Source organism: Acidovorax sp. FW305-C-20-28 (assembly GCF_058783375.1).
Genome location: NZ_JBYSYM010000001.1, coordinates 328,255 through 701,691, shown reverse-complemented (window position 1 = coordinate 701,691; position 373,437 = coordinate 328,255). Strand labels below are relative to the sequence as shown.

Below are 373,437 nucleotides of genomic sequence, written 5' to 3'. Positions count from 1 at the left end.
GCCACGGGGGCCAGGGCCCGGTTGCCGTTGGAGCCCCAGGCAACGACTTTGCCGTCCTGGCGCAGGGCAAGCACGGCCGCGTCGGAGGCGCTCACGGCCACTGCGCCTTGCGCGCCAGCCACGAGGCGGGGCACGGGGTTGCCGCCGGGGCTGGTCTGGCCGGTGCCCAGCTGGGCCGTGCTGTTGGTGCCCCAGGCGTAGACCTGGCCGGTGGCGTCGGTGGCGAAGGCCGCGCCGGTGTCGGTGCCGGCGTTGATGCTCACGATGTTGGCCAGGCCGTTGATCTGCACGGGCACGCTGGTGCCGTTGCCCCCGGTGCGCCCGCCGGAGTTGTCACCCCAGGCCCAGACGCTGCCGTCGGCCTTCAGGGCCAGCGAGAAGGAGCCGCGCGCCACCACCTGCACCACGTTCTGCAGCGTGGGGATCTGTGTGGGGGTGGTGCGCGTGGCGGTGTTGCCCAGGCCCAGCTGGCCGCTGCCGCCGTAGCCCCAGGACCAGACGGTGCCATCGGCGCGCAGCACCAGCGCGTGGTCGTAGCCCATGGAGATGGCCGGCTGCACCGCATGCGCGGAGGTCATCGCAAAGGCACTGCACAGGGCGGCTGCGCCCAGCGCTGCGGCCGTGCGGAAAGACTTGTTCTTCATCATCAATTGCTTCATCGGTGTTCTCAGTGGTTGGGTCCATCAGGACAAAAATCAAAGACAGGCAGATCGTTCAGAACCCATGGAGGGCTCCATGAACCAGCGGTGTGCGCCGTGCCCGCATCTTCGTGATGCATGGCTGCGAACCGCTTGGCCGCGAGTCTGACGGCGGCGGGCTTTGCAAACAATGGTGTGCAGCGCAGGCCGGCGGGCCGGACGTGAACTTGTGCACGAAGCCGGCACGCAAAAGTGCACGGCCGTGCCGCTGCCAGACCTGACCGGCCTTTCGCGGATACTTGGGGCATGTCAGCCGAACACGACCAACTCACGACATTGCAAGCCGCTCTGGCACGTTTCAGCGAGGGCGCAGACAGTGCCGCGTCCCTGAGCACGCTGGCGCGCGGACAGGCGGCACTGCTCGCGGCCCTGCCGCCGCGCTACAACGAAGTGCTGCTGAACCTGCTGGACCGGCTCGAATCGAGCGCGCTGTTCTCCGAGGAAAGCTGCTCGTTCAGCCAGAAGGACCTGGTGGCCAACCTGCAGATGTGGGTAGACAAGGCGCGCGGCACGCTGGACGCGCGCTAACTCCAGGTCTCTTCTCGCTCACGGGAAATGTCTTGTGCGGGATATGGCCTGCGGCGTTGAAAGCTGGCGCGACCGAGGCCAGTGCCCCCGCGCAAGGGCCGCCCCGCCGCGCTGGGGGCGTCCCCCTCCCGACTCGCATAGCGAGTCGAGAGAGGGGTGAAGGCGCGAAGCGACTCAGGGGGTGTTTTATCTCGCCGAACTTGTCAGCCTGCACAGCTGCAGCGCCAGGCGCTGCAGGGCCTGCCAGCCATCGGTGGGCCAGTCGGGAACCTTCAGACCCTTGACGATGCCGTCCACCGTGTGGGCCGACTGCAGCAGGCGCGCCAGTGCAGCGTCGCTGGCCTTGGGCAGGATGCGCTCGAACAGGCGCTCCTTGGGGCCCCAGATGCGGTTCTCGCGCAGCGCCATGGGCAGGGGGCGCCCGGCGTTCATCGCATCCTTCACGCGCTTCAGGGCGCGGATGTCCTCGGCCAGCGCCCAGTGCACCAGCACCTCGGCCTCGCCCTCGGCCTGCAGGCCGTCGAGCATGCGCTGCACGCGCCCGGTATGGCCGGCCAGCACCGATTCGGACAGCTTGAACACGTCGTAGCGCGCCACATTGAGCACGGCCGCCTCCACCTGCGCCTGGGTCAGCTCGCCGGGCGGGTGCAGCAGCGCAAGCTTCTGGATCTCCTGGTGCGCGGCCAGCAGATTGCCCTCCACGCGGTCGGCAAAGAACTGCAGCGTGCGCTGGCCCTCCTCGCCCGCCACCACGCGCTGGCCCTGGGTGGCCAGGCGCTGGGCGATCCATTGCGGCAGCATGCCGCGCTCGATGGGGTCGATCTGGATGGAAGTGCCGTTGCCCTCCAGCGCGGCGAACCAGGCGCCCGTGCGCGTGGCCTTGTCCAGGCGCGGCAGCATCACCAGGGTCAGGGTGCTGTCGTTGCCCCGGGCCGACTCGGCGATCTGCTGCAGCGCCACGCTGCCATCCTTGCCGGGCTTGCCCGAGGGGATGCGGATCTCCACGATCTGCTTGTCGGCAAACAGGCTCAGCGATCCGCCAGCCGCCAGCACGGCGCTCCAGTCAAAGTGGGCGCCCGCTACCGTGTAGGAACTGCGCTCGGTATAGCCCTGGTTGCGCGCCGTGGCGCGGATGGCGTCCGCAGCCTCCTGCTGCAGCAGCGCCTCGTCGCCATGCAGGACATACAGCGGCGACAGGCCCTTTTGGAGGTGGGAGGAGAGTTGGGCCAGGGCGACTTGCATGGTGCAAAGTCTAAACGCGCCGCACGCCCCCACCCGGGCTCCCGGCAGCCCCTGGAAGGCTCACACCCTGCCAAATGCCAATCAACTTGTACAAATTGACCAATCTTCAGCAAGAATTGCACAAGCCTTTGTCTTTCCATTGGACGCACACCGACCCACAATAGCGCCCAGCATGGCCGCCGCGCTACCCGCGCTGCGGCAGCCGCTCCCCACCCCACAAAGGCTTTCTTCGCATGACCATCCTCCCTGCACCGCACCCTGCCGCCAGCCTGATCGGCGCCCCCACCGACATCGGCGCCGGCGCACGCGGCGCCTCCATGGGCCCCGAGGCCCTGCGCGTAGCGGGGCTGCAGCCGGCGCTGGAGCGCCATGGCCTGCAGGTGGTGGACCGCGGCAACCTGAACGGCCCGGCCAACCCCTGGCAGCCGCCCGTGGACGGCTACCGCCACCTGCCCGAGGTAGTGCAATGGAACCGGCTGGTGTTCGATGCGGTCTATGCGGAGCTGCAGCAGGGTCGCTTGCCCATCCTGCTGGGCGGCGACCACTGCCTGGGCCTGGGCAGCATCAGCGCGGTGGCACGCCACTGCGCCGAGGCCGGCAAGAAGCTGCGCGTGCTGTGGCTCGATGCCCATGCCGACTTCAACACCAGCGCCCTGACCCCCAGCGGCAATGTGCACGGCATGCCCGTGGCTTGCCTATGCGGGCTGGGCCCACCGGAACTCACGGAACTGGCCGGCATGCCCGGCGGCGGCCCGGCCCTGCGACCCCAGCAGGTGCGCCAGATCGGCATCCGCAGCGTGGACGCGGGCGAGAAGCGCCTGGTGCACGAGCAGGGTCTGGAGGTGTTCGACATGCGTGCCATCGACGAGATCGGCATGCGCCAGGCCATGCAGCAGGCCCTGGCCGGCATGGACGACAACACCCACCTGCACGTGAGCTTCGACGTGGACTTCCTCGACCCGGGCATCGCCCCCGGCGTGGGCACCACGGTGCCCGGCGGCCCGACCTACCGCGAAGCCCAGCTGTGCATGGAGATGATCGCCGACAGCGGCCGCCTGGCCTCGCTGGACATCATGGAGCTCAACCCCGCCCTGGACGTGCGCAACCAGACGGCCGAGGTGGCCGTGGACCTGGTGGAATCGCTCTTCGGAAAAAGCACCCTGATGCGGATACCGCCGCTGAACTGAGGGGCTTCGGCCTCTCGGCGGCACCGCATGCGCAGCCAGCGCGCGATACCGGCGCTGCCCAGGCCAGTGCCCCCGCGCAAGGGCCGCCCCGCCGCGCTGGGGGCGTCCCCCTGGGGGGATGGCGCGAAGCGCCTCAGGGGGGCTACCTTTTCACAACCGCCAGGCGGCGCAGCAGCTGCTGCACGATGTCCGTCTGCATGTTGCGGTAGAGCAGCGCCTCTTCGGCCTCCTTGGCCAGGGCGATGGTTTCGTTGTAGCTGATGTCACGCTGCTGCAGCAGCTCGGTCTCGGGAATCAGCTCGCTGCCGTTGGCGCCACGCACCCGGAACTTCACGCGCAGGCGCAGTTGCAGCTCGCGCACCTGGCCCGAGGCGTTCTGCCCCACGACCACGCGCTCGCGCTGCTCGGACAGCAGCTCCAGCCCGACCTGGGCCTTGGGCAGGTCGGCCAGATCGCGCAGCACCGTGAGCTTGGTGCCCGAGCCTTCCAGCGTGCGCTGCAGCTCGCGCGCCAGCGTGGAGCTGGGGGCCGCGGCGATGAGCAGCACATCGAACGAGAACTCGGGCACGCCGCGCAGGCGGAACCCGCAGGCCGTGAGCAGCAGCGCGGCAGGGGCCGCCAGGAGCAGGGTGCGCTTGGTCGGCATGCTTACACCACCACGTTCACCAGGCGCCCGGGCACCACGATCACGCGCTTGGGCGCGGCACCGGCCGCCTGGGCGACGAAGGCTTCGCTGGCCAGTGCAATGCGCTCGATCTCGGCCTTGTCGGCCTGGGCCGGCACGAGGATGGAGCCGCGCAGCTTGCCATTGACCTGCAGCATGAGTTCGATCTCGTCCTGCACCAGGGCACCGGCATCCACCTGAGGCCAGGGGGCATCGAGCAGTTCGCCCAGGGCACCGGCGTAGCCCAGGCTGGTCCACTGCGCATGGGCGATGTGGGGCGTGGCGGGGTACAGGCAGCGCAGCAGGATGCCGAAGCCCTCGATCAGCGCCACCTGGGCGCCGGCCGAATCCGTGGCCTTGAAGTCCTCGAGCGCATTGATCATCTTCATCGCGCCGGAAACCACGGTGTTGTACTGCATGCGCTGGTAGTCGTAGTCCACCTGCTTGAGCACGGTGTGGATCTCCAGGCGCAGGGCCTTGGCCTCCTTGCCGAACTGCACGTCGGCCAGGCTGGTGGCGCCGGCCACGCTGGCCAGCGCCGCATCGCGGTCGATGGCGGCGAGCTTCAGGCCGAAGTTCCACACGCGGCGCAGGAAGCGGTAGCTGCCTTCCACGGCCGCATCGTTCCACTCCAGCGTGGCTTCGGGCGGGGCCGTGAACATGGTGTACAGGCGGGCCGTGTCGGCGCCGTACTTGGCGATCAGGTCCTGCGGGTCGACGCCATTGCGCTCGGTCTTGCCCATCTTGCCGACACCGCCGTACTCCAGCAGCAGGCCCTGCGCAAACGCACCTTCGGCTTCATTGAGCTTGCCGCCGGTGATGCGGCCCTGCGCATCCAGCACCGGGGTCACGCCCTCGGGTGGGAAGTAGCTCTTGCCACCCTTCTCGTCGCGCGTGAAGTAGATGTGGTTGAGCACCATGCCCTGCGTGAGCAGGTGGGCAAACGGCTCGTCCACGGTCACCAGGCCCAGGTCGCGCATGACCTTGGTCCAGAAGCGCGCGTACAGCAGGTGCAGGATGGCGTGCTCGATACCACCGATGTACTGGTCCATGCCGGCGCCGCCGGTCGCAGTCTTCTGGTCGCGCATCCAGTAGGCCGTGCCATCGGCCACCATGGCGTCGTTGTTCTTCGGGTCGCAATAGCGCATGAAGTACCACGAGCTGTCCACGAAGGTGTCCATGGTGTCGGTCTCGCGGCGTGCGGCCTTGCCGCAGACCGGGCAGGTCACGCCGGCATGGAAGCCTTCGTGCTTGTGCAGCGGGTTGCCCGAGCCGTCGGGCACGCAGTCGGTGGGCAGCACCACCGGCAGGTCCTTCTCGGGCACGGGCACGGCGCCGTGCTCTTCGCAGTGGATGATGGGGATGGGCGTGCCCCAGTAGCGCTGGCGCGAAACGCCCCAGTCACGCAGGCGCCAGGTGGTCTTGGTCTCGCCCAGGCCCTTGGCCTGCAGCGCGTGGGCCACGGCGGCCACGGCCTCCTTGTAGCCCATGCCGCTGAAGCTGTCGGAGTTGATGGTCACGCCGCGCTGCTTGTCGCCGTACCAGTCGTTCCACTGGTGGTAGTTGAAGTGCTCGCCGTCCACCAGCACGACCTGCTTGATCTCCAGGTCGTACTTGAGGGCGAAGGCGAAATCGCGCTCGTCGTGTGCGGGCACACCCATCACCGCGCCGTCGCCGTAGCCCATGAGCACGTAGTTGCCCACCCACACCGGGATCTGCTCTTCGGTGATCGGGTGCGTGACGAACAGGCCGGTGGCAATGCCCTTCTTCTCCTGCGTGGCCAGCTCGGCCTCGGTCGTGCCACCGCTCTTGCATTCCTCGATGAAGGCAGCGACGGCCGGGTTGCTGCGTGCGGCATGGGCCGCGAGCGGGTGCTCGGGCGCCACGGCGCAGAAGGTCACGCCCATGATGGTGTCGGCACGCGTGGTGAAGACGTACATGCGGCCATCGCCGATCACCTTGCCGTCATCGCCCTGGATGTCGTGCAGGAAGGCGAAGCGCACGCCTTCGCTCTTGCCGATCCAGTTCTCCTGCATGAGCTTGACGCGCTCGGGCCAGCCGGGCAGCTTGTCGCCGGTGACGAAGTCCAGCAGCTCTTCGGCGTAGTCGGTGATCTTCAGGTAGTAGCCGGGGATCTCGCGCTTTTCCACCGTGGCGCCGGTGCGCCAGCCCTTGCCGTCGATGACCTGCTCGTTGGCCAGCACGGTCTGGTCCACCGGGTCCCAGTTCACGACCTGGGTCTTGCGGTAGGCGATGCCCTTGTCCAGCATCTTCAGGAACAGCCACTGGTTCCAGTGGTAGTACTCGGGGTCGCAGGTGGCGACTTCGCGCGACCAGTCGATGGCCAGGCCCATGGCCTGCATCTGCTTCTTCATGTACGCAATGTTCTCGTACGTCCACTTGGCCGGCGGCACGCCATTCTTGAGCGCAGCGTTCTCGGCCGGCAGGCCGAAGGCGTCCCAGCCCATGGGCATGAGCACGTTGTGGCCGTTCATGCGCAGGTAGCGCGTGAGCATGTCGTTGATGGTGTAGTTGCGCACGTGGCCCATGTGCAGCTTGCCGCTGGGGTAGGGCAGCATCGAGCAGGCGTAGAACTTCTTCTTGTTCGCGTCTTCGACCACGCGGTAGGCGTCGCGGGCGGTCCAGTGGTCTTGCGCGGCGCGCTCAACCTCTTGGGGAGAGTATTTGTCTTGCATGGAGGCTCGGGTCAGGATGGGTGCAGCCACAGGACTGCGCTGCGCGGATTTTAGGCTGTCGGGCGCGCCGCCAGGAGCGCGCCCCCGACAGGCCGGGTTTCAGGGGGTCTTGGCGGCCACGGCGGGGCCTTGCGGCTCGGCCACGAAGCCGATGCGCTGCAGGCCGGCCGCATGGGCTGCGCCCATGACCTCGACAATGCGGCCATAGGGCACGGCGGCGTCGGCACGCAATTGCACCTCGGTATCGGGCGCCGTGGCACCGATGCGCTGCAGGCGCTCGGCCAGCGCGGCCTGCGCCAGGGGCTGGTCGTCGAGGAAGGCCTGGCCGGTGCGGTCCACCACCAGGGTGAGGGCCTTGGCAGGTGCGCCCGCCGCCGTGCCATCCGCACGCGGCAGGTCCAGCCGGATGGCGCTGGCCATGAGCGGCGCGGTGAGGATGAAGATCACCACCAGCACCAGCATCACGTCGACCAGCGGCGTCATGTTGATGTCGCTCATGGGCTGGGGCCCCTGGGTGCGCTCGAGGCGGCCGAAGCTCATGGGGCCTTGCTTGCGGCGTGATCCTGGGCCGCCGTGTCGATGCGCAGCTCGCGCAGGTCGCGCGCAAAGCCCTCCAGGTCGGCCTCGATGCGCCCGATGAGCCGGCCGCAGACGTTGTAGGCCAGCACGGCCGGAATGGCCACGGCCAGCCCGGCGGCGGTCATGACCAGGGCCTCGCCCACAGGGCCGGCCACACGATCGATGGTGATCTGCCCGGCGCCCGCCATGGCCGAGAGCGCATGGTAGATGCCCCAGACGGTGCCCAGCAGGCCCACGAAGGGCGCCGTGGAGCCCACGGTGGCCAGCAGCACCTGGCCGAACTGCAGGCGACCCAGCACGCCGTGCAGGGCGTCGCGCAGCACGCGCGTGAGGCGCTGCGACAGGCTGCCCATGGACGCCAGGGCCGAGGGAGAGGCCGCATCGGCCACGGTGTTGACCGCTTGCACCATGGGCAACACCAGGGCCAGCCGGTCAAAGCCCTGCAGGCGCAGGGCGGCCTCGGGCAGCGAAGGGGCCTGCCAGACGGCGGCCACGCAGCGAGCCACGTCGGCGCTGGCGCGGCGCAGCAGGCGCAGTTTCCAGACGATCACCACCCAGCTTGCGACCGACATGGCCAGCAGCAGCAGGGCCGAGGCCTGCGTGACCGCATCACCCTGCCGCCACCAGTGGAGTGCATCCATGCGCGCGAACCGCCCTGGGGACTTACTTGAGGTTCAGCACGTCGAACATGTCGTGCAGGCCGGTCTTGTGCGCTGCCAGGTAGCGCACGGCGCGCAGGCTGCCCTGGGCGTAGGTGGTGCGGCTGCTGGACTTGTGCGTGATCTCGATGCGCTCGCCGATGCCCGCGAACAGCACGGTGTGGTCGCCCACGATGTCGCCACCGCGGATGGCGGCAAAGCCGATGCTGGAGGGATCGCGTTCGCCCGTGATGCCCTCGCGGGCGTACACGGCGCATTCCTTGAGATCACGGCCCATCGCCTCGGCAATGACCTCGCCCATCTTCAGTGCGGTGCCCGAGGGCGCATCCACCTTGTGGCGGTGGTGGGCCTCGATGATCTCGATGTCGTAGCCCGTGGCCATGGCCTTGGCGGCCATTTCCAGCAGCTTGAGGGTGACGTTCACGCCCACGCTCATGTTGGGCGCCATGACCACGGCCGTGCGCTGGGCCAGCGCCGCGATCTCGGCCTTCTGCTCGTCGGAGAAGCCGGTCGTACCGATGACCATCTTCACCCCCAGTTCCGCGCACACGGCCAGGTGGGCCAGCGTGCCTTCAGGGCGGGTGAAGTCGATCAGGACGTCGGCATTCTGCAGCCCGGCCTTGATGTCCGAGGTGATGGCCACGCCGCTGGCATGGCCGAGGAAGGCGGTGGCATCCGAGCCGATGCCGGGGCTGGCGGCCACGTCCAGTGCGCCGGCGAGCACGCAGTCATCGGTGGCGCGCAGGGCCTCGATGAGCATGCGGCCCATGCGGCCCGATGCGCCGGCAACGGCCACGCGCACGGGGGTGGAGGCTGTCGAAGAATTCCCTGCCATGTGTTTCCTGGATTCGCAAAAATGGTCGGCAGACCAAAGACAATGAAAAAAAGGCCCTCTGGAAACGCGCCTGCACTTCCAGAAAGCGGCCCTGTCAGCGCCCAGGCGCTTCGAGAGGCGGGTAGCGGGTGGGGGCCATTTCCTGCGGGGCTGCGTCGGCAGCCTTTTCGGCAGGGGTTTCGGCCTTGCGCGCGGGGTAGCGCGCGAGTTGGTCCTGCGTCGCCTCCAGCACGGGCACCTTGCCCTTGCCCGCACGGCCACCGTCGAGCGAGGCGACGAATTCGGCCTCGGAGGGCATCTCGTCGCCTTCCGATCGGGCCAGCACATCGCCTTCGAAGAACACCGTGAGCTTGCGGGTCACGAGCTCGGCCGAGGGTTTCTTCAGCGTGAAGACATATTCCCAGCGGTTGGAGTGGAACAGGCTGGTCACCAGGGGGGTGCCCAGGATTTCACGCACCTGCTGGCGGCTCATGCCCGGTTTCAGGGCCTCGACCTGCTCACGCGAGACAAAGTTGCCCTGCACGATGTCGATCTTGTACGGCGTGACCACGGTGGCCAAGCGGCGGCTGGCGCCGTCCAGGCTGCCGCACCCCGCCAGGGTACCGATGGCAGCACCCAGCAACAGGATCGAGCCCAGGCGGGCGTGGATACGGGCATTGACTGGCATGGGAGAAAGACCTGAGGATATGATTCAAACCATTGTAGCGGCAGCCTCTCGCCCCCTGCCTTTCCCGGGACACCGGCAACCAGGACCCATCCATGACCAATATCGACGAACTCAAAAGCACCGGCCTCAAGGCGACCCTGCCGCGCCTGAAGATCATGGAGATCTTCCAGAAGGGCACGCAGCGCCACATGACGGCCGAAGACGTGTTCCGCGTGCTGCTGGAAGAGCGCTCGGACATCGGCCTGGCCACGGTGTACCGCGTGCTCACGCAGTTCGAGCAGGCCGGCATCCTGATCCGCAGCAACTTCGAGAGCGGCAAGGCCGTGTACGAGCTCAACGAGGGCTCGCACCATGACCACTTCGTCTGCACCTCGTGCGGCAAGGTCGAGGAGTTCTACGACCCCGAGATCGAGAAGCGCCAGCAGATGGTGGCCAAGTCCAAGGGCTGGCTGGTGCAGGACCACACCATGGCGCTGTACGGCCAATGCGCCGATTGCGCCAAGAAATGACCCCCTGAGGCGCTTCGCGCCTTCCCCCTGAAAGGGGGACGCTCCCAGCGCGGCGGGGCGGCCCTTGCGCGGGAGCACTGGCCTCGGCCGCGCCAGTTTTGGCGGCTTGAGCTCTAGCCGCCGGTGTCGCGCTCCATGGCGCGGCGGTGGCGTTCGACGAATTCCTGGTAGGTGTCGATGCCGCGCAGCTGCAGGATGGTGTTGCGCACGGCGGCTTCGACCAGCACGGCGATGTTGCGGCCGGCGACCACCTGGATCACCACCTTGAGCACGGGCACGCCCAGCACGTCCTGCGTGAGCGGCTCGTAGGGCAGGCGTTCGTAATCGCGCTCCAGCGTTTCCTTGCGCACCAGGTGGACGATGAGCTTCAGGCGCATCTTGCGGCGCACGGCCGTCTCGCCGAAGATGGCGCGGATATCGAGCAGACCGATGCCGCGCACTTCCAGCAGGTTCTGCAGCAGCTCGGGGCACTTGCCCTCGATGGTGGTCTGGTTGATGCGGAACAGGTCCACCGCGTCGTCGGCCACCAGGCCGTTGCCGCGCGAGATCAGCTCCAGGCCGAGCTCGCTCTTGCCCAGGCCCGATTCGCCGGTGATCATGACCCCCAGGCCCAGGATGTCCATGAACACGCCGTGCATGGTGGTGCGGTCGGCAAAATGCTTGGAAAGGTAGGCCCGCAGCACATCGATCACGAAGGCCGAGGACTCGTGCGTGGAGAACATCGGGATCTGCGCGCGCTCGCACATCGAGACCAGCGCATCGGGCGCGGTCTGGTTGTCGGCCAGCACCAGTACCGGCGGCTCCAGGGTCACGATGCGCGCGATGCGGCGCTTGCAGTCGTCGGGCGAGGCATTGCTCAGGTAGGCAATCTCGCGCTCACCGAGGATCTGCACCCGGTAGGGGTGGATGTAGTTGAGGTAGCCGACCAGGTCGGCACCCGAGCGGGCCGAGCGCACCGCCACCTCGTCGAAACGGCGTTCGGAGGCACCGAGGCCTGCGACCCACTCCCATTTCAGCGCGCTGCGGAACTCCTCGAACAGGACATCGGCGCTGACGACATTGGGTTTCACGGCCGGGCTGTGGGGGAAATGCGCGGTGCCGCGGGGCTCAGGCGGCCTGAGTGGACTGCCAGCCGGCGATCATGCCGTGCAGTTCGGCGGCGTCGGTACTGGCCTTGAGCTTTTCGCGCAGCACGGAGTCGCTCAGCAGTTCGGCGATTTCCGACAGGATTTCCAGGTGCTTCTGGGTCGCCGCCTCGGGCACCAGCAGGAAGATCAGCAGGGCCACCGGCATTTCGTCGGGGGCGTCGAAGCCGATGGGGTGGGCCAGCTGGAACACGGCGGCCATGGGGGCCTTCAGGCCCTTGATGCGGCCATGCGGGATGGCCACGCCATGGCCCAGGCCCGTGGAGCCCAGGCGCTCGCGCGCGAACAGGCTGTCGGTGATCAGCGCACGCGAGAGCCCGTGCTGGCTCTCGAACAGCAGACCCGCCTCTTCAAAAGCACGCTTCTTGCTGGTGGAGTCCACGCTCACAAGCACTTGGGCGGGAGGCAGGATGGAGGCGAGTCGGTTCATGGTCAGAGGTAACAATTATGCACATATTGGCAAAAACCCTGAGCAATTTACAAGGGGCCACAAAAAAACCGCCTCCAGGGGCGGTTGCTGTGGCCCTCCATGCAACGCTCAGGCGTGCATTTCGCGCTTGGCAGCTTCGTGGTGGTGGTCCTGCAGGCGGTCCTTGTGGCGCACCACCTGGCGGTCCATCTTGTCAACCAGCTCATCCACCGCAGCATACAGGTCCGAGTGGGAACTTTCGGCAAACAGGTCGTTGCCTTTCACATGGATGTTGCATTCCGCTCGCTGGCGCTTTTCCTTTTCCTTTTGCTTCTCTACTGTCAGCAGCACCTTGACGTCTACTACTTGGTCGAAATGGCGATTGATCCGGTCCAGCTTGGTTGTCACATAACTGCGCAGCGCTGGGGTAACTTCGAGGTGGTGACCGCTGATCGTCAAGTTCATAAATAAGTCTCCTGTGGCTCTCGGTGGAACAAATGGCCGCCCTTGATCAGAGTTGCGGCCTGGCGAACTTGGATGCATCCATCGACGGGTTCACTATGCGCCCGCCTTCCCCGAAATGCAATCCCATACCGCCCCCGCCCACTGGGTTATGCCGGCCAAGGTGCCAGCAGCCCGAAAAGGGCGCACAATGGCAAAGTCGGCCGGGAGACGGTCGGCCAGGGTGGCCCCATCCCCTCAGGCCGCCCGTCCCGGCGCTGCGCCATGCAGCACCAGCCGCCCCACCACCACGATGGACAGCACGCTGGCAACGATGCCGACCACGGCAGCCATCCAGTAGCCTTGCACCAGCCCCTGGGCATCCCGGCTGATCAGCACGCCCCCGACCAGCGAAGCCACCCCCATGGCCGCCGACTGCACCGAGGCATTGAGCGTCATGAACGTGCCGCGCAGCTGCGGATTGGCGGCCGAGGTGATGATGGCCATGCCGGGAATCATGCGCCCGCTCATGAAGGCAAACATCAGCGTGGACACCGTGAGCACGGCCCACAGCGGCACGCCGTGCACCGTGGTGATGGCGAGCAGGCACGGCCCCACCGCCAGGGCCAGCCAGCGGAAGGTTTGCACCTTGCCGCGCGCATCCGTGAGGCGCCCGAACAGGCGCGCGGTGAACAGGGTCACGACCCCGCCGCACAGGTAGATCAGCGGCACCTGGTCGGTGCGCACGCCGGCATTGGCCTGCATGTAGATCGTGATGTAGGGGATCACCGTGAAGCCGGTGGACATCAAGAGGCCCGAGAACACGAAGGCCCAGCGGTGGTTGGCGTCCCGGAACACCTCGGCAATGCCCCCCAGCGCGGTGCGCTGCTGGCCAGCCGCCAGGTGGGCATCCAGGGTGGGCAGGGTGCGCGCGGCAAACACCAGCAGCAGCGCGCACATCGCGGCAATCGCGAAGAAGGGCGTGTGCCAGCCGCCATGCTCGGCCAGCACCAGCCCGAGCGGAACGCCGGCCACCGTGGACACCGAGAACGAGGTCATCACGATGCCCATGGCGCGCCCGCGCCGCTCGAAGGGCACCACATCGGCCACCACGGTCTGGCACAGGGCCGAGAGCACGCCGCCGAACATGCCGGCCAGCACGCGCGCCACCATCAGCGTGGCGTAGGTGGGCGCCAGGCCACAGGCCAGGGTGGCCAGACCGAACAGCGCGTACAGCGCCAGCAGCAGGCGCTTGCGGCCGAAGCGGTCGATGTAGGTCGAGGCCAGCAGGCCGGATGCACCGGCCGAAAGCGTGTAGGCCGACACCAGCAGGCCGAACTGCGCGTCGCTGATGGCAAAGATGCGCGTGAGCTGCGGGCCCAGCGGCATCATGATCATGAAATCCAGGATGTGCGTGAACTGCACACCCGCCAGGGTCAGCAGCAGCCACAGTTCGCGGCGGGGAGTCAGGGAAGTGGACGTTGGCACGGGGCGTTGCCGGCGAGGGCATGGTGAAAGCAAGCCCGGCAGTGTGCCGCCCCTGGGAACGGGCCACAAGCCCCCGTCCCGCCGGCCCTGCCGCCCCGGCGCGTAAAATCGCCACGCTGTACAGCGAACGTGGCCGCGCGGGTGCGCGCCCTCCCCTTTTCCCAGGCCTGACCGCAGCGGACATCGACTGCCCACACCGACACCATGACCCAGCCAAGCTCCAATGCCCTGCACACCTCCGCCCTGACCTCGCTGCCCCTGCTGGCGCGCGGCAAGGTGCGCGACAACTACGCCGTGGGCGACGACCGCATCCTGATGGTGGCCAGCGACCGCCTCTCGGCCTTCGACGTGATCATGGGCGAGCCCATCCCCGGCAAGGGCGAGTTGCTCACGCAGATGGCACTGTTCTGGTTCGACAAGCTCGGCCATATCTGCCCCAACCACCTCACGGGCGAGGCCCCGGAAAGCGTGGTCACCCCAGCCGAGGCCGAACAGATCCGCGGCCGCTCGATGCTGGTGCAGCGCCTGCAGCCGATCCCCGTGGAAGCCGTGGTGCGTGGCTACCTGGCCGGCAGCGGCTGGAAGGAATACCAGGAATCGCGTTCGGTCTGCGGCGTGCCCCTGCCCGAAGGCCTGACCAACGCGGCCAAGCTGCCCACCCCCATCTACACCCCGGCCGCCAAGGCCGCCGCGGGCGAGCACGACGAGAACATCACCTTCGAACGCACGGTGGAGATGATCGGCCTGCCCCTGGCCACGAAGATCCGCGACCTGAGCATCGCGATCTACCAGGCCGCGGCCGAGATCGCCCTCACCAAGGGCATGATCATCGCCGACACGAAATTCGAGTTCGGCCTGGCGCCCGATGGCACCCTGGTGCTGATGGACGAGGTGCTCACGCCCGACAGCTCGCGCTACTGGCCCGTGGAGGGCTACGAGGCCGCACTGGCCGCCGGCCAGAACCCGCCCAGCTACGACAAGCAGTTCGTGCGCGACTGGCTGGAACAGGCCCAGGTCAACGGCAAGCCTTGGGACAAGACCCCGCCCTCGCCGCGCCTGCCGCGCGAGGTGATCGAGAAGACCGCAGCCAAATACCGCGAGGCACTGGAGCGCCTGGTGGGCTGATTTCCCGGCCCCGGCAACGAAAAAAAGGCTCCCGAGGGAGCCTTTTTGCATGGGCGCTTGAGTCAGCTGAGCACGACGCTCGACAAGCGGCGGCGGTAGGTGGCCACTACCGGATCGTCGGGAGGAATCTGCCCATCGGCCACCTTGGGCTTGGGCGGCTCGATGATTTCCAGGATCGCCACATAGGTCTTGCGCGCCACCTCGTCGCCCCAGGCCTTGTCGCGCATGAGGATCTCCAAAAGCTCGTCCATGGCGTCGGTCCAGCGCTGCTCGGTGATGAGCCAGCGCGCCTGGGCCAGGCGGGCGTCGAAATCGCGCTTGTTGGCGGCGATCCTGGCCTCGAACGCGGCGGTATCGCCCGCGCCCTCGGTGGTGGCCACCGTGTCGATGGCGTCCATCCAGACCTTGAGCGCGGCAATCTTGCGCGCGTTCGGCGCCTTGGCGATCACCGGGGCGAAGGCCACCTTGGCATCGTCGTCGCGGCCCAGTTGCAGCAGCAGCTTGACGTAGTCGAAGCGCGCATCGTCGTTGGCCGGGTCGGTGGCCACGGCGTGCTGCAGCTTTTCCAGCGCGGTGTCGGTGTCGCCATCGGCCAGCGCATCCAGGGCTTCCTCTTCCTGCTCCTCGGCTTCCAGGGCCTCGGCCGTGGGCACATGCTTGTCGAGGAACTCGCGCACCTTGCCCTCGGGCAGGGCGCCCATGAAGCCGTCCACGGGCTGGCCGTTCATGAGCAGCACGCAGGTCGGGATGCTGCGGATGCCGAACATGCCGGCCAGTTGCTGCTCCTGGTCCGAATCGATCTTGGCCAGACGAAAGCGCCCCTCGTATTCGGTTTCGAGCTTCTCCAGCACCGGGCCGAGCGACTTGCAGGGGCCACACCAGGGCGCCCAGAAATCCACCAGAACCGGGACTTCCATCGAGGCGGCAATCACCTCGGCTTCAAAATTTTCTACGGTGACATCAATCATGGTCGGGGGCCCAGGGCCGGTGAAGCAAGTTGGCGCTATTTTGGCGCATTGAAACAACCCCGTGGCAGGGGGGCCATCGCAAATCGTAAAATCGGGGGTTCCACCTACAGCGCCCAGGCGGACCGCAATCCTCCCAGGCGCCCTCACACACACCATGAAACCCATCCAGATCGGCGTGGTCATGGGCTCCAGCAGCGACTGGGAGACCATGCAGCATGCAGTGCAGATTCTTGAGCAATTCGGCATTTCCCACGAGGCGCGCGTGGTGTCGGCGCACCGCATGCCCGACGACATGTTCGCCTATGCCGAGGCCGCCGCGGGCCGGGGCCTGAAGGCCATCATCGCCGGTGCTGGCGGCGCGGCCCACCTGCCCGGCATGATCGCCGCCAAGACCACCGTGCCGGTGCTGGGCGTGCCCGTGGCCAGCCGCCACCTGCAGGGCGTGGACTCGCTGCACAGCATCGTGCAGATGCCCAAGGGCATCCCGGTGGCGACCTTCGCCATCGGCACGGCCGGCGCCGCCAACGCAGCCCTGTTCGCGGTGGCCCTGCTGGCCGGCGAGAGCCCCGAGTTGCGCCAGCGCCTGGAAGCCTTCCGCGCCGAGCAGACGGAAGTGGCACGCAACATGGCCCTGCCACCGGCTGCGGCATGACCACGCTGTCCACCCCCCTCCTCCCCGGCGCGACGCTGGGTGTTCTCGGCGGCGGCCAGCTCGGCCGCATGTTCGTGCACGCGGCCCAGGCCATGGGCTATTTCACCGCCGTGCTCGATGCCGACCCCACCAGCCCTGCAGGGCTGGTGAGCCACCACCACATCCAGACTGGCTACGAAGACGCGGCCGGCCTGGCCGAACTGGCGCGCCTGGCCGATGCCGTGACCACGGAGTTCGAGAACGTGCCCGCCACCGCCCTGGCAGCGCTGGGCGCGCTGCGCCCGGTGTCACCGGCAGCGGGTGCCGTGGCCGTGGCGCAGGACCGGGCCCAGGAAAAGGCCCACTTCGTGCGCTGCGGCGTGGCCTGCGCACCCTACGCCGTGATCGAAACGGCCGAGCAGCTTGCCGCAGTGTCCGCCGACCTGCTGCCCGGCATCCTCAAGACTGCCCGCATGGGCTACGACGGCAAGGGCCAGGTGCGCGTGAAGACCGCGGCCGAGCTGGCCGCGGCCTGGGAGTCCGTGGGCCGCGTGGCCTGCGTCCTCGAAAAGATGCTGCCGCTGGCACTGGAGTGCTCGGTCATCGTCGCGCGCGGTGCCGATGGTGCCTGTGTGCACCTGCCCGTGCAGCGCAACCTGCACCGCGACGGCATCCTGGCAGTGACCGAGGTGCATGCCGACAACCTGCCCGGCGACCTGGCACGCCAGGCCATTGCCGGCGCCATCTCCATTGCCGTGGGCCTGTCGTACGTGGGCGTGCTGTGCGTGGAGTTCTTCGTGCTGCAGGACGGCAGCCTGGTGGTCAACGAGATCGCCCCGCGCCCGCACAACAGCGGCCACTACAGCCAGAACGCCTGCGATGTCTCGCAGTTCGAGCTGCAGGTGCGCACCATGGCCGGCCTGCCGCTGACGCAGCCGCGCCAGCACAGCCCGGCGGTCATGCTCAACCTGCTGGGCGACCTGTGGTTCGCCACAGACGGTAGCCAGCAGACGCCCCCCTGGGCCGAGGTCCTGGCCCTGCCGGGCACCCACCTGCACCTGTATGGCAAGCGCGAAGCCAAACGTGGGCGCAAGATGGGGCACCTGAACATCACCGCCGACAGTGCCGATGCCGCGCGTGCCACCGCCCTCAAGGCCGCGGCGCTGCTGGGCATCGCCCCGTTCTGACCGGCTCGGACCGCATTCCATGATCCTCGACGGCACCCAGCCCGAATCCCTTGCCGCGGCCGCCCGCGCGGTGCGCAGCGGCGCCCTGCTGGGCCTGCCCACCGAGACGGTCTATGGCCTGGCCGCCGATGCCAGCAGCGATGTGGCCGTGGCCCAGATCTTCGCGGCCAAGGGCCGGCCCAACGACCACCCGCTGATCGTGCACGTGGCCGATGCCTCGGGCATCGCCCATTTCGCGAGCGAGGTCCCGGCGTTCGCCAAGGCCCTGGTCGACGCATTCTGGCCCGGCCCCCTGACCATCATCCTGCCGCGCCTGGCGGGTGTGGCCACGGCAGCGACCGGGGGGCAGGCCAGCGTGGGCCTGCGCTGCCCCGCGCACCCGGTGGCGCATGCGCTGCTCGCGGCCTGTGCGGCCCCTGGTGAGGGCAGCGAACTCGGCGGTCCGCCCGTCTGGGGGGTTGCCGCCCCCAGTGCCAACCGATTCGGCCGGGTGAGCCCGACCACCGCACAGCATGTGGCCAGCGAGTTTGGCGACGAGCTGCTGGTGCTGGACGGGGGGCCCTGCGGCGTGGGGATCGAGTCGACCATCGTCGACTGCACGCGCGGGCGGCCGGTGCTGCTGCGCCCCGGCGCCATCACGCGCGCGCAGATCGCGCGGGCCTGCGGCATGCAGCCCCTGTCGCCAGAGGAACTGCCCGAGCACACGCCACGTGCCTCGGGCACGCTGGAGGCCCATTACGCCCCCAACGCCAAGGTGCGCCTCATGGATGCCAAGGCCTTGCAGACCGGCCTGGACCTGCTCGGGGCCGACGCCGCCAACATGGCGATCTATGCCCGCGCAGCGCTGCGCACCCGCTCTTCCAAGCTGGTCATGCGCCGCATGCCCGATGATGCGGCCGCAACGGCGCAGCAGCTGTTTGCGGTGCTGCGCAGCTTCGACGACGAAGGCGTGAAGCTCATCTGGATCGAGACCCCGCCCGCCACCCCCGAATGGGAGGGGGTTCGCGACCGCCTGCAACGGGCCGCCGCATCCTGATGCGGGGAACCGCCGGTATGCGCCGGAACTCTCTCTACCGCCGCGCCGTGACAAGCCTTTACATGCCTTGACACAGCGTCGTTAAACTAACACCCCATTTTCTGGAGAAATACATGGCAGCAAATTGGATGCGCCGCACCGTCCTGGTGGCAGCATGCGCGTCGGCCGCACTGCTTGCGGCTTGCGGGTCGAGCACGACCGAGTCGGCTTTCACCCCCGAACGCCTGGTGGCCTTTGGCGACGCCTACAACGACGTCGGCCAAAAGGGAACCCGCTACTCGGTCAACGATGGCAGCGTGAACAACTGGACGCTGCAGGTCGCATCGCGCTACGGCCGGACCCTGGCCGCATCGTCGGCTGCCGGTGGCCGCAGCTACGCCGTGGGCAATGCGCGCGTGGCCGCCAAGCCCGATGCGGCCGGTGTCGCAGCCACCCCGACCGTGACCGAGCAGATCGATGCCTTCCTGGCCGCTGGCGGCGTGGCCGCCAATGACCTGATCGTCATCAACGGCGGCCCGAGCGACGTGATCGCCGGCATGGCCGCCGTGACCTCGGGCAGCCTGAGCACCACCGACATGGTGGCCGCTTCGCGCAAGGCCGGTCAGGACCTGGCGACCCAGGTGCGCCGCCTGGTCACAGCAGGTGCCAAGAATGTGGTCGTCACCGGCACTTACGACCTGGGCAAGACGCCCTGGGCCAAGACCATCAACCGTGAATCCCTGCTCAGCGACGCCAGCAGCCGCTTCAACGAAGGCCTGCTGGTGAGCATCGTCGACCTGGGTGCCAACGTGCTCTACGTGGACTCGGCCTACTACGTGAACCTGTATGTCGGCACGCCCTCCAACTACGGCTTCAACAACGCCACCACGCCGGTGTGCACCTCGCTGGACACGGCCAATGGCATCGGCATCGGCGCCGGCCAGGTCAACTCGGCCCTGTGCACGCCCTCGACCCTGCTGACCGGCGCCAACCAGGACGCCTACGTGTTCGCCGACAGCGTCTACCTGACGCCCAACGCCCACCGCCAGTTCGGCAACTACGCCTACGATCGCCTGCGCGCGCGCTGGTAAGCACGTTCCCGGACAATCGCCCAAAAGAAAGCCGACCCGGTCCGGGTCGGCTTTCTTGTTTCCGCGCAGGGTATCAGCTAGTCATTGCGCTGCGCGCCACCCACGCCGCGTGAAACTGGCGCGGCCAAGACCAGTGCCCCCGTGCAAGGGCCGCCCCGCCGCACCGGGGGCGTCCCCCTCCCGAATCGCGTAGCGAGGAGAGAGAGGGGGAAGGCGCGAAGCGACTCAGGGGGTGTTTCACTTCAGAAACGGTAACCCACGCCGATGGCGATCACGTCGGGGTTCAGCCGCGTGGTGATTGACTGGCCCGAAGACAGGTGCGTCGTGGTCTTGAGGAAGCTCTTGTAGTAGGCGGCGTCCAGCGACCAGCGCTCGTTGATGCTCCAGACAAAGCCGATCTGGGGGGTAAGCCCCCACTTGTTGTCCACCGACGCCGTCGTGGGGCGCGACGGGGTGCCGCCGGTCAGGCCGCTCAGAGTGGCCGTGCTGCGGGTCTTGAAGAAGCGGCTGTAGGTCAAGCCCAGGCCCACGTAGGGGCGAAACTTGGCCTCGGGCTCGGCGAAGCGGTACTGCGCGAACACGGTGACCGGCAGGACCTTGGTCTCGCCGAGCTTGCCCACGCCTGCGATCGCACCATCGCCCTCGATGTCGTGCTTGAAAGGCAGCGCCAGGGGGACATCGATGGCCCAGTGGTTCGTGAGCATGTAGTTCACGCCACCGGAAAGTGACGTGGCATTGCCCACGTCCACCGTGGTGCCCGGGAAGCTCGGGGCGCTGAGGTTGCCGCTCTTGACCTGCGGGGCGATGTGGGTGAAGCCTGCGCGCACGCTGAAGGTGCCGGCCACCTGGGCCGAGGCGCTGGCGCCAAGCAGCAGGGCGGCGGCCGCCAGGCCCAGCCGGGAGAAATGGTGCATGAGTAACTCCTTGGAAAGTACGGAGACCACGGCGGCGGTTTACAGCCAGCCCGCCCGCGACAGCGAGCGCGATACCAGTTGGCCGATCAGCTGGTGGCCATAGGGCGTGGGATGGAAGCTGTCGGAAAAGCCGTAGCTCTTCCACCAGTCCGCGCCCCCGGTGGCCCCGGCAGGGGGCACCATGGCGGAGAGCGCGGCCGCGGTGCAGCTCGGGAAGCTGTAGGTCGGCAGGCCATCGCTGCCCAGGCCGGTCGCTGGGCAGGCCGGCGTGGTGGTGTTGGTCAGCTGGTACTGGGCTGGGTTGGTCGACTGGTCCTTGAACGAAGTGTAGAAGTCCACCACCACGACCTTGGCGTCACCGGCCAGGCTGGTGGCCAGTTGTGCATTGAAGGCCTGGACCCAGCCGTCGAACAGGGCCTCGGCCTGCTTGGCGGCGTCGGCACCGCGCTGGGCCGCGATGGAGCCCAGCACCATCTGGAAGCGGGGCGTGCGGGTGATGCCCGGGGCATTGAGCACGGCCACGCGCGGCGCCCCCTTGGCCACGGTGTTGGCCTGGATGGTCGCGGCGAACTGCTGGGCCAGCGCCTGCATGTAGGCACCACCGATCTGCGCCATGCCCGTGGCACCGCTGGCCAGGGCCGTGTTGACGGTGGCGGCGGGCAACACGCTGGTGAGCATGGCCGCATAGGCCTGGCCATTGTCTGTGGAGGCGCGCAGGTAGGCCCCCACCAGATCGGCCGCGTCGTTGCCCCCACCGTCCACCAGCACCAGGTCCGACGGGCTGTAGCCGGCATTTCCCAGATCCTTGAGCTGCTGGGTGATGGAAACCGGCGACGTGGGCGCGGTGAAGTTGTTGATGCGCCCCCCGCTCACGGCGTAGTTCGAGCAGCTGTTGTTGGCCACGAACGCCGTGCCGTTGAACAGGTAGTGCGCGCACAGGGTCTGGCCATAGCTGGTGGCCACACGCTCGGGCCAGATCGGGGTCGAACCGGGCCCCGTGGCCGCAGAGCCTTGCACGGTGGCCTTGAAGCCGAAGGTGCCGCTGTCGGCCAAGCTGTCGCCGGCCACCTTCACCGCAGTCACCGGGGCGGCAGGCGTGGTGTCCGAGCCGCCGCCACCGCATGCCGCCAGCAGGCAGGCCGCTGCCAATGCCGAAAGGGCAGCCTTGCATTGTCTTGTGTTCAAGGGGTTCTCCAGGTAAAGGATGTTTAAAAAGCACGACCGTGCTTTTTTCCAGCAACCATCGTACCCCTGCCTGTGCCCCATGCCCGCCCGGGAAACTACCGAGCAGCGCAGCATGAAAAAAGCCGACCCACGGGTCGGCTTCGGAGAGGCGATGTGAATCGCTTATTTCACGATGACGTCGAAGACGGCACGCGCATGGGCGTGGCAGAACGGCGGCTCGTAGGTGCCGTGGTAGGCGCCGTAGTAGGTAGCGAAGGCGGCAGACGCCGGGTCGGTGGGCGCAACGCCGCCGGGGCCGAAGGTGGCCTGGATGGGGCCGTCCACATCCACCGAGATCACATTAGTCACGCCCCGAGCGTCGAAGTCGGCCTTCATCACGTTCTGGTGCACGGCGGGTGGCACCGTGGGGTCGCCCGAACCGCCACACAGCAGCACACGCGACTTGGGTGTCCAGCCCAGCAGATCGTTCTTCTGGGCGGCCAGGAACAGTGGGTCGTTCGGGTTGGTCTGGCTGCTGGCGATGAAGGCCGACTGGAACAGCGCATCGCGCGCCTGGTTGGGCGTGCCGCCCGGCAGCGTGCCCGAGGTCACCAGCGTGGTGTAGGTCATCGTCGGGTTGGGCAGCAGGGTCTCGATGTAGTTCGAGTACGGGGCCTTGAAGGCCTGCTTCACATCGCTGTAGATGGTGCCGTAGACCTTCTGCCAGGACGTCACGAGGTAAGGAACGAAGAACTGCACGCCAGCGATCGCGTCGGGGATGCGCAGCGAACCCGACAGGTTGTAGGGCCCGGCCAGGTGGGCACCGGCGGCCACGTCGAACTCGTTGCCATAGTCGCGCTCGGCGGAGCGGTGGGCCGCCATGGACGCATGGCCGCCCTGCGAATAGCCCGTGAAAAGGATGCGGCCGGAGAGGTTGCCGCCCACCGAAGCGGCGGCCTTGCGCGCAGCACGCACCGAGTCGATCACCGAAGTCGCTTCCGAATCGGCGTGCAGGTAGGGGTGGTAGCTGTAACCCGACTTGGCAAAACCGAGGTAGTCGGTGGCGACCACGGCATAGCCCTGCGAGGCGTACATCGCGGCCAGCAGGAAGGTCTCGCTGTCCTGCGGGTTGGCCAGGGTGCGCGGCTTCTGCACATCGGTGCCCTTGGCGTAGGCCAGCAAGGCCGTCTTCTCGGTGCTGCAGGTGCCCGCGGGCACCAGCATCACGCCCGAGGCGTTGGTGAGTTCGCCCGCCTTGGCGCCTGCCGTGTAGTAATTGAGCGCCACGACCTTCACGTCGCACCGCGCCTTGCCGGCCAGGGTCCGCAAACCGCTGGACGTGGTGCCCGCGTCGATCTGCGCGGTAGTCAGCGTGGTCAGGACGGTGGGGAGCTCCACCAGGTCCCCGCGTCCGGCGTCGTCGGAGCCGCCGCAGGCAGACAGCAGGACCGCAACGGATGCGATACAGCTCAGGCGAAAGTACTTCATGGGTGCGATCCTCTCTCTATGGTGCTTCAACCGATCGATGGTAACGCCGCATCGTGCGCGCACCCGCCCTGCCGTTGCCATTAGGGTTTACGAGGGCCCGCGGACGCCTGCGCGACACGCTCCCGCACCCTACTGATCGCGCGCGGCCCAGTCGGTCAGCGCATCGAGCACCGGGCGGGCGGCTCCCGCATTGGCATGGTTGACCATGGCCACCAGCACATAGCGCCGGCCGCTGGCGCCATGCACGTAGCCAGCCACCGCCATCACGTCGCGCAGGCTGCCGGTCTTGAGGTGGGCCGCGCCCCGCGCTTGGCTGCGGCGCAGCGTGCCGTCCACCCCGGCAATGGGCAGGGAAGACACCAGCTCGGGCATCACCGGCGAAGCCCAGGCCGATTGCAGCATGCGCGCCAGGCCTTGGGCCGTGATGCGTGCATCGCGCGAGAGGCCTGCCCCGTTGTCGGCCACGGGTTGGTCGGCATCGCCAAAGCGCAGCTGCCACCAGCGGCGCAGGGCCTCGCGTGCCCCCTCGAAGGTGGCCGCCGCCCCCTTGTTGCCCAGCGCCAGCGTCAGAAACACCTGCTGTGCCATGACGTTGTTGCTGTACTTGTTGACATCGCGCACCACCTCGGCGAGCGCGGGCGAGGCGGCCACGAAGGCCGGCTTGAGGCCGGCAGGCACCTTGCCATCGCGCACACTGCCCGTGAGCTTGCCACCGAGCTCGCGCCACATGCCCTCCACGGCACGCGCGGCAAAGCCGCGCGGATCCGCGGGCGCGATGGGCCACACGCGCTCACCGCAGCTGGACGGGTACACCCCCTGGAACGCGATGCGCGCGGGATCGGACAGCTCGGCCTTCAGCGCAGCGCGCCAGTCACCGCACTCCGCACCCGGCGCGGCCAGTGCCACGGAAGCCTGGCGCTGCACACCGGCCATCGGCGGGTCGTACTGGATGCGCGCCAGGCCGGCGGCGGCGTCGGGCACAAAGGTCATCACCTGGGACTTGTAGTTCACCAGCAGGGCATCGGGCGAGGCGTTGTAGGGCCGCAGGGGTTCGTTGTCGAAGCTGCCGGGGTCCTGCTCGGGCACGTCGAAGGCCGTGCGGTCGAGCACGATGTCACCCACGATGACCTGGATGCCCTGGGCCTGCAGCCGGCGCAGCAGCAGCCACAGCCGCTCCATCACCAGCTTGGGATCGCCCTGGCCCTGGATGTAGACATTGCCGCGCAGGCTGCCGTCCTGCACGGAACCCTGCACGTAGACCGGGGTGTTCCAGGTGTAGGCCGGACCGAGCTGGTCGAGCGCGGCGTAGGTCGTGACCAGCTTCATCACCGAGGCCGGGTTCATGGGCACCTGGGCACGGTGCGCCAGGCGCGGCGCCTGGCGTGCGCCGCCCTGGGCATCGATCACCAGCACCGAGAGCGCCTCGCGCGGCAGGCGGGTGCGGGACAGCGCGGCCTCCACCTCGGGCGGCAAAGGCGAAGGGGTGGGCGCCTGGGCATGGGCCGCAGGAACCACCATGCTCCACAGCAGCGTGGCCAAGGGCATCCAGGAGGGCAGGGACAGGCGGGGCAAGAGACGAACGGACAGCATGGGCAGGGAGTCTATCGCCCGCCACCGGCGCGGTCGGCCCGGCCCGCGGATAATCCCCGGATGCGCTTTTCTCCCCGTGCCACGGGCCTGCTGGCGGCCCTGGTGACCGTCACCATCTGGACCAGTTTCATCGTGATCGCCCGCGCCTCGGCACAGCGCAGCCTTGCGCCGCTGGACATCTCGCTGCTGCGCATCGTCGGTGCCAGCCTGGTGCTGCTGCCCTGGGGCTGGTGGCTGGTGCGCCGCCGGCGGGTGCAGATGGGAGCCAGCGCCCCGGCTTCCAGCCTGGGCGGCGTCTCGCCGCTGCCGCTGTCCACCACCGCCTTGCTGGGTGTCTTTGGCGGGGTGCTGTACGCCGTGCTGGCCTATGCCGGCTTCTTCCACGCCCCGGCGACCCACGCCGCCGTGCTCATGCCCGGCAGCCTGCCGCTGTGGACGGCCCTGCTGGCCGTGGTGGTGCTGCACGACCGCATCACGCCCCTGCGCGCTCTGGGCCTGGCACTCATCGTGGCTGGCGACCTGCTGGTGGGCGGGCGCAGCCTGCTGGCAGGCTTTGCCGGCGGGGATGTGTGGAAAGGCGACCTGCTGTTCATGCTGGCGGCCGCATGCTGGGCCAGCTACAGCGTGCAGGCCCGGCGCCTCGCCGTGGATGCGGTGCAGGCCACCATCGCCATCACCGCCTTCGCGCTGTGGGTGTACGTGCCCGTCTGGGGCGTGCTGGTGGCACTGGGCACGGTCACCAGCCACCTGCGCCAGGCCCCCTGGAGCGAGATCCTGTTCCAGTTGGTGTTCCAGGGCGGGGGCTCGGTGGTGGTGTCCGGGATCGCCTTCACGCGCATGATCCAGCACTATGGCCCCGTGCGCAGCACCATGATCACCGCCCTGGTGCCGGGGCTTTCGGCCATCGGCGCTGTGCTGTTCCTGGGCGAACCCCTGCACTGGAACCTGGGTGCGGGCCTGGCGCTCGTGACCACGGGTATCCTGCTGGGCGTGCTGCGCCAAAGCCCCGCGCCTGCGCCTTTGCCTGCCGCGCCCGGAAACTCCGCGGCCTGATGCTGCCCTTGCCTGCCCCTGCCATGAACCTGCTTGCCTTCGATACCAGTACCGACACCCTGTCCATTGCCGTGCAGCACGGGGACCGGGTGTGCGAGCACACGGGCCCGGGCGGTGCGCAGGCCTCGGCCACACTGCTCCCGGCCATCCACCGCCTGCTGGCCGAGGCCGGTTTGTCGTTCGCCACGCTGGACGCGATTGTCTTTGGCCGCGGCCCGGGCTCTTTCACGGGCCTGCGCACGGCCTGTGCCGTGGCCCAGGGTCTGGCCTTCGGCGCGCGCAACGGCACGGGGGTGCCGGTGCTGCCGGTGGACACGCTGCTGGCCGTGGCCGAGGAGGCACGCCTGCAGCATGGCTGCACGCAGGTGGTGGCCGTGCTCGATGCGCGCATGGACGAGGTCTACAGCGCGCGCTGCGCATGGCTCCCCGCGGAGGGCCGCTGGCAGGCCGATGCCGACTTCGGCCTGGGCGCCCCCGAAGCGGTGGAGGTGCCCGACGGCTGGAGCGTGGCCGGCAACGCGCAAGCGCCTTACAGCGAGCGCCTGGCCCCCCAGGCCGTGCACGTGCGCGCGCTGCCCACGGCCACTGCATTGCTGCGCCTGGCACCGGCCCTGCTGGCCGCCGGGAACGCCGTGCCCGCCAGCGATGCGCTGCCGCGCTATATCCGCGATAAAGTGGCGAAAACCACCACCGAACGGGAGGCCTTGCGCGCCGCCCAGGCGGCCACGCCCACCCCACCCTGAACCGACCGCCTCCCGCCATGAGCGCCGTACCCACCCCTTCCGCCGACGCCCCCGAGGTGCGCCTGGAAACCCTCACGCTGGCACAGCTCGACGCGGTGCTGGAGGTGGAGCAGCGCGCCTACACCCACCCGTGGACGCGCGGCAACTTCATCGATGCCATGGCCTCGCGCTACGAATGCCGGCTGCTGATGGGCGGAGACCGCGTGCTGGGTTACTTCGTGGCCATGATGGGGGTGGACGAGGTGCACCTGCTGAACCTCACGGTCACTCCGGAGTTCCAGCGCCAGGGCTGGGCCCGCGTACTGCTGGACGCGCTGGCCCTGTGGTCGCGCGGCAAGGGCGCCCAGTGGCTATGGCTGGAGGTGCGCGTGAGCAACCTGCGCGCCCAGCACATCTACGAGACCCATGGCTTTCGCCGCGTGGGCGAGCGCAAGCGCTACTACCCCGCCCACCATGGCCAGCGCGAGGACGCGATGGTCATGAGCCTGCCCCTGTGAGAATTTGCCCGTTCCTATGAGCCTTTCCCTCGATGCGCGCCAGCGCGCCATGCTGCAGGAGATGGGGGTGACCGTCTGGGCCCCCGCAGAGGCGGCCGCTGCGGTACCCGCCGCAGCCCCGCCCGCCCGCAGCGCCACCGCACCTGAGGACGCTGCCAAGGCCATGCCGCCCCCGGTGGCCACCGCACCCGTGCCCACCGCCCAGACCCCCAGGACCGGCCCCCCCGCGCCCGCCGTGCAGCGCGCTCCAGCACCGGCGCCAGCCACCCCACCGGCCGCCATGGCAGCCGGATCGGCCGCCGCGGGCTTGTTGTCCCTGCATGCGCCCCGGGCGCTGTACCCCACGGCCGACCCGGCGCGCACGCCCGCCGGCCTGGGGAGCGGCTGGCTGATCGTGGCCGAAGTCCCGGAGCCTGCCGAGCCGCTGGCGGGCGATGCCGGCAAGCTGCTGGACAACATGCTGCGCGCCATGCAACTGCACCGCCACCCGCGGGTGTTCCTCGCGGCGCTGGAGCGCACGGCCCCCGGCGGCAGCGGCGGCGATGCCGACGTGGCAGGACAACTGGCCCAGGCCGTCGCCACGCTGCAACCGGCCATGGTGCTCGTGCTGGGCCATGTGGCCGCCCGGGCCGCCCTGGCCAGCACCGAACCACTGGGCCGCCTGCGCGCCGGCCCCCACTCCCTGGCGGGTTGCCCGGCCGTGGTCACCTACGACCCGGCGTTCCTGCTGCGTTCGCAGGACAGCAAGGCCGCCGCCTGGGCCGACCTGTGCCGGGCACTGGCCACCGTGCGGGCGGCAACCGCGTGAACTTCCCAGCGCCAGCGCAGTCACAGACAGGCCGCGTGCCCGGTGCGATAATCCGGCGCTTGCATTTTTAACGGAGAAAGCTCCTTGGAAACCTACCCGAGTTGGTAGCTTTCAGCTCCCCGGCCTGCCGTGGGGTTGAAAGCAACCCCTGACCCCCACCGCAGACGCCAATCACAAGGGAGTGAGCCCATGCTCAACATCTTTACGCTCGCCAATGGCCGGCTGTTCCAGGAAGAAATCGAATCCCTGGAAGAGCTCGCCAAGTTCCAGCCGATCTGGGTGGACCTGGAAGCCCCCACGCTCGAAGAAAAGCGCTGGATCAAGCAGCACTATGGCCTGTCCATCCCCGAGGATGCGATGGACGAGGACATCGAGGAATCCGCCCGCTTCTACGAAGAAGACAACGGTGAGCTGCACATCCGCAGCGACTTCCTGATCGACGATGACGAGAACCCGCGCTCGGTGCGTGTGGCCTTCATCCTGAACCAGCACAACGCCAACCTCAAGAGCCGTGGCGTGCTGTTCTCCATCCACGACGAGGATGTGCCCGTCTTTCGCCTGCTGCGCATGCGTGCACGGCGTGCACCCGGCCTCATCGAGGACGCCAAGGAGGTGCTGCTCAAGCTGTTCGACGCGGACGCCGAGTACTCGGCCGACACGCTGGAGAACATCTACGACGAGCTTGAAGCCGTGAGCAAGCAGGTGCTGGCCGGCGACGTGACCGACGCGCGTGCCGGCGAGGTGCTGGCCGCCATCGCACGCCAGGAAGACTTGAATGGCCGCATCCGCCGCAACGTCATGGACACGCGCCGCGCGGTGAGCTTCATGATGCGCAGCAAGATGCTCAACTCCGAGCAGTTCGAGGAGGCGCGCCAGATTCTGCGCGACATCGAGTCGCTGGACAACCACACGGCCTTCCTGTTCGACAAGATCAACTTCTTGATGGACGCGACGGTCGGTTTCATCAACATCAACCAGAACAAGATCATCAAGATCTTCTCGGTGGCCAGCGTGGCCCTGCTGCCACCCACGCTGATCGCCAGCGTGTACGGCATGAACTTCGAGTTCATGCCCGAACTCAAGTGGACCTACGGTTATGCCTACGGCATCGCGCTGATGGTGGCGAGCGCGCTCGGACCGATGTGGTACTTCCGCAAGCGGGGCTGGTTGAAATAGGCTCCCCCCTGTGGCGCTGCGCGCCTTCCCCCCTGAGGGGGGACGCCACCCCTGGACCGGCAAAGCCGGATCCACGGTGGCGCTGGTAAGTGCACCTCAGGCGCTTCGCGCCTTCGTGCGATAGGGCGGGGTTTTTCGAAACGCCTGCGCCATGTAGCTGCTCATGGGACCGTGAGCCCTTGTGCTACAGGGTCACAGCGCTCGCATCAGGGCCAGCACCATGTGCTCGGCGTAGCGGCTGGCGACGGTCTGGATGAAGACGGGGAAGTCGACGTGGGCAGTGTCGTCGGCACGGTCGGAGATGGTGCGGATGGCGGCGAAGGGGACGCCGTAGTCCAGGCAGACCTGGGCCACCGCAGCGCCTTCCATCTCGACGGCGAGCACGGTGTGGCCGGCTGCGCCGAGGGCCTCGCGCAGTCGCAGGGCCTCCTGAGCACCCGAGACAAAACGGTCGCCGCTGGCCACCAGGCCCTGGTGCACGCAGTGGGCACCGTCCTGCAGTTCGGGCAGCCGGTCGGCGCCGGACAGGCAGTTGCGGGCTGCGTCCTGCAGCAGGGCGGACAGGCGCGCGTCGCAGTCGAAGCGCGTGCGCGCATAGCCGGGCACCTCCCAGCGCGGGAACAAGGGGGAAGCGTCCATGTCGTGCTGCAGGAAGCTTTCTGCCACGACGACGTCGCCCACGCCAACGCCCTCGCCCAGGCCTCCCGCCACGCCGGTGAACACGATGCGTGCCACACCGAAGTGCTCGGCGAGTGCCGTGGCCGTGGTGGCCGCCGCCACCTTGCCAATGCCTGAAAGCGCCAGCAGCACAGGGCGACCGCACAGCTCACCCTTCCAGAAGGAGCGGCCCGCATGGGTGAGGCGCTGGGCGCGCTCGAGCCGGGCAATGAGGCTGGCCTGCTCTTCGGGCAAGGCACTGAGGATGGCAGTGGTCATGGCAATGGAACGGACAGATGGTTTGCGGGTCTTCTCCCCCGCAATGGCCTGGCAGCGGCCCCGAGGGCGCCGCGCAGAAAGGGCTGGCAGTGGAGCGATTATCCCGGCGTGCAGATGGCGAAGGAACTGTGGCCTGCGGCCGCCATGGCCAGCACCGCGCCCGGCAGGGGAAGGGGCACCGCCTGGCGCAGCAGGTCTTCACCCCCTTCACCGTTGCCCAGTGCACCGCATTCGACCCGGCCGAAGCCGTGGGCACCACCCTGCGCATCCACGGCAAACCCATGGTGCTCACCCAGGAAGAAGTGCGAGAACCGGTCGAGTTCGGGCAATCGGTGCATGGCGCCATCGCCCTCCTGGGCATGGCGCGCCAGCAGGTCCGCCAACCCGATTCCGGCGCCATGCAGGGTGCCCGCCACCGTGCGGTAGAGGGCCAGATGGCCCCCCACCCAGGCCTGCTGCACGGCCGCCCCCAGATCCTGCACGGGCACGGGCTCCAGCACCCGCAGCGTGCGCCGCGTGGGGGGCAGAAAACCGATGCCGTCCTGGGCATTTCCCCAGCCCCAGGCACGGCCGTCCTCCTGCACGGCCAGGGCACAGAAGCTGCCGGCAGCCAGGCTGCGCACGGCGGCCAGGCCCGGGATCTGCGCCGGGACGGGATCGTTGCGCCGCTTGCCGTGGCCCAGCTCGCCCTCATGGCCATTGCCCCAGCTCCAGGCCTGGCCAGTGGTGTCGATGGCATAGGCCGCGAGGCCCTCGGGGTGGATGTGCACGCTGCGCAGGGCCGGCAGGCCTGGCACGCGCACAGGGGTCCATTGCACCGGGGTCTCGATCTGGTGCTTCGGCCAGGGGTGGCCGGTGCCTATGCCGGAGCCCCAGGCCCAGAGCTGCCCCTGGTCATCGAGCGCGTAGCCGTTGTCGCTGCCCAGGGCAATCTGCACGGTGGGTGGCAGGCCGGAGATGCGTGCGGGCGGGCAGGCGCCCTGGAGCACGAACGCCGCCGGATCCGAAGGGTCCGGGGGTTGCATGCGGTGGCCGCGCCGGCGCAGCGCGGTGGGTGGCCAGATGGGTTCGGCACCGGGCGGCTGCGGGCCACGCCCCAGCATGCCCTGGTGGTTCCAGCCCCAGCTCCAGACCAGGCCTTTGCCATCGAGTGCCAGCGCGGCACCCGCGCCATTGCAGCACACGGCCTGCACGGGCGGCAGGCCGGCCACGGGTGCCGGGGTCCAACGGTCCTCGCCCGGCCCGGCACCGGCCTGGCCCAGGTGGTTGGCGCCCCAGGCATGGAGCGTGCCCAGGGGCATGCGGCCGCTTTGCCTTGGGGATTACTTCTTGTCGCGCAGTTCGCGGCGCAGGATCTTGCCCACCGGGGTCTTGGGCAGTTCGGTGCGGAACTCGATCACGCGCGGCTGCTTGTAGCCCGTGAGGTTGGCCTTGCAGAACTCCTTGACCTGGGCTTCGGTGAGGGCCGGGTCCTTCTTCACGATGACCAGCTTGACGGCCTCGCCGGTCTTCTCGTCGGGCACGCCGACCACCGCGCATTCGAGCACGCCAGGGCAGTTGGCAACCACTTCCTCGACTTCGTTGGGGTAGACGTTGAAGCCGCTGACCAGCACCATGTCCTTCTTGCGGTCCACGATCTTGAAGAAGCCGCGCTCGTCCATGATGCCGATGTCGCCGGACTTGAAGTAGCCGTCCTCGGTCATGACCTTGGCGGTCTCATCGGGGCGCTGCCAGTAGCCGGCCATGACCTGCGGGCCCTTGATGGCGATCTCACCGGGCTGGCCCAGGGTGGTGACCTCGTGGCCTTCGTCGTCCAGCAGCTTCATCGTCGTGCCGGGAATCGGCACACCGATGGTGCCGGTGTATTCCTTGGCCGTCACGGGGTTGCAGCTGGCCGACGGGCTGGTTTCCGACAGGCCATAGCCTTCGCAGATGGGGCAGCCGGTCTTCTCCAGCCAGAGCTTGGCCACGGCGCCCTGCACGGCCATGCCGCCACCCACCGAGACCTTGAGGTTCTTCCAGTTGACGGTGTTGAAGTCGGGGTGGTTGGCCAGACCGTTGAACAGCGTGTTCACGGCCGGGAAGCTGTGGAAGGTGTGCTTGGACAGTTCCTCCAGCACGGCCTTCAGGTCGCGCGGGTTCGGGATCAGGATGGTCTTGCCGCCCGTGCGCATGGACAGCATCATGTTCACCGTGAACGCGAAGATGTGGTACAGCGGCAGCGCACAGACGCTGGTGGGCTGCTCACCGGCAGGCACCTTGGCCATCACGGGCGCGTTCCAGGCCTCGGACTGCAGCACGTTGGCGAGCACGTTGCGGTGCAGCAGCACCGCGCCCTTGCTCACGCCGGTGGTGCCGCCGGTGTACTGCAAGAGGGCGATGTCGTCGGGGCGGATGTCGGGCTTCTTGAAGCTGCCGCGCGTGCCGCGGGCGATCGCGTCGTTGAAGCGCACGGCACCGGGCAGGTCGTAGGCGGGCACCAACTTCTTGACGTTGCGCACCACGTAGTTCACCAGCGTGCCCTTGAGCAGGCCCAACTGGTCGCCCATGGCGGCCAGCACCACGTGCTTGACGGGCGTGTTGGCGATGCACTGCTGCAGCGTGGTGGCGAAGTTCTCGATGATGACGATGGCCTTGGCGCCCGAGTCCTTGAGCTGGTGCTCGAGTTCGCGCGGGGTGTACAGCGGGTTCACGTTGACCACGACGAAGCCGGCGCGCAGGATGCCGGCCACGGCCACGGGGTACTGCGGCACGTTGGGCATCATGATGGCCACGCGGTCGCCCTTGACCAGGCCCAGGCCCTGCAGGTAGGCCGCGAACGCGGCGCTCAGCGAATCGGTCTGGCCGTAGCTCACGTCCTTGCCCATGAAGCTGTAGGCCACGCGGCTGGCGTACTTGCTGAACGCCTCGTCCATCAGCGCCACCAGCGAGGGGTACTGCGAGGTATCGATATCTGCGGGAACACCTTGCGGATAGGCGGCCAGCCAGGGACGGTCGGTCATAGTACGTGTCTCTCCAAACTTCTGATTGCGATGGAACCCCGGCATTGTCCCTGCCGGTGGTGGCTCCGTGGGTGCTTAGTTTCCCCTAGGCGACAGGGCTTTTTGCCGTAGCGCCCGAAGGGTCTTTCGCCGTGGGAAATGGCCTGCCCGGCTGGCCTACTCGATGGCCTTGCCGATGTCCTCGACGACCTTCTTGGCATCGCCGAAAACCATCATGGTCTTGTCCATGTAGAACAGCTCGTTGTCCAGGCCGGCGTAGCCCGCCGCCATGGAGCGCTTGTTCACGATCACGGTCTTGGCCTTGTAGGCCTCCAGGATGGGCATGCCATAGATCGGGCTGCCCTTGGTGTGCGCGGCGGGGTTCACCACGTCGTTGGCACCGAGGATGATGGCCACGTCGGCCTGGCCGAACTCGCCGTTGATGTCTTCCATCTCGAACACCTGGTCGTACGGCACCTCGGCCTCGGCCAGCAGCACGTTCATGTGGCCGGGCATGCGGCCCGCCACGGGGTGGATGGCGTATTTCACCGTCACGCCCTTCTCGGTGAGCTTGGCCGCCAGCTCCTTGACGGCGTGCTGGGCACGCGCCACCGCCAGGCCGTAGCCGGGAACGATGACCACGGTCTCGGCATTGCCCAGCACGAAGGCCGCATCGTCCGAGCTGCCGCTCTTGACCGGGCGCTGCTCCTTGGCGCCCGAAGCGGCGCTGGTGGCATCGCCGCCGAAGCCGCCCAGGATCACGTTGAAGAACGAGCGGTTCATGGCCTTGCACATGATGTAGCTCAGGATCGCGCCCGAGCTGCCCACCAGCGAGCCGGCGATGATCAGCATCGAGTTGTTCAGCGAAAAGCCGATGCCCGCGGCCGCCCAGCCCGAGTAGCTGTTGAGCATGGAGACCACCACCGGCATGTCGGCGCCACCGATGGGGATGATGATGAGCACGCCGAGGATGAAGCCCAGGGCGATCACCAGCACGATGTCGATCCAGCTTTGCGAGTGCCAGAAGCCGAAGCAGAAGAACAGCACGGCCAGGCCCAGCACCAGGTTGAGCTTGTGCTGGCCCGCGAACTGCACGGGTGCACCCTGGAACAGGCGGAACTTGTACTTGCCCGAGAGCTTGCCGAAGGCGATCACCGAGCCGCTGAAGGTCACTGCACCGATGAAGGCGCCCAGGGCGAGTTCGATGCGGTTGCCGCCGGGGATGGGCGCATCCTTGGGCACGATGGCAAAGGCCCAGGGCTCGGCCACCACGGCCACGGCGATGCACACGGCCGCCAGGCCGATCATGCTGTGCATGAAGGCCACGAGCTCGGGCATCTTGGTCATCTCGACCCGGTTGGCCATGATGGCGCCGGCCGCGCCGCCCACCACCAGGGCGCCCAGCACATAGACCATGCCCTGCGCCTTGCCGCCCGACAGCTCGACGATGAGCGCCGCCGTGGTGAGCACGGCAATCGCCATGCCTGTCATGCCGAAGATGTTGCCGCGGATCGATGTCGTGGGGTGCGAGAGCCCCTTGAGCGCCTGGATGAAGCAGACGCTGGCCACCAGGTACAGCAGCGTGACGAGGTTCATGCTCATGCCTGGCCTCCTTCGGCCTTGGGCGCGGCAGCCTTCTTGTCCTTCTTCTTGAACATCTCGAGCATGCGGCGCGTCACGAGGAAACCGCCGAACACATTGACCGCGGCCAGCGCCACGGCCACTGCGCCCATGCTCTTGCCCAGGGTGGTCTCGGTCAACGCGGCGGCCAGCATGGCCCCTACGATGACGATGGCGGAAATCGCGTTGGTCACCGCCATCAGCGGTGTGTGCAGTGCGGGGGTCACCGTCCAGACCACGTGGTAGCCCACATAGATGGCCAGCACGAAGATGATGAGGTTGATGAGGGTGGGAGAGACGGCATCCATGGAAATGTGTCCTTCTTCAATCAATGGGCGTTAGCTTGCGGCCGACCAGGGGCCTTTGGCAGCGTTCTTCTTGGCGAAATAGGCATCCACAGCGTCGATCAGCTGTTGCTGGGCCGCGTTGATGGGCGGCTCGATCAGAGCTGCCGATCGCATCACGGTCTTGAGCGTTTGCACGTGGTAATCGGTGAACTTGTCGGCACTGCGCGCGAGCACCTCGGGCAGCTCGCTGAGCGCCAGGGCGCGGTTGCGCAGCATGTGGGCGCTGGCCACCCAGAGGCTGCCGGCATCGCCTTCGGTCAACGCCAGGTGTTCCTGCAGCAGCGCCTGCACCCCGGTCTTCTGCTGCACGGTGATGGCCCCCGTGGTCTGCACCGTGGCCAGGGCCAGCACGGCGACCACGTCCACCGGGTGGTCGAGCGCGTACAGCGGTGGCGTCGTGACCTTCTTCTTCCAGGCGCGCCGGTGGAAGAAGGTCAGCGGGTTGAGCCAGCCCACATCGATGCCAAAGCGCCGCAGGGCCTCCATGGCCATGGTGAAGGTGATGACCAGGCCCAGGATTTGCAAAATGATCCCCATGTTCCGTGCCTCCCTTGGCGGTGTTGTTGTGCGTTTATTGCGGCAGTGCGGCGGGGAACGGCGGCACTGCCAGGAATCCATCCATCATGCCGACACTCACGCGCGCGGCCCGGGCCATCTGCTGGCTCCAGTCCTCGGCCGCAGTACCGGCGCGCAGGTAGTCGGGCGTATTGCCTGCGGGCAGCTTCAAAAGGCGCAGGTCCACCAGGGCATCCACCTCGATGTAGGCACCGCCCTCGGTCGCGTAGCGGTAATTCAGGTGCGAATGCGGCTGCGCAAGCGCCACACCGTGCTCCTGCACCCAGCGCACCAGGCCGGGGTGGGCCTTGTCCAGGAAGCGGTCGCTGGTATGGGCCCAGCGCTTGAAGCGCAGGCAGTCCACGCGCAGGGGGCTGCCTGCGGCGGCGTCCCGGACCCACAGGCCCTGCTCCTCCTGGCACGAAGCCGTCCACAGCGTGCGCTCGCGCGGATCGCTGCGCTGGTGGGACTGCACCAGCATCACCGCCAGCACTTCGTTGCGCGCGCCGCGCAGCACCGTGGCACGCGTCTGCAGGGGCACACTGGCCGGCGGCGGCAGCGCCGACAGGGTTTCGCTGAAACTGCCCAGGTCTTCCCAGGCGGGGGACGGCAGCACCACACGCGTGCGCCCGGCGCTGAACTCGGCCGGGCCGGCAGGCATGGGGGCACAGGCGGACAGAACCGCCAGGGTCGCCGCAGCGGCCAGCAGGCGGGGCAGCAGCGCCCTCATGCGCGCTTCACCGTGCCTTCGTGGGCCATCAGGCAGGCCGCCACGATGTCGTCCTGCAGGTCCATGTGCAGGGCGCCCTCCTTGTTGACGATGAGCTTGAGGAAGTCGAGCACGTTGCGCGCATAGAGCGAGGAGGCATCGGCCGCCACCAGGGCCGGCAGGTTGGTCTCGCCCACCAGGGTCACGCCGTGCTTGACCACGGTCTGGCCGGGCTCCGTGAGCGGGCAGTTGCCACCCTGCGGGGCGGCGAGGTCGACGATGACCGAGCCGGCCTTCATGGACCGGACCATCTCCTCGGTTACCAGCACAGGCGCCGGGCGGCCGGGAATCAGCGCCGTGGTGATGACCACGTCGGCCTGGGCCACGCGCTTGGCGACCTCGGCCTTTTGGCGGTCGAGCCAGCTTTGCGGCATGGGGCGCGCATAGCCGCCCACGCCTTCGGCGGCGTCCTTTTCTTCCTGGGTTTCGTAGGGCACGTCGATGAACTTGGCGCCCAGCGATTCGACCTGTTCCTTGACGCTGGGACGCACGTCCGAGGCCTCGATCACGGCGCCCAGGCGCTTGGCCGTGGCGATTGCCTGCAGGCCCGCCACGCCCACGCCCAGGATCACCACGCGCGCGGCCTTCACGGTGCCGGCGGCCGTCATGAGCATGGGGAAGAAGCGCTGGTAGCGGTCGGCCGCGATCATCACGGCCTTGTAGCCGGCGATGTTGGCCTGGGAGGACAGCACGTCCATGCTCTGGGCGCGCGTGGTGCGCGGTGCGGCTTCGAGTGCGTAGGCGGTGACACCGGCCGCGGCCAGGCGCTGCAGGCCTGCCGCGTCGAAGGGGTTGAGCATGCCGACCAGCGTGGCACCCGAGCGCAGGCGCGGGGTCTCGGCCTCGGAGGGGCAGCGCACCTTGAGCAGCAGGTCGGCGCCCCAGGCGCCGGCGGCATCGGTGATCTCGGCGCCTGCGGCCTCGTAGGCCGCATCGGTGACGCTGGCCGCCACCCCGGCGCCGGCTTCGATGCGCAGGGTATGGCCCTGGGCCTTGAGCTTCTTGACCGTCTCGGGGGTCACGGCAACCCGCGTCTCTCCTGCCATGGACTCTGCAGGCACACCAATCAGCATGTCGTCTCCTTGCTCAAGGTCGGTTGTAAGGTCAGTGAAATTACTTACTTGCTGACCGCGAGCTTACATGAAGAAACTTTGATGGCTGTCGCTTTCGCCTGATGTAGAGGCAGCTCCCCATCGCAAAGGAGACACTTCGGGCGCAAAAAAAGCCCGCAAGCACAAGGCTGGCGGGCTTTTGGCGCGGGGGTCGGTTGCTCAGTGAACGACTTGTGCGAGCGTGCCTGCGGCGTACTGCTGGGCCACGTCCTTGAGGCTCAGGCCCTTGATCTTGCTGCCCTGGCCTTCGCAGCCGAATTCCAGGTAGCGGGCCTTGCAGACCTGCTTGGCGGCTTCGCGGGCGGGCTTGAGCCATTCGCGCGCGTCGAACTTGTCGGGGTTCTCGGCCAGGAACTTGCGCACTGCGCCGGTCATGGCCAGGCGGATGTCGGTGTCGATGTTGATCTTGCGCACGCCGTACTTGATGGCTTCCTGGATCTCCTCGACGGGCACGCCGTAGGTTTCCTTCATCTTGCCGCCGTACTGGTTGATGATGGCCAGCAGTTCGGCCGGCACCGAGGAGGAGCCGTGCATCACCAGGTGGGTGTTGGGAATGCGCTGGTGGATTTCCTTGACGCGGCTGATGGCCAGGATGTCGCCCGTGGGCTTGCGGCTGAACTTGTAGGCGCCATGGCTGGTGCCGATGGCGATCGCCAGGGCGTCGAGCTGGGTGGCCTTGACGAACACGGCGGCCTCTTCGGGGTCGGTCAGCATCTGGCTGTGGTCCAGCTTGCCTTCGGCGCCGATGCCGTCTTCCTCACCGGCCTCACCGGTTTCCAGGTTGCCCAGGCAGCCGAGCTCACCCTCCACGGTGACGCCGACCTTGTGCGCCATCTCCACGACCTTGCGCGTCACGTCCACGTTGTAGTCGAAGGACGAAGGGGTCTTGCCGTCTTCCATCAGCGAGCCGTCCATCATCACCGAGCCGAAGCCCAGGTCGATGGCGCCCGAGCAGACCTTGGGCGAGGTGCCATGGTCCTGGTGCATCACGAGTGGAATGTGCGGGAAGGCCTCGACGGCGGCCTGGATCAGGTGCTTGATGAAGGGCTCGCCCGCGTACTTGCGCGCGCCGGCGCTGGCCTGCAGGATCACCGGTGCGCCCACCTCGTCGGCAGCCGCCATCACGGCCTGGACCTGCTCCAGGTTGTTGACGTTGAAGGCAGGGATGCCGTAGCTGTTGGCTGCGGCGTGGTCGAGCAGTTCGCGCATCGAGACGAGAGGCATGGTCGTGAGGTCCGTACAGGGGTTGATGGGGTGCCGGGCGCCCGCAGGCAGGCGCAGCGCGGTCGGTAACCGCTTGGTAACCCGTGATTTTACCCGGCCGCCGCCAAGGGGGCTGCAGGAAATTCCAGCCGGTAGCAGGTGGTAAATGGCGCGGGTGCCGCGGCCGCCCCGAAACGGCCGCCATGGGCCTCGGCCACCCGGCGCACGATTTCGTGCCCCAGGTGCAGGCTGTCCACCGCCGCTGGCGGGGCGTTGCCACCTGCTTCGCGACCGCCGTCGTCGCACACCTGCAGCCAGGCCGCACCGCCGTCGGTCCATCCCATCTGCACGGCGATGTGCGTGCCCCGGGGAGTGTGCTTGAGGGCGTTTTCCAGCAGGTTGCGCAGCGCCAGGTCCAGCAGCACGGCATGGCCCGCCATGGCCATCTGCTCGGGCCCGGCCAGTGCGATCTCGTCGCCACGCTGCCAGGCGGCCTGCGCATAGTCGGCACAGACCGCACGGCCGATGGCCGCCAGGTCCAGCGGCGCCTTGGCCTCGTGCAGCTCGGCCCGGCTGGCGCGCGCCAGGGCCAGCAACTGGTTGAGCACATGGCCGGCGCGCAGCGCATCCTGCCCAATGCGCGCCACCGCCTGGGCCTGGGCCTCGGCGTCCAGCCCCTTGTCGAGCGCACTGGCCTGCAGGGCGATCGAAGACAGGGGCGTGCGCAGCTCGTGCGCAACCTCGTTGGCCAGGCGGCGCTCGCGTGCCATGGCGGCCTGCTGGCGCTCCAGCAGGGTGTTGATCGATGCCACCACCGATTCGAACTCGCTCCAGGCACGGCGCGCGGTCAGCCGCTCGGCACTGGCCGGGTCGAGCGCCGCCACATCGCGCGACAGTTCGTACAAGGGACGCAGACCCCTCCACAGCGCCAGACCCAGCGCCAGGGCCACGACGGGCAGCAGCCACAGGCCGGGCTCGACCATCTGCTCGGCAATGTCCTCGGCCAGATCGTCACGCTCATTGAGCTCCAGCAGCACGACCACCTTGCGGTCGCGGTCGGCCGACCATTGGGAAAAGCTGCGCCACACCACGGCCTTGGGGCCCAGGGTCAGGTTGGAAAAACCCTCGGCGGCACTGAAGGCCGGCAGGGGCGCGCTGCCCGTGTGCGCCAGCAGGCGGCCCTGGGCGTCCCACTGCACCACGCTCAGCGACTGCTGGTAGTCGTGCGCCTTGAGCCAGGGCATCGCCGCGCGCTGGGTGGTGTTCTCCACCGCCACCGACTCCGAGGCGCGCAGGTTGAGCAGCAGCGCTGCCACGCTGGCCAGGTGGCCATCGGTGAGTTCGTCGGCCTCATGGATGCCGGTCTGGTAGCCCAGGTAGACAAAGCTGGCCCAGACCAGGACCAGGGCCCCGAGCGACCACAGCAGCAGCTGGCGCGTGAGTGAGGCGCTGCCGGCCACCCGCAGCAGGCGCCGGCCCCAGGACTTCATCATCAGGGCTTCTCCTGCGGCATGAAGTAGCCCACGCCGCGCATGGTCTGGATGCAGGCACTGCCCAGCTTGCGCCGCAGGTGGTGGATGTAGACCTCGATGGCATTGCTCTCGATGGCCACGTCCCAGCTGTACAGGCGCTCTTCGATCTGCTGGCGCGAGAGCACGCGGCCACGCGCGTCCATCAGCACCCACAGCACCGAGAACTCGCGCGGCGACATGTCCACCGCCTGGCCGCCCCGGTGCACGGTGCGGGCACCGGGATCGAGCTCGATGTCGGCATGGCGCAGCGTGGGCGTGGCCCGCCCGGTGGCACGGCGCAGCATGGCACGCAGCCGGGCCTCCAGCTCATCGACGTTGAAGGGCTTGACCAGGTAGTCGTCGGCCCCCTGGTCCAGCCCGGCGATGCGCTCGGTGACATGGTCGCGCGCCGTGAGGATGAGCACCGGCGTGGCCGGGTCGGGCAGCGCCGCCACGGCCTGCGCCCCGGCCGTCGCAGCCGGGCTGGCACGCAGGCGGCGCAGCACCTCGCTGCCATCGCCATCGCGCAGCCCCAGGTCCAGCAACACGGCATCGAAGCGCTCGGCACGCAGGGCCGCCCAGGCGCCCGCCACGCCATCGCACACATCGACGGCGTAGCCGCGCTGCTGCAGGTTGGTCCGCAGGCCGCTGGCAATGCCGGCGTCGTCTTCCACCACAAGGATTCGCATGGGGGGCATTGTGGCAGTCCTGCACGCGGCGCGCCGCCTGCGGTCGGCAGGGGTTTAAGACGGCGTTAAGAGCGGCTTTCTATCGTCGCCGCATGCGCCTGCCGTCCTCTCCCCCTGCGTCCCCCCACCGCCTCCCACCCGAACAACGCCGCATCGCGGCATGGACCCTGGCCACACTGGCCCTGCTGGTACTGTGGGACTTTCTGGGACAGGACAGGCTGCTGGCCCGGGCATTCGGCAGCGCCTCGGGATTCCCGCTGCGCGACCAGTGGTTCTTCGTGCATGTGGCGCACGAGGGCGCGCGGCGCGTGGGCTGGCTGCTGGTGCTGTTGCTGGCGCTGGGCGTGTGGTGGCCCATGGGCCCGCTGCGCCGCCTGGACATGGGCGAGCGCCTGCAGTGGGTGGTGAGTGCGCTGCTCGCGCTCGCCGTGGTGGGCATTGCCAAGAACCTGAGCAGCACCAGTTGCCCCTGGGACATGGCCGAGTTCGGCGGCGTGGCGCGCTACGCCTCGCACTGGGCCTGGGGCCTGGCCGACGGGGGCAGCGGCCGATGCTTCCCTGCCGGCCACGCCTCGGCGGGCTTCGCCTTCCTCGGCGGCTGGTTCGCGCTGCGGCGCGTGCAGCCACGGGCTGCCTGGCTCTGCCTGGCCGCATCGCTGCTGGCCGGACTGCTGCTGGGCCTGGCCCAGCAGGCGCGGGGCGCGCACTTCATGAGCCACACCCTGTGGTCGGGCTGGCTGTGCTGGACGACGGCCTGGATCTGCGACCTGGCCGCACGCCGGCTGCGCCGACGCATGGCACCGCAAACCGGACACGTTGCCATGGCGCCCTGAAGGCGTGGGCGATCAGCCGGCCCGGCAGATCTTGAGCATGTTGGTGCCGCCCGGTGCGCCCATGGGTTCGCCGCAGGTGATGGCATAGACATCGCCCGTCTGCACGATGTTGCGGGTCTTGAGGTGGCCTTCGGCCTGCTCCAGCGCCGTGTCGCGGTCGGCACTCGTGTCCATGAGCAGCGGGCGCACATTGCGGTACATGGCCATCTTGCGCTGCGTGGCCACCTTGGGCGTGAGCGCATAGATCGGGATGTGGATGCGGTGGCGGCTCATCCACAGCGCCGTGGCACCGCTGTCGGTCATGGCCACGATGGCCTTGGCGCCCAGGTGGTGGGCCGTGAACAGCGCGCCCATGGCGATGGACTGGTCGATGCGGCCAAAGGTCTGGCCCGTGAAATCGGCATCCAGCGGGTGGTCCTCGGCAGCCTCGGCGGCGGCGCAGATGGTGGCCATCTCCATCACCGTCTCCAGCGGGTACTTGCCGGCCGCCGTCTCGGCGCTGAGCATCACCGCATCCGTACCGTCGAGCACGGCATTGGCCACGTCGCTGACCTCGGCGCGCGTGGGCACGGGGTTGGTGATCATGCTTTCCATCATCTGCGTGGCGGTGATGACGACCTTGTCCAGGTCACGCGCCATGCGGATCATCTTCTTTTGCAAGGCCGGCACGGCCGCATTGCCCACTTCCACGGCCAGGTCGCCGCGCGCCACCATAATGCCGTCGCTCACGCGCAGGATGGCTTCGAGGTGCGGAATGGCTTCGGCGCGCTCGATCTTGGCGATCAGGCCCGGCTTGTGGCGGAACTCGGAGGCCGCCACATTGCACAGCTGGCGCGCCATCTCCATGTCGGTGGCATTCTTGGGGAAGCTCACCGCCACGTAGTCGGCCTGGAAGCTCATCGCCGTGCGGATGTCCTCCATGTCCTTGGCCGTGAGCGCCGGCGCCGTGAGGCCGCCGCCCTGCTTGTTGATGCCCTTGTTGTTGGACAGCTCGCCGCCCAGCTTGACCGTGGTGTGCACCTCCTCGCCCTGCACGGCGTCCACGGTGAGCACGATCAGGCCGTCGTTGAGCAAGAGCACGTCGCCGGCCTTCACGTCGCGCGGCAATTCCTTGTAGTCGAGCCCCACGCCGTCGATATCGCCCAGCTCGGTGCGCGAGGCATCGAGCACGAACTTCTCGCCCGGCACCAGCTGCACCTTGCCTTCGGCGAACTTGCCGACACGGATCTTGGGGCCCTGCAGGTCGGCCATGATGGCCACTTCGCGCCCGGCGCGCTGGGCTGCAGCGCGCACCGTGGTGGCGCGGTCGATATGGTCCTGGGCCTTGCCATGGCTGAAGTTCAGGCGCACCACGTTGACGCCTGCACGGATCATGGCCTCCAGCAGTTGCGGGTCGCTCGATGCGGGACCCAGGGTGGCAACGATCTTGGTGGCGCGGCGAATTTGCATGGGCTTGTCTCTGCGGGTTATGTAATCGAATTTCAATTTTCACACGAAACCAGTTACATGCGGATTACCACCCGCGCGGCGGGCCCATCCGCCCCGGGCGACTATTTCCAAAACTGGAACAGACAGTTCGCGACTGGGTGGTTTTTCCCTGAACACCTGAGGCGTACAGTTCATCCCATCGATGAGCCGAACCCGCAAGGCGACTCACCGAACCCGGTTTGAAGTTGTTTTCGCTCCGGTTTTTTTGAGACGCTTTTTCTACCCAAAGCACTTTCATCATGAACACGACCGCCCGCTTCCTCTCCATCGCCGCTGTGGCTGCTTTCGCTTCTTTCGGCGCTTACGCTGACGAAGCCGATGCTTCGCAATTCGCCACCAAGTTCGAAACCAACCGCACCCGCGCCGAAGTGGCCGCCGAAGCCGCCACCGTCGCCCAGACGCGCAGCCTGGAGCCCGCTGGTTCCCGCGTGGTGACTTACAAGTCGACGGCTGACCGCGCTGCCGTGCGTGCCCAGGCTGCAGACGCTGTGCGCACTGGCCAGATCTCCTACGGCGAAGTCGGCGCCCTGTAATTCGCACGACGAGGTTGCGGACCGCACCGCAACCCCACGCCAAAGGCCGGGCCACCGCAAGGTGGTACCGGCCTTTTTCAATGGGTGGGAACGCTCGCCCTACGCGCCTTGCTCCACCACGTCGAAGTGGAACACCTTGCTCATGATCTGCCAGCGCCCCTCGGTCCGCACCAGCGTCAGGAAGTCGGTGAAGAAGCGCGGCGCAATCGCGCACTCCACCCGCGCAAAGGCCGTGACCGGGCCCGCGAACTCGATGGACAGGATGCGGTCGCGCCGGGCCTGCCCACGGCTCGCGGGCGAAGGGCGCTGCTCCACGACGGGAAAGTATTCCGCCATGGTCCGGTACAGCAATGGCCCCTCGGTGGCGCAGCAGTAGATGGCCAGCGGATGAAAGACCTGCGCCAGGCGGCCCGTGTCGCCGTGGTGCAGGCCGTCGAAGTAGGTGTGCAGAGCGGCGGTGACGCCGGCGAAGTCCGCGTCGGCGCTCATGGCTTGCGCTTTCGGAACTCGGCCACGGGCAGGCCGCCCACGCCCCAGTTGTCGAGGTCGATCTCGTCGATCACCACATGCGTGGTCGCAGGATTCTTGTGCAGCACCCGCACCAGCAACTCGGTGACGCCCGCGATGAGCGCGGCCTTCTGTTCGCGCGTCACCCCCTCACGGGTGACCTGGATGTTCACGCAGGGCATGGCGGCTCCCTTCAGCCGATGCGGCCCACGACCTGTGCAATGCGCTCGCCGAAGGCCCGGGCCGTGGCCAGGTCTCCAGCCACCATGTCTGCGGGCGAGGCATCGGAGGGCGTCGCCGTCATCAGCCCGGCAAAGGAGGCCAGGTAGTTCAGGTCGTCACGCACGGCGGCCTTGGTATTGCTCGGCGGCATGGCCGTGCCGGCCCAGAGCATGCCGTGCTGCTGCGACAGCGAGAACAGGGTGTACAGCGTGGTGAGCTTGTCCCCGTTGATCCCGGCACTGTTGGTGAAACCGGCGGCCAGCTTGTCCTTCCAGCCCTGGCGGGCCCAGACGGCGGAGCTGGCATCCACAAAGCGCTTGAACTGCCAGCTGACGTTGGCCATGTAGGTCGGCGAGCCGAACACGATGGCGCGCGCGGCATCGAGCTGCGCCCACCCTTGGGGACTGAGTTCGCCCTGGTCGTCGATGGCAAGCAGCGTACCGCCGCTGCCTGCCGCGACCGCCTGCGCGACCTCGCGGGTGTGGCCGTAGCCGCTGTGAAAAACGATGGAGATGGGAGAGGTCATGGGTTTCCTGGTCGGCACAAAAAGAGGAAACCGCAGGTTATTGAATACGCATGCATTGATAAACTCACAGCCATTCACTTCATCCATTACATGAGGTAATGCATGGCCCGCGAGTTTGGCGATGTGATGCTGGGAAGCATCGAACTGTTCTGCCTGGCGGCCGAGGCCCAGAGCTTCACGGCCGCGGCCCAGCAGGCGGGGCTGACCCCGGCGGCCGTGAGCCGCTCCATTGCGCGCCTGGAAGAGCGCCTGCAGGTGCGGCTTTTCGTGCGCAGCACGCGCAAGATCCGCCTGACCGATGGAGGGCTGGCCTACTTCGACCAATGCCGGCAGGCGCTCAACCGCCTCAGCGAAGCCGAGCGGGAGCTGACCGGTACGCAGGCCGAGCCTGCCGGCAAGCTGCGCATCAGCGTGCCCACCACGCTGGGGCACTGCCGGGTGCTGCCGGCGCTGGTGGGTTTCCGGGCGCGCTATCCCAAGGTGCAGGTCGAGGTGCAGCTGAGCAACCGCAATGTGGACTTCACGGCCGACGGCTTCGACCTGGCCGTGCGCGCACGGGTGCAGCCCGATTCAGGCCTCGTCGCGAGGAAGCTACTGGATGCCGAGCTGGTGGTCGTTGCCACGCCGGCCTACCTGCAATCGGCGGGCGTGCCGCGCCGCCTGGAGGACCTGGCGGCCCACGAATGCCTGCAGTTCGTGCTGCCCAGCACCGGGCAGGCCGTGCCCTGGGTCTTTTGCCACGAAGGGCGGGACATCGATGTCGCCACCGCCGGCAGCCTGACCTGCTCCGACGATCTGCTGGGCATGGTCACCCTGGCACGCCATGGCGCAGGGCTGCTGCAGACCTACCGCTTCATCGTGGAAGACGATCTGCGGCAGGGCCGGCTGGCGGAAGTGCTGCAGGAGCTGGGCGGCCGCTCCCGGCCATTTTCCATCGTCTACCCCGCCACCCGCCACATGCCGCTGCGCGTGCGGGTCTTCATCGACCACCTCATCGCCTGCATGTAGCGCCGGCGCCGTCAGGCACGCATCAGTGCCTCGATCTCGTCGGCGTCCACCGGCACGCCGCGCGTGATCAGTTCGCAGCCCGTGGCGGTGACGATGGCATCGTCCTCGATGCGGATGCCGATACCGTGGAACTGCTCGGGCACGCCCTCGGCGGCACGCACGTAGATGCCTGGCTCGATGGTCAGCACCATGCCGGGCTGCAGCACGCGGCTCGGGCGGTTGAGGATGGTCTCGCCCGACAGCGGGTCCTTGCGCTCGGTCACCTTGTCGGCCTCGCCGGGCTCCACGTAGCTGCCGCAGTCGTGCACGTCCATGCCCAGCCAGTGGCTGGTGCGGTGCATGTAGAACGGGAAATAGGCGCGCTTGTCGATCACGTCCTGCGCCGTGCCGACCTTGTTGCCATCGAGCAGGCCCAGGTCCAGCATGCCCTGGGCGAGCACGGCCACCGTGGCGTCGTGCGGATCGTTGAAGCGGGCCCCGGCGCGGGTCGCGTCCACCGCCGCGACCTGGCTGGCCAGCACCAGGTCGTACAGCGCGCGCTGCGGCCCGGTGAAGCGGCCGTTGGCCGGAAAGGTGCGCGTGATGTCGCTGGCATAGCCGTCGAGCTCGCAACCCGCATCGATCAGCACCAGCTCGCCATCACGCACCGGGGCGGCATCGGCGCGGTAGTGCAGCACGCAGGCATTGGCGCCTGCGGCCACGATGGAACCGTAGGCCGGGTACTGCGAGCCGCCCTCGCGGAAGGCATACAGCAGTTCGGCGTCAAGGTGGTACTCGCGCACGTCCTCGCCGGCACGCAGCATGCGGGCCGAGCGCTGCATGGCGCGGATGTGGGCGCGCGCGCTGATGTCGCTGGCGCGGCGCATGGTGTCCTGCTCGTGCGCGTCCTTGATGAGGCGCATCTCGTCGAGCGGGCCGCACAGGTCCTGCTGCACCGCAGGGCACTGGGCGCCGTAGCGCACGCGGGCGCGCACGGCATTGAGCCAGCCCTCCACGCGCGCGGCCAGGCCGTTGTGCGTGGCATGGGGGTACCAGACGCTCTGGCGGTTCTCCAAAAGGCGCGGCAACTGCGCGTCAAGCACGGCGCTCGAGAAGGCCGCATCCATGGCCAGCGCACCGGGCGCGGCCTCCGGGCCCAGGCGGTAGCCGTCCCAGATCTCGCGCTCCAGGTCCTTGGGGCGGCAGAACAGCGTGCTGTGGCCTTCGGCCGTGAGCACCAGGCAGGCACCGGCTTCGGTGAAACCGGTCAGGTAGTAGAAATAGCTGTCGTGGCGGTACAGGAAGTCGGTATCGCGGTTGCGCGGGTACTCCGGTGCCGTGGGGACGATGGCGATGCCCCCGGCACCCAACTGGGCAGCAAGGCGCGCGCGGCGCTGGGCATAGATGGATGGCGAGGACGGTGAGTTCATGCGCTATTTTTAACGCGAATCCGCCACCCTTCGGTGCCGTGGGCCATCGCGCTTGCAAACAATTCCAAAACCCGCCACCCGAATGGGTTGTTGACAAACGTATTCACGTGAATACCATCGCATTCAACACCACTTCGGATGGATGCCATGGTCACCACCTCCAGCACGATGGAGCCCCTCTCCGCCCGCATTCCGAGCGACCTCTACCTGTGGCTGGCACAGCTGCAGGTGGAGGGAGCCACCACCAACAGCGACAAGCTGCGCGTGCTGCTGGGCCAGCTCAAGCGCCACCACGACGGCGCCCTCGACTATGTGGCCGCCCACGCCTGGGCGCGCGACACCACGGCGCGACTGCGCGAGTCGCTGGTGCGCACCGAAGGCCAGACGGGCCGCCACTCGGATGTGCTCAACGCCATGCTGGACCATGTCACGACCTGCCTGGCCATCGTGGTCAGCAACGCGCCCGCGTCGGAGCAGGAAGCCGCGCGGCTCGAAGACCTGCTGGTGCGGCGGGGCTTTGCCCTCAGTGAGATGCTGCTGCGCCAGGCGACCACCACGCAGGCCAGCGCGTACGATCCGGCCGTCGTGCAGCGCCACGCCGCAGCGACCCTGGAGTTGGCCCAGACCATTCAATCCCCTCTTTCGAAAGGAGCCTGAGATGGCAGATTCGCTCAAGACCCGCGTAGGCCGCATCATTGCCGGCAGCGTGCATGCGCTGGTGGACCACCTGGAGAACCACGCCCCGCTGGCGGTGATGGAGCAGTCGCTGCGCGAGGCCGACACCGTGATCGGCGAGGTGCGCCATGAGCTGGGCCGCACCAGCGCCAACCGCCATCTGGCCCAGCAGCAGCATGCCCACCTCAACGGCCAGCACGCCACCCTGGCCGAGCAGATCGACCAGGCCCTGGCGGCCGGCCGCGACGACCTGGCGCGTGCCGCCGTGGCGCGCCAGCTCGACATCGAGGCCCAGATCCCGGTGCTGGAGACCACGCTGGCCGACCTGGCACGGCAGGAGAGCGAGCTCACGGGCTATGTGGCGGCGCTGCTGGCCAAGCAGCGCGAGATGGCCGATGCACTGGAGGCCTTTCGCCAAAGCCGCTCCACGGCGGCCCAGGCCCCTGCCGCGCCGCCCGGCGGCGCCAATGCGGTGCAGCAGCGCATCGATGCCGTGACCGGCGCTTTCGACCGCCTCTATGCACGCCAGACCGGCCTTGCGGGCACCGACCGCAGCCACACGCTGGACCAGGCCGCCAAGCTCAAGGAGCTCGATGAGCTGGTGCGCGACCACAAGATCGCCGAGCGCATGGCGCGCCTGAAGACGGGGCAGGCGTGATCACCGCGCTCTTCACCGCACCGGAAACCTGGCCCTTTGGCGTGGCCTTTGCGCTCATCGTCGGCATCGCGCTGATCGAGGGCCTGGGCATGCTGGTGTCGCTGAGCCCGAGCAACTGGCTCGACGAGCTGCTGCCCGACATCGATGGCGACACCGGCCTGGACCGGGTGCTGGGCTGGCTCTACATCGGCAAGGTGCCTTCGCTGGTGCTGCTGGTGCTGTTCCTCACGGGCTATGCCATCTTCGGCTACAGCCTGCAGAAGGTGGCGAACGGCCTGCTGGGCGGCTACCTCCCGGTCTGGATCGCGGGCCTGGCGGCCGTGGCACCGGGCATGGCCACGGTGCGCAGCCTGGGCGCACTGATCGCCCACATCATTCCGCGCGACGAGACCTCGGCCGTGAGCGAGATGTCGCTGATAGGTCGGCCCGGCGTGGTCTCCGCTGGCGCGGCACGCCGTGGCCTGGCGGCGCAGGCGCGGGTGCGCGATACCCATGGCCGCACCCACTACCTGATGGTCGAGCCCGACCTCGACGACGAGGTCTTCGACGAAGGCGCGCAGATCCTCATCGTGCGCAAGATCGGTGCCTTCTACCGCTGCATTGCCAACCCGCATCCGGGCTTGATGTAGCCGCCCGTTCCCATCAACATACCGACACCAACCGAGGGAGAAACCGAGAAATGAGCAACCTGATCGAAATGGGCGCCATCGCTGGCATTGCGCTGCTGGCCCTGCTGACCATCGGCATCGTCTTTGCGCGCCTGTACAAGCGCTCCACCAAGGAGACCGCCTTCGTGCGCACCGGCCTCGGGGGCCAGAAGGTCATCATGGACGGCGGCGCCATCCTGCTGCCGGTGTTCCATGAACGCGTGCTGGTGAACATGAACACCTTGAAGCTCGAGGTGGTGCGCCGCGCCAAGGAAAGCCTGATCACCAAGGACCGCATGCGCGTGGACGTGACGGCCGCCTTCTTCGTGCGCGTCAAGCAGACCGAAGAGGCGGTGAGCATCGCCGCCCAGACGCTGGGCGCGCGCACCATGAGCCCCGAGGAACTCAAGGCCCTGGTGGAAGACAAGTTCGTCGACTCGCTGCGCGCCACGGCCGCCACCATGACCATCCAGGAGCTGCAGGACAAGCGCCGCGACTTCGTGCAGGCCGTGCAGAACGCGGTGGCCGAGGACCTGGAGAAGAACGGCCTGGAGCTCGAATCGGTCTCGCTGACCAGCCTGGACCAGACCGAAAAGCAGTTCTTCAACCCCAACAACGCCTTCGACGCCGAGGGCCTGACGCGCCTGACCGAGCAGACCGAGGCCCGGCGCAAGCAGCGCAACGACGTGGAGCAGGACACCGAGGTGCAGGTGCGCACCAAGGACCTGGAGGCCACGCGCCAGAAGCTCACCATCGAGAAGGACCAGGAATTCGCCTCGCTGTCGCAAAAGCGCGAGATCGAGACCACGCGCGCCGAGCAGGCCGCGCTGATCGCCACGCAGCAGGCCGAGCGCAACCGCGAGGCCGAGGCCGCCAAGATCGAGGCCGAGCGCCAGGTGAGCCAAAAGCGCATCGAGGCCGAGCGCGAAATCAAGGCCGCCGAGATCGAGAAGAACCTGGTGATCCAGACGCGCGAGATCGAGCTGGAGCGCCACACCGAGACCAAGCGCGCCGAGCAGCGCAAGCAGGTGGAGATCGCGCGCCAGGACACGCAGATCGCGATTGCCACCAAGTCGCGCGAGCAGTCCGATGCCGACGCCACCGCCAACCTGGCGCGCGCCGAAGCCGTGAAGGCCGAGGAAGCCGTGAACACCGCGCGCCAGGTGGCCGTGGCCGAACGCGACAAGAACATCCAGCTGATCGAGGCCTCCAAGGACGCCGAGCAGAACGCCATCTCGATCCGGGTCTCGGCATCGGCCGAGAAGGAAGCCGCGATGGACCGCGCCGAAGCCATCACCATCGAGGCCCGCGCGCGCCAGGCCGCGGCCCTGGCCGAGGCCGAAGGCAAGCGCGCACTGAACGAGGCGCTCAACACCTTGTCGGCCGCGCAGGTGGACCTGCAGGTGCGCAGCCTGCTGCTGCAGCAGTTGCCCCAGATCATCGCCCAGGCCGTGCGCCCCATGGAGAAGATCGACTCGATCCGCATCGTGCAGGTGGGCGGCCTGCCCGGCGGCGCAGGAAGCCAGGGCACGGCACAGGGCGGCAACGGCGCCAGCGGCACCTTTCCCGAGCAGGTCATGAACTCGGCCCTGCAGTACCAGATCGCCAAACCCATCGTGGACGCGGTGATGAAGGACGCGGGCCTGTCCAATGAAGGCATCACCGGCATGGCGCAGAGCCTGGCCGGCATGCTGGGCAGCCAGCCCCAGGGCGGGCAGGCGCCCGCCGGCCACGCCGCCGAATGACGCTCCGGCCGCAGGCCGCATAGCCCGGTCTGGGCGGGCTCGGCGCCAGGCCACGTGGCGTGTGCGCCACGCAGGCTCCCGCCGGCCCGGCCGCCCTGGCCACGGGCGTGGCAGACTTGGGCACCATGCTCAACCTGCTCGCATCCCTGCTGAATTCCATTTTCACGCTGGTGCTCCCCGTGCTGGGGCTGGCACTGACCGGGGCCTTGCTGGTGTATGCCGCCTATGTCCGCTTCGTGGACATCCCGCAGAAATGGATGCTCACCCGGCGCGGCCTGCAGGTGCTGTGCGCCGTGGCCTTGCTGTGCCATGGACTGATCCTGCTGAACTGGTTCCTGTCCGTGCGCGCCGCGCAGGCGCGGCAGGACGGCGCCGTGGTGCGCGCCAGCAGGGAGCGCTTCGTGCTGCCCGCGGATTTCCAGTACGGCGAGCTGCTGGTCCCCGCAGGCAGCCTGGTCAACCGCAACGACCCCTTCGACAAGGGCGAGCCGGGCAAGCCGGTCGCGCTGCACGGGCTGGAGTCGGTGCGCTTTGCCCAACCCGTGCAGATCGCAGGCGCCTGGGTCAGCGCGCTGCAGACCACGCCGCTGCGCCTGGAGCTGGCGCAGGACCAGACCCTGGGCCCCGTCTACCGCTTCGACAGCACCACCCAGGGCTGGGTGGAGCACAAGCTGGTGCCGGCACTGGCCTGCCGCAAGGGACAGATGGCGCTGTACCAGGTACCGCCCATTCCCTACGACGTGCAGGCCGAGGTGGGCAAGCCCGCACCCGATGGGCCCGAAGCCCGTTTTCGCCCCAGCGAATGGCTGCTGCGCGCCTGCGAGAACGGCCCTGCCATTGCCGTGCAACCGGCCCACGCGGCCGCGGCAGCAGCGAGCCAATAGCAGCCACGGCACCGCAGCGCGACATGGCCAGTGCGCTAAAGCTGCGATGGGACCCGGAGGATGGCTTCTTCTGCGCTGTCTACCACCGACACGGGATGAAACTGACGCGGCCAAGGCCAGTGCCCCCGTGCAAGGGCCGCCATGTCGCGCAGGCGGCGCTTTGCTTGCGTGCCCCGGGGGCGTCCCCCTCCTGACTCGCGCAGCGCCTCAGGGGGTTCTGATCACTATCGGTTGAGTTCAGCCAGGCGCTCGGGAGTCCCCACATCGGTCCAGCGGCCCGTGTAGAGCGAAGCGCCCACGCGGCCCGCGTCCATGGCCCGGCGCAGCAGGGGCGCCAGCGGCGCCTTCAGGCCACCCGGGTTGCCCACCGGGATCTCGCACCAGGGCTTGAAGAACAGCTCGGCGTGCAGCAGCGCGATGGTGCTGTAGGTGTAGCGGGGGGCCGGATCGTCGGCCGCCAGGTTCAGCGCCAGCCCCTCGGGGGACAAGCCGAAGTCGCCGCGCGGGTTGTGCTCGGGGTTGGGCACCAGCCACAGGTGGGCCAGTTGCCGGCTGGCCTTGAAGGCCTGCACGGACTGGGCCTCGAACACGAAATCGGGCACGTACACATCCCCGGCCGCGAGCCAGAAGACATCGGACTCCACCAGCGGCAGCGCGCGGGCAATGCCCCCGGCCGTCTCCAGCGCGCCGCCGAAGTCGCGGCCTTCGCGGGAATAGGCGATTTCGACCCGGTGGTTGCCGCGGCGCGAGTGGTGCGTGCCAAAGCCGGTGCCGCAGTGGGCCTCGATCTGCTCGCCCAGCCAGGCGGTATTGATCACCACCTCGCCCACACCGGCCTCGGCCAACGCCTGCAGGTGCCATACCAGCAGGGGCTGGCCCTGTACCTGCAGGAGGGGCTTGGGCATGGTGTCGGTCAGCGGCCGCATGCGCTCCCCCCGGCCGGCGGCGAGCAGCAGGGCCGGCACCTGGGCGGCGGCGCTCATGCGGCCACCTCCACCACGGCGCCACGTTGCAGCGCGTGGCGCTGCACCTGGGCCGGCTCGAACAAGGCCAGCAGCGCCTCCATGAGCGCGCGCGCCTTGCCCGAATGGTCGGCACCGAAGTTGCAGACATAGACATCCAGCGTCACGGCACGCTGCTCGGGCCAGGTGTGCACGCACAGGTGCGACTCCGCGAGCAGCACCGTGGCCGTGACCCCGCCAGGCCCCTGCTCGGTGGCCGGAAAGCCATGGAACAGCTGGCCCACGGGCTGCAGGCCCGCGGTGCGCACGGCGTCCGTGCAGGCGCGGCCCAGGGCCGCGGGATCGAGCAGCCATTCGGGGGCGCAGCGGCAGCCGTGGAGGTCGGCGGTGAGGTGCAGTCCTTGCATCAGCCGCACTGTAGTGCATCGCCCAGTCACCAGAACACAAAGCCGTGTTTGCACGGGCGGAAACCGTTCCCAGGCGCTCACCGGTAAAATAGCGGGTTTCCCCTGAACCTCCCCCACCCGGAGCCGCTCTTTCCATGGCCAACACCCTGCACAACCAACCAATGGCAAACGCGATCCGCGCGCTGGCCATGGACGCCGTTCAACAAGCCAACTCCGGCCACCCCGGCGCCCCGATGGGCATGGCCGACATGGCCGTGGCCCTGTGGGGTCGCCACCTCAAGCACAACCCGACCAACCCCCAGTGGTTCGACCGCGACCGTTTCGTGCTGAGCAATGGCCATGGCTCCATGCTGCTGTACGCGCTGCTGCACCTCACGGGCTATGACCTGCCGATCGGCGAGCTCAAGAACTTCCGCCAGCTGCACAGCAAGACCGCCGGCCACCCCGAGGTGGGCATCACCCCCGGCGTGGAAACCACCACCGGCCCGCTGGGCCAGGGCATCACCAACGCCGTGGGCTTCGCGCTGGCCGAGAAGCTGCTGGCCTCCGAGTTCAACCGCGAAGGCCATGCCGTCGTGGACCACAACACCTACGTCTTCCTGGGCGACGGCTGCCTGATGGAAGGCATCAGCCACGAAGCCGTGTCGCTGGCCGGCGCCTGGAAGCTCAACAAGCTGATCGCCCTGTACGACGACAACGGCATCAGCATCGACGGCCAGGTGGCCCCCTGGTTCGCCGACAACACGCCCCTGCGCTTCGTGGCCAGCGGCTGGAACGTCATCGGCCCCATCGACGGCCACGACGCCGAGAAGGTGGCAGCCGCCATCGCCGACGCCAAGAAGCAGACCGAGCGCCCCACCCTGATCGTCTGCAAGACGCACATCGGCAAGGGCAGCCCGAACCGTGCCAACACCGCCAAGGCCCACGGCGAGCCTCTGGGCGCCGAGGAAATCGCGCTGACCCGCGAAGCCCTGGGCTGGAGCCACGAGCCCTTCAGCATCCCCGAAGACGTGTACGGCGCCTGGAACGCCAAGGACACGGGCCAGGCCGCCGAAGCCTCCTGGAACGAGCGCTTTGCCGCCTACAGCGCCGCCTTCCCCGAGCTGGCCGCTGAACTGACGCGCCGCATGCAGGGCCAATTGCCCGCCAACTTCGCCCAGGTCGCCGTGGACACCGTGGTGGCCGCCCACACCAAGGGTGAGACCGTGGCCAGCCGCAAGGCCAGCCAGCTGGCGCTGGAAGCCTTCACCGCCGCCCTGCCCGAGCTGCTGGGCGGCAGCGCCGACCTGACCGGCTCCAACCTCACCAACACCAAGAGCACGCCCAACCTGCGCTTCGACATGCAGGGCAACGTGGTCCAGACCGAAGTGGCCGAGGGCCAGAAGATCGGTGGCCGCCACATCAACTACGGCGTGCGCGAATTCGGCATGGCCGCCATCATGAACGGCATTGCCCTGCACGGCGGCTTCATCCCCTACGGCGGCACCTTCCTGACCTTCAGCGACTACAGCCGCAACGCCATCCGCATGGCCGCGCTGATGAAGCAGCGCGTGATCCACGTGTTCACGCACGACTCCATCGGCCTGGGCGAAGACGGCCCCACGCACCAGTCGATCGAGCATGTCGCCAGCCTGCGCCTCATCCCCAACCTGGATGTGTGGCGCCCCGCCGATACGGCCGAAACGGCCGTGGCCTGGAGCGTGGCCCTGAGCAACCGGGACAAGCCCACCGTGCTCGCCCTGTCGCGCCAGAACCTGCCTTACGCGCCCAAGCGCGACCTGGGTGACATCTCCCGCGGCGCCTATGTGCTGAGCGAGCCTGCCGACGTGGGTCTGAACAAGAAGGCTGCAGCCGTGATCATCGCCACCGGCTCCGAAGTGCAGCTGGCCCTCAAGGCCCAGCGCCTGCTGGCCGACCGCAAGATCGCCGTGCGCGTGGTCTCCATGCCCAGCACCACCACCTTCGACCGCGAAGACGCCAAGTACAAGAAGTCCGTGCTGCCCGCCGGCATCCCCCGCGTGGCGGTGGAGATGGGTGTGACCGACGGCTGGTGGAAGTACGGCTGCGCCGCCGTCGTGGGCATCGACACCTATGGTGAGTCGGCGCCGGCGCCGGTGCTGTTCAAGCACTTCGGCTTCACGGAAGAAAACGTCGCAACCACGGTGCAGGCCGTGCTGCAAGGCGGCCGCTGACCAGGGCAGGCGCCACGGGAAAGTAACATTGTGCAAACAAGCAGGGGTTTCGCGTGACTTACCGCACGTTGCCATGCTTTTGCGTGCTTGACGCCGCCCTGGGCGGCCGTCACGCTTGGCGGCTCCATTGAATCCCCTGAGGAGCCGCCCATGACATCGAACCTGTTCCCCCGCCCATCCCTGGCCGCCGTGGCCTTGCTGTTGTCGCTGGCCAGCCTGTCGGCCCAGGCACAGTTGCTGGTCACCGAGCCTGCGGAGGACTTCAACTTCGGCAAAGTCGCTCTCCATGCCACGACCGCCACCCAGAAGTTCCGGGTGGCCAACCGCAGCAGCATGCCGGTGTATGTGGCCACGGTCATCTCCAGTGGAGCGGCGGTGATGACCTGCGCAGGCCTCGGCTGCCCCGTGGTCGCACAGGAAGATTTCAAGATACTGGCGAGTTCGGACAGCTGTCCAGGCACCTACCTGCATGTCGGCCAGTCCTGCACGGTCGTGGTGAGTTTCTCTCCCTCCGCCCCCGGCGCACGTGTCTCCCAGCTGATTTTCCGCGGCAGCGACGGGGCAGCGCTCGCTACACGCATGGTGAACGGCACAGGCACCTCACAGCCGCTGGACTGCGTGCTCGACTGGGCCGAAAAAAGCTTCCCGCAGCTGCTGACCACGCCCACGGGCACGGCCACCGTGTCGCCCTTCCACGCGCGCTGCTATGCCAATGGCACGCTCTGCCTGGGCGCCGACACTGCCGTCCCCACCTTCGACCAACCCAGCGTGTACCTGTACCAGGCCCAGTCCACGCCCCCGATGCAACGCCTGGGCTATCTTTCGGCATTCGCGCAGACCGCGCAGTGCCAACCCTGATTCCTTGACAACTTTGGAGAACCTTGGAAATGACGATCAAGATTGGCATCAACGGCTTCGGCCGCATCGGCCGCAACGTGCTGCGCTCCGCCATCCAGAATTTCAGCGACATCGAAGTCGTTGCGATCAATGACCTGCTGGAGCCCGAGTACCTGGCGTACATGCTGCAGTACGATTCGGTGCACGGCCGCTTCAAGGGCGAGGTGTCGGTGGACGGCAACACCCTGATCGTCAATGGCAAGAAGATCCGCCTGACGCAAGAGCGCGACCCCGCCAACCTCAAGTGGAACGAGGTCGGTGCCGACGTGGTGATCGAGTCCACGGGCCTGTTCCTGGACAAGGTCACGGCCCAGAAGCACCTGGATGCTGGCGCCAAGAAGGTCATCCTGTCGGCCCCTTCCAAGGACGACACCCCCATGTTCGTGTACGGCGTGAACCACACGACCTACAAGGGCGAAGCCATCATCTCCAACGCCTCGTGCACCACGAACTGCCTGGCCCCCGTGGCCAAGGTGCTGCACGACAAGTGGGGCATCAAGCGCGGCCTGATGACCACGGTGCACGCGGCCACCGCCACGCAAAAGACGGTGGACGGCCCCTCCAACAAGGACTGGCGCGGCGGCCGCGGCATCCTGGAAAACATCATCCCTTCGAGCACCGGCGCTGCCAAGGCCGTGGGCGTGGTGATCCCTTCGCTCAACAAGAAGCTCACCGGCATGTCCTTCCGCGTGCCCACCAGCGACGTGTCCGTGGTCGACCTGACGGTGGAGCTGGACAAGGCCGCTACGTATGAAGAGATCAAGGCCGAGATGAAGGCCCAGTCCGAAGGCGCGCTCAAGGGCGTGCTGGGCTACACGGAAGACAAGGTGGTGGCCACCGACTTCCGTGGCGACACCCGCACCTCGATCTTCGACGCCGACGCCGGCATCGCCCTCGACGGCACCTTCGTGAAGGTCGTGAGCTGGTACGACAACGAATGGGGCTACTCGAACAAGTGCCTGGAAATGGTGCGCGTGGTGGCCAAGTAAGCCCGACACGCTCCAGCCCGAACAAGGCCGGCACCCCGCGAAGGGTGCCGGCCTTTTTTCATGGGCATGCGGGGAAAAGACGGCCTCCCTGCGCACCGGCGCCTCCCATGGCGGGGGGCGGGCGTGATCCATGGCACGCGTGCGCGTGGCAAACGACTTGACGCCGCCATAGCGCAAAGGCACGCTTGGCACTTTCCCCGACATTTCCCAAGGAATTGCCATGACCCTCCCCTTGTTCTTCCGCAAGTCGCTGGCCGCATGGGCCCTGTTGTCACTGGCCGCTGCCTCGGTGCATGCCCAGGATGTGCTGATCTCCGACCCGCCACAGGACCACACCTTCGGCAAGGCCGCGCTCAACTCCACGTTTGCAACCCAGTATTTCTCGGTCTTCAACCGCTCCAGCGCCGCAGTGCAACTGGGCACGGCCGGCGTGGATGGTGCCTTGGCCACATGCGCCGCGCTCGGGTGCCCGACCATTGCACCAGCCGAGTTCACCATCCCGGGCGGCTCGGACGGCTGCAGCAACGCCACGCTGCAGCCAGGCCAGGGCTGCTCTACCCTGGTGATCTTTTCTCCCAAGCAGCCGGGCTCTCGCCTGGCACGCCTGGTCTTTCCTGTCCGCGGAGGAACCACGGTGACGCGTACCGTGATGGGCACGGGCCTGGCCCAACCCACCGACTGCGTGCTGGACTGGGCCGAAAACTCCTTCCGCTCCATCCTGACGAGTCCTACGGCGACCATCACCGCCTCGCCGTTCTATCTGCGCTGCTACGCCAACGGCGCGCTCTGCCTGGGGGCCGATGCGGCCGCGCAGACCGCCGACCAGCCCAGCGTGTACCTCTACCAGCCCAATGCAACGCCTGCGGTGCAGCGCCTGGGTTACCTCTCGACTTTTGCGCAGTCGGCCCAGTGCCCGTGATCCCGCGAACCAGGCACGCCCTTTGACAACCGCGCCAGGCCGGCGGCCCGCAAGGGCGGCCGGCCTTCTTTCTTCTTCAGGACGGCGGCGACCTCAGGCGCTGCCGTGCAACAGCCACTCGAAAAGCCCATCCGCCCCCATCTGCCCCCCCTTGAGCATGATTTCCAGGCCATCGAGTGCCGGATGCTCGCTGTGCAACCGGCACAGCGCCACGCCAGGCGCGAGCGAGGCCCGGTAGGACAGGCCCCAGGCGTCGAGTGCCTGCACCGCCAGGCTGGAGGTGTCCCCCCCCGCAATGCCGATGCGCTTGAGCGGCACCTGCGCCAGCACCTGGGCCAACAGCCGGCCGCCGGCCTGCGCCACCGCGTGTGCCGTGGCACCGCCGGTCGCACTGCCCGCCGTCACGGCAAGCACGCTGCGACCTGCGCGCAACAAGGAGGCCAGGCGCCCGGCCACGGTCTGCGCTGCGGCCTCGCCGCCTGCGACCAAAGCGGCCACATCGATGGGCACCTGCACGTACGAGGTCGCCGCGCGCACCTGCTGTGCGGTGACCGGTGAGAGACTGCCGGCCAGCACGAAGACCGGTCCCTGCGCAGCGGGCAGGCCTTGCGCCGCCGATGGGTCCGCAGGGGCCCACTGGGTCGCCAGCGCCTGCACCACACTGCTCGGCCCCACGGCCAACAGGCGCGCCTGCTGGGCCCGGCGCCACACGAGCCGCCCCACCGCCTGCAGGTCTTCCGGCCGGCTGGCGTCCATCAGCACGCCAGCCGGCTGCCCCGCCAGCAGGGCGTCGAGTGCCGCCTCCTGCCCGGCGAGCGGCTGGGCATAGGTGGGATAGTCCATGCCCGCCACCGGCGGCAACCCCTGCTGGGCCAGGTGCAGGCGCAGGTCGCTTTCCTGCATGGGAGTGACAGGGTGTCGGCTCATGGTCGGGTGCCGGTCGATGCGGTGCACGGCCGGCGCACCGCCGGCGCGCGCGAACAGATGGCCGAAGACGCAGTAGCGGCCCAGGCTGGGCTGCCCGCCGACGATGGGCACGAAACGGTTTTCCACATGCGGGCGCAGCACCTGCACGGCCACGCCGATGCTGCCCACGTGCGGCGCGCTGTCGAAGGTGGAGCAGACCTTGTAGTGCAGCACGGGCACGCGCATCTGCGCGAAGAAGCGGCCCACGGGCTCCAGCTCCGCGCGCATGGCCTCGGGCGCCATGGCGCGCGCTGCGCCGGCGATACCAATGGCGTCGAGCGGCCCTGCGCGCTCCAGCTGCGCAGCGGTGGGCACGCCCATGAACAGCAGGGCGCGCAGGCCGACCCGGGCCGCCGTGGCCAGGGTGTCGGTGGCCCCGGTGAAATCGTCGCCATACCAGCCCAGGCGGGCAGTGGATGCAGCCATCATGGTGTACTCAGGCCTTGGAACCGAAGAAGCCGAGCGCGCGCTGCAGCTCGGGCGCATGCCGGGCGAAGTGGTCGAGCGGCGTGCCCGCTGCCACCGCCTCCCAGGCCTGCTGGATGCTGGCCACGCCGGCCGCAGGACCATCGGGGTGGGCGAGGATGCCACCACCCGACATGAACAACAGGTCGGTGCTGCGCAGGCGCTCCCAGGTCAGCGGCACGGTGCCGGCCCACTGGCCGTTGGAGACGGCGGGCAGCACGGCGTCGTCGAGCCCCGGCACGAGCGGTGCCAGCGTATCGTGGGCCGACTCGACCACCTCGTCGTCGGTCTGCGAGAACTTGCCTTGCAGGCCGTGCACGTGCATGTGGTCCACGCCGGCCAGGCGCCACAGGGCCTGCCAGGCCTGGAACGAAAAACCCAGCAGCGGGTGCCGCGACAGCGCGCCGTAGCCGTTGCGGTGGCCGTGCAGGGCCAGCGGCGTGTGGCGGCGCAGGGTCTGCACGGCCGAGTAGCCGCACCAGTTGAGGCTGGCCATCACGCAGCTGCCGCCCTCGGCCTGCACCAGGTCGGCGTGGCGGCGCATGGCGTCGGTCTCGTCCGTGATGTTGAAGGCCACCATGACATGCTTGCCCGTGCGGTCCTGGTGTGCGCGCACGGCGCGCATCACGGCCTGCACGCGCTCGCGCAGCGGGGCATGCGCGGGGTCGGCACAGACCTCGTCGTCCTTGATGAAGTCCACGCCCGCCGCGCACAGCCGCGCGGCCAGGGCACCCGTCTCCTCGGCCGACAGGCCCACATTGGGCTTGACGATGGTGCCGATGAGCGGCCGACCCTGCACGCCCGTGAGCGCGCGCGTGCCCGCGATGCCCTGGCGCGGCATGTCGAAGCGCTGGCGGTAGGCTGCCAGCAGGTGCAGCGATTCCAGGCGCAGCCCCGTGACCTCGCCCAGATCGAACAGGTTGCCCGACACCGTGGCCGCGAGCGTGGGCAGGTTGGCGCCCACGTTGGCCACCGGAAAGCGCACCCTGAGCCGTGCCCGGCGGAAGGGGCCGGCCAGCGGCTTGCCGGCCGCCGCGCGGCGCTCCAGCCAGCCGTTGGGCAGGCTGGGCGACGGCATGGATTCGAGCTCCTCGATGGATTCCACGGTGGCGCGGGCACGCTCGCGCAGCGCGTCGGTCTCACCCTCCACGCGCGTGAAGGTGCCGCAGGACTGCTCACCCGCCAGCACCTCGGCCACATGGGCCGGGTCCAGCGGCGTCTCGATCAGGTAGCGGGCTTCGAAATTCTCGGCGTCCATGGCTCAGAGGGTGTTGAGGTCGGGGAAGGGGCGCACCGGGTCCTTGCCGTCCCAGTCCTTGGCGGCCTCGCGGATCAGCGTGAACAGCCGGCCCTTGGGCCCTGCCACCTCGGACAGCTCGATCAGCGCGCCCGGGTGCAGGCCGGGGTGCTTGCCGTCCTCGAAGTAGACGAAGCGGCCGTTCACGCCCACCTCGCCGCTCATGCAGACCTTGAAGCCCGCGGCCTCGGCGCGCGCCAGGTCGGCGTCGAAGTCCTCGGTCCAATACGCCACATGCTGGCCGCCCACATGGCCGGCCTGCTGGAAGTCGCGGTACATGGAGGGCACATCGTTGCGCGTCTGCAAGAGCTCGATCTGCACGCCGCCCGCATTGGCCAGGGCCACCGAGTTGTGGGGCTCGTGGCGCTCGCCACGGTAGGTGTAGTTCTGGATCGGCACGCGCGGGTTGTAGTACCAGGGGCCCACGCCCAGCACGTTGGCCCAGTAGTCCATGGCGGCCTCGATGTCGGGCACGAGGTAGGCCACCTGGCGGATTTCACCAAAGAATCGGCTCATGGTTTGCTGCTTTCAGAAAGGGATGGAGGGAGCCCGGCGCTGCACGCAGCTGGACTGTGAAAAGGATGCAATTGGTTGACCACCTGTCGCGCTGAACGCCACCCGCAACCTGCACGACTGGCGCTGCGCAGGCCAGTGCCGCCGTGCAAGGGCCGCCCCGCCGCAGGGGCGGCGTCCCCCTGCAGGGGGAAGGCGCGAAGCGACTCAGGGGGGGTGCTTCATTTCAGAAACCCGGTGGAGAACCAGGGGATCGCGGCCACGATGACCAGGCCCACGAACAGCGCCATGACATAGCCGCCGATGTGGCGCAGGCCTTCGTTGGGGTGCACCTTGCTGATTGCGCAGGCGCCGTAGTAGCCCACGCCGAAGGGCGGTGCGAACAGGCCGATGCCCATGGCGAAGATCACGACCATGGCGTAGTGCACCTCATGGATACCCACGGCCTTGGCGATGGGGAACAGCAGCGGCCCGAAGAGCACGATGGCCGGGATGCCTTCGAGCACGCTGCCCAGCACCACGAAGGCGATGATGGACACGGCCATGAAGCCCCAGGCACCGCCGGGCAGCTGCTTCATCACCTGGGCCAGGTCGTGTGAGAAGCCCGACTGCGTGAGTCCCCAGGCCATGGCCGTGGCGCAGCCCACGATGAAGATGATGGCACCCGTGAGCGAGGCGGTCTCGATGAGCATGGGCCGCAGCCGGCGCCAGTCGAACTGGCGGTGGATGAACAGGCCCACCAGCACGGCGTAGGCGATGCCGATGGTGGAGACCTCGGTCGCGGTGGCCACGCCTTCGACCACGGCCGCGCGGATCACGAAGGGCAGGGCAATGGCCGGCAGCGCCGTGAGCAGAAAGCGCAGGATCTGCGCGCGGCCGAAGCGCTGCACCTGCGACAGGTCTTCGCGCCGGTAGCGCCACCAGACCACGGCGCACAGGCAGGCGCCCACCACCACGGCCGGCAGCATGCCGCCCGTGAACAGCGCTGCGATGGACACGCCCGTGACCGAGCCGATGGTGATCAACACGATGGAGGGCGGGATGGTCTCGGTCTGCGCGCCGGTGGCCGAGAGCAGGGCCACCAGGTCACCGGGCTTGGCGCCGCGCTTTTGCATCTCGGGGAAGAGCACGGGCGCAATGGCCGCCATGTCGGCGATCTTGGAGCCCGATATGCCCGAGACCAGGTACATGGCGCCGATCAGCACATACGACAGGCCGCCGCGCACATGGCCCAGCAGGCTGGCCAGGAACTGGATCATGGCGCGCGCCATGCCGGTCATCTCGATCAGCGCACCGAGGAAGATGAACAGCGGCACGGCCAGCAGCATGAGGTGCGACATGCCTTCATCGAGCCGGCCCACCAGCACCAGCATGGGCGCCCGCGTGGTGAGCGCCAGGTAGCCGAAGGTGGCCAGCGCGAACGAGAAAGCAATCGGCACGCCCGCGAACACACAGACCGCCACCACCACCACGAAGAAGATCACCAGGTTGAGCTTGCCCAGCGGTGCGAACACCGGCTGCGCGAGCCAGAAGGCAAGCACCAGCGCACCCACCGTGGCAGTGGCGGCCGGCATCACGGCCAGGCCGCCCTCGCGCAGCATGCGCAGGGCGCACACCAGCAGCATCAGCGCCATGCCGGTGGGCAGGGCCGAGGCGCGCCAGGCGTTGCTGATCTCCAGCGCGGGCGTGACGATCACGGCCTCTTCGGCCGCGTACTCGTAGGCATGGTGCAGGATGAGCAGCAGGAAGGCGAAGGAGGCGGCCATGGCCAGCGCCTCCAGGTAGGCGCGCGCGGCGGGTGGCACCTTGCCCACGAAGGCCGTCATGCGCATGTGCTCGCCGCGGCGCAGGGCCACCACGGCACCCAGCATGGACAGCCACAGGAACAGGATTGAGGCCAGTTCGTCCGACCAGACCAGCGGCGCATGGAAGACGTAGCGCGACACCACGCCGCAGAACAGCAGCACGATCTCCACCAGCACCAGCAGCGCAGCCACCGACTCTACCACCAGGCCGATGCCGCGGTCCAGAGGGTCGAGCGCGGCCCGCCAGCCCGTGGGCGCGGACCCGGGCAGGGCAGTGGCCAGCATCAGGACACCTTGCCGACGGAGGCTTCGAGCAGCGCCCAGGCCTCGTCGCCGAACTTGCCCTTCCATTCGGAGTAGTAGCCCGCCTTGCGCAGCTGGTCGCGGAAGCTCTGGGGGCTGGCATCGTTGAAGGCCATGCCCTTGGCGGTGAGGTCGCTGCGCAGCGTCTCGTTGAGCTTGGCCAGGTCGGCGCGTTGCTGCACACCAGCCTCGTCGAAGGCCCGGCCCAGGATGAGCTTGAGGTCGTCCGGCAGGCCGCGCCAGGCACGGCCGTTGACGACCATGTGGTAGCCATCCCAGCTGTGGTTGGTGACCGAGCAGAACTTCTGCACCTCGTAGAGCTTGGCGGTCTGTACGATGGCCAGCGGGTTCTCCTGTGCATCGACCACCTTGGTCTGCAGGGCCGAGTAGACCTCGCTGAACTGCAGGCTGGCCGGCGAGGCCGACAGGGCCTTGAACATGGAGATGCCCATGGGACTCACGGGCACGCGGATCTTCATGCCGCCCAGGTCAGCCGCGCTGCTCACTGCCTTGGTGCTGGTGGTCACCTGGCGGAAACCGTTGTCCCACATGCGCGGGAAGGTGTGCAGGCCGACCTTGGCAAAGGCCGCGCGGATGCTGTCGCCGAGCTTGCCGTCCACCGTCTTCCAGACCTGGTCGTAGTCGGCGAAGGCAAAGCCCACAGCCGTGATGGCGCTGATGGGCGCGAGCGTGGCGATCACCATGGTGCCGGCGTTGAAGATCTCCAGGCCGCCGCTGCGCACCTGCGAGAGCATGTCGGTGTCGCCGCCGAGCTGGTTGTTGGGGAACACCTTGAGCTCCAGCCGGCCCTTGCTCTCGGCCAGGATGCGGGCGGCCGCCTCATTGGCGCGCACGTTGAGCGGGTGCGACACGGGCAGGTTGTTGCCGAACTTGAAGCTGTATTCGGGCGCGGCGGCGCTGGCCAGCCCGGGCCAGGCACCGGCGACGGATGCGGCAGGCAGTGCGCACAGGCCGCGCAGCAGGCTGCGGCGCGAGGGAAGGTTCGAGGAATGGGCCATGGTCTTTGTCTCCTGTCTGTAATCGTTGGAATCGGCGCCCCGCAGGCGGGCCTTGTTCAGGGGCAGACCTTATCCGCGGTCCACGCCTGGAGCAAATCGGCAATCTGATGGGTTTTGATGGATCTGCAGGCCACGCTCAGTTGCAGCGCGCATGCATGCCGCCATCGACCAGCAGCTCCACGCCGTTGATGTAGCGGGCCTCGTCGGAGGCCAGGAACACCGCAGCGTTGGCCACATCCCAGCCATCACCCATGCGCCCCGTGGGCGAGAGCTTGTGGCGGGCGGCCACCATCTCCTCGTGGCTGGCGTAGAAGCCCGAGATCTGGCGGTAGATGTGCGGCGTGTCCATCACGCCCGGCAGTATGCAGTTGGCGCGGATGCCCTGCCCCGCGTACTGCAGCGCCACGCTCTGGGTGAAGGAGTTCACCGCTCCCTTGGAGGCCGCATAGGCGCAGTAGGCATAGCCGGTCCAGCGCACGCCGCCGAGCGCGCCGATGTTGACGATGGCACCCGACTGCTGGGCCTGCATCAACGGCAGCACGGCCTTGCAGGTGAGGAACATGCTCTTGACGTTGACCGCCATGACCCGGTCCCAGGTGTCCTCGGTGGTCTCCACCGGCCCGCCCTGCGAGGTGATGCCGACATTGTTGTGCAGGATGTCGATGCGGCCGTAGGCATCGGTGGCGGCCTGCACGGCGGCCTGCACCTGGGCCCATTGGGTGACATCGGCCGTGACGGCGATGGCCTCGTTGCCCTCGCCCCGGATGGTCTCGCATGTCACCCCGGCCGCGGCGCCATCGCGGTCCACGGCGACGACCCGGGCCCCAGCCCGCGCATACGCCGCGGCCGCAGCCTTGCCATTGCCCCAGCCGTCCCCGTCCGACCCGGCACCGAACACCAGGGCCACGCGGCCCGCGAGCCGCTTGTCGTTGTTGCTTGTCTCCATCATTCGTCCTTGTCTGGGCCGCGCCCTCTGGCATGCGGCAGGCTCTTACGATAGCCTCGGACCCGTGATGGACCAATCGCCAAACATGATGGTTTTTGATGGATTCGGAGGGCCCGCATGAACCGCGCCCTGCCCGGCGTAGCCGAAGTCGCCGCGCTGGCGGGCGTCTCCACGGCCACGGTGGACCGGGTGCTCAACCGGCGCGGCGGCGTGCGCCAGGCCACGGCGCAGCGCGTGGTGCAGGCCGCGGGCGAACTGGGCTACCTGCCTGCCGATGGCCTGGCCGCGACCCTGGCGCCCGCCCCGCTGCGCGTGATGTTCCTGCTGCCACGCAACACCAGCCGCTTCCTGACCATGCTGGGCGACATGGTCAGCTACTCGCAGGAGCACTGGGCGCCCTTCCATGTGAAGTGCCGTGCCGAGACGGTGGACAGCTTCAACCCCGAAGCGCTTGCGCAGGCGCTGCTGCACCACGGCAAGCGCTATGACGGCCTGGTGATGATGGCGCTGGAGCACCCCCAGGTGCGCGAGGCCGTGGCCACGCTGGCCGAACGCGGCGTGCCCGTGGTCACCGTGATCTCGGACCTGGGCAACTCGCAGCGCGTGGGCTATGTTGGCCTGGACAACCGGGCCGCAGGCCGCACGGCGGGCTACCTGATCGGCCGCTTCATCGGCGCGCGCGAGGCCAAGGTGGCGCTGGTAGCCGGCAGCCTGCGCTACGCGGCGCACCAGGAGCGCGAGGCCGGCTTCCTGCACGTGCTCGAAGAGCTGTTCCCGCAGCTCACCGTGGTCGGCCTGCGCGAGGGGCTCGATGATTCAGAAAAGAACTATCGCCAGACGCGCACCCTGCTGGAGCGCCACCCCGACCTGGCCGGCATCTACAACATCGGTGGCGCTTCGGACGGCATCGCCCGCGCGCTGCAGGAAGGCGGCATGCAGCACAAGGTGGTGTTCATTGGCCACGGCCTCACGCCCGACACGCGCGCCCAGCTGATCGACGGCAGCATGGACGCCGTGATCACGCAGAACCCCCTGAGCACCATCACCAGCTGCGTGCGCATCTTCGCCAACCTGCGCGACGGGCGGCCCGCGCTCTCGGGCGTGGAGACCACGCGCAGCCAGGTCGTGTTCCGCGAAAACCTGCCGTAGCGATGTGGCGAACGGGCCGGGATCGCGCCCAGTGCGATCCATCGCGCACACGTAAAACGATGTAAGACCGTGCCCACAGGCGAACTGTGGCGGGGACTACGCGGCCCGCGGGCGGGGCCGCGAACAATGCATCTCAACCCGCACCGTTCCGGGACCGAGCCCCGGCAGGCCTGCCTGCCCCCGCCATGCCCCTCTCAGGCCTCCCGGTCCCTTTCCTCCCAAGGAGCCCCCAGCCATGCATCCATCCTCCGCACTTCGCATCGCCATTTCCGCGCTGGCCCTGGCCGCATTGACCGCCTGTGCCTCCAAGCCGCCAGCCCCCACCGAGCAGATGGCCGTGAGCCGCACCACGCTCACCCGGGTGTCTGCAGCCCCCAACGTGACGGCCACTGCGCCCATCGAGTTGCAGCGCGCCCGCGACAAGCTCATGGCGGCCGAGAAGGCCATGGGCGCCGAGGACTACACGGCTGCGCGCCGCCTCGCGGCCGAGGCCGAGGTCGATGCCCGCGTGGCCGAAACCCGGGCCGACGCCGAACGCAACGCCGGCAACCTGGCCCAGGTGCAGGACGGCATCCGCGCGCTGCAGGAAGAGATCAACCGCCGCGCCTTGGCGCCGGCCCGCTGATCGGCGCCTTGCTTGCCTGCCGCCGACGCGCCCCGCCCTCCACCGAATACCGAAGGAACAACGACCATGCACCCCATTCTTCGCCGCACCTCCGCCCTCGCCACCAGCCTGCTGGCCGCCGGTTTGCTGGCCGCCTGCGCGACCACCGGCCCCTCTGCCGCCCTGGAGCAGGCCCGCGCCAACGTGAGCCGCGTGGGCGCCGACCCCATCGTGGGCCAGTACGCCCCGCTGGAGCTCAAGGAGGCCCACGATGCACTGCTGCGCGCCGACCGCCACTGGGCCGACAAGCACGACGAGGCCGAAACCAACCACATGGCCTACCTGGCGTCCCAACGCGCCCAGATCGCGGCCAATGCAGCCCGCGCCCGCATGCTGGATGCCAACCTGCAGAGCGCGAGTGCCGAGGCCGACCGCATCCGCCTCGAAGCGCGCACCCGCGAGGCCGACGAGGCCCGCCTGCGCGCCGACGCCCAGGCCCGCAACGCGCAGATCGCCCAGGCCCAGGCCCTGAGCGCCGAGCAGCGCGCGGCCCAGCAGCAGGCACAGGCCAATGCGGCGCTGGCCCAGGCCAGCGCCGCACAGGACCGGGTGCGCATGCTCGAAGCGCAGTTGCGCGAGATGGAAGCCCTGCAGACCGAGCGCGGCCTGATCGTGACCCTGGGCGACGTGCTGTTCGCCTTCAACAAGGCCGAGCTGTCGCCCCAGGCCGCACCGCGCCTGGACAAGCTGGCCAGCTTCCTGCAGCAGTTTCCCGAGCGCAGGCTGCTGATCGAGGGCTACACCGACAGCGTGGGCTCGGATACCTACAACCTGGACCTGTCGTCACGCCGCGCCGCCGCCGTGCGGGATGCGCTGGTGGCCCGCGGCGTGGACGCCGGCCGCATCACGGCACGCGGCTATGGCAAGGTCTACCCGGTGGCCGACAACGCCTCGCCCGAAGGGCGCGCCATGAACCGGCGCGTGGAGATCGTGATCGCCGACGACAAGGGCAACCTCAAGGGGCGCTGAAGCCTGTGGCAGGGCGGCCCAGCGCCCGGCCCCCCAAGAAAGACCGCGCCGCCCCGCCGCGCGGTCTTTTTTTGCGCGCCCGCCATGCGCCGGGCCCTGGGTCGAAAAAGGTGTTCCAGTCTAAGTAAGCGGCCACCCACTTGTAACATCCGCGCGCTTCCTGGGGCGCCTTGGAATGGTGCAGGGTCCACGGCTGGTAACAGGAATATCCCACAAGGGTAAGCCCCATGCGGGGCGGCACAGGTTTTGCTGTTCAATTTCTGCCACGGGCGGGTCATATGCATTTGTTACATATGGAGCCGATGCAGACCACGCCCACCAGCGTCTTGAAGGAAACAGCCACCATGCATCCCATGCTTCGCAGCACCACCGTTCTCGCCATCAGCGCGATGGCCGCAGGGTTTCTGTCCGCCTGCGCCACCGCACCCTCCATGGCCCTGGAGCGCGCCCGCGCCGCCGTCGGCACGGCCAGCGCCGACCCCACCGTCATGCGGCATGCGGCGGTGGAACTCAAGAAGGCCACCGATGCCCTGGCCACGGCCAACGGCATCTGGAGCAAGACCCACGACGAGGCCGAAACCAACCACATCGCCTACATGGCCGCCCTGCAGGCGGAGGCCGCCACCAGCGCCGCACGCACGCGCATGCTGGCCGCCAACATCCGCACCGCCAGTTCCGGCACCGACCAGATCAGCCTGCACACCGAGACCCCCTCGCGCCGCTGATGCGGCACGCCCTGCCATGGTGCAGGGCATCCCGCTGCTTCAAACAAACGTTTCGGTATCCACCTCGCTCGCGCTTTGCGCGCTGTAGCGGGGACCGACAACGTTGTGCTGGTTGATGGCTTCGTCGAGAGCGACCAGGGTGGCCGCGTCCAGCCGCACGCCGGCCGCCCCCAGGTCGTCGTGCAGGTGTTCCACACTGGTCGTCCCCGGGATGGGGATGATGTGCTCGCCCTGGTGCAGCAGCCAGGCGAGCGCCAGTTGCGCAGGAGTGCAACCCACCTGGCGCGCAATCGCAAAGTACCCCTCCAGCAGCGCCAGGTTGGCGGCATAGGCCTCGGGCGCAAAGCGCGGCATGGCGCGGCGGATGTCCTTGGCGTCCAGGGTGGAGACATCGGTCAGCCCGCCGCACAGGTAGCCGCGCGCCACCGGGCTGAAGGCCACGAAGGCCACGCCCAGCTCGCGGCAGGCATCGAGTACCGCGATCTCGGGATTGCGCGTCCACAGCGAATATTCCGTCTGCACCGCGGCGATGGGGTGCACCGCATGCGCGCGGCGCAGCGTGGCGGCCGACACCTCGGACAGGCCGATGCTGCGGATCTTGCCCGCACGCACCAGGTCGGCGAGCGCGCCCACGCTGTCCTCGATCGGCACCTGCTTGTCCCAGCGGTGCAGGTAGTACAGGTCGATCACGTCGGTCTGCAGGCGGCGCAGGCTGTCCTCGCAGGTCTGGCGCAAGGTGGTGGGGCGCCCGTCGATCACGCGCACCAGCTTGCCGTCGCCGGCCAGGTCCACGCCCTGCATGCCGCACTTGCTGGCCAGGGTGAAGCGGTTGCGGTGCTGCTTCATCACACGGCCCACCAGGGTTTCGTTGGCGCCGAAGCCGTAGAGGGTGGCGGTGTCGAACAGGGTCACGCCCGCGTCCAGCGCGGCCAGCAGCACACGCTCACCCTGCTCGGCAGAGACGGGTGCACCGTAGGCGTGCGAGAGGTTCATGCAGCCCAGGCCGATGGCCGAGACGGTGAAAGGTCCAAGGGTTCTTTGTTGCATGCCGGGAGCTTACGGCATGCACGGCAACCCCCCGAGGGGGTCGGGCTTGTGGCGGAAGCTACGGCGTGTCCACGCTGCGCCCCACCGCAGCAGGCCGCCTGGCCCACAGGTCCACACGCTCTCCCGCCGCACAGGCGGCGAGCAGTTGGGCGAACCGCGCTGCTTTCGTCTCGGGCCGCTTGGCGGATGCCAGCCAGTGCAGCATGGTCTTGCGGTAGCCCGGTGGCGTGGCCTCGAAGAACTGCCACGCCTTCTTGTGCCGTTTGAATTCGCGCAGTTGCGGCGCCGGCAACTCCGCCACCGTAGACTGCTCATGCGAATAGATGGCGGATTTGTCGGCCCTGCGGTGCGCAAACGCATCCAGCCCGGCCTGGGTCATGCGCCCCGCCGCCTGCAGCGGCCCCATCTTGGCGATGTTCACCGCGCTCCAGATGGACGACGGCTTGCGCGGCGTGAAGCGGATGCAGTAGCTGTACTCGTCCAGCCGCCGGCGCACCCCGTCGATCCAGCCAAAGCACAGCGCCTCGTCCACCGATTCGGACCAGGTCATGCAGGGCCGGCCCGAGCCGACCTTGTGAAAGCCCACGAGCAGCTCCGAGGAGCTTGCAGCATGGGCCTGCAGCCACCGGCGGAAGGCTGCCTGCGTGGCGAAGAAGGTGGGGGTGGGCATGGCAAGGGCATTGTCCTCGACATCCACCGCCGCGCACAGCGCTCGCAGACTGCACGGGGCCCAGGCCAGGTGGGCTGCCACCACGTCCCTGCCCATCTCGGCCCAGGCGGCGCCCTGCACGGGCAGGCATTGCCGCAGGCAAGGCAGGAGGCAGCCCGTGGCCCGCGCCATGTGCATGGCATGGGCCGATGGGGCAGCCAGGCTCGCTGGTGGTGGTCGCGGCTCAGCCTGCGTTGAGCTGCTGCTCCAGGTCGTGCAGCACCTGGTAGCAGGCCAGCACCTGGGCCACGCTGGAATTGGGCTCGCGGCCCTCGCGGATGGCGGCGAAGAACTCGCGGTCCTGCAGCTCGATGCCGTTCATCGACACGTCCACCTGGCTCACGTCGATCTTTTCTTCCTTGCCGTTGACCAGGTCGTCGTAGCGCGCGATGTAGGTACCCGTGTCGCCGATGTAGCGGAAGAAGGTACCCAGCGGGCCATCGTTGTTGAACGACAGCGACAGCGTGCAGATGGCGCCATTGGCGGCCTTGAGCTGGATGCTCATGTCCATGGCGATGCCCAGCGTGGGGTGGATGGGGCCCTGCACGGCGTTGGCCTTCACGATGGGGCTGCCCGCCTGGTAGGCGAACAGGTCCACGGTGTGGGCGGCGTGGTGCCACAGCAGGTGGTCGGTCCAGCTGCGCGGCTGGCCCAGCGCATTCATGTTGGTGCGGCGAAAGAAGTAGGTCTGCACGTCCATCTGCTGGATGTTGAACTCGCCCGCCTGGATCTTCTTGTGCACGTACTGGTGGCTGGGGTTGAAGCGGCGCGTGTGGCCGCACATGGCGACCAGGCCGGTTTCCTTTTGCAGCGCCACGACCTCCTGCGCACCCTTCAAGCTATCGGCCAGCGGGATCTCGACCTGCACATGCTTGCCTGCCTTCATGCAGGCGATGCTCTGCTCGGCATGCATCTGCGTGGGCGTGCACAGGATCACGGCGTCCACCTCGGGCAGGGCCAGGCTGTCGGCCAGGTCGGTGGTGACGTGGCCGATGCCGTACTTGGCGGCGACTTCCTTGGTCTTGTCCAGGTCGCGGCTGATCAGCGACACGACCTCGACGCCGTCGATGTTTTGGATGCCGTCCAGGTGCTTGATGCCGAAGGCGCCGGCACCCGCCAGGGCGACCTTGATGGTCTTGTTGTTCGCAGTCATGTCAGGAGTTCTCCAGGATCAGGTGGCCCACGGCCGTGTTGGATGCGGGCACGTGGTAGAAGCGGTGCGCGACCTTGGGCGGCTTGCCGCCGGCCACGTCGGCCATGGCACCGCGCGCGATGAGCCACATCACGAGCTCGATGCCCTCGCTGCCCGCCTCGCGCACGTAGTCGATGTGCGGGATGCTGGCGGCGGCCTCGGGGTCGCTGATGAGCTTGTCGAGGAAGTCGTTGTCGAAGTCCTTGTTGATCAGTCCCGCGCGCGGGCCCTGCAGCTGGTGGCTCATGCCGCCCGTGCCCCAGATGTGCACGTTGAGGTCTTCGTCATAGCTCTCCACGGCCTTGCGGATCGCCTGGCCCAGGTTGTAGCAGCGCCGGCCGCTGGGCACAGGGTACTGCACCACGTTGACCGCGAACGGAATCACCGGGCAGGGCCAGGCGCCGGCTACCGGGTCGGGCTGGCCGCACATCAGCGACAGCGGTACCGTGAGGCCGTGGTCCACGTCCATGCGGTTGACGATGGTGAGGTCGAAGTCCTGCTGGATCACCGACTGCGCGATGTGCGAAGCGAGATCGGGGTGGCCGATGACCTTGGGCACAGGGCGCGGTCCCCAGCCCTCGTCGGCCGGCAGGTACTCGGCCGCCGTGCCGATGGCAAACGTCGGGATCATCTCCAGGCTGAAGGCCGTGGCATGGTCGTTGTAGACCAGGAAGACGACGTCGGGCTTGTTGTCCTTCATCCACTGCTTGGAGAAGTCGTAGCCCGCGAACAGCGGCTTCCAGTAGTCCTCCTGGGTCTTGCCCAGGTCGAGCGCCGCGCCGATGGCCGGCACGTGCGAGGTGAAGACGGAGGCGGTGATGCGCGCCATGCTCAGGTTCCTTTCTTTCCCGCAGCGCCCTGCGGCTGGCGGTGCGCCTGGGCATCGCCGTCTTCGCCAATGACGCGGTTGCCTTCGGCCGACCGGCCGCCTGCGATCATCATGGCGCGGTATTCGTCCTCGGTCATACCGGTCATGCTGCCGGCCATCTGCTGGAAGCTCCGGCCATCGGTCGCACCGATCTTGGCCAGGAAGTAGATGTTGCCGCCCAAGCGGATGCACCAGTTGAGGTCGCGCGCGAGCACGGCCTGTTTCTGCTCTTCGGTCATCGCCCAACCGTCAAGGTAGGCGCGCTCGTCCGCCTTGAAGCGGGCGCGGTTCTCGGCCTTCATGAGGCTCATGCAGAACTGGTTGAGCCAGTAGCCCTTGCGGCTTTGCTCCGCGTCGAAGATGGTCGTGCCGGGCACGTCCAGGTAGGGTTTGTCGAGGGACATGGCGTCAGCCTTTTGCTTCTTCCGGCCAATACAGCCGCATGGGATTGTCCACCAGCAATTGGCGCTGCAGCTCGGGCGTCGTCGCAATGTGCGGGATGAAGTCCACCAGCAAGCCATCGTCGGGCATGTGGTCCTTGAGGTTGGGGTGCGGCCAGTCGGTGCCCCAGAGCACGCGCTCGGGAAACTCCTCGACCACGCGGCGCGCAAAGGGCACCACATCGCGGTAGGCGGCCTGCTCGCCGTCCAGCGCCTTGGGGCCGGCCACGCTCAGCCGCTCGGGGCAGCTGACCTTGCTCCACACGTTGGGGTGCTCGCGCATGAACTTGAGGAACAACTCGAACTCGGGGCCATCGACGGGCTTGGTCACGTCGGGGCGGCCCATGTGGTCCACCACCACGGTGGTGGGCAGGGCGGTGAAGAAGTCCCACAGCTCGGGCAGGTCCACCGCTTCGAAGTAGATCACCACATGCCAGCCGAGCTTGTGGATGCGCGCGGCGATCTCCATCAGCTCGTCCTTGGGCGTGAAGTCCACCAGGCGCTTCACGAAGTTGAAACGCACGCCGCGCACGCCAGCGTCGTGCATGGCCTGCAGTTCCTCATCGGTGACCGAGCGGCGCACCGTGGCCACGCCGCGCGCCTTGCCACCCGAATGGACCAGCGCATCGACCATGGCGCGGTTGTCCGCACCGTGGCAGGTGGCCTGCACCACCACGTTGCGCGCAAAGCCCAGGTGGTCGCGCAGCGCATAGAGCTGCGCCTTGCTCGCATCGCAGGGCGTGTACTTGCGCTCGGGTGCGTAGGGGAACTCGGCGCCCGGGCCGAACACGTGGCAGTGCGCGTCCACGGCGCCCTCAGGCACCTGGAAGCGGGGCTTGCTCGGGCCGGCGTACCAGTCGAGCCAGCCGGGGGTCTTGGTGAATTCACTCATGTGCGTGCTCCTTGCCTGCAGCCTCAGTCCAGCGAGACGTTGGCCTTCTTGATCACCTCGCCGAAGCGCTGGCTCTCGTCCTTGACGAACTGCGCAAACTGGGGACGCGTGGTGGGGAACTGCTCGTAGCCGAAGGTCTTGAACTTCTCGGCCACATCGGCACCGGTCAGGGCTTGCTCGATGTCGCGCTTGATCTTGTCGGTGACGGCAGCGGGCAGGCCAGGCGGCACGGCAATGGCGTTCCAGCCCGTGACGGCGAAGTCCTTGGGGCCACCGGCTTCGGCCACGGTGGGCACATCGGGGAATTCGGCCGAGCGCTGGGGGCTGGCGAAGGCCAAGAGGCGCAGCTTGCCGGCGCGGTACAGCGGGCCCGCCGTGGCAGCGCTGCCCAGCGCGAAGTCGATGTCGCCCGTGGCGACCGAGGTGTACAGCTGCGTGGTCTCCTTGAAGATCACATGCTCCATCTGCGTGCCGGTGGCCGACTCGAACAGTTCGGAGCCCAGGTGCACCGGGTTGCCCACCGACCAGGAGCCGTAGTTCAGCTTGCCCGGGCGGGCCTTGGCGTCGGCCACGATGTCGCCCACGGTCTTGTACTTGCTGCCCGTGCCCACGGTGAAGAAGAAATGGGTCTTGAACAGTGGCAGCAGGGTATCGAAGTCCTTGGCAACGTCGTAGGGCAGCTTCTTGAAGAGGCTGGGGTAGGCGGCCAGGTGCACGTTGTCCAGCACGATCAGGTCATGCCCGTCCTTGGCGCCGCGCTTGAAGGCATCGATGGCGATGAAGCCATTGCCGCCGGGACGGTTCTCCACCACCACGGGCTGGTTCCAGATGCGGCCGAGCTTCTCGGCCACGATGCGGGCCACGCCGTCCGGGCCACCACCGACCGGGAAGGGCGTGATGATGCGCACGGCCTTGGTCGGGAACTGCTGGGCGGCAGCGTGCTGGGGCGCCAGGCCGGCCGCTGCGGCCACACCCAGGGCCAGGGCAGCGCGGCGGGAGAAGGAGGAAGAAAGAAGGCTCATGGTGTGTCTCAAGAAAATGGTTGGAACGCGCCGCACGCGGCGGCAGATCACCGCCTGCCGTGCAGCAGACGGTGCGTGTGTGGGACGCGGTGGATCAGTCGATGTACTTGAGCCCGGCCTTTTCGAGCCCGGGGCGCATGTTGTACATGTCCAGGCCGAGCACGCCCGAGGCGAGCTTGGCGCGCTTTTCGCCCTCGAAGCTCTCGCGCTTGCGTGCGGCTTCGAGCGTTTCGGCGGCACGCGCGGCGGGCACGCAGACCACGCCGTCGTCATCGGCCACGATCACGTCGCCCGGCGTGACCCACATGCCGGCGCACACCACGGGGATGTTCACCGAGCCCAGCGTGGCCTTGATCGTGCCCTTGCTGGAGATGGCGCGGCTCCACACCGGGAAGTTCATTTCCTGCAGCGTCTTCACGTCGCGCACGCCGGCATCGATGATGAGGGCGCGCGCACCGCGCGACTGGAACGAGGTGGCCAGCAGGTCACCGAAGTAGCCATCCGTGCATTCGGAGGTGACGGCCGCCACCACCACGTCGCCGGGCTGGATCTGCTCGGCCGCCACATGCATCATCCAGTTGTCGCCGGGCTGCAGCAGCACCGTGACCGCCGAGCCTGAGACCTGCTGGCCGGAATAGATGGGGCGCATGTAGGGCTTGAGCAGGCCCACGCGGCCCATGGCCTCGTGCACCGTGGCCGAGCCCAGGGCGGCCAGGCCGTCGGCGGCCGTGCGGTCGGCGCGGGTGATGTTGCGGTAGACAACGCCTAGTTCGTACATGTCAGAGCCCCTTTGCCTTCAGGCGTGAATCGAGTCGGGAGAACACGCGGCGCACATTGCCTTCGTAGATCTGGTGCTTGTCCTCGCCACTCAGGATCTTCGACGCCTCGATGTAGCGCTTGGTGTCGTCGTAGTAGTTGCCGGTGGTCGGGTCGATGCCGCGCACGGCGCCGATCATTTCCGAGGCGAACAGCACGTTCTTCACCGGGATCACGGTGTTGAGCAGGTCGATGCCCGGCTGGTGGTACACGCAGGTATCGAAGAAGATGTTGTTCAGCAGGTGGTCTTCGAGCAGGGGCTTCTTCATCTCCTGCGCCAGGCCGCGGAAGCGGCCCCAGTGGTAGGGCACGGCACCGCCGCCGTGCGGGATCAAAAACTTGAGCGTCGGGAAGTCCTTGAACAAATCGCCCTGGATGCACTGCATGAAGGCCGTGGTGTCGGCGTTCAGGTAGTGCGCGCCCGTGGTGTGGAAGCACGCATTGCAGCTGGTGCTCACGTGGATCATGGCGGGCAGGTCGTACTCCACCATCTTCTCGTAGATGGGGTACCAGTGGCGGTCGGTCAGCGGCGGGCTGGTCCAGTGGCCGCCCGAGGGATCGGGGTTGAGGTTGATGCCCACGGCACCGTATTCATGGACGCACTTTTCCAGCTCGGGGATGCAGGTCGCGGGGTCCACGCCCGGGCTTTGCGGCAGCATGGCCACGGGCACGAAATTGTCGGGGAACAGCGTGGAGACGCGGTAGCACAGCTCGTTGCAGATGGCGGCCCAGGTGCTGGAGACGTTGAAGTCGCCGATGTGGTGGGCCATGAAGCTGGCGCGCGGCGAGAACAGCGTGATGTCGCTGCCGCGCTCCTTCATCAGGCGCAGCTGGTTGCTCTCGATGGACTCGCGCAGCTCGTCGTCGCTGATCGAGAGGTCGGCCACCTTGGGCATGGCGGCCGGGTCCTGGATGCCGGCGATCTGCTGGTTGCGCCAGTTCTCCAGCGCCTTGGGGGCCGTGGTGTAGTGGCCATGGCAGTCGATGATGAGGCTCATTGCGTTGTGCTCCTTGGATCTTGGAATGGGGTATCAGGCAGGGTCCATGCCCTGGCGGCGCTTGGCATCCGCCGCTGCGGGCGAGGCCAGGAAGTCGAGCAGCGCCTGGGCCGCTGCGGGCTGCCCGCTGGTGGCGGCAACGCCCGACGAGAAGATGGTGGTGATCTGGATCGCCGGCGGCAGCGGGCCCACGATGGCGATGCCCTCCACGTGCAGCAGCTCGCTCAGTTGCTGGAATCCCAGCTCCACGTCGCCACGCGCGACCAGCGAGCCCACGGGCACGCCGGGCGGCGCCTGCACCATGCGGCCAGCCACCTCGCTGGCAATGCCCCAGCGCTCGAAGAGTTTGGCCAGCGCCACGCCGCTCGGGCCGGTGGAGTAGCTGATGCTGCGCGCGGCGAGCACGGCGCTGCGCACCGCGTCTTCCGAGCCGATGTCGGGCAGCGGCGCACCCGCGCGCACCGCCACGGCCACGCCAGAGCGCACCCAGTCGGTCCTACTGCCAGCCACGACAGCACCCGCGGCGATCAGCTTGTCGATGGCGTCGGAGGCCAGCACCACCACGTCGAAGGCCTCGCCGGCCTGCACGCGCTTGGCGGCGTCCACACCACCCACGGCCTCGATGGCCGCGCGCTGCCCGGTCTGCTGCTCGTAGGTTGCCAGCAACTCGGCCAGCACCTGGCGCGTGGCCATGGAGGAGATTCCGCGCAGGGCAGAAACAGGCGTCGTCATGCTGGCTCGATCAGGGCTGAATACATGCCCCCGATTGTGGTCAGGACAGGCCCCCGCATGAAGCCGGCAGGGGCACTACCAGATATATCATTCTTGTATTGTCGAATTGGAGCTATTGCAAATTACGGAGAGCAGGCCATGGACCTCAAGCAGATCGAATACTTCGTGCGCGTGGCCGAGCTGGGCAGCTTCACGCGCGCCTCGGTGGTGCTGGACATCGCCCAGCCGGCGCTGAGCCGCCAGGTGCGCCTGCTGGAGGTGGAGTTGCGCCAGAACCTCTTGGTGCGCAATGGCCGCGGCGCCATACCGACCGAGGCCGGCAAGCTGCTGCTGGAGCATGGCCGCGGGATCCTGCACCAGGTGGAGCGTGCGCGCGAGGAACTGGGGCGCGTGCGCGGGGCACTGGCCGGGCGCGTGGCCATCGGCCTGCCACCCACCATGGCCAAGGTACTCACCGTGCCGCTGACCCGCGCGTTCCGCGTGCAGATGCCCGACGCGGCCCTGGCCATCAGCGAAGGCCTGTCGGTCGCCATGCGCGAATCGCTGACCACGGGACTGCTCGATATCGCGCTGCTCTACAACACGCCGGCCTCCCCGGGCATCGAGATCACGCCGCTGCTGGAAGAAGACCTGTTCCTCGTGCAGCGCCAGACGCCGGGCGCAGACCCCGCGGAAGGGCTGGAGCCGGTCGCGCTGGAAGCCCTCACGCGCTATGCGCTGGTGATTCCCACGCGGCCCAATTCCATCCGCATGCTGGTGGAGTCGGAGCTGGCCGCCTTGGGCCTGCGCCCGCAGATCAGCCTGGAGATCGACGGTGTGGCCGCTATCCTGGATCTGGTGGCCGATGGCGCGGGCTGCGCCGTGCTGCCCATGAACGCGGTCACCACCTCGGGCCGGCCGGAGGCTTTCAGTACCCGGCCCATCGGTCAGGCGGGCGAGCCCCGGCTGCGCAGCAAGCTGTCGATGGCCGTGAGTTCGCAGCGCCCGGCCACGCTCACGCAGCAGGCCATGGCGGAGCTGATCCGCAGCACCCTCAACTCGATCTACAAGGCGCCCTGATCCTTCGCCAGGTGCTCCAGCACCCGGTCGGCATAGTCCTGCCACGGCGCATCCTTGGGCAGGCCGGCAAACACGCCCTCGCGCGCCATGGCGGCCACCGCGGCCTGCCGGTGCGCGGTGGCGCTGGCCATCAGCGGGGCCACACCGGCCTCGCGCACGGTGCGCGCGGCCTCGTGCATCTCTTCGGAGCGGCGCTGGCCGTGCTGCACCACGCGGCTGAAGAAGTAGCTGCCCTGTTTTTCCCAATCGATGGAGGGAAAGGTCTCGGCCAAGGTGGGCAGTACATGCGCCTCCACGCCGTACTGGCGCGCGGTGGTGTAGCTTTCGATCACCAGGGCTTCGAGGCCCTTGATCATCACGCTGCGGCACATCTTGATCGCGCTGGCCACGCCCAGCTGTTCGCTGACCGGCGTGGCGTCCATGCCCCAGGCCTGCAGCACGGCGGCCAGGGCCTGCGCCTGGGCACCGCCCAGCAGCATGGGCACGCGGATGCCGTAGGGCGGCACCGAGGTCATGACGCCCGCCTCGACATAGTGCGCGCCGCGCGCGTCGATCAGCGCCGCCGCCTGCTGCTTGGTGCCCGGCGAGGCGGAATTGAGGTCCAGGAACAGCGTGCCGGGGCGGATGTGGGCAGCCACCTCTTCGGCCACCTCCAACGTGTGCGAGGCGGTGACGGCGGAGATCACGAGGTCGCTGGCCGCGCACAGTGCCGCCGCCGAGGGATGGGCCGTGACGCCGTGCTGCGCGGCATGCGCCCGCTCGGCCTCGCGCGTGGCGGGCTGGGCGAACTTGGTGTCCCAGGCGCCTACAGAGGCCACACCGGGTTGGGACTGCAAGCCCAGGGCAAAGGTCTTGCCCACTTCGCCATAGCCGATCAGGCCGATGTGCTGGATGGTCATGGCGGGTTTCCAGTGAGGGTCTTACCGGGCCACACCCAGCAGCCGGTCCAGCAGCTCGGGCTGCGCGCTCAGGCTGGCGGCCGTGCCGGTGTGCACCACCGTGCCGCGGTCCAGCACGGCGGCCTGGTCCGAGATCGCGAGGATGGCCTGCGGGTGCTGCTCCACGATGATGGCCGACAGCCCTTCTTCCTGGGTGATGCGGCGGATGGCGCGCAGCAGCTCTTCCACGATGATGGGGGCCAGGCCTTCGAGCGGCTCGTCGAGCAGCAGCAGGCGCGGGTTGAGCACCAGCGCGCGGCCCACGGCCAGCATCTGCTGCTCGCCGCCCGACAGCTGCGTGCCCAGATTGGTCTTGCGCTCGGCCAGGCGCGGGAACATCGCGTACACCTTGTCAGGCGTCCAGGGCGCGGCCGTGGCACCCTTGCGGCCGGGCCGCGCCACCGCGGTCAGGTTCTCGTGCACGGTGAGCGACTTGAAGATGTTGCGCTCCTGCGGCACCCAGCCGATGCCCGCGGCCGCGCGCTCGTGCGCAGGCAGGCAGTGCAGCGCCACGCCGCCCAGCGCCACCGTGCCCGCATGCTGGCGCGTGGCACCGGCCAGGGTGTTGATCAGCGTGGTCTTGCCCGTGCCATTGCGGCCCAGCAGGGCCAGGGTCTCGCCCTCGGCCAGTGACAGGGACACGCCCTGCAGCACCACGGCCTCGCCGTAGCCTGCACTCAATCCTTCGATACGCAACAGCTCAGACATGCGCGTCCTCCCCATGGCCCAGGTACACCGCCTTGACCCGCGGGTCGTTGGCGATGGTGTCGGGGTCGCCCTCGGTGAGCACGGTGCCGTTGACCAGCACCGTCATGCGATTGGCAAAGCTGAAAACCAGGTCCATATCGTGTTCGATCAGCAGCACGGAAACATCGGCAGGCAGGGCCGCCACGGTCTGCAGCAGCTCTTCGCGCTCGCCCGCGGGCACGCCGGCCACGGGCTCGTCCAGCAGCAGCACGCGCGGCTCGCAGGCCAGGGCGATGGCGATCTCGAGCAGCCGGCGCTTGCCATAGGCCAGCACGCGCGTGGGCTCGGCCATCACGGCCGTGAGGTGGAATTGTTCGAGCAGTTGCTCGCAACGTTCGTTCACCGCGCTGCGCGCGCCGAGCTTTTGCCACCACTTGCCGCCCAGGCCCTGCTTTTGCGAGACCGTGAGCGCCAGCGTCTCCATGGGCGTGAGCGAATCGAACAACTGGTTGATCTGGAAGGTGCGCACCATGCCGCGCTGCACGCGCTGGTGCGGCGCCAGGCGCGTGATGTCCCGGCCTTCGAGCACGATGGAACCCTCGGTCGGCTCCAGCACGCCGGTCAGCAGGTTGATCAGCGTGGTCTTGCCCGCGCCGTTGGGGCCGATCAGCGCGTGGCGCGCGCCCTGGCGCAGGTTCAGCGTGACGCTGTTGGTGGCGGTGATGCCGCCAAAGCGCTTGACCAGGCCCTGCGCGGCCAGCACCACAGGCGCTTCGTTGTGGACTGCAGTGGTGTTCATGCCTTGCGCCCTCCGAACCAGGTCCAGGGGCGGATCAGGCGCTCGCGGCCCACCAGCACCAGCACCACCAGGAACAGGCCGATCCAGAAGGTCCAGTACTGGGGCGTCACGGCCGAGATCAGGTCCTGCAGGAGCTTGAAGCCGATGGCGCCGACCACGCCGCCGTAGAGCCAGCCCACGCCACCGATCACCAGGATCAGCATCACGTCGGCCGAGCGGTGGAACTCGAACAGGTCCAGCGAGGCAAAGCCCGTGGTCTGCGTGAGCAGCGCACCCGCGGCCCCTGCCAGCGCCGCAGCCAGTGTGTAGACCTGGGCCAGCTTGGCCGTCACCGGGATGCCGATGGCCATGGCACGCAGCCGGTTGTCGCGGATGGCCTTGAGCGTGGCGCCGAAGGGCGACTGCACGACGCGCCGCGCCAGCAGGAACATCACGAGCAGCACGCTCATCGAGTACCAGGCCGCCGTGCGGCCGTACAGGTCGAACTCGAACTTGCCGAGCACCGGACCCATGACCACGCCCTGCAGGCCGTCGGCGCCGCCGGTGAGCCAGTCGAGCTTGTTGGCCAGCTCCAACATGATGAGGCCCACGCCCAGCGTGACCATGAGGCGCGTGAGGTCGGTGCCGCGCATGATGGTGAACGAGGCCGCCGCGCCCAGTACCGTTGCAGCACCCACGCCCACGGCCAGGCCCAGCAGCGGGTCGGGCATCACATGCTTGGCGAACAGGGCGGCCGCATAGCCGCCCATGCCGAAGAAGGCCGCGTGGCCGAGCGAGACGATGCCGGTGTAGCCCAGGATCAGGTCCAGCGAGATCGCGAACAGCGCCACGATGGCGATCTCGTTGATGATGAGCGCATGGCTGGGCAGGGCCAGCGGCGCAGCGAAGGCCAGCAGCCACAACACGGGCTCCCAGGGCCGCATGCGGCGGGCCTGGAGCAGCGCATTGGGTCGGGAAGCGTCCATCACTTGCCCCCCTTGCGCACGAACAGGCCCTGGGGCCGCCAGATCAGAATCAGGATCATGAGGCTGTAGACGATGAAGGCCCCGAGCTTGGGGATGTAGTACTTGCCCGCCACGTCGGCAATGCCCAGCAGCAGCGCGGCCAGCAGCGGGCCGGTGATGGACGAGGTGCCGCCCACGGCCACCACGATCAGGAAATAGATCATGAACTTGAGCGGGAAGCTCGGGTCCAGCCCCAGCACCTCGGCCCCGAGTGCGCCACCCAGGCCCGCCAGGCCCGAGCCGAAGGCGAAGGTGGAGAGGAACACGATGTTCACGTTGATGCCCATGCCCGCGGCCACGCGCTGGTCGTCCACCGAGGCGCGCAACCGGCTGCCGAAGCGCGTGCGCGTGAGCACGTACTGCAGCCCGATGGTGAGCGCTGCGCACACCGCGATGATGAACAACCGGTAGTGCCCCATGCCCAGCATGAAGGCACCGCTGCCGATCTCGGTGCGGCCCTTGAGCCAGGCCGGCAACTGGATGATCTGGCCTGTGGAGCCCACGAAGTAGTCCACCGTGGCTACGGCCATGAACACCAGGCCGATGGAGAACAGCACCTGGTCCAGGTGGGCCTTGTGGTAGAGCGGGCGGTACAGCGTGCGCTCCAGCACCGCGCCCAGCAAGGCCGTGCCGATGAAGGCCAGCGGCAGGCAGACCAGGAAGGGAACATCCAGGCGCTGCATCAGCAGCACCGTGATGTAGCCCCCCGCCATGGCAAAGGCCCCGTGCGCGAGGTTGATGAAGTTCATCAGCCCCATGGTCACAGCCAGCCCCACCGCCAGGATGAACAGCAGCATGCCGTAGGCAACGCCGTCGAAAAGAATGGTCAGCATGCAATCACTTCAATAGAAAGCAGCAAATGCGCGGCGGGTGGCATCCATCCCGTCCGCTGAAGAAGTCCACTTGCCGTCGACACTGGCGCGCCCGAAGCCAGCGCCACCGTGGAACTGGCTTTGCCAGGCCACCGGTGGCGTCCCCCTGGGGGGAAGGCGCGAAGCGACTCAGGGGGGTACTTATTTCGTCTTGCCGGGATCCTTGACGTCCTTGATGACGTCGAATTCCACGTTGTAGAGCTGGCCGTTGACGCGCTCGACCTTGCGCAAGTAGACGTTCTGCACGATGTCGCGGGTCTGTGCGTCGACGAACACGGGGCCACGCGGGCTCTCGAAGACCTGGCCCTTCATGGCGGCCAACAGCGCATCACCACCGCCCGCGCCCTTGGTGGTCTTGAGCGCTTCGTAGATCACGCGCATGCCGTCGTAGCCGCCCACGGCCATGAAGTTGGGACGCAGGCCCTTGTTGGCCTTCTCGAAGGCCTCGACGAACTTCTTGTTCAGCGGCGAGGGGTGTGCGGCCGAGTAGTGGTGCGAGGTGACCACGCCCAGGGCGCCATCGCCCATGTCGTTGAGCTGGTCGTCATCGGTCACGTCGCCGGTGGCGATGAGCTTGATGCCGGCCTTGTCCATGCCGCGCTCCAGGAACTGCTTCATCACCGCAGCGCCTGCGCCCGAGGGCACGAACACGAACAGCGCATCGGGCTTGGCGTCGCGCACCTTCTGCAGGAAGGGGGCGAAGTCGGGGTTGCGCAGCGGCACGCGCAGTGCCTCGGTCACCTGGCCGCCGTTGAAGGCCAGGCGCTGGTTGAAGAACTTCTCGGCGTCGATGCCCGGGCCGTAGTCGCTGACCAGGGTCACGACCTTCTTGATGCCGTTCTTGGGCGCCCAGTCGGCCAGGGCCACCGACACCTGGGGCAGCGTGAAGCTGGTGCGCACCACATAGGGCGAGGCCTCGGTGATGCTGGACGTTGCCGCGGCCATCACCACCAGCGGGGTTTTGGACTGCGTGGCCAGGGGCGCCGTGGCCATGGCCGAGGGCGTGATGCCCATGCCCGCGAGCACGTTGACCTTGTCGTTGACCACCAGCTCCTGGGCCAGGCGGCGCGTCACGTCGGGCAGGCTGGTGTCGTCCTTGATGATGAGCTGCACCTTCTTGCCGGCCACGGTGTCGCCGTTCTGCGCCATGTACAGGCGTGCGGCGGCCTCGATCTGGCGGCCCGTGGTGGCTTGCTGGCCGGTCATGGGCAGGATCAGGCCGATCTTGAACACGTTGTCCTGCGCCATCGCCGGCAGGGTGGTGGCCAGGGCCATGAGGGCGGCGGCAGCGGCCGAGGCACGCAGAAGGTGGCGTTTGTGCATGGTGCTTGTCTCCTTGGGGTGTCGTTGTATACAGCGGTGGATTGGGCGGAGTCTCTATGGAGGTGCCAGCTTACACAAGCGGGATTTCCAACTTTTAGATATCGCCGTTTGTGATAACTTGCAACAGCTATCCATCAGACGTGATCCCGGATCAATTGAACCCCGGGTAAACCCTGAAACTGTGCGGCCTGCACGGCCGCGAGCAGGTTGCGCCGCGTGATGCGCGAGTGCTCGCGCATGAGGGCCTCGGCCCGGGCGCCCTCGCGCCGGGTGATCGCATCGAGCACCTGGCGGTGCTGGTCCTGGGCGATCACCAGCATGTCGCGCGCCTCGGGCGAATGGGTCTGCACCACGACGAAGGCCGAGGGCGACGCAAAAGGGAGGCCCTTGACGCGGTCGAGTTCGCGCACGATGACCTCGCTGCCCACCATGCGACCGAGCAGCTGGTGAAAGCGCGCATTGAGCGCCACATAGGCCGAGAAGCCCTCGTCGTCGAGCGCGCGCGGCACCAGCACGGCGTCGATCTCGTCCAGGCACTGGGCCGCCTCGGCCAGCACCGCAGCCTCCGCTCCGCGCTCGGCCGCCAGGCGCGCGGCCAGTCCCTCCATGGTGCCACGCAGCTCGATGGCGTCGGCCACATCGGTCTCGGAGAAGGTGCGCACGGCATAGCCGCCGCCGGGCAGGCGGTGCAGCAGGCCCTCTTGTTCGAGCCGCATCAGCGCCGCGCGGATCGGCGTGCGCGATACGCCCAGCATCTCCACCAGGGTGAGCTCGGCAATGCGCGCGCCGCCGGCGAGTTCACCGGCCAGGATCATCTCGCGCAGCCGCAGCTGGGCCTTCACCGATTGCGAGGCGCCCGCATCGGCGGCTTCACCAAGGGCGGCCAGCGCCTGGGGGTCTGGGTGGTTCATGCAGCAAATATCGGAAGGATCGGCGCGACTGTATACAGAAATTCGATCCACATCCATCGGCAATCGCTCCAGCCCCTTACAAAACAACGATCTAGGTGGTATGCCCAGCTGCGATAACTGCTTTTCGCGTTTTCGATGTATACAGAAAATCGGGTTTTCCGCAGAATAAGGCCCATGAACACGGCGATTTGCGGGCCGGCTGTATACCAAGCCTGCAGGCGCCAACAGATCTACCCCACGGAGAGAGACAAGCACCATGTTCCCGAAGAACGCCTGGTACGTCGCCTGCATGCCCGACGAGATTGCCGACAAGCCCCTGGGCCGCACCATCTGCGGCGAGAAGATCGTCTTCTACCGCCCGGCGCCGGACCAGGTCGCCGCGCTCGACGACTTCTGCCCGCATCGCGGCGCACCGCTGTCGCTGGGCAAGGTCTGCGATGGCGAACTGATGTGCGGCTACCACGGCCTGCGCGTGGGCTGCGACGGCAAGGCCGTCTCCATGCCGGGCCAGCGGGTGCAGGGCTTCCCGCGCACGCGCAGCTTTCCGGTGGTGGAGCGCTACGGCTTCGTCTGGGTCTGGCCCGGCGATGCGGCGCAGGCCGACCCCGCGAAGATCCACCACCTGCCCTGGGCCGAGAGCCCCGACTGGGCCTATGGCGGCGGGCTGTACCACATCGCCTGCGACTACCGGCTGATGATCGACAACCTGATGGACCTCACGCACGAGACCTATGTGCACTCCACCAGCATCGGCCAGAAGGAGATCGACGAAGTGCCCTGCAAGACGCGCGTGGAGGGTGACGAGGTCATCACCAGCCGCCACATGGAAGGCATCCAGGCGCCGCCGTTCTGGCAGATGGCGCTGCGCATGAACGGCCTGCCCGATGACCAGCCGGTGGACCGCTGGCAGATCTGCCACTTCACGCCCCCGAGCCATGTGCTGATCGAGGTCGGCGTGGCACTGGCCGGCCATGGCGGCTACGAGGCGCCGGCCGACAAGAAGGCGTCGAGCATCGTGGTCGACTTCATCACGCCCGAGACCGAGACCTCCATCCACTACTTCTGGGGCATGGCACGCAACTTCAAGCCCGGTGACCCGGCCCTCACCGCACAGATCCGCGAGGGCCAGGGCAAGATCTTCGCCGAGGACCAGGAGATGCTGGAGCTGCAGCAGCTCAACCTCACGCGCCACCCCGAGCGCAAGCTGCTCATGCTCAACATCGACGCGGGTGGCGTGCAGTCGCGCAAGCTGATCGAGCGCACCCTGGCGGCGGAGCAGGCAGCATGAGCGGCGCGCAGGACACCCTGCAGGTGCGCGTGGTGCGCAAGCAGCTGGAGGCCGAAGGCATTGCCAGCTTCGAGCTGGCACGCACCGATGGCGCACCGCTGCCCGCCTTCAGCGCCGGCTCGCACATCGACGTGCATGTGCCCGGGGGCATCACACGCCAGTATTCGCTGTGCAACAGCGCGAGCGAGCAGCACCGCTACCGCATCGCCGTGCTGCGCGACGCCGCCTCGCGCGGCGGCTCCGTGGGCATGCACGATGCCGTGCACGAGGGCGACCTGCTCACCATCAGCACCCCGCGCAACCACTTCGCGCTGCACCCGGCGCAGCGCACGCTGCTGCTGGCCGGCGGCATCGGCGTCACGCCGCTGCTGTGCATGGCCGAACGCCTCGCCAACACGGGCGCCGACTTCACGCTGCACTACTGCACACGCTCCGTCGCCCGCACGGCATTTGCCCGGGAGATCGCGGCATCGGCCATGGCGCCGCATGCGCAGATCCACACCGACGATGGCGATGCCGCGCAGAAGCTCGACCTCATGGCCGTGCTCGCCGACATCGCCCCGGACGCGCGCCTGTACGTCTGCGGCCCGGCCGGCTTCATCGACCATGTGGTGAACACCGCGAAGAACCTGGGCTGGCCGGCCGACCGCGTGCACCTCGAGTATTTCGGCGCGCCCGCCCAGGACACCTCGGGCGATGGCCCGTTCGAGGTGCGCATCGCCAGCACAGGCAGCACCTACACCATACCGGCAGGCATCTCCATCGTGGATGCGCTGCGCCCCCATGGGGTGGACATCATGACCTCGTGCGAGCAAGGCGTGTGCGGCACCTGCCTCACGCGCGTGCTCGAAGGCGAGGTCGACCACCGCGACATGTACCTGACCGATGAGGAAAAGGCCGTGAGCGAACAGTGCCTGCCCTGCTGCTCGCGCGCCAAGAGCGCACTGCTGGTATTGGACCTCTGATCGGCGCTGGCGTCAGTCGGCTGCCGCCGCCGTGCGGATGGTGTCACGGCCGCTGCGACCACCGCGGGCGCGTGCCAGATCGGTGTCGAGGGCACGCGCCAGCTTGTCGGTGGCCGACATGAAGGCCACGGGCATCTTGTCGGCATGGTCGGCCACGGTGATGGGCTGGCGGCCGTTCACGCGCGCCTCGATGCGGCAGCGCTTGTCGTTGCTGCCGGACTTGCCGGCATCCACGTCGGACAGGAACACCTCCAGCCGCGAAACATTGTCCTGAAAGCGCGAGAGCCTGCTCTGCGCCTGGCCGGAAACCCATTGCGCAAGGGCCTCACTGCCTTGGACATGGTCATCGGTGTGGACTTGGATTTGCATGCGGTGCTCCTTTCTCGGGGTTTCCAAAGACGGCGGCGGTGCCACGACGGAAGCCAGTGGAAGCGCCGCGCCATGAGTCTTCATGGTGGCACCAAATCACGGGTCTGCCAAATGGCATTCCAATGACCTGCGGGACACAGGTCTTAGCAAGTCCTTACAACTTGTCCAGCGCCACTGCGGTCTGCCAGGGAACGCCCACCGGCAAGGCCGCCGCCTCGGCCACCCGGGCCTGCAGTCGCAGCGCGGCAGGATCTCCCGGGCTGCGCTGCAGCAATTGGCCAAGGTGGGCTGCGGCGGCCGCTGCATCACCCGCGTGGAAGGCGTCCAGGGCAGCGGCAGACAGCGCCGAGACCTCGGCATCCGCACAGAGCGTGAACACGCGCACGGGCTCGGTACGGCCCTTGACGATGACTTCATCGAGCACACGCAGCGGCAGCATGTCCGGCAGCTGCCGTGCCGTGGTTTCCGACAGCAGGATGCCCGTGCCGAAGGCCTTGTTGGCCCCCTCCAGGCGCGCAGCAAGGTTCACCGCATCGCCGATCACGGTGTACGAAAAGCGCTGCTGCGAGCCCACGTTGCCCACCACCACCCGCCCTGTGTGCAGGCCGATGCGCATCTGCAGCGGCGGCAGGCCGCGCGCACGCAGCGCGGCCACCAGCGGCTCCATGGCCTGCTGCATGTCCAGGGCCGCGTGCACCGCATGCTCGGCATGCAGTGCATCGTCGAGCGGTGCGCCCCAGAAAGCCATCACGGCATCGCCGATGAACTTGTCCACCGTGCCGCCGCTGGCATGGATGATGGGCGTCATGGCATCGAAATAGCCCGTGAGCAGTTCCACCGTCTGCTCCGCGGTCAATTGCTCCGACAGGGTGGTGAAGTTGGCCAGGTCGGTGAACATGATGGTCACTTCGCGCACCTCGCCGCCCAGGCGCATCAGCCCGGGCTCGGCCACCAGCCGCGCCACCACCTCGGGCGGCACGTACTGCGCGAACATGGCACGGGTCTGCAGGGCGCGCTGGCGCACCGTGGCGTAGATCACCAGTGCGGTGGCACCCGTCACGCCAATGGCCGAGGCCATGGGCACCAGCGGCGGCCACCACAGCCGGGCGTAGGCAAACAGCAGCCAGGCGGCCAGCGCCATGGCCCCGACCAGGGCCGCCATCAGCACGACCGCCCAGCCCGTGTGCAGACGCCGGCCGGCCAGGATCACCAAGGGCACCATGAGAAGCACCAGCACCGGCGTCCAGTGGCCAGGCGCGCTGCGCAGACCATCGCCCGCCAACAGGTTGTCGACCTGCGTGGCCTGCAACTCCACGCCAGGAAAGAGGCGCTCGCCCCCGGCCGAACCGAAGGGCGAGTTGAAGAGATCGGCCCGCGCGTTCTCCAGTTCGGAGGCGCTCAACGCGGAGCGCCCGACCAGCACGATCTTGTCTTTGAAGAACCCCGGCGGCAGCAACCCCGGCTCCAGCGCCTGGTAGTACGAGCGCGTGTCGAAGGTACCGCGCGGGCCCCGGTAGGCCAGCCATTCGGCAGGCCGCAGGTCCCGCGTGGCGCCAGCGACCCTTCGCGCCAGCTGCATGGCCAGGCTGTCCGCCTCGCCGAAGGCGCGGCGCACCACGAAATCGTCGTCGGGCAGAACCAGGGCACTGCCGGCCTGCCCTCCTGCCGCCAGCAGGCGGGGCAAGGGAGGCACATCGGTCCACAGGGTGGCGTTCGCGCTGTCGACCTTCTCCCGCGCCGAGGCCAGCGCCACCGGGGCCGCCGCGGCCACCGCGCGCTCCAGCGCAGCGTCCTCCTCCTCATCGCCCGGGTCGGCGAACACCACGTCCATGCCGATGGCGGCGGCACCATCGGCATGGACGCGCTCGATCAGGCGCGCATGCAGGCTGCGCGGAAAAGGCCAGTGCTGCTGCAGCTCCTGGAAGGTGGGCTCGTCGATGGCGAGGATCACCACCGGGAAGGCCGCACGCTGCGGCGCGGCCCATGACGTGAGCACATCGAAGGTCTTGAACTCCAGCGCATGCCAGGGCCGCGTGAACGTGGCAGCCCAGACCAGCAGCAGCACCAGCGCGCTGGCCCCCAACGCCAGCGCCGTTTCGCGCCAGACGCCCCTAGAAGCGATAGCGCGCATCGATCACGTACCGGACGGTCTGGCGCGGCGTCCGGTCTCCGAACAGGTTGAGCACCCCCGCGCCCAGCACCCAGTGCTTGCCCTGCGTCTCCCAGTAGCCCACGAGGTCCAGGCTCCAGCCCGGCGGGCGGCGCGTGAGGTTCTGCTTGTCCTCGAAACGCTCGGACCGGTACACGGCCCGGGCGCTAAGGTACACGCGCTGCGCGCTGGCCCAGGTGGCCCCGACCACGGCCGTATGGCGCGGGATGTAGGGAATGCGCAGGCCACGCACCATGCGGTTGCTGGTGCTGTCCAGGTACTGGCTGCTGCTGTGCTGGTAGAGGTACTTGGCATAGCCCGACCACTGGCGGCTGAACATGCGGTTGACGCCGGCCCCCAGGGCCTGCAGCGTGCCCTCGTCGAAGCCCGGTGTGCCTTCGAGTACATCGGTGGTCGAGAGGTTGATGAGCTGCGCATTGCGCATCTCCTCCAGGAAGGGCATGCTCGGTGTGCGCAGGTCGACCCCGATCACGCCGGGGTTGCGCACGCGCAGGTGGTCGGCACGCAGGTTCAGGAACGTGTGCTCGTCGACCTCCATGCCCAGTTGGGCCACCGTGCGGCGATGCCGCCCGCCAGCCTCCACCATGCGGTCCTCGACCGGGATGCCGGCCGTCTCCACACTGGTGAGGGTGGACGCGCTCAGCGGGCGCAGCCAGTCCTGGTAGGCCATGCGCAACGTGGTCCCGGCCACCGGCGTGAACACCACGCCCACGCGCGGGGTGACCGCCCTCTCCGTGTCGTTGCGCCGGGCCTGGGTCGATTCGCTGACGTCGCGGATCAGCAGGCCCACTGCATTGCCGCCGCGCACCCGGTGGCGGATCTGCTGCAGCCCCAGGGCGCCGTCGAGCAGCAGTTGCGCAGTGAACTGCTGGCTGCCCGCCAGGGTCAGGCCGGTGTAGCGCCGGTCGATCTCGTTGACACCGGCAAAGACCAGGATGTCCGGCACGGCGCCGCTGTCCTGGCGGACCAGGGGGCCGTAGCCGCTCACCTCGCTGGACTGCTTTTCGGCCACATGCTCCAGGGCCACACTCCAGCGCTGCCCGGGTTGCGGATCCACACTGTGGCGCAGTTGCAGATCGGTGAAGGCCTTCTCGGGAGAGGCCTTCAGCCCGCCCAGGGCCGCCAGCGGCTCGAAGAGGAACACGGTGGGGAAACTGTCGGCGCGGTTGCGCTCCCGGCTGCGCCCGATCTTGGCCCAGGTCTGCTCCACAGGGCTCCAGCGGTACGACAGGCCGGCCACCCCCAGACGCGCGCGGTTGTCCGCCGTGGTCTGGCGCACCTCGGAGCCATCGCCCCACAGGTCGAGCCGGTTGCGGCCCTTAAGCGACACGTCGTACTGGTTGGCATAGGCGAACAGGTTCAGGCGTTCATGGGGCTGAAGGCCCAGGCCGAAGGTCAGCACCTCGGCACCGATGTCCCCCGTCCCCGAGGGATCGTGGAAGGCCGGCACGTTGAACACCCCGACGTCGATCGGCGAGCGCTTGGCCCGTGCGCCCTGCGCCTTGAGGAACCAGGACACCGGCAGGCGGCTGTTGTCCATGCCATTGAGCGTGAGCGAGGGCGCGTGCATGCGGTAGAAGTCGCGGTCCAGCAACAGGCCCAGCGCGCCATGGCTGCCCGGGCGCTGCAGCAGCGAGGAATGCAGCTGGCTGGCGCCAAAGGCCATGGGGTCGGTCAGAAAACCCTGGAACAGCGCCGAGTTCTTGTTGAACTCGCCCCGGTAGCGATCGGCCAGAAACAGGTGGCTGCCACCCCAGTAGGGTGAGAAGCTCTTTTGTGCCAGCTCCAGCGCCCAGTCCTCCATGCCGAAGAAGGCCAGCGAGGCCCCGAGGTTGGCACTGCCCTTCTGGTCGTTGGCCACCTGGTTGAGCGATTTGAGGTAGGGCATGCGCTGCACGGCCGCACGGGCGGATTCGACGGCATCGCCGGGCTGGAACAAGTCGGTCTGGATCTGCGCCAGCAGCAGGTAGGGCAAAGGGTCCTTGTCGTCGAGGGCACTGGCCTGGCGCAGCGTGGCCAGCGCATCGGCGGTGCGCCCGAGCTGGTAGTAGGCCACCGCGGTCCAGACCTTGGCGCGCGCATAGCGCGGCTCCATCACGCCGGCGCGCAAAAAGTCGCCGAGTGCGGCCTGCGGCTGGCCCTGCTTGAGGTGCATCAGCCCCTGGCCGGTCAGCGCCACATAGTCGGCCGGGTTGTCGCGCAACGCGATCTCGAAGGCCTGGCCCGCTTCGGTGAACTGGTTGACGAAGGTCTCGAGCGTGCCGCGTTCGCCTTGCGCCCCGGGGACCTGGCCATCGAGCGACAGCGCACGGCCCAGGGCGGCGCGCGCGGGCCCGGTCTCCTCGCGCTCCACCTGCGCGCTGCCGAGGCCTTGCCAGGCCCGGGCGTCCTGTGGCGCCAGGCGCGTGGCCTCGGTGTAGGCGGCAATGGCGCCAGGGCCATCACCCTGGCGCCGGGCCAGCTCGGCGCGCACCACGGCCAGGCCGGGGTCGCCGGCTGGCGCAGGCCCCAGGGTGGCGGCGGCCTCCGGAACCCGGTCGGTGAGCAGTTGTACGCGTGCCAGCTGGGCCAGCAACGCGGGATGTCCCGGCCAATGCCGGGACAGGGCGGCCTGCAGGGTGCGCACGGCAGCAGGGCCGTCACCATCGAGCAATTGCAGGTCCGACAGCATCAATTGCGCGGCCAGCACGGGAGGCCGTGCATCGGCCTGGCGTGCCAACACGGCCCGAGCGGACTGCAGGTCGCCCGCCTGCAGGGCCACGGCGGACTCCATCGTCGCCACCCAGCCCGCAGGCGCCTGGCCGCGGGCCGCGGCCAGCGCGGCCGCAGCGGCCGTCCCATCGCGTGCGGCCAGCGCCCATTGCACGGGCTGCAGCACGGCCGGCATACCGCCATCCGTATTGCCCTGGGCTTCCAGGTGCGGCAGCGGATCGGCGCGCAGCGCATTCACCCATTGGATGCGGTCGCGCGGCTGGCTCAGCACCATCTTCACCGGTGCCTGGCCGATATCGGCGTAGGCCGCTTCGTTGGCCGCCACCACGACCTGCCCCTGCGCATTGCCGAACTCCACCGTGCCCGAGAGCACGGTGATCAGCGTGCGGCCATCGCCCGCCACCTCGATGTCCCAGTCGGTGCCGCGGATCGCCGCCGTCGCCGCTGGTGTCTCCAGGGTCAGGCGGCTGCCATCGGGCCGGCGCGTCTGCGTCCAGGCGCGGCCGGCGCTGAGCACCAGCGTGGTCATGGGCTGCGTGGGCGTGGCCACGGCCTTGACCTGCAGCACTGTGTTCTGATGCAGGCGCAGCTGGGTGTCATCGGCGAACAGCAGGGCCATGCGCGCCGCTTCGCGTGTGCGCACGAAGTCGCCCGCAGCCAGCGCCTGGGCCTGGCGCGCGGGCTTCCAGTCCGCTGCGGCCGCCGTGCGCTGGTCACCCGGTCCCTGCAGCCCCACGATCTCGGCCGCAGCGCCTGGCGGCACGGCGGCCTGGCTGCCGTGCCAGGGCCAGGCCAATGCCACGAGCGTGGCCAGGGCGGAAAGGTGCAACGTGGGATGGCGCATGGCGATGGGCTCTGCTCTCGTCGGGGATGGACAACGGCGTTCGGCACGCGGGCACGAACCCGCCCGCGTCGCTCACACCTGGTTACGGAAATTATCGTGAGCAGGGCCGGCCGCAGCGCAGGCGGTGCACGCCCGCAGACCGCCATTTCATGAAGAAAGCCACATTTCATAGCACCGCGTGGCGCCAACAGGGCGTGCACGGCCCTTTCCTACAGACGGCTCTTGGAGCGGGTGCTACAACGTTATTACCTATTGCCTTGCATCTACAGCCCGTGCTGTAGATCCCGTGGAGCCCCAACCCATGTCCGCCGCACCCCGCCTCAAGATCGGCCTGTCCGCCTGCTTCCAGCATGCCGACCCCAACCGCCCGCTGTTCACCGGCAAGACCCTGCAGTATGTGGAGCAATCCATCGCCCACTGGCTCATGTCCGCCGGGGCCATGGTGGTGATGGTGCCCTGCCCCACGGGCGAGACGGCACGTGGCGACGTGACGCTGGCGCACTACGCCGAATGGCTCGATGGCGTGGTCATGCATGGCGGCGCCGATGTCTGGCCGGGCAACTACGGCGAGGAGCCGCTGCGCGAAGAGTGGATCGGCGACCGGGTGCGCGATCTGTACGACCTGGCCGTGGTGAAGGCGTTTGCCGAGGTGCGCAAGCCCATCTTTGGCGTCTGCCGGGGCCTGCAGTTGATCAACGTAGCCTTCGGCGGTGCGCTCTACCAGGACATCGAGTTCCAGCACCCCGGCGCGCAGCAGCACCGCAATGCCACCACCTACGACCAGCATTTCCACGACATCCAGATCGTTCCCGGCTCACGCCTGGCGCAGCTGTACCCCGATGCCCCGCGCGCTCGGGTCAACAGCATCCACCACCAGGGCATCAAGCGGGTGGCCCCGGACTTCGAGGTCGAGGCCCTGAGCGAGCCGGACGGCGTTCCCGAAGCCATCCGCCTCAAGCCCGCGCCAGGGCGCGGCTACATCGCCGCCACGCAATGGCACCCCGAGTTCCACAAAGTGGGCTCCGACACGCTGGACGACACCGCCATCCTCGAAGATTTTCTCGCGGCCTGCACCAAAGCCAAGGCGCAGGCGCCCTCCGAGCACCCGGCTTCACCCCTGCGTGACCGCGCCACCCGGCTGCTGCGGCGGGCCCTGCGCAAGGACCGGCAAAAGGCCGGTGCGTAGGGCCCAAGGCGCCGCGCATGCAGGTGCGGCAGCGCCACACAGCCCCAAAAGCGCCGACTTTCTCACGGAACCAGGCCCCCGAAGCGCCAGGATCTTCTGCCCAGGCCCAAGATCCTGGATACTTGGGGTCTGCAGAGCCCTACCCTAGCGAGAAGCGAGCCCGCACCATGAGTATCCTGGACCGCCTTCTGGGCGGCGTGCGCAAGCCGACAGCCCATCCAGAAGCACCCCACGCCGCTGCGGCCGTGCCCGTGGAGCGGCGCAGGCGCAAGCGCGTCAACGCGCGCAAAGGCACCAAGGTGCTGATCATCGACGACTCGCCGACCGTCGTTGCCGTGCTGCGCAAGACCCTTTCCTCGGCAGGCTATGAAACCCGTGAGGCACTCGATGCCGAGCAGGGCCTGGCGCTGATCGCCGAGGCCCCGCCCGATCTGGTCTTTCTCGACATCATCCTGCCGGGCATGAACGGCTTCAACGCGCTGCGCACCATCCGCAGAATGCCCGCCTCACAGCACATCCCGGTGATCATGATCAGCGGCAACGAGCACGCCACCGAGCAGTTCTATGCCAACCGTATCGGTGCCGACGATTTCATGAAAAAGCCGTTCTCGCGCCACGAGATCTTCGCCCGCATCGAGGCCCTGCTCGACGGGCAATTCGTGCCCCGGCGCCGGGGCGCTGCTGCCGGCGTGCCGCTGCCCCCGCCCTGATCTCCAGCGCCCCGCGTTCCCTTGGGTTCGGCGCCTCCCGGAAATCCCTGGCGTGTGCCAGTTGGCAAAAAAAAACTGGACGCCCGCCTGACAACAGTGCAAGGTCGCTTGTAGCTTTGGCAGGCAGGGCGCTCTCGAATCGGCGTCCCTCTGCCTATCTTCCGGCTTTGAGAGGAGGACACCATGCGAGCACCTGAGCGAAAACGAGAGGCGCTGGAGGGCCTGCGCCGCCCCCTTACCGGTGGGCCAGCGCCCCATCGGAAGCAGTACGCAGCAGCACTGGTCCTAGCGGCCGGCCTGCTGGCATGGCCCACGCAAGCCGGCACGCTGACCGGCACGCTGCAGTCGCAGATCCAGCTCACGGCGGGCTGTGTGATCGCCGGCAGCTCGGGCAACGCCTCGGGCGTGAACTTCGGTCTGCTGGACTTCGGCACCAAGCCCAGCACCTTCACGGGCATCGTCACGGCAACGGCATCCGGGGGCGAGAGCGTCTCCGGCCCCACGCAGATCGTCTGCTCACCCGACGTGCTGGGCATCAGCATCCAGGTGGGCGCAGGCTCCTTTCCCGGCCAGGGGGGCTCCATCGGCGTCGGCAGCCGCGCCATGCGCAACGGCAGCACCGCGGCCTATATTCCGTACGAGGTGTACCGCGACGCGGGCCACACGCTGGCCTACCCGACCGGATCGGCCGTCACCGGCATCACGGTGCCCGCCAATGGCGTGGCCTTTGCGCTGCCGATCTATGGCCAGATCAACAAGTCTGACCCCTCGGCCCTGCCGGCGGGCATGTACACGGATACGCTGCAGATCACACTGACCTACTGATCTCCGGGCGCCGGACCACCGGCCGCACACACCAGGAGACAGAGGCAGCAGGGAAGGGGTGGAAGAGGAGCGCGCAAGCGCTCACACCAGGCCGTGGCGGCGGCCGAGGGAGCATCATCGATGGTTCAAGAAATGCATGCGCGTGCAGGCAGGGGCTTGCACGCCAAACGCAGGAGCAGTCCGCAACGGGCCGTCGCACTGCCGCTGCTGTGCGCGTCGCTGGCCCTGTCCGTGGCAGCCATGGCCGCCACGGTGCCCACCAGCCCCTCCTTTGCGGTGAATGCCTCCATCGTCACGGGCTGCATCGTGTCCGGCAACTCGTCGCAGGTCACGGGCGTACCCTTCGGCTCGGTGAACTTCGGCACGCACTCCGCCGTCAGCACCGGTGCGGTGAGCGCCATGGCCAGCAATGACATGGGCATGCAGGCCAAGCTGGTGTGCACGGCCGGCACAGCCGCCCAGGTCAGTGTGAATGGCGGCCTGAACCTGCAGGGCGCGCAGCGCCGCCTGTCCAATGGGGCAGGCCAGTTCATTCCCTACACGTTGTCGCTGGTGGCCGGCACGGTGACCGCCCTCGCACCCAATGTGCCGGTCGGCATCACCATGGGGACGACGGCGACGGCCCTGCCGATCCGGGGCAACCTGGTTCTGCCCGGCTCCTCGGCCATGGCCGGGACCTATGTGGACACGGTGCAGGTGACCGTGACATGGTGAGCGCGCACGCTCCTGCCCCCCACACCGCAGCAGCCTCCTGGCTGCGCACCACGCGCCGCATGGCCTGGGCGCTCGCGGCCTGCGCCGGCTGGGCGCAGGCTGCGACCCCGCTGATGATCTGGCCGGTCGATCCCGTGATCACCGAAGAACAGCCGGCCGTCGCCGTCTGGTTGGAGAACCGCGGCACGGCCTCTGCCTCGCTGCAGGTGCGTGTGCTGGACTGGACCCAGACCGACGGCGAGGACGTGTTCTCCACGCAAAAGGATGTGGTCGCCAGCCCACCCATCAGTGTGGTGCCTGCGGGCAAGCGGCAGATGGTGCGCCTGATCGCCACCCGGCGCCCGCCCCCCGGGCTGGAGGAGGCCTACCGGGTGGTGATCGATGAACTGCCGGCCCCGGAAGACCTGGCGCAAAAAACCCCAGGATCCGAAGCCGGCATGGGCATCCGCCTGAATGTGCGCTATGCGATTCCGCTGTTCGTCTACGGCGAAGGGGCCCAGCCGTTTCGCCCGACCAAGCCCTTGTTCGGCAACGGCAAGGGCAAGCCCTTGCCGCCCGCCCTCACCTGGCATGCCATGAAGCAGGGCCCGCGCCACCTGCTCGTGGTGCGCAACCAGGGCGCAGGCCATGCCCGCCTGACCTCCGTGCAATGGAACGCCGGCAGCCGAGGCGCCGTCCCCATCAACGAGGGGCTCATGGGCTATGTGCTGCCGGGCAGCCAGATGCAATGGGAGCTGGAGGCCACGCCGCCGGCCAACCCCGAGCTCAAGGCCACGATCAACGGGGTTGAAACCCTGGTTCCCCGTGCACCGCGATGACCGCCCTGGCCTCTGGACCCGCGCTGGCCGAGCCCTGGTGCTCGCCGCCTTCCTCCCTGCCCAGCTGTCCGCGGGCACCTATCCAGCGCTGCCTTCGGCGCCCGAGGCGGCCGCGGAACCCACGGTGCTCTACCTCGATGTCGAGGTCAACGGCCAGGCCTTCGGCACCCTGGTGGAGGTGCGGCAGAACGGCCCCCATTTCGAGATCGACGCGCAGACCCTGCGCCAGATGCATGTGCAGAACGGCCAGAGCGCCGGCACACGGGTCGCGGTGGACACGCTGCCCGGCGTCACGGCCGACTACGACGCCCTGGGCCAGCGGCTGCGCCTTTCCGTGCCCGCGCAGTGGCTGCCCATGCAGCGCCTGGCCGATGAGACGCCCGAGGAGACGCCCACCGCCGCCGCGGGCAGCGGTGTGCTGCTCAACTACGACCTCTATACCAGCCACTCGCGCCTGCAGTCGCTCACCTCGCTGTGGTCCGAGCAGCGCTATTTCCGGCCGGACGGCGTGATCTCCAATACCGGCATCGTGCGCCTGCAGTCCACGGGCGGCAACCGCGGCTACATACGCCACGACACGCGCTGGACGCGCACGGACACCGCCAACGCCACGGAGACCACCTACGGCGACCTCGTGACCAACTCGCTGCCCTGGACCACCTCGGTGCGCATGGCCGGCGTGCAATGGGCACGCAACTTCGGCGTGCGCCCCGACCTCATCACCTACCCGTTGCCTGAGTTCGCGGGCCAGGCGGCCCTGCCATCGGCCGTGGACCTGTTCGTCAATGGCTTCCGCGCCGCCAGCCACCGCGTGGCGGCAGGGCCGTTCACGCTGGGCGAATTGCCCGTGGTCAGCGGTGCCGGCACGGCCTCGGTGGTGACCACGGACGCCCTCGGGCGGCAGGTGCAGACCACCATTCCGTTCTATGTGAACCGGGAGCTGCTGCGCCCCGGCTGGACCGACTACTCCGTCTCGCTGGGTGCATTGCGCCGTGCCTACGGATTGCGCAGCTTTGCCTATGGCCGACCGATCGCCACGGGGGTGTACCGCCAGGGCCTGTCGGAGCGCATCACCATCGAAGCCCAGGGACAGCTTGGCAAGGGCCTGGGCGTGGTGGGCATCGGCGGCATGGCCGGCCTGGGCATGCTGGGCATCGCCAATGCCTCGCTGACGCGCGGCCACACGGCGCGCTCCGGCAGCGGCTGGCAATACTCCGCCGGCTGGCAGTACAACACGCCACGCGCCGGCTTCTCGTTCCAGCAGACCGGCCGGGGCGCTGGCTTTGGCGACGCCAGCACCTACGCCGACGACGGTTACCAGCTGTCCCGGCGATCGCGCCAGCTGAGCGCCAGCTGGAACCTGGGAACGGGCTCGGTCACCGGGGGTTGGCTGGACCTGCTCAACGCCCGCAACGAGCGCACCCGGCTGGCCTTTGCCAGCTACAACCTGCCGGTGGCCCGCAACACCTTTCTCTCGGTCACGGCCGGGCGCACCCTGGAGACGCGCGAGAACCAGCTGCGGCTGCAGCTCACCTACTTCCTGGGCGACCGCTCCACGGCACAACTGGCTGCGTCGAAGAACCGCGACGCCCCCCAGACCTATGCCAGCTACCAGCGCACCATGCCGACCGAAGGCGGCTACGGCTGGAACGTCGCCCAGACGCTGTCGGGCGGTCCCCAGCGCTACAGCCAAGCCTCGCTGCAGTACCGCAACAGCACGCTGAGCGTGGAAGGCGGCATCAGCGCCAGCCCGGGGCAGACCCTGCAGTGGGGCACGCTGTCGGGCTCGCTGGGCAGCATCGACGGCCACCTGTTCGCCGCCAACCGCGTGTACGACGGCTTTGCGCTCGTCTCCACCCAGGGCATGCCCGGCGTGCCCATCCTGTACGAGAACCAGCTGGCCGGCTACACCAATGCCCAGGGCTACCTGCTGGTGCCCAGCGTGCCCGCCTACTACCCCGGCCGCTATGCGGTGGACCCGCTCACGCTGCCGGCCGACGTGGACATTCCGGCGCTGGAGCGGCGCATCTCCGTCTCGCGCAACGCCGGCATGCTGGTCGAGCTGCCCGTGCTCAAGCTGCGCACCGCCACCATCACGCTGGTCGATGCCCAGGGAACGCCCATGAAGGCCGGCAGCACGGTGCTCCACACGCCCGGGAACATGCAGACCGTGGTGGGCTGGGACGGCGTGGTCTACCTCACCGTGCTGCGGCAGCAGAACCTGCTGCAGGTGCGCACGCCCGAAGGTGACGCCTGCCAGGCCGAATTTTCCGAAGCGGCCTACGCATCGGTCCGCGACCTGATCGTCCGGTGCCTGCCCGTCCCGGCACGTGCCTCCACAGGAGCCGCAGCGAAATGACAAGAGCCTTCTTCCCCCTTGTTGGGCTGCTGCGCCGCTGGCGCCCGCTGTGGGCCGCGCTGCTGCTGGCAGCCTGCGCGCTGCCTGCTGCCGCAGTCTGCACCAACACCGAGACCGGTGGCGCGCTGGGCAGCTACCCGTCGCAGCGAGTGCAGAGCGGCACGCCCATCACGACCACGGCCGATTTCAAGCTCGGCTGCGGCACCGCGGTCGTCTCCCTGCTGGGCACGCCCACCCTCAAGGCCAAGATCACCACGGCCACCACGGGCCTCACGCTCAAGAACACCACCAACACGGCCCTCACCATCCCCTACACGCTCTCGCAGCTGGGAGGTGGCAGCTACACGCAGGGCCTGCTGTTGATCGACCTCAACGGCACCAACGCCGTCGCGCTGCTGAGCAACAACAACGCCACCATCAGCATGCGCATCACGACCCAGGTGGGCGCCAACATGCCGGCAGGCACCTACACCGACAGCATCACCGTGAACTGGAACTACGCCAACATCTGCGAGGGCGCCGCGGTGGGCAGCACCTGCGTGGGCAACAACCGCTCGGGCGACGTGGACCGCACGCTCATCGTCCAGCTCGTCGTGATCAACGACTGCACCATCACCGCTCCCGACATCAACTTCGGCTCGGCCCCGCTGCCCAGCGCCTTTCCCACGGTGTCGCAGAGCATTTCGCTCAATTGCACCAAGGGCATGACCTACACCGTCGGGCTCGACCCCGGGGGCTTCATCAACGGCACGCGCCGGCAGATGGCCAGCGGCGCCAACCGGCTGCAGTACAACATCTTCAAGGGCGATGCCAGCGTGTGGGGCAGCGTGGGCACGGCGCGCGTCTCCGGGCTGCCGGCGGCCGATGGCCTGACCCTGCAGACGATTCCCTACACGGCCACGGTCTACCCCGACCAGCCCAACCCGCCCGCGGGCGCCTACAGCGACACCGTCAAGGTGGACGTGCAGTTCTGACACCGGCCCACGCACACCAATAACCCTGCACTGGCCAAAACCCCCAAATAACTGTAAATTTATACAGTGATTTTGCAATCCAAACTCGCCATCCTGGCCGACGCCGCCAAGTACGATGCCTCCTGTGCGTCGAGCGGCGCTGCGCCGCGCGATTCCGTGGGCGGGCGCGGCATGGGCTCGACCGAAGGCATGGGCATCTGCCACAGCTATGCACCCGACGGGCGCTGCATCTCGCTGCTCAAGATCCTCTTGACCAACTTCTGCCAGTACGACTGCCTGTACTGCGTGAATCGCGTGAGCAGCAACGTACCGCGCGCCCGCTTCACGGTGCAGGAGGTGGTGCAGCTCACGCTCGACTTCTACCGTCGCAACTGCATCGAAGGGCTGTTCCTCTCCAGCGGCATCATCCAGAGCCCTGACTACACCATGGAGCAGGTGGTGGAAGTGGCGCGCGTGCTGCGCGAGGAGCACGATTTCCGCGGCTACATCCACCTGAAGACCATTCCCGACGCCTCGCCCGAGCTGATGGAACGCGCCGGCCGCCATGCCGACCGGCTGAGCATCAATGTGGAGCTGCCGACGCAGGAGGGGCTGGCCGCCCTGGCGCCGCAGAAGGACGGCGCGGCGATCACGCGCTCCATGGCGCGCATGGCGGTGCACATCGAGGATGCGCGGCAGGCGCGCAGGGAGCAGGCGAATGCCAGCGCTGTGTCCATGCCAGGCACGGCCCTTGCCCGGCGGGCAGCCGCGCCGCATTTCGCGCCCGGGGGCCAGAGCACGCAGATGATCGTGGGTGCCGACGCCACCGACGACCGCACCATCCTCGCCACCAGCGCGGGGCTCTACGGCGTGCACCGGTTGCGGCGCGTGTACTACTCGGCCTTCAGCCCCATTCCCGACGCCGCGCGGGCGCTGCCGCTGGTGGCGCCGCCCACGGTGCGCGAGCACCGGCTCTACCAGGCCGACTGGCTCATGCGCTTCTACGGCTTCACGCACGGCGAGATCGTGCCCGCGGGGCAGGGCGGCATGCTGGCGCTGGACATGGACCCCAAGCTGGCCTGGGCGATTGCCCACCGCGAGCGCTTCCCCGTGAACCTGAACACCGCGCCGCGCGAGCTGCTGCTGCGCGTGCCCGGCTTCGGCGTGCAGACGGTGGACCGCCTGCTGGCCGCGCGCCGCGTGCGCCGCCTGCGCCATGCCGACCTGGCGCGCCTGCATGTGCCGATCAAGAAAGTGCTGCCCTTTGTGGAGGCAGCCGATTACCGCCCCGGCCGCACGCTGGACGCCGCCGACCTCGCAGCCCGCCTGGCACCACCGCCCACGCAACGCAGCCTGTTTGACTGACCCCCTTCCCATGGCAAGCCACACCGTCACCCTCGCCCACCCCACCGACTGGACCGGTTTTCGCCAGGCCGCACGCACCCTGGTGCAGGCCGGTGCCGCGCCACAGGAGGTGGAATGGCTCACCCCACAGGCTGCCGCCAATGACCTGTTTGCAGGCCCCGTGGACGGCCTGCACGCCACAACCGCCGTGCCATCGCCTGCGGACCCGAGCGCGGTGCTTCGGGTGCCCGAGGCCTTTGTGCAGCTGTGCGAACGCCTGGTGCTGCACCGCAACCCGGCACGCTTTGCGCTCATGTACCGGCTGCTGTGGCGGCTGGCGCGCGAGCGCGGGCTGCGCCACGATCCGCTCGATACCGACCGCCTGCAGGCCCACCACATGGTGCGCGCCGTGGCGCGCGACATGCACAAGATGCACGCCTTTGTGCGCTTCCGCCCGGTGACCGACACTGCCGGCCAGACCGTGCAGGTGGCCTGGTTCGAACCCGACCACTTCATCGCCGAAGCCAATGCCGGTTTCTTCGTGCGCCGCTTCACGCAGATGCACTGGGCCATCCTCACGCCCGATGCCAGCGTGCGCTGGGACGGCTCGGCGCTGCAGGTCGGCCCCGGCGCGCAGCGCAGCGATGCACCGCCACCCGATGCGGGCGAAGCCCTGTGGCTCACCTACTACCGCCACATCTTCAACCCCGCGCGCCTGAAGACCACCATGATGCGCAAGGAGATGCCCCAGCGCTACTGGCGCAACCTGCCCGAGGCCACGCTCATCAGCGAGCTGACCCACGGCGCGCACGAGCGCAGCGGGCGCATGGTGGCGGCGCCGGCCACCACGCCACGCAAGCCAATTGCGCCGCTCATCCCGTCGCACGCGCACGCATCGCACTGAACTGCGGCGCGGGCTCGGCCACCGTCCAGCGCCAGGGCAGTGCGTTGGCACGCCACAGGCCACCCTGCACGTGCAGGCGCAGCACGCGCTGCGCGCCGGGCCAGCGCGCACGCGAGGCCTCGTCCCACAGCAGTTCGGCGCGGGCCGCCACATGCAGCAGGCCGCCCTCCTCGTAGTCCACCCACAGCAGCCCGGCCTGCGGGTGCAGCGCGAGGTTGCCCAGGGTGTTGAAGAACAGGTTGCCCGGGTAGTCGGGCAGGCTGAGCACCACGCCCTCGGCCGTGGGCTCGGCATGCACGAAACCGGGCTCGCCGCCGCGGTGGGACACATCTACCCCCTCGTTGCGGCGGGAGCCCGGGTGGGCCGCCGACGCGCTGGCGATGAACATCGTGTCGCTGCGCGCGATCAGCGCCAGTGCGGCGGCATCGAGCCCCGCGCCCAGGGCCTGGGCCGGGGCGGGCGGCGTCACCTCGGCACGCAGGCCGGGCGCGCGTGCCTGGATGTACTTGGGGCAGTTACCAAAGCTCTGCACCACATCCATCACCAGGCCCTCGCGTGCGCCGAAGGCGGCCACCCGCCCGTTCATGCGGTTGCGCCGGCGCGTGTGCGGCTCCAGGCCCAGCACGCCCACCAGTGCCCCTGGCGTGAGCTGCGCCAGCACCGGGTCGGCTGCATCGGGTACCACCGCCATCTGCATGCTGCGCGCATCGGGCGTCTGCACGAAGCCGGGTGCGCCAGCCACCATGGTGGCCCAGGGCTGGCCCTGGCCATCGAGCGCGCCGAGCAGCAGGGTGGGCAGTTTCTCGAACAGTTCACGGTGCTGGTCGGGCATGTGGTCGCGCAGCACCACGGGGCCGACCGCGGCCATGCGCTCGCGCACGCCCACGCGCTCCTGCAGCGCCTGTTCGCCCACGTGGAAGGCGGCAGCGGCCCCGGCGCTCATGCTGGCACCACGGCGTCAGGGGCGGGCAGGCGGTCGGCCAGCGGCACATAGCCCGGCAGCGCTTCGGTGCGCGCCACCCAGGCCGCGATGCGTGGGTAGCCGTCCAACGAGAGCCCGCCGATGGGCGCCTGCGAGGTGTAGCTCACCATCGCGATGTCGGCCAGCGTGGGCCGGGCACCGCCCAGCAGCCAGTCGCGGCCTTCGAGCGCCTGCTCCATGAAGTCGAACAGCCTGCGGCCGATGGCCAGCGCGGCCTCGCTGGGCTCGCGCCCGGTGATCGCGGCAAAGCGTGCGCTCGACGCCCCGGGCGCCAGCATGCCGGCCGCCAGGCTGAACCAGCGCTGCAGGCCGGCCTGGCCCACCGGGTCCTGCGGCATCCAGTGGCTGCCGGGCGCATAGCGCTGCACCAGGTAGACCAGGATGCCGTTGCTGTCGGACAGCACCAGATCGCCATCGACCAGCACCGGGATCTGGCCCAGCGGGTTGCGCGCCAGGTGCGCGGCCTGGCGGTGCTCGCCGGCGATCACATCCACATGGACCAGCTCGTGCGGCAGGCCGAGCATGGACAACAGGAGTTCGACGCGGTGGCTGTGGCCCGAGATGGGCATGCGGTAGAGCGTCAGGGGAGCAGAGGGTGCCATGGCAAAGGTCCTTGGGAAGTGGAGGAACAGGAATGCCTCCACGATATCCATTGCCAAATCCGCCGTGAATAGCCATAGTGCGGCAATCAAAATTGCGGATATCGCAACAATGGACCATCTGGACACCTTGCGCTGCTTCATTGCCGTGGCCGACGCGGGCGGTTTCGCGGCGGCGGCGCGGCGCCTGGGGGTATCGGCCACCGCCATCACGCGCGCCATTGCGGCGCTGGAGGCGCGCCTGTCCGTGCTGCTGTTCCAGCGCAGCACGCGCACAGTGCGCCTGACCGAGGCGGGCGAGCGCTTTCTGGCCGACTGCCGCCCGCTCCTGTCCGACCTGCACGAGGCCGAGCAGGCCGCCCGCGGCGCCCAGGCCGAGCCCCAGGGCCTGCTGGCCATCACGGCGCCGCACATGTTCGGCATGCGCCACGTGGCGCCCGTGGTGCAGGCCTTTTTGCACGCCCAGCCGCGCGTGCAGGTGCGCACCCTGTTCGTGAACCGGCTGGTGCATTTGCTTGAAGAAGGCATGGACGTGGCGGTGCGCATCGCCCACCTGCCGGATTCTCGCCTCACGGCCGTGCAGGTGGGTGCACTGCGCCGCCTGGTGGTGGCCGCGCCCGGGTACCTGGCGCAGCAGGGCGAGCCGCAGCACCCCGGCGACCTGGCCGCACACCGCGCCATCGGCTTCAGCTTCGACAACAACAGCGTCTCGCCCTGGAAGTTCAGGGACGGCGTGGTCGGCCAGCCGCAGTTCAGCTGGATCAGCAACAGCAACGAGGTGGACATCGCCGCGGCCGAATCGGGCCTGGGCCTCACGCGCTGCCTGGCCTACCAGGCGGCGCCGGGTCTGCGCGCGGGCCGGCTGCGCATTGTGCTGGCCGCGCACGAACCACCACCGGTGCCCGTGCACATCGTCTACCCGGCAGGGCGGCGCGCGCCGGCCAAGGTGCGGGCCTTCGTGGAATTTGCGCGCGAGCGGCTGTCAGCAGAGCCCGTGCTGCAGGGGCGCGGACTCACCCGCAGGGGCTAAGAATGTCTGCCGGTAGCGCGTGGGTGCCGGCAGGCGGTGCAACCGGAAGTGGCGCCGCAGTGACTCGGGCGAGCCCAGGCCCGCGAGGTCCGCGACCTCGTCGATGGGCATGGCCGGATGTGTCTCCAGCAGGTCCTTGGCAATGCCGATGCGCTCGCGCACCAGCCAGTCCTGCGGCGACAGGCCCGTGCTCTCCTTGAAGCGGCGCTGCAGCGTGCGCCGGCTCATCTGCGCGAATTCCGCCATGGCATCCACCGAATGGTCCTGGCGCGCGTTCTCGCGCAGCCAGTCGAGCAGGCGCGCAATGGGGCTGACCTCGCTGCTAGCCATGGGCCGGGGCACGAACTGCGCCTGCCCGCCATCGCGGTGCGGCGGCATCACCAGCCGCTGGGCCACCACATTGGCCACGCGCGCGCCATGGTCGCGGCGCACCAGGTGCAGCAGCATGTCCAGCCCCGCGGCAGAGCCGGCCGAGGTGATGGCCTGGCCTTCGTCGATGTAGAGCGCCGAGACGTCCACGGTGATGTCGGGGAACTCGCTGGCCAGGCGCTCGGCATAGCGCCAGTGCGTGGTGGCGCGCCGGCCCGCCAGCAGGCCCGCATGCGCCAGCACAAACACACCCGAGCAGATGGAGCAGACGCGCGCACCGCGCCGCCAGGCGCGCTGCAGGGCGCGCAGCAGCGCCTCGGGTGGGCGCTCGGCCGCATCGCGCCAGCCGGGCACCACGATGGTGTCGGCGCGCGCCAGCATGGCCAGGCCATGCCGCGCCTGCACCTGCAGGCCGCCCATGGCGCGCAGCGGCCCGGGCTCCACCGCGCACACGGCATGGCGGTACCAGTCCACCTGCAGCTCGGGCCGCTCCAGCGCGAACAGCTCGACCGCGCAGCCGAATTCAAAGGTGCACAGCCGGTCGTAGGCCAGGATCGCGACAAGGTGGGGCATGGCGCAATGTTACCGAAGATTGTCCCTTCGGCCACTGGCCCGAAAGCGCTCCGATGGCGACACTGGAGCCATCTCACCAGCCATCCATTCAGGAGCACTTGACCATGACCTCTGCGCACAGCGCCGTTGCCGCCATCCCCGCCGCCCCCAGTGACCAGGCCCTCGCCCACTTCGAGTCGGCCTTCGCCTTCGAGACCGATTGCTGGGATGTGCACGATGCCATGGACCGCAGCGTGCAGGATTTTGTGCTGCTCGACGTGCGCAGCCACGCGCTGTACGAGGCCGGCCATGTGCCCGGCGCGGTGAGCCTGCCGCACGGCAAGATCATCGAATCGAAGATGGCGGCCTATGCCCCCGGCACGCTGTTCGTCGTCTACTGCGCGGGCCCGCACTGCAACGGCGCGCACCGCGGCGCCGTGCGGCTGGCACGGCTGGGCCGGCCAGTCAAGCTGATGATCGGCGGCGTGACCGGCTGGGTGGACGAGGGCTTCCCCCTGGAGAAGGGCGCCCAGGGTGCGTGAAAGCGCCTGTATCCGCGAGGCCCGCCCCCAGGACGCAGCGCAGTTGCTCGCCATGATGCGCGCGCTGGCGGTGTTCAAGGGCTATGCCGATGAGTTCCAGGTGACGGAGCGGGATCTGCTGGAGCGCGGGCTGGCCTGCAGCGGGGCAGACCGCGAGTTCGGCTGCCTGGTCGCGCAGGCGGATGCAAGCGCACCGCTCGCCGGCTATGCGGTGTGGGTGCAAACGCGCTTCACCTTCGACCTGAAGCCCACGCTGGTGCTCAAGGAGTTGTGGGTGCAGCCCGCCCACCGGCGCAGGGGCCTGGGCGAGCACTTGTTCGATGCGGTGCGCGCACAGGCCACCGCCATCGGTGCTGCGCGCCTGCAATGGCTGGTGCTGCCGGGCAATGCCGCGGCCCAACGCATGTATGCGCGCTGCGGCGGGCGCCGCGACACGCGCTGGGAACATTGGGAACTGCCGCCCGAGGCGCTGCGGCAGCCCGGCTGAGACTATCAGTGGTGGTGGCCGTGGTCGCCGTGCACGTGGCGGTGGGCGATCTCCTCGGCGCTGGCGGCGCGCACGCTGGCCACCTTGCACGAGAAACGCAGGGCCTGGCCGGCCAGGGGGTGGTTACCGTCCAGGTGCACTTCCGGCCCCTTGATCTTGACCACGTTGAACACGGCGGGCTGGCCATCGTTGCCCACACCCTGCAGTTGGCCGCCGACCTTCACGCCCGGGGGGAATTCGGCCTTGGGGATGGTGCGCACCAGGCCCTCGTCGCGCGCCCCGAAGGCATCTTCCACGGCCAGGTCCAGCGTGGTGCTGAAGCCGGCGGCCTGGCCTTCGAGGGCGGCCTCGACCTTGGGGAAAATGTTCTCGTAGCCGCCATGCAGGTAGGACAGGTTGCCCGCATCCAGGGGCTTGCCCTCGGGCGTGGTGACCTTGTAGCTGATGGTGACGGCGGTGTCTTTGGCGATGTTCATGGATCTGCGCTTTCGTTGACGAAGGAATGCGGGCGGTACGGTGGCCGCCTGCACTTTCCGGATGGCGCATTGTCCACGACCCGGCGCACCCCTGCCGGAGCAGGGGCTGCGGGCGCTCAATCAGGCGGCCGCGGGCACCTCGTCCTCAGCCTGACCGGGGTAGCGCGCAAAGCGCCGCGCCTCGGTGCCGTGCACAGGGTCGCTGTCGGGCCAGGGCCAGCCGCCGAACTGGGTGCGGCGGTAGTCCTGCATGGCCTGCATGATTTCCTGCTGCGTGTTCATCACGAAGGGACCGTACTGGGCCACCGGCTCGCCGATGGGCCGGCCCTGCAGCACCAGCAACTCCATCACGGTGGGGCCGGTATTGGTCAGCAGCCATTCCTGGCGTGCATCGATCTCCAGCGCGGCGTGCTCGCGCACCTCCTGCGGGCCCACGCGCAGGCCATCGCCCACGAAGAAGTAAAGCATGCGGCGCGTGCCCTCGCCCTGGGCTGCGGGCAGGGTCCACTGGGCGCCCGGCTCCAGGCGCAGCGTCCAGATCGCCACGTCCGCGCCGGGCTGCGAGGCCCAGGACTCGGGCGGCGGTGCCAGCGGCGCAGGCGCGGCGGGCAGGGCCCCCGCCACGACGGTCACGGTGGTGGCTCGGCCGGCCTCGTCGTTGTGCACCAGGCGCGGAATCTTTTCGTTCCACAGCATGGTGAAGTGCGGCTCCACCATCTTGTGGCGCGCGGGCAGGTTCAGCCAGATCTGGAACAGTTCCAGCGGGTTGGGCTCGGAGGCGTTGAGCAGCGGGAACATCTCGGAATGCACGATGCCCTTGCCGGCCGTGACCCACTGCACATCGCCGCCGCCGAAGCGCGCAGCCGCGCCCAACGAATCGGAATGGTCGATCAGCCCCTTGCGCACCAGGGTCACGGTCTCGAAGCCGCGGTGCGGGTGACCGGGAAAGCCGGGCACGGTGTCGCCGTGGTACATGCTCCAGCCGTCCTTGCGGCTGAAGTCGCTGCCGATCTGGCGGTCGTCCACGGGCACGGCCGGGCCGAAAGACGCATTGCCCGCGGGGTAGGCATCGTCGTGGTGGGCACAGAACAGGAACGGGTCGAGCGTGGGCCACAGCGGGCCGAGCGGCTGGCTCTGCAGGACGGGCGTGGGATGGGTGTTCGACATGGGGCGATGACTCCTTGTGTGGTGCGCCGCTCGGATTGTGAACGGCTTGCACCTGCAAGTGAGGCCACCGCGCGCAAACAGAAGTCCCATGCATGGAACGGTGCGGTGCCCGCCACAGGACAATGCTTGCCTTCAGGCGTGCACCGGCTGTGCGCCGTCGTCGGAGACCGGCACCGGCCGCAGCGCCAAACCACCCAGCACCGCGGCCACGCCCGCCGCCACGGCCGATACCCAGAACGCCAGCTGGTAGCCGCCATGCAGGGCCACGGCGGTGTCGGCGCCTGCCGCGCGCAGGCTGCCGGTGCGTGCATCGGCCAGGCTGGCGAGGATGGCCAGGCCCAGCGCGCCGCCCATCATGAAGGCGGTGTTGACCACGCCCGAGGCGAGCCCCGAGTCCTCGGGCTGCACATCGCCCATGGCGGCCAGCAGCAGCGGGTTGAGCGCAATGCCCGCCCCCACGCCGAGCAGCAGCATGCCCGGCAGCACATGCGGCGTAAAGCGGCCCTCCACCGGCGCCAGCGCGAACAGCACCAGCCCTGCGGCGGCCATCACCAGCCCCCAGCCCAGGGTGCTGCGGATGCCGAAACGCATCACCACCCAGGCCGACAGCCCGAGCGAGCAGCCCGCCATGATGAGGTTGGACGGAAGGAAGGCCAGGCCTACCTGCATAGCGTCGTAGCCCAGCACCAGCTGCATGTACAGCGCCGACAGGAAGAACCACGCGAACATGGACGCGGCCCAGAGCACGCCGACCACGTTGGAGATGGCCAGGTTGCGCAGGCGCAGCAGGGCCAGCGGCACCAGCGGCGCCGCCACGCGCGACTCGATCACACCGAACGCGGCGAGCAACAGGGCCGAGCCCCCCAGCAGCCCCAGCGACTGCACCGAAGTCCAGCCCGCCTCGTTGCCGTTGACGATGGCATACACCGCCAGCATCAGCGCCGCCGTCACAGTAACGGCACCGGCCACATCCAGCCGCTGGCCGCCGGACTGCCCCTTGCCACCGGGCAACAGCACCAGGCAGGCAGCGTAGATCGCCACGCCCACCGGGATGTTGACCAGGAAGATCCAGTGCCAGCTCAGCTGGCTGGTGAGCACGCCGCCCAGCAGCACGCCGATGCTGCCACCGCCCGCACAGACGAAACCGTAGACACCCATGGCCTTGGCCCGCTCCCCGGGTTCGGTGAACAAATTCATGATCAGCGACAAGGCCACGGCCGAGACCACCGCGCCGCCCACACCCTGCACCGCGCGCGCCGCCACCAGCAGGCCCTGCGTGTTCGCCAGCCCGCAGGCCAGCGAGGCCACAGTGAACAGCGTGATGCCGGCCAGAAACAGCCGCCGATGGCCATACAGGTCCCCCAGGCGCCCGCCCAGCAGCAGGCAGCCGCCAAAGGTGAGCATGTAGGCGTTGACCACCCAGACCAGCGAGGTTTCGCTGAAACCCAGGTCTGCCCGGATGCTGGGCAGGGCGACGTTGACGATGGTGGTGTCCAGCACGATCATGAGCTCGCCCAGGCACAGCAGGATGAGCGCAGGCCAGCGTGCGCGGCCTTCGATGCGAAGCGTCATGGTCTGTAGTGCGCCTTCAGGAGGTCTTGCGTCGGTACACGGCCTTCATGAACTCCTTCCAGCTGCCATCGGGCTGCTGCGTGGACGAGGTCAGCGTGCGTTCGTTCGGTCCGACGATGGTGATGGTGTCGCGGTACTTCGCGGTGCTGCCGTCGCCGGCGAAGCTCGGGCCTTCGGTCTCGAGCGGCAGCACCTTTTCGCTGGCGTCGAGCGTGCCGCGGTAGACCCACATGTGGGTCATCATCGAGCCGATCCAGGTGCCGATGAAGGCCTTTTTCTCGGGGTCGTAGCCCAGCGTGATGAGCATGCGCGCCTCGCCGCCGCCGGGCATGGTGCCCGTGCCTTCGCCCAGCACCCACAGATCGCCGAGCTGGCGCACATGCTCGGTACCGGTGGTCGTCATGGGCGGCTCGCCGGGACCTGCGTCGCAGGTGGACTCGCAGGTCCAGTCGCCCAGCAGTTGCTGCAGCCAGCGGTGCTGTGCCTGGGGTTCAGGATTCATCATGGTAGGTCTCCTTGGGGGTTACATCGCCAGGCCATCGTGGTGGTGCACGGGGATGGCGTCGAGGTCCACGCCGTCGAGCGTGCGCAGGTTCACCGCAGCCATGCGGTAGCCCGCGGGGTGCGTGCCTTCGCCATGGGTGTGGATGCCGCAGGCCGGGCAGAAGCGGTGCTGGATGACATGCTTGTGGAAGGTGTAACTGGCGAGGTCCGCCTGCGGCGTGGTCAGCCGGAACTGTCCATGCGGCACGAACCACAGCAGCGAGCCGCGCCGGCGGCACATGGTGCAGTTGCAGGCGAGGGCGCTGTCGATGCTGCCCTCGACCTCGAAAGCCACCTTGCCGCAGTGGCAGCTGCCCTGGTAGCGCACTGGTGCGACTGCCGCGGTCATTGGGGCACCACCACCATCCATGACACGCCGAAGCGGTCGGCCACCATGCCGAAGGCGGGCGAGAAGAAGGTCTTGCCCAGCGGCATCTGCACCTGGCCGCCATCGGCCAGCGCGTCGAACAGGCGCTTCGCCTCGGTCTCCGTCTCGGGCGCCAGCGACAGCGAAATGCCCTGGAAGCTCGGCCTGCCCGAGCCCATGCCGTCGGACGCCATGACCTGGGTGTCGCCCACATTGAACGAAGCGTGCATCACCATCTCGGGCTGGGGCCCGGGGCCGGCGCTGCCGTCCACGGAGCAGCCCCCACCCGCGGCGGGCTCGGGGTTGTCCTTGTAGCGCATGAGCATGGTCACCTCGGCGCCCAGGGCGGTGCGGTAGAACGTGAGCGCCTCTTCGCAGCGGCCTTCGAAGAACAGGTAGGGTTCGACTTTCATGGGGAATCTCCTTGGATGGAAGGGGTCGAGAGCGGACGCCCATGCATTGTGGACACCGTTCACAAACAATAACAGAGATAATGGACAGTGTCCACATTGCAATCCCGATGTCCGTAACCACCCGCAACAGCGCTGCTACTGCCAGTCCTGCCGCCCGCAGCACCTACCGCCATGGCGACCTGCGCCGCGCCCTGCTCGACGCCGGCATCGAACTGGCACGCCAGGGCGGGCCCGATGCCGTGGTGCTGCGCGAGGCCACGCGCCGCGCGGGTGTGGCGCCCAATGCCGCCTACCGCCATTTCGCCAACCGGCAAGACCTGCTGGCGGCGGTGCGCGCCGCCGCCGTGGCCGCCGTGGCCCAGTCGATGGAAGTCGAGATGGCCCACGTGCCCACCGAAGGCACGCCCACCGAGCAGGCCCATGCCAAGGTGCGCGCCGTGGGCGCGGGCTACATGCGCTTTGCGCACGCCGAGACGGGGCTGTTCCGCACCGCGTTCGGCGGGCAGTTCAGCGTGGAGCAGGACCCCGACCCCGCCATGGGCGGCCTGACCGGCCTGAACCCCTTCGAGCACCTCTCGGCCGCGCTTGACGACCTGGTGACCGCGGGCGCCCTGCCGCCAGAACGCCGCCCGGGCGCCGAGTACCTGGCCTGGTCCACCGTGCACGGCATGGCGCTGCTCTCCATCGACGGCCCCTTGCGCGGCACGCCCGCCGACATGCTGGCGCTGCTGGGCCAGCGGCTGCTGGACATGGTGGAACGGGGGATCTAGTGTGCTGTCCCGCCAATACGTGGCACAAAAACCGTGTCTTTCACACCATGGCGGCGTTGCAAATCCTCGCGATAGCACGCGCTATCGCTGCGGTTTGCGCCTTGCCATGGCGCGAAATCCATCGGTTTTAGTTTTGCCACCTACTTGCGGGACAGCACACTAGCCCAGCTTGTACAGCCGCGCCGTCGCCTGGACGCGCTCCACCAGTGCACGCCGCAGCGCGGCCGGGCGCAGCACCTCGACCTCGGGCGACTGGCGCATGAGCTGGCCGCAGGCATGGGCCACCGATTCGATGGGAATGGTGAGCGCCACCCGCCCGTCCTTGCGGCGCGAAGGCGGGGCCGCCGCCACCGCCCGCGCCACGGCGCTGCTCAGGGCGCTCAGGCCCTTGAGGCCGGCAGGCGTGGCCAGCACATCGGCCTCGCCCGTGTAGAGGCTGGACTCGAAGCGGCGGATGGATGCGCTCCAGTACGCAGGCAGGTCAAAACGCGCCGGGCGGCGCACGGGCGTGCCCAGCGCGGTGACCGCGCGGATGTTGGCGACCCGGTAGGTGCGCGGGCCGCGGGCCGCCGAGGCGGTGTCCGCCGGCTGCGCCACCAGGTACCAGACACCGGCCTTGAGCACCAGGCCCAGCGGCGCCACCGTGCGCTCCACCGTATCGGCCCAGCTTTCGTAGCGCAGGGCCAACTGCTCGCCGCTCCAGACGGCAGCCGCCACAGCGGCCAGATGGGGTGTGGGTGCGCTCTCGCGGTACCAGTCCACCGGGTCGAGGTGCAGGCGGGCACTCACGCGCTGGGCATCTTCGCGCCAGGGCGCGGGCAGCGCGGTCAGCAGTTTGAGGCGCGCGCCCTCCACATCGCCGCCCAGGCCCAGGTCGCCGGCCGGGCCGGGCAGGCCGCTCAGGAAAACGGCCTGCGCCTCGGACGGGGTGAGGCCGGTGAGCGTGGTCTTCCACCCCGGCAACAGCGCAAAGCCACCGCTGCGGCCGCGCTCGGCATAGATGGGCACGCCCGCCGCCGTGAGCTGGTCCACGTCGCGGTAGAGCGTGCGCACCGAGATCTCCAGCGCCTCGGCAAGCGCCTGCGCACTCATGCGCCCCCGGGTTTCGAGCAGCATCTGGATGGACAACAGGCGGCTGGCACGCATGGCATGGCTTGGAACAACGACAGCTGCAGTATGCCGCGAATACCTGCCATGCCTTGTCATGTATTGCACCGCACACTGCGGCCTTCCCTTTCGTATCCAGCCAAGGAAGACCGCATGCCATCCACCCCATCCCTCCCAGACTGCCGCATCGTCGAGCTGCGCCAGTACACCCTGCACCCCGGCCAGCGCGAGGTGCTGATCGAGCTGTTCGACCGCGAGTTCCTCGAAACCCAGGAGCGCGAAGGCATGCGCGTGATCGGCCAGTTCCGCGACCTCGACCAGCCGGACCTGTTCGTCTGGCTGCGCGGCTTTGCCGAGATGCAAGCGCGCCGACAGGCACTCGAAGCCTTCTACGGCGGCCCGGTGTGGGCCGCACACCGCGATGCGGCCAATGCCACCATGGTCGATTCGGACAACGTGCTGCTGCTGCACCCGGCGTGGCCGGGCGCAGCCGATGGATTGCCCGCGGACCGCGCTCCCGTGGGCGCCAGCGACGCGGCACCAGGCCTGCTCGATGCCACGGTGTTCTACCTGAAGGAGCCCGCAACGCCCGGGCTGCTGGACTACTGCCGCGAGCGCATGGACCCCACGCTGCGCGCGGGCGGTGCGCGCCACACGGCCTGGTATGCCAGCGACCCCAGCCCCAACAGCTTTCCGCGCCTGCCGGTGCGCGAGGGCGAGCACGCACTGCTGGGCCTGGCGCTGTTCGACGATACCGACGCGCTGAACGCGTTTGCGCAAGGCGGCACCTGGCAACGCGATGTGGCGCCCGGCCTGGCGCAATGGCTGGCGCGCGCGCCCGAAGCCCACCGGCTGCAGCCCACGGCGCGCTCGGCCCTGCACGCATGACGCACCCCCATCTCGGAGACACCGCCATGTCGATCACCCCACCCACTGGCGCTGCCAGCGACTTCGACTTTCTGATGGGCCCCTGGCGCATCCGCAACACCCGCCTGGTGCAACGGCTTGCCGGCTGCACCGACTGGGAGACCTTCGACGCCACCGGCACGGCGCGGCCGCTGCCTGGCGGCATCGGCAACTGCGATGACTTCATCCCCGAGGCCTGGAATGCCGGCTACGTGGGCATGGCGCTGCGCCTGTTCAATCCCCAGGCGCAGCGTTGGAGCATCTACTGGCTGGACAATGTGACGGGCGGGCTGGACACAGCGACCGGCCTGCTGCAGCCACCCGTGAGCGGCGGCTTTGCGGGCACGGACCGGGGCGTCTTCTTCGGTCAGGAGCTGTTCGAGGGCCGGCCTGTCCTGGTGCGCTTCGAGTGGGCCAAAAACCTCGCCACCGGCACGCCGCGCTGGGAACAGGCCTTCTCGGACGATGGCGGGCAGACCTGGGAGACGAACTGGGTCATGGAATTCTCGCGTCCGGCACAGGCGGGCTAACGCGCATTCGCCATCACCTCGGCCAGCCAGTCCACGAACACGCGCACGCGCGGCGAAAGCTGGCGGCTGTGCGGATAGAGCACGGTCACCGGCATGGGCGGCGGGCGAAAGTCGGCCAGCACCTCCACCAGGCTGCCATCGACCAGCTGCGGCTCCAGGTGGTAGCGCGGCACCTGGATGATGCCCAGCCCGGCCGTGCAGCAGGCCACATAGGCAAACGCATCCGTCACGGAGACCGCGCCCTTGAGCTGCACGCTGCGCGGCACGCCGTCGACCACGAAGTCCAGGGGCATGGGCTTGCCCGTGCGCGAAGACAGGTAGTTCACCGCGCGGTGGCCACGCAGCTCGTCCACGGTGCGGGGCACGCCATGGCGCGCGAGGTAGGCGCGGCTGGCGCAGGTCACTTGCGCGAGCTGCGCCACGCGCCGGCCCACCATGCTGGAGTCGGCCGGCTCGCCACCGCGCATCACACAGTCCACGCGCTCGCGCACCAGGTCCACCAAGCGGTCGCCCATGCCCAGTTCCAGCTCCACGCCCGGGTAGCGTGCAAAGAACTCGCCGATGCGCGGCAGCACGAAATAGCGCGCCAGCGTGCCCTGCAGGTCCGCACGCAGCTTGCCCTTGGGCTGCTGGCCGGCCGTGGCAAAAGCCGCCTCGGTCTCGTCGAGGTCGGCCAGCAGCTGTTGGCAGCGCGCATAGTAGGCCTCACCGTCCTGGGTCGGGGAGACGTGGCGCGTGGTGCGGTGCAGCAGGCGCGCGCCCAGCCGCTTTTCGAGCTGCTGCACGGCCAGTGTCACGGTGGCGCGGGGCAGTTGCAGGTCTTCCGCCGCCTGGGTGAAGCTGCCCAGCTCCACGATGCGGGTGAACAGGCGCATGGCGTCGAATCGGTCCATGGGGAGCAGGGCTTGATTGTTTTGGTGCGTTGAACAGTCATGGCAATTCACGGGTCTTTATCAAACCCGGCGCCAACAGAACAATACACCCATCACCACTGTTCTGGAGTTCTCCATGGCCACCAACGACACGTCCACCCCGTCCACCCACCGCCCTGTCGCCATCGTCACCGGGTCCTCACGCGGCATCGGCGCCGCGATTGCCCAGCGCCTGGGGCGCGATGGCTTCAATGTGGTGGTCAACTACGCCGGCAATGCCGCCGAGGCCGCAGTGGTGGCGCAGTCCATCACGGCCGCCGGTGGCCAGGCCATCACGGTACAGGCCGATGTGGCAGACCCTGCGGCCGCAGCGCGCCTGTTCGACCAAGCGACCGAGGCCTTCGGCCGCGTGGACGTGCTGGTCAACAACGCGGGCGTGATGCCTGCGCACCTGCCGCACCTGGCCGATACCGACGATGCCACCTTCGACCGGCTCATTGCCATCAACCTCAAGGGCAGCTTCAACACCCTGCGCGAGGCCGCGCGCCGGCTGGAGCCGGGCGGGCGCATCGTGAACTTCTCCACCAGCCTGGTCGGCACTGCCATGCCTGGCTATGCGGTGTATGCCGCCACCAAGAGCGCGGTGGAAACCATGACGCTGATCCTGGCCAAGGAGCTGCGCGGCAGGAACATCACCGTGAACGCCGTCGCCCCCGGCCCCACGGCCACCGCGCTGTTCCTCGATGGCAAGACGCCCGAGCTGGTGGAGCGCCTGGCGCAGATGAACCCGCTGGGCCGCCTGGGCACGCCGGAGGACATCGCAAGCACGGTGGCCTTCCTGGTCGGGCCCGATGGCGCGTGGATCAACGGACAAACGTTGAGAGCCAATGGCGGCATGGTGTGACCCCACCGCCGGCGCGAGCTCACGCCGCAGCCTGGGCGGGGAAATCCGTGGACGCCGCCAGATCACGCCAGGCGGCGGTTTCCTTGCCCACGAAGGCATGCTTGTCGGCAATGGTCTGCAGCGTGTCGGTGCCCAGTGGCAGGCGCAGCGGCGGTGTGGGGCTGGCCACCAACTGCATCACGGCCTGGGCCAGACGCACCGGGTCGCCGGGCTGGTTCAGGTTGATGCGGCGGGCGGCTTCGCGGATCGCGCCGGCGCTGGGGGCGTAATCGTCCAGCACGCGCGGCGACACCGAAAGCGAGGCCGTGTCGAGGAACTCGGTGCGAAAGTAGCCGGGCTCCACCACCGTGGCGTGGATGCCCAGGGGCGCCAGTTCGGCGTGCAGCGCCTCGGTGATGCCTTCCACCGCGAACTTGGTCGAGCAGTAGACGCCAAAGCCGGCCGCCGAGCGCACGCCACCCAGGGATGAAATGTTGATGACGTGGCCGGCGCGGCGCGCGCGCATCGAAGGCAGCACAGCGCGCGTCACATGCAGCAGGCCAAAGACATTGGTCTCGTACAGGCTGCGCACCTCGTCGGCGGTGGCCTCCTCCACCGCGCCCAGCAGGCCGTAGCCGGCGTTGTTGACCAGCACGTCGATGCGGCCGAAACGCTCCAGTGCGGCGCCCACGGCGTGGCGGGCCTGGGCCTCGTCGGTCACGTCCAGCGCCAGGGGCAGCAGCGCATCGCTGGCGCCCAGGCGGCGGGTGATGGACTCGGCGCTGCGCGAGGTGGCCACCACGGCATCGCCCTGGGCCAGCGCGGCCTCGGCAATGCGCGCGCCGATGCCGCGCGAAGCGCCGGTGATCAGCCAGATGCGGGGGAAGGAGAAGGAAGAAGCGTGAGCGGTCATGGCAGAAGTCCTTGGAAGAGTTGAATTTCGGGGTTCTGGCAGACGCGGCGCGTTGCCATGGGGATGAACTTTAGGCAAGCCATTGCCATCGCACTAGCCCATAATCACTCACTTCATTGACAAGCAATACTTGTCAAAAAAAGGAGCCTTGCCATGGCCATCAACGAACTGCGCGCGATTTCCACCTTTGCCAAGGCGGCCGAACTGGGCAGCCTGCGCCAGGCAGCTTCGGCCCAGGGCATCACGCCGCAGGCCGCCAGCCTGGCGCTGGGGCAGCTCGAATCGCACCTGGGCGTGCGCCTGTTCCACCGAACCACGCGCAGCCTGAGCCTGACCGAAGAGGGGCGCCAGTTCCTCGACGCCGCCCAGCCCGGGCTGGCCACGCTGCAACGGGCCGTGCATGGCGCGCGGCGCGGGCGCGAGGAGATTGCGGGGCCGCTGCGCATTACCGCGCCGCGCTCCATGATGCTGGAGGTGATCTGGCCCGTGGTCGACGAGTTCGTGCGCCGCTACCCGCTGGTGGAGCCCGATGTGCAGCTCGAGGACCGCATCGGCAACTGGGTCGAGGACCGGGTGGACGTGGGCTTTCGCTCGGGCTACCCGCCCGAGGGCGGGGTCATCGCGCGGCGCCTGCTGTGGCTGCAGCTGGTGGTGTGCGCCACGCCGGGGTACCTGGCGCGCCACGGCACCCCCACCCGCATCGAAGACCTGGCGCAGCACCGCTGCAGCGGCTTTCGCCACCCGGCCACAGGCAAACCCATGCCCTGGGAGTTCCAGGTGGGCGAGGACATCGTGGCGCACGCCATCCCGCCGGCCTTCTGCACCAACGACATCGAACTGGAGGCGCGCGCCGTGCTGGGCGGCCATGCCATCGGCCAGCTCGTCGGGGTGACGGCCGCGCCCCTGGTGCGCAGCGGGCAGCTGGTGCCGGTGCTGACCGGCTTCATCCCTCGGCACCTGGGGCTGTATGTGTACTACGGCAGCCGCGCGGCCCAGCCGGCGCGCGTGCGCGCCTTCATCGACCTGGCGGTGGAGATGCTGGCGGACCAGCCGGTGTTCAGCCTGGGCGCCCAGGAGCTGGCTGGGGCACAGCGCAAGCCCCGGCGGCGGCCATCCCCGGTCTGAGCCCCGTTTGCCCAGAGTTTTCTCGGCACGGGAAGGGGCAATTGTTCACGGTTTGGCAAACAGTCCGTTTGGGAAAACGGTATTTATCGTTTCCGGCTTCCACAATACATTCGATTCACCCTGCAAGAACCGGACGCCGCCACCATGCCCACCTTTACCGCCACGGTCCAGACGCATATCAAGGCCTCGCCTGCCCAGGCGTTCGGGTTCATCGCGCCCGTCGACCCGACCACACTGTTCACCGGCTACGGTCCCCTGCCGGCCGTGACCGGAACCCGCGACCAGACCGGCCCCTGGGATGCCCCGGGGCAGACGCGCACGGTGGCCATGTCCGACGGCAGCAGTGTGCAGGAAGGACTCAAGCACTACCGCCCGGCCCAGTACTTTGCCTACACGGTGAGCGGTTTCACGGGCGCGCTGCGCTGGCTGGCCACGGGCGCCGACGGTGCCTGGTGGTTCGACCCCGAGGCCAATGGCACGCAGACCACGGTGCGCTGGCGCCATGCCTTCCATGCGCGCTCCAAGTGGGCCGCGCCAGTACTCTGGCTGCTGGCCAGCGTGCTGTGGCGCGGCTACATGCGCAAGGCGCTGCGCCTGGCCAAGGCGCAGATCGAGAGGGCCCCGCGCGCTCCGGTGGGAGCCCTGTCCGCCTGAGCAGGCCCCTTACTTGCCCTTGGCTTCGAAGAAGGGCTTGCCCTGGATGGCCGAGGGGCTGACGGTGAAGATCTTCACCGGCTCCAGTGGCTTGCTTTGCCCCTCCTTCAGGGGGCGCGGCACGTCGGGCTTGAGTGCAGGGTCGATGCAGCCACTGCGCACGGCCTTCAGGATGTCCGGGTTCAGAGGACGGCGCTGGCCCAGCCGGGAGCCGGAGAGGAACAGCACCTCGCCCTTGAGCTCGGCCCGCTGGTCCATGAGGGGCATGGCCTGCAGCTGGTCGAATCCCACCCGCACGGCATTGCCACCCTCCAGCCGGTATTGCACCACTTTCACGACCGGGGGTTTGCGGGACGACTCGTCCTCCACCAGGTCCCCGAGATAGAAATAGCGCACGGCGTCCGCTGCCACGAGGGGCAGCTTGTAGTTCTCGGACCACTGGTTGTTGTCTTCGGTGAACAGCGGGCGCAGGGTGGCCGGCAACTTGTCGTCGGCCGAGAACGCGAACACCGGCGCCCGGGCATTGGAGAGGGTGTAGCCGTGGAAGTCGAACTCCACCATGGCACCCTGTGCGTCCACCTGGCGGGCGAAGGCCGGGAACAAGGGGTACTCCTGGCGCACCTGCTGCAGCCGGATGCCCGAGCCTTCGGCCTTCCATCGACCGGCCGCCACCATGTCCAGTGCACCGCCCGTGAAAGCGAAGCAGTAGGTGTTGTCGTCGAGCAGCGCGAGCTGGGCCACGGTGTCGACGGAGCCCCCGCGGTACTCGCCCACATAGCCAGACTCGGCCGGGGTGACGGCACCGGCGGTGAAGGCGGCCCACAGAGTGGCCAAGGCCGCCGCAGTGGTGCGGGCATTGCGCAGGAATTGGGGGGTGTGGTGCACGGCAGGGTCCCGGGTGGAATGGTGGGCCACTATAAGGCCCCGGGCTCCTCGAACCCGCGGTAGCGCGCCAGGCCCTCGGCCAGGAAGTCCACCGCCGCGCGCACCGAAGGCAACTGCCCGCGCCGGTGCGAGATCAGCAAGGTGGTGGTCATGCTCGCGCCATAGCGGAAATCCGCCAGCAGCCGCACCAGGCGGCCGGCCTCGATGTCGGGCTGGCACAGTCCGCGCGGCAGGCAGCCGATGCCCACGCCCGCCAGGGCCGCACGCAGCAGGGTCCAGGGCTCGTCGGCAAAGAAGCGCGGCACCGGCCGCACGCCCATGGCCTCGCCATCGCGCAGAAAAGTCCATACCTGGGCCGATGGCGCGGGCGACAGCAGCAAGGCATCGTGCCCGGCCAGTTCGCCCGGGTGGACGGGGGTACCGCGGGCCGCCAGGTAGGCCGGCGCAGCCACGGTGTAGAACGGCTCGTAGCCCACACGCCGCTGCACCAGGTCCGAATCGGGCAACGGGGCCGAGTGGTCGCGCACGCCGATGTCGAAGCCCTCCTGCACCAGGTCCACGAAGCGGTCTGTCGCATGCAGCATCACCTGCAGCTTCGGGTAGCGCACAGCCAGGCCGGGCAGCAGCTCGGCCAGCACCAGCTGCGCCGTGGTGACCGAGGCCGTGATGCGCACGATGCCTGCCGGCTCCGCCTGCAGGCCGCGCACCACGTTCTCGGCTGCCTCGGCCTCGATCAGCATGGCCGCGGCATGGCGGTAGAAGGCCTGTCCGGTGTCGGTCACCACGAAGACGCGCGAACTGCGCTGTATCAGGCGCACGCCCAGCGTGGCCTCGAGCTGCGCCACGCGCTTGCTCAGCGTGGACTTGGGCACCTCCAGCGCCCGCGCGGCCGCGGCAAAGCCGCCATGGTCCACCACGCGCACGAACCACTGCAGGTCATTGAGATTGAGCACGGTCATCGTCCACAAAAAGAGACGATGAGTCTACTTTTGCCTGACTACACAGGCAAAGGCCACATCCGTATCTTTGCAAGGTCTTCTTTTGATCTTCTTTTCTCAACCAAGGAACCTGCAATGACACCGACCCTTTTCTATGGCGTGCCCCAGGGCTGTTCGCTGGCCAGCATCATCGCGCTCGAATGGCTGGGCGCGCCCTACGCGCTCTCGCGCATCGAGATGCTCGAACACCCCTGGCCCGCGGCCTTTGCACGCATCAATCCGCAGAACCTGACGCCCGCCTACGTGACGGCCGAAGGCCAGTTGCTCAGCGAAAGCGTGGCCATCCTGCTGCACCTGGCGGCGCAAAAGGGCCACCAACTCGGCTACCCGCAGGGCAGTCCGGAGCATGACCGCCTGAACCAGACCCTGGCCTACCTGGCCACGGACTTCTTCGCGGCGTTTGCGCCACTGGGGGCCGCCTACGAAATGGCCACGGACCCGCCGCGCCAGGAGGCGCTGCGCGACCTGGGCCGCCCCCAGGTCGCCAAGGGCTGCGCCCACCTGGACCGGCTGCTCGCCGGGCGCAAGTGGATCGACGGTGGCAGCAAGAAGACCGTGGCCGATGCCTACCTGGCCGCCGTGGCCCGCTGGGCCGAGTACCACGGTGTGCTGCGGGTCGAGGACTACCCGCACCTGGCGGCCCACCTCGCCAAGCTGCGCGCCGACCCCGCCGTGGTGTTCGCCGATGCCATCGAGCGCCAGCGGCCCGCCACCAGCAGCGGCGGGTTCCAGGGCCATGTGGCGTTGGACGACGTGGTCGAGCAGTTGCCCAGGTAAGGTCAGGCGGCAAAGCCTCCGTCAATGAGCAGGCTGGCGCCTGTGACCATGCCCGACTCGGGCCCGGCCAGGTAGGCCACCATGCCGGCGATCTCGGCCGGGTCGGCGTGGCGGTCCAGCGCCATCAGGCCATGCATGTCCTTGGCCATGGGGCCGTCGGCGGGGTTCATGTCGGTGTTCACCGGACCGGGCTGCACGTTGTTCACGGTGATGCCGCGCGGCCCCAGGTCGCGTGCCAGGCCCTTGGTGAGCCCCACGATGGCGGCCTTGCTCATGCCGTAGACGCTGAAGCCGGCCCAGGGCAGGCGCTCAGAATTGGTGCTGCCGATGGTGATGACACGGCCATAGGCACCGCCCTGGCCCATGTGGCGCACGGCGGCCTGGGTGGCGACGAACACGCCGCGCACGTTGATGGCGAGCGTGCGGTCCAGGTCTTCGAGCGTAACGCTGCCGACCTCGCCCATGATGGCCACGCCTGCGTTGTTGACCAGGATGTCCAGGCGGCCCAGCTCACGGGCCGCACCATCGATGGCCGCGGTGATGGCGCTGGCATCGGCGCTGTCGGCACGCAGTGCCAGGGCGCGGCCGCCTGCGGCCTCGATCTCGGCAGCCAGGGCCCGGGCAGGGGCCTCGTTGCTGGTGTAGGTGAAAGCGACGGCAGCGCCGTCGCGCGCCAGGCGGCGCACGATGGCGGCGCCGATGCCGCGCGAGCCCCCGGTGACGAAGGCGGCCTTGCCGGCCAGGACGCGGGTGGACGAAGAAGAAGCAGGGGCAGAAGAGGTGACAGACATGGTGGATCTCCAGTGAGGTGGACCAGTGAATGCACTGGCAACACCTGCAGTGTCGGTAAACCATTGCATTGCCGGTAGCCATGAATGGGCTGTTCCTGTTTCAACCGCTGGTTGAAAATAGAGGCATGCAACCCTTGAGCCATCTCGAATCCTTCGTCCAGTCTGCCGAGTCCGGCAGCTTCTCGGCCGCCGCGCGGCGCATGGGCCTCACGCCCGCTGCCGTGAGCAAGAACGTGGCGCGGCTGGAGGCCAATCTCTCCGTGCGCCTGTTCCAGCGCAGCACGCGGCGCCTGGTGCTCACCGAAGGCGGCCAGCGCCTGCTGCAGCAGATCAGCGGTCCCCTGTCCACGCTGTCCGATGCCGTGGAGCATGCGGCCGAGGCCGACCGCGCCCCGGCGGGTACGCTCAAGGTCAGCATGGGCCAGGCCTTCGGCCGTGCCTACCTGGTGCCGCTGCTGGGCGAGTTTTTGCAGCGCTACCCGGCCATCCAGCCCGACTGGCGCTTCGAGAACCGGCAGGTCGACCTGATCGGCGAGGGCTTTGACGCGGGCATTGGCGGCGGGCTGAACCTGAACCCCGGCATGGTGGCGCGCACGCTGGGCACCATCCACATCGTGGCGGTGGCGTCTCGTGCGCAACTGCAGGGCCGCAAGGCGCCGCGCCACCCATCGGACCTTGCGCAATGGGACGGCATTGCGCGCCGCTCGATCCAGACGGGCCGCATCCACGTGGTCACGCTGCGCAACAAGGCCGGCGACGCGGCCGCAGCCGAGCTGCGCCCGCGCATCGTCTTTGACGACCCCGAGGCCATGTGCCAGGCCGCGCTGATGGGCCTGGGTGTGGCCCTGCTGCCCATGCCGTTTGCCCAGCCCTGGCTGGCCAGTGGCGACCTGGTGCGCCTGCTGCCGGGCTGGTGGTCCGACGCCGGGCCGACCTCGCTGTACTACCCCGACAAGAAGCTGTTGCCCGCGCGCACGCGGGTGTTCGTGGACTTCATCATCGAGCAGTTCGGCCAGCGTGGCTTTGCGCAGCGGGTGCGGGGGGATTGAGCCTTCGTCAAGGCACCGGCTTGCTCACGAACGCGATGGACAAGCCCCTGGGCGTCACGGTGATGGCGCCTGGCTGCAAGCCCATGCCGTCGAGCAGCCCCAGGTCCTGCGGGCGCAGCCGGTGCAGCACCACCTCGCGCAGCGACTGCTCCGCCAGGCCCGGGCCATAGCCATTGAGCAGCGCCACCACCTCAGACCGCAGGCTGGGAAAGTCCAGCCGCACCAGGCGCAGCTGGTGGGCGCGCAGGCTGCGGTCGCTGGCTTCGTAGCGCAGAGCGAATTCGACCTCCAGCGTGCCGCTGTGGCTGCGGCGCAGCGCCGGGCCGGCAGCGGCGAGCGGGAAAGCCGCGCCCAGCCGGTTGCTTGCGGGCAGCAGGGACAGGCGCGGGGTCTGCACGTCCACATCCACCAGCCCGGCCATGGGGTAGCGCAGCGGAAAGCGCTGCGCTACTGCCTCCTGCAGCTGTTCGAGCGACACGGTGTAGCCCGGCTGGGCCTGCGCGGCGCGCGCGCCCAGCAACGCCAGGCTGCCAAGCACCCATGGGCGCGCTCCAGTGGCAAGAAAAAATCGGCGGCGCATTCAGCAGCTCCTTGGATGGATGGCAGGCAGACCCGGGAATAATGGACGGATGGTGACCACAACGCCAACGCCCGCCCACCGTGCCCAGGTCTTCGGATCGCCCTGGGAAGGTGTGTATGCCACGCACATCGAAAGTTCCCGCCACTATGGCAGGCATTGGCATGCCGTCTATGGCCTGGGGCTTCTCGACCACGGCGCGCAGAGCTCGGCCAGCGGGCGCGGCCCGGTGGATGCCTACGCGGGGAACATGATCACCACCAACCCCGGCGAGGTGCACGACGGCCAGCCCCTGGGCAGCCCTTCGCGCCGCTGGCGCATGGTCTATCTGGAGCCCTCGGTGGTGCAGGCCATGGCCGACGACCTGGCCATCGCTTCGCCCCAGGGGCTGGCCCTGGCCCGCCCGGTGATCCAGCACGACCAGGCGCTGCGCACGGCCCTGGACCAGTTGCTGCAGCGCCTGGCGCACTGGAACGCGGGGCCGCAGGCGTCCACCAGCGTCGCCGCCCTGGCCTGCGAAGAGGCGCTGGCGCACACGGGTGCCCTGTTGCTGGGCCGGCATGCCAATGCGGCACCGCCGCAAACAAGCGCCGCCGAGGCAGCGGCTGCCATGCGCCAGGTGCGCGACCGGCTGGCCGATCTGCTGCGGGCACCGCCCACGCTCGCGCAGCTGGCCACCATGGCCGGCCTGGGCAAGTACCAGCTGCTGCGCCGTTTCACCCAGGCCTATGGGCTGCCGCCCCATGCCTGGCTGCAACAACAGCGCGCCGAACATGCCCGCCACCGCGTGCTGCGCGGTGCCAGCCTGGCCGATGCGGCGGCCGACAGCGGCTTTGCCGACCAGAGCCACATGACGCGCATCTTCACGCGGCAATTCGGCTTCACGCCCGGCGCCTGGCAGAAGGCCACGGCGGGCCCCCGGCGCAGCCCGCAGCCGCAATAACGTTCAAGACCCCGGGCGCCCGCCTCGCCACACTGCCTGCAGTTCTTCAACACGGGCAAAGGGGCAGGTGATGGGCGTTTCGGACGCGTGGAGGGGCCAGCTGCTGTGCAGCCTGGCCATGGTGCTGGTCGGCAGCACGGTGGTGGTCAGCAAGGTGATCGCACAGGACATCGAGCCGTTTGCGGCCACCGTGCTGCGCCATGCGCTGGCGCTGCCTGTGTTCTTTGCGCTGATGCGCTGGCGCGGCCAGCGGCTGCCATACCTGGGCCGGCGCGATGCGCTGCTGCTCACCGTGCAGGCGGCGGCGGGCAGCGTGGGCTACTCGGTGCTGCTGATCCTCGGGGTGCGGCTCGCCAGCGCGTCGGATGCAGGCATCGTCGCGGGCACGCTGCCCGCAGCCGCAGCGCTGTTCTCGGCCCTGCTGCTGGGCGAGCGGCCCGGCCGGCGCCTGGTGGCGGCCATCGCGCTGGCCACGGCCGGGGTCATGGCGGTCGCGGCCAGCCCGGGAGAGGGTGCGGCCGATGGGAGTGGCGGCACGCGCCTGGCGGGCATCGCACTGGTGCTGGCGGCCGTGGCCTGCGAGGCGGTGTTCATCCTGGCCAGCAAGCGGCTGTCTGCGCCCGTTCCGGCGCTGGCCCTGTCCGCACTGATGTCGGGGGGAGGGCTTTTGCTCTCCATTCTGCCGGCGTGGTGGATGGCACAGGCTTCGCCCTCCACGTTCACGCCACCGGCGTTGGCCGCAGTGCTGTACTACGCCTGGATACCGACCGTGGGCGGCTTTTTGCTATGGTACGCGGGCAGTGCTCGCACCAGCGGCGTGCGCGCATCGCTGGCCACCGTCTGGCTGCCGGTGTCGGCCCTGCTGCTGTCGGTGGCGTTCCTCGGTGAATCCATCCGCAGCTGGCAGTGGCTGGGCCTGGGCTGTGTGGTGGCGGCGATGCTGCTGGCCGCCCTGCCCACCCCAGCGGGGCGGCAGGACTGAAGGAGGTACCCGGTCAGCGCCCGACCACCGACCAGCCAGCGTGCAGGTTGGTCTTGTCGTTCTCGTACTCCCAGGCGGTACCGCAGCGATCGCACTGGTAGCGGGTGAAAGTGACCTGGCCGTGGTCGCGGTCCTCCTTGCGGCTGCCGCGCTGTACCAGCTCGGCATGGCCGGGCGCGCGGCGCCAGTTGCGCTGGATGCCCTTGCAGGAATCACACAGCTCCATGGGCTTGAGTTCGGTGTGCCGTTCGTGTTGCTTGGTCATGGGAAGGGCCTTGCCGTTCTGGAGAGGGGAGGGAGAAATGCCGGGGGCGCTATTGTCCCACCACTCCAGCGGCACCTGGCAGCCACTTGGCCATGCGCGCATTGGGAAGCACCACGCCGTGGCATTCCACCTGCTGGCGGGCTTCGACGGCAAAGCCGCTCTTGGTGAAAAAAGGCTCGGCCGTGAGACGTCGGCCCACGGGCGCGGGATGCCGCACAGCGCGGTCGGTGGCAGTTTACCGACGCAGGGCGCGCAGGCGCTCGTGTACTTCGTCGCCCGGGTCCACCGACAACTGGTGCTTGGACTGCAGGTAGTGGTTGGTGAACACGTCGAGGTAGGCTTCCAAAGTCTGCGCCGCATGGCCCTCGCCCGCGAGTTCCATGCACAGGGCCGCCACTTCGGAGGTGCAGAAATGGTCGTCGCGCGTGCTGCGGCGCAGGCGGTAGCGCGAGAGCTGCTCACCAGCCAGGCTGAGCACGGGGAAGCGGTCCAGGTAGGGGCTCTTGCGGAACATCTTGCGCGCCTCGGGCCAGGTGGCGTCGAGCAGCACGAACAGGGGCCGCTTGCCGCCCTGTGCGGGTTCGACGCTCGCCACCACGCGCTCCGGCGCCACGAATTCGCCGGGGAACACCACATAGGGCTGCCACTGCGCATCGGCCAGCAGGGCGAGCAAGGCCGGGTCGACCTCGGTGCGCGCCCAGCCGAAGGCCCAGGTATCGGCCACCACGTCGGCGATCAGCCAGCCGGTGTTGCTGGGCTTGAGCGGCTCGATGTCGGCCATCAGCAGGCACACGCCGGCCTGCGGGGTGAGCAGCGGGCGCAGCGCGCACAGGCAGTGGCTGGGCACCAGCCGGCAGCCCGGGCAGCGCGCGCCACGCGGCCCGCCCCGGGCCAGGAAGGGCTTGGCACTGCGTGCCAGGCGTGCCGCGCGCAGGCGCGACACGGCATGCGGCAGCGCCGGCACGGGCATGGCAGCGGCCGTCACCGACCACCCATGTGTTCGAGGGCAAACAAGGGCAGTTCGGCCTTGGGGCTGAGCCACAGGCCGCCGCCCAGTTCGGTGAAGCCTTCGCCCAGCGTGCGCCGGTACAACTGCGCGGGGTGGCGGAACATGCGCGGATCGGTCAGCGTCTCGTCCACGACGTCCTGCTCCCAGTCCTCGCGCGCGACAGCCTCCACGTACAGCGCGCCGCGGCTGAGCCCGGCGAGGTTGCGCATGGCCTGTTGCACATCGGCCTCGTTGAGGTAGGGCAGCACCCCCTGGCAGATCACCAGGTCGTAGGGCGTGCGGGCCTGGTAGTCGACCACCGAGCCGCGCTCCCAGCCGAAGCGGCCGCACAGGTACTCGCTGAACTCAACGCCATGGAACGAGGCCTTGGGGAAGTGCCGGGCCACGATGTCACGCCACAGCCCGATGCCGCAGCCCAGGTCCAGCACACGCCGCACCGGCACACGCAGGTACTGCAGGTAGCTGCAGACGAAGGCGCCCAGCCGCTCGGTGTGCGCCGGGTCGACCACGCTGGTCTTCTTGTCGAAGTAGAAACGCTCGTAATAGGCCGCGTCGAAGCCATCGGCGCTGGCGCTCTGGCCGGCACGGTGTGCAGAGGTCACTGCCATTCCTTGTTGTAGCGGCCCGGGCGGGGGATCACTTGCCCTGCGGCGTCCAGACCGGATTGAGCAGGCGCTCCAGGCGCGCTCGCGACGCGTCGAGGCGGGCCAGTTCCTTGTCGATGACGGCATGGGTCATCGAGACCTTGTTGCCGCCTATCTCGAACGCCTGGCCCTTGGACACCGGCACCAGCGACTCGCGGAACGCCTTGTCCTTGGCCAACACGGGGTCGGTGGACAGCTTGCGCATGCGCATCATCTCCACCCGGGTCATCAGGGCCTGCTCGTAGCTCTTGTCCACCACCGGCTTGCGCTGCTGGATGCTGGCCTTGTAGCTCACCAGCGTGGCGCGTTCAAGCTCGATGGTGTTCTGCAGTGCAAACGCCACCCGTTCGGTGGAACTGCGGCTGACGGCCGCCTCGGGGTCCTTGAGGCCCGACCAGAACTCACGGTGCACGTCTTCCGTCAGGGTGGCGCCGTCCTTGAACATGGACAGGATCACGGCCTGGCGTTCCGCATCGGTCTGGGCCGCCATGGCCAGGGGCGACAAGGCGCCCAGCGACAGTGCCAGCACCAAGCCGGCACGCAGGCATTGCTTGCGAAGATTCATTCAAAACTCACTCAAAAACAGTCGACGGGAGGAAGGCGTGGACTATGCCACCACCCGCATGCCGCAGCAGGGCCGCCAGGTATCCGGGTGTAAACCGATATCCGGGCGCCTACGCCGCAGCCTGCAGGTACAGCCCTGCCAACTGCCGCTGCGCGGCCGCATCCACCCCGAGCACCTCCACCAGGTAGGTCTGCACGCCGCCGTAGTCCTGGTCCACCATGTGCAATGCGGCGTCCAGGAACTCCTCCTGCACGCGCCAGAGCACGGCCAGCACTTCCTCGGGCGCATGGCTGCCCATGCCGGGGGGGCGGCGGTAGAGGTTGTTGGTGAGCAGGTAGTCCTGCATCACGGTGTCGCGCGGCACGCCCAGCGCGAGCAGGATGAGCGCGGCGGCAAAGCCGGTGCGGTCCTTGCCGGCGGTGCAGTGGAACACCGTGGGCGCATCGCTGGCCAGCAGCAGGCGGAACAGCTCGGCAAAGCGCGGCGCGTTCTCGTGCACGAAGCCGCGGTAGGTCTGCTGCATCAGACCCACCGCATCCTGCGCGGTGAGCGTGCGGCCGGTGGCCTGCAATTCGAGCGCGCGCTGCACCACGGTGGGCTCGATGACCAGCGGGTGGTAGGCCACGCCGGGGATGGCATAGGCATGGGCCGCGCCCTCGGCCTTGCCGCGAAAGTCGATGGCACGGCTGACGCCCAGCTCGGCCAGCAGCGCCTGGTCGGTCGCGGTCAGCCCGGCCAGGTGGTCCGAGCGGAAGATGCGCCGCCACTTCACAACCCGCCCATCCTGGCCGGCATAGCCCCCCAGGTCGCGGAAGTTGGTGGCACCGGCCATGGGCAGGGAACGGGTGGGATCTTGGGACATGGCAGCTGGCGAATGGCGGGGAAAGATGCGGGAACGACGAGCTTAGCCCAGCACGGTGACCCCTGCTGTCGCCCCCGGGTTGGCCCCGCCAGGCCCGGGGCCAACCCGGGGCCCCATCCGCCCGGAGCGCAGGCCAAGGCAGCTTTTCACAGTATGAATGATAATTACTATCATTGCATTTGTAAGAACAGGTTTCTCGCTGGCGGCCCCGGCGGCGAAGCCATCCGCACCGGGGAAATACGACATGACGACGACACCACACAGCCTGGCGCCTGCCGGCCTTGCACCCAACCGCTGCGCAGCCGCTGTCGCGCTGGCCTGCCTGGCCATGCCGCTGGCACTGCATGCGCAGGACGCCAACCAGGCCTCGCCCGCGCTGGAGACCATCCAGATCACGGGCAGCTGGCTGGGCACGGGCCTGCAGAACAGCGTGAAGAACTTTGCCGGCGCGCGCACGCAGGTGGACAAGGAAAAGATCGAGGCCACGGGCGCCGCCAGCATCGGCGAGGTGATGCGCCGCATTCCCGGCGTGCAGGCCAGCGAGAACTCGGGCACCGCCGGCAGCGCGATCTCGCTGAACATCGGTGTGCGCGGCCTCACGGGGCGCTACAGCCCGCGCTCCACCATCCTGCTCGATGGCGTGCCGCTGGCCGTGGCGCCCTACGGCCAGCCCCAGCTCTCGTTCGCGCCGGTGAGCCTGAACAACATCGAGTCCATCGACGTGGTGCGCGGCGGCGGCGCGGTGCGTTATGGCCCGCAGAACGTGGGCGGCATCATCAACTTCACGAGCCGCGCCATCCCGTCCAAGCCCGGCCTCACGGGCGACGTGACCGTGCGCCACAACCACTACAGCGAAGGCGGCCAGGACAACACGCAGTACAGCACCTTCCTCGGCTCGCAGCTGGACAATGGCCTGGGCCTGGCGCTGCTGTATTCGGGCATGACCGGCAGCAGCTGGCGCCAGGGCAGTGACGAGAAGGTCAACGACCTGGCCTTCAAGTTCCGCTACGAACTCACGGGCAGCTCCGAGGTCTACGGCAAGGTCTCCTACTACGACGTGAACTCGCGCACGCCGGGCGGGCTGACGGTGGCGCAGTTCAACGCCAACCCCTTCCAGAACACGCGCCCCAGCGACTACTGGAACGGCGAGCGCAAGGGCCTGGACCTGGGCTACATCAACACGATCTCGGACAACCAGGAGTTCGAGGTGCGCGCCTACTACAACGACAGCACGCGCAAGAGCACGCTCATCAACGCCACCAGCACGCAACTGGCCCACCAGCCGCGCGACTACGAGGTGCTGGGCATCGAACCGCGCTACACCCAGCGCGTGCAGCTGGGCCCCACCACGCACGACGTGACGGCCGGCTACCGCTTCCTGCGCGAGCGCGGCAACGACCGGGCCTACAACCAGACCATCGCCACCGGCGTGAACAGCACCACCACACGCTTCGACAACGCCACCGATGCGCACGCGGTCTACATCGATGACCGCATCGCCTTCGGCGCCTGGCGCGTGACGCCGGGCGTGCGCTTCGAGCACATCGAGACGAACCGCGAAGACCGCGCCACCACGCAGCGCTTCGACACCACCAACAACAAGGCGCTGCCTTCGCTCAACGTGGCCTACCTGGTGAACCCGGCGCTCACGCTGTTCGCCAACTACGGCACCTCGTTCGGCCCGGTGCAGAACATCCAGCTGAACTCGCAGACGGCCACCAACCCGCTCAAGCCCGAGCTGGCCAAGACCGCCGAAGTGGGTGCGCGCTGGCAGACCCCGCAGATCCGCGCCGAACTCACGGCCTTCAAGATCCGCTTCGACAACCAGATCCTGCAGGTGCCGGGCATCACGCCGGCCACCTTCCAGAACATCGGGGCTACCAGCCATGAAGGCATCGAGGCCGCCATCGACTACACGTTCGACAAGGCCAGCGCGCTGGCGGGCCTGAACGTGTATGCCAACTACAGCTACACCAAGGCGATCCAGAAATCGGGCACCACGGCCGGGCTGGACGTGCCCTTCTACTCGCGCAACACCGACACGCTGGGCGCACGCTACCAGCTGGGCGACTGGTCCTTCAACCTGGCCAGCACGCACCAGAGCGCGCAGTACGCTGACACGGCCAACACCGTTGCCGAAACGGCCGACGCCCGCCTGGGCCGCATCCCCGGGTTCCGCCTGTGGAACATCCAGGCCGACTGGAAGCTGCCTGGTTACAAAGGCAGCAGCATCGCCGTGGGCGTGAACAACCTGGCCGACAAGCGCTACTACACGCGCAATGTGGACGGCAACCCGGGCCGCATGGTGGGCACGCCGCGCATGCTGTACGTGCAAGGGCGTTTCGCGTTCTGATGCCGCTGACCCAGGGCGCGCGCTGACATGCAGCGGCTGCGCCAACTCTGGCTGCGCATACACCGCTGGACCGCACTCAGCCTGGGCTGGGTGCTGATCCTGTCGGGCCTGACCGGGGCCGTGCTCGTGGTAGCGCAGCCGCTGGACCGCTGGGCGCACCCGGAGCTGTTCCGTGCCCGGACGCAGTCCAACGCGGGGGCGCCCGATGCGGCCCTGCAGGGGGTGCTGCAGTCGCTGAAGGCCGAGTGGCCCAAGGGCAGCTTCACGATGCGGCCGGCCCGCGAACCCGGTGAAAGCCTGTGGGTGCTGGTCAGCGGCCCCTGGCGCGGCACGGTCTACTTCGATCCGGCCACCGGCCTGGAACAAGGCCGCCGGGGTGAGACCGAGGGCTTCGTCAACGCGCTGTTCAAGCTGCACAGCTCGCTGTGGTGGCAGGACACGGGCAAGGCCATCCTGGCCTGGGTGGCGCTGGGCTACCTGTTGCTGCTCGCCACCGGGCTCATCCTGTGGTGGCCGCGGCGCTGGCCGCCGTCCTGGCGCATCGTGCTGGACAAGGGCCTGCTGCGCGCCTTCTTCGACCTGCACCGGGTGGGCGGTGCGGCCCTGGGGCTGCTGATCGCAGTGTCGGTGGCCAGCGGGGCCTGGATGGCCTGGCGGCCGTTGGGCGGCTTTGTCACCACGCTCAGCGGGGCCGCGCCCACCAAGGCCCCCACGCTGCCCAAGGGCTCCGCATCGGCCCCCGCATTGCCGCTCGACACCCTGGTGGCCCAGGCACAGGCGCAGTTTCCGGGTGCGCCCATCGGCTATGTGCAGGTGCCTGCACAGGCCGACCGGCCGCTGCGCGTGCGCATGCGGCTGGCAGACGACCCGCACCCCAATGGGCTGACCTCGGTGTGGCTGCACCCCGCCACGGGCGAGGTGCTGGCCACGCACCGCTGGAACGAACTGGACCCTGGGGCCCGCGCCACGGCGGTCATCTACCCGCTGCACACCGGTGTGCTTGGCGGCGTGGTGCTGGAGGCCGTGGTGGCGCTGGGCGGCCTGGCTCTCTCCACCATGGGCATCACCGGTGCCTGGCTCTGGTGGAAGCGCCGGCGCCCACGCTGACCCCGCCTACAAGGGGCGGCGCGTGGCGTAGCGCACCACCGTCACGCCGGCACGTGCCTGGCGCACCGAGGGCATCACGAGCACGCAGTCGTCGTACGGTGTGGTGACGGGCACGCCATCGTTGTCGCCGATCACGGTGCCGGCTTTCTCGATCACTTCCAGCCCCGTGTAGGGCGCCACAAAGCGGAAGGCTGTGCTGGTGGCCACCACGGGGCCAGTGACCTCCAGCGCCCACTGGCGCGGGGCATCGGGCAGGCGCCAGCCGGGCAGTTGCTGCGCCAAGGCATCGGCACTGAGCACGCCCGACTGTTCGAGAAAGCGCACGCACTGGTCCTGCGCCACGGCGCGGCTGGCCGGATCGCCATGGAAACCGCACTCGATGAGCAGCGAGCGGGTGTCTCCCGCCTCCGTGTCGCCCAGGCCGAAACGCTCGTAGTCGCGCATGCGCACGCCGTCCTTGTGGCCCGCATCAACCACGACATGCTCGGGCGAGCGCATGGCGCGCGCGAGCTGCAGGTTGCGCGGTTGCACCCCAGTGAGCAGCAGCGGGGCCGAAGGTTCGTGCATGGAATGGATGTCGAGCAGCCAGTCGGCCTGGGCGACGAAAGGCCGCAGGGCCGCGGCGCGCCGACGCTCATTGGTGTCGCCTGCGTCCATGCGATCGTCGAGCCACTGGCGGTTCAGGTCCTCGTCGGTGAAGCGCGAGGCGTCGTGGCTTTGCGGGTCGAAGCGGTCGAAGGCCGTGAGGTTGCAGAAGGCCAGCGTGAGCTTGCCGCGCGCAGGGCGCAACCCGGCTTCGAGCAGGCCCTTGAGCGCCCAGGCGCCACACAGCTCGTTGCCATGCACCAGGGCACTGAGCATCACGTGGCGGCCCGGCACGCCCGAATCGAAATGCCAGACGCCTTCGGTACCGGTGTTGCCGGCGCGCCAGGCGCCGATGTCGGGCGCGGGCAGTTCGAAGACCAGGGGCTGGGGGGTGATCTCTGCAGTCATGCCGCTCATTCCTCGATCTTGGCGAACTCGACGATCTTCTTGTACTTGGCCACTTCGGCCGCCAGGTACTGGTCCATGTTCACCGTGGTCGCCGCCACGGTGGAGCCGCTGGCCTCCATCTTCTTGCGGAAGTCGGGCGATTGCAGCGTGTCGTTGAGCGCCTTCTTGATCTTGTCGAACACCGGCTTGGGCAGGTTGGCCGGGCCCAGCAGCGCGAACCACACACCGATGTCCACGTTCTTGAACTGGGGCGACTCGGCCAGTGCGGGGATGTCGGGCGTGGTGAACGAGCGCTTGGCCTCGGTCGTGCCCAGCGCGACGACCTTGCCGCTCTTGATGTGGGGCAGGCCGCTGGAGAGCACGAACACGCCGAATTCGAGGTTGTTGCCCAAGAGGTCGTTGGTCAACGGTGCCACGCCGCGGTAGGGGATGTGGGTCATGAACAGCTTGCCCTGCTCCTTGACCATTTCACCGGCCAGGTGCAGCGAGGTGCCCACGCCCGAGCTGCCGTAGCTGTACTTGCCAGGGTTCTTGGCGACCTTCTGCGTGAACTCGGCCAGGTTCTTCACGCCCGCGCCCGGCGATGCCACCAGCACCAGGGGCTGCGAGGCCACGAGGCCGATGGCCGTGAAATCCTTGACGTCGTACTTGACCTTCTTGGTCACGAGCTTGTTGATCGCGATCTCGTTGCTCGCGCCCACGAGCAGGGTGTAGCCGTCGGGTGCTGCGCTGGCCACCTTCTGCGCGCCGATGGCACCGCCGGCACCCCCGATGTTCTCGATCACCACCGGCACGCCCAGCTTGGCACCCAGCTCCTGCGCCACGGCGCGGCCCGTGAGGTCGGTGCTACCGCCTGGTGGATAGCCGACGACGATGGTGATGGGCTTGGAGGGGTAGGCATCCTGCGCCAGGGCGGGGGTGCTGGCAAAGCAGGCGGCGAGAGCACCCAACAGGGCGGCGCGGCGCGCGAAACGGGCGGGGGTTTTCACAATGGAACTCCTCATCGGGTGGGGACTGGGCTTGGTATGTAAGCCATTGTGAGAATGCAGGCCGGCCCTGGCGGTGCTGAAATGGCACCAGAATGTGCCGTTTTGGTTGAGCTTGCGGGTGCCTCAGCGCTGCGCGAACGCCTGCCAGAAGGCCTCGGCCAAGGGTGTCAGCCGGCGCTTGGGGCGGTACAGGCGCACGTCAAAGCGCACCTCCATGCGCGCATCGCCCGCATGCGCCAGGCGCTGCGCCTTGCAGTCGGCATGCACCAGCGACCAGGGCAGCCAGGCAGCGCCCACGCCGCGCAAGGCGTATTCGTACAAGGCATCGGGCGAATCGCACTCGACCACGCGCTGCAGCCGCGGCGCATGGGGGTGGTTGGCCAGATGGTCTTCGACCAGCCGGCCCAGCGCGAGCTGGGGCGCATAGGCCAGGTAGGCCGTCGCCGGGCCGTCGGAGCCGAGGCGGTGCTGGGGCTGGCCCTGGGTGGCAGCGCGCGACACGGGTACCAGGCGGTCGCTGGCCACGGTCACATGGCTGAACTGCCGGGCATCGAGCCGCACGGCCAGCGCGGTATGGTGGTAGACCAGCGAGAAATCGGCCTCGCCGCGCTCGAGTTGGGCCACGGTCTCGGCCAGGGAGCCGGTGCGTATGCACAGCTCGCTGGCATGCAGCGCGCGCGGCAGCCGCACCAGCCAGTCGGCCAGCAGGGTGCGCGCCAGGGTGCGGCCGGTAACGATGGTCACGGTGCGCGCGGTGCGCCCGGCCATGCTCTGCAGTTCTTCGTGCGACTGGGCCAGGCTGTGCGCCATCTGGCCGGCCGTCTCCAGAAAGCGCTTGCCCGCGGGCGTGAGCGTCACCGGACCACCGCCCTTTTCCACCAGTGGGGTGCCGGCCCATTCCTCCAGCGCCCGGATGCGCCGCCCGAAGGCCGGGTGGGTAACATGCCGCAACTCGGCCGCGCGCGTAAAGCTGCGCTCCTGCGCGAGCACGATGAAGTCCTCCAGCCACTTCAGTTGCATCGAAGGGTCCTCGCAGCGGTGGGCGTGCGCGCCGGAACGCGCCGGGCGGTCAGGCCTTGGCGGCTTCCAGCACGGCCCGGGTGCGCTCGGCTTCGGTGCGCGCAGCGCTGGCGAAGTCCTCGCCACCCGAGGCATAGAGGATGGAGCGCGAGGAGTTCACGATGATGGGCCCGCCTTCGCGCAGGCCGGCACGCACGGTGGCGACGGCATCACCGCCCTGGGCGCCGACGCCCGGGATCAGGAGGGGCAAGGTGGGAGCGATGCCGCGCACGCGCTCGATCTCCTGCGGGTAGGTGGCGCCCACCACCAGGCCGAGCTGGCCGTTGCGGTTCCAGGGGCCCTGGGCCAGGCGTGCCACATGCTCGTACAGCAGGGGCTCGCCTTCGACGCTCGATAGTCGCTGGATCTGAAGGTCGTCGCCGCCCGGGTTGGAAGTGCGGCACAGCAGGAAGGCGCCCTTGCCGTGGTAGGCCAGGTAAGGTTCGATGGAGTCGAAGCCCATGAAGGGCGAGAGCGTGACCGCGTCGGCGCCGTAGCGCTCGAACGCCTCCTTGGCGTACTGCTCGGCCGTGGAGCCGATGTCGCCGCGCTTGGCGTCCAGGATCACGGGCACATGCGGCGCGTTGGCACGCATGTGCTGCATCAGCCGTTCGAGCTGGTCTTCGGCGCCATGGGCGGCAAAGTAGGCGATCTGCGGCTTGAAGGAGCAGGCCAGGTCGGCCGTGGCATCGACGATGGCGGCACAGAAATCGTAGATCTTGCGCGCATCGCCCTTGAGCGCTGCAGGAAAACGGGTGGGCTCAGGGTCCAGGCCCACGCACAGCATGGAGTTGTTCTGTGCGGACGCGTCGCGCAGCATGTCGAGAAAAGTCATGGGACCTGATTTTAGGCGGCCCGCGGCAGGAAAGCCCTGCGCGGGTCGCTGCGGCCTGCCCCGAAGACCGCTGCAGGCACAAAAAAAGGCCGTCGCAACGGCCTTGATTCACAGCGCGAAAATGTAACCAAAATGGTTAATTTGCAACCGCGCGTTTTTCCAATATCTCGAAGGCCGGCAGGGTTTTGCCTTCCAGCACTTCCAGAAACGCGCCGCCGCCGGTGGAGATATAGCCCACCTGTTTTTCGATGCCGTATTTGGCGATGGCCGCCAGAGTATCTCCGCCGCCAGCGATGCTGAATGCCGGCGATTCGGCGATGGCCGCGGCAATCTCGCGCGTGCCATTTTCAAACGCGGTGAACTCGAACACGCCGACCGGCCCGTTCCAGACGATGGAGCCGGCCGACTTGAGCTTGGCCGCCAGCTGGGCAGCCGTCTTGGGGCCGATGTCCAGGATCATGTCGTCGGCGCCCACGTCGGCCGCGGCCTTGGTGGTGGCGGGGGCATCGGCCGCGAAGGCCGTGGCCGTCACCACGTCGGTGGGGATCGGCACCTCGGCACCACGGGCCTTCATGGCCTCCATCACGGCGCGCGCCTCGCCCACCAGGTCGGGCTCAGCCAGGCTCTTGCCGATGGGCAGGCCGGCGGCCAGCATGAAGGTGTTGGCAATGCCGCCGCCCACGATGAGCTGGTCGACCTTGTCGGCCAGGCTCTTCAAGATGGTGAGCTTGCTCGACACCTTGGAGCCGGCCACGATGGCCACCAGCGGCCGCTGGGGCTGGGCCAGGGCCTTGGTCAACGCGTCGATCTCGGCCGAGAGCAGCGGGCCAGCGCAGGCGATGGGCGCAAACTGGGCGATGCCATAGGTCGTTCCTTCGGCGCGGTGGGCGGTGCCGAAGGCATCGTTCACGAAGATGTCGCACAGCGCGGCCATCTTGCGCGCCAGCTCTTCCTTGTTCTTCTTCTCGCCCACGTTGAGGCGGCAGTTCTCCAGCAGCACGATCTGGCCCGGGGCCACGCTCACGCCATCGACCCAGTTGGAGACCAGGGGCACATCGCGGCCCAGCAGTTCGCCCAGGCGTGCGGCCACGGGGGCCAGGGTGTCCTCGGGCTTGAACTCGCCCTCGGTGGGGCGGCCCAGGTGGCTGGTGACCATCACCGCGGCGCCAGCGTCCAGGGCCATCTGGATGCAGGGGATGGAGGCACGGATGCGCGTGTCTTCGGTGATGGCGCCACTGTCGTCCTGCGGCACGTTCAGGTCGGCACGGATGAAGACGCGCTGGCCTTGGGCCTTGCCCTGGGCACACAGATCGGAAAAGCGGAGGATGTTCATGGAGGCAGGGTTCCTGGATGGGGGCACTGAAGCCCTACATTTTAAAGGGGGCGGCCGTCGCCCCTTACAGACGCCTACCAGCCCCAGCCGATGTGCAGCGGCAGGTAGACGGCCATGCCCACCACGATGGTGCCCAGGATGCCTCGCTTCCAAAAGTAGTAAGCACTCGCCAGGATCGCGGCGGGCAGGCGCGCATCCTTGAAGGTGTCGAGCAGCTCCCCCTGGGTCATGAGGATCTCGGGCGCGATCACGGCGGTGAGCGCGGCCAGCGGCGCGTACTTGAGGCCGCGCTTGAGCCAGTCGGGCAGGGGCAGCTCGCGCTCGGGGATCATGAAGAACGCGCGCGACACCACGGTGATCACGGCAAGCCCCAGGATGGCGATGGCGGTGAATATCCAGTGGCCGCTCATGGGTGGCGCTCCTCACGCAGGGGGACCACCTCGCCGTCCTTCATGTGCTGGCGCTCCTCGGGGGGCATCACGCTGTCGGCGGGCACCAGCAGCATTTCGGGGTGGCGACCCTTGCGCCGGCGGTCCATGGCCTCCATCAGCAGGCCGGCAGCCACCGCCGCCGCGATGGCCACCAGGATGTTGAGCTTGAGCGGCAGCGCAAACGCGGCCACCGCCGCCGTGGCGGCCACGCCCGTGGCCAGCCAGGTGGCCCGGTCGAACAGCAGCGACAGCAGCACGCCCAGCAAGGCCAGCACGCCCGCGAACCCCAGGCCCCAGGACAGAGGCACGGCATTGGCCAGCAGGATGCCGGCGATGGAAGGCACCTGCCAGGCCACCCAGTTGGTGGTGGCCGCGCCCCAGAAATAGGGCACCTGCTCGGGCCGGGGCTTGGGATCGGGGAAGCGGTTCATGAACGAGACATAGATCACATCGCCGCTGAAATAGCCGATGGCCAGGCGTTCGCGCAGCGGCCGGTGGGCAAAATAGCTGCGCCACATGCTGCTGAAGATCACGAAGCGCAGGTTCACGCAGGCGGCCGTGAGCCAGATCACCCACAGCGGGGCGCCCACGGTGAGCAGCGGGATCACCGCCAGTTGCGCGCTGCCGGCATAGACCACCAGCGACATCAGCAGGGCCAGCGGCACGGACATGCCGCTCTTGACCATGGCCACGCCGGTTACCAGGCCCCAGGCACCAATGCCCAGGGAGGTACCGGCCATGTCCTTGGCAGCCAGCCGGAAATGCGGGTCGCGGACGGTGCGGGAGATGCGCTCGGCCAGCGCGCTCATGGCGCACCGCCACCCAGCACGACCCCGGCGCCCAGGTCGTCGAAGCCGCGCAGGAAATCCGCGGCCGCCAGGCGCTTGCCCCCGGCACGCTGCAAAGCGGTCAGGCGCAGCCGCCCCGTACCGCAGGCCACGGTGACGCCCGAACCGTCGGCGGCCAGGACCTGCCCGGGTCGGGTCCCGGTCGGGGCGTCCCCGGCCTCGGGCTCACCCGCCCACAGCTTGATGGTCTCCTCGCCCAGGCGCGTGCTGGCGCCGGGGAAGGGGTCGAAGGCACGGATGCGCTGGCCGATGGTCTGGGCGGGCAGCGACCAGTCGACGGCGCTCTCGGCCTTCTCGATCTTGTGCGCATAGGTCACGCCCTCGGTGGGCTGCACCACGGGAGACAGGCCGCCACAGGCCGCCATTTCCAGGGCCTCCACGACCATGCGGCCGCCCAGGTCCGCCAGCCTGTCGTGCAGGCTGGCCGTGGTGTCGGTGGCTGTGATGGCCGTGCGTTCGGTGAGCAGCATGTCGCCCGTGTCCAGGCCGGCATCCATCTGCATGATGGTGACGCCGGTCTCGGCATCGCCGGCCTCGATGGCACGGTGGATGGGGGCCGCGCCGCGCCAGCGCGGCAGCAGGCTGGCATGGATGTTCAGGCAGCCCAGGCGCGGCAGGTCCAGCACCCACTGGGGCAGGATGAGGCCGTAGGCGGCCACCACCATGGCATCGGCCTGGGTTGCCAGCAGGGCCTCGCGGGCGGCCGCAGCATCCTCGGGGTACTTGCCGTCCAGGCGCAGGCTGCGCGGCTGGGCCACGGCAATGCCATGGTCCAGAGCGCACTGCTTGACGGGCGAGGCCTGCAGCTTCATGCCGCGGCCGGCAGGGCGGTCGGGCTGGGTCAGGACCAGGGGGACGGTGAAGCCGGCCTTCAGCAAGCGCGCGAGGGCCACGCGGGCGAACTCGGGCGTGCCGGCAAAGATGACGTTCATGGGATTTTCTGCAACAGGGATGGTCAGTCGCGCCCCTTGTCGGTATTGGGGATGTCGTCGGTGAAGCCGATGCGGCGGACCACGCCGGCGGGATCGAGGTGCACGTGGGCAAAACGCGGGTCGGAGCCCTGCTTGAAGCGGTAGGTCCAGATGTCCCCGTCCCAGCGCGCCACCCGCTCCACGCGCAGCGGCGGGCCGAAGGTGCGCGCGAGGTCGGCCCGGGTCCACTGGTCCAGCGGGATGCTCTCCAGCCGGGTCTGCGTCAGGACCTGCTCGGAGCGCACTAGGCGGCCGGCCGCATCGAAATCGAGGTTGTAGACCTCGGTGCCGGCGGGCAACTGGGAGTACAGCAGCCGCTCGCCCTGGGGCAGGGGGTGAACGGAGGTGGGCTGGCCTAGCCGCGCCAGCACCTGGGCGCGCGGTGTACCCAACGGCTCACGCAAAGGCACGGCACAGGCCGACAACGCTGCCAGCAGGGCCAGCACAGCGGCACCACGCAACACGCGGGGCGCCACCACGGCCATCAGCGGTTCTCCCGCTGCTGCTTGACCATCTTGGTCTTGATGCGGTTGCGCTTCAGGGGGGACAGGTATTCGACGAAGACCTTGCCCATCAGGTGGTCCATCTCGTGCTGGATGCAGACCGCCAGCAGGCCTTCGGCCTCGATGGTGCGCGACTGGCCCTCGCCATCGAGCGCCTTCACGTGCACGGCGTCATGGCGCTCGACCCCGTCGTAGATGCCGGGCACCGAGAGGCAGCCCTCGTCGTTGACGTGCTTTTCGGCGCTGGCCCAGACGATTTCGGGGTTGATCAGCACCATGGGTTCGTTGCGCCCCTCGGAGACGTCGATCACGATCAGGCGCTCATGCACGTCCACCTGGGTGGCTGCCAGGCCGATGCCGTTGGCGTCGTACATGGTGGCCAGCATGTCGGAGACCAGGGTCTTCAGGCGCGCATCCACGGCCTCGACCGGCCGGGCGATCTTGTGGAGCCGGGGGTCCGGGTAACAGAGAATGGGGAGAATTGCCATGGAATCGGGTAATAGATGTCGCTATTTTCGCCACTTTTGCCCCAAGCTGCAGATACTCAACTCAATAATCGTTGCCGAATCAAGGGCTTGAGCAGAGAATCTAAGAAGGTTTGTAACGTATTCGTCCGGCTGCTTGCATGTGCAACACAGTTCGGACGCCAGTGAGGGGGCGTTTCACAATGCATCAGAAAAGGAACCACATGACGGCATTCACCAGCGCGCGGCGAACCGCCCTGGGCGCCCTGACCGTGGCCGCAGGCGCTTTGCTCGTCGCACCGGCCCAGGCGCAAAATCACCCCATTTCCGGCCAGCAACGCGCCACGGCGCAGGACGTGTCGCAGCGCGGCATCCCCGTGGCCGACCTGGCACCCAACGCACCCGATGTCTACGTGGTCAAGCGCGGCGACACGCTGTGGGGCATTTCCGGCCTGTACCTCAAGAGCGCCTGGCGATGGCCCGAGCTGTGGGGCATGAACATGCAGGCCCTGCCCAACCCGCACCTGATCTACCCCGGCCAGACCCTGTACCTGGACAAGGACGGTGGCTATGCCCGCCTGCGCACCACGGCCCCGGGCGGCGGCTCCGCTTCGTCCGGCACCGTGCGCGTTTCGCCCGCCACGCGCGCCGACAGCCTGTCCAGCACGGCCCTGCCAACGCTCAAGCCGCACCTGATCGAGCCTTTCCTCGTGGAGCCGGTGGTGGTGGATGCCAACGTGCTCCAGCGCGCACCGCGCGTGATCGCCACCCAGGAAGAACGTGTGCTCATGGCCACGGGCGACCGTGCCTATGTGCGCGGCGATGCAGCGGCTCCCCTCACGATGGAGCCGGGCGAACCGCGCCAGTTCCGCGTGTTCCGCGACGCCGTGGCCCTCAAGGACCCGCAGACGGGCGAGGTCCTGGGCTACGAAGCCCAGTACCTGGGCAAGGCCGAGTTGGTGCGCGGCGAAAACTTCGAGAAGTCCTCCGACGGCAAGGGCGGCATCCGCACCGACTACGTGCCCGCCACCGTGGACCTGAGCGGCAGCAAGGAAGAAATCCGGGCCGGCGACCGGCTGCTGCCCGCACCTGCACGCGAGTTCATCAGCTACGTACCCCGTGCGCCCCGTGAGGGCACCGAGGCCCGCGTGGTCTCCATCTACGGCAGCTCCGCCTCCGGCGCATCGGCCGGTTCGGCTGGCCAGAACCAGGTGGTCGCCATCAACCTGGGCTCCCGCAATGGCATCGAAGCCGGCCACGTGATGCGCCTGATGACCAAGGGCGACGTGATCAAGGACAAGACCGATCCCAAGCTCCCCATGATCAAGCTGCCCAGCGAAAGCAACGGCCTGGCCATGGTGTTCCGCACCTTCGACCGCGTGTCCTACGCGCTGATCCTGGAGATCCGCACCGGCGTGCGCGTGGGCGACCGGCTGGTCAGCCCGCAAGAGTAACAAGTCGCCGGCGCAGCCGCCCTGCAGCAGGCACTAGGCCCCGCCTGCAGGGGAATGCGCCTGGCTTGTGAAGCCACCGGGCCACGACGCCATGCCCATGGACCACGACGAGTTGCAGGCCTGGCTCAGGCTGACGCTGTCGCGCGGCGTGGGCAATGCCGCTGCGCGCCTGCTGCTGGCCCGATTCGGCCTGCCGCAGGCCATCTTCGAGCAATCGGAAGCGGCCTTGCTGGAGTGCGTGACCCCGGCGCAGGCCAAGGCCTTGCGCACCCTCCCGCCCACCCTGGCGGACCTGGTGGAAACCACCTGGGAATGGCTGCAGGATGCGCCCGAACCCGGGGCCGCAGCCCGGACGCTGCTCACCCTGGGCGATGCCGGCTACCCGCGCACCCTGCTGAACACCGACGATCCGCCGCTGCTGCTGTACCTGATGGGCCCTGCAGCACGCCTGTCGTCCGAGCACCCGTTGGGCGAGCGGCCTTGCCTGGCCGTGGTGGGCAGCCGCAACCCGACGGCCCAGGGCGCGGAACACGCCCTGCAGTTCGCCAAGTCCCTGCACGCTGCCGGCCTCACCATCGTCTCGGGCCTGGCACTGGGCGTCGACGCTGCGGCCCATGAAGGCGCACTGGAAAGTGCCGGCCTGGACGAAAGCCATCCGGCGACGATTGCGGTGGTGGGCACCGGCCTGGACCGGGTCTACCCGGCCGCCAACCGGGCGCTGGCCCACCGCATCGCCCGGCAGGGGCTGCTGGTGAGCGAGTACCCACTGGGCACGCCACCACTGGCGCCCAATTTCCCCAAACGCAACCGCATCATCTCGGGGCTTTCGCAGGGCACGCTGGTGGTCGAGGCCGCCCTGGCCTCGGGCTCGCTGATCACAGCCCGACTGGCGGCCGAGCAGGGCCGCGAGGTGTTCGCCATCCCGGGGTCCATCCACTCGCCCCAGTCCCGCGGATGCCATGCCCTGATCCGCCAGGGCGCCAAGCTGGTGGAGTCTGCCCAGGACGTGCTGGAGGAGCTGCGACTGCCCGGTGCGGCCGCCGCCCCGGCGAGCGCTGCGGGGGGCGCGCAAGGCCTGGGCCGCGGGCATTCGCGGCAGGACAGCCCCTTGCTGCAGGCCCTGGGATTCGACCCCATGGGCCTGGATGCGCTGCTGGCGCGCACCGGCATGGATGCGGCCAGCCTGCAGGTTCAGCTGCTAGAGCTCGAACTCTCGGGGAATGTGGCGCGCCTGCCCGGTGGCTTGTTCCAGCGCATGGGCACGGCATAGGCCTCTGCCCGGCAGCGGCAATCAGCCCAGCAGGCGCTCCGGATTGGCATCCAGCTTGGCCAGCGCGTCGCGCGTGGCGCGCGTGGTGATGCCTTCTTCGTCCTGGGCCACGAGCAGGCCTGCCTGCAGGTAGGCGGCCAGGCGCCGCAGCTGGATCAGGTAGCTGCTGCCGTCCACCGCGGCGAACAGGTGCAGCTGCTTGCGCTGGCTCTGCCAGGCGTACTGCACCTGGGCCGATGCACCGTTGTGGTCCAGCGTGTACCAGGTACCGGGCTTGAGCTCCTGGGCCCAGACGACCATGCCTTCGTCCACCGGCGCGCCGTTGTCGGCCACGACGTGGATGGACGAGGCGTCGATGCCCAGCATCATCTCGATGTTGTCGGCATTGAGCGGCATGTCGCCCAGCGTCGCATCGTTGATGAAATCCTCGAGGTTAGCCAGGCGCTTGGCCATGGCCTCGATGTGTGCCTGCGGAATCGACGCTGTCTTGGACAGGAAGGCATCGGCCAGCGTGTCGGTGAGCGTCTTGATCAGGGCATCCTGCGGGGCATCGTGGATGCCCATCAGCGCCAGCCCCTGGCGCAGGCGCTGCAGCAGGCCCGGCAGGTTCTGGATGACCTGCGCACGGTCGCTGCGGTTGGGCTTGGCACTGGCGGCCCACACCAGGTCGGCCGCAGTGCGCTTCAAGGTGATGGTGTCGGCATGCTGGGCGCCATCGCGCACGGCGGACAGGGCCAGCACCTCGGCCCAGGTCTTGAACAGGAACTCGCGGATCTCGTCGCGCACCGGCATGTCCTTGAGCATGGTGCGCAGCTCGATGGTGTACTGGATGGCCAGGGTTTCCTTCTGCTCGACCTGCTGGGCCACGCTGACCAGGCGCGAGGTCGCCTGCTTCTCGGTGAGGAACTTGGACAAGAACTTCTCGAACTCGTCGTAGACCAGCTGGAACACGCGGCGGCCGGTCTCCGGGTACTGTTCGATCACCTGCACCACGCGGCGGATCTCGGCCTCCAGGGCGCTGCCGTTGATGCTGGTGGAGTCGAAGCCCATCACGCAGGCGCCCATGCGGTCGATCAGCTGGCGTGCGGGGTGGTCCAGGTTGCTGAAGAACTCGGGCTCGGCCAGCGCCACGCGCAGCACCGGCACCTGCAAGCGCGCAAACCACACGCGCACGGCCGGCGGAATGCGGTCTTCGGCCAGAATGCTCTGGAACATCAGGGCCACCACCTCGATGATGGCTTTTTCACCGGCCGTGGAGGCCTTGTTCTTGAACTCGGTGGAGCGCTCGCGCACCGCACCCGCCACCTGCACCACGGCGGCCGGGCTGTAGTCCTCCATGAGCGTGGCGATGCCGCTGTAATAGGTATCGGCCTGCACGCGCTGGGCCGACAGCGCGTGGGCCAGCGCTGCCGAGGCGGGCGGCGCCTTGATCATGTCGTAGCCCGTCGCCGGCTGGGTGAGCAGGCGCCGCAACTGGCCCATGACACCCTGCGCGCGCTGGCGCGCACGGATCAACGGCGTCATGCCCGTGGCAAAGCCCATGCCGCCCGGGGGCATGGGGTAGCCCGGCCCCTGGGGCATGCGCTGCCCCTGCATGTGGGGGCCCGGTTGCATCTGCTGCGGGTACATGCCCGCGGGCCCGCCACCCTGGCGTCCCGCCGCCACCATCGCTTCGCGCGACTGGGCCAGGGCCTGCGATGCCAGTCCGCCCGGGCCTGAGTCGCCACCGCCCGGTGCACCACCGCCGCCCCCCGCACCGGTGCGCCGCACCCGCGAGCGCAGGTCGGAAGGCACGGCCACGCCCTGCTCCACGTAGAAGGCATTGGTGGCCTGGTACTGCTTTTGCAGCACATTCGCCAGTTCCCGCTGCAAGGGGTCCACGACGGTGAGCAGGTCGGTGCGCGGCAGGCCCACCTCCACCCACTGCTGCACCAGCAGCAGGCAGATGGTTTCGGGGCGCAGGATGTCGCCGCTGTCGATCTCCTGCCCTTCGAGCACCTGGGTGCGCTGGCGCAGCGCATCGAACTGCTGGCCCGCCTGCTCGGCCACGGTCAGCGCCATGCGCGAGGCGACGATCTTGTTTTCCACCACATCGTCGCTGAGCAGCTCGAACGACAGGTTGTTGCCGCCACCTGCCGCGGACAGGCCCGAACGCGCGCTGGTGTGGGGCGCCAATGCCTCCTGCCAGGCGTTGCTGGTGGCCGACACCCACTTGGCATGGTGCTGCTGGTAGAGCATCCAGGTGTCGCGGCGGGACTGCATCTCGCGCGCCGTCCCGGTCTGCGCGATCAGCACCCCGAGAAAGTCAGCGACAGCCTTGTCGACCTCTGCCAGCCCTGCACAGAGCCCCTCAACGAACCGCTGGCGCGCCAGGCGTGCCAGGCGGCGCTGCGGTGAGGGGGCAGGGGAGTTTTGCATGCGCCAATATTAGCGGTTCAGACGGTGGCCCCGGCGTTGGGATCGTTGGGATCGCCGTCCTTTTTGGTGTTGGTCTTGATCAGGTCTTCGCGCTTGACGCCGAGCCACATGGCAATCGCCGCGGCCACGAACACCGAGGAGTAGATACCGAACAGGATACCAATGGTCAGCGCGAGTGCAAAGTAATGAAGGCTTGGACCGCCGAAGAAGAACATCGACAGCACCATCGCCTCGGTGGAGGCGTGGGTGATGATGGTCCGGCTCATGGTGCTGGTGATGGCGTGGTCGATCACCTCGTGCGTCGTCATCTTGCGGTACTTGCGGAAGGCCTCCCGGATCCGGTCGAAGATCACGACCGACTCGTTGACCGAATAACCCAGCACGGCCAGCACAGCCGCCAGCACCGACAGCGAGAACTCCCACTGGAAGAAGGCGAAAAAGCCCAGGATGATCACCACGTCGTGCAGGTTGGCGATGATGGCCGCCACACCGAACTTCCACTCGAAGCGGAAGGCCAGGTAGATCACGATGCCCAGCACCACCATGCCCAGGGCCATCAGGCCGCCGTGCACCAGTTCCTCGCCCACCTGCGGCCCGACGAACTCGGTGCGGCGCAGCGTGACCTCGGGGTCTGCCGCCTTGAGCGCAGTGAGCACACGCTCGCTCTGCTGCGCAGAAGTGACATCCTTCTGCACGGGCAGGCGGATCATCACGTCGCGCGCGGAACCGAAGGTCTGCACCTGCACGTCGGGGTAGCCCAGTGCAGCCACCGTCTCGCGCACCTTGGAGAGCTCGGCCGGCTGCACATAGGCCACTTCCATGACCGTGCCGCCCGTGAACTCCACCGACAGGTGCAGCCCGCGCGTGAGCAGGAAGAACACGGCCAGCGCGAAGGTCAGGAAGGAAATCGCGTTGAAGATCAACGCGTGCTTCATGAAAGGGATGTCTTTTTTGATGCGGAAAAATTCCATGGCCGCTGTCCTTAGTTCGTTTTGGCCACAGAGTTCGCACCGTCGGCATCGGGTTTCCAGACCTGGCCGATCGACACGCTCTTGAGCTTCTTCTGGCGCCCGTACCACAGGTTCACCAGGCCGCGCGAGAAGAACACGGCCGAGAACATGCTGGTCAGGATGCCGATGCAGTGCACCACGGCAAAGCCGCGCACCGGGCCGGAGCCGAAGGCGAGCAGCGCCAGGCCGGCGATCAGCGTGGTCACGTTGGAGTCCAGGATGGTCGCCCAGGCACGCTCGTAGCCCGCATGGATGGCCGCCTGCGGCGACAGGCCGGCGCGCAGTTCCTCGCGGATGCGTTCGTTGATCAGCACGTTGGAGTCGATGGCCACGCCGATGGCCAGGGCCATGGCGGCAATGCCGGGCAGCGTGAGCGTGGCCTGCAGCATCGACAGGATGGCCATCAGCAGCAGCACATTGACGGCCAGCGCCACGCTGGAGAACACGCCGAACAGCATGTAGTAAAAGCACATGAAGGCCGCAATGGCCACCAGGCCCCAGACCACGCTGTGGATGCCGCGCTCGATGTTGTCGGCACCCAGGCTCGGGCCGATGGTGTATTCCTCAATGATCTCCATGGGCGCTGCCAGCGAGCCGGCGCGCAGCAGCAGCGCCGTGTCGTTGGCCTCGGCCGTGGTCATGCGGCCCGAGATCTGCACCCGGCCGCCGCCGATTTCGCTGCGGATCACGGGGGCCGTGACCACCTCGCCCTTGCCCTTTTCGAAGAGCACGATGGCCATGCGCTTGTTGATGTTCTCGCGCGTGACGTCGCGGAAGATGCGCGAACCCTTGGCGTCCAGCGTGAGGTTCACGGTGGGCTCCTGGGTCTGGCCGTCGAAGCCGGGCTGGGCGTCGGTGAGGTTCTCGCCGGTCAGGATCACCTGTTTCTTGACCACGATGGACTGGCCGCTGCGATCAGGGTAGCGCTCGGAGCCGAACGGCACCGGGCCGCGGCCCGATTCGGCCGCGCGGGCCTCGGTGCCTTCGTCGACCATGCGCACTTCCAGCGTGGCCGTGCGGCCCAGGATGTCCTTGGCCTTGGCCGTGTCCTGCACACCCGGCAACTGCACCACGATGCGGTCCAGACCCTGCTGCTGGATCACGGGTTCGGCCACGCCCAGTTCGTTGATGCGGTTGTGCAGCGTGACCATGTTCTGCTTGAGCGCCTGCTCCTGCACGCGGCGCGTGGCCTCCGGCTTGATGGTGGCGCGCAGCTTGAACTCGCTGCCGTCGGGCACGCTGGTGGCCACCAGGTCGGGGAACTGGTCGCTCACCAGGTTGCGGGCGGCCGTGAGCGTGGCTTCGTCGCGCAGGCGCACTTCCACGGCCTGGCCATCGCGGCTGATGCCGCTGTGGCGGATGTTCTTGTCGCGCAGCAGGGTGCGCAGGTCGCCGGCATAGGACTCGGCCTTCTTGGTCAGCGCGGCCTGCATGTCCACCTGCAGCATGAAGTGCACGCCACCGCGCAGGTCCAGGCCCAGGTACATGGGCATGGCATGGATCGAGGTCAGCCACTTGGGCGACAGCGAGAACATGTTGAGCGCCACCACATAGGAGGCATCGGCCTCATTGGGAACCAGGACCTTCTGGATCGCGTCCTTGGCCTTGCCCTGGGTGTCCACCGAGTCGAGCTGGGCCCGCACCGAGTTGCCCTCCAGGCTCACGGAAACGGGCGTGATGCTGGCGGCCTTGAGCGCCTCTTCCACCCGCTGCAGGACCGCAGTGTCCACTTTCACGGAGGATTTGACGGCAGACACCTGCACCGCAGGGGCCTCGCCAAAGAAATTGGGCAGGGTGTACAGGGTCCCCACCAGCAGCACGATCACCAGGATCGCGTACTTCCACACCGGATATCGGTTCATGATCGCGCTCTTGCCTCTTGGAAAGCTTCAGAGGGCGCCGGCCTTGCACCGGGCGCCCTGGACACACGGGGCTCTCTCGGGCCTTACTTGGCCGTGCCCTTGGGCAGGACCTGCACCACGGCGCTGCGCTGCAGCTGCACTTCCACGCCGTTGGCGATCTCGATGTGCAGGAAGCCTTCGGACAGGCGCGTGACCTTGCCCACGATGCCGCCGGCCGTGGCCACCTCATCGCCCTTGGCGATGGCGTCGATCATGGCGCGGTGTTCCTTCTGGCGCTTCATCTGGGGGCGGATCATGACGAAATACAGCACCACGAACATGAGCACCAGGGGCAGCATGCCGGTGAGCGAGGACATCATGTCGCCACCGCCCGCAGCGGCGGCGGGAGCGGTCTGGGCAAAAGCAGAAGAAATAAACACGGACGGAACTCCACAACGGATGGTCAAAACACACTGAAAACCGCCTGCAGACAGCGCCTGCGCGCTCACCGGGCGGAACAGGACATTGTATGCGGGCCCCCGCCACGCCCCCAAGGGGTATGACCCAAGGTGGCAGCGGGTGTTTGTTGTCCTCCACAGAATGCCTGTTTTGGCAAGCCTGCAAAGGATCAATTGCTACACCCTTGATAGCAAAAAAGCCCGCGCAAGCGCGGGCTCTCGATACAAGGTGCGGCCAGGCCGCCGGACTTCAAGCGGCCTGGCGCTCGGTCCGCGCCGCACCGCCCTGGCGCCATTGGGCCATCAGGCCCTCCCACTTGGGGCGGGCCGCCGCCAGGTGGCGTTCCTTCACATGGCCGTAGCCGCGGATCTCTTCGGGAATGCGGGCAATCTCCACGGCCAGCGCCAGGTTGTCGGCGGTGAGGCCCTGCAGCAGCTCGTCGATCGAGGCGCGGTACTCCACGATCAGCGCGCGCTCCATGCGGCGCTCCTCGGTGCGGCCGAAGGGGTCGAAGGCGGTGCCGCGCAGGCCCTTGAGCTTGGCCAGCACGCCGAAGGCGCTGCGCATCCACGGGCCGAAGGGTCGCTTGACCAGTTCACCGCGCTCGTTCTTCTTGGCCGTCATGGGCGGGGCCAGGTGGTGCACCAGCTTGTAGTCGCCCTCGAACATGTTCGCGATCTTGTCCGTGAAGGCCTTGTCGGTGTGCAGGCGTGCCACCTCGTACTCGTCCTTGTAGGCCATGAGCTTGAACAGGTAGCGCGCCACGGCCTCCGACAGGCGCGTCGTGGTGCCCAGTTGGCCTTCGGCAGCGCGCACCTTCTCTACAAAGGCCGTGTACTCGGCGGAGTAAGCAGCGTTCTGGTAGTCCGTGAGGAAGTCCACGCGTTTGGACAGCATTTCCGTGATGGACGGCTTCTTGACGAACTCGATCACCTGTGCCGCCTGGAACAGCGACTGCACGGCCTTCACGTCGTGGGCGCAGCGGCGACCCCATTCGAAGGCCGCCTTGTTGTTGTCCACCTGCACACCGTTGAGCTCCATGGCGCGCATCAGCGAGGCATGGGTCAGCGGCACGCGCCCTTTTTGCCAGGCGTAGCCCAGCATCAGCGGGTTGGTGTAGATGCTGTCGCCCAGCAGTTGGGTGGCGACCTGCTCGGCATCGAAGCTGCCCACGCCACCGGCCCCGACGGCCGCCGCAATGGCGCTGTCGCAGTTGGCGCCAGGGAACTGCCAGTTGGGGTTGGTCACAAAGGCCGCCGTGGGCGTGCCGTGGGTGTTGAGCGCCACGAAGGTGCGGCCCGGCTGCATCACGGCCAGCGTGTACTTGTGCGCCGCAACGATGGAATCGCAGCCGATCACCAGGTCCGCCTTGGCGGTGTCGACCTTGGTGGTGTAGATGGCCTCGGGCCGGTTGGCGATCTGGATGTGGCTCCAGGTGGCGCCGCCCTTCTGGGCCAGGCCACCAGCGTCTTGCGTGATGACACCCTTGCCATCGAGGTGGGCCGCCATGCCCAGCAGCGAGCCGATGGTGATCACGCCCGTGCCGCCCACGCCGCCGACCACGATGCCCCAGGCCGATTCGGCCACGGGCAGCACGGGATCGGGGATGGCCGGCAGGCTGGCCAGGTCGCCCTTCTTTTCCTTCTTGGGCTTCTTGAGCTTGCCGCCCTCCACCGTGACAAAGCTCGGGCAGAAGCCGTTGACGCAGGAGTAGTCCTTGTTGCAGGTGCTCTGGTTGATGCGGCGCTTGCGGCCGAACTCCGTCTCCACGGGCTCCACGCTCAGGCAGTTGGACTTGGTCGAGCAATCGCCACAGCCCTCGCACACCAGGTCGTTGATGACCACGGTCTTGTCGGGCGTGGCCAGGGTGCCGCGCTTCCTGCGGCGGCGTTTTTCGGTGGCGCAGGTCTGGTCGTAGATGATGACCGTGCAGCCCTTGATCTCGCGGAACTGGCGCTGCAGCGCGTCGAGTTCGTCGCGGTGGTGCACCGTCACGCCCTCGGCCAGCGCCACGCCGTCGTACTTCTGCGGCTCGTCGGTGACGATGATGAGCTTGACCACGCCCTCCGACTTCAGGCTGTTCATGATCTGCAGCACCGAGTGGCCTTCGGGCCGCTCGCCCACCTGTTGGCCGCCGGTCATGGCCACGGCGTCGTTGTAGAGCACCTTGTAGGTGATGTTGGTACCCGCCGCGATGCTCTGGCGGATGGCCAGCAACCCGCTGTGGAAGTAGGTGCCGTCGCCCAGGTTGGCAAACACGTGCTGGTCGGTGGTGAACGGTGCCTGGCCCACCCAGGTCACGCCCTCGCCGCCCATCTGCGTGAAGGTGGAGGTGTTGCGGTCGGGCATCCAGTTGGCCATGTAATGGCAGCCGATGCCGGCCACGGCACGCGAGCCCTCGGGCACGCGGGTGCTGGTGTTGTGCGGGCAGCCGCTGCAGAACCAGGGCGCACGCTCACCCGTGTCCACCTTGAGCTCGGCCATGCCGCGCTCGCTGGCTTCGATGACGGCAATGCGCGCGTCCATGCGGGCGATGATGTCGTCCGAGACCCCCAACTTCTTGAGCCGCTTGGCAATCGCCTTGGCAATGATGGCCGGCGTCAGGTCGGCCTTGGCGCGCAGCAGCCAGTTCTGGCTGGGGTTGGGCATGGACCACTCGCCGCCCGTCGCATCGCCCTCGGGCTCGTCGAACTTGCCCAGCACATTGGGGCGCACGTCGGCGCGCCAGTTGTAGAGCTCTTCCTTGAGCTGGTACTCGATGACCTGGCGCTTTTCCTCGACCACGAGGATCTCCTGCAGCCCTTGTGCGAAGTCGCGCGTGATGGTCGCTTCGAGCGGCCACACCACGTTCACCTTGTGCACGCGGATACCGAGCTGGCGGCAGGTGGCGTCATCGAGGCCCAGGTCCACCAGGGCCTGGCGCGTGTCGTTGTAGGCCTTGCCGCTGGCGATGATGCCGAAGCGGTCGTTCGGGCCTTCGACCACGTTGTAGTTGAGCTTGTTGGCGCGGATGTACGCCAGGGCCGCATACCACTTGTAGTCCATGAGGCGCGCTTCCTGCTCCAGCGGCGCATCGGGCCAGCGGATGTGCAGGCCGCCGGGCGGCATCACGAAGTCCTCGGGCATCACGATCTTCACGCGGTCGGGGTCCACCGAGATACTGCTCGACGACTCCACCACCTCCTGGATGGTCTTCATGCCCGACCACACGCCCGAGAAGCGGCTCATGGCGAAGGCGTGCAGGCCCATGTCCAGGATTTCCTGCACGCTGCTCGGGAAGAACACCGGCGTGCCGCAGGCCTTGAAGATGTGGTCGCTCTGGTGCGCGGCCGTGCTGCTCTTGCTGATGTGGTCGTCGCCCGCGATGGCGATCACACCACCGTGCTTGGCCGTACCCGCCATGTTGGCGTGCTTGAACACGTCCGAGCAACGGTCCACGCCCGGGCCCTTGCCATACCAGATGCCGAAGACGCCATCGAACTTCTTGGACTGGGGGTACAGGTCGAGCTGCTGCGTGCCCCAGACGGCCGTGGCGCCGAGCTCCTCGTTCACCCCGGGCTGGAAGACAATGTTGTTGGCCGCCAGGTGCTTCTTGGCCGCCCACAGGGCCTGGTCGTAGGTGCCCAGCGGCGAGCCGCGGTAGCCGCTGATGAAGCCGGCGGTGTTGAGCCCTGCCACGGCATCGCGCTGGCGCTGCAGCATGGGCAGGCGAACCAGGGCCTGCACCCCGCTCATGAAGGCTCTGCCGCTGTCCAGTGAATATTTGTCGTCGAGCGTGACGGTCTCGAGGGCCTTGCGGATGTGCTCGGGCAGCGGGGCATTCATGGCTATGTCTCCAATGGCTTTTGTGGGGTGCGCCTCTTGTGGAAGCGGTGGTTCATGGCCGCGCCTCCCGTTTAGGGCGGCACCTCCAGTGTGGAGACAAGTGTATGCCCGCGTCGCTGATATGTCTTTGCGTTGTGTGCCGAATTTAGGCTATTCTGAGAAAGGATCTTTCTCAAACCAAGCACTTTGTGAACACTCTCGACAAATTCGACCTGGCCATCCTCAACGAGCTGCAAACCGATGCCCGCCTGACCAATGCCGAGCTGGCCCAGCGCGTGGGTCTGTCGGCCGCGCCCTGCTGGCGCCGCGTGCGTGCGCTGGAGGAAGAGGGCTTCATCAAGGGCTACCGCGCCGAGATCGACCGCAACAAGATCGGCCTGGGGGTGCTGGCCTTCGTGCGGCTCGATGCCGACCGCAGCACCGGCAACCTCACGCGCGAGATGGAGGACGCCATCGCCCAGATCCCCGAGGTGATCGCCTGCCACTACATCAGTGGCACCGGCACCTTCGAGCTGCAGGTGGTGGCGCGCGACCTGGAGAGTTTTTCGCAGTTCGCGCGCAATGTGCTGCTGAACCTGCCCAATGTGAAGGACATGCACACCAGCTTCTCGCTGGGCGAGGTCAAGGCCAGCGGGGCGCTGCCGCTCACGCACCTGGCCCGGCCGAAATGAGGACGCTACTGATTTCGCAGCAAAGCGCGCTGGATGGGCATGCGCCAAAGTAACAAGGCGTTCGGGCGTGCACTTACCACAGGGTGTGCTGTATAAGCCTGCGACGCCACTGCACAACCACCGCAGAACCACCCAGCTGCCGCGCGCACCCTTTGCACGACCGGGGCGCCTTGTCGCAATGCTCAGGGGGTTGCGCGTTGTCCGGTGGGGCTAAAAATACGGTGGCTTCTTTCGCACAGGCAGGCCGCCTGTCGAAGGAAGTCCCAAAGAGGGAGCGAGCGGCATGATCATCTGGGGCATTTTTTGGGGCGCGGTGCTGGGTTCGTGGTTTGACGGCCATGGCGACTTCGGACCGTTTGTCGGCGCCATCCTGGGCTTTTTTGCCGGACTGTCGTTGCGCTGGGCAGTGCGCTCCGCCATCCGTACGGAGTTGCAGGCGCAGGCCGCGAAGGCTGTCACCCCGCCCGCTGCGGCGGTGCACGCGGCGCCCACAGCCGAAGACCAGGCACAGGTGGCCTCGCCCTCGCCCTCGCCCTCGCCGCCGCCCCCGCCGGAGCCCCTGGACAAACGCCCGGACGCGGACGATCCGTTCTGGACTGGCGAACTCACGCCGCACGGCCTGCCGACCGCCCCGACCTCGGCCTCCACCTCGGCCCCGGTGCCTCCCCGCGCCGATGTACTTCGCCAGCCCGCCCCACCCAACGCCTTGGAGCAGGCCGTGCTGGCCGCCAGGAACTGGCTCCTGGGCGGCAACACCATCGTGCGGGCAGGCCTGGTGATCTTGTTCATTGGCCTGTCCTTCCTGGCGCGGTATGCCGCTTCGGCCGGGCTGTTGCCGGTCGAATTCCGCCTGGCTGCGGTCGCGGCGGTGGGCATTGCGCTGCTGGTGGTGGGCTTCCGCAAGCGCGCTGACAAGCCCGCTTTTGCGCTGGCCCTGCAGGGCGGTGGCGTGGCGGTCATGTACCTCACCGTCTTCGCCGCCTTCCGGCTCTACGGGCTGCTGCCACCGCTCTATGCCTTCGGTCTGATGATCGCGGTTTGCGCGGCCAGCTGCGCGCTGGCGCTGCTGCAGGACTCGCGCGCACTTGCCGTGGCTGCGTTTGCCGGTGGCTTTGCCGCACCCATCCTGCTGTCCACGGGCCAGGGCAGCCATGTGGGCCTGTTCAGCTACTACACCCTGCTGAACCTGGCCATTCTCTTCATTGCCCACAAGCGCTCCTGGCGCATGCTCAACGTGGTGGGCTTTGTCGCCACTTTCGGCGTCGCCTCGGCATGGGGTGCGCTCAAGTACCAGCCCGAGCACTACGCCAGCACGCAGCCCTTCCTTGCGGGCTTTGTGCTGATCTACCTTTGTGCGGCCATCCTCTATGCCCGCAACACGCCCACCAAGCTGGGCAATGCCGTGGACACCATGCTGGTCTTCGGCACGCCGCTGGTGGGTTTTGGTCTGCAGGCCGGGCTGGTACAGCCTTTCGAGCTGGGCGCCGCCTTCTCCGCCATGGCCTTTGCCGCGCTGTACCTGGTGGCTGCGACCGTGTTGGCGCGCCGCGCGCTGGACAGCTGGCGCCTGCTCGTCGAATGCTTCATTGCCGTTGGCGTGGGCTTTGCCACCCTGGCCGTGCCGCTGGCGCTGGACGCTCAATGGACGTCTGCGGTCTGGGCGCTCGAAGGCGCAGGCGCTTTCTGGGTCGGCATGCGCCAGGCCCGCTGGATGCCGCGCGCCTTCGGGCTTGTGCTGCAGGCCGTGGCCATGCTGGCTTTCCTGGGCAGCACCTCCAGCATCTCGCCGCTGCCGCTGGTCAACCCCGCCTTCCTGGGCGCGTTGCTGATCGCACTGCCCTCGCTGCTCCTGGCCTGGTGGCTGCGCCAGCCGCTGCCGCACAGCGGCTCCGCCTGGGCCCGGGGTTATGCGGGTGTGGAGGCGCGGCTGTCCAACCCGGCCTATCTCTACGGCTTTGTGTTCTGGTGCCTGGCCTGGCTCATGGAGATCACGCGGCATGTGCCCGGCTTGGAAGCGGGCCAGTGGCCCACGCCGGTGTTCTCCGAACAGGTGACCGAACTGCTGGCCATGCTGGCCGTCGTGCTCAGCGCCGCGCTGTCGATGGTGCTGGGCCTTCGCACGCGCTGGGCAGTGGCTACCTGGCCGGCGCGCGGCACCATTGCCGTGCTGGCGCTGGGCTTGGTCGTGCAGGTGGCCGATGGCTACCGCGTGCTCGCCACCCCCGCCTGGGCCGTGTGGCCCGTCGTGCTGGCGCTGCATGTGTGGATGCTGCGGCAGACGGACCGGCTGCAGGTGGCGGCCGATGTGGATGGCAAGCCGGGTGCTCCCAGCCCGCTCGCTGGCTGGTTCCATGCCGCCACGGCATGGCTCGTGACTTTGCTGCTGGCCGACTGCCTGTGGTCCGGCATCGGCAAGGCCGAGCTATGGCGTACCTCTTGGGCCGGTGTGGTCCTGCTGGTCAGCGCCATTGCGGTGTTGATGCTGCTGGCGCTGTGGGCGGGTCGTGGCAACCGGCCGGCGGCGCGTGCAGCGCTGCCTTGGCCGCTCAACCCGCATGCCGAGGCCTACTACTGGCTGGCGGCCCTGCCCATGGCGTTGACGGTGTTCTGGGGCGCGCTGTTGGCGGCAGTGCATTCGTCGGGCCACACCGCGCCGCTGCCCTACATTCCACTGCTCAACCCCACCGACCTGACGCTCGCACTCGCGCTGGGCGGCCTGGTGTTCTGGCGGCGGGCACTGCTTTCGGCGCTGCCGCTCCCGGCCCGCTCGGGCTGGGTCACCGGGCGCCATGCGCTGCAGGCGTTGGCGCTGCTGGCCTTCATCGTGATCAACACCGTGTGGTTGCGTGTGGCCCACCACTTCTTCGGCGTGCGCTGGAATGCGTCGGCGCTGTTCGACAGCTTCGTGGTGCAGACCGGCTACGCCATCCTGTGGACGCTGCTGGCGCTCGGCATGATGGTGCTGGCGCACCGGCGCGCGCAGCGGCCGCTGTGGCTGGTGGGCGCGGGCCTGCTGGGCGGGGTGGTGGTCAAGCTGCTGCTGATCGATCTGTCCAATGCCGGCGGTGCCGAACGCATCATTGCCTTCATCGCCGTAGGTGTGCTCATGCTGGTGGTGGGCTACTTTGCGCCGTTGCCGCCCAAGGCGGCTGCCCGCGCGGAGCCTGCTGCGCCGCCGCTGGCGCCATCGCAACAAGAAACACTGCCATGAAGCCTGCTGCTCTGAACCTGCCCCTGGCGCTGGCCGCTGCCGCCCTGTCCCTGTGTGCCGGTGCGGCCCACGCGGTGAGCGATGCCAACGACCCCGCGGCTTACGCCATCCGCCTTCCCGTGACGCTCGCGGCCGATGCGCCGCTGCAGCGCATCCTGCTGCCCGCCGAGGTGCTGGTGCGCCTGCAAAGCCCGGGCTACGCCGATCTGCGCCTTTTCAACGGCCTGGGCCAGCCCGTGCCCATGGCACTGGCCGGTGTGGCGGCGGCCAGTGCCCCCGAGGGGTCGGTGACCTTGCCCGCGTATCCCATCCTGGGCGCAGCCAGCGCGGGGACGGCAGGGCTGGAAGGCCTGTCGCTGCGCATCGAGGAGCGCCAGGGCCAGCGCGTGGTGCAGATCGACAGGGCCGGCACCGCAAGTCCTGCAGCCACACAAACCGTGTGGGGCGCGTTGCTCGACGCGCGCGATGTGCAGCTGCCCGTGGCCCGCATGGCCCTGGACGCGGATCTGCCCGCAGGCCAACCCGTGACGTTCCGGGTGCAGGCCAGCAAGGACCTCCAGCACTGGCACCCGCTGGCCGAGACCGTGCTGTACCGCGCCAGCGCTGCGATGGCACCCACGGCACCAGGCCGCCTGGGCAGCGAGCAGATCGACCTGCAACGCACCGACCTCAAGGGCCACTACCTGCGCGTGACCTGGGGCGATGCTGCGGTGACCTTGCGCGGCGTCCAGCTGGCTACCTCGGCCCAAACGGGCCCGCGCGAGCGCGTCAGCGCCAGCATGGCGATGCCGCCACTGGGCAACAACCCGCGCGAGCTGGTGTTTGCACTGCCGTTTGCGACGCCAGTCGCCGCGCTCCAGATCAAGCCGCCCGGCAGCAATGTGCTGATTCCTGTGCGTGTGCTGGGGCGCAACCACCGTGAGCAGCCCTGGTCGCCGCTGGCGAGCGCGGTGGTCTACAAGATGACCATGGGAGGCAAGGAGCAGGCCAGCGGCCCCGTCGAGCTGGGCGGAGCCTCGGTGCGCGAGATCAAGGTCGAAGCCGACCCCAAGACCCCCGGCTTTGTCGCCGCGCCCGAGATGGCGCTGCAGTTCGAGCCCGCGCAGCTGGTGTTCCTGGCCAGCGGGCAAGGGCCCTTCACACTGGCGGCCGGGCTGCCCGGCGCCAGCGCGGCGGCCAGTGCCTTCCTGCCCCTGGCCAGCCTGGTGCCGGGCTACCAGCCCGCTCAAGAGAACCAGTTGCCCATGGCGCTGGCCGATGTCGCCCGTGCCGACATCACCGGTGGCAAGCCCCAAGACAGCGCGCAGGTGCCTGCTGCAGCCGCCAGCGGCGGCATCTCCACGCGCAGTGCCGTGCTGTGGGGCGTGCTGCTGGCAGGCGTGGGGGCGCTGGCGCTCATGGCCTGGCTGCTGCTGCGGCAGACCAGGCGGGCGGGCAACCACGCACCGGCTGAGCCGACCGATGCGGTGTGAAGGTGTGCCGGAGGAGGGGACAGGCCTGCAGTCGGCTATTTGGCGCTGATCCGGCACGGCCACTCCAACCGGCGCACAATGGCGGGACATGCCACCATTGCCGTCCCACGAAAGCACGCGCAGCGTCGCACCCGAATCCCTCCCCCCCTCCAGCGCCGCAGGGGCCGGATCTGCCCAGGGAACGCCCCAGGCCGATGCGGCCACGCCCCCCGCCGACCCGAACCCGGCATCGCTCTCGCCGCTGGCCCCGCTGTCGGTGCCGGTGTTCCGCATGCTCTGGCTCACCTGGGTGGCCGCCAACACCTGCATGTGGATGAACGACGTGGCGGCCGCCTGGCTCATGACCACGCTCACCACCTCGCCCATCCTGGTGGCGCTGGTGCAATCGGCCTCCACCCTGCCCGTGTTCCTGCTGGGCCTGCCCAGCGGCGCGCTGGCCGACATCCTGGACCGGCGGCGCTACTTCATGGCCACGCAGTTCTGGGTCGCGGCCGTGGCCCTGGTGCTGTGCGTGGCCATCCTGGCCGGCGGCATGACGGCACCGTTGCTGCTGGCCCTGACCTTTGCCAACGGCATCGGCCTGGCCATGCGCTGGCCGGTGTTCGCCGCCATCGTGCCCGAACTGGTGAGCCGGCCGCAGCTGCCCGCCGCGCTGGCACTCAACGGCGTGGCCATGAACGCCTCGCGCATCATCGGCCCGCTGCTGGCCGGGGCCATCATCGCCAGTGCGGGCAGCGCCTGGGTGTTCGTGCTCAACGCCGTGCTGTCGGTGGGCTCGGGCCTGGTGATCATGCGCTGGAAGCGCACCCACGTGCCCAGCCCGCTAGGCCGCGAGCGCCTGCCCAGCGCCATGCGCGTGGGCCTGCAGTTCGTGCGCCAGTCGCCGCGCCTGCGCGCCGTGCTCTGGCGCATCTCGGTGTTCTTCCTGCATGCCACGGCGCTCATGGCCATGCTGCCCCTGCTGGCCAAGGGCCTGGAGGGCGGCGGCGCCGGCACCTTCACGCTGCTGCTGGCCTCCATGGGCGCGGGCGCGATTGCGGCCGCCATGTTCCTGCCGCGCCTGCGCCAAGCCATGCCGCGCGATGTGCTGGTGCTGCGCGGCACCCTGCTGCAGGCCGCCGCCACCGGCGTCATGGCCATTGCGCCCAACGTCTATGTCGCCGTGCCGGCCATGGTGGTGGGTGGCATGGCCTGGATCACCACGGCCAACACGCTCAGCGTCTCGGCCCAACTGGCGCTGCCCAACTGGGTGCGCGCGCGCGGCATGTCGATCTTCCAGATGGCCATCATGGGCTCCACAGCCCTGGGCGCGGCCGTCTGGGGCCAGGTGGCCACGCTGACCAGCGTGCACCTGAGCCTGGGCATCGCAGCCGTCACCGGCTTCACCGCCATGGCCGTGGTGCAGCGCCTGGTGGCCGACCGCAGCATCGAGGAGGACCTGAGCCCCTCGCAGGCCTTCAAGGCCCCCGTGGCGCCCACCCCCCCCGAGCGCGGCCACGTGGTCGCCACCATCGAATACACCATCGACCCCGCGCGCGCCGCCGACTTCCGCGAGCTCATGCAGGAAAGCCGCCGCAGCCGCCTGCGCCAGGGCGCCCTGTCCTGGCAGTTGCGCCACGACATCGCCGACCCGGCGCGCTACGTGGAGCAGATCGAAGACGAATCCTGGACCGAGCACCTGCGCCGCTTCGACCGCGTCACCGCCTCCGACGTCGCGCTGCGCGAGCGCAAGCTGGCCTTCCACATCGGCGACGCCCCGCCCCTGGTCTCGCGCTTCGTGGTGGAGCGCTGAACACCCCATGTACCTCCTGATCCTCAGCTACAAGCAGCCCCTGTCCGAAGTGGACCGCTTCGTGCCCGAGCACCGGCAATTCCTGGAGCGGCACTACGCCTCTGGCCACTTCCAGCTCTCGGGCCGCCGGGAGCCCCGCACGGGCGGTGTGATCCTGGTGCGCGCCGCCAGCCGCGACGAGGTGCTCGCCATCGTGCAGCAAGACCCCTTCCACCGCGAGCAACTCGCGGACTACGAGCTCATCGAATTCCTGCCGTCGATGGCGGCCGCCGGGCTCGACGGTCTGCGCGAGCTCTGAGCCCCGGGTTCAACGGGGCCAGAGCACCCACAGGCGCAGGCCCTGCTTGAGCCGCCCGGCGATGTCGCCGGCCTCCTGCCCCCAGCCCGTGAAATAGTCGGCCCGCACCGCGCCCAGGATGGCGCTGCCCGTGTCCTGCGCCAGCACCAGCCGGCTCAGTTGCACCTGCGGCCCGCTGGAGGCCAGCCACACCGGCGTGCCATAGGGAATGCTCTGGCGGTCCACAGCGATGGAGCGGCCCGGCGTGAGCGCCACGCCCTGCGCGCCCTTGGGGCCGAAGCCGGCCTCCATGCCATCGAGGGTTTCTTCGCGGAAGAACACATAGCGCGGGTTGGCCCAGAGCAGCTCATTGGTGCGCTGGGGGTTCTGCGCCAGCCAGGCGCGGATGCCAGGCCAGGTGGCATCGCGCGTGGCGCCCTGGTCCAGCAGCCAGCGGCCCACGCTCTGGTAGGGCTGGTCATTGGTGCCGGCATAGGCCACACGCACCAGGCTCACCGAGCCATCGGGCTCGGCCACGCGCAGGCGGCCCGAGCCCTGGATGTGCAGCACCATGGACTCCACCGGGTCGCGCAGCCAGGCGATGGCCCGACCCTGCAGGGCGGCCTGCGCCTCGGGCAGGGTGTCGATCTGCTGGCGCGTGTACCAGGGCTTGCGTGCGCCATGCCCCGCGGGCAGCCGGTACACGGGCACCGTGTAGCCGTTGCCGGGCTGGCGCGCGGCGTCGATCAGGGGCTCGTAGTAGGCGGTGAGCAGGCCCTCAGGGTTGCCCTCGGCCGACTCCACGCGGTAGGGCTGCAGCCGCGCCACCATCCAGGCGCGCTGCTCCTCGGGCGTGGCGATGCTCAGCTGGCGCACCTCGCCACACAGTTGCACGAACTGTGGGGCCGGACGCTCGCAGCTCTTGATCCAGGCATTCCAGGCCTCGTGCAGCGCGTCGTTGGCAAAGCCCGGCAGCTCGGCCCAGCGCACCGGGATCCAGCGGCTCTTGGGCTGGGCCATGGCCGGCGGCAGCGGGCCGTTGTCTCCAGGAATGGACACCGCGCCCGGCGGCAGCGCAGGGGAGAGGACCGCGGGGCGGGAGGGACTTGGGGGCGGTGTGCTGGAGCAGGCGGCCAGCGTTCCTACAATCAGCGCCGTCGTCACAAGGCGCAGGAGTGTCAATTTCATGGGGCTGATTTTGCTTGAAGCGCTGCTCGCGCTGGTGGTGCTGGTGGCCATCGTCTGGTGGACCATGTTTTCCGGGCGGCGTGGCGGCGAGCTCAAGTCCCCGGAGCAGGAGGAGGGCAAAAAGGCCCCTCCACCGCCAGGCAAGGACTGAGCGCCAGGCTCAGTGCCCTTGGCGCAGCAGGTTGGCCAGTTCCACGGCCGACTTGACCTGCATCTTGTCGAACACGCGCGCGCGGTGCACTTCCACCGTGCGCACGCTGATGTCGAGCTGGTCGGCAATGAGCTTGTTGGGCAGGCCTTCGACCACCAGGTCCATGACGTCGCGTTCGCGCTCCGTCAGGTCGGCCAGGCGCACCTGCAGGTCGCTGCGCTCGCGCAGCGCGGCCAGGTGGGCCGCCGATTTCGCGAGCGCCTGCTCGATGCGGTCGACCAGGGCATTGTCCGAGAACGGCTTCTCGCAGAAGTCGAAGGCGCCGCGCTTGACCGCGTCCACCGCCGTGGGCACATCGGCATGGCCGGTGAGGAAGATCACCGGCATGGTCGCCAGATCACCGCGCACGATGAGCAGGTCGAACAAGGCCAGGCCGCTCATGCCCGGCATGCGCACGTCCAGCAGCAGGCAGCAGGGCTGGCGCTGCGCGGGGCGCGACTGCAGCGCAGCATCGAAGGCTTCGGCGCTGTCGAAGGACTCGCTGGGCAGGCGGCGCGAGCGCAGCAGCCAGGCCAGTGCTTCGCGCACGCCCGCATCGTCATCGACGATGTACACGGTGGCATTGGAGACGGGTTCCATCAGGAGGCAGTCGAAGAAGAGGAGGCGGGAGGTTGGTGGACGGGCAGCGTGAAGGTGAATACCGTACCACGGGGTTCGTTGGGCGCAAAGCCGAGGAAGCCGCCATGCTGCTCGATGACGGTGCGGCACAGGCTCAGGCCCAGCCCCATGCCCTCGGCGCGGGTGGTGAAGAAGGGGGTGAACAGGCGCTCGGCCACCTCGGGCTCGATACCGGCGCCCAGGTCGGCCACGGCGAACTCGATCCAGGCCTGGTGCGCGTTCGATGCAGCGCGGCGCGCGCGGATCTCCAGCACCCGCTTGGAGACGCCGGGCACGTCCATGGCCTGCATGGCATTGCGTGCCAGGTTGAGCAGCACCTGCTCGACCATGGTGCGGTCGCACAGCGCGGGCGGCAGGTCGGCCTCCACCGCCGTGTGCACGCGCACGCCGATCTTGCGCGCCTGCAGGCTCACCAGCGGCATGATGGCGTCGAGCAGCTGCTGCGCGCTCACGGCCTCGCGCGCCTGGTCGCGCCGGCGCACGAAGTCGTGCACGCTCTTGATCACCTTGCCGGCCCGTTCGGCCTGGCGCGCAATGGCCTGCATGGCCATGCGCACGTCCTGCAGGTTCTCGGGCGGGGGAGGGTGGGCATCGCCCACACCCACCGGGGCTTCGAGCAGGTTCATGGAGCCCGTGGCATAGCTCGATATGGCGGCCAGCGGCTGGTTCAGTTCATGGCTCAGCAGCGAGGCCATTTCGCCCACGGTGGCCAGGCGCGCCGTGGCCTGCAGGCGTTCCTGCGAGGCGCGCGAAAGCTCCTCGATGCGGCGCTGCTCGCTCATGTCCAGGAAGGCGCTCATCCAGCCCGTGTGCAGCCCCTGGGCGTTGATCAGCGGCGCCTCGATGATGAGCACGGGAAAGCGCGTGCCATCCTTGCGCATGAATTCCGACTCGAAGCCTTCGCGCGGCGGCATGTAGCCCGCAAAGCGGATGGCCTGGCGCTGCTGGTACTCCTCCACCCGCTCGGGCGGCCAGTAGGGGGCCGACGCGCTCAGGCCCAGGAGCTCCTGCGGCGCAAAGCCCACCATGTCGCAGAAGGCCGGGTTCACGTAGGTGATGCGGCCCTCCAGGTCGCGCGCGCGCAGCCCCGTGACCAGCGAATCCTCCATGGCCTTGCGAAACGCCAGCGCATCGCCCAGGTCGCGCTCGGCGCGCAGGCGCCGGCGGTTGTCGCGCACCAGCACCACCATCACCGTGACCAGTGCGATGGACATGGCCGTGACCAGCGCCGTGAGCACGTTCGGGAACAGGCTCGGGGCACTGTGCCAGGTGTCCATGCGCAGCACCAGGGTGGCGCCGGGCAGGTCCAGCAGGTGCGTGGCCGTGAACATGCGCGAGCCGCGCCGCGCCGCGCCCAGCACCGCCAGGCGCGTGCCGTCGGCCTCGGTGAAGGAGGCTTCCTGGCTGCGCGTGAGGCCATGCCCCACCAGGTCTTCGAGCATGGCGTTGAGCGCGTAGGTGGCCACCAGGAAGCCGGTGTTGCGCCCGCCCGAAGTGATGGGCAGGCACAGCTCCATCATCTCCGAGCCCAGGCCATCGCCGTGCGGCTGGAAGTAACTGCTCGAATAGGCCGGCCCGCTCAGGCGGCGCGCATTGGCACAGGCCAGCGAGGCGTCGGAGTGCGCGCTCTCGCGCGTGCCGCGGTCCCAGTACACGGGGCGGTAGGGGGTCTGCACCTGCGAGCGCAGCCGCATGCCGGTGTCACGCCATTCCAGGCGCACCAGCTCGCGGTGGCCGCGCAGCAGCTCGGAGGCATTCACCTCCCAGGCCAGCACACCCGGGTCTTCGGCATGCAGGGCCTGCAGGCTCTGCAGGTTGCGCGTGAGGGCCACGCGCACGTCCGAAACGGCATCGGCCGTGTCGCGCTCCAGCCGGCTCTGCACCTGGCTGGCCTCGTAGCGCCCTGCCAGCCAGACCACGGTGACCAGCATGGCCACCACCAGCGCCACGAGCAGGGTCCACAGCGACCAGCGCCGCCACGCGCCGCGCCAGCGCTGCCACAGGGTCTTGCGCGGCTTGCTGCTCACAGCACGCGGTGGCCCAGGGCCGGCAGCTGGCTGCGCACCTCGCGCAGGCGCGCCTTGGCCAGCGTTCCCAGGGCGACGCCGACACCTTCTTCGTGCACCGCCGCAATGCCACCCCAGGGGTCCACCAGCATGCTGTGGCCCCAGGTGCGGCGCCCGTTTTCGTGCACGCCGCCTTGGGCCGGGGCCAGCACATAGGCCAGGTTTTCGATGGCCCGGGCGCGCAGCAGCACCTCCCAGTGCGCCTGGCCCGTGGTGTGGGTGAAGGCGCTGGGCACCAGCAGCAGATCGGCCCCGGCCTGGGCATGGGCGCGGTAGAGCTCGGGAAAGCGCAGGTCGTAGCACACGCTCAGGCCCACGCGCCAGAGTTCGCCCTCGCGCGAGCGCAGGTCGAACTGCACGACCTCGTCGCCGGGCTCGATCACCCGGCTTTCGTGGAACTGGTCCTGGCCGTTGTCGAAGTGGAACAAATGGATCTTGTCGTAGCGCGCAACGCAGGCCCCCTCGGGGTTGAAGGCCAGCGTGGTGTTGCGCACGCGCACGGCGTCGTTGCCGCGCAGCGGCAGGGTGCCTCCCACGACCCACAGGCCGAGTTCGCGTGCCGCGCGCGCCAGGAAGTCCTGGATCGGGCCTTCGCCATGCGCCTCCTGGAGCGCCAGCTTGTCCGTGTCCTGCCGGCCCATGATGCAGAAGTACTCGGGCAGCACGGCCAGTTCGGCGCCCGCGCGCGCCGCCTGCTCCAGCAAGGCCCGGGCGGCGACCAAGTTGTCGTCCAGGTGGGTTCCGGACACCATCTGCAGGGCAGCGACTTTCATGAGGACTCTCCGGTTCGAGGAGCGGTGGGTGATGGCCCGTTGTCCGCGGCATTGCCCGACACGCGCGCACGCCGGGGCACGCGCACCACGCGCGGATCGGACCAGGAACCATCGATGCGGAACTCCTGCGTCGCCGCCTCGATCAGCGGGCCGCGCAGAAAGACCTGGGCCAGGAAGCTGCCCAGGCCGATCACGGGGTTGATGGCCGTGGCCACCAGCGAGGCCGTCATGGCATTGATCTCGGGCACCACCACCACGCGCAGGTCCTGCGTCTCGCGGTCGATGTCGGCACTGCCCTCCATGAGCACGGCGGCGTTCACGCCCTTCATCTGCAGGTTGTTGGTGGTGGCCACGCCCTGCTCGATGCGCAGGTCGCCGCGCACGAAGTCGAAGGCGAAGCCTTCGCTGAAGACATCGCGGAAATCCAGGCTCAGGCGGCGCGGCAGCGACTGCAGGCTGAGCACGCTGAGCAGCTTGGCCAGGCCGGGGTCGGCCTTGAGGAACTGGCCGGCCTCGATGTTCACATTGACCAGGCCGGTCATGGAGCGGTAGTCCGGGCTGAAAGGCGCCCCCATCCAGGCCACCTGGCCCTCCATGCGGCCCTTGCCGCGCCGTATCACCCCCGGCATGGCGAAACGGGCCAGCAGGTCGCCCGAGTCGCGGATGTCGAGCCGGAAATTGAGCACCGTGCGGCGCTCGCCGCCGCTGCCGCCGGCACGCGGCTGGTTGAGCAGGGCCCAGTTGCCGTTGGCCGTGAGGCTGCCCTCGGGCGAGGTGATGTTGAATTTGGAGAGGCGCCACTCGCGCGGCGTGCTGTCGCTGCCGCGGTTCTGCGCCTCGATCTCCACCCGGCCGAGCTTGCGGCCACGCAGCTCGAAGTCATCGACCACGATGTCCAGCGCGGGCAGCGAGCCCGGCTGCTCTTCAAGCAGCGCCTCGACCTGGTTGGCGTCGCTCTGCGGCATGTTCAGGCGCGACAGGCGCGCATAGAGCCGGCCGTTGCCCGAGTCCCCGCCCCCTCCTTCACGGAATTCCACGAAGCCGCTGAGCTCGGCCGCATCGATGTTGCCCTTCCAGACCGGGCCATCGCGCTGCCCGCCAGCCACCACGTTGTGCAGGGTGCGCCCCTGGGCCGACAGCTCGCGGGCGCGCAATGCCACGGTGGTGGGCAGGTAGTCCTGCGTGGCGCTGGTGGCCAGCGCGCCGCCCGCCGGGCGGGCCGGCGCTGCAGCCGCCGCGGCCGATGCGGCCGCCGGGCGCGGCGGGCTGAGCAGGTCTTCCCAGGCATCGATGTCGAGCCGGGCCAGCTGGATGTTGGCCGCCACGCCCTCGGTCGGCATGGGCGCCGACTCCCCGGGCGCCAGGCCCACGCCGATCGCGCCGCGCAGCACGCGCGGCTGGGCGCCGCTCACGTCGCGGTGGTAGGTGGCCGAACCCAGGGCCCCCAGGTCCAGCGTGATCTGGTCGCGCAGCGGCGGCGCGGTGCCGGCGGCGGTGACCGCGCCGGTCAGCGATTCGCGCGCCAGCGAATTGTCGTAGCGCAGCGGCAGGCTGCTCTCGGCCGTCTTGCCCAGCGGGGCCGGCAGCGCCAGCGCCAGCCCCTGCAGGCTGGTCGTCACCTGCACCTCGGGAACGCCGCGGCGAAAGGCCAGCGCCAGTGTGTAGGGCGCGCTGCCCGTGGCCCGGCCGGCCAGCTGCGACAGCAGCCCCAGCTGGGGCGCCTGCTGCAGCCCTTCGGCCGTGGCCGTGCCCTGCGCGCGCAGCTGGATCGCGGCTTCCGTGGCCGGGGCATTGGCGGCCAGGGCGCGCATGCCCCCTTCCAGGCGCACATCGCCCCCCAGGGCCCGGGCCTGCATGCCGACCAGCGAGAACCCCGTTTCACTGAACTGCACCACGCCGCGCGCGCGCCCGAGCATCGGTGTATCGGGCGTAATGCGCACGTCGTTGCCCGCCAGGGTGACACTGCCCTGCACCCGGGACTTGTCGATCTGGCTGATGGGCAGGCTGAGCTTGAGCTGCAAGTCGGCGTTGCCCGTGCCGCTGGCCTGCGCCAGGGCGTTGCCCGTCATGCGCGACAGCGGCGAGGTGTTGACCACGCCCAGCAGTTCGGGCAACGGCCCGCGCGCATCGGCATTCACGGCCACCACGGTGTGCGACAGGTCGGGGATGGAGGCCTCCACGCGCGCGACGCGCACCCCGGATGTGCCGGCAAAGCTGCCGCTGGCGCCACGCACGTGCATGGAGGAGCGCTCGAAGATCAGCTCGCCCTGCAGCTGTGTGAGGGCCGGCCAGCGCAATGGATCGTTCGGGTGCAACTGGGGCGGCACGAAGGCGTAGGTCACGTCCTTGACCCGCGCGGCGATGCGGAACTCACCTTGGCGCGGGTCGTTGAACGGCATGTCGTGCAGATCGCCCCGGACCTTGAAGTCGACGCCGCTGGCCGTGCCGGCGACCACGGCATCCCGCACGTAGTGGCGGGCCTCTTCACCCACCGACAGGGGCAGGTAGCGGTGCACGCGCGTGCCATCGGCCCGCGTGAGCTTGCCCGAGAGGTCGAGCACGCCGGGAAAGCGCGAGCGGGCCGGGCTCTTGGTGGGATCCGCGGTGTGCCAGGTTGCGCGCGCCTCGCCCTGGGCATCGGCATTGGCGAACTTCACCTCACTGGCCTGCACCGCGATGCGCTCGCCCTCCAGCTGCCAGCGCACCTCGGCGCTCAGGCGGTCCAGCGGCAGCACGGGGTCTTCGAACACGCCGGGCAGCAGCAGGGCACCCGATTCGATGGCGAGCTGGGCCTTGCCGCCGCCCTGGGTCATGTCCAGGTCCACCGTGGCGCCGCGCAGTCCCAGGCGCTGCGCCACGCCGCTGTCCAGCTCCCCGGCCAGCGCCAGGCCCTGGATGCGGCCGCGCACCTGGTATTGCTGCAGCGCATCGAGCGGCCCCTTCCAGGTGGCCTGGATCTCGTTGACCAGGCCCTTGGGGGCGTACTGGCGCACGGCATCGTGCGCCGTGCTGCCCAGGGGCAGGCGGCTGGCAATCTGCGCCAGGGCCGCCAGCTCCAGCCGGTCGGCCCGGAAATCGCCCTGGGCGGGCGCCTTGGCGGTGGCGTCGGTGTAGACCAGCTTGACGTTGCCACCGGGCCAGCGCAGGCCGTCGTCGGTGGTGAATTGCAGGCCTTGCGTGGAGAATTCGAAACCGCCCTTGAGCTGCCGTCCGCCCAGGCGCCCGGCGATGGAGGGCAGCGCCAGGGGTTCCAGCCCCGGTCCCAGGGTGGCATTCACATCGGCCAGGGCCAGGTCGGCCGTACCCCCCACGATCTGGCCGCTCCTCACGTCGGCCCAGGCCCGCAGGGCGCCACGGCCCTGGGCCACGTCCACCCCCAGGTCGGCATGGTGGCGCAGTTGGGACACGTCGACCCGCGCAAAGTCGGCGTAGACCTGGCCGTTCCAGTGCTGCCAGTTGCCATCGCGCGCGCGCAGCAGCGGCGCGCGGAACAGGCCGACCAGCGAGAAACGGTCGCCCCAGTCGGGTGGTGGCGTGGCGTCCACGCGCATGCGGTGGCTCCAGTTGCCGTTGCGCACCAGCAGGTCCACCTCGGTCAGGGCCAGCTGGGGGGCATTGCGCATTTCATCGGTCCAGCGCAGGGTGCCGCCCTTGATCAGCACCTCGCCCTGCGAGAAGAACCAGTCGGCCGCGCCATTGCTACCGCCGCCGCTGTCCTTCATGGCCAGGCCGGCCACGGTGATGCGGCCATCGCTGGCGCGGCGGATGTCCAGGTCGGGCTTCTCTATATAGAGCTGCTCGAAGCCGAAGTTCAGCAGCGAGCGTGGCGACAGGGCCACGACCACGCGCGGCAGGCGCAGGGCCTCGCGGCCAGCGCTGTCCAGGAGTGCCACATTCACCAGCTGCACGGAGGGGATCAGCCCCTCGGAGCGCGCGCTCAGGGCGCCGATGCGCACGGGAACCCCTAGAGCCCGTGCGGCATGGTCTTCCAGCTGCGGGCGGAACTCGCCGATTCGCGGCACAATCCAGCCATGAAGGGCCCCCCAGGCGATGGTCAGCAGCAGCCAGAAGGCGACAAGCAACCCCAGTGACCACCGCGCAAAGCCTGCCACTGTCTTGAGCAGGCGTGAGGGGTGCGGGGTGGGATCGATCATGGTGGGATTGAATGTGGCAGGAATTATGACCCGCGGTGTGCTTGTGGGTTCAATGCGAACCCGTGTTCTTGTGTATGCAGCAGCCCATGGCCCCCTCCTGGCAGCCGGTTGCCATTCCCGCCATTCCCATGCCCATGGCCTGTAACGATCCCTTCCAGGACGGCCAGCCCCTGGCCGGGCATTCCCGTTTCCTGCAGCGCCTGCACCGCCGCTACGGTGGCGATCTGGCCCTGCTGCCGCCGGGCGCCCCCCGGCGCGACGCGATGGATGCGGTCTGCGATGCCCTGCTGGCGCGTGGCAACGACACCGGAACCGCCCTGCGCATCCTGCGCCAGCTGGTCATGGAACGCCTGATCCAGCTCGACTGCGATGGCCAGGCCCCCTTGTCCGACATCACCTGTGCGGTGACCGAGCTGGCCGAACTCGCCCTGGACCGGGCCTGCCGGCATGCGCGCCAGGATCTCGACGCCCGCCACGGCGCGCCCCGGGGCCCCGACGGCCAGCCGGTGCAGCTGTGGATCATCGGCATGGGCAAGCTCGGCGCGCGCGAGCTCAATGTATCGAGCGACATCGACCTGATCTACGTCTACGAGCACGACGGCGAAACCGCCGGCCTGGCGGATGGCCGGGGCAGGATCTCCAACCACGAGTACTTCGCGCGTGCGGTCAAGGCCATCTACAGCCTGGTCGGCGACACCACCGAGCACGGCTTCGTCTTTCGCGTGGACCTGGCGCTCAGGCCCAACGGCAATTCGGGCCCGGCGGCCGTCTCGCTGGCGGCGCTGGAGGAGTACCTGCAGGTGCAGGGCCGCGAATGGGAGCGTTTCGCCTGGCTCAAGAGCCGGGTGGTGGCGCCGCGCGAGTGCATTGCCAGCACCGAGGTGCAGGCGCTGCGCGGCGTGGTGCTGCCCTTCGTGTTCCGGCGCTACCTGGACTACAGCGTGTTCGATGCGCTGCGCCTGCTGCACAGCCAGATCCGCGACCATGCGGCCAAACGCAGCGCAGGCCACCCCGAGCGCGCCAACGACGTCAAGCTCTCGCGCGGCGGCATCCGCGAAATCGAATTCACCGTGCAGCTCCTTCAGGTGGTGCGCGGCGGGCAGTTTCCCGAGCTGCGCCGGCGCCCCACGCTCGACGCCCTGCAGCGCCTGGCCCAGGCCGGCCTGATGCCGCAGGAGACGGCCGACGCCCTGGCACGCGCCTATGTCTTCCTGCGCCGGGTGGAGCACCGCATCCAGTACCTCGATGACCAGCAGACCCATGTGCTGCCCACGCGCGACGACGACCTGGCCTGGATCGCCCGCACCATGGGCTACCCCGATTGCTGCGCCTTCCTGCACGAGCTCGACGCCCACCGCGAACTCGTGGCGCAAGAATTCGACACCCTGCTGGGCGGCAACGGCAAGAAGCAGTGCAGCAAGGGCGGCTGCGGCGGCCCGCGCGCGGCCGCGCCCCCGCCCCCCGAACTCGAAGCCCTGCTGGAACAGCTGCCCCCGGGCTTTCGCGAGCGCGTGGCCGAGTGGCGCAGCCACCCGCGCGTGCAGGGCCTGCGCGACGAGACGCGCGCGCGCCTGTTCCGCCTGGTGCAGCGCACCGCCCAGTGGCTCACCGAAGGCCGCGTGACCGAAGAGGCCGCCGTGCGCATGGCCAACTGGCTCGAACCCCTGCTGCGCCGCGACAGCTACCTGTCGCTGCTGCTGGAGCGCCCCTCGGTGCACGAGCAGATGCTGCACCTGCTGGGCGCAGCCCGCTGGCCGGCGCGCTACCTGCTGCAGCACCCGGGCGTGATCGACGAGCTGGTGGGCGACGCCCTGCTGGCCGAGCGCTTCTCGGTGGCCGATTTCGAGCGCGAGTTGGCGATGCGCCTGGCCTCGATCACCTCCACCGGCGAGGACGACGACGAGACCCTGCTCAACCTGCTGCGCCGCGCCCAGCATGCCGAGACCTTCCGCACGCTGGCGCGCGATGTGGAGCACCGCATCACCGTAGAGCAGGTGGCCGATGACCTCAGCGCCCTGGCCGACAGCGTGCTGCGCGTGACCGCCCAGTGGTGCTGGAGCCGCCTCAAGACCCGCCACCGCGAGGTGCCGCAGTTCGCCGTGATCGGCTACGGCAAGCTCGGCGGCAAGGAGCTGGGCTATGGCAGCGACCTGGACATCGTCTTCGTCTTCGACGACGACGACGAGCGCGCCCCCGAGGTCTACGCCGCCTTCGTGCGCAAGCTGATCAACTGGCTCACGGTGAAGACCGGCGAGGGCGACCTCTACGAGATCGACACTGCATTGCGGCCCAACGGCAGCTCCGGCCTGCTGGTCACGCGCTTCGAAGCCTACGCCAACTACCAGGAGCGGCGCGGCAGCAACACCGCCTGGACCTGGGAGCACCAGGCCATGACGCGCGCGCGCTTCGTGATGGGCAGCCCACAGCTGGAGACCCGCTTCGACGCCGTGCGCACAGCCGTGATCACCTCGCCGCGCGACCCCGTGGCCCTGCGCGAAGAAATCGTGTCCATGCGCGAGAAGGTGGCCCAGGCGCACCCCACGCGCGACAGGCAGTTCGACGTCAAGCACAGCCCGGGTGGCATGGTGGACGCGGAATTCGCCGTGCAGTACCTGGTGCTCTCGCAGGCGGCGGCGCACCCTGAGCTGGTGGCCAACGTGGGCAACATCGCCCTGCTGCAGCGCGCCGAACAGGTCGGCCTGCTGCCTGCCGGCGTGGGCCATGCGGCGGCGGATGCTTACCGCGAACTGCGCCGCGTGCAGCACCGGGCGCGGCTGGACGAGGTGCCCACCCAGGTCATGCCCCCGGCCCTGCAGGCCGAGCGCGACGCCGTGCTGGCTCTGTGGGCGGCGGTGTTCGGCTCCGCGCGCTGAGCCTCCACCCGGCCGGCGGCGGCCTGTTGCCGAATGTCACGCTAATTTAAACACTTGTTTGAATTATGGTGGTCTAATCCACCGCCATGCCTTCTGACCCGCCGATTTCCCCGCCTGCCGCCAAGCGCGCAGCGCGCCCGCCACGGGCTGCGCGCAGCGATGGCGACGACACGCGCGCACGCCTGCTGCAGGCCGCGCTGCGGCTGTTTTCCGAGCATGGCTTTGCGCGCACCTCGGTGCGCGCCATCGCGGTCGCGGCCGGCACCAACGTGGCCGCCATCGGCTACCACTTCGGCGACAAGGCGCAGCTGTACACGGCCACCTTCTACGAGCCCTTTGGCAGCGGCAGCGACCTCATCGAGGTGTTTGCCGCCCCCGGGCTCAGCTTGCAACAGGCACTCCAGAACTACTTCACGGGGCTGCTGGAGCCGCTCAAGCACGACGACCTGGTGCGCCAGGCCACGCGCCTGCATGTGCGTGAGCTGCTCGAACCCACCCACGTCTGGCCCGAGCTGATCGAGCGCGAATGCAAGGCCCCGCACCTGGCGCTGGCACGCCTGCTGTGCGAGCACATGGGCGTGCCCGAGATCGACGACGACATGCACCGCCTGGCGTTCTCGATCGGCGGCCTGGTCATGCTGCTGTGGACCCAGCGCGACGCCATCGCCGCCATTGCCCCCCAACTCGCAGGCCCCGCCACCGCGGACGCCTGGGCCGAACGCCTGACCGGCTATGCCATGTCCATGATCCAGGGCGAAGTGGCACGCCGCCAGGCACTGCGCGAACCGCGCGGGCACAACAACAAGGAGGAAGAGGAATGACATTGCTTGTTCGAACCCTGGGCGTTTGCAGCGTGCTGCTGCTTGGCGCCTGCAGCACGGCGCGGCCCCCCGCGGCGGTCGAGGCCCGGCCGCCCGCCAGCTGGACCGCGCCGCTGCCACACGGCGGCCAGATGGCCGACCTCGCGCAGTGGTGGCGCCAGTGGAACGACCCCGCGCTGGTGCCCCTGATCGAAGCCGCGCAGGGCATCAGCCCGAGCGTGGCCCAGGCGCGCTCGCGCCTGCTGCAGGCCCGTGCCACCCAGACCACGGCGGGCGCGGCCCTCCTGCCCACGCTCGATGCCCAGGCAACCTCCAGCCGCGGCGCCAACGCCCAGGTCGGCAGCCTGGCCACCACCTCCCAAGCCGGCCTGCAGGCCGCCTGGGAGGTGGACCTGTTCGGCGCCAATGCCGCCACGCGCGACGCGGCCAGCGAGCGCCTGGCCGGCGCCCAGGCCCTGTGGCACGAAGCCCGCGTGAGCGTGGCGGCGGAGGTGGCGCAGCAGACCAGCAGCCTGCGCACCTGCCTGCAGCAGCTCGACGTGGCCGAGCGCGACGCGCGCTCGCGCGGCGAGACCTCGCGCCTGTCGGACCTGAGCGAGCGCGCCGGCTTCACGGCACCGGCCACGGCGGCCCTGGCACGCGCCAGCGCTGCCGAGGCGACGGCGCGCGCCTCGCAGCAGCGCATGCAGTGCGATGTGGAGTTCAAGACCCTGGTGGCCCTGACCGGACAGGACGAGGCCGCGCTGCGCCAGCTGATCACGGCCACGCCCATCACCCCGGCACCGGACAGCCTGTTCGCCATCGCTGCCTTGCCGGCGCAGGTGATCTCCCAGCGCCCCGACGTGTACAACGCCGAGCGCGAGGTGGCTGCGGCCAGCGCCGAGGTGGGCAGTGCCCAGGCCCAGCGCTACCCGCGCCTGTCGCTCAGCGGCAATATCGGCAAGGCCTGGGTCCGCACGGGCGGCACCGGCAACGAGGTGGACGCCTGGACCCTGGGCCCGCTGTCGCTGAGCCTGCCGCTGTTCGACGGCGGCCGCCGCGCCGCCCAGGTGGATGCCGCCCGCGCGCGCTACGACGAGTCGGTGGCGCTGTACCGCGCCAGCATCCGCCGCGCCGTGAGCGAGGTCGAGCAGGCCCTGGTGCGGCTGCAGAGCACGGCCGAGCGCAACGCCAGCGCCCGCGCCGCGGCCGAAGGCTACCGCGTGTCCTTCGATGCCACCGACGCGCGCTGGCGCGGCGGCCTGGCCAGCCTGGTGGAACTGGAAGACGCGCGCCGCACCGCACTGGCCGCGCAGAACGCCGTGCTGGCCCTGCAGCACGAGCGCCAGTCCGCCTGGATCGCGCTGTACCGCGCAGCCGGCGGCGGCTGGGACAGCACCACCGTCCCGGGCCTGGCCGAGACCGCCCAGGCCGGCACCCGCTGAGCCCGTCTCCCCATTTCCTGACACCTTCCGGATGAACGGACCCTTTCCATGAACCAGTTCAAACTCTCCGCTTCCGCGCTGGCCGTTGTGGCCGCCTGCGTCCTTCTCGCCACTGGCGCCCTGGTGTTTTCCGGCGCCTCGCGCGCGGCCGACGAGCCCAAGGCCAACCAGCCGCGCCCCGCGCTGACCGTGACCACGGCCCAGCCCCAGCGCACCGCCGTGCCCCTGCGCCTGGCCGCCAACGGCAACGTGGCCGCCTGGCAGGAGGCCATCATCGGTGCCGAAAGCAACGGCCTGCGCCTGACCGACGTGCGCGTGAACGTGGGCGACGTGGTCAAGCGCGGCCAGGTGCTGGCCACCTTCTCGGCCGAAACCACGCAGGCCGAGGTGGCCCAGGGCCGCGCCAGCCTGCTCGAAGCCCAGGCCACGGCCGCCGAGGCCGCCGCCAATGCCGAACGGGCGCGCTCGCTGCAGGCCTCCGGCGCCTTGAGCCAGCAGCAGATCCAGCAGTACACCACGGCCGAGAAGACGGCCCAGGCCCGCGTGGAAGCGGCCCAGGCCCTGCTCAACGCCCAGCAGCTGCGCCTCAAGTACACCCAGGTGGTGGCGCCCGACAGCGGCATCATCTCGGCGCGCAGCGCCACGGTGGGCGCGGTCGTGGGGGCCGGCACCGAGCTGTTCCGCATGGTGCGCAAGGGCCGGCTGGAGTGGCGTGCCGAAGTCACCTCGACCGAACTGGCACGCATCCAGCCCGGCTCCAAGGTCAGCGTGACGGCGGCCAGCGGCACCACCGTGCAGGGCACGGTGCGCATGGTCGGCCCCACGGTGGACCCGCAGACGCGCAACGCCCTGGTCTATGTGGACCTGCCGTCGTCCGCCACGGACACGCCCGCCGACCCCAAGCTCGCGCTCAGCGCCATCCTGCCGGGCATGTTCGCGCGCGGCGAGTTCGCCCTGGGCAGCAGCGAGGCCATGACCGTGCCGCAGGAAGCCCTGGTGGTGCGCGATGGCTTCTCCTACGTGTTCGCGCTGGGCAGCGACCAGCGCGTGCAGCAGCGCAAGATCCAGACCGGCCGGCGCGTGGGCGACCGGGTGGAGGTGCTCTCGGGCCTGGAGCCCGCGACCGCCATTGCCGTGCGCGGCGCCGGCTTCCTCAACGATGGCGATCTGGTGCGCGTCTCCAACAGCGCGCCGGTCGGGGTGCAGGGCACGGCGACCGTGCCCACGGCGGCCAAGGCGGCAGCCCCGGCCTCGGCCACCAAGTAAAGCAGTACAAGGAGCATTCACCATGAATGTGTCTACCTGGTCGATCAAGAACCCCATACCGGCACTGATGCTGTTCGTGCTGCTGACCTTCGGCGGCCTGCTGTCCTTCAACGGCATGAAGGTGCAGAACTTCCCCGACATCGACCTGCCCACGATCTCGGTCACCATCTCGCTGCCCGGCGCCTCGCCCGCGCAGCTGGAGAACGACGTCGCGCGCAAGGTCGAAAGCTCGATCGCCACGCTGCAGGGCTTGAAGCACATCTACACCAAGGTGCAGGACGGCGGCGCCACCATCACGGCCGAGTTCCGCCTGGAAAAGCCCACGCAGGAAGCGCTCGATGACGTGCGCTCGGCCGTGGCGCGCGTGCGCGGCGACCTGCCCGGTGACGTGCGCGACCCCATCGTGACCAAGATGGACCTGGCAGCCCAGCCGGTGCTGGCCTTCACCATCGCCTCGCGCCGCATGGACGACGAGGCCCTGTCCTGGTTCGTCGACAACGATGTGGCCAAGAAACTGCTGGCCGTGCGCGGCGTGGGCGCCGTGAACCGCGTGGGCGGCGTGGACCGCCAGGTGCATGTGGCGCTCGACCCCGTGAAGCTGCAGGCCCTGGGGGCGACGGCGGCCGATGTCTCGCGCCAGCTGCGCCTGGTGCAGACCGAAAGCGCCGGCGGCCGCACCGACCTGGGCGGCAGCGAGCAACCCGTGCGCACCCTGGCCACCGTGCAATCGGCCCAGGAGCTGGCAGGCCTCACGCTGTCCCTGTCCGACGGCCGCCATGTGCGCCTGGACCAGGTGGCAACGGTGTCCGACACCTTCGCAGATCCGCGCTCCATGGCCCTGCTCAACGGCAAGCCCGTGGTGGGCTTCGAGGTGGCCCGCAGCAAGGGCGCGAGCGAGGTGGAAGTGGGCGCCGCCGTGCAGGCGGCCCTCACCGAGATGCGCGCCCAGCACCCGGACCTGGAGATCACCGAAGCCTTCAACTTCGTGACCCCCGTGCAGGAGGAGTACGACGGCTCCATGCACCTGCTGTACGAAGGCGCACTGCTGGCCGTGCTGGTGGTGTGGCTGTTCCTGCGCGACTGGCGCGCGACCTTCGTCTCGGCCGTGGCGCTGCCGCTGTCGGTGATCCCGGCCTTCATCGGCATGTACCTGCTGGGCTTCTCGATCAACGTGATCACGCTGCTGGCGCTGTCACTGGTGGTCGGCATCCTGGTGGACGATGCGATCGTGGAGGTGGAGAACATCGTGCGCCACCTGCGCATGGGCAAGACGCCCTACCAGGCGGCCATGGAAGCGGCGGACGAGATCGGCCTGGCCGTGGTGGCCACCACGTTCACGCTGATCGCGGTGTTCCTGCCTACCGCCTTCATGAGCGGCATCGCAGGCAAGTTCTTCAAGCAGTTCGGCTGGACGGCGGCGCTGGCCGTGTTCGCATCGCTGGTCGTGGCACGCGTGCTCACGCCCATGATGGCGGCCTACATCCTGAAGCCCATCGTGGACGAGCACAAGGACCCGCGCTGGATGGGCTGGTACCTGCGCTGGGCCGCCTGGTGCATCAAGCACCGCTGGATCACCTTCATCGCCACGGGTGCCTTCTTCATCGGCTCGCTGGCGCTGATCCCGCTCCTGCCCACGGGCTTCATCCCGCCGGACGACAACTCCCAGACCCAGGTCTACCTGGAGCTGCCGCCCGGCGCCACGCTGGCGCAGACCCGCGTGGTGGCCGAGGACGCGCGCCAGCGCGTGGCCGCGGTGAACCATGTGAAGAGCGTCTACACCACCATCGGCGGCGGCTCGGCCGGCTCCGACCCCTTCATGGGCAGTGCCAACGCCGAGACACGCAAGGCCACGCTCACCATCCTGCTGGCCGACCGCGGCGACCGGCCGCGCAAGCAGGGCATCGAGAACCAGATCCGCGCTGCGCTGGAGAGCCTGCCCGGCGTGCGCAGCAAGGTCGGCCTGGGCGGCTCGGGCGAGAAGTACGTGCTGGTGCTCACGGGCGATGATCCGCAGGCGCTGCAGACAGCCTCTCTCGCCGTGGAGAAGGACCTGCGCACCATCCCCGGCCTGGGCAGCGTGTCGTCCACCGCCAGCCTGATCCGCTCGGAGATCGCGGTGCGCCCCGACTTTGCGCGCGCCGCCGACCTGGGCGTGACCAGCAGCGCCATCGCCGAGACTCTGCGCATCGCCACCGTGGGCGACTACGACGTGTCCCTGCCCAAGCTCAACCTGGCCTCGCGCCAGGTGCCCATCGTCGTCAAGCTGCAGGACGGCGCGCGCCAGGACCTGTCGCTGCTCGAACGCCTGGCCGTGCCGGGTGCCAAGGGCCCGGTGATGCTGGGCCAGGTGGCGACGTTGGAGTTCAGCGGCGGCCCGGCGGTGGTGGACCGCTACGACCGCTCGCGCAACGTGAACTTCGAGATCGAGCTCTCGGGCCTGCCCCTGGGTGACGTGACGAAGGCCGTGGCGGAACTGCCATCCATCAAGAACCTGCCGCCCGGCGTGCGCCAGATCACCATCGGCGATGCCGAGGTGATGGGCGAGCTGTTCGCCAGTTTCGGCCTGGCCATGCTCACCGGCGTGCTGTGCATCTACATTGTGCTGGTGCTGCTGTTCAAGGACTTCCTGCACCCCGTGACCATCCTGGCCGCCCTGCCACTGTCGCTGGGCGGGGCCTTCGTGGGCCTGCTGATCGCGCAGAAGAGCTTCTCCATGCCTTCGCTGATCGGGCTCATCATGCTCATGGGCATCGCCACCAAGAACTCCATTCTGCTGGTGGAGTACGCCATCCTGGCGCGGCGCGAGCACGGCATGACGCGCTTCGAGGCCCTGATCGACGCCTGCCACAAGCGCGCACGGCCCATCATCATGACCACGCTGGCCATGGGTGCGGGCATGCTGCCGATTGCCGTGGGCTTCGGCGCGGCCGACGCGAGCTTCCGCTCGCCGATGGCGGTGGCCGTGATCGGCGGGCTGATCACCTCGACCTTCCTGAGCCTGCTGGTGATCCCGGCCGTGTTCACCGGGGTGGACGACGTGGGCCAGTGGTTCGGCCGCATGCAGCGGCGCCTGCGCGGCCTGCCGCCGCGCGCGCCGGCGGCCAAGCCGGAGCAGGCACCGGCCATTCCCTGAGGGCGGCGGGGAACCCGCTCATCCGCGTAAAAGGGCGCAAACCACCCGGGTTTGCGCCCTTTAACACGCACGGGGGCGGCAGGATAATGGTGCACCCCTATGAAGCTCGTCACCATCAACGTCGGATCCATCCAGCTCGGCCAACCGCTGCCCTTCGCCTTGCGGGGTGCCGATGGCACATTGCTGGCCCAAAAAGGCTTCGTGGTGAACACCCGGGACGAGCTGGGCAGCATGGTCACCCGGGGCCGCCAGCTGTGCGTGGACGTGGAAGAGTCTGGCGAAAGCTACCGCGCCTATGTGGCCCAGCTGCAGCGCATGCTGCGGCAGGACACCAACCTCGGTGAGCTCGCCTCCGTCAAGATGACCGCGGGCGCCCACGCCGCTTCGCGCGAGCGCGACGCTCCGCCCTACGTGGTGGACTGGCCCGCCCTGCAGGAACGCACCACCCAGCTGCTGCGCCACCCGCACGCCATCGATTTTCCGGACCGCTTCCAGCCCCTGCATGCCGAGCTGGCACGCAACTGCGAGCAATCGCCCGACGCCACGCTGCTGGCCCTGATCTACCTGTCGGCCCAGGAGACGCGCATGTACAGCGGCACCCACGCCATGCTGGTGGCCTGCGTCTGCATGGTCGTGGCCCGGGAGATGCTGCGCTGGCCCGCGAGCCAGGTCCAGGTGGTGGGGCAGGCGGCCCTCACCATGAACATCGCCATGACCGAGTTGCAGGACCAGCTGGCCCAGCAGGCCCAACCCCTGACCTCGACCCAGATCACCGCCGTGGAAAACCATGCGGCCCGCTCCGAAGCCCTGCTGCGCGAACTGGGGGTGCACAGCGAGATGTGGCTGGAGGCCGTGCGCCATCACCATCACCGCACCCCGGGGGCGTTCAGCCAGAAGAGCCCCGCCCTGCAGATGGCCCGGCTGATCCAGCGGGCCGACGTCTTCGGCGCACGGCTGGCGCCACGCGCAGCGCGCTCGCCCATGCCGGTGACGGCCGCCATGCAGGCCAGCTACTACGACGAGGAGCAGAAGGTCGACGAAGCCGGCGCTGCCCTGGTCAAGGCCCTGGGCATCTACCCTCCGGGCGCCTTCGTCAAGCTCGCCAGCCAGGAAGTGGCCGTGGTGCTGCGCCGCGGCAGCACCGGCACGACACCGCGCGTGGCGGTGGTCACCAACCGCCTGGGCATGCCCACGGGTGAGCTGATCCCCCGCGACACCGCCCAGCCCCAGTGGAAGATCGTCGGTGTGGTCGCGCACAAGGACGTGCGCGTCAAGCTCTCGCTCAACCGGCTGCTGCCGCTGGTTTGAGCCCCGCGCCCGCGGGCGCTCCTCTTTTTCTTTGTCGCTCTTCCCGGGTTTCCAGCAGCCCAGGGAGGTGCCGGCGCATCCGAGTGCTTCTTCGCTGCGTACTTCCCCATGCCAGCACCACCGTGGCGCCGCTGCAGGCCATGGCAGGCCAGAAAAACCAATCAGTACAAATAAAAACCTATCTGGACAAAATATGATTCATTGGTTAAATTGCTCCACAACAACACGGGAGGTGCTCTCATGACCCAGTTTTCGCGCCTTGGTACCCTGGCCCCGGTGGTGGCCCTGCTGTGGTTCGGTGCCGCACCGGCGGCCCTTGCCGCGCCGCCTGAATCCTGCCCGGCCACGCTGCAGCACACCTACCCACGGCTGCAGGACGAGAAGCCGCAATCGCTGTGCCAATACAGTGGCAAGGTCGTGCTGGTGGTCAACACGGCCAGCTTCTGCGGTTTCACGGGGCAGTACAAGGGCCTCGAAGAACTCCACGCGCGCTACAAGGACAAGGGCCTGGTGGTGCTGGGCTTTCCCAGCAACGACTTCTCGCAGGAAACCGGCAGCAACCAGCAGATCGCGGATTTCTGCGAAAACACCTTCGGGGTGAAGTTCCCCATGTTCGCCAAGAGCGTGGTCACGGGCCCCGAGGCCTCGCCCCTGTTCCGCCAGTTGGCCCAGATGTCGGGCCCGCCGCGCTGGAACTTCCACAAGTACCTTCTGGGCCGCGACGGCAAGCTCGTGGACAGCTACACCAGCCTCACGGCACCCGACAGCAAAAGCCTGGTCCGGGCCATCGAGCAGCAGCTGGCGGCTGCACCAAATCGGTGAGCGTGAAATGTTTTCTTTACATTTCTTCAAAAAATTGCAGGCGAACCTCTGGAACTTCTGCGGAACGTCCTTACTCTATCGAACGCAAGGACGTGATGAGCGTCCCTCCGTTTTACCGTTGCGAAGCCTTTCGGTCCCACAGGTTCCGACTGCCCTCCTGGAGCGCTTCTCCTCCCTCCCTCTCTTATTCGTTTCGGGACGCTTCGCAACTTTTTTATTCAGCCTGCCGGCCAGAGGGAGCCGGCCATGAAGATCGCCATCATCGGCGCCGGCATCTCGGGCCTGGCAGTGGCCCACCGGCTGCGCGGCCAGGCCGACATCACCCTTTTTGAAGCGGGCCGCTATTTCGGCGGCCATACGCACACGGTCGACGTGACCCTGCCCGGCACCGAGGGCCGGGACGTGGCCTGCGGCGTCGACACCGGCTTCCTGGTGTTCAACGAACGCACCTACCCGAACCTGATCCGCCTGCTGGCCGAGCTCGGTGTGGAGACGGCGAAGTCCGACATGTCGTTCTCGGTGCAGGTGCCCCGGGCCCTGGTTGGCGGGCAGCCGCTGGAGTGGAGCGGCACCAGCCTGTCGACCGTGTTCGCCCAGCGCGGCAACCTCGTGAACCCGCGCTTCCTGGGCATGCTCTACGACCTGCTGCGCTTCAACCGGCTGTGCACCCAGCTGGCGCAGCAGGGGGCCGATGCCGCGCTGATGCAGCCGCTCGGCGACTTTCTGAAAGAGCACGGCTTCGGCGAGGCTTTCCGCGACTGGTACTTCCTGCCCATGCTGGGCTGCATCTGGAGCTGCCCGACCGACCAGATGCTGCAGTTCCCCGTGGCCACCATGGTCCGCTTTTGCCACAACCATGGCCTCATCCAGGTGAGCAACCGGCCCCAGTGGTGGACCGTGGCCGGCGGCGCGCGCCGTTACGTGGACCGGATCGTCGCCGGCATCCAGGACAAGCGCCTGGCCACCCCCGTGCGCCGCATCGAGCGCGACGCCGCCGGCGTGCGCGTGGTGACCGCCGGCAACACCGAGCATTTCGACCAGGTGGTGCTGGCCACCCACTCGGACCAGGCGCTGGCGCTGCTGGCCCAGCCCACGCTGCAGGAGCGCGCGGTGCTCGGCGCCATCCGCTACCAGGCCAACCACGCCGTGTTGCACACCGACACCACGGTGCTGCCCACGCGCCGTGCCGCCTGGGCCGCGTGGAACTACGAGCGTGCCCCCGAGCGCAGCCGCGAATCGGCCCGCGTCTGCCTGCACTACCTGATCAACCAGCTGCAGCCTGTGCCCTTCGCGCAGCCGGTGCTGGTCTCGCTCAACCCGGTGTCAGAGATCGACCCGGCCCAGGTCATCGGTCGCTACGACTACGCCCACCCGGTCTTCGACCTGGCGGCCATCCGTGCGCAGAAGGGCGTGCCGCAGCTGCAGGGCCGCGAACGCACCTGGTTCTGCGGCGCCTGGACGGGCTACGGCTTCCATGAAGACGGGCTGAGTTCGGGCCTGGCCGTGGCCGAGCAACTGCAGGCCCGCCTGCCGGCACCGCTGGCGGAGGCCGCATGACGACAGGCACCCCGCGCACCACAGAGCCGCTGCTGGGCTTTGGCCAAGTGCGCCATACCCGGCTGCGCCCCGCGCGGCATGCCTTCGCCTACCCCACCTTCTTCCTCATGCTGCCCCTGCGCACCCTGGGCCGCGATGCGCAGGCCCCGGGCCTGCTGGCCATGAACCGGCGCGGTGCCATCAGCTTCCACGACGCCGACCACGGCGATGGCCGCGGCCCCGCGCAGGGCGGAGCGCTCGCCTGGATCGACGAATTGCTGCAGGCCGAGGGCATCACCGACGCCACGGGCGAGGCCTGGCTGCACTGCTACCCGCGCGTGCTCGGCTACACCTTCAAGCCCGTGAGCTTCTGGTACTGCCACCGCGCGGACGGCAGCCTGCGCGCCATCGTGGTCGAGGTCAACAACACCTTCGGCGAGCGCCACTGCTACCTGCTGGACGCGCCGCGCTACGGCGCCGAGCAGCATGCGCGCAAGGTCTTCCATGTCTCGCCGTTCTGCGACCTCAGCGGCGGCTACCGCTTTCGCTTCCTGCGCACCGGCCAGGACGGCACGGAACGCACGGTGGTGCGCATCGACCACGACGACGCCCAGGGGCCGCTGCTGCAGACCAGCGTGAGCGGCACGCTCGAACCCATCACCCGCGCCACGCTGCGCCATGCCCTCTGGGGATATCCCGCGATGACGCTGGCGCTGATCGCCCGCATCCACTGGCAGGCGCTGCGCCTGTGGACCAAGCGCGTGCGCTTTCACCGCAAACCCGAGACGCCCGCCTCCTTTGTGACCCGCTGACCCGGAAAGACCTCGCCATGCACCACAGCACCACGCTCCCACGCGCCCTGCCAGCAGGCACGCCGGCCGCCGCACGCACGGCCCTCCAGCTCATGCAGCGCCTGCAGCATGGCAGCCTCACCGTGCAGCTGCCCGATGGCACGCTGCAGCACTTCGGCGACCACCAGGGCGCCGGGCCGGCCGCGGCCATCACCCTGCGCAACTGGAACGTCTGCAAGGCGGCACTCAAGTCCGGCGACATCGGCTTTGCCGAAAGCTACATCGCGGGCGACTGGACCACACCGAACCTGACGGACCTGCTGCGCGTCTTCATCGCCAACCGCCAGCAGGTGGAGAGCGTGATCTACGGCTCCTGGGCCGGCCGCTTGCTCTACCGCATCAAGCACCTGCTCAACCGCAACACGCGTGCCAACAGCCAGAAGAACATCCATGCCCACTACGACCTGGGCAATGCCTTCTACACCCTGTGGCTGGACGACACGATGAACTATTCGTCGGCCTGGTTCGAGGGCGATGCCGGCGGCGACATGCGCACGGCCCAGCACGCCAAGGTGCGCCGTGCCCTGCGCATGGCGGGCGTGCAGCCGGGCGACCGGGTGCTGGAGATCGGCTGCGGCTGGGGCGCCCTGGCCGAGATGGCGACCACCGAATTCGGGGCCTCGCTGACCGGCGTGACGCTGTCGACCGAACAACTGGAATTCGCGCGCCAGCGCATGGACAGGGGTGGTGTGGCGGCCCAGGCAGACCTGCGCCTGCAGGACTACCGTGACATCGCCGACGGCCCCTACGACGCCATCTGCTCCATCGAGATGGTCGAGGCCGTGGGGCGCGAATACTGGCCCACCTACTTCCAGGCCGTGCGGCGCCTGCTCAAGCCCGGCGGGCGGGCCTGCATCCAGAGCATCGTGATCGACGACGGCCTGTTCGAGCGCTACATCAGCTCCACCGACTTCATCCAGCAGTACATCTTTCCGGGTGGCTGCCTGCCCTGCCCGCGCGAGTTCCGCCGCGAGGCCGAGGCCGCAGGGCTGCGCGTGGTGGACGAGTTCGCCTTCGGCCAGGACTATGCCGAGACGCTCAGGCGCTGGCGCGAGCGCTTCCTGGCCCAGCGCACGCAGATCCTCGCGCTCGGCTTCGACGAGCGTTTCCTGCACATCTGGGAGTTCTACCTGGCCTATTGCGAGGCGGCCTTCGCCATGGAGAACATCAACCTCGTGCAGTACACGCTGGTGCGCGACTGAGCCCATGGCCATGAAGCAAGTCGCCGTGCTCTCCCTGGCCCTGGCCAGTGGCGCCATGCTGCTGGGCCCCGGCCTGGCCATGGGCCAGGTGCCCGCCGTGGCACCAGTCCCTGCCATGGCACCGCTGCCCGGCCTGCGCCAGGCGGGCCAGGGCACGCTGCGCTTCCTGGGCTTTCCGGTCTACAGCGCCCAGCTGTGGGTGAGCCCCGGCTTCGAGGCCAGCGACTACAGCGCCCGGCCCCTGGTGCTGCAGCTGGAGTACCAGCGCGACTTCACGGCCGAGGCGATTGCCAAGCGCTCGATCCAGGAGATGCGGCGCGTGGGCCGCTTCACGCCGGCACAGGCCGCCCGCTGGCAACAGGCCCTGCAGGCCGCCCTGCCCGACGTGAAGGCCGGCGACCAGTTGAGCGGCATCTACCAGCCCGGGGCGGGCGCCGTGTTCCAGATGGGCGGGCAGGTGGTCGGTGAGGTCCAGGACCCCGAATTCGCGCGCCTGTTCTTCGGCATCTGGCTGTCGCCCCGCACCTCCGAGCCGGCCTTGCGCCAGGCGCTGATCGCGCCGCCGCCCGCCGCGCAGGCACCATGACCATGGCCGCAGCATTGCCCTGGCGCCAGGGGCTGGCCTATGGCCTGCTCGGGCTGCCGCTGGCTTTCGTGGCCCTGCCGCTGTATGTGCTGCTGCCCCACCACTATGCACGCGAGTTCGGCATGCCGCTGGCCACACTGGGCGGCGTGCTGCTGGCCGCACGCCTGTTCGACGCCCTGTCGGACCCGCTGCTCGGCCGCTGGGCCGACCGGCTGTTCGAACGCTCGCCGCTGGCCGTGCTCTCCACCGGGGCCGTGTCCGCGGTGGTGCTGGCCGTCGGGCTCACCGCCCTGTTCTTCCCCCGGGTGCAGGGCCAGGGGGCGCTCACCGCCTGGGCTCTGGCCTGCCTGCTGGTGAGCTACCTGGCCTACAGCCAGCTCGGCATTGCGCACCAGTCCTGGGGCGCGCGCCTGGGCGGGGACGAGTTGCAGCGCAGCCGCATCGTGGCCTGGCGCGAAGGCGCTGCGCTGGCCGGCGTGGTGCTCGCCTCGGTGCTGCCCGCCTTGCTGGGCCTGCCGGTGATGCTGGGTGTGTTTGCCGCCACCCTGGTGCTGGGCTGGCTGGCCTGGCTGCGCGCCCCCAGGCCAGCCCCATCGCCACCAGAGGCCACGGGCCTTGCCGACCTGTGGCGGCCCTGGGCCCGGCCCGCCTTCCGGCGCCTGCTCGTGGTGTTCGTGCTCAACGGCATCGCCAGCGCCATCCCGGCCACACTGGTGCTGTTCTTCATCCAGGACCGGCTGCAGGCCCCGCCGGGCCGGGAGCCGATGTTCCTGGCCGCCTACTTCCTCACGGCGGCGCTCTCGATCCCGCTGTGGCTGCGGGCCGTGGCGCGCTGGGGGCTGGCCCGCAGCTGGCTGGCGGGCATGCTGCTGGCCGTGGCGGTGTTCGGCTGGACGGCGCTGCTGGGCACGGGCGACAGCGGGCCCTTCCTGGCCGTGTGCGCGCTCTCGGGCATGGCCCTGGGCGCGGACCTGGCCCTGCCCGGCGCCCTGCTGGCCGGTGTGGTGGCGGCCGCAGGCGACAGCGGCCGGCAGGAGGGCGCCTACTTCGGCTGGTGGAACTTTGCCACCAAGCTCAACCTGGCGCTCGCCGCCGGCCTGGCGCTGCCCCTGCTCGACGCCCTGGGCTATACACCCGGCACGCGCAGTACGGAGGGCCTGCACACCCTCACGCTGGCCTATGCCGTGCTGCCCTGCGCCCTGAAGCTGGCGGCAGCAGCGGCGCTGTCTTTCCTGCTCCTGCGGCAGCCCCTTGCCGCAGCCCCTCTTCCATCGCTTGGAGGCCAGCCATGATGCAGCGGCGCCGACTTCTTCTCGCGGCCACGGCCGTGGCCACCCCTGTGCTGCTGCCCGGCTGCGCCGGCCAGAGCGTGGCCGACTATGCGGCCGAAAAGCCGGTGCTCGACCTGGCGCAGTATTTCAACGGCATCGTCGATGCGCACGGCATGTTCCAGGACCGCAGCGGCAAGGTCGTCAAGCGCTTCAGCGTGGTCATGCACTGCCAGTGGACCGGCGACCAGGGCGTGCTGGACGAAGCCTTCACCTACTCGGACGGCAGCACGGAACGGCGCATCTGGCGCCTCGTGCGCGGCGCCGATGGCCGCTACACCGGCACGGCCGGCGACGTGGTCGGCCAGGCCACGGGCCAGGTGCGCGGCAACGCCTTCCACTGGACCTATACGCTGGCCCTGCCCGTGGACGGCACGGTCTACCACGTGGACATGGACGACTGGATGTACCAAATGGACGAGCGCATCATGCTCAACCGCGCCACCATGCGCAAGTTCGGCGTGCGCCTGGGCGAGGTCACGCTGTCGTTCACGAAGCGGGCGGTGCCATGAGCCTCAACCCCGCCCTGCGCGACTGGCACGGCCGCCGGGCCTGGCTGATCGGTGCCTCCAGCGGCATCGGTCGCGCCACGGCATCGGCCTTGCATGCGCGCGGCGCTGCCGTCATCGTCTCGGCCCGCAGCGAGGCGGCACTCAACGCCTTTGCCGTGCAACACCCGGGCAGCCTGGCCCTGCCGGTGGACACGGGTGTGCCCGAGGCAGTGCGCACGGCCGCCGCCCAGGTGCTGGCCACAGGCCCGCTGGACCTGGTGTGCTACTGCGCCGGCACCTACCGCGGCATGCGCGCCACCGAATTCAACCTGGCCGAGATGCTGCACCACGAGCAGGTGAACTACACCGGCGCCTTGCACGTACTCGGCGCGGTGCTGCCGGCCATGCTGGCATCGGCCCGCGCAGGGCGTGCCGGGCACATCGGCCTGGTCAGCAGCGTGGCCGGCTTTCGCGGTCTGCCCAAGAGCCTGGCCTATGGCCCGACCAAGGCGGCGCTGATCAATCTGGCCGAGACCCTGTACCTGGACCTGCACGACCTGGGCATGGGCGTGAGCGTGATCAACCCCGGCTTCGTGGCCACGCCGCTGACCGAGGGCAATGACTTCGACATGCCCGCCCTGATCAGCCCGGAAGCAGCCGCCGCGGCGATCCTGAAGGGCTGGGCGCAGGGCCAGTTCGACATCCATTTCCCCAAGCGCTTCACGCGCGTGATGAAAATGCTGCGCGTGCTGCCCTATGGGTGGTACTTTCCAGCCATCCGCAAATTCACCGGACTTTGAAGCCCTGCATGCCCACCGACGCCACCGCAGCATCCACCGAAGAGGCCGTCACCCGCGTGGTGGCGTTTTTCGAGACCCTGGCCCCGGCCGACGTGGCGGCGCTGGGCCGGCTCTATGCGGCCGATGCGCGCTTCAAGGATCCGTTCAACGAGGTGCAGGGCGTGCCCGCCATAGAGCGCATCTTCGGGCATATGTTCGAGGCGCTCGACCAGCCGCGCTTCGTGGTCACCGGGCGCGTGGTGCAGGGGCCGCAGTGCTTTCTGACCTGGGAGTTCCTGTTCGCCTTCCGCAACTTCGACAAGGGCGTGACCCAGACCGTGCGCGGCGCCTCGCACCTGGTGTTCGACGACCAGGGCCTGGTCACGCTGCACCGCGACTACTGGGACGCCGCCGAGGAGCTGTACGAAAAGCTGCCAGTGCTAGGCGGGCTGATGCGCTGGCTCAAGAAGCGCGCCAACAGCTGAATCAAACCGCGCGCAGCCGCAGGTCCCCCGGCAACGGCACGGCACGCTGCAACACCCCTTCGGCCAGCCACACCGCGCTGTCCCAGGCGCGGCTTGCCACATAGGGCAGGGGCAGCTGCTGGTAGTCGTCGTTGAAGACCTCGAAGCTGTAGTCGCCCCGATAACCCATGGCATCGAGCGTGCGCACCAGCTCCACCAGCGCCTGGCTGTGCACGCCCTCGCCGGGAAACACGCGGAAGTGCCGCGCGGTCTCGATGCGCTCCTGCACCGTGCGCGTTTCCTGCCACATGAAGTCCGACAGCTGCACGAGGTAGATGCGCTCCGGGTCGATGCCGTCGAGGGCCGACAGGGGCGTGCCTGTGGCGAACTGGTGGTAGGAATCGATGGCCAGGCCGAGGTTGGGGCAGTCGGCCCGCTGCACCGCGGCCCAGGCCTGGTGCACTTCATTGATGTGCCGCCCCCATGACAGGCCCTCGAAGGCAATGCGGATGCCATGGGGCAGCGCCAGCATCGCGAGCTTGCGCAGGTCGCACGCAATGGCCTCGGGGTCGTCGGTGGCGTGCAGCGAGGTGGAGCTGCAGGCCAGCAGCACGCGCGTGCCCAGGGCCCGCGCCATGAGGATCATCTGCTGGGCGATACCCACCTTGTAGCTGTGCAGGTGGCCCGACAGCCCCTCGAAATCGCGCAGCACCTGGAAACCCGTGACGCGCAGGCCGCTTTCGCGCACGGCCTGCACAGCGGCATCGATGCCCGCAGGGTGGCCCACGAGATCGCGTGCGGCCAGCATGATCTGGCCGAAGCCGGCGGCCTTCACGGCGGCCAGCTTGGCCTCCAGCGGGCCGGCGAGGCTGATGGTGTCCATGCCGAAATCGGCGACATTGCGTTGCATGGCGTGGGCGTGCATGGTGAGGCAGTCCTTCAGCGGGGGTCGAGCACCAGCTCGAAGCTGGCGCCGCCGGATTCGGCCCGGGTCAGCGCGCCGCGCGTGCCGCTGTGCACGCCCGTGGGCGATTCGACGAAATCCACGCCCTGCGCGCGCAGCGCCGCCACGATGGCCAGCACGTCGCCGGTGCCGAAGGCCACGCGCTGCAGCTGCTCGCCCGGGTCGGCATCGAGCGCGTCAATCAGCGGCTCGATGAGCTGCCAGTACAGCGTGCCGCAGGGGCTGGCGAGGATGCGCCCCTGCGTGAGCACGCCGAAGGTCTGCTCGGGCGGCAGCTCGGCAAAGCCGAACAGTGCGCCATAGAAGGCCGTCCAGTCGGCCAGCCGGTCCAGGCCGATGTACTGCACCAGGCCGAACAGGTGCAGGCCGTGCTGCGCGGGCGGATGCGGGTCCACCGTGGGGATGGGCACGAAGTCCACGTCGTAGATAGAGAACTCGCGGTGCCTGTCGACAAAGTAGATGCGGCTGGTGCCCACGCCATGGATGGCAGGGATGTTGAGCTCCATCACCTGGACCTCGGTGTGCACGGCCCATGCGCCCAGTTCCAGCACACGCCGGTAGGCTGCGGCCGCATTGCCCACGCGGAACGCGATGGCGGACAGCACCGGAGCATCTCCAGGTGCGGGCGCACCTGGCGTGTCGCCCTCGGCCTGGTGGGCATTGACGATGATGTTCATGCCCCCCTGGCGGTACAGCAGCACCTCGCGCGAGCGGTGGCGTGCCACGGGCTTGAAGCCCATGCGCTCCAGCGCCTGGCCCATGGCCTGGGGGCGGGCCGTGGCGTATTCGATGAACTCCACGCCCTGCAGGCCCAGGGGGTTGGGCAGGGTGCCCAGGGATTCGCGGTCGGCCGCCATCGGTGTGCTCATGGCTTGTGCTCCAGAAGAAGAGGGGGTCAGCGGGCGGCCACCAGCCGGCGGAAATGGGAGTCCATGCGGGCCGCATCGGGCGCGGCGCCGGTGAACAGTTCGAAGGCGCCGACCGCCTGGCCCACGGCCATGCCGCCACCGTCCGAGACGCGGCAGCCCAGTGCGCGTGCGGCGCGCACCAGAGCGGTTTCCAGCGGAAAGTAAACGACTTCCGAGACCCACATTGCGGGGCGCAGGAGCCCCGCATCCAGGGGCAGGCCGGGCAGCTTGTCCATGCCCGTGGGCGTTGCGTGGATCAGCCCGGTGGCCTGGGCCATGGCGCTGGCGATGTCCGCAGCCCCGGCGCGCGCACCGTAGAGTGCGTTGACGTCCGCCGCGAGCTGCGCGGCACGCTCGGGCTGGGCATCGACGATGGACAGGCGCTGCGCGCCCAGCCGCAGCACGGCATGGGCAATCGCCGCACCGGCACCGCCGGCGCCCAGCAGCACCACATGCGCCAGGTCGGCCTGCGGCAGGGCGCGCTGGAAGCCCCAGGCCCAGCCGGAGCCGTCGGTGTTGTGCCCCACCAGCCGGCCCTCCTGCACCACCACGGTGTTCACCGCCCCCATGGCCCGCGCCTCTTCGGACAGGGCATCGAGGTGCGGGATCACGGCCTGCTTGCAGGGGTAGGTCACGTTGCAGCCCGCATAGCCCATGATGCGCGCAGCCGCGAGCAAGGTGGGCAGCTGTTCGGGCGACGAGGCGGAACGATCCAGATCGATCAACTGGTAGTGCAGGCGCATGCCGTGGTGGCGCGCCTCCTCTTCGTGCAGGGCGGGCGACAGCGACTGCTGGATGCCGGCGCCGATCAGCCCGATCAGCACCTTGCGGGGGCTCGTGGAAGACATGGCGGACAGGGGTTCGGGGTGCAATGGGCGCATGGGATGGGCAGCGGAGGCCAGGAAGGGCCCCCGCAATGCCGGCTTGCTTACTTGCCGCCGCGCAGCTTGGCCAGCGTGGCGTAGACCTCCTGCACCGTCTCGGCACCGACCTTGTCGCTGTGTTTCTCGACCACGGGCTTGACCTTGGCGCGCAGCTTGTCGAGCTCGGCGGGCGAAAACTCGGTGACCTGCATGCCGGCCTTCTTGAGGTCTTCCAGTGCCACGTCGGCCTGCGTGCGCGAGACATTGCGCTGGAAGGTGGTGGCCTCGGCCATGGCTTCGCTCACGGCCTTCTGGTCGGCGGCGTTCAGGCTGTCCCAGAACTTCTTGCTGACGATCACGGCCTGGGGGTTGTACATGTGGCGTGTGACCGTGAGGTGCTTTTGCACTTCGGCGAACTTGGACGAGAGGATGGTCGAGAACGGGTTCTCCTGGCCGTCCACGGCCTTCTGCTCCATGGCGGTATAGAGCTCTGGGAAGGGCATGGGCACGGCGTTGGCGCCCAGCGCATTGAACATGTCGATGTAGATCGGCGACTGGATCACGCGGATCTTCAGGCCCGCGATGTCCTCGGCCTTGGTGATGGGTTTCTTGCTGTTGGTGAGGTTGCGAAAGCCCAGTTCCCAATAGCCCAGGCCCACCAGGTTCTTGGCAGCGAGCTTGTCGAGCAGCTTCTTGCCGAAGGGGCCGTCGGTCACGGCATCGGCCTCCTGCGGCGTGGCGAACAGGAAGGGGAAGTCGTAGATGCCGAACTCCTTGGCCTGGGCCGAGAGGATGCCGGCGTTGAGTACTGTCATCTCCACCGTGCCGCCCTGCAGCGCCGACACGGTCTGCAGGTCGCCGCCCAGCGTGCCGCCGGGGAAGAGCTTGACCGCGATGCGCCCGTTGGTCTTGGCGGCCACGAGGTCGGCGAACTTCTGCGCGCCCTGGGCCTGCGGGTGCTCCTTCTGGTTCTGGAAGGCGAACTTGATGGTGCGCTCCTGCGCCTGGGCGCCGGGCAGCAGCGATGCGGCCACCAGGGCCGTGGCAAGCAGGGTCTTCAAGAGTTTCATGGATGTCTCCTTGGTTTTAGGACGGGCAGAAATGGGGGACGGCAGGGAGGGGCGGGCGGATCAGCCGCTGAGCCAGCGCAGCGGCACGGTGACGAGCGCGGGGAACATCACCAGCAGGAACATCACCACGAACTGCGCCAGCATGAAGGGCATGACGCCGCGCGTCACCTGGCCCATGGAGATGCGGCCCACGCCGGCCACGACGTTGAGCACGGTGCCCACAGGCGGGGTGATCAGGCCGATGGAGTTGTTGATGATGAAGAGCACGCCAAAGTAGACCGGGTCGATGCCGGCGGCCTTGACCACCGGCATCAGCACGGGGGTCATGATGAGGATGGTGGGCGTCATGTCCATGGCCGTGCCGATCACCATGACCAGCACCATGATGGCCACGAGCAGCAGGGTGGGGTTGCCCATGAAGGGTTCGAGCATGCCGATCACCTTGCTCGGCAGGTCGGCCACCGTGATGAGCCAGGCCGACACCATGGCGGCGGCCACCAGGAACATGATCACGGCACTGGTGCGCGCGGCGGCCTGGAAGATGCCCGCCAGCTCGCGCCAGCTGAGTTCGCGGTAGACCACCATGGAGATGATCAGGGCGTACATGGCGGCCACCACGGCGGCCTCGGTGGGCGTGAACACGCCCATGCGCAGCCCCACCAGGATGATGACCGGCAGACCCAGGGCCCAGCCCGCCTCGCGCAGCGCCGTGCGCAGCTCGGCCCGCGTGGCGCGCGGTGGTGGCGTGACCTTTTCGCTGCGGCCCAGCCACCACCAGGTCAGTGCCATGCCCACGGCCAGCAGGATCCCGGGAAAGATGCCCGCCAGGAACAGCTTGCTGATGGAGACATTGGCGGCCACGCCGAAGATCACGAAGCCGATGGACGGCGGGATGATGGGGCCGATGACACCGGCCGAGGCGATGAGGCCGGCCGAACGTTCCTTGGCATGGCCTGCGGCCACCATCATGGGCAGCAGTAGTGAGGTCAGCGCGGCCGCATCGGCCACGGCCGAGCCCGACACGGCCGACAGAATGACCGCCGCCATGATGACCACGTAGCCCAGGCCCCCGGGAATGTGCCCGACCAGCGCCAGCGCCAGCTTGACGATGCGCTTGGACAGGCCGCCCACGTTCATGATTTCGCCGGCCAGCATGAAGAAGGGCACGGCCAGCAGAGGAAAGCTGTCGGCCCCGTTGATCACGTTCTGCGCGAGGATCTGCGCGTCGAACAGGTCGAGATGCCACATCAGCGCCACGCCGCTGATCAGCAGCGCGTAGGCGATGGGGATGCCGATGGCCATGGCCAGCAACAGGGAGCCGATGAAGATCGCGACGGTCATGGTGTGTGTCTCTGGAGGGGTCGCTCAGGGATGCTTCGCGGGGCCGCCATCGCCCTCAGCGGTGTCGGAAGGAGGCTTGAGGCCAGGGTTGCTGCGCTCGAAGGCGGCCATTTCCTCGCTCTCCTGCACCATGACCAGCTCGTGCTCGGCGAGCGGCACGAGCAGCACGCGCAGCAGGTCGCGCAGCAGGATCAGGATGGCCGAGGCCCCCATGAGCACGCCACTGGCGTAGAAGATGCCGACCGAGGCCCCCGTGACCGGAGCCTCCGTGTCCCAGTTGATCACGGCCTGGGCCCAGCTGCCGGCCAACAGCAGCCAGGAGACATAGAGCATGGCCAGTTGAGCGATCACGAGGCAGACCTTCTTGCCCAGCACGGGCAACCGCGCGACGAAGGCATCCATGCCCAGGTGGCCATGCTCGCGCAGCGCCACGACCGAGCCCATGAAGGTCAGCCAGACGAAGAGCCAGCGCGAAAGCTCCTCGGACACGGTGATGCCCGAGTTGAAGGTGTAGCGCAGCACCACATTGCCAAAGACCAGCACCACCATGATGGCCAGGCAGATGCCCGAGAGCACATCCAGCACGCGGGTGTAGCCCCGCAGCACGCGATCGGCCAATGCAAACATCGTCTGTCTCCGTCTGGTTCGTTATGAATCAAATTTTGTACGAACTGGTTAGTATTTAATCTAGGTGCAAACCCTGCTCCGCCGCCACGAAGGCGCGGCAATACGCACTGCCCCTGGGCAGCAGGCGGGTGACGCGAAGAGGCGGGGGAGCTAGGGGCGGAGGAAGCGCACGATCATCTCGACGATGGAGGCGCGGCGCTCGGCCATGGCGTCGGGCGTGTCGAGAGAGCGCTTGAAGATCGCGCCGAAGGTGTGCCGGTTGGACACGTTGAAGAAGCACAGTGCCGAGATCGACATGTGCAGGTCCACCGGGTCCACGTCGGGCCGGAAGACCCCGCCCGCCACGCCGCGCTGGTAGACGTCGCGCACGGCATGGATGACCGGGATGTTGAGTTCCTGGATGGTGGCCGAGCGGCTGATGTACTCGCCGCGGTGCATGTTCTCGTTCATCACCAGGCGGATGAAGTCGGGATTGGCCAGCTGGTAGTCGACGGTGAAGCCCACCAGCGTGCGCAGCGCCTGCTCAGGGGCCAGGTCCTCCAGGTGCAGGTCGGATTCGATCTGCCGGATTCGGCGGTAGGCCTCCTCCAGCACCCGCACGTACAAGCCTTCCTTGCTACCAAAATAGTAGTAGATCATGCGCTTGCTGGTGCTGGTCAGCGCGGCGATCTCATCGATGCGCGCCCCGGCCAGCCCCTTGTCCGCGAATTCCGCCGTGGCCACCTGCAGGATGTTGGCCATGGTGCGGTCCGGATCGTTCACCCGCACGCGCTCGGCACCGGGCGTCGCGGCCGCCTGGCGCGCAGCCCGCTGCCGCGCGGGACGGCTGTCGTCAGCGGGAGGCGGGGAGCTTTGAACCATTTCGTCCATATGCGCCAAGCATACGGCAAGGGCAACGGGCGCCGGAGGCCCCGGGGGTGCCGTCAGGAGGGCTTGGTGTCCGCGAAGCTGGGGCGCAGGACGAGCTTGTCCATGAGCTTGGCCAGGTTCGGGTACTCGCTGCGCCAGGCGATCTCAGGGAAGCGGAATTCCAGCCAGCCCAGGGCACAGCCCACGGCGATGTCCGACAGGCTCAGGTGAATGCCGCTGCAGTAGGGCTTGTCGCCCAGGCCCTGGCTCATGGACTTGAGGCTGTCGTTGACCTTGCGCATCTGGCGGTCGATCCAGGCCTGGCTGCGCTCGCCGTCCTTGCGGTGGACCCAGGTGGCTTCCAGCCGTGCCAGCACGGCGGCGTCCAGGAGCCCATCGGCCAGAGCCTCCCAGGTCTTGACCTCGGCGCGCTCGCGGCCCTGGCTGGGAATGAGCTTGCCCACGGGCGACAGGGTATCCAGGTACTCGACGATGACGCGCGAATCGAAGACCGCCTCGCCGCCTTCCATCACCAGGCATGGCACCTTGCCCAGCGGGTTGGAGGTGGCAATCGTCGTGTCGTCGGCCCAGACGTTTTCCTGCACGAACTGGTAGTCGAGCTTCTTTTCGGCCATGACGACGCGCACCTTGCGTACATAAGGGCTGGCGGAGGCTCCGATCAATTTCATGGCGAGATTTCTTCCAGTGCGCGGGATGCGGGAACAGATGACAGGGTACGCGACCGATTCTATCGGCTGGCGCCCACAGGACGCGGCGGGCAAGCCCCCGCAAACGGGTGAGCAAGGCCCCGGCGGCGCCCGCAAGGGGGCAGCCGGCGGCCCCACGGCCCCAGTTGGTGCAAATTTGCAACACTTGCATCCAGTCCCCCGGAACCGGGGCATGGCACCCGCGGCGGGCCGTGCCCATCCCCCGGATGGGGGTTATCCCGCGGGCAAAGCCTACAATCCGGGTCCATGAGCCTGTCCACCATCACCGCCCTGTCGCCGCTCGACGGCCGCTATTCCAACAAACTCGCCGCGCTGCGCCCGATCATGAGCGAACACGGCTACATGCACCGGCGCGTGCAGGTGGAAGTCGCGTGGTTCATCGCGCTCTCGGACGCCGGCTTTGCCGAGTTCAAGCCGCTGACCACGGGCGCGCGTGCCTACCTGCTGGGCCTGGTGAAGAACTTCTCCGAGGCCGACTCGGCCGCGATCAAGGAGATCGAGAAGACCACCAACCACGACGTGAAGGCCGTGGAATACTGGATCAAGAGCAAGTTCGAGGCGCGCCCGGAGCTGGAGAAGGCTGCCGAGTTCGTGCACTTCGCCTGCACCAGCGAAGACATCAACAACACCAGCCACGCACTGCAGCTGCGCTCGGGCCGCGACCAGGTCGTGCTGCCGGGCCTGGACCGCGTGGTGCTCAAGCTGCGCGAGATGGCCCACGCCTACGCCGACGTGCCCATGCTGAGCCGCACGCACGGCCAGACCGCGAGCCCCACCACCGTGGGCAAGGAGATGGCCAACGTGGTGGTGCGTCTGCAGGCCGCCTGCGACCGCATTGCGGCCGTGAAGATCCTGGGCAAGATGAACGGCGCCGTGGGCAACTACAACGCCCACATGTCGGCCTGGCCCGACTTCGACTGGGAGGCCTTCAGCAAGAAGGTCATCGAGACGCCCGAGCCCCTGGGCCTGGGCCTGACCTTCCAGCCCTACAGCATCCAGATCGAACCGCACGACTACATGGCCGAGCTGTTCGACGCCGTGGCGCGTGCCAACACCATCCTGGTCGACCTGTCGCGCGATATCTGGGGCTATGTGAGCCTGGGCTACTTCAAGCAGCGCCTGAAGGCTGGCGAGATCGGCTCCAGCACCATGCCGCACAAGGTCAACCCCATCGACTTCGAGAACGCCGAAGGCAACTTGGGCCTGGCCAATGCGCTGCTGCGCCACCTGTCGGAAAAGCTGCCGATCAGCCGCTGGCAGCGCGACCTGACCGACAGCACGGTGCTGCGCAACATGGGCGTGGCCCTGGGCTATGCCGCGCTGGCCTACGCCTCGCTGCTGACCGGCTTGAACAAGCTCGAACTCAATGAGGAAGCCCTGGCCGAGGACCTGGACGCTGCCTGGGAAGTGCTGGCCGAGCCCATCCAGACCGTGATGCGCCGCTACGGCGTGCAGGGCGCCTACGAAAAGCTCAAGGAAGTCACGCGCGGCAAGACCGTGACGGCCGAGGCACTGCATGGCCTGATCCGCTCGCTGGAGATCCCTCAGGAAGAAAAGGACCGGCTGCTGGCGATGACGCCGGGCAGCTACACCGGCAAGGCCGCCGCCCTGGCGCGCCGGGCCTGATCGCAGGAGCCCTGCGGGAGCAGCAGGGCAGCGTGCCTTCCCCCGGGGCGGGCACGCCCACCACCGAAATCACCAGCGCCCTGGCGCATGGTGATTCTTTTTTTCACGGCCTCTGTTGCCTGCACCCAGGCAAAGGCAGCGGTCAATTGTTTTCAGTGAGACCGCATGGCCCTCAAATCCACCATCTTCAAGGCGCATCTGCAGATCGCCGACATCGACCACGGCTACTACGCGGACCACGCGCTGACGCTGGCACGCCACCCGAGCGAGACCGATGAGCGCATGATGGTGCGCCTGGTGGCCATGGCGCTGCATGCGCACGACCTCAACGACGTCTGCAATGGCGACGGCACCCTGGCCTTTGGCGCGGGGCTGTCGGACCCGGATGATCCGGACGCCTCGCTCACCGACTTCACAGGCCGCAAGCGCGTGTGGATCGAGGTCGGCCAGCCCGAGGACAAGCCGCTGACCAAGGCCTGCAGCAAGGCCGACAGCGTGGTGGTCTACTGCTTCAACCACGCCGCCGAGGTCTGGTGGAAGGGCATCGAAACCAAGCTCACGCGCCTCGAAAAGCTGCAGGTCTGGCGCATCCCCACCGAGGCCTCCCAGGCCCTGGCCGCCCTGGCCGAGCGCAGCATGCAGTTGCAGGCCACGGTGCAGGAAAACGCGCTGACCCTGAGCAGCAACCTGGGCAGCGTGACCGTGGAGCCGGTACGCTGGAAGTAACGAGCAGCCGCTGACAGCCTGCCTGCCCGCAGCTCAGTCCAGCGGCATCAAAGCGCCGCAGTGCCAGCACTGCTCGAAACCGCCTTCGACCATTTCTCCACAGCGGCACAACCAGCGGCGCTGCGGCAGATCCTGAAGCTGTTGCAGCAGGGTGCGCGCCCGCGCGGCGTGCTCGTCGTATTCGAGCCAGATCTCGGGCAGGCACTGGTCGGGCGGCAGGTGGCCGGCGGCGGCGCCCAGGTACTGGCGCTGCACCGATGCGCTCATGCCGGCTTCGCACAGGATGTCGGCCCAGAGCGTGGCGATCGCGATGTTGGGAGCCTGGGTCAATCGCAGCATGGGCCCACCATACCGCGTTGGCCGCGCGGCGTACAGGGCCTCAGGAATCTCAGGCCTGCGCCACCGGCTGCGGCCCCTCCGAAGGGCCCTCTGCAGCGCGCTCCGCATAGCGGTTGAAGCGCCAGGCGGAATGCTCGAGCGTGATGCGGCGCCACACGCTGCGCTTTTCGGCGGGGGTGTAGGCCAGCCAGTGCTGCACCTCCTCGAAGCTGCGGCCGCAGCCCTTGCACTGGTCATCGCCCTGGCTGGTGGAGCAGATGGCGATGCAGGGGGTGTCGGGCGTGGTGTCGTACCAAGCCTGCCATGCGGCCAGCGCGTCCAGTGGAAAATCCGCCTCGTCCATCTCATCCTCGTGCCCATAGACCATCAGCGCATACAACTCGGCCAGCGCATGCAGCTGGGGCGCCAGAGTGAAGCCGTCAGGCGACGGCAAGCGGGCGCGCCAGTGGTTGATGGCTGCTTCGATGTCGGTGATATGGATGCGAGAAGAGGGCATGAGGCAAAAGGCCCCCGCCAGGTTCGCCCGGCGGGGGCCCGGAGGATAACCGGCCTTGCCCGGCATGCGGGCAAGGGGGTTAATCGGGCTCAGTTGTTGCCCAGCGCAATGCCTTCGCGGCGCGGGTCGGCACCACCGGCGTAGGTGCCGGCCGCCGGGTTGCGCGAGAGCAGGCCGGCACTGCCGTTGGCACGCACACCGTTGTAGATCACTCCGTGCAGGCCGCTGGTGAAGGTGTCGGTCTGCGCCACGGTGTGGCCGCGGGCGCGCAGGCCATCGCGGATGGCGGCGGTGTCGATCACCGAGCCCTTCTCGATGGAGGTGGTGGCGTTGGTCTGGGCTCCGAAGTTGGGCAGGTTGATGGCCTGCTGCACGTTCAGCCCCCAATCGGTCATGCCCAGGATGCTCTTGGCGGTGTACTGGATGATGGCGCTGCCGCCGGGCGAGCCGATGGCCCCTTCGAAGTCGCCGGTGGCGGCGTTGAAGATGATGGTCGGTGCCATGGAGCTGCGCGGCCGCTTGCCCGGCTGCACGCTGTTGGCAATGGCCTTGCCGGCCGAGTCGGTGGCCGTGAACGAGAAGTCGGTGAGCTGGTTGTTGAGCAGGAAGCCACGCACCATCTGCAGGCTGCCAAAGCCGTTCTCGATGGTGGTGGTCATGGACACGGCGTTGCCCGAAGCATCCACGATGGACAGGTGGGTGGTGGAGGGCAGGTTCAGTGAGCTGTCGGCACCACGCGAGGCGACCAGGCCGGGCGGCGTGCCGGCCACCGGTGTGCCGATGCTGCGCTGCATGTCGATCAGGCGCGCACGGCCCTTGAGGTAGTCGGCGTTGATCAGGCCGGCCTGGGGCACGGAAACGAAGTCGGGGTCGGCCACGTACAGGGCCCGGTCGGCATAGGCCAGGCGATAGGCCTCGGAGACCACGTGCACCGCATCGAGCGTGTTGGGCTTCATCGCCGCGAGGTCGAAGCTCTCCAGCATGCCCAGCGTCTGCAGCACGGCGATACCACCCGAGCTCGGTGCGGGCATGCCGCAGACGCGGTACTTGGTGCGGTAGACGCCGCACACGGGTTCGCGCACCTTGGAGGTGTAGTTGCTGAGGTCGGACAGCGCGAGCTTGCCGGGGTTGGTCGGATGGCGGGTGACCTTGGCCACGATGTCGGCCGCGATGTCGCCCTTGTAGAAGGCATCGGCTCCGCCATTGGCGATGGCGCGCAGGGTGGCCGCGAGTTCAGGGTTCTTGAGCAACGTGCCGGTGGGCTTGGCCGTGCCATCGGCGCGCAGGAAATAGCTGGCGCCGGGCTCGCCCTGGGCCTTGATGCGCGCAGCCGAACCGGCAATCGAGACGCTCATGCGCTCGGAGATGGCAAAGCCGTCTTCGCTGAGCTTGATGGCGGGCTCGAACAGGTCCTTCCACGGCAGCTTGCCGTGGGCCTTGTGGGCCGCCTCGAGCATGCGCAGCACACCCGGCGTGCCCACGGAGAGGCCGCCGTCCACGGCGGTCAGGAAGGCCAGCGGATTGCCGTCGGCACCGATGAACAGGTTGGGCGTGGCGGCCATGGGCGCGGTCTCGCGGCCGTCGTAGGCCAGCACGCGGTTGGCCCCCTTGTCGAAGTGCAGCATGAAGGCACCGCCGCCTATGCCCGAGGATTGCGGCTCCACCAGGTTGAGCACCATCTGCACGGCAATCGCCGCATCGGTGGCGCTGCCGCCCTTGGCCAGGATGGCCGTACCAGCCTGCACGGCCAGCGGGTTGGCCGCGGCGACCATGTCCTTGTTGGCATAGGCAATGCTCTTGGGCGTATAGCCCGAGGGCGGCTCGGGCGGCACATACTGTTCCACCGGTTCTGCAACGGGGGCATCATCGTTGCCCCCGCAGGCTGCCAGTGCGGCAACGGCGACGGCACTGAGGAAGGCGAGCTGCCAGCGGCGCCCGTTCATGGAGATGGTCATGGGGTATCGGTCCAGTGGATGTGAAGGGACATGCAGCCTGCGGGGCGGCCCGGGCGCACGGCGAAACGCATGATAGTCACGGTTCTGTCACACCGTCCAGAAACACACGGCAGGGACCACCTGCCTGTGGGTGACCTGTGCTCGTTATCCCTTGGATGGCCTTTTTCGCACGCCGCGGGGCTTGCGCGGATGGCCGGGCGATGGTCCAATGGCGGCTTCGAAGGGGAGTAGCTCCCGCCAGGCATGTACAGCGCGCCCCGCACGGGCCGTGTCCCGTATCTGGCATCGGTCCTGTCGTCAGTACGAAGCATCGCTTCCGGCAGACCGGGTCAAGCGCGCATGGAAGGCGCTTGTCCGAGCAAGACCTTTGATGGGCCCTGTGCGGGGCTGATCAAGGCTGCCTTCCCGATGTCGATGCCCCGCGCAATGCGGGCAAGCCCTTGATTCCCCGACCCCAGGCCCCCTATCCCTTGGATGGACTTGGCGCTACATTGGCTCCAAGCCCTCCTCTCGCCTGTTTGACGTACTGAGGAATTTATGGACTTTTTGGCTTCGCCCGAATTTTGGGTCGCACTGGGGCAGATCATCATCATCGACATCCTGCTGGGTGGCGACAATGCGGTGGTCATTGCCCTGGCCTGCCGCAAGCTGCCGCCCGCGCAGCGCACCAAGGGCATCATCTGGGGCACAGCGGGCGCCATCATCCTGCGCGTCATCCTGATCGTTTTCGCAATGACGCTGCTGGCCCTGCCGTTCCTCAAGTTCGTGGGCGCAGTGCTGCTGGTGTGGATCGGCGTGAAGCTGCTGGCTCCCGATGAAGACGGCCATGGCGACGTGGCAGGCAGCGACAAGCTGCTGGCGGCCATCAAGACCATCATCGTGGCCGACCTGGTGATGAGCGTGGACAACGTGATCGCCATTGCCGGCGCGGCGCAGAACGCGGGCGAGCACTCGCTGCTGCTCGTGGTCCTGGGCCTTTTGATCTCGATCCCGATCATCGTCTGGGGCAGCCAGCTGGTCATCAAGCTCATGGAGCGCTATCCATTCATCATCACCCTGGGCGGCATGCTGCTGGGCTGGATCGCTGGCGGCATGCTGGTGACCGACCCGGTCTTCGCCAATCCCGACAAATGGCAATGGATGCTCAAGATCGCGCAAACCGATGTGATCCGGTATGGTGCGAGCGTGGCAGGTGCCGTGCTGGTGCTGGCCGTCGGCAAGATGGTGCTGGCGCGCCGCGCTGCTGCGGCCCCTGCACAGCACGGCTGAGCAGGCATTCCCTGGACTCTTCGATGAACCCGGGTGGCTCCCTCACGGTGGCCACCCCTGACAAGAAAGCGCATGCATATGGACAAAGTCATCGTGTACGTGGACGACGCGGCCCATGCGCAGCAGATCCTTGCGCCCCTGTTCGCGCGCGGCTCGGCCGGCAATACGCACTGGGTGCTGGTGGCCTGTGCGCCCCGCATGACCCATCGCATCAGCAAGTGGGTCAGCCACAGCGCGCGCGAGAACTGGCGCGCGAAGTGGGCTGACAAGTTGTTTGCCCAGGTGGTGCCCAGCCTGCGGGCCCATCCCGACCATGTCACCACGGTGCTGGCCAAGGGCCCGCTGCCGGAGCTGACCGACAAGCTGCAGGCCGACCTGGGTGGCACCCGGGCCCAGGTGGTGGACGCGCGCCGGCCCAAGCTCGATGTACCAGCCCCCGATACCGGCACTGCGGTGCCAGTGGGCGGGCGCTGGTCGCTGCCTGGCACGCTGAGCAGCCTGTTTGCCAGCGTGGGCCTGCTGCTGGTGCTGGGCACGGAGTAAACCGCGCGGGGCTTCGTGGGCGCCGGGGCACGCCCTGGCCTTCCTTCCCGCAAGCCGTTTGCCACAGGCCGGTGCTATCCTGTGGCCATGATCCGACTTCTTCTGAAATGGCTGCTCAGCGCCGCCGCGCTGCTGTTCGTGGCCTATGTCTACAGCGGTGTGGTGGTGCAGAGCTTTCCATCGGCGCTGATCGCGGCCTTCGTGATCGGGCTGTTCAACGTGGTGCTGCGCCCCATCCTCGTGGTGCTGACCTTGCCCGTGACCATTGTGACGGTCGGGCTGTTCCTTTTTGTCATCAACGCGCTCATGTTCTGGGCCGCGGCCAGTGTGCTCGACGGCTTCCAGGTCACCGGCTTTGCCGCCGCGCTGATCGGCTCGCTGATCTATTCGCTGCTGGGCGTGGTGATCGAGTCAGCGCTCGGCGGTCTGTTCGCGAAGCAGTGATTCCACGGCCTTGAGCCGGGTGTCGATGATGGACGCCTCGAAGTGGTCCGCCGATGCGCCGCTGCGCCGGGCCAGGTCCTGCCCGGCCTTGAAGCGGTCCACCGCCGCCGCATAGTCGTAGCGCGTGGCATGTGCCTCGGCCTCGGCGCGCACGGCACGCAGCGGCTGGCCGTTGGCCTGCCACACCGTGGCCATCAGTTGCCACACGGTGGCGTCCCTCGGGTGGTTGGCGATCCAGGTCTGCAGCGCGCCGGCCACCTCCCCGGAGCGTCCGGCCTTGAGCAGCGCGCGGGTGCGCAGCAGCAACTCTGGCCGGTGTTCATTGGCCCCGGGCGGCAGCGCGGCGAGTGCGGCGTCGGCATCCCCTGCGGCCAGTTCAATCTCGGCCTTGAGCAACTGCGCCTGGCGCTGGGCCGGCGCGTCGCCGCGCACCTGGGCCTCCAGCAGCACCCAGGTGGCACGGGCTGCCTTGGCATCGCGCAGCTGGCTGCTGCCCAGGGCCGACGCATAGAGGATGGCGGCCTTGCGTGGCGCGCTCTGGCCCGCAAAGCCGCTGCTGCCCGGCTCGGCGATCCACTGGCGCACCGTGTCCACCCCCGGGTTGGAGAGCACCCGCGCGCGTGCAGACGCCATGGCATGTTCCTGCGTGGAGGTCGGGGCCGGCTGCGCCTTGCCCGGGGGCAGGCGCGACTGCATGTCGGCCATGCGCTGGGTGGTCAGCGGGTGGCTGCGCAGGTAGGGCCAGGAGCCGTTGTCGTTGATGCGGTTGGCCTGCTGCAGCTTGTCGAACATGCTGACAAAGCCCTGCGGCGCAAAGCCGGCGGGCTCCATCAGGCCATAGCCGATGCGGTCCGCCTCGCGCTCCATATCGCGCGAGAAGTTGAGCTGGTTCTGCATGGCCAGCGCCTGGCCACCCACCACCATGGCCTGGGCAGCACCCGGGTTCTTGCTGGCGGCCAGGGCTCCGAGGATCATGGCGCCCAGCAGCAGGGGCGTCTGCTTGCTCTGCTGCGCGATCAGCCGTGAAATGTGGCGCTGCGTGACATGGCTTAGCTCGTGCGCGAGCACCGAAGCCAGCTCGTCGCGCGAGCTCACCACACCGATGAGGCCCAGGTGCACGCCCAGGTAGCCCCCCGGCAATGCAAAGGCGTTCACCGTGCGATCGCGCCCGAGCAGGATCTCCCAGGCAAAGCGCTCGTCGAGTTCCGGCGACAGTTCACCGCGCTTGCGCGCCGCGTCCATCAGCGGCAGCCACAGGCCCTGGACATACTCGGACAGCACGGCATCGTCGATGTAGTCCGGGTCGCGGTAGAGCTCGCGGATGATGCGGTCCCCCAGGCGCCGCTCGCCGCTGGTGGTGAGTTCGCTGCCATCGCCCAGCGTGGGCAGTTGCGCATGGGCCATGCGCACCGGAAGAACGACCGCCGCGCTGCAGGCCAAGGCAAGCACCAGGGGTGCCAGCGCCGCACGCACTCGCGCCCGCTCGTTGTTGTCAGGGAAGGCCGCCTTGCTTGGGAATTTCCGCATGGACCGTATGATGCCCTGACACTCCAGTGTTTCCCTGGGGATTCAACTGGTTACCAAGAAATTGCCAGCACAGGCGCCCCAAGCAACGAGCTCCCCATGTCCAACCCCGACCAACCCACCACGCCAACACTTACCCATTTCGACGCCCAGGGCCAGGCCCACATGGTGGACGTGGGCGCCAAACCTGCCACCCACCGCATTGCGGTGGCCACCGGCCGCATCGAGATGCAGCCTGCGACGCTGGCCATCATCGAGGCCGGCACCGCGAAGAAGGGCGATGTGCTGGGCATTGCGCGCATCGCCGGTATCCAGGCTGCGAAGAAGACCAGCGACCTGATCCCGCTGTGCCATCCGCTGGCGCTGACGCGGGTCGCGGTCGAATTCGAGGTGGCCGGTGTGCAATACCCTGGCGCAGTCGGCATTGCATGCACGGCCACGGTGGAGACTTTCGGCCAGACCGGGGTCGAGATGGAAGCACTGGCGGCCGTCCAAATCGCCTTGCTGACGATTTATGACATGTGCAAGGCGGTGGATCGGGGGATGGTGGTGGAGGGGGTTCAAGTGGTGGTCAAGCGAGGCGGCAAATCGTGGGGCCACCAGGCAGAAGGGACCACGCCTGCATAACCCCTCGCTCTCACAGACTACATACAATAGTTTTTCTGCAATGCTGTCGTGATCGAAGCGTGCGCCGCGCGCTTTCACTTGTGCCAGGCGATTTTGACAATTTTCTCAAGCTGTCTATGAAGCGCCACTGGCTATATCGGAGTGATTTTCTTGCGCTGACCTTGTTGGCACTGCTGGTCGCGATTCTTCACCACAGTGCACTGAATGGGTCTTGGCGTTGGGACGACGGGATGCACCTGCTGCATGCGACCCAGTACTCGTGGAGCAGCGTATTTCTTGATCCCGAGGTTTTGCGGTCGGTGTCTGGCAACCAGTTCACACCCTGGAACCTTTTCCTGTACTACGTCAACAATGGGCTTTTTGCGGCCAACGCAAGGCTCTACTACGCCCACCATCTCACGTCACTGTGGGCCTCAGCTGCGGGGCTGTACCTGCTCTTGCGGCAGTGGCTACCAGCGCATCGAGCCTGGATGGCACCAGCGTTGCTGCTCACGGGCGTTCCTACGTTTCAGATGGCCCAGCAGTTGATGGTGGGGCACTACATCGATGGCCTGCTATTCGTCAGCATTGGATTGACGCTGCAAGTTCGCGCCGTGAAGGTGTGGGAAACCTCCCATCGCACTGCTCTGGGCTTAAGCCTCGCGGGCGCTTTGCTATATGGGCTGGCATGCCTTTGCAAGGAAATCTACGTCCCGTGGATACTGATGTGGCTTGTCTTGCCATGGGTGCTGGGGCCACCACTGCGGAGGGTGTTTGTGTATGCCATCCCTGCACTGTTGGTGGCATTGGCTTACACCTTGGCACGCATCCAGCTTTTTGGCGGCACTGGCGGCTACTACGGAGGAGGCACCAGCAGTTGGGAGATATCTCATATTCTGCAAAGTTTGGCCTCTATCCCCAGCGCATTGTTTGGGGAGGGCATGCGCAGTGCAATACCTCTCGCACTCGCCCTTCTGGCGTTACTTGCTGGAGGACGGTACCAACGTTCCTGGGCGCTGGTAAGTGCTTCAGCGTTCGTCGTTACGCTGGTGCCACTGGTGTTTCTGGCAGGCAGCAGTCCTCCGTGGGAGTTGCATGCACGTTATCTCTGGGCACCATGGCTACTCTTCTGTCTGGTCTGGGCCATACCCTGGAACGGGGCGCTTCAACGGATTCAGTGGTTTTCCTGCCTGCTGTTCGCAATTTTTGCGGTTTGGCAAGTCGCCGTTTTGCGCCCGGCAGATCAGCAGCGCGAAGCACTGTTCGATGCCCACTCCCGGATGGTTCTCGAACACCCTTCTAGGGTATCGCATTGGGTTCCCGCAGAATTCAACGGCCCCGGATATGTGGCCTTTGTCGCCTACGCGACCCACGAGGCTCTGCGCCGCAACGGCCATGCCGCCGGCATCCCACCCAAGCTCTTGCGTACCGACCCGGGCCCGTCCAATGCACAAGAGGCTGTACAAGTGTGGGACGCTGAATGCAGCTGCTTTAGGTCATTCCTGTCACTGACACCCGACAAGCGCCATGCCATTCTCGCCAGGCAACAGGCCGAGAAGGGCCTGTTGTTGCCCGGTATTCACCCACTGGCTGATGCCTACCAAGGGCCTGCACCCGAGATCCGTGTGGAGGGCAGACATCTGCGCGTTTCCGGGACATCGCGCTCCGAAGGACCTGGCCATCTCCTAATGCTGGCCGGGTGGGCACCATCCAAACTGGTGGCATCCACCGTAACGACACAAGCTCCTTCTGCCGATGCCCCAGTCGACACCATGAAGTTTGAACTCCTGCTTGAGTCCGAAGATTCTGCAACAGCACACCAGACCCGAGAGCGCCTGTGTGTGTTGATGCAGAGCCAATCCCACCCCTACATTTATGTTGCACTAGGCGCAGCAGCCCCTTCAACCGCATGCCGCAAATTGCTCACACCATGGGCACTCAGGCAATCGCTTCCAAGCGATTGAAATGATCGTGCACTGCCTGCCCATGGCACAGCGCCATCGCCTTGTTCTGCTAGCCTGTGGTCAGGCTACCGGGCGCATTTGCACGATCACACAAAATCTGAGGTCAAGGGTTTTTGCCTAAGATCACATCCATCAACGGCATTCTGCAGGCGCATACTGCGCGGGCAAAGTACCCGGGCTACGATTGGTCAAACCGCGCGCAGCAGCATTGAGCGTCGTTGTGCTTGCACATGCCCAGTCCACAGCACCTGCAGATGTGGCTACCGGAGTGACGTTTTGTATGTTGGCCGAAAGCACTATCGTCAAGCCGTCCAAGGCCGTAGGAATGCCATTTCCCGCATTCGCAGCCACAGTCAGAACGATGGGCCAGGGGGTTGCCGCACCAGTGATCTGAATGTCTTTCAGGTACTTGCTGGTCTTCTGCGCAAGAGGGATGGCGTTGTAAGTGGCAGCCGCCGCATCCAGGCCCGCAATTCCACTGGCACTGAACGCCTCCGTCAAGAGTTCTTTGACCGGCGTTGCGGCAATCATGGCCTCCACAATCTTCGCCCTTACGGTGTATGTCTGGTACGCCGGAATAGCCACTGCCGCTAAGATCCCAATGATCGCAACCACTATCATGAGTTCGATCAAGGTGAAGCCACGTGCCTGGTTTTGACTCTGCATATGCGTACCTAAGATCATGAGTTGGGCGTGAAAAGCAAAAAATGTTCCCAGCCCGCGCTGGCTGCGTGAGTGCATCATGCAGACGTTAGCGACGCTTCCTATTTCTGGGTGAGCATTGTTCTTGCATCCAGGCTTAGTTCATCTCTATCCAAGTACAACTTCGGAGCTTTCAATCAATGGACTCCCCCTTCCGCGGCACTAGGCCCGGCCTGCTAGCTATTTTTGTCATTTCCGGCTTTGCCGGGCTGATTTACCAGTCAATTTGGTCACACTATCTAGGCCTCTTCCTGGGCCACGCGGCTTATGCCCAGGCTTTGGTACTCGCGATATTCATGGGCGGCATGGCCGCGGGGGCTGCCTGGATTGCCCGGGCAGGGCAACGCTGGCGCAATTTGATTCGAGGCTACGCCGTCATTGAGGCCATCATTGGCGTCCTCGGGCTGCTTTTTCATTGGATTTTCACGGGCGTGGCTGGCTTCAGCTATGACACGCTGATTCCAGCCCTGGGCACCCCTTTCGCGGTGGACATTGCGCGCTGGGGCATTGCAGCACTGCTGATCTTGCCGCAGACCATTTTGCTGGGAATGACCTTTCCGCTCATGAGCGGCGGCTTGATCAGGCGCTACCCCAGCAGTGCAGGCAATCTGCTGGGCGGGCTTTATTTCACCAACAGCATCGGCGCAGCAGTCGGTGCGCTGGCTGCGGTTTTCGTGCTTCTGCCCTGGGTTGGTCTTCCCGGCGCAATGACCACTGCGGGTATTTTGAACTTTGCCGTTGCGGCACTCGCATGGTGGCTGGCCCGGGAACCCGAGCCGGAGGCCCCAGCTGTGGATGCGGCCTCAAAAGGCCCAGAGCAATCTTTGAGCAAAAATCCCTTGCTGCGAACGGTGCTGTTTGGCACCGCATTGTCCGGCGCCGCGTCTTTTGCCTACGAAATCATCTGGATTCGCATGCTCAGCATGGCCGTCGGCAGCACCATGCATGCATTCGAATTGATGCTGGCCTCCTTCATCGCAGGCATTGCATTGGGTGGGCTTTGGGTGCGCAAGCACGCGGACGGGACCGAATCGCCGTTGCGCTTGGTGGGCTGGATGCAGATCCTCATGGGCATCGCAGCGCTCGCCTCCCTGGCTGTCTACGCAAACGCCTTTGCCTGGGTGGGTTGGCTCATGCAGGCCCTTGCCAAGACCGATGGGGGCTACGCACTGTTCAATCTAGGCACGGCCACCATCGCGATTGCCATCATGCTCCCCGCCGCATTCTTTGCCGGCACCACCCTCCCGCTTTTCACGGTGACGCTGCTGCGTGCAGGGCAAGGCGAGCGCTCTATTGGTCGCGTGTACGCGTGGAATACCCTTGGCTCCATCATCGGGGTATTTGCCGCCATTCACTTCTTGATTCCCGGTCTGGGACTGAAACTAGCCCTGTGCATCGCTGCCCTGGTGGACATCGGTATCGGCTTGTTCCTGCTGCGCAGCCAAGCACAAGACAGGCGCTCCATGTTGCGCTTTGGCTTGGCCGCCGGACTCGCCGCCATCACGCTCATGTTTGCCGTACGCGTGCCGTTCGACCCCATGACCATGGCATCGGGTGTATTCCGCCACGGCCGCACGAGCCTCCAGGCTGGTGACCGTGTGCTGTATTACAAAGACGGGAAAACCACAAGCGTGGCCTCCGTGCTTTCAAAGAGCGGCAGCGTGCATATCTCGACCAATGGAAAGCCGGATGCGGCCATTCAAATGACAGAGAGCGCTCCTGCCAGCGACGATGAGCCCACCATGGTCATGGCAGGAGCCTTGCCCTTGGCAATGCTGGACGCGCCCAAGCAGGTGGGCGTCATTGGATTCGGCTCGGGACTGACCACCCACACGCTGCTGGGTGATCCCCGCTTGGAACGGGTGGACACCATCGAAATCGAACCAGCCATGATCGAAGGCGCCAAGGCCTTCGGTCCACGCGTGGAACGGGCCTATACCGACCCACGCTCCCACATCGTCATTGACGATGCGAAGTCGTACTTTTCCGGCCAGAAGAACAAGTACGACATCATCGTTTCCGAGCCTTCCAACCCCTGGATCAGTGGTGTGGGCGCGCTCTTTTCCAAAGAGTTCTACCAATTTGTTCCGCGCCATTTGACGGACAACGGCTTGTTCGTGCAATGGGTGCAGCTTTATGAGATCGACGACCGCCTGGTCGCCTCCATCCTTGCGGGCCTCACCACCTCCTCTTTCAGCGACTACGGCGCCTGGCTTGCCAACAGCACCGATCTGCTGATCATTGCCTCCAAGAACGGGCCATTGCCGCCACTGGATGCGCAACGAATTCTTGCCTCACCGCAATTGAAGTCGGAACTGGCACGATTGAAACTGGACAGTACACAGCGCCTGGCGTTCCGCAAGGTAGCCAACGCCGATCTGTTGCGCGGCATGGCCCGGTACTACGCCGGACTGCCGGTCAATTCCGACTTTTATCCGGTGTTGAGCCTCCACGCTCCCAAGGCGCGGTTCATGAACTCAGCAGCCGATGGCACCTTGACCCTGCCTTTTCATTTGCCACAACTATTGGAAACCTTGGGTGTGCGCCCCCCCATGCCGGCAGACGTGCCGCCCTCGCCGCTGGATCACTTCATTGCAGACGTCTACACCTTGCGAGCTCGGGCTCTGGCCGCCGCCATGCGCAACCAAACCATCAAGGAAGAAACCGATGGGCGGCTGAATGACAAGGCCACCTTGCCCGCTCTGCAAATCAAAGCCCTGGTATCGGAATGCGCCGCTCCCTGGAGTGCTCAGCGCTCATCCTCCTTTTCCTTGCGCTTGCGTGAGTTGTCTGAGCTGACCATAGGGCACCTGACCACGAACGAACTGCAGGGTGTCTTCATCCAGCCTGCATGGGCTCAGTGCACCAGCATGCCCACGGAATTCCGCCCCGTCTTCGCGTTGCTCGATGCCCATGCGCGGCGTGACTATGCCGCCATGGAAAAGCTTGGCCGGCAATGGCTGGACAACCCCCCCCAAATTGCGGCCTTGCGCACGGACTTCGACCCACTGGCATTGAACGCCCTGCTGTACAGCTTGGCCCATGAGAACCGCTGGAGCGAGTTGCTTCAAGCGGCCAAAGCCTATGGCCCGAAAGTCAAGCTGGACGCCAACCAGACAACGGGGCTTGGACTGTTGGTGGCCGTGGCTGAAAACCACTCTGCAACTCCCGTGGGCACGGCAGCAGCTGCCGTGCGCTGAGGCCACAGGCGCCCCCGGGCACCCAAGCGATGCAAGGGTGCGACATGGGGTGGTGGTCAGGACCCGAAGCCATCTGCATGGACATGGCCGCGGATGCGCGCGGTCACGGGGTCTACCAGCACCACCCAGTCCATCGCTTGGCGGCTGACCAAGGGCAACCAGCGAAGCGCGTTGGGGCTGCTTGTTTCACCGGGCTGCGCCTCCCGAGCAGCCTGTGCCGCGGCAGTTTGTATGCGGTGTATTTGCCCAGGGTTGAGTTGCTCCAATACCGCCAATGGATGCGAGCGCTCAAGCACAGCGGGCGCACTCAGCGAATAATCCTGCCACCAGCTTGGCCTCTGACCCGGCTCTACTCCCTGCAGCGAAGCATCCACACTGCCAAGTTTTTCCACGCCTGAGCGTGCCGTGCGGGTGCCCAGCACCTGCGGTGGCTGGAAGCCCCACGCGCGCACCCATGCAGGCGCGGTCGCCAAGTCGGTCTCCAGGATATCGGCCAAAGCAACCACCCGAAAACGGTCCACCTCAAAAACCACCGCCAGAGGCCGTGCCTGGCTCAGGCTGTGCAATCCATAAGCCAGGGCACCCAATTGCAGACAGGCAATCAAAGCGAAATCTACCGCAAGCGCTGTGCGCGACTTGGCAGGATGCAGAAGCAACAAGGTCAGCAAAGGACCACACACCACATCTACGCCCAGCACCAATACAAACAGGGCCAACCCCCCTGAGATCTCCCGGTAAGGCGTAGGAAACCACACCCCAAAGACCAACAGCGCGGTCAACCCTGCCAGTGCCAGGGACAACAACAGATGGCGGAAGGCCCAGGGAAGGGTTTCTGCAAGACGGGTCAACACAGGAATATTTCTTGTGGTCATAGCTGGACAACGATCGACAAATCTTCTTCACAAAAAACAACGCCCGCAGATAGCGGGCGTTGTCAAACTTGGTTTTCCAGCGCCTTTTCAGCGCTAGAAAATTAACGGCACTCGGAAGGTGCGTACTTGGCAGGCAGGGTACCGGCCGAAACGTTGGCCAGCTTGCGGGCCACGGCATTCAGGGTCGTCACCGAACCGCAAGACCAGTCCACAGCACCTTGCGAGGTGGCGGCAGGGATTGCACCTTGCACGTTGGGTGCCAGGGTAATCGTTTGACCATTCAGACCCGTGGGGATACCGTTACCGGCATTGGCAGCCACGGCAACCGTGATGGTCCAAGGCGTACCAGCGGTCGTGGTGATGTCATCCACATACTTGGACTGCTTTTCTGCCTTGGCGACCTTGCCGTAGGCGGTAGCAGCATTGTCCAGACCGGTGATACCGTCGGTCTGGAAGGCTTCGCTGAACATGCTCTTGACGGACGAACCAGCAATCACAGCTTCAGAAATCTTCGCGCGGATGGTGTAGTCCTGGTAAGCGGGCAGAGCCACGGCAGCCAGGATACCAATGATCGCCACAACGATCATCAGTTCGATCAGGGTGAAACCCTTTTGCATGAAACGCTTCATAAATCTCTCCTCGGAGTTAGTTTTAATTGCACCCGCAGAAAATTCTCCAGGTTGACTCAACATCAGCAGGTTTTGTGCCACCCCTGCAAGCAGGCATTGCCCCCTGAGCCCATACTCAATAGGGGCAATCGTCCTCGAAGTGTTCAGGTTACCCTTCGAGGGCCTGCTGAAGCATTTTCCAGCGCCTTTCAGCGCTAGAAAATTAACGGCACTCGGAAGGTGCGTACTTGGCAGGCAGGGTACCGGCCGAAACGTTGGCCAGCTTGCGGGCCACGGCATTCAGGGTCGTCACCGAACCGCAAGACCAGTCCACAGCACCTTGCGAGGTGGCGGCAGGGATTGCACCTTGCACGTTGGGTGCCAGGGTAATCGTTTGACCATTCAGACCCGTGGGAATACCGTTGCCGGCATTGGCAGCCACGGCAACCGTGATGGTCCAAGGCGTACCAGCGGTCGTGGTGATGTCACTCACGTACTTGGATGCCTTTTCTGCCTTGGCGACCTTGCCGTAGGCGGTAGCAGCATTGTCCAGACCGGTGATACCGTCGGTCTGGAAGGCTTCGCTGAACATGCTCTTGACGGACGAACCTGCGATCACAGCTTCAGAGATCTTCGCGCGGATGGTGTAGTCCTGGTAAGCGGGCAGAGCCACGGCAGCCAAGATACCAATGATCGCCACAACGATCATCAGTTCGATCAGGGTGAAACCCTTTTGCATGAAACGCTTCATAAATCACTCCTTGGAGGTCAATTGCAATTGAGACCTGCAGAAAATTCTCCAGGCTGGCTCAACATCAGCAGGTTCCGTGCCACCCCATCCACCCTGTGGCATCGCCCGTGAACCCATCCCCCAAATGGGTCAATTGTCCTCGAAGTGTTTCCCGGCGCCCCTTTGGAGTTGCCCGCGACATTTTTGTCGTGCCACGAACGTCACCACCTGCAACACAGTGGTCAGAACTCGAACGCGTCCCCAGCCTTGAGCCAATAAATGTCATGGGGGGCGGCGCCCAGCGGCCCCACGCTCTGGTCGAAGCGGCGGATCTCTTCCATGATGAGCTCGGTCTCTGAGGGCTTGGTGTGGGTGATGTAGATGGGGCAGCGCTTGCCGGGCGTCAGCTGCGCCAGTTCCTGCGCCAGGGTGTGGGGCGAGAGGTGCAGGCTGCGTTGGGCCAGAGAGGTTTCGCGGTTGCTGAAGGCGGTCTCGATGACCAGCATGGCCACGGGCAAGGAATTGACGCGGGCCCAGAAGTCGGGGTTGCGGCCGGTATCGCCGCTGAACACCCACCAGCCGGTACGGCCTGCCACGGCGTAGCCCACGGCGGGCACCGTGTGCACGGCGGGCAGCACCTCCAGGTGCACACCCTCGACCGTCAGGCGTTCGCCGACTGCGATGGTCTGGTACTGCAAAAAGGGCTGGTCAGCGGTGGGGATGCTGCTGAAATCCGGCCAGATGACGTTGTTGAAGACATGCGCCTGTAAAGCAGCGATGGTGCCGGCCAGGGCATGGACCTGTACCGGGCTGCTGCGCAGCGACGATACCGCATCGAGCATCAGCGGCAGCGCAGCGATGTGGTCCAGGTGGGAGTGCGTGAGGAAGACATGGTCGATGCGGCGCATTTCGTCCAGCGTCAGGTCGCCCACCCCCGTCCCGGCATCGATGAGGATGTTGTCGTTGACCAGGAACGAGGTGGTCCGGCAGTCTTTGGCAATGGCCCCGGAGCACCCCAGTACGCGAACCTTCATGTCATGCAGTCCTGTTTGCTGTTGTCTCTTGGGTTGTTGGTGCCGGTTGCAGCCATTGTCCTACTTGGTGTCGAATTGGGTGGCACCATCCCAATCCGGCTGGAAGGGTAACACCCGCAAGGCCTCTATGCGTCCGGCATACAGCGAATACAGGATGTTTCCAGGTTCCGATGTGTGCAAATTCCGCAAAAGCAGGGCACAGGTGTCCCATTCCTGGGCCCGGTAGGCGGCCAGGAACTGCTGCCAAATCGCCAGCTGCTGTTGCCGCTCGGGCGCCAGCGGCTCGGCTTCCGTGCCCACGGGGGTGTAGATGGTGACGGCCTGGGCCTTGCCCTTGACGCGCACCCGGTCCAGTTCCTGCCAGATGAAGCCTGGCGCCAGGGCGCGGGTGGTGTCGCTGACCACCATGGTCACGCCGTAGGTCTTGGACAGACCCTCCAGGCGGGAACCGAGGTTCACCGCGTCGCCGATCACCGTGTAGCTGCGCCGGATGTCCGAGCCCATGTCGCCCACGCACATGGTGCCGGTGTTCAGGCCAATGCCCACCCCGATCTGCGGCAGGCCCTGGCGCCGGTGCTCCTCGTTGAGCAGGGCGACGGCCTGGGCCATTTCCAGCGCGGCCGCCACTGCCAGTTCCGCATGCCCGGGGGTCGCCACGGGCGCGCCCCAGAACGCCATCACGCAGTCGCCCATGTACTTGTCGATGGTGCCCTGGCGGCGGCTGCGGATGATGTGGGTCAGGCGACTGAACACGCCATTGAGCATGGCCTGCAGCTGCAAAGGCTCCATGTGCTCGGACAGCGCCGTGAAGCCGCGCATGTCACAGAACATCACCGTGAGTTCCTGGTTGGCGGCATCCATGCTGTAGCGCTCGGGCTCCTTGAGCATCTCCTCCACCAGCTCGGGGGGCACATAGGTGCCAAACAGCGCGGCCAGTTCCCGCTTGGTCCGGCTCTCCACGAAATAGCCATAGACCATGTTCAGCGTGAAGGCGGACAAGGCCATCACCAGCACCGTCGCCAGGGGCATGACCAGGCCCTGGACCTGGTACAGCCACAGGTTCAGGCCCACCAGACCGGCCAGCACCCCGGCGCTGAGCAGGACCGCCCAGCCCGCGGTCAGCAGGGGCAGAGAAAGCGCCAGCAGGAGCCCTGTGACCACCAACTGCAGCACATCGAAGTCGGGGGCGAAGTTGGGTTGGAGCACATTCGCGCCATCCAGAAATGCCGACAGCAGGTTGGCATGCGCTTCCACCCCGGGGTAGGTGCGGCCCACAGGGGTCACGCGCAGGTCGACCAGCCCCGGCGCCGTGGAACCCACCAGCACCAGCTGGCCCTTGAGGCTGGCTTCGGGCAGCCGGCCCTCCAGCACGTCGCTGGCGGAGATGTAGCGGTAGGAGCCGCCAGACACGTCGCCGGGCCCCCGGTAGGGGATCAGGGTCGCCAGGTTGGGGTCCACCGGCAGCAGGAGGCGGCTCTGGCCCTTGGCCAGGATGACGCCGCTCAGCACATCGTGGTCGAACTCCGAAAAGGCATCGTAGAGGGGCGACAGATCCGAATAGCCCGTGGCCACCCTGAGCATGGCCAGGGCCAGCGACTCGTAGTACTGCCCCTGGTACTCGGCCAGCAAGGGCAGAGAGCGCACCACGCCATCGTTGTCGGTGATGGAGTTGAAGAACCCCGCTGCGGGCGCCGCCTTCGCCAGCACCTCGATGTTGCTGCCATGGCCTTGCCAGGATGTCGCCCTCAAAGGCTTGCCCCGCAGCCGGTCCCGTGGCAGCGCGGGCCCCGGCAGCACACCGCGGGCCTGCCCATCCCGATCGCTCGTGAAGTAGTAGCCCAGCACCACGGGCCTGCCCTGCAGTGCCTGGGCAAACCGGGCGTCATAGTCCAGCTCGGGGGTCAGGCGGGCCAGTTGCTCCGAGAAGCCCGGGCTTGCAGCCAATGGCCCCTGCGCCAGGCGCTGCAGGCTGGCCAGGCCCGAACTGCCGTCGGGCTCGGCGAAAACCACGTCGAACCCGAGCACCGCCACCTGCTGGCGATCGAGCAGCTCGGTGGCAAACCGCGCCATCTTGTCCCGGCCCCAGGGCCACTGGCCGATGCGCTCCAGGCTGCGCTCGTCGATGTCGACGATGGTGATGCGCGTGTCCATCGTGCCCGGCATGGTGGCACGCAGGCGGGTGTCGTAGATGATGCTTTCCAGCCGCTCCAGCACCTGCAGGTGCAGAACCCCGCCCACATGCAACAGGGCGAACAGCAACGGCAGCAGGGTGACGGCAATGCGACGCCAGTGGCGCGCAAACCAGGAACTGAGCCGGGGCCGCATCGGAGGGATCGCTCAGATCGGACGGCGCCCGGCGCTCGGTGCAAGAGAGAACGCCGGGCTTGACTGAACGATGGCGCAGCTCAGGTCTGCTCGAACTGCATCTCGGTGCCTGCCAGCTCCAGCTTGTCGCCGTGCTTGAGCGGCACCGGCGACAGGCCGATGGCCGAGCCGTTGAGCAAGGGCATGTCGGGGCCTTCCACATGCGCCAGCACGAAGCCGTGGTGGCGCTTAGTGATCGAAGCCACGGCCACACCGGGCTTGCCGATGGTGGTCACCACCTTGAGCAGCGAGACTTCGCGCCCGGCGGCGGCACCCGACATGACCTTGATCACGGCGGTCATCGGCGCGGGTGCCGGCGCGGCCGGCAAGCCTGCAGGGCGCGACGCCGTCCCCAGCGGCGGCACCATGCCGGGCTTGAAGATCATGGTCTTCTCGAAGTTCTCGCCCTCGGCTTCGTGCAGGAAGCGGATCTTGTACTTGCCCACTTCCACCGTGTCGCCATTGCGCAGCTCCTGGCGCTTGACGGCCTTGGCATTCACATAGGTGCCGTTGGTGCTGCCCAGGTCTTCGATCTCGACGTCATGCCCGACCATGTGGAAGATCGCGTGCTCGCCGCTCACCGCCAGATTGTCGATCACGATATCGTTGTATGGCCTGCGTCCAAGGGTGGTGCGGTCCTTGGTCAACTGAACTTCCTTGATGACGACGCCGTCGATCGAAACGATCATTCTGGGCATGATCCACTCCTGATTTGAGATTTGTTATGGGCCAGGGCACCGTCAGGCAGCGCCCAGCAAGCGGGACATGAGGCTGCGTTTCTTGCCCCCCGCGCCGGCCTGTACCAGCAGTACGCTAACGTTATCACGACCGCCGTGTGCATTGGCGGTATCAATAAGCAATGTGGTTTTTTCCTCCAGCGGGAGGGCTGCACGCACCATCTCCGCCAGATCGGCATCGGACACCATGTCCGTGAGCCCGTCCGAACACATCAGGAACAGGTCGTGCGGCGCCACCTGGAATTCATTGACTTCCATGAGCACATTCGGCTCCACGCCCAGGGCACGGGTGACCAGGTTGCGGTTGGAGGAGATCGCGGCCTGGTGCGGCGTAAGGATGCCGGCGTCCACCTGCTCCTGCAGCCAGGAGTGGTCGCGCGTGATCTGTTGCAGCACCCCGCCGCGCAGGCGGTAGCAGCGCGAATCGCCAATGTGTCCCAGGATCAGCCGCGAGCCCTGGAAGATGCCTGCCACCAGCGTCGTGCCCATGCCGGCGTACTGCGGATTCGACAGGGACGCACCCAGAATGGCGTGGTTGGCGTTTTCCACGCAGATTTCCAGCGCCCGGCGCACATCGGTCGATTGTGGCGAGCTTCCCGCCTGGGCCAGCCAGCGGGCCATCTCCGTGCGGATGAAGGTCGTGGCCATGCCGCTGGCCACTTCGCCTGCATTGTAGCCCCCCATGCCATCGGCCAGGATGGCCAGCTGGGCATCCCGGTCGATCGCGACGGCGTCTTCGTTGTTGCTGCGCACCCGCCCCCGATCGGTACGCGCAAAAAAATCGTAATTCATGGATAAAGCGGAGCGGGCCTCATCGGGCACTGGATGGCGGCAGGGAAGGACCCTGCTGCGCAGGATATTCCATCACCGTTTCCTGAAAATCCGCCATGTCGCGCCCTGTTGCCTTGCGAGCCGCATCATAGACGACTGTCCGCGGGTTTGTGGCGCTTTCCGCGCCCGCCAGCACTGCCAGGGCGCCCCGGATCTCGGCCGCAAACTGGCGCCCTGTCTGGTAGCGGGCCTCGGGGCGCTTCATCATCGACAGCGCCACCACCGCGGCCACCTCGGCCGGCAGCTCGGGCCGCAGCGTGCGCACATCGGGTGCCGGCACGCTGGCGATCTTGTGCATCAGCTCGGGCATGGAGGCCCCGCGCAGCGGCAGCGAACCGGTGAGCATCTGGAACAGGGTCACGCCCAGGGAATACAGGTCGGTGCGCCCGTCCACCTTCTTGCCCGCCAGTTGCTCGGGCGACATGAAGCTCGGCGTGCCCAGCACCAGGCCCGTGCGGGTCTTGTTCGAGTCGGTCAGGCGCGCAATGCCGAAGTCGGTCACCTTGACCGCATCGGTCGCCGCGTCGAACATGATGTTGGCCGGCTTGATGTCGCGGTGCACCACCTGGTTGGCGTGGGCATAGTCCAGCGCCTCGGCCACGCGGGCGGCCACCGACAGGGCCAGCGGCACGGGCAGCAGGTTGCCCTCCTTGCAGAAGGGCGACAGGTCCGAGCCCTTAAGGTACTCCATGGAGATGTAGGCCAGGTCGTGTTCCTCGCCGGAATCGAAGATGGTCACGATATAGGGGTGCTGCAGCCGCCCGGCGGTTTCCGCCTCGCGGAAGAAGCGCGCACGCGCATCGATCAGCCCGTCGCCCTCGAACTCCTGCCCCAACGCCAGCGTCTTGATGGCCACGGTGCGGCCAATCTTGGGATCGCGCCCCTGGTACACCACGCCCATGGAGCCCTTGCCAATCTCCTTGCTGATCTCGTAGCGGCCCAGCATGGGCAGGCCGATGGTCACATCGCCCGGCAAGCGCGGCTTGGCCGACACGCTGGGCATGGGCACAGGCGCCGAACTCGGCGGCGTGGAGTCCGGCTGGCCCGAGGCGGACTTGGCCCGGGCCCGCGCCTTGCGATAGCGCAGCTTGGCATCCTTGTACTGCCGGTCATGGCGCAGGATGCGCTCATAGACCTGCTTGGCCATGGCGTAATTGCGCTTGCGCTCGAAATCCTGCGCCAGGTGGTACAGGTTGTCCTTGAGCGCCTCGGTCACCGGCAGGCGGCGAAAGCGCTCGAACGCCTGTTCCAGCTTGCCCTGGCCATGCAGTGCCAGGCCCAGCATGCGCTGGGACTCGGCAGCCTCGGCCGACCTGGCGCGGGAACTGCCGCCACCAGGGCGCAGCTTCAGTGCCAGCATGGTGGCCTGGCCCACGGCCACTGCCAGCGCCGCCCCGAGCAGCGAGAACGACAGCAGCGCATGCTCCAGGGCCAACCACTGCGCACCGGCCAAGGCCAGCAGCAAGGCCACGCTCACGGCCAGGCCGGCCAGGGCACTCACCTGCGGCAGCGCCAGCGCCAGATAGAGCAGCGCCGCCACCACGGCCAGCCACGCCACCGGCAGCGCCCAATCCGGCACCGCCACGGCATGGCCGTGGCGGATGGCCGACACCATCTGCGCCAGCACCTCCACCGGGTACAGCGACTGGCCACCCGGCGTTGCCAGGGGCGTCGCCTGCGCGGCCGAGGTGAAACCCACCAGCACCGTCTTGCCCTGGAAGCCGGGCGCGCCCGCTGCCGGCGAGAGCGCCTGTGCAAAGGACATGCGGGCAAACGCCGGCTGCCCGCCTTCCGGGGCGTGAAAGAGGGGTCGCAGCAGCGTCGTGCTGTCGGTGGCAATGCCCAGGCTGCCCAGGCGCAACCAGGGGGCACTGGCCTGCAGGCGCAGGTCGGTGCTACCCAACTGCAGGCCGCGCAGTGCCGCCAGCAAGGCGACCGATGGCACGGCCGCATGGTCATGGGCCAGCAGCAGCGGCATCTGGCGCAGCACGCCGTCCGCGTCGGGGGTCCACTGCAGGTGCCCAATCGCAGACGCCGCGGCACCCAGAACGGCGGGAGGGTGGCGCCCCGCGCCCGCAGGCACGGCGTGCGCACCCGGGTCGGCGAGCACGCTGCGGCGCACATGGGAGGGCAGCGGCGTGGCGGGGCCGGCGGCCGCGTACTGCGACACCAGCACCACATTGCCCGCACGCTGCAGGCTCAAGGCCAGCCGGGCATCACCGGTCGGCGCGGCGACTTCCGCAGCAGGCGCCGCACCAGCACCTGCCGGCTCACCAGGCACGGCAGCAGCGGGCAAGGGGCGCGTCGGCGTTTCCGGCAGCGGCATGGTGTAGACGATGGCCCGGGCGCCGGCGCTTGCCAACTGGTCCACCAGACGGGCATGGACCTCGGGCGGCCAGGGCCAGGGCCCCAGGGTCTTGAGGCTGCGGTCGTCGATGCCCACGACCACCAGATCCGCAGCGGGTTCGGCCGACGCACTGCCGACCGCAGCGTCGTACATCGCCAGATCGAGCCGGTGCACCCAGCCCAGCGTGCTGGCAAGCGCCACCACGATGGCGGCCACCAGTGCGCAGACAAAGCCATCGGTACGCCACCAAACCAGCTGCTGTGCCGATCTTGTTCTGCCCACTTGCTATCGATCCACGGAGGTAATGAGATACCTTTAGAAGCAATTTCCAAGCCCGGCCTGAGCAGCCCCGGAAATCCCCTCTGCTCCCCCTCGGAACCCGCATCAAACGGTCATTTCATGCCGTTCTTGTCGCATTGTCGCAACGCCGGGCGCTGCGCTTGCCATTTTTGTCAGGCCGATGCTGCTGCACGGGCATTGCGGCGCTGCCAGAGCTTGCCGCCACCCACCACCAGAATCGCACCCAGCGCTGCAGCCACGTAGTGCAGCGATGGATGGGCGGCCACCAGGCCTTGCAGCGCCGTGTCGCCGGCGATGGTCTCGCCCGCCACCCAGCCGATGAGGGCGGCGCCCAGCACCACGATCAGGGGGAAACGCTCCATGAGCTTGATCATCAGCGTGCTGCCGAAGATCACCAGCGGGATGCTGATGGCCAGGCCCAGGACCAGCAGCGTGGTGCTGCCCTGCGCCGCAGCGGCCACGGCGATCACGTTGTCCAGGCTCATCACCAGGTCGGCAATCAGGATGGTGCGCACGGCGGCCATCAGGCTGCCATAGGTCTTGGATTCGCCCTCTTCGTCGTCGCCGTCGCTCAGCAGCTGGAAGCCGATCCACAGCAGCAGGCAGCCGCCCACGATCTGCAGGAAGGACAGGGCCAGCAGCTTGGCCGCCACCACGGTGAGCAGCACGCGCAGCACCACGGCGGCGCCGGAGCCCCAGAACACCGCCTTGCGCTGCTGCTCCGGGGGCAGGGAGCGGGCCGCGAGGGCGATCACCACCGCGTTGTCACCCGAGAGGATGATGTTGATCCAGACGATCTTGATCAGACCGATCCAGAAATCGGTCGATTGCAGAAATTCCATTGTCGATGACTCCACTGTTATGAATGCAAGAAGCGCCCGGAACCGGGGTTCCGGCCGCTTCTCTTTTTTGGAGCGGCCAGTGTATCGGGCCCTGCGGCCCGAGGCGTCCGTAATAGTGCTTACGAACGCCTGGACGGTCAGCTTACTTCAGCTGGGCCTTGAGCAGCTTGCCCAGTTCCGAAGGGTTGCGCGTGATGACGAAGCCGGACTCTTCCATGATGGCCAGCTTGGCATCGGCCGTGTCGGCACCGCCGGAAATCAGCGCGCCAGCGTGGCCCATGCGCTTGCCGGGAGGGGCGGTCACGCCAGCGATGAAGCCCACGATGGGCTTCTTCATGTTGGCCTTGCACCACTGGGCGGCTTCGGCTTCGTCGGGTCCGCCGATTTCACCGATCATGATCACGGCGTCGGTGTCCGGATCGTCGTTGAAGGCCTTCATCACATCAATGTGCTTGAGACCATTGATCGGGTCGCCACCGATGCCGACGGCGCTCGACTGGCCCAGGCCCACTTCGGTCAGCATGGCCACGGCTTCGTAGGTCAGCGTGCCGGAGCGGCTGACCACGCCGATGCGGCCCTTGCGGTGGATGTGGCCGGGCATGATGCCGATCTTGATTTCGTCGGGCGTGATCAGGCCGGGGCAGTTGGGGCCCAGCAGCAGGGTCTTCTTGCCGCCAGCGGCTTCCTTGGCCTTCATCTTGTTGCGCACTTCGAGCATGTCGCGCACTGGAATGCCTTCGGTGATGCAGATGGCCAGGTCCAGGTCGGCTTCAACGGCTTCCCAGATGGCAGCCGCAGCGCCTGCGGGCGGCACGTAGATCACCGACACGGTGGCGCCGGTCTGCGTCGCGGCTTCCTTGACGGAGGCGTAGATCGGGATGTTGAAGATCGACTCGCCGGCCTTCTTGGGGTTCACGCCCGCCACGAAGGCGTTCTTGCCATTCGCGTATTCCTGGCACTTCTCGGTGTGGAACTGGCCGGTCTTGCCCGTGATGCCCTGGGTGATGACCTTGGTGTCTTTGTTGATGTAGATCGACATGTGTGTTCTCCGGGCTTACTTGACGGCAGCAACGATCTTGGTCGCGGCTTCGGCCATGGTGTCTGCGGCGATGATGGGCAGGCCGGACTCGGCCAGCATCTTCTTGCCCAGCTCTTCGTTGGTGCCCTTCATGCGCACGACCAGCGGCACATTCAGGTTCACGGCCTTGCAGGCGGTGATCACGCCGGTGGCGATGGTGTCGCACTTCATGATGCCGCCGAAGATGTTGACCAGGATGCCCTCGACCTTGGGGTTCTTGAGCATGATCTTGAAGGCTTCGGTGACCTTCTCGGGGGTGGCACCGCCGCCCACGTCCAGGAAGTTGGCAGGCTCGCCGCCGAACAGCTTGATGGTGTCCATGGTGGCCATGGCCAGGCCGGCGCCGTTCACCAGGCAGCCGATGTTGCCGTCCAGGCTGATGTAGGCCAGGTCGAACTTGGAGGCTTCCACTTCGGCCGGATCCTCTTCGTCCAGGTCACGGAAGGCCACGATCTCGGGGTGGCGGAACAGGGCGTTGGCGTCAAAGTTGAACTTTGCGTCCAGGGCCATCAGGTCGCCCTTGGAGTCGCAGTTCAGCGGGTTGATTTCCACCAGCGACGCGTCGGTTTCCATGTAGCACTTGTAGATCTTCGCGAAGATGTCCACAGCCTGGTCGATGGAAGCGCCGGTCAGGCCGATGGCGGCCGCGACCTTCTTGCTTTGCTCGGCGGTGATGCCGGTCAGCGGGTCGATCATCTCGGTGATGATCTTCTCGGGCGTGGAGTGGGCCACTTCCTCGATGTCCATGCCGCCTTCGCTCGAAGCGATCAGCGCGACCTTCTGCGTGGCGCGGTCGGTCACCAGCGACACGTACAGTTCGTTCTTGATGTCGGCGCCGTCTTCGATGTACAGGCGGCGGACCTTCTGGCCTTCGGGACCGGTCTGGTGCGTCTTGAGCTGCATGCCCAGGATGTCGCCAGCCAGGCGCTTGACGTCGTCGATGGTCTTGGCGACCTTCACGCCACCACCCTTGCCGCGGCCGCCGGCGTGGATCTGGGCCTTGACGACCCACACGGGGCCGCCCAGCTTCTGGGCTGCTTCAACGGCTTCTTGCACCGTGAATGCGGGAATGCCACGCGGAACGGGCACACCAAAATTGCGCAAGATTTCCTTGCCTTGGTATTCGTGAATCTTCATGAGGTCTCTCTCAGGGAAGGGTGGTAGTTACCCGTTTGCCATGAGCAGGTGTCTGGCCGCGGGCTTGGGACATGGCAACCTTCGACTGTATCATGCTGCGACGCACCATCCCTTGTGCCTAACACGTACAGCGTTGAAGTCCATCCATTCTTACCCGGCAGTAGCCACTGCCAGAGCAGCAGGAGTCACCCCATGTCCAAAGTCTTTATCGATGGCGAAGCCGGCACCACGGGCCTGCAGATCCGTGAACGCCTGCAGGCCATGCCCGCGGTCGAACTGGTCAGCATCGCGCCCGAATTGCGCAAGGATCCCGCCGCCAAGCGCGAGCTGATCGCGGGCGTGGACCTGGTCGTGCTGTGCCTGCACGACGACGCCGCGCGCGAGACCGTGGCCATGGTGGACGGCATCGAGCAGGCCGGCGGCCGCAAGATCAAAATCATCGACGCCAGCACGGCGCACCGCACCGCGCCCGGCTGGGTCTTCGGCTTTCCCGAGCTGGCCCCAGGGCAGCCCGACGTGGTGGCCGCCGCCACGCGCGTGGCCAACCCCGGCTGCTATGCCACGGGCGCCATCGCACTGCTGCGCCCTCTGGTCGATGCCGGCCTCATCCCCGCGGACTTCCCGCTCGCGCTGCCCTCGGTCAGCGGCTACTCCGGTGGCGGGCGCACCATGATCGAGGCCTACCAGAAGGGCGAAGCGCCGCTGTTCGAGCTGTATGCGCTGGGCCTGTCGCACAAGCACCTGCCCGAGATCATGCGCTACACGGGCATGACGCGCCGGCCCATCTTCGTGCCCTCGGTGGGCAACTTCGAGCAGGGCATGCTGGTGCAGCTGCCCCTGCACCTGGACCTGCTGCCCGGCGCCCCCAAGGCCAGCGATCTGCACGATGCCCTGGCAGCCCATTACGCCAAGAGCAATACGCCCGAGCAGTGGGTCAGCGTGCTGCCCGCCACGGCCGACGGCAAGCTCGACGCCCTGGCGCTCAACAACACCAACAAGCTCGAGCTGCGCGTGTTCGCCAACGAGACCTACCGCCACGCCGTGCTGGTGGCGCGCCTCGATAACCTGGGCAAGGGCGCCAGCGGCGCTGCAGTGCAGAACCTCAAGCTGATGCTGGGGATCTAACCCTCATCCTCTTGCACGCCGCGCACCACGCGGCGCACCACCTCGCTGGAAAAACCGCGCGCCATCAGAAAGCGCACCTGCTTCGCGCGGCCCTGCGGGTCCCCGGCCGGCTCGCCGAAGCGGCGGCGCCACACCTCGCGGGCGCGGGCCAGTTCCGTGTCCTGCAGCTGCGCCAGGGCCTGCTGCACGGCTTCGCCACCCACGCCCTTGGCCTGCAGTTCCTGGCCGATGCGAGCCGCGCCCATGCGGCCCGCACGCTGGTGCACGACCGAAGCCACCACGCGTTCCTCGTTGATGAAATCCCGGGCCTGGAGCTCGTTCAGCACGGCATCGAGGTCCTCGCCCTCCTGCACATGCGGGCGCAGCTTGCGCAGCAGCTCGGCACGCGAATGCTCGCGCTGGGCCAGCAGCCGCAGCGCGCGGCCTTTCAGGGAAAGGGTGTCAAAGCCCATGGGTCTGGTGGTCAGGCAATGGTCCAATGCAGAGCGGCCATTGCCGCAACACTGCGCAATGGCCGCCAAGGTGTACGCGGTGGCGCCCAATGCGCCGCCGTATCACTCGTCCGAATCGTCTGCCGCGGCAGCCGCTGGCAGCCCGTCGGGCAGCAGCGCAATGCCCAGCCCTTCGCGCACCTTGTTCTCGATCTCGCGGGCGAGGTCGGGGTTCTCGCGCAGGAACTCGCGCGCATTGTCACGGCCCTGGCCGATCTTCTCGCCGTTGTAGGCATACCAGGCGCCCGACTTCTCGACGATCTTGGCCGTCACGCCCATGTCGATGATCTCGCCCTCGCGGCTGATGCCCTCACCGAACAGGATGTCGAACTCGGCCGTCTTGAAGGGCGGGCTCACCTTGTTCTTGACCACCTTGACCTTGGTCTCGTTGCCGATGGCGTCGTCGCCCTTCTTGATGGTGCCGGTGCGGCGGATGTCCAGGCGCACCGAGGCGTAGAACTTGAGCGCATTGCCGCCCGTCGTGGTTTCGGGGCTGCCGAACATCACGCCGATCTTCATGCGGATCTGGTTGATGAAGATGACCGTGCAATTGGTCTTCTTGATCGTGGCCGTGAGCTTGCGCAGTGCCTGGCTCATCAGGCGGGCCTGCAGGCCGGGCAGGGCATCGCCCATCTCGCCTTCGATTTCGGCCTTGGGCGTGAGCGCAGCCACCGAGTCGATGACGATCAGATCCACGGCGCCCGAGCGCACCAGGCTGTCCACGATTTCCAGGGCCTGCTCGCCGGTGTCGGGCTGGCTGATCAGCATGTCGGACAGCTGCACGCCGAGCTTCTGGGCGTACTGCACATCCAGCGCATGCTCGGCGTCCACGAAGGCGCAGGTGCCGCCCAGCTTCTGCATCTCGGCGATCACCTGCAGGGTCAGCGTGGTCTTGCCCGAAGATTCCGGGCCATAGATCTCGACCACGCGGCCGCGTGGCAGGCCGCCCACGCCCAGTGCGATGTCCAGGCCCAGCGAGCCGGTGGAGACCACCTGGATGTCCTCGATGGCCTCGCCTTCGCCCAGGCGCATGATGGTGCCCTTGCCGAACTGCTTCTCGATCTGGGCCAGCGCGGCCGCCAGGGCCTTGGCCTTTTCGGTATTGACGGGAAGAGCGGGGTTGGTGCCTTTGACTGCGACGTCCATGGAAAACTCCTTGAAAAACAACGGGTTGGATGCTTGCCCTTGGTCTGCAATTAACTACAGACTGGATGCTTGAACAGTAGTTTATGCGAGGCATTGCACGGCAGCAATCCACTATTTAGTCAGTTTGCCTGACAATATCGGATGCCTGATTTTCCGCCTCCAATCACCGCGCCAGACAGCGAGGACGGCTGGCGCCAGACCCACCTCGGACGCCTGCTCGGCCACGCCATGCGCCGCTTCGACGCGCGCGTGCTGCAGCTCATGGCGCACGATGTGGAGGTGCCCCTGGCCCTGTCCAACCTGGCCGCGCGCGACCAGGTGAGTGCCGCCCATGTGCACATCACGCGCCACCTGGCGCTGCAGGGCGACCGCCTGACCGACCTGGCCCGGCGCGCCGGCATGACCAAGCAGGCCATGGCCACCCTGGTCGACCAGTGCGAGGCCTGGGGCCTGGTCACGCGCGAGGCCGACCCGCTCGATGCCCGCGCACGGCGCGTGTGCTTCACGCCCACCGGCCTGGCCTGGCTGCAGGCCTTTCGCGACGCCGTGGCGCAGGCCGAAGCGGAGTTCCGCGACGAGGTGGGCAAGGACGTGGCCACCGTGGTGGCGATCGGGCTCGAGGCCTACGCTGGCGGGGACACCCAGGCCCCGCCGTGGCGCTGAGCCCCGTTCAGTGGGCGGTGGCTGGCACCTGGGCCCGCGCTGCCGCCCCCAGCCGGTCGGCATCGACGCCCATGGCGCGCAGCGTGCGCGCGGCCATGCCCTGGGACATGGCGGCCACCGCCACCACCACATGGGCGCCCAGCAGCGGGCCGCCCTGGTCCTTGCGTGTGTGCGCCAACGCCTGCACCAGCTCCTGCCCCGAAGGCTGGGCGCGGTAGACCCCCGGGGCAGGGGGCGCCAGGGCCGGCGCCGACGGCAACCCCACATCGCCCAGCCCCAGGCCCTGCAGGGCATCGCGGTACTGCTGCTCGATGGCGCCGCGCACCGCCGCCGGATCGGCACCGATGCTCTCGAAGGCCCGGCGGGCCGAGCCCTCGGGCAGGTCGATGGCCGCGAGCAGGAAGTGCTCGGCGCCCGGGGCCGACTGGCCACCGGCGCGGGCATGGGCCTCGGCCTGCGTGCACAGGCGGCTCAGGGTGCGCATGCTCTGGAAACGGTGCTGCAACTGGCGGAACATGGCAAGGCTCCTTCTTTCTTCACTCATGGTTTCGGGACATGCGGCGACAGCCGCTTGTGCGCGGCCTGCTTGCTCACCCCCAGGGCCTGCGCGATATCGGCCCAGGACCAGCCCTGCGCCAGCGCAGCCGCCACGGCGTTCGCCTCCAGCCGGTCGGCCACCAGGCGCAGAGCCACCACGGCGGCGAGCGCCGCCTCGGGGTCGTCGGGCGAAGGAAGGGGCGGAGGGACTTGCATGCCGTCAACTGTAGTTGACGATTCCACTGCCGTCAACCCTTGTTGACGACCAGCACCTCAAGGCGCCGGCTGGGAGTGGGCCGCCGGCTCTGCACAGGCCAGCAGCCAGGCGCGGAAGACCTGCAGGGTCTGCAACTGGTTGCGCCCTTCGGGGTAGCAAAACCAGTAACCCATGTCGCTCTGATAACCGCAGCCGGGCAGGGGTTCGCGCACCAGGCCGCTGGCGATCTCGTCCTGCACCAGGCAGCGCGGCACCAGCGCCAGGCCCATGCCGGCCATCACGGCGCGGATCATGGACTGGAACTGGTCGAACTGCGGGCCGGCCAGCGGGTTGAGCCCCTGCACGCCGTGCGTTTCGCTCCAGCGCAGCCAGGCCTCGGGCACCGTGACATGGCGCAGCAGGCTGTGCCGCGCCACGTCGCGCGGGTGCTCGATGCGCCAGTCCGCCACGCGGGCGCGCGGCGCAATCAGCGCCACGTCCTGCCCCGTGAGGTAGTGGGCGTGCGCGCCGGGCCAATGGCCATCGCCGAAGAGGATGGCGCAGTCCAGTTCGGGGCGCTCGAAGTTGTAGCTGTGCACATAGGGCACGAAATGCAGCGTGACCTGGGGGTGCTGCTGCTGGAACTGCGGCAGCCGCGGGATCAGCCACTTGGCCGCAAAGGTCGGCAGGCTCGACAGGTGCAGCGCACCGCCACCGTCGTCGCTGGTGATGAGCTCCAGCGTGGCCGCCTCCAGCTGGGCGAGCACGGCCCGCACGGCCTTCTCGTAGCGCTCGCCGGCCGGGGTCAGCGCCAGGCGCTTGCGGCTGCGCTCGAACAGCGGCACGCCCACCCACCCCTCCAGCTCCTTGACCTGCTTGCTCACCGCGCTCTGCGTCAGGTGCAAGGCCTCGGCCGCGCGCGAGACCCCGCCGAACCGGGTCACGGTGGAAAACGCACGCAGCAGGTGCAGGGGCGGGGACAGGCGGCGCAGAGAGGACATGCTAAGTTCTCAAATCATTCCATATTGGAATGTTATCAGGCACATCCATTGCTTGGAAGATCAGCACCGAATCCCTTAACCTCCAGTCTTCTTCTACGGAAACACCCCATGAAACGCCGTCACCTGCTCACCACCCTGGCTGCCGCATCTTTCGTTCCTGGAATATCCTTTGCGCAGGACGCCAAGCCCCTGCGCATCGTCGTGCCCTTCCCGCCCGGCGGTGCCACCGACATCACCGTGCGTGCGCTGCAGGAATCGCTGGTGCGCATCCTCAAGCAGCCCGTGGTGTTGGACAACCGCGCCGGCGCGGGTGGCTCCATCGGCATGGCCGAGGTGGCACGCGCCCCGGCCGATGGCCTGACGCTGGGCGTGGCCACGCTCTCCACCCATGGCGTGAACCCCGCCGTGTACAGCAAGCTGCCCTACAACCCGATCAAGGACTTCGTGGGCGTGACCGAGATCGTCAAGGCGCCCGGCGTGGTCGTGGTGAACCCCACGGCACTGCCGGTCAAGGACTTCGCCGACCTCGTCAAGCACCTCAAGGCCAACCCCGGCCGCGTGTCCTTCGCAACGCCCGGCAACGGCACCATCGGCCACATGTGGGGCGAGCTGTTCAAGAGCAGCACGGGCACCTCCATGGTGCACATCCCCTACCGTGGTGCGGGCCCGGCCATCAACGACGTGCTGGCCGGCCAGGTAGCGGTGTATTTCGACCAGGTGGCCTCCTCGCTGCCGCACATCAAGGCCGGCAAGCTCAAGGCACTGGCGGTCTCGTGGCCAGGCCGGCTGGACGTGCTGCCCGAGGTCCCCACCTATGCCCAACTGGGTTTCGCCAACAACAACGACCCCTCCTGGTTCGGTCTGGTCGCCCCGGCCGGCACGCCCGCAGCCGCGGTGGACCGCATCCAGCAGGCGGTGGCGCAGGCACTGCAGGAGCCTGCGGTGCGCGAGCGCCTGGCGGGCCAGGGCCTGTACCCCTCGGGCACCACGCCCAAGGAGTTCTCGGCGCAGCTGGTGCGCGAGATCGAGAAGATGAAGCGCGTCGCGACCTACGCCAAGATCGCCCTGGACTGAACACACACCGGGTCGGAAGACCCGGCGGCCATCGCTGGGGGAGACTAGGGATAACCATGGTCTCCACCCGGTCTGGACGGCTAGGCCGGCCGTCCCACTTTGCGCACACTCTGCCTATGCATGCAGCCTTGAAACTCATCCATCGACGATTCCAGCAGGCCCAGCCTGGTGCCACCGGTTCTCCCGGCACCTCGCTGTCGCCTGCGGCCTCCTCCTCCCCTTCGTCCTCGCCCCCCACCTTCACCTACCTGCCCGGCACCACGCCCCTGGTGCTCGACTCGCCGCACAGCGGCACCCGCTACCCCGACGATTTCGGCTCCGCCTGCGACCTGCCCACACTGCGCCGGGCCGAAGACACCCACGTCGAGAAGCTCTACGACTTCGCCCCCGCGCTGGGCGTGGCCTGGGTGGAAGCCCACTTCCCCCGCATCTACCTGGATGCCAACCGCGACACCACCGAGCTCGACGTCACACTGCTCGACGGTGAATGGACCGACCCCATCTCCACCGATCCCCGTGTGCTCTCCAAGGTGCGCCTGGGCAAGGGCCTGGTCTGGAAGTTCACCGACGAAGGTGAACCCATCTACAACCGACTGCTCACAGTGGGCGAGGTGCGTGCCCGCATCGACCGCTGCTGGCGCCCCTACCACGGTGCCGTGGAGCAGGCCATCGCCGCCGCGCACGCGCGCCACGGCTACAGCCTCCACATCAACTGCCATTCCATGCCCGCCGTGGCCGCCAGCCACGCCACCGATTTCCCGGGCCTGGTGCATGCCGACTTCGTGGTCGGCGACCGCGACGGCACGACCGCCAGCCCGGCACTCTCTGCCCTGGTCTGTGAGCACCTGCGCGCATGCGGCTACAGCGTGGAATACAACCACCCCTACAAGGGCGTGGAGCTGGTGCGCCGCTACAGCGACCCGGCAGCACACCGCCACAGCATCCAGCTTGAGATCAACCGCAAGCTGTACATGGACGAAACCACCCTGGAACAGCACCCCGAGGGCATGGCGCGGCTGCGAGCCGACCTGCGGGCGCTGGTGGACAGGCTGCTGGCCACCGATCCGCGCAGCTGATCCACCACAACCGGGCCGCAGGTACTGCAGCGGCCTGCGGCCGCCCAGGGCGGTGGGCGCCTAGAATCCGGGGCAGGCCCAGCGCCAGACTGGGGCCGCCCACCAGGAGACACACCGCATGCGCATCCTCATCGCCGAAGACGACCAGGTGCTGGCCGATGGCCTGCTGCGCACGCTGCGCAGCTCTGGCGCCGTGGTGGACCACGTGGCCAGCGGCAGCGAGGCCGACGCTGCGCTGATGACCAACAACGAATTCGACCTGCTGATCCTGGACCTGGGCCTGCCGCGCATGCATGGGCTGGAAGTGCTCAAGAAGCTGCGCAGCCGCGGCTCGGCACTGCCGGTGCTGATCCTCACCGCGGCCGACAGCGTGGAAGAGCGCGTCAAGGGCCTGGATTTCGGGGCCGACGACTACATGGCCAAGCCCTTCAGCCTGCAGGAGCTCGAAGCCCGGGTGCGCGCCCTCACGCGCCGTGGCATGGGCGGCACCAGCAGTGCCATCAAGCACGGCCCGCTGGTGTACGACCAGGCCGGCCGGGTGGCGACCATCGATGGCAAGATGGTGGAGCTGTCCGCGCGCGAACTCGGCCTGCTGGAGGTGCTGCTGCAGCGCGCCGGTCGCCTGGTGAGCAAGGAGCAGCTGGTCGAGCGCCTGTGCGAGTGGGGCGAGGAGGTGAGCAATAACGCCATCGAGGTCTACATCCACCGCCTGCGCAAGAAGATCGAGCGCGGCCCGATCCGCATCGCCACGGTGCGCGGCCTCGGCTACTGCCTCGAAAAGATCCCGGGCTAGTCCTTGAAAATCTTCCAGCGCGAGCAGCGCTCCCTGTTCGGCGAGATCCTGGACTGGATGCTCACCCCGCTGCTGCTGCTGTGGCCCGTGAGCCTGGCCCTGACCTGGCTGGTGGCCCAGGGCCTGGCCAACAAGCCCTTCGACCGCGCGCTGGAGTACAACGCCCATGCCCTGGCCCAGCTCGTGGGCGTGCAAAAAGGCGTGGTGCAGTTCAACCTGCCCCAGCCGGCCAGCGAGATCCTGCGCGCCGACGACTCCGACGTGGTGTACTACCAGGTCAAGGGCGTGGGCGGCGAGTTCCTCTCGGGCGAGCGCGAACTGCCGGCGCCCCCGTCCGACGAAGTGCCCATGCCCGGCGAGGTGCGGCTGCGCGATGCCGAGCTGCGCGGCATCGACATCCGCGTGGCCTACATCTGGGTGCGCCTGCCGCTCAAGGACAGCCCGCTGACCCTGGTGCAGGTGGCCGAAACGCGCGAGAAGCGCAGCGTGCTGGCCACCGAGATCATCAAGGGCGTGATGCTGCCGCAGTTCGTCATCCTGCCGCTGGCCGTGCTGCTGGTGTGGCTGGCGCTGGCGCGCGGCATCCAGCCGCTGAACCAGCTCGAGCAGCGCATCCGTGCGCGCAACCCCGACGACCTGTCGCCACTGGACGACCGCACCGTGCCGCTGGAGGTGGCGCCGCTGGTCTCCTCGGTGAACGACCTGCTCACGCGCCTGCACGACTCGCTGGCCACGCAAAAGCGCTTCCTGGCCGACGCGGCGCACCAGCTCAAGACCCCGCTGGCGGGCCTGCGCATGCAGGCCGACCTGGCACAGCGCGAGGGCACGAGCACCGAGGAACTCAAGCGCTCGCTGCAGCAGATCGGGCGCTCCAGCATCCGCGCCACGCACACCGTCAACCAGTTGCTGGCCCTGGCCCGCGCCGAAGGCAGCGGTGTGGTCCTGGCGCGCCAGCCCTGCGACCTGGCACGGCTGGCCATCGAGGTGGTGCGCGACTCGGTGCCGCGCGCGCTCGAAAAGCACATCGACCTGGGCTACGACGGTGCCGAGCCGGGTTCACCCGGCGTCTGGGTCGATGGCAACCCGACCCTGCTCAAGGAGCTGGTGCGCAACCTGGTGGACAACGCCCTCAACTACACCCCCTCGGCCCCCGATCGGCCCGGCGTGGTCACCACGCGCGTGCTGGCCGACACCTTCGGCCGCGTGCTGCTGCTGCAGGTGGAGGACTCGGGGCCGGGCGTGCCCGAATCCGAGCGCGAACTGGTCTTCCAGCCCTTCTACCGGGCGTTGGGCAGCGATGCCGACGGCTCGGGCCTGGGCCTGCCCATCGTGCTGGAGATCGCGCGCAAGCACGGGGCCGAGGTGCAGCTCGAAGACGCCCACCCAGGCATGCAGCCCCCCGGGGCACGCTTCAGCGTGCGCTTTGCGGCCAGCGAGCACGCGCCCGACTGAACCCGGGGCCTTGGTCGCAGGCCGCGGCCAGGAAGACCGGTTTGAGGCATCATGAAATCCCGTTCTGCCGGATGCCCCATGCCTGCTTCTCCCGCATCGCCGCCACGCCGTTTTCGCAACACCGATGACCGGGTCGTGATCGGCGACTTCCCCTGGTACGAAATGGCCTGGCGCTCGCTGCGCGGCGATTTCAAGCCGCGCAGCGCGCCCGCAGGGGGCTATGCGCGCTTTGTGCGCGACTGGACCCAGCCCGTGGACCACGCGCTGCTGGCACAGCGGCACGAGGCCCCGGTGGTGACCTGGCTGGGCCATGTCTCCATGCTGCTGCAGGTAGCGGGCCTGAACCTGCTGATCGACCCCACGCTGGCCAGCCATGCCGGGCCGCTGGGCCGTTTCGGAGCGCCGCGGCGCGTACCGCCGCCGCTCACCCCCGAGCAACTGCCGCGCATCGACGCGGTGCTGGTCTCGCACAACCACTACGACCACCTGTGCAGCGCCACCTTGAAGCGCCTGCGCGCAGCGGGGCAGACGCCGCGCTTCATCGTGCCCCTTGGGCTCAGGGACTGGTTCGTTGGGCGCGGCATGGCCGACACGGTGGAGCTCGACTGGTGGGGTGCGGTGGACCTGGCGCCCGGCGTGCGCGTGCACTTCACCCCGGCCCAGCACTGGAGCCGGCGCAGCCTGAACGACACCAATGCCTCGCTCTGGGGCGGCTACCTGATCGAATGGAGCCGGCCCGATGCCGCGGGGCCCTGGCGCTTCCTGTTCCCGGGCGACACGGGCTACAGCGATGACTTCAAGGCCATCCGCCAGCGCCTGGGTGCAGTGGACTTTCTGGCCCTGCCGATCGGCGCCTACCTGCCGCGCGACTTCATGAAACCCATGCACGTGAACCCGGCCGATGCCGTGCAGCTGATGCTGGATGTCGAGGCGCGCCAGGCCATGGGCGTGCACTGGGGCACCTTTGCCCTCACGCAGGAGGCCTTCGACCACCCGCCGCGCGACCTGACCGCCGCACTGGCCGAGCGGGGCTTGCCGGCCGAGCGCGTCTGGCTGATGCGGCACGGCGAGACGCGGACCATCCCGCTGTAGCCGCCATCACCCCACGGCACGCAACGACATCAGCGCCATGAAGAGGTAGCCGTTGTCGGTGGGCGCACGGTACACCCCGCGCGCACCCAGCACCTGCGCGGCCACGCCCGAGAGCTCCCAGCCGTCGGTCACGTCCGCTTCCCAGCGCGGCACGGTCAATGGCAGAAAGCCTTGCACCTCCCCCCATTCGCGCACGGCCGGAATGCGGGTGCTCACCTTGGCATGGTTGCCGAAGTTGGCCCAGGCCCAGAGCCAGGTGCCGCTGGCCTTGGAGACCGAGCCGATGAACTCGATGTCTGCCACCACCTTGGGAGCCCCTTCGTGCGAAAAGGTCAGCGTGCCCTGCGCCTGGTCGTAATCCCAGCGCTCGAAGCGCGAGATACCATGGTCCGACTCCAGCGCCTTCTGCTTGTGCACCAGGGCGTGGTGGGCGTCGACCACGGCATCTTCCCAGGCGTGCTGCTGCGGCTCGGCCATCGCGCCAACGCTGCGGGCCATGGCGTCCTGGTAGCAGTGGTGGCACAGGATCTGGAGGTCCAGGCAGCCTTCGTTGCGCTCGTTCCATTCGCCGCCTTCCTTCAGCAGCTCGTCATTGCAGCTGGCGCACCAGGCGTCCGGGTACGGGTAGTCGGCCTCGGGGGCGTCGCAGAACCAGCGCTGCGCGGGGTTGCGGCCCAGGTGCCCGCAGACGTAGGTGGGCAGGGCTTCGCCATGGGTGCCGCACTGGATGGAGGTGGCTTCGTCGGTCATGGGGTCAGGGTTGCGGGAACTGTGGAAAGGACGGCGCGATCACCACCGTGCAGGACCTGGGCGCGGCACGGCTCAGCCGCAGGTGCGCAGGGGTTTGCCGGCCAGGGGGCCGCGCAGGCTGTCCAGCTGCGGGCGCAGGGCCTCGGTCACGGCCGCCAGGCGCAAGGTGAAGCCCGGGGTTTCGGCGCGCTCCTGGATCACCCGGGCGGTGCGCACCCCCTTCTCGCCCAGGTTCGCGAGTTCGCGCTTGGCCGCCTCTTCGGTCGCGAAACGGCCCAGCGACAGGCCCAGTTCCAGCGTGCCGCCAGGGCGGTCGAAATCGACCTTGCGGGCGCGCAGTTCGGCGCGCTTCTTGTCCAGCACCTCCTGGTCTTCGAAGCGGCCCATGTAAACCATCCAGCGCGCCGGCAGGGGCGTGGATTCCAGCACCCAGCTGCCTTGCGGCAGCCCGGCCGCAGCCGAGCGCACCGCGTCGGCCTGGCGCTCGTCGAGCACGCCCGACTGCAGGCATTCGGTGGCCGTCGCCGCCGCCGCAGCAGCAGCCACCACCACGGGCGGCGGCGCAGCCTCGGACACCGGGGGCTGCGGCGCCGGACTGGCGGGCCGCACGCGCAGGATCTGCAGGGTCTCGGGCCGCAGCTGCTGGCCCATGCGCTGCGGCTCGCCTTCCTGCACCGGCGCCAGGCCCCATTCGCGCAAGTGCCCGTGCGACCAGGCGAAATAGCCGCCATTGGCCAGCAGCAGGATCAGGATGAGAAGGCGCAGCATGCAGCTCCCGGGGTCATGACGGCAGCGCCGGGCTGGGCCGCACGCTGATTTCCGAACTCGTGATCGCCTGCATGCCGCTGGCGGTCTGTACCAGCAGTGCGCCGTCTTCGCCCACACCGTGGGCAGTGCCCGCCTGGCCATCGCTCAGCGTGACGGCCCGGCCCTGCAGGATGTCGCGCTGCGCAAAGCGCGCCTGCATGGGCGAGAAGCCATAGCCCTCGAAGGACTGCAGCATGGCCACCAGCGGCGGCACGACGCGCAGCAGCGCCGCCGGAGCGTCCAGACCAGGCTCCACCTCCTGCAGGCTGGCCGGGGGCATGCTCATGCCCTCGCCGCTGCGCGGCAGCACATTGATGCCGATGCCCACGACCACATAGCGCGTGGCGGGCATGCGCTCCGCCTGGGCGCCCTGGGGCGCCACGAAGCTGGCGGTCTCGACCAGGATGCCGCCGAGCTTGCGGTCACCGCTGACCCACAGGTCATTGGGCCATTTGAGGCCGATGCGCGGGGCAGCGCCCTCGGCCGGCAGCAACGGCTGCAGGCTTTCGGCCACGCTCACGCCCACCGCCAGCGACAGGCCCGACCAGTCGGCCGGCGCCAGCGGCAGGCCCAGGCTCATCATGAGCGAGGCCCCCACATCGCTCTGCCACACGCGCCCCAGGCGCCCGCGGCCGGCGGTCTGCTGCTCGGCCACGAGCAGGGTGGGGTCGCACAGGCCGGCGCGCGCACGGCGCATGAGCTCGGTGTTGGTGGAGTCGATGCTGGGCAGCACCTCCACGGAGAAGCCTGGCAACCGGGGCTCCACGGCCTGCCAGAGGGCTTCGGCGGGCCAGCGCAGGGAAAGCGCCGTCATGGCCTTTCGCCCTGCTTGGCCTGGTCCCCGGCGCCGGCATCGCTCTTTTTGTTACCTTTCTTACGCACCGGGGCCGTTGCGGGCTCGGGTGGCATGGGCGGACGCCAGCCGCGCTTGGGTGCCAGCAGGGTGCCCCGGCAGTTGTCACTGCCGCACCAGCAGGGGTATTCCGCCTTGAGTTTCTTGGTGTAGGGTTCGTCGATGATCAGGCCGTAGTCGTAGTTGAGCTCCTCACCGGCAGCGATGTTGCGCAGCGCGGTGATGAAGATGCGGCCGTCCTGCTCATCGGCGTAGCAGTTGGGGTTGCAGCTGTGGTTGATCCAGCGCGAGGAGTTGCCGCCGAACTTGGCGTCGATCACGCGGTCTTCATCCACATGGAAATAGAAGGTATGGTTGGGCTGCAGGGGATCGTGGGGGTGGCGGTCCTGCGCCTCCTGCCAGCCGATGACTTCGCCCGTGTACTCGACAAGGACTTCGCCCTCTGCAATATCCTGCACGGCAAACACGCCGTTGCCATGCACGCCCGAGCGCCGGGTCTGGATGCGGCGACCCGATGGAACGGAAGGGGCGGCAGACGATGCGGTGCGGGGCATGGCAAAAACTCTGTTAACTTGAATATGCACACATGCGCGTGCGCGTGTACGCGTGAGGCAACGAATTGTAGAAGCGACCGGCCGGATGCCGGACAGCCAGACTGGCGAGAACCCAAAAAATGACCAAGACCCTGGTAATTGCAGAAAAACCCTCGGTGGCGCAGGACATCGTGCGCGCACTGACCCCGGTGGCGGGCAAGTTCGACAAGCACGACGAGCATTTCGAGAACGACCGCTATGTGGTCACCAGCGCCGTGGGCCACCTGGTGGAGATCCAGGCGCCCGAAGAGTTCGACGTGAAGCGCGGCAAGTGGAGCTTTGCCCACCTGCCCGTGATCCCGCCGTACTTCGACCTCAAGCCCGTGGACAAGACCAAGACGCGCCTGAACGCGGTGGTCAAGCAGGCCAAGCGCAAGGACGTGACGGCCCTCATCAACGCCTGTGACGCGGGCCGCGAAGGGGAGCTGATCTTCCGCCTGATCGAGCAGTACGCCGGCGGCGCCAAGCCGCTGGGCAAGCCCGTCAAGCGCCTGTGGCTGCAGTCCATGACGCCCCAGGCGATCCGCGACGGCTTCGACGCGCTGCGCAACGAGCAACAGATGGCCGGCCTGGCCCATGCGGCGCGCAGCCGCAGCGAGGCCGACTGGCTGGTGGGCATCAACGGCACCCGTGCCATGACGGCCTTCAACTCGCGCGACGGCGGGTTCTTTCTGACCACCGTGGGCCGGGTGCAGACGCCCACGCTGTCGCTGGTGGTGGAGCGCGAAGAGAAGATCCGCAAGTTCGTGAGCCGCGACTACTGGGAAATCCACGCCAGCTTCGCCGCCGAGGCGGGTGAGTACCCTGCGAAGTGGTTCGACCCCAAGTGGAAGAAGGGCGAGGACGTGGAGATGCGCGCCGACCGTGTCTGGTCGCAGCGCGAGGCCCAGGCGATCGCCGACGCCGTGCGCGGCCAGAAGGCCAGCGTCACCGAGGAAAGCAAGCCCACCACCCAGGCCTCGCCCCTGCTGTTCGACCTGACCAGCCTGCAGCGCGAGGCCAACGGCAAGTTCGGCTACTCGGCCAAGACCACGCTGGCCCTGGCGCAAAGCCTGTACGAGCGCCACAAGGCCCTGACCTACCCGCGTACCGATTCGCGCGCCCTGCCCGAGGACTACCTGCCCGTGGCGCGCCAGACCTTCGAGATGCTGGCCGAAAGCAGCATGCGCCACCTGGCGCCGCACGCGCGCACGGCGCTGACCAACAACTACGTGCGCCCCTCCAAGCGCATCTTCGACAACAGCAAGGTGAGCGATCACTTTGCCATCATCCCTACTCTGCAGGCGCCGAGCGGTCTGTCCGAAGCCGAGCAAAAGCTGTACGACCTGGTGGTGCGCCGCTTCATGGCGGTGTTCTTCCCGAGCGCCGAGTACACGGTGACCACGCGCATCAGCACGGCCGCTGGCCACAGCTTCAAGACCGAGGGCAAGGTGCTGGTCAAACCCGGTTGGCTGGCCATCTACGGCAAGGAAGCGGCCGACGAGGTGGAGGGCGGCAAGGACGGCGACAAGGGCCAGAACCTGGTGCCCGTGAAGCCCGGCGAGACCGTGCGCACCGAGCAGGCGGACCCCAAGGGCCTCAAGACCAAGCCACCGGCACGCTACTCCGAAGCCACGCTGCTGGGCGCCATGGAAAGCGCGGGCAAGCAGATCGACGACGACGAGCTGCGCGAAGCCATGCAGGAAAAGGGCCTGGGCACACCGGCCACGCGCGCGGCCATCATCGAAGGCTTGCTGACCGAGAAGTACATGCTGCGCGAAGGCCGCGAGATCATCCCCACGGCCAAGGCCTTCCAGCTCATGACGCTGCTGCGCGGGCTGGAGGTGGAGGAGCTGTGCCGCGCCGACCTGACCGGCGAATGGGAGTTCAAGCTCTCGCAGATGGAAAAGGGCCAACTGAGCCGCGAGTCCTTCATGGCCGACATCGCCGCCATGACCGAGCGCATGGTCAAGAAGGCCAAGGAATACGACCGCGACACCATTCCCGGCGACTATGCGACGCTGGAAGCACCGTGCCCCAACTGCGGTGGCGTGGTCAAGGAGAACTACCGCCGCTACGCCTGCGTGGGCAAGCCCGGCGCCGAGCCCTGCGGCTTCAGCTTCGGCAAGTCGCCCGCGGGCCGCACCTTCGAGACCGCCGAGGCCGAGGCCTTGCTGCGCGACAAGAAGATCGGCCCGCTGGAGGGCTTCCGCTCCAAGGCGGGCTGGCCGTTCACCTCCGAGATCGTCATCAAGTACGACGACGAGGCGCACAACTACAAGCTCGAATTCGACTTCGGCGACGACAAGAACGCCGAGGAGTCGGGCGAGATCGTGGAGTTCACCGACGCGTCCCTGGGCCCCTGCCCGATCTGCGGCGCCGGCGTGCACGAGCATGGCGCCAACTACGTCTGCAGCAAGGCCGTGCCCACGGCCGCACAGCCCACGCCGAGCTGCACCTTCAAGAGCGGCAAGATCATCCTGCAGCAGCCGGTGGAGCGCGAGCAGATGCACAAGCTCTTAGAGACCGGCAAGACCGACCTCCTGGACAAGTTCGTCTCCATGCGCACGCGCCGCGCGTTCAAAGCCTTTCTGGCCTGGGACAAGGAGGCGGGCAAGGTGAACTTCGAGTTCGCGCCGAGCAAGTTCCCGCCGCGCAAGACCGCCGGTGGCGGCTTTGCCGGCAAGACGGCGGGTGCCGCCGCCAAGGCACCGGCCAAGGCGGCTGCTGCGAAGAAGGCCCCGGCCAAGAAGGCGGCCGCCACCAAGACCGCGGCCGCCAAGGCGCCGCGCAAGGCCGCCGCCGGTGCAGCTCCCAGCGCAGCGCTGGCCGCAGTGATCGGCAACGAGCCCGTGGCAAGGCCCGAAGCCGTGAAGAAGCTCTGGGAGTACATCAAGGCCAACAACCTGCAGGACCCCAAGGACAAGCGCACCATCGTCGCCGACGACAAGCTGCGCGCCGTGTTCGGCAAAGACTCGGCGGGCATGTTCGAGCTGGCCGGCATCCTCGGGCAGCACCTGGGCTGACGACCCATGCGCCACGCCCGCCAACGCGCCGCCGTGCTCATCGTCGCCCTGGCGCTGGTGGCTGCGGCCCTCGCCTGGTGGAAGGCCGACCAATGGCTGCCCCAGGCCCGGCCCTGGATCGACCAGACCTGGAGCAAGCTCTCCCGCCCCGGTGAGGACTCCCTGCCTCCCGAAAAGAAGAGTGCCGCAGCGGGTGCACGGGGGGCAGCGTCGGCCCCTGCGCCCCAGATGCGCAAATGCATCCAGGGCGGCCGCACGGTCTACACCGACGAAGCCTGCCCACCGGGCAGCCAGGAACAGAAGGTGGAAGGCGGCGCGGTCACCTCGCTGCCCCGCGCGCCCTGAGCACCGGGCCGGCACGCGCTGCCGGCCATGTCGCATTTTTCCTATCGCCAGAGGGCTTGCACACCTAGGCTCGGGGTTCCTTGATCCACCCCAGGCCCGCCACACCGCGGGCCCCTGACCCATGCAAGCCCACTACCTGCGCGCGTTTCTCTACCTCCTGGCCATCGCCGGCATGGCCATCCCCTGGTACTTCAACCTGGTGTACTTCCAGGCCGGGGGCAGCGTCGCCCCCGATGTCTACTGGCGCGATGCCGGCGCCAACGCGCTGACCACCGGCATCACCGTGGACGTGTACCTCGCGGCCATTGCGTTCTCGGCCTGGGTGGCCAGTGACCGCCGCCTGGGAGCCTGGCGCTGGGCCTATGTGCTGGCCTGCTTCGGCATCGGCCTGGCCTTCGCGCTGCCCCTGTACCTGGCTCAGCGCCTGCGCAGGGCCTGCGCCGCCTGAGCCACCTCGGCACCCACCTGCAGGGGCCAGTGCGCGCTGGGAGAACTCTGGGCCGCCTCCTGCACCAGCCCCAGCAGGGGCTGGCCGGCCAGCCTGCGCATGTCGCGCGCCATGTGCGACTGGTCGTAGTAGCCCTGTTCGGCCGCGAGCTGTGCCCCGGGCTCCGCCGGCATGGCCATGGCGTGCTGCAGCGTGGCGCTGAAGCGCGCGATGACCTGGAACTGCTTGGGCGTCATACCCCATTCGGCGACAAAGCGCCGCTCGAACTGGCGCGGCCCCACACCCAAGCGGGGGGCCATGCCCTGTGCACTCGCGCAGGCCTGGTCCAGCAGGCGCCTGGCCTGCACCAGACGCTCTGCGCACTGCGCTTGTGACGCACACTCGCCACGCACGAACTGCCACAGCGCGCCAATGCGGGCCTCGTCATCGGGCGCCGCGCGGATGGCCTGCTCAGCCAGGGCCCAGGACGGGATGGCCATGGTCGCCATCGGCCGCACTGCGTTCACGAGGCCCCGCCCGGCGGCCAGCAACGAAGGCACGGCCTCGGGCCGCAGCATGAGCCCCACGGCGCGCACACGCCCCTGGTGCACATAGGCCGTGGCCTCCGTGCTGGCACTGATCCAGGCCGCGCGAGGCAGCAGCACGCCGCCGCGCAGCACCTCGCCTTCGAGGCGAACAACCAGCATGCTGCCCACCATGGCGGGGAACTGCGAGCCCTGCACCTCGGCCGGGCTGTGCACGGCCACCGCCCCCTCCAGCCAGGGCTGCAGGTCGTGCGGGGGAGGGACAAAGCGCTGCATGCGCCCGATTCTGCACAATTTGGCACAACTTCGGCCGCATCGGCGGGGGGTGACAGGCGTGGGGCCTGGGCCAGAATGGCGGCTCCTTCGCCGCCCCTCCTGCATGAACCGCCCCCTGCTTCGCGCCCTCGCGCTCCTGACCATGTCTGCCATGCTGCCCCTGGCCGCCGGCGCCAGGCCGCCGGCACCGCCGCCCGCGTACCCGCGCCTGTCCGAGAACACTGCGGCATCGCAGCACCTGGAGGTGCGCAAGCTGCTGCATGGCCCGGTGGACGGCCTGTTCGTCCTGCCGCGCTCGCGCCAGCTGGTGGCCGTGGCCGGCGGCTACCTGTGGAAGTTCGGTCCGCAAGGGGAGTTGCTGGACAGCCTGCGCGTACCCAGCGGGATCCACACCTCGGGCATCGTCTTCACGCCGGACTACTACACCGATTGGGTGTACAGCGGCGACCGGCAGCGCAAAGCCTATGCCCCGGCCATGGACGGCAACCGGCTGCCGCAGGCGGAGCTGTTCGCCGAGCTGGACCGCGCCGAACACGTGGAATTCGGCCGCAACGAAACCAGCGCCTGGGCTTACCTGCTGGCAGGCGGCAAGGCGTGGGTGCTGGACATCACCCGCTGGCGCGACAAGGTGGACACCTACTGCCGCCCGCGCACCCATTCCGACGAGAAGCTGAACTGGAACGCCACCTGCCTCGATGGCTACCGCCCCGCCCGCAAGGGCTGGACGGAGATCGAACCCCGTGACTTCTACGGCACCTCGCCCGAAGACGCCCAGCGCGTGCGGGTGGTGGACTTCGAGCGGCGCCGCCTGTACCTGGAGGAGGGTCTCAGCGGGCAGTTGCTCGGCGCCACCGTGGGGGTGGCCCTCAAGGCCCTGGGCGTGCCCGGCAAGCTGCCCAGCCGCTACTGGTTCGGCGACGCTTCCACCGAGCTGCGCGTGGGCAGCGAAGTGCTCCGGTTCAAGGCCTTCATTCCCCGCGAGGATGGCCAGTACCACTTTCCGAACATGGCCTGGTGGGACCTGTCGCCCGCACTGCCGGGCGCGAACGCCTGGTTCACCGTGCACCCGCGCAGCTACCTGCACCACCCGGGCGAGGAGGCCTTGCTGCGCCACTACGAGAAGGACATCGGCCTGTACGTGGTGCGCCCCCGCGGGGCCGTACCGGCGCCTGCCACAGGCCGCGAGGCCGGCACCTGGCGCCCGGTGTTCAGCGGACCCACGACCTACTCGTACGCCGTCAGTGGCAGCGTGGAGTTTGCGGCCGCGCCTGCCGCGCACACCTGGCTGCGCAAGCCCGAGGCGCGCCAGCAGCTCGATGGGCAGGGACCGCGGATCCCGGTCGAGGCACTGTGGCCGGCATTGCGCGAACCACCGGTGGCGCTGAACCTGCAGTGGACTGCCTCGTCCGACGAAGCCGAGATCCAGCTGCGCATCGACCTGCCCGCGGCGCACACCCGATCGGCCTTCGAGCGGCTCGCTGACAGCAAAGCCCCCGTGGAGCTGGTGGTGCAGGTGCCCGACCTGCAAGGCCCGGTGTCGGGCATCTCGGTGCTGCTGCGCAGCGGCAGCCTGCAGCAGGCCCTGCCAGGCGCCCGCATCGCCTACCTGGGCCAGCCGCCGCGCCCCGCGTCCACGCGCGCGGCGACGCTCCAAGCGCTCCGGGAAACGAACGCCGCCGCCCAGCGCTCGCCCGGCGCGCTGCCCGCCTTCCTGCAGGCCGCCCAGGACCTGGCGCAGGACCTGCAGCGCGCACAGGATGTGTCTGCGGACATCACCCACGCGTATGCGCAACTGATCAACCATTTTAACGGCCAGCGGGATTTCGCCTCGTCCTCGCGCCTGGTGCGCCACTACCTGGCCCAGGTCTACCCACACGTGGGCAAGTACCGCCGGGACGACAAGGAGGCCTACAACGTCGGGGTGATCGCCAGCCAGACCCTGGCCTTTGCCCTGCACACCAACGAGCCCGACCTGGCCGAATCCGTGATGGCGACCCTGATCGGGCCGGGTTTCGACCCGGCAGCACAGACCAATGGCACGCTGATGTACAACCTGGCCTGCTACTACGCGCTCACAGGCGACAAGGCGCGCATGCTGCAGGCTGCAGCCCGGGCGCGCAGCCTGGGCAAGCTGCCCTCGCAGTTCCTGCAAGACTCGGATTTCGGCCGCTACCTGCAGGACGCGGAGTTCTTGCAGGTGGTCAATGCCGCTTCTTAGGGCGTATCAGTGCGCCGACACGGCAGGCAGGCGGGCCGCATCCACCTGGGCGTTCACACGCTCGGCCAGGGCCATGTCGCCCGGGGTTTCGGGCGTGAACTTGTCCACGGCGCGCGGCGCCCCCTCGCCATCCAATGCCGCATAGACGGCGGCGCAATGCGTGACCTGGCGCAGCTCCTTTTCCTGGATGCCGCCGCTGCGCACCTCGATCAGCATGTTCATGCTGGTCTCGCCGGTATGGGCCAGGCTGGCCTGCACCTCCACCAGGTCGCCCGGATGGATGGGCCGGTCGAAGCTGGCGTTGCCCATGAAGGCCGTCACACAGTTGTCCCCGGCCCAGGCACTGGCGCAGGCAAAGCCCGCCTCGTCCATCCAGCGCAGCACCGTGCCACCGTAGATGCGGCCGGACGCCGACGGGGCCGTGTGCGACGCCAGGAAGCGCAAGGTAATGGAATGCATGCGGTGGTCTCCTCGGAAGCTGCTGCCGGTATATCCGATTAGGCGCCCAGAGCCCTGTAGGAAGGCGCCGCCACCCACCGAACGGCGGTATTGGGGCGACCTGCGGTGCAGCGCGGCGCATCTGGCATGTCGCTTGCTGAACGGCGGGGGACCCTCCCTGTTCCCGACCCGGCGCTGCGCCGGGGCCGCAACCTCGGGCATGCACCGGCTGCCGCTTACGCCATGGCCTCCCTGAACCGCCTGAACTTGCTCCAGAAGTTCCTGATCCTCGGGCTGATCGCGCTGGCAATGACGGCCCTGCCCACGGCCATGTACGTGCGCGATGCCCTGCACGACATGGCCACCGCGCGCCTGGAGGCACGGGGTGCGCCGCCCTTGCTGGCGCTCAACAAGGTGGTGCAGGGCATGCAGGTGCACCGGGGCCTCTCGGCCAGCATGCTGGGTGGCAACGAAGCCCTGGCCGCACGCCGGCCCGCCGCACGCGAGGCGGTGGACAAGGCCATGGCCGAGGCCGGCACCCGTTTCGCCGAGGCGGGCGTGGCGGCCACCGACGAAGCCACCTGGAAGCAGTTGCGCCAGACCTGGCAGGCCCTGGAGCAGGCCGTCGCCGCGCGCAGCCTGCAGCCGGCCCAGAGCACGGCGCAGCACACCCAGCTCATCGCTGCGGTGATGCGCCTGAGCGAGACCCTGCTCCACCACTACGGCCTGGCGCTCGACCCCGGCCAGGACACGAACGCCCTGATCCAGGCCTCGCTGGTGCATGTGCCCATGCTCGGCGAAAAGCTCGGCGTCATGCGCGCGCAGGGCTCGGCCGCCCTGAGCGCCAAGGCGCTGGCGCCCGAAGGCAAGGGCGGGCTCCTGGCGCTGCAGCAGCGCGTCGTGGAATTGCAGGGCGACACGCTGCGCGGCCTGGAGCGCGCCATGGGCCACACCCCGGCCTTTCGCAAGGCCCTGGACGGCGCAGTCCGCTCGGTGGACACCCAGGTCCAGCAGGCCCTGCAGCGCGCCGGCAGGGACATCCTTGAGGCCAGCGAACTGTCTGCACCGGCCTCGGACTACTTCGATGAATTCACGCGCACCATCGACGCGCTTTATGCCCTCAACGCCCAGGCCATGGACCTGCTCAACGGCGCCCTGCAGGAACGTGTCGCAGGCCTGCAGCGGCAACTGGCCTGGCAGCTTGGCCTGCTGGTGGTGGCGCTCGCGGTGGCGGTGGTGCTGGCGCGCACCTTCATGCGCTCCATCACCGTGCCGCTGGCCCAGGCGGTGCAACTGTCCAACGCCGTGGCCCAGGGCGACCTGCGCGGTACCGTCGGGGCCCAGGGCACGGACGAGGTGGGTCAGCTCATGACCGCCCTGGTGCAGATGCGCCACCAGCTCACCGGGGTGGTGAACCAGGTGCGCGGCGGCTCCGAGGGGGTGGCCACGGCGAGCGCGCAGATCGCGCAGGGCAACAGCGACCTCTCGGCGCGCACCGAAAGCCAGGCCAGCGCCCTGGAGGAAACCGCCGCCTCGATGGAGGAACTGGGCTCCACCGTGCGCCAGAATGCGGACAGCGCGCGCCAGGCCAGTGCATTGGCCGGCGAGGCGCGCACCATTGCAGTGCAAAGCGGCGAAGTCGTCACCCAGGTGGTGCAGACCATGCAGGGCATCAGCGCGGCATCACAGAAGATTGCCGACATCATCGGCGTGATCGACGCCATCGCCTTCCAGACCAACATCCTCGCGCTCAACGCGGCGGTGGAGGCCGCGCGCGCGGGCGAGCAGGGCCGGGGCTTCGCCGTGGTGGCCAGCGAGGTGCGTGCCCTGGCCGGGCGCAGTGCCGAAGCCGCGCGCGAGATCAAGCAGCTCATCCACGCCAGCACCGAACGCGTGGAGCAGGGCAACCTGCTGGTGGAGCGCGCCGGCAGCACCATGCACGAGGTGGTGGCGGCCATCGGCCGGGTGAATGACCTCATGGGCGAGATCAGCGCCGCCAGCCACGAACAGTCGCTGGGCGTGGCCCAGGTGGGCGAGGCCGTGACGCAGATGGACCAGGCCACCCAGCAGAACGCGGCATTGGTCGAGGAGATGGCCGCTGCCGCTGCCAGCCTGCAGGGCCAGGCCGAGGAGCTGGTGCAGGTGGTTTCGGTGTTCCGCGTGGATGGGCTGGGAGCCCCCACGCCATCCACCCTGAGACTGCGTTAGCCAACTGCCTGCGCGTGGTGCGGTAGCACCAACCGCGCGCGCAGGCCGGCACCCGGTGTGCTGTGCAGCTCCAGCCTGCCGCCGTGTGCGAGCGCCACGCGCTCGGCGATCGCCAGTCCCAGCCCTGCGCCCGGCACGCCCGAACGGGCCGCTCCCCCGCCCCGGGCAAAGGGCTGGCGCAGGCGTTCGAGCTCGTCCACCGCCACACCTGCGCCATGGTCCGCCACCTCGATCCAGGCATGGGCGGCACCGGTGCCGGTGCGCAGCACCACGGGCGCGGCGCCATGGCGCCAGGCGTTCTCTACCAAGTTGTCCACAGCGCGGCGCAGGGCCTGGGCATGCACGGGCAGGTCGGGTACGGCGGCCAGCTCCAGCTGCACCGCACGGGCATGGTCGACCTGGGCCTCGGCCACCGCCCGGGCCAGTTCATTGAGCGAGGCAGGGCGTGCGGCCTCACCATCGCCCAGGCGCGCAAAGTCGAGGAACTGCCCGACGATGGTGTCCATCTCCTCGATGCTGCGCGCCATGCTCGCGGCCAGGGGGGCGTCCACATGGGCCTGGGCGATCTCCACCCCCAGGCGCAGCTTGGTCAGCGGCGTGCGCAGGTCGTGCGAGACGCCCGCCAGCATCAGCGCGCGTTCACGGTCCGCGTCGGCCAGGCTGCGCGCCATCTGGTTGAAGCTGCGCGCCACCGTGGCAATCTCCTGCGGCCCGTCCTCGGGCAGGGGCTCGGGCTGCCGGCCGCTGGACAGCTGCTGCGCGGCGACCACCACGCGCGCCAGCGGCCGGTTCAGGTGGCGCTGCAGCCACCAGGCACCCAGCAGGGCGAGCAGCCCGCCCGCCACCGTGGCCATGAGCCAGGCGCCAGTGAATTCGCGCGTGGGAAAGAGGCTGGGCAGGGTGAGCCAGTAATCCGTGCCGCCGTGGGCCACGCGCAGCGCCAGCAGGCCCGCGCCATCGCGGCGCCAGCGCGCCTGGCCGGTGCCGCCGGCCTCGGCCTGGTCCAGCCGGCGCGCGACGGCCTGTACGAAACGCCGTTCCAGCGGAGACAGCAAGGCACGCCGCCGCAGGGAGGGGGGCTCATCGGCGTCGCGTTCCGCCTCGGCCGCCTGGCGGTTGAAGGCCTCTACGAAAGCCGCACGCTGGCCCGGCGGCAGCACGTCGAGCCCCGCGCGCAGGGCCGCCACATTGCGCGCCACGCCATCGGCCACCTGGGCCACACGCGGCTGCAGCACCATCTGCCGCACCAGCACCACCGCGCACAACTGGCTGAGCACCACCAGTGCGGCGATGAGCAGCAGATTGCGCCCGAGCAGGCTGCGCGGCCACGCGCTCATGCCGTGCCTCCGGCAGGGGCCGCGCCATCGGGCATGAAGACATAGCCCACGCCCCACACGGTGCGGATGTGGCGCGGCTGCGCCGGGTCGGCCTCGATCAGCTTGCGCAGGCGCATCACCTGCACGTCGATGCTGCGGTCGGTGGCCTCGTGGTCGGGCCCGTAGGCCAGGGCCATGAGCCGGTCGCGGCCCAGCGGGCGGCGCGGCTGCTGGGCCAGGGCCTGCAACAGCGCGAACTCGCCGCTGGTGAGGGCCAGCTCCTGCCCGTCGCGGGTGAGCCGGCGCTCCTGCAAAAAAAGCTCGAAGGCGCCGAAGCGCACGCTGGCACCAGGGCCGCCCGGCAGCGGGCCGGTGTGCGCACCCAGCATGCGCTGGCGCCGCACCATGGCCTGCACGCGCGCCAGCAGCTCGCGCGGGTTGAAGGGCTTGGGCAGGTAGTCGTCGGCCCCCATCTCCAGGCCGATGATGCGGTCCACCGGGTCGCCGCGCGCCGTGAGCATGAGGATGGGGATGGTCTCGCCCTGGGCGCGCAGGCGCCGGCAAATGGACAGGCCGTCCTCGCCCGGCATCATCACGTCGAGCACCAGCACGTCGAAGCGCTCGCGCGCCAGCAGCGCATCGAGCGGACCGGCACCGTCCACCGTGCGCACGGCGTAGCCCTGGTCGCTCAGGTAGCGCTGCAGCAGGGCGCGCAGGTCGGGCTCGTCATCGGCCACCAGGATACGGGCCAGGGCGTCGGTCATGGGCAAAGGTGCATGCAAACAAGCGGGATGGGGCAATGGTAGGGCGCAATGCCCTGCCGCAGGCCTCTTCGTCATGCTTTGTCATACATCGGGCCACCCATGCCACAAACGGCTCACACCTGGGCGCGAAAGTGGAGCCATCCCCACCCAGGAGCCTACCCATGACCCCTTTTTCCTTCACCCGTGCACTGGCCGTCGCCAGCGGGCTCGCCCTCGGCCTCATGGCCAGCGCCTGCGCCCAGACCGCGCCCTCGGTCCAGCATGCCCCGCAGATGCAACAGGCGCGTGCGCAATTGCACCAGCGCTTCGTGGCCGCCGACAAGGACGGCAACGGCCAGCTCACGCGTGCCGAGGCCCAGGCCGGCATGCCCCGCGTGCACAGCGCCTTCGACCAGATCGACACCACCCGCAAGGGCTATGTGACCGAGGCCGAGATCACGGCCGCCATCGCCGCCCGCCTGGCCAGCCGCCGGGGCATGCAGCCGCAGCAAGCACTTTTCACTACCATCACAGGAGAAAACGCCATGACCATGCACATCCCTTCCCGCCTGCGCGCCTGGGCGCGCCGCGCCGCACTGCCCCTGGGCCTCGCCCTGGCGTCGCTCGCGGCCGTGGCACCGGCCCATGCCCAGCTGACCGACACCGGCATCTTCCTGGACGATGGCGGGGGCACCGTCACCACGCTGCCAGCCGGCGTACAGCGCATCGCCGATGTGCCCTATGGCGCCGACCCGCTGCAGCGCATGGACGTCTACCTGCCCACCGCGCCGCGCAGCAGCGTGGACGGCCCGGCGCCGGTCATCTTCATGGTGCACGGCGGCGGCTGGCGCACGGGCGACAAGGCCATGAGCCGCGTGGTGCAGGAAAAGGCCGCGCGCTGGGTGCCGCGTGGTTTTGTCTTCATCTCGGTCAACTACCGCCTGCACCCGGCCGTGAACGTGCTGCAGGAGGCCATCGACGTGGCCGTGGCGCTCGATACCGCGCAGAAGCAGGCCGCCCAGTGGGGGGCCGACCCCACCAGGTTCATCCTCATGGGCCACTCGGCCGGGGCGCACCTGGTGTCCTTCGTCAATGCGCACGCGCCGCTGCTGCGCCAACTGGGCGTCACGCCCTGGCTGGGCACGGTGTCGCTGGACAGCGCGCTGCTCAACGCCCCGGTGGTGATGTCGCTGCCGCACTACCCGCTGTACGACGAGGTACTGGGCAGCGACCCGGCCTTCTGGCTCGCGATCTCGCCCTACCAGGCCGTGACTGGCACCGAGCCCCCTTACCAGTTCGTGTGCTCCACCAGCCGGCCCGACCGCCCCTGCCTGCAGGCCCAGGGCATGGCCGCCCACGTGCAGGCCCTGGGTGGCCGCGCCGAGGTGCTGCCGCAGGACCTGAGCCACGGCGAGATCAATGCCAACCTGGGGCTGGAGAGCAGCTACACGCGCGCCGTCGAAGCCTTCATGGGATCGCTGGACCCCGTGGTAGCGCAGCGCCTGCGCTGAACCCTACGCGAGGTACCGCGCCAGGTACTTGCCCGTGTGGCTGGCGGGGTTGGCCGCCAGGTCCTCGGGCGTGCCCACCCCGACCACGGTGCCGCCACCGGCACCGCCTTCGGGGCCCATGTCGATGAGCCAGTCGGCCGTCTTGATGACGTCCAGGTTGTGCTCGATGATGACGATGGTGTTGCCCGCATCGCGCAGTTGGTGCAGCACCTTGAGCAGCAGGTCGATGTCGGCGAAGTGCAGCCCGGTCGTGGGCTCGTCCAGGATGTAGAGCGTGCGGCCGGTGTCGCGCTTGGACAGTTCCTGCGCCAGCTTCACGCGCTGCGCCTCGCCGCCCGAGAGCGTGGTCGCCGCCTGGCCCAGGCGGATGTAGGACAGACCCACGTCCAGCAGGGTCTGCAGCTTGCGCGCGAGGGCCGGCACATCCTTGAAGAAGGCGAAGGCGTCCTCCACCGTGAGCTCCAGGATCTGCGCGATGTTGCGCCCCTTCCAGAGCACTTCCAGCGTCTCGCGGTTGTAGCGCTGGCCATGGCAGATGTCGCAGGGCACGTAGACGTCGGGCAAAAAGTGCATCTCCACCTTCACCACACCGTCGCCCTGGCAGGCCTCGCAGCGGCCACCGGCGACGTTGAAGGAGAAGCGCCCCGGGCCGTAGCCGCGCTCCTTGGCGGTGTTGACCTCGGCCATGAGCTCGCGGATGGGCGTGAACAGGCCCGTGTAGGTCGCCGGGTTGCTGCGCGGCGTGCGGCCGATGGGCGACTGGTCGACGTTGATGACCTTGTCGAAGTACTCGATGCCCACGATCTCGTCGTGCGCGGCCGGCTCCTCGTGCGCACGGTAGATCTGGCGCGCCACGGCGGCGTACAGCGTGTCGTTGACCAGCGTGCTCTTGCCCGAGCCGGAAACCCCGGTCACGCAGGTCAGCAGGCCCACGGGGAAGTCCACCGTCACGTTCTTGAGGTTGTTGCCCGTGGCGCCGGCCACGCGCAGTGCCTGCACGGCGCCCTGGCGCGCATGGTGGGCGGCCATGCGCTCGGCGCGGCGCTTGCTGGCCTCGGTCTCGGGAAAGCGCGACTTGCCCTTGGCCGGCGCGGGGGGCGGGGCGGGTGCCTCCACCACCGGCAGCCAGGGCGTGCGGCGCTTGGGCACCGCGATGGACAGCGTGCCCGAGAGGTACTTGCCGGTCAGCGATTCGGGGTGGCTGCGCACCGTGTCGTAGCTGCCCTGGGCCATTACGCGGCCGCCGTGCACGCCGGCGCCCGGACCCATGTCGATCACATGGTCGGCCGCGCGCATCATGTCCTCGTCGTGCTCGACCACGATCACGCTGTTGCCGATGTCGCGCAGGTGCTGCAAGGTGGCGATGAGCCGGTCGTTGTCGCGCTGGTGCAGGCCGATGCTGGGTTCGTCGAGCACGTACATCACGCCCGTGAGGCCCGAGCCGATCTGGCTGGCCAGGCGGATGCGCTGCGCCTCGCCGCCCGAGAGCGTCTCGGCGCTGCGGTCCAGGCTCAGGTAATTCAGGCCCACGTCGTTGAGGAACTGCAGCCGCGTGGTGATCTCGCGCACCACCTTGTCGGCGATCTCGGCCTTGGAACCCGTGAGCTGCAGGCCCTGAAACCAGGCATGGGCATGGTTCAGCGTGGCATGGCTCACCTCGAAGATGGCGCGCGCCTGCTCGCCCTCGCCCACCTTCACGTGGCGCGCCTCGCGGCGCAGCCGCGTGCCATGGCATTCGGGGCAAGGCTGGGTGCTGCGGTAGCGCGCCAGGTCCTCGCGCACCACCACCGAGTCGGTCTCGCGGTAGCGCCGCGCCATATTGGGCAGGATGCCTTCGAAGGCGTGCTTGCGCGTCATCACCTTGCCCTTGGAGGGGCCGCTGTCCATGATGTAGGTGAAGGCGATCTCGTCCTCGCCCGAGCCGTGCAGCACGGCCTCCTGCACCTTGGCGGGCAGCGATTCGAAGGGTGCCTCCACGTCGAAACCGTAGTGCCGCCCGAGGCTTTCGAGCATGGCGAAGTAGTAGCCGTTGCGCCGGTCCCAGCCCTTGATGGCGCCGCTGGCCAGGCTCAGCGTGGGGAAGGCCACCACGCGCAGCGGGTCGAACACCTCGCGCTGGCCGATGCCGTCGCAGGCCGGGCAGGCGCCCATGGGCGAGTTGAACGAGAACAGGCGCGGCTCCAGCTCGGCCAGCGAGTAGCTGCACACCGGGCACGAGAACTTGGAGCTGAACAGGTGCTCCTGGCCTGAATCCATCTCCAGCGCCAGCACGCGGCCGTTGCCCTCGTTGCCGCCCACGCGCAGCACGGCCTCGATGCTCTCGGCCAGGCGCTGCTGCATCTCGGGGCGCACCTTGAGCCGGTCGATCACCACGTCGATGCTGTGCTTCTCGGTCTTCTTGAGCGCAGGCAGGTTTTCGTATTCGTAGATCGTGCCGTCCACGCGGAAGCGGATGTAGCCCAGCGCCTGCATCTGCGCGAAGACCTCGGTGAACTCGCCCTTCTTCTCGCGTGCCACCGGGGCCAGCAGCATGAGGCGCGTGTCCTCGGGCAGGGCCAGCACGGCGTCCACCATCTGGCTCACGGTCTGGGCCGCCAGCGGCAGGCCGTGGTCGGGGCAGAAGGGCGTGCCGGCGCGCGCGTACAAGAGGCGCAGGTAGTCGTGGATCTCGGTCACCGTGCCCACCGTGGAGCGCGGGTTGTGGCTGGTGGCCTTCTGCTCGATGCTGATGGCGGGCGACAGGCCCTCGATCAGGTCGACATCGGGCTTGTCCAGCCGGCCCAGGAACTGGCGCGCATAGGCCGACAGGCTTTCCACATAGCGCCGCTGGCCCTCGGCATACAGCGTGTCGAAGGCCAGGCTGGACTTGCCCGAGCCCGACAATCCCGTGATCACCACGAGCTGGTTGCGCGGGATGTCGAGATCGATGTTCTTGAGGTTGTGCGTGCGCGCTCCGCGGATGCTGATGCGCTGCTCCCGCAGCGCGCGGGCCAGGTAGGTCCCGTCGGAGGATCGGTCGGCGTCGGCGGCGGGGTCGTAATTCACGGGGCAGGCTCAGGGCAGGACAACCCACCATGATAGGCCACCGGAACATCCCGCACCTGCCACGCTGCTGCCAAGGCACAGGCGGTTGCCGGTGTCACCGCACGTCACGGCAGAGGCCGACCTGGCCCCCTGGGTTTGCCGATTCCCATAAAATGACAATCATTCTCATTTGAGCACTTCATTCCCAGGCATGTGTTGTGCCCGGGCGATGGATGGCCGCCCCTTTGCCACACAGCATGGCCAGCGAACGCACCTTCTCCACCGCATCCACCACCGCCGAGACGGCCATTCCGGTGTCCGACCCCGCTGCACCGTCGGGCGGCCGCCGCTGGCGCCTGCCGGCCCTGCCCACATTGCGGCAGGCCTGGTTCCAGGTGCACTGGTTCATCGGCATCACGGCCGGCACGGTGCTGGTGGTCATTGGCCTCACGGGGGCGCTGCTGGCCTTCCACGAAGAAATCCTGGACGTGATGAACCCTGGCGTGCGCCAGGTGGCGCCTTCGGCCGGGCCCATGCTCACGCCGCAGCAGACCGTGGAAGCCGTGCTGCGCGCAGGACGCAGCGAGCGCATCAGCAGTGTGGCCGTGCAGGCCGAGCCGGGCACGTCTGCGCGCGTGACCTTTGTGCCGCGCCCCGGCGAGCGGCGCGGCGACGTGGTCTATGTGCACCCCTATTCCGGCCAGGTGTTGGGCGAGCTGCAAGGCCATGGCTTCTTCGAATGGATCGAATCCCTGCACCGCTGGCTGCTGCTGCCACGCGAGCCCGGCCGTGTGGTGCTGGGCGTGCTGGCGATCTGCCTGCTGGGCCTGTCGCTCTCGGGCCTGTACCTGCGCTGGCCGCGCCACCCGCTGCGCTGGCGCACCTGGCTGACGTTCGACCCGGCGCTCAAGGGCCGCTCCTTCCTCTGGGGCCTGCATTCGGTCATCGGCACCTGGGCGCTGATGCTCTACGTGGCGCTCACGGCCACGGGCATCTACTGGTGCTTCGACGCGGTGCGCGACACGGTGGACGGCTGGGCGGGGCAGAAACGCCCGCCGCGCGTGGCAGCCCCCGCCAAGCCACCGGCGTCCGCCAGCGCCGAACCCAAGGCCCCCGAGCCCGCGCCACCCGATCTGGCGCACACCTGGGCCGTGTTCCAGCAGCAGGCCGGCGACTGGGCTGAGGCCAGCCTGCGCATGCCGGCCAAGGCCGGGCAGCCGGTGCAGGTCACCTGGCTGGATGCCAAGGCACCGCACGAACGCGCGCGCAGCCGCATGTCCATCGAGCCCCAGACCGGCCAGCTCAGCGCCGTGGACCGCTATGCCGACCGCAGCATGGGTGCGCGTGCGCTGAGCACCATTTACCCGGTGCACATGGGCACCTATTTCGGCCTGCCGGGGCGCGTGGCCATGATGCTGGCCAGCCTGGGCCTGCCGCTGTTCGCCATCACGGGCTGGATGCTCTACCTGGACCGGCGGCGCCAGCGCCGCGCCACCGCAGCCGCGCGCGCCGCCCACGGCCAGGGACTGCCCGGCGCGGTGGCCGCCACCGCCGCCGACACCTTGCTGGTGGCCTACGCCAGCCAGGCCGGGCAGGCCGAGCGCATTGCCCTGCAAAGCGCCACGGCCCTGCAGCAGGCCGGGCTGCGCGTAGCCGTGCAATCGCTTGCCCAGCTCACGCCCGAGGCACTGCGCGCGCACCGCCGCGTGCTGCTGGTGGCCAGCAGCTTTGGCGAGGGCGAGCCGCCCGACAGTGCCCGGCGTTTCTCGCGCCTGCTGGAGCAGCAGGGCGCCGGCGACCTGGCCGGCCTGCGCTACGGCCTGCTGGCCCTGGGCGATCGCAACTACGCACGCTTTTGCGGCTATGGCCACGCACTGGACGAAAGCCTGCGGCGCGCGGGCGCCGCACCGCTGTTCCCGCTGATCGAGGTGGACAACGGCGATGCGGCCTCCCTGGCACGCTGGATGCAGACCCTGGCCACGCTGGAAGGCGCCGAGCACCTGGCACTGGACACGCCCCTGGCAGACACCGGCCCCGAACTGCCTTACACCCCCTGGCGCCTGGCCCACCGCGCATGCCTGAACCCGGGCAGCGAGGGCGGGCCACTGTTCGAGCTGGCGCTGACCACCGACACCCCCGCCACCTGGCACCCCGGCGCCCTGGTCGAGGTGCAAGCCCGACACGCCGCCGAGGCGGTGGATGCCTGGCTGGTGACCGCAGGACTGCCAGGCACCGATGCCGTGCACCTCGCCGGCCAGCCCTGTACCCTGGCCGAAGCCCTGGCGCAGAGCGTGTTGGTGGTGCCGCCGCTGCACTTTGCCGATGCCCAGGCCTGCGCCAACGCCCTGGTGCCACTGGCGCCGCGCACTTATTCGGTGGCCTCGCTGCCGCAGGACGGCGCGCTGCAGCTGCTGGTGCGCCAGGAACGGCATGCGGGCGGCCTGGGCCTGGCCTCGGGCTGGTTGACCTCGCATGCGCCGCTCGGCACCCTGGTGCCGATGCGCCTGGTGGCCAACCCGCGCTTCGACGCGGCCGCGGGCGATGTGCCCTGCCTGTTCATCGGCAATGGCTCGGGCCTCGCCGGTCTGCGCGCGCACCTGCGCGCGCGGGTGCAGGCCGGCCACCGGCGCAACTGGCTGCTGTTCGGCGAGCGCCACAGCGCCCACGACACGCTGTGCGCCACCGAGATCGCCGGCTGGCAGGCGAATGGCTTCCTGCCGCGGCTGGACCGCGTGTTCTCGCGCGATGGCGGAAAGCACCGCTATGTGCAGGACCGCCTGCGCGCCGCTGCCGACGAGCTGAGTGCCTGGGTGGCCGATGGCGCCATCCTCTACGTGTGCGGCAGCGCCCAGGGCATGGGTTCGGGCGTGGATGCCGTGCTGGCCGAGGTGCTGGGCGATGATGCGCTGGACGCGCTGATCACGGACGGGCGCTATCGAAGGGACGTGTATTGAGCCGGGCTGGATGGCCGGTTTGCTCTTGATCAAAGTCAATGGCCGGGCCAATGCGCGAGAATCGGGGTTTGCTGGCGCCAGCCGTCCACCGAGCCCGATTCCTTGTACATGCCGTCCCAGGCCCCGAAAGCGGCCGCCACCTCTTCTGTCCCCCATTCCGTGCAGGCCCCGCATGCGATGACGCCGCAAGAGCGGCGCTCCAGCGTCAGCCTGGCGCTGATCTTTGCGCTGCGCATGCTCGGGCTGTTCCTGGTGCTGCCGGTGTTCGCGCTGGAGGCGCGCAAGTACCCGGGCGGTGACGACCCGGCCCTGGTGGGCCTGGCCATGGGCATCTATGGCCTGACCCAGGCCGTGCTGCAGTTGCCCCTGGGCATGGCGTCGGACCGCTTCGGGCGCAAGCGCGTGATCGTGCTGGGCCTGCTGGTCTTTGCGGGCGGCAGCCTGCTGGCCGCGCTGGCCGATTCGCTCACCGGGCTGCTGCTGGGCCGGGCGCTGCAGGGCGCGGGCGCCGTGTCGGCCGCCGTCACGGCCCTGCTGGCCGACCAGACGCGCGATGCGGTGCGCACCAAGGCCATGGCCCTGGTGGGCGGCAGCATCGGCCTGATGTTCGCCGTGGCCCTGGTGGCCGCCCCCGTGCTCACGGCCCACATCGGCCTGTCGGGCCTGTTCGGGCTGACCTGTGCGCTGGCGCTGGCTGGCGTGGCCGTGGTGCTGTGGGCCGTGCCACCCGAGCCAACAGTGCACAAGGACACGCCGCGTGGGCGCCTGGCCGATGTCTGGGCCCACCCCGACCTGCTGCGCCTGAACCTGGGCGTGTTCGTGCTGCACACCGTGCAACTGTCCATGTGGGTGGCCGTGCCGGCCCTGCTGGTACAGGCCGGCCTGCCCAAGGACCACCACTGGCAGGCCTACCTGCCGGCGGTGGTGCTGTCCTTTGCCGCCATGGGCGGGCTGTTCGCGCTGGAGCGCGCCGGCCGCCTGCGTGCGGCCCTGCTGGGCGCCATTGCCCTGGTGCTGTTGGTGCAACTGGGCCTGGGGGCGCTGGCGGCCAGCGGCGCCACGCCCACGCTCTGGGTGCTGGGGCCACTTTTGTTCCTGTTCTTCTGCGGCTTCAACGCGCTCGAGGCCACCCAGCCCAGCCTGGTCTCGCGCATGGCGCCGGCCACGCTGCGCGGTGCTGCGCTGGGCAGCTACAACACCCTGCAGTCGCTGGGGCTGTTCGCGGGTGGGGCGCTGGGCGGCGCGCTGGTCAAATGGGCGGGGGCTCCTGGCCTGTTCGCCACCACGGCGGTGCTCACGGCCCTGTGGCTGGTGCTGACCTGGCCGTTGCGCCCGGTTGGGCGCGGCCAGGAACACTGAGACCGCACCGGCCGGCCGGCTTGCGGCACAATGCCATGTTTGGCGCGCAGACCCTCCACCGGCTGGAGGGTGCACCGGCGCCCCCCAACATCCAGCAGTAGGTAGAGCAGCACATGGCATCCGTGAACAAAGTCATCATCGTCGGCAACCTGGGCCGCGACCCGGAAATGCGCACCTTCCCCAGCGGCGACCAGGTGGCCAACGTCACGGTGGCCACCACCGACAAGTGGAAGGACAAGCAGACCGGCGAAATGAAGGAAGCCACCGAGTGGCACCGCGTGGTCTTCAATGGCCGCCTGGCCGAGATCGCCGGCCAGTACCTGCGCAAGGGCTCGCAGGTCTATGTGGAAGGAAGCCTGCGCACGCGCAAGTGGACCGACCAGAGCGGCGTGGAAAAGTACAGCACCGAAATCCGTGCCGACCAGATGCAGATGCTGGGCAGCCGCCAGGGCATGGGCGGCGGCGGCCAGGGCGGTGGTGGCGGCCAGCAGGGCGGCGGCTACGACGATGGCTATGGCGACCAGGGTGGCTACGATGCACCTCCGCAGCGCCGTGCGGCACCGCCCCAGCAGCAGCGCCCCGCGCCCGCACCGGCTCCGCGCCAGGCCCCCGCACCGGCACCGCGTGCGGCCTCCGGCTTCGACGACATGGACGACGACATCCCGTTCTGACCTCCAGGCCAGACCTTCCGGGCACACAGGCCCGCGCTCCCCAGGGGCGCGGGCCTTTTTCATGGCACCGGCTCATACGGATTTGCATTTGATCGTATAGCTAGGCGGGAGCCGCAGACAGTGCTGTAGCACGGCAAGGCGAACCAACGACGCTAGACGGTCAAAGGCAAATCCGTATCAGGCCGCAGGTTGCTTCATGCGCCGGGCGGTCTCCACCACCACGCTGCGCAGGGATTGCACCGTGGGGTGCTCCTCCAGCTCCTTGGTGGTGAAGAAGCTCACGGGCGGCAGGTTCCAGCCGAGCTTGTAGGGCAGGGCTGCCCAGTGGCCGGCGCGCTCCATCTCGGCGACCACGTCGCGCGCGAAGATGGTGATGGCATTGGGCTCCTGGCGCAGCACCATCTCGATGCTGCGGATCGCCGTGGTTTCCAGGATGGGCAAGGGCGGCTGCACGCCGGCACCGACAAAGACCGCGTTATAGGTGCGGCGCATGGGCGTGTTGGGCGGCGGCAGGATCCAGTCGAGCTGCGCCAGCCGGGCCCAGTCCAGCGGGCCGCGCGAGAGCCGCTGCACGTTCTTCGCACCCACCACCAGGCAGGGCTCCTGTTCGTAGATGGCCTGCTGCACCAGGCCACCCGCATCGCCGTCGTACGAGCGGCCGATGGCGCAGTCGAGCTCGCGCGCCAGCAGGCCGGCCACCAGCTCGTCCGTGGTGCCCTCGCGCGCCATCACCGAGATGCGCGGCGAGCGGTCCAGCAGCTGCGTGAGCGCGGCCGACATGAGCTGCTGCGGCACCTGCTGCGTGAGGCCCAGCCGCAGGCGCCCGCCGCGCCCTGCTTCGAGCGAGGTGAGCACGCGGCTGGTGGCATCGAGCTCGGCCAGCCAGCGGCGGGCGTAGCGCAGCACCGCCTCGCCCGCCGCCGTCGGCACCAGGCCACGGCTGGTGCGCTCGAACAGCTGGCTGCCGAAGATGTCCTCGACCTCGTGCAGCGCCTTGGTGATCGCCGGCTGGCTGAGCTGCATCTCCGCCGCCACGCGGCCCAGCGTGCGGTGCCGGTCGATGGTCTGCAAGAGGGCCAGCTGGCGCAACTTGAGGCGGGACAGCAAGGCGCGCTGCAGCTCGGCGGCGGGGTCGCGGGTGCTCGGCATGGGCATAACTCCACGGTTATCGGACCATCAGAATTTATTTCATTTTGGTGAATCGCGGGTCCTAGAATTTTTTCCATGCACCCGAATGACGACACCCCGATGACCACCGCCATCACCCCCGGCTTCCTGGACGCGCTGGCCCAGGCGCCCAGCACTGCCGATGCGCTGCAGCGCATCGACCGCCGCCGCCTGCAGATCGCGCCGGGCAGCATCTTCAGCATCCAGCAGAACGTGACCACCGAGCGCGATGGCGGCGACCAGGTCCTGCTGCGCCGCTTCTACTCGTCCGAAGGCGCCACCTTCCCCATCAACGGCGCCAAGCGCAAGACGCTGACGCCCTGGACCGAATGCCTGTTCCTGCAGGGCCAGGTCTTCATCGGCGAGGGCGAGGAGGTGCTGGCGCAGCATTTCGACGACTTCGCGCAGATGCGCCCCTACGGCCTTTCCAGCGTGGTCAACGTGCCGCTGATGCAGGGCCGGCTGTGCTACGCCACGTTCAACGTCTTCGGCTCCCGCGACCACTGGCGGCCCGAGGAGGTGCTGGGCCTGCGCCTGCTGGCGCTGGCCGCGGCGCGCTGGGTGCCCGCCGTGCCCGGGCTGGCCTACCGCTTCACGGACGCCCCGGCCGCGATGCCCTCGGCCGCCTGACTGGAAGGAAGAAAGGAAACACCATGCCCGTGACCGCCTTGCACCACTTCACGATCCGCTGTGCGCCCGAGGAGCTGCCGCAGCTGGTGGACTTCTATGTGCGGGTGATGCGGCTGACCGTCGGCGCCCGGCCCGAGATCCCTGCGCCAGGCGCCTGGCTGTATGCCGAGGGCCAGCCCATCGTGCACCTCTACGCCCACCTGTCGACGCCCGATGCGCCCATGCAGCCCGCCACGGGCCATGTGGACCATATTGCGTTCCGCTCGCAGGGCCTGGCCGAGGTGCGCGAACACCTGCGCAGCCAGGGCATTGCATTCGACGAAGCCCCCATACCCGGCTGGTCCATCCACCAGCTGTTCTTCAAGGACCCGCGCGGCCTGAAGATCGAGATGACCTTCTGGATGGACCAGGAAGAGCCGGGGAGCGCCCCATGACGCAATTCGTGGAAGCCGGCGGGCTGCGCACCGCCTTCGACCGCCAGGGCGACGGCCCGCCGCTGCTGCTCATGCACGGCGCCGAAGCCTCGCGCCAGATGTTCGCCGCCCTGGTACCACTGCTGGCCCGGCATTTCACCGTGATTGCCTACGACCAGCGCGACTGCGGCGAAACCGAGGGGCCGGCGCGCCCATCGACGCTCGCCGATCTGGCGGGCGATGCGCAGCAGCTCATCCAGGCCCTGGGCTTCAAGCGCGCCCATGTGTTCGGCTCCTCCTTCGGTGGCCGGGTGGCCCAGGCCCTGGCCTTGCTGCACCCGCGCTCGGTCGACCACCTGGTGCTGGGCAGCACCTGGCCACTGCCTCGCCCCTATGACGAGCTGTGCCCCGACGCAGGCCGCCTGGAGGCACTGCGGCGCGGCCTGCCCGCCACGGCCGAGGAGCTGGCCACCTGGTTCTTCCCTGAGGACTTCCTGGCGCAGCGGCCCGCGCTGCGCCAGGTGTTTGCCGCGGCACGGCCGGCCTCCGAGCGCTCGGCCCGGCGCATGGCCACCGTGCAGACCCTGCTGGCGCAGGGCGTGGCCGACATCGTCGCCCCCACGCTGGTGCTGGCCGGGGAGCTCGACCGCGTGGTGCCGCCCAGCGTGACGCTGGCCATGGCCGGCCGCATCCGCGGCGCAGAGGCGGTGATGCTGCCCGCCATCGGCCATGTCACCGCCGTGCAGGCGCCCGAAGTGTTGGCGCACCACATCGTCCGTTTCCTGCAACCCGAAGGAGCCAAGCCATGACCACCCTCACCGCCGAGCGCCCGCACGGGCGCGCCGACTACATCCGCTTCGAGGGGCTGTCCAAGCACTTCGGCGACGGCGATACGGGCGTGCTCGCGCTCAAGGACATCGACTTCAGCATCGAAGAGGGCAGCTTCGTGACCATCGTCGGCCCGAGCGGCTGCGGCAAGAGCACGCTGCTGCGCATCCTGGCGGGGCTGCTGGACTACAGCACCGGCCGCGTGCTGCTCGACGGCCAGCCGATCCGCGGCTCGCGGCGCGATGTGGGCGTGGTGTTCCAGGGCTCCATCCTGCTGCCCTGGCGCAGCATTCTGGAAAACGTGATGCTGCCGGCCGAGGTGCTGGGCCTGCCCATGAAGCCGGCGCGCGAGCGTGCGATGGAGCTGCTGCACATGGTGCGGCTCGATGGCTTCGAGCACAAGCTGCCGCGCCAGTTGAGCGGCGGCATGCAGCAGCGCGCCTCCATCGCCCGGGCGCTGCTGCACGACCCGAAATTCCTCTTGATGGACGAGCCTTTCGGCGCCCTGGACGCCATGACGCGCGAGCGCATGAACGAAGAGCTGCAGCGCATCTGGATGGAAAGCGGCAAGACCGTGGTGCTGATCACCCATTCGATCCCCGAGGCCGTGTTCCTGGGCGACAAGGTGTTCGTGATGTCGCCCCGTCCCGGCACGCTGGAGCGCGTGCTGCCCATCGACCTGCCGCGCCCGCGCTCCATGGACGTGATGTCGCACCCGGCCTTCGCAGCCGCCTCGGCGTCGATCCGCGAGCGCTTTGCGCACGCCGCCTCGTTCGACTGACCCAGACAGACAGAAAAGAGCCCCCCATGACCACCGCCATGCTGCACACCACCGATCCCATCGCGCCCCCCGAAGGCTCTGCCCCGCCACCGGCGGCCACGCGGCGCAAGCGCCGCACCCACCCGCTCGCCTCGACGCGGGTGCAATCGGTCCTGCTGCTCATCACGCTGCTGGGCTCGTGGGAAGCAGCGGTGCGGCTCCTGCAGGTGCCCAAGCACCTGGTGCCCCCGGTCAGCGACATCGCACTGGCCCTGTGGCGCGGCCTGGCGACCCACCCGCTCGCCAAGGACGGCTTCTGGTACCACGGCGGCGTGACCGTGAGCGAGATCCTGCTGGGCTTTCTGATCGGCAGCGGCGTGGGCCTGGCCATCGGCATCGTGGTGTCGCAGATGCCCCGGGTCGAGGCGCTGCTCGACCCCTACGTGGCCGCGCTGCAGAGCGTGCCCAAGGTGGCCATCGCGCCCATCATCGTGGTCTGGCTGGGCTTTGGCATCAGCTCCAAGGTGGTGATCATCTGCCTGCTCACCTTCTTTCCGGTGCTGGTGACCAGCATCGCCGGCTTCAAGGCGGTGGACCCGGACCGCATCGACCTGCTGCGCTCGCTCTCGGCCACGCCCTGGCAGATCTTCCGCAAGGCCAAGTTCCCGAGCGCCATGCCCTACATCTTCGCGGGGCTGAACATGGCCGCCGCCTTCAGCGTGGTCGGTGCGGTGGTGGGCGAGTTCGTCGGCGCCCAGGCCGGGCTCGGCGTGCTCATCCTGCAGATGGAGGCCCAAGCCGACAGCGGCGGCAGCTTTGCGGTGTGCGTGGTGCTGTCGGTCATCGGCATCGCGCTGACCGGCCTGCTGCGCCGCATCGAGCGCCGGGTGCTGCACTGGATGCCGGCCGACACCTCCCAGCGCACGGTCAATGCCTGAATTTTTTCTGAAGGAGTGAACACCATGGTGACGCGACGTGATTTCGGCCTGGGCCTCGGTGCCCTGGGTTTCGCCGCCGGCCTGCCGGCGCTGGCGCAGAGTGTGCGCATGATGAAGGTGGCCAACACTGCCGCGGTGAACGACCCGCAGCAGTGCTTTTGCACCGCGGGCCAGCACCCCAAGCTCAATTTCTACAAGCCGGGCGGCGTGGACGTGGAATACGTCAACATGTCGAGCATGACGCAGGCGCTGCAGAGCCTGCGTGCCGGGCATGTGGACTTCGGGCCGGCGGTGCCCGGCATCCTGCTGCCGGCGATGGCCAAGGACCCGTCGCTGGACCTGGTGAGCGTGTACAAATGGCTGCCGCGCAACGGCAACGTGATCGTGGTCAAGCCAGGCAGCCCCATCCGCTCGGCGGCCGACCTGGCGGGCAAGCGCATCGGCGTGCGCAGCCAGGGCGACACCGGCATCGTCATCACGCGGGCCATGCTGGCCGAGCTGGGCCTCAAGGACGACCAGTGCGAGTACATCGCCATCGGCGACGGTGCGCCAGCGGGGGCGGCCATCGACAACGACCGCGTGGATGCGATGGTGGCCTTCGACACGGCCGCAGCCCGCATCGAGCTGGTGGGCACGAAACTGCGCTATGTGCCGCTCACGCCCAAGTTCGCGCAGATCGGCTCGGGCTGGCTGTGCGTGCCGCGCAAGCTGCTCAAGGAGCAGCGCCGTGCCCTGGTCGCGCTGTTCCAGGGCGTGGCGAAGTCCACCATTTTCTCGAACGCCAACATCGAGGCGGCCATCGACGCCCACTGGGCCGTGTACCCCGAAAGTCGGCCCAAGGGCCGCAGCGAGGACGAGGCGCGCAAGGAGCTGGCCTTCATCCTCAAGGACCGCAAGAACAGCTGGATGCGCCGCCCCGACGATCCGGACCAGCGCATGGGCGCCTCGTCCCTGGCCGAGTGGAAGGCCAACATCGAGATGGCTGCCGAGAGCAGCAAGAACCCGAAACTCGCCGAGGAGCTGGGTGACCCGAACCGCCTGTTCACCAACGAGCTGATCGACGAGATCAACGCCTTCGACAAGCAGGCCGTGGTGCAGATGGCCCGCAACTTCAAGGCCTGAGCCTTGCCACCGCACAGGAGTTGCCCCATGGACGTTCTCATTTCCGGCGCCAGCATGGCCGGCCTGTCGGCTGCCTGGTGGTTCGCACACCTCGGCCACCGGGTCACCGTGGTCGAGCGCGCCCAGGGGCTGCGGCCCGGTGGCGCCCCCATCGATGTGCGCGGGCGCGCCCTAGCGACTGCGCAGCGCATGGGCATCCTCGCGCAGATCGAGGCCGAGAAGGTGCGCCTGCTGGAGCCATCCCCGGTGCTCGACGGCACGGGCGCACAGGTCGCGACGCTGGACCTGCGCTGGTTCGCCAACGAGACCGACGAGGACATCGAGATCACGCGCGACCGGCTCAACCGCATCCTGCGCGATGCGGTTCCGCCCGGGGTGGAGTTCCGCTTCCAGGCCGCCATCGCCTCGCTTGCCGACCGTGCGCAGGGCGTGGACATCGGCTTCGCGGACGGCCGGCAGGAACGTTACGACCTGGTGGTCGGTGCCGACGGCCTGCACTCCAGTGTGCGCCGCCTCGCCTTCGGGCCCGAGAAGGACTATGTGCGCCACTTCGGCCACTATGTGGCACTGGTCGACCTGCCCGCAGGCCGCGACTGGCAGCGCGCCATGCTCAATGTGCCCGGCCTCACGGTCGCGGTGCGCGATGCAGGCGACGGCCCGCAGGCCATGGTGCTGGCCGCCAGCCCCGAGATCGCCTACGACTACCGCGACCCGGCGGCGCAGCGGCAATTGCTCGACCAGTTTTTGGCCCGCGTCGATGCCTGGCAGGTGCCCGCCATCCGCGCCGCCTTCGCGGATCCGGCGGCCCAGGGCTTCTACTTCGACTCGGTGAGCCAGACCCACATGCCGCACTGGATCAAAGGCCATGTCGCGGTCATCGGCGACGCGGCCCACTGCGCCGCACTGCTGTCGGGCATGGGCACGACCCTGGCCATGGTGTCCGCCGAAACCCTGGCCACGGCGTGGACCGCGCATGGCGGCGACATGCAGGCCACAGAGGCGGCCCATGAAGCGGGCCTGCGCCCCTACGTGGAGCAGTGCCAGGCCTTCGCCAGCCAGGGCGCGCCCATCATGGTGCCGGCCACGCAGCAGGCGCTGGACGAGCGCAACGCGATGTTCCGCGCAACGGCGGCCCGGTTCGCGCCGTGATCCGTGCCGGCACGGGTGGTAAGCTTTCGCGGCCCATGCCAAGCACCGAGTTCGACGACACCCTCCCCGACGAGGCCCTGCGCCGCTGGCGCCTGATCCTGGGCCGCTATGCGGCCCAGCCGCTGTCGCATGCGCAGTTCGATGCCGGCGACTGGAAGCTCGACCAGGCACTCGAATACCTCTACGGCCGCGAGTACGACGGCCGGGGCCTCGCGCGCCCTGCGGGCGGCGGTGCCGGTTCGCTCGACCCGAGCCAGTTGCGCGCCATCGACTGGCTCAACCGCTCGCGCGAACTGTTTCCGCAGGAAGTCTTCGAGCGCATGCAGACCCAGGCCATCGACCGCTACCAGCTCACCGACCTGCTCAAGGACCCGGCCGTGCTGCGCTCCATGGACCCCACGCCCGGCCTGGCCAAGGCCTTGCTGGGCATGCGCGGGCGCCTGTCGGGCAGCATGCGCGACGCCGTGCGCGAGGTGATCCAGAAGACGGTGGACGAGATCACGCGCCGCCTGAAGAACGACTTCGTCAACGCCCTGGTGGGCCGGCGCAACCGCCAGCGCCGCTCGCTGCTCAAGAACGCGCAGAACTTCGATGCGCGCGCCACCATCGCGGCCAACCTCAAGCACTACAGCGCCGAGCGGCGCCAGCTGGTCATCGAGCGCCCGCTGTTCAACGCCCGCGTCAAGCGCAACCTGCCCTGGGATGTGGTGCTCTGCGTGGACCAGAGCGGCTCGATGATGGACTCGGTGATCTACAGCGCCGTGATCGCCGGCATCATGAGTTCGCTGCCCGCGGTGCGCGTGAAGCTCGTGGTGTTCGACACCAGCGTGGTCGACCTCACCCACCTGGCGCACGACCCGGTGGAGGTGCTGCTCACGGTGCAGCTGGGCGGCGGCACCGACATCGGCCGCGCCGTGCACTACTGCGAATCGCTGATAGCCAGCCCGCAGCGCACGGTGTTCACGCTGATCAGCGACTTCGAGGAAGGCGCCGCGCCCGGCCCGCTCCTCGCCGCCGTGGCCCGCATGGCCGAGGCGCGCGTGAAGCTGCTGGGCCTGGCCGCACTCGACGAGGGCGCCAACCCGGTGTACGACCGGCAGATGGCCCAGCGCCTGGCCAACAAGGGCATGCACGTGGCAGCGCTCACACCCACCCATTTCGCCCAGTGGCTCGCCGAGGTCATGGAGTGAAATGAAGCACCCCCTGAGTCGCTTCGCGCCTTCCCCCTCTCTCAGTTTGCTTCGCAACCTGGGAGGGGGACGCCCCCAGCGCAGTCGCTGGATACGCCGCCTTCGCGGCGGGGCGGCCCTTGCGCGGGGGCACTGGCCTCAGCCGTGCCAGTTGCAAAGACTGCGAGCAGCGCACAGCGCATTGGAAAAACGAGATGCCTGCCTGGACTGAGAGCTACCGCGCCTACGACGACGACACCCTGACGGCCCTGGCCAATGCCGGCCTGCTGCGCCGCGCCGCCAAGGACGTGGAAGCCGGCAAGGTGCAATGGGCCGAGCAGGGTGCCGAGGGCGGCGTGGTCGAGGCCGATGGCCAGCGCGTGCAGCTCGACGCCCGGGGCCCGCAGAAGGCGCAGTGCGACTGCCCGGCGCCGGGTATCTGCAAGCACATCCTGGGGGCGGCGCTGTGGCTGCGCGCGCTGGAGCCGGTTGCCGGTACCGTTGCGCCGGCGGCAACGCAAGCAACCGAGGCCCCTGCGGAACCAGGCCCTGCAACCACGGCCGACCCGCTGGCTGAAGTGAAGGCCCTGCAGGCCCCGGCCCTGTTCAAGCAGGCCGGCGTGGCCGCCGTGCGCCGCGCGGTGCAGGCATTGCCCTGCGGCATCGAATGGCGCGTGCAGGGCGGCACGCTGGTGATGGAGCTGCCCGCGCTGAACGCCACCTGCCGCTATGTGGCGGGCGCGGGCTACGAGGGCATGGTGTCCGAGGTGCCGGCGCGCGAGCGCAAGGCCGTGCACCTGATCGCGCTGGCAGCCCTGCGCGAGGCGCTGGGCGAGCCGCTGCCCTGGCCCGAGGGCATGGCACCGGCCGCCACGGCAGAGCAGGCCACGGCCGCGCTCAGCGAGCGCGAACGCGCCTTCCTCGCCCAGGTGGAAGCCATGCTGCACGAGCTGCTCACGGGCGGTCTGTCGCACGTGAGCGAGCAGGCTTCAGCGCGCCTGCTGGCGCTCAACATGTCGGCGCGCGGCGAGGGCCTGCCGCGCCTGGCCGCGCTGCTGCGCAACCTGGGCGGCATGGTCGACGGCCTGGTGCGGCGCGACCACCGCATGCAGGAGCGCGACGCACTGGCGCTGATGTCCAGCATCCAGGCGCTGTGCGATGCCCTGCGCGCGCCGGCCAGCGACGGGGCGGAAGCAACAGAGCGCACCGCGGCCCTGCGCGGCCGGCTGCGCCGCGCCTTCGACGAGACCACGGCGCTGGAGCTGCTGCCCCTGGGCGGCCACTGGTGGCAGACCCTGGGCGGCGCCCGCGGTCTCACGCTGGCCTTCTGGGACCTGGCGGGCCAGCGCCTGCTGCAGGCCGTGCTGGCGCGCCCCGATGGCAGCGACACGGCCTTCAACCGCCACAGCGCCTGGAATATCCACGCCGTCTGGCCCGGTGTGGGCGCCGCGCAGTCGCTGTGCCTGGCGCCGCTGCGGCTGGAGAACCCGCGCCTGGCCGACGATGACCGGCTGGCGCTGGCCGGCACGGCCCGCGCGCAGGCATTGCCTCCCTGGCAGGCAGGCGATGCGCGCCTGCAGGCCATCGGCAGCGGCCGCTGGGCCGATCTCACGGCGCGGCTGAGCGAGGCCTCCGGCCTCTCGGGCGACGGGGCCGAACTGGTGCTGCTGCGCCCCCGGGCCACGCGCGCCCCGGTGCTCGACGAAGCCCACCAGCAGTTGCTCTGGCCCGTGCAGGATGACCAGGGGCAGTGGCTGCACCTGACCGTGCCCGTGGGCGACACCAGCATGCAGCGCGTGGACAACCTGGACCGGCTGGCGGCGCGCGGCGCGTCCGTGCATGCGGTGCTGGTGCGCGTGGAGCGCCTGTCCACCACCACGCTGCTGGTGCCGCTGGCGCTGCTCAGCAGCGACGCCAGCGGCCAGGTCCAGGCCGTCTCCCTGGACTATGCGAACGAGGCCGCGCGGCCCACCTCGCTGGCCCAGCGCATCCTGCGCATGGTGCAGTGGCGCAAGGAGCAGGCCGCCGCCCCCGCGGCCAGCCAGCCCACGCTGGCCCAGCGCCTGCTCGGCCCCGTGCTCGGCGTGCTGGAGACCCAGGCCGCCACGGGCCGCATGCCACTCACCGCGGCGCAGGCCGAACAGCTGCAGGCAGCGCTCGCCGGCATCGCTTCGGTGGGTCTGCACACCGTGGCATCGGCCCTGCAGGCCCACCTGCAGTCGCCCCAGCCATGCGGCGCACTGCGCCTGCAGCAGCTGTGCCAGCGCACGGTGGAGCTCGACGGCCTGCCCGCCATCTCCGCGTGAACACCGCGCCCCGCGCGTTACAAGCCATTACCTTGAAAGCGGGCAAATTGCACGCTGGCGCCACCGTGCGCCACGGCACCGCCATGGCTGGCTGACAGAATACGACGCTCTATTCAGACCACAGGGGATGACGCATGGGACTGCTGGACAAGATCGTGGGCGCGGTGACGGGCCGATCGGGCAACGACGCGAATGGACTGAGCAGCGCACAGCACAACCTGCTGCGCCAGGCCATGGAGCCGCTGGACAAGGCGGCGCCAGGCCTCGCCGACAAGGCCCTGGCCTTTGTGGCCGAGAGCACCCACGAGTCCGTGCTGCTGGAGCTGGCAGCCCCCCATGCCCTGGAGCCGGGCCAGCTGCTCGGCGCGCCTGGCCGGCTGCGGTGGGGCTTCTATCTGTACAACGACAAGCCGCTGGAGGCCGCGGGCAAGAAGAGCCTGGCAGGCCGCTCGGCCTTCTACGCCAGCATCACGCCCGACCAGCCGCCGCTGGCCCTGCTGGTGCGCCTGGGCAAGCTGCTGGCCGCGGCCGATGCCGGCAAGTCGCTGGAGCACCCGGGCGCGCCGGTGCCCGACTGGCTGCAGTACCTGGTCAACGATGCGATCCATGCCAGCTTCAAGGACGGCAACAGCAACAAGCAGGAGCTGGGCAAGGAGCGCGCGGCCTGGACGGTCGATCTCGTGGCCGGTCTGCTCGCCGAGGAGGGGCTGGACGCGACCCTGGCCCTGCAGCTGGTGTTCGAGCGCAAGGGCCTGGACAGCTACTACCACAACCGCCTGGGCGCGCTGGTCAAGTCGCCCGCGCTGGCCACGTACATGCAGGCGCATCCTGAAGCGGTGAAGGCCTTGCTGCAGCAGCTTTCCGCTGCGGGCCGGGTGGTGCTGGCCGCGCGCATCGGGACCGACAAGGAACTGCGCGCGGCTTTTGCGCCACTGCTGGTAGCCCTGGCCGTCGATGGCAGCAAGACGGTGCGCGCCGAGGCCGTGCCCCATATCGAAGGCATTGCCGAGGCCGAGCGCCTGCGCCTGCTGTCGGCCTTGCTCACCGAGGGCGATACCAGCCAGCGCAGCCAGGCGGCCGAACTGCTCGCGCGCCTGCCCGCCGAGGCCACGCGCGGCCTGCTCGATGCGGCGCTGGCCAACGAATCCAGCAAGCCCGTGCAGCAGGCGATCCGCGCTGCGCTCAACCGCATCGATGCCGCGGGCGGCGCCCAGGAACAGGACCTGCCCGAGCCCCCGCCCTGGACCCCGTTCGCCGACAGCCCGCTGGGCGAGGATGCGCTGGCCCTGCTGCTGGCCAACCGCACCGAGGTGATCGAGCGCGCACGCCGCGCCGCCGAGGAAGAGGCCGAGGAGAACAAGACCCAGAAGCACAAGTACAACTGGCGCCAGAAAAGCTACGCCAACCTGGCCAAGCTCACCGAAGACGACATGCGTCAGGCACTGGCCCTGCTCAACGGCCAGCTCGACAAGAAGCAGATGGAGAAGCTGCGCAACAGCGAGGTGGCCCAGGCCGTGACGCATGGCAACCGCCTGTTTGCGCTGCCGTCCTTCGGGCCCTCGCACCTGATCCGCTGGCTGGGCGTGTCGCGCTACAGCCGCAGCTTCTGGTTCGACGATGGCTTCCACAAATGGCTGGGCGGCCAGCCGCAGGGCAGCGTCGACCTGCGCGCCCTGGCCGACCTGCTCAAGCGCTCGGGCACCCCGCTGATCGAGGTGGCGCGCACGGCCCTGTTCGACTACTGGAACACGCCCAGCGCCACCGACCTGCTGCCGCCCGAGCGCGTGTGGCCGTTCTTCGCCGAGCACCCCGAGTTCCTGGACCAGGCCCTGGGGCTGGCGGCGCAGCAGAACAACGGCGACCGGTATGCGAGCACGCTGGAACTGGGACCTGCCTTGCGCACGCTGGCGACCTTCCCGACCATCCCCGCACGCTGGCTGCCGCGCGTGATGGAGCTGGCCCTGGGCGAGGGCAAGACCCACCGCCCCATGGCGCAGAAGGCCTTGTCCACGCTGCCGAACATCGGCCGCCAGGTGGTGGAGTCGCTCACCCACACCAAGAGCGAGGTGCGCATCGAGGCTGCCAACTGGCTGGCCGAATTGCAGTACGCCGAGGCCCTGCCCGCCCTCACCAAGGCGCTGGAGAAGGAAAGCCGCGAGACCGTGCGCGCCGCCTTCCTCACGGCGCTGGAGGGCCTGGGCGAGGACATCTCGCCGCGCCTGGCCCCCGCCATCCTGCTGGCCGAGGCGAAGAAGGGCCTGAAAGCCAAGCCGCCCGCCGGCCTGGCCTGGTTCGCGCTCGATGCGCTGCCCGCCGCGCACTGGGCCGACGGCACGGCCGTGGAGCCCGAGATTTTGCGCTGGTGGGTGGTGCTGGCCTGCAAGCTCAAGGAGCCCGGGGGCAACGCCCTGCTCACGCGCTACATGGGCCTGCTCGATGCCGCGAGCCGCCAGGCCCTGGGCAGCACGGTGCTGCGCCAGTTCATCGCGCACGACACGCGCCACCCGCCGCTGGAGGAGGGCATTGCCTACGCCAAGGCGCACGCACCGCAGCGCTACCAAAGCTACCAGAAGGGCTGGCAGAACGCCAAGCCCGAGTACCGCCAGTACTACGAGGCCGACTACGCCAAGTCCGAGGAGCAGGTGTTCGAGGAATGCAAGCGCGAGAAGATGTCCGAGTACCTGGGCAGCGCCATTGGCGAGAAGGGCGTCCTGGCCCTGGCCGCCTTTGCGCCGGGCCACGAGATCGTGAGCCTGCTGCAGCAGTACATGCGCGACCACTACCAGCGCCGCTCGCAGATCGAGGCCATGCTCGAAGGCGTGGCCCCGGGCAACGACCCGGTGGTGATCCAGCTGATGCTGGGCCTGTCGCGCCGCTACCGCACGGCCTCGGTGCAGACCAAGGCGCGCACCCTGGTGCAGGAGATCGCCGACCGCAATGGCTGGACGCAGGACCAGCTGGCCGACCGCACCATCCCCACCGCAGGCCTGGACGATACCGGCACGCTGGCGCTGCCCTATGGCGAGCGCATCTTCACCATGGTGCTCGATGCCGCCATGAAGCCCGAGCTGCGCAACCCCGAAGGCAAGGCCATCAAGGCCCTGCCCGAGCCACGCCAGAACGACGACCCGGCCCAGATCAAGGAAACCAAGGCCTTGCTCAGCACGAGCAAGAAGGAGCTCAAGCAGGTGATCGACCTGCAGACGGCCCGCCTGTTCGAGGCCATGTGCACGGGCCGCCAGTGGCCCGTGGCCGAGTGGCGCGAGTACCTGCACCGCCACCCCGTGGCGGGCCGGCTGGTTCAGCGCCTGGTGTGGCTGGAGGTGGACGCCGAGGGCACGGCACTGCAGAGCTTTCGCCCCACCGAGGACGGCAGCCTCATCAACACCGCGGACGACGAGGTGGAACTGGCCGATGGCGCCCTGGTGCGCCTGGCCCATGCCTCCCTGGTCGATGCGGCCACCGCCAGCGCCTGGACCAAGCACTTCAAGGACTACAAGACCGCGCCCCTGTTCCCGCAGATGTCGCGCCAGTCGCCCGCGCTGTCCTTCACCGACGACAAGGGCCTGGCCGTGAGCTCCATCCAGGACCGCCAGGGCTGGATCAGCGACAGCTTCACGCTGCGCGGCGCCTTCAACAAGCTGGGCTACCAGCGCGCCCAGGCCGAGGACGGCGGCTTCTTCTACGAGTACACCAAGGACTTCGCGAGCGTGGGCGTGCGCGTGTGCATCGAGTTCTCGGGCAATACCCTGCCCGAGGAGAACGTGGCCGCCGCGCTCAAGACCCTCAGCTTCGAGAACAGCCGCTCGCGCAGTTGGAGCAGCGACAACACCCTGCCCCTGGCCGGCGTACCGCCGGTGCTGCTGGCCGAGGCCTATGCCGACTACCTGGCCGTGGCCCAGGCCTGCACCGGTTTCGACCCCGATTGGGAGAAAAAGATGCCCTGGTAGCCGGCGCACGGGTCCCCTCGGGGGCCATGTGGCGGAAATTCAAGGCGTAACTGTTTGAATCTGGCGACGAAAAGCGGGAGGAATTCACGTTTTTTTGGTGAGGTCTCTCCATTCTCACAATTTGCGACATCTTGCCGGCGCAACTGCCGCGATGATCCAGCCCTCGCACCGCAAAACAGCCCATGAGCTGGCGGCATCTTTATGAGTGTGAATGATTGAGGGAGGTATTCTCATGCCGGGTTTTGTTCGAAAGATTCTGATTTTCATCACGGGCTATGCATGGCTCATCCTGCTGGCGGGCCCTGGCCTGGCCGGCATGGCCATCTGGAGCGGCTGGAAGGCCGATGGCGACCATGCCTACACGGCACGTGACCAGCTGCAGACGGTGGCCGGCAAGGTCACCGGTGCCAGCGAGGTGACCGTCAAGCGCAAGCGCCGCTCCACCCAGCACTACTACGAAATCACCGTGGCCCCCGAAGCCGGCGGCGAGGCCCGCAAGCTGCGCATCGCCTTCAGCACGCCCAAGGACATCGTGGGCGGCATCATCGACGAGAAGATCACGGCGCTCTACGACAGCAGCGACAACGACATCGTCTACGAGGTCGTGACCGGCGGCAAGGCCGTCATCAGCTACGAAGACACGCGCAAGCGCATGCAGGCCGAGGCGGCTTCCACGGCCAAGTCCTTCAGCGGTGCCGGCATCTGGATCCTGGCCGTCATCCTGACCCTGCTGGGTGCCGCTGGCGTCTGGTCCAACCGCAAGCTGCGCCGCGCCGACGAGCTGGCCGCCGCCTGATCCCGATACCAGAGAGAGAGGCAGGGGGTGGCCCACAAGGCCGCCCCCTGTGTGAGAAGTAGCAACCACCACCGAGGAGCATCCTTGTGAATACCAATGTCCTGACCCCTGAAGACCCGTCCGGCTCCCCCATGGAGCGGCGCGAGTTCATCGTCTCTACCTACAAGCACCTGGGCGCGGCCATCCTGGCCTTCGTCGTGCTGTCGGCCGTGCTGATGATGAGCGGCTTTTCCAACACCACGGCCAAGATGCTGATGGCCAGCGGCAACAAGTTCATCTGGCTGGGCGTGATGGGCGCCTTCATGCTCGTGGGCTGGCTGGCCTCGCACCTGGCCGACAACGCCGAGAAGCCCCAGACCCAGCTCATGGGCCTGGGGATCTACGTGCTGGCCGAAGGCCTGATCTTCGCCCCCATGTTCGGCATCGCGCAGATCGTGGCGCCCGGCGCCATCGGCGCGGCGGGCTTCATCACGCTGCTGATGGTGGCGGCGCTGACCTGGACGGCCTTCACCAGCAAGTCGGACTTCTCGTTCCTGGGTGGCATCCTCAAGGTGGGCGGCCTGGTGGCCCTGGGCACCATCGTGGCCGGTGCCATCTTCGGCTTCAAGCTCGGCATCTGGTTCTCGGGCATCATGGTGCTGTTCGCCGGTGCCTGCGTGCTGTACGACACCTCGCGCATCATCCACGACTACCCGACCGACCGCCCCGCCGGTGCTGCGCTGCACCTGTTCGCGTCGATCGCGCTGATGCTCTGGTACGTGCTGCGCATCCTGATCAGCCTGGCTTCCAGCGACGATTGATCGCGTACAGGGTGTGCCCCATCCCAGGGTGGGGCGCTCAAAAAAACACCGGGGCATGCCCCGGTGTTTTTGTTTGCGCGTGCAGACCTTGCCGCGGCCTCAGTCCCCATCGCCGCGCGCCGGGGCCGGGCGCGGCGGGTCGTTGCGTGCAACGATGCCGTCGTTGTTGGTGTCCAAGCCCTTGAAGGTACGGTCCGCGATGGCGGCATCCTCCGCGGGTGTGAAGCGGCCGTCGCGTGCGCGGTTGACGATGGAAAAACGCACGTGGGCCTGCTTGAGGCTGTTCTCGTAGGCCTGGTCGGGCTGCCGGCCTTCATCGAAATACTGGCGCTTGAGCCGGCCTTCGAACTCGGCCACATACTCGGCTTCGGTCAGCACGCCGTCGCCATTGGTGTCGGCCGCCTTGAAGCGCTGCAGGCGCACGGCATCGAACTCGGCACGCGTGACCTGGCCGTCGCGGTTGCTGTCGTAGCTGCCCAGGAAGGCCTCGATGCCGTGGCCGCCTGCAGGCCGGGCCGGCTGGCCCTGGACCGCAGGGGCACTGGCAGGGTTGCTGGCGCAAGCCGACAGCAGCGCGGCGGCGGCCAGTGCCGCGAAGAGGGAAGAGGAATGGATCGCCATGGTGCTTGCTGGCCTTTCAAAGGGGGTTGATGGCTGGACCCCCTTGTGCATGCAAGGAAACATCTGGCTGATGTGCAAATTGTAAACAGGCCGTTGCAGCGCCGATACCGAAGGCATGCCAAGCTGGTCCAAAATAGCTGCGACCGGCTTTTCACCCTGCGCCAGCGGACCGCCCCTACCAACGCCACCATGAGCACCATTCCCCCTTCTGCCAACCAATCCGTGCGCCTGGCCCCCGAGCAGCGCTGGGCCGACGAACTGGCCCGCCTGGCCGCGGCAGACAGCCACGCCCGGCCGCCGGGCTGGAAGCTTTCGCCGCGTGCGGTGCGCCAGTTCATCCTGGGCGATGCGAAGCTGCAGGTCACGCAGAAGTTCTTTGGCGACGACCCGTTGGTGGACCGCGCCATCGTCACGCTCATGGGCCACCAGGGCCTGATGCTGGTGGGCGAGCCGGGCACGGCCAAGTCGCTGCTGTCGGAGCTGCTGGCGGCCGCGATCAGCGGCGACTCGGGCCTCACCGTGCAAGGCACGGCCGGCACCACCGAGGACCACATCAAGTACAGCTGGAACTACGCCCTGCTGCTGGCCGAAGGGCCGAGCCAGCGCGCGCTGGTGCCCTCGCCGCTGTACCAGGCCATGCGCGCGGGCAAGCTCGTGCGCTTCGAGGAAATCACCCGCTGCCCGCCCGAGATCCAGGACGTGCTGATCTCGCTCATGAGCGACAAGCAGCTCATGGTGCCCGAACTCGGTGACGACGCGCGCCTGTTCGCGCAGCGCGGCTTCAACATCATCGCCACAGCCAACCTGCGCGACCGCGGCGTGCACGAGATGTCTTCGGCCTTGAAGCGCCGCTTCAACTTCGAGACCGTGCGCCCCATCCGCGACCACCAGTTCGAAGTGGACCTGGTGATGGCCCAGCTCGCGCGCGAACTCGCGGGCAGCGAGGCCCCGGTGAACGTGCCGCGCGACGTGGTGTCGCTGCTGGTCACCACCTTCCAGGAGCTGCGCGCCGGCCAGACGCAGGAGGGCACGGCCATCAAGGGGCTCGATGCCGTGATGTCCACCGCCGAGGCGGTCAACGTGGCCTATGCCGCGGCACTGCAGGCGCGCCACTTCAACGGCGGCGAGCTGACCCCGCGCGAGATCGCGGGCCAGCTGCAGGGCGTGGTGCTCAAGGACAGTGCCGACGACGCCAAGCGCGTGCGCCACTACTTCGACACCGTGGTGCGCGAGCGCGCACGGCGCGACGTGCAGTGGAAGAGTTTTCACGACGCCGCCCGCGCGCTGTGGCAGTAGCCGTGGGCAGTACTGCACCGTCCCCTGCGGGCCTGCCGCCGGAGATCGCAGCCCTGCTGCCGCAGCTGATGGATGGCGGCGGGGACGGCCTCTACTTCGTGCCCGTGCGCCACCACAGCCCGGCCTGCGCCTGGGCCCTGCGCCACCTGCTGCGCGAGGTGCGCCCGGCCGCCGTGCTGATCGAGGGGCCGGACGACCTGGACAGCCTGCTGCCCTTGCTGAGCGACCCGAAGACCCGCGCCCCCGTGGCCTGGCTGTGCCAGGCCACGCGCGAGGCCAAGGCCGAAGCACCCGAGCCCGGCGAAGAGGACGGTGCCGTGCCGGAGCCCGCAGGCCCGCGCACGGTGACCAGCAGCTCCTTCTACCCGCTGTGCGACTACAGCCCCGAATGGATCGCCGCGCGCGAAGGCGCAGCCCTGGGTGCCCAGGTGGCATTGATCGACCTGCCCTGGCGCCACAAGGCCTGGGAGCGCCGCTACGGCAGCGAGGACGACGGTGGCGAAGCAGCCCCCGACGCCGCCCGCAGCCAGATGGAGGAGCGCCATTTCGCCCACAGCCGCTACCTGAATGCCATGGCGCGCCAACTGGGCTGCGTGGACCACCACGACCTGTGGGACCGGCTGTTCGAGCTGCGCACACCCGAGGCCCTGGCCGACTGGCGCAGCCTGTTCGCCGACGTGTTCAGCTGGTGCGCCATGGCCCGGCAGGACTACGAGCCCGAGGTGCTGGAGGCCGAACTCAGCCTGCCGCGCGAGCGCCACATGGCCACCCACATCCGCCGCTGGCGCAATGCAGTGCAAGGCCCCCTCGTCGTGGTGACCGGGGGCTTCCACACCCCCGAGCTGCTGCGCAGCTGGAAGGGCGCCAAGCCCCTGGCCCCCAAGGCCCCCGCGAAGAAGCCCCCCCAGGCCACGGAGCCCGAGGCCTGGCTGATCCGCTACAGCTTCGAGCAGCTCGACGCGCTCAACGGCTACAGCGCCGGCATGCCCTCACCGGGCTACTACCAGCAGGCCTGGGATGCGCTGGAGGCGGGCGCCGCGCAGGCCACGGCCCCAGGGGTTCACCCCCTCACCGCCGTGGCGCTGGACACCCTGGCCCGCTTTGCCCAGCAGACCCGGGCGCAGGACCAGACCGACGCCGTCTCCACCGCGCTGGTGCAGGCCGCCGCGCTGCAGGCCGTACGCCTGGCCGAACTGCGCGGCAATGCCGGGCCGGGCCGCCAGGACCTGCTGGACGCGATCCGCTCCTGCTTCGTCAAGGGCGCCATGGACGAAGGCACGCGCGGCTTCACGGCCGACCTGCGCGCCTTTCTCGGTGGCACGCGCATCGGCGACGTGCCGCCCTCGGCCGGCTCGCCGCCGCTGATCGAGGACGCGCGCCGCCTGGCCCGCGCGGCCGGCGTGCGCCTGGACGACAGCAGCGCGCGCACGGTGCGGCTGGACCTGTACCGCAAGCCCTCGCACCGCGTGCGCAGCCGCTTCCTGCATGCCATGGCCTACCTCGACGCCGGCCTGGCGCAGTGGGTGGCCGGGCCCGACTTCATGGCCGGCAGCCGCCTGAACATGCTGTTCGAGGAGTGGCGCGCGGCCTGGTCGCCCCTGGTGGAGGCACGGCTGATTGCGCTGGCCAGCGATGGCGCGAGCGTGGAAGCGGTGTGCCTGGCACGGCTGCTGCGCGAAGAGGCTGCCCTGTCCGACCAGGGGCGCGGGCGCAGCGCCAGCGCGGCTGTGGCCCTGCTGCAGCGCGCCTGCCTGGTAGGGCTGCATGCACGGCTGCCGCAGCTCCTGGCCCTGCTGTCGGAGCACCTGGGCGAGGATGCCTCGCTGTCCTCCGTGGTTGAATGCGGTCACCGACTGGTCACGCTGTGGCGCGCGCGCGAGCCGCTCGGGGTGCAGCAGAACCCTCAGCTGCGCGACCTGCTGCTGCGCGTCTGGCCTGCGGCGCTGTACCTGCTGCCCCCACTGGCCCAGACCGCACCGGACGCACAAGAGCCGGCCGTGCGGTTGCTGCTTTCGCTGCGCGAGCTCGGGCGCCTGCTGGCCAGCCTGGACGACCGGGACGCGCCCCGCATCGACGCCAAGCTGCTGGTGGAACACCTGGAGCGCTTTGCCACCGGCGCTGGCTGCGCGCCCGGCGTGGCCGGTGCCGCCACCGCGCTGCTCTACCTCGACGGCCACTGGGACGATGCGGCACTCGATGCCGTGGTGCGCCAGCGCTTTGGCCCCGGCGCCCTGCCGCAGGAGGCCGTGCAGTTCCTGAACGGCATGATGACCGCCGCGCCCGAGCTGCTGCTGCGCCTGCCGGCCCTGTTGCAAGGGCTGGATGCGCTGGTGCGCCAATGGGACGACGAGGCCTTCGTGGCCCACCTGCCGGACCTGCGCCAGGCTTTCACGGGCCTGCGGCCCCAGGAAACGGCCGACCTGGCGACCAAGGTGGCGCGGCTGCATGGCACGGACGAGGCCACCGCAGCCTCGCTGGCGGGCATGCACTACGAGACCACCGAGGAAGACCTGCACGCCGGCCTGCGCCTGCAGGCCCTGCTGGAGGCCAGCCTGCAGCGCGACGGGCTGCAGCACTGGATCCGTTGACCAGTTATCTACTCGGTCGCGCTGGCGATGACCCCACCGCCCAGGCACACGTCGCCGTCGTACAGCACGGCCGACTGGCCGGGCGTCACGGCCCACTGCGCGTCGGGGAACCGCAGCGAAAGGCCTGCGCCATCGGCCGCCACCACGGTGCAGGGCGCATCGGGCTGGCGGTAGCGTGTCTTGGAACCGTAGACACCCGGTGCGGGCGCGTGGCCGGCCGTCCAGCTCACGTCCTGCGCGGTCAGCGCATGGGACAGCAGCCAGGGGTGGTCATGCCCCTGCACCACACGCAAGGTGTTCTTGGCCAGGTCCTTGCGCGCCACGAACCAGGGCTCGTGCTCGCCGCCGCCGCGCTGGGCGCCCTTTTCCTTGATGCCGCCGATGCCCAGGCCCTGGCGCTGGCCCAGGGTGTAGAAGGACAGGCCCACATGCTTGCCCAGGGTGCGGCCCCGGTCGTCCTGGATAGGCCCGGGCGCATGGCTGATGTAGCGGTTCAAAAACTCGCGGAACGGCCGCTCGCCGATGAAGCAGATACCGGTGGAATCCTTCTTCTTGGCATTGGGCAGGCCGATTTCCTCGGCAATGCGGCGCACTTCGGTCTTGTGCAGCTCGCCCACCGGGAACAGGGTCTTGGCCAGCTGCGCCTGGTTCAGGCGGTGCAGGAAGTAGCTCTGGTCCTTTGCGGGATCGAGGCCCTTGAGCAGCTCGAACAGGCCCGAATCGGGGTTCTGGCGCACGCGTGCGTAATGGCCCGTGGCAATCTTCTCGGCGCCCAGGCGCATGGCGTGGTCGAGGAAGGCCTTGAACTTGATCTCGGCATTGCACAGCACGTCGGGGTTGGGCGTGCGGCCGGCCTGGTACTCGCGCAGGAACTCGGCGAACACGCGGTCCTTGTAGTCGGCCGCGAAGTTCACGTGCTCGATCTCGATGCCGATCACGTCGGCCACGGCGGCCGCGTCCACGAAGTCGATGTTGGACGAGCAGTACTCGCTGTCGTCATCGTCTTCCCAGTTCTTCATGAAGATGCCGACCACCTCATGGCCCTGCTGCTTGAGCAGGTGGGCGGTGACGGCCGAGTCCACGCCGCCGGAAAGGCCGACGACGACGCGGTGCTTGGTGGGTGCTGTCATGGCTCCAATTGTATTTTTTATGGAATGCGCACGCTGCGCGGGCGCGCAGTACGCGTAGCCACCAGCAGGTCATAGAGCTGCTGGGCGGCTGGAGAGAGGGAGCGCCCGCGACGCTTGATCAGCCCCATCTGGCGCGTGACCACGGGCTCCACCAGGGGAATGCTGACCAGCGTGGGGTGGTCCTTGCCCGGCATGGCCAGGCGCGGCACGGCGGCCACCCCCAGGCCCGCCTCGACCAGGCCGAGCAGGGTGGTCACGTGCTTGGCCTCGTACAGGCACTGGGGCCGGTCGGGCACATTGGCCAGCGCCAGGTCCATGAGCAGGCGATTGCCCGAGGTCTTGCCCACCGACATGAAGTCGTGCTGGCCCAGCTCTGCCCAGGTGACCTGCTTGCGCCGTGCCAGCACATGGTCGCGCCGGCAGGCGGCGACAAAGCGCTCGGCCAGCACGGGCTTGAATTCGATCTCGGCCTCCTGGCTGCCGATGAAGTTGAGCCCGAAGTCCGCGTCGCCCTGGGCCACGGCCACCAGCACCTCGTTGGCACTGGCGTCGTGCACCTTGACGCGGATTTTCGGAAAACGCTCGTGGTAGCGCTTGACCACCTGCGGCAAAAAGTAATACACGGCCGAGGGCACGCAGGCGATCGTCACCTCGCCCATGCGCCGCGCTGCCACGTCGCCCAGGCCCATGAGCATGCCATCGAGGTCGTCGAGCCACAGCCGCGTCTTGCGCGCGAAGTCGCGGCCCACGGCGGTGAGCGTCACGCGGCGCGTGGTGCGGTCGAGCAGGCGCACGCCCAGGGCCTCTTCGAGCTTGTCGATGCGGCGGCTGAAGGCTGGCTGCGACAGGTGGATGGATTCGGCCGCGGCGCGAAAGCTCTGCAGCTCGGCCACGGCGGCAAAGGCCTGGATGTCGGCCAGATCGAATTTGGTATGCATGGTTGAAAACCCGTTTTGAATGCCCCCGGGGGTGCATGCGTGCATTGCGTGCGGTGCATCAATGCTTCGCAACATTGCAATTCACAGGCGCCATTTCATCACGTACAAGCACCTGCGCTCTATTGCGCGGCATGCATCAATCGTTGCCAACAATGCAATTCACAAACAATCGACGGCGCCGCACCATGCGGTCCCATGAGCTACCACCTACCTTGCGTCCTGATGCGCGGCGGCACCTCCCGGGGTCCGTTCTTCCTGGCCGACTGGCTGCCCACCGATCCCGCAGAGCGTGACCGCACGCTGATCGCGGCCCTGGGCTCGCCGCACGAACTGCAGATCGACGGCCTGGGCGGCGGCAATTCGCTGACCAGCAAGGTGGCCATCGTCTCGCGCTCGGCCCATGCCGGCTGCGATGTGGACTACCTCTTCGCCCAGGTCAGCGTGGACGAGGCGCGCGTGGACACCCGGCCCAACTGCGGCAACATGCTCGCCGGCGTGGGGCCCTTCGCGATCGAGCAGGGCCTGGTGCCCGCCAGCCGCACGGGCGACGTGACGCAAGTGCGCGTCTACAACGTCAACACCCGCTCGCGCATCGACGTGCAGGTGCAGACCCGCGGTGGCCGCGTGCACTACGAGGGCGATGTGCGCATCGACGGTGTGCAGGGCACGGCCGCGCCGGTGCTGATGAATTTTCTCGATGCCTGGGGCGCCGTCACGGGGCAGATCTTCCCCACCGGGCAGCGCATCGACACCATCCACGGCCTGCCGGTGACCTGCATCGACGCCGCCCAGGTGATGGTGCTGGTGCGCGCGGCCGACCTGGGCCTGCGCGGCGACGAGAGCCCTGCCGAGCTCGATGCCGACACGGCCTTGCTGAACCGGCTGGAGGCCCTGCGCTGCGAAGCGGGGCTGCGCATGGGCATGGGCGATGTCTCGGGCAGCGTGCTGCCCAAGCCGGTGATCGTCTCGCCCGGCACAGCACCCGACAGCATCGTCTCGCGCTACTTCACCCCGCGGCGCTGCCACCGCTCGCATGCCGTGACCGGCGCCATCGGCGTGGCCGCCGCCCTGGTGCTGCCCGGCACCGTGGTCAGCGATGTGCGCAGCGAGGCCGGCACCGGCACGCGCCGCGTGGAGGTGCTGCACCCGGCCGGCCGCATCCACGTGGACGTAGAGCTTGCTGCGGTGGACGGCCACCCCACGCTGGTGCAGGCCGCCCTGGTGCGCACGGCCCGGAAGATCCTCGAAGGCACCCTGTTCGTCGCCGAGACCGCTGCAGCGCACCCCTGATTCCCTTCGCATCCCCCATCCACAACGACATGACCGGAGACAAGACCATGACCCATGCTTTCCCATCGCGCCGCCGCACGCTGGCCGCCGCACTGGCGCTCGCCACGCTGGCCGGCGCACCGCTGGCGGCGCACGCCGGCTTTCCCGAGCGCTCCATCACCCTGGTCGTGCCCACGGCCGCCGGGGGCGGCAACGATGGCATGGCGCGCGTGGTGGCGCAGAAGATGTCGCAGCTGCTGGGCCAGTCGGTGATCGTGGAGAACAAGGCCGGCGCCAACGGTGCCATTGCCGCCGAATTCGTGGCACGCGCCGCACCCGACGGCCACACCATCCTGTTCGGCTACATCGGCACGCACGGCATGAGCCCCGCGCTGCAAAAGCTGCGCTACGACCCCATCACCCAGTTCGAGCCCATCGGCATGGTCTGCTACTCGCCCACGCTGATGGTCATCAACCCCAAGGTGCCGGCCAAGACCGTGGCCGAATTCGTGGCGCTCACCAAGGCCCACCCCACGTCCTACAACTATGCCTCGGCCGGCAACGGCACGGCGCCGCATTTCTCGGCCGAGATGTTCAAGCTGGAAAGCGGCGCGCAGATGGCGCACGTTCCCTACCGCGGCTCGGCCCCGGCGATGAACGACACCATGGCCAACCAGACGCAGGTGATGTTTCCCAGCCTGTTTTCCGCCTCGTCGCATGTGAAGAACGGCAAGCTGCGCGCGCTGGCGCTGGCCGGGCCCAAGCGCTCCTCGCTGATGCCCGAGGTGCCCACGCTCGAAGAAGCCGGCATCAAAGGCGTGGAGATCACCCAGTGGTACGCCCTGTTCGCCCCGGGCAAGACGCCCAAGGCCGTGGTGGACCAACTCAACAAGGCGCTCAACACCGCCCTGGCCGACAAGGATGTGGCGCGCCGCATCGAGGAGCAGGGCGCCGTGGTGGACAGCAGCACACCCGAGGCCCTGGCCCAGACCGTGCGCCAGGAACTGGCCAAGTGGCGCGGCGTGGTGCAGAAGGCGCAGCTGACCGCTGATTGAACCGTCCAACAAGAACGAATATCCACCGAGGAGACCGCATGAAGAACACGACCGGCGCCCTGTGCGCCTTGTCCGCCCTGCTGGCCTGCGCGCCCGCTTTCGCCCAGACCACTGCCACCCAACTCACGCTCTACGGCGTGGTCGACCTGGGCCTGCGCCACGCCAGCGGGCTCACGGCCGCCAATGCGCCCGCGCCCGGCTCGCACCACAGCCTGGGCAGCGGCATCCACACCACCAGCCGCTGGGGCGTGCGCGGCAGCGAAGACCTCGGCGGCGGCGCCCGCGCACTGTTCAACCTGGAGAGCGGCCTCAATGCCGATACGGGTGCGCCCGCCAACAGTGCGAAGTACTTCGACCGCGCCTCCTGGGTCGGGCTGCAGAACGCCTGGGGCAGCATCGGATTGGGCCGGCAGACCACGCTGCTGGCCGACGCCATCTCGCCCGTGGACCCCTTGGGCATGCGCTTTGCCAGCTTCAACCCCAACATCGGCGTCACCGCGCTGAGCCAGCACGGCCTGGGCATCGAATACGGCAGCGCGGGCGCCAACACCGGCTCCTACCGGCTGGACAATGCCGTCAAGCTCAGCGGCCGCTGGGGCGGCCTCACCGCGCGGGCCATGCTGGGGGTGGGCGAGGTGGCATCCCAATCCTCCGCGTTGTCCTCGCACGGCCTGGGCCTGGCGTATGCGGACGGCGGCCTCACCGTGTCCGGCGCCTGGCAGACCTTCAAGGACACCAACCTGCGTCCGCTGGACGCCGCCACGTTGGGCGCGGCCTGGCAATGGGGCAGCGTGCGCCTGGCCGCCAACGCCGGGCGCAGCAAGGCGCAGACGGGCGCGGCCACGCACACCGAGCAGCGCGTGCTGTCGGCCGGCGCCACCTGGGCGGCACTGCCGCTGCTGGACCTGACCGCCACCTACTACAAAATCGACCGCACACGCACCGCCGCAGCCGACGATGGCTACGGGCGCATGGTGGCCTTTGCCGAGTACAAGCTCTCGCGCCGCACGCGGGTCTATGCCGAGCTGGACCACACGCGCTGGCGCAACGGCTACCAGGGCGCCGCAAACAAGCGTGTTGCCACCGGCGTGTCCGCCGGCGTCATGCACAGCTTCTGACGCCGCTACACGAACTTGCCCGTGATGCCGCCGTCCACCACCAGCTCGGTGCCGGTCACATAGGCCGATGCGTCGCTGGCCAGGAAGGCACAGGCGTGGGCCACGTCCCAGGCCGTGCCCATGCGGCCCATGGGCACCTGGCGGGCGCGGGCGGCGCGGGCTTCATCGAGGCTGGTGTCCGAGAACATCTTGGCCACCGTGGTCGCGATGCGCGGCGTGTCGATCAGCCCCGGCACCACCGTGTTGGCGCGCACGCCCTGGCCCGCGTACTGCTGCGCCACCATGCGCGTGAAGTGCGTGACCGCGGCCTTGGTCACCCCGTAGGCCAGGTGCGGGTAGCCCAGGTAGCGCATGCCCGCAATCGATGAGATGGTGATGATGGAGCCCCGCCCGCGCTCCACCATGCCCGGCAGCACCTCCTGGCAGGCCAGCAGCAGGCTGTTCACGTTCACACCGTGGATGCGCTCCAGGTCCTCGGCGCTGGTCTCCAGCGGGCCGCCGGTCTTGCCGATGCCCACGTTGTGGTGCAGCACGTCGATGGCGCCGCCAAAGCGCTCGCGCGCCTCGGCGAACAGGCGCTTCACATCGGCCGCCTCGGCCACGTCGCCCACCAGGGTGGCGGCGGTGCCGCCCTCGGCCTCGATCAGCGCGGTGGTCTCCGCGGCCGACGCCGCATCGCGGTCGGCCACGCAGACGCGGGCGCCCAGGCGCGCATAGGTCACGCAGGCAGCGCGGCCGATGCTCCAGCCCGGGCCGGCCGACCCGCCGCCGGCCACGAAGACCACACGGCCCGACAGGTCCATCGGCAGGGCGGATGGAATGCTGTTCTGCGCGCTCATGGTGCCAGCCCCACGGTCATGCCGCCGCACACATAGACCACCTGGCCGGTGGTGAAGCCCGCACGCGCATCGAGCAGCGAAGCCACCAGGTGCGCCACCTCCTCGGGCTGGCCCATGCGGCGCAGCGGAATGGTGTCCAGAATGCGCTGCGTGGCCGGCGCGCCGGGCGGGTTCACGCGCTCGAACAGTTCGGTGGCAATCGGCCCGGGGCCAATGGCATTGGCGGTGATGCCGTCGGCACCCAACTCCAGCGCCAGCGTGCGTGTGAAGCCGTGCAGCGCCGCCTTGCTGGCCGCGTAGGCAATGCGCTCGCCCTTGCCCAGCGCCGCGCGGCTGGAGATGTTGACGATGCGCCCGAAGCGCGCCGCGCGCATGGCCGGCAGCAGCGCCTGCACGCAGACCATGGAGGCGGCCAGGTTCACGTCCATCACAGCCTGCAGGTCGGCGCGGGTGGCCGTGTCGATGCCGGCGGGCCGCACGATGCCTGCGTTGTTCACCAGGCGGGTGATGGGCCGTGCCGCCACGGTGCGCGCCAGCGCGTCGCGCAGGGCGGCCTCGTCGGCCAGGTCCACCTGCACGAAGGTCTCCTTCTGCGCAAGGGCCTCGGGCGCGGCGATGTCGAAATTGACCACGTCCAGGCCATCGGCCATCAGCCGCTGGGCCACGGCGCGGCCGATGCCGCGGCTGGCGCCCGTGACGAGCACCGTGCCCTCATGGTTACCGCTCATGCCTGGCCGTCCCTTCCGCCGACGAAGGGAATCGCGTGCTCGATGGTGTCCCAGATGAAGCGGCCCGAGGGGATCTTCTGCTCTTCTACGATGTGCGCCACCAGGCCGGCCGCACGCGAGATCACGGCAAAGCCGCGCATCACCGCCGTGGGCACGCCGATCTCGCCCAGCAGCGCGGCCACCGCGCCCGTGGCGTTGATGGTGATGGGTCGGCCGGCCACCTCGTCCACGGCCTGCGACAGGGTCTCCAGCGCACGGATCTTGTCGCCCTGCAGTTCGGGCTCGGCGCGGCCCATCTCAAGCAGCTTGTAGGCACGCGGATCCACCGGCTTGTGCAGGTGGTGGCCGAAGCCCGGCACAGGGGATTTGAGGCCCTTGTAGTGGCGCGCAATGGCCAGCGCCTCGGCCTTCGGGTCGGCCGCGGCCGCGATGCGGTCGAGCAGGCCGGCGCAGTTCTCCATGGTGCCCACGAAGGAGCTGCCCACGGCCAGCAGACCGGCCGATACAGCGCCCTGCAGGTTCTCGGGCGCGCTCATGTAGATCAGCCGCGTGGCGATGGCGCTGGGCGTGAGGCCGTGCTCCATGAGCACGATGAGCACGACGTCGGTGATGCGCAGGTCCACGCCGCGCGGCGCGCGGCCCAGGATCTGCATGAGCATCACCTCGGTGAAGGTCCTTTTCCCCATCAGGTCCTCCACCAGGTTCGCATCGCGGTAATGCAGGCTGGTCAGGGTGTGGGTGCACAGGCGGGTGACGGGGGTCTTGGAAGCGGTGGGGGTGGTCATGGGAGTGGTTCCTTCAGGCGGTGGCCGTGGCGGCCAGTGCCGCGTCGCGCACGGCGGACTTGAGCACCTTGCCCACGGGCGAACGGGGCAGGCTCTCGTGGAAATGGATGTGCTTGGGCGTCTGCACCGGGCCCAGGCGTTCGCGCACGAAGGCGATCAGCTCGGCTTCCGTCGCCTGTTCGCCGGGACGCAGCTGCACGGCGGCCTGCACGGTCTCGCCCCACTTGTCGTCGGGCAGGCCGAACACTGCGCACTCGTGCACCGCGGGGTGCTGGCCCAACGCGTTCTCCACGTCCACGGGGTAGACGTTGAAGCCGCCGGTGATCACCATGTCCTTGAGCCGGTCCTTGAGGTAGAGGTAACCGCGTTCGTCGATCAGCCCGCGGTCGCCCGTGTGCAGCCAGCCGTCGACCAGGGTCTCGGCGGTCTTCTCGGGCAGGCGCCAGTAGCCGGTCATCAGCAGGTCGCCGCGCGCCACCACCTCGCCCACCTCGCCCGTGGGCAGCAGGCGGCCGTCGGGCGCCATGATGGCAACGTCGCTGAACCAGGTAGTGCGGCCCACGGCGGCCCAGTTGGCCGGGTCTTCGAAGTCCGCGGGCTGCATCACCGTGAGGATCTGCGGCGCCTCGGTCTGGCCGTAGGTCGTGCCCAGCACCGGGCCGAAGAAGTCGCGCACCTGGCGGATCTTCTCGGGCGGCATGGGCGCGCCGCCGTAGATGAGCCGGCGCAGGCGCGGAAAGTCCGCACGCGATACACCGGGCAATGCCATCAGCATGTAGACCAGCGTGGGCGGCATGAAGCACACCGTGCCGCCGCGCTCGCGAAAGGCCGTGCGCACCGCCTCGGCGCCCGCGCCGGCCAGCACCACATGGCAGCCGCCCTGCGCCAGGATGGGCAGCAGGTAGGTGGAAGTGCCGTGCGTGATGGGCGCCGCGACGATGTAGCGCTCGTGCTCGTCGAAGCCCCAGGCATGGATCTGGTTGGTGATGTTGGCCATCCACGCGCGGTAAGGCTGCATCACGCCCTTGGGCGCACCCGTGGTGCCGCCCGTGAACTTGATGGCCTGGGTCGCATCGTCCGGCAGGGCTATCACGGGGCGCGGCGCGCCGGCATGCGCGGCGGCCAGGTCGGCCAATCCTGCAGTCGTCAGCAGGGCCCCGGGAGCCCCATCGAGCAGGTCAGCGCAGGCCGCGTCCAGCACCAGGATGGACGGCTCGGTCGCATCGATGATGCGGCGGATCTCGGGCCGGGTGCTCTTGGGGTTGAGCGGCACCCAGACCTTGCCGCAGGCCAGCACGGCCAGCAGCGCTGCGATGTGGTCGGCGCTGTTGCCCGCGCAGATGCCCACGCGGCTTTGCGGTGCCGGGTCGATGGCGGTGAAGCCGGCCGCCAGCGCCGCCACGCGCGCAGCCAGCGCGTCGTAGCGGATGGCGCCCTCGGGCGCGTCGATGGCGATGCGGTCGGGCCAGCGCTGGGCGGCGCGCCAGAAGAAGTCGATGGGGAACATGGGGAGAAGGGTCGTGGTGGGGGGGAATGGATCGCTTACTCGGCCGTGGCGCCGGACGCTTTGACCACCTCGCGCCAGCGCTTGATCTCGGCGGCGGCAAACGTGCGCATCTTGTCGGGCGTGCCCGAGTCGGGCGTCGCAGCCAGTTCCTGCAGGCGGCTGCGCACCTCAGGCTGGGCCAGCACCTTGTTGAGCGCGGCGTTGAGCTGCTCGACCACGGGGCGCGGCGTGCCCACAGGCGCAGCCAGGCCGAACCAGGACTGCACGTCGAAGCCCGCGTAGCCCGACTCGGCCAGCGTGGGCACATCGGGCAGCAGGGGAGAGCGCTGGGCGCTGGTGATGGCAATGGCGCGCAGCTTGCCGGCCTGCACATGCGGCAGGGCCGAGGGCGTGTTGTCGAACATCGAATCCACCTGGCCGCCGAGCAGGTCGGTCACGGCCGGCGCGCTGCCGCGGTAGGGCACGTGCAGCATCTTGAGCTGGCTTTGCATCTTGAACATCTCGCCCGAGAGGTGGATGGACGAGCCGCTGCCCGAGGACGCGAAGGTGATGCCGTCCTTAGACTCCTTGGCGTAGCGCACGTAGTCGGCCAGGTTCTTCACCGGCAGCTTGGGGTTGACCACCAGGATGTTCGGGATCTTGGCGATCATGCCGATGGGCTCGAAGTCCTTGACCGGGTCGTAGCCCAGCTTGCCGTACAGCGAGGCATTGATGGTGTTGGCGATGGTGTAGACGTAGAGCGTGTAGCCGTCGGCCGGCGCGCGCGCCACGGCCTCGGCGCCCACGTTGCTGTTGGCGCCCGCACGGTTGTCCACCACCACGGGCTGGCCGAGCTGGTCGCCGAGCTTGACCGCCACCAGGCGCGCGATCACGTCGGTGGCGCCACCGGCTGCATAGCCCACGACGAGCTTCACGGGCTTGGTGGGCCAGGCCAAGCCGTTGGCGGTCTGGGCCTGCAGGGGCAGGGCGGCGGTGCAGGCGATGGCGGCGGCCAGGGCCAGCAGGCGCCGGCGTGGCGCAGTGGTGTGCGAGGTCATGTCTTGTCTCCTGGGTGTGTCGGGAAAATCCGTCTTGGTGCCCCCGGTGCGTGGCTCTGCGGCACACTGCGCACTGGTTGCATCGACGGACAAATTCTTTCCCATGCCCTCCCGACCTGCGAATCGAAACGTCCGCCTGCCGGACGTTCCAACACCCACCCCTGTGGCCGAAACGCCGCTGGACGACCCCGGCAGCCGCACGCTGCGCCGCGGGCTGCAGGTGCTCGACGCCGTGCTCGCCAGCGGCCGCGACGGCCTGCGCGTGATCGAGCTGTGCCGTGCCGCAGGCCTGGAGCGGGCCACCGTCTACCGCCTGTTGGCCACCTTGCTCGAAGGCGGCCACGTGGCCCGGCGCGGGCGCTTCCACTACGTGGCCGGGCCGCGCCTGGCGGCCGTGGCCGCGCCCGCCGCCCTGCCCAACATGGCCATGCGCCTGGCGCCCGTGCTGGAACGCGTAAGCCGCGCCTGCGGCGATGCGGCCTTCGCCATCGTGCGCGAGGGGCCGGCCTCGCACTGCATTGCGCGCCACGTGGGCACGCACCCGGTGCAGATCCTCGTGATCCAGGTCGGCACGCGCCAGCCCCTGGGCGTGGGTGCGGCCGGGCTGGCGCTGCTCGCGGCCTTGCCCGACGACGAGGTGGACACCTGCATCGCCGCCAATGCGCAGGCCCTGCCGCGCTATGGCGGCATGACGCCCGAGCGCCTGGCCATCCTGGTGCGCGCCACGCGCGAGCGCGGCTGGTCGGTGGTGGGCAACCATGCCACCCAGGGCGTGCTGGCCGCGGGCATGGCCGTGCGCAATGCCGAGGGCGCGCCGGTCGCCGCGATCAGCGTCGCATCGACCCTGGACCGCATGCCGCGCGAGCGCCAGCAGCTCGTCGCGCGCTGGATGCGCGAGGCCCTGGCCACGCTGCTGCCGAACGGGGTGTGACGGCACCGCCCGCGGTGTGCGACCATCGCCCCCATCACACACCATGATGGCTGCACGCCAGGCAGAACCCCGATGGAACTGAGACAACTGCGCTATTTCGTGCGCGTGGTGGAGCGCGGCTCCATGAGCCGCGCCGCGCTGGACCTGGACGTAGTGCAGTCCGCCCTGAGCCAGCAGATCACCCGGCTCGAAGGGGAGCTGGCGACGCGGCTGCTGCACCGCACGCCGCGCGGCGTGGCGCCCACCGAGGCCGGGCTGGCCTTCTTCCGCGAGGCGCAGCTGACCCTGCGCCATGCCGAACAGGCCGTGCGCGCGGCCCAGCAGGCGCGCCTGTCGGGCACGGTCACCGTGGGCCTGGCGCCCACCACCTCGGGCGTGCTGGGCCTGCCGCTGATGCAGGCCATGCGCAGCCGCTACCCCGACGTGCGGCTGCACATGGTCGAGGGCATGTCCGGCCACCTCACGGACATGCTGCACGCGCGCCAGCTCGACCTGGCCGTGCTGTTCGACACCCGGCTGCACCAGGCGCAGCCAGCGGGCACCGGGCGGCGCTGGCAGGTGCAGCCGCTGCTGGAGGAAGACCTGTTCCTGATCTGCGCGCGCGGCGGCCCGGGGGCGCGCCGCCTGCCCGAAACCATCACAGTGGCCGAGCTCGGCGACGAGCCGCTGATCCTGCCCACCGGCCCGCACGGCCTGCGCAGCACGCTGGACACGGCCTTCGCGCGCGACCGCGTGGCCCCGCACATCGTGCTGGAGGTCGACTCCCTGGCCATGGTCATGGCCGCGGTGGATGCCGGCCTGGGCTCCACCCTGCAACCCTGGGCGGCCATGGGTCGCTACCCCGATGCGGCCCGGCGCTTCCAGTGCGCGCGCCTGACCGATGCGCCCGCGCGCCGCGTGAACCTGCTGTGCAGCCTGTCGGAGGACGAACTCTCGCCCGCCGCCCTGGCCGCGCGCGTGGTGGTGGCCGACTGCGTGCGTGGCCTGGTGGAGGCCGGCCAGTGGTTCGGCACCACCCTGATCGAAAAAGGCACACCCAGCCATCTGGCTTCGTGATACCTGCATGACCGGAGCCTGCTGCACGGCGGGCCGGGGGATTTCTACAGTGGTGCTCACCCCAAACCACAGGGCGGCCACACCGCCCAGGAGACCCCACGATGCCGCGCGCGCACCCCGCCCGCGCTCCCCGCCTGCGGGAGCGCTGAGCCATGCCCAACTCCTCTATCCCCGACGTGCTGGTGATCGGCGGCGGCAATGCCGCCCTGTGCGCCGCACTCATGGCGCGCGAGGCCGGCGCCAGCGTGCTGTTGCTGGAGGCGGCCCCGCGCGCCTGGCGCGGCGGCAACTCGGCCCACACGCGCAACCTGCGCTGCATGCACGATGCACCGCAGGACGTGCTGGTCGACGCCTACCCCGAAGAAGAGTTCTGGCAGGACCTGCTCAAGGTGACCGGCGGTCAGACGAATGAGCACCTGGCGCGCCTGGTGATCCGCGCCTCGGGCACCTGCCGCGACTGGATGCGCCGCCATGGCGTGCACTTCCAGCCCTCGCTGGCGGGCGCGCTGCACACGGCGCGCACCAATGCCTTCTTCATGGGCGGCGGCAAAGCGCTGGTCAACGCCTACTACCGCAGCGCCGAAAAGCTGGGCGTGCAGGTGCGCTACGAAGCCCCCGTGGAGCGCATCGAGACCGAAGGCGGGCGCTTTGTCGCAGCGCACTGCAAGGGCCAGCGCATCCGCGCACGCGCCTGCGTGCTGGCGGCCGGCGGCTTCGAGTCCAACCGCGAATGGCTGCGCGAGGCCTGGGGCCAGAACGCGCGCGGCGAGTGGCCGTCGGACAACTTCCTGATCCGCGGCACGGCCTACAACCGCGGCGTGCTGCTGCGCCACCTGCTCGATGAACACGGCGCCGACCGCATCGGCGACCCCACGCAGGCGCACATGGTGGCCATCGACGCGCGTGCGCCGCTGTACGACGGCGGCATCTGCACGCGCATCGACTGCGTATCGCTCGGCGTGGTGGTCAACCAGCAGGCCGAACGCTTCTACGACGAAGGCGAGGATTTCTGGCCCAAGCGCTATGCCATCTGGGGCCGCCTGGTGGCCCAGCAGCCCGGGCAGATCGCCTATTCGATCATCGACAGCCAGGCCGTGGGCCGTTTCATGCCACCGGTGTTCACTGGTGTGCAGGCGGACAGCCTGCCCGCGCTGGCGCAGCAACTGGGGCTCGACGTGGGCCGCTTCATGCACACGCTGGAGAACTACAACGCCGCCTGCCGTGTCGGCCGCTTCGACCACACCGCGCTGGACGACTGCCACACCGAGGGCATCTCGCCTGCCAAGACGCACTGGGCACGGCCCATCGCCACGCCGCCGTTCTACGGCTACGCCCTCAGGCCCGGCGTGACCTTCACCTATCTGGGCCTGCGCACCGACGAGAGCGCTGCCGTGCACTTCGGCGGCCAGGCCAGCCCCAACCTCTTCGTGGCCGGCGAGATGATGGCCGGCAATGTGCTGGGCAAGGGCTACACGGCCGGGGTCGGCATGTCCATCGGCACGGCCTTCGGGCGCATCGCGGGCACGAACGCTGCGCGCGCAGCACAACGCGAGGAGGTGGCCCATGCAGTCGCTTGATGCCCTGGTACAGGATGCACGCGCCCTGGCCGATGGCGCCCTCGCCATCTCCCTGTCAGCCCCCGAGACCGAAGTCGCGCGCCAGATGCAGATCTGCAATGCCTGCCGCTACTGCGAAGGCTTTTGCGCCGTGTTCCCGGCGATGACGCGGCGCCTCGAATTCGGCAAGGCCGACATCCATTTCCTGGCCAACCTGTGCCACAACTGCGGTGCCTGCCTGCACGCCTGCCAGTACGCGCCACCGCACGCATTCGGGGTCAACGTGCCGCAGGCCATGGCCCAGGTGCGCGGCCAGACCTATGCCGACTATGCCTGGCCACCCGCGCTGGGCGCGCTGTACCAGCGCAACGGGCTCACGCTGTCGCTGGCGCTGGCCGCCGGGCTGGCACTGTTCCTGGTGCTGGCCGTGGTGCTCAACGGCAAGGGACTGGGTGCCCTGTGGGGCCGGCCGGCGGGCAGCTTCTACGGCATCTTTCCGCACAACCTGCTGGTGGGCCTGTTCGCACCGGTGTTCCTGTTCGCCACGCTGGCCCTGGCCCTGGGGGTGCGCCGCTTCTGGCGCGACATCTCGCCCGCGACCAGCGGGGCACCGCTCAGCGGCCCGGCGGCGGCCGAGGCCACGGATGCCGTGCTGCGCCTGAGATACCTGGACGGTGGCCATGGCGAGGGCTGCCACGACGCGGACGATGCCTACACCCTGTGGCGCAGGCGCTTCCACCACCTCACCTTCTACGGCTTTGCGCTGTGCTTTGCCGCCACCAGCGTGGCCACGCTGTACCACTACCTGTTGGGCCAACCCGCACCCTACGACCTGCCCAGCCTGCCCAAGCTGCTGGGCCTGGTGGGCGGTGTCAGCCTCGCGCTGGGCACGGCCGGGCTCTGGAGGCTGAACCTCAGGCGCCACCCGGCGCAAGGCGATGCCACTCAAAAGCCCATGGACAGGGGCTTCATCGCGCTCCTGTTCCTCACCGCCACCAGCGGCCTTGCGCTGTGGGCGGCACGCGGCACGCCGGCGCTGGCCCTGATGCTGTGCCTGCACCTGGGCGCGGTGATGGCGCTCTTTGCCACCATGCCCTACGGCAAGTTCGCACACGGCATCTTCCGCACCGCGGCGCTGCTGCGCCATGCGGTGGAAGAGCGCCAGCCCAGCCCCATCGGTTTGGGCGATGACTGAGATTCCCCGCCAATCCATTCCACACCACAGGAGATCCCCATGGCACCAACTTCTCCCGACGGCAGGCTGCGCATCCCCTCGATGCGCCCGCACTGCAGCGATGCCGAATGGCAGGCCCGCGTGGACCTGGCCGCCTGCTACCGCCTGGTCGCGCATTTCGGCATGGCCGACATGATGGCCAACCACATCTCCGCGCGCGTGCCGGGCGAAGACGGCGCCTTCCTCATCAACGCCTACGGCATGATGTACGAGGAGATCACGGCGTCCAGCCTCATCAAGGTGGACCACGGCGGCGCCATCCTGGCCCAGCCCGACTTCGGCGACCTGGGCTATGGCATCAACAAGGCCGGCTACGTGATCCACAGCGCCGTGCACCACGCCCGCCCCGAGGTGGACTGTGTGATCCACACGCACAGCTGGGCGTCGATGGCGGTTTCCGCGCTGGAATGCGGGCTGCTGCCGATCACCCAGACCGCCATGCGCTTCCTCAAGATCGGCTACCACGACTACCAGGGCGTGGTGCTCGACACGGCCGAGCAGGCCTCGCTGGTCGCCGACCTCGGCCAGGGCGAGGCCTTGATCCTGCGCAACCACGGCGCCCTGGTGGTAGGCCGCACCATGGGCGAGGCCTTCAACTGGATGCACCGGCTGGAGCTGGCCTGCCGCTCGCAGCTGGCGGCCATGGCCACCGGCAGCCCCTTCGTGCAGGTGCCCCCGGCCGTGCTGGAGGAGACCTGGAACAACTACCAACCCGGCACACGCCGCCCCTACGGCGTGATGGAGTGGCCAGCCCTGCTGCGCATGCTGGACCGCAATGACCCGGGGTACCGGGACTGAAACCCCGTTTACGGCAGTACCTCCCCAAGACTTCGGTGGAACGAAGGCGCCTGGACCTCCCGGCGCACACGGGCCCTCGCGGGCCCCTAAAACGATCAGGAGACAAGACCATGAAGCCCTTTCCCTCCCATCCACCCGGCCACAGCGATGGGACATTCGCCACCCAGCGCCGCCGGCTCTGCACGGCCGCCGGCGGCCTCGCGCTGCTCGCGGCCCTGCCCCTGGCAAGCCATGCGCAGGAGCCCCGCTGGCCCACCAAGCCCGTGCGCGTGGTGGTGGCCTTTTCGGCCGGCGGCACGACCGACATCCTGGCGCGTGCCGTGACGCTGAAGCTGGCGGACCGGCTGGGCCAGCCCTTCGTCATCGACAACCGGCCGGGCGGCGGCGGCAACATCGGCACCGGAGAGGTGGTGCGTGCCGCGCCCGACGGCCACACCCTGATCGTCAACTCCGTCGGTCCCATCGCGATCAACCAGACGCTGTACAAGAACCTGCCCTACGACCCGCTGGCCGACCTGGTGCCCATGGTGCAGATCGCCGATGTGCCCAACGTACTGGTCGTGCACCCCTCGGTGCCCGCGAAAACGCTGGAAGAGTTCGTGGCCCACCTCAAGGCCAACCCCGGCAAGCTGAGCTACGGCTCCACCGGAGTGGGCACCTCGTCGCACCTGTCCAGCTTCATGCTCGGCCAACGGGTGGGCGCCGAGCCGCTGCACGTGCCCTACAAAGGCGCCAACGCGCTCAACGACCTGCTCGCGGGCCGGCTGCAGTTCATGTTCGCCACCATTCCGTCGGTGATCCAGCATGTGCATGCGGGCAAGCTGCGCGCGCTGGCCGTCTCCAGTGCCAGGCCTTCACGTTCGCTGCCGGGCGTGCCTACGGTGGCCGAGAAGGGCTTTCCAGGCTTCGAGGCCGGCTCCTGGTTCGGCTTCTTCGCGCCCAAGGGCACCCCCGCGGCCGTGGTCGCGGCGCTCAACCGCAGCGTCAACGAGGTCCTGCCCGGGCTGCAGGAGCAGATGGTGCGCGAAGGGGCCGACCCGGTGGGCGGCACGCCCGAGCAGTTCGGCGCCTTCACCCAGCGCGAGTTCGAGAAATGGAAACTCATCGTGAAGGCGTCCGGCGCGGAGGCGCAATGACGCAGCGCCTGCTGCTGTCCGATGTGGCGCTCGCACGCCTGTCGCCGCGGCTGGCCACACAGACCCATGCGGTCTCGCTGGCCGATGCCGAGCAGGGTGCCCCATTCGATGCGGCCTTTGTCTCGCGCGACGTGACCGGCCTGTCCACCAAGCACGAAGTGCTGCCCGGTACGGCCCGTTTCTATGACGCACTGCTCGGGCAGAGCGGCCTGCGCTGGGTGCATGTGCATTCGGCAGGCGCAGACCGCCCGGTGTACCGGGCGCTGCGCGCACGCGGCGTGCAGGTGACGACATCGTCGGGCACCAACGCCGCCGTGGTCGCCCAGACGGCACTCGCCGGCGTACTGGCCCTGGCGCGCCGCTTCCCCGAGTTGATGGCGGCGCAGCGCGACCGGCGCTGGGCGCCGCTCATCGGCAGCGGCCTGCCGCGCGACCTGGCGGGGCAGACGGCCGTCGTCGTGGGCTGGGGTGCCATCGGCCGGCAGATCGGCGCCTGGCTGGACATGCTGGGGTTGCGCGTGGTGGCCGTGCGCCGCGCGCGGGGCCCGGCCGACGGCGGTGCCGAATGCGTGTCCTATGGCGACCTGCCCGAGACGCTGCCGCACGCCGACTGGCTGGTGCTGGCCTGCCCGCTCACGGAGCGCACGCGCCACCTGGTGGACGGCGCGGCCCTGGCGCGTCTGCCCGCAGGCGCACACCTGGTGAACGTGGCCCGCGGCGAGGTGCTGGACGAAGCCGCCGTGGTGGACGCGCTGCGCTGCGGGCGACTGGCCGGCGCCTACCTCGACGTGTTCGAGCACGAACCCCTGCCGCCGGATTCACCGCTGTGGCAGTTGCCCAACGTCATCGCCACACCCCACAGTGCTGGCTTCTCCGATGGCAATGCGGCGCGGGTCGATGCGCTGTTTCTCGACAACCTGGCGCGCTGGCGCACTGGCCAGCCCTTGCTCCACCCGGCCGACTGAGCGCCCACCCCTACAACACAAGGAGACCCCGATGAACAAACGACAATGGCTGCTGCAGGCAGCGGCACTCACCGCCCTGGGCCTGTCCACGCCGGCCCAGGCCCAGGACTTTCCGCCGAAGAAACCCGTGACGCTGGTTGTGGGCTTCGCCGCCGGCGGTGCGGCCGATGCAGCGGCCCGGCTGATCGCCAAGAAGCTGGGCGAGAACATCGGCCAGCAGGTGGTGGTGGACAACAAGGGCGGTGCGGGCGGCAACATCGCGCACCAGTTCGTGGCCAACGCGGTGCCCGACGGGTCGGTGCTGCTGCTGGGCTCGATCGGCCCGCTCACCATCGCCCCGCACCTCATGAAGCTGCCTTACGACCCGTTCAAGGACCTGGCACCCGTCTCGGGCGGCGTGAACTTCCCCAACGTGCTGGTGGTGCACAAGGCCACGGGCGTGAAGACCCTGGCCGAGTTCGTGCAGCTGTCCAAGAAGAAGCCCGGCAGCGTGGACTTTGCCTCCACCGGCGCGGGCTCGGCCTCGCACCTGGCGGGCGAGCTGTTCAACCAGCGCGCGGGCATCGACATGGTGCATGTGCCCTACAAGGGCGGCGCGCCTGCCTTGCAGGACCTGCTGGGCGAACGCGTGGCCTCGTACTTCTCGGCCCCGCCCACGGCCATGCCCCATGTGGAGGCGGGCCGGCTGGTGCCGCTGGCCACGACCGGGCTCACACGGCCGGCCTATCTGCCGGGCATCCCCACCGTGGCCGAGTCGGGATTTCCGGGTTTCGAGGCCCTCAACTGGTACGCCTTCGTGGCGCCAGGCAAGACGCCCGCCGCGATCCTGGACCGCTGGAACCGCGAGATCGTGGCCGTGCTCAATGACCCCGCAGTGAAGGAGGCGCTGGACAAGCATGGCCTCACGCCCCAGCCCACCACGCGCGCGGAACTCACGGCCTTCATGAAGAAGGAATCGGCCCAGTGGGCCGCCATCATCAAGGAGCGCAAGTTGACGGCTGAATAGCGGCCGGCGCATCCGCACGCACCAGGCCATCGCGCAGCAGCGCTGCCAGCCACTGCGCCAGTTCCTGCGGTGCAGGCAGGAGCCCATCGGCCTGCAGCAGCGCGCAGGCCTGCTCCACCGAGGCACCGGCCTGCAGATGGGCAAGCCACGCGGCCTCGTGCCGGTCCAGCGTGCGAAAGTGCGGCTGGTAGCCCTTGCGCCAGACCAGCAGGGTGGCGGGTTCTGCGAGCGGCAGGGCCTCGGGCACCTCGCTGTCGGCATGGATGGCGTTCCACAGGGCCACGGCATTGGTGGTCAGCGGGCGCAGCAGCGCGCTTGGGTGCAGCACCGCCCCGCGGTGGATCCAGTCCGGGGCGGATGCCGCATCGCCCTCCAGCGCTGGAACGTCGGGGCCGTCGAAGCACGTGCGCAGGTCCCAGTCGAGCCGGGCCAGTTCGTACAGCTCCGGGTTGTCGGGGTAGATGCCGCGCAGCGCCTCGGCAAAACCTTCGCCATAGCGGTTGAGGCTGCGCACCGTGGGCGGGTGCGCCACAGCGTGGTGGCGGGCGTGTTCTTCGAAGATGTCCGAGCCCATGTACAGCCAGGTCTTGGCATGGGTGTCGGCCAGCACCTCGGCCAGGCGCGCGCGGTAGGCATGGTGGTAGATGCCCAGGCGGCCCCTGACCGGGGCATCGGCGTCCAGGGCCTGCATCGGCTCGGCCAGGATGCGGTCCGCCAGTTCCTGCTGCTGCACCTGCAGCGGCTGCGCAGGCGCTGGCGTGGTGGCCCAAGACCAGGCAGCAGGGTCTGCCGTGCCGGCCAGCGGCAGCTGCTCGGCGGCAATGCGCCGTGCCACGGCCATCTCGTCCAGCAGCTCGGCCAGCGGGGGAATGCGGTCGTCGCGCTCGACCATGGTGGCCACCGCGCCAAAGCGCGCGCAGGCCTGGGCATACAGCGCCCACACGGCCGGGGCCACCGGATGGTCGTGCGTGTCGATGATGTGGTCGCCCAGGTCCGAATGCCCGGCCAGGTGGATCTGCTGCACGCGGTGCGCAGGCAGCGCGTCGAGGTAGGTGAGCGGATCGAAACCGTGGTTCACGCTGCTCACGTGGATGTTGTTCACGTCGACCAGCAGCAGGCAATCGGCCTCCTGCGCGATGTGGGCCAGGAACTGCCATTCACTGGCGCTGTCGTCGCTGTAGCGGATGTAGCTGGACACATTCTCCAGCACCAGCCGGCGGCCCAGCACATCCTGTGCGCGGCGGATCTGCGCGACCACATGGCGTGCCGAGGCATCGGTGTAGGGCAGCGGGTACAGGTCGTGCAGCCAGGGCCCGGTGCCCGGGCCCACCCAGCACAGGTGGTCGGACACCCACAGCGGCTCGATGCGGTCGGCCAGCGCCTTGACCTGGCGCAGGTAGGAGAGATCCACGCCCTGCGCCGAGCCGATGGACATGGCCACGCCATGCATCGCCATGGGGTAATCGCGCCGCAGCGTGTCGAGCACCGCCAGCGGCTTGCCGCCCTCGACGAGGTAGTTGTCGGTGATGACCTCCAGCCAGTCGAGCGGCTGGGGGCCGGCGAGAAAGTCCGCGTAGTGCGGGGTGCGCAGGCCCAGGCCGAAGCCGGTGCCGCGCACGGCGATGGGGTCGTGTGCCATGGTGAGCAGGCGGCTGCGCCATGGCGCAACCGCGCAGGGTCATCACCCCTTGATATCACCGATGGTGCCCTTTTCGCTCAGGCATTGCGCGGCGGTCTTGGCCTTGAAGCCATGGCCCTTGCAGGCGTTCTGGCCCTTGCAGCTGTGCTCGGCGGTGGAGCAGTCGCTGTTGCCCTTGCACTCGTGCACGTTGTAGCAGTGCACCTTGTCGTTGGCGGCAATGGCCGCGCCCTTGGAGCCCTTGGGGGCATCGGCGGCAAAGGCGCCCGACGACAAGGCCAGCAAGGCGGCGGCCAGCGCGAAGGATGCGGACGTGGCGGGTTGGGTGGTGTGCAGCATGGTGGGTCGCTCCATAAGGAAGGAAGTAAGGGGTCGAAACAGGGGTGGTTCAGATCGCGCGGCGCCACGCTCTCTGCCTGTTAGTTCGCCCCGCCCACGCTGCGGGTTACATGCCCTCGCAGAAATATTTCTGCCGGTGCACCCCGCGCCCACTCAGCCCGAGGTCTGCGTCACCGAGATGTCGGTGTGCACCAGCGACACCGGGTAGCGCTGGCCGGCCAGGTAGTCGGCCAGGCACTGCAGCAGCAGGGGGCTGCGGTGGCGCTCGGGGCAGGCGCGGATCTCCTCGGCCGTCATCCACACGGTGCGCACGATGCCTTCGTCCAGCGTGCGCCAGGCGTGGTGCGTGCCCAGGGTGCCGGCAAAGGCAAAGCGCAGGTAGGTGATGTCGTCGCCCGTGCGCGTCTTGGTGAAGCGGTTGAGGTACACGCCGATGAGGTGCGTGGGCTCGAAGTCGAAGGCCGTCTCTTCGAGCACCTCGCGCGCGCAGGCAGTGGTGGGCGATTCGCCGGGGTCCAGGTGGCCGGCGGGGTTGTTGAGCTTGAGGCCATCGGTGGTTTCTTCCTCCACCAGCAGGAAGCGGCCATCGCGTTCGACGACAGCGGCCACGGTGACATTGGGTTTCCAGCGGTTGGGCATGATGCGGCCATTATCACCAGGGCCTGCGACAGATGGGCCCTGGCGTGGCGCCGTACAGACGCTCGGTGCAAAAGGCTTCAGCGCCCGGCGGCAGATGGGGTAGGCGCCGGTGCGGGGGCGGCTGCGGGCCGCAGCACCAGCCACAGCGCCAGCGCGATCAGCACCCCGCCCGCCGCATGGGCCAGCGTGGCCACCTCGCCCAGCACCAGCCAGCCCCAGGCCACGCCGAACAGCGGGATCAGGAAGGTGACGGTGAGCGCCTTGACCGGCCCCACGTCGGCAATCAGGCGAAAGTACAGCACGTAGGCGAACGAGGTGCACAGCAGGCCCAGGGCCAGCATGGCGCCCCAGACGGCGGGGCCGGCCGCGAGCCAGCCAGCCACAGGCCGGTGCGCGGCCTCCCACAGCGCAAACGGCGCCAAGGCCAACACAGCGCCCCACTGGCTGCCCAACGCCACCAAGCGGCTGTCCAGCCCGCCGCGCTGGGTGATCCAGCGGCGCGTGAGAAAGCCCGCCAGCCCGTAGCAGGCCGTGGCCACCAGGCAGGCCGCGATCCCGCCCAACACCGGCGCCGTGAGTGCCACCGGCCCGGCCTGTGCGAGCACCGCCACCCCGGCCATGCCCAGCAGCACGCCGCCCACACGCGCCGGCGTGATGCGCTCGCCAAACGCCAGCGCACCGATCACCACGCCCATCAGCGGCGTGGTGGCATTGAGGATGGCGCTGTAGCCCGCTGGCAGCACCTGCGCGGCCAGCGCGAACATCAGGAAGGGCACGCCGGAGTTGATGGCCCCCAGCACCAGCGCCGCCCCCAGCTTGCCGCCAAAGGCCGGCCGCAGCCGCACCAGCGCGAGCAGGGCCATCAGCCCCGCCGCCCCGAGCACCACGCGCACAAAGGCCGTGGGCACGGCACCCCACACGGGGGCGGCAATGCGCATGAAGAGAAAGCTGCCGCCCCAGAGGGCGGCAAGCGCGAAAAGACGCACGAGGCTGGCGAGGTTCATGCGCCGATCTTCGCGGCAGCACACAGCCTGGGCAATCCATTTATCCTCTACAGCCGTTTAGCCCTGCTATACAAAACCATGCGCCTGCCACCCCTGATCGCCATCCGCTTCTTCGAGGCCACGGCCCGCCATGCCAGCGTGCGGCGCGCAGCCGAGGAACTGCATGTGACGCCAGGGGCCGTCTCGCAGCAGGTGCGCAAGCTCGAAGACTTCCTGGGCTGCGCGCTGTTCGAACGCCAGCCGCGCGGCCTGGCACTCACGGCCGCCGGGCGCGACTACCAGGCCGCCTGCGCCGAGGGGCTGGCGGTGATCGGGCACGCCACCTCGCGCATCGCGTCCACGAACCGCCGGCAGGTGGTGGTGGTCAGCTGCACGCCCGGCTTTGCCGTGCAATGGCTGGTGCCGCGCCTGCACGGCTTTCTGCAGCAGCACCCGGACATGGACGTGCACGTGGGCAGCACCAACCGCGCGGTGGACCTGGCGGCCGAAGGCGTGCACTTCGCCGTGCGCCATGGCCAGGGGCGCTATGCAGGCCTGCAGTCCGAGGTGCTGGTGGCCGACGACCTGGTGCCCGTGTGCAGCCCGCGCCTGCTGGCCCCGCGCCGCACCGCGCGCGTGGCCGACATCACCAGCGCCCGCCTGCTGCACGACGAGCACCGCGGCGACTGGCGCCTGTGGTGCGAGGCCCATGACATGGCCGGTGTGGACTGCGAGGGCGGAGTCGTCTTTGCGCATTCCAACGCGGCCATCGAGGCCGCCGTGGCCGGCCGGGGCTTTGCCCTGGTGCGCCGCGCCCTGGTGCAGCAGGAGCTGGACGCGCGCGAACTGGTCAGCGTGCACTGCAAACCCCTGGCCACGCCACTGGCCTACCACCTGGTCTACCGGCCCGAGGCGTTGATCGACCCCGCGTTGCGGCGCTTTCGCGCATGGATCGTGGCGCAGGGCAACGCCGGTCAGAGTTCTCTCAGCATGTAGACGGCGCCTTCACCATAGCTGGCCAGCCGTTCGCGCTGCAGCGCATCGGCCAGCGGCTGCACGGCATAGCCATGGCGCTCCCAGTAGCCCTGCGAGCCCTGCACCGAGACCAGGGCCGTGTGGTGCAGGCCCCATGCCGCCCCCTGGGCCCACAGGGGCGCCAGCAGCACCTGCGCCAGGCCCTGGCCCGCGCAGACGGGCAGCACGGCCATGTCGTGCAGGTACAGGGTGTCGGGGGCACCGGCCGGGCTCTCGAAGTCGCCGTGCAGCGGCGTGACCTTGCCGCGCACCGAGCGGTAGGCCGCAAGGTAGGCGCAGACCTGCCCCGCGCGTTCGAGCACCAGCGAACAGTTCACCGGGCTGGCCAGCCGACGCGCAAACACCTCGGCGCTTTCGACGAAGCCCTCGCCATAGCAGGCCAGTTGCACCTGCAGCAGGCCCGGCAGGTCGTGCGGCTGCAGCGCGCGCGGTGCACCGGGTACGGAAGATGGAGGAAGCGGGGAATTCGGCATACGGGACCTGGATTATCCCAATCCGGCCCGCGGCGCATGACCCCTGAGGTCATCGACGCCTGTGGGCGCGGCACGAAGAATGGCCTGCGTGGGATGCCCGCGCATCCGACGCCCCTTCTTCCTTCACCCCTTGCTTCAGGAGTTGCCATGAACACCATCGAATCCACCGCACAGACCGCCGCCAGCGCCGCACCCGAGATCGCGGCACGCTACCTGGCGGCGTGGAACGCCACCGACGCGACCGAGCGCGAGCGCCTGGTGCGTGGCACTTTCAGTGCCGACGTGCACTACCTCGACCCGATGATGGAAGGCCGCGGCCACGAAGGCCTGGCGGCCTTGATCTCCGGAGCACAGCAGCGCTTTGCGGGCTACCGCTTCCTGCCGCTGGGCACGCCCGAGGGCCACCATGGCGTGGTGCGCTTTTCCTGGGCGCTGGCGGCCCCGGGCGCCGAGCCCGTGGCGCGCGGCACCGACGTGGCCGAGCTGGACGCCGATGGGCGCCTGCGCCGGGTCATCGGGTTCCTTGACTACGTCGCCGAATGAACCTCAGTGGGGAAGCACCGGCGGCTGCACGAAGTCTTCCAGCGACAGGCCCTTCTCCTTGAGCAAGGCCTCCAGCACGGGCTGCAGCCGGCCCAGGCTTTCCTGCACGGCCTCGCGCACGGTGTCGACCACCACCTGGGTGCTGCGCTCGATCTCGATGTTGAGGCGGTCGCCGGCCTTCTTGCCCTCGAACACCGTGGCGCGGCGTGTCTCGGGGATCAGCCAGACCTCGAACCAGCCCTCGGCGCGGTTCACCTCAGCCACCGTGAGGCTGGCGCCGTGGATCGCGATGTAGCCCTTGGCGAACACGTAGCGGCGGAACTCGGGCGGCACGGCCACGCGCCACACCAGGTTGTTGTCGAACTCGCGCACGCTGTCCAGCGTGCCCGAGAAGTCGACGTGGCCCGACAGCGGGTGGCCACCGATCTCGGCGCCGTCCTTGGCCGCGCGCTCCACATTCACGCGGTCGCCCTGGGCATAGCTGCCCAAGGTGGTGATGTTCAGGCTCTGCTGCATCACGTCGAAGTTGGCCTGCGTGGGCGAGAGGATTTCGGTCACCGTGAGGCACACGCCATCGGTGGAGACACTGGCACCAATGGCCAGGTCCTGGCAGAAACCCGCGGGAAAATCGAGCGTGAAGGTGCGCAGGCCTGCGCGGTCGTGGATGGCGGCAATGCCTGCCGTGGCTTGAACGATGCCTGTGAACATGGTGGCGCGGCTTTCAGGGTGTGGCCTGCGATTTTGCCACCCGGCCCCGCACCGCGCTGCCCGCCATGTAAAAGGGCTGCCCCGGAGGCAGCCCTTTGCGCAGGGGGGTGCGGCGCTTACTTCGCGCGCAGCAGCTCGCCCACTTCGAGCAGCACCAGCTCGTTGTCGTCGGCCTTGTTCGGCTCGCGGCTGGAGCTGAAGGGCAGGTTGTTGTCGTTGCCCACCACGATGTGCGTGCCGTCCACCACGTCCACGTTCTCAATGGTGAAGAAGGGGAAGGTGAGCACACCGTTGTTCAGCGGCTTCTTCGCCAGGCGCTGCGGGTCCTGGATGGACAGCAGGTCGATGTAGCCGATCTTGCGCAGCGGGCCGCCCACGTTGGCATCGCTCAGCTCGATCTTGTAGACGCGCTTGAACTTGGCGAGGTCGTGGAAGCAGTCCGTGCGCTTGGCGCCTTCGGGGCAGGCCTTGTCGGCCGTGCCTTCGCCGTTGTCGCGCTCGATGATCAGGCCGGTGCTGCCGTCGATCATGTTGAAGTCGCCGATGGCGTGGTGGTTCGCCTCCAGCACGTACTTCCAGTGGCGGCCGGTCCATTGCTCGGACTTCACGTCGAACTCCAGCACGCGCAGGTACTGCTTGTTGCCTTCGACAGCTTCGTAGGCCTTGGCGGCCTCGTTCCACAGCGGGCCTTCGAGCAGGGCGTAGAGCTTGCTGCCGTCCTTGGACGAGGCCATGCCTTCGTAGCCCTTGGAGCGCTTGACCTCGAAGGCCGGGGCCTTGGCATCGGGCGCGCCGGCCGTGGTGATGGCGGGGTGGTCGGGCGAGCGCACGACCTTGCCGTCCACCTGGGTCTCGAACACGGCGAGCACGCGGCCCGTGAGGTCGGCCTTGATCAGGTAGGGGCCGAATTCCTCACCGATCCACAGCGCGCCGCCCGCGAACTGGAAGCTCTCGGGGTCGAAGTCGGAGCCCGTGAGGTAGCGCTTGTCCGTGCCTTCGTGGACGATGCGGAACGGCACCTTCTTGTCCGGGTCGTGCAGGAACACGGTGGCCAGGCGCTTGAACTGGCCGGTCTTGAAGTCCACGTTGTAGTGGCTCAGGTGCAGCATGAAGTCGGGCGAATTGGCCTTGGCGCCGGCACCGTTGTCGGTGAGGATCCAGAACGAGCCGTCGGCCATGCGCTTGATGCCCGAGTGGCCCTGCAGCGGCTGGCCGGCGAAGGGCAGCGAGATGCCCGTGGGGCGGCCGCCCGACAGGCCCTCGACCGAGCCCAGTGCCTCCACGCGCTTGCCCGTGGTGAACTTGCCGCTGACCTGCAGGTCCTGGGGCGCGTCCTTGGGGGCGGGCACCAGGCTCATGGCAGGCATCACCGCGTGGCCGGCCAGCGTGGCGGGGTAGGCCTGCTGGGCCTGGGCGGTGAGGGAAGTGGCAACAGCGCAGGCCAGCAGGGCGCTGGCGGCGAGGGTGGAAAGTCGGGACATGGTCACAGACGGCAGAAATGTAAACCGGCGACGATGCCCGCTGCGCGTGACGGGCACGTGACAGGGCAGAACGGCCTCAGGGAATGATGTGCACCGGTGTGCCCACGGCCACGCGGTCGAACAGGTCCATCACATCGGCATTGGCCATGCGCACGCAGCCATGCGAGGCCGGCACGCCCAGGGGCGTGCCGTCGGGGCAGCCGTGGAGGTAGATGTAGCGCCGCAGCGTGTCCACCGCACCGCCGCGGTTCACGCCCGGCTCGCAGCCCGTGAGCCAGAGGATGCGGCACAGGATCCAGTCGCGCCCCGGGTGCTGCGCCGCCAGTTCGGGCGTATACCGCTCGCCCGTGGGCCGGCGCCCCACGAAGACGGTGCCCGCATCGCACCCCGTGCCCACCTTGGCGCGCACGCGGTGCAGGCCGCGCGGTGTGCAGCCGCTGCCGTTCAGTTCTCCCACCCCGTTGAGCGCAGTGGAGACCGGGTAGCTGCGCAGCAGCGTGCTGCCGTCCCACAGGTCGAGCTGCTGCTGCGCGACGCTGACATGCACCCGCACCCCATCCGCCTGCGGCGCACTCATGGTGCCGGCGGCAAGTAGGCGCCTGTCTCGAAGAGCTGGGCCTCGGCGCCTTCGATGCGGGCGATGCCGGCCTTGCCGGCGCGGCTGACCAAGAGGCCCAGCAGCGCCTCCGACAAGGCCTGCGCGCCCGCGATGGAGGGAAAGAACGAGGGGCTTTGCGTGGAGAACAACAGCACCTCGTGCGCCAGCAGGGCCAGCGGAGACGAGGGCGTGTCGGTCAGCGCCAGCACCTGGCAGCCGGCATCACGCGCCTGGCGCGCCACGGCGATGGCTTCGCGCGAATAGGGGCTGAAGCTGATGACCACCACCGCATCGCCCTTGTGCATGGCGCGCAGCTGCATCTCCAGCGAGCCGCCCAGGCCGTCGAGCAGGTGCACGCTGTCGCGGAACAGGCGGTACACGTACATCAGCGAATAGGCCACCGGGTGGCAGGCGCGAAAACCCGCCACATGCACGGCGCGCGCCTTCTCCAGCAGCGCGGCGGCGCGCGGCAGGGCATCACCGCTGGCGCGCTCGGTGGCGTCGAGGTTGTCGCGGTGCGTGGTGAAGATATCAGCGGCCAGGCCGCCACCACCATCGCGCGCGCGGTCGGCCAGCGTGCGCGCCTTGTGCGCATAGGGCTCCGAGCCCAGGCCCATGTCCTGCACCAGCGCGGCCTTGAGCTCGGGCCAACCCTCGAAGCCCAGCAGCTGGGCAAAGCGCACCAGCGTGGCGGGCGGGATCTCCACGCGCGCGCTCACGGTGCGCATGGAGGCGGTCACCACGTCGTTCGGGTGTTCCAGCACGAAGCGCGCGGCCTTTTGCTGCATGGCGGTCATGCCGTCGAAACGGGCGCGGAGGGTGTCTTTCAGGCCCATGGGTTCGGTGCGTGCGCGGGAGTGGGGGTCGCAGCACTGTAGCGGATCACCCCGCGGTGCAGCTGTTCCACCGCGCACCCACATAAAAACATATGTTCCATTTATTTTGTTTTTACGGTACATTCGTTCCATCGACGTTTGCACCTGTTCCGGAGACCCTGGCATGACCCACGTTTTTCACCGCCATCTGCAGCACACCCCGCCCGTGGCGGTGGGCGGGCAAGGCCTGTTCCTGCGCGATGCCGCCGGGCGCGAATACCTCGACGCCTCGGGCGGTGCCGCCGTGTCCTCGCTGGGCCATGGCCACCCCGACGTGCTGGCCGCCATGCATGCGCAGATCGACCGCCTGGCCTATGCCCACACCAGCTTCTTCACGACCGAGGTGGCAGAGCAGCTGGCCGAGCAGCTGGTGCGCACGGCACCGGCGGGCACCAGCCATGCCTACTTCGTGAGCGGCGGCTCCGAGGCCGTGGAGGCCGCGCTCAAGATGGCGCGCCAGTATTTCGTGGAGATCGGCCAGCCCGAACGCACCCACTTCATCGCACGGCGCCAGAGCTACCACGGCAATACCCTGGGTGCACTGGCCGTGGGTGGAAATGCCTGGCGGCGCGCGCCGTTCGCGCCCATCCTGGTGGAGGCCACGCATGTCGCGCCCTGCTACCCCTACCGCGAGCAGCTGGCCGGCGAGACGCCCGAGGCCTACGGCCTGCGCCTGGCGCGGGAGCTGGAGGAGGCCATCACCACCCTCGGCCCGCGCACGGTGCTGGCCTTTGTCGCCGAGACCATCGGCGGCGCCACGGCCGGCGTGCTCACGCCCGTGCCCGGCTACTTCAAGGCGGTGCGCGAGGTCTGCGACCGCCACGGTGTGCTGCTGATCCTGGACGAGGTGATGTGCGGCATGGGCCGCACCGGCACCCTGCACGCCTGCGAGCAGGAGGGTGTGGTGCCCGACCTGATCACCGTGGCCAAGGGCCTGGGCGGCGGCTACCAGCCCATCGGCGCGGTGCTGGCGCAGCGGCACATCGTGGACGCCATGTCCCAGGGCAGCGGCTTCTTCCAGCACGGCCACACCTACCTGGGCCACCCCGTGGCCTGCGCGGCCGCGCTGGCCGTGCAGCAGGTGATCGAGCGCGACGGCCTGCTGGCCAAGGTGCGCACGGATGGCGTCTTCCTGGGTCAGGCGCTGCGCGATGCCCTGGGCAGCCACCCGCATGTGGGCGACATCCGCGGACGCGGTTTCTTCTGGGGTGTGGAGCTGGTGGCCGACCGGGCCAGCAAGGCGCCGTTCGACCCCGCGCAGAAGGTGCACGCGCGCCTCAAGAAGAAGGCCATGGAGCTGGGCCTGCTGTGCTACCCCTTCGGCGGCACGGTGGATGGCCACCTGGGTGACCACGTGCTGCTGGCCCCGCCCTACATCGCCTCGCGCGCGCAGCTGGAGTCCATCGCTGCGCTGCTGACCCAGGCCGTCGATGCCGTGACGACCAGCACCGCGCTGCCCAGCCAGCCCAGCCCGTGCTGAGCCCCTGATTTCCGCCCCCTCCCTGTTCCTCCCCCGACCTGAAAGGTGCTCCCATGCCGATGAAGACCGTGACGAAGACCTTGCTCCCCGCCACCCTGGCGCTGGCCGCGCTGCTGGCCCATGGCGCCGCCCAGGCCCAGAGCCCCGTGGGCGCAACGCTCAAGAAGATCCGCGACAGCGGCGCCATCACCTACGGGCACCGCGAGGCCTCGTTCGGCTTTTCGTACCTGGACGGCGGCGGCAAACCCGTGGGCTACAGCATCGACATCTGCAACCGCATCCTGGAGGCCATCAAGGCCGAGCTCAAGATGCCGCAGATCGAGGTGAAGTACCAGAACGTGACCTCGCAGAACCGCATCCCCCTGGTGGCCAACGGCACGGTGGACATCGAATGCGGCTCCACCACCAACCTGGTGGAACGCCAGCAGATGGTGGCCTTCTCGCCCGACATCTTCCGCTACAACGTGCGCATGGCCGTGCGCGCCGACTCGGGCATCAAGGGCGTGGCCGACCTGCAGGGCAAGTCGGTGGTGGCCACCAGCGGCACGACCTCGCTGCGCCTGCTGCGCGAAGCCGACAAGGGCAAGAGCCTGGAGATCACGCAACTGGCGGGCAAGGACCATACCGACTCCTTCCTCATGGTCGAAACGGGCCGCGCCGCGGCCTTCGTGCTCGACGACATCCTGCTGGCCGGCCTGATCGCCAACCACCGCAGCCCCAAGGACTTCGCCATCGTTGGCGAGGGCCTGCGCACCGAGAACCAGTCGCTGATGTTCCGCAAGGACGACCCCGAGTTCAAGGCGATCGTGGACCGCGTGGTCACGGGCATGATGAAGTCGGGCGAGATGGAAAAGCTGTACAACCGCTGGTTCATGCAACCGATTCCGCCCAAGAACGTGAGCATCAACTACCCGCTGAACGCCGAGACGCGCGACGCCTTCGCCAACCCCAGCTCCAAGGGCATCTGAGCCCCGCACGCCCCGCCATGACCCGCATCGCCCTCATCCACGCCCTGGCCCACTCGGTGGAGCCGATCAACACCGCCTTCGCGCAGGACTGGCCCGAGGTTACGCGCATGAACCTGCTGGACGACAGCCTCTCGGCCGATCTGGCACGTTCAGGGCAGGGGCTGGACGCGGCGATGCACGCCCGCTTCGAGACGCTCGCCGCTTACGCCGTCGGCACGGGCGCCGAGGGCATCCTGTTCACCTGCTCGGCCTTCGGGCCCTGCATCGAACAGGTGGCTGCCCTGCACCCACAGATCCCGGTGCTCAAGCCCAACGAGGCCATGGTGGAAGAGGCCGTGGCCACCGGCCGGCGCATCGGCCTGATCGCGAGTTTTGCGCCCACGCTGCAGTCCATGCCGCCGGAATTCCCGGCGGGCACACCGCTGCAGCTGGCCCTGGCCGAAGGCGCCATGGCCGCGCTGAACGCGGGCAACGGCGACCTGCACGACAGCCTGGTGGCCGCGCAGGCCCAGCGCCTGCAGCGCGAGGGCTGCGAGGTGATCGCGCTGGCGCAGTTCAGCATGGCCCGCGCGCGCAGCCTGTGCGAGGCGGCCACCGGTTTGCCGGTGCTGACCACGGTGGACAGCGCAGTGGCAGCCTTGAAGCGCCGCTTGTCCTAGCCCGATGCGAGCAGCCCGGCCATGTGGCCGCGCGTGAAGGCCTCTTCGAACACCGAGTACCCCGACCAGTCGCTGTGCGCGAAGGCCAGGCGCGCCGTGGCCGGCGTGGGCAGCACGGCCACACGCTCGCCGCTGGCCAGGCGCACGCGCTTGTCGGGCGACCGGTAGCGCCCCGGCTGGTGCAGCCAGCCGAGCAGGCCCGGTGTGGGGATGGACATGGCGTGGCCATAGCGCGTGACATCGACGCGCGTGGCGCGCTGGGCCAGGTCGGGGTGCGGGCCGGCCAGGGCCTGCAGGGCCGCCTGGGCCCAGTGGTTCCAGGGCTGCGTGGCCAGCTGCTGGCGGCCATCGGGCACATCGCCCAGGGCCTGGTAGTAGGTGAGTACCGTGGGCCCGGGGCGCGGATCCAGCCGCTGGTGGCCGGCGTCCACATAGCCCAGGCCACCCGGGTTGGCATCGGCATAGAGCACGTTGTCCCAGGCAGGTGCGGCACCGGCCCGGTCGGTCAGCGGTGCATCGATGTGGATGTTGGCCACCAGCCAGGGCGCCCACGACAGGCGCCTGGCCGTCTCGGTGAGGAAGGTCGGGGGGTTGCGCACCACGCGCGCGGCCAGGAACACCGGCAGCGCCACCACGCAGCGCGGCGCCTGCCAGCGCTCGACATTGCCCGAGGTATGGTTGAACGCATCCACCTCCACGCCGTGGCGCCCCTCGGTGATGCGCAGCACGCTGCTGCCCGTGGCCAATTGCCCGCCTTCACGCAGCGGCACCGCCAGGCGCTGGGTGAGCCAGCCATTGCCCTCGGGCCAGGTGAGCACCCCTTCGCGGTCGTCGGGGCCCGCATCGCCCGGCGCGTGGAAGCCATGGCGGCTGGCAAAGTAATGAATGCCTGCCCAGGCCGACACGCGTGCAAGGCCCGCGCCATAGTCGTCGCGGCAGCAGTAGTCGAGGTACCAACGCAGGTGCGCGTCGTCGAGCCCCTCCTGCGCGAGCCAGGCGTCGAAGGAGAGGGCATCGAGCGCCTGGTGCGTCGGCGAGAGCGCCCGCTTGCCATCAAAGGCCTTGGGCATGGGCATGGTGAAGCGCGCCGTCTTGGACAAGGCGTCGACGCGCTCCGAGAAGCGGCGGTACTGGGCCAGTGTCGCCTCGCCCACGCCCTGCACGGGCAGCAGGCCTTCCTGCCACTCGCCCTCAAAGTACAGCCGCTCCTGCGGGCTGTGGCACAGGTGGCGCTCGTCATAGCGCCAGCGGCCGGCCACGCGCTGGCGCAGGCCCAGTTCTTCCAGCAGGTCCTGCACCTCGCTGGCGTCGTCGCCGGGCACGGGCAGGTAGTGCGCGCCCATGGGGCAGGCGATGCCGCCGACCCTGCCGCCGCGGCTGTTGCCGCCGGCCTGGTCTTCGAGCTCCAGCAGCACGAAATCCTCCACGCCGGCCAGGCGCAGCGCGCGCGCCGCCGCCAACCCTGCCACCCCGCCCCCGGCGATGATGGCCTGCGCGCGCCGCACCACCGTGGGCTCGGGCAGCGTGCCCTTGTGCAGCATTTCGCGCAACGCATGGCCACGCTCCATGTCGATGCCGGCAAAGCCGCCCTCCAGCGTACGCGGCGCCTTGTCGCAACCGGGCAGCGCAGCCCCTGCGGCCAGCGCGGCGCCCGCCTGCAGGACCTGCCTGCGGCGCAAGGGCGGTGAAAAAGGGGTCGGCGCAAAAGACATGGGGCCGTACTCTACGTCACCCGCGTGTCCCGCAGAAGCCGGGGGATCAATCCACCCAGCGTGCCTTGATTTCCAGCAACTGCGGCAGTTGGGCGATGAACACCTCGACCATGGACGGATCGAAGTGCCTGCCCGCCTGCGCGCGCAGGTGCTCCACGGTGTCCTCGATGCTCCAGGGCTCCTTGTAGGGGCGGCGCGCCGTGAGTGCATCGAACACGTCGGCCAGGGCCACGATGCGCGACTCCACCGGGATGGCCTCGCCCACCAGGCCACGCGGGTAGCCGCTGCCGTCCCATTTCTCGTGGTGCGTGAGCGCGATGGCATGGGCCAGGCGCAGCACGCCCGCCGGGTGCTCGCCGATGATCTCGGCCCCGATCTCGGGGTGGCGCTGCATGGTGGCCCATTCATCGGCATCGAGCGGGCCGGGCTTGCGCAGCACGGCGTCGGGGATGCCGATCTTGCCCACATCGTGCATGGGCGCGGCGTTGAGCAGGTCCTCGGCCCAGGCCGGCGAGTAGCCCAGCGCCAGCGCCAGCACCTGCGCGAAGTGGCTCATGCGGATGACGTGCATGCCCGTCTCGTTGTCCTTGTACTCGGCCGCACGCCCCAGGCGCTGCACGATCTGCAGCCGCGTCTCGCGCAGCTCCTCGGTGCGCACCAGGGACAGGTGGGTGCGCACGCGGGCGCGCACCACGGGGGCGCTCACGGGCTTGGTGATGTAGTCCACCCCGCCCACGTCGAAACCGCGCGCCTCGTCCTGCACCTCGGTGAGCGCTGTCACGAAGATCACCGGGATGCCTGCGGTCGCGCGGTCGGCCTTCAGGGCCTGGCACACGGCATAGCCGTCCATCTGCGGCATCATCACGTCGAGCAGCACCAGGTCGGGCCGCTGCTGCTGGGCAACCTGCAGCGCGCGGGCGCCATCGGTGGCGAACAGCAGGCGGTAATGCTCCTGCAGGATGTGGCGCAGCACCTGCAGGTTGGTGGGCTCATCGTCCACCAGCAGCAGGCGCGGGCGGTGGTCTTCCTGCGCAGCGGTCATGCAGCAGGCTCCCTGCGGTGGGTCTGGCGGGGCAGGTTCATGCGCCTATTGTCCCGCACCCGGCGCTGGCCTGGTTCATGCCGGCATCTCCCCCGGCGCGCGCAGATGGCTTTGCAAGGCCTGCAGGCAGGCGCGCGCCTCGTCGAAGTCGAAGCGGTCCAGCGCCTCGTGCAGGCTGTTCAGGGTGACTGCAGGCAGCTCGGCCTCCAGCACGGCCAGGGGCGCATCGGCCAGCTCCCCCTGGGCCAGGGCGGTGGCCAGCGCCTCGATGGCGGCCAGGGCGCGTTCACGCTGGTCCTGCTGCAGCGGCGCAGGTGCCGGGGCCGAGCCCTGGGGCTGGGCATCGGGGGCCTGTGGGTTGAGCAGGGCGCCGCGCACGGCGTCCAGGGCCGTGGCCAGGGCCAGCAGGGCGGACTGCACGCGCAAGGTGTCGCGGCTGCGGGCGGCGTTCTCGATCTGTGCCGCCAGCTTGTCCACTGCGGGCAGCGCCAGATTGCCTGCAGCCCCGCGCAGCCGGTGGGCACGCGCGGCCAGGGTGTCCCAGTCGTCCGCCTGGTGCGCCGACAGCAGGCCTGCCAACGCCACGCCGCTTTCCTGCATGAAGCGCTCGATGGCCTCGCGCAGGTAGCGCGCCTGCGTCCACAGGCGCACGCCACGCTCCCACTCGATGGCCGGTGCCGCGGGCGGCGCTGCCTGCTCCCGGGCGGGCTGTAGCTTGAGCCCGTCCTGGGGGTGCAGGGTGCCGAATGCGCTGGTGACAGCGAACACCGGGTCGGCCCCGGCCTCGCGCACGCCGATCACGCGCGCGATCTCGGCCATCAGCCGCACAGGCTCCACCGGTTTGCTTGCAAAGCCGTCCATGCCGGCCGCGCGCGCGTTGCGCCGGTCCTGCTCCAGCACGCTGGCCGACAGGGCGATGATGGGCGTGGGCTTGCGCTGGCGCGCGCGCTCGAAGCTGCGCAGGTGGCGCGTGGTCTCCAGCCCGTCCATGTCGGGCATCTGCAGGTCCATGAGCACCACGTCGAAACGCTCCTGCGCAAAGGCCTCGAAGGCCTGGGCGCCGCTGTCCGCGGTGCTGATCTTGTGGCCCCCACGCTCCAGCATGAGCTGCAGCAGCTCCAGGTTGGCGGGCACATCGTCCACGGCCAGCACGCGCAGGGTGGGCAGGGGCGCGCGCAGCCAGTCGCGCATGGAGACACCGCCGCCTGCAGGCGGCTGGCCGGTGTGCAGCGGCAGCTGCACGGTGAAGGTGCTGCCCTGGCCCACCTGGCTCACCACACCGATGCTGCCGCCCATGAGTTCGGCCAGTTGGCGGGCGATGGTCGTGCCCAGGCCCGTGCCCCCGTAGCGGCGCGTGGTCGATGCATCGGCCTGCGCAAAGGGGTCGAAGATGCGCTCCACGCCCGCCGCGTCGATGCCGATGCCGGTATCGACCACCGCAAGCACGAGCTGGCCGCTCGATCCCGACACGCGCAGCGTGACATGGCCCTGGTGGGTGAACTTGATGGCGTTGCCCATCAGGTTGAGCAGGATCTGCTGGATGCGGAAGGCATCCCCCTGCCAGTGGTCGGACAGCTCGTACGGGTAGTCGAGGATGACGTCCAGCCCCTTCTTGGCCGCGTTGATGCGCAGCGAGGCGAGGATCTGGTCGCACAGTTCGCGCAGGCTGAAGTCGACCACTTCCAGCTCGACCGCCCCCTTTTCGAGCTTGGCCGTGTCCAGGATGTCGTTGAGCAGGCGCAGCATGGAGCGCGCCGAGTGGTGCACCGTGCCCAGGTGGCGGCGCTGGGTGCTTTCCAGCGGGGTGTCCAGCAATGCCTCGGTGAAGCCGATGATGGCGTTCATGGGCGTGCGGATCTCGTGGCTCATGTTCGCCAAAAAGCTGCTGCGCGCCGCCGCCGCCTGCTCGGCCTGCTCCTTGGCAGAGCGCAGGTCGGTCTCCATGCGGCGCCGCTCGGTCAGGTCGGTGGCGAACTTCACGATCTTGAAAGGCCGGCCCTGCGCATCGAGGATGGGGTTGTAGGTGGCCTGGATCCAGACCTCGCGCCCATTCTTGCCAACGCGCATGTACTCGCCCGCATCGAATTCGCCCTGGCCCAGGCGCGTCCAGAAGGCCTGGTAGGCCTCGCTGTCGGCATATTCCGGCTTGCAGAACATGCGGTGGTGCCGCCCCTCGATCTCGGCGAGGGTGTAGCCCATGAGGTCCAGGAAGTTCTGGTTGGCCGCGAGCACATGGCCGGTGAGGTCGAACTCGATCACCGACTGCGAGCGGCCGATGGCCGTGACCGTGCCCACGAATTCGGCGTTCTGGGCCTTGGAGGCCGTCATGTCCGTGATCACGCCATCGATCCACTGGATTTCGCCCTTCGGCCCCAGGACGCCGCGGCCGGTTTCCGACACCCAGCGGATGCCGCCCTGGCGCGTGCGCAGCCGGTACTCCAGCACATAGGATTCGCCCGCCTGCAGGGCACGCTCCACCTCGTGGGCCACGCGCACGGTGTCATCCTCATGGATGATGCGGCCAAAGGAAGTGCTGCCGGCCAGGAAATCCTCGGCCGGCCAGCCCGTCAGCGCCTCGACGGCATCGCTGATGAACAGCATGGACCAGTCGGCATCGCAGCGGCAGCGGAAGGCCACACCGGGAATGTTGCGCACCAGGGAGCGCAGTTGCTCCTCGCCCCGGCGGCGCTCCTGCTCCATGGCCTTGCGCTCGGTCAGGTCGGTGAGAAAGCCCACCAGCACCGGCGGGCCCGGCAGATCCACACGGCCCACCACCAGGCGCACGGGCACCAGGCTGCCGTCCTTGCGCACCACATGGATGTCCCGGTCCTTGCCCACCTGGCGCGCCTCGCCGCGGGCCAGGTCGCGCGGCAGATAGCGCTCCGGCTGCCCGGCGAAGGCCGGGTCCACCAGCATGGCCACGTTGCGCCCCATCGCTTCGGCCGAGGTCCAGCCCAGCATGCGCTCGGCGGAGCCGTTGAAGGACCGGATGGTGCCATCGGCATCGGCCATGACGATGGCATCCATCGCTGTCTCCACCACGGCGCGCAGGCTCGATTCGCTCTGCTCCGACTGGCGCAGCAGCCAGCGCACCCGAAGGCCGATGTTGACCGTGGTGACCACCAGGCCCACCAGCACGGCCATGAGCGCGATGGCCAGCGCCATGTACTTGGCCTGCTCGGACACCGGGCCCAGCGGCTCGAAGTTGCCCGTGACCCGCACGGCAGCAATGCTGATGTAGTGCATGCCCGCGATCGCCAGGCCCATGACCACCCCGCCGAGCAGGGTGCTCACCCAGGGCCGGCGCGACCAGAAGCGCAGCATGCCGAAGCGCAGCCACAGCGACAGCATGGCCATGCCCACGGCGAACACCAGCGAAGCCAGGAAACCGCCCACGTCGTAACGGATCAGCGGCGCCATGTCGGACGCCGCCATGCCGGAGTAGTGCATGACCCCGATCCCCGCACCCACCAGCACCCCGCCCCAGGTGATGGTGCCGGCCGTGGGCTGCTTTTGCGTGAGCACGTGCAGGGCGACCCACGAAGCCACCAGGCTGGGCAGGAAGGACAGCGCCGTGACCCAGGGGTCGAAGTGCCCGTTGGCGCACAGATCGAAGGCCAGCATGCCCACGAAGTGCATGGACCAGACACCACCGCCCAGCGCCAGCGAGCCCGATGCGACGATGAGGTTGCGGCGCAGCCGATCCGGCGCACGCTGCGCCAGCGCGGCCAGGTGCAGCGCCATCAGGGACGAGGCGATCGCCAGGACAACCGACAGGGCCACGAGCCAGGGGTCGTGCCCCCAGAGGTTCTGGGGCTCCCGCGCTGCGCCGACAACGAAGAATCTCTCGAGCATCGGGGCAATCAAATGTAAGCGTTGGTTTCCATTCTGCCGGCAAGCCGGTGAGCGATTTACCCACAGGGTCTTGAAACCCGCCCACACCCCGTTTTGTTACATCCACGCGGCATGGATGCAACAGCGCCCGACCTTTGGAACTGGCGCGGCCCAAAGCAGTGCCCCCGCGCAAGGGCCGCCCCGCCGCGAAGGCGGCGTATCCAGCGCTTGCGCCGGGGGGCGTCCCCCTCCCGAGCCGCGCAGCGGATCGAGAGAGGGGTGAAGGCGCGCAGCGACTCAGGGGGTGAACGCTAGTGTGCGACGACCTTGCCCCACTCCCGCTCATAGGTGTGCACCAGGGCCTGGTTGGACAGGCGGTTCACGTCCGCCGGCAGGCGCGCCATGTCGACCGGAAAGTCGAACAGCAGGGGCAGCGTGCCCGCGCTGAGGAAGCGCAGGTCCGCAGGCAGCGCCTCGGGCAGGCGCCAGGGCCGGCGGCTGGCCACCACGAAGCCCCACTCGCCGAAGCTCGGCACATGGGCGTGGTAAGGCGCCGTCTGCAGGCCCACCGATTCCATGGTCTGCACCACCGTCCAGTAGCTCTTGCGCGCCACCAGCGGCGAGGTGGTCTGCACCACCGCATAGCCGCTGGCCGACAGGCGCTTGTCGAGCAGCGCATAGAAGCTGTTGGTGTAGAGCTTGCCGATGGAAAAGTTGGTCGGATCGGGGAAGTCCACCACGATCACGTCGAACACATCCTCTGCCGCGTCGCAGCCGGGCGCCTTGCACTGCTGCAGCCACTGGAAGGCGTCGGTGTTGACCACCTGCACCTTGGGCGAGCGCAGCGCGCCGGCGTTGAGCCGGGCGAGCGTGGGGTCTTCACTGAAAAGGCGCGTCATGGCCGGGTCCAGCTCGACCAGGGTGACGGACTCGACCGAGGGGTACTTGAGGATCTCGCGCACGGCCATGCCGTCGCCGCCGCCGAGCACGGCCACGCGCCGGGGCGCGCCATGGGCCGCCATGGCGGGGTGGACCAGGGCCTCGTGGTAGCGGTACTCGTCGCGCTCGGCGAACTGCAGGTTGCCGTTGAGGTAGAGGCGATGGCCCAGCTTGCCATTGGTGACGACGATGCGCTGGTAAGGCGAGGCGGTGCTGATGACGATGCGGTCCTGGTAGAACTTGTCCTCGGCAAAGCTGGTGATGTGGTCGGCGCCGACCAGCCCGGCCAGCAACAGCCCGATCACGGCCAGGCAGGCAAAGGCGTGCGCACGCAGGCGGCGCAGCTCGCTGCGGAACAGCCAGACGGCCCACAGCGCGACGAAGGCATTCATGAGCCCGAACAACAGGCCCGTGCGGATGAGCCCCAGCTGCGGCACCAGCAGCAGCGGAAAGGCCATGGACACGGCCAGCGCGCCCAGGTAGTCGAAGGTCAGCACCTGCGAGACCAGGTCCTTGAGCGCCACATTGCGCTTCAAGATGCGCATGACCAGCGGGATCTCCAGCCCGGCCAGCGTGCCCACCATGAACACCATGCCGTACAGCAGCAGGCGGAAAGCCCCGGGCGCGTAGGCATTGGCCAGGAACAGCGTGGCCGGCAGCACGCCACCGATCAACGCCACCAGCAGTTCGATGCGCAGAAAGTGCGCCGGCAGCTGGCGCTCGAAATAGCGCGACAGCCAGGAGCCCACGCCCATGGCGAACAGGTAGGTGCCGATGATGGTGGAGAACTGCAGCACCGAATCGCCCAACACATAGGAGGCGAGGGCGCCGGCCGCGAGTTCGTAGAGCAGGCCGCAAGCGGCCACGACAAACACGCTGGCCAGCAGCGCGACATCGAAGGGGCGCACGCCCGGTGCGGGCACGGGGGGGAGGGAGGAGGTGCTAGGGTTCGAGGACACGCCGCTATTGTGCTGCGAACGGCGAGGGGGTCCGCTGCGGGGCGGCCGGCGCGGGTGCCGCACCGAGCAGGCCCCTGGGCAGGTCCTTGCCCTGGACCGTGAGCTGCGCCGCCAGGCCCTGCGCGATGGCTTCGGCCCGGGCCTGCCCCTGGGCCACCTGCGCGGGCGGCAGGCGTGCGACTTCGCGCTGCATGAAGTCGGCCATGGCCTGCGGGTTGCGCACCATCCGGGCCAGCAGAATGCGGTAGGCATGGCCTTCCACCGGATCATGGATGCCAAGAGAAGCGGGCACGCTGGGGCCCGCGTCGTACAGCCAGGCCAGGGTGCTCACGGCCAGCAGGGGCTCACCCAGCAATGCCTGCTGCGCGTAGCCCAGCACCTCCCGGTACCAGGCGGCCAGTTGCTCCTCGCTCTGGGGAACGCCTGCAAACCCTTCGGATCCATGTCGGCCGGTGGGCCCCACATACTGGAAGTGGAGCTGTGCGTCCACATTGCCGGCCCGCGCGTGCAGGCGCAGGATTGCGGGGCGCAGCGCATAGTCCGCGTCCGACAGCCGCGCGCACAGCGCCGTGGCCTGGGCATGCCGGGCATCGAGCTCCTTCAGGTGGGCCGCCGATGCGGTGCCTTGGGAGCGGCCCTCCCACAGCTGCCTGGGCAGGTCACCGCTGTACTCGCAGTAGCTCAGCGCAACCAGCATGTCCACATCGGCGTCGATGCCCGCCACCGAGGGACCGGGATAGCCGCGCAGCATCTCCCACACGGGGCGGGCAGGCGGCATGAAGGCCGCCGACATCATGCTGAAGCGGCTGGGGGGCCGCTGAGCGGCCGGCGCATCCGAAGCCGCGGCAGGTGCACTGGCGACGCCCAGTTGGGGATCCCACGGGAAATCCGCAGCCTGGGTCGCTGCCGCGCTGGTCGCAGCGCCGTCTCTGGATACGGTCCCGGATGCCGGTGCGCCAGGGAGTCCATCGATCCGGAGGGTGCTGACAGCCAACACCACGACAGCGACGGCCCCCAGCGCCCAGCCCCACCCGCCGAGGCGTCGTCGGAGCTTGAAACGGGGAGGTCGGGTTGTCACACAGCCAGTCTGCACAAGGGGGCATTGCCCCTCGTCCGTGCCAGGCAAATGGCGGGGCTCAGAACTGGTAGTTCACGCTGACCAGCAGGCTGCGCGGAGCACCCGGCATGGCATCGGAGCGCCAGTATTCCTTGTCCAGCAGGTTCGACAGGGCGGCCGTGGCCGTCCATGCGCCCTGGCGCCAGCCGACCAGTGCGTCCCAGCGGGTGTAGCCGGGCACGCGCGAGGTGTTGGCCGCATTGAGCCAGCGCGCGCTGGTGCGGGTGACGCCGATTTCCGCATACCAGGGCCCCTGGGGCGCGTAGCGCACGAAGAGGTTGCCATTGCGCAAGGCCGTGTCCACCAGGTACTTGCCCACGAGCGCGGGCTGCTGCTTGTCTTCCATGACCTTGGCGCTGGTCACGCCTACGCCGCCGCGCAGGTACCACGACGAGGCCACGCGGCCTGCCGCGCTGAACTCGATGCCGCGCGAGCGCTCCTTGCCGCGCGTGGCCCAGGTGAAGGGGTCGTTGGTCGCATCGGGGCGGTAGCGGATGTTGTAGTGCTCCAGCTGGTAGACCGACAGCTGGGTGGACAGGGCGCCCGCCAGCCAGTCGCTCTTCACGCCCACCTCGAACTGGCGCGAATGCTGGGGCTCGTCGTCGTACACGGCGGTGGGCGAGACGTCCACCGTGATCATGCCGCGCCCGCCGTAGGGCGAGTAGCTCTTGTTCCACGAGGCGTACAGGCTGTGCTCGCGCACCGGCTGCCACACCACGCCCAGGCGCGGGCTCACCGAGTCGCCGTCGTAGCCGCGACCCATGTTGGTCAGCAGGTTGGTGCTGTGGAAGTCGAAGCGGTCGTAGCGCAGGCCGGCCAGAAGCTTCCATTCGGGCGTGAGGCTGATGAGGTCCTGCACGTACAGGGCCTGGCTCTCGGCCTGGTGCAGGTTGTGCTGGGTGGGATTGCCCTGGGCCGGCTTGGCGCCCCAGGCGATGGGCTGCAACGGGTCGTAGCTGAAGGTGGACGCGGGCTGGCCGATGCGTGGATGGCGCTTTTCCTCGCTGACTTCCACACCGACCAGCACCTCGTGCTGGAGGCTGCCGGTGCTGAACTTGCCCGTGAGGTCCACGGTATTGGACAGGGTCTCGTTGGCCGTCTGCTGCCAGGCGTAGTTGGGCCGCACCTGGCCGCGCCAGGTGCAGGCCGCGCCCGCGGTGGTCTGGCCTGCCGCATTGCAGTAGGTGCCGGCGAAGTAGTGGTCGAAGTCCTGGCTGGCTTCGCGCTTGCTGGCCACCCAGCGCACGCTCCAGGCCTTGTTGAAGTCGTAGGAGAGGTCCGAGCGCAGCACGCGCAGGCGGTCTTCCACATAGTCGCTGGGGTGGGCAAAGCCCTTGCGGATGGAGACGCCCGCGGGCAATTGGTCGTAGACCGGACCGCGGTCGGGCACGCGCCAGATGTTGTCGTAGGTGTACTGCCCGGTCCAGCGCAGGCCGGTGCGGGTGTCCACCAGGATGCTGGGCGAGACCATCTCGTTCTTGTTGCGGATGCCGCTGCGGAAGCTGTCGGCCTGCTCGCGGTCGGCCGTCAGGCGCACGGCCACGTGTTCGTTGATGACCTTGTTGATATCGAGCGTGCCGCCGTAGTTGTCCCACGAGCCGCCGCGCAGCGTGACGCTGCTCTTGGCATCGAAGCGCGCCTGCTTGCTCACCAGGTTCACCACGCCGCCGCCGCTGCTGCGGCCGTAGAGCACCGAGGCCGGGCCCTTCAAGATCTCGATGCGCTCGACGTTGGCCGTGCTGCGGCGCACCTGGCCGGATTCGCGCACTCCGTCGCGGTAGATGTCGCCCGAGTCGGCGTTGAAGCCGCGGATCATCACGCCCTCGCCGCGCATGTCGTACTTGGTGTTCACACCGGGCACGCCGTCGAGCATGACGGCCAGGTCGTTGATGCCGTAGCTCTTGTACTTGTTGACTTCGAGCGTATCGATGGTCTGCGGAATGTCCTTGGGCGCCATGTAGGTCTTGGTGGCCGTGGTCACGCCTTCGGGGCGCACATCGTCGGCGTCGTACTGCGAGCCGGTCACCTGCACGGCGGGCAGGGCAGTATCGGCCTGTTGCGCCCAGGCCTGCGGGGCCGTGCCCAGCACGGCGACCAGGCTGGCTGCCGCGGTGGCCGTCAAATGAAAACGGGCAGCCTGGTGGCTGCCCGCATGGTTCTTGTTCGCCATGTGTACTCCAGGGGGTCGAACACGGCCCCTCCGGCCGCACCCGTTAACAGAAAGTACACATTTTAATACAAACGATAATTATTCTTATTCATTCCTTTGCATCCCAAAGGACAAGCACCCGCAGGCCCCGGGGGAGCCCTGCCGTCGCACCGCCATGGCCTTCAGTGGATGGCGGCGGCGACGATGATGCTGATGCCCAGGCACATGGCCGCCACCACCACGCCGAGCGCGATGTTCTGCTTCTCGACGATCTCGCCCCACAGGTCATAGGGCGTGATCTTGTCGACGATGATGAAACACAGCCAGAAGATCACGACGCCGATCAGCGCGTACAGGATGGACCCGAGGAACGCCGCGGGCTTGAGCCATTCGATTCCCATCATGGTGGAAGCTCCTTGATAAATTACTTGTGCCCGCCGCCGCCGCTGGAATAGCCGCCGAACGAGCCGCCCGAGCTGCGGTAGCCGCTGCTGCCGGACGACCCGGAACAGTTGCTCAGCAGGATCAGCAGGATGATGATGACGATCGCAATGATGATGATGGTGCCGCAGCCCAGGCCCGATTTGGCCACGAAGGGCCCCGGGTCGTCGCGCTGCAGCACATCCTTCTTGTCTTCGAGCTTGAAGGCCTTGGCCACGGTGTCGCTGGCCAGCTTGTCGCCCGAGGACCAGGTCACCTCATTGGGCGTCTGCTCCATGGACAAGAGGCCCTTGGCGCTCGCGAAGTCGCGGTTGGAGGTCTTCTGGCCGCGCGTGACCTGCCAGTAGAACTCGCCGAGCACATAGGTGGTCTCGGCCTCGTAGCTGTACTTGAGCTGGTAGGTGGTGCCCAGGTAGGTGGCGCTGCGGCCGCTGGCCGCCATCTGCGGGGCGCCCGTGGTCGGGCGCACCATGCTCCAGCCGTCCTCGGCATCGACCAGGAAGGCGAAGCCGCGCTTCTGGTTGAACAGCAGGTACTCGCTCCAGCCGAAGTGCTCGTCGTCGCCGGGCTCCACGCCCATGCGGTGCTGGAAGCCCACCACCTGCCAGTGCACGCCCTGCAGCTGGCCCTTGCTGCCCAGCGGGATGATGGGGCGCACGGGCTCGTCCTGCTCGGCCGAGCGCAGCTCACCGCCCACGCCACTGTCCAGCGAGATGATGCTCGCGCACGATCCGCAGGTGATGCTCTTGGTGGTGGACAGCTGCACCTGCACCGGCGCACCGCAGTGCGGGCAGTTGAACTGGCGGCCCTTTTCGTCCTTGGCCGATTCGTCCTTGAGGCCGGTGAGCTTGAGGTCCTCGAGCAGCACGGCGCGGCCGCGCTCCAGGTGCGGCGGCTGGTGGCCGTAGTCGATGCTGAGCACCTCGCCATCGGCGCTGCGCAGCTCGACCATGTCGAAGGGCTGGCCGATGGGCGGCAGCTTGGGCAGCTCGCCCTGGGCCGAGATCAGTGTGGCACTGCCGCTGAAGGCGACGGAATACGACTTGCCGGCAATGGCCGTGGTGGCGCCGATGCGGAAACGGCTGGCCTCGGGCAGCTCGCGCCCGGCCTCCATGGGCCGCGTGAAGACATAGGCACCGTTGTCCTCGCCCAGGCTGGCCAGGGTGCCGTCCTGCAGGAAGGCCGACCACTCGGTCCAGACGCCGGCCTCGGTCTTGTACTGCAGGCGGCCGATCAGCGTGAACGGAACCTCCTTGCCGTCGAGCGTGATGCGCCCGCTGGCCATGAGCTGCAGCGGGCTGTGGTCGTCGAACAGCTCGGCCATCTTGCCCAGGCGCTGCAGCACGTCGCCACTGCGCACCACCGTGCTCTGGCAGTAGCCGCAGACGGCGTGGGTGGACTGCGCGCTGCGGAATTCAACCGGCGCGCCGCAGCCCGGGCAGGGCGCGCGGTAGGAACGCTGTGTAGGTTCAGTGGCCATTCGGGCAGAGCCATCGGCAGCCGGGTACGGCAAGGCAGGGGCGCATCAGCCCGCTGCCGCCCGCACCCAGGGTGCCGGTGGCGAAGGTAGTTTGCGCCAGCCTCAGATCAGCTTCTTGAGCAGTTCGGACTTCTTGGCGTCGAACTCTTCCTGCGTGAGGATGCCCTTGGCCTTGAGGTCACCGAGCTTCTCGAGCGTGGCCATCACGTCCTCGGGCTTGACGCCAGCGGCAGCCGCCACGGCCGCCGCTGCGGGCGCGGCATTGCCGCCGCCCTGCAGGCCCTGCTGCAGGTTCTGCGCCATCACCTGGCCCAGCGCCACGCCAGCGCCCAGGCCCATGGCGTCGCCCGCGATGCCGCTGCCACCACCGCTGTTCTCGGCGAACTTGGGGATGGCCTGGGCCGTCTGGTACTGCATGAACTTGGCCATGTCGTTGCCGACCATGCCCATGCCGATCTTCTGGTCCAGGATCTTCTGCAGCTCTTCGGGCAGCGAGACGTTCTGCACCGTGAGGTTCTCGATCAACAGGCCCAGCTTGGCGAAGATGGGCGCCAGCTCCTTGGTCAGCGCATCGGCGAACATGACCTGGTTGGCCGCCAGGTCCAGGAAGGGCAGGCCGCTGCCGGCAATGGCGTTGCTGATGTTCTGCAGCACCAGGCCGCGCAACTGGCCTTCGAGGTCGCCCACGGGGTAGACGTCGCGCGTGCCCGAGATCTCGGTGTGGAACAGCTTGGGGTCGGCGATGCGGAAGGCATAGTTGCCGAAGGCGCGCAGGCGCACCGCACCGAAGTCCTTGTCGCGGATGGTGATGGGCTGGGGCGTGCCCCACTTCTGGTCGATCTGCTGGCGCGTGCTGAAGAAGTAGACATCGCTCTTGAAGGGCGACTCGAAGAGCTTGTCCCAGTTCTTCAGGTAGGTCAGCACCGGCAGGGTCTGCGTGGTGAGCTTGTAGGTGCCGGGCCCGAAGACGTCGGCCACCTTGCCTTCGTTGACGAAGACGGCCATCTGCGACTCACGCACCACCAGCGTGCCGCCGTTCTGGATTTCCATGCCGCTCATCGGGAAGCGCCAGGCGAGCGTGCCGTCACCGTCCTCGGTCCACTGCAGGACGTCGATGAACTGTTTCTTGATGAAATCCATGAGGGCCATGTCTGCTCCCTAATGCGTTGCCGCAGTTGAAAAGATGACCATCATAGCAACGGGGTTGGCGCCGCCAAGGGCATTTTGATTCCCCACTGCGTGACGGAATTAACGCCGTGGCCACATCGTGACTGGCATCCCACAATCAATAGTTTCAATACTGAAACTAGCCGAACTCAATTGGCCTTCGCTATTGAGAATGCCTACCATTTCATGACCGGCGGCACTGCCGCGCATGAAAGAAAGGACACCCCCATGGCCCGCCTCCGCCAGATTGCCCAGCAGAACAAGACCATGCTCCTGAAGACCGGCAGCTACTACCTGATCCACATCAGCGTGGCGGCCATGGTGGCCTATGCCGTCACGGGCAACCTCTGGGCCTCGCTCACGCTGAGCCTGCTCGAACCCACGGTGCAGGCCGTGGCCTTCTTCTTCCATGAAAAGGCCTGGGACCGCGCGGCGCGCCGCCGCGCTGCCAGCGCCGCCGATGCCCTGCCTGCCGCGGCCTGACGGCCATGCGCAGGCACTTCGCCCAATGGCTGCAGCAGGCGCTGGCCGCCTACGCGCAGACGCGGTGAGCGCAGGGGCCGGTCAGTGCCCCGCGAAGTCGACCAGGGTGTAGAGCGGCAGGCCGGATTCCTTGAGGCGCTGCGAGCCGCCCAGCTCGGGCAGGTCGACGATGGCCGCACCCTCGGTCACGGTGGCGCCCAGCTTCTCCAGCAGGCGCCGCCCGGCCATCATGGTGCCGCCCGTGGCGATGAGGTCGTCGATCAGCAGCACGCGGTCGCCTGGCTTGACGGCATCGGTGTGCAGCTCCACCGTGGCGCTGCCGTATTCGAGCTCGTAGGTCTCCTCCACCGTGGTGAAGGGCAGCTTGCCCTTCTTGCGGATCGGCACGAAGCCCACGTTGAGTTCATAGGCCACCACGGCCCCGAGGATGAAGCCGCGTGCATCGAGCCCGGCCACCACATCGGGGCGCAGGGCCTTGTCCATGTAGCGGTGCACGAAGGCATCGATCAAGACGCGAAAGACCTTGGGGTCTTGCAGCAGCGGCGTGATGTCGCGGAACTGCACGCCGGGGGCCGGCCAGTCGGGCACGGTGCGGATGTGCTGGCGCAGGTACTGGTTGACGCTGAGGGGCTGCATGGGGTGTGGGGCGGATGGCACAAAGGGGGCGAGTGTAAACACCAGCACCCGGCCTGTGGCCGCAAATGCGGGCCCATAATGGGTCTTCGTTACACCTGCAGCGTGCAGGCTGACTCCATTTGACTTGAGAAATAAGCCAGATCGGCCATGCCCATCTCCGTCCTGTTGATCGAAGACGACCGGGAGCACGCACGGGCGCTTGTGGATGCACTGGTCGATCCCTGGCTGGGCTGGCGGGCCCACGTGGCCCCATCGCTGACACAGGCGCAGCAGTGGCTCAAGGATCATGTGCCGGACATCGTGCTGGTCTGCCAGCACTTCACCGACGGCTCGGCCTACGACGTGCTGGAGCACATGGGCCGGATCCCGGCCCTGATCATCGTGGACGCCGGGGCCGATGCGCAGGCGGCCCACGCCATGCGCCACGGTTTTGCCGACTTCACCATCCGCGACCCTGGCTGCAACTACCTGCTGGCCCTGCCCGCGCAGATCGAGGCCGTGCTCGAGCGCAGCAGCAGCGTGCGCGCACGGCGCGCCGCCGAGGCCATGCTGGCGCGCCAGCACCGCCTGCTGCAGGCGATCTCGCGTGCGCAGGCCGTGTTCATCGCGAGCTCGGCCCCGCGCGCGGCGTTCGATGCCCTGTTGCACGAACTCATGGAGCTGACCGGCAGCCAGCTCGGGCTGGTCGGGCAGGTGCAGCGCACGGCCGAGGGCCGGCCCTTTCTGCGCATGCATTCCATGACCGACGTGGCCTGGGACGAGGCCACGCGCGCGCGCTACACCCGGGACGCGGAGGAGGGCCGGGTCTTCGATGACCTCGACTCCCTGCCCGGCCAGGCGATGCAGACCGAGGCGCCGGTGATCGTCCACAACGCGCAGGGGGAGCAGCGCAGCGCCGGCATGCCGCCCGGGCATGCGCCCGTGGTGTCCTACCTGGGCCTGCCCATCCTGGCCTCGGGCGAGCTGGTCGCCGTGGTCGGGCTGGCCAACCGGCCCGAGGGCTACACCGCGGCCGACGTGCAGTTCCTGCAGCCGCTGCTGAACACCGTGGGCCAGCTGGAGCTGGCGCGCCGCGCCGAGCTCGCGCGCCGCCAGGTGGAGGAGGAGCTGGCGCGCACCAGCGAACTGCTGGCCGAAAAGACCCGCGCGCTGCAGAGCACGCTGGCCAGCGTCTCGCAGGGCATCACCAAGGTCGATGGCGAGGGCCGCATCCGCGTCTACAACCAGCGCTACCTGGAGCTCTTGAACCTGCCCGAGGAGCTGCTCGCGGGCGAGCCCCGGGTGGAAGAGGTGGTGCGCTTCCAGACCGAGCGCGGAGACTTCGGCACGGGCTTCCAGCTGATCGAGTCCAAGGCCCGCGACTACGTGGGCGCCGAATACGCCGCGCACGGCGGCAAGCTGACCATGCCGGACAGCTACATCCGCCGCACCGTGGCCGGCCGTTTCATCGAGGTGCGCACGCGCCCCTTGGAGGACGGCGGGCGCGTGCGCACCTTCACCGACGTGACCGACTACCTGGGCGCGCTGGAAGCCCTGCGCGAGAGCGAGGCGCGCTGGCGCAGCCTCACCCAGCTGTCCTCCGACTGGTACTGGGAGCAGGATGCCGAGTTCCGCTTCGTGCGCACCGAAGGCAGCCCGCAGGCCAAGATGGACATGACCGACGAGCAGCTCTTCGGCCTGGCGCGCTGGGAGCTGCCCAACACCTTTGCCGACGAAGGCCAGTGGCGCGCCCACCGCGAGCAGCTCGCACAGCGCCAGGTGTTCCGCAATTTCGAGATCCAGCGCACGACCGCGGCCGGCGAGCCGATCTGGGTGTCCATCAGCGGCGAGCCGATCTTCAATGCCGAGGGCGAGTTCAGCGGCTACCGCGGGCTGGCGCGCGACATCACCGAGCGCAAGCGCGCCGAGGCCGAGATCCAGCGCCTGGCCTTCTACGACGAGCTCACCAAGCTGCCCAACCGGCGCCTGCTGCTGGACCGGCTGGAGCGCGCGGCCACGGCCTGCGAGCGCGAGGGGCAGCATGGCGCCCTGCTGTTCCTGGACCTGGACAACTTCAAGGGCATCAACGACACCATGGGCCACGAGTGGGGCGACCGCCTGCTGGTGCAGGTGGGCGAGCGCCTGCGCGCCAGCGTGCGTGCCACCGACACCGTGGCGCGCCTGGGGGGCGATGAGTTCGTGGTGGTGCTGCAGGGGCTGAGCAGCGAGGAGACCGGGGCCGCGGTCGAGTCGGAGGCCGTGGCGCAGAAGGTGCTGCAGGCCCTCAATGAGCCCTACGACATGGACGGCAGCGAGCTGCACAGCACGCCCAGCATCGGCATTGCGCTGTTCCACGACCGCGAGCAGCCCGTCAACGAGCTGCTCAAGCGCGCCGACCTGGCGATGTACCAGGCCAAGGCCCAGGGACGCAATACGCTGTGCTTCTTCGACCCGGCCATGCAGGCGGCGGCCACGGCACGCTCGGCGCTCGAAGGCGACATCCGCCAGGGCATCCAGCGCAACGAGTTCCTGCTGCACTACCAGCCGGTCGTCAACGCCGCGGGCCAGACCATGGGCGCCGAAGCCCTGGTGCGCTGGCAGCACCCGCAGCGCGGCATGGTGCCACCGGGCCAGTTCATCCCGCTGGCCGAGCAGACCGGCCTGATCCTGCCGCTGGGCCAGCGCGTGCTGCACCTGGCCTGCGAGCAACTGGCGCGCTGGAACCGCGAGAGCGCCACCAAGGGGTGGACCGTGGCTGTGAACGTGAGCGCCCAGGAGTTCCGCCACACCGAATTCGTGCCCCAGGTGCTGCAGGCGCTCTACACCACCGGCGCCGACCCCGGTCGGCTCAAGCTGGAGCTGACCGAAAGCCTGCTGCTCACCGACGTGGAGGAGAGCATCGTGAAGATGCAGGTGCTGCGCAACCTGGGCGTGGGTTTCTCGCTCGATGATTTCGGCACCGGCTACTCCTCGCTGGCCTACCTCAAGCGCCTGCCGCTGGACCAGCTCAAGATCGACCAGAGCTTTGTGCGCGACGTGCTCACCGACCCCAACGATGCGGCCATTGCCTGCACCATCGTGGCCCTGGCCCACAGCCTGGGCCTGGACGTGGTGGCCGAGGGCGTGGAGACCGAGGGCCAGCACGACTTCCTGCTGCGCAACGGCTGCCAGCAGTTCCAGGGCTACCTGTTCGGCCGGCCGGGCCCGGCGGAAGCACTGCAGCCCGGTTGACGGGGCTTCAGCCCTTCAGTAATTTGGCCTCGGCCAGGCTCAGCGCTGCAGGGTGGCCCGAGAGAACCAGGGTGTCACCCTCAGCGAGCGAAGCGTCGTCCACCGCCGCGCTCACGTGGCCGTTGGCGCGGCGCAGGTTGACCACGCGCACGCCCATGGCCGGCAGGGCCAGGTCGCCCAGCAGCTGGCCCAGGGCCTTGGCGCCCGAGGGCAGGCTCACGGTGGCCAGGCGCTCCTGGTCGCGCTCGTTGACGGTGTCGTCGTCGGCGCCATGGAAGTAGCCGCGCAGCAGGTTGTAGCGCGCATCGCGCTGGTCCTGCACCAGGCGCAGCACGCGGCGCATGGGCACACCGACCAGGGCCAGGGCATGGCTGGCGAGCATGAGCGAGCCCTCGATGGCCTCGGGCACGACCTCGGTGGCGCCGGCCTCCTGCAGCTTGTCCAGGTGCAGGTCGTCCTGCGTGCGCACCACCACCGGCACCTGGGGCGCGTGGGAGCGGGCATTGGCCAGCACCTTGAGCGCCGCAGGCACGTCGATGTAGGTCACGGCCACGGCACTGGCTCGCACCAGGCCGGCCGCCATGAGTGCCTGCAGGCGCGTGGCATCGCCGTAGACCACGGAGTCGCCGGCGGCAGCGGCCTGGCGCACGCGGTCCGGGTCCAGGTCGAGTGCCATGTAGGGGATGCCCTCGTGCTCCAGCATGCGCGCCAGGTTCTGGCCCGAGCGGCCGTAGCCGCAGATGATCACGTGCTTGCTCGAATTGATGGACTTGCGCGCGATGGTCGTCATCTGCAGCGATTGCTGCAGCCAGTCGCTGGCCACCAGTTTCATCACGATGCGGTTGCTGTACATGATGAGGAAGGGCGTGGCCAGCATGGACAGCACCATGGCCGCGAGGATGGGGTTCATGAGCGCGGGCTGCACCAGGTTGTTGGTCTGTGCCAGCGACAGCAGCACGAAGCCGAACTCGCCCGCCTGCGCCAGGTACAGCCCGGTGCGCAGCGAGACCCCGGTGGTCGCCCCCATGCCGCGCGCCAGCACCAGGATGACCACCAGCTTGAGCGTGATCGGCACCACCAGCAGCGCCAGCACCAGGCCCCAGCGGTCCACCAGGATGTGCCAGTCCAGCATCATGCCGATGGTGATGAAGAACAGCCCGAGCAGCACGTCGTGGAAGGGACGGATGTCGGTGCCCACCTGGTGGCTGTACTCGGTCTCGGACACCAGCACGCCTGCGATGAAGGCCCCGAGCGCGAGGCTCAGGCCGGCCACCTCGGTCAGCCAGGCCAGGCCCAGGGTGATGAGCAGCAGGTTGAGCATGAACAGCTCTTCGCTCTTGCGGCGTGCCACCAGGGTCAGCCACCAGCGCATGACGCGCTGGCCGCCCGTGAGCAGCAGGCCCACCAGCACCGTGGCCTTGAGCAGGGCCCAGGCCAGCGCCACCAGCAGCTTGTCGGGCGAGGAGCCGAGCGCCGGGATCAGCACCAGCAGCGGCACCACGGCCAGGTCCTGGAACAGCAGGATGCCCATGACGTTGCGGCCGTGCTCGCTCTCCAGCTCGGCGCGCTCGGCCATGAGCTTGACCACGATGGCCGTGCTGCTCATGGCCATGACGCCGGACAGGGCCAGCGCCGTCTGCCAGCCCATGTCCCACACACCGCCCAGCAGTTTGGCCAGGAGCAGCGAGCCGACGGTGGCCAGGGTCATGGTCACGACCACCTGCATGAGCCCCAGGCCGAACACCTGGCGGCGCATGGCGCGCAGCTTGGGCAGGCTGAACTCCAGCCCGATGGCGAACATCAGGAACACCACGCCGAATTCACCCAGGTGGCGCACGCCCTCGGAGTTCTGTGCCAGGGCCAGCGCATGGGGGCCGATGAGCACGCCCGCGGCCAGGTAGCCCAGCATGGGCGGCAATTTCAGGCTGCGGCAGGCCACCACGCCCAGCACCGCGGCCAGCAGGTAGAGCAGGGTGAGGGCGAGTGAGGACATAGGCTGATGCTATCCGAGCGCGGGCAGGCCGGTCGATAGAATCTCGCGCATGACCGCCGTTCTTCCCCCTTTCGATGCCGATCAGGCGCTGCGCCTGGCCCGAGAAACCTTCGACATCGAAGCCGCCGCCCTGAACGGGCTGGCCGCGCGCGTGGACGCGCGCTTTGCCCAGGCAGTGCAGATGGCGCTGACCATCCGTGGCCGCGTGGTCGTGATGGGCATGGGCAAGAGCGGCCATGTCGGCCGCAAGGTGGCCGCCACCCTGGCCTCCACGGGCACCCCGGCGTTTTTCGTGCACCCGGGCGAGGCCAGCCATGGCGACCTGGGCATGGTGACCGAGCACGACATGGTGCTGGCCATCTCCAACAGCGGCGAGAGCGGCGAGCTCACCGCCATCCTGCCGGTGCTCAAGCGGCTCGGCGTGCCCCTCCTGGCCCTGACCGGCGGGCTCGACTCCACCCTGGCACGCCATGCCGACCTGGTGCTCGACTGCAGCGTGGAGCGCGAGGCCTGCCCGCTGAACCTGGCGCCCACCGCCAGCACCACCGCCCAGCTGGCCATGGGCGACGCCCTGGCCGTGGCCCTGCTCGATGCACGGGGCTTCCGGCCCGAGGACTTCGCGCGTTCGCACCCCGGTGGTGCGCTCGGCCGCAAGCTGCTGACCCATGTGAGCGACGTCATGCGTTCGGGTGGCGACGTGCCGCGCGTGGCGCCGGACGCCTCCTTCAGCGAGCTGATGCGCGAGATGAGCGCCAAGGGCCTGGGCGCCTCGGCCATCGTCGATGCCGCAGGGCAGATCCTGGGCATCTTCACCGACGGCGACCTGCGCCGGCGCATCGAGGCCGGCGCCGACCTGCGCGCCGCCACCGCGGCCGAGGTGATGCACCCGTCGCCCCGGCGCATCGCCCCGGACGCCCTGGCCGTGGATGCGGCCGAACTCATGGAGGCCCACAGCATCACCAGCGTGCTGGTGGTGGACGCCGCCGGCGCACTCACCGGCGTGGTGCACATCGGCGACCTGATGCGCGCCAAGGTGATCTGAGCCATGGCGAGCCCCTTTTCCGTGCCCCCGGCCCTGCACTTCGCCCCCGAACTGCTGCTGCGCGCCCAGGGCGTGCGCGTGGCTTTCTTCGATGTGGACGGCGTGCTCACCGATGGCAGCCTGCTGTTCACCGATGCCGGCGAAACCATCAAGCGCTTCAACACCCTGGACGGCCACGGCCTCAAGCTGCTGCAAAAGGCCGGCATCACGCCCGCCGTGATCACCGGCCGCGACTCGGCGCCCCTGCGCGTGCGCCTGAAGGCGCTGGGTGTGGAGCATGCGGTCTTCGGTACCGAGGACAAGCGCCCGGCCGCCGAAGACATCCTGGCCCGGCTGGGCCTGTCCTGGGAGCAGGCCGCCGCCATGGGCGACGACTGGCCCGACCTGCCGGTGATGCGCCGCAGCGCATTCGCCTGCGCGCCGGCCAATGCCCAGGTCGAGGTGCGCCACCACGCCCACTACGTGACCACCGCCCGCGGCGGCGATGGCGCGGCACGCGAACTGTGCGACCTGCTGCTGGTGGCCACCGGCCACTATGCCCGCCTGCTGGCAGACTACACCGCATGATGCGCCCCGCCATGCCCCACCGCACCCCCACACCCTGCCCCCATCCCGGAGGCCGCCCATGAGCCGGCGCCAGATGCTGCGCCAGAGCTGGGAGCGCATCACCCTCTACCTGCCGGTGATGATCATGGGGCTGCTGGCCCTGGGCACCTGGTGGCTGGTGCGCAACGCGCCCGCGCCCCTGGCACCGCCGACCGAAAAGGCCCGCAGCAACCAGCCCGACTATTCGATGAAGGCGTTCTCGGTCAAGAGCTTCGATGCCAAGGGCCGCCTGCAAAGCGAGGTGCAGGGCGATCTGGCGCGGCATTTTCCCGATACCGACACGCTGGAAATCGACCACGCGCGCATGCGCTCGGTGGCGCTGGACGGGCGCCTGACCCTGGCCACAGCCAACCGGGCCCTGAGCAATGCCGATGGCAGCGAGGTGCAGCTCTTCGGCAACGCCATCGTCACGCGCGAGCCGCTGCCCGCCCGCCCTGGCGTGGCCGCCCAGCCGCGCATGGAGTTCCGCAGCGAGTTCCTGCATGCCTACACCCAGACCGAGCGCGTGCGCTCGGACAAGCCGGTGGTCCTGACCCGGGGCAATGACCGCTTCACGGCCGATGGCATGGACTACGACCACCTCGACCAGGTGCTGCAGTTGCGCGGCCGGGTCAAGGGCGTGCTCGTGCCGGGCGCCGCCAAGTAGGCAGCACAACAGCTGCCTCCACCCTTTCACCCACCACCAAGGCCCTTCATGACCTTGCAGCAGCAGCCGCAGCCACGACCCCTTCTGGCCTTCATCACCGGCGCCTCCAGCGGCATCGGCCAGGCGCTGGCCCTGCGCTTTCACCAGGCCGGCTACCGCCTGGCCCTGGTGGCGCGCCGCACCGAGGAGGTCAAGGCCTGGGCCATCGCACAAGGCATTGACCCGGCCGACTACGAGGTCTATGGCGCCGACGTCTCGGTGGTGGACAGCATCGTCGCCGCCGGGCGCGACTGCGTGGCGCGCCAGGGCACGCCCGACGTGGTGATCGCCAATGCCGGCATCAGCGTGGGCATGGACACGGCAGTGCGCGGCGATATCGACGTCATGGCGCGCACCTTCGCCACCAACAACATCGGCATGGCCGCCACCTTCCACCCCTTCGTCGACGCCATGGTGCAGCGCCAAAGCGGCAGCTTCGTGGGCATCGGCAGCGTGGCCGGCATCCGGGGCCTGCCCGGCCACGGGGCCTACTGCGGCAGCAAGGCGGCAGTCATCAGCTATTGCGAAAGCCTGCGTGGCGAGATGCGGCCCCACGGTGTGCGCGTGGTGACCATCTCGCCCGGCTATATCGACACCCCGCTGACCCAGGGCAACCGCTACGGCATGCCGTTCCTCATGCAGGCCGAGGATTTTGCGGAACAGGCCTTCCGGGCCATCACCGCAGGCGCCAGCTACCGGGTGATCCCCTGGCAGATGGGCGTGGTGGCCAAGCTCATGCGCCTGCTGCCCAACTGGGTGTTCGACAAGGCCCTGGCCGGCCGGCCGCGCAAGCGCCGAGAGGACGAGTGACAACCCCCTAAGGCGCTTCGCGCCATCCCCCCCAGGGGACGCTCCCAGCGCACGCAAGTGAAATGCCGCATGCGCAGCCTTGGCGGCCCTTGCGCGGGAGCACTGGCCAGCGCGGCGCTCGATCTACCGCATCCAGGAACAAAAAAAGCCCCAGAAGGGGCTTTGTTTTTGGAGGGGCAGGGCTCAGTAGCCGCTGTTGCCGCCGTTGCCGTAGCCGCCGCCACCGCCGCTGCGGCCACCGCCGCCATTGCGCGAGCCGGAGCCGTAGGGGCTGCGGAAACCACCTTCGCTGCGGCCACCGCCGCCATAGCCGCCACCGCCATCACCGCGGCCGCCGCCATAACCACCACCGCCGCCGTCGCCGCGACCACCACCGTAGCCGCCGCCACCGCCGCCTTCACGGCCACCGCCGTAGCCGCCACCGCCACCACTGCGGCCGCCGCCACCACCATAGCCACCACCGCCGCCACCGAAACCGCCGCTGCGGGGTGGACGCGGTTCCATGGGACGTGCTTCATTCACCACGATGCTGCGGCCGCCCAGAGGCTGGCCGTTCATGCCGTTGATGGCTGCCTGGGCTTCTGCATCGCTGCCCATCTCGACGAAGCCGAAACCCTTGGAGCGGCCAGTATCGCGCTCCATCATCACCTTGGCGCTGGTCACGGCACCAAATTGGCCGAAGGCCTGCTCCAGATCGTTGTCACGCACCGAGTACGGCAGGTTGCCAACGTACAGTTTGTTGCCCATCGAGGGACTCCTCAAAAACACATGGATAAAGCGATGGAGTCCCGAAAACGCAGCCAGCTAATCTCAATGACGCTCTCAGCGCGAAACTGACGGACACCGCAAACGACGGGCATGACCCGCCAAGCCATTATGCGCCACAAATTTCCCAAAAAAGCAAGCCTCATGGCCTCCAGGGACAGGATGTGGTGGCATGGTGACAAATGCCACAGCCCCAACGAAAAAAGGAGCCCGAAGGCTCCTTTTTGTGCGTCTGCGCAGGGCAGGCGTGCTTGCTCAGTAGCTGCCGCGGCCACCGCCGTAGCCACCACCGCCGCCGCTACGGCCACCGCCGTAACCGCCGCCGCCACCACCACCGTAGCCGCCACCACCGCCGCCGCCGAAGCCGCCGCTGCGGGGAGCACGTGGCTCCATGGGACGGGCTTCGTTGACCACGAGGTCACGGCCGCCGAAGTTCTGACCATGCACGCCCTGGATGGCGGCTTGTGCTTCGGCATCGCTGCCCATTTCGACAAAGCCGAAACCCTTGGAGCGGCCGGTGTCGCGCTCCATCATGACCTTGGCGCTGCCGACCGTGCCGTACTGGCTGAAGGTCTGTTGCAGGTCATCGTCGCGGAAGCTGTAGGGCAGGTTGCCCACGTAAAGTTTGTTGCCCATGAGGGACTCCTGAAAAAACATGAAAACGCGATGGAGCCCGACGCAATCAACAAACCTGTGACGACTTCAAAGACGCGAAACTGACCAATCACCGCTAGCTGCCTTGCTGCTGGGCAGTAAGGCAAACCCATTATCAATCACTTTATGTGGCTTGTGGGGTTTTATTTCGGCAAGGGCAAACCCGAACTGCTCCGTGTCAACTGTTGGTACCGCGTTATCGGGTTTTTACCAAGTTTTGCCAACATTCGTATACAATTGCGGTGTCTTTGGGGAGTAGCCCGTCCGTCGCGCAATGCGCCGGGGGCATGCGTCAACACACTTGGGTTCTCACAACCCATGGCGCATGCGGTTCTTCATTCATCCTTGAATGAGCTGGGCAAGACCATTGACTGCATGCCGATCCAATGGCCGGAGTCGGGGTGCAGTCAATGCGTTTCTCATAACAATCCGGCCGGATTGACCCCACCCCATGGAAGCCTTTTTCGTTTCAACCGCCATCGTCGCCCTTGCCGAGATGGGGGACAAGACCCAATTGCTCGCACTCGTGCTCGCCGCACGCTTTCGCAAACCCTGGCCCATCGTCCTCGGCATCCTGGTGGCCACGTTGGCCAACCACGGCCTGGCCGGCGCCGTGGGCGCCTGGGTGACCACCCTGCTCGGCCCGCAGGTGCTGCGCTGGATCCTGGGCGCATCCTTCATCGCCATGGCCATCTGGATGCTGATCCCCGACAAGCTCGACGAGGAAGAGACCAACGGCGCCCCGCGCTGGGGGGTCTTCGGCACCACGCTGATCGCCTTCTTCCTGGCCGAGATGGGCGACAAGACCCAGATCGCCACGGTGATGCTGGCCGCCCAGTACCACGCCTACCTGGCGGTGGTGGCCGGCACCACGCTCGGCATGATGCTGGCCAACGCCCCCGTGGTCTGGCTGGGTGAGCGCATCACGCGGCGCGTGCCCATCAAGGCCGTGCACATGGTCTCGGCCGGCATCTTCCTGGTGCTGGGCGCCATCGCACTCCTGGCACCGGTGGTTACGCCCTGAGGGGGCTGCAGCCAGCGCCCGGCTTTGGTATAGTCGTGGCTGCGCCGATTTGCCATAGCTTGCGGGCGCTTTATAAATTCTGCTAAAGACCCGACCGACACCCAAACCCCGGCCTCGTTTTTAGCGATGCCGGGTTTTTTGTTTATGTCGTTCATTGCCACACCCCAGTCCATGCATTTCGAGGAGCTGCTGCCGCTGCAAAGCGGTGCCTCCATCCGTGACTACGTGCTGGCCTACGAGACCTACGGCACGCTCAATGCCGAGCGCTCCAACGCCGTGCTGGTCTGCCACGCCCTGAACGCCTCGCACCACGTGGCCGGCGTCTACGAGGGCCAGCCGCGCAGCGAGGGCTGGTGGGACAACATGATCGGCCCGGGCAAGCCGGTGGACACCAACCGCTTCTTCGTGATCGGGGTGAACAACCTGGGCTCGTGCTTCGGCTCCACGGGGCCCATGCACACCCACCCCGACACAGGCGAGGTCTACGGCGCCGACTTTCCGGTGGTCACGGTGGAGGACTGGGTCAACGCCCAGGCCCGCCTGCTCGACCGCCTGGGCATCACTCAGCTGGCCGCCGTGCTGGGCGGCAGCCTGGGCGGCATGCAGGCCCTGGCGTGGACACTGCAGCACCCCGACCGCATGCGCCATGCCGTGGTGGTGGCCAGCGCCCCCAACCTCACGGCCGAGAACATCGCCTTCAACGAGGTGGCGCGCCGCGCCATCGTGACCGACCCCGACTTCCACGGCGGCCACTTCTACCGCCACGGCGTGGTCCCCAAGAGGGGCCTGCGCATCGCGCGCATGATCGGCCACATCACCTACCTGAGCGATGACGTGATGAACGAGAAGTTCGGGCGCCAGCTGCGGCACCAGGTGCTCGAACAGACCGCACCGGGAGGCAATGAGGACACGCCCGTGCCGAACGGGGGGGCCTCTTACCTCTACAGCACGCAGGACATCGAGTTCCAGATCGAGAGCTACCTGCGCTACCAGGGCGACAAGTTCAGCGAGTACTTCGACGCCAACACCTACCTGTTGATCACGCGCGCGCTCGACTACTTCGACCCCGCCTCGCACTACGGGGGCAACCTCACGCTGGCCCTGGCGCGCGCCACGGCCAAGTTCCTGCTCATCAGCTTCACCACAGACTGGCGCTTCTCGCCGCAGCGCAGCCGCGAGATCGTCAAGGCCCTGCTCGACAACCGCCGCCGCGTGAGCTACGCCGAGATCGACGCGCCGCACGGGCATGACGCCTTTTTGCTCGACGACCCACGCTACATGGACACCATGCGCTCGTATTTCGACAGCATCGCCAAGGAGGTCCACGCATGACCGAGAAAGCCACCATGGAGGCGCTGGCGCGCCTGGTGCCCACGGGCTCGCGCGTGCTCGACCTGGGCTGCGGCGATGGCGCCATGCTGTCCTACCTGCAGCGCGAACGCGGCTGCAGCGGCTACGGCATCGAGATCGCCGACGCCAACGTGCTGGCCTGCGTGCGCCGCGGGGTGGACGTGATCCAGCTCAACCTCGACGAAGGCCTGGCCATGTTCGGCGACAACAGCTTCGACGTGGTGCTGCAGATCGACACCCTGCAGCACCTGCGCAATGCCGAGGTGATGCTGCGCGAGACGGCGCGCGTGGGCCGCACCGGCATCGTCGCCTTCCCCAACTTCGCGCACTGGCCGAACCGCTTGTCCATCCTGCGCGGGCGCATGCCGGTGACGCGGCGCCTGCCGTACCAGTGGTACGACACGCCCAACATCCGCGTGGGCACCTACAAGGACTTCGAGGTGCTGGCACACAAGAACGAGCTGCGCGTGCTCGAATCCTTCGGCCTGCAGGACGGGCGCGAGGTGCGCTGGCTGCCCAATGCGATGGCCGGCACCGCCGTGTTTCACTTCGAGCACGCCTGAGCCCGCCGCAGGCGGGCGCCACGCATGCGTCACGCAACCGGGTTATGGTGAAGGCTTGGAGACCACCGCCCCGGAGAACACCATGCGCCTCGCCCCCCTGAAATCCACCCTCGCCGCCGCCCTGGCCACCCTGGCCCTGGGCGCCGCGGCCCAGGCCGCATGGCCGCCCACGCCGACCGTGATCGCGCACCGCGGTGCCTCAGCCCTGCGCCCCGAGCACACGCTGGCGGCCTACCAGAAGGCCATCGACGACGGCGCGGACATCATCGAGCCCGACCTGGTGATCACCAAGGACGGGGTGCTCGTGGCCCGGCACGAGAACGCCATTGCCATCCTCAATGCCGACGGCTCGGTGAAGGAAGCCACCACCGACGTGGTGGACCGCCCCGAGTTCGCCGCGCGCAAGGCCACGCGCAGCATCGACGGCCAGAGCATCACCGGCTGGTTCACCGAGGACTTCACCCTGGCCGAGCTCAAGACCCTGCGTGCCCGCGAGCGCATCCCGGCGCAGCGCCCGGCCAACGTGGCCTACAACGGCCAGTTCGAGATCCCCACGCTGCAGGAGGTGATCGACCTCGCGAAGGCCCAGAGCGCCAAGACCGGCCGCACCATCGGCATCTACCCCGAGACCAAGCACCCGACCTACTTCCAGTCCATCGGCCTGCCGCTGGAGGCACCGCTGCTCGCCGTGCTGGAGAAGAACGGCTGGAACCACAAGGACGCGCCGGTCTTTGTGCAGTCCTTCGAGGTGACCAACCTGCAGGCCCTGCGCAAGCTGAGCACGGTGCGCCTGGTGCAGCTGGTCGCGCCCTCGGGCCGGCCGTACGACTTCGTGGCCCAGGGTGCGGCCAACACGCGCGGCTATGCCGACCTGGTCACGGCCGAGGGCCTCCAGCAGGTGGCCCGCTATGCCAACGCGGTCGGCCCCTTCAAGACCTTGGTGGCCCCCGTGAAGGACGGTGCCGTGGGCGAACCCACCGCACTGGTGGCCAATGCACGCGCGGCCGGCCTGGCGGTGCACATCTGGACCCTGCGGCCCGAGAACAGCTTTTTGCCCACCAGCCTGCGCAAGGCCCCGGCCAGCGATGCCACGGCGCGCGGCGACAGCATCGCCGAGATCACGGCCTACCTGCGTGCGGGCGTGGACGGCTTCTTCACCGACGACTCGGCCGTGGGCCGTGCGGCAGTACAGGCCTTCGGCAAGAAGTAGTCAGCTGGCGGTGCTCACTTCGGCCGGGACACGGCCGCCGTGCCGCGCGCCCAGGGCGCGCGCCCGCTCCACCCAGGCCTGAAGCCGCCGCGCGTCGGCCGTGCGCACCGGACCAAAGCTGTGCACCTTCACCGGGCGGATGCCGCAGAACTCCAGGATGGCCTTCTTCATCTGGTGGTGGCCGGGCATGCGCGTCATGAAGCGGAAGTACCAGGGCGGCGAGTCCATGGTCACCAGCAGCTCGGCCGAGCGGCCAGCGAGCAGTTTGTCCCAGAGCGAAGACCCCTGGCGGTACTTGAAGGCATAGCCGGGCAGCAGGACCCGGTCGATGAAGCCCTTGAGCAGCGCCGGCATGGCCCCCCACCAGATGGGGTAGACCCAGACCAGGTGCTCGGCCCAGAGGATGTCGGCCTGGGCCTGCTGCAGGTCGGGCTCCAGCGGTTGTTCGCCGTAATGGCCCGCGTGCAGCAGCGGATCGAAGTGCAGGGTGGAGAGGTCCGGGCGCCGCACCTCGGCGCCGGCGGCCTGCGCGCCCTCGGCGTAGGCGGTCGCCATGCCTGCGCACAGGCTGTTGAGGGCAGGGTGCCCCAGGATGACCAGAATGCGTTGCGCCACGAAAACTCCCGGAAGTGGTTGGAATTTCCATGGTCGCCCTGTCCCACGGGACAGAGTCAAGCGCTCAGATCAAGGCTTTTCAAAGTGCTCAGGCAGCCGCGCTTGCGAGGGGGGTGAGGTGGCGCAGGGGGCCGACGGGGCCCTGCGGTGCGGCACAGGCCTGCGGCGCGGCGGGCAGGGCCAGCGCATCGCAGGCATGCAGCTCGGCCTGCAGTGCGGCCAATTGCCCATCGAGCGCGGCAAGGCGCGCCATCTCCCGGGCCAGCGCTGCCCGCCGTTGGGCCAGCAGCCCCGCCATGCGCGCCCAGCCGGCGCTCTGGTGCAGCTCGGGCAGGCCTTCGAGCTGCGCGAGGCTGAAACCCAGCCCCTGGGCCTGGCGGATCAGTTGCACGCGCGCCACGTCGCCTTCGCCGTACTGGCGGTAGCTGCCATCGCGCGCCACGGTACCCAGCAGGCCGCGCGCCTCGTACAGGCGGATGGCCTTGGGCGTGGTGCCGGTGCGTTGGGCGAGTTCTCCGATGCGCATGGGAAAGGGGTCCTGCAGGGAAGGTGGCGATGCACGGAAAATAACAGCCTCCACCCACTGCCGCCAAGTCCCATGCCCCAGTTCGCCGCCAACCTGAGCCTGATGTACACCGAGCTGCCCTTCCTGGAGCGCTTTGCCGCCGCCGCGCGCGATGGCTTTGCGGCCGTGGAATGCCAGTTCCCGTATGCATTCGCCCCGGCCGAACTGGCGGCACGGCTCGCCGACAACGGCCTCGCGATGGTGCTGCTCAACGCCCCGCCCAGTGGAACCGATCGCGCCAGCATGGCCACGGCCTGGGAGCAACAGGCGCGGGGCACGGCAGCGCTGCCGGGGCGCGAGGCGGAATTTCGCCGCGGCGTGCAGGAGGCACTGGAATACGCCGAGGCCCTGCAGTGCCCGCGCATCCACGTGCTCTCGGGCATGGTGCCGGCCGGGGTGGAGCGCGAGTCGCTCAAGGGCCTGTGCGTGGACAACCTGCGCTGGGCGGCAGCCCTGGCGGCGCAAAGCGGGCGCGAGGTCCTGATCGAGCCCATCAACCTGCGCGACATGCCGCGCTACTTCCTGAACCGCCAGGACCATGCCCACGAGCTGCTCGACGCAGCGCAGATGGACAACCTCAAGGTGCAGATGGACCTGTACCACTGCCAGATCGTCGAGGGCGACGTGGCCAGCAAGCTGCGCCGCTACCTGCCCACGGGCCGGGTGTCGCACCTGCAGGTGGCCGGCGTGCCCGAGCGCCAGGAGCCCGACCGGGGCGAATTGCACTACCCCTACCTGTTCGATCTGATCGACAGCCTGGGCTACGCCGGCTGGGTGGGCTGCGAGTACCGGCCCGCGGCCGGCACTTCCGAAGGGCTCGGTTGGCTGGAGCGCACGCAGTCGGGCCACTGACACCCGGCGGCGGCAAGGCGGTACGCAGCTCTGCGTAAGGGAATGCGTGAATAAATGTAACAAGCACTCGGGCTTAGAGTGAATGCAGACCGGCCCAGCCGGCAGCCGCATTTCCTCAGGAGACAAGCCCGTGCCCCCAGCTTCCCTTGCCAACAACCGTTCCGTGGCGCGCCAGGTCACGCTCATGGCCATTGCCCTGGTGGCGCTGGTCATGGTGCTCGTGGGCCTGGCCATTGCCGTGCTGACCGAGCGCAACACCCGCACGCAGCTGATCGCCAGCGTGGGCGACACGGCGCAGAGCGTGGCCCAGTCGCTGGACGCGGCCGACAACACCAACCGCGAGCTGGTGCAGCTCACGATGAAGGGCTTCCAGCGCTATTTCGACGCTGCCATGCACCTGGACGAGGCCACCGGCGAGCTGCGCAGCTACGGCGCCCTGGTCAACGAGGACTATGGCTCGGTGGACAAGTTCGCCAACGAGACCGGCGGCATCGCCACCGTGTTCGCGCGCAAGGGCGAGGACTTCCTGCGCATCACCACCTCGGTCAAGAACGCGCAGGGCGAGCGCCAGCAGGGCACGCCGCTGGCGCGCACCGACCCGGCCTATGCGGCGGTCAGCAAGGGCGAGCCCTACACCGGTGTCACCGTGGTGAACGGCAAGCCCTACATGGGCCACTACCTGCCGACCAAGGATGGCGCCGGCAAGGTCACGGCCGTGCTGTTCATCGGCAACGACATCAGCGTGTTCCACGCCATGCTGCAAAAGCAGGTGGCGCAGACGCGCTTCTTCGAGCATGGCGGCACCTATGTGGTGAACCCCGGCGCCGGGCTGGACAAGGCGAATTTCGTCTACCACCCGAGCGCGGGCGGCAAGCGCGTGCTCGAAGCGTCTCCGCAGGCGGGCCCGTTCCTGGAGGCGCTGGCCGCGTCCCAGGACGGCTATGTGCGCGAGGCCCTGCCGCTGCTGGGGCAGGGTGCGCAGGACCCCTTCGCGCTGGTGCGCAAGACCGCCGGCGGCTGGTGGGTGGTGGCCGAGGTGCCCTATGGCGAGGCCATGGCCGGCCAGCGCCGCGTGACCCTGGCCGTGTGGGCGCTGATGGCCGTGGCCGTGGCGCTGCTGGCCGTGGGCCTGTTCGTGGTGCTGCGCCGCGGCGTGAGCCGCCCGCTGCGCGACCTGACCCAAGCCATCACCCTGGTGGCCCAGGGCGACCTGACCCAGGCCTTCCGCACCGAGCGGCGCGACGAGATCGGCGCCCTGGTGCAGGAGGTCGAGGGCATGCGCCAGCGCTATACGCAGATGCTGCAGCAGGTGCGCACCGCGGTGGACAGCATCGGCACGGCCAGCGCCGAGATCGCCAGCGGCAACCAGGACCTGTCGGCCCGCACCGAGGCCACGGCCAGCAGCCTGGCGCAGACCGCCCAGAGCATGGACCAGCTCACGGCCACGGTGCGCCAGTCGGCCGACGCGGCGCGCCAGGCCAACCAGTTGGCCAGCAGTGCCGCCGAGGTGGCTGCGCGCGGCGGCCAGGTGGTGGGCGAGGTCGTCACCACCATGGGCGAGATCAACCAGAGCTCGCGCAAGATCGCCGACATCATCGGCGTGATCGATTCCATCGCCTTCCAGACCAATATCCTGGCGCTCAACGCCGCGGTGGAGGCTGCGCGCGCCGGTGAGCAGGGCCGCGGCTTTGCGGTCGTGGCCAGCGAGGTGCGCAGCCTGGCCCAGCGCAGCGCCGAAGCGGCCAAGGAAATCAAGGGCCTGATCCATGCCTCGGTGGAGCGCGTCGAGTCGGGCGCCCGCCTGGTGCACAACGCCGGCACGACCATGGACGAGATCGTCGGCTCGGTGCAGCGCGTGGGCCACATCATCGGCGAGATCACGGCCGCCTCGGGCGAGCAGTCGGACGGCATCGGCCAGGTCAACACCGCCGTGAACCAGCTCGACCAGATGACGCAGCAGAACGCCGCCCTGGTCGAGCAATCGGCTGCCGCCGCCCACAGCCTGCGCGAGCAGGCCACGCGCCTGGCGGGCGCGGTGCAGGTGTTCAAGCTCTCGGGCACGCCCGCGCTGGGCCTGTCGGCCCCGGAGGTGCCCGCGCTGCAGTAGCCCCCGGGCTGGCACTTTTCTGGCGGGAGTACACGGCGCCATCGTTTATCCTGAACTCCCTGGGCCGAGCCGCCCGACCGCCCGACCGACTGAGCGCCATGCCTGCCTTCACTGCCGACGTGCCCACCATGCTGGTGATGATCATCCTGTCATCGCTGGCAGCTGCCTTGGCCATGGCGGTCGTGACCTGGGGCAAGCGCCGCGAGGGGGTGGAGCTGTGGGCCCTGGGCCTGCTGCTGAACGCCATGGCCTACGCCCTGTTCGCCTCGCGCGGCCACATCCACGCCCTGTTGTCCATCGTGCTGGGCAATGTGCTGCTGTGCGGCGTGTTCACCTGCCTGGCGGCGGCCCTGCTGCAATTCCAGGGCCGGCCCATTCCCTGGCCCGCCATGGCGGTCACGCCGGTGCTCATGGCCGCCGGCATGGCCTGGTTCATCGACGACTACGCGGCGCGCGTGGTCATCGCCGGGCTGCTGCTGGGCGCGCTGAGCCTGTGGGCGCTGTGGATCCTGTTTTCCCGCCGCGAATCCACGCCCGGTCGGGGGGCCTGGCTGGTCATGGCCATGCTCGCCCTGCAGGCGCTGGTGTTCCTGGTGCGCGTGGTCGCGGTGGGCGGCAGCGACCAGCCGGCCACCGGCATCATGCAGCCCAGCGGCGTGCAGACGCTGACCTTCAGCACCACCTTCATCGAGCTCATGGTGGCCACCATGGGCTTCATCTTCATGGCCCGGGACCGGGCGGACGAAAACAACCGCCGCCTGGCGGCGCTGGACCCGCTGACCGGCGTGGCCAACCGGCGCGCAGCCATCGCCGCCCTGGACCGCGACGTGGCGCGCGCGGTGCGCACGCGCGAATCCATCGCGGTGATGATGGTGGACATCGACCATTTCAAGCGCGTCAACGACCACTACGGCCACCCCGTGGGCGACCAGGTGCTGTGCAGCGTGGTGAACCTGCTGCGCGAGCGCCTGCGCTCCCAGGACCTGGTGAGCCGCTACGGCGGCGAGGAATTCCTCGTGGTGCTGCCCGACACCGACCTGATCGGCGCCCACCAGCTGGCGCGCCAGCTGTGCGAATCGGTGTCCGGCGCGCGCCACCGGCACGAGGGCAAGGACATCAGCGTCACGGTGAGCATCGGCGTCTTCGGCGGCCGGCTGGAGCCGGGCGACAGCTGGGACATGCTGATCTCGGCCGCCGACCGGGCCCTGTACCGCGCCAAGGAACTCGGGCGCAACCGCGTGGAGGCCGCCGTCGCACTGCATCCACCGTCGTCGCCGTCCTCCCTGGACAGCAACCCCGAGACCCTGCCCGCATCGGGATACTCGGGGTATTGACCGGGGACACGGCCATCCCATGCCGGGCAGGGGCGGTTGCCGGGCCATGGCGCGGGCACGCGCATTGTGTTGGAATGCTGGTTTCATCCCGCCAGAGGAACACCACCATGAACGCCCGCGTCCCCTCCCACGCCCTGCAACCCGCACTGGCGCTCGAGCGGGTGAGCCAGGCGTGGGACACCGACATCCTGCGCCAGCTCACCGACTACATCGCCATCCCGGCCAAATCGCCCGGCTTTTCGCCCGACTGGGCCGAGCTCGGCCTGCTCGATACCGTGGTGCGCAACGCCGCCGCCTGGGTCGAGGCCCAGAAAGTGCCCGGCCTGCGCCTGGAGGTCGTGCGCCTGGAAGGCCGCACCCCCGTGCTGTTCTTCGAGATCGACGCCACCGCGCCCGCCAGCACCCAGACCGTGCTGATGTACGGCCACCTGGACAAGCAGCCCGAGTTCTCGGGCTGGCGCAACGACCTGGGCCCCTGGACGCCCAAGTACGAGGACGGCAAGCTCTATGGCCGCGGCGGTGCCGACGATGGCTACGCGGTCTACGCCAGCGTGGCCGCCGTGCAGGAGCTCAAGCGCCAGAACGTGCCGCACCCGCGCATCGTGGGCCTGATCGAGACCTGCGAGGAAAGCGGCTCGGGCGACCTGCTGCCCTACATCAACGCCTTGAAGCCCCGCATGGGCGACGTGGCCCTGGTGGTCTGCATGGACTCGGGCGCGGGCAACTACGACCAGCTGTGGCTCACCACCAGCCTGCGCGGCATGGCCAGCGGCACGCTCAAGGTCGAGGTGCTGACCGAGGGCATCCACTCGGGTGACGCCTCGGGCCTGGTGCCCTCGTCGTTCCGCATCATGCGCCAGGTGCTCGACCGCCTGGAGGACAGCGCCACCGGCCGCCTGCTGCCCGCCAGCTTCCACTGCGAGGTGCCGGCCGACCGCCTGGCCCAGGCCCGCGCCACGGCCGCCATCCTGGGCGAGGAGGTGTACAAGCGCTTCCCCTGGGCGCACTATGACTGCGGTGGCTCCACCACCTTTGCGCTGCCCACCACCACCGACCCGGTGCAGGCCCTGCTCAACCGCACCTGGACACCCACGCTCAGCGTGACCGGGGCCGAGGGCTTCCCGGCGCTCAAGGACGCCGGCAACGTGCTGCGCCCCTACACGGCCTTCAAACTCAGCCTGCGCCTGCCGCCCCTGGTGGATGCCGGCCAGGCGGTGCAGGAGCTCAAGGCCCTGCTCGAAGACAACGCGCCCTACCAGGCCAAGGTCACCTTCGAGCATGGCGGCGGCGCCACGGGCTGGAACGCCCCGAGCACCACGCCCTGGTTCGAGCGCGCGCTCAACGAGGCATCGCAGGCGCATTTCGGCGCACCCTGCGGCTACATCGGCCAGGGCGGCACCATTCCGCTCATGAACATGCTCAGCGAGGGCTTCCCGCAGGCGCAGATGATGGTCTGCGGCGTGCTCGGCCCCAAGAGCAATGCCCATGGCCCCAACGAGTTCCTGCACGTGCCCTATGCCAAGCGCCTCACGGCCTCGGTCGCGCACGTGATCGCGGCCATGGCGGCCGAACAGGCGGCGGTACCGGCAGCGGCCTGATCCCGTTCCCGGCACCGGGGGTTCCACCACCGTGCCGGGTTCCCAACTTCCTGTTTGCGGGTCCTGGCGATGGACAAAAGAACTTTCCTGCACGCATGCGCTGCAACGGCCATGGCAGGCACCCAGGCAGGTGCCTGGGCGCAGGCGGCTGCACCGGCGAAGGGCACGCCGCACCAGCTGTCCGGCACGGGCAGCGACGGCAAGCCCGTCATGCTCTCCGACTTCAAGGGCAAGGTCTGCCTGGTGAGTTTCTTCACCGCGGGCTGCGCGCTGTGCGTGAACGAGCTGCGCCTGATGCGCGAGTTCTACACCAGCAACCGCCAGCGCGATTTCGTGCTGCTGGGCGTGAACCTGGACGAAAAAAACGCCGATTTCATGCAGTACATCGACCTGCTCAAGGTCTCCGTACCCGCCGAACAACGCTTTCCCATCGCCTGGCGCAACGCCGCCGGCCACCAGGACAGCTTCGGCCCCATCACGCGGCGGCCAACCCACTACGTGCTCAACCGCCAGCACCAGCAGGTGCTGCGCCGCGAAGGCAGTTTCCAGCCCACCGACTGGGACGATCTCTGGATCTCGCTGGCCTGAACCGTTGGGTACTCGCCATGGCCTGGAGCCGCAAAGGCCTGCCCGCGCATGAAATCCATTGACGGCGCCCCAGGGCGCCGTCACGATGCCTGCATGCGGCAGATTGTTGCCTGCGCGAACCTTTCCTGCCCGTACCTGGGCCACGACGCCCACTTCTGCCACCGCCTGCCCGATGACCGAACCCGTTGCCTCCACCCTGACCACCTTCACCGCCAGCGATGGGGAGAACCTGGCCGTCCAGGACTGGCCGCTGGCGCCAGGCCAGGCCCAGCGCGGCGCTGTGCTGCTGGTGCATGGCCTGGGCGAGCATGTGGGCCGTTACGACGCGCTGGCGCGGCAGCTCGGTGGCTGGGGCTTTGCCGTGCGCGGCTATGACCAGTACGGCCACGGCGAGTCGAGTGGCCCGCGCGGCGGCCTGACCTCGGACAGCCGGCTGCTCGACGATCTGGCCGACATGGTGGACGCCCTGCGAGCACGCACCCCCCCGGGGCTGCCGTTGGTGCTGCTGGGCCACAGCATGGGCGGGCTGGTGGCCGCGCGCTTTGTCGCGCTGGGCATCCGTCCCGTGGATGCGCTGGTGCTCTCCTCCCCCGCGCTGGACCCCGGCCTGGGCGCGGTGCAGAAGCTCTTGCTGGCCACCTTGCCGCGCATTGCGCCCAACCTGCGCGTGGGCAATGGCCTGAATGCGCAATACCTCTCGCACGACAGCGCCGTGCCCACGGCCTACCTGGCCGACCCGCTGTGCCACGACCGCATCAGCGCGCGCCTGGCACGCTTCATTGCCGATGGCGGCCCGGCCACCGTGGCGGTGGCGCCGCAATGGAAGCTGCCCACCCTGCTGATGTGGGCTGGCAGCGACCGGCTGGTGAACCCCGCCGGCAGCCGTGCGTTCGCCGCCGCGGCCCCCAGCGCCCAGGTGCAGTCGCGCTGCTTCGAGCCGCTGTACCACGAGCTGTTCAACGAGCGCGCAGACATGGCAGCACCGGTGTTCGACACCTTGCGCCAATGGCTGGACATGCGCTGCCCGGCGCGCGCAGCAAGCGCTGCCGCACGCGCGCCTGCCGTCCAGGCCGCATAGGACCCGGGCTGCGCCTTCTTACTTGCTGAGCAGGCCGCCCAGCATGCCGAACAGGTCGCTGCTCTGGCCCAGCCCGCCCTGGGGCGCGTGGCCCTGCGGCGTGAGCTGGTCGAGCAGGCCCGGCAGCACCTGCGCGAGCTGGTGGGCGGCGTCGGACTGGCCCACACCCAGCTGCGATGCCACCTGCGACAGCGGACCGGCGCCGAGCACGCGCGAGAGCTGATCGCCCGAGATCGCCTGGTTGGCACCGTGGCCCAACCACGAGGCGATGATGTCGCCCAGCCCGGCCTGCTGGAATTTGGCCATCAGGCCCGGCAAGCCGCCCACCGGGCCGTCATTGCCCACCAGGGACAGCACGGCCTGGATGAGCTGCGGGTTCTGCGCCGCCAGCGCCACCAAACCGCCCAGGCCGCCGCCGCCTTGCGCTGCCGATGCACCGCCATGGCCCTGCGAGGCGTTCTGAATGACAGCGCCCAGCACTGAATCGAGCAAACCCATGGTGATCTCCTGAAAAAGTCAGGGCAGGGCCGAAGCGGCCCGCCACCCGGCGATGGTACGCAGGCCAGGGCCTGCCCCCGTGTCAACAATGGTGAATTGTTCTACCGCCCGTCGCCGGTCGATAGCACCGGCTGCTCACTTGCTGCGCGGCGCGCGCTTTTCCAGCAGCGGGGCGCTCACGCCCTGCACGCCCACCAGGCCGAGCACGGTGACCAGCGAGTTCTGCGCCCCCTTCCAGGCATCGGTCAGATCGATCCACTCCGACAGCGCGTGGAAGCCCCCGGTCTTGCCACCGCCGCCGATCACGATGGCCGGAATGCCCAGGGACATGGGCACGTTGGCATCGGTGCTGGCGCCGCTGAGCACCGTCTTGTGGCCGAAGGCGGTGTTGGCGCGCACGGCGGCCTCGACCATGATGGTGTCCACCGGCGTGCGGCCGCCCGGGCGGTCGCCGATGAGCTTGGTCGATGCGCTCAGCGTGTTCACGCCCCAGCGCTGGTTCTCCTCGGCCACGGCCTCGTCCACCGCCGCCAGCACCTGCTTTTCGGTGGCCAGCAAGGGCTCCATGGCGTCGGAGCGGATGTCCACCGCCATGCGCGCATCGGGCGCGATGGTGTTCACCGAGGTGCCGCCGCCCACCGTGCCCACGGTGAAGGTGGTCTTGGGGCTCGCAGGCGTGCGGATCTCGGAGATCTTGGCGATGGCCCGGCCCATGCCGTGGATGGCGCTGGGCACCTGGCCGAAGGCCGCGAAGCTGTGGCCGCCCGGTCCCTTGAAAGTGACCTCGTGGCGGTGGCTGCCCGTGCCCTGCATGAGCACGGTGCCGTCCGGCGCAGGCTCCAGGGCCACCAGGCCGTCGATGTCCAGGTGCTCGGCAAACAGGTGCTTCATGCCGCGCAGGTTGCCGAGCTCTTCCTCACCCACATTGCCCACGAAGACCAGGTCACCCACGGTGGCAATGCGGTTGTCGTTGAGCACCTTGAGCCAGGACAGCAGCACGGCCAGGCCGCGCGTGTTGTCGGAGATGCCGGGCGCATACAGGCGGCCGTCGCGCTCCTTGACCTTCACGTCGGTGCCGGCGGGGAACACCGTGTCCATGTGGGCCGAGACCACCAGCTTGGGCCCCTGGCCCGCACCCTTGCGCACGCCGACCACGTTGCCCTCGGCGTCGATGGCCGCGTTCGTGAGCCCCAGCGCCTTCATGCGCGCGAGGAAGGCTTCGGCGCGCTTTTGCTCCTTGAACGGCGGCGCCTCGATCTCGGTGAGCATCTTCAGGTCGCCGGTGGCGCGCTCGTGGTCGGCCTTGACGGCCTCGAGCAGCTTCTGGATCTGCGGCGCGGCCATGAGCTGGGTGTAGGCCTGGTCCACCGCGGGGCGCAGCTGGGTGGGCGTGGGGGCGACGCCCTGGGCATGGGCCCCACCACCCACCAGGGCGGCAACGGAAAGAGCAATGGCACTGGCCGCGAAGCGGAGGCGGCGGGAGGAGCAGGACGGGTTCATGTTGTAAATGAAATTGACGAACAGAAGAAATGGCAATGCACGGCACCAAGGCGGTGACATCTGGATGACCGAGCAATTGTTGGGCCGCCGGGCGGTCTTGGGTTCTGCTTTAATCTATCCACCCGTCAGTTTTTCTTACATGTACCGCCACATCCCCAGCACCCGCGCCTTGCTCATCTTCGACGCCGTGGCGCGCCACCACGGTGTGGGCAAGGCCGCGCAGGAGCTGTTCCTCACCCACAGCGCCGTGAGCCAGCAGCTGCGCCAGCTCGAAGGCCAGCTCGGCCTGCAGCTGGTGCGGCGCAGCGCGCGCGGCACCGAGCTGACCGAGGCGGGCCGGCGCTACCACGCGCAGATCACGGGCGACCTGCTGCGCCTGCAGAACCACACGCGCGAGGCCATGGCCCAGCGCGCCGACGGCACCAGCCTGCAGGTGGGCTGCGTGCCCGTGTTCGCCGAGCGCTGGCTGCTGCCGCGCCTGCCGGCCTTCCTGGCCCAGGAGCCCGGCTGCAGCGTGCACCTGCAGGTCTACCCCACGCAGACCTACATGGCCGAGATCCCGTTCGATGTGGCCGTGCAGTACGACGATGCGGCCTGGCCCGGCGCCCTGCAGCAGCCCTTGCTGCGCGAGGCCTGCGTTGCGGTCTGCGCACCGCAGTCGCGCCACCGGCGTGCCATGGAACGCGGCGACTTCAGCACTGTGCCGCTGCTGCAGCTCAGTTCGCGCCTGGGCGCCTGGGACGATTGGTTCACCCACGCGGGCATCGCGCGCACGCCCGCGCACAGCCTGGGCGGCCACCGCTTCGACCTGTTCTCGATGCTGGTGGAGGCCGTGCGCGCCGACCTGGGCGTGGGCCTGGTGCCGCGCTACTTCGTGGAGCGCGAACTGCAATCGGGCGAGCTGGCGCTGGCCCACCCCTTTGTGGACGGTGGCCTGCGCGGCTACAGCCTGTTCATCGCGCGCGAACGGGCAGAGGAGCGCGCCATTGCCAGCTTCGTGCAGTGGCTCACGCAGGCCGTGGCGACGGACCTGCTAGCCGCGCCGGCGCTGCACGGCCAGCCATAGCAAGCCCGCGCCCGTCACCACGATGGGTACCAGCGAGCCGGCATTGAGCAGCGTCCAGCCCTGGGTGGTGACCAGCACCCCCGAGGAGAACGCACTCACCGCGAGGGTGGCGAACACGCAGAAGTTGATGGCGGCCTGGGCGCGGTCCTTCTCCTCGGGGCGGTAGGCCGTCATGGCCAGCGTGGTCGCGCCGGTGAACAGGAAGTTCCAGCCCACGCCCAGCAGGAACAGCGCAACGCCGAAGTGGTGCAGCTCCACCCCCGACAGCGCAATCGCCACGCAGGCGAAGTTGAGCAACACCCCAGTGCCCATCACCGGCAACACGCCCAGGCGCTTGATCAGGTGGCCGGTGAAGAATCCCGGCGCGAACATGCCGATCACATGCCACTCCAGCACCAGGGCCGACTGGTCGAACGCGAAGCCGCAGACCTGCATGGCCAGCGGGGTCGCGGCCATCAGCAGGTTCATCACGCCGTAGCCCAGCGCCGCCCCCAGGATGGCGACCACAAAGGCCGGCTGGCGCATCAGCACCGACAGCGGCCGCCCCTGCTGGGGCTGGCCCGCCGCGTTGAGCACGGCCGGCGGCGCCTCGAAGCGGATGGCCGCCATGCAGGCCATGGCCAGCAGCGCCACGCCCATCAGCGCAATGTAGGCCCCGGCAAACGGCACGGGGAACAGGGTGCGCGTGGCACTGGCCAGGTTGGGACCGGCCACCGCGCCCAGCAGGCCGCCGGCCAGCACCAGCGACACCGCCTTTTCCCGGAACTCCGGCGTGGTGAGCTCGGCCGCCGCAAAGCGGTAGAGCTGGCCATTGGCGCTGTAGTAGCCCGCGACCACCGTGGCCGCGCACAGCAGCCAGAACTGCGCGCTGAACGCGGCCCATGCGCACAGCGCCGCGGAGAGCACCGCCACGGCCAGCCCGATCTGGAACGACACCTTGCGCCCCCAGCGCGCCTGCGTGGCCGCCACCAGCGCGGTGGACAGCGCACCGCCCACCACATAGCCCATCACCGGCAACGTGGCCATCCAGCCATAGGGCGCCAGCTGCAGGCCCACGAGCCCGTTGATGGCGATGAAGACGACGTTGTTGGTCAGGAAAAGGCCCTGGCACAGGGCCAGCAGCCAGAGGTTCTTGTTCATTCAGCAGAGCGCGCAGGGCAGGGGAAGGCGCCCATTGTGCACAGGCTTGGTGCGTTGCTAGTCCAGCCAGCCCTTGGGGATCTTGTCCGCCTTGGTCTCTACCGGATTGGCCGTGAGCGACTGCGCCGGGTACTGGCGCAGGAACTCCTTGGCCTTGTCCACGCGCGCATTCAGCCAGGCGTCGTAGGCGCCTTCGTTGAGGATGGCGGGCATGCTCTTCTCGCTGCCCGGCTGCTGGTAGCGGTGCATGAGCGCATGGTTGTTGGCGTTCACCGTGATCAGGGCATAGCTGAGCAGCTCCTCACCGTCCGGCCCCTGCCAGCGCGCCCACACACCGGCCACGCCCATGGGCTTGCCGTCCACGCGGCTGATGCGCGTGAGCCGCGCCTTGCCCTGGCGGTGGTCGTCCTCATGAAAGGCCAGCATGGGCACGATGCAGCGCTGGCCCTGCAGCCATGCGTCGCGGAATGCCGTGGCCGTGGAGACGAGGTCCGACTTGGCGTTGACCAGCTTGGGCGCGCGCAGCTTGCCATCGGACGCCGACTTCACCCAGTGGGGCACCAGCCCCCACTGCGCGGGCACCAGCTCCCGTCGGCGGTCTGCAGGCGCCGGCTCCTGGGCCACGTCAGCCGGCGGCTGCGGCTGCGGCTCGGCCCATCGGCGGATGAGAAAACCCTGCTTGCGCGGCCACAGATGCCGTTCCCCCACGGCAGCGGGCGGCTCCACGCCAAAGGCCTCGGCGTAGGCCGCGGGCTGGTGCAAGGTCTCGTAGTGCGTGCTCATGCCCGGATGGTACCCTGCGCCGCGCAAGGCGAGGGCCATGGAACAGGCCTTTGCGCCCGTTCCACCACCGTTTTTTGCTACCAATAGAGTAGCAAACCAAGCCCCTCAGGGCCACAGGTGCGCCGAGGCGGCCCCCATGGGCCGGGGCGTGGGCGCCACCGCCACCCGGTTGCGCCCCAGCGCCTTGGCCGTGTACAGGGCCTGGTCGGCCCGGTCCAGCGTGTGCTCGATGGTCTCACCGGGCACGTGCTGGGCCAGGCCTGCCGACACGGTGAAGCGCACGGTGTCGGACACGTGCAGCACCTGCAACTGGGCCACCGCGCCGCGCACCCGGTCGAGCAGCTCCAGCCCATCGTCCACCCGCGTATCGCAGAGCATCAGCACGAACTCCTCACCGCCCCAGCGGGCCAGCACATCGGTGTCGCGCACGCTGCCGCGCACGGCGGCGGTGAAGGCCTGCAGCGCCCGGTCTCCGGTGGAATGGCCGTGCAGGTCATTGATGGGCTTGAAATGGTCGATGTCCAGCAGCGCCAGCAACAGCGGGCGGCCGCTGCGCAGGCTGCGCCGCTGCTCCAGCAGCATCAGGTCGAGCATGGCACGGCGGTTGAGCAGGCCCGTGAGTTCGTCGCGCATGGCCAGCTCGCGGTTTTCGGCCAGGGCCTGGGCCAGGGCCTCGCGCTGCAGGCCCAGGCGCTGGCGGATGCTCTGGATGCGCAGGTTCAGGGCAATGGAGCCCGCCAGCACCAGCAGCACCATGAGCGCATAGGCCGTGTCCACCACGGTGTAGCTGGCCGCATTGAAGCGGGCCGCCGCAGCCACGGCCACCACGAAGGCGAACAGCGCATAGCTGCCGATGCCGATGACCTGCGCCAGCGACAGGCCGAAGGTGCCGAAGAACAGGATCATGGCCAGCACGCTGGGCACCACGCCGCGCGCATCGCCCGCGAGCACATAGGCCACGGCACCGCTGGTGATGGTCCAGCTCATCTGCACGATGGTGAGCGAGGGATCGGGCAGGCGCTCGGACCACCCCGTGAAGATCATCACCGTCATCACCACCAGGCCGCCCACCGAGATGGCGGCCCACCACTGCACCGCCTCCTTGTGGGCCGTCATGCCGGCATGGGCCAGCATGAGCATCACGCCCGCACTGCCCGCCATCAGCACCAGCGCGAGCAAAGCCATGCTGCCTATGGTGCGCCGGCGGCGGTCGGTGGGTAGAACAGAGCCCACCAGCCGCTGCCAGTGGGTGGGGGTGTGCACGGTGGCCTGCCTCTCCTGCCATGGGCACGGCGCCCGGATTGGGCACGCTGGACCAACGGCGCTGGGCAGGATTTTACGGGCCCGCCCGCGCGCGTGGGGGTTTTTGTGTCACCCGCGCGCCTCGGGCTCAGGCCAGGGTCAGTGCGGCCAGCGCCGCCAGCGGCGCCGTTTCGGCGCGCAGCACGCGCGCGCCCAGCGTGACGGGCGCAAAGCCATGCTGCAGTGCAAGATCCTCTTCCCCCGCGCTCAGGCCCCCCTCCGGCCCCGAGAGGAACAGCACCGGGCCCGCCCCGGCGGCGGCTGCATGCAAGGGCTGCGTGCCCGCCCGCAGCGACAGCAGCAGGCGCTGCGCTGCGCCGGTGGTGTCCGCCCCGGCCTGCGCGCGCGCCCAGGCGGCCAGGTCCACGGCGGCATGGACCACCGGCACGCGGTTGCGCCCGCACTGCTCGCAGGCGGCCACGGCCACGGCCTGCCAGTGGGCGATCTTCTTGTCGGCACGCTCGCCCTTGAGCTTGAGCACGCTGCGCTCGGCCACCAGCGGGGTGATGCTGGCCACACCCAGCTCGGCGGCCTTCTCCACCAGCCAGTCCATGCGCTCGTTGGCCGTGATGCCGGCCAGCAGGTGCACGGCGCGCGGCGCCTCGCGCTCGATGGCGTGGTGGGCGCCGACCTGCACGCGCACGTCGCTGCGCCCCATGCGCAGCACGGTGGCGTCGAATTCGCCACCCGGGCCGTCCTGGCCGCCATGGAAGAGGGTGATGGTGTCGCCAGGCTGCAGGCGCAGCACCTGCACATGGCGGGCGGCGCCCGCGGGCAGGTCGATCTCGGCGCCGGTGGCAAGATCCACAGGGCAATGGAAGCGGGGCATGTACGTTATCTCTTCAATGGCATATCAATTTTCCATGACGCCGAACGCAGCCCGCAACGCACAAAAACTGGCACGGCCCAAGCCAGCGCCCCGTGCAAGGGCCGCCCCGCCGCACCGGGGGCGTCCCCCTCCCGCATTGCGCAGCAATGCGAGAGAGGGGTGAAGGCGCGAAGCGACTCAGGGGGTGCTTCATTCACACGCGGCCAAAGGCATAGCCCATGGGGGCCTCGGTGCCCTCGATGGCGTCCAGCATCTTGAGCAGCGGCCCGAGCTGGCGGTAGCGGTTGGTGGTGGCGCGGATGTAGTTCAGGAAGCGCGGCGCATCGGCCAGGTATTTGGGCTTGCCATCGCGCAGGGTCAGGCGCGCGAAGATGCCGGCGACCTTGAAGTGGCGCTGCAGGCCCATCCATTCCACGCTGCGGTAGAACTCGCCGAAGTCGTCGCCCCAGCCGCTGGCGCTGTTCGCACCCAGCAGGCCGGCCTTGCGCGCCTTCTCCCAGTAACGCACGGTAATGTCGATGACAAATTCCTCTTCCCAGCTGATGAAGGCGTCGCGCATCAGGCTGGCGATGTCGTAGGTGATGGGGCCGTAGACCGCGTCCTGGAAATCGAGCACGCCGAGCGGCGCCCCCTCCTGCACCGGCACCATGAGGTTGCGCGTCATGAAATCGCGGTGCACATAGACCTGCGGCGCCGCGAGGTTGTGCGCCACGATGGCGTCGAACGCGCCCGACAGCGTGGCCTGCTGCCCGGCATCGAGCGTGACACCGCGGTGCTTTGCCAGGTACCAATCGGGGAACAGCGCGAGTTCGCGGCGCAGCAGCGCCTCGTCGTACACAGGCAGCACACCGGGCTTCGAGGCCAGCTGCCACTGCAGCAGCACGTCGGTGGCCTGCTGGTACCAGGCATAGGCGTCCTTGGGTTTCTCGGGGTCGAGCAGCTCGATCAGCGTCTGGTGCCCCAGGTCGGACAGCAGCATGAAGCCACCGGCCTCGTCCCAGGCCAGGATCTGCGGCACGTTCAGGCCGGCATCGGCCAAGAGGCGCTGCACCTGCACGAAGGGGCGGCAGTTCTCCTTGTCGGGCGGCGCATCCATCACGATGCAGCTCGTGCCCAGCGTGGTGTCGATGCGCAGGTAGCGCCGAAAGCTCGCGTCGGCCGAGGCCGGGCGCAGCGTTTCGGGCTTCAACTGGTGGCCGCCCACCAGTGGCGCCAGCCAGGCCTCGAATGCGGCCTGGCGCGCAGCGTCAGGCCAGGCGACGGCGGCAGAAGAGGGGCTTGTCCCCGCCACACCGGCAGGCGAGGGGGAGGAAGAAGGGGGGAGGGGGTGGCTCATGGATAATCCGATTTTACAAACCCGTTCCCTGGCGCGGGTTCCCTTTGTCCGATCCAGCCCCTACCGCTCCACGTGCCACGCCGCAAGCCCCCTACCGTGCCGCAGACCCCTTCCTCCCGGACCCGGCCCGCCACGGCACCTGGCGCGCGGCTGCGCCCGCCGGTGCCGCGCGCGCTGGCCTATGGCGTGGCGCTGGCCTGGTGCGGCCTGCCGCTGGCAGCGCTGGCGCAGGACGGGGCAGCCCCCAGTGCCTGGGATGCCCCCCCGGCACTGCGCACCTCGCCCCAGCTGCAGGAGGCCATTCCCGAGGCGGTACGGCCCAAGCTGCCGATCTTCGTCAGCGGCGACCACATCAGTGGCCAGACCGACCTGAACGCCACCATCGAGGGCAACGCCGAGCTGCGCCGCGGTGACACGGTGATCCGCGCCGACCGGCTGGACTACGACGTGCCCGAGGACCTGGCCAAGGCGCGCGGCTCGGTGCGCATCAACCGCGCCGGCAACGTCTACGAGGGCACGGCACTGGACCTGCGGGTGGACGCCTTCGAGGGTTTCTTCAATGACGCGCGCTACCGCTTCCTGGCCACCCAGGCCCATGGGGACGCCACGCGCGTGGATTTCATCGACCGCCAGCGCTCTGTCGTCCACGACGCGACCTACACCACCTGCCAGAAGAACGACGAGGCCTCCTGGCAGCCCGACTGGGTGCTGCGCGCCAAGACCATCCGCATCGACCGCGAGGAGGAAGTGGGCACGGCCGAGGACGCGGTGCTCGAGTTCAAGGGCATCCCGCTGCTGCCCATTCCGCGCATCACCTTCCCGCTGTCGGACAAGCGCAAGTCGGGCCTGCTGCCCCCCTCCTTCGGGCTGGACAGCCGCGATGGCGTGGCCTATTCGCAGCCCTACTACTGGAACATCGCCCCGAACCGCGACGCCACGCTGCGCGCGGCCCTGCTGTCCAAGCGCGGCGCCAACCTGGGCGGCGAGTTCCGCTACCTGGAGCCGACCTACAAGGGTGAGCTCAGCGGCGACTACATGCCCTCGGACCGCCTGCGCGACCGCTCGCGCTGGGGCTTCACGGGCAAGCACGACGCCCTGATCGCGTCGCCGGTGGGCGGGCTGAACCTGAGCCTGAACCTCAACCGGGTGAGCGACGACAACTACTGGCGCGACTTCGGCCGCGTCTCCGAGCCGCTGCGCCAGCGCCTGCTGCCGGGCGATGCCACCCTGAGCTGGGGCGCCGGCGACATGTCGGTGCGTGCACGCGCCCTGAAGTGGCAGACGCTGCAGGACGTGTCGGCCCCCATCGTGCCGCCTTACGACCGCATGCCGCAACTGGTGTGGCGCTACGAGCCGACGATGCTGGCGGGCGGCTTCGATGCCAGCATCGAGCTGGACACCACGCGCTTCCAGGCCGACCGCTTCCTGACCAAGCAACCCGATGCCAACCGCTCGTTCGCGGTGGCGCAGATCAGCCGGCCCTTCCTCGCGCCGGCCGGTTTCATCACGCCGCGGCTGCAGCTGCACACCACGCAATACCAGTTCGATGGCCCGCTCAGCGATGGCTCGCGCTCGGCCAGCCGCACGCTGCCCACCTTCAGCCTGGACAGCGGCCTGGTGTTCGAACGCGATGCCACGTTCTTCGGCCGCTCGTTCCTGCAGACCCTGGAGCCGCGCGCGTTCTACACCTACACGCCCTACCGCGACCAGAGCAAGCTGCCGCTGTACGACACGGCACTCAACGATTTCAACTTCGCCACCATCTACACCGAGAACTCGTTCGGCGGCAACGACCGGCTGGCGGACAACAACCTGCTGACCATGGGCGTGACCACGCGCCTGATCGACCCCGACTCGGGTGCCGAGGCGGCACGCTTCGGCGTGGCGCAGCGCGTGCGCTTCTCGGACCAGCAGGTGACCCTGCCCGGCGCCGCGCCGGTGAGCGAGCGCCTGTCGGACGTCCTGCTGGGCGCCGGCATCAACTGGACCAAGAGCTGGGCCTACGACTCGACGGTGCAGTACAACCCCAAGACCCGGCGCTCCATCCGCTCCACCATCGGCGCGCGCTACAGCCCCGGCAACTACCGCACGGTGAGCGCGGCCTACCGCTTCCAGCGCGGTACCAGCGAGCAGATCGACATCGGCTGGCAATGGCCGCTCAACGACCTGTGGGGTGACAAGGGCCAGGACCTGGGTCCCGGCCGTGGCCAGGGCCCCGGCCGCTGGTACACCATCGGCCGCCTGAACTTCAGCATGCAGGACCGCAAGCTGGTGGACAGCGTGGTCGGCCTCGAATACGACGGCTGCTGCTGGATCGGCCGCGTGGTGCTGGAGCGCCTGCAGAACAGCGTCTCCACCTCCAACACGCGCCTGTTGTTCCAGATCGAGTTCGTCGGGTTCTCCCGCCTCAGCCTGGGCTCCAGCCCCCTCGACACCTTCAAGCAGAATGTGCCGCGCTACCAGAACCTGCGCGACCAGGTTGGCTCGCCCAGCCGCTTCAGCAACTACGACTGACTGACACCGCCATGAACCACCGTGTTTCCGCACTGGCATTTGCCTGCCTGGCTGCCCTCGCCTCCGGGGGCGCATTTGCGCAGGGCCTGCGCATCCAGGGCAACGCTGGCCGCCCCGGGGCCGTCCCGGCCCCGAGCCTGCCCCTGCCCGCTGCCAACCTGGGCCCGCAGTCGGCCGACTTCATCGTGGCGGTGGTCAACTCCGAGCCCATCACCAACAACGAGGTGCGTGCGCGCCTGGCCCGGGCCGAGCAGCAGCTGGCCCAGCAGCAGGGCGGCAACCGCCCCCCGCGCGACCTGCTGGCGCGCGAGGTGCTCGAACGCCTGATCCTGGAAAAGGCCCAGATGCAGCAGGCCAAGGAAAGCGGCGTGAAGGTCGAGGAATTCGCCCTCAGCCAGGCCGAGCAGGGCATTGCCCAGCAAAACAGCATGACGGTCGAGGACATGTACCGGCGCCTGGCCCGCGAGGGCACGAGCAAGGAGCGTTTTCGCGAGGAGCTGCGCAGCCAGCTGCTGGTGCAGCGCCTGCGCGAGCGCGACGTGGACGCCAAGGTCCGGGTCAGCGACCAGGACATCGACCAGTTCCTGCGCGAGCAGCAGTCGGGCGCCGATGCCTCCTCCATGGAGCTCAACCTGGGCCATGTGCTGGTGCTGGTGCCCGAGAACGCCACGCCCACCCAGGTCGCGCAACTGCAGGCCCGCGCCCAGAGCGCCGCCGACAAGGCCCGTGCCCCGGGCAGCGATTTTGCCGCCGTGGCCGCCGAGTTCTCCGATGCGCCCGAAGGCAAGCGCGCCGGGGGCCTGCTGGGCCTGCGTCCGGCCGACCGCTACCCGGACCTGTTCGTCAATTCCGTGCAGGGCCAGCCCGTGGGCGGCATCGTCGGCCCCGTGCGCTCGCCCGCAGGCTTCCACATCCTCAAGGTGGTGGAACGCAATGTGGCCGGCCTGCCCTCGACCGTGGTGCAAAACCACACGCGGCACATCCTGCTGCGCCCCAGCGCCCAGCTGACCGAGGCCGCAGCCGCCGCACGGCTGTCCGACTACCGCCGCCGCATCCTGGCCGGCCAGGCCGACTTTGCGACCCTGGCACGCGAGAACTCGGTGGACGGCAGCGCCAAGCAGGGCGGCGACCTGGGCTGGGCCAGCCCGGGCCGCTATGTGCCCGAATTCGAGCAGGCGATCAGCACGCTCAAGCCCGGCGACATCAGCGAACCCCTGGTCTCGCGCTTTGGCGTGCACCTGATCCAGCTCATGGAACGCCGCGAGGCCAAGCTCACGCAGCGCGAGCAACGCGACATGGTGCGCGACGCCGTGCGCGAGAAGAAGATCGAGGACGCCTACGCCACCTGGGCGCAGGAACTGCGCGGCCGCGCCTATGTCGAGTACCGCGAGCCACCGCAATAAGGCCCCCACGCTCCCCACTTCGTGTGGTTCGCTGCCCCCCAGGGGGGCTGGCCTTGCTTGGGGCGGCCCGGCGCTGCGGCCGGGCCGCCCTCGCACCACAGACGGTGGTTGATTGAGCAGGTGAGCTCCGCCGAGGGCGGCTGGCCTGTGGCCTGGCGAATGGCAATGGTGCATCATTCGCCTGATAGCACCCGGCGTCCGGGTGCCTTCACTTCCTTTTCCGCGCAGTCCAACCGGGGTGCGCGCACGATTCAGTTGAGATGAAACACATTCCCCGCAAGCGCTTTGGCCAGCACTTTCTGTCCGACCACGGCATCATCGATGGCATCGTGGATGCCATTGCGCCGCAGGCGGGTCAGCCCATGGTGGAGATCGGGCCGGGGCTGGCGGCGCTGACGCAGCCGCTGGTGGAGCGCCTGGGGCGGCTCACGGTGATCGAGCTGGACCGCGACCTGGCGCTCAGGCTGCGGCTGCATGGGCAGCTCGAGGTGATCGAATCGGATGTGCTCCGGGTCGATTTCACGCAGCTGGCGCTCGACTGGCGCGCGCGCGTGGACCAGCCGGGGCTCAAGCTGCGCGTGGTGGGCAACCTGCCCTACAACATCTCCACGCCCATCCTGTTCCACCTGCTCGCGCATGTGGCAGTGATCGAGGACCAGCATTTCATGCTGCAAAAGGAAGTCATCGACCGCATGGTGGCATCGCCTGCCACCGGCGACTACGGGCGCCTGTCGGTCATGCTGCAGTGGCGCTACGCCATGGAGAACGTGCTCTTCGTGCCCCCCGAGAGCTTCGACCCGCCCCCGCGCGTGGACAGCGCCGTGGTGCGCATGGTGCCCCGCGAGGCGCCCGTGCCCTTGAGCGAACCCCTGCTGGAAGAACTCGTCCAGGTCGCCTTCAGCCAGCGCCGCAAGCTGCTGCGCCACACCCTGGGCCGCTGGCTCGAAGCCAAGGCCTACCCCGGCACCTTCGACACCCAACGCCGCGCCGAAGAAGTCCCGGTAGACGAATACGTGGCCCTGGCCGCCGCGATGAGCAAGCAGCCCTGATTTGGCCCCAATCGGTTGAAAGCGCGCTGCCCCTACCAGGGCAGCCGTGCAAGGGCCGCCCCGCCGCACTGGCTGCGTCCCCCTTCCCGAATGGCGCAGCCATTCGAGAGAAGGGGTGAAGGCGCGTCAGCGCCTCAGGGGGTTGTACCGAATCAAGCGGCGCTCAGCCAGTAGCCGGCATTGAAAGGGCTGCTCATGCGCAGCGCCAGAGGGGACACGTCCACCAACTTGTCAGTGGGCATCTTTTCGGCGGCAGGGTCGGCGGGGATCTCGATGCCCTGGACCTTGGTCTGTGCTTCGTTAGCCTCGTTCGCCCGTTCTGCTTGGCTGGTGGATGCAGAACGGGCTACAGAAAAGAATAGAAACAGCGGAAGGGGATCTTGCGATCGCTCCAGTAGTCGGCTGCATCGCGGAAGATGTCGAGCAACTGCTCGCGCGCTTCCTTGTCGAACTTGCCCGTGGCGGGAATCTGTTCCAGCACCACGATGAAACCGGGCTGCGGGCCCGATTTGTGCAAGGGATCCGTCATGCAGTCGTACAGCGCGTCGAAGTTCTTGCCGAAGTGCGACGGGAAGGTGAACTGCCCCGCGATCAGGTCCAGCACGTCCTGCTTGGACTGGGCGTGGGCCAGGTTGGCGTACAGGAAGTGGTGCCCCAGGGACGTGGCCGCATCCTGCAGGTCCTGCACGCGGAAGGCGCGGATGGACTGCACGATGTTGGTGCGCACGCCACGCAGTGGCGTTTCCAGGTCTTTACGAAGTGGCGTCTGCAGCATCTTCTCCGCTACTCTTTCTTGATAAAGTCCAAAAACTTCGGCTGTCCGCAAGACTGCACAGCGTACGGCTTACGGGTGGGGGATTCAAGAGCGCACATTGCCCAGGGCCGCAAAAATCGGCCAGAGGCAGCATGCCAGGCATCATTTCTCGATGATTTCGCGAAAACTGGCGTAGTGGTCGCTGGTGTAGTAGCAGGCGTCCGGCGTCCGGGGCTGGCCGCCACACACAATGCGCCGGGCCCCGCGGTTGCGCGAGCCTGGTGTTCTGACGGTGTATTCCCGGTAGTAGCCGCGCTTGTGGGCGGGCAACAGCCGTTCGCGATTGCCGAACACCGTTCCATCCTTGTCGTACGGAAACGGGCCTCCCTCACGGATCAGCACATACGTCGCGCGCCCCTGGGGCGGCAACTCGGCCAAAGCGATGGGGGAGGTGGTGGAACCGTCGGGGGTCGGGGAGGATTGGCGGGCTTGCCCCACCAGGGGGGACAGAACGATCGCAACACCCACCGCACACAAAAACCCTGCTTTGCGCGCCCGGGCGGCTACAGCCTTCAGCATCAACAACACCTTTCAGAAACTACGGGTTAACCCGAAATTTCGAGCCCGTAGTGTGACTCAACGGTCCCCAAAAAGCAAGCGCCTGCACAAAGATTGGGCAGGCGCTTCGGGGGGATGCAAACAATATAAGTTAGTGCTTGCTATTGTTCCATTACTTATCGGGACGCGTTGGCATCGGCCACAGTGAGTGCTGTCATGTTCACGATGCGGCGCACCGTGGTGCTCGCCGTCAGAATGTGCACCGGCTGCGCCGCACCCAGCAGCACGGGGCCGATGGCGATGTTGCCGCCCGCCGCGGTCTTGAGCAGGTTGTAGGAAATATTGGCTGCGTCAATATTGGGCAGCACGAGCAGATTGGCGTCGCCAATGAGATCGCTGTGCGGCATGATGGCCGCGCGTGCCTTGCCGTCCAGCGCCACATCGCCGTGCATCTCGCCGTCCACTTCCAGCCAGGGGGCCTGCACGCGCAGCAGCTCCAGGGTCTGGCGCATCTTCACGGCGCTGGGCTGGTTGCTGCTGCCGAAGTTGGAGTGCGAGAGCAGGGCGGCGCGCGGCTTGATGCCGAAACGCATCATCTCTTCGGCCGCCATCACGGTGATCTCGGCCAATTGCTCGGCCGTGGGGTCGTAGTTGATGTGCGTGTCCACCAGGAACACCTGGCGGTCGGGCAGCAGCAGGCCGTTCATGCAGGCATAGGTGCACACACCGGCGCGCTTGCCGATCACCTGGTCGATGTAGTTCAGGTGCAGGGCCGTGTGGCCCCAGGTGCCCACGATCAGGCCGTCGACCTCGCCCTTGTGCAGCAGCATGGAGCCGATCAGCGCCAGGCGGCGGCGCATCTCGATCTTGGCGATCGGTACCGTCACGCCCTTGCGCTCGGTCATGCGGTGGTAGGTCTGCCAGAAGTCGCGGTAGCGGTGGTCCTGCTCGACGTTGACGATGTCGTAGTCCACGCCCTCGCGCAGGCGCAGGCCGAACTTCTGGATGCGCTCGGCAATGACGGCCGGGCGGCCGATCAGGGTGGGGCGGGCGATGCGCTCGTCCACCACGATCTGGGCGGCGCGCAGCACGCGCTCTTCCTCACCCTCGGCATAGGCCACGCGCTTCTTGGCGGCCGACTTGGCCGCTGCGAAGATGGGCTTCATCATCGAGCCCGAGGCATAGACGAAGCTTTGCAGCTTGTCGCGGTAGGCATCCATGTCGGCGATCGGGCGCAGCGCCACGCCGCTGTCGGCTGCCGCCTGGGCCACGGCCGGGGCGATCATCATCATCAGCCGCGGATCGAAGGGCTTGGGGATCAGGTACTCGGGGCCGAAGGCCAGCTGCTCACCCACATAGGCGGCCGCCACCACTTCGCTCTGCTCGGCCTGGGCCAGCTGGGCAATGGCGTGCACTGCGGCGATTTCCATCTCCAAGGTGATGGTGGTGGCACCGCAGTCCAGCGCACCGCGGAAGATGTAGGGGAAGCACAGGACGTTGTTGACCTGGTTGGGGTAGTCCGTGCGGCCGGTGGCCATGATGGCGTCGTCGCGCACGGCCTTCACGTCTTCGGGCTGGATCTCGGGGTTGGGGTTGGCCAGCGCGAAGATCAGCGGGCGCGGTGCCATCTTGCGCACCATGTCTTGCTTGAGCACTCCCCCGGCCGACAGGCCCAGGAACACGTCGGCGCCCTCGATCACTTCGCTCAAGGTGCGCGCCGAGGTCTTCTGGGAGAACTGGATCTTGTCCTCGTCCATGAGTTCGGTGCGGCCTTCATAGACCACGCCGGCCAGGTCGGTGACCCAGATGTTCTCGCGCGGGATGCCGAGCTTGACCAGGAGACCCAGGCAGGCGAGGGCGGCGGCACCGGCGCCCGAGGTCACGAGCTTGACGTTCTTGGGGTCCTTGCCGGCGATCTTCAGGCCGTTGAGGATGGCGGCACCGACCACGATGGCCGTGCCGTGCTGGTCATCATGGAAGACCGGGATCTTCATGCGCTCGCGCAGCTTGCGCTCGATGTAGAAGCAGTCGGGCGCCTTGATGTCCTCGAGGTTGATGCCGCCGAAGGTGGGCTCCAGGCTGGCGATGATCTCCACCAGCTTCTCGGGGTCCTTCTCGTTGATCTCGATGTCGAACACGTCGATGCCCGAGAACTTCTTGAACAGCACGCCCTTGCCTTCCATGACGGGCTTGCCCGCCAGCGGGCCGATGTCGCCCAGGCCGAGCACGGCCGTGCCGTTGGTCACCACACCGACCAGGTTGCCCCGGCTGGTGTACTTGAAGGCGGCATTGGGGTCCTTGACGATCTCTTCGCAGGGTGCGGCCACGCCAGGCGAGTAGGCCAGCGCCAGGTCGTGCTGGTTGACCATCTGCTTGGTCGCCGCGATGGCGATCTTGCCGGGCTTGGGAAACTCGTGGTACTCGAGGGCCGCACGGCGCAACTGGGCGCGTTTGTCGGATTGGTTGTTGTTGTTCTCGGCCGTGGTGTTCTCGGGCATTCAGTTGTCTCCAGCTTGGGGTGGCGCAAGGTGTCAGCGCTTGTAGGAACGGGCTTACACGCTTCAGGGGATGGCGATTGTAGGACGCCTTCGGTAAAAACCCTAGTAAGCAGATCTGCTTAGTCGGGTGCGACAGCTTTGCAATTTGGGTTGGAACGGCGCGGGCCCGGGCCGGCCCGCAAAGACCTTGCGCCCGGTTGGGACAAGCGGGGCACCATCCTCAGGCAAACACGGCCTCGTAGCGGGGAATCTGGGGCGCCTGGGGGTCCGGCATCACGGGCACCAGCATCCATTCGACGCGCCCCAGAGCCGGGTGGTCCAGCGCATAGACGTCCTGCGCCAGCCGGGGCGACGCGGGCCCATGGAACAGCAGGGAGAAGGGGGTGCGGAACGCCTGTGGCAGCTGGCTCCGCACGCGCTCGCGGGCGTCCACCAGCACCAGCCCCACCGCACCGAACGGGGTGTGTGCGGTGAACTGGCTGCCCACGACCGCCTGGACAGGTTCAAAGGAAGTGCTCATCGGCAAACGTTGGATCCGGAGTTCAAGGCATGGACGGGGTCCATTCCCTTGCCAGAATGGAGGGAACGCACGCATCGTACAACCGGGAATCCACTGTGTACCCCTTGCCAGAACCATTTGCCCTGCGGGAGAGACTCGGTACAGACCAGCAGTTCCTGCAGGCCCTGTATGCCTCCAGCCGCGAAGACCTGCGGCAGGCCATCCCGGATGCGGCGCTGCTGCAACAGCTCATGGCCATGCAGCAGAACGCGCAGGAGATGGGCTTTCGCCACCAGTTTCCCCAGGCCCGCCAGTGGCTGCTGCTGCGCTCGGGCGATCCCATCGGCCGCGTGGTGGTCGACGATGCCCCCGGGGCCCTCCACCTGGTCGACATCGCGGTGCTGCCTGAAGCCCGCCGCTGCGGCGCTGCAACCGCCGTGCTGCGCGCGCTGCAGGCCCATGCGCAAGGCCACCGGCAGGCGCTCAGCCTGAATGTCAGCCGCACCAACCCGGCAGCAAGGCGCCTCTACGACCAGCTCGGATTCACCACCACCTCACAAGACGATATGCTCACGCAGATGGTCTGGCACGGCGACCCTGCATGAATTCCCCTGGCACCGCATCCACCCCCTACCTGAAACTGCCGTTCGCTTTCGATGTGGCCCGGCTGCAGGACGACCTGCGCCGCGTGGCCCCGTCGGAATGGATCAGCCACTTCAATACCTCCGCCTACGAAACCGGCTGGAGCTGCGTGCCGCTGCGTTCCGTCGAAGGCCGCACCGACCACATCATGCCGGTGGAGAGCGGCCGTTTCGAGGACACCGCCATCCTGGCGCGCTGCCCGCACCTGCGCCACGCCATCGACCAGTTCCAGTGCGAGAAGACCTCGATCCGCCTCATGGGGCTGGATGCCGGGGCCGTGATCCACGAGCACCGGGACGCGGGCGGGGCCCTGGAAGACGGCCTGACCCGCCTGCACATTCCCGTGCAGACCTCGCCACTGGCCACCTACCGCATCGAGGGCGAAGAAGTCCATTTCTCGGCGGGCGACGCCTGGTACCTCAATGCCAGCTGCCTGCACGGTGCCCACAACCGCAGCGCCCAGGCCCGCATCCACCTCATGATCGACTGCGTGACCAACCCCTGGCTCACGCAGCTGTTCCTGTCCGCCGGCGGGGTGTTGCGCGAAAGTTCGCCCTACGGCGATCCCTCCGTCCACGATGGCAACGTGCTGCAGGTCATTGCAGCGCTGCGCGCCAGCAGCCATGCGACTGCCGCGCAGCTGGCCGACCGATTGCAGGAAACCCATGCGCATAGAACAGACAGCACTGCTGCGCGGCCGTGAAGTGGGCCCGGCCGAGCGGCAATCGCTGCACGGCTGGTTTCCGGTGACCCTGCAGCACGACCCTGCCATGGTCTGGTGGCGCTTCATGGGCCAGCAGCGCTTCACCGCCCCCTTTTTCGAAGACAGCCTGTCCCGGCAGGCTGCGCCGGACCGCCTGGTCTGCAGCACCCCCTGGTCCGCACTGGATGACCTGCCCGACAGCGTGCCCCCCGCGGCCTTCGTCTTCCACGTCTCGCGCTGCGGCTCGACGCTGATCACGCAGGCGCTGGCCAGCTTGCCGCAGTGCATCGTGATGTCGGAGCCCCCGGTGCTCGACGCCTTCTTCCGGCTGCACCACCGCCACCCCGAGCACAGCGGAGGCGCCCGCACGCTGCAGCGCCTGGTGGCCGCCCTGGGGCAGCAGCGCAGCCCCGCAGAGCGGCATCTGGTCATCAAGTTCGACTGCTGGCACCTGCCCTGGATGCCCTTGGTGCAGGCGGCGTTCCCAGGCACTCCCACCGTGTTCCTGTACCGCGAACCCGAGGAAGTGCTCGCCTCCCACCGCCGCCAGCGCGGCCTGCAGATGGTGCCAGGGCTGATCGATCTGTCGCGGCTGGAAGACCTGCTGCGCCGCCCCGGATCCCCGGAACTCGCCCCCGGGGACCTGGACGGCCATGCCATCCGGGTGCTCGAAAGCCTGTACCGCTGCGGCCTGGAGATGGCCCACACGCAGGACCTGGTACTGATGGACTACAGGCAGCTGCCCGGGGCGATATGGCAAGCGCTGCCAGAGCTGCTCGGAATGGAGTGCAGCCCCGCCGAAAGGGCCGCGCTGCAGGCACGCTCGGGCTTCCATTCCAAGCATACCGCCAGCCCATTCCAGGGAGACCCCGTGCAGAACAACGATGGAATGTTCATGCCCACCGCCGAGCGCCTGGACGGGGCGATCTGGTGCTACGGGCAACTGGAGCAACTGCGGCACCAGCGCAACCCGGGCTGAACGCCCAGCGGGCCTCGCCGTCCCGGCCGCCGGGCGCGGTCGGATGCCCTCAAGGCCGGTGAACCGGGCGCGGCCAGGGTTCCGGCCCCTCCACACCGACCGCCACGCCATGGCAGCCCCCTTTGCGGCCCCCGCAGGGCCGTTGGCGCGCGTATGGCCTCGCGCCGCAGCGTGCAAAAAAGCTGCGAAATACCGCTGACACATATGTATTCATTTTTGAAAAATGTATCCATGCGTTGACGCAGCCTTATGGAATATCCATTTCTCTTGCTTTTTGTTGCATATATTGCAGTCAAAAAAAGCCGGCATCGCCCACTCTGAGAAGTTTTACGCACTTGGGCGCAATTCTGCGATATCTGCGCCAATTTAATGAATTTGTCACGAACGGATTGGAAACTGCCCCTGAACCCGTGCAAATCAAAAAGTTCCTTGCTAATCTTCGTTCAACGAATCGCAGACAGGCCGTGAAACCCAAACCGGCAGCGGACTGAAAAGAATCAAGAGAAAACAATATTGAGTGGATTGGACATCTGAAATGAAGCATTTGATTTCTCCCTGGATGGCGGCTGTGGCACTGGCCCCCGCGTTCGCCCACGGCGGCGGCAACCAGCAGACTGTCGAGCTGAGCGGTGGCGCCGCCAACGTGGCGGCCACGGGCGGCACCGCCGTCATGAATATCGCCTCCACCCAGGGCGCCCAGGTCATCAGCGGCAATTCGCAGCAGGTGACGGTGCGCGGCACCGTATTGAATGCCGCCACCTTCGGCGCCCACAGTGAATTGAATATCGCATCCCGCACCGGGGCCGGTGCCGGCTCCGGCAACCAGGTGATATCGGTCCAGGGGCCCATCGTCAACCAGGCCACGGGCAAGGGTGTCAGAAGTGTTGTGAATATTGGCGGGAAATAATTCCCTCCAAAACCTCCGGCAGGTTATTAAAACCAGCCGGATTCCCCAGTGGCAGCCATTATTTATTGGGCATGCCTTTCTTTTATCGTTATCAATGGAGTTCATTATGCAAAAGACTTTCGCACTGGCCATTTCCGCTCTGGTTCTCGTCGCTGGCGCTGCCCACGCAGAAGTGAAGATCGGCGGCAACAACAACCAGAAGGTGACCGTGCAAAACGGCGCCGTGGCCAACATGGCCTTCGGTGCCTCCACCGCCAAGCAGAACCTGGCGTCCAACAAGGGCAACGTCAAGATCGGCGGCAACAACACGCAAGAAGTCTCCGTGAAGAACGGTGCCGTCGCCAACATGGCCTTCGGCGCCTCCAAGGCCGAGCAGAACCTGGCCTCCAACGACGGCAAGTAAACAAGCCCTCCGGCGCACCAGGCGCCTGCGGATCGACGGATCCGCCTACCCCGACAGAAGAACAAGGCGCGCAGTAGCGCTGCTGCGCGCCCTTGGGAAACCTGTCCAAAGCCTTGTGGATGGATGGCAAAGGGCTTTGGACAGGTTTTAAAGAGGAGAAGCACCCATGAGAACCCACCGTCTCGCCGCGCTGTGCCTGGCCGGCGCATGCGCCGCCGCATCGTCTTCGGCCGCTTTCGCCCAGACCCCCGTGCAGAAGCCCCCTGCCGGCCGCAGCGGGCTCGACCCCGCCTCGCGCACCAAGGTCACCAACGTGCTCTCGCGCACCCGCATCGATGCCGAGGACACGCTGGCCACGGTGGACCGCAAGCTCGTCACCGGCCCCAGCGGCAGCAGCTGCGCCACCAACATCGGCGCGCCCAAGGTGCCCGAGGGCGAGGCCGGCATCGGCAACCGTTTCGGCACCGCCAACAACGACCAGGTCATCGTGGTGCAAGGCCCGGTGATCAACCTGTGCAAGTAAACAGCACGCCCCTCGCAACCACCCCCAACCCAACGGTTTCCAGCATGAAGAACAAGAACAGCACCCCCTCGCGCCGCCTGCTGGCCCTCTCGGCCCTGACCCTGCTGATGTCCGGGTGCGCGATCCAGCCCAGCGTGAGCGACCGCGTGAACATCATCGAACAGGGCACCGTGGAGCAGGCCCCCCTGGTC

At 68.5% G+C, this 373,437-nt stretch carries 344 protein-coding genes and 1 riboswitch (1 of these 345 only partly in view); of the genes, 160 read left to right on the top strand and 184 right to left on the bottom strand.

The genetic code is table 11. The features are described 5' to 3' along the window. The coding region (locus tag AC3WOH_RS03305; protein WP_492227964.1) for an RCC1 domain-containing protein at positions 1 to 659 on the bottom strand (659 nt) is incomplete at its 3' end. Positions 660 to 944: 285 nt separating this feature from the next. On the opposite strand from AC3WOH_RS03305, the gene AC3WOH_RS03300 reads away from it, so the two are divergent. After that, the gene (locus AC3WOH_RS03300; protein ID WP_492227963.1) at positions 945 to 1,226 is read left to right on the top strand and encodes a hypothetical protein; all 282 of its coding nucleotides are present in this window, start codon (positions 945 to 947) and stop codon (positions 1,224 to 1,226) included. A gap of 186 nt (positions 1,227 to 1,412) precedes the next feature. Here AC3WOH_RS03300 and holA read toward each other — a convergent pair whose 3' ends face one another. Beyond that, entirely contained in the window at positions 1,413 to 2,468 is a 1,056-nt protein-coding gene (gene holA, locus AC3WOH_RS03295) for a DNA polymerase III subunit delta (protein WP_492227962.1), read from the bottom strand. Between the two features lie 233 nt (positions 2,469 to 2,701). Here holA and rocF point away from each other — a divergent pair, with 233 nt between their 5' ends. Further along, complete coding sequence (rocF, locus tag AC3WOH_RS03290) at positions 2,702 to 3,655, top strand: arginase (RefSeq protein ID WP_492227961.1); 954 nt, start codon at positions 2,702 to 2,704, stop codon at positions 3,653 to 3,655. A 142-nt stretch (positions 3,656 to 3,797) separates the two neighbouring features. Here the strand turns inward: rocF and AC3WOH_RS03285 are convergent, their stop codons facing one another. From AC3WOH_RS03285 to AC3WOH_RS03260, 6 genes are all read right to left on the bottom strand, one after another. Beyond that, entirely contained in the window at positions 3,798 to 4,301 is a 504-nt protein-coding gene (locus AC3WOH_RS03285) for an LPS-assembly lipoprotein LptE (protein ID WP_184855609.1), read from the bottom strand. 2 nt (positions 4,302 to 4,303) lie between these two features. After that, positions 4,304 to 7,015, bottom strand: a complete 2,712-nt coding sequence (gene leuS, locus AC3WOH_RS03280; RefSeq protein ID WP_492227960.1) for a leucine--tRNA ligase — start codon at positions 7,013 to 7,015, stop codon at positions 4,304 to 4,306. A 99-nt stretch (positions 7,016 to 7,114) separates the two neighbouring features. Continuing rightward, positions 7,115 to 7,555 (bottom strand): ExbD/TolR family protein, encoded by a 441-nt coding sequence (locus AC3WOH_RS03275; RefSeq protein WP_492227959.1) that lies wholly within the window; start codon positions 7,553 to 7,555, stop codon positions 7,115 to 7,117. After that, positions 7,552 to 8,235 (bottom strand): MotA/TolQ/ExbB proton channel family protein, encoded by a 684-nt coding sequence (locus AC3WOH_RS03270; RefSeq protein WP_492227958.1) that lies wholly within the window; start codon positions 8,233 to 8,235, stop codon positions 7,552 to 7,554. Before AC3WOH_RS03270 ends, AC3WOH_RS03275 begins: the two co-directional genes overlap by 4 nt. Positions 8,236 to 8,257: 22 nt before the next feature. Next, positions 8,258 to 9,088 (bottom strand): 4-hydroxy-tetrahydrodipicolinate reductase, encoded by an 831-nt coding sequence (gene dapB / locus AC3WOH_RS03265; RefSeq protein ID WP_184855605.1) that lies wholly within the window; start codon positions 9,086 to 9,088, stop codon positions 8,258 to 8,260. Positions 9,089 to 9,182: 94 nt separating this feature from the next. Next, a complete protein-coding gene (locus tag AC3WOH_RS03260; protein ID WP_492227957.1) occupies positions 9,183 to 9,755 on the bottom strand; it encodes an outer membrane protein assembly factor BamE in 573 nt (190 codons plus the stop codon). 92 nt (positions 9,756 to 9,847) lie between these two features. Between AC3WOH_RS03260 and fur the strand changes: the two genes are divergently transcribed. Next, positions 9,848 to 10,264, top strand: a complete 417-nt coding sequence (fur, locus tag AC3WOH_RS03255; RefSeq protein WP_492227956.1) for a ferric iron uptake transcriptional regulator — start codon at positions 9,848 to 9,850, stop codon at positions 10,262 to 10,264. 113 nt (positions 10,265 to 10,377) lie between these two features. On the opposite strand, the gene hprK is transcribed toward fur, so the two are convergent. The 4 genes from hprK to AC3WOH_RS03235 form a co-directional block, all read right to left on the bottom strand. Next, the gene (hprK, locus tag AC3WOH_RS03250; RefSeq protein WP_007857533.1) at positions 10,378 to 11,334 is read right to left on the bottom strand and encodes an HPr(Ser) kinase/phosphatase; all 957 of its coding nucleotides are present in this window, start codon (positions 11,332 to 11,334) and stop codon (positions 10,378 to 10,380) included. A 37-nt stretch (positions 11,335 to 11,371) separates the two neighbouring features. Beyond that, positions 11,372 to 11,839 (bottom strand): PTS sugar transporter subunit IIA, encoded by a 468-nt coding sequence (locus AC3WOH_RS03245; RefSeq protein ID WP_007857534.1) that lies wholly within the window; start codon positions 11,837 to 11,839, stop codon positions 11,372 to 11,374. A 108-nt stretch (positions 11,840 to 11,947) separates the two neighbouring features. Further along, positions 11,948 to 12,283: a ribosome hibernation-promoting factor, HPF/YfiA family gene (gene hpf, locus AC3WOH_RS03240; protein ID WP_007857535.1), complete on the bottom strand. Its 336-nt coding sequence runs from the start codon at positions 12,281 to 12,283 to the stop codon at positions 11,948 to 11,950. Between the two features lie 234 nt (positions 12,284 to 12,517). Then, a complete protein-coding gene (locus AC3WOH_RS03235; RefSeq protein ID WP_492227955.1) occupies positions 12,518 to 13,747 on the bottom strand; it encodes an MFS transporter in 1,230 nt (409 codons plus the stop codon). 204 nt (positions 13,748 to 13,951) lie between these two features. Here AC3WOH_RS03235 and AC3WOH_RS03230 point away from each other — a divergent pair, with 204 nt between their 5' ends. Then, positions 13,952 to 14,872, top strand: a complete 921-nt coding sequence (locus AC3WOH_RS03230) for a phosphoribosylaminoimidazolesuccinocarboxamide synthase (protein WP_492227954.1) — start codon at positions 13,952 to 13,954, stop codon at positions 14,870 to 14,872. A gap of 62 nt (positions 14,873 to 14,934) precedes the next feature. Here AC3WOH_RS03230 and trxA read toward each other — a convergent pair whose 3' ends face one another. Then, positions 14,935 to 15,840, bottom strand: coding sequence for a thioredoxin (trxA, locus tag AC3WOH_RS03225; RefSeq protein ID WP_492227953.1), 906 nt, complete (start codon positions 15,838 to 15,840; stop codon positions 14,935 to 14,937). Positions 15,841 to 15,994: 154 nt separating this feature from the next. Between trxA and purE the strand changes: the two genes are divergently transcribed. The 4 genes from purE (at position 15,995) to AC3WOH_RS03205 (ending at position 19,764) form a co-directional block, all read left to right on the top strand. Beyond that, positions 15,995 to 16,492, top strand: a complete 498-nt coding sequence (gene purE, locus AC3WOH_RS03220; protein ID WP_492227952.1) for a 5-(carboxyamino)imidazole ribonucleotide mutase — start codon at positions 15,995 to 15,997, stop codon at positions 16,490 to 16,492. Continuing rightward, a complete protein-coding gene (locus AC3WOH_RS03215; protein ID WP_492227951.1) occupies positions 16,489 to 17,658 on the top strand; it encodes a 5-(carboxyamino)imidazole ribonucleotide synthase in 1,170 nt (389 codons plus the stop codon). The genes purE and AC3WOH_RS03215 overlap by 4 nt, the downstream gene beginning before the upstream one ends. Positions 17,659 to 17,677: 19 nt before the next feature. After that, positions 17,678 to 18,694 (top strand): L-threonylcarbamoyladenylate synthase, encoded by a 1,017-nt coding sequence (locus AC3WOH_RS03210; RefSeq protein WP_492227950.1) that lies wholly within the window; start codon positions 17,678 to 17,680, stop codon positions 18,692 to 18,694. 113 nt (positions 18,695 to 18,807) lie between these two features. Further along, entirely contained in the window at positions 18,808 to 19,764 is a 957-nt protein-coding gene (locus AC3WOH_RS03205) for an SGNH/GDSL hydrolase family protein (RefSeq protein WP_492227949.1), read from the top strand. Positions 19,765 to 20,006: 242 nt separating this feature from the next. Here the strand turns inward: AC3WOH_RS03205 and AC3WOH_RS03200 are convergent, their stop codons facing one another. The 4 genes from AC3WOH_RS03200 to dacB all read right to left on the bottom strand — a co-directional run bounded on the left by AC3WOH_RS03200 (position 20,007) and on the right by dacB (position 24,875). Continuing rightward, on the bottom strand, positions 20,007 to 20,678 hold the full coding sequence (locus AC3WOH_RS03200; RefSeq protein ID WP_492227948.1) for an OmpW/AlkL family protein: 672 nt from the start codon (positions 20,676 to 20,678) through the stop codon (positions 20,007 to 20,009). A gap of 39 nt (positions 20,679 to 20,717) precedes the next feature. Continuing rightward, positions 20,718 to 21,863 (bottom strand): SGNH/GDSL hydrolase family protein, encoded by a 1,146-nt coding sequence (locus AC3WOH_RS03195; protein WP_492227947.1) that lies wholly within the window; start codon positions 21,861 to 21,863, stop codon positions 20,718 to 20,720. Between the two features lie 162 nt (positions 21,864 to 22,025). Then, entirely contained in the window at positions 22,026 to 23,330 is a 1,305-nt protein-coding gene (locus AC3WOH_RS03190; RefSeq protein ID WP_492227946.1) for a lipase family protein, read from the bottom strand. Between the two features lie 129 nt (positions 23,331 to 23,459). Beyond that, positions 23,460 to 24,875, bottom strand: a complete 1,416-nt coding sequence (gene dacB, locus AC3WOH_RS03185; RefSeq protein ID WP_492227987.1) for a D-alanyl-D-alanine carboxypeptidase/D-alanyl-D-alanine endopeptidase — start codon at positions 24,873 to 24,875, stop codon at positions 23,460 to 23,462. A 105-nt stretch (positions 24,876 to 24,980) separates the two neighbouring features. Between dacB and AC3WOH_RS03180 the strand changes: the two genes are divergently transcribed. From AC3WOH_RS03180 to corA, 5 genes are all read left to right on the top strand, one after another. Next, positions 24,981 to 25,973: a DMT family transporter gene (locus AC3WOH_RS03180; protein ID WP_492227945.1), complete on the top strand. Its 993-nt coding sequence runs from the start codon at positions 24,981 to 24,983 to the stop codon at positions 25,971 to 25,973. Positions 25,974 to 25,996: 23 nt separating this feature from the next. Continuing rightward, positions 25,997 to 26,716, top strand: coding sequence for a tRNA (adenosine(37)-N6)-threonylcarbamoyltransferase complex dimerization subunit type 1 TsaB (tsaB, locus tag AC3WOH_RS03175; RefSeq protein ID WP_492227944.1), 720 nt, complete (start codon positions 25,997 to 25,999; stop codon positions 26,714 to 26,716). A gap of 17 nt (positions 26,717 to 26,733) precedes the next feature. Continuing rightward, the gene (gene rimI, locus AC3WOH_RS03170) at positions 26,734 to 27,213 is read left to right on the top strand and encodes a ribosomal protein S18-alanine N-acetyltransferase (protein WP_492227942.1); all 480 of its coding nucleotides are present in this window, start codon (positions 26,734 to 26,736) and stop codon (positions 27,211 to 27,213) included. Between the two features lie 16 nt (positions 27,214 to 27,229). Next, the gene (locus AC3WOH_RS03165; protein ID WP_492227941.1) at positions 27,230 to 28,021 is read left to right on the top strand and encodes a uracil-DNA glycosylase family protein; all 792 of its coding nucleotides are present in this window, start codon (positions 27,230 to 27,232) and stop codon (positions 28,019 to 28,021) included. 189 nt (positions 28,022 to 28,210) lie between these two features. Continuing rightward, a complete protein-coding gene (gene corA, locus AC3WOH_RS03160) occupies positions 28,211 to 29,197 on the top strand; it encodes a magnesium/cobalt transporter CorA (protein WP_184855586.1) in 987 nt (328 codons plus the stop codon). 192 nt (positions 29,198 to 29,389) lie between these two features. On the opposite strand, the gene AC3WOH_RS03155 is transcribed toward corA, so the two are convergent. From AC3WOH_RS03155 to AC3WOH_RS03105, 11 genes are all read right to left on the bottom strand, one after another. Beyond that, on the bottom strand, positions 29,390 to 30,133 hold the full coding sequence (locus tag AC3WOH_RS03155; protein WP_492227940.1) for a 5'-methylthioadenosine/adenosylhomocysteine nucleosidase: 744 nt from the start codon (positions 30,131 to 30,133) through the stop codon (positions 29,390 to 29,392). Positions 30,134 to 30,231: 98 nt separating this feature from the next. Beyond that, on the bottom strand, positions 30,232 to 31,434 hold the full coding sequence (locus tag AC3WOH_RS03150; protein ID WP_492227939.1) for an RCC1 domain-containing protein: 1,203 nt from the start codon (positions 31,432 to 31,434) through the stop codon (positions 30,232 to 30,234). 21 nt (positions 31,435 to 31,455) lie between these two features. Further along, the gene (locus AC3WOH_RS03145; protein WP_492227938.1) at positions 31,456 to 33,135 is read right to left on the bottom strand and encodes a long-chain-fatty-acid--CoA ligase; all 1,680 of its coding nucleotides are present in this window, start codon (positions 33,133 to 33,135) and stop codon (positions 31,456 to 31,458) included. Positions 33,136 to 33,291: 156 nt separating this feature from the next. Then, positions 33,292 to 34,716: an NAD(P)(+) transhydrogenase (Re/Si-specific) subunit beta gene (locus tag AC3WOH_RS03140; protein WP_184855583.1), complete on the bottom strand. Its 1,425-nt coding sequence runs from the start codon at positions 34,714 to 34,716 to the stop codon at positions 33,292 to 33,294. Further along, on the bottom strand, positions 34,713 to 35,042 hold the full coding sequence (locus AC3WOH_RS03135) for an NAD(P) transhydrogenase subunit alpha part 2 (RefSeq protein WP_492227937.1): 330 nt from the start codon (positions 35,040 to 35,042) through the stop codon (positions 34,713 to 34,715). The genes AC3WOH_RS03140 and AC3WOH_RS03135 overlap by 4 nt, the downstream gene beginning before the upstream one ends. Before the next feature lie 30 nt (positions 35,043 to 35,072). Next, positions 35,073 to 35,618 (bottom strand): phenylacetic acid degradation protein, encoded by a 546-nt coding sequence (locus AC3WOH_RS03130; protein ID WP_184855581.1) that lies wholly within the window; start codon positions 35,616 to 35,618, stop codon positions 35,073 to 35,075. A gap of 34 nt (positions 35,619 to 35,652) precedes the next feature. Then, on the bottom strand, positions 35,653 to 36,366 hold the full coding sequence (locus AC3WOH_RS03125) for a hypothetical protein (protein WP_492227936.1): 714 nt from the start codon (positions 36,364 to 36,366) through the stop codon (positions 35,653 to 35,655). Next, positions 36,363 to 37,478 carry a Re/Si-specific NAD(P)(+) transhydrogenase subunit alpha gene (locus AC3WOH_RS03120; protein ID WP_492227935.1) on the bottom strand — a complete coding sequence of 372 codons (1,116 nt, stop codon included), beginning with the start codon at positions 37,476 to 37,478 and terminating at the stop codon, positions 36,363 to 36,365. Before AC3WOH_RS03120 ends, AC3WOH_RS03125 begins: the two co-directional genes overlap by 4 nt. Before the next feature lie 198 nt (positions 37,479 to 37,676). Further along, a complete protein-coding gene (gene fba / locus AC3WOH_RS03115; protein ID WP_492227934.1) occupies positions 37,677 to 38,741 on the bottom strand; it encodes a class II fructose-bisphosphate aldolase in 1,065 nt (354 codons plus the stop codon). An 89-nt stretch (positions 38,742 to 38,830) separates the two neighbouring features. Continuing rightward, positions 38,831 to 40,210: a histidine kinase dimerization/phospho-acceptor domain-containing protein gene (locus AC3WOH_RS03110; RefSeq protein ID WP_492227986.1), complete on the bottom strand. Its 1,380-nt coding sequence runs from the start codon at positions 40,208 to 40,210 to the stop codon at positions 38,831 to 38,833. 2 nt (positions 40,211 to 40,212) lie between these two features. Further along, a complete protein-coding gene (locus tag AC3WOH_RS03105; RefSeq protein ID WP_492227933.1) occupies positions 40,213 to 40,920 on the bottom strand; it encodes a response regulator in 708 nt (235 codons plus the stop codon). 92 nt (positions 40,921 to 41,012) lie between these two features. On the opposite strand from AC3WOH_RS03105, the gene AC3WOH_RS03100 reads away from it, so the two are divergent. Continuing rightward, a complete protein-coding gene (locus AC3WOH_RS03100) occupies positions 41,013 to 41,753 on the top strand; it encodes a phosphatase PAP2 family protein (RefSeq protein WP_492227932.1) in 741 nt (246 codons plus the stop codon). A 12-nt stretch (positions 41,754 to 41,765) separates the two neighbouring features. Here the strand turns inward: AC3WOH_RS03100 and pyk are convergent, their stop codons facing one another. Next, positions 41,766 to 43,202, bottom strand: coding sequence for a pyruvate kinase (pyk, locus tag AC3WOH_RS03095; protein ID WP_492227931.1), 1,437 nt, complete (start codon positions 43,200 to 43,202; stop codon positions 41,766 to 41,768). 278 nt (positions 43,203 to 43,480) lie between these two features. Here pyk and AC3WOH_RS03090 point away from each other — a divergent pair, with 278 nt between their 5' ends. Next, positions 43,481 to 43,774 carry a DUF4148 domain-containing protein gene (locus AC3WOH_RS03090; protein ID WP_492227930.1) on the top strand — a complete coding sequence of 98 codons (294 nt, stop codon included), beginning with the start codon at positions 43,481 to 43,483 and terminating at the stop codon, positions 43,772 to 43,774. Between the two features lie 99 nt (positions 43,775 to 43,873). On the opposite strand, the gene AC3WOH_RS03085 is transcribed toward AC3WOH_RS03090, so the two are convergent. Genes AC3WOH_RS03085 through AC3WOH_RS03075 form a run of 3 tightly spaced genes read right to left on the bottom strand, consistent with a single transcriptional unit; the run spans position 43,874 to position 45,029 of the window. Continuing rightward, a complete protein-coding gene (locus tag AC3WOH_RS03085) occupies positions 43,874 to 44,263 on the bottom strand; it encodes a nuclear transport factor 2 family protein (RefSeq protein ID WP_492227929.1) in 390 nt (129 codons plus the stop codon). After that, positions 44,260 to 44,463, bottom strand: a complete 204-nt coding sequence (locus AC3WOH_RS03080; RefSeq protein WP_492227928.1) for a tautomerase family protein — start codon at positions 44,461 to 44,463, stop codon at positions 44,260 to 44,262. Before AC3WOH_RS03080 ends, AC3WOH_RS03085 begins: the two co-directional genes overlap by 4 nt. An 11-nt stretch (positions 44,464 to 44,474) precedes the next feature. Then, positions 44,475 to 45,029, bottom strand: coding sequence for a flavodoxin family protein (locus AC3WOH_RS03075; protein ID WP_184855571.1), 555 nt, complete (start codon positions 45,027 to 45,029; stop codon positions 44,475 to 44,477). A 102-nt stretch (positions 45,030 to 45,131) separates the two neighbouring features. On the opposite strand from AC3WOH_RS03075, the gene AC3WOH_RS03070 reads away from it, so the two are divergent. Next, positions 45,132 to 46,037 carry a LysR family transcriptional regulator gene (locus tag AC3WOH_RS03070; protein ID WP_492227927.1) on the top strand — a complete coding sequence of 302 codons (906 nt, stop codon included), beginning with the start codon at positions 45,132 to 45,134 and terminating at the stop codon, positions 46,035 to 46,037. An 11-nt stretch (positions 46,038 to 46,048) separates the two neighbouring features. Here the strand turns inward: AC3WOH_RS03070 and AC3WOH_RS03065 are convergent, their stop codons facing one another. Beyond that, complete coding sequence (locus tag AC3WOH_RS03065; protein WP_492227926.1) at positions 46,049 to 47,446, bottom strand: aminopeptidase P N-terminal domain-containing protein; 1,398 nt, start codon at positions 47,444 to 47,446, stop codon at positions 46,049 to 46,051. A 147-nt stretch (positions 47,447 to 47,593) separates the two neighbouring features. Between AC3WOH_RS03065 and AC3WOH_RS03060 the strand changes: the two genes are divergently transcribed. From AC3WOH_RS03060 to AC3WOH_RS03040, 5 genes are read left to right on the top strand one after another with little or no spacing between them, the layout of a single operon-like run. After that, the gene (locus tag AC3WOH_RS03060) at positions 47,594 to 48,103 is read left to right on the top strand and encodes a hypothetical protein (protein WP_492227925.1); all 510 of its coding nucleotides are present in this window, start codon (positions 47,594 to 47,596) and stop codon (positions 48,101 to 48,103) included. Between the two features lies 1 nt (position 48,104). After that, positions 48,105 to 48,779 (top strand): PspA/IM30 family protein, encoded by a 675-nt coding sequence (locus AC3WOH_RS03055; RefSeq protein WP_492227924.1) that lies wholly within the window; start codon positions 48,105 to 48,107, stop codon positions 48,777 to 48,779. Continuing rightward, positions 48,776 to 49,408, top strand: coding sequence for a YqiJ family protein (locus AC3WOH_RS03050; RefSeq protein WP_492227923.1), 633 nt, complete (start codon positions 48,776 to 48,778; stop codon positions 49,406 to 49,408). The genes AC3WOH_RS03055 and AC3WOH_RS03050 overlap by 4 nt, the downstream gene beginning before the upstream one ends. Before the next feature lie 50 nt (positions 49,409 to 49,458). After that, on the top strand, positions 49,459 to 51,171 hold the full coding sequence (locus AC3WOH_RS03045) for a flotillin family protein (RefSeq protein ID WP_492227922.1): 1,713 nt from the start codon (positions 49,459 to 49,461) through the stop codon (positions 51,169 to 51,171). 59 nt (positions 51,172 to 51,230) lie between these two features. Further along, the gene (locus tag AC3WOH_RS03040; RefSeq protein WP_492227921.1) at positions 51,231 to 52,055 is read left to right on the top strand and encodes a hypothetical protein; all 825 of its coding nucleotides are present in this window, start codon (positions 51,231 to 51,233) and stop codon (positions 52,053 to 52,055) included. A 224-nt stretch (positions 52,056 to 52,279) separates the two neighbouring features. Here AC3WOH_RS03040 and AC3WOH_RS03035 read toward each other — a convergent pair whose 3' ends face one another. Together AC3WOH_RS03035 and AC3WOH_RS03030 are read right to left on the bottom strand one after the other, a co-directional pair. Continuing rightward, positions 52,280 to 53,038, bottom strand: coding sequence for a nucleotidyltransferase family protein (locus tag AC3WOH_RS03035; RefSeq protein WP_492227920.1), 759 nt, complete (start codon positions 53,036 to 53,038; stop codon positions 52,280 to 52,282). Next, the gene (locus AC3WOH_RS03030) at positions 53,035 to 53,424 is read right to left on the bottom strand and encodes an S-adenosylmethionine decarboxylase family protein (RefSeq protein ID WP_492227919.1); all 390 of its coding nucleotides are present in this window, start codon (positions 53,422 to 53,424) and stop codon (positions 53,035 to 53,037) included. The genes AC3WOH_RS03035 and AC3WOH_RS03030 overlap by 4 nt, the downstream gene beginning before the upstream one ends. A 134-nt stretch (positions 53,425 to 53,558) precedes the next feature. On the opposite strand from AC3WOH_RS03030, the gene tkt reads away from it, so the two are divergent. From tkt to AC3WOH_RS03010, 4 genes are all read left to right on the top strand, one after another. Beyond that, entirely contained in the window at positions 53,559 to 55,616 is a 2,058-nt protein-coding gene (gene tkt, locus AC3WOH_RS03025; RefSeq protein ID WP_492227918.1) for a transketolase, read from the top strand. Positions 55,617 to 55,766: 150 nt separating this feature from the next. Beyond that, entirely contained in the window at positions 55,767 to 56,474 is a 708-nt protein-coding gene (locus AC3WOH_RS03020) for a hypothetical protein (RefSeq protein ID WP_492227917.1), read from the top strand. A gap of 29 nt (positions 56,475 to 56,503) precedes the next feature. After that, complete coding sequence (gap, locus tag AC3WOH_RS03015) at positions 56,504 to 57,502, top strand: type I glyceraldehyde-3-phosphate dehydrogenase (protein ID WP_492227916.1); 999 nt, start codon at positions 56,504 to 56,506, stop codon at positions 57,500 to 57,502. A gap of 220 nt (positions 57,503 to 57,722) precedes the next feature. Then, the gene (locus tag AC3WOH_RS03010; RefSeq protein WP_492227915.1) at positions 57,723 to 58,421 is read left to right on the top strand and encodes a hypothetical protein; all 699 of its coding nucleotides are present in this window, start codon (positions 57,723 to 57,725) and stop codon (positions 58,419 to 58,421) included. A gap of 93 nt (positions 58,422 to 58,514) precedes the next feature. Here AC3WOH_RS03010 and AC3WOH_RS03005 read toward each other — a convergent pair whose 3' ends face one another. The 6 genes from AC3WOH_RS03005 to AC3WOH_RS02980 form a co-directional block, all read right to left on the bottom strand. Then, positions 58,515 to 59,816 (bottom strand): four-carbon acid sugar kinase family protein, encoded by a 1,302-nt coding sequence (locus AC3WOH_RS03005; protein WP_492227914.1) that lies wholly within the window; start codon positions 59,814 to 59,816, stop codon positions 58,515 to 58,517. A 7-nt stretch (positions 59,817 to 59,823) separates the two neighbouring features. Continuing rightward, positions 59,824 to 61,110, bottom strand: coding sequence for a ribulose-bisphosphate carboxylase large subunit family protein (locus AC3WOH_RS03000; protein ID WP_492227913.1), 1,287 nt, complete (start codon positions 61,108 to 61,110; stop codon positions 59,824 to 59,826). Positions 61,111 to 61,113: 3 nt separating this feature from the next. Beyond that, entirely contained in the window at positions 61,114 to 61,665 is a 552-nt protein-coding gene (locus AC3WOH_RS02995) for a VOC family protein (RefSeq protein WP_145693758.1), read from the bottom strand. Between the two features lie 218 nt (positions 61,666 to 61,883). Then, positions 61,884 to 63,752, bottom strand: a complete 1,869-nt coding sequence (locus AC3WOH_RS02990) for a TRAP transporter large permease (RefSeq protein ID WP_492227912.1) — start codon at positions 63,750 to 63,752, stop codon at positions 61,884 to 61,886. After that, the gene (locus AC3WOH_RS02985) at positions 63,752 to 64,789 is read right to left on the bottom strand and encodes a TRAP transporter substrate-binding protein (RefSeq protein ID WP_492227911.1); all 1,038 of its coding nucleotides are present in this window, start codon (positions 64,787 to 64,789) and stop codon (positions 63,752 to 63,754) included. The genes AC3WOH_RS02990 and AC3WOH_RS02985 overlap by 1 nt, the downstream gene beginning before the upstream one ends. 136 nt (positions 64,790 to 64,925) lie before the next feature. After that, entirely contained in the window at positions 64,926 to 65,735 is an 810-nt protein-coding gene (locus AC3WOH_RS02980) for an SDR family NAD(P)-dependent oxidoreductase (RefSeq protein ID WP_492227910.1), read from the bottom strand. 117 nt (positions 65,736 to 65,852) lie between these two features. Between AC3WOH_RS02980 and AC3WOH_RS02975 the strand changes: the two genes are divergently transcribed. From AC3WOH_RS02975 to AC3WOH_RS02960, 4 genes are all read left to right on the top strand, one after another. Continuing rightward, positions 65,853 to 66,884 (top strand): LacI family DNA-binding transcriptional regulator, encoded by a 1,032-nt coding sequence (locus tag AC3WOH_RS02975; RefSeq protein WP_492227909.1) that lies wholly within the window; start codon positions 65,853 to 65,855, stop codon positions 66,882 to 66,884. A 235-nt stretch (positions 66,885 to 67,119) separates the two neighbouring features. Then, entirely contained in the window at positions 67,120 to 67,509 is a 390-nt protein-coding gene (locus AC3WOH_RS02970; RefSeq protein WP_492227908.1) for a DUF4398 domain-containing protein, read from the top strand. A 66-nt stretch (positions 67,510 to 67,575) separates the two neighbouring features. Next, complete coding sequence (locus AC3WOH_RS02965) at positions 67,576 to 68,517, top strand: OmpA family protein (RefSeq protein ID WP_492227907.1); 942 nt, start codon at positions 67,576 to 67,578, stop codon at positions 68,515 to 68,517. Positions 68,518 to 68,861: 344 nt separating this feature from the next. Beyond that, on the top strand, positions 68,862 to 69,242 hold the full coding sequence (locus AC3WOH_RS02960; RefSeq protein ID WP_492227906.1) for a DUF4398 domain-containing protein: 381 nt from the start codon (positions 68,862 to 68,864) through the stop codon (positions 69,240 to 69,242). Positions 69,243 to 69,281: 39 nt separating this feature from the next. On the opposite strand, the gene AC3WOH_RS02955 is transcribed toward AC3WOH_RS02960, so the two are convergent. The 10 genes from AC3WOH_RS02955 to AC3WOH_RS02910 all read right to left on the bottom strand — a co-directional run bounded on the left by AC3WOH_RS02955 (position 69,282) and on the right by AC3WOH_RS02910 (position 77,958). After that, positions 69,282 to 70,289, bottom strand: coding sequence for an aldo/keto reductase (locus tag AC3WOH_RS02955; protein ID WP_492227905.1), 1,008 nt, complete (start codon positions 70,287 to 70,289; stop codon positions 69,282 to 69,284). Between the two features lie 58 nt (positions 70,290 to 70,347). Further along, positions 70,348 to 70,959 (bottom strand): YdeI/OmpD-associated family protein, encoded by a 612-nt coding sequence (locus tag AC3WOH_RS02950; protein ID WP_492227904.1) that lies wholly within the window; start codon positions 70,957 to 70,959, stop codon positions 70,348 to 70,350. A 223-nt stretch (positions 70,960 to 71,182) separates the two neighbouring features. Beyond that, the gene (locus AC3WOH_RS02945; RefSeq protein ID WP_492227903.1) at positions 71,183 to 72,151 is read right to left on the bottom strand and encodes a Gfo/Idh/MocA family oxidoreductase; all 969 of its coding nucleotides are present in this window, start codon (positions 72,149 to 72,151) and stop codon (positions 71,183 to 71,185) included. 1 nt (position 72,152) lies between these two features. After that, positions 72,153 to 73,019: a class III extradiol dioxygenase subunit beta gene (locus AC3WOH_RS02940; RefSeq protein WP_492227902.1), complete on the bottom strand. Its 867-nt coding sequence runs from the start codon at positions 73,017 to 73,019 to the stop codon at positions 72,153 to 72,155. A gap of 2 nt (positions 73,020 to 73,021) precedes the next feature. Then, positions 73,022 to 73,462, bottom strand: coding sequence for a protocatechuate 4,5-dioxygenase subunit alpha (ligA, locus tag AC3WOH_RS02935; RefSeq protein WP_492227901.1), 441 nt, complete (start codon positions 73,460 to 73,462; stop codon positions 73,022 to 73,024). A gap of 4 nt (positions 73,463 to 73,466) precedes the next feature. Beyond that, complete coding sequence (locus AC3WOH_RS02930) at positions 73,467 to 74,390, bottom strand: amidohydrolase family protein (RefSeq protein WP_492227900.1); 924 nt, start codon at positions 74,388 to 74,390, stop codon at positions 73,467 to 73,469. A gap of 23 nt (positions 74,391 to 74,413) precedes the next feature. Continuing rightward, positions 74,414 to 75,412: a Bug family tripartite tricarboxylate transporter substrate binding protein gene (locus AC3WOH_RS02925; RefSeq protein WP_492227899.1), complete on the bottom strand. Its 999-nt coding sequence runs from the start codon at positions 75,410 to 75,412 to the stop codon at positions 74,414 to 74,416. A 94-nt stretch (positions 75,413 to 75,506) separates the two neighbouring features. After that, positions 75,507 to 76,190: a 4-carboxy-4-hydroxy-2-oxoadipate aldolase/oxaloacetate decarboxylase gene (ligK, locus tag AC3WOH_RS02920; protein WP_492227898.1), complete on the bottom strand. Its 684-nt coding sequence runs from the start codon at positions 76,188 to 76,190 to the stop codon at positions 75,507 to 75,509. Position 76,191: 1 nt separating this feature from the next. Further along, positions 76,192 to 77,226: an amidohydrolase family protein gene (locus AC3WOH_RS02915; RefSeq protein ID WP_492227896.1), complete on the bottom strand. Its 1,035-nt coding sequence runs from the start codon at positions 77,224 to 77,226 to the stop codon at positions 76,192 to 76,194. Between the two features lie 33 nt (positions 77,227 to 77,259). Beyond that, positions 77,260 to 77,958: a substrate-binding domain-containing protein gene (locus AC3WOH_RS02910; protein WP_492227895.1), complete on the bottom strand. Its 699-nt coding sequence runs from the start codon at positions 77,956 to 77,958 to the stop codon at positions 77,260 to 77,262. 138 nt (positions 77,959 to 78,096) lie between these two features. Between AC3WOH_RS02910 and AC3WOH_RS02905 the strand changes: the two genes are divergently transcribed. After that, the gene (locus AC3WOH_RS02905) at positions 78,097 to 79,017 is read left to right on the top strand and encodes a LysR substrate-binding domain-containing protein (RefSeq protein WP_492227894.1); all 921 of its coding nucleotides are present in this window, start codon (positions 78,097 to 78,099) and stop codon (positions 79,015 to 79,017) included. Here the strand turns inward: AC3WOH_RS02905 and AC3WOH_RS02900 are convergent. From AC3WOH_RS02900 to AC3WOH_RS02870, 7 genes are all read right to left on the bottom strand, one after another. Continuing rightward, entirely contained in the window at positions 79,002 to 79,916 is a 915-nt protein-coding gene (locus AC3WOH_RS02900; protein WP_492227893.1) for an NAD(P)-dependent oxidoreductase, read from the bottom strand. The two genes, AC3WOH_RS02905 and AC3WOH_RS02900, sit on opposite strands and share 16 nt — an antisense overlap. A gap of 21 nt (positions 79,917 to 79,937) precedes the next feature. Continuing rightward, the gene (locus AC3WOH_RS02895; RefSeq protein WP_492227892.1) at positions 79,938 to 80,663 is read right to left on the bottom strand and encodes an ABC transporter ATP-binding protein; all 726 of its coding nucleotides are present in this window, start codon (positions 80,661 to 80,663) and stop codon (positions 79,938 to 79,940) included. Beyond that, entirely contained in the window at positions 80,656 to 81,441 is a 786-nt protein-coding gene (locus AC3WOH_RS02890; protein ID WP_492227891.1) for an ABC transporter ATP-binding protein, read from the bottom strand. The genes AC3WOH_RS02895 and AC3WOH_RS02890 overlap by 8 nt, the downstream gene beginning before the upstream one ends. Beyond that, the gene (locus AC3WOH_RS02885; RefSeq protein ID WP_492227890.1) at positions 81,438 to 82,406 is read right to left on the bottom strand and encodes a branched-chain amino acid ABC transporter permease; all 969 of its coding nucleotides are present in this window, start codon (positions 82,404 to 82,406) and stop codon (positions 81,438 to 81,440) included. Before AC3WOH_RS02885 ends, AC3WOH_RS02890 begins: the two co-directional genes overlap by 4 nt. Continuing rightward, the gene (locus tag AC3WOH_RS02880) at positions 82,406 to 83,278 is read right to left on the bottom strand and encodes a branched-chain amino acid ABC transporter permease (protein WP_492227889.1); all 873 of its coding nucleotides are present in this window, start codon (positions 83,276 to 83,278) and stop codon (positions 82,406 to 82,408) included. The genes AC3WOH_RS02885 and AC3WOH_RS02880 overlap by 1 nt, the downstream gene beginning before the upstream one ends. Positions 83,279 to 83,458: 180 nt before the next feature. Beyond that, complete coding sequence (locus tag AC3WOH_RS02875; protein WP_492227888.1) at positions 83,459 to 84,640, bottom strand: ABC transporter substrate-binding protein; 1,182 nt, start codon at positions 84,638 to 84,640, stop codon at positions 83,459 to 83,461. 134 nt (positions 84,641 to 84,774) lie between these two features. Then, positions 84,775 to 85,551 carry a GntR family transcriptional regulator gene (locus tag AC3WOH_RS02870; RefSeq protein WP_492227887.1) on the bottom strand — a complete coding sequence of 259 codons (777 nt, stop codon included), beginning with the start codon at positions 85,549 to 85,551 and terminating at the stop codon, positions 84,775 to 84,777. A 256-nt stretch (positions 85,552 to 85,807) separates the two neighbouring features. Between AC3WOH_RS02870 and AC3WOH_RS02865 the strand changes: the two genes are divergently transcribed. Together AC3WOH_RS02865 and AC3WOH_RS02860 are read left to right on the top strand one after the other, a co-directional pair. Continuing rightward, entirely contained in the window at positions 85,808 to 86,839 is a 1,032-nt protein-coding gene (locus tag AC3WOH_RS02865) for an aromatic ring-hydroxylating dioxygenase subunit alpha (protein ID WP_492227886.1), read from the top strand. Next, the gene (locus AC3WOH_RS02860; RefSeq protein WP_492227885.1) at positions 86,836 to 87,804 is read left to right on the top strand and encodes a PDR/VanB family oxidoreductase; all 969 of its coding nucleotides are present in this window, start codon (positions 86,836 to 86,838) and stop codon (positions 87,802 to 87,804) included. The genes AC3WOH_RS02865 and AC3WOH_RS02860 overlap by 4 nt, the downstream gene beginning before the upstream one ends. Positions 87,805 to 87,816: 12 nt before the next feature. Here AC3WOH_RS02860 and AC3WOH_RS02855 read toward each other — a convergent pair whose 3' ends face one another. The 3 genes from AC3WOH_RS02855 to AC3WOH_RS02845 form a co-directional block, all read right to left on the bottom strand. Beyond that, the gene (locus AC3WOH_RS02855; protein ID WP_492227884.1) at positions 87,817 to 88,173 is read right to left on the bottom strand and encodes an HPF/RaiA family ribosome-associated protein; all 357 of its coding nucleotides are present in this window, start codon (positions 88,171 to 88,173) and stop codon (positions 87,817 to 87,819) included. Between the two features lie 154 nt (positions 88,174 to 88,327). Then, entirely contained in the window at positions 88,328 to 90,304 is a 1,977-nt protein-coding gene (locus tag AC3WOH_RS02850; protein ID WP_492227883.1) for a CHASE2 domain-containing protein, read from the bottom strand. Further along, positions 90,285 to 93,899, bottom strand: coding sequence for a TonB-dependent receptor domain-containing protein (locus tag AC3WOH_RS02845; RefSeq protein ID WP_492227882.1), 3,615 nt, complete (start codon positions 93,897 to 93,899; stop codon positions 90,285 to 90,287). The genes AC3WOH_RS02850 and AC3WOH_RS02845 overlap by 20 nt, the downstream gene beginning before the upstream one ends. 301 nt (positions 93,900 to 94,200) lie before the next feature. On the opposite strand from AC3WOH_RS02845, the gene AC3WOH_RS02840 reads away from it, so the two are divergent. The 9 genes from AC3WOH_RS02840 to AC3WOH_RS02800 all read left to right on the top strand — a co-directional run bounded on the left by AC3WOH_RS02840 (position 94,201) and on the right by AC3WOH_RS02800 (position 103,712). Beyond that, entirely contained in the window at positions 94,201 to 95,085 is an 885-nt protein-coding gene (locus tag AC3WOH_RS02840) for a gamma-glutamyl-gamma-aminobutyrate hydrolase family protein (RefSeq protein WP_492227881.1), read from the top strand. Positions 95,086 to 95,252: 167 nt separating this feature from the next. Beyond that, a complete protein-coding gene (locus AC3WOH_RS02835; protein ID WP_492227880.1) occupies positions 95,253 to 95,795 on the top strand; it encodes a response regulator in 543 nt (180 codons plus the stop codon). Between the two features lie 183 nt (positions 95,796 to 95,978). Continuing rightward, on the top strand, positions 95,979 to 96,620 hold the full coding sequence (locus AC3WOH_RS02830; RefSeq protein ID WP_492227879.1) for a Csu type fimbrial protein: 642 nt from the start codon (positions 95,979 to 95,981) through the stop codon (positions 96,618 to 96,620). Positions 96,621 to 96,776: 156 nt separating this feature from the next. Beyond that, positions 96,777 to 97,334, top strand: coding sequence for a Csu type fimbrial protein (locus tag AC3WOH_RS02825; RefSeq protein ID WP_492227878.1), 558 nt, complete (start codon positions 96,777 to 96,779; stop codon positions 97,332 to 97,334). Beyond that, positions 97,328 to 98,152 (top strand): fimbrial biogenesis chaperone, encoded by an 825-nt coding sequence (locus tag AC3WOH_RS02820; protein WP_492227877.1) that lies wholly within the window; start codon positions 97,328 to 97,330, stop codon positions 98,150 to 98,152. The genes AC3WOH_RS02825 and AC3WOH_RS02820 overlap by 7 nt, the downstream gene beginning before the upstream one ends. Continuing rightward, positions 98,139 to 100,511, top strand: coding sequence for a fimbria/pilus outer membrane usher protein (locus AC3WOH_RS02815; protein WP_492227876.1), 2,373 nt, complete (start codon positions 98,139 to 98,141; stop codon positions 100,509 to 100,511). Before AC3WOH_RS02820 ends, AC3WOH_RS02815 begins: the two co-directional genes overlap by 14 nt. Beyond that, positions 100,508 to 101,485: a Csu type fimbrial protein gene (locus AC3WOH_RS02810; protein ID WP_492227875.1), complete on the top strand. Its 978-nt coding sequence runs from the start codon at positions 100,508 to 100,510 to the stop codon at positions 101,483 to 101,485. The genes AC3WOH_RS02815 and AC3WOH_RS02810 overlap by 4 nt, the downstream gene beginning before the upstream one ends. A gap of 66 nt (positions 101,486 to 101,551) precedes the next feature. Continuing rightward, on the top strand, positions 101,552 to 102,829 hold the full coding sequence (locus tag AC3WOH_RS02805) for a putative DNA modification/repair radical SAM protein (RefSeq protein WP_492227874.1): 1,278 nt from the start codon (positions 101,552 to 101,554) through the stop codon (positions 102,827 to 102,829). 10 nt (positions 102,830 to 102,839) lie between these two features. After that, a complete protein-coding gene (locus tag AC3WOH_RS02800; RefSeq protein ID WP_492227873.1) occupies positions 102,840 to 103,712 on the top strand; it encodes a TIGR03915 family putative DNA repair protein in 873 nt (290 codons plus the stop codon). Here AC3WOH_RS02800 and AC3WOH_RS02795 read toward each other — a convergent pair. After that, positions 103,681 to 104,655 (bottom strand): flavin-nucleotide-binding protein, encoded by a 975-nt coding sequence (locus AC3WOH_RS02795; RefSeq protein WP_492227872.1) that lies wholly within the window; start codon positions 104,653 to 104,655, stop codon positions 103,681 to 103,683. The genes AC3WOH_RS02800 and AC3WOH_RS02795 overlap by 32 nt on opposite strands. Then, entirely contained in the window at positions 104,652 to 105,296 is a 645-nt protein-coding gene (locus AC3WOH_RS02790) for a glutathione S-transferase family protein (protein WP_492227871.1), read from the bottom strand. Before AC3WOH_RS02790 ends, AC3WOH_RS02795 begins: the two co-directional genes overlap by 4 nt. Before the next feature lie 109 nt (positions 105,297 to 105,405). On the opposite strand from AC3WOH_RS02790, the gene AC3WOH_RS02785 reads away from it, so the two are divergent. After that, positions 105,406 to 106,323 (top strand): LysR substrate-binding domain-containing protein, encoded by a 918-nt coding sequence (locus AC3WOH_RS02785; RefSeq protein ID WP_492227870.1) that lies wholly within the window; start codon positions 105,406 to 105,408, stop codon positions 106,321 to 106,323. Here the strand turns inward: AC3WOH_RS02785 and ftrA are convergent. Next, entirely contained in the window at positions 106,276 to 107,265 is a 990-nt protein-coding gene (ftrA, locus tag AC3WOH_RS02780) for a transcriptional regulator FtrA (RefSeq protein ID WP_492227869.1), read from the bottom strand. The genes AC3WOH_RS02785 and ftrA overlap by 48 nt on opposite strands. Before the next feature lie 104 nt (positions 107,266 to 107,369). On the opposite strand from ftrA, the gene AC3WOH_RS02775 reads away from it, so the two are divergent. Both AC3WOH_RS02775 and AC3WOH_RS02770 read left to right on the top strand, forming a co-directional pair. Beyond that, a complete protein-coding gene (locus tag AC3WOH_RS02775) occupies positions 107,370 to 107,786 on the top strand; it encodes a rhodanese-like domain-containing protein (RefSeq protein ID WP_492227867.1) in 417 nt (138 codons plus the stop codon). Continuing rightward, positions 107,779 to 108,273 carry a GNAT family N-acetyltransferase gene (locus AC3WOH_RS02770; protein ID WP_492227866.1) on the top strand — a complete coding sequence of 165 codons (495 nt, stop codon included), beginning with the start codon at positions 107,779 to 107,781 and terminating at the stop codon, positions 108,271 to 108,273. Before AC3WOH_RS02775 ends, AC3WOH_RS02770 begins: the two co-directional genes overlap by 8 nt. Before the next feature lie 5 nt (positions 108,274 to 108,278). Here AC3WOH_RS02770 and AC3WOH_RS02765 read toward each other — a convergent pair whose 3' ends face one another. From AC3WOH_RS02765 to AC3WOH_RS02740, 6 genes are all read right to left on the bottom strand, one after another. After that, positions 108,279 to 108,749, bottom strand: coding sequence for an FKBP-type peptidyl-prolyl cis-trans isomerase (locus AC3WOH_RS02765; RefSeq protein ID WP_492227865.1), 471 nt, complete (start codon positions 108,747 to 108,749; stop codon positions 108,279 to 108,281). Positions 108,750 to 108,869: 120 nt separating this feature from the next. Then, on the bottom strand, positions 108,870 to 109,916 hold the full coding sequence (locus AC3WOH_RS02760; RefSeq protein WP_492227864.1) for a pirin family protein: 1,047 nt from the start codon (positions 109,914 to 109,916) through the stop codon (positions 108,870 to 108,872). Between the two features lie 132 nt (positions 109,917 to 110,048). Beyond that, positions 110,049 to 111,488: an MFS transporter gene (locus AC3WOH_RS02755; RefSeq protein WP_492227863.1), complete on the bottom strand. Its 1,440-nt coding sequence runs from the start codon at positions 111,486 to 111,488 to the stop codon at positions 110,049 to 110,051. Between the two features lie 16 nt (positions 111,489 to 111,504). Next, complete coding sequence (locus AC3WOH_RS02750) at positions 111,505 to 111,993, bottom strand: DUF1579 domain-containing protein (RefSeq protein WP_492227862.1); 489 nt, start codon at positions 111,991 to 111,993, stop codon at positions 111,505 to 111,507. An 18-nt stretch (positions 111,994 to 112,011) separates the two neighbouring features. After that, positions 112,012 to 112,359: a GFA family protein gene (locus tag AC3WOH_RS02745; RefSeq protein ID WP_492227985.1), complete on the bottom strand. Its 348-nt coding sequence runs from the start codon at positions 112,357 to 112,359 to the stop codon at positions 112,012 to 112,014. 17 nt (positions 112,360 to 112,376) lie between these two features. Further along, entirely contained in the window at positions 112,377 to 112,811 is a 435-nt protein-coding gene (locus tag AC3WOH_RS02740; RefSeq protein ID WP_492227861.1) for a VOC family protein, read from the bottom strand. A gap of 107 nt (positions 112,812 to 112,918) precedes the next feature. Between AC3WOH_RS02740 and AC3WOH_RS02735 the strand changes: the two genes are divergently transcribed. Then, positions 112,919 to 113,581 carry a TetR/AcrR family transcriptional regulator gene (locus AC3WOH_RS02735; RefSeq protein ID WP_492227860.1) on the top strand — a complete coding sequence of 221 codons (663 nt, stop codon included), beginning with the start codon at positions 112,919 to 112,921 and terminating at the stop codon, positions 113,579 to 113,581. Between the two features lie 159 nt (positions 113,582 to 113,740). On the opposite strand, the gene AC3WOH_RS02730 is transcribed toward AC3WOH_RS02735, so the two are convergent. Further along, positions 113,741 to 114,727: a helix-turn-helix transcriptional regulator gene (locus AC3WOH_RS02730; RefSeq protein WP_492227859.1), complete on the bottom strand. Its 987-nt coding sequence runs from the start codon at positions 114,725 to 114,727 to the stop codon at positions 113,741 to 113,743. Positions 114,728 to 114,841: 114 nt separating this feature from the next. Here AC3WOH_RS02730 and AC3WOH_RS02725 point away from each other — a divergent pair, with 114 nt between their 5' ends. Together AC3WOH_RS02725 and AC3WOH_RS02720 are read left to right on the top strand one after the other, a co-directional pair. After that, positions 114,842 to 115,576 (top strand): NIPSNAP family protein, encoded by a 735-nt coding sequence (locus AC3WOH_RS02725; RefSeq protein WP_492227858.1) that lies wholly within the window; start codon positions 114,842 to 114,844, stop codon positions 115,574 to 115,576. Between the two features lie 26 nt (positions 115,577 to 115,602). Continuing rightward, a complete protein-coding gene (locus tag AC3WOH_RS02720) occupies positions 115,603 to 116,124 on the top strand; it encodes a hypothetical protein (RefSeq protein WP_492227857.1) in 522 nt (173 codons plus the stop codon). Here AC3WOH_RS02720 and AC3WOH_RS02715 read toward each other — a convergent pair. Further along, complete coding sequence (locus tag AC3WOH_RS02715) at positions 116,121 to 117,017, bottom strand: LysR family transcriptional regulator (protein WP_492227856.1); 897 nt, start codon at positions 117,015 to 117,017, stop codon at positions 116,121 to 116,123. The genes AC3WOH_RS02720 and AC3WOH_RS02715 overlap by 4 nt on opposite strands. A gap of 115 nt (positions 117,018 to 117,132) precedes the next feature. Between AC3WOH_RS02715 and AC3WOH_RS02710 the strand changes: the two genes are divergently transcribed. Continuing rightward, positions 117,133 to 117,900, top strand: a complete 768-nt coding sequence (locus tag AC3WOH_RS02710; RefSeq protein WP_492227855.1) for an SDR family oxidoreductase — start codon at positions 117,133 to 117,135, stop codon at positions 117,898 to 117,900. 19 nt (positions 117,901 to 117,919) lie between these two features. On the opposite strand, the gene AC3WOH_RS02705 is transcribed toward AC3WOH_RS02710, so the two are convergent. Continuing rightward, positions 117,920 to 118,792 carry an oxidoreductase gene (locus tag AC3WOH_RS02705; protein ID WP_492227854.1) on the bottom strand — a complete coding sequence of 291 codons (873 nt, stop codon included), beginning with the start codon at positions 118,790 to 118,792 and terminating at the stop codon, positions 117,920 to 117,922. 153 nt (positions 118,793 to 118,945) lie between these two features. Here AC3WOH_RS02705 and AC3WOH_RS02700 point away from each other — a divergent pair, with 153 nt between their 5' ends. Together AC3WOH_RS02700 and AC3WOH_RS02695 are read left to right on the top strand one after the other, a co-directional pair. Continuing rightward, positions 118,946 to 119,917 carry a LysR family transcriptional regulator gene (locus AC3WOH_RS02700; protein WP_492227853.1) on the top strand — a complete coding sequence of 324 codons (972 nt, stop codon included), beginning with the start codon at positions 118,946 to 118,948 and terminating at the stop codon, positions 119,915 to 119,917. 144 nt (positions 119,918 to 120,061) lie between these two features. Beyond that, on the top strand, positions 120,062 to 120,571 hold the full coding sequence (locus tag AC3WOH_RS02695; RefSeq protein WP_492227852.1) for an SRPBCC family protein: 510 nt from the start codon (positions 120,062 to 120,064) through the stop codon (positions 120,569 to 120,571). Positions 120,572 to 120,580: 9 nt separating this feature from the next. Here AC3WOH_RS02695 and AC3WOH_RS02690 read toward each other — a convergent pair whose 3' ends face one another. Together AC3WOH_RS02690 and AC3WOH_RS02685 are read right to left on the bottom strand one after the other, a co-directional pair. Continuing rightward, entirely contained in the window at positions 120,581 to 121,456 is an 876-nt protein-coding gene (locus AC3WOH_RS02690) for a hypothetical protein (protein WP_492227851.1), read from the bottom strand. 29 nt (positions 121,457 to 121,485) lie between these two features. Continuing rightward, the gene (locus AC3WOH_RS02685; RefSeq protein ID WP_492227850.1) at positions 121,486 to 122,409 is read right to left on the bottom strand and encodes a LysR substrate-binding domain-containing protein; all 924 of its coding nucleotides are present in this window, start codon (positions 122,407 to 122,409) and stop codon (positions 121,486 to 121,488) included. Between the two features lie 120 nt (positions 122,410 to 122,529). Between AC3WOH_RS02685 and AC3WOH_RS02680 the strand changes: the two genes are divergently transcribed. Continuing rightward, positions 122,530 to 123,231, top strand: coding sequence for a glutathione S-transferase family protein (locus tag AC3WOH_RS02680; protein ID WP_492227849.1), 702 nt, complete (start codon positions 122,530 to 122,532; stop codon positions 123,229 to 123,231). A gap of 2 nt (positions 123,232 to 123,233) precedes the next feature. On the opposite strand, the gene AC3WOH_RS02675 is transcribed toward AC3WOH_RS02680, so the two are convergent. After that, the gene (locus tag AC3WOH_RS02675; RefSeq protein WP_492227848.1) at positions 123,234 to 124,022 is read right to left on the bottom strand and encodes an SDR family oxidoreductase; all 789 of its coding nucleotides are present in this window, start codon (positions 124,020 to 124,022) and stop codon (positions 123,234 to 123,236) included. Between the two features lie 125 nt (positions 124,023 to 124,147). On the opposite strand from AC3WOH_RS02675, the gene AC3WOH_RS02670 reads away from it, so the two are divergent. Continuing rightward, positions 124,148 to 125,071, top strand: coding sequence for a LysR family transcriptional regulator (locus AC3WOH_RS02670; RefSeq protein WP_492227847.1), 924 nt, complete (start codon positions 124,148 to 124,150; stop codon positions 125,069 to 125,071). 7 nt (positions 125,072 to 125,078) lie between these two features. Here the strand turns inward: AC3WOH_RS02670 and AC3WOH_RS02665 are convergent, their stop codons facing one another. Beyond that, positions 125,079 to 125,651 carry a DUF1439 domain-containing protein gene (locus AC3WOH_RS02665; protein ID WP_492227846.1) on the bottom strand — a complete coding sequence of 191 codons (573 nt, stop codon included), beginning with the start codon at positions 125,649 to 125,651 and terminating at the stop codon, positions 125,079 to 125,081. Between the two features lie 52 nt (positions 125,652 to 125,703). Here AC3WOH_RS02665 and AC3WOH_RS02660 point away from each other — a divergent pair, with 52 nt between their 5' ends. Together AC3WOH_RS02660 and AC3WOH_RS02655 are read left to right on the top strand one after the other, a co-directional pair. Then, positions 125,704 to 126,591 carry an AraC family transcriptional regulator gene (locus AC3WOH_RS02660; RefSeq protein ID WP_492227845.1) on the top strand — a complete coding sequence of 296 codons (888 nt, stop codon included), beginning with the start codon at positions 125,704 to 125,706 and terminating at the stop codon, positions 126,589 to 126,591. A 70-nt stretch (positions 126,592 to 126,661) separates the two neighbouring features. Next, positions 126,662 to 127,573 carry a DMT family transporter gene (locus AC3WOH_RS02655; protein ID WP_492227844.1) on the top strand — a complete coding sequence of 304 codons (912 nt, stop codon included), beginning with the start codon at positions 126,662 to 126,664 and terminating at the stop codon, positions 127,571 to 127,573. Positions 127,574 to 127,586: 13 nt separating this feature from the next. On the opposite strand, the gene AC3WOH_RS02650 is transcribed toward AC3WOH_RS02655, so the two are convergent. From AC3WOH_RS02650 to AC3WOH_RS02630, 5 genes are all read right to left on the bottom strand, one after another. Next, entirely contained in the window at positions 127,587 to 127,838 is a 252-nt protein-coding gene (locus AC3WOH_RS02650; RefSeq protein ID WP_492227843.1) for a hypothetical protein, read from the bottom strand. Between the two features lie 235 nt (positions 127,839 to 128,073). Further along, positions 128,074 to 128,808, bottom strand: coding sequence for a tRNA-uridine aminocarboxypropyltransferase (locus tag AC3WOH_RS02645; protein ID WP_492227984.1), 735 nt, complete (start codon positions 128,806 to 128,808; stop codon positions 128,074 to 128,076). Positions 128,809 to 128,819: 11 nt separating this feature from the next. Next, entirely contained in the window at positions 128,820 to 129,455 is a 636-nt protein-coding gene (locus AC3WOH_RS02640; RefSeq protein ID WP_184855487.1) for a class I SAM-dependent methyltransferase, read from the bottom strand. 28 nt (positions 129,456 to 129,483) lie between these two features. After that, positions 129,484 to 130,056 (bottom strand): hypothetical protein, encoded by a 573-nt coding sequence (locus AC3WOH_RS02635; RefSeq protein ID WP_492227842.1) that lies wholly within the window; start codon positions 130,054 to 130,056, stop codon positions 129,484 to 129,486. Between the two features lie 109 nt (positions 130,057 to 130,165). Further along, entirely contained in the window at positions 130,166 to 130,918 is a 753-nt protein-coding gene (locus tag AC3WOH_RS02630) for a tyrosine-protein phosphatase (RefSeq protein WP_492227841.1), read from the bottom strand. 244 nt (positions 130,919 to 131,162) lie between these two features. Here AC3WOH_RS02630 and AC3WOH_RS02625 point away from each other — a divergent pair, with 244 nt between their 5' ends. Continuing rightward, positions 131,163 to 133,271 (top strand): TonB-dependent receptor family protein, encoded by a 2,109-nt coding sequence (locus AC3WOH_RS02625; RefSeq protein WP_492227840.1) that lies wholly within the window; start codon positions 131,163 to 131,165, stop codon positions 133,269 to 133,271. A gap of 27 nt (positions 133,272 to 133,298) precedes the next feature. Beyond that, positions 133,299 to 134,378 (top strand): PepSY-associated TM helix domain-containing protein, encoded by a 1,080-nt coding sequence (locus AC3WOH_RS02620; RefSeq protein ID WP_492227839.1) that lies wholly within the window; start codon positions 133,299 to 133,301, stop codon positions 134,376 to 134,378. A 6-nt stretch (positions 134,379 to 134,384) separates the two neighbouring features. Here the strand turns inward: AC3WOH_RS02620 and AC3WOH_RS02615 are convergent, their stop codons facing one another. The 10 genes from AC3WOH_RS02615 to def form a co-directional block, all read right to left on the bottom strand. Next, a complete protein-coding gene (locus AC3WOH_RS02615) occupies positions 134,385 to 135,371 on the bottom strand; it encodes a M14 family metallopeptidase (RefSeq protein WP_492227838.1) in 987 nt (328 codons plus the stop codon). A 5-nt stretch (positions 135,372 to 135,376) separates the two neighbouring features. Continuing rightward, complete coding sequence (locus AC3WOH_RS02610) at positions 135,377 to 136,375, bottom strand: Bug family tripartite tricarboxylate transporter substrate binding protein (RefSeq protein ID WP_492227837.1); 999 nt, start codon at positions 136,373 to 136,375, stop codon at positions 135,377 to 135,379. Between the two features lie 108 nt (positions 136,376 to 136,483). Next, positions 136,484 to 137,380 carry a LysR family transcriptional regulator gene (locus tag AC3WOH_RS02605; protein WP_492227836.1) on the bottom strand — a complete coding sequence of 299 codons (897 nt, stop codon included), beginning with the start codon at positions 137,378 to 137,380 and terminating at the stop codon, positions 136,484 to 136,486. A 49-nt stretch (positions 137,381 to 137,429) separates the two neighbouring features. Next, positions 137,430 to 138,254 carry an orotidine-5'-phosphate decarboxylase gene (gene pyrF, locus AC3WOH_RS02600; protein ID WP_492227835.1) on the bottom strand — a complete coding sequence of 275 codons (825 nt, stop codon included), beginning with the start codon at positions 138,252 to 138,254 and terminating at the stop codon, positions 137,430 to 137,432. 136 nt (positions 138,255 to 138,390) lie between these two features. Next, entirely contained in the window at positions 138,391 to 139,587 is a 1,197-nt protein-coding gene (locus AC3WOH_RS02595; protein WP_492227834.1) for a phosphoglycerate kinase, read from the bottom strand. Positions 139,588 to 139,661: 74 nt separating this feature from the next. After that, complete coding sequence (locus AC3WOH_RS02590) at positions 139,662 to 139,997, bottom strand: AzlD domain-containing protein (RefSeq protein WP_492227833.1); 336 nt, start codon at positions 139,995 to 139,997, stop codon at positions 139,662 to 139,664. Beyond that, positions 139,994 to 140,827: an AzlC family ABC transporter permease gene (locus AC3WOH_RS02585; protein ID WP_492227832.1), complete on the bottom strand. Its 834-nt coding sequence runs from the start codon at positions 140,825 to 140,827 to the stop codon at positions 139,994 to 139,996. Before AC3WOH_RS02585 ends, AC3WOH_RS02590 begins: the two co-directional genes overlap by 4 nt. After that, entirely contained in the window at positions 140,824 to 141,798 is a 975-nt protein-coding gene (fmt, locus tag AC3WOH_RS02580) for a methionyl-tRNA formyltransferase (protein ID WP_492227831.1), read from the bottom strand. Before fmt ends, AC3WOH_RS02585 begins: the two co-directional genes overlap by 4 nt. A gap of 23 nt (positions 141,799 to 141,821) precedes the next feature. Beyond that, positions 141,822 to 142,322: a hypothetical protein gene (locus AC3WOH_RS02575; RefSeq protein WP_492227830.1), complete on the bottom strand. Its 501-nt coding sequence runs from the start codon at positions 142,320 to 142,322 to the stop codon at positions 141,822 to 141,824. Then, complete coding sequence (def, locus tag AC3WOH_RS02570; protein ID WP_184855473.1) at positions 142,322 to 142,828, bottom strand: peptide deformylase; 507 nt, start codon at positions 142,826 to 142,828, stop codon at positions 142,322 to 142,324. Before def ends, AC3WOH_RS02575 begins: the two co-directional genes overlap by 1 nt. 200 nt (positions 142,829 to 143,028) lie before the next feature. Here def and AC3WOH_RS02565 point away from each other — a divergent pair, with 200 nt between their 5' ends. Then, the gene (locus tag AC3WOH_RS02565) at positions 143,029 to 144,258 is read left to right on the top strand and encodes a LysM peptidoglycan-binding domain-containing protein (RefSeq protein WP_492227829.1); all 1,230 of its coding nucleotides are present in this window, start codon (positions 143,029 to 143,031) and stop codon (positions 144,256 to 144,258) included. A gap of 97 nt (positions 144,259 to 144,355) precedes the next feature. Beyond that, positions 144,356 to 145,528 carry a DNA-processing protein DprA gene (dprA, locus tag AC3WOH_RS02560; protein WP_492227983.1) on the top strand — a complete coding sequence of 391 codons (1,173 nt, stop codon included), beginning with the start codon at positions 144,356 to 144,358 and terminating at the stop codon, positions 145,526 to 145,528. 21 nt (positions 145,529 to 145,549) lie between these two features. On the opposite strand, the gene AC3WOH_RS02555 is transcribed toward dprA, so the two are convergent. The 5 genes from AC3WOH_RS02555 to AC3WOH_RS02535 all read right to left on the bottom strand — a co-directional run bounded on the left by AC3WOH_RS02555 (position 145,550) and on the right by AC3WOH_RS02535 (position 155,081). Further along, on the bottom strand, positions 145,550 to 147,946 hold the full coding sequence (locus tag AC3WOH_RS02555) for a DUF1631 family protein (RefSeq protein ID WP_492227828.1): 2,397 nt from the start codon (positions 147,944 to 147,946) through the stop codon (positions 145,550 to 145,552). A 17-nt stretch (positions 147,947 to 147,963) separates the two neighbouring features. After that, positions 147,964 to 148,917: a protein translocase subunit SecF gene (secF, locus tag AC3WOH_RS02550; protein ID WP_184855470.1), complete on the bottom strand. Its 954-nt coding sequence runs from the start codon at positions 148,915 to 148,917 to the stop codon at positions 147,964 to 147,966. 11 nt (positions 148,918 to 148,928) lie between these two features. Then, the gene (secD, locus tag AC3WOH_RS02545; protein ID WP_492227827.1) at positions 148,929 to 150,818 is read right to left on the bottom strand and encodes a protein translocase subunit SecD; all 1,890 of its coding nucleotides are present in this window, start codon (positions 150,816 to 150,818) and stop codon (positions 148,929 to 148,931) included. An 83-nt stretch (positions 150,819 to 150,901) separates the two neighbouring features. Then, positions 150,902 to 151,237, bottom strand: a complete 336-nt coding sequence (gene yajC / locus AC3WOH_RS02540) for a preprotein translocase subunit YajC (RefSeq protein ID WP_492227826.1) — start codon at positions 151,235 to 151,237, stop codon at positions 150,902 to 150,904. Between the two features lie 268 nt (positions 151,238 to 151,505). Continuing rightward, positions 151,506 to 155,081: an indolepyruvate ferredoxin oxidoreductase family protein gene (locus tag AC3WOH_RS02535; protein ID WP_492227825.1), complete on the bottom strand. Its 3,576-nt coding sequence runs from the start codon at positions 155,079 to 155,081 to the stop codon at positions 151,506 to 151,508. A gap of 188 nt (positions 155,082 to 155,269) precedes the next feature. On the opposite strand from AC3WOH_RS02535, the gene AC3WOH_RS02530 reads away from it, so the two are divergent. From AC3WOH_RS02530 to AC3WOH_RS02510, 5 genes are all read left to right on the top strand, one after another. Next, on the top strand, positions 155,270 to 155,752 hold the full coding sequence (locus AC3WOH_RS02530; RefSeq protein ID WP_492227824.1) for an Lrp/AsnC family transcriptional regulator: 483 nt from the start codon (positions 155,270 to 155,272) through the stop codon (positions 155,750 to 155,752). Between the two features lie 283 nt (positions 155,753 to 156,035). After that, on the top strand, positions 156,036 to 158,963 hold the full coding sequence (locus AC3WOH_RS02525) for a DUF2339 domain-containing protein (RefSeq protein ID WP_492227823.1): 2,928 nt from the start codon (positions 156,036 to 156,038) through the stop codon (positions 158,961 to 158,963). Beyond that, complete coding sequence (locus AC3WOH_RS02520) at positions 158,960 to 160,435, top strand: DUF3999 domain-containing protein (protein WP_492227822.1); 1,476 nt, start codon at positions 158,960 to 158,962, stop codon at positions 160,433 to 160,435. The genes AC3WOH_RS02525 and AC3WOH_RS02520 overlap by 4 nt, the downstream gene beginning before the upstream one ends. An 88-nt stretch (positions 160,436 to 160,523) precedes the next feature. Next, positions 160,524 to 162,227, top strand: a complete 1,704-nt coding sequence (locus AC3WOH_RS02515; RefSeq protein WP_492227821.1) for an MFS transporter — start codon at positions 160,524 to 160,526, stop codon at positions 162,225 to 162,227. A gap of 7 nt (positions 162,228 to 162,234) precedes the next feature. Continuing rightward, positions 162,235 to 162,525 (top strand): YciI family protein, encoded by a 291-nt coding sequence (locus tag AC3WOH_RS02510; RefSeq protein ID WP_492227820.1) that lies wholly within the window; start codon positions 162,235 to 162,237, stop codon positions 162,523 to 162,525. Between the two features lie 9 nt (positions 162,526 to 162,534). On the opposite strand, the gene mltA is transcribed toward AC3WOH_RS02510, so the two are convergent. Then, positions 162,535 to 163,758, bottom strand: coding sequence for a murein transglycosylase A (mltA, locus tag AC3WOH_RS02505; protein ID WP_492227819.1), 1,224 nt, complete (start codon positions 163,756 to 163,758; stop codon positions 162,535 to 162,537). On the opposite strand from mltA, the gene AC3WOH_RS02500 reads away from it, so the two are divergent. After that, positions 163,691 to 163,843, top strand: a complete 153-nt coding sequence (locus AC3WOH_RS02500; protein ID WP_492227818.1) for a hypothetical protein — start codon at positions 163,691 to 163,693, stop codon at positions 163,841 to 163,843. The two genes, mltA and AC3WOH_RS02500, sit on opposite strands and share 68 nt — an antisense overlap. 9 nt (positions 163,844 to 163,852) lie before the next feature. On the opposite strand, the gene AC3WOH_RS02495 is transcribed toward AC3WOH_RS02500, so the two are convergent. Genes AC3WOH_RS02495 through AC3WOH_RS02480 form a run of 4 tightly spaced genes read right to left on the bottom strand, consistent with a single transcriptional unit; the run spans position 163,853 to position 171,514 of the window. Next, the gene (locus AC3WOH_RS02495) at positions 163,853 to 164,482 is read right to left on the bottom strand and encodes a response regulator transcription factor (RefSeq protein WP_184855459.1); all 630 of its coding nucleotides are present in this window, start codon (positions 164,480 to 164,482) and stop codon (positions 163,853 to 163,855) included. Then, positions 164,482 to 166,548, bottom strand: a complete 2,067-nt coding sequence (locus AC3WOH_RS02490; RefSeq protein ID WP_492227817.1) for a two-component system sensor histidine kinase NtrB — start codon at positions 166,546 to 166,548, stop codon at positions 164,482 to 164,484. Before AC3WOH_RS02490 ends, AC3WOH_RS02495 begins: the two co-directional genes overlap by 1 nt. Next, entirely contained in the window at positions 166,545 to 167,360 is an 816-nt protein-coding gene (locus AC3WOH_RS02485) for a carbon-nitrogen hydrolase family protein (protein ID WP_492227816.1), read from the bottom strand. Before AC3WOH_RS02485 ends, AC3WOH_RS02490 begins: the two co-directional genes overlap by 4 nt. Continuing rightward, complete coding sequence (locus tag AC3WOH_RS02480) at positions 167,357 to 171,514, bottom strand: YhdP family protein (protein ID WP_492227815.1); 4,158 nt, start codon at positions 171,512 to 171,514, stop codon at positions 167,357 to 167,359. The genes AC3WOH_RS02485 and AC3WOH_RS02480 overlap by 4 nt, the downstream gene beginning before the upstream one ends. A gap of 128 nt (positions 171,515 to 171,642) precedes the next feature. Here AC3WOH_RS02480 and glnE point away from each other — a divergent pair, with 128 nt between their 5' ends. From glnE to AC3WOH_RS02405, 15 genes are all read left to right on the top strand, one after another. After that, positions 171,643 to 174,387, top strand: coding sequence for a bifunctional [glutamate--ammonia ligase]-adenylyl-L-tyrosine phosphorylase/[glutamate--ammonia-ligase] adenylyltransferase (glnE, locus tag AC3WOH_RS02475; protein ID WP_492227982.1), 2,745 nt, complete (start codon positions 171,643 to 171,645; stop codon positions 174,385 to 174,387). A gap of 86 nt (positions 174,388 to 174,473) precedes the next feature. After that, positions 174,474 to 175,208: a TetR/AcrR family transcriptional regulator gene (locus tag AC3WOH_RS02470; protein ID WP_492227814.1), complete on the top strand. Its 735-nt coding sequence runs from the start codon at positions 174,474 to 174,476 to the stop codon at positions 175,206 to 175,208. Next, complete coding sequence (locus tag AC3WOH_RS02465) at positions 175,205 to 176,632, top strand: efflux transporter outer membrane subunit (RefSeq protein ID WP_492227813.1); 1,428 nt, start codon at positions 175,205 to 175,207, stop codon at positions 176,630 to 176,632. The genes AC3WOH_RS02470 and AC3WOH_RS02465 overlap by 4 nt, the downstream gene beginning before the upstream one ends. Before the next feature lie 48 nt (positions 176,633 to 176,680). Beyond that, positions 176,681 to 177,898: an efflux RND transporter periplasmic adaptor subunit gene (locus tag AC3WOH_RS02460; protein ID WP_492227812.1), complete on the top strand. Its 1,218-nt coding sequence runs from the start codon at positions 176,681 to 176,683 to the stop codon at positions 177,896 to 177,898. Positions 177,899 to 177,920: 22 nt separating this feature from the next. Continuing rightward, positions 177,921 to 181,031: an efflux RND transporter permease subunit gene (locus tag AC3WOH_RS02455; protein WP_492227811.1), complete on the top strand. Its 3,111-nt coding sequence runs from the start codon at positions 177,921 to 177,923 to the stop codon at positions 181,029 to 181,031. A 99-nt stretch (positions 181,032 to 181,130) separates the two neighbouring features. Continuing rightward, positions 181,131 to 182,339, top strand: a complete 1,209-nt coding sequence (locus AC3WOH_RS02450; RefSeq protein ID WP_492227810.1) for an HD-GYP domain-containing protein — start codon at positions 181,131 to 181,133, stop codon at positions 182,337 to 182,339. 240 nt (positions 182,340 to 182,579) lie between these two features. Continuing rightward, positions 182,580 to 183,161, top strand: a complete 582-nt coding sequence (locus AC3WOH_RS02445) for a glutathione peroxidase (RefSeq protein WP_492227809.1) — start codon at positions 182,580 to 182,582, stop codon at positions 183,159 to 183,161. A 246-nt stretch (positions 183,162 to 183,407) separates the two neighbouring features. Beyond that, a complete protein-coding gene (locus AC3WOH_RS02440) occupies positions 183,408 to 184,718 on the top strand; it encodes an NAD(P)/FAD-dependent oxidoreductase (protein ID WP_492227808.1) in 1,311 nt (436 codons plus the stop codon). Next, positions 184,715 to 185,509 (top strand): DUF1365 domain-containing protein, encoded by a 795-nt coding sequence (locus tag AC3WOH_RS02435; RefSeq protein ID WP_492227807.1) that lies wholly within the window; start codon positions 184,715 to 184,717, stop codon positions 185,507 to 185,509. The genes AC3WOH_RS02440 and AC3WOH_RS02435 overlap by 4 nt, the downstream gene beginning before the upstream one ends. Positions 185,510 to 185,526: 17 nt before the next feature. Then, a complete protein-coding gene (locus tag AC3WOH_RS02430; protein ID WP_492227806.1) occupies positions 185,527 to 186,750 on the top strand; it encodes a class I SAM-dependent methyltransferase in 1,224 nt (407 codons plus the stop codon). A gap of 10 nt (positions 186,751 to 186,760) precedes the next feature. Then, positions 186,761 to 187,336 carry a chalcone isomerase family protein gene (locus tag AC3WOH_RS02425; RefSeq protein WP_492227805.1) on the top strand — a complete coding sequence of 192 codons (576 nt, stop codon included), beginning with the start codon at positions 186,761 to 186,763 and terminating at the stop codon, positions 187,334 to 187,336. Continuing rightward, positions 187,333 to 188,628 (top strand): MFS transporter, encoded by a 1,296-nt coding sequence (locus tag AC3WOH_RS02420; protein WP_492227804.1) that lies wholly within the window; start codon positions 187,333 to 187,335, stop codon positions 188,626 to 188,628. Before AC3WOH_RS02425 ends, AC3WOH_RS02420 begins: the two co-directional genes overlap by 4 nt. Then, the gene (locus AC3WOH_RS02415) at positions 188,628 to 189,176 is read left to right on the top strand and encodes a DUF3833 domain-containing protein (protein WP_492227981.1); all 549 of its coding nucleotides are present in this window, start codon (positions 188,628 to 188,630) and stop codon (positions 189,174 to 189,176) included. Before AC3WOH_RS02420 ends, AC3WOH_RS02415 begins: the two co-directional genes overlap by 1 nt. After that, the gene (locus AC3WOH_RS02410) at positions 189,173 to 189,955 is read left to right on the top strand and encodes an SDR family NAD(P)-dependent oxidoreductase (protein ID WP_492227803.1); all 783 of its coding nucleotides are present in this window, start codon (positions 189,173 to 189,175) and stop codon (positions 189,953 to 189,955) included. Before AC3WOH_RS02415 ends, AC3WOH_RS02410 begins: the two co-directional genes overlap by 4 nt. Before the next feature lie 8 nt (positions 189,956 to 189,963). Continuing rightward, positions 189,964 to 190,419 (top strand): nuclear transport factor 2 family protein, encoded by a 456-nt coding sequence (locus AC3WOH_RS02405; protein WP_492227802.1) that lies wholly within the window; start codon positions 189,964 to 189,966, stop codon positions 190,417 to 190,419. Between the two features lies 1 nt (position 190,420). On the opposite strand, the gene AC3WOH_RS02400 is transcribed toward AC3WOH_RS02405, so the two are convergent. The 8 genes from AC3WOH_RS02400 to AC3WOH_RS02365 form a co-directional block, all read right to left on the bottom strand. Next, entirely contained in the window at positions 190,421 to 191,323 is a 903-nt protein-coding gene (locus tag AC3WOH_RS02400; RefSeq protein ID WP_492227801.1) for a sugar phosphate isomerase/epimerase family protein, read from the bottom strand. Between the two features lie 14 nt (positions 191,324 to 191,337). Next, entirely contained in the window at positions 191,338 to 192,231 is an 894-nt protein-coding gene (locus AC3WOH_RS02395) for a 4-hydroxyphenylpyruvate dioxygenase (RefSeq protein ID WP_492227800.1), read from the bottom strand. Positions 192,232 to 192,257: 26 nt separating this feature from the next. Then, positions 192,258 to 193,118, bottom strand: a complete 861-nt coding sequence (locus tag AC3WOH_RS02390) for a shikimate dehydrogenase (RefSeq protein WP_492227799.1) — start codon at positions 193,116 to 193,118, stop codon at positions 192,258 to 192,260. A gap of 80 nt (positions 193,119 to 193,198) precedes the next feature. Next, positions 193,199 to 194,203 (bottom strand): TRAP transporter substrate-binding protein, encoded by a 1,005-nt coding sequence (locus AC3WOH_RS02385; protein ID WP_492227798.1) that lies wholly within the window; start codon positions 194,201 to 194,203, stop codon positions 193,199 to 193,201. Positions 194,204 to 194,263: 60 nt separating this feature from the next. Then, entirely contained in the window at positions 194,264 to 195,544 is a 1,281-nt protein-coding gene (locus AC3WOH_RS02380) for a TRAP transporter large permease (RefSeq protein WP_492227797.1), read from the bottom strand. Positions 195,545 to 195,568: 24 nt separating this feature from the next. Next, positions 195,569 to 196,171, bottom strand: a complete 603-nt coding sequence (locus tag AC3WOH_RS02375) for a TRAP transporter small permease (protein WP_492227796.1) — start codon at positions 196,169 to 196,171, stop codon at positions 195,569 to 195,571. A 150-nt stretch (positions 196,172 to 196,321) separates the two neighbouring features. Beyond that, positions 196,322 to 197,041, bottom strand: a complete 720-nt coding sequence (locus AC3WOH_RS02370) for a TetR/AcrR family transcriptional regulator (protein ID WP_492227795.1) — start codon at positions 197,039 to 197,041, stop codon at positions 196,322 to 196,324. Between the two features lie 53 nt (positions 197,042 to 197,094). Then, a complete protein-coding gene (locus AC3WOH_RS02365; RefSeq protein WP_492227794.1) occupies positions 197,095 to 197,709 on the bottom strand; it encodes a glutathione S-transferase N-terminal domain-containing protein in 615 nt (204 codons plus the stop codon). Positions 197,710 to 197,994: 285 nt separating this feature from the next. Here AC3WOH_RS02365 and purB point away from each other — a divergent pair, with 285 nt between their 5' ends. Next, positions 197,995 to 199,374 (top strand): adenylosuccinate lyase, encoded by a 1,380-nt coding sequence (gene purB, locus AC3WOH_RS02360; protein ID WP_184855434.1) that lies wholly within the window; start codon positions 197,995 to 197,997, stop codon positions 199,372 to 199,374. Positions 199,375 to 199,539: 165 nt separating this feature from the next. Beyond that, positions 199,540 to 200,100 carry a YaeQ family protein gene (locus AC3WOH_RS02355; RefSeq protein WP_492227793.1) on the top strand — a complete coding sequence of 187 codons (561 nt, stop codon included), beginning with the start codon at positions 199,540 to 199,542 and terminating at the stop codon, positions 200,098 to 200,100. A gap of 33 nt (positions 200,101 to 200,133) precedes the next feature. Here the strand turns inward: AC3WOH_RS02355 and AC3WOH_RS02350 are convergent, their stop codons facing one another. The 3 genes from AC3WOH_RS02350 to ggt form a co-directional block, all read right to left on the bottom strand. After that, on the bottom strand, positions 200,134 to 200,439 hold the full coding sequence (locus tag AC3WOH_RS02350) for a DUF2007 domain-containing protein (protein ID WP_492227792.1): 306 nt from the start codon (positions 200,437 to 200,439) through the stop codon (positions 200,134 to 200,136). A 49-nt stretch (positions 200,440 to 200,488) separates the two neighbouring features. Further along, positions 200,489 to 200,935 (bottom strand): DUF3717 domain-containing protein, encoded by a 447-nt coding sequence (locus AC3WOH_RS02345; protein ID WP_492227791.1) that lies wholly within the window; start codon positions 200,933 to 200,935, stop codon positions 200,489 to 200,491. Between the two features lie 89 nt (positions 200,936 to 201,024). After that, positions 201,025 to 202,890: a gamma-glutamyltransferase gene (ggt, locus tag AC3WOH_RS02340; protein WP_492227790.1), complete on the bottom strand. Its 1,866-nt coding sequence runs from the start codon at positions 202,888 to 202,890 to the stop codon at positions 201,025 to 201,027. Positions 202,891 to 203,427: 537 nt separating this feature from the next. Here ggt and AC3WOH_RS02335 point away from each other — a divergent pair. The 3 genes from AC3WOH_RS02335 to AC3WOH_RS02325 all read left to right on the top strand — a co-directional run bounded on the left by AC3WOH_RS02335 (position 203,428) and on the right by AC3WOH_RS02325 (position 205,146). Continuing rightward, positions 203,428 to 204,159 (top strand): TerC family protein, encoded by a 732-nt coding sequence (locus AC3WOH_RS02335; protein WP_492227789.1) that lies wholly within the window; start codon positions 203,428 to 203,430, stop codon positions 204,157 to 204,159. Positions 204,160 to 204,237: 78 nt separating this feature from the next. Then, positions 204,238 to 204,702 (top strand): hypothetical protein, encoded by a 465-nt coding sequence (locus AC3WOH_RS02330; RefSeq protein ID WP_492227980.1) that lies wholly within the window; start codon positions 204,238 to 204,240, stop codon positions 204,700 to 204,702. Between the two features lie 90 nt (positions 204,703 to 204,792). Beyond that, on the top strand, positions 204,793 to 205,146 hold the full coding sequence (locus tag AC3WOH_RS02325) for a phage holin family protein (protein WP_184855678.1): 354 nt from the start codon (positions 204,793 to 204,795) through the stop codon (positions 205,144 to 205,146). On the opposite strand, the gene AC3WOH_RS02320 is transcribed toward AC3WOH_RS02325, so the two are convergent. After that, on the bottom strand, positions 205,114 to 206,673 hold the full coding sequence (locus AC3WOH_RS02320) for a M48 family metalloprotease (RefSeq protein ID WP_492227788.1): 1,560 nt from the start codon (positions 206,671 to 206,673) through the stop codon (positions 205,114 to 205,116). The genes AC3WOH_RS02325 and AC3WOH_RS02320 overlap by 33 nt on opposite strands. A 96-nt stretch (positions 206,674 to 206,769) precedes the next feature. Between AC3WOH_RS02320 and moaC the strand changes: the two genes are divergently transcribed. Then, positions 206,770 to 207,297: a cyclic pyranopterin monophosphate synthase MoaC gene (moaC, locus tag AC3WOH_RS02315; protein WP_492227787.1), complete on the top strand. Its 528-nt coding sequence runs from the start codon at positions 206,770 to 206,772 to the stop codon at positions 207,295 to 207,297. Positions 207,298 to 207,413: 116 nt separating this feature from the next. Beyond that, on the top strand, positions 207,414 to 209,240 hold the full coding sequence (locus AC3WOH_RS02310) for a hypothetical protein (RefSeq protein WP_492227786.1): 1,827 nt from the start codon (positions 207,414 to 207,416) through the stop codon (positions 209,238 to 209,240). Between the two features lie 132 nt (positions 209,241 to 209,372). On the opposite strand, the gene AC3WOH_RS02305 is transcribed toward AC3WOH_RS02310, so the two are convergent. Further along, positions 209,373 to 209,906 carry a pilin gene (locus AC3WOH_RS02305; RefSeq protein ID WP_492227979.1) on the bottom strand — a complete coding sequence of 178 codons (534 nt, stop codon included), beginning with the start codon at positions 209,904 to 209,906 and terminating at the stop codon, positions 209,373 to 209,375. A gap of 176 nt (positions 209,907 to 210,082) precedes the next feature. Between AC3WOH_RS02305 and AC3WOH_RS02300 the strand changes: the two genes are divergently transcribed. Beyond that, positions 210,083 to 213,142, top strand: coding sequence for a fused MFS/spermidine synthase (locus AC3WOH_RS02300; RefSeq protein WP_492227785.1), 3,060 nt, complete (start codon positions 210,083 to 210,085; stop codon positions 213,140 to 213,142). Positions 213,143 to 213,198: 56 nt separating this feature from the next. Here AC3WOH_RS02300 and AC3WOH_RS02295 read toward each other — a convergent pair whose 3' ends face one another. The 11 genes from AC3WOH_RS02295 to sucC form a co-directional block, all read right to left on the bottom strand. Beyond that, on the bottom strand, positions 213,199 to 213,993 hold the full coding sequence (locus tag AC3WOH_RS02295; RefSeq protein WP_492227784.1) for a TfpX/TfpZ family type IV pilin accessory protein: 795 nt from the start codon (positions 213,991 to 213,993) through the stop codon (positions 213,199 to 213,201). Between the two features lie 122 nt (positions 213,994 to 214,115). After that, on the bottom strand, positions 214,116 to 214,643 hold the full coding sequence (locus AC3WOH_RS02290) for a pilin (RefSeq protein WP_492227783.1): 528 nt from the start codon (positions 214,641 to 214,643) through the stop codon (positions 214,116 to 214,118). 202 nt (positions 214,644 to 214,845) lie between these two features. After that, the gene (locus AC3WOH_RS02285) at positions 214,846 to 215,373 is read right to left on the bottom strand and encodes a pilin (RefSeq protein WP_492227782.1); all 528 of its coding nucleotides are present in this window, start codon (positions 215,371 to 215,373) and stop codon (positions 214,846 to 214,848) included. 221 nt (positions 215,374 to 215,594) lie between these two features. Beyond that, a complete protein-coding gene (locus AC3WOH_RS02280; RefSeq protein WP_492227781.1) occupies positions 215,595 to 216,386 on the bottom strand; it encodes an MBL fold metallo-hydrolase in 792 nt (263 codons plus the stop codon). 60 nt (positions 216,387 to 216,446) lie between these two features. Continuing rightward, positions 216,447 to 218,711, bottom strand: a complete 2,265-nt coding sequence (locus AC3WOH_RS02275) for a CHASE2 domain-containing protein (protein ID WP_492227780.1) — start codon at positions 218,709 to 218,711, stop codon at positions 216,447 to 216,449. A gap of 80 nt (positions 218,712 to 218,791) precedes the next feature. Continuing rightward, positions 218,792 to 219,448 (bottom strand): FHA domain-containing protein, encoded by a 657-nt coding sequence (locus AC3WOH_RS02270; RefSeq protein WP_184855422.1) that lies wholly within the window; start codon positions 219,446 to 219,448, stop codon positions 218,792 to 218,794. Between the two features lie 42 nt (positions 219,449 to 219,490). Further along, positions 219,491 to 220,279: a Stp1/IreP family PP2C-type Ser/Thr phosphatase gene (locus AC3WOH_RS02265; protein WP_492227978.1), complete on the bottom strand. Its 789-nt coding sequence runs from the start codon at positions 220,277 to 220,279 to the stop codon at positions 219,491 to 219,493. A gap of 19 nt (positions 220,280 to 220,298) precedes the next feature. Continuing rightward, complete coding sequence (locus AC3WOH_RS02260) at positions 220,299 to 222,947, bottom strand: CHASE2 domain-containing serine/threonine-protein kinase (protein WP_492227779.1); 2,649 nt, start codon at positions 222,945 to 222,947, stop codon at positions 220,299 to 220,301. 170 nt (positions 222,948 to 223,117) lie between these two features. Next, positions 223,118 to 223,807 carry a TerC family protein gene (locus AC3WOH_RS02255; protein ID WP_492227778.1) on the bottom strand — a complete coding sequence of 230 codons (690 nt, stop codon included), beginning with the start codon at positions 223,805 to 223,807 and terminating at the stop codon, positions 223,118 to 223,120. A gap of 142 nt (positions 223,808 to 223,949) precedes the next feature. Continuing rightward, a complete protein-coding gene (sucD, locus tag AC3WOH_RS02250) occupies positions 223,950 to 224,846 on the bottom strand; it encodes a succinate--CoA ligase subunit alpha (protein WP_492227777.1) in 897 nt (298 codons plus the stop codon). Positions 224,847 to 224,861: 15 nt separating this feature from the next. Beyond that, positions 224,862 to 226,022: an ADP-forming succinate--CoA ligase subunit beta gene (sucC, locus tag AC3WOH_RS02245; RefSeq protein WP_492227776.1), complete on the bottom strand. Its 1,161-nt coding sequence runs from the start codon at positions 226,020 to 226,022 to the stop codon at positions 224,862 to 224,864. 192 nt (positions 226,023 to 226,214) lie between these two features. Here sucC and argC point away from each other — a divergent pair, with 192 nt between their 5' ends. Beyond that, the gene (gene argC / locus AC3WOH_RS02240; protein WP_492227775.1) at positions 226,215 to 227,147 is read left to right on the top strand and encodes an N-acetyl-gamma-glutamyl-phosphate reductase; all 933 of its coding nucleotides are present in this window, start codon (positions 226,215 to 226,217) and stop codon (positions 227,145 to 227,147) included. Here the strand turns inward: argC and recX are convergent. Both recX and recA read right to left on the bottom strand, forming a co-directional pair. Beyond that, a complete protein-coding gene (gene recX, locus AC3WOH_RS02235) occupies positions 227,144 to 227,599 on the bottom strand; it encodes a recombination regulator RecX (RefSeq protein WP_492227774.1) in 456 nt (151 codons plus the stop codon). The two genes, argC and recX, sit on opposite strands and share 4 nt — an antisense overlap. Positions 227,600 to 227,701: 102 nt before the next feature. After that, a complete protein-coding gene (gene recA, locus AC3WOH_RS02230) occupies positions 227,702 to 228,784 on the bottom strand; it encodes a recombinase RecA (RefSeq protein ID WP_492227773.1) in 1,083 nt (360 codons plus the stop codon). Between the two features lie 141 nt (positions 228,785 to 228,925). Between recA and AC3WOH_RS02225 the strand changes: the two genes are divergently transcribed. After that, entirely contained in the window at positions 228,926 to 229,447 is a 522-nt protein-coding gene (locus AC3WOH_RS02225) for a MarR family winged helix-turn-helix transcriptional regulator (RefSeq protein WP_492227772.1), read from the top strand. Between the two features lie 7 nt (positions 229,448 to 229,454). Here AC3WOH_RS02225 and AC3WOH_RS02220 read toward each other — a convergent pair whose 3' ends face one another. The 3 genes from AC3WOH_RS02220 to AC3WOH_RS02210 are packed head-to-tail and all read right to left on the bottom strand — an operon-like array spanning position 229,455 to position 231,181. Continuing rightward, positions 229,455 to 229,964 (bottom strand): Clp protease N-terminal domain-containing protein, encoded by a 510-nt coding sequence (locus tag AC3WOH_RS02220; protein WP_492227771.1) that lies wholly within the window; start codon positions 229,962 to 229,964, stop codon positions 229,455 to 229,457. 23 nt (positions 229,965 to 229,987) lie between these two features. Further along, a complete protein-coding gene (locus tag AC3WOH_RS02215; protein ID WP_492227770.1) occupies positions 229,988 to 230,200 on the bottom strand; it encodes a helix-turn-helix domain-containing protein in 213 nt (70 codons plus the stop codon). A 57-nt stretch (positions 230,201 to 230,257) separates the two neighbouring features. After that, the gene (locus AC3WOH_RS02210) at positions 230,258 to 231,181 is read right to left on the bottom strand and encodes a LysR substrate-binding domain-containing protein (protein ID WP_492227769.1); all 924 of its coding nucleotides are present in this window, start codon (positions 231,179 to 231,181) and stop codon (positions 230,258 to 230,260) included. 108 nt (positions 231,182 to 231,289) lie between these two features. Between AC3WOH_RS02210 and AC3WOH_RS02205 the strand changes: the two genes are divergently transcribed. From AC3WOH_RS02205 to AC3WOH_RS02185, 5 genes are all read left to right on the top strand, one after another. Then, entirely contained in the window at positions 231,290 to 232,255 is a 966-nt protein-coding gene (locus AC3WOH_RS02205; RefSeq protein WP_492227768.1) for a tripartite tricarboxylate transporter substrate binding protein BugE, read from the top strand. 116 nt (positions 232,256 to 232,371) lie between these two features. Beyond that, the gene (locus AC3WOH_RS02200; RefSeq protein WP_492227767.1) at positions 232,372 to 233,331 is read left to right on the top strand and encodes an N-formylglutamate amidohydrolase; all 960 of its coding nucleotides are present in this window, start codon (positions 232,372 to 232,374) and stop codon (positions 233,329 to 233,331) included. A gap of 118 nt (positions 233,332 to 233,449) precedes the next feature. Next, complete coding sequence (locus AC3WOH_RS02195; protein WP_305744333.1) at positions 233,450 to 234,124, top strand: response regulator; 675 nt, start codon at positions 233,450 to 233,452, stop codon at positions 234,122 to 234,124. A gap of 3 nt (positions 234,125 to 234,127) precedes the next feature. After that, the gene (locus AC3WOH_RS02190) at positions 234,128 to 235,576 is read left to right on the top strand and encodes a sensor histidine kinase (RefSeq protein WP_492227766.1); all 1,449 of its coding nucleotides are present in this window, start codon (positions 234,128 to 234,130) and stop codon (positions 235,574 to 235,576) included. Positions 235,577 to 235,654: 78 nt separating this feature from the next. Further along, positions 235,655 to 236,668: an MBL fold metallo-hydrolase gene (locus tag AC3WOH_RS02185; RefSeq protein WP_492227765.1), complete on the top strand. Its 1,014-nt coding sequence runs from the start codon at positions 235,655 to 235,657 to the stop codon at positions 236,666 to 236,668. A gap of 6 nt (positions 236,669 to 236,674) precedes the next feature. Here AC3WOH_RS02185 and AC3WOH_RS02180 read toward each other — a convergent pair whose 3' ends face one another. The 4 genes from AC3WOH_RS02180 to AC3WOH_RS02165 all read right to left on the bottom strand — a co-directional run bounded on the left by AC3WOH_RS02180 (position 236,675) and on the right by AC3WOH_RS02165 (position 239,632). Next, positions 236,675 to 237,418: a DUF6882 domain-containing protein gene (locus tag AC3WOH_RS02180; protein ID WP_492227764.1), complete on the bottom strand. Its 744-nt coding sequence runs from the start codon at positions 237,416 to 237,418 to the stop codon at positions 236,675 to 236,677. Positions 237,419 to 237,490: 72 nt separating this feature from the next. Beyond that, complete coding sequence (locus AC3WOH_RS02175) at positions 237,491 to 238,186, bottom strand: SPOR domain-containing protein (RefSeq protein ID WP_492227763.1); 696 nt, start codon at positions 238,184 to 238,186, stop codon at positions 237,491 to 237,493. 13 nt (positions 238,187 to 238,199) lie between these two features. Continuing rightward, entirely contained in the window at positions 238,200 to 239,039 is an 840-nt protein-coding gene (locus tag AC3WOH_RS02170; protein WP_492227762.1) for a biotin--[acetyl-CoA-carboxylase] ligase, read from the bottom strand. Continuing rightward, on the bottom strand, positions 239,036 to 239,632 hold the full coding sequence (locus AC3WOH_RS02165; RefSeq protein WP_492227761.1) for an SET domain-containing protein: 597 nt from the start codon (positions 239,630 to 239,632) through the stop codon (positions 239,036 to 239,038). Before AC3WOH_RS02165 ends, AC3WOH_RS02170 begins: the two co-directional genes overlap by 4 nt. A 119-nt stretch (positions 239,633 to 239,751) precedes the next feature. Here AC3WOH_RS02165 and AC3WOH_RS02160 point away from each other — a divergent pair, with 119 nt between their 5' ends. The 3 genes from AC3WOH_RS02160 (at position 239,752) to AC3WOH_RS02150 (ending at position 243,469) form a co-directional block, all read left to right on the top strand. Continuing rightward, positions 239,752 to 242,676, top strand: a complete 2,925-nt coding sequence (locus AC3WOH_RS02160; protein WP_492227760.1) for a DNA topoisomerase III — start codon at positions 239,752 to 239,754, stop codon at positions 242,674 to 242,676. Between the two features lie 6 nt (positions 242,677 to 242,682). Beyond that, on the top strand, positions 242,683 to 243,021 hold the full coding sequence (locus tag AC3WOH_RS02155) for a DUF4124 domain-containing protein (protein WP_492227759.1): 339 nt from the start codon (positions 242,683 to 242,685) through the stop codon (positions 243,019 to 243,021). Positions 243,022 to 243,142: 121 nt separating this feature from the next. Beyond that, positions 243,143 to 243,469 (top strand): DUF2834 domain-containing protein, encoded by a 327-nt coding sequence (locus AC3WOH_RS02150; RefSeq protein WP_492227758.1) that lies wholly within the window; start codon positions 243,143 to 243,145, stop codon positions 243,467 to 243,469. Here the strand turns inward: AC3WOH_RS02150 and AC3WOH_RS02145 are convergent. Continuing rightward, a complete protein-coding gene (locus AC3WOH_RS02145) occupies positions 243,439 to 244,269 on the bottom strand; it encodes an AraC family transcriptional regulator (protein ID WP_492227757.1) in 831 nt (276 codons plus the stop codon). The two genes, AC3WOH_RS02150 and AC3WOH_RS02145, sit on opposite strands and share 31 nt — an antisense overlap. Before the next feature lie 142 nt (positions 244,270 to 244,411). Between AC3WOH_RS02145 and AC3WOH_RS02140 the strand changes: the two genes are divergently transcribed. Further along, positions 244,412 to 246,487 carry a TPR end-of-group domain-containing protein gene (locus tag AC3WOH_RS02140; protein ID WP_492227756.1) on the top strand — a complete coding sequence of 692 codons (2,076 nt, stop codon included), beginning with the start codon at positions 244,412 to 244,414 and terminating at the stop codon, positions 246,485 to 246,487. Between the two features lie 6 nt (positions 246,488 to 246,493). Here AC3WOH_RS02140 and AC3WOH_RS02135 read toward each other — a convergent pair whose 3' ends face one another. After that, positions 246,494 to 246,946 (bottom strand): acyl-CoA thioesterase, encoded by a 453-nt coding sequence (locus AC3WOH_RS02135; RefSeq protein WP_492227755.1) that lies wholly within the window; start codon positions 246,944 to 246,946, stop codon positions 246,494 to 246,496. Between the two features lie 222 nt (positions 246,947 to 247,168). On the opposite strand from AC3WOH_RS02135, the gene AC3WOH_RS02130 reads away from it, so the two are divergent. Continuing rightward, on the top strand, positions 247,169 to 249,133 hold the full coding sequence (locus tag AC3WOH_RS02130; RefSeq protein WP_492227754.1) for a methyl-accepting chemotaxis protein: 1,965 nt from the start codon (positions 247,169 to 247,171) through the stop codon (positions 249,131 to 249,133). On the opposite strand, the gene AC3WOH_RS02125 is transcribed toward AC3WOH_RS02130, so the two are convergent. Together AC3WOH_RS02125 and ompR are read right to left on the bottom strand one after the other, a co-directional pair. Then, positions 249,130 to 250,470 carry an ATP-binding protein gene (locus AC3WOH_RS02125; protein WP_492227753.1) on the bottom strand — a complete coding sequence of 447 codons (1,341 nt, stop codon included), beginning with the start codon at positions 250,468 to 250,470 and terminating at the stop codon, positions 249,130 to 249,132. The genes AC3WOH_RS02130 and AC3WOH_RS02125 overlap by 4 nt on opposite strands. After that, complete coding sequence (ompR, locus tag AC3WOH_RS02120) at positions 250,467 to 251,213, bottom strand: osmolarity response regulator transcription factor OmpR (protein ID WP_492227752.1); 747 nt, start codon at positions 251,211 to 251,213, stop codon at positions 250,467 to 250,469. Before ompR ends, AC3WOH_RS02125 begins: the two co-directional genes overlap by 4 nt. Before the next feature lie 161 nt (positions 251,214 to 251,374). On the opposite strand from ompR, the gene AC3WOH_RS02115 reads away from it, so the two are divergent. Beyond that, positions 251,375 to 252,703, top strand: a complete 1,329-nt coding sequence (locus tag AC3WOH_RS02115; RefSeq protein WP_492227751.1) for an alpha/beta hydrolase fold domain-containing protein — start codon at positions 251,375 to 251,377, stop codon at positions 252,701 to 252,703. 3 nt (positions 252,704 to 252,706) lie between these two features. On the opposite strand, the gene uvrA is transcribed toward AC3WOH_RS02115, so the two are convergent. Then, positions 252,707 to 255,748: an excinuclease ABC subunit UvrA gene (uvrA, locus tag AC3WOH_RS02110; protein WP_492227750.1), complete on the bottom strand. Its 3,042-nt coding sequence runs from the start codon at positions 255,746 to 255,748 to the stop codon at positions 252,707 to 252,709. 236 nt (positions 255,749 to 255,984) lie between these two features. Here uvrA and AC3WOH_RS02105 point away from each other — a divergent pair, with 236 nt between their 5' ends. The 3 genes from AC3WOH_RS02105 to ssb all read left to right on the top strand — a co-directional run bounded on the left by AC3WOH_RS02105 (position 255,985) and on the right by ssb (position 260,711). Then, complete coding sequence (locus tag AC3WOH_RS02105) at positions 255,985 to 258,681, top strand: PepSY domain-containing protein (RefSeq protein WP_492227749.1); 2,697 nt, start codon at positions 255,985 to 255,987, stop codon at positions 258,679 to 258,681. 177 nt (positions 258,682 to 258,858) lie between these two features. Further along, positions 258,859 to 260,040: an MFS transporter gene (locus tag AC3WOH_RS02100; protein WP_492227977.1), complete on the top strand. Its 1,182-nt coding sequence runs from the start codon at positions 258,859 to 258,861 to the stop codon at positions 260,038 to 260,040. Positions 260,041 to 260,153: 113 nt separating this feature from the next. Continuing rightward, positions 260,154 to 260,711 carry a single-stranded DNA-binding protein gene (gene ssb, locus AC3WOH_RS02095; protein WP_184855389.1) on the top strand — a complete coding sequence of 186 codons (558 nt, stop codon included), beginning with the start codon at positions 260,154 to 260,156 and terminating at the stop codon, positions 260,709 to 260,711. A gap of 177 nt (positions 260,712 to 260,888) precedes the next feature. On the opposite strand, the gene AC3WOH_RS02090 is transcribed toward ssb, so the two are convergent. Next, a complete protein-coding gene (locus tag AC3WOH_RS02090) occupies positions 260,889 to 261,860 on the bottom strand; it encodes a LysR family transcriptional regulator (RefSeq protein ID WP_492227748.1) in 972 nt (323 codons plus the stop codon). Positions 261,861 to 261,935: 75 nt separating this feature from the next. Here AC3WOH_RS02090 and AC3WOH_RS02085 point away from each other — a divergent pair, with 75 nt between their 5' ends. The 12 genes from AC3WOH_RS02085 (at position 261,936) to AC3WOH_RS02030 (ending at position 276,739) form a co-directional block, all read left to right on the top strand. Then, positions 261,936 to 262,508, top strand: coding sequence for a GAF domain-containing protein (locus AC3WOH_RS02085; protein ID WP_492227747.1), 573 nt, complete (start codon positions 261,936 to 261,938; stop codon positions 262,506 to 262,508). Positions 262,509 to 262,531: 23 nt separating this feature from the next. Further along, the gene (locus AC3WOH_RS02080; RefSeq protein WP_492227746.1) at positions 262,532 to 262,942 is read left to right on the top strand and encodes a VOC family protein; all 411 of its coding nucleotides are present in this window, start codon (positions 262,532 to 262,534) and stop codon (positions 262,940 to 262,942) included. Next, entirely contained in the window at positions 262,939 to 263,730 is a 792-nt protein-coding gene (locus AC3WOH_RS02075; RefSeq protein ID WP_492227745.1) for an alpha/beta fold hydrolase, read from the top strand. Before AC3WOH_RS02080 ends, AC3WOH_RS02075 begins: the two co-directional genes overlap by 4 nt. Next, positions 263,727 to 264,530 (top strand): ABC transporter ATP-binding protein, encoded by an 804-nt coding sequence (locus AC3WOH_RS02070; protein WP_492227744.1) that lies wholly within the window; start codon positions 263,727 to 263,729, stop codon positions 264,528 to 264,530. Before AC3WOH_RS02075 ends, AC3WOH_RS02070 begins: the two co-directional genes overlap by 4 nt. 26 nt (positions 264,531 to 264,556) lie before the next feature. After that, positions 264,557 to 265,447, top strand: a complete 891-nt coding sequence (locus AC3WOH_RS02065; protein WP_492227743.1) for an ABC transporter permease — start codon at positions 264,557 to 264,559, stop codon at positions 265,445 to 265,447. Between the two features lie 24 nt (positions 265,448 to 265,471). Next, positions 265,472 to 266,569: an ABC transporter substrate-binding protein gene (locus tag AC3WOH_RS02060; protein WP_492227742.1), complete on the top strand. Its 1,098-nt coding sequence runs from the start codon at positions 265,472 to 265,474 to the stop codon at positions 266,567 to 266,569. Positions 266,570 to 266,596: 27 nt separating this feature from the next. Then, positions 266,597 to 267,718, top strand: coding sequence for an FAD-dependent monooxygenase (locus AC3WOH_RS02055; RefSeq protein WP_492227741.1), 1,122 nt, complete (start codon positions 266,597 to 266,599; stop codon positions 267,716 to 267,718). A 35-nt stretch (positions 267,719 to 267,753) separates the two neighbouring features. Next, a complete protein-coding gene (locus AC3WOH_RS02050; RefSeq protein ID WP_492227740.1) occupies positions 267,754 to 268,908 on the top strand; it encodes a VWA domain-containing protein in 1,155 nt (384 codons plus the stop codon). Between the two features lie 194 nt (positions 268,909 to 269,102). Then, positions 269,103 to 271,193, top strand: a complete 2,091-nt coding sequence (locus AC3WOH_RS02045; RefSeq protein ID WP_492227739.1) for an SWIM zinc finger family protein — start codon at positions 269,103 to 269,105, stop codon at positions 271,191 to 271,193. A 134-nt stretch (positions 271,194 to 271,327) separates the two neighbouring features. After that, a complete protein-coding gene (locus AC3WOH_RS02040; protein ID WP_492227738.1) occupies positions 271,328 to 275,143 on the top strand; it encodes a DUF4132 domain-containing protein in 3,816 nt (1,271 codons plus the stop codon). A gap of 232 nt (positions 275,144 to 275,375) precedes the next feature. Further along, positions 275,376 to 275,939 carry a hypothetical protein gene (locus AC3WOH_RS02035; RefSeq protein ID WP_492227737.1) on the top strand — a complete coding sequence of 188 codons (564 nt, stop codon included), beginning with the start codon at positions 275,376 to 275,378 and terminating at the stop codon, positions 275,937 to 275,939. 86 nt (positions 275,940 to 276,025) lie between these two features. Beyond that, on the top strand, positions 276,026 to 276,739 hold the full coding sequence (locus AC3WOH_RS02030; protein ID WP_492227736.1) for a Bax inhibitor-1/YccA family protein: 714 nt from the start codon (positions 276,026 to 276,028) through the stop codon (positions 276,737 to 276,739). Positions 276,740 to 276,838: 99 nt separating this feature from the next. Here the strand turns inward: AC3WOH_RS02030 and AC3WOH_RS02025 are convergent, their stop codons facing one another. Further along, on the bottom strand, positions 276,839 to 277,360 hold the full coding sequence (locus tag AC3WOH_RS02025; RefSeq protein ID WP_492227735.1) for an EF-hand domain-containing protein: 522 nt from the start codon (positions 277,358 to 277,360) through the stop codon (positions 276,839 to 276,841). A gap of 189 nt (positions 277,361 to 277,549) precedes the next feature. Here AC3WOH_RS02025 and AC3WOH_RS02020 point away from each other — a divergent pair, with 189 nt between their 5' ends. Both AC3WOH_RS02020 and AC3WOH_RS02015 read left to right on the top strand, forming a co-directional pair. Next, positions 277,550 to 278,656 (top strand): ATP-binding protein, encoded by a 1,107-nt coding sequence (locus tag AC3WOH_RS02020; RefSeq protein ID WP_492227734.1) that lies wholly within the window; start codon positions 277,550 to 277,552, stop codon positions 278,654 to 278,656. 2 nt (positions 278,657 to 278,658) lie between these two features. After that, on the top strand, positions 278,659 to 281,244 hold the full coding sequence (locus tag AC3WOH_RS02015; protein ID WP_492227733.1) for a DUF5682 family protein: 2,586 nt from the start codon (positions 278,659 to 278,661) through the stop codon (positions 281,242 to 281,244). Between the two features lie 8 nt (positions 281,245 to 281,252). Here AC3WOH_RS02015 and mnmA read toward each other — a convergent pair whose 3' ends face one another. Together mnmA and AC3WOH_RS02005 are read right to left on the bottom strand one after the other, a co-directional pair. Continuing rightward, positions 281,253 to 282,374: a tRNA 2-thiouridine(34) synthase MnmA gene (mnmA, locus tag AC3WOH_RS02010; protein WP_492227732.1), complete on the bottom strand. Its 1,122-nt coding sequence runs from the start codon at positions 282,372 to 282,374 to the stop codon at positions 281,253 to 281,255. Positions 282,375 to 282,391: 17 nt separating this feature from the next. After that, the gene (locus AC3WOH_RS02005) at positions 282,392 to 283,312 is read right to left on the bottom strand and encodes a LysR family transcriptional regulator (RefSeq protein ID WP_492227731.1); all 921 of its coding nucleotides are present in this window, start codon (positions 283,310 to 283,312) and stop codon (positions 282,392 to 282,394) included. Positions 283,313 to 283,507: 195 nt separating this feature from the next. Between AC3WOH_RS02005 and AC3WOH_RS02000 the strand changes: the two genes are divergently transcribed. From AC3WOH_RS02000 to AC3WOH_RS01990, 3 genes are read left to right on the top strand one after another with little or no spacing between them, the layout of a single operon-like run. After that, entirely contained in the window at positions 283,508 to 284,602 is a 1,095-nt protein-coding gene (locus AC3WOH_RS02000; protein WP_492227730.1) for a 4-oxalomesaconate tautomerase, read from the top strand. Between the two features lie 47 nt (positions 284,603 to 284,649). Beyond that, complete coding sequence (locus AC3WOH_RS01995) at positions 284,650 to 285,636, top strand: Bug family tripartite tricarboxylate transporter substrate binding protein (protein WP_492227729.1); 987 nt, start codon at positions 284,650 to 284,652, stop codon at positions 285,634 to 285,636. Between the two features lie 38 nt (positions 285,637 to 285,674). Continuing rightward, positions 285,675 to 286,754 carry a porin gene (locus tag AC3WOH_RS01990; RefSeq protein WP_492227728.1) on the top strand — a complete coding sequence of 360 codons (1,080 nt, stop codon included), beginning with the start codon at positions 285,675 to 285,677 and terminating at the stop codon, positions 286,752 to 286,754. Between the two features lie 5 nt (positions 286,755 to 286,759). Here the strand turns inward: AC3WOH_RS01990 and AC3WOH_RS01985 are convergent, their stop codons facing one another. Genes AC3WOH_RS01985 through AC3WOH_RS01965 form a run of 5 tightly spaced genes read right to left on the bottom strand, consistent with a single transcriptional unit; the run spans position 286,760 to position 291,650 of the window. Continuing rightward, positions 286,760 to 287,593, bottom strand: coding sequence for an SDR family NAD(P)-dependent oxidoreductase (locus AC3WOH_RS01985; RefSeq protein ID WP_492227727.1), 834 nt, complete (start codon positions 287,591 to 287,593; stop codon positions 286,760 to 286,762). Beyond that, positions 287,590 to 288,321 carry an SDR family NAD(P)-dependent oxidoreductase gene (locus tag AC3WOH_RS01980; protein WP_492227726.1) on the bottom strand — a complete coding sequence of 244 codons (732 nt, stop codon included), beginning with the start codon at positions 288,319 to 288,321 and terminating at the stop codon, positions 287,590 to 287,592. The genes AC3WOH_RS01985 and AC3WOH_RS01980 overlap by 4 nt, the downstream gene beginning before the upstream one ends. Beyond that, positions 288,318 to 289,106: a citryl-CoA lyase gene (locus tag AC3WOH_RS01975; protein WP_492227725.1), complete on the bottom strand. Its 789-nt coding sequence runs from the start codon at positions 289,104 to 289,106 to the stop codon at positions 288,318 to 288,320. Before AC3WOH_RS01975 ends, AC3WOH_RS01980 begins: the two co-directional genes overlap by 4 nt. A gap of 13 nt (positions 289,107 to 289,119) precedes the next feature. Beyond that, positions 289,120 to 290,613, bottom strand: coding sequence for a class I adenylate-forming enzyme family protein (locus AC3WOH_RS01970; RefSeq protein WP_492227724.1), 1,494 nt, complete (start codon positions 290,611 to 290,613; stop codon positions 289,120 to 289,122). A 35-nt stretch (positions 290,614 to 290,648) separates the two neighbouring features. Next, positions 290,649 to 291,650: a tripartite tricarboxylate transporter substrate binding protein gene (locus AC3WOH_RS01965; RefSeq protein ID WP_492227723.1), complete on the bottom strand. Its 1,002-nt coding sequence runs from the start codon at positions 291,648 to 291,650 to the stop codon at positions 290,649 to 290,651. 103 nt (positions 291,651 to 291,753) lie between these two features. On the opposite strand from AC3WOH_RS01965, the gene AC3WOH_RS01960 reads away from it, so the two are divergent. The 8 genes from AC3WOH_RS01960 to AC3WOH_RS01925 all read left to right on the top strand — a co-directional run bounded on the left by AC3WOH_RS01960 (position 291,754) and on the right by AC3WOH_RS01925 (position 300,332). Next, positions 291,754 to 292,581: an IclR family transcriptional regulator gene (locus AC3WOH_RS01960; protein WP_492227722.1), complete on the top strand. Its 828-nt coding sequence runs from the start codon at positions 291,754 to 291,756 to the stop codon at positions 292,579 to 292,581. Between the two features lie 72 nt (positions 292,582 to 292,653). Further along, positions 292,654 to 293,637, top strand: a complete 984-nt coding sequence (locus AC3WOH_RS01955) for a LysR family transcriptional regulator (protein ID WP_492227721.1) — start codon at positions 292,654 to 292,656, stop codon at positions 293,635 to 293,637. A 152-nt stretch (positions 293,638 to 293,789) separates the two neighbouring features. Further along, entirely contained in the window at positions 293,790 to 295,214 is a 1,425-nt protein-coding gene (tcuA, locus tag AC3WOH_RS01950; RefSeq protein WP_492227720.1) for an FAD-dependent tricarballylate dehydrogenase TcuA, read from the top strand. Beyond that, positions 295,201 to 296,388, top strand: a complete 1,188-nt coding sequence (tcuB, locus tag AC3WOH_RS01945) for a tricarballylate utilization 4Fe-4S protein TcuB (protein WP_492227719.1) — start codon at positions 295,201 to 295,203, stop codon at positions 296,386 to 296,388. Before tcuA ends, tcuB begins: the two co-directional genes overlap by 14 nt. A gap of 39 nt (positions 296,389 to 296,427) precedes the next feature. Continuing rightward, positions 296,428 to 297,225, top strand: a complete 798-nt coding sequence (locus AC3WOH_RS01940) for a class II aldolase/adducin family protein (RefSeq protein ID WP_492227718.1) — start codon at positions 296,428 to 296,430, stop codon at positions 297,223 to 297,225. A 110-nt stretch (positions 297,226 to 297,335) separates the two neighbouring features. Beyond that, a complete protein-coding gene (locus tag AC3WOH_RS01935; RefSeq protein ID WP_492227717.1) occupies positions 297,336 to 298,361 on the top strand; it encodes a Bug family tripartite tricarboxylate transporter substrate binding protein in 1,026 nt (341 codons plus the stop codon). Further along, the gene (locus AC3WOH_RS01930; RefSeq protein ID WP_492227716.1) at positions 298,358 to 299,326 is read left to right on the top strand and encodes a D-2-hydroxyacid dehydrogenase; all 969 of its coding nucleotides are present in this window, start codon (positions 298,358 to 298,360) and stop codon (positions 299,324 to 299,326) included. The genes AC3WOH_RS01935 and AC3WOH_RS01930 overlap by 4 nt, the downstream gene beginning before the upstream one ends. A 31-nt stretch (positions 299,327 to 299,357) precedes the next feature. After that, complete coding sequence (locus AC3WOH_RS01925; protein WP_492227715.1) at positions 299,358 to 300,332, top strand: Bug family tripartite tricarboxylate transporter substrate binding protein; 975 nt, start codon at positions 299,358 to 299,360, stop codon at positions 300,330 to 300,332. On the opposite strand, the gene bufB is transcribed toward AC3WOH_RS01925, so the two are convergent. From bufB to AC3WOH_RS01905, 4 genes are all read right to left on the bottom strand, one after another. After that, a complete protein-coding gene (bufB, locus tag AC3WOH_RS01920) occupies positions 300,304 to 301,971 on the bottom strand; it encodes an MNIO family bufferin maturase (RefSeq protein ID WP_492227714.1) in 1,668 nt (555 codons plus the stop codon). The two genes, AC3WOH_RS01925 and bufB, sit on opposite strands and share 29 nt — an antisense overlap. Positions 301,972 to 302,013: 42 nt before the next feature. Then, positions 302,014 to 302,310, bottom strand: a complete 297-nt coding sequence (gene bufA2 / locus AC3WOH_RS01915; RefSeq protein WP_184855365.1) for a BufA2 family periplasmic bufferin-type metallophore — start codon at positions 302,308 to 302,310, stop codon at positions 302,014 to 302,016. Positions 302,311 to 302,463: 153 nt separating this feature from the next. Continuing rightward, positions 302,464 to 302,949, bottom strand: a complete 486-nt coding sequence (locus tag AC3WOH_RS01910) for an NUDIX hydrolase (RefSeq protein WP_492227713.1) — start codon at positions 302,947 to 302,949, stop codon at positions 302,464 to 302,466. Positions 302,950 to 303,026: 77 nt separating this feature from the next. After that, a complete protein-coding gene (locus tag AC3WOH_RS01905) occupies positions 303,027 to 303,953 on the bottom strand; it encodes a DMT family transporter (protein ID WP_492227712.1) in 927 nt (308 codons plus the stop codon). A 78-nt stretch (positions 303,954 to 304,031) separates the two neighbouring features. Between AC3WOH_RS01905 and gcvA the strand changes: the two genes are divergently transcribed. Continuing rightward, a complete protein-coding gene (gcvA, locus tag AC3WOH_RS01900) occupies positions 304,032 to 304,928 on the top strand; it encodes a transcriptional regulator GcvA (RefSeq protein ID WP_492227711.1) in 897 nt (298 codons plus the stop codon). Here the strand turns inward: gcvA and AC3WOH_RS01895 are convergent. Beyond that, complete coding sequence (locus tag AC3WOH_RS01895) at positions 304,907 to 305,440, bottom strand: GNAT family N-acetyltransferase (RefSeq protein WP_492227710.1); 534 nt, start codon at positions 305,438 to 305,440, stop codon at positions 304,907 to 304,909. The genes gcvA and AC3WOH_RS01895 overlap by 22 nt on opposite strands. A gap of 147 nt (positions 305,441 to 305,587) precedes the next feature. Between AC3WOH_RS01895 and AC3WOH_RS01890 the strand changes: the two genes are divergently transcribed. Next, on the top strand, positions 305,588 to 305,983 hold the full coding sequence (locus tag AC3WOH_RS01890; protein WP_492227709.1) for a nuclear transport factor 2 family protein: 396 nt from the start codon (positions 305,588 to 305,590) through the stop codon (positions 305,981 to 305,983). 3 nt (positions 305,984 to 305,986) lie between these two features. On the opposite strand, the gene AC3WOH_RS01885 is transcribed toward AC3WOH_RS01890, so the two are convergent. The 4 genes from AC3WOH_RS01885 to AC3WOH_RS01870 form a co-directional block, all read right to left on the bottom strand. Next, on the bottom strand, positions 305,987 to 306,691 hold the full coding sequence (locus AC3WOH_RS01885) for a riboflavin synthase subunit alpha (RefSeq protein ID WP_492227708.1): 705 nt from the start codon (positions 306,689 to 306,691) through the stop codon (positions 305,987 to 305,989). 116 nt (positions 306,692 to 306,807) lie between these two features. Continuing rightward, the gene (locus tag AC3WOH_RS01880) at positions 306,808 to 308,172 is read right to left on the bottom strand and encodes an esterase-like activity of phytase family protein (RefSeq protein WP_492227707.1); all 1,365 of its coding nucleotides are present in this window, start codon (positions 308,170 to 308,172) and stop codon (positions 306,808 to 306,810) included. A 76-nt stretch (positions 308,173 to 308,248) separates the two neighbouring features. Continuing rightward, positions 308,249 to 308,749 (bottom strand): L,D-transpeptidase family protein, encoded by a 501-nt coding sequence (locus tag AC3WOH_RS01875; protein ID WP_492227706.1) that lies wholly within the window; start codon positions 308,747 to 308,749, stop codon positions 308,249 to 308,251. Next, positions 308,746 to 309,606, bottom strand: a complete 861-nt coding sequence (locus AC3WOH_RS01870) for a MurR/RpiR family transcriptional regulator (RefSeq protein WP_492227705.1) — start codon at positions 309,604 to 309,606, stop codon at positions 308,746 to 308,748. The genes AC3WOH_RS01875 and AC3WOH_RS01870 overlap by 4 nt, the downstream gene beginning before the upstream one ends. 163 nt (positions 309,607 to 309,769) lie before the next feature. On the opposite strand from AC3WOH_RS01870, the gene AC3WOH_RS01865 reads away from it, so the two are divergent. From AC3WOH_RS01865 to AC3WOH_RS01855, 3 genes are read left to right on the top strand one after another with little or no spacing between them, the layout of a single operon-like run. Further along, a complete protein-coding gene (locus AC3WOH_RS01865; protein WP_492227704.1) occupies positions 309,770 to 311,125 on the top strand; it encodes an aspartate aminotransferase family protein in 1,356 nt (451 codons plus the stop codon). Positions 311,126 to 311,178: 53 nt separating this feature from the next. Next, positions 311,179 to 312,093, top strand: coding sequence for a transporter substrate-binding domain-containing protein (locus AC3WOH_RS01860; RefSeq protein ID WP_492227703.1), 915 nt, complete (start codon positions 311,179 to 311,181; stop codon positions 312,091 to 312,093). Positions 312,094 to 312,110: 17 nt separating this feature from the next. Further along, positions 312,111 to 312,752, top strand: a complete 642-nt coding sequence (locus AC3WOH_RS01855; RefSeq protein WP_492227702.1) for an aspartate/glutamate racemase family protein — start codon at positions 312,111 to 312,113, stop codon at positions 312,750 to 312,752. Here AC3WOH_RS01855 and AC3WOH_RS01850 read toward each other — a convergent pair. From AC3WOH_RS01850 to AC3WOH_RS01810, 9 genes are all read right to left on the bottom strand, one after another. Then, positions 312,749 to 314,464, bottom strand: a complete 1,716-nt coding sequence (locus AC3WOH_RS01850; RefSeq protein ID WP_492227701.1) for an FAD-dependent oxidoreductase — start codon at positions 314,462 to 314,464, stop codon at positions 312,749 to 312,751. The two genes, AC3WOH_RS01855 and AC3WOH_RS01850, sit on opposite strands and share 4 nt — an antisense overlap. A gap of 46 nt (positions 314,465 to 314,510) precedes the next feature. Then, positions 314,511 to 315,506: a response regulator gene (locus tag AC3WOH_RS01845; RefSeq protein WP_492227700.1), complete on the bottom strand. Its 996-nt coding sequence runs from the start codon at positions 315,504 to 315,506 to the stop codon at positions 314,511 to 314,513. 75 nt (positions 315,507 to 315,581) lie between these two features. Continuing rightward, on the bottom strand, positions 315,582 to 319,361 hold the full coding sequence (locus AC3WOH_RS01840) for a PAS domain S-box protein (protein WP_492227699.1): 3,780 nt from the start codon (positions 319,359 to 319,361) through the stop codon (positions 315,582 to 315,584). A 290-nt stretch (positions 319,362 to 319,651) separates the two neighbouring features. Continuing rightward, positions 319,652 to 321,238, bottom strand: coding sequence for a polyamine aminopropyltransferase (locus AC3WOH_RS01835; protein ID WP_492227698.1), 1,587 nt, complete (start codon positions 321,236 to 321,238; stop codon positions 319,652 to 319,654). Between the two features lie 4 nt (positions 321,239 to 321,242). Continuing rightward, positions 321,243 to 322,016 (bottom strand): hypothetical protein, encoded by a 774-nt coding sequence (locus AC3WOH_RS01830; protein ID WP_492227697.1) that lies wholly within the window; start codon positions 322,014 to 322,016, stop codon positions 321,243 to 321,245. A gap of 358 nt (positions 322,017 to 322,374) precedes the next feature. After that, on the bottom strand, positions 322,375 to 324,525 hold the full coding sequence (locus AC3WOH_RS01825; protein ID WP_492227696.1) for a TonB-dependent receptor: 2,151 nt from the start codon (positions 324,523 to 324,525) through the stop codon (positions 322,375 to 322,377). A gap of 161 nt (positions 324,526 to 324,686) precedes the next feature. After that, entirely contained in the window at positions 324,687 to 324,908 is a 222-nt protein-coding gene (locus tag AC3WOH_RS01820) for a DUF350 domain-containing protein (RefSeq protein ID WP_409362529.1), read from the bottom strand. A 20-nt stretch (positions 324,909 to 324,928) separates the two neighbouring features. Continuing rightward, positions 324,929 to 326,425 carry a DUF4178 domain-containing protein gene (locus AC3WOH_RS01815; RefSeq protein WP_492227695.1) on the bottom strand — a complete coding sequence of 499 codons (1,497 nt, stop codon included), beginning with the start codon at positions 326,423 to 326,425 and terminating at the stop codon, positions 324,929 to 324,931. 102 nt (positions 326,426 to 326,527) lie between these two features. After that, positions 326,528 to 327,574, bottom strand: a complete 1,047-nt coding sequence (locus tag AC3WOH_RS01810) for an SPFH domain-containing protein (RefSeq protein WP_184855345.1) — start codon at positions 327,572 to 327,574, stop codon at positions 326,528 to 326,530. A 246-nt stretch (positions 327,575 to 327,820) separates the two neighbouring features. Here AC3WOH_RS01810 and AC3WOH_RS01805 point away from each other — a divergent pair, with 246 nt between their 5' ends. After that, positions 327,821 to 328,075 carry a DUF2061 domain-containing protein gene (locus tag AC3WOH_RS01805; protein WP_492227694.1) on the top strand — a complete coding sequence of 85 codons (255 nt, stop codon included), beginning with the start codon at positions 327,821 to 327,823 and terminating at the stop codon, positions 328,073 to 328,075. An 81-nt stretch (positions 328,076 to 328,156) separates the two neighbouring features. Here AC3WOH_RS01805 and AC3WOH_RS01800 read toward each other — a convergent pair whose 3' ends face one another. Next, on the bottom strand, positions 328,157 to 328,711 hold the full coding sequence (locus AC3WOH_RS01800; protein ID WP_184855343.1) for an adenine phosphoribosyltransferase: 555 nt from the start codon (positions 328,709 to 328,711) through the stop codon (positions 328,157 to 328,159). A 147-nt stretch (positions 328,712 to 328,858) separates the two neighbouring features. On the opposite strand from AC3WOH_RS01800, the gene AC3WOH_RS01795 reads away from it, so the two are divergent. Beyond that, a complete protein-coding gene (locus AC3WOH_RS01795) occupies positions 328,859 to 331,921 on the top strand; it encodes an EAL domain-containing protein (RefSeq protein WP_492227693.1) in 3,063 nt (1,020 codons plus the stop codon). Positions 331,922 to 331,928: 7 nt separating this feature from the next. On the opposite strand, the gene AC3WOH_RS01790 is transcribed toward AC3WOH_RS01795, so the two are convergent. Next, a complete protein-coding gene (locus AC3WOH_RS01790) occupies positions 331,929 to 333,914 on the bottom strand; it encodes a monovalent cation:proton antiporter-2 (CPA2) family protein (protein ID WP_492227692.1) in 1,986 nt (661 codons plus the stop codon). Between the two features lie 49 nt (positions 333,915 to 333,963). Between AC3WOH_RS01790 and AC3WOH_RS01785 the strand changes: the two genes are divergently transcribed. The 4 genes from AC3WOH_RS01785 to AC3WOH_RS01770 are packed head-to-tail and all read left to right on the top strand — an operon-like array spanning position 333,964 to position 337,057. Continuing rightward, the gene (locus AC3WOH_RS01785; protein WP_492227691.1) at positions 333,964 to 334,956 is read left to right on the top strand and encodes a KpsF/GutQ family sugar-phosphate isomerase; all 993 of its coding nucleotides are present in this window, start codon (positions 333,964 to 333,966) and stop codon (positions 334,954 to 334,956) included. Positions 334,957 to 334,959: 3 nt separating this feature from the next. Further along, a complete protein-coding gene (locus tag AC3WOH_RS01780) occupies positions 334,960 to 335,523 on the top strand; it encodes a KdsC family phosphatase (protein ID WP_492227690.1) in 564 nt (187 codons plus the stop codon). 58 nt (positions 335,524 to 335,581) lie between these two features. Beyond that, a complete protein-coding gene (gene lptC, locus AC3WOH_RS01775; protein ID WP_492227689.1) occupies positions 335,582 to 336,208 on the top strand; it encodes an LPS export ABC transporter periplasmic protein LptC in 627 nt (208 codons plus the stop codon). A 48-nt stretch (positions 336,209 to 336,256) separates the two neighbouring features. Continuing rightward, positions 336,257 to 337,057, top strand: coding sequence for an SDR family oxidoreductase (locus tag AC3WOH_RS01770; RefSeq protein ID WP_492227688.1), 801 nt, complete (start codon positions 336,257 to 336,259; stop codon positions 337,055 to 337,057). 183 nt (positions 337,058 to 337,240) lie between these two features. Here AC3WOH_RS01770 and rbp (AC3WOH_RS01765) read toward each other — a convergent pair whose 3' ends face one another. Beyond that, the gene (gene rbp, locus AC3WOH_RS01765) at positions 337,241 to 337,804 is read right to left on the bottom strand and encodes an RNA-binding regulator (RefSeq protein WP_492227687.1); all 564 of its coding nucleotides are present in this window, start codon (positions 337,802 to 337,804) and stop codon (positions 337,241 to 337,243) included. A 273-nt stretch (positions 337,805 to 338,077) separates the two neighbouring features. Then, entirely contained in the window at positions 338,078 to 338,458 is a 381-nt protein-coding gene (gene rbp / locus AC3WOH_RS01760; RefSeq protein ID WP_492227686.1) for an RNA-binding regulator, read from the bottom strand. 251 nt (positions 338,459 to 338,709) lie between these two features. Next, positions 338,710 to 338,868, top strand: a riboswitch (yybP-ykoY riboswitch). Between the two features lie 59 nt (positions 338,869 to 338,927). Between rbp (AC3WOH_RS01760) and AC3WOH_RS01755 the strand changes: the two genes are divergently transcribed. The 4 genes from AC3WOH_RS01755 to AC3WOH_RS01740 all read left to right on the top strand — a co-directional run bounded on the left by AC3WOH_RS01755 (position 338,928) and on the right by AC3WOH_RS01740 (position 342,623). After that, positions 338,928 to 339,500 (top strand): TMEM165/GDT1 family protein, encoded by a 573-nt coding sequence (locus AC3WOH_RS01755; protein ID WP_492227685.1) that lies wholly within the window; start codon positions 338,928 to 338,930, stop codon positions 339,498 to 339,500. A 144-nt stretch (positions 339,501 to 339,644) separates the two neighbouring features. Further along, positions 339,645 to 340,832 carry a homoserine O-acetyltransferase MetX gene (gene metX, locus AC3WOH_RS01750; protein WP_492227684.1) on the top strand — a complete coding sequence of 396 codons (1,188 nt, stop codon included), beginning with the start codon at positions 339,645 to 339,647 and terminating at the stop codon, positions 340,830 to 340,832. After that, the gene (metW, locus tag AC3WOH_RS01745; protein WP_492227683.1) at positions 340,829 to 341,413 is read left to right on the top strand and encodes a methionine biosynthesis protein MetW; all 585 of its coding nucleotides are present in this window, start codon (positions 340,829 to 340,831) and stop codon (positions 341,411 to 341,413) included. The genes metX and metW overlap by 4 nt, the downstream gene beginning before the upstream one ends. 82 nt (positions 341,414 to 341,495) lie before the next feature. Next, the gene (locus AC3WOH_RS01740; protein WP_492227682.1) at positions 341,496 to 342,623 is read left to right on the top strand and encodes a glycerophosphodiester phosphodiesterase; all 1,128 of its coding nucleotides are present in this window, start codon (positions 341,496 to 341,498) and stop codon (positions 342,621 to 342,623) included. On the opposite strand, the gene AC3WOH_RS01735 is transcribed toward AC3WOH_RS01740, so the two are convergent. Beyond that, positions 342,624 to 343,238, bottom strand: coding sequence for an NAD(P)H-dependent oxidoreductase (locus tag AC3WOH_RS01735; protein WP_492227681.1), 615 nt, complete (start codon positions 343,236 to 343,238; stop codon positions 342,624 to 342,626). Between the two features lie 88 nt (positions 343,239 to 343,326). Further along, on the bottom strand, positions 343,327 to 343,764 hold the full coding sequence (locus AC3WOH_RS01730) for a MerR family transcriptional regulator (protein ID WP_492227680.1): 438 nt from the start codon (positions 343,762 to 343,764) through the stop codon (positions 343,327 to 343,329). Positions 343,765 to 343,836: 72 nt separating this feature from the next. Here AC3WOH_RS01730 and otnI point away from each other — a divergent pair, with 72 nt between their 5' ends. The 6 genes from otnI (at position 343,837) to AC3WOH_RS01700 (ending at position 351,360) form a co-directional block, all read left to right on the top strand. After that, positions 343,837 to 344,655, top strand: a complete 819-nt coding sequence (gene otnI / locus AC3WOH_RS01725; RefSeq protein WP_492227679.1) for a 2-oxo-tetronate isomerase — start codon at positions 343,837 to 343,839, stop codon at positions 344,653 to 344,655. Positions 344,656 to 344,839: 184 nt separating this feature from the next. After that, on the top strand, positions 344,840 to 346,762 hold the full coding sequence (locus tag AC3WOH_RS01720) for a methyl-accepting chemotaxis protein (protein WP_492227976.1): 1,923 nt from the start codon (positions 344,840 to 344,842) through the stop codon (positions 346,760 to 346,762). A gap of 98 nt (positions 346,763 to 346,860) precedes the next feature. Then, the gene (locus AC3WOH_RS01715) at positions 346,861 to 348,096 is read left to right on the top strand and encodes a GGDEF domain-containing protein (RefSeq protein ID WP_492227678.1); all 1,236 of its coding nucleotides are present in this window, start codon (positions 346,861 to 346,863) and stop codon (positions 348,094 to 348,096) included. Between the two features lie 107 nt (positions 348,097 to 348,203). Then, positions 348,204 to 349,694 carry a M20 family metallopeptidase gene (locus AC3WOH_RS01710; protein ID WP_184855325.1) on the top strand — a complete coding sequence of 497 codons (1,491 nt, stop codon included), beginning with the start codon at positions 348,204 to 348,206 and terminating at the stop codon, positions 349,692 to 349,694. Positions 349,695 to 349,805: 111 nt separating this feature from the next. Further along, a complete protein-coding gene (locus tag AC3WOH_RS01705; protein ID WP_184855324.1) occupies positions 349,806 to 350,282 on the top strand; it encodes a TlpA family protein disulfide reductase in 477 nt (158 codons plus the stop codon). Positions 350,283 to 350,454: 172 nt separating this feature from the next. Beyond that, on the top strand, positions 350,455 to 351,360 hold the full coding sequence (locus AC3WOH_RS01700; RefSeq protein WP_492227677.1) for an alpha/beta hydrolase: 906 nt from the start codon (positions 350,455 to 350,457) through the stop codon (positions 351,358 to 351,360). 18 nt (positions 351,361 to 351,378) lie between these two features. Here AC3WOH_RS01700 and AC3WOH_RS01695 read toward each other — a convergent pair whose 3' ends face one another. Together AC3WOH_RS01695 and AC3WOH_RS01690 are read right to left on the bottom strand one after the other, a co-directional pair. Then, positions 351,379 to 351,858 (bottom strand): YidB family protein, encoded by a 480-nt coding sequence (locus tag AC3WOH_RS01695; protein WP_492227676.1) that lies wholly within the window; start codon positions 351,856 to 351,858, stop codon positions 351,379 to 351,381. 135 nt (positions 351,859 to 351,993) lie between these two features. Beyond that, positions 351,994 to 353,358 carry a M20/M25/M40 family metallo-hydrolase gene (locus AC3WOH_RS01690; protein ID WP_492227675.1) on the bottom strand — a complete coding sequence of 455 codons (1,365 nt, stop codon included), beginning with the start codon at positions 353,356 to 353,358 and terminating at the stop codon, positions 351,994 to 351,996. Positions 353,359 to 353,497: 139 nt separating this feature from the next. Here AC3WOH_RS01690 and AC3WOH_RS01685 point away from each other — a divergent pair, with 139 nt between their 5' ends. Next, the gene (locus AC3WOH_RS01685) at positions 353,498 to 354,424 is read left to right on the top strand and encodes a LysR substrate-binding domain-containing protein (RefSeq protein ID WP_492227674.1); all 927 of its coding nucleotides are present in this window, start codon (positions 353,498 to 353,500) and stop codon (positions 354,422 to 354,424) included. Here AC3WOH_RS01685 and AC3WOH_RS01680 read toward each other — a convergent pair. From AC3WOH_RS01680 to AC3WOH_RS01660, 5 genes are all read right to left on the bottom strand, one after another. Further along, the gene (locus AC3WOH_RS01680; protein ID WP_492227673.1) at positions 354,392 to 355,564 is read right to left on the bottom strand and encodes an MFS transporter; all 1,173 of its coding nucleotides are present in this window, start codon (positions 355,562 to 355,564) and stop codon (positions 354,392 to 354,394) included. The genes AC3WOH_RS01685 and AC3WOH_RS01680 overlap by 33 nt on opposite strands. 57 nt (positions 355,565 to 355,621) lie before the next feature. Further along, positions 355,622 to 356,347, bottom strand: a complete 726-nt coding sequence (locus AC3WOH_RS01675; protein WP_492227975.1) for an SOS response-associated peptidase — start codon at positions 356,345 to 356,347, stop codon at positions 355,622 to 355,624. A gap of 105 nt (positions 356,348 to 356,452) precedes the next feature. Further along, complete coding sequence (locus AC3WOH_RS01670; protein ID WP_492227672.1) at positions 356,453 to 357,610, bottom strand: diguanylate cyclase; 1,158 nt, start codon at positions 357,608 to 357,610, stop codon at positions 356,453 to 356,455. Between the two features lie 127 nt (positions 357,611 to 357,737). Continuing rightward, positions 357,738 to 358,478, bottom strand: coding sequence for a 16S rRNA (uracil(1498)-N(3))-methyltransferase (locus tag AC3WOH_RS01665; protein ID WP_492227671.1), 741 nt, complete (start codon positions 358,476 to 358,478; stop codon positions 357,738 to 357,740). Positions 358,479 to 358,671: 193 nt separating this feature from the next. After that, complete coding sequence (locus AC3WOH_RS01660; RefSeq protein ID WP_492227670.1) at positions 358,672 to 359,814, bottom strand: aminoglycoside phosphotransferase family protein; 1,143 nt, start codon at positions 359,812 to 359,814, stop codon at positions 358,672 to 358,674. A gap of 96 nt (positions 359,815 to 359,910) precedes the next feature. Here AC3WOH_RS01660 and AC3WOH_RS01655 point away from each other — a divergent pair, with 96 nt between their 5' ends. From AC3WOH_RS01655 to rsmA, 3 genes are all read left to right on the top strand, one after another. Then, positions 359,911 to 362,328 carry an LPS-assembly protein LptD gene (locus AC3WOH_RS01655; RefSeq protein WP_492227669.1) on the top strand — a complete coding sequence of 806 codons (2,418 nt, stop codon included), beginning with the start codon at positions 359,911 to 359,913 and terminating at the stop codon, positions 362,326 to 362,328. 11 nt (positions 362,329 to 362,339) lie between these two features. Beyond that, positions 362,340 to 363,731 carry a peptidylprolyl isomerase gene (locus AC3WOH_RS01650; protein WP_492227668.1) on the top strand — a complete coding sequence of 464 codons (1,392 nt, stop codon included), beginning with the start codon at positions 362,340 to 362,342 and terminating at the stop codon, positions 363,729 to 363,731. A 260-nt stretch (positions 363,732 to 363,991) separates the two neighbouring features. Beyond that, positions 363,992 to 364,780, top strand: a complete 789-nt coding sequence (rsmA, locus tag AC3WOH_RS01645) for a 16S rRNA (adenine(1518)-N(6)/adenine(1519)-N(6))-dimethyltransferase RsmA (protein WP_492227667.1) — start codon at positions 363,992 to 363,994, stop codon at positions 364,778 to 364,780. Between the two features lie 346 nt (positions 364,781 to 365,126). Here the strand turns inward: rsmA and AC3WOH_RS01640 are convergent, their stop codons facing one another. From AC3WOH_RS01640 to AC3WOH_RS01625, 4 genes are all read right to left on the bottom strand, one after another. Continuing rightward, positions 365,127 to 365,552: a barstar family protein gene (locus AC3WOH_RS01640; protein ID WP_184855665.1), complete on the bottom strand. Its 426-nt coding sequence runs from the start codon at positions 365,550 to 365,552 to the stop codon at positions 365,127 to 365,129. A 144-nt stretch (positions 365,553 to 365,696) separates the two neighbouring features. Then, complete coding sequence (locus AC3WOH_RS01635; RefSeq protein WP_492227666.1) at positions 365,697 to 366,113, bottom strand: guanyl-specific ribonuclease; 417 nt, start codon at positions 366,111 to 366,113, stop codon at positions 365,697 to 365,699. Positions 366,114 to 366,268: 155 nt separating this feature from the next. Then, the gene (locus AC3WOH_RS01630) at positions 366,269 to 368,590 is read right to left on the bottom strand and encodes an NADP-dependent malic enzyme (RefSeq protein WP_492227665.1); all 2,322 of its coding nucleotides are present in this window, start codon (positions 368,588 to 368,590) and stop codon (positions 366,269 to 366,271) included. A gap of 220 nt (positions 368,591 to 368,810) precedes the next feature. Further along, on the bottom strand, positions 368,811 to 369,110 hold the full coding sequence (locus AC3WOH_RS01625; protein WP_492227664.1) for a DUF6916 family protein: 300 nt from the start codon (positions 369,108 to 369,110) through the stop codon (positions 368,811 to 368,813). A gap of 104 nt (positions 369,111 to 369,214) precedes the next feature. On the opposite strand from AC3WOH_RS01625, the gene AC3WOH_RS01620 reads away from it, so the two are divergent. The 7 genes from AC3WOH_RS01620 to AC3WOH_RS01590 form a co-directional block, all read left to right on the top strand. Next, positions 369,215 to 369,694 carry a GNAT family N-acetyltransferase gene (locus tag AC3WOH_RS01620; protein WP_492227663.1) on the top strand — a complete coding sequence of 160 codons (480 nt, stop codon included), beginning with the start codon at positions 369,215 to 369,217 and terminating at the stop codon, positions 369,692 to 369,694. Next, positions 369,691 to 370,434, top strand: coding sequence for an aspartyl/asparaginyl beta-hydroxylase domain-containing protein (locus AC3WOH_RS01615; RefSeq protein ID WP_492227662.1), 744 nt, complete (start codon positions 369,691 to 369,693; stop codon positions 370,432 to 370,434). Before AC3WOH_RS01620 ends, AC3WOH_RS01615 begins: the two co-directional genes overlap by 4 nt. Beyond that, positions 370,397 to 371,413: a hypothetical protein gene (locus AC3WOH_RS01610; protein WP_492227661.1), complete on the top strand. Its 1,017-nt coding sequence runs from the start codon at positions 370,397 to 370,399 to the stop codon at positions 371,411 to 371,413. Before AC3WOH_RS01615 ends, AC3WOH_RS01610 begins: the two co-directional genes overlap by 38 nt. Before the next feature lie 535 nt (positions 371,414 to 371,948). After that, positions 371,949 to 372,320 (top strand): hypothetical protein, encoded by a 372-nt coding sequence (locus AC3WOH_RS01605; protein ID WP_492227660.1) that lies wholly within the window; start codon positions 371,949 to 371,951, stop codon positions 372,318 to 372,320. 106 nt (positions 372,321 to 372,426) lie between these two features. Continuing rightward, the gene (locus tag AC3WOH_RS01600) at positions 372,427 to 372,723 is read left to right on the top strand and encodes a hypothetical protein (RefSeq protein ID WP_221480051.1); all 297 of its coding nucleotides are present in this window, start codon (positions 372,427 to 372,429) and stop codon (positions 372,721 to 372,723) included. A gap of 166 nt (positions 372,724 to 372,889) precedes the next feature. After that, on the top strand, positions 372,890 to 373,246 hold the full coding sequence (locus tag AC3WOH_RS01595; RefSeq protein WP_184855304.1) for a hypothetical protein: 357 nt from the start codon (positions 372,890 to 372,892) through the stop codon (positions 373,244 to 373,246). Between the two features lie 44 nt (positions 373,247 to 373,290). Continuing rightward, positions 373,291 to 373,437 carry the 5' portion of a DUF4384 domain-containing protein gene (locus AC3WOH_RS01590; RefSeq protein ID WP_492227659.1) on the top strand. The gene runs 1,524 nt beyond the window's last position, so only the first 147 of its 1,671 coding nucleotides appear in the window; it begins with the start codon at positions 373,291 to 373,293; its stop codon lies off the right edge, out of view.

Bases quoted from the DNA above. Each gene is read 5' to 3' on its own strand.
- AC3WOH_RS03300 (WP_492227963.1), top strand. From the start codon at position 945: ATGTCAGCCGAACACGACCAACTCACGACATTGCAAGCCGCTCTGGCA.
- holA (WP_492227962.1), bottom strand. From the start codon at position 2,468: ATGCAAGTCGCCCTGGCCCAACTCTCCTCCCACCTCCAAAAGGGCCTG.
- rocF (WP_492227961.1), top strand. From the start codon at position 2,702: ATGACCATCCTCCCTGCACCGCACCCTGCCGCCAGCCTGATCGGCGCC.
- AC3WOH_RS03285 (WP_184855609.1), bottom strand. From the start codon at position 4,301: ATGCCGACCAAGCGCACCCTGCTCCTGGCGGCCCCTGCCGCGCTGCTG.
- leuS (WP_492227960.1), bottom strand. From the start codon at position 7,015: ATGCAAGACAAATACTCTCCCCAAGAGGTTGAGCGCGCCGCGCAAGAC.
- AC3WOH_RS03275 (WP_492227959.1), bottom strand. From the start codon at position 7,555: ATGAGCTTCGGCCGCCTCGAGCGCACCCAGGGGCCCCAGCCCATGAGC.
- AC3WOH_RS03270 (WP_492227958.1), bottom strand. From the start codon at position 8,235: ATGGATGCACTCCACTGGTGGCGGCAGGGTGATGCGGTCACGCAGGCC.
- dapB (WP_184855605.1), bottom strand. From the start codon at position 9,088: ATGGCAGGGAATTCTTCGACAGCCTCCACCCCCGTGCGCGTGGCCGTT.
- AC3WOH_RS03260 (WP_492227957.1), bottom strand. From the start codon at position 9,755: ATGCCAGTCAATGCCCGTATCCACGCCCGCCTGGGCTCGATCCTGTTG.
- fur (WP_492227956.1), top strand. From the start codon at position 9,848: ATGACCAATATCGACGAACTCAAAAGCACCGGCCTCAAGGCGACCCTG.
- AC3WOH_RS03245 (WP_007857534.1), bottom strand. From the start codon at position 11,839: ATGAACCGACTCGCCTCCATCCTGCCTCCCGCCCAAGTGCTTGTGAGC.
- hpf (WP_007857535.1), bottom strand. From the start codon at position 12,283: ATGAACTTGACGATCAGCGGTCACCACCTCGAAGTTACCCCAGCGCTG.
- AC3WOH_RS03230 (WP_492227954.1), top strand. From the start codon at position 13,952: ATGACCCAGCCAAGCTCCAATGCCCTGCACACCTCCGCCCTGACCTCG.
- trxA (WP_492227953.1), bottom strand. From the start codon at position 15,840: ATGATTGATGTCACCGTAGAAAATTTTGAAGCCGAGGTGATTGCCGCC.
- purE (WP_492227952.1), top strand. From the start codon at position 15,995: ATGAAACCCATCCAGATCGGCGTGGTCATGGGCTCCAGCAGCGACTGG.
- AC3WOH_RS03215 (WP_492227951.1), top strand. From the start codon at position 16,489: ATGACCACGCTGTCCACCCCCCTCCTCCCCGGCGCGACGCTGGGTGTT.
- AC3WOH_RS03210 (WP_492227950.1), top strand. From the start codon at position 17,678: ATGATCCTCGACGGCACCCAGCCCGAATCCCTTGCCGCGGCCGCCCGC.
- AC3WOH_RS03205 (WP_492227949.1), top strand. From the start codon at position 18,808: ATGGCAGCAAATTGGATGCGCCGCACCGTCCTGGTGGCAGCATGCGCG.
- AC3WOH_RS03200 (WP_492227948.1), bottom strand. From the start codon at position 20,678: ATGCACCATTTCTCCCGGCTGGGCCTGGCGGCCGCCGCCCTGCTGCTT.
- AC3WOH_RS03190 (WP_492227946.1), bottom strand. From the start codon at position 23,330: ATGAAGTACTTTCGCCTGAGCTGTATCGCATCCGTTGCGGTCCTGCTG.
- dacB (WP_492227987.1), bottom strand. From the start codon at position 24,875: ATGCCCTTGGCCACGCTGCTGTGGAGCATGGTGGTTCCTGCGGCCCAT.
- AC3WOH_RS03180 (WP_492227945.1), top strand. From the start codon at position 24,981: ATGCGCTTTTCTCCCCGTGCCACGGGCCTGCTGGCGGCCCTGGTGACC.
- tsaB (WP_492227944.1), top strand. From the start codon at position 25,997: ATGAACCTGCTTGCCTTCGATACCAGTACCGACACCCTGTCCATTGCC.
- rimI (WP_492227942.1), top strand. From the start codon at position 26,734: ATGAGCGCCGTACCCACCCCTTCCGCCGACGCCCCCGAGGTGCGCCTG.
- AC3WOH_RS03165 (WP_492227941.1), top strand. From the start codon at position 27,230: ATGAGCCTTTCCCTCGATGCGCGCCAGCGCGCCATGCTGCAGGAGATG.
- corA (WP_184855586.1), top strand. From the start codon at position 28,211: ATGCTCAACATCTTTACGCTCGCCAATGGCCGGCTGTTCCAGGAAGAA.
- AC3WOH_RS03155 (WP_492227940.1), bottom strand. From the start codon at position 30,133: ATGACCACTGCCATCCTCAGTGCCTTGCCCGAAGAGCAGGCCAGCCTC.
- AC3WOH_RS03150 (WP_492227939.1), bottom strand. From the start codon at position 31,434: ATGCCCCTGGGCACGCTCCATGCCTGGGGCGCCAACCACCTGGGCCAG.
- AC3WOH_RS03145 (WP_492227938.1), bottom strand. From the start codon at position 33,135: ATGACCGACCGTCCCTGGCTGGCCGCCTATCCGCAAGGTGTTCCCGCA.
- AC3WOH_RS03140 (WP_184855583.1), bottom strand. From the start codon at position 34,716: ATGAGCATGAACCTCGTCACGCTGCTGTACCTGGTGGCCAGCGTCTGC.
- AC3WOH_RS03135 (WP_492227937.1), bottom strand. From the start codon at position 35,042: ATGGATGCCGTCTCTCCCACCCTCATCAACCTCATCATCTTCGTGCTG.
- AC3WOH_RS03130 (WP_184855581.1), bottom strand. From the start codon at position 35,618: ATGGGGATCATTTTGCAAATCCTGGGCCTGGTCATCACCTTCACCATG.
- AC3WOH_RS03125 (WP_492227936.1), bottom strand. From the start codon at position 36,366: ATGAGGGCGCTGCTGCCCCGCCTGCTGGCCGCTGCGGCGACCCTGGCG.
- AC3WOH_RS03120 (WP_492227935.1), bottom strand. From the start codon at position 37,478: ATGCTGATTGGTGTGCCTGCAGAGTCCATGGCAGGAGAGACGCGGGTT.
- fba (WP_492227934.1), bottom strand. From the start codon at position 38,741: ATGCCTCTCGTCTCGATGCGCGAACTGCTCGACCACGCCGCAGCCAAC.
- AC3WOH_RS03110 (WP_492227986.1), bottom strand. From the start codon at position 40,210: ATGAAGTCCTGGGGCCGGCGCCTGCTGCGGGTGGCCGGCAGCGCCTCA.
- AC3WOH_RS03105 (WP_492227933.1), bottom strand. From the start codon at position 40,920: ATGCGAATCCTTGTGGTGGAAGACGACGCCGGCATTGCCAGCGGCCTG.
- AC3WOH_RS03100 (WP_492227932.1), top strand. From the start codon at position 41,013: ATGCGCCTGCCGTCCTCTCCCCCTGCGTCCCCCCACCGCCTCCCACCC.
- pyk (WP_492227931.1), bottom strand. From the start codon at position 43,202: ATGCAAATTCGCCGCGCCACCAAGATCGTTGCCACCCTGGGTCCCGCA.
- AC3WOH_RS03090 (WP_492227930.1), top strand. From the start codon at position 43,481: ATGAACACGACCGCCCGCTTCCTCTCCATCGCCGCTGTGGCTGCTTTC.
- AC3WOH_RS03085 (WP_492227929.1), bottom strand. From the start codon at position 44,263: ATGAGCGCCGACGCGGACTTCGCCGGCGTCACCGCCGCTCTGCACACC.
- AC3WOH_RS03080 (WP_492227928.1), bottom strand. From the start codon at position 44,463: ATGCCCTGCGTGAACATCCAGGTCACCCGTGAGGGGGTGACGCGCGAA.
- AC3WOH_RS03075 (WP_184855571.1), bottom strand. From the start codon at position 45,029: ATGACCTCTCCCATCTCCATCGTTTTTCACAGCGGCTACGGCCACACC.
- AC3WOH_RS03070 (WP_492227927.1), top strand. From the start codon at position 45,132: ATGGCCCGCGAGTTTGGCGATGTGATGCTGGGAAGCATCGAACTGTTC.
- AC3WOH_RS03065 (WP_492227926.1), bottom strand. From the start codon at position 47,446: ATGAACTCACCGTCCTCGCCATCCATCTATGCCCAGCGCCGCGCGCGC.
- AC3WOH_RS03060 (WP_492227925.1), top strand. From the start codon at position 47,594: ATGGTCACCACCTCCAGCACGATGGAGCCCCTCTCCGCCCGCATTCCG.
- AC3WOH_RS03055 (WP_492227924.1), top strand. From the start codon at position 48,105: ATGGCAGATTCGCTCAAGACCCGCGTAGGCCGCATCATTGCCGGCAGC.
- AC3WOH_RS03045 (WP_492227922.1), top strand. From the start codon at position 49,459: ATGAGCAACCTGATCGAAATGGGCGCCATCGCTGGCATTGCGCTGCTG.
- AC3WOH_RS03035 (WP_492227920.1), bottom strand. From the start codon at position 53,038: ATGAGCGCCGCCGCCCAGGTGCCGGCCCTGCTGCTCGCCGCCGGCCGG.
- AC3WOH_RS03030 (WP_492227919.1), bottom strand. From the start codon at position 53,424: ATGCAAGGACTGCACCTCACCGCCGACCTCCACGGCTGCCGCTGCGCC.
- tkt (WP_492227918.1), top strand. From the start codon at position 53,559: ATGGCCAACACCCTGCACAACCAACCAATGGCAAACGCGATCCGCGCG.
- AC3WOH_RS03020 (WP_492227917.1), top strand. From the start codon at position 55,767: ATGACATCGAACCTGTTCCCCCGCCCATCCCTGGCCGCCGTGGCCTTG.
- gap (WP_492227916.1), top strand. From the start codon at position 56,504: ATGACGATCAAGATTGGCATCAACGGCTTCGGCCGCATCGGCCGCAAC.
- AC3WOH_RS03010 (WP_492227915.1), top strand. From the start codon at position 57,723: ATGACCCTCCCCTTGTTCTTCCGCAAGTCGCTGGCCGCATGGGCCCTG.
- AC3WOH_RS03005 (WP_492227914.1), bottom strand. From the start codon at position 59,816: ATGATGGCTGCATCCACTGCCCGCCTGGGCTGGTATGGCGACGATTTC.
- AC3WOH_RS03000 (WP_492227913.1), bottom strand. From the start codon at position 61,110: ATGGACGCCGAGAATTTCGAAGCCCGCTACCTGATCGAGACGCCGCTG.
- AC3WOH_RS02995 (WP_145693758.1), bottom strand. From the start codon at position 61,665: ATGAGCCGATTCTTTGGTGAAATCCGCCAGGTGGCCTACCTCGTGCCC.
- AC3WOH_RS02990 (WP_492227912.1), bottom strand. From the start codon at position 63,752: ATGCTGGCCACTGCCCTGCCCGGGTCCGCGCCCACGGGCTGGCGGGCC.
- AC3WOH_RS02985 (WP_492227911.1), bottom strand. From the start codon at position 64,789: ATGGCCCATTCCTCGAACCTTCCCTCGCGCCGCAGCCTGCTGCGCGGC.
- AC3WOH_RS02980 (WP_492227910.1), bottom strand. From the start codon at position 65,735: ATGGAGACAAGCAACAACGACAAGCGGCTCGCGGGCCGCGTGGCCCTG.
- AC3WOH_RS02975 (WP_492227909.1), top strand. From the start codon at position 65,853: ATGAACCGCGCCCTGCCCGGCGTAGCCGAAGTCGCCGCGCTGGCGGGC.
- AC3WOH_RS02970 (WP_492227908.1), top strand. From the start codon at position 67,120: ATGCATCCATCCTCCGCACTTCGCATCGCCATTTCCGCGCTGGCCCTG.
- AC3WOH_RS02965 (WP_492227907.1), top strand. From the start codon at position 67,576: ATGCACCCCATTCTTCGCCGCACCTCCGCCCTCGCCACCAGCCTGCTG.
- AC3WOH_RS02960 (WP_492227906.1), top strand. From the start codon at position 68,862: ATGCATCCCATGCTTCGCAGCACCACCGTTCTCGCCATCAGCGCGATG.
- AC3WOH_RS02955 (WP_492227905.1), bottom strand. From the start codon at position 70,289: ATGCAACAAAGAACCCTTGGACCTTTCACCGTCTCGGCCATCGGCCTG.
- AC3WOH_RS02950 (WP_492227904.1), bottom strand. From the start codon at position 70,959: ATGCCCACCCCCACCTTCTTCGCCACGCAGGCAGCCTTCCGCCGGTGG.
- AC3WOH_RS02945 (WP_492227903.1), bottom strand. From the start codon at position 72,151: ATGACTGCGAACAACAAGACCATCAAGGTCGCCCTGGCGGGTGCCGGC.
- AC3WOH_RS02940 (WP_492227902.1), bottom strand. From the start codon at position 73,019: ATGGCGCGCATCACCGCCTCCGTCTTCACCTCGCACGTGCCGGCCATC.
- ligA (WP_492227901.1), bottom strand. From the start codon at position 73,462: ATGTCCCTCGACAAACCCTACCTGGACGTGCCCGGCACGACCATCTTC.
- AC3WOH_RS02930 (WP_492227900.1), bottom strand. From the start codon at position 74,390: ATGAGTGAATTCACCAAGACCCCCGGCTGGCTCGACTGGTACGCCGGC.
- AC3WOH_RS02925 (WP_492227899.1), bottom strand. From the start codon at position 75,412: ATGAGCCTTCTTTCTTCCTCCTTCTCCCGCCGCGCTGCCCTGGCCCTG.
- ligK (WP_492227898.1), bottom strand. From the start codon at position 76,190: ATGTACGAACTAGGCGTTGTCTACCGCAACATCACCCGCGCCGACCGC.
- AC3WOH_RS02915 (WP_492227896.1), bottom strand. From the start codon at position 77,226: ATGAGCCTCATCATCGACTGCCATGGCCACTACACCACGGCCCCCAAG.
- AC3WOH_RS02910 (WP_492227895.1), bottom strand. From the start codon at position 77,958: ATGACGACGCCTGTTTCTGCCCTGCGCGGAATCTCCTCCATGGCCACG.
- AC3WOH_RS02905 (WP_492227894.1), top strand. From the start codon at position 78,097: ATGGACCTCAAGCAGATCGAATACTTCGTGCGCGTGGCCGAGCTGGGC.
- AC3WOH_RS02900 (WP_492227893.1), bottom strand. From the start codon at position 79,916: ATGACCATCCAGCACATCGGCCTGATCGGCTATGGCGAAGTGGGCAAG.
- AC3WOH_RS02895 (WP_492227892.1), bottom strand. From the start codon at position 80,663: ATGTCTGAGCTGTTGCGTATCGAAGGATTGAGTGCAGGCTACGGCGAG.
- AC3WOH_RS02890 (WP_492227891.1), bottom strand. From the start codon at position 81,441: ATGAACACCACTGCAGTCCACAACGAAGCGCCTGTGGTGCTGGCCGCG.
- AC3WOH_RS02885 (WP_492227890.1), bottom strand. From the start codon at position 82,406: ATGGACGCTTCCCGACCCAATGCGCTGCTCCAGGCCCGCCGCATGCGG.
- AC3WOH_RS02880 (WP_492227889.1), bottom strand. From the start codon at position 83,278: ATGCTGACCATTCTTTTCGACGGCGTTGCCTACGGCATGCTGCTGTTC.
- AC3WOH_RS02875 (WP_492227888.1), bottom strand. From the start codon at position 84,640: ATGCACAAACGCCACCTTCTGCGTGCCTCGGCCGCTGCCGCCGCCCTC.
- AC3WOH_RS02870 (WP_492227887.1), bottom strand. From the start codon at position 85,551: ATGAACCACCCAGACCCCCAGGCGCTGGCCGCCCTTGGTGAAGCCGCC.
- AC3WOH_RS02865 (WP_492227886.1), top strand. From the start codon at position 85,808: ATGTTCCCGAAGAACGCCTGGTACGTCGCCTGCATGCCCGACGAGATT.
- AC3WOH_RS02860 (WP_492227885.1), top strand. From the start codon at position 86,836: ATGAGCGGCGCGCAGGACACCCTGCAGGTGCGCGTGGTGCGCAAGCAG.
- AC3WOH_RS02855 (WP_492227884.1), bottom strand. From the start codon at position 88,173: ATGCAAATCCAAGTCCACACCGATGACCATGTCCAAGGCAGTGAGGCC.
- AC3WOH_RS02850 (WP_492227883.1), bottom strand. From the start codon at position 90,304: ATGCGCGCTATCGCTTCTAGGGGCGTCTGGCGCGAAACGGCGCTGGCG.
- AC3WOH_RS02845 (WP_492227882.1), bottom strand. From the start codon at position 93,899: ATGCGCCATCCCACGTTGCACCTTTCCGCCCTGGCCACGCTCGTGGCA.
- AC3WOH_RS02840 (WP_492227881.1), top strand. From the start codon at position 94,201: ATGTCCGCCGCACCCCGCCTCAAGATCGGCCTGTCCGCCTGCTTCCAG.
- AC3WOH_RS02835 (WP_492227880.1), top strand. From the start codon at position 95,253: ATGAGTATCCTGGACCGCCTTCTGGGCGGCGTGCGCAAGCCGACAGCC.
- AC3WOH_RS02830 (WP_492227879.1), top strand. From the start codon at position 95,979: ATGCGAGCACCTGAGCGAAAACGAGAGGCGCTGGAGGGCCTGCGCCGC.
- AC3WOH_RS02820 (WP_492227877.1), top strand. From the start codon at position 97,328: ATGGTGAGCGCGCACGCTCCTGCCCCCCACACCGCAGCAGCCTCCTGG.
- AC3WOH_RS02810 (WP_492227875.1), top strand. From the start codon at position 100,508: ATGACAAGAGCCTTCTTCCCCCTTGTTGGGCTGCTGCGCCGCTGGCGC.
- AC3WOH_RS02800 (WP_492227873.1), top strand. From the start codon at position 102,840: ATGGCAAGCCACACCGTCACCCTCGCCCACCCCACCGACTGGACCGGT.
- AC3WOH_RS02795 (WP_492227872.1), bottom strand. From the start codon at position 104,655: ATGAGCGCCGGGGCCGCTGCCGCCTTCCACGTGGGCGAACAGGCGCTG.
- AC3WOH_RS02790 (WP_492227871.1), bottom strand. From the start codon at position 105,296: ATGGCACCCTCTGCTCCCCTGACGCTCTACCGCATGCCCATCTCGGGC.
- AC3WOH_RS02785 (WP_492227870.1), top strand. From the start codon at position 105,406: ATGGACCATCTGGACACCTTGCGCTGCTTCATTGCCGTGGCCGACGCG.
- ftrA (WP_492227869.1), bottom strand. From the start codon at position 107,265: ATGCCCCACCTTGTCGCGATCCTGGCCTACGACCGGCTGTGCACCTTT.
- AC3WOH_RS02775 (WP_492227867.1), top strand. From the start codon at position 107,370: ATGACCTCTGCGCACAGCGCCGTTGCCGCCATCCCCGCCGCCCCCAGT.
- AC3WOH_RS02765 (WP_492227865.1), bottom strand. From the start codon at position 108,749: ATGAACATCGCCAAAGACACCGCCGTCACCATCAGCTACAAGGTCACC.
- AC3WOH_RS02760 (WP_492227864.1), bottom strand. From the start codon at position 109,916: ATGTCGAACACCCATCCCACGCCCGTCCTGCAGAGCCAGCCGCTCGGC.
- AC3WOH_RS02755 (WP_492227863.1), bottom strand. From the start codon at position 111,488: ATGACGCTTCGCATCGAAGGCCGCGCACGCTGGCCTGCGCTCATCCTG.
- AC3WOH_RS02750 (WP_492227862.1), bottom strand. From the start codon at position 111,993: ATGATGAATCCTGAACCCCAGGCACAGCACCGCTGGCTGCAGCAACTG.
- AC3WOH_RS02740 (WP_492227861.1), bottom strand. From the start codon at position 112,811: ATGAAAGTCGAACCCTACCTGTTCTTCGAAGGCCGCTGCGAAGAGGCG.
- AC3WOH_RS02735 (WP_492227860.1), top strand. From the start codon at position 112,919: ATGTCCGTAACCACCCGCAACAGCGCTGCTACTGCCAGTCCTGCCGCC.
- AC3WOH_RS02730 (WP_492227859.1), bottom strand. From the start codon at position 114,727: ATGCGTGCCAGCCGCCTGTTGTCCATCCAGATGCTGCTCGAAACCCGG.
- AC3WOH_RS02725 (WP_492227858.1), top strand. From the start codon at position 114,842: ATGCCATCCACCCCATCCCTCCCAGACTGCCGCATCGTCGAGCTGCGC.
- AC3WOH_RS02720 (WP_492227857.1), top strand. From the start codon at position 115,603: ATGTCGATCACCCCACCCACTGGCGCTGCCAGCGACTTCGACTTTCTG.
- AC3WOH_RS02715 (WP_492227856.1), bottom strand. From the start codon at position 117,017: ATGGACCGATTCGACGCCATGCGCCTGTTCACCCGCATCGTGGAGCTG.
- AC3WOH_RS02710 (WP_492227855.1), top strand. From the start codon at position 117,133: ATGGCCACCAACGACACGTCCACCCCGTCCACCCACCGCCCTGTCGCC.
- AC3WOH_RS02705 (WP_492227854.1), bottom strand. From the start codon at position 118,792: ATGACCGCTCACGCTTCTTCCTTCTCCTTCCCCCGCATCTGGCTGATC.
- AC3WOH_RS02700 (WP_492227853.1), top strand. From the start codon at position 118,946: ATGGCCATCAACGAACTGCGCGCGATTTCCACCTTTGCCAAGGCGGCC.
- AC3WOH_RS02695 (WP_492227852.1), top strand. From the start codon at position 120,062: ATGCCCACCTTTACCGCCACGGTCCAGACGCATATCAAGGCCTCGCCT.
- AC3WOH_RS02680 (WP_492227849.1), top strand. From the start codon at position 122,530: ATGACACCGACCCTTTTCTATGGCGTGCCCCAGGGCTGTTCGCTGGCC.
- AC3WOH_RS02675 (WP_492227848.1), bottom strand. From the start codon at position 124,022: ATGTCTGTCACCTCTTCTGCCCCTGCTTCTTCTTCGTCCACCCGCGTC.
- AC3WOH_RS02670 (WP_492227847.1), top strand. From the start codon at position 124,148: ATGCAACCCTTGAGCCATCTCGAATCCTTCGTCCAGTCTGCCGAGTCC.
- AC3WOH_RS02665 (WP_492227846.1), bottom strand. From the start codon at position 125,651: ATGCGCCGCCGATTTTTTCTTGCCACTGGAGCGCGCCCATGGGTGCTT.
- AC3WOH_RS02655 (WP_492227844.1), top strand. From the start codon at position 126,662: ATGGGCGTTTCGGACGCGTGGAGGGGCCAGCTGCTGTGCAGCCTGGCC.
- AC3WOH_RS02650 (WP_492227843.1), bottom strand. From the start codon at position 127,838: ATGACCAAGCAACACGAACGGCACACCGAACTCAAGCCCATGGAGCTG.
- AC3WOH_RS02645 (WP_492227984.1), bottom strand. From the start codon at position 128,808: ATGCCCGTGCCGGCGCTGCCGCATGCCGTGTCGCGCCTGCGCGCGGCA.
- AC3WOH_RS02640 (WP_184855487.1), bottom strand. From the start codon at position 129,455: ATGGCAGTGACCTCTGCACACCGTGCCGGCCAGAGCGCCAGCGCCGAT.
- AC3WOH_RS02635 (WP_492227842.1), bottom strand. From the start codon at position 130,056: ATGAATCTTCGCAAGCAATGCCTGCGTGCCGGCTTGGTGCTGGCACTG.
- AC3WOH_RS02630 (WP_492227841.1), bottom strand. From the start codon at position 130,918: ATGTCCCAAGATCCCACCCGTTCCCTGCCCATGGCCGGTGCCACCAAC.
- AC3WOH_RS02625 (WP_492227840.1), top strand. From the start codon at position 131,163: ATGACGACGACACCACACAGCCTGGCGCCTGCCGGCCTTGCACCCAAC.
- AC3WOH_RS02620 (WP_492227839.1), top strand. From the start codon at position 133,299: ATGCAGCGGCTGCGCCAACTCTGGCTGCGCATACACCGCTGGACCGCA.
- AC3WOH_RS02615 (WP_492227838.1), bottom strand. From the start codon at position 135,371: ATGACTGCAGAGATCACCCCCCAGCCCCTGGTCTTCGAACTGCCCGCG.
- AC3WOH_RS02610 (WP_492227837.1), bottom strand. From the start codon at position 136,375: ATGAGGAGTTCCATTGTGAAAACCCCCGCCCGTTTCGCGCGCCGCGCC.
- AC3WOH_RS02605 (WP_492227836.1), bottom strand. From the start codon at position 137,380: ATGCAACTGAAGTGGCTGGAGGACTTCATCGTGCTCGCGCAGGAGCGC.
- pyrF (WP_492227835.1), bottom strand. From the start codon at position 138,254: ATGACTTTTCTCGACATGCTGCGCGACGCGTCCGCACAGAACAACTCC.
- AC3WOH_RS02595 (WP_492227834.1), bottom strand. From the start codon at position 139,587: ATGAACATCCTCCGCTTTTCCGATCTGTGTGCCCAGGGCAAGGCCCAA.
- AC3WOH_RS02590 (WP_492227833.1), bottom strand. From the start codon at position 139,997: ATGAGCGGCCACTGGATATTCACCGCCATCGCCATCCTGGGGCTTGCC.
- AC3WOH_RS02585 (WP_492227832.1), bottom strand. From the start codon at position 140,827: ATGAGCGCGCTGGCCGAGCGCATCTCCCGCACCGTCCGCGACCCGCAT.
- fmt (WP_492227831.1), bottom strand. From the start codon at position 141,798: ATGAACGTCATCTTTGCCGGCACGCCCGAGTTCGCCCGCGTGGCCCTC.
- AC3WOH_RS02575 (WP_492227830.1), bottom strand. From the start codon at position 142,322: ATGGCCGTGGTGGCGCCCCGCGTGTTGCGTGGTGCCGCTGTGCTGGCC.
- def (WP_184855473.1), bottom strand. From the start codon at position 142,828: ATGGCAATTCTCCCCATTCTCTGTTACCCGGACCCCCGGCTCCACAAG.
- AC3WOH_RS02565 (WP_492227829.1), top strand. From the start codon at position 143,029: ATGACGGCATTCACCAGCGCGCGGCGAACCGCCCTGGGCGCCCTGACC.
- dprA (WP_492227983.1), top strand. From the start codon at position 144,356: ATGGACCACGACGAGTTGCAGGCCTGGCTCAGGCTGACGCTGTCGCGC.
- AC3WOH_RS02555 (WP_492227828.1), bottom strand. From the start codon at position 147,946: ATGCAAAACTCCCCTGCCCCCTCACCGCAGCGCCGCCTGGCACGCCTG.
- secF (WP_184855470.1), bottom strand. From the start codon at position 148,917: ATGGAATTTTTCCGCATCAAAAAAGACATCCCTTTCATGAAGCACGCG.
- secD (WP_492227827.1), bottom strand. From the start codon at position 150,818: ATGAACCGATATCCGGTGTGGAAGTACGCGATCCTGGTGATCGTGCTG.
- AC3WOH_RS02535 (WP_492227825.1), bottom strand. From the start codon at position 155,081: ATGAATGCCCCGCTGCCCGAGCACATCCGCAAGGCCCTCGAGACCGTC.
- AC3WOH_RS02525 (WP_492227823.1), top strand. From the start codon at position 156,036: ATGATCATCTGGGGCATTTTTTGGGGCGCGGTGCTGGGTTCGTGGTTT.
- AC3WOH_RS02520 (WP_492227822.1), top strand. From the start codon at position 158,960: ATGAAGCCTGCTGCTCTGAACCTGCCCCTGGCGCTGGCCGCTGCCGCC.
- AC3WOH_RS02515 (WP_492227821.1), top strand. From the start codon at position 160,524: ATGCCACCATTGCCGTCCCACGAAAGCACGCGCAGCGTCGCACCCGAA.
- AC3WOH_RS02510 (WP_492227820.1), top strand. From the start codon at position 162,235: ATGTACCTCCTGATCCTCAGCTACAAGCAGCCCCTGTCCGAAGTGGAC.
- AC3WOH_RS02500 (WP_492227818.1), top strand. From the start codon at position 163,691: ATGGGGCTGATTTTGCTTGAAGCGCTGCTCGCGCTGGTGGTGCTGGTG.
- mltA (WP_492227819.1), bottom strand. From the start codon at position 163,758: ATGGTCCACCAGACGATGGCCACCAGCACCACCAGCGCGAGCAGCGCT.
- AC3WOH_RS02495 (WP_184855459.1), bottom strand. From the start codon at position 164,482: ATGGAACCCGTCTCCAATGCCACCGTGTACATCGTCGATGACGATGCG.
- AC3WOH_RS02485 (WP_492227816.1), bottom strand. From the start codon at position 167,360: ATGAAAGTCGCTGCCCTGCAGATGGTGTCCGGAACCCACCTGGACGAC.
- AC3WOH_RS02480 (WP_492227815.1), bottom strand. From the start codon at position 171,514: ATGATCGATCCCACCCCGCACCCCTCACGCCTGCTCAAGACAGTGGCA.
- glnE (WP_492227982.1), top strand. From the start codon at position 171,643: ATGCCCATGGCCTGTAACGATCCCTTCCAGGACGGCCAGCCCCTGGCC.
- AC3WOH_RS02470 (WP_492227814.1), top strand. From the start codon at position 174,474: ATGCCTTCTGACCCGCCGATTTCCCCGCCTGCCGCCAAGCGCGCAGCG.
- AC3WOH_RS02465 (WP_492227813.1), top strand. From the start codon at position 175,205: ATGACATTGCTTGTTCGAACCCTGGGCGTTTGCAGCGTGCTGCTGCTT.
- AC3WOH_RS02460 (WP_492227812.1), top strand. From the start codon at position 176,681: ATGAACCAGTTCAAACTCTCCGCTTCCGCGCTGGCCGTTGTGGCCGCC.
- AC3WOH_RS02455 (WP_492227811.1), top strand. From the start codon at position 177,921: ATGAATGTGTCTACCTGGTCGATCAAGAACCCCATACCGGCACTGATG.
- AC3WOH_RS02450 (WP_492227810.1), top strand. From the start codon at position 181,131: ATGAAGCTCGTCACCATCAACGTCGGATCCATCCAGCTCGGCCAACCG.
- AC3WOH_RS02445 (WP_492227809.1), top strand. From the start codon at position 182,580: ATGACCCAGTTTTCGCGCCTTGGTACCCTGGCCCCGGTGGTGGCCCTG.
- AC3WOH_RS02440 (WP_492227808.1), top strand. From the start codon at position 183,408: ATGAAGATCGCCATCATCGGCGCCGGCATCTCGGGCCTGGCAGTGGCC.
- AC3WOH_RS02435 (WP_492227807.1), top strand. From the start codon at position 184,715: ATGACGACAGGCACCCCGCGCACCACAGAGCCGCTGCTGGGCTTTGGC.
- AC3WOH_RS02430 (WP_492227806.1), top strand. From the start codon at position 185,527: ATGCACCACAGCACCACGCTCCCACGCGCCCTGCCAGCAGGCACGCCG.
- AC3WOH_RS02425 (WP_492227805.1), top strand. From the start codon at position 186,761: ATGAAGCAAGTCGCCGTGCTCTCCCTGGCCCTGGCCAGTGGCGCCATG.
- AC3WOH_RS02420 (WP_492227804.1), top strand. From the start codon at position 187,333: ATGACCATGGCCGCAGCATTGCCCTGGCGCCAGGGGCTGGCCTATGGC.
- AC3WOH_RS02415 (WP_492227981.1), top strand. From the start codon at position 188,628: ATGCAGCGGCGCCGACTTCTTCTCGCGGCCACGGCCGTGGCCACCCCT.
- AC3WOH_RS02410 (WP_492227803.1), top strand. From the start codon at position 189,173: ATGAGCCTCAACCCCGCCCTGCGCGACTGGCACGGCCGCCGGGCCTGG.
- AC3WOH_RS02405 (WP_492227802.1), top strand. From the start codon at position 189,964: ATGCCCACCGACGCCACCGCAGCATCCACCGAAGAGGCCGTCACCCGC.
- AC3WOH_RS02400 (WP_492227801.1), bottom strand. From the start codon at position 191,323: ATGCACGCCCACGCCATGCAACGCAATGTCGCCGATTTCGGCATGGAC.
- AC3WOH_RS02395 (WP_492227800.1), bottom strand. From the start codon at position 192,231: ATGAGCACACCGATGGCGGCCGACCGCGAATCCCTGGGCACCCTGCCC.
- AC3WOH_RS02390 (WP_492227799.1), bottom strand. From the start codon at position 193,118: ATGTCTTCCACGAGCCCCCGCAAGGTGCTGATCGGGCTGATCGGCGCC.
- AC3WOH_RS02385 (WP_492227798.1), bottom strand. From the start codon at position 194,203: ATGAAACTCTTGAAGACCCTGCTTGCCACGGCCCTGGTGGCCGCATCG.
- AC3WOH_RS02380 (WP_492227797.1), bottom strand. From the start codon at position 195,544: ATGACCGTCGCGATCTTCATCGGCTCCCTGTTGCTGGCCATGGCCATC.
- AC3WOH_RS02375 (WP_492227796.1), bottom strand. From the start codon at position 196,171: ATGTTTGCATTGGCCGATCGCGTGCTGCGGGGCTACACCCGCGTGCTG.
- AC3WOH_RS02370 (WP_492227795.1), bottom strand. From the start codon at position 197,041: ATGGACGAAATGGTTCAAAGCTCCCCGCCTCCCGCTGACGACAGCCGT.
- AC3WOH_RS02365 (WP_492227794.1), bottom strand. From the start codon at position 197,709: ATGAAATTGATCGGAGCCTCCGCCAGCCCTTATGTACGCAAGGTGCGC.
- purB (WP_184855434.1), top strand. From the start codon at position 197,995: ATGAGCCTGTCCACCATCACCGCCCTGTCGCCGCTCGACGGCCGCTAT.
- AC3WOH_RS02355 (WP_492227793.1), top strand. From the start codon at position 199,540: ATGGCCCTCAAATCCACCATCTTCAAGGCGCATCTGCAGATCGCCGAC.
- AC3WOH_RS02350 (WP_492227792.1), bottom strand. From the start codon at position 200,439: ATGCTGCGATTGACCCAGGCTCCCAACATCGCGATCGCCACGCTCTGG.
- AC3WOH_RS02345 (WP_492227791.1), bottom strand. From the start codon at position 200,935: ATGCCCTCTTCTCGCATCCATATCACCGACATCGAAGCAGCCATCAAC.
- ggt (WP_492227790.1), bottom strand. From the start codon at position 202,890: ATGACCATCTCCATGAACGGGCGCCGCTGGCAGCTCGCCTTCCTCAGT.
- AC3WOH_RS02335 (WP_492227789.1), top strand. From the start codon at position 203,428: ATGGACTTTTTGGCTTCGCCCGAATTTTGGGTCGCACTGGGGCAGATC.
- AC3WOH_RS02330 (WP_492227980.1), top strand. From the start codon at position 204,238: ATGGACAAAGTCATCGTGTACGTGGACGACGCGGCCCATGCGCAGCAG.
- AC3WOH_RS02320 (WP_492227788.1), bottom strand. From the start codon at position 206,673: ATGCGGAAATTCCCAAGCAAGGCGGCCTTCCCTGACAACAACGAGCGG.
- moaC (WP_492227787.1), top strand. From the start codon at position 206,770: ATGTCCAACCCCGACCAACCCACCACGCCAACACTTACCCATTTCGAC.
- AC3WOH_RS02310 (WP_492227786.1), top strand. From the start codon at position 207,414: ATGAAGCGCCACTGGCTATATCGGAGTGATTTTCTTGCGCTGACCTTG.
- AC3WOH_RS02305 (WP_492227979.1), bottom strand. From the start codon at position 209,906: ATGCAGAGTCAAAACCAGGCACGTGGCTTCACCTTGATCGAACTCATG.
- AC3WOH_RS02300 (WP_492227785.1), top strand. From the start codon at position 210,083: ATGGACTCCCCCTTCCGCGGCACTAGGCCCGGCCTGCTAGCTATTTTT.
- AC3WOH_RS02290 (WP_492227783.1), bottom strand. From the start codon at position 214,643: ATGAAGCGTTTCATGCAAAAGGGTTTCACCCTGATCGAACTGATGATC.
- AC3WOH_RS02285 (WP_492227782.1), bottom strand. From the start codon at position 215,373: ATGAAGCGTTTCATGCAAAAGGGTTTCACCCTGATCGAACTGATGATC.
- AC3WOH_RS02280 (WP_492227781.1), bottom strand. From the start codon at position 216,386: ATGAAGGTTCGCGTACTGGGGTGCTCCGGGGCCATTGCCAAAGACTGC.
- AC3WOH_RS02275 (WP_492227780.1), bottom strand. From the start codon at position 218,711: ATGCGGCCCCGGCTCAGTTCCTGGTTTGCGCGCCACTGGCGTCGCATT.
- AC3WOH_RS02270 (WP_184855422.1), bottom strand. From the start codon at position 219,448: ATGCCCAGAATGATCGTTTCGATCGACGGCGTCGTCATCAAGGAAGTT.
- AC3WOH_RS02265 (WP_492227978.1), bottom strand. From the start codon at position 220,279: ATGAATTACGATTTTTTTGCGCGTACCGATCGGGGGCGGGTGCGCAGC.
- AC3WOH_RS02255 (WP_492227778.1), bottom strand. From the start codon at position 223,807: ATGGAATTTCTGCAATCGACCGATTTCTGGATCGGTCTGATCAAGATC.
- sucD (WP_492227777.1), bottom strand. From the start codon at position 224,846: ATGTCGATCTACATCAACAAAGACACCAAGGTCATCACCCAGGGCATC.
- sucC (WP_492227776.1), bottom strand. From the start codon at position 226,022: ATGAAGATTCACGAATACCAAGGCAAGGAAATCTTGCGCAATTTTGGT.
- argC (WP_492227775.1), top strand. From the start codon at position 226,215: ATGTCCAAAGTCTTTATCGATGGCGAAGCCGGCACCACGGGCCTGCAG.
- recX (WP_492227774.1), bottom strand. From the start codon at position 227,599: ATGGGCTTTGACACCCTTTCCCTGAAAGGCCGCGCGCTGCGGCTGCTG.
- recA (WP_492227773.1), bottom strand. From the start codon at position 228,784: ATGGACGTCGCAGTCAAAGGCACCAACCCCGCTCTTCCCGTCAATACC.
- AC3WOH_RS02225 (WP_492227772.1), top strand. From the start codon at position 228,926: ATGCCTGATTTTCCGCCTCCAATCACCGCGCCAGACAGCGAGGACGGC.
- AC3WOH_RS02220 (WP_492227771.1), bottom strand. From the start codon at position 229,964: ATGTTCCGCCAGTTGCAGCACCGTTTCCAGAGCATGCGCACCCTGAGC.
- AC3WOH_RS02215 (WP_492227770.1), bottom strand. From the start codon at position 230,200: ATGCAAGTCCCTCCGCCCCTTCCTTCGCCCGACGACCCCGAGGCGGCG.
- AC3WOH_RS02210 (WP_492227769.1), bottom strand. From the start codon at position 231,181: ATGTCCTCTCTGCGCCGCCTGTCCCCGCCCCTGCACCTGCTGCGTGCG.
- AC3WOH_RS02205 (WP_492227768.1), top strand. From the start codon at position 231,290: ATGAAACGCCGTCACCTGCTCACCACCCTGGCTGCCGCATCTTTCGTT.
- AC3WOH_RS02200 (WP_492227767.1), top strand. From the start codon at position 232,372: ATGCATGCAGCCTTGAAACTCATCCATCGACGATTCCAGCAGGCCCAG.
- AC3WOH_RS02195 (WP_305744333.1), top strand. From the start codon at position 233,450: ATGCGCATCCTCATCGCCGAAGACGACCAGGTGCTGGCCGATGGCCTG.
- AC3WOH_RS02185 (WP_492227765.1), top strand. From the start codon at position 235,655: ATGCCTGCTTCTCCCGCATCGCCGCCACGCCGTTTTCGCAACACCGAT.
- AC3WOH_RS02180 (WP_492227764.1), bottom strand. From the start codon at position 237,418: ATGACCGACGAAGCCACCTCCATCCAGTGCGGCACCCATGGCGAAGCC.
- AC3WOH_RS02175 (WP_492227763.1), bottom strand. From the start codon at position 238,186: ATGCTGCGCCTTCTCATCCTGATCCTGCTGCTGGCCAATGGCGGCTAT.
- AC3WOH_RS02170 (WP_492227762.1), bottom strand. From the start codon at position 239,039: ATGACGGCGCTTTCCCTGCGCTGGCCCGCCGAAGCCCTCTGGCAGGCC.
- AC3WOH_RS02165 (WP_492227761.1), bottom strand. From the start codon at position 239,632: ATGCCCCGCACCGCATCGTCTGCCGCCCCTTCCGTTCCATCGGGTCGC.
- AC3WOH_RS02160 (WP_492227760.1), top strand. From the start codon at position 239,752: ATGACCAAGACCCTGGTAATTGCAGAAAAACCCTCGGTGGCGCAGGAC.
- AC3WOH_RS02155 (WP_492227759.1), top strand. From the start codon at position 242,683: ATGCGCCACGCCCGCCAACGCGCCGCCGTGCTCATCGTCGCCCTGGCG.
- AC3WOH_RS02150 (WP_492227758.1), top strand. From the start codon at position 243,143: ATGCAAGCCCACTACCTGCGCGCGTTTCTCTACCTCCTGGCCATCGCC.
- AC3WOH_RS02145 (WP_492227757.1), bottom strand. From the start codon at position 244,269: ATGCAGCGCTTTGTCCCTCCCCCGCACGACCTGCAGCCCTGGCTGGAG.
- AC3WOH_RS02140 (WP_492227756.1), top strand. From the start codon at position 244,412: ATGTCTGCCATGCTGCCCCTGGCCGCCGGCGCCAGGCCGCCGGCACCG.
- AC3WOH_RS02135 (WP_492227755.1), bottom strand. From the start codon at position 246,946: ATGCATTCCATTACCTTGCGCTTCCTGGCGTCGCACACGGCCCCGTCG.
- AC3WOH_RS02130 (WP_492227754.1), top strand. From the start codon at position 247,169: ATGGCCTCCCTGAACCGCCTGAACTTGCTCCAGAAGTTCCTGATCCTC.
- AC3WOH_RS02125 (WP_492227753.1), bottom strand. From the start codon at position 250,470: ATGAGCGCGTGGCCGCGCAGCCTGCTCGGGCGCAATCTGCTGCTCATC.
- ompR (WP_492227752.1), bottom strand. From the start codon at position 251,213: ATGACCGACGCCCTGGCCCGTATCCTGGTGGCCGATGACGAGCCCGAC.
- AC3WOH_RS02115 (WP_492227751.1), top strand. From the start codon at position 251,375: ATGACCCCTTTTTCCTTCACCCGTGCACTGGCCGTCGCCAGCGGGCTC.
- AC3WOH_RS02105 (WP_492227749.1), top strand. From the start codon at position 255,985: ATGGCCAGCGAACGCACCTTCTCCACCGCATCCACCACCGCCGAGACG.
- AC3WOH_RS02100 (WP_492227977.1), top strand. From the start codon at position 258,859: ATGACGCCGCAAGAGCGGCGCTCCAGCGTCAGCCTGGCGCTGATCTTT.
- ssb (WP_184855389.1), top strand. From the start codon at position 260,154: ATGGCATCCGTGAACAAAGTCATCATCGTCGGCAACCTGGGCCGCGAC.
- AC3WOH_RS02090 (WP_492227748.1), bottom strand. From the start codon at position 261,860: ATGCCGAGCACCCGCGACCCCGCCGCCGAGCTGCAGCGCGCCTTGCTG.
- AC3WOH_RS02085 (WP_492227747.1), top strand. From the start codon at position 261,936: ATGCACCCGAATGACGACACCCCGATGACCACCGCCATCACCCCCGGC.
- AC3WOH_RS02080 (WP_492227746.1), top strand. From the start codon at position 262,532: ATGCCCGTGACCGCCTTGCACCACTTCACGATCCGCTGTGCGCCCGAG.
- AC3WOH_RS02075 (WP_492227745.1), top strand. From the start codon at position 262,939: ATGACGCAATTCGTGGAAGCCGGCGGGCTGCGCACCGCCTTCGACCGC.
- AC3WOH_RS02070 (WP_492227744.1), top strand. From the start codon at position 263,727: ATGACCACCCTCACCGCCGAGCGCCCGCACGGGCGCGCCGACTACATC.
- AC3WOH_RS02065 (WP_492227743.1), top strand. From the start codon at position 264,557: ATGACCACCGCCATGCTGCACACCACCGATCCCATCGCGCCCCCCGAA.
- AC3WOH_RS02060 (WP_492227742.1), top strand. From the start codon at position 265,472: ATGGTGACGCGACGTGATTTCGGCCTGGGCCTCGGTGCCCTGGGTTTC.
- AC3WOH_RS02055 (WP_492227741.1), top strand. From the start codon at position 266,597: ATGGACGTTCTCATTTCCGGCGCCAGCATGGCCGGCCTGTCGGCTGCC.
- AC3WOH_RS02050 (WP_492227740.1), top strand. From the start codon at position 267,754: ATGCCAAGCACCGAGTTCGACGACACCCTCCCCGACGAGGCCCTGCGC.
- AC3WOH_RS02045 (WP_492227739.1), top strand. From the start codon at position 269,103: ATGCCTGCCTGGACTGAGAGCTACCGCGCCTACGACGACGACACCCTG.
- AC3WOH_RS02040 (WP_492227738.1), top strand. From the start codon at position 271,328: ATGGGACTGCTGGACAAGATCGTGGGCGCGGTGACGGGCCGATCGGGC.
- AC3WOH_RS02035 (WP_492227737.1), top strand. From the start codon at position 275,376: ATGCCGGGTTTTGTTCGAAAGATTCTGATTTTCATCACGGGCTATGCA.
- AC3WOH_RS02025 (WP_492227735.1), bottom strand. From the start codon at position 277,360: ATGGCGATCCATTCCTCTTCCCTCTTCGCGGCACTGGCCGCCGCCGCG.
- AC3WOH_RS02020 (WP_492227734.1), top strand. From the start codon at position 277,550: ATGAGCACCATTCCCCCTTCTGCCAACCAATCCGTGCGCCTGGCCCCC.
- mnmA (WP_492227732.1), bottom strand. From the start codon at position 282,374: ATGACAGCACCCACCAAGCACCGCGTCGTCGTCGGCCTTTCCGGCGGC.
- AC3WOH_RS02005 (WP_492227731.1), bottom strand. From the start codon at position 283,312: ATGCATACCAAATTCGATCTGGCCGACATCCAGGCCTTTGCCGCCGTG.
- AC3WOH_RS02000 (WP_492227730.1), top strand. From the start codon at position 283,508: ATGAGCTACCACCTACCTTGCGTCCTGATGCGCGGCGGCACCTCCCGG.
- AC3WOH_RS01995 (WP_492227729.1), top strand. From the start codon at position 284,650: ATGACCCATGCTTTCCCATCGCGCCGCCGCACGCTGGCCGCCGCACTG.
- AC3WOH_RS01990 (WP_492227728.1), top strand. From the start codon at position 285,675: ATGAAGAACACGACCGGCGCCCTGTGCGCCTTGTCCGCCCTGCTGGCC.
- AC3WOH_RS01985 (WP_492227727.1), bottom strand. From the start codon at position 287,593: ATGAGCGCGCAGAACAGCATTCCATCCGCCCTGCCGATGGACCTGTCG.
- AC3WOH_RS01980 (WP_492227726.1), bottom strand. From the start codon at position 288,321: ATGAGCGGTAACCATGAGGGCACGGTGCTCGTCACGGGCGCCAGCCGC.
- AC3WOH_RS01975 (WP_492227725.1), bottom strand. From the start codon at position 289,106: ATGACCACCCCCACCGCTTCCAAGACCCCCGTCACCCGCCTGTGCACC.
- AC3WOH_RS01970 (WP_492227724.1), bottom strand. From the start codon at position 290,613: ATGTTCCCCATCGACTTCTTCTGGCGCGCCGCCCAGCGCTGGCCCGAC.
- AC3WOH_RS01965 (WP_492227723.1), bottom strand. From the start codon at position 291,650: ATGACCTCGCACACCACTGCGCCACGCCGGCGCCTGCTGGCCCTGGCC.
- AC3WOH_RS01960 (WP_492227722.1), top strand. From the start codon at position 291,754: ATGCCCTCCCGACCTGCGAATCGAAACGTCCGCCTGCCGGACGTTCCA.
- AC3WOH_RS01955 (WP_492227721.1), top strand. From the start codon at position 292,654: ATGGAACTGAGACAACTGCGCTATTTCGTGCGCGTGGTGGAGCGCGGC.
- tcuA (WP_492227720.1), top strand. From the start codon at position 293,790: ATGCCCAACTCCTCTATCCCCGACGTGCTGGTGATCGGCGGCGGCAAT.
- tcuB (WP_492227719.1), top strand. From the start codon at position 295,201: ATGCAGTCGCTTGATGCCCTGGTACAGGATGCACGCGCCCTGGCCGAT.
- AC3WOH_RS01940 (WP_492227718.1), top strand. From the start codon at position 296,428: ATGGCACCAACTTCTCCCGACGGCAGGCTGCGCATCCCCTCGATGCGC.
- AC3WOH_RS01935 (WP_492227717.1), top strand. From the start codon at position 297,336: ATGAAGCCCTTTCCCTCCCATCCACCCGGCCACAGCGATGGGACATTC.
- AC3WOH_RS01930 (WP_492227716.1), top strand. From the start codon at position 298,358: ATGACGCAGCGCCTGCTGCTGTCCGATGTGGCGCTCGCACGCCTGTCG.
- AC3WOH_RS01925 (WP_492227715.1), top strand. From the start codon at position 299,358: ATGAACAAACGACAATGGCTGCTGCAGGCAGCGGCACTCACCGCCCTG.
- bufB (WP_492227714.1), bottom strand. From the start codon at position 301,971: ATGGCACACGACCCCATCGCCGTGCGCGGCACCGGCTTCGGCCTGGGC.
- bufA2 (WP_184855365.1), bottom strand. From the start codon at position 302,310: ATGCTGCACACCACCCAACCCGCCACGTCCGCATCCTTCGCGCTGGCC.
- AC3WOH_RS01910 (WP_492227713.1), bottom strand. From the start codon at position 302,949: ATGCCCAACCGCTGGAAACCCAATGTCACCGTGGCCGCTGTCGTCGAA.
- AC3WOH_RS01905 (WP_492227712.1), bottom strand. From the start codon at position 303,953: ATGAACCTCGCCAGCCTCGTGCGTCTTTTCGCGCTTGCCGCCCTCTGG.
- gcvA (WP_492227711.1), top strand. From the start codon at position 304,032: ATGCGCCTGCCACCCCTGATCGCCATCCGCTTCTTCGAGGCCACGGCC.
- AC3WOH_RS01895 (WP_492227710.1), bottom strand. From the start codon at position 305,440: ATGCCGAATTCCCCGCTTCCTCCATCTTCCGTACCCGGTGCACCGCGC.
- AC3WOH_RS01890 (WP_492227709.1), top strand. From the start codon at position 305,588: ATGAACACCATCGAATCCACCGCACAGACCGCCGCCAGCGCCGCACCC.
- AC3WOH_RS01885 (WP_492227708.1), bottom strand. From the start codon at position 306,691: ATGTTCACAGGCATCGTTCAAGCCACGGCAGGCATTGCCGCCATCCAC.
- AC3WOH_RS01880 (WP_492227707.1), bottom strand. From the start codon at position 308,172: ATGTCCCGACTTTCCACCCTCGCCGCCAGCGCCCTGCTGGCCTGCGCT.
- AC3WOH_RS01875 (WP_492227706.1), bottom strand. From the start codon at position 308,749: ATGAGTGCGCCGCAGGCGGATGGGGTGCGGGTGCATGTCAGCGTCGCG.
- AC3WOH_RS01870 (WP_492227705.1), bottom strand. From the start codon at position 309,606: ATGGGCCTGAAAGACACCCTCCGCGCCCGTTTCGACGGCATGACCGCC.
- AC3WOH_RS01865 (WP_492227704.1), top strand. From the start codon at position 309,770: ATGACCCACGTTTTTCACCGCCATCTGCAGCACACCCCGCCCGTGGCG.
- AC3WOH_RS01860 (WP_492227703.1), top strand. From the start codon at position 311,179: ATGCCGATGAAGACCGTGACGAAGACCTTGCTCCCCGCCACCCTGGCG.
- AC3WOH_RS01855 (WP_492227702.1), top strand. From the start codon at position 312,111: ATGACCCGCATCGCCCTCATCCACGCCCTGGCCCACTCGGTGGAGCCG.
- AC3WOH_RS01850 (WP_492227701.1), bottom strand. From the start codon at position 314,464: ATGTCTTTTGCGCCGACCCCTTTTTCACCGCCCTTGCGCCGCAGGCAG.
- AC3WOH_RS01845 (WP_492227700.1), bottom strand. From the start codon at position 315,506: ATGACCGCTGCGCAGGAAGACCACCGCCCGCGCCTGCTGCTGGTGGAC.
- AC3WOH_RS01840 (WP_492227699.1), bottom strand. From the start codon at position 319,361: ATGCTCGAGAGATTCTTCGTTGTCGGCGCAGCGCGGGAGCCCCAGAAC.
- AC3WOH_RS01830 (WP_492227697.1), bottom strand. From the start codon at position 322,016: ATGCCGCCTGCCCGCCCCGTGTGGGAGATGCTGCGCGGCTATCCCGGT.
- AC3WOH_RS01825 (WP_492227696.1), bottom strand. From the start codon at position 324,525: ATGGCGAACAAGAACCATGCGGGCAGCCACCAGGCTGCCCGTTTTCAT.
- AC3WOH_RS01820 (WP_409362529.1), bottom strand. From the start codon at position 324,908: ATGATGGGAATCGAATGGCTCAAGCCCGCGGCGTTCCTCGGGTCCATC.
- AC3WOH_RS01815 (WP_492227695.1), bottom strand. From the start codon at position 326,425: ATGGCCACTGAACCTACACAGCGTTCCTACCGCGCGCCCTGCCCGGGC.
- AC3WOH_RS01810 (WP_184855345.1), bottom strand. From the start codon at position 327,574: ATGGCCCTCATGGATTTCATCAAGAAACAGTTCATCGACGTCCTGCAG.
- AC3WOH_RS01805 (WP_492227694.1), top strand. From the start codon at position 327,821: ATGGCCCGCCTCCGCCAGATTGCCCAGCAGAACAAGACCATGCTCCTG.
- AC3WOH_RS01800 (WP_184855343.1), bottom strand. From the start codon at position 328,711: ATGCAGCCCCTCAGCGTCAACCAGTACCTGCGCCAGCACATCCGCACC.
- AC3WOH_RS01795 (WP_492227693.1), top strand. From the start codon at position 328,859: ATGCCCATCTCCGTCCTGTTGATCGAAGACGACCGGGAGCACGCACGG.
- AC3WOH_RS01790 (WP_492227692.1), bottom strand. From the start codon at position 333,914: ATGTCCTCACTCGCCCTCACCCTGCTCTACCTGCTGGCCGCGGTGCTG.
- AC3WOH_RS01785 (WP_492227691.1), top strand. From the start codon at position 333,964: ATGACCGCCGTTCTTCCCCCTTTCGATGCCGATCAGGCGCTGCGCCTG.
- AC3WOH_RS01780 (WP_492227690.1), top strand. From the start codon at position 334,960: ATGGCGAGCCCCTTTTCCGTGCCCCCGGCCCTGCACTTCGCCCCCGAA.
- lptC (WP_492227689.1), top strand. From the start codon at position 335,582: ATGAGCCGGCGCCAGATGCTGCGCCAGAGCTGGGAGCGCATCACCCTC.
- AC3WOH_RS01770 (WP_492227688.1), top strand. From the start codon at position 336,257: ATGACCTTGCAGCAGCAGCCGCAGCCACGACCCCTTCTGGCCTTCATC.
- rbp (WP_492227687.1), bottom strand. From the start codon at position 337,804: ATGGGCAACAAACTGTACGTTGGCAACCTGCCGTACTCGGTGCGTGAC.
- rbp (WP_492227686.1), bottom strand. From the start codon at position 338,458: ATGGGCAACAAACTTTACGTGGGCAACCTGCCCTACAGCTTCCGCGAC.
- AC3WOH_RS01755 (WP_492227685.1), top strand. From the start codon at position 338,928: ATGGAAGCCTTTTTCGTTTCAACCGCCATCGTCGCCCTTGCCGAGATG.
- metX (WP_492227684.1), top strand. From the start codon at position 339,645: ATGTCGTTCATTGCCACACCCCAGTCCATGCATTTCGAGGAGCTGCTG.
- metW (WP_492227683.1), top strand. From the start codon at position 340,829: ATGACCGAGAAAGCCACCATGGAGGCGCTGGCGCGCCTGGTGCCCACG.
- AC3WOH_RS01740 (WP_492227682.1), top strand. From the start codon at position 341,496: ATGCGCCTCGCCCCCCTGAAATCCACCCTCGCCGCCGCCCTGGCCACC.
- AC3WOH_RS01730 (WP_492227680.1), bottom strand. From the start codon at position 343,764: ATGCGCATCGGAGAACTCGCCCAACGCACCGGCACCACGCCCAAGGCC.
- otnI (WP_492227679.1), top strand. From the start codon at position 343,837: ATGCCCCAGTTCGCCGCCAACCTGAGCCTGATGTACACCGAGCTGCCC.
- AC3WOH_RS01720 (WP_492227976.1), top strand. From the start codon at position 344,840: ATGGCCATTGCCCTGGTGGCGCTGGTCATGGTGCTCGTGGGCCTGGCC.
- AC3WOH_RS01715 (WP_492227678.1), top strand. From the start codon at position 346,861: ATGCCTGCCTTCACTGCCGACGTGCCCACCATGCTGGTGATGATCATC.
- AC3WOH_RS01710 (WP_184855325.1), top strand. From the start codon at position 348,204: ATGAACGCCCGCGTCCCCTCCCACGCCCTGCAACCCGCACTGGCGCTC.
- AC3WOH_RS01705 (WP_184855324.1), top strand. From the start codon at position 349,806: ATGGCAGGCACCCAGGCAGGTGCCTGGGCGCAGGCGGCTGCACCGGCG.
- AC3WOH_RS01700 (WP_492227677.1), top strand. From the start codon at position 350,455: ATGACCGAACCCGTTGCCTCCACCCTGACCACCTTCACCGCCAGCGAT.
- AC3WOH_RS01695 (WP_492227676.1), bottom strand. From the start codon at position 351,858: ATGGGTTTGCTCGATTCAGTGCTGGGCGCTGTCATTCAGAACGCCTCG.
- AC3WOH_RS01690 (WP_492227675.1), bottom strand. From the start codon at position 353,358: ATGAACCCGTCCTGCTCCTCCCGCCGCCTCCGCTTCGCGGCCAGTGCC.
- AC3WOH_RS01685 (WP_492227674.1), top strand. From the start codon at position 353,498: ATGTACCGCCACATCCCCAGCACCCGCGCCTTGCTCATCTTCGACGCC.
- AC3WOH_RS01680 (WP_492227673.1), bottom strand. From the start codon at position 355,564: ATGAACAAGAACCTCTGGCTGCTGGCCCTGTGCCAGGGCCTTTTCCTG.
- AC3WOH_RS01675 (WP_492227975.1), bottom strand. From the start codon at position 356,347: ATGAGCACGCACTACGAGACCTTGCACCAGCCCGCGGCCTACGCCGAG.
- AC3WOH_RS01665 (WP_492227671.1), bottom strand. From the start codon at position 358,478: ATGCCCCGCTTCCATTGCCCTGTGGATCTTGCCACCGGCGCCGAGATC.
- AC3WOH_RS01660 (WP_492227670.1), bottom strand. From the start codon at position 359,814: ATGAGCCACCCCCTCCCCCCTTCTTCCTCCCCCTCGCCTGCCGGTGTG.
- AC3WOH_RS01650 (WP_492227668.1), top strand. From the start codon at position 362,340: ATGAACCACCGTGTTTCCGCACTGGCATTTGCCTGCCTGGCTGCCCTC.
- rsmA (WP_492227667.1), top strand. From the start codon at position 363,992: ATGAAACACATTCCCCGCAAGCGCTTTGGCCAGCACTTTCTGTCCGAC.
- AC3WOH_RS01635 (WP_492227666.1), bottom strand. From the start codon at position 366,113: ATGCTGAAGGCTGTAGCCGCCCGGGCGCGCAAAGCAGGGTTTTTGTGT.
- AC3WOH_RS01630 (WP_492227665.1), bottom strand. From the start codon at position 368,590: ATGCCCGAGAACACCACGGCCGAGAACAACAACAACCAATCCGACAAA.
- AC3WOH_RS01625 (WP_492227664.1), bottom strand. From the start codon at position 369,110: ATGAGCACTTCCTTTGAACCTGTCCAGGCGGTCGTGGGCAGCCAGTTC.
- AC3WOH_RS01615 (WP_492227662.1), top strand. From the start codon at position 369,691: ATGAATTCCCCTGGCACCGCATCCACCCCCTACCTGAAACTGCCGTTC.
- AC3WOH_RS01610 (WP_492227661.1), top strand. From the start codon at position 370,397: ATGCGCATAGAACAGACAGCACTGCTGCGCGGCCGTGAAGTGGGCCCG.
- AC3WOH_RS01605 (WP_492227660.1), top strand. From the start codon at position 371,949: ATGAAGCATTTGATTTCTCCCTGGATGGCGGCTGTGGCACTGGCCCCC.
- AC3WOH_RS01600 (WP_221480051.1), top strand. From the start codon at position 372,427: ATGCAAAAGACTTTCGCACTGGCCATTTCCGCTCTGGTTCTCGTCGCT.
- AC3WOH_RS01595 (WP_184855304.1), top strand. From the start codon at position 372,890: ATGAGAACCCACCGTCTCGCCGCGCTGTGCCTGGCCGGCGCATGCGCC.